Source organism: Roseovarius ramblicola (assembly GCF_042430665.1).
Lineage (GTDB): Bacteria > Pseudomonadota > Alphaproteobacteria > Rhodobacterales > Rhodobacteraceae > Roseovarius > Roseovarius ramblicola.
Genome location: NZ_JBHMEC010000017.1, coordinates 1 through 447848, shown reverse-complemented (window position 1 = coordinate 447848; position 447848 = coordinate 1). Strand labels below are relative to the sequence as shown.

General features: G+C 67.8%; 443 protein-coding genes, 6 tRNA genes, 1 other RNA gene, 2 pseudogenes and 1 riboswitch (1 of these 453 running past the window's edge). Of the genes and pseudogenes, 228 read left to right on the top strand and 224 right to left on the bottom strand.

Features of this window, described 5'->3' with window-relative positions; all coding sequences use genetic code 11:
- From ACFFU4_RS12850 to ACFFU4_RS12770, 17 genes are all read left to right on the top strand, one after another.
- Positions 1–439: the 3' end of a cysteine desulfurase family protein gene (locus ACFFU4_RS12850; RefSeq protein ID WP_377070169.1), read on the top strand. The gene continues 605 nt to the left of window position 1, outside the view; the window shows 439 of its 1044 coding nt (coding positions 606–1044); its start codon lies off the left edge, out of view; its stop codon occupies positions 437–439.
- 19 nt (positions 440–458) lie between these two features.
- Positions 459–2006, top strand: coding sequence for a Fe-S cluster assembly protein SufB (gene sufB, locus ACFFU4_RS12845; RefSeq protein ID WP_377070168.1), 1548 nt, complete (start codon positions 459–461; stop codon positions 2004–2006).
- Entirely contained in the window at positions 2006–2314 is a 309-nt protein-coding gene (locus ACFFU4_RS12840) for a hypothetical protein (RefSeq protein WP_377070167.1), read from the top strand. Before sufB ends, ACFFU4_RS12840 begins: the two co-directional genes overlap by 1 nt.
- 1 nt (position 2315) lies before the next feature.
- Positions 2316–2918, top strand: coding sequence for a hypothetical protein (locus tag ACFFU4_RS12835; RefSeq protein WP_377070166.1), 603 nt, complete (start codon positions 2316–2318; stop codon positions 2916–2918).
- A 29-nt stretch (positions 2919–2947) separates the two neighbouring features.
- Positions 2948–3703 (top strand): Fe-S cluster assembly ATPase SufC, encoded by a 756-nt coding sequence (gene sufC / locus ACFFU4_RS12830; protein ID WP_377070165.1) that lies wholly within the window; start codon positions 2948–2950, stop codon positions 3701–3703.
- Entirely contained in the window at positions 3703–4992 is a 1290-nt protein-coding gene (gene sufD, locus ACFFU4_RS12825) for a Fe-S cluster assembly protein SufD (protein WP_377070164.1), read from the top strand. Before sufC ends, sufD begins: the two co-directional genes overlap by 1 nt.
- Positions 4992–5477 carry a YIP1 family protein gene (locus ACFFU4_RS12820; protein ID WP_377070163.1) on the top strand — a complete coding sequence of 162 codons (486 nt, stop codon included), beginning with the start codon at positions 4992–4994 and terminating at the stop codon, positions 5475–5477. Before sufD ends, ACFFU4_RS12820 begins: the two co-directional genes overlap by 1 nt.
- Positions 5474–6070 carry a YIP1 family protein gene (locus tag ACFFU4_RS12815; RefSeq protein ID WP_377070162.1) on the top strand — a complete coding sequence of 199 codons (597 nt, stop codon included), beginning with the start codon at positions 5474–5476 and terminating at the stop codon, positions 6068–6070. Before ACFFU4_RS12820 ends, ACFFU4_RS12815 begins: the two co-directional genes overlap by 4 nt.
- 1 nt (position 6071) lies before the next feature.
- Positions 6072–7292 (top strand): cysteine desulfurase, encoded by a 1221-nt coding sequence (locus ACFFU4_RS12810; protein WP_377070161.1) that lies wholly within the window; start codon positions 6072–6074, stop codon positions 7290–7292.
- Between the two features lie 47 nt (positions 7293–7339).
- Positions 7340–7416: transfer RNA gene (locus ACFFU4_RS12805), tRNA-Arg, on the top strand.
- 357 nt (positions 7417–7773) lie between these two features.
- The gene (locus ACFFU4_RS12800) at positions 7774–8679 is read left to right on the top strand and encodes an SPOR domain-containing protein (protein ID WP_377070160.1); all 906 of its coding nucleotides are present in this window, start codon (positions 7774–7776) and stop codon (positions 8677–8679) included.
- A 15-nt stretch (positions 8680–8694) separates the two neighbouring features.
- Positions 8695–9858, top strand: coding sequence for a D-alanyl-D-alanine carboxypeptidase family protein (locus ACFFU4_RS12795; RefSeq protein WP_377070159.1), 1164 nt, complete (start codon positions 8695–8697; stop codon positions 9856–9858).
- Positions 9855–10481: a dTMP kinase gene (tmk, locus tag ACFFU4_RS12790; protein WP_377070158.1), complete on the top strand. Its 627-nt coding sequence runs from the start codon at positions 9855–9857 to the stop codon at positions 10479–10481. The genes ACFFU4_RS12795 and tmk overlap by 4 nt, the downstream gene beginning before the upstream one ends.
- Positions 10478–11599 carry a DNA polymerase III subunit delta' gene (locus ACFFU4_RS12785; RefSeq protein ID WP_377070157.1) on the top strand — a complete coding sequence of 374 codons (1122 nt, stop codon included), beginning with the start codon at positions 10478–10480 and terminating at the stop codon, positions 11597–11599. The genes tmk and ACFFU4_RS12785 overlap by 4 nt, the downstream gene beginning before the upstream one ends.
- 22 nt (positions 11600–11621) lie before the next feature.
- Positions 11622–12413, top strand: a complete 792-nt coding sequence (locus ACFFU4_RS12780) for a TatD family hydrolase (protein ID WP_377070156.1) — start codon at positions 11622–11624, stop codon at positions 12411–12413.
- Positions 12413–13210, top strand: coding sequence for an MBL fold metallo-hydrolase (locus ACFFU4_RS12775; protein ID WP_377070155.1), 798 nt, complete (start codon positions 12413–12415; stop codon positions 13208–13210). Before ACFFU4_RS12780 ends, ACFFU4_RS12775 begins: the two co-directional genes overlap by 1 nt.
- Before the next feature lie 4 nt (positions 13211–13214).
- Entirely contained in the window at positions 13215–14144 is a 930-nt protein-coding gene (locus tag ACFFU4_RS12770; protein ID WP_377070154.1) for an AEC family transporter, read from the top strand.
- Positions 14145–14274: 130 nt separating this feature from the next.
- Here ACFFU4_RS12770 and ACFFU4_RS12765 read toward each other — a convergent pair whose 3' ends face one another.
- From ACFFU4_RS12765 to pcaD, 3 genes are all read right to left on the bottom strand, one after another.
- Positions 14275–15507 carry a mandelate racemase/muconate lactonizing enzyme family protein gene (locus ACFFU4_RS12765; protein ID WP_377070153.1) on the bottom strand — a complete coding sequence of 411 codons (1233 nt, stop codon included), beginning with the start codon at positions 15505–15507 and terminating at the stop codon, positions 14275–14277.
- 76 nt (positions 15508–15583) lie between these two features.
- Positions 15584–16669: a zinc-binding dehydrogenase gene (locus ACFFU4_RS12760; protein WP_377070152.1), complete on the bottom strand. Its 1086-nt coding sequence runs from the start codon at positions 16667–16669 to the stop codon at positions 15584–15586.
- A 356-nt stretch (positions 16670–17025) separates the two neighbouring features.
- Positions 17026–17850 (bottom strand): 3-oxoadipate enol-lactonase, encoded by an 825-nt coding sequence (gene pcaD, locus ACFFU4_RS12755; RefSeq protein ID WP_377070151.1) that lies wholly within the window; start codon positions 17848–17850, stop codon positions 17026–17028.
- A gap of 151 nt (positions 17851–18001) precedes the next feature.
- Here pcaD and ACFFU4_RS12750 point away from each other — a divergent pair, with 151 nt between their 5' ends.
- Entirely contained in the window at positions 18002–18964 is a 963-nt protein-coding gene (locus ACFFU4_RS12750; RefSeq protein WP_377070150.1) for a hypothetical protein, read from the top strand.
- On the opposite strand, the gene ACFFU4_RS12745 is transcribed toward ACFFU4_RS12750, so the two are convergent.
- From ACFFU4_RS12745 to ACFFU4_RS12735, 3 genes are read right to left on the bottom strand one after another with little or no spacing between them, the layout of a single operon-like run.
- Positions 18961–19974, bottom strand: a complete 1014-nt coding sequence (locus tag ACFFU4_RS12745; RefSeq protein ID WP_377070149.1) for a threonine ammonia-lyase — start codon at positions 19972–19974, stop codon at positions 18961–18963. The genes ACFFU4_RS12750 and ACFFU4_RS12745 overlap by 4 nt on opposite strands.
- Positions 19971–20804: an alpha/beta fold hydrolase gene (locus ACFFU4_RS12740; RefSeq protein WP_377070148.1), complete on the bottom strand. Its 834-nt coding sequence runs from the start codon at positions 20802–20804 to the stop codon at positions 19971–19973. The genes ACFFU4_RS12745 and ACFFU4_RS12740 overlap by 4 nt, the downstream gene beginning before the upstream one ends.
- A complete protein-coding gene (locus tag ACFFU4_RS12735) occupies positions 20804–21490 on the bottom strand; it encodes a haloacid dehalogenase type II (RefSeq protein ID WP_377070147.1) in 687 nt (228 codons plus the stop codon). The genes ACFFU4_RS12740 and ACFFU4_RS12735 overlap by 1 nt, the downstream gene beginning before the upstream one ends.
- Before the next feature lie 251 nt (positions 21491–21741).
- On the opposite strand from ACFFU4_RS12735, the gene ACFFU4_RS12730 reads away from it, so the two are divergent.
- Positions 21742–22170 (top strand): FKBP-type peptidyl-prolyl cis-trans isomerase, encoded by a 429-nt coding sequence (locus ACFFU4_RS12730; RefSeq protein ID WP_377070146.1) that lies wholly within the window; start codon positions 21742–21744, stop codon positions 22168–22170.
- Positions 22171–22372: 202 nt separating this feature from the next.
- Here ACFFU4_RS12730 and ACFFU4_RS12725 read toward each other — a convergent pair whose 3' ends face one another.
- Positions 22373–23353 (bottom strand): NAD(P)-dependent alcohol dehydrogenase, encoded by a 981-nt coding sequence (locus ACFFU4_RS12725; RefSeq protein ID WP_377070145.1) that lies wholly within the window; start codon positions 23351–23353, stop codon positions 22373–22375.
- A 141-nt stretch (positions 23354–23494) separates the two neighbouring features.
- Here ACFFU4_RS12725 and ACFFU4_RS12720 point away from each other — a divergent pair.
- Positions 23495–23774 (top strand): annotated as a pseudogene (locus ACFFU4_RS12720) (DNA cytosine methyltransferase); the annotation flags it as partial.
- Between the two features lie 320 nt (positions 23775–24094).
- Here ACFFU4_RS12720 and ACFFU4_RS12715 read toward each other — a convergent pair.
- Together ACFFU4_RS12715 and ACFFU4_RS12710 are read right to left on the bottom strand one after the other, a co-directional pair.
- A tRNA-Asn gene (locus tag ACFFU4_RS12715) sits at positions 24095–24169 on the bottom strand.
- Positions 24170–24227: 58 nt separating this feature from the next.
- Positions 24228–25181, bottom strand: coding sequence for an MBL fold metallo-hydrolase (locus tag ACFFU4_RS12710; RefSeq protein ID WP_377070144.1), 954 nt, complete (start codon positions 25179–25181; stop codon positions 24228–24230).
- 47 nt (positions 25182–25228) lie between these two features.
- Between ACFFU4_RS12710 and ACFFU4_RS12705 the strand changes: the two genes are divergently transcribed.
- From ACFFU4_RS12705 to ACFFU4_RS12685, 5 genes are all read left to right on the top strand, one after another.
- The gene (locus tag ACFFU4_RS12705) at positions 25229–26512 is read left to right on the top strand and encodes an ATP-binding protein (RefSeq protein WP_377070143.1); all 1284 of its coding nucleotides are present in this window, start codon (positions 25229–25231) and stop codon (positions 26510–26512) included.
- Between the two features lie 189 nt (positions 26513–26701).
- A complete protein-coding gene (purQ, locus tag ACFFU4_RS12700) occupies positions 26702–27370 on the top strand; it encodes a phosphoribosylformylglycinamidine synthase subunit PurQ (protein ID WP_377070142.1) in 669 nt (222 codons plus the stop codon).
- A 38-nt stretch (positions 27371–27408) separates the two neighbouring features.
- Positions 27409–29181, top strand: coding sequence for a sensor histidine kinase (locus ACFFU4_RS12695; protein ID WP_377070141.1), 1773 nt, complete (start codon positions 27409–27411; stop codon positions 29179–29181).
- A gap of 7 nt (positions 29182–29188) precedes the next feature.
- Positions 29189–30523, top strand: coding sequence for a sigma-54-dependent transcriptional regulator (locus ACFFU4_RS12690; protein ID WP_377070140.1), 1335 nt, complete (start codon positions 29189–29191; stop codon positions 30521–30523).
- Between the two features lie 551 nt (positions 30524–31074).
- Positions 31075–33783 (top strand): Rne/Rng family ribonuclease, encoded by a 2709-nt coding sequence (locus tag ACFFU4_RS12685; RefSeq protein ID WP_446692667.1) that lies wholly within the window; start codon positions 31075–31077, stop codon positions 33781–33783.
- A gap of 43 nt (positions 33784–33826) precedes the next feature.
- Here the strand turns inward: ACFFU4_RS12685 and ACFFU4_RS12680 are convergent, their stop codons facing one another.
- Positions 33827–34057, bottom strand: coding sequence for a sulfurtransferase TusA family protein (locus tag ACFFU4_RS12680; RefSeq protein ID WP_377070138.1), 231 nt, complete (start codon positions 34055–34057; stop codon positions 33827–33829).
- A gap of 92 nt (positions 34058–34149) precedes the next feature.
- Between ACFFU4_RS12680 and ACFFU4_RS12675 the strand changes: the two genes are divergently transcribed.
- Positions 34150–34902 (top strand): cytochrome c biogenesis CcdA family protein, encoded by a 753-nt coding sequence (locus ACFFU4_RS12675; protein WP_377070137.1) that lies wholly within the window; start codon positions 34150–34152, stop codon positions 34900–34902.
- A 6-nt stretch (positions 34903–34908) separates the two neighbouring features.
- Here ACFFU4_RS12675 and dtd read toward each other — a convergent pair whose 3' ends face one another.
- Positions 34909–35346: a D-aminoacyl-tRNA deacylase gene (dtd, locus tag ACFFU4_RS12670; protein ID WP_377070136.1), complete on the bottom strand. Its 438-nt coding sequence runs from the start codon at positions 35344–35346 to the stop codon at positions 34909–34911.
- A gap of 88 nt (positions 35347–35434) precedes the next feature.
- Here dtd and ACFFU4_RS12665 point away from each other — a divergent pair, with 88 nt between their 5' ends.
- The gene (locus ACFFU4_RS12665; RefSeq protein WP_377070135.1) at positions 35435–35851 is read left to right on the top strand and encodes an Hsp20/alpha crystallin family protein; all 417 of its coding nucleotides are present in this window, start codon (positions 35435–35437) and stop codon (positions 35849–35851) included.
- A gap of 311 nt (positions 35852–36162) precedes the next feature.
- Here ACFFU4_RS12665 and ACFFU4_RS12660 read toward each other — a convergent pair whose 3' ends face one another.
- The 9 genes from ACFFU4_RS12660 to ACFFU4_RS12620 form a co-directional block, all read right to left on the bottom strand.
- Positions 36163–36837, bottom strand: coding sequence for a nitroreductase (locus ACFFU4_RS12660; protein ID WP_377070134.1), 675 nt, complete (start codon positions 36835–36837; stop codon positions 36163–36165).
- Positions 36834–37874, bottom strand: a complete 1041-nt coding sequence (locus ACFFU4_RS12655) for a trans-3-hydroxy-L-proline dehydratase (RefSeq protein WP_377070133.1) — start codon at positions 37872–37874, stop codon at positions 36834–36836. Before ACFFU4_RS12655 ends, ACFFU4_RS12660 begins: the two co-directional genes overlap by 4 nt.
- The gene (locus ACFFU4_RS12650) at positions 37874–38995 is read right to left on the bottom strand and encodes a TFIIB-type zinc finger domain-containing protein (protein WP_377070132.1); all 1122 of its coding nucleotides are present in this window, start codon (positions 38993–38995) and stop codon (positions 37874–37876) included. The genes ACFFU4_RS12655 and ACFFU4_RS12650 overlap by 1 nt, the downstream gene beginning before the upstream one ends.
- 187 nt (positions 38996–39182) lie before the next feature.
- Positions 39183–40310, bottom strand: coding sequence for an SPFH domain-containing protein (locus tag ACFFU4_RS12645; protein WP_377070131.1), 1128 nt, complete (start codon positions 40308–40310; stop codon positions 39183–39185).
- Positions 40311–40336: 26 nt separating this feature from the next.
- Entirely contained in the window at positions 40337–41281 is a 945-nt protein-coding gene (locus tag ACFFU4_RS12640) for a DUF2927 domain-containing protein (protein WP_377070130.1), read from the bottom strand.
- 7 nt (positions 41282–41288) lie between these two features.
- A complete protein-coding gene (locus ACFFU4_RS12635; RefSeq protein WP_377070129.1) occupies positions 41289–42488 on the bottom strand; it encodes a toxic anion resistance protein in 1200 nt (399 codons plus the stop codon).
- Between the two features lie 12 nt (positions 42489–42500).
- The gene (locus ACFFU4_RS12630) at positions 42501–43400 is read right to left on the bottom strand and encodes a 5-bromo-4-chloroindolyl phosphate hydrolysis family protein (protein ID WP_377070128.1); all 900 of its coding nucleotides are present in this window, start codon (positions 43398–43400) and stop codon (positions 42501–42503) included.
- 642 nt (positions 43401–44042) lie between these two features.
- Positions 44043–47513: a transcription-repair coupling factor gene (gene mfd, locus ACFFU4_RS12625; protein ID WP_377070127.1), complete on the bottom strand. Its 3471-nt coding sequence runs from the start codon at positions 47511–47513 to the stop codon at positions 44043–44045.
- A 5-nt stretch (positions 47514–47518) separates the two neighbouring features.
- On the bottom strand, positions 47519–48046 hold the full coding sequence (locus tag ACFFU4_RS12620) for a component of SufBCD complex (RefSeq protein WP_377070126.1): 528 nt from the start codon (positions 48044–48046) through the stop codon (positions 47519–47521).
- Positions 48047–48176: 130 nt separating this feature from the next.
- Here ACFFU4_RS12620 and hemB point away from each other — a divergent pair, with 130 nt between their 5' ends.
- Together hemB and ACFFU4_RS12610 are read left to right on the top strand one after the other, a co-directional pair.
- Positions 48177–49178: a porphobilinogen synthase gene (gene hemB, locus ACFFU4_RS12615; protein ID WP_377070125.1), complete on the top strand. Its 1002-nt coding sequence runs from the start codon at positions 48177–48179 to the stop codon at positions 49176–49178.
- Between the two features lie 147 nt (positions 49179–49325).
- Entirely contained in the window at positions 49326–49886 is a 561-nt protein-coding gene (locus ACFFU4_RS12610) for a lipid-binding SYLF domain-containing protein (RefSeq protein WP_377070124.1), read from the top strand.
- A gap of 95 nt (positions 49887–49981) precedes the next feature.
- Here ACFFU4_RS12610 and ACFFU4_RS12605 read toward each other — a convergent pair whose 3' ends face one another.
- The 4 genes from ACFFU4_RS12605 to ACFFU4_RS12590 all read right to left on the bottom strand — a co-directional run bounded on the left by ACFFU4_RS12605 (position 49982) and on the right by ACFFU4_RS12590 (position 54281).
- Positions 49982–51493, bottom strand: a complete 1512-nt coding sequence (locus ACFFU4_RS12605) for a DEAD/DEAH box helicase (protein ID WP_377070123.1) — start codon at positions 51491–51493, stop codon at positions 49982–49984.
- Positions 51494–51632: 139 nt separating this feature from the next.
- On the bottom strand, positions 51633–52601 hold the full coding sequence (locus ACFFU4_RS12600) for a glycosyltransferase family 2 protein (protein ID WP_377070122.1): 969 nt from the start codon (positions 52599–52601) through the stop codon (positions 51633–51635).
- Positions 52602–52863: 262 nt separating this feature from the next.
- On the bottom strand, positions 52864–53307 hold the full coding sequence (locus ACFFU4_RS12595) for a MaoC family dehydratase (protein ID WP_377070121.1): 444 nt from the start codon (positions 53305–53307) through the stop codon (positions 52864–52866).
- A gap of 101 nt (positions 53308–53408) precedes the next feature.
- The gene (locus tag ACFFU4_RS12590; RefSeq protein ID WP_377070120.1) at positions 53409–54281 is read right to left on the bottom strand and encodes a TIGR01459 family HAD-type hydrolase; all 873 of its coding nucleotides are present in this window, start codon (positions 54279–54281) and stop codon (positions 53409–53411) included.
- Positions 54282–54380: 99 nt separating this feature from the next.
- Between ACFFU4_RS12590 and ACFFU4_RS12585 the strand changes: the two genes are divergently transcribed.
- The gene (locus ACFFU4_RS12585; protein WP_377070338.1) at positions 54381–55010 is read left to right on the top strand and encodes a DNA-3-methyladenine glycosylase family protein; all 630 of its coding nucleotides are present in this window, start codon (positions 54381–54383) and stop codon (positions 55008–55010) included.
- Entirely contained in the window at positions 55007–55672 is a 666-nt protein-coding gene (locus ACFFU4_RS12580; protein ID WP_377070119.1) for an alpha/beta hydrolase, read from the top strand. Before ACFFU4_RS12585 ends, ACFFU4_RS12580 begins: the two co-directional genes overlap by 4 nt.
- Positions 55673–55810: 138 nt before the next feature.
- On the opposite strand, the gene ACFFU4_RS12575 is transcribed toward ACFFU4_RS12580, so the two are convergent.
- Both ACFFU4_RS12575 and ACFFU4_RS12570 read right to left on the bottom strand, forming a co-directional pair.
- Positions 55811–59578, bottom strand: coding sequence for an efflux RND transporter permease subunit (locus ACFFU4_RS12575; RefSeq protein ID WP_377070118.1), 3768 nt, complete (start codon positions 59576–59578; stop codon positions 55811–55813).
- Complete coding sequence (locus tag ACFFU4_RS12570) at positions 59575–60831, bottom strand: efflux RND transporter periplasmic adaptor subunit (RefSeq protein WP_377070117.1); 1257 nt, start codon at positions 60829–60831, stop codon at positions 59575–59577. Before ACFFU4_RS12570 ends, ACFFU4_RS12575 begins: the two co-directional genes overlap by 4 nt.
- A 198-nt stretch (positions 60832–61029) precedes the next feature.
- Here ACFFU4_RS12570 and ACFFU4_RS12565 point away from each other — a divergent pair, with 198 nt between their 5' ends.
- The 3 genes from ACFFU4_RS12565 to der are packed head-to-tail and all read left to right on the top strand — an operon-like array spanning position 61030 to position 64591.
- The gene (locus tag ACFFU4_RS12565; protein WP_377070116.1) at positions 61030–61716 is read left to right on the top strand and encodes a tetratricopeptide repeat protein; all 687 of its coding nucleotides are present in this window, start codon (positions 61030–61032) and stop codon (positions 61714–61716) included.
- A 26-nt stretch (positions 61717–61742) separates the two neighbouring features.
- Complete coding sequence (locus ACFFU4_RS12560) at positions 61743–63086, top strand: PQQ-like beta-propeller repeat protein (protein ID WP_377070115.1); 1344 nt, start codon at positions 61743–61745, stop codon at positions 63084–63086.
- Between the two features lie 50 nt (positions 63087–63136).
- On the top strand, positions 63137–64591 hold the full coding sequence (der, locus tag ACFFU4_RS12555) for a ribosome biogenesis GTPase Der (protein ID WP_377070114.1): 1455 nt from the start codon (positions 63137–63139) through the stop codon (positions 64589–64591).
- A 712-nt stretch (positions 64592–65303) separates the two neighbouring features.
- Here the strand turns inward: der and moaA are convergent.
- Positions 65304–66329, bottom strand: a complete 1026-nt coding sequence (moaA, locus tag ACFFU4_RS12550) for a GTP 3',8-cyclase MoaA (protein ID WP_377070113.1) — start codon at positions 66327–66329, stop codon at positions 65304–65306.
- 85 nt (positions 66330–66414) lie between these two features.
- On the opposite strand from moaA, the gene ACFFU4_RS12545 reads away from it, so the two are divergent.
- Positions 66415–66852 (top strand): hypothetical protein, encoded by a 438-nt coding sequence (locus tag ACFFU4_RS12545; protein WP_377070112.1) that lies wholly within the window; start codon positions 66415–66417, stop codon positions 66850–66852.
- A 367-nt stretch (positions 66853–67219) separates the two neighbouring features.
- On the opposite strand, the gene glmS is transcribed toward ACFFU4_RS12545, so the two are convergent.
- Entirely contained in the window at positions 67220–69043 is a 1824-nt protein-coding gene (gene glmS, locus ACFFU4_RS12540; protein WP_377070111.1) for a glutamine--fructose-6-phosphate transaminase (isomerizing), read from the bottom strand.
- Positions 69043–70398: a bifunctional UDP-N-acetylglucosamine diphosphorylase/glucosamine-1-phosphate N-acetyltransferase GlmU gene (gene glmU / locus ACFFU4_RS12535; protein ID WP_377070110.1), complete on the bottom strand. Its 1356-nt coding sequence runs from the start codon at positions 70396–70398 to the stop codon at positions 69043–69045. Before glmU ends, glmS begins: the two co-directional genes overlap by 1 nt.
- Positions 70399–70535: 137 nt before the next feature.
- Here glmU and ACFFU4_RS12530 point away from each other — a divergent pair, with 137 nt between their 5' ends.
- Together ACFFU4_RS12530 and ACFFU4_RS12525 are read left to right on the top strand one after the other, a co-directional pair.
- Positions 70536–71201 carry an HAD-IA family hydrolase gene (locus ACFFU4_RS12530; RefSeq protein WP_377070109.1) on the top strand — a complete coding sequence of 222 codons (666 nt, stop codon included), beginning with the start codon at positions 70536–70538 and terminating at the stop codon, positions 71199–71201.
- A gap of 80 nt (positions 71202–71281) precedes the next feature.
- Positions 71282–72481, top strand: a complete 1200-nt coding sequence (locus ACFFU4_RS12525; RefSeq protein WP_377070108.1) for a DegT/DnrJ/EryC1/StrS family aminotransferase — start codon at positions 71282–71284, stop codon at positions 72479–72481.
- Positions 72482–72641: 160 nt separating this feature from the next.
- Here the strand turns inward: ACFFU4_RS12525 and mazG are convergent, their stop codons facing one another.
- Positions 72642–73457, bottom strand: coding sequence for a nucleoside triphosphate pyrophosphohydrolase (gene mazG, locus ACFFU4_RS12520; RefSeq protein WP_377070107.1), 816 nt, complete (start codon positions 73455–73457; stop codon positions 72642–72644).
- Positions 73458–73520: 63 nt separating this feature from the next.
- On the opposite strand from mazG, the gene ACFFU4_RS12515 reads away from it, so the two are divergent.
- From ACFFU4_RS12515 to ACFFU4_RS12500, 4 genes are all read left to right on the top strand, one after another.
- Positions 73521–74687, top strand: a complete 1167-nt coding sequence (locus ACFFU4_RS12515; RefSeq protein WP_377070106.1) for an amidohydrolase — start codon at positions 73521–73523, stop codon at positions 74685–74687.
- Between the two features lie 148 nt (positions 74688–74835).
- Positions 74836–75750, top strand: a complete 915-nt coding sequence (locus tag ACFFU4_RS12510; protein ID WP_377070337.1) for a sulfurtransferase — start codon at positions 74836–74838, stop codon at positions 75748–75750.
- Positions 75751–75757: 7 nt separating this feature from the next.
- Complete coding sequence (locus tag ACFFU4_RS12505) at positions 75758–76888, top strand: YeeE/YedE thiosulfate transporter family protein (protein WP_377070105.1); 1131 nt, start codon at positions 75758–75760, stop codon at positions 76886–76888.
- A complete protein-coding gene (locus ACFFU4_RS12500; RefSeq protein ID WP_377070104.1) occupies positions 76885–77061 on the top strand; it encodes a hypothetical protein in 177 nt (58 codons plus the stop codon). Before ACFFU4_RS12505 ends, ACFFU4_RS12500 begins: the two co-directional genes overlap by 4 nt.
- 53 nt (positions 77062–77114) lie before the next feature.
- Here ACFFU4_RS12500 and ACFFU4_RS12495 read toward each other — a convergent pair whose 3' ends face one another.
- The 4 genes from ACFFU4_RS12495 to ACFFU4_RS12480 form a co-directional block, all read right to left on the bottom strand.
- Positions 77115–78296, bottom strand: a complete 1182-nt coding sequence (locus ACFFU4_RS12495; protein ID WP_377070103.1) for a peptidoglycan DD-metalloendopeptidase family protein — start codon at positions 78294–78296, stop codon at positions 77115–77117.
- Between the two features lie 49 nt (positions 78297–78345).
- Positions 78346–79002: a protein-L-isoaspartate(D-aspartate) O-methyltransferase gene (locus ACFFU4_RS12490; RefSeq protein ID WP_377070102.1), complete on the bottom strand. Its 657-nt coding sequence runs from the start codon at positions 79000–79002 to the stop codon at positions 78346–78348.
- Positions 78999–79781 carry a 5'/3'-nucleotidase SurE gene (surE, locus tag ACFFU4_RS12485; RefSeq protein WP_377070101.1) on the bottom strand — a complete coding sequence of 261 codons (783 nt, stop codon included), beginning with the start codon at positions 79779–79781 and terminating at the stop codon, positions 78999–79001. The genes ACFFU4_RS12490 and surE overlap by 4 nt, the downstream gene beginning before the upstream one ends.
- An 80-nt stretch (positions 79782–79861) precedes the next feature.
- Positions 79862–80515, bottom strand: coding sequence for an SDR family NAD(P)-dependent oxidoreductase (locus ACFFU4_RS12480; RefSeq protein WP_377070100.1), 654 nt, complete (start codon positions 80513–80515; stop codon positions 79862–79864).
- 108 nt (positions 80516–80623) lie between these two features.
- Between ACFFU4_RS12480 and ACFFU4_RS12475 the strand changes: the two genes are divergently transcribed.
- Positions 80624–81193, top strand: a complete 570-nt coding sequence (locus tag ACFFU4_RS12475; protein ID WP_377070099.1) for a biotin transporter BioY — start codon at positions 80624–80626, stop codon at positions 81191–81193.
- A 55-nt stretch (positions 81194–81248) separates the two neighbouring features.
- Here ACFFU4_RS12475 and ACFFU4_RS12470 read toward each other — a convergent pair whose 3' ends face one another.
- From ACFFU4_RS12470 to hpt, 7 genes are all read right to left on the bottom strand, one after another.
- Complete coding sequence (locus tag ACFFU4_RS12470) at positions 81249–81671, bottom strand: DUF1284 domain-containing protein (RefSeq protein ID WP_377070098.1); 423 nt, start codon at positions 81669–81671, stop codon at positions 81249–81251.
- Positions 81672–81702: 31 nt separating this feature from the next.
- Positions 81703–81966, bottom strand: a complete 264-nt coding sequence (locus tag ACFFU4_RS12465) for a type II secretion system protein N (RefSeq protein ID WP_377070097.1) — start codon at positions 81964–81966, stop codon at positions 81703–81705.
- A gap of 146 nt (positions 81967–82112) precedes the next feature.
- Entirely contained in the window at positions 82113–83567 is a 1455-nt protein-coding gene (gene purF / locus ACFFU4_RS12460; protein WP_377070096.1) for an amidophosphoribosyltransferase, read from the bottom strand.
- A 141-nt stretch (positions 83568–83708) separates the two neighbouring features.
- Positions 83709–84266 carry a CvpA family protein gene (locus ACFFU4_RS12455; protein ID WP_377070095.1) on the bottom strand — a complete coding sequence of 186 codons (558 nt, stop codon included), beginning with the start codon at positions 84264–84266 and terminating at the stop codon, positions 83709–83711.
- A gap of 24 nt (positions 84267–84290) precedes the next feature.
- The gene (radA, locus tag ACFFU4_RS12450) at positions 84291–85658 is read right to left on the bottom strand and encodes a DNA repair protein RadA (RefSeq protein WP_377070094.1); all 1368 of its coding nucleotides are present in this window, start codon (positions 85656–85658) and stop codon (positions 84291–84293) included.
- 54 nt (positions 85659–85712) lie between these two features.
- Positions 85713–85892 carry a hypothetical protein gene (locus ACFFU4_RS12445; protein WP_377070093.1) on the bottom strand — a complete coding sequence of 60 codons (180 nt, stop codon included), beginning with the start codon at positions 85890–85892 and terminating at the stop codon, positions 85713–85715.
- Positions 85889–86431: a hypoxanthine phosphoribosyltransferase gene (gene hpt / locus ACFFU4_RS12440; protein ID WP_377070092.1), complete on the bottom strand. Its 543-nt coding sequence runs from the start codon at positions 86429–86431 to the stop codon at positions 85889–85891. The genes ACFFU4_RS12445 and hpt overlap by 4 nt, the downstream gene beginning before the upstream one ends.
- Positions 86432–86504: 73 nt before the next feature.
- Here hpt and ACFFU4_RS12435 point away from each other — a divergent pair, with 73 nt between their 5' ends.
- The gene (locus tag ACFFU4_RS12435) at positions 86505–86951 is read left to right on the top strand and encodes a type II toxin-antitoxin system RatA family toxin (RefSeq protein WP_377070091.1); all 447 of its coding nucleotides are present in this window, start codon (positions 86505–86507) and stop codon (positions 86949–86951) included.
- On the opposite strand, the gene ACFFU4_RS12430 is transcribed toward ACFFU4_RS12435, so the two are convergent.
- Genes ACFFU4_RS12430 through ACFFU4_RS12420 form a run of 3 tightly spaced genes read right to left on the bottom strand, consistent with a single transcriptional unit; the run spans position 86942 to position 89039 of the window.
- Positions 86942–87424, bottom strand: coding sequence for a CinA family protein (locus ACFFU4_RS12430; RefSeq protein ID WP_377070090.1), 483 nt, complete (start codon positions 87422–87424; stop codon positions 86942–86944). The genes ACFFU4_RS12435 and ACFFU4_RS12430 overlap by 10 nt on opposite strands.
- Positions 87421–87909: a phosphatidylglycerophosphatase A family protein gene (locus ACFFU4_RS12425; RefSeq protein WP_377070089.1), complete on the bottom strand. Its 489-nt coding sequence runs from the start codon at positions 87907–87909 to the stop codon at positions 87421–87423. Before ACFFU4_RS12425 ends, ACFFU4_RS12430 begins: the two co-directional genes overlap by 4 nt.
- Positions 87906–89039, bottom strand: coding sequence for a bifunctional 2-C-methyl-D-erythritol 4-phosphate cytidylyltransferase/2-C-methyl-D-erythritol 2,4-cyclodiphosphate synthase (locus ACFFU4_RS12420; protein ID WP_377070088.1), 1134 nt, complete (start codon positions 89037–89039; stop codon positions 87906–87908). Before ACFFU4_RS12420 ends, ACFFU4_RS12425 begins: the two co-directional genes overlap by 4 nt.
- Positions 89040–89198: 159 nt before the next feature.
- Between ACFFU4_RS12420 and dusB the strand changes: the two genes are divergently transcribed.
- The 5 genes from dusB (at position 89199) to ntrX (ending at position 96389) form a co-directional block, all read left to right on the top strand.
- Complete coding sequence (gene dusB / locus ACFFU4_RS12415; RefSeq protein ID WP_377070087.1) at positions 89199–90182, top strand: tRNA dihydrouridine synthase DusB; 984 nt, start codon at positions 89199–89201, stop codon at positions 90180–90182.
- Positions 90179–91261: a two-component system sensor histidine kinase NtrB gene (locus ACFFU4_RS12410; protein ID WP_377070086.1), complete on the top strand. Its 1083-nt coding sequence runs from the start codon at positions 90179–90181 to the stop codon at positions 91259–91261. The genes dusB and ACFFU4_RS12410 overlap by 4 nt, the downstream gene beginning before the upstream one ends.
- Before the next feature lie 3 nt (positions 91262–91264).
- Positions 91265–92626 carry a response regulator gene (locus ACFFU4_RS12405; RefSeq protein ID WP_377070085.1) on the top strand — a complete coding sequence of 454 codons (1362 nt, stop codon included), beginning with the start codon at positions 91265–91267 and terminating at the stop codon, positions 92624–92626.
- Positions 92627–92722: 96 nt separating this feature from the next.
- Positions 92723–94987, top strand: a complete 2265-nt coding sequence (locus tag ACFFU4_RS12400) for a sensor histidine kinase NtrY-like (protein ID WP_377070084.1) — start codon at positions 92723–92725, stop codon at positions 94985–94987.
- A 7-nt stretch (positions 94988–94994) separates the two neighbouring features.
- The gene (gene ntrX / locus ACFFU4_RS12395; protein WP_377070083.1) at positions 94995–96389 is read left to right on the top strand and encodes a nitrogen assimilation response regulator NtrX; all 1395 of its coding nucleotides are present in this window, start codon (positions 94995–94997) and stop codon (positions 96387–96389) included.
- 16 nt (positions 96390–96405) lie between these two features.
- Here ntrX and ACFFU4_RS12390 read toward each other — a convergent pair whose 3' ends face one another.
- Positions 96406–96789: a hypothetical protein gene (locus ACFFU4_RS12390; protein WP_377070082.1), complete on the bottom strand. Its 384-nt coding sequence runs from the start codon at positions 96787–96789 to the stop codon at positions 96406–96408.
- 53 nt (positions 96790–96842) lie between these two features.
- Entirely contained in the window at positions 96843–97754 is a 912-nt protein-coding gene (locus tag ACFFU4_RS12385) for a LysR family transcriptional regulator (RefSeq protein WP_377070081.1), read from the bottom strand.
- Positions 97755–98072: 318 nt separating this feature from the next.
- Between ACFFU4_RS12385 and trkA the strand changes: the two genes are divergently transcribed.
- The 6 genes from trkA (at position 98073) to ACFFU4_RS12355 (ending at position 103871) form a co-directional block, all read left to right on the top strand.
- The gene (trkA, locus tag ACFFU4_RS12380; protein ID WP_377070080.1) at positions 98073–99452 is read left to right on the top strand and encodes a Trk system potassium transporter TrkA; all 1380 of its coding nucleotides are present in this window, start codon (positions 98073–98075) and stop codon (positions 99450–99452) included.
- Between the two features lie 4 nt (positions 99453–99456).
- Positions 99457–100980 carry a potassium transporter TrkG gene (locus ACFFU4_RS12375; RefSeq protein ID WP_377070079.1) on the top strand — a complete coding sequence of 508 codons (1524 nt, stop codon included), beginning with the start codon at positions 99457–99459 and terminating at the stop codon, positions 100978–100980.
- Between the two features lie 116 nt (positions 100981–101096).
- Positions 101097–101336, top strand: coding sequence for an RNA chaperone Hfq (gene hfq, locus ACFFU4_RS12370; protein ID WP_377070078.1), 240 nt, complete (start codon positions 101097–101099; stop codon positions 101334–101336).
- A 17-nt stretch (positions 101337–101353) separates the two neighbouring features.
- Entirely contained in the window at positions 101354–102616 is a 1263-nt protein-coding gene (gene hflX / locus ACFFU4_RS12365) for a GTPase HflX (RefSeq protein ID WP_377070077.1), read from the top strand.
- 165 nt (positions 102617–102781) lie between these two features.
- Positions 102782–103234, top strand: coding sequence for a c-type cytochrome (locus ACFFU4_RS12360; RefSeq protein ID WP_377070076.1), 453 nt, complete (start codon positions 102782–102784; stop codon positions 103232–103234).
- A gap of 103 nt (positions 103235–103337) precedes the next feature.
- Complete coding sequence (locus ACFFU4_RS12355) at positions 103338–103871, top strand: cupredoxin domain-containing protein (protein WP_377070075.1); 534 nt, start codon at positions 103338–103340, stop codon at positions 103869–103871.
- A gap of 116 nt (positions 103872–103987) precedes the next feature.
- Here the strand turns inward: ACFFU4_RS12355 and mnmA are convergent, their stop codons facing one another.
- On the bottom strand, positions 103988–105133 hold the full coding sequence (mnmA, locus tag ACFFU4_RS12350) for a tRNA 2-thiouridine(34) synthase MnmA (RefSeq protein ID WP_377070074.1): 1146 nt from the start codon (positions 105131–105133) through the stop codon (positions 103988–103990).
- Positions 105134–105257: 124 nt separating this feature from the next.
- Here mnmA and sciP point away from each other — a divergent pair, with 124 nt between their 5' ends.
- From sciP to ACFFU4_RS12325, 5 genes are all read left to right on the top strand, one after another.
- On the top strand, positions 105258–105542 hold the full coding sequence (gene sciP / locus ACFFU4_RS12345) for a CtrA inhibitor SciP (protein WP_377070073.1): 285 nt from the start codon (positions 105258–105260) through the stop codon (positions 105540–105542).
- A 90-nt stretch (positions 105543–105632) separates the two neighbouring features.
- Complete coding sequence (ctrA, locus tag ACFFU4_RS12340) at positions 105633–106349, top strand: response regulator transcription factor CtrA (protein WP_377070072.1); 717 nt, start codon at positions 105633–105635, stop codon at positions 106347–106349.
- Between the two features lie 68 nt (positions 106350–106417).
- On the top strand, positions 106418–108565 hold the full coding sequence (gene ligA / locus ACFFU4_RS12335; RefSeq protein ID WP_377070071.1) for an NAD-dependent DNA ligase LigA: 2148 nt from the start codon (positions 106418–106420) through the stop codon (positions 108563–108565).
- Positions 108562–110652 carry an ATP-dependent DNA helicase RecG gene (recG, locus tag ACFFU4_RS12330; RefSeq protein ID WP_377070070.1) on the top strand — a complete coding sequence of 697 codons (2091 nt, stop codon included), beginning with the start codon at positions 108562–108564 and terminating at the stop codon, positions 110650–110652. The genes ligA and recG overlap by 4 nt, the downstream gene beginning before the upstream one ends.
- 88 nt (positions 110653–110740) lie before the next feature.
- Positions 110741–110863 carry a hypothetical protein gene (locus ACFFU4_RS12325; RefSeq protein ID WP_377070069.1) on the top strand — a complete coding sequence of 41 codons (123 nt, stop codon included), beginning with the start codon at positions 110741–110743 and terminating at the stop codon, positions 110861–110863.
- On the opposite strand, the gene ACFFU4_RS12320 is transcribed toward ACFFU4_RS12325, so the two are convergent.
- Positions 110823–112115: a HAMP domain-containing protein gene (locus tag ACFFU4_RS12320; RefSeq protein WP_377070068.1), complete on the bottom strand. Its 1293-nt coding sequence runs from the start codon at positions 112113–112115 to the stop codon at positions 110823–110825. The two genes, ACFFU4_RS12325 and ACFFU4_RS12320, sit on opposite strands and share 41 nt — an antisense overlap.
- Before the next feature lie 104 nt (positions 112116–112219).
- Positions 112220–112675, bottom strand: a complete 456-nt coding sequence (locus tag ACFFU4_RS12315) for an iron-sulfur cluster assembly scaffold protein (protein ID WP_377070067.1) — start codon at positions 112673–112675, stop codon at positions 112220–112222.
- Between the two features lie 66 nt (positions 112676–112741).
- Between ACFFU4_RS12315 and hisI the strand changes: the two genes are divergently transcribed.
- The gene (gene hisI / locus ACFFU4_RS12310) at positions 112742–113110 is read left to right on the top strand and encodes a phosphoribosyl-AMP cyclohydrolase (RefSeq protein WP_377070066.1); all 369 of its coding nucleotides are present in this window, start codon (positions 112742–112744) and stop codon (positions 113108–113110) included.
- Positions 113111–113132: 22 nt separating this feature from the next.
- Here the strand turns inward: hisI and gluQRS are convergent, their stop codons facing one another.
- Genes gluQRS through ACFFU4_RS12290 form a run of 4 tightly spaced genes read right to left on the bottom strand, consistent with a single transcriptional unit; the run spans position 113133 to position 116729 of the window.
- Positions 113133–113969 (bottom strand): tRNA glutamyl-Q(34) synthetase GluQRS, encoded by an 837-nt coding sequence (gluQRS, locus tag ACFFU4_RS12305; RefSeq protein WP_377070065.1) that lies wholly within the window; start codon positions 113967–113969, stop codon positions 113133–113135.
- Entirely contained in the window at positions 113966–114580 is a 615-nt protein-coding gene (locus ACFFU4_RS12300; protein ID WP_377070064.1) for a class I SAM-dependent DNA methyltransferase, read from the bottom strand. The genes gluQRS and ACFFU4_RS12300 overlap by 4 nt, the downstream gene beginning before the upstream one ends.
- 2 nt (positions 114581–114582) lie before the next feature.
- Positions 114583–115947, bottom strand: coding sequence for a methylenetetrahydrofolate--tRNA-(uracil(54)-C(5))-methyltransferase (FADH(2)-oxidizing) TrmFO (trmFO, locus tag ACFFU4_RS12295; RefSeq protein ID WP_377070063.1), 1365 nt, complete (start codon positions 115945–115947; stop codon positions 114583–114585).
- Positions 115944–116729: an enoyl-CoA hydratase gene (locus ACFFU4_RS12290; protein ID WP_377070062.1), complete on the bottom strand. Its 786-nt coding sequence runs from the start codon at positions 116727–116729 to the stop codon at positions 115944–115946. Before ACFFU4_RS12290 ends, trmFO begins: the two co-directional genes overlap by 4 nt.
- A 58-nt stretch (positions 116730–116787) precedes the next feature.
- Here ACFFU4_RS12290 and ACFFU4_RS12285 point away from each other — a divergent pair, with 58 nt between their 5' ends.
- Positions 116788–117225, top strand: coding sequence for a PaaI family thioesterase (locus tag ACFFU4_RS12285; protein ID WP_377070061.1), 438 nt, complete (start codon positions 116788–116790; stop codon positions 117223–117225).
- Between the two features lie 66 nt (positions 117226–117291).
- On the top strand, positions 117292–118089 hold the full coding sequence (locus tag ACFFU4_RS12280) for a DUF2189 domain-containing protein (protein ID WP_377070060.1): 798 nt from the start codon (positions 117292–117294) through the stop codon (positions 118087–118089).
- Here ACFFU4_RS12280 and ACFFU4_RS12275 read toward each other — a convergent pair.
- The 9 genes from ACFFU4_RS12275 to guaA all read right to left on the bottom strand — a co-directional run bounded on the left by ACFFU4_RS12275 (position 118044) and on the right by guaA (position 126493).
- Positions 118044–118634: a TetR/AcrR family transcriptional regulator gene (locus tag ACFFU4_RS12275; RefSeq protein WP_377070059.1), complete on the bottom strand. Its 591-nt coding sequence runs from the start codon at positions 118632–118634 to the stop codon at positions 118044–118046. The two genes, ACFFU4_RS12280 and ACFFU4_RS12275, sit on opposite strands and share 46 nt — an antisense overlap.
- On the bottom strand, positions 118627–119508 hold the full coding sequence (ppk2, locus tag ACFFU4_RS12270; RefSeq protein WP_377070058.1) for a polyphosphate kinase 2: 882 nt from the start codon (positions 119506–119508) through the stop codon (positions 118627–118629). The genes ACFFU4_RS12275 and ppk2 overlap by 8 nt, the downstream gene beginning before the upstream one ends.
- A gap of 38 nt (positions 119509–119546) precedes the next feature.
- Positions 119547–120506, bottom strand: coding sequence for an alpha/beta fold hydrolase (locus ACFFU4_RS12265; protein WP_377070057.1), 960 nt, complete (start codon positions 120504–120506; stop codon positions 119547–119549).
- 3 nt (positions 120507–120509) lie between these two features.
- Positions 120510–121454: a homoserine O-acetyltransferase MetA gene (gene metA, locus ACFFU4_RS12260; protein ID WP_377070056.1), complete on the bottom strand. Its 945-nt coding sequence runs from the start codon at positions 121452–121454 to the stop codon at positions 120510–120512.
- A 20-nt stretch (positions 121455–121474) separates the two neighbouring features.
- Positions 121475–122338: an ATPase gene (locus ACFFU4_RS12255; RefSeq protein ID WP_377070055.1), complete on the bottom strand. Its 864-nt coding sequence runs from the start codon at positions 122336–122338 to the stop codon at positions 121475–121477.
- A gap of 124 nt (positions 122339–122462) precedes the next feature.
- Positions 122463–123626: an OmpP1/FadL family transporter gene (locus tag ACFFU4_RS12250; RefSeq protein ID WP_377070054.1), complete on the bottom strand. Its 1164-nt coding sequence runs from the start codon at positions 123624–123626 to the stop codon at positions 122463–122465.
- A gap of 139 nt (positions 123627–123765) precedes the next feature.
- Positions 123766–124662, bottom strand: a complete 897-nt coding sequence (locus ACFFU4_RS12245; protein ID WP_377070053.1) for a DMT family transporter — start codon at positions 124660–124662, stop codon at positions 123766–123768.
- Positions 124659–124931 (bottom strand): putative quinol monooxygenase, encoded by a 273-nt coding sequence (locus ACFFU4_RS12240; protein ID WP_377070052.1) that lies wholly within the window; start codon positions 124929–124931, stop codon positions 124659–124661. The genes ACFFU4_RS12245 and ACFFU4_RS12240 overlap by 4 nt, the downstream gene beginning before the upstream one ends.
- The gene (guaA, locus tag ACFFU4_RS12235) at positions 124922–126493 is read right to left on the bottom strand and encodes a glutamine-hydrolyzing GMP synthase (protein ID WP_377070051.1); all 1572 of its coding nucleotides are present in this window, start codon (positions 126491–126493) and stop codon (positions 124922–124924) included. The genes ACFFU4_RS12240 and guaA overlap by 10 nt, the downstream gene beginning before the upstream one ends.
- Positions 126494–126731: 238 nt before the next feature.
- Between guaA and ACFFU4_RS12230 the strand changes: the two genes are divergently transcribed.
- Complete coding sequence (locus ACFFU4_RS12230; RefSeq protein WP_377070050.1) at positions 126732–128279, top strand: trimethylamine methyltransferase family protein; 1548 nt, start codon at positions 126732–126734, stop codon at positions 128277–128279.
- Here the strand turns inward: ACFFU4_RS12230 and ACFFU4_RS12225 are convergent.
- Complete coding sequence (locus tag ACFFU4_RS12225; RefSeq protein ID WP_377070049.1) at positions 128186–128560, bottom strand: DUF6477 family protein; 375 nt, start codon at positions 128558–128560, stop codon at positions 128186–128188. The two genes, ACFFU4_RS12230 and ACFFU4_RS12225, sit on opposite strands and share 94 nt — an antisense overlap.
- A gap of 251 nt (positions 128561–128811) precedes the next feature.
- Between ACFFU4_RS12225 and ACFFU4_RS12220 the strand changes: the two genes are divergently transcribed.
- From ACFFU4_RS12220 to lipA, 3 genes are all read left to right on the top strand, one after another.
- Positions 128812–129927 carry a DUF6456 domain-containing protein gene (locus ACFFU4_RS12220; protein WP_377070048.1) on the top strand — a complete coding sequence of 372 codons (1116 nt, stop codon included), beginning with the start codon at positions 128812–128814 and terminating at the stop codon, positions 129925–129927.
- A 43-nt stretch (positions 129928–129970) separates the two neighbouring features.
- The gene (locus ACFFU4_RS12215; RefSeq protein ID WP_377070047.1) at positions 129971–130906 is read left to right on the top strand and encodes a hydrogen peroxide-inducible genes activator; all 936 of its coding nucleotides are present in this window, start codon (positions 129971–129973) and stop codon (positions 130904–130906) included.
- Between the two features lie 139 nt (positions 130907–131045).
- Entirely contained in the window at positions 131046–131990 is a 945-nt protein-coding gene (lipA, locus tag ACFFU4_RS12210; RefSeq protein ID WP_377070046.1) for a lipoyl synthase, read from the top strand.
- A 24-nt stretch (positions 131991–132014) separates the two neighbouring features.
- Here lipA and ACFFU4_RS12205 read toward each other — a convergent pair whose 3' ends face one another.
- Positions 132015–132713, bottom strand: coding sequence for a DUF502 domain-containing protein (locus ACFFU4_RS12205; protein WP_377070045.1), 699 nt, complete (start codon positions 132711–132713; stop codon positions 132015–132017).
- Between the two features lie 251 nt (positions 132714–132964).
- On the opposite strand from ACFFU4_RS12205, the gene rpsB reads away from it, so the two are divergent.
- Complete coding sequence (rpsB, locus tag ACFFU4_RS12200) at positions 132965–133741, top strand: 30S ribosomal protein S2 (protein ID WP_377070044.1); 777 nt, start codon at positions 132965–132967, stop codon at positions 133739–133741.
- Between the two features lie 77 nt (positions 133742–133818).
- Positions 133819–134691: a translation elongation factor Ts gene (gene tsf / locus ACFFU4_RS12195; protein WP_377070043.1), complete on the top strand. Its 873-nt coding sequence runs from the start codon at positions 133819–133821 to the stop codon at positions 134689–134691.
- 368 nt (positions 134692–135059) lie between these two features.
- Here tsf and ACFFU4_RS12190 read toward each other — a convergent pair whose 3' ends face one another.
- The 5 genes from ACFFU4_RS12190 to ACFFU4_RS12170 all read right to left on the bottom strand — a co-directional run bounded on the left by ACFFU4_RS12190 (position 135060) and on the right by ACFFU4_RS12170 (position 140528).
- Positions 135060–135818, bottom strand: a complete 759-nt coding sequence (locus ACFFU4_RS12190; RefSeq protein ID WP_377070042.1) for a LuxR family transcriptional regulator — start codon at positions 135816–135818, stop codon at positions 135060–135062.
- Positions 135815–136258 (bottom strand): type II 3-dehydroquinate dehydratase, encoded by a 444-nt coding sequence (aroQ, locus tag ACFFU4_RS12185; RefSeq protein ID WP_377070041.1) that lies wholly within the window; start codon positions 136256–136258, stop codon positions 135815–135817. Before aroQ ends, ACFFU4_RS12190 begins: the two co-directional genes overlap by 4 nt.
- A 234-nt stretch (positions 136259–136492) precedes the next feature.
- Positions 136493–137905 carry an MATE family efflux transporter gene (locus ACFFU4_RS12180; RefSeq protein WP_377070040.1) on the bottom strand — a complete coding sequence of 471 codons (1413 nt, stop codon included), beginning with the start codon at positions 137903–137905 and terminating at the stop codon, positions 136493–136495.
- Positions 137906–137992: 87 nt separating this feature from the next.
- Positions 137993–139267, bottom strand: coding sequence for an NAD(P)/FAD-dependent oxidoreductase (locus ACFFU4_RS12175; RefSeq protein ID WP_377070336.1), 1275 nt, complete (start codon positions 139265–139267; stop codon positions 137993–137995).
- A gap of 37 nt (positions 139268–139304) precedes the next feature.
- A complete protein-coding gene (locus ACFFU4_RS12170) occupies positions 139305–140528 on the bottom strand; it encodes an acyl-CoA dehydrogenase (protein WP_377070039.1) in 1224 nt (407 codons plus the stop codon).
- 114 nt (positions 140529–140642) lie between these two features.
- On the opposite strand from ACFFU4_RS12170, the gene ACFFU4_RS12165 reads away from it, so the two are divergent.
- Entirely contained in the window at positions 140643–141554 is a 912-nt protein-coding gene (locus ACFFU4_RS12165) for a LysR substrate-binding domain-containing protein (RefSeq protein ID WP_377070038.1), read from the top strand.
- 6 nt (positions 141555–141560) lie between these two features.
- Here the strand turns inward: ACFFU4_RS12165 and phoB are convergent, their stop codons facing one another.
- The 6 genes from phoB to ACFFU4_RS12135 form a co-directional block, all read right to left on the bottom strand.
- Positions 141561–142250 carry a phosphate regulon transcriptional regulator PhoB gene (phoB, locus tag ACFFU4_RS12160; RefSeq protein WP_377070037.1) on the bottom strand — a complete coding sequence of 230 codons (690 nt, stop codon included), beginning with the start codon at positions 142248–142250 and terminating at the stop codon, positions 141561–141563.
- Between the two features lie 15 nt (positions 142251–142265).
- A complete protein-coding gene (phoU, locus tag ACFFU4_RS12155) occupies positions 142266–142985 on the bottom strand; it encodes a phosphate signaling complex protein PhoU (RefSeq protein ID WP_377070036.1) in 720 nt (239 codons plus the stop codon).
- Between the two features lie 171 nt (positions 142986–143156).
- On the bottom strand, positions 143157–144200 hold the full coding sequence (locus ACFFU4_RS12150; protein ID WP_377070035.1) for a sensor histidine kinase: 1044 nt from the start codon (positions 144198–144200) through the stop codon (positions 143157–143159).
- Between the two features lie 6 nt (positions 144201–144206).
- Complete coding sequence (locus ACFFU4_RS12145) at positions 144207–144728, bottom strand: gamma carbonic anhydrase family protein (RefSeq protein ID WP_377070034.1); 522 nt, start codon at positions 144726–144728, stop codon at positions 144207–144209.
- On the bottom strand, positions 144725–145366 hold the full coding sequence (gene gmk, locus ACFFU4_RS12140; protein WP_377070033.1) for a guanylate kinase: 642 nt from the start codon (positions 145364–145366) through the stop codon (positions 144725–144727). Before gmk ends, ACFFU4_RS12145 begins: the two co-directional genes overlap by 4 nt.
- 51 nt (positions 145367–145417) lie before the next feature.
- Positions 145418–146308, bottom strand: a complete 891-nt coding sequence (locus ACFFU4_RS12135) for a YicC/YloC family endoribonuclease (protein WP_377070032.1) — start codon at positions 146306–146308, stop codon at positions 145418–145420.
- Between the two features lie 245 nt (positions 146309–146553).
- On the opposite strand from ACFFU4_RS12135, the gene ACFFU4_RS12130 reads away from it, so the two are divergent.
- A complete protein-coding gene (locus tag ACFFU4_RS12130) occupies positions 146554–147240 on the top strand; it encodes a PAS domain-containing protein (RefSeq protein WP_377070031.1) in 687 nt (228 codons plus the stop codon).
- Positions 147241–147571: 331 nt separating this feature from the next.
- On the opposite strand, the gene ACFFU4_RS12125 is transcribed toward ACFFU4_RS12130, so the two are convergent.
- Positions 147572–148942, bottom strand: a complete 1371-nt coding sequence (locus tag ACFFU4_RS12125; RefSeq protein WP_377070030.1) for a class II 3-deoxy-7-phosphoheptulonate synthase — start codon at positions 148940–148942, stop codon at positions 147572–147574.
- A 166-nt stretch (positions 148943–149108) separates the two neighbouring features.
- On the opposite strand from ACFFU4_RS12125, the gene ACFFU4_RS12120 reads away from it, so the two are divergent.
- Positions 149109–150107 (top strand): GlxA family transcriptional regulator, encoded by a 999-nt coding sequence (locus tag ACFFU4_RS12120; RefSeq protein ID WP_377070029.1) that lies wholly within the window; start codon positions 149109–149111, stop codon positions 150105–150107.
- A 247-nt stretch (positions 150108–150354) separates the two neighbouring features.
- Here ACFFU4_RS12120 and ACFFU4_RS12115 read toward each other — a convergent pair whose 3' ends face one another.
- The 4 genes from ACFFU4_RS12115 to ACFFU4_RS12100 are packed head-to-tail and all read right to left on the bottom strand — an operon-like array spanning position 150355 to position 154659.
- Positions 150355–150990 (bottom strand): hypothetical protein, encoded by a 636-nt coding sequence (locus ACFFU4_RS12115; RefSeq protein WP_377070028.1) that lies wholly within the window; start codon positions 150988–150990, stop codon positions 150355–150357.
- Positions 150991–151022: 32 nt separating this feature from the next.
- Positions 151023–152663, bottom strand: a complete 1641-nt coding sequence (locus ACFFU4_RS12110) for an ABC transporter transmembrane domain-containing protein (RefSeq protein ID WP_377070027.1) — start codon at positions 152661–152663, stop codon at positions 151023–151025.
- Positions 152660–153715 (bottom strand): hypothetical protein, encoded by a 1056-nt coding sequence (locus ACFFU4_RS12105; protein WP_377070026.1) that lies wholly within the window; start codon positions 153713–153715, stop codon positions 152660–152662. The genes ACFFU4_RS12110 and ACFFU4_RS12105 overlap by 4 nt, the downstream gene beginning before the upstream one ends.
- The gene (locus tag ACFFU4_RS12100) at positions 153712–154659 is read right to left on the bottom strand and encodes a hypothetical protein (protein WP_377070025.1); all 948 of its coding nucleotides are present in this window, start codon (positions 154657–154659) and stop codon (positions 153712–153714) included. Before ACFFU4_RS12100 ends, ACFFU4_RS12105 begins: the two co-directional genes overlap by 4 nt.
- A 592-nt stretch (positions 154660–155251) precedes the next feature.
- On the opposite strand from ACFFU4_RS12100, the gene ACFFU4_RS12095 reads away from it, so the two are divergent.
- Complete coding sequence (locus ACFFU4_RS12095) at positions 155252–155794, top strand: helix-turn-helix transcriptional regulator (protein WP_377070024.1); 543 nt, start codon at positions 155252–155254, stop codon at positions 155792–155794.
- Positions 155795–155974: 180 nt separating this feature from the next.
- On the opposite strand, the gene ACFFU4_RS12090 is transcribed toward ACFFU4_RS12095, so the two are convergent.
- Together ACFFU4_RS12090 and ACFFU4_RS12085 are read right to left on the bottom strand one after the other, a co-directional pair.
- Positions 155975–156772, bottom strand: a complete 798-nt coding sequence (locus ACFFU4_RS12090) for a methyltransferase domain-containing protein (protein WP_377070023.1) — start codon at positions 156770–156772, stop codon at positions 155975–155977.
- 2 nt (positions 156773–156774) lie between these two features.
- Positions 156775–156939 (bottom strand): hypothetical protein, encoded by a 165-nt coding sequence (locus tag ACFFU4_RS12085; protein WP_377070022.1) that lies wholly within the window; start codon positions 156937–156939, stop codon positions 156775–156777.
- A 124-nt stretch (positions 156940–157063) separates the two neighbouring features.
- On the opposite strand from ACFFU4_RS12085, the gene ACFFU4_RS12080 reads away from it, so the two are divergent.
- On the top strand, positions 157064–157960 hold the full coding sequence (locus ACFFU4_RS12080; RefSeq protein WP_377070021.1) for a LysR substrate-binding domain-containing protein: 897 nt from the start codon (positions 157064–157066) through the stop codon (positions 157958–157960).
- Between the two features lie 439 nt (positions 157961–158399).
- Here the strand turns inward: ACFFU4_RS12080 and ACFFU4_RS12075 are convergent.
- A tRNA-Thr gene (locus ACFFU4_RS12075) sits at positions 158400–158475 on the bottom strand.
- Positions 158476–158603: 128 nt separating this feature from the next.
- Between ACFFU4_RS12075 and ACFFU4_RS12070 the strand changes: the two genes are divergently transcribed.
- Positions 158604–159479: a hypothetical protein gene (locus ACFFU4_RS12070; protein ID WP_377070020.1), complete on the top strand. Its 876-nt coding sequence runs from the start codon at positions 158604–158606 to the stop codon at positions 159477–159479.
- 13 nt (positions 159480–159492) lie between these two features.
- Here ACFFU4_RS12070 and ACFFU4_RS12065 read toward each other — a convergent pair whose 3' ends face one another.
- On the bottom strand, positions 159493–159945 hold the full coding sequence (locus ACFFU4_RS12065; RefSeq protein ID WP_377070019.1) for a GNAT family N-acetyltransferase: 453 nt from the start codon (positions 159943–159945) through the stop codon (positions 159493–159495).
- 319 nt (positions 159946–160264) lie between these two features.
- Here ACFFU4_RS12065 and ihfB point away from each other — a divergent pair, with 319 nt between their 5' ends.
- From ihfB to ilvN, 7 genes are all read left to right on the top strand, one after another.
- Positions 160265–160546, top strand: a complete 282-nt coding sequence (gene ihfB, locus ACFFU4_RS12060) for an integration host factor subunit beta (RefSeq protein WP_377070018.1) — start codon at positions 160265–160267, stop codon at positions 160544–160546.
- Between the two features lie 3 nt (positions 160547–160549).
- Positions 160550–160900, top strand: a complete 351-nt coding sequence (locus ACFFU4_RS12055; RefSeq protein ID WP_377070017.1) for a lipopolysaccharide assembly protein LapA domain-containing protein — start codon at positions 160550–160552, stop codon at positions 160898–160900.
- A gap of 6 nt (positions 160901–160906) precedes the next feature.
- On the top strand, positions 160907–161560 hold the full coding sequence (locus ACFFU4_RS12050) for a phosphoribosylanthranilate isomerase (protein WP_377070016.1): 654 nt from the start codon (positions 160907–160909) through the stop codon (positions 161558–161560).
- Between the two features lie 286 nt (positions 161561–161846).
- Positions 161847–163601: an acetolactate synthase 3 large subunit gene (locus ACFFU4_RS12045; RefSeq protein ID WP_377070015.1), complete on the top strand. Its 1755-nt coding sequence runs from the start codon at positions 161847–161849 to the stop codon at positions 163599–163601.
- A 136-nt stretch (positions 163602–163737) separates the two neighbouring features.
- Positions 163738–164013 (top strand): type II toxin-antitoxin system ParD family antitoxin, encoded by a 276-nt coding sequence (locus tag ACFFU4_RS12040; RefSeq protein WP_377070014.1) that lies wholly within the window; start codon positions 163738–163740, stop codon positions 164011–164013.
- Positions 164003–164329 carry a type II toxin-antitoxin system RelE/ParE family toxin gene (locus ACFFU4_RS12035; protein WP_377070013.1) on the top strand — a complete coding sequence of 109 codons (327 nt, stop codon included), beginning with the start codon at positions 164003–164005 and terminating at the stop codon, positions 164327–164329. The genes ACFFU4_RS12040 and ACFFU4_RS12035 overlap by 11 nt, the downstream gene beginning before the upstream one ends.
- Before the next feature lie 3 nt (positions 164330–164332).
- Positions 164333–164893: an acetolactate synthase small subunit gene (gene ilvN, locus ACFFU4_RS12030; RefSeq protein WP_377070012.1), complete on the top strand. Its 561-nt coding sequence runs from the start codon at positions 164333–164335 to the stop codon at positions 164891–164893.
- Between the two features lie 4 nt (positions 164894–164897).
- Here ilvN and ACFFU4_RS12025 read toward each other — a convergent pair whose 3' ends face one another.
- Positions 164898–165143 (bottom strand): hypothetical protein, encoded by a 246-nt coding sequence (locus tag ACFFU4_RS12025; RefSeq protein ID WP_377070011.1) that lies wholly within the window; start codon positions 165141–165143, stop codon positions 164898–164900.
- 210 nt (positions 165144–165353) lie between these two features.
- Here ACFFU4_RS12025 and ACFFU4_RS12020 point away from each other — a divergent pair, with 210 nt between their 5' ends.
- The 7 genes from ACFFU4_RS12020 to ACFFU4_RS11990 all read left to right on the top strand — a co-directional run bounded on the left by ACFFU4_RS12020 (position 165354) and on the right by ACFFU4_RS11990 (position 170706).
- A complete protein-coding gene (locus tag ACFFU4_RS12020) occupies positions 165354–166514 on the top strand; it encodes an aromatic ring-hydroxylating oxygenase subunit alpha (protein ID WP_377070010.1) in 1161 nt (386 codons plus the stop codon).
- On the top strand, positions 166511–166723 hold the full coding sequence (locus ACFFU4_RS12015; protein ID WP_377070009.1) for a hypothetical protein: 213 nt from the start codon (positions 166511–166513) through the stop codon (positions 166721–166723). The genes ACFFU4_RS12020 and ACFFU4_RS12015 overlap by 4 nt, the downstream gene beginning before the upstream one ends.
- Positions 166724–166941: 218 nt before the next feature.
- Complete coding sequence (prfB, locus tag ACFFU4_RS12010; protein ID WP_377070008.1) at positions 166942–168069, top strand: peptide chain release factor 2; 1128 nt, start codon at positions 166942–166944, stop codon at positions 168067–168069.
- A gap of 117 nt (positions 168070–168186) precedes the next feature.
- Positions 168187–168420: a twin-arginine translocase TatA/TatE family subunit gene (locus ACFFU4_RS12005; RefSeq protein ID WP_377070007.1), complete on the top strand. Its 234-nt coding sequence runs from the start codon at positions 168187–168189 to the stop codon at positions 168418–168420.
- 7 nt (positions 168421–168427) lie between these two features.
- Entirely contained in the window at positions 168428–168946 is a 519-nt protein-coding gene (gene tatB, locus ACFFU4_RS12000) for a Sec-independent protein translocase protein TatB (protein ID WP_377070006.1), read from the top strand.
- Entirely contained in the window at positions 168943–169866 is a 924-nt protein-coding gene (gene tatC / locus ACFFU4_RS11995) for a twin-arginine translocase subunit TatC (RefSeq protein ID WP_377070005.1), read from the top strand. The genes tatB and tatC overlap by 4 nt, the downstream gene beginning before the upstream one ends.
- Complete coding sequence (locus ACFFU4_RS11990; protein WP_377070004.1) at positions 169867–170706, top strand: ATP-binding protein; 840 nt, start codon at positions 169867–169869, stop codon at positions 170704–170706.
- Positions 170707–171106: 400 nt separating this feature from the next.
- Here ACFFU4_RS11990 and ACFFU4_RS11985 read toward each other — a convergent pair whose 3' ends face one another.
- The 9 genes from ACFFU4_RS11985 to pyrH form a co-directional block, all read right to left on the bottom strand.
- Positions 171107–172177, bottom strand: coding sequence for an AbrB family protein (locus tag ACFFU4_RS11985; RefSeq protein WP_377070003.1), 1071 nt, complete (start codon positions 172175–172177; stop codon positions 171107–171109).
- A gap of 64 nt (positions 172178–172241) precedes the next feature.
- Positions 172242–174749 carry a penicillin-binding protein 1A gene (locus ACFFU4_RS11980; protein WP_377070335.1) on the bottom strand — a complete coding sequence of 836 codons (2508 nt, stop codon included), beginning with the start codon at positions 174747–174749 and terminating at the stop codon, positions 172242–172244.
- A 97-nt stretch (positions 174750–174846) separates the two neighbouring features.
- Entirely contained in the window at positions 174847–176082 is a 1236-nt protein-coding gene (locus ACFFU4_RS11975; RefSeq protein ID WP_377070002.1) for an N-acetylmuramoyl-L-alanine amidase, read from the bottom strand.
- Positions 176083–176201: 119 nt separating this feature from the next.
- A complete protein-coding gene (rseP, locus tag ACFFU4_RS11970; protein ID WP_377070001.1) occupies positions 176202–177506 on the bottom strand; it encodes an RIP metalloprotease RseP in 1305 nt (434 codons plus the stop codon).
- A gap of 45 nt (positions 177507–177551) precedes the next feature.
- Positions 177552–178742: a 1-deoxy-D-xylulose-5-phosphate reductoisomerase gene (gene dxr, locus ACFFU4_RS11965; protein ID WP_377070000.1), complete on the bottom strand. Its 1191-nt coding sequence runs from the start codon at positions 178740–178742 to the stop codon at positions 177552–177554.
- 6 nt (positions 178743–178748) lie between these two features.
- On the bottom strand, positions 178749–179519 hold the full coding sequence (locus tag ACFFU4_RS11960) for a phosphatidate cytidylyltransferase (RefSeq protein ID WP_377069999.1): 771 nt from the start codon (positions 179517–179519) through the stop codon (positions 178749–178751).
- Positions 179516–180265, bottom strand: coding sequence for a polyprenyl diphosphate synthase (gene uppS, locus ACFFU4_RS11955; RefSeq protein WP_377069998.1), 750 nt, complete (start codon positions 180263–180265; stop codon positions 179516–179518). Before uppS ends, ACFFU4_RS11960 begins: the two co-directional genes overlap by 4 nt.
- The gene (gene frr / locus ACFFU4_RS11950; protein ID WP_377069997.1) at positions 180265–180828 is read right to left on the bottom strand and encodes a ribosome recycling factor; all 564 of its coding nucleotides are present in this window, start codon (positions 180826–180828) and stop codon (positions 180265–180267) included. The genes uppS and frr overlap by 1 nt, the downstream gene beginning before the upstream one ends.
- A 48-nt stretch (positions 180829–180876) precedes the next feature.
- Positions 180877–181608 carry a UMP kinase gene (pyrH, locus tag ACFFU4_RS11945; RefSeq protein WP_377069996.1) on the bottom strand — a complete coding sequence of 244 codons (732 nt, stop codon included), beginning with the start codon at positions 181606–181608 and terminating at the stop codon, positions 180877–180879.
- A 248-nt stretch (positions 181609–181856) separates the two neighbouring features.
- Between pyrH and miaA the strand changes: the two genes are divergently transcribed.
- The 5 genes from miaA to ACFFU4_RS11920 all read left to right on the top strand — a co-directional run bounded on the left by miaA (position 181857) and on the right by ACFFU4_RS11920 (position 187131).
- Positions 181857–182756, top strand: a complete 900-nt coding sequence (gene miaA / locus ACFFU4_RS11940) for a tRNA (adenosine(37)-N6)-dimethylallyltransferase MiaA (protein WP_377069995.1) — start codon at positions 181857–181859, stop codon at positions 182754–182756.
- Positions 182757–182863: 107 nt separating this feature from the next.
- Positions 182864–184318, top strand: coding sequence for a glucose-6-phosphate dehydrogenase (gene zwf, locus ACFFU4_RS11935; RefSeq protein ID WP_377069994.1), 1455 nt, complete (start codon positions 182864–182866; stop codon positions 184316–184318).
- The gene (gene pgl / locus ACFFU4_RS11930) at positions 184315–185004 is read left to right on the top strand and encodes a 6-phosphogluconolactonase (RefSeq protein ID WP_377069993.1); all 690 of its coding nucleotides are present in this window, start codon (positions 184315–184317) and stop codon (positions 185002–185004) included. The genes zwf and pgl overlap by 4 nt, the downstream gene beginning before the upstream one ends.
- 244 nt (positions 185005–185248) lie before the next feature.
- Positions 185249–185569 carry an H-NS histone family protein gene (locus ACFFU4_RS11925; RefSeq protein WP_377069992.1) on the top strand — a complete coding sequence of 107 codons (321 nt, stop codon included), beginning with the start codon at positions 185249–185251 and terminating at the stop codon, positions 185567–185569.
- 83 nt (positions 185570–185652) lie between these two features.
- The gene (locus ACFFU4_RS11920; protein ID WP_377069991.1) at positions 185653–187131 is read left to right on the top strand and encodes an ABC transporter substrate-binding protein; all 1479 of its coding nucleotides are present in this window, start codon (positions 185653–185655) and stop codon (positions 187129–187131) included.
- 134 nt (positions 187132–187265) lie between these two features.
- On the opposite strand, the gene ACFFU4_RS11915 is transcribed toward ACFFU4_RS11920, so the two are convergent.
- The 4 genes from ACFFU4_RS11915 to ACFFU4_RS11900 form a co-directional block, all read right to left on the bottom strand.
- A complete protein-coding gene (locus ACFFU4_RS11915; protein WP_377069990.1) occupies positions 187266–188051 on the bottom strand; it encodes an ion channel in 786 nt (261 codons plus the stop codon).
- Positions 188052–188096: 45 nt separating this feature from the next.
- Complete coding sequence (locus tag ACFFU4_RS11910; RefSeq protein WP_377069989.1) at positions 188097–189920, bottom strand: ABC-F family ATP-binding cassette domain-containing protein; 1824 nt, start codon at positions 189918–189920, stop codon at positions 188097–188099.
- A gap of 60 nt (positions 189921–189980) precedes the next feature.
- Positions 189981–190718: a GNAT family N-acetyltransferase gene (locus ACFFU4_RS11905; RefSeq protein ID WP_377069988.1), complete on the bottom strand. Its 738-nt coding sequence runs from the start codon at positions 190716–190718 to the stop codon at positions 189981–189983.
- Positions 190719–190833: 115 nt separating this feature from the next.
- Positions 190834–191292 (bottom strand): outer membrane protein assembly factor BamE, encoded by a 459-nt coding sequence (locus tag ACFFU4_RS11900; RefSeq protein ID WP_377069987.1) that lies wholly within the window; start codon positions 191290–191292, stop codon positions 190834–190836.
- Between the two features lie 102 nt (positions 191293–191394).
- Here ACFFU4_RS11900 and ACFFU4_RS11895 point away from each other — a divergent pair, with 102 nt between their 5' ends.
- From ACFFU4_RS11895 to ACFFU4_RS11860, 8 genes are all read left to right on the top strand, one after another.
- Positions 191395–191994 carry a YceD family protein gene (locus tag ACFFU4_RS11895; protein WP_377069986.1) on the top strand — a complete coding sequence of 200 codons (600 nt, stop codon included), beginning with the start codon at positions 191395–191397 and terminating at the stop codon, positions 191992–191994.
- 170 nt (positions 191995–192164) lie between these two features.
- Positions 192165–192371: a 50S ribosomal protein L32 gene (gene rpmF, locus ACFFU4_RS11890; protein WP_377069985.1), complete on the top strand. Its 207-nt coding sequence runs from the start codon at positions 192165–192167 to the stop codon at positions 192369–192371.
- Positions 192372–192396: 25 nt separating this feature from the next.
- The gene (gene plsX, locus ACFFU4_RS11885; protein WP_377069984.1) at positions 192397–193530 is read left to right on the top strand and encodes a phosphate acyltransferase PlsX; all 1134 of its coding nucleotides are present in this window, start codon (positions 192397–192399) and stop codon (positions 193528–193530) included.
- Entirely contained in the window at positions 193527–194501 is a 975-nt protein-coding gene (locus ACFFU4_RS11880; RefSeq protein ID WP_377069983.1) for a beta-ketoacyl-ACP synthase III, read from the top strand. The genes plsX and ACFFU4_RS11880 overlap by 4 nt, the downstream gene beginning before the upstream one ends.
- A gap of 110 nt (positions 194502–194611) precedes the next feature.
- Positions 194612–194914 carry an integration host factor subunit alpha gene (gene ihfA, locus ACFFU4_RS11875; RefSeq protein WP_377069982.1) on the top strand — a complete coding sequence of 101 codons (303 nt, stop codon included), beginning with the start codon at positions 194612–194614 and terminating at the stop codon, positions 194912–194914.
- A 14-nt stretch (positions 194915–194928) separates the two neighbouring features.
- Positions 194929–195624, top strand: a complete 696-nt coding sequence (locus tag ACFFU4_RS11870) for a MerR family transcriptional regulator (RefSeq protein WP_377069981.1) — start codon at positions 194929–194931, stop codon at positions 195622–195624.
- Between the two features lie 67 nt (positions 195625–195691).
- Positions 195692–195768, top strand: a tRNA-Pro gene (locus tag ACFFU4_RS11865).
- A gap of 61 nt (positions 195769–195829) precedes the next feature.
- A complete protein-coding gene (locus tag ACFFU4_RS11860; RefSeq protein WP_377069980.1) occupies positions 195830–196903 on the top strand; it encodes a 2'-deoxycytidine 5'-triphosphate deaminase in 1074 nt (357 codons plus the stop codon).
- An 8-nt stretch (positions 196904–196911) separates the two neighbouring features.
- On the opposite strand, the gene ACFFU4_RS11855 is transcribed toward ACFFU4_RS11860, so the two are convergent.
- The 7 genes from ACFFU4_RS11855 to ACFFU4_RS11825 form a co-directional block, all read right to left on the bottom strand.
- On the bottom strand, positions 196912–197097 hold the full coding sequence (locus ACFFU4_RS11855) for a hypothetical protein (protein ID WP_377069979.1): 186 nt from the start codon (positions 197095–197097) through the stop codon (positions 196912–196914).
- A 151-nt stretch (positions 197098–197248) separates the two neighbouring features.
- On the bottom strand, positions 197249–197908 hold the full coding sequence (gene scpB / locus ACFFU4_RS11850) for an SMC-Scp complex subunit ScpB (protein WP_377069978.1): 660 nt from the start codon (positions 197906–197908) through the stop codon (positions 197249–197251).
- Between the two features lie 4 nt (positions 197909–197912).
- Positions 197913–198701 carry a segregation and condensation protein A gene (locus tag ACFFU4_RS11845; RefSeq protein WP_377069977.1) on the bottom strand — a complete coding sequence of 263 codons (789 nt, stop codon included), beginning with the start codon at positions 198699–198701 and terminating at the stop codon, positions 197913–197915.
- A complete protein-coding gene (gene nagZ, locus ACFFU4_RS11840; RefSeq protein ID WP_377069976.1) occupies positions 198694–199701 on the bottom strand; it encodes a beta-N-acetylhexosaminidase in 1008 nt (335 codons plus the stop codon). The genes ACFFU4_RS11845 and nagZ overlap by 8 nt, the downstream gene beginning before the upstream one ends.
- Positions 199698–200558 carry an SPOR domain-containing protein gene (locus ACFFU4_RS11835; RefSeq protein WP_377069975.1) on the bottom strand — a complete coding sequence of 287 codons (861 nt, stop codon included), beginning with the start codon at positions 200556–200558 and terminating at the stop codon, positions 199698–199700. Before ACFFU4_RS11835 ends, nagZ begins: the two co-directional genes overlap by 4 nt.
- Positions 200559–200630: 72 nt before the next feature.
- On the bottom strand, positions 200631–202376 hold the full coding sequence (gene argS, locus ACFFU4_RS11830; RefSeq protein WP_377069974.1) for an arginine--tRNA ligase: 1746 nt from the start codon (positions 202374–202376) through the stop codon (positions 200631–200633).
- A 165-nt stretch (positions 202377–202541) separates the two neighbouring features.
- Positions 202542–203711 carry a deoxyguanosinetriphosphate triphosphohydrolase gene (locus ACFFU4_RS11825; protein WP_377069973.1) on the bottom strand — a complete coding sequence of 390 codons (1170 nt, stop codon included), beginning with the start codon at positions 203709–203711 and terminating at the stop codon, positions 202542–202544.
- Between the two features lie 76 nt (positions 203712–203787).
- Between ACFFU4_RS11825 and ACFFU4_RS11820 the strand changes: the two genes are divergently transcribed.
- Positions 203788–204111, top strand: coding sequence for a HesB/IscA family protein (locus ACFFU4_RS11820; protein WP_377069972.1), 324 nt, complete (start codon positions 203788–203790; stop codon positions 204109–204111).
- Positions 204112–204173: 62 nt separating this feature from the next.
- Positions 204174–204956, top strand: a complete 783-nt coding sequence (gene xth, locus ACFFU4_RS11815; RefSeq protein ID WP_377069971.1) for an exodeoxyribonuclease III — start codon at positions 204174–204176, stop codon at positions 204954–204956.
- An 8-nt stretch (positions 204957–204964) separates the two neighbouring features.
- Here the strand turns inward: xth and ACFFU4_RS11810 are convergent, their stop codons facing one another.
- From ACFFU4_RS11810 to dksA, 3 genes are all read right to left on the bottom strand, one after another.
- Entirely contained in the window at positions 204965–206023 is a 1059-nt protein-coding gene (locus ACFFU4_RS11810; RefSeq protein ID WP_377069970.1) for an ATP-grasp fold amidoligase family protein, read from the bottom strand.
- Entirely contained in the window at positions 206016–207206 is a 1191-nt protein-coding gene (locus tag ACFFU4_RS11805; RefSeq protein WP_377069969.1) for an FAD-dependent oxidoreductase, read from the bottom strand. The genes ACFFU4_RS11810 and ACFFU4_RS11805 overlap by 8 nt, the downstream gene beginning before the upstream one ends.
- Before the next feature lie 81 nt (positions 207207–207287).
- Entirely contained in the window at positions 207288–207743 is a 456-nt protein-coding gene (gene dksA / locus ACFFU4_RS11800) for an RNA polymerase-binding protein DksA (protein WP_377069968.1), read from the bottom strand.
- Positions 207744–207899: 156 nt separating this feature from the next.
- On the opposite strand from dksA, the gene ACFFU4_RS11795 reads away from it, so the two are divergent.
- The 3 genes from ACFFU4_RS11795 (at position 207900) to ACFFU4_RS11785 (ending at position 211387) form a co-directional block, all read left to right on the top strand.
- Complete coding sequence (locus ACFFU4_RS11795) at positions 207900–208739, top strand: AAA family ATPase (protein WP_377069967.1); 840 nt, start codon at positions 207900–207902, stop codon at positions 208737–208739.
- A 93-nt stretch (positions 208740–208832) separates the two neighbouring features.
- Entirely contained in the window at positions 208833–209657 is an 825-nt protein-coding gene (locus tag ACFFU4_RS11790; RefSeq protein WP_377069966.1) for an AraC family transcriptional regulator, read from the top strand.
- A gap of 71 nt (positions 209658–209728) precedes the next feature.
- On the top strand, positions 209729–211387 hold the full coding sequence (locus tag ACFFU4_RS11785) for an ABC transporter substrate-binding protein (protein ID WP_377069965.1): 1659 nt from the start codon (positions 209729–209731) through the stop codon (positions 211385–211387).
- Between the two features lie 8 nt (positions 211388–211395).
- On the opposite strand, the gene ACFFU4_RS11780 is transcribed toward ACFFU4_RS11785, so the two are convergent.
- Positions 211396–211989 (bottom strand): lytic transglycosylase domain-containing protein, encoded by a 594-nt coding sequence (locus tag ACFFU4_RS11780; RefSeq protein ID WP_377069964.1) that lies wholly within the window; start codon positions 211987–211989, stop codon positions 211396–211398.
- A 187-nt stretch (positions 211990–212176) separates the two neighbouring features.
- Between ACFFU4_RS11780 and ssb the strand changes: the two genes are divergently transcribed.
- The 3 genes from ssb to ACFFU4_RS11765 all read left to right on the top strand — a co-directional run bounded on the left by ssb (position 212177) and on the right by ACFFU4_RS11765 (position 215391).
- The gene (ssb, locus tag ACFFU4_RS11775; protein ID WP_377069963.1) at positions 212177–212668 is read left to right on the top strand and encodes a single-stranded DNA-binding protein; all 492 of its coding nucleotides are present in this window, start codon (positions 212177–212179) and stop codon (positions 212666–212668) included.
- A gap of 88 nt (positions 212669–212756) precedes the next feature.
- Entirely contained in the window at positions 212757–214577 is a 1821-nt protein-coding gene (typA, locus tag ACFFU4_RS11770) for a translational GTPase TypA (RefSeq protein WP_377069962.1), read from the top strand.
- Positions 214578–214737: 160 nt separating this feature from the next.
- On the top strand, positions 214738–215391 hold the full coding sequence (locus ACFFU4_RS11765; protein ID WP_377069961.1) for a DUF6639 family protein: 654 nt from the start codon (positions 214738–214740) through the stop codon (positions 215389–215391).
- Positions 215392–215395: 4 nt separating this feature from the next.
- Here the strand turns inward: ACFFU4_RS11765 and ACFFU4_RS11760 are convergent, their stop codons facing one another.
- From ACFFU4_RS11760 to recA, 5 genes are all read right to left on the bottom strand, one after another.
- A complete protein-coding gene (locus tag ACFFU4_RS11760; RefSeq protein WP_377069960.1) occupies positions 215396–215941 on the bottom strand; it encodes a histidine phosphatase family protein in 546 nt (181 codons plus the stop codon).
- 48 nt (positions 215942–215989) lie between these two features.
- Entirely contained in the window at positions 215990–216277 is a 288-nt protein-coding gene (locus ACFFU4_RS11755; protein WP_377069959.1) for a DUF1330 domain-containing protein, read from the bottom strand.
- Positions 216278–216311: 34 nt separating this feature from the next.
- On the bottom strand, positions 216312–216596 hold the full coding sequence (locus ACFFU4_RS11750) for a DUF1330 domain-containing protein (RefSeq protein ID WP_377069958.1): 285 nt from the start codon (positions 216594–216596) through the stop codon (positions 216312–216314).
- A gap of 9 nt (positions 216597–216605) precedes the next feature.
- Positions 216606–219269 carry an alanine--tRNA ligase gene (alaS, locus tag ACFFU4_RS11745; RefSeq protein ID WP_377069957.1) on the bottom strand — a complete coding sequence of 888 codons (2664 nt, stop codon included), beginning with the start codon at positions 219267–219269 and terminating at the stop codon, positions 216606–216608.
- A 102-nt stretch (positions 219270–219371) separates the two neighbouring features.
- Positions 219372–220445 carry a recombinase RecA gene (gene recA / locus ACFFU4_RS11740; RefSeq protein WP_377069956.1) on the bottom strand — a complete coding sequence of 358 codons (1074 nt, stop codon included), beginning with the start codon at positions 220443–220445 and terminating at the stop codon, positions 219372–219374.
- A gap of 193 nt (positions 220446–220638) precedes the next feature.
- Here recA and ACFFU4_RS11735 point away from each other — a divergent pair, with 193 nt between their 5' ends.
- A complete protein-coding gene (locus ACFFU4_RS11735; protein WP_377069955.1) occupies positions 220639–221280 on the top strand; it encodes a gamma-glutamyl kinase in 642 nt (213 codons plus the stop codon).
- Here ACFFU4_RS11735 and ACFFU4_RS11730 read toward each other — a convergent pair.
- From ACFFU4_RS11730 to guaB, 3 genes are all read right to left on the bottom strand, one after another.
- Positions 221241–223628 (bottom strand): ATP-binding protein, encoded by a 2388-nt coding sequence (locus ACFFU4_RS11730; RefSeq protein ID WP_377069954.1) that lies wholly within the window; start codon positions 223626–223628, stop codon positions 221241–221243. The two genes, ACFFU4_RS11735 and ACFFU4_RS11730, sit on opposite strands and share 40 nt — an antisense overlap.
- A gap of 108 nt (positions 223629–223736) precedes the next feature.
- A complete protein-coding gene (locus ACFFU4_RS11725) occupies positions 223737–224900 on the bottom strand; it encodes an RsmB/NOP family class I SAM-dependent RNA methyltransferase (RefSeq protein ID WP_377069953.1) in 1164 nt (387 codons plus the stop codon).
- A 359-nt stretch (positions 224901–225259) separates the two neighbouring features.
- A complete protein-coding gene (gene guaB, locus ACFFU4_RS11720) occupies positions 225260–226708 on the bottom strand; it encodes an IMP dehydrogenase (protein ID WP_377069952.1) in 1449 nt (482 codons plus the stop codon).
- Between the two features lie 142 nt (positions 226709–226850).
- Between guaB and speB the strand changes: the two genes are divergently transcribed.
- Positions 226851–227822: an agmatinase gene (gene speB / locus ACFFU4_RS11715; protein WP_377069951.1), complete on the top strand. Its 972-nt coding sequence runs from the start codon at positions 226851–226853 to the stop codon at positions 227820–227822.
- 66 nt (positions 227823–227888) lie between these two features.
- On the opposite strand, the gene yidD is transcribed toward speB, so the two are convergent.
- The 3 genes from yidD to rpmH are packed head-to-tail and all read right to left on the bottom strand — an operon-like array spanning position 227889 to position 228737.
- Entirely contained in the window at positions 227889–228173 is a 285-nt protein-coding gene (gene yidD, locus ACFFU4_RS11710; RefSeq protein WP_377069950.1) for a membrane protein insertion efficiency factor YidD, read from the bottom strand.
- Positions 228170–228586 (bottom strand): ribonuclease P protein component, encoded by a 417-nt coding sequence (gene rnpA, locus ACFFU4_RS11705; RefSeq protein ID WP_377069949.1) that lies wholly within the window; start codon positions 228584–228586, stop codon positions 228170–228172. The genes yidD and rnpA overlap by 4 nt, the downstream gene beginning before the upstream one ends.
- Positions 228587–228602: 16 nt before the next feature.
- Positions 228603–228737: a 50S ribosomal protein L34 gene (rpmH, locus tag ACFFU4_RS11700; protein ID WP_104020418.1), complete on the bottom strand. Its 135-nt coding sequence runs from the start codon at positions 228735–228737 to the stop codon at positions 228603–228605.
- A gap of 268 nt (positions 228738–229005) precedes the next feature.
- Between rpmH and ACFFU4_RS11695 the strand changes: the two genes are divergently transcribed.
- The 4 genes from ACFFU4_RS11695 (at position 229006) to ACFFU4_RS11680 (ending at position 232717) form a co-directional block, all read left to right on the top strand.
- Complete coding sequence (locus ACFFU4_RS11695; protein WP_377069948.1) at positions 229006–229749, top strand: TVP38/TMEM64 family protein; 744 nt, start codon at positions 229006–229008, stop codon at positions 229747–229749.
- Positions 229750–229751: 2 nt separating this feature from the next.
- Complete coding sequence (locus tag ACFFU4_RS11690) at positions 229752–231170, top strand: dihydrolipoyl dehydrogenase family protein (RefSeq protein WP_377069947.1); 1419 nt, start codon at positions 229752–229754, stop codon at positions 231168–231170.
- A 22-nt stretch (positions 231171–231192) separates the two neighbouring features.
- Positions 231193–232584, top strand: a complete 1392-nt coding sequence (locus tag ACFFU4_RS11685; RefSeq protein WP_377069946.1) for a sensor histidine kinase — start codon at positions 231193–231195, stop codon at positions 232582–232584.
- Between the two features lie 56 nt (positions 232585–232640).
- Positions 232641–232717, top strand: a tRNA-Arg gene (locus ACFFU4_RS11680).
- 136 nt (positions 232718–232853) lie between these two features.
- Here ACFFU4_RS11680 and ACFFU4_RS11675 read toward each other — a convergent pair.
- From ACFFU4_RS11675 to ACFFU4_RS11615, 13 genes and pseudogenes are all read right to left on the bottom strand, one after another.
- Positions 232854–233081, bottom strand: a pseudogene (locus ACFFU4_RS11675) (integrase core domain-containing protein); the annotation flags it as partial.
- A 44-nt stretch (positions 233082–233125) separates the two neighbouring features.
- Positions 233126–233842: an alpha/beta fold hydrolase gene (locus ACFFU4_RS11670; protein WP_377070334.1), complete on the bottom strand. Its 717-nt coding sequence runs from the start codon at positions 233840–233842 to the stop codon at positions 233126–233128.
- 71 nt (positions 233843–233913) lie between these two features.
- A complete protein-coding gene (locus ACFFU4_RS11665) occupies positions 233914–234612 on the bottom strand; it encodes an ABC transporter ATP-binding protein (protein WP_377069945.1) in 699 nt (232 codons plus the stop codon).
- 3 nt (positions 234613–234615) lie between these two features.
- Positions 234616–235356 (bottom strand): ABC transporter ATP-binding protein, encoded by a 741-nt coding sequence (locus ACFFU4_RS11660; RefSeq protein WP_377069944.1) that lies wholly within the window; start codon positions 235354–235356, stop codon positions 234616–234618.
- A complete protein-coding gene (locus ACFFU4_RS11655) occupies positions 235353–236381 on the bottom strand; it encodes a branched-chain amino acid ABC transporter permease (protein ID WP_377069943.1) in 1029 nt (342 codons plus the stop codon). Before ACFFU4_RS11655 ends, ACFFU4_RS11660 begins: the two co-directional genes overlap by 4 nt.
- A complete protein-coding gene (locus ACFFU4_RS11650) occupies positions 236374–237258 on the bottom strand; it encodes a branched-chain amino acid ABC transporter permease (RefSeq protein ID WP_377069942.1) in 885 nt (294 codons plus the stop codon). The genes ACFFU4_RS11655 and ACFFU4_RS11650 overlap by 8 nt, the downstream gene beginning before the upstream one ends.
- 26 nt (positions 237259–237284) lie before the next feature.
- Entirely contained in the window at positions 237285–238457 is a 1173-nt protein-coding gene (locus tag ACFFU4_RS11645; protein ID WP_377069941.1) for an ABC transporter substrate-binding protein, read from the bottom strand.
- 29 nt (positions 238458–238486) lie between these two features.
- On the bottom strand, positions 238487–239287 hold the full coding sequence (locus tag ACFFU4_RS11640; protein ID WP_377069940.1) for an enoyl-CoA hydratase/isomerase family protein: 801 nt from the start codon (positions 239285–239287) through the stop codon (positions 238487–238489).
- A 19-nt stretch (positions 239288–239306) separates the two neighbouring features.
- Complete coding sequence (locus ACFFU4_RS11635) at positions 239307–240854, bottom strand: AMP-binding protein (protein ID WP_377069939.1); 1548 nt, start codon at positions 240852–240854, stop codon at positions 239307–239309.
- A complete protein-coding gene (locus ACFFU4_RS11630) occupies positions 240847–241326 on the bottom strand; it encodes a (2Fe-2S)-binding protein (protein ID WP_377069938.1) in 480 nt (159 codons plus the stop codon). Before ACFFU4_RS11630 ends, ACFFU4_RS11635 begins: the two co-directional genes overlap by 8 nt.
- A gap of 17 nt (positions 241327–241343) precedes the next feature.
- Positions 241344–242171, bottom strand: coding sequence for an FAD binding domain-containing protein (locus ACFFU4_RS11625; protein ID WP_377069937.1), 828 nt, complete (start codon positions 242169–242171; stop codon positions 241344–241346).
- Positions 242168–245128 carry a xanthine dehydrogenase family protein molybdopterin-binding subunit gene (locus ACFFU4_RS11620; RefSeq protein WP_377069936.1) on the bottom strand — a complete coding sequence of 987 codons (2961 nt, stop codon included), beginning with the start codon at positions 245126–245128 and terminating at the stop codon, positions 242168–242170. Before ACFFU4_RS11620 ends, ACFFU4_RS11625 begins: the two co-directional genes overlap by 4 nt.
- Before the next feature lie 103 nt (positions 245129–245231).
- Positions 245232–246098 (bottom strand): helix-turn-helix transcriptional regulator, encoded by an 867-nt coding sequence (locus ACFFU4_RS11615; protein ID WP_377069935.1) that lies wholly within the window; start codon positions 246096–246098, stop codon positions 245232–245234.
- Between the two features lie 336 nt (positions 246099–246434).
- Here ACFFU4_RS11615 and ACFFU4_RS11610 point away from each other — a divergent pair, with 336 nt between their 5' ends.
- On the top strand, positions 246435–246821 hold the full coding sequence (locus ACFFU4_RS11610) for a hypothetical protein (protein WP_377069934.1): 387 nt from the start codon (positions 246435–246437) through the stop codon (positions 246819–246821).
- A gap of 48 nt (positions 246822–246869) precedes the next feature.
- Here ACFFU4_RS11610 and ACFFU4_RS11605 read toward each other — a convergent pair whose 3' ends face one another.
- Positions 246870–247451 (bottom strand): hypothetical protein, encoded by a 582-nt coding sequence (locus ACFFU4_RS11605; protein ID WP_377069933.1) that lies wholly within the window; start codon positions 247449–247451, stop codon positions 246870–246872.
- A gap of 581 nt (positions 247452–248032) precedes the next feature.
- A complete protein-coding gene (ycaC, locus tag ACFFU4_RS11600) occupies positions 248033–248653 on the bottom strand; it encodes an isochorismate family cysteine hydrolase YcaC (RefSeq protein WP_377069932.1) in 621 nt (206 codons plus the stop codon).
- A gap of 646 nt (positions 248654–249299) precedes the next feature.
- Here ycaC and urtA point away from each other — a divergent pair.
- From urtA to ureG, 13 genes are all read left to right on the top strand, one after another.
- Positions 249300–250580: an urea ABC transporter substrate-binding protein gene (gene urtA, locus ACFFU4_RS11595; protein WP_377069931.1), complete on the top strand. Its 1281-nt coding sequence runs from the start codon at positions 249300–249302 to the stop codon at positions 250578–250580.
- A 72-nt stretch (positions 250581–250652) separates the two neighbouring features.
- Positions 250653–252626 carry an urea ABC transporter permease subunit UrtB gene (gene urtB / locus ACFFU4_RS11590; RefSeq protein ID WP_377069930.1) on the top strand — a complete coding sequence of 658 codons (1974 nt, stop codon included), beginning with the start codon at positions 250653–250655 and terminating at the stop codon, positions 252624–252626.
- Between the two features lie 3 nt (positions 252627–252629).
- Positions 252630–253814 (top strand): urea ABC transporter permease subunit UrtC, encoded by a 1185-nt coding sequence (gene urtC, locus ACFFU4_RS11585; protein ID WP_377069929.1) that lies wholly within the window; start codon positions 252630–252632, stop codon positions 253812–253814.
- A complete protein-coding gene (gene urtD / locus ACFFU4_RS11580) occupies positions 253811–254551 on the top strand; it encodes an urea ABC transporter ATP-binding protein UrtD (protein WP_377069928.1) in 741 nt (246 codons plus the stop codon). The genes urtC and urtD overlap by 4 nt, the downstream gene beginning before the upstream one ends.
- 3 nt (positions 254552–254554) lie before the next feature.
- A complete protein-coding gene (gene urtE, locus ACFFU4_RS11575; protein ID WP_377069927.1) occupies positions 254555–255250 on the top strand; it encodes an urea ABC transporter ATP-binding subunit UrtE in 696 nt (231 codons plus the stop codon).
- A 129-nt stretch (positions 255251–255379) separates the two neighbouring features.
- Positions 255380–256198 carry an urease accessory protein UreD gene (locus tag ACFFU4_RS11570; RefSeq protein ID WP_377069926.1) on the top strand — a complete coding sequence of 273 codons (819 nt, stop codon included), beginning with the start codon at positions 255380–255382 and terminating at the stop codon, positions 256196–256198.
- Positions 256199–256210: 12 nt separating this feature from the next.
- Positions 256211–256513 (top strand): urease subunit gamma, encoded by a 303-nt coding sequence (locus ACFFU4_RS11565; RefSeq protein WP_377069925.1) that lies wholly within the window; start codon positions 256211–256213, stop codon positions 256511–256513.
- Between the two features lie 13 nt (positions 256514–256526).
- Positions 256527–257093, top strand: a complete 567-nt coding sequence (locus tag ACFFU4_RS11560; protein WP_377069924.1) for a HupE/UreJ family protein — start codon at positions 256527–256529, stop codon at positions 257091–257093.
- A 10-nt stretch (positions 257094–257103) separates the two neighbouring features.
- The gene (locus tag ACFFU4_RS11555; RefSeq protein WP_377069923.1) at positions 257104–257409 is read left to right on the top strand and encodes an urease subunit beta; all 306 of its coding nucleotides are present in this window, start codon (positions 257104–257106) and stop codon (positions 257407–257409) included.
- 223 nt (positions 257410–257632) lie between these two features.
- Complete coding sequence (gene ureC, locus ACFFU4_RS11550) at positions 257633–259342, top strand: urease subunit alpha (protein ID WP_377069922.1); 1710 nt, start codon at positions 257633–257635, stop codon at positions 259340–259342.
- A 10-nt stretch (positions 259343–259352) separates the two neighbouring features.
- A complete protein-coding gene (locus tag ACFFU4_RS11545) occupies positions 259353–259868 on the top strand; it encodes an urease accessory protein UreE (RefSeq protein WP_377069921.1) in 516 nt (171 codons plus the stop codon).
- On the top strand, positions 259868–260500 hold the full coding sequence (locus ACFFU4_RS11540) for an urease accessory protein UreF (RefSeq protein ID WP_377069920.1): 633 nt from the start codon (positions 259868–259870) through the stop codon (positions 260498–260500). Before ACFFU4_RS11545 ends, ACFFU4_RS11540 begins: the two co-directional genes overlap by 1 nt.
- A complete protein-coding gene (ureG, locus tag ACFFU4_RS11535) occupies positions 260497–261183 on the top strand; it encodes an urease accessory protein UreG (RefSeq protein ID WP_377069919.1) in 687 nt (228 codons plus the stop codon). The genes ACFFU4_RS11540 and ureG overlap by 4 nt, the downstream gene beginning before the upstream one ends.
- A gap of 108 nt (positions 261184–261291) precedes the next feature.
- On the opposite strand, the gene ACFFU4_RS11530 is transcribed toward ureG, so the two are convergent.
- Positions 261292–262251, bottom strand: coding sequence for a DUF808 domain-containing protein (locus tag ACFFU4_RS11530; protein WP_377069918.1), 960 nt, complete (start codon positions 262249–262251; stop codon positions 261292–261294).
- Positions 262252–262717: 466 nt separating this feature from the next.
- On the opposite strand from ACFFU4_RS11530, the gene ACFFU4_RS11525 reads away from it, so the two are divergent.
- From ACFFU4_RS11525 to ACFFU4_RS11510, 4 genes are read left to right on the top strand one after another with little or no spacing between them, the layout of a single operon-like run.
- Positions 262718–264142, top strand: a complete 1425-nt coding sequence (locus tag ACFFU4_RS11525; RefSeq protein WP_377069917.1) for a circularly permuted type 2 ATP-grasp protein — start codon at positions 262718–262720, stop codon at positions 264140–264142.
- Positions 264143–264146: 4 nt separating this feature from the next.
- On the top strand, positions 264147–265088 hold the full coding sequence (locus ACFFU4_RS11520; RefSeq protein ID WP_377069916.1) for an alpha-E domain-containing protein: 942 nt from the start codon (positions 264147–264149) through the stop codon (positions 265086–265088).
- Between the two features lie 3 nt (positions 265089–265091).
- Positions 265092–265889 carry a transglutaminase family protein gene (locus tag ACFFU4_RS11515; RefSeq protein ID WP_377069915.1) on the top strand — a complete coding sequence of 266 codons (798 nt, stop codon included), beginning with the start codon at positions 265092–265094 and terminating at the stop codon, positions 265887–265889.
- Positions 265890–265899: 10 nt separating this feature from the next.
- On the top strand, positions 265900–266673 hold the full coding sequence (locus tag ACFFU4_RS11510; RefSeq protein ID WP_377069914.1) for a proteasome-type protease: 774 nt from the start codon (positions 265900–265902) through the stop codon (positions 266671–266673).
- Positions 266674–266945: 272 nt separating this feature from the next.
- Here the strand turns inward: ACFFU4_RS11510 and ACFFU4_RS11505 are convergent, their stop codons facing one another.
- Positions 266946–268403: a tetratricopeptide repeat protein gene (locus tag ACFFU4_RS11505; protein ID WP_377069913.1), complete on the bottom strand. Its 1458-nt coding sequence runs from the start codon at positions 268401–268403 to the stop codon at positions 266946–266948.
- 195 nt (positions 268404–268598) lie between these two features.
- Here ACFFU4_RS11505 and ACFFU4_RS11500 point away from each other — a divergent pair, with 195 nt between their 5' ends.
- From ACFFU4_RS11500 to ACFFU4_RS11465, 8 genes are all read left to right on the top strand, one after another.
- Entirely contained in the window at positions 268599–269735 is a 1137-nt protein-coding gene (locus tag ACFFU4_RS11500; RefSeq protein WP_377069912.1) for an MHYT domain-containing protein, read from the top strand.
- A gap of 164 nt (positions 269736–269899) precedes the next feature.
- A complete protein-coding gene (locus ACFFU4_RS11495) occupies positions 269900–270754 on the top strand; it encodes an FAD binding domain-containing protein (protein WP_377069911.1) in 855 nt (284 codons plus the stop codon).
- A gap of 11 nt (positions 270755–270765) precedes the next feature.
- Positions 270766–271260: a (2Fe-2S)-binding protein gene (locus ACFFU4_RS11490; RefSeq protein WP_377069910.1), complete on the top strand. Its 495-nt coding sequence runs from the start codon at positions 270766–270768 to the stop codon at positions 271258–271260.
- Positions 271257–273677, top strand: a complete 2421-nt coding sequence (locus tag ACFFU4_RS11485) for an aerobic carbon-monoxide dehydrogenase large subunit (protein ID WP_377069909.1) — start codon at positions 271257–271259, stop codon at positions 273675–273677. The genes ACFFU4_RS11490 and ACFFU4_RS11485 overlap by 4 nt, the downstream gene beginning before the upstream one ends.
- A 46-nt stretch (positions 273678–273723) precedes the next feature.
- On the top strand, positions 273724–274602 hold the full coding sequence (locus ACFFU4_RS11480; RefSeq protein ID WP_377069908.1) for an AAA family ATPase: 879 nt from the start codon (positions 273724–273726) through the stop codon (positions 274600–274602).
- Positions 274599–275792, top strand: coding sequence for a vWA domain-containing protein (locus ACFFU4_RS11475; RefSeq protein ID WP_377069907.1), 1194 nt, complete (start codon positions 274599–274601; stop codon positions 275790–275792). Before ACFFU4_RS11480 ends, ACFFU4_RS11475 begins: the two co-directional genes overlap by 4 nt.
- A complete protein-coding gene (locus ACFFU4_RS11470) occupies positions 275789–276646 on the top strand; it encodes an XdhC family protein (protein ID WP_377069906.1) in 858 nt (285 codons plus the stop codon). The genes ACFFU4_RS11475 and ACFFU4_RS11470 overlap by 4 nt, the downstream gene beginning before the upstream one ends.
- A gap of 13 nt (positions 276647–276659) precedes the next feature.
- Positions 276660–277112: an SRPBCC family protein gene (locus ACFFU4_RS11465; RefSeq protein ID WP_377069905.1), complete on the top strand. Its 453-nt coding sequence runs from the start codon at positions 276660–276662 to the stop codon at positions 277110–277112.
- A gap of 233 nt (positions 277113–277345) precedes the next feature.
- Here ACFFU4_RS11465 and ACFFU4_RS11460 read toward each other — a convergent pair whose 3' ends face one another.
- The 5 genes from ACFFU4_RS11460 to ACFFU4_RS11440 all read right to left on the bottom strand — a co-directional run bounded on the left by ACFFU4_RS11460 (position 277346) and on the right by ACFFU4_RS11440 (position 281273).
- Positions 277346–277903 carry a 5-formyltetrahydrofolate cyclo-ligase gene (locus ACFFU4_RS11460; RefSeq protein WP_377069904.1) on the bottom strand — a complete coding sequence of 186 codons (558 nt, stop codon included), beginning with the start codon at positions 277901–277903 and terminating at the stop codon, positions 277346–277348.
- Positions 277900–279297 (bottom strand): magnesium transporter, encoded by a 1398-nt coding sequence (gene mgtE, locus ACFFU4_RS11455; RefSeq protein WP_377069903.1) that lies wholly within the window; start codon positions 279295–279297, stop codon positions 277900–277902. The genes ACFFU4_RS11460 and mgtE overlap by 4 nt, the downstream gene beginning before the upstream one ends.
- A gap of 315 nt (positions 279298–279612) precedes the next feature.
- Positions 279613–280053, bottom strand: coding sequence for a CAP domain-containing protein (locus tag ACFFU4_RS11450; RefSeq protein ID WP_377069902.1), 441 nt, complete (start codon positions 280051–280053; stop codon positions 279613–279615).
- An 8-nt stretch (positions 280054–280061) separates the two neighbouring features.
- Entirely contained in the window at positions 280062–280853 is a 792-nt protein-coding gene (gene hisN, locus ACFFU4_RS11445; RefSeq protein WP_377069901.1) for a histidinol-phosphatase, read from the bottom strand.
- Between the two features lie 54 nt (positions 280854–280907).
- Entirely contained in the window at positions 280908–281273 is a 366-nt protein-coding gene (locus tag ACFFU4_RS11440) for a helix-turn-helix domain-containing protein (RefSeq protein ID WP_377069900.1), read from the bottom strand.
- 343 nt (positions 281274–281616) lie between these two features.
- On the opposite strand from ACFFU4_RS11440, the gene ACFFU4_RS11435 reads away from it, so the two are divergent.
- Positions 281617–282585 (top strand): NADPH:quinone oxidoreductase family protein, encoded by a 969-nt coding sequence (locus ACFFU4_RS11435; protein ID WP_377069899.1) that lies wholly within the window; start codon positions 281617–281619, stop codon positions 282583–282585.
- Here the strand turns inward: ACFFU4_RS11435 and ACFFU4_RS11430 are convergent.
- Positions 282566–283441 carry a LysR family transcriptional regulator gene (locus ACFFU4_RS11430; RefSeq protein ID WP_377069898.1) on the bottom strand — a complete coding sequence of 292 codons (876 nt, stop codon included), beginning with the start codon at positions 283439–283441 and terminating at the stop codon, positions 282566–282568. The two genes, ACFFU4_RS11435 and ACFFU4_RS11430, sit on opposite strands and share 20 nt — an antisense overlap.
- A gap of 123 nt (positions 283442–283564) precedes the next feature.
- Between ACFFU4_RS11430 and ACFFU4_RS11425 the strand changes: the two genes are divergently transcribed.
- The gene (locus ACFFU4_RS11425; protein WP_377069897.1) at positions 283565–283765 is read left to right on the top strand and encodes a DUF1127 domain-containing protein; all 201 of its coding nucleotides are present in this window, start codon (positions 283565–283567) and stop codon (positions 283763–283765) included.
- A 133-nt stretch (positions 283766–283898) separates the two neighbouring features.
- Positions 283899–284678, top strand: a complete 780-nt coding sequence (locus ACFFU4_RS11420) for a Bax inhibitor-1/YccA family protein (protein WP_377069896.1) — start codon at positions 283899–283901, stop codon at positions 284676–284678.
- A 163-nt stretch (positions 284679–284841) separates the two neighbouring features.
- On the opposite strand, the gene rpmG is transcribed toward ACFFU4_RS11420, so the two are convergent.
- From rpmG to ACFFU4_RS11390, 6 genes are all read right to left on the bottom strand, one after another.
- A complete protein-coding gene (gene rpmG, locus ACFFU4_RS11415) occupies positions 284842–285009 on the bottom strand; it encodes a 50S ribosomal protein L33 (protein WP_129431683.1) in 168 nt (55 codons plus the stop codon).
- Positions 285010–285125: 116 nt separating this feature from the next.
- Positions 285126–285740 carry a cell wall hydrolase gene (locus tag ACFFU4_RS11410; protein ID WP_377069895.1) on the bottom strand — a complete coding sequence of 205 codons (615 nt, stop codon included), beginning with the start codon at positions 285738–285740 and terminating at the stop codon, positions 285126–285128.
- A 125-nt stretch (positions 285741–285865) separates the two neighbouring features.
- Entirely contained in the window at positions 285866–288454 is a 2589-nt protein-coding gene (locus ACFFU4_RS11405) for a putative PEP-binding protein (protein WP_377069894.1), read from the bottom strand.
- A 236-nt stretch (positions 288455–288690) separates the two neighbouring features.
- Positions 288691–290949, bottom strand: a complete 2259-nt coding sequence (gene glyS, locus ACFFU4_RS11400; protein ID WP_377069893.1) for a glycine--tRNA ligase subunit beta — start codon at positions 290947–290949, stop codon at positions 288691–288693.
- Between the two features lie 6 nt (positions 290950–290955).
- A complete protein-coding gene (locus ACFFU4_RS11395) occupies positions 290956–291471 on the bottom strand; it encodes a DUF6446 family protein (protein WP_377069892.1) in 516 nt (171 codons plus the stop codon).
- Positions 291471–292400, bottom strand: a complete 930-nt coding sequence (locus ACFFU4_RS11390) for a glycine--tRNA ligase subunit alpha (protein WP_377069891.1) — start codon at positions 292398–292400, stop codon at positions 291471–291473. Before ACFFU4_RS11390 ends, ACFFU4_RS11395 begins: the two co-directional genes overlap by 1 nt.
- A 174-nt stretch (positions 292401–292574) precedes the next feature.
- Between ACFFU4_RS11390 and ACFFU4_RS11385 the strand changes: the two genes are divergently transcribed.
- A complete protein-coding gene (locus ACFFU4_RS11385) occupies positions 292575–294323 on the top strand; it encodes a serine protease (protein WP_377069890.1) in 1749 nt (582 codons plus the stop codon).
- A 34-nt stretch (positions 294324–294357) separates the two neighbouring features.
- Here the strand turns inward: ACFFU4_RS11385 and ACFFU4_RS11380 are convergent, their stop codons facing one another.
- The 6 genes from ACFFU4_RS11380 to metZ form a co-directional block, all read right to left on the bottom strand.
- Positions 294358–295806: a TrkH family potassium uptake protein gene (locus ACFFU4_RS11380; RefSeq protein WP_377069889.1), complete on the bottom strand. Its 1449-nt coding sequence runs from the start codon at positions 295804–295806 to the stop codon at positions 294358–294360.
- Positions 295807–295861: 55 nt separating this feature from the next.
- Positions 295862–296089 carry a DUF1127 domain-containing protein gene (locus ACFFU4_RS11375; protein ID WP_377069888.1) on the bottom strand — a complete coding sequence of 76 codons (228 nt, stop codon included), beginning with the start codon at positions 296087–296089 and terminating at the stop codon, positions 295862–295864.
- A 173-nt stretch (positions 296090–296262) separates the two neighbouring features.
- On the bottom strand, positions 296263–296484 hold the full coding sequence (locus tag ACFFU4_RS11370) for a hypothetical protein (protein ID WP_377069887.1): 222 nt from the start codon (positions 296482–296484) through the stop codon (positions 296263–296265).
- 123 nt (positions 296485–296607) lie between these two features.
- Positions 296608–297183, bottom strand: a complete 576-nt coding sequence (locus tag ACFFU4_RS11365) for a hypothetical protein (RefSeq protein WP_377069886.1) — start codon at positions 297181–297183, stop codon at positions 296608–296610.
- Between the two features lie 178 nt (positions 297184–297361).
- The gene (gene folE2, locus ACFFU4_RS11360) at positions 297362–298462 is read right to left on the bottom strand and encodes a GTP cyclohydrolase FolE2 (RefSeq protein WP_377069885.1); all 1101 of its coding nucleotides are present in this window, start codon (positions 298460–298462) and stop codon (positions 297362–297364) included.
- A gap of 99 nt (positions 298463–298561) precedes the next feature.
- On the bottom strand, positions 298562–299728 hold the full coding sequence (metZ, locus tag ACFFU4_RS11355) for an O-succinylhomoserine sulfhydrylase (protein ID WP_377069884.1): 1167 nt from the start codon (positions 299726–299728) through the stop codon (positions 298562–298564).
- A gap of 56 nt (positions 299729–299784) precedes the next feature.
- Positions 299785–299862: riboswitch (SAM riboswitch) on the bottom strand.
- 116 nt (positions 299863–299978) lie between these two features.
- Here metZ and ACFFU4_RS11350 point away from each other — a divergent pair.
- Complete coding sequence (locus tag ACFFU4_RS11350) at positions 299979–300884, top strand: alpha/beta fold hydrolase (RefSeq protein WP_377069883.1); 906 nt, start codon at positions 299979–299981, stop codon at positions 300882–300884.
- Between the two features lie 25 nt (positions 300885–300909).
- A complete protein-coding gene (locus ACFFU4_RS11345; protein WP_377069882.1) occupies positions 300910–301572 on the top strand; it encodes a glutathione S-transferase N-terminal domain-containing protein in 663 nt (220 codons plus the stop codon).
- 23 nt (positions 301573–301595) lie between these two features.
- On the opposite strand, the gene ACFFU4_RS11340 is transcribed toward ACFFU4_RS11345, so the two are convergent.
- The 5 genes from ACFFU4_RS11340 to betI all read right to left on the bottom strand — a co-directional run bounded on the left by ACFFU4_RS11340 (position 301596) and on the right by betI (position 306541).
- Complete coding sequence (locus tag ACFFU4_RS11340; protein WP_377069881.1) at positions 301596–301832, bottom strand: HP1242/YdcH family protein; 237 nt, start codon at positions 301830–301832, stop codon at positions 301596–301598.
- A 167-nt stretch (positions 301833–301999) separates the two neighbouring features.
- Positions 302000–302668 carry a thermonuclease family protein gene (locus ACFFU4_RS11335; protein WP_377069880.1) on the bottom strand — a complete coding sequence of 223 codons (669 nt, stop codon included), beginning with the start codon at positions 302666–302668 and terminating at the stop codon, positions 302000–302002.
- A gap of 66 nt (positions 302669–302734) precedes the next feature.
- The gene (gene betA / locus ACFFU4_RS11330; protein ID WP_377070333.1) at positions 302735–304390 is read right to left on the bottom strand and encodes a choline dehydrogenase; all 1656 of its coding nucleotides are present in this window, start codon (positions 304388–304390) and stop codon (positions 302735–302737) included.
- A gap of 58 nt (positions 304391–304448) precedes the next feature.
- Positions 304449–305960 (bottom strand): choline-sulfatase, encoded by a 1512-nt coding sequence (gene betC / locus ACFFU4_RS11325; protein WP_377069879.1) that lies wholly within the window; start codon positions 305958–305960, stop codon positions 304449–304451.
- Positions 305957–306541 (bottom strand): transcriptional regulator BetI, encoded by a 585-nt coding sequence (gene betI, locus ACFFU4_RS11320; RefSeq protein ID WP_377069878.1) that lies wholly within the window; start codon positions 306539–306541, stop codon positions 305957–305959. Before betI ends, betC begins: the two co-directional genes overlap by 4 nt.
- A 245-nt stretch (positions 306542–306786) precedes the next feature.
- On the opposite strand from betI, the gene ACFFU4_RS11315 reads away from it, so the two are divergent.
- From ACFFU4_RS11315 to ACFFU4_RS11290, 6 genes are all read left to right on the top strand, one after another.
- The gene (locus ACFFU4_RS11315; RefSeq protein WP_377069877.1) at positions 306787–308340 is read left to right on the top strand and encodes an ABC transporter substrate-binding protein; all 1554 of its coding nucleotides are present in this window, start codon (positions 306787–306789) and stop codon (positions 308338–308340) included.
- A gap of 104 nt (positions 308341–308444) precedes the next feature.
- The gene (locus ACFFU4_RS11310; RefSeq protein ID WP_377069876.1) at positions 308445–309371 is read left to right on the top strand and encodes a choline ABC transporter substrate-binding protein; all 927 of its coding nucleotides are present in this window, start codon (positions 308445–308447) and stop codon (positions 309369–309371) included.
- Positions 309372–309452: 81 nt separating this feature from the next.
- Entirely contained in the window at positions 309453–310289 is an 837-nt protein-coding gene (gene choW / locus ACFFU4_RS11305) for a choline ABC transporter permease subunit (protein ID WP_377069875.1), read from the top strand.
- 24 nt (positions 310290–310313) lie between these two features.
- Entirely contained in the window at positions 310314–310736 is a 423-nt protein-coding gene (locus tag ACFFU4_RS11300) for an HIRAN domain-containing protein (protein WP_377069874.1), read from the top strand.
- Positions 310733–311773, top strand: coding sequence for a choline ABC transporter ATP-binding protein (gene choV / locus ACFFU4_RS11295; RefSeq protein WP_377069873.1), 1041 nt, complete (start codon positions 310733–310735; stop codon positions 311771–311773). Before ACFFU4_RS11300 ends, choV begins: the two co-directional genes overlap by 4 nt.
- A gap of 24 nt (positions 311774–311797) precedes the next feature.
- A complete protein-coding gene (locus ACFFU4_RS11290) occupies positions 311798–312847 on the top strand; it encodes a zinc-dependent alcohol dehydrogenase family protein (RefSeq protein WP_377069872.1) in 1050 nt (349 codons plus the stop codon).
- 267 nt (positions 312848–313114) lie between these two features.
- Here ACFFU4_RS11290 and ACFFU4_RS11285 read toward each other — a convergent pair whose 3' ends face one another.
- Both ACFFU4_RS11285 and ACFFU4_RS11280 read right to left on the bottom strand, forming a co-directional pair.
- Positions 313115–313297 (bottom strand): hypothetical protein, encoded by a 183-nt coding sequence (locus tag ACFFU4_RS11285; protein ID WP_377069871.1) that lies wholly within the window; start codon positions 313295–313297, stop codon positions 313115–313117.
- A 269-nt stretch (positions 313298–313566) separates the two neighbouring features.
- Positions 313567–315198, bottom strand: a complete 1632-nt coding sequence (locus ACFFU4_RS11280) for an acyl-CoA dehydrogenase family protein (protein ID WP_377069870.1) — start codon at positions 315196–315198, stop codon at positions 313567–313569.
- A 131-nt stretch (positions 315199–315329) separates the two neighbouring features.
- Between ACFFU4_RS11280 and ACFFU4_RS11275 the strand changes: the two genes are divergently transcribed.
- The 5 genes from ACFFU4_RS11275 to ACFFU4_RS11255 all read left to right on the top strand — a co-directional run bounded on the left by ACFFU4_RS11275 (position 315330) and on the right by ACFFU4_RS11255 (position 320969).
- Positions 315330–315626: a septum formation initiator family protein gene (locus ACFFU4_RS11275; RefSeq protein ID WP_377069869.1), complete on the top strand. Its 297-nt coding sequence runs from the start codon at positions 315330–315332 to the stop codon at positions 315624–315626.
- Positions 315627–315751: 125 nt separating this feature from the next.
- Positions 315752–317002, top strand: coding sequence for a hypothetical protein (locus ACFFU4_RS11270; RefSeq protein ID WP_377069868.1), 1251 nt, complete (start codon positions 315752–315754; stop codon positions 317000–317002).
- 211 nt (positions 317003–317213) lie between these two features.
- Positions 317214–318224, top strand: a complete 1011-nt coding sequence (pdhA, locus tag ACFFU4_RS11265; protein WP_377069867.1) for a pyruvate dehydrogenase (acetyl-transferring) E1 component subunit alpha — start codon at positions 317214–317216, stop codon at positions 318222–318224.
- A 15-nt stretch (positions 318225–318239) separates the two neighbouring features.
- The gene (locus ACFFU4_RS11260; RefSeq protein ID WP_377069866.1) at positions 318240–319616 is read left to right on the top strand and encodes a pyruvate dehydrogenase complex E1 component subunit beta; all 1377 of its coding nucleotides are present in this window, start codon (positions 318240–318242) and stop codon (positions 319614–319616) included.
- A gap of 12 nt (positions 319617–319628) precedes the next feature.
- Positions 319629–320969, top strand: coding sequence for a pyruvate dehydrogenase complex dihydrolipoamide acetyltransferase (locus ACFFU4_RS11255; RefSeq protein ID WP_377069865.1), 1341 nt, complete (start codon positions 319629–319631; stop codon positions 320967–320969).
- Positions 320970–321039: 70 nt separating this feature from the next.
- Here the strand turns inward: ACFFU4_RS11255 and ACFFU4_RS11250 are convergent, their stop codons facing one another.
- The gene (locus tag ACFFU4_RS11250; RefSeq protein ID WP_377069864.1) at positions 321040–322605 is read right to left on the bottom strand and encodes a helicase HerA-like domain-containing protein; all 1566 of its coding nucleotides are present in this window, start codon (positions 322603–322605) and stop codon (positions 321040–321042) included.
- Positions 322606–323024: 419 nt separating this feature from the next.
- On the opposite strand from ACFFU4_RS11250, the gene ACFFU4_RS11245 reads away from it, so the two are divergent.
- Positions 323025–323639: an invasion associated locus B family protein gene (locus tag ACFFU4_RS11245; RefSeq protein ID WP_377069863.1), complete on the top strand. Its 615-nt coding sequence runs from the start codon at positions 323025–323027 to the stop codon at positions 323637–323639.
- 85 nt (positions 323640–323724) lie between these two features.
- Here ACFFU4_RS11245 and ACFFU4_RS11240 read toward each other — a convergent pair whose 3' ends face one another.
- The 3 genes from ACFFU4_RS11240 to ACFFU4_RS11230 form a co-directional block, all read right to left on the bottom strand.
- A complete protein-coding gene (locus ACFFU4_RS11240; RefSeq protein WP_377069862.1) occupies positions 323725–324936 on the bottom strand; it encodes a beta-ketoacyl-[acyl-carrier-protein] synthase family protein in 1212 nt (403 codons plus the stop codon).
- On the bottom strand, positions 324933–325193 hold the full coding sequence (locus tag ACFFU4_RS11235; RefSeq protein ID WP_377069861.1) for an acyl carrier protein: 261 nt from the start codon (positions 325191–325193) through the stop codon (positions 324933–324935). The genes ACFFU4_RS11240 and ACFFU4_RS11235 overlap by 4 nt, the downstream gene beginning before the upstream one ends.
- Before the next feature lie 189 nt (positions 325194–325382).
- Complete coding sequence (locus ACFFU4_RS11230) at positions 325383–327065, bottom strand: L,D-transpeptidase family protein (protein WP_377069860.1); 1683 nt, start codon at positions 327063–327065, stop codon at positions 325383–325385.
- Between the two features lie 319 nt (positions 327066–327384).
- Between ACFFU4_RS11230 and mepK the strand changes: the two genes are divergently transcribed.
- A complete protein-coding gene (mepK, locus tag ACFFU4_RS11225; protein WP_377069859.1) occupies positions 327385–327954 on the top strand; it encodes a peptidoglycan L,D-endopeptidase MepK in 570 nt (189 codons plus the stop codon).
- A 131-nt stretch (positions 327955–328085) separates the two neighbouring features.
- Here mepK and ACFFU4_RS11220 read toward each other — a convergent pair.
- Positions 328086–328169, bottom strand: a tRNA-Leu gene (locus tag ACFFU4_RS11220).
- Positions 328170–328290: 121 nt separating this feature from the next.
- On the opposite strand from ACFFU4_RS11220, the gene ACFFU4_RS11215 reads away from it, so the two are divergent.
- Positions 328291–328869, top strand: a complete 579-nt coding sequence (locus ACFFU4_RS11215; RefSeq protein ID WP_377069858.1) for a YqaA family protein — start codon at positions 328291–328293, stop codon at positions 328867–328869.
- A 4-nt stretch (positions 328870–328873) separates the two neighbouring features.
- Positions 328874–329335: a disulfide bond formation protein B gene (locus ACFFU4_RS11210; protein WP_377069857.1), complete on the top strand. Its 462-nt coding sequence runs from the start codon at positions 328874–328876 to the stop codon at positions 329333–329335.
- Positions 329336–329462: 127 nt separating this feature from the next.
- Here the strand turns inward: ACFFU4_RS11210 and trpB are convergent, their stop codons facing one another.
- Both trpB and ACFFU4_RS11200 read right to left on the bottom strand, forming a co-directional pair.
- Positions 329463–330695: a tryptophan synthase subunit beta gene (trpB, locus tag ACFFU4_RS11205; RefSeq protein ID WP_377069856.1), complete on the bottom strand. Its 1233-nt coding sequence runs from the start codon at positions 330693–330695 to the stop codon at positions 329463–329465.
- 80 nt (positions 330696–330775) lie between these two features.
- The gene (locus tag ACFFU4_RS11200; RefSeq protein ID WP_377069855.1) at positions 330776–331888 is read right to left on the bottom strand and encodes an S-(hydroxymethyl)glutathione dehydrogenase/class III alcohol dehydrogenase; all 1113 of its coding nucleotides are present in this window, start codon (positions 331886–331888) and stop codon (positions 330776–330778) included.
- A gap of 155 nt (positions 331889–332043) precedes the next feature.
- Here ACFFU4_RS11200 and ACFFU4_RS11195 point away from each other — a divergent pair, with 155 nt between their 5' ends.
- Entirely contained in the window at positions 332044–332799 is a 756-nt protein-coding gene (locus tag ACFFU4_RS11195; protein WP_377069854.1) for an SDR family NAD(P)-dependent oxidoreductase, read from the top strand.
- 55 nt (positions 332800–332854) lie between these two features.
- Here the strand turns inward: ACFFU4_RS11195 and ACFFU4_RS11190 are convergent, their stop codons facing one another.
- The 4 genes from ACFFU4_RS11190 to ACFFU4_RS11175 are packed head-to-tail and all read right to left on the bottom strand — an operon-like array spanning position 332855 to position 337050.
- Entirely contained in the window at positions 332855–333943 is a 1089-nt protein-coding gene (locus tag ACFFU4_RS11190) for a PQQ-dependent sugar dehydrogenase (protein ID WP_377069853.1), read from the bottom strand.
- Between the two features lie 30 nt (positions 333944–333973).
- Complete coding sequence (gene dxs / locus ACFFU4_RS11185; RefSeq protein ID WP_377069852.1) at positions 333974–335899, bottom strand: 1-deoxy-D-xylulose-5-phosphate synthase; 1926 nt, start codon at positions 335897–335899, stop codon at positions 333974–333976.
- A 21-nt stretch (positions 335900–335920) separates the two neighbouring features.
- Positions 335921–336808: a polyprenyl synthetase family protein gene (locus tag ACFFU4_RS11180; protein WP_377069851.1), complete on the bottom strand. Its 888-nt coding sequence runs from the start codon at positions 336806–336808 to the stop codon at positions 335921–335923.
- Positions 336808–337050, bottom strand: a complete 243-nt coding sequence (locus ACFFU4_RS11175; protein WP_377069850.1) for an exodeoxyribonuclease VII small subunit — start codon at positions 337048–337050, stop codon at positions 336808–336810. Before ACFFU4_RS11175 ends, ACFFU4_RS11180 begins: the two co-directional genes overlap by 1 nt.
- Positions 337051–337151: 101 nt before the next feature.
- Here ACFFU4_RS11175 and ACFFU4_RS11170 point away from each other — a divergent pair, with 101 nt between their 5' ends.
- Positions 337152–338069 carry a phosphotransferase gene (locus tag ACFFU4_RS11170; RefSeq protein WP_377069849.1) on the top strand — a complete coding sequence of 306 codons (918 nt, stop codon included), beginning with the start codon at positions 337152–337154 and terminating at the stop codon, positions 338067–338069.
- A 32-nt stretch (positions 338070–338101) separates the two neighbouring features.
- On the opposite strand, the gene cysE is transcribed toward ACFFU4_RS11170, so the two are convergent.
- On the bottom strand, positions 338102–338938 hold the full coding sequence (gene cysE, locus ACFFU4_RS11165; protein ID WP_377069848.1) for a serine O-acetyltransferase: 837 nt from the start codon (positions 338936–338938) through the stop codon (positions 338102–338104).
- Between the two features lie 85 nt (positions 338939–339023).
- Here cysE and ACFFU4_RS11160 point away from each other — a divergent pair, with 85 nt between their 5' ends.
- The 5 genes from ACFFU4_RS11160 to gap (ACFFU4_RS11140) all read left to right on the top strand — a co-directional run bounded on the left by ACFFU4_RS11160 (position 339024) and on the right by gap (ACFFU4_RS11140) (position 342529).
- Positions 339024–339362 carry a TraR/DksA family transcriptional regulator gene (locus tag ACFFU4_RS11160; protein WP_377069847.1) on the top strand — a complete coding sequence of 113 codons (339 nt, stop codon included), beginning with the start codon at positions 339024–339026 and terminating at the stop codon, positions 339360–339362.
- Between the two features lie 26 nt (positions 339363–339388).
- Complete coding sequence (locus tag ACFFU4_RS11155; RefSeq protein WP_377069846.1) at positions 339389–340087, top strand: sirohydrochlorin chelatase; 699 nt, start codon at positions 339389–339391, stop codon at positions 340085–340087.
- 132 nt (positions 340088–340219) lie between these two features.
- Entirely contained in the window at positions 340220–341221 is a 1002-nt protein-coding gene (gene gap / locus ACFFU4_RS11150; protein ID WP_377069845.1) for a type I glyceraldehyde-3-phosphate dehydrogenase, read from the top strand.
- Between the two features lie 69 nt (positions 341222–341290).
- A complete protein-coding gene (locus tag ACFFU4_RS11145) occupies positions 341291–341434 on the top strand; it encodes a hypothetical protein (protein ID WP_377069844.1) in 144 nt (47 codons plus the stop codon).
- A gap of 90 nt (positions 341435–341524) precedes the next feature.
- Complete coding sequence (gap, locus tag ACFFU4_RS11140) at positions 341525–342529, top strand: type I glyceraldehyde-3-phosphate dehydrogenase (protein ID WP_377069843.1); 1005 nt, start codon at positions 341525–341527, stop codon at positions 342527–342529.
- A 167-nt stretch (positions 342530–342696) separates the two neighbouring features.
- Here gap (ACFFU4_RS11140) and coaD read toward each other — a convergent pair whose 3' ends face one another.
- The 4 genes from coaD to ACFFU4_RS11120 all read right to left on the bottom strand — a co-directional run bounded on the left by coaD (position 342697) and on the right by ACFFU4_RS11120 (position 345353).
- Entirely contained in the window at positions 342697–343188 is a 492-nt protein-coding gene (gene coaD / locus ACFFU4_RS11135) for a pantetheine-phosphate adenylyltransferase (RefSeq protein ID WP_377069842.1), read from the bottom strand.
- Positions 343189–343251: 63 nt separating this feature from the next.
- Complete coding sequence (locus tag ACFFU4_RS11130; RefSeq protein WP_377069841.1) at positions 343252–343686, bottom strand: CBS domain-containing protein; 435 nt, start codon at positions 343684–343686, stop codon at positions 343252–343254.
- A 117-nt stretch (positions 343687–343803) separates the two neighbouring features.
- The gene (locus ACFFU4_RS11125; RefSeq protein WP_377069840.1) at positions 343804–344346 is read right to left on the bottom strand and encodes a cyclin-dependent kinase inhibitor 3 family protein; all 543 of its coding nucleotides are present in this window, start codon (positions 344344–344346) and stop codon (positions 343804–343806) included.
- Positions 344347–344456: 110 nt separating this feature from the next.
- On the bottom strand, positions 344457–345353 hold the full coding sequence (locus ACFFU4_RS11120) for a LysR family transcriptional regulator (RefSeq protein ID WP_377069839.1): 897 nt from the start codon (positions 345351–345353) through the stop codon (positions 344457–344459).
- 110 nt (positions 345354–345463) lie between these two features.
- Between ACFFU4_RS11120 and ACFFU4_RS11115 the strand changes: the two genes are divergently transcribed.
- The 8 genes from ACFFU4_RS11115 (at position 345464) to ACFFU4_RS11080 (ending at position 355100) form a co-directional block, all read left to right on the top strand.
- On the top strand, positions 345464–346963 hold the full coding sequence (locus ACFFU4_RS11115) for a CoA-acylating methylmalonate-semialdehyde dehydrogenase (protein WP_377069838.1): 1500 nt from the start codon (positions 345464–345466) through the stop codon (positions 346961–346963).
- A 311-nt stretch (positions 346964–347274) separates the two neighbouring features.
- Positions 347275–348561: a class I SAM-dependent methyltransferase gene (locus tag ACFFU4_RS11110; protein WP_377069837.1), complete on the top strand. Its 1287-nt coding sequence runs from the start codon at positions 347275–347277 to the stop codon at positions 348559–348561.
- Between the two features lie 8 nt (positions 348562–348569).
- The gene (locus ACFFU4_RS11105) at positions 348570–349316 is read left to right on the top strand and encodes a sulfotransferase family 2 domain-containing protein (protein WP_377069836.1); all 747 of its coding nucleotides are present in this window, start codon (positions 348570–348572) and stop codon (positions 349314–349316) included.
- Positions 349317–349479: 163 nt separating this feature from the next.
- Positions 349480–350463, top strand: a complete 984-nt coding sequence (locus tag ACFFU4_RS11100; protein ID WP_377069835.1) for a sulfotransferase domain-containing protein — start codon at positions 349480–349482, stop codon at positions 350461–350463.
- Entirely contained in the window at positions 350460–351620 is a 1161-nt protein-coding gene (locus tag ACFFU4_RS11095; protein ID WP_377069834.1) for a mitochondrial fission ELM1 family protein, read from the top strand. Before ACFFU4_RS11100 ends, ACFFU4_RS11095 begins: the two co-directional genes overlap by 4 nt.
- 1 nt (position 351621) lies before the next feature.
- On the top strand, positions 351622–352608 hold the full coding sequence (locus tag ACFFU4_RS11090; RefSeq protein WP_377069833.1) for a diacylglycerol/lipid kinase family protein: 987 nt from the start codon (positions 351622–351624) through the stop codon (positions 352606–352608).
- Positions 352609–352980: 372 nt separating this feature from the next.
- Positions 352981–353970 (top strand): hypothetical protein, encoded by a 990-nt coding sequence (locus tag ACFFU4_RS11085; protein ID WP_377069832.1) that lies wholly within the window; start codon positions 352981–352983, stop codon positions 353968–353970.
- A 179-nt stretch (positions 353971–354149) separates the two neighbouring features.
- Entirely contained in the window at positions 354150–355100 is a 951-nt protein-coding gene (locus tag ACFFU4_RS11080; RefSeq protein WP_377069831.1) for a hypothetical protein, read from the top strand.
- Between the two features lie 21 nt (positions 355101–355121).
- On the opposite strand, the gene ACFFU4_RS11075 is transcribed toward ACFFU4_RS11080, so the two are convergent.
- Entirely contained in the window at positions 355122–356234 is a 1113-nt protein-coding gene (locus ACFFU4_RS11075) for a mitochondrial fission ELM1 family protein (protein ID WP_377069830.1), read from the bottom strand.
- A 177-nt stretch (positions 356235–356411) separates the two neighbouring features.
- Here ACFFU4_RS11075 and ACFFU4_RS11070 point away from each other — a divergent pair, with 177 nt between their 5' ends.
- On the top strand, positions 356412–357341 hold the full coding sequence (locus tag ACFFU4_RS11070; RefSeq protein ID WP_377069829.1) for a sulfotransferase domain-containing protein: 930 nt from the start codon (positions 356412–356414) through the stop codon (positions 357339–357341).
- A gap of 262 nt (positions 357342–357603) precedes the next feature.
- On the opposite strand, the gene ACFFU4_RS11065 is transcribed toward ACFFU4_RS11070, so the two are convergent.
- Both ACFFU4_RS11065 and ACFFU4_RS11060 read right to left on the bottom strand, forming a co-directional pair.
- A complete protein-coding gene (locus ACFFU4_RS11065; RefSeq protein ID WP_377069828.1) occupies positions 357604–358425 on the bottom strand; it encodes a nucleotidyltransferase family protein in 822 nt (273 codons plus the stop codon).
- On the bottom strand, positions 358422–359621 hold the full coding sequence (locus ACFFU4_RS11060; protein WP_377069827.1) for a GNAT family N-acetyltransferase: 1200 nt from the start codon (positions 359619–359621) through the stop codon (positions 358422–358424). Before ACFFU4_RS11060 ends, ACFFU4_RS11065 begins: the two co-directional genes overlap by 4 nt.
- A 253-nt stretch (positions 359622–359874) precedes the next feature.
- Between ACFFU4_RS11060 and ACFFU4_RS11055 the strand changes: the two genes are divergently transcribed.
- Genes ACFFU4_RS11055 through ACFFU4_RS11040 form a run of 4 tightly spaced genes read left to right on the top strand, consistent with a single transcriptional unit; the run spans position 359875 to position 363691 of the window.
- Entirely contained in the window at positions 359875–360879 is a 1005-nt protein-coding gene (locus ACFFU4_RS11055; RefSeq protein ID WP_377069826.1) for a lysophospholipid acyltransferase family protein, read from the top strand.
- A complete protein-coding gene (locus ACFFU4_RS11050; RefSeq protein WP_377069825.1) occupies positions 360872–361519 on the top strand; it encodes a sterol desaturase family protein in 648 nt (215 codons plus the stop codon). The genes ACFFU4_RS11055 and ACFFU4_RS11050 overlap by 8 nt, the downstream gene beginning before the upstream one ends.
- Before the next feature lie 59 nt (positions 361520–361578).
- Positions 361579–362529 (top strand): lysophospholipid acyltransferase family protein, encoded by a 951-nt coding sequence (locus ACFFU4_RS11045; protein WP_377069824.1) that lies wholly within the window; start codon positions 361579–361581, stop codon positions 362527–362529.
- On the top strand, positions 362522–363691 hold the full coding sequence (locus ACFFU4_RS11040) for a mitochondrial fission ELM1 family protein (protein WP_377069823.1): 1170 nt from the start codon (positions 362522–362524) through the stop codon (positions 363689–363691). Before ACFFU4_RS11045 ends, ACFFU4_RS11040 begins: the two co-directional genes overlap by 8 nt.
- On the opposite strand, the gene ACFFU4_RS11035 is transcribed toward ACFFU4_RS11040, so the two are convergent.
- The 11 genes from ACFFU4_RS11035 to ACFFU4_RS10985 form a co-directional block, all read right to left on the bottom strand.
- Positions 363678–365384: an ABC transporter ATP-binding protein gene (locus ACFFU4_RS11035; RefSeq protein ID WP_377069822.1), complete on the bottom strand. Its 1707-nt coding sequence runs from the start codon at positions 365382–365384 to the stop codon at positions 363678–363680. The genes ACFFU4_RS11040 and ACFFU4_RS11035 overlap by 14 nt on opposite strands.
- Before the next feature lie 106 nt (positions 365385–365490).
- Positions 365491–366435 (bottom strand): metallophosphoesterase family protein, encoded by a 945-nt coding sequence (locus ACFFU4_RS11030; RefSeq protein WP_377070332.1) that lies wholly within the window; start codon positions 366433–366435, stop codon positions 365491–365493.
- 45 nt (positions 366436–366480) lie between these two features.
- A complete protein-coding gene (gene spt, locus ACFFU4_RS11025) occupies positions 366481–367701 on the bottom strand; it encodes a serine palmitoyltransferase (RefSeq protein WP_377069821.1) in 1221 nt (406 codons plus the stop codon).
- Positions 367698–367964: an acyl carrier protein gene (locus ACFFU4_RS11020; RefSeq protein WP_377069820.1), complete on the bottom strand. Its 267-nt coding sequence runs from the start codon at positions 367962–367964 to the stop codon at positions 367698–367700. The genes spt and ACFFU4_RS11020 overlap by 4 nt, the downstream gene beginning before the upstream one ends.
- Positions 367954–368919, bottom strand: a complete 966-nt coding sequence (locus ACFFU4_RS11015; protein WP_377069819.1) for an NAD-dependent epimerase/dehydratase family protein — start codon at positions 368917–368919, stop codon at positions 367954–367956. The genes ACFFU4_RS11020 and ACFFU4_RS11015 overlap by 11 nt, the downstream gene beginning before the upstream one ends.
- Positions 368916–370721, bottom strand: coding sequence for a fatty acyl-AMP ligase (locus ACFFU4_RS11010; RefSeq protein ID WP_377069818.1), 1806 nt, complete (start codon positions 370719–370721; stop codon positions 368916–368918). The genes ACFFU4_RS11015 and ACFFU4_RS11010 overlap by 4 nt, the downstream gene beginning before the upstream one ends.
- Before the next feature lie 729 nt (positions 370722–371450).
- Positions 371451–372200, bottom strand: coding sequence for a YebC/PmpR family DNA-binding transcriptional regulator (locus ACFFU4_RS11005; RefSeq protein WP_377069817.1), 750 nt, complete (start codon positions 372198–372200; stop codon positions 371451–371453).
- Positions 372201–372275: 75 nt separating this feature from the next.
- Positions 372276–373187 carry a DMT family transporter gene (locus ACFFU4_RS11000; protein ID WP_377069816.1) on the bottom strand — a complete coding sequence of 304 codons (912 nt, stop codon included), beginning with the start codon at positions 373185–373187 and terminating at the stop codon, positions 372276–372278.
- A gap of 1 nt (position 373188) precedes the next feature.
- On the bottom strand, positions 373189–374001 hold the full coding sequence (locus ACFFU4_RS10995; protein WP_377069815.1) for a TIGR00282 family metallophosphoesterase: 813 nt from the start codon (positions 373999–374001) through the stop codon (positions 373189–373191).
- A 78-nt stretch (positions 374002–374079) separates the two neighbouring features.
- Positions 374080–374550 carry an OsmC family protein gene (locus ACFFU4_RS10990; protein WP_377069814.1) on the bottom strand — a complete coding sequence of 157 codons (471 nt, stop codon included), beginning with the start codon at positions 374548–374550 and terminating at the stop codon, positions 374080–374082.
- An 83-nt stretch (positions 374551–374633) separates the two neighbouring features.
- The gene (locus ACFFU4_RS10985; RefSeq protein ID WP_377069813.1) at positions 374634–375506 is read right to left on the bottom strand and encodes a sigma-70 family RNA polymerase sigma factor; all 873 of its coding nucleotides are present in this window, start codon (positions 375504–375506) and stop codon (positions 374634–374636) included.
- Between the two features lie 99 nt (positions 375507–375605).
- Between ACFFU4_RS10985 and ACFFU4_RS10980 the strand changes: the two genes are divergently transcribed.
- The gene (locus tag ACFFU4_RS10980; protein WP_377069812.1) at positions 375606–376190 is read left to right on the top strand and encodes a MarR family transcriptional regulator; all 585 of its coding nucleotides are present in this window, start codon (positions 375606–375608) and stop codon (positions 376188–376190) included.
- Between the two features lie 46 nt (positions 376191–376236).
- Here the strand turns inward: ACFFU4_RS10980 and serS are convergent, their stop codons facing one another.
- Both serS and ACFFU4_RS10970 read right to left on the bottom strand, forming a co-directional pair.
- Positions 376237–377529: a serine--tRNA ligase gene (serS, locus tag ACFFU4_RS10975; protein WP_377069811.1), complete on the bottom strand. Its 1293-nt coding sequence runs from the start codon at positions 377527–377529 to the stop codon at positions 376237–376239.
- Positions 377530–377601: 72 nt separating this feature from the next.
- Positions 377602–379248 carry a pentapeptide repeat-containing protein gene (locus tag ACFFU4_RS10970; RefSeq protein ID WP_377069810.1) on the bottom strand — a complete coding sequence of 549 codons (1647 nt, stop codon included), beginning with the start codon at positions 379246–379248 and terminating at the stop codon, positions 377602–377604.
- A 218-nt stretch (positions 379249–379466) separates the two neighbouring features.
- Here ACFFU4_RS10970 and yajC point away from each other — a divergent pair, with 218 nt between their 5' ends.
- From yajC to ACFFU4_RS10925, 9 genes are read left to right on the top strand one after another with little or no spacing between them, the layout of a single operon-like run.
- Positions 379467–379748 carry a preprotein translocase subunit YajC gene (gene yajC, locus ACFFU4_RS10965; RefSeq protein WP_104017054.1) on the top strand — a complete coding sequence of 94 codons (282 nt, stop codon included), beginning with the start codon at positions 379467–379469 and terminating at the stop codon, positions 379746–379748.
- A gap of 42 nt (positions 379749–379790) precedes the next feature.
- Complete coding sequence (gene secD, locus ACFFU4_RS10960) at positions 379791–382424, top strand: protein translocase subunit SecD (protein WP_377069809.1); 2634 nt, start codon at positions 379791–379793, stop codon at positions 382422–382424.
- Entirely contained in the window at positions 382417–383178 is a 762-nt protein-coding gene (locus ACFFU4_RS10955; protein WP_377069808.1) for a TSUP family transporter, read from the top strand. The genes secD and ACFFU4_RS10955 overlap by 8 nt, the downstream gene beginning before the upstream one ends.
- 3 nt (positions 383179–383181) lie before the next feature.
- Positions 383182–383535 (top strand): Mth938-like domain-containing protein, encoded by a 354-nt coding sequence (locus tag ACFFU4_RS10950; RefSeq protein ID WP_377069807.1) that lies wholly within the window; start codon positions 383182–383184, stop codon positions 383533–383535.
- Positions 383536–383592: 57 nt separating this feature from the next.
- Positions 383593–384210, top strand: a complete 618-nt coding sequence (gene ccmA / locus ACFFU4_RS10945) for a heme ABC exporter ATP-binding protein CcmA (RefSeq protein ID WP_377069806.1) — start codon at positions 383593–383595, stop codon at positions 384208–384210.
- A complete protein-coding gene (gene ccmB, locus ACFFU4_RS10940; RefSeq protein WP_377069805.1) occupies positions 384207–384863 on the top strand; it encodes a heme exporter protein CcmB in 657 nt (218 codons plus the stop codon). The genes ccmA and ccmB overlap by 4 nt, the downstream gene beginning before the upstream one ends.
- Before the next feature lie 16 nt (positions 384864–384879).
- Positions 384880–385620: a heme ABC transporter permease gene (locus tag ACFFU4_RS10935; RefSeq protein WP_377069804.1), complete on the top strand. Its 741-nt coding sequence runs from the start codon at positions 384880–384882 to the stop codon at positions 385618–385620.
- Positions 385617–385775, top strand: coding sequence for a heme exporter protein CcmD (ccmD, locus tag ACFFU4_RS10930; RefSeq protein ID WP_377069803.1), 159 nt, complete (start codon positions 385617–385619; stop codon positions 385773–385775). Before ACFFU4_RS10935 ends, ccmD begins: the two co-directional genes overlap by 4 nt.
- Positions 385768–386307 (top strand): DsbE family thiol:disulfide interchange protein, encoded by a 540-nt coding sequence (locus ACFFU4_RS10925; protein WP_377069802.1) that lies wholly within the window; start codon positions 385768–385770, stop codon positions 386305–386307. The genes ccmD and ACFFU4_RS10925 overlap by 8 nt, the downstream gene beginning before the upstream one ends.
- A gap of 55 nt (positions 386308–386362) precedes the next feature.
- Here the strand turns inward: ACFFU4_RS10925 and ACFFU4_RS10920 are convergent, their stop codons facing one another.
- The 5 genes from ACFFU4_RS10920 to ACFFU4_RS10900 all read right to left on the bottom strand — a co-directional run bounded on the left by ACFFU4_RS10920 (position 386363) and on the right by ACFFU4_RS10900 (position 390428).
- Entirely contained in the window at positions 386363–387067 is a 705-nt protein-coding gene (locus tag ACFFU4_RS10920; protein WP_377069801.1) for a TspO-related membrane protein, read from the bottom strand.
- A 58-nt stretch (positions 387068–387125) separates the two neighbouring features.
- Positions 387126–388007 carry a DMT family transporter gene (locus ACFFU4_RS10915; protein WP_377069800.1) on the bottom strand — a complete coding sequence of 294 codons (882 nt, stop codon included), beginning with the start codon at positions 388005–388007 and terminating at the stop codon, positions 387126–387128.
- 70 nt (positions 388008–388077) lie between these two features.
- The gene (locus ACFFU4_RS10910; RefSeq protein ID WP_377069799.1) at positions 388078–388974 is read right to left on the bottom strand and encodes a cation diffusion facilitator family transporter; all 897 of its coding nucleotides are present in this window, start codon (positions 388972–388974) and stop codon (positions 388078–388080) included.
- Between the two features lie 8 nt (positions 388975–388982).
- On the bottom strand, positions 388983–389399 hold the full coding sequence (locus tag ACFFU4_RS10905; RefSeq protein WP_377069798.1) for a Fur family transcriptional regulator: 417 nt from the start codon (positions 389397–389399) through the stop codon (positions 388983–388985).
- Positions 389400–389498: 99 nt separating this feature from the next.
- Positions 389499–390428: a LysR family transcriptional regulator gene (locus ACFFU4_RS10900; protein WP_377069797.1), complete on the bottom strand. Its 930-nt coding sequence runs from the start codon at positions 390426–390428 to the stop codon at positions 389499–389501.
- Positions 390429–390539: 111 nt separating this feature from the next.
- Here ACFFU4_RS10900 and ACFFU4_RS10895 point away from each other — a divergent pair, with 111 nt between their 5' ends.
- Positions 390540–392135 carry an ABC transporter substrate-binding protein gene (locus ACFFU4_RS10895; protein WP_377069796.1) on the top strand — a complete coding sequence of 532 codons (1596 nt, stop codon included), beginning with the start codon at positions 390540–390542 and terminating at the stop codon, positions 392133–392135.
- Positions 392136–392191: 56 nt separating this feature from the next.
- On the opposite strand, the gene ACFFU4_RS10890 is transcribed toward ACFFU4_RS10895, so the two are convergent.
- Entirely contained in the window at positions 392192–392524 is a 333-nt protein-coding gene (locus tag ACFFU4_RS10890) for an SMR family transporter (RefSeq protein WP_377070331.1), read from the bottom strand.
- Positions 392525–392633: 109 nt separating this feature from the next.
- Between ACFFU4_RS10890 and ACFFU4_RS10885 the strand changes: the two genes are divergently transcribed.
- The 6 genes from ACFFU4_RS10885 (at position 392634) to ACFFU4_RS10860 (ending at position 399647) form a co-directional block, all read left to right on the top strand.
- Positions 392634–393326 (top strand): M48 family metallopeptidase, encoded by a 693-nt coding sequence (locus ACFFU4_RS10885; RefSeq protein ID WP_377069795.1) that lies wholly within the window; start codon positions 392634–392636, stop codon positions 393324–393326.
- Between the two features lie 271 nt (positions 393327–393597).
- A complete protein-coding gene (locus ACFFU4_RS10880) occupies positions 393598–394914 on the top strand; it encodes a glutamine synthetase family protein (RefSeq protein WP_377069794.1) in 1317 nt (438 codons plus the stop codon).
- 48 nt (positions 394915–394962) lie between these two features.
- Complete coding sequence (locus tag ACFFU4_RS10875) at positions 394963–395649, top strand: type 1 glutamine amidotransferase (protein ID WP_377069793.1); 687 nt, start codon at positions 394963–394965, stop codon at positions 395647–395649.
- Positions 395642–397009 (top strand): glutamine synthetase family protein, encoded by a 1368-nt coding sequence (locus ACFFU4_RS10870; protein WP_377069792.1) that lies wholly within the window; start codon positions 395642–395644, stop codon positions 397007–397009. Before ACFFU4_RS10875 ends, ACFFU4_RS10870 begins: the two co-directional genes overlap by 8 nt.
- Positions 397010–397056: 47 nt before the next feature.
- Positions 397057–398361 carry an NAD(P)/FAD-dependent oxidoreductase gene (locus tag ACFFU4_RS10865; RefSeq protein WP_377069791.1) on the top strand — a complete coding sequence of 435 codons (1305 nt, stop codon included), beginning with the start codon at positions 397057–397059 and terminating at the stop codon, positions 398359–398361.
- Between the two features lie 77 nt (positions 398362–398438).
- Complete coding sequence (locus tag ACFFU4_RS10860) at positions 398439–399647, top strand: DegT/DnrJ/EryC1/StrS family aminotransferase (RefSeq protein ID WP_377069790.1); 1209 nt, start codon at positions 398439–398441, stop codon at positions 399645–399647.
- Positions 399648–399713: 66 nt separating this feature from the next.
- Here ACFFU4_RS10860 and ACFFU4_RS10855 read toward each other — a convergent pair whose 3' ends face one another.
- A complete protein-coding gene (locus ACFFU4_RS10855; RefSeq protein ID WP_377069789.1) occupies positions 399714–400298 on the bottom strand; it encodes a YceI family protein in 585 nt (194 codons plus the stop codon).
- A gap of 290 nt (positions 400299–400588) precedes the next feature.
- On the opposite strand from ACFFU4_RS10855, the gene rpsF reads away from it, so the two are divergent.
- The 5 genes from rpsF (at position 400589) to ACFFU4_RS10830 (ending at position 403751) form a co-directional block, all read left to right on the top strand.
- Entirely contained in the window at positions 400589–400942 is a 354-nt protein-coding gene (gene rpsF, locus ACFFU4_RS10850) for a 30S ribosomal protein S6 (RefSeq protein WP_377069788.1), read from the top strand.
- Positions 400943–400971: 29 nt separating this feature from the next.
- Positions 400972–401199 carry a 30S ribosomal protein S18 gene (gene rpsR, locus ACFFU4_RS10845; protein ID WP_085525039.1) on the top strand — a complete coding sequence of 76 codons (228 nt, stop codon included), beginning with the start codon at positions 400972–400974 and terminating at the stop codon, positions 401197–401199.
- A gap of 12 nt (positions 401200–401211) precedes the next feature.
- The gene (gene rplI, locus ACFFU4_RS10840) at positions 401212–401820 is read left to right on the top strand and encodes a 50S ribosomal protein L9 (protein WP_377069787.1); all 609 of its coding nucleotides are present in this window, start codon (positions 401212–401214) and stop codon (positions 401818–401820) included.
- Positions 401821–402112: 292 nt separating this feature from the next.
- Positions 402113–402838, top strand: coding sequence for a helix-turn-helix transcriptional regulator (locus ACFFU4_RS10835; protein WP_377069786.1), 726 nt, complete (start codon positions 402113–402115; stop codon positions 402836–402838).
- Between the two features lie 118 nt (positions 402839–402956).
- Positions 402957–403751, top strand: a complete 795-nt coding sequence (locus tag ACFFU4_RS10830; RefSeq protein ID WP_377069785.1) for an acyl-homoserine-lactone synthase — start codon at positions 402957–402959, stop codon at positions 403749–403751.
- A 396-nt stretch (positions 403752–404147) separates the two neighbouring features.
- Here ACFFU4_RS10830 and ACFFU4_RS10825 read toward each other — a convergent pair whose 3' ends face one another.
- The 17 genes from ACFFU4_RS10825 to purC all read right to left on the bottom strand — a co-directional run bounded on the left by ACFFU4_RS10825 (position 404148) and on the right by purC (position 420898).
- The gene (locus ACFFU4_RS10825; RefSeq protein ID WP_377069784.1) at positions 404148–404867 is read right to left on the bottom strand and encodes an alanyl-tRNA editing protein; all 720 of its coding nucleotides are present in this window, start codon (positions 404865–404867) and stop codon (positions 404148–404150) included.
- Entirely contained in the window at positions 404864–407332 is a 2469-nt protein-coding gene (locus ACFFU4_RS10820) for a DUF3772 domain-containing protein (protein WP_377069783.1), read from the bottom strand. Before ACFFU4_RS10820 ends, ACFFU4_RS10825 begins: the two co-directional genes overlap by 4 nt.
- Positions 407329–408354, bottom strand: coding sequence for a cysteine synthase A (locus tag ACFFU4_RS10815; RefSeq protein ID WP_377070330.1), 1026 nt, complete (start codon positions 408352–408354; stop codon positions 407329–407331). Before ACFFU4_RS10815 ends, ACFFU4_RS10820 begins: the two co-directional genes overlap by 4 nt.
- Before the next feature lie 58 nt (positions 408355–408412).
- Positions 408413–409249, bottom strand: coding sequence for an NUDIX domain-containing protein (locus ACFFU4_RS10810; protein ID WP_377069782.1), 837 nt, complete (start codon positions 409247–409249; stop codon positions 408413–408415).
- Positions 409225–409683 carry a TrgA family protein gene (locus tag ACFFU4_RS10805; RefSeq protein ID WP_377069781.1) on the bottom strand — a complete coding sequence of 153 codons (459 nt, stop codon included), beginning with the start codon at positions 409681–409683 and terminating at the stop codon, positions 409225–409227. The genes ACFFU4_RS10810 and ACFFU4_RS10805 overlap by 25 nt, the downstream gene beginning before the upstream one ends.
- A complete protein-coding gene (locus tag ACFFU4_RS10800; RefSeq protein WP_377070328.1) occupies positions 409684–410925 on the bottom strand; it encodes a class I SAM-dependent methyltransferase in 1242 nt (413 codons plus the stop codon). It abuts the gene before it with no gap.
- An 11-nt stretch (positions 410926–410936) separates the two neighbouring features.
- Positions 410937–412355 carry a cryptochrome/photolyase family protein gene (locus tag ACFFU4_RS10795; protein ID WP_377069780.1) on the bottom strand — a complete coding sequence of 473 codons (1419 nt, stop codon included), beginning with the start codon at positions 412353–412355 and terminating at the stop codon, positions 410937–410939.
- A gap of 48 nt (positions 412356–412403) precedes the next feature.
- Positions 412404–413624: an aminotransferase class V-fold PLP-dependent enzyme gene (locus tag ACFFU4_RS10790; protein ID WP_377069779.1), complete on the bottom strand. Its 1221-nt coding sequence runs from the start codon at positions 413622–413624 to the stop codon at positions 412404–412406.
- A gap of 106 nt (positions 413625–413730) precedes the next feature.
- On the bottom strand, positions 413731–415371 hold the full coding sequence (locus ACFFU4_RS10785) for a BCCT family transporter (protein ID WP_377069778.1): 1641 nt from the start codon (positions 415369–415371) through the stop codon (positions 413731–413733).
- 219 nt (positions 415372–415590) lie between these two features.
- Positions 415591–415839, bottom strand: a complete 249-nt coding sequence (locus ACFFU4_RS10780; protein ID WP_377069777.1) for a ribbon-helix-helix domain-containing protein — start codon at positions 415837–415839, stop codon at positions 415591–415593.
- An 82-nt stretch (positions 415840–415921) separates the two neighbouring features.
- Positions 415922–416104, bottom strand: coding sequence for a DUF4169 family protein (locus tag ACFFU4_RS10775; protein WP_377069776.1), 183 nt, complete (start codon positions 416102–416104; stop codon positions 415922–415924).
- On the bottom strand, positions 416101–417492 hold the full coding sequence (gene fumC / locus ACFFU4_RS10770) for a class II fumarate hydratase (RefSeq protein WP_377069775.1): 1392 nt from the start codon (positions 417490–417492) through the stop codon (positions 416101–416103). The genes ACFFU4_RS10775 and fumC overlap by 4 nt, the downstream gene beginning before the upstream one ends.
- 90 nt (positions 417493–417582) lie before the next feature.
- The gene (locus ACFFU4_RS10765) at positions 417583–418041 is read right to left on the bottom strand and encodes an SspB family protein (protein ID WP_377069774.1); all 459 of its coding nucleotides are present in this window, start codon (positions 418039–418041) and stop codon (positions 417583–417585) included.
- 74 nt (positions 418042–418115) lie between these two features.
- Positions 418116–419366, bottom strand: a complete 1251-nt coding sequence (chrA, locus tag ACFFU4_RS10760; RefSeq protein ID WP_377069773.1) for a chromate efflux transporter — start codon at positions 419364–419366, stop codon at positions 418116–418118.
- Between the two features lie 68 nt (positions 419367–419434).
- Positions 419435–419790: a transfer-messenger RNA gene (ssrA, locus tag ACFFU4_RS10755) on the bottom strand.
- 94 nt (positions 419791–419884) lie between these two features.
- Positions 419885–420124 (bottom strand): phosphoribosylformylglycinamidine synthase subunit PurS, encoded by a 240-nt coding sequence (gene purS, locus ACFFU4_RS10750; RefSeq protein ID WP_377069772.1) that lies wholly within the window; start codon positions 420122–420124, stop codon positions 419885–419887.
- A gap of 12 nt (positions 420125–420136) precedes the next feature.
- Positions 420137–420898: a phosphoribosylaminoimidazolesuccinocarboxamide synthase gene (gene purC / locus ACFFU4_RS10745; protein ID WP_377069771.1), complete on the bottom strand. Its 762-nt coding sequence runs from the start codon at positions 420896–420898 to the stop codon at positions 420137–420139.
- 167 nt (positions 420899–421065) lie between these two features.
- Here purC and ACFFU4_RS10740 point away from each other — a divergent pair, with 167 nt between their 5' ends.
- Positions 421066–421380, top strand: coding sequence for a DUF1476 domain-containing protein (locus ACFFU4_RS10740; protein ID WP_377069770.1), 315 nt, complete (start codon positions 421066–421068; stop codon positions 421378–421380).
- A 120-nt stretch (positions 421381–421500) separates the two neighbouring features.
- Positions 421501–422514, top strand: coding sequence for a betaine--homocysteine S-methyltransferase (bmt, locus tag ACFFU4_RS10735; protein WP_377069769.1), 1014 nt, complete (start codon positions 421501–421503; stop codon positions 422512–422514).
- Positions 422515–422516: 2 nt separating this feature from the next.
- On the opposite strand, the gene ACFFU4_RS10730 is transcribed toward bmt, so the two are convergent.
- On the bottom strand, positions 422517–424052 hold the full coding sequence (locus ACFFU4_RS10730) for an NAD(P)H-hydrate dehydratase (RefSeq protein ID WP_377069768.1): 1536 nt from the start codon (positions 424050–424052) through the stop codon (positions 422517–422519).
- Positions 424053–424275: 223 nt separating this feature from the next.
- Here ACFFU4_RS10730 and ACFFU4_RS10725 point away from each other — a divergent pair, with 223 nt between their 5' ends.
- The 6 genes from ACFFU4_RS10725 to ACFFU4_RS10700 all read left to right on the top strand — a co-directional run bounded on the left by ACFFU4_RS10725 (position 424276) and on the right by ACFFU4_RS10700 (position 429515).
- A complete protein-coding gene (locus ACFFU4_RS10725; protein ID WP_377069767.1) occupies positions 424276–424614 on the top strand; it encodes a P-II family nitrogen regulator in 339 nt (112 codons plus the stop codon).
- Between the two features lie 48 nt (positions 424615–424662).
- Positions 424663–426069: a type I glutamate--ammonia ligase gene (gene glnA / locus ACFFU4_RS10720; protein ID WP_377069766.1), complete on the top strand. Its 1407-nt coding sequence runs from the start codon at positions 424663–424665 to the stop codon at positions 426067–426069.
- A gap of 208 nt (positions 426070–426277) precedes the next feature.
- Positions 426278–427138 carry a hypothetical protein gene (locus ACFFU4_RS10715; RefSeq protein ID WP_377069765.1) on the top strand — a complete coding sequence of 287 codons (861 nt, stop codon included), beginning with the start codon at positions 426278–426280 and terminating at the stop codon, positions 427136–427138.
- Positions 427139–427232: 94 nt separating this feature from the next.
- Entirely contained in the window at positions 427233–428066 is an 834-nt protein-coding gene (locus ACFFU4_RS10710; protein ID WP_377069764.1) for a lytic murein transglycosylase, read from the top strand.
- 129 nt (positions 428067–428195) lie between these two features.
- On the top strand, positions 428196–428861 hold the full coding sequence (locus ACFFU4_RS10705) for a hypothetical protein (RefSeq protein WP_377069763.1): 666 nt from the start codon (positions 428196–428198) through the stop codon (positions 428859–428861).
- 219 nt (positions 428862–429080) lie between these two features.
- Positions 429081–429515 (top strand): glyoxalase superfamily protein, encoded by a 435-nt coding sequence (locus ACFFU4_RS10700; protein WP_377069762.1) that lies wholly within the window; start codon positions 429081–429083, stop codon positions 429513–429515.
- A gap of 84 nt (positions 429516–429599) precedes the next feature.
- Here the strand turns inward: ACFFU4_RS10700 and tgt are convergent, their stop codons facing one another.
- The gene (gene tgt, locus ACFFU4_RS10695; protein WP_377069761.1) at positions 429600–430724 is read right to left on the bottom strand and encodes a tRNA guanosine(34) transglycosylase Tgt; all 1125 of its coding nucleotides are present in this window, start codon (positions 430722–430724) and stop codon (positions 429600–429602) included.
- Between the two features lie 92 nt (positions 430725–430816).
- Between tgt and ACFFU4_RS10690 the strand changes: the two genes are divergently transcribed.
- The 6 genes from ACFFU4_RS10690 to tpiA all read left to right on the top strand — a co-directional run bounded on the left by ACFFU4_RS10690 (position 430817) and on the right by tpiA (position 435149).
- Entirely contained in the window at positions 430817–431707 is an 891-nt protein-coding gene (locus tag ACFFU4_RS10690; protein WP_377069760.1) for an SPFH domain-containing protein, read from the top strand.
- Positions 431707–431982, top strand: a complete 276-nt coding sequence (locus tag ACFFU4_RS10685; RefSeq protein WP_377069759.1) for a hypothetical protein — start codon at positions 431707–431709, stop codon at positions 431980–431982. Before ACFFU4_RS10690 ends, ACFFU4_RS10685 begins: the two co-directional genes overlap by 1 nt.
- A gap of 100 nt (positions 431983–432082) precedes the next feature.
- On the top strand, positions 432083–433486 hold the full coding sequence (gene rimK, locus ACFFU4_RS10680) for a 30S ribosomal protein S6--L-glutamate ligase (protein ID WP_377069758.1): 1404 nt from the start codon (positions 432083–432085) through the stop codon (positions 433484–433486).
- A gap of 132 nt (positions 433487–433618) precedes the next feature.
- Entirely contained in the window at positions 433619–433978 is a 360-nt protein-coding gene (locus tag ACFFU4_RS10675) for an SUF system Fe-S cluster assembly protein (protein ID WP_377069757.1), read from the top strand.
- A 29-nt stretch (positions 433979–434007) separates the two neighbouring features.
- The gene (locus ACFFU4_RS10670) at positions 434008–434358 is read left to right on the top strand and encodes a HesB/IscA family protein (protein WP_377069756.1); all 351 of its coding nucleotides are present in this window, start codon (positions 434008–434010) and stop codon (positions 434356–434358) included.
- Positions 434359–434396: 38 nt separating this feature from the next.
- Positions 434397–435149, top strand: a complete 753-nt coding sequence (gene tpiA / locus ACFFU4_RS10665) for a triose-phosphate isomerase (RefSeq protein ID WP_377069755.1) — start codon at positions 434397–434399, stop codon at positions 435147–435149.
- Positions 435150–435228: 79 nt separating this feature from the next.
- Here the strand turns inward: tpiA and ACFFU4_RS10660 are convergent, their stop codons facing one another.
- A complete protein-coding gene (locus ACFFU4_RS10660) occupies positions 435229–435690 on the bottom strand; it encodes an Lrp/AsnC family transcriptional regulator (RefSeq protein ID WP_377069754.1) in 462 nt (153 codons plus the stop codon).
- Between the two features lie 146 nt (positions 435691–435836).
- On the opposite strand from ACFFU4_RS10660, the gene cobA reads away from it, so the two are divergent.
- The 6 genes from cobA (at position 435837) to ACFFU4_RS10630 (ending at position 440678) form a co-directional block, all read left to right on the top strand.
- Positions 435837–436613 (top strand): uroporphyrinogen-III C-methyltransferase, encoded by a 777-nt coding sequence (cobA, locus tag ACFFU4_RS10655; RefSeq protein WP_377069753.1) that lies wholly within the window; start codon positions 435837–435839, stop codon positions 436611–436613.
- Between the two features lies 1 nt (position 436614).
- Complete coding sequence (locus ACFFU4_RS10650; protein ID WP_377069752.1) at positions 436615–436926, top strand: DUF2849 domain-containing protein; 312 nt, start codon at positions 436615–436617, stop codon at positions 436924–436926.
- Between the two features lie 30 nt (positions 436927–436956).
- Positions 436957–438627: a nitrite/sulfite reductase gene (locus ACFFU4_RS10645; protein WP_377069751.1), complete on the top strand. Its 1671-nt coding sequence runs from the start codon at positions 436957–436959 to the stop codon at positions 438625–438627.
- A complete protein-coding gene (locus ACFFU4_RS10640; RefSeq protein WP_377069750.1) occupies positions 438614–439348 on the top strand; it encodes a phosphoadenylyl-sulfate reductase in 735 nt (244 codons plus the stop codon). The genes ACFFU4_RS10645 and ACFFU4_RS10640 overlap by 14 nt, the downstream gene beginning before the upstream one ends.
- A complete protein-coding gene (locus ACFFU4_RS10635; RefSeq protein ID WP_377069749.1) occupies positions 439345–439749 on the top strand; it encodes a DUF934 domain-containing protein in 405 nt (134 codons plus the stop codon). The genes ACFFU4_RS10640 and ACFFU4_RS10635 overlap by 4 nt, the downstream gene beginning before the upstream one ends.
- 74 nt (positions 439750–439823) lie before the next feature.
- The gene (locus tag ACFFU4_RS10630; protein ID WP_377070327.1) at positions 439824–440678 is read left to right on the top strand and encodes a ferredoxin--NADP reductase; all 855 of its coding nucleotides are present in this window, start codon (positions 439824–439826) and stop codon (positions 440676–440678) included.
- Positions 440679–440755: 77 nt separating this feature from the next.
- Here the strand turns inward: ACFFU4_RS10630 and ACFFU4_RS10625 are convergent, their stop codons facing one another.
- Entirely contained in the window at positions 440756–441670 is a 915-nt protein-coding gene (locus ACFFU4_RS10625) for a translation initiation factor 3 (protein ID WP_377069748.1), read from the bottom strand.
- A gap of 218 nt (positions 441671–441888) precedes the next feature.
- Here ACFFU4_RS10625 and infC point away from each other — a divergent pair, with 218 nt between their 5' ends.
- The 4 genes from infC to ACFFU4_RS10605 all read left to right on the top strand — a co-directional run bounded on the left by infC (position 441889) and on the right by ACFFU4_RS10605 (position 443903).
- Positions 441889–442434, top strand: a complete 546-nt coding sequence (gene infC / locus ACFFU4_RS10620) for a translation initiation factor IF-3 (protein ID WP_377070326.1) — start codon at positions 441889–441891, stop codon at positions 442432–442434.
- A 34-nt stretch (positions 442435–442468) separates the two neighbouring features.
- Positions 442469–442792 (top strand): DUF4177 domain-containing protein, encoded by a 324-nt coding sequence (locus ACFFU4_RS10615; protein WP_377069747.1) that lies wholly within the window; start codon positions 442469–442471, stop codon positions 442790–442792.
- A gap of 165 nt (positions 442793–442957) precedes the next feature.
- Entirely contained in the window at positions 442958–443581 is a 624-nt protein-coding gene (locus ACFFU4_RS10610; protein WP_377069746.1) for a DnaJ domain-containing protein, read from the top strand.
- Between the two features lie 115 nt (positions 443582–443696).
- Complete coding sequence (locus tag ACFFU4_RS10605) at positions 443697–443903, top strand: YgaP family membrane protein (RefSeq protein WP_377069745.1); 207 nt, start codon at positions 443697–443699, stop codon at positions 443901–443903.
- A gap of 99 nt (positions 443904–444002) precedes the next feature.
- Here ACFFU4_RS10605 and uvrA read toward each other — a convergent pair whose 3' ends face one another.
- Together uvrA and ACFFU4_RS10595 are read right to left on the bottom strand one after the other, a co-directional pair.
- Positions 444003–446885 (bottom strand): excinuclease ABC subunit UvrA, encoded by a 2883-nt coding sequence (gene uvrA, locus ACFFU4_RS10600; RefSeq protein WP_377069744.1) that lies wholly within the window; start codon positions 446883–446885, stop codon positions 444003–444005.
- 287 nt (positions 446886–447172) lie between these two features.
- On the bottom strand, positions 447173–447730 hold the full coding sequence (locus ACFFU4_RS10595) for a class I SAM-dependent methyltransferase (RefSeq protein ID WP_377069743.1): 558 nt from the start codon (positions 447728–447730) through the stop codon (positions 447173–447175).
- Positions 447731–447848: the final 118 nt, after the last annotated feature.

Genomic DNA, 447848 nt, shown 5'->3' with positions numbered 1-447848 from the left:
GAACGTGATCGGCATCGCCGGATTCGGCGCGGCGGCAGAGGCAGCGGCGCAGGACCTGGCCGACGGGGTCTGGGACCGGGTCGAAAAACTTAGAAACATTCTAGAATCAACTATTGCAGAGATTTCAAAGGAGACTATTTTCGTTGGACAAGACGGGCCGCGCCTGCCCAACACATCCTGCCTGGTCACGCCGGGCTGGAAGGGGGAAACGCAGGTGATGGCGCTCGATCTCGCGGGGTTCGCCGTATCGTCGGGCAGCGCCTGTTCGAGCGGCAAGGTCCGGGCAAGCGGCGTCTTGCAGGCAATGGGCATGGACGCGCCGGTGGCGAATTCGGCGCTGCGCGTGTCCCTGGGGCCGGAGACGACCACAGGAGATATCATGCGCCTTGCCGAGGTCTGGGCGAGGCTGTGGAACAGACATCGGGCCCGTTTGGCCTGAGCGACAGGAGAGAACGGCTATGGCGGCTTTGGACGAGATGCAGGTCAAGGACGGCGTTGATCGCGAAACGGTCGATACCGTTCGGCAGGTCGGCGGCGCCTACAAGCACGGCTGGAATACCGATATCGAGATGGATTACGCGCCGCTGGGCCTCAGCGAGGATATCGTGCGTCTGATCTCGTCCAAGAACGAAGAACCCGAATGGATGACCGAATGGCGGCTGGCGGCCTACCGGCGCTGGCTGGAAAAGAAAGAGCCCACCTGGGCGATGGTGGATTATCCGAAGATCGACTTTCAGGCGCAGTATTACTATGCGCGCCCCAAGAGCATGGCCGAGAAGCCCAAATCGCTCGACGATGTCGATCCCAAACTGCTGGAAACCTATGCCAAGCTGGGCATTCCGCTGAAGGAGCAGATGATTCTCGCCGGAGTCGAGGGGGCCGACGCGGCCCCCGCCGATGCTCGTGTCGACGGGGCGCAAGAGGAGCGCAAGGTGGCGGTGGACGCGGTATTCGACAGCGTCAGCGTCGGAACCACCTTTCAGGCCGAGCTGAAAAGTGCCGGAGTGATTTTCTGCTCGATCTCGGAGGCGATCAAGGAATATCCCGATCTGGTCAGGAAATACCTCGGCTCGGTCGTGCCGGTCTCTGACAACTTCTACGCCACGCTGAATTCGGCGGTGTTCTCCGACGGGTCGTTCGTCTACGTGCCGCCGGGCGTGCGCTGTCCGATGGAGCTGTCGACCTATTTCCGGATCAATGCCGAGAATACCGGGCAGTTCGAGCGGACGCTGATCATCGCCGACAAGGGCGCCTATGTGAGCTATCTGGAGGGCTGCACCGCGCCGCAGCGCGACGAGAGTCAGCTTCACGCCGCGGTGGTCGAGATTATCGTCGAGGAAGACGCCGAGGTGAAATACTCCACGGTACAGAACTGGTATCCCGGCGATGAGGACGGCAAGGGCGGCATCTACAATTTCGTCACCAAGCGTGCCGATTGCCGGGGTGATCGGGCGAAATGCATGTGGACGCAGGTCGAGACCGGTTCGGCGGTGACGTGGAAATACCCCTCCTGCATCCTGCGCGGCGACGACAGCCAGGGCGAGTTCTACTCGATCGCCATCGCCAACAACTGGCAGCAGGCCGATACCGGGACCAAGATGATCCATCTTGGCAAGAATACCCGCTCGCGCATCGTCTCCAAGGGGATCAGCGCGGGCCATGCGCAGAATACCTATCGCGGGCTGGTCTCGATGCACCCCAAGGCAAAGAACAGCCGCAACTACACGCAGTGCGACAGCCTGCTCATCGGCGACACCTGCGGGGCACACACGGTGCCCTATATCGAGGTCAAGAACAACTCGTCCCGCGTCGAGCACGAGGCGACCACCTCCAAGGTTGATGACGATCAGCTCTTTTACTGCCGGCAGCGCGGCATGGACGAGGAAGAGGCGGTCGCGCTGGTCGTCAACGGCTTCTGCCGCGATGTGCTTCAGGCGCTGCCGATGGAATTCGCGATGGAGGCGCAGCAACTGGTGGCGATCTCGCTCGAGGGGTCGGTGGGGTGATGACCGGGCAGGGTGTCTTCAACGGGTCGCGATACCTCGCGATTGCGTGGCTGACGCGGTTTCCGCCGCGTCTGCGTCGGGAGGGGCGACATCTGGGCCTGCTGATCCTGGGGCATTTCACCATCTTCCTCCTGGCGCTGGGCCATGACGAGATCGTGGCGGAGTGCGTGGCGAACGGCACCATCCCGGCGCAGCACGCGGAACTGCTGGAGCTGGCGATAGGACTGGCCCTGTTCCTGTGCTGGAGCGCGCTGACCATCGCGATCGTGCGCTTGATCGACCGGGCGCGCGCGGATGCCCGGGGCTGACATGACACAGGCAGAGGCGATCACGCGCCCCGAGCTGACCCTGCCCGAGGCCGAGGCGGCGCATCTGCGCGCGGCCTATGCCGAGGCGGGCGCGATCCTTGAATACGGGTCGGGCGGCTCGACGGTCATGGCATCCGAGATGGAGGGCAAGCGGGTCTGGTCGGTCGAGAGCGACGAGGCGTGGGCCGGGATGATGCAGGGCTGGCTTGCCGCCAACCCGCCCGCGGCGGGCAGCGAGGTCGAGGTGATCTGGGCCGATATCGGCCCGACCAGGCGATGGGGGCACCCGCGCGACAACAGCGGCTACCTGCGCTATGCGCGCTATCCGCTGGGGGTGTGGGAACGCGGCGATGTCGCCCCCGACGTGGTGCTGGTGGACGGACGGTTCCGTACCGGCTGCGCGCTGGCGGCGGCGCTGCACACGAAAAAGCCCCTGCGGCTCTTGTTCGACGATTACGCGCCGCGACGCCATTACCACGGGATCGAGTCTTGGATCGGCGCGCCGCAAAGACTGGTGGGACGGATGGCCGAATTCGAGGTGGCACCGCTGGCGCTGCCGCTGGAACGTCTGGGCGACGTGATCGGAATGATGCTGCGCCCGTAACGGCGTGGATGATGTTGAAAGGAAAAATCATGCTGGAAATCAAGAACCTGCACGTCGATCTTGAAGGAGAGGACAAGACCATCCTCAAGGGGGTGGACCTGACCGTGGAGGCCGGCAAGGTCCACGCGATCATGGGTCCCAACGGCTCGGGCAAATCGACGCTGAGCTATGTCCTGTCGGGCCGCGACGGCTATCGGGTGACCGAAGGGTCGGCCACGCTCGACGGCAAAAGCCTGCTGGACATGGAGACCGAAGAGCGCGCCGCGGCGGGGCTTTTCCTGGCGTTCCAGTACCCGGTGGAGATCCCCGGCGTGGGCAACATGACCTTTCTGCGCACGGCGGTGAACGCGCAGCGCAAGGCGCGCGGACAGGACGAGATCAGCGCCTCCGACTTCCTCAAGATGGTGCGCGAGAAGGCCAAGGCGCTCGAGATCGACGCCGACATGCTCAAGCGCCCGGTCAACGTCGGGTTCTCGGGCGGCGAGAAGAAGCGCAACGAGATCCTGCAGATGGCGGTGCTGGAGCCGCGCATGTGCATCCTCGACGAGACCGACTCGGGCCTTGACGTGGACGCGATGAAGCTGGTGGCGAGCGGCGTGAACTCGCTGCGCGATGCGGGCCGCGGGTTTCTCGTGATCACGCATTACCAGCGCCTGCTGGATCACATCGTGCCCGACGTGGTGCACATCATGTCACAGGGGCGCATCATCAAGTCCGGCGGCCCGGATCTCGCGCTTGAGGTCGAGAAGAACGGCTATGCCGATCTCAAGGCGGAGGTGGCGTGATGGCGGCAGCACCGCAGGCAAGGACAGACTCGGCGATGCAGGTCGATGCGCTGCATCTGCCCGTGGGCGGCGCATGGATCACGGCGGCCCGCGAGGACGCGCTGGCGCGCCTGCGCGCGACCGGTCTGCCGCAGCGGCGCGATGAATACTGGAAATTCACCCGCCCCGACAGCCTGACGCTGGCCGAGCCCCCGCACGCGGCGCTGTTCGAGGACGGCGACGAACCCGGAATGTTCGCCGACATGGATCGTCTGCGCCTCGTGTTCGTGGATGGCGTGTTCGACGCCGAGGCGAGCGACGATCCCGCGATGGCGGGCGTGCGTATCGAGCGGCTGGCCGATGTCGCCGGGCAGGACCTGCACTGGGCGCGCGACCTTTACGGCACGCTCGAGGCGCGCGGGCAGACGCCCGTGCCGCGCCCGCTGGCGGCGCTCAACACGGCGCTGGCACGCGATGGCGTGCTGATCCATGTCACCGGCAAGGCGGCGAGGCCGGTCAGCCTCGTCTATCGCCACCGGTCGGAGACCTCCGACGCGCTGCTGCACCATGTGGTCAGGCTCGACCCGGGGGCCGAGTTGACGGTGCTGGAGAACGGTCCGGCGGCGGCACGGTTCAACAAGGTGATGGAGGTGGACGTGGCCGATGGCGCGCGGTTCCACCATGTCCGGGTGCAAGGGCGCGACCACGAGCGCCGCGCGGCCACCCATATCTTTGCCCGGCTGGGGCGCGAGAGCGCGTTCAAGTCCTTTACCATGACCGCCAACGGCGTGATGACGCGCAACGAATGCGTGATCGAGTTCACCGGGGACGACGCGGTGGCGCATGTCGCCGGGGCGGCCATGGGCGACGGCGATTTCCACGGCGACGACACCGTGTTCGTCACCCATGACGCCGAGCGCTGCGAGAGCCGGCAGGTGTTCAAGAAGGTGTTGCGCAACGGTGCCACGGGCGTATTCCAGGGCAAGATTCTGGTCAGGCCCGGCGCGCAGAAGACCGATGGCTACCAGATCAGCCAGGCGCTGCTTCTGGACGATGACAGCCAGTTCCTCGCCAAGCCGGAGCTGGAGATCTACGCCGACGACGTGGCGTGCTCGCACGGCTCGACCTCGGGGGCGATCGACGAGGACGCGCTCTACTACCTGCGCTCGCGCGGTGTGCCGAAGCCGCTGGCGACCGACCTGCTGGTGCTGTCGTTCCTTGCCGAGGCGGTTGAAGAGATCGAGCATGAGAGCCTGCGCGACGAGATCACCGCGCGCATCGCAGGCTGGCTGGAGCGGCGGCGCGGCTGATGCCGGTCGCGCGCGACATCGTCGCCACCTATCGGGGGCCCCGCCGGGTGGTGCGCCGCCTGCTGGAAATGGGCGAGCGCGAGGATCGCGCGCTGGTCACGTTGATCGCCGCCTGCGTGGTGGTGTTCGTCGCTCAGTGGCCGCGGCTGGCGAGAGAGGCGCACCTGACCGGGCAGGACCTCAACCCTCTTCTGGGGGGCGCGCTGCTCGGCTGGGTTTTCATCGCGCCGCTTATGCTCTACGCGCTGGCGTTTCTCAGTCACGGGGTGGCGCGCCTTGTCGGCGGGCGCGGCACGATGTATGGCGCGCGGCTGGCGTTGTTCTGGGCGTTTCTGGCGGCAAGCCCGCTGATCCTGCTGCATGGTCTGGTGGCCGGGTTCATCGGGCCGGGACCGGGATTGCAGGGCGTGGGGCTGATCTGGTGTGGCGTTTTTCTCTGGTTCTGGATATCCGGTCTGCGAGAGGCGGAATGGAGCAGCGCATGACATCGGACCGGTTCAGGGATCTCGTGCGGCAGACGCTGTTCCGGCCGCATGTGGCGGCGCGGGCGCTGATGGAGATGCGCTTGCCTCGGCAGGAATTGTGGCTCTCGCTCGGTCTTGTCTCGATCCTCAATGCCTTTGTCTATTCCCTGTCACTGCAACTCAACCCGCCGGCCGATCCGGCGGTGGCGCTCATGCCGCCCGCGTTCCACGCGCCGGTCCTGTTCGCGCTGTTCCTCTTCGGGGCCCTGGCGATCACGGTGGTCGCGCTCTATCATGTGGGCTTGGGGCTGGGTGGCGCCGCGGTGTCGATGGACGACCTGCTGGTGCTGGTCACCTGGCTGCAGGTGCTCCGGCTGATGGTACAAATTGTCATCGTGGTGCTGGCCTTCGCGGCGCCGGTCCTGGCGGCGATGGCGGTGATGGTGGCGGCGATCTGGGGAGCGTACATCCTCGTTGGCTTTGTCGATGCGGCGCATCGGTTCGGCAACATGTTCAAGGCGGCGGGGGTGATCCTTCTGTCGCTTGTGGCGATGGTGATCGGGCTGAGCGCGGTTCTCAGCCTGATCGGGATCGTCGTGATGAGAGGGGGCTGAGATGCTTGACGTCGAAAGAATCCGCGCTGATTTCCCGATCCTGTCGCGGGAGGTGAACGGCAAGCCGCTGGTCTATCTCGACAACGGCGCCAGCGCGCAGAAGCCGCAGGTGGTGATCGACGCGGTCACCACCGCCTATGCCCACGAATACGCCAACGTCCATCGCGGCCTGCATTACCTCAGCAACCTCGCCACCGAGAAGTACGAGGCCGTGCGCGGCATCATCGCGCGCTTTCTCGGGGTCGCGGACGAGCGGCAGATCGTGCTCAACTCGGGCACCACCGAGGGGATCAACATGGTCGCCTATGGCTGGGCAATGCCGCGCATGGAGGCGGGCGACGAGATCGTGCTGTCGGTGATGGAGCATCACGCCAATATCGTGCCGTGGCATTTCCTGCGCGAGCGTCAGGGCGTGGCGCTCAAATGGGTGGATGTGGATTCGCGTGGCGCGCTCGATCCGCAAAAGGTGATCGACGCCATCGGGCCGAAGACGAAACTCGTGGCGATCACGCATCTTTCCAATGTGTTGGGGACCGTCGTTGACGTCAAATCCATCTGCGACGCGGCCCGCGCGCGCGGCGTTCCGGTGCTGGTGGATGGTAGCCAGTCGGCGGTGCACATGCCGGTGAACATCGACGATCTCGGCTGCGATTTCTACGCCATCACCGGGCACAAGCTCTATGGCCCCTCGGGCTCCGGCGCGATCTTCGTTCGCAACGAGCGGTTCGCCGAAATGCGCCCCTTCATGGGCGGCGGCGACATGATCCGCGAGGTCAGCAAGGACGCCGTCAGCTACAACGACCCGCCGATGAAATTCGAGGCCGGCACGCCGGGCATCGTGCAGGCCATCGGGCTGGGCGCGGCGCTGGACTACATGATGGGCGTGGGCATGGACGCGATCGCCACCCACGAGGCCGATATCGCGGCCTATGCGATGGCGCGGCTGTCGGGGCTCAACTGGCTGGGGCTGCAGGGCACGGCGGATGGCAAGGCGGCGATCTTTTCGTTCACCATGAACGGTGCGGCGCATGCGCATGACATCTCGACCATCCTCGACAAGAAGGGGGTGGCGGTGCGCGCGGGCCATCACTGCGCCGGGCCGCTGATGGATCATCTCGGCGTGACCGCGACCTGCCGGGCGTCGTTCGCCATGTACAACACTCGCGCCGAGGTGGATGCGCTGATCGAGGCGCTGGAGCTGGCCCACGAGCTCTTCGGCTGAATTTGCGATTGCGGGGCCGCGCGTTGGCAGCTATAGCAGGCCCGCGCGCACCTGTAGCTCAGCTGGATAGAGCGCTGCCCTCCGAAGGCAGAGGCCATAGGTTCGAATCCTATCAGGTGCGCCAGAGATACCCGCGAAGGTTGGTGATGCCCTGAGGGGCGGCATGTCATGGCGGTGCCGGGACGTCGTGGTTTCATGCGATCCCGGCGGATGTGGCAGCGGGGCGCGAGGGCGCCAGCCATCAGGCCAGGGTCTTGTGGGTCAGCCGGGACAGCGTCTGCCCCACGCGTCGCCCGGTGTCGGATGCCGATCTGAAGCTGATGCACCGGATCGACACGCGGATCCGGTCGCCAACACCGTCGCGCGGGAATTCCGCGCAACGCCCGGCTGCGTGCTTTTCACGCCTGAACGGAGAGGGTAGGGTTATGCGCAGGGAGCGGACGAGAACAAGTCCGCGCGGTGCACAGGCGAGAGGCATGACATGACGCCAGGGAAACGAAGCGGACCCGAGGCCCTTGGGCGGTTGCTGTCGGCTGCGCTTGGGCTGGTGCTGCTCGCCGGATGCGACGAGAGCGGAAACTTTGCCCTGCTGCAGCCCGAGGGCGGCGAGCAGGCGGCTACGGCCGAAGCGGGGACGCGGTCGACCCGGCTGGTGGAGCGTGATGTCGAGGCACCCGAGGTATTCCAGGCGACGGCCATGGGGCTGTGGGACGGGCGCCCCTCGCTCGGCGGCGTCTGGGTGGCGCACCCCGATGCCGAGGCACCCGAGCGCGTCATCATCCGCAACACCGCGACCGGCAAGTTCGTCATCGGGGCGCTGTTCCGGCGGCAGCGCGAGGTGCCGGGACCGGCCTTTCAGGTGTCCTCTGACGCGGCGTCGGCGCTCGGCCTTCTGGCGGGCGCGCCGCAGCAGCTCAACGTCACGGCCCTGCGCCGCGAGGAGGCCCCCGCCGAGCCCGCGGGCGAGGAGGCCGGGGACGACGCCGCGGCGGGGCAGGGCGCGGCACCCGCCCCCGGGATCGAGGCAAGCGATCTCGATCCTGTGGCCGGGGCAGAGGCGGCGATCGGGGCCGCCGAGGAGGAGGCCGCGGCCGCGGCTGCCGGGCGTGCACGCGAGCCATCCGGAACCAGGCCGGAGCGTCCGGCCTCGTCGCTGGCGCGGCCGTTCGTGCAGGTGGGCATTTTCAGCATCGAGAAGAATGCTCGCAACTCCGCCACCGCCCTGCGGCAGGCGGGCATGGTGCCAACTGTGTTCGATCAGACATCGCAGGGCAAACGGTTCTGGCGGGTCGTCGTCGGGCCGATTCGCACGGCAGCAGAGCGCACCATCGTGCTCGAAAAGATCAAGGGTATCGGCTTTGCCGATGCCTATCCGGTCACCAACTGAACGGGGGATGCGGCGATGAGTTTTCTGCATGGCTGTCTGGCGGCGGTGGCGGCGGTCTGCGTCGCTGTGTCGGCGAGCGCCTTCGACACAAGCGCGCGCGGTGCCTACGTGCTGGACGTGACCACCGGTACCGTGCTCCTGAGCAAGAATGCCGACACGCCGCTGCCGCCCGCCTCGATGTCCAAGCTGATGACGCTCTACGTGGCGTTCGAGGCGGTGCGCGACGGGCGTCTGTCGCTCGACGAACGGCTGCCGGTCTCGAAACACGCGATGAGCTATGGCGGCTCGACCATGTTTCTCGACACCACCGACCGGGTCCGCGTCGAGGATCTGCTGCAAGGGATCATCGTGCTGTCGGGCAACGACGCCTGCGCCGTGATCGCCGAGGCGCTCAGCCCCGACGGCACCGAGGCCGGGTTTGCCCGTTACATGACACAGCGCGCGCGGGCTCTCGGCATGACCGGTTCGGTATTCAAGAACGCCAACGGCTGGCCCGCCGAGGGGCATGTCATGACGATGCACGACCTGGTACTGCTGTCGCGGCATATCATCGAGGACTTTCCCGAATTCTACGAGTTGTTCGGCGAGCGCGAGTTTCGCTTTGACGGGCGCGCGCCGTCGAACATCTACAACCGCAATCCGCTCCTCGGGCTCGGGATCGGCGCGGACGGGCTCAAGACCGGGCACACGCAGGCGGCGGGTTATGGCCTCGTCGGCTCGGCGGTGCAGGGCGAGCGGCGGGTCATCTTCGCGGTCTCCGGGCTCGACAGTGCCGCGCAGCGCGCGCGCGAATCCGAGGCGATCGTGAACTGGGCGTTCCGGCAATTCGCGCGCAAGACCGTGCTGCGCGCGGGCGAGGTGGTGGCGCAGGCGCCGGTCTGGATGGGCGCGGCGGGTCAGGTGGGGCTGGCCCCGGCGGCGGATGTCGAGACGCTGCTGCCGGTGCTCGACAACGAGCGGCTGGCGGCGGAGGTGGTCTATACCGGTCCGATCCGCGCCCCCGTGGACAGGGGCGACCGGCTCGCCGAACTGGTGCTGTCGCCCGAGGGACTGCCGGAGATGAGGGTGCCGCTGGTGGCGACCGAGGCGGTGGCGCAGGGCGGGTTCGTCACCCGCATGCGCATGGTGGCGGGGCAGCTTGTCGCGCGGTTGCGGGCGGGCCCCGAGGGCGCGCCTTGAGCGGGCGCGGTCTGTTCGTCAGCTTCGAGGGAATCGACGGATCGGGCAAGTCCACGCAGGCGCGGCTGCTGGCCGGGCATCTGCGCGGGGCGGGGCACGAGGTGGTGCTGACCCGTGAGCCGGGTGGCAGCCCCGGTGCCGAGGAAATCCGCAAGCTGCTGCTCACCGGCGCGGGCGACCGCTGGTCGCCCGAGACCGAGCTGTTGCTGTTCACCGCCGCGCGGCGCGACCATCTGGAGCGGGTGATCGCGCCCGCGCTCGACCGCGGCGCGGTGGTGATCTCGGACCGCTTCGCCGACAGCACCCGCGTCTATCAGGGGGTGGGCCGCGCCGATCTGCGCGGGCAGGTGGACGAGCTGCACGCCCTGATGATCGCGCGCGAGCCGGATCTCACGTTGCTCATCGACATGGAGCCGGGCGCGGGGCTGGCACGCGCCGCCGCGCGGGGCGGCGGCGAGGGGCGCTTCGAATCCTTCGGCGAGGACCTTCAGGCGCGACTGCGCAGCGGGTTTCTCGCGCTCGCCGGGGAGTATCCCGACCGGATCTCGGTGATCGACGGCGACCGCCCCCCAGAGACGGTGGCGGCAGACATCGCGCGCGTGGCGGAGGCATGGCTGGCATGAGCGACGACGCGCTGCCCGAACCCGACCGCGCCGAGGGCGTGCCGCACCCGCGCGCGACGCGGCACCTGATGGGGCAGGGCGCGGCCGAGGCGGCGTTTCTCGACGCGCACGCCACCGGCCGGCTGCACCACGCCTGGATGCTGACCGGGCCGCGCGGGGTGGGCAAGGCGACGCTTGCGTGGCGCATCGCGCGCTTTCTGCTGACTCATCAGGAGGCCACGGCCGATGGGCTGTTCGGCGCACCGCTGCCGCCCGAGAGCCTCGACGTGGACCCCGACCACCCCGTCGCGCGGCGTATTCTGGCGCTGTCGGAGCCGGGGCTGTTCCTGCTGCGGCGCGGCCCCAACGACAAGGGCGACCGCCTGGCACAGGACATCCGCGTGGCGCAGGTGCGCAAGATGAGCAATTTCTTCGCGCTGTCCTCCGCCGATGGCGGGCGGCGGGTGGTGATCGTCGATGCCGCCGACGAGCTTAACACGCAGGCTGCCAACGCGCTCCTGAAGATGCTCGAGGAGCCACCCGCGCGCACGGTTATGCTGCTGGTTGCGCATCAGCCCTCGGGCCTCTTGCCGACGATCCGCTCGCGCTGCCGGATGCTGCGGCTGGGTCCGCTGGGGCCCGCGGACATGGCGCGCGCCCTCGATCAGGCGGGGATTGCGCCGGGGACCGATCCGGCGGTGCTGGCCGAGCTCTCCGCAGGCTCGGTGGGCGCGGCGGTGCGGCTGGTCACGCTGGAGGGTGCCGCCCTCTATGCCGAGATCGTGGCGCTGATGGAGGGCCTGCCGCGGCCCGACCGGGCGCGCGCGATCCGGCTGGCCGAGACGGTGGCGCAGCGCGGGGCCGAGGCGCGGCGCGACCTGCTGTTCACGCTCATCGAGCTGTTCCTTGCGCGGCTCGCGCGGACTGGGGCCACCGGCGTGCCGCCTACCGTCGAGGCGGTGCCGGGCGAGGCGGCGCTGATGACGCGACTTGCCCCCGATGCGAGGCGCGCGCGGGTCTGGGCGCAGGTCGCGGAAGAGACCGGTGCGCGCGCGCGCCACGGGCTGGCGGTCAACCTTGACCCTGTCAGCCTTGTCCTAGATACCGTGCTCAGGATGAAGCAGACCGCCGGGGACTAGCCCCCGGCCTCGCGGAGGACGCATGAGCACCGATATCCGCATCACCGACAGCCATTGCCACCTCGATTTCCCCGATTTCGACGGCGAGCGCGACGCGATTGTCGCGCGCGCGCGCGCGGCGGGCGTACACCGGATGGTGACGATCTGCACGCGGTTGCGGCAGGAGCCACAGGTGCGCGCCATCGCCGAGACCTATCCAGAGGTGTTCTACGCCGCCGGCACCCACCCGATGAGCGCGGCTGACGAGCCGATGGCCACGGTGGACGAACTGGTCGCGCTCGCCGCCCATCCCAAGTTCGTCGGTATCGGCGAGTCGGGGCTCGACTACCACTACACCGCCGAGAGCGCCGGGGTGCAAAAGCAGAGCCTGCGCATCCATATCGCGGCGGCGCGTGAAACCGGCCTGCCGCTCATCATCCATGCCCGCGCGGCGGACGAGGACATGGCAGGCATCCTCACCGAGGAATATCGCAACGGGCCCTACGCGTGCGTCATGCATTGCTTTTCTTCCGGTGCGGGGCTGGCGCGGGCGGCGCTCGATCTGGGGTTCTACCTGTCGATGTCCGGAATTGCCGCCTTTCCCAAGAGTCAGGAACTGCGCGATATCTTTGCCGCCGCCCCGGTGGACCGCATCCTGGTCGAGACCGACGCGCCCTACCTCGCGCCGCCGCCCCATCGCGGCAAGCGCAACGAGCCCGCCTATACCGCCCATACGGCACAGAAGGGGGCCGAGGTGTTCGGCATGGGCTGGCCCGAATTCGCCGCGCAGACCGAGGCCAATTTCGAGCGGCTGTTCACCCGGACGGTGGCTTGATGGGAGAGGTGCGCTTCACCATCCTCGGCTGCGGCTCATCCGGCGGCGTGCCGCGGCTTGGCGGTCACTGGGGGGAGTGCGACCCGAACGAGCCGCGCAATTCCCGGCGGCGCTGCTCGATGCTGATCGAGCGTGAGACCGAAGGCGGCGTGACCCGGGTGCTGATCGACACGTCCCCCGACCTGCGCGCGCAACTGCTCGACGCGGGCGTGGGGGCGCTCGACGCGGTGGTCTATACCCATGCCCATGCCGATCATGTCCACGGAATCGACGATCTGCGGATGATCGTGTTCAACATGCGTCAGAGGCTGCCGGTCTATGCCGATGGCGACACGCAGAACGCGCTCTACTCGCGGTTCGGCTATGCCTTCATGCAGCCCGACGACAGCCCCTATCCGCCGATCCTCGACATGCACACGATCGACGGGCCATTCGGGATCGAGGGGGCAGGGGGCACGATACCGTTTATTCCGTTTCAGGTCGGGCATGGCTCTATTGACGCGCTCGGTTTTCGGGTGGGCGATCTGGCCTACCTGCCCGATGTGGCCGAGATCCCCGGAGAGGTCTGGCGCACGCTGCAAGGGCTCGATTGCTGGGTGCTCGACGCGCTGCGCCGCACGCCGCACCCGACGCATGCGCATCTTGACCGCGCGCTGGAGTGGATCGCGCGGGCGGCACCGCGCCGGGCGGTGCTCACCAACATGCACATCGATCTGGATTATGCGACCGTCGCCGAGGAGACGCCCGCGCATGTCACCCCCGCCTTTGACGGGATGGTGATCCGCTACCCGGTCTGAACCGGTGCAGGCGCTTCTCGAAGTCATCCTGCCGGTGTTTCTGGTGATCGGGTTCGGCTATCTCGCGGTCTGGCGCGGCTGGTTCAGCGCGGGTGGCGTGGACGGCCTCATGACCTTCACCCAGAAATTCGCCATTCCCTGCCTTCTGTTTGCGGCGCTGGCGCGGCTCGATCTGGGCCAGAGCTTCGACTGGCGGCTGTTGCTGAGTTTCTATGCCGGGGCGCTTTCGGGCTTCCTGCTGGGCCTTTTCGGTGCGCGGCTGATCTTTGGCCGCAGTTGGGAGGATGCGGTGGCCATCGGCTTCTGCGGCCTCTTCTCCAACTCGGTGTTGCTCGGCCTGCCGATCATGGAACGTGCCTACGGGCTCGGGGCGCTGTCCGCGAATTTCGCGATCATCGCGGTGCATTCGCCGTTCTGCTACGGCATCGGCATCACCGCGATGGAGGTGGTGCGTGCGCGTGGCCAGAGCGGGGTGACGGTGGCGGGCAAGGTGCTTCGGGCGATGTTCTCCAACACGCTGATCATGGGCATCGCGGCGGGCTTTGCGGTCAACCTGTCGGGGTTGCCGATCCCGGGGCCGGTGAACGACGCGCTCGACCTGATGGTGCGCGCGGCGCTGCCGGCGGCGCTGTTCGGGCTGGGGGGCGTGCTGGTGCAGTACCGCCCCGAGGGCGACATGCGCGCGATTCTCTATGTCTGCGCGGTATCGCTGGTGGCGCACCCGGCCATCACCTACGGTCTGGGTCGGGCGCTGGCGCTGCCGGTGGAGGGCTTGCGCGCGGCGGTGGTGACGGCGGCGATGGCGCCGGGGGTCAATGCCTATATCTTTGCCAACATGTATGGCCATGCCAAGCGGGTGGCGGCGTCGAGCGTGCTGATCGCGACCGGCCTGACGGTGGTGACGGCATGGCTATGGTTGCAGGTGTTGCCGTGAGTGGCCTGTTGCTGCCATTCGCCACCCACCCCGCGCGGAATAGAGGCGTGCTTGCACGCCGCCGCGCGGGCTGGCGCTCGCGCGGCTCATCACCGGATGGGTGAACGTCCCCTCCAGGCCAACCTCGCCCTTACTCCGTCTTGAGCGGGGCGCCCCCGGCGAAGCTGTTGCCGTTGACGTAGTCGCAGGGTGCATCCTGCATTTCCAGATGCAGGCCGTCCCCCTCATAAGGGTACGCCCGCGCGAGCGCCTCGTCCAACTCGATGCCGAGGCCGGGGGTGTCGGGCGGGGTGATGAAGCCGTCCTCCACGGTGATGCCGGACTTGATGAGGGCGGCGTGAAAGGGCGTCTCGATCGTCTCGGCCATCAATATGTTGGGGATCGAGGTGGCGAGTGCCACATTCGCTGCCCATTCCACCGGTCCGGCGTAGAGGTGGGGGGCCAGTTGCGCACCATGCGCCTCGGCGATGGCGGCGACCTTTTTCATCTCCCATATCCCGCCCGCGCGGCCCAGTGCCGGTTGCAGGATCCCGGCGGCCCCGGCGCGCAGCACGGCGGCGAATTCGGCCTTGGTGGTGAGCCGCTCGCCGGTGGCGACGGGCACCCGCACGGCGCGGGCCACGTGGGCCATTTCGTCAATGTTATCAGGGGGAACCGGCTCTTCGAACCAGAGCGGGGAGTAGCGCTCCAGCGCCTGCCCGAGCCGGATGGCCCCGGCGGTGGTGAACTGTCCGTGGGTGCCGAAGAGAAGGTCGGCGCGGTCGCCCACGGCCTCGCGGATGGCGTGGCAGAAGGCCACCGACAGCGAGATGTCGGACATCGCGGGCATGTGCCCGCCGCGCATCGTGTAGGGGCCGGCGGGATCGAATTTTATCGCGGTATATCCGCGACTTACGCAGTCGAGCGCACTCTCGGCGGCCATCTCGGGGGAGGTCCAGAACTCCGCCAGATCGTGGTGCGGCAGGGGGTAGAGGTAGGTATAGGCGCGGATGCGGTCGTTCATGCGCCCGCCCAGGAGCGCCCAGACGGGCCGGTCGCGCGCCTTGCCCAGGATGTCCCAACAGGCGATTTCCAGCCCGGAAAACGCCCCCATCACCGTCAGATCGGGGCGCTGCGTGAAGCCCGAGGAATAGGCGCGGCGGAACATAAGCTCAATGTTTTCAGGGCTTTGACCTGCCATGTGGCGCGCGAACACATCCTCGATCACGGCGCGCATGGCCGCGGGCCCGACCGAGGCCGCATAGCATTCGCCCCAGCCGGTGATGCCGTCATCGGTGGTGAGCTTGACCAGAATCCAGTAGCGCCCGCCCCAACCCGGCGCGGGCGGGGAGGTCACGATGATGTCGAGATCGGCGAGTTTCATGGCGGTCTCCGGGGGGCTGATTTTGCCGGTCGGTATCGCGTCGGTATTCTGTCGGTATCGCGTCGGTGCCGCTGCTTCAGCCGAACACGATGACGTTGCGCCGGGCGGAACCGGATTTGGTGTCGGCGATGGCCTCGTTGATGCGGTCGAGCGGCCAGCGGTTCGAGATCAGTTCGTCGAGTTTCAGCCGGCCCTGCCCGTAGAGATCGACCATCCACGGGATGTCGCGGCGGATCACCGCCTCACCCATCTTGGAGCCGATCATCGCCTGCCCCATGGCGGCGAAATTGGCCGCCTCATAGTGGCTCTCGTCGCCGGAATGGGGCATGCCGACCATCACCACCCGGCCGCCCCCCGCGAGGTAGCGCGGGGCCGCGTCATAGGCGCGCGCGGCACCGACGGTGACGAAGACCGCGTCCGCCCCGCGCCCGATGGCCTGTTTCGCCGCGCGCCACGGCTTGTCGCCGGTGGCGAGCACCCCGTCGGTGGCCCCGAATTCGCGGGCGGTGGCGAGTTTGCCGTCGCTCATGTCCACCGCGACGATGCGGCGCGCGCCGGCGATGCGCGCGCCCTGGATGGCGTTCAATCCGACGCCGCCCGCGCCGATCACCACCACGTCCTCGCCCGCGCGCAGATGCGCGGCGTTGACCACCGCGCCGACGCCGGTGATCACCCCGCAGGCCAGAAGCGAGGCGGCGGCCATGTCGATCCCCTCGGGGATGCGCACGACCTGGCTGTGATGGACGGTGACCCGTTCGGCAAAGGCACCGCAGGCCATCGCCTGGTGCAGTTTGCCACCACCCGGCATCGAGAGGGGGCCGTGATCGCCGTCATGCGGCGTTTCGCATCCGGTGGGGCGTCCCGCGGCGCAGGGCGCGCATTGCCCGCAGGCGCGAATCAGCGTGACCACTACCGGATCGCCCTCGGCGAGCCCGGTCACGCCGGGGCCGATGCCGCGCACGCGCCCCGCCGCCTCGTGGCCGTAGACCGCCGGCAACGTTCCGCCCCAGCCGCCATCGGCATAGGTGATGTCGGAATGACAGATCGCCACGGCGTCGAGCGCGACCTCGACCTCGCCCGCCTGCGCGCCGCGCAGGTGGACGTCCTCGATGCTGAGCGGGGCGCCGAAGGCGTGACAGATTGCGGCCTTGATGGTGTGCATGAATTTCCCCCTCGTTTTTTCACAGGTGACGGGGATTCGACGTCGGGTGCAAGGGCAATTATGCGGCGGCGCGTGCCGGTGAAAGGGGGGTCGGGAAAGGCAGGGTGAGGGGGGCGTTTATGGCCTCTCGCTGCCATTCGCCTTCTGCCCCCGCGCGGATTCGAGGCGCGTTTACGCGCCGCCGCGCATCGCCGGGCCGCCCCCCGGCACGGCGATATGGCTGCAACCTGTGCGCCGCTCGGGCCTTCTTCGGATTTGGCTGCCATTAAGCGCGGCAGAACGAACCATGGATCGCCGCGCAGCGGCCCGTCGACGCGCGGCTCACTGCAACGATGGCTCCAGGCCAAACCCGCAGGTCAACGAGATGGCGGGCTGTCCCCCGGTGCGGTGCGCAGATGCCCCGTGGCGTCGATGAAGCCGCCGAGACAGGCGGCATAGTCCTGCGGGGCGTCGATGGGAGGTACGTGGCCGGTGCCGCGCAGCAGGCGGAATTGCGCGCCGGGGATCAGGTCTGTGGTCTCGCGCACGAGATCGGGCGGGGTGGAGCCGTCCTCGGACCCCGCGATCCCGAGGGTGGGGATACGCAGCCCGGAGGTGGGCGTGTAGAAATCGGTGCCCGAAATGGCGGCGGCGCAGCCGGCAAAGCCTTCGGGGTCATGGGCGCAGAGATGCTCGTACCACGGCTGGTGGTGGCCGGCCTTGACATAGGCGCGGGGGAACCACCGCTCGCAGGAGCCGCGGGCGAGCTCTTCCATCCCTCCGGGGCGGCGGGCGGTGGCGATACGCTCGGCCCAGATCTCGGGGGTGGCGATCTTGGCGCCGGTGTTCGACAGGACCAGCGCGCGAATGAGGTCGGGGCGTTTCACCGCCAGCCCCTGCGCCACCATCCCGCCGATCGACAGCCCCACGAACATCGCGTCGCGCAGCCCGAGGTGATCCATCAGCCGTTCCGCATCGCGGATCAGCGCGCCCATCGAATAGGGCGCGGGCGGGGTGGAGGATCGCCCGTGCCCGCGCATGTCATAGCGGACCACGCGCAGCCCCGGCGGCAGCAGCGGCAGGATGTTGTCCCACAGCATCGTGCCGGTGCCGAGCGCGTGGGCGAGCACGAGGGGCGGGCCGGAGGGCGCGCCCTCGTCGAGGTAGTGGAGCGTCACGTCGCCGAGATCGACGAGGGGCATGGGCGTGTCCTTTCGGGGTGGTCGCCGTCTGCCCGGAGATGAGCCGGATTCGCGGCACGCTGCAAGCAGTCTTGCGGGGGGTTGATCGGGGCGTGCCGAGCGGCCATGCTTCGCCGGGACAGAAAAAGCCATTGAACGGAGACATACCGAAATGGAATTTTCCTTTGCGCGCTCGCTCGACATCATGCGGCGCACCGCGCCTTTCATCGTGCTACGGGTGATCGTCTATTTCGGCATTGCGCTCGCCTATGTGCTGGCCACCGGCACCGGGGCCGGGATCGGCTGGGGCGTGGGCGCGATGGGGGACGAGGACTTTCAGGCGGGGAGCACGTTCTGGGGCGGTGCGATCGGGTTCGGCGGGACGGCGGCGGTGCTGTATTTCCTGCGCGAATACATCCTCTACATCGTCAAGGCCGGGCATATCGCGGTGATGGTCGAGATGATCGACGGGCGCGACCTGCCGGCGGGACGGGGCCAGATCGACCATGCACAGGCGATCGTGAAGGAGCGGTTCGCGCAGGCGAACCTGCTGTTCGCGCTTGATCAGATCGTCAAGGGCGTGATCCGTGCGATTACCGGGCTGGTGCAGGGGCTGGCGTCGATCCTGCCGATCCCCGGGGTGGACGGGATGATGAAGGTGGTGCGCGCGTTCCTGCGGGTGGCGGTGGGGCTCATCGACGAGGTGATCCTCGCCCACCTGATCCGGCGCAACCCCGACAACCCGTGGTCGGGTGCGCGCGACGCGCTGGTGCTCTACGGGCAGAACGCGCGGACGATGCTGGTCAATGCGGCGTGGATCACGCTGGTGAGCTATGCGCTGGCGCTGGTGGTGTTCGTGCTGATGCTCGCGCCGGCGGCGGCGGTGGTCTATCTCATCCCCGGCGGCTGGTCGGCAGGGGGCTTGGTGTTTGCTCTCCTTTTCGCCTGGGCGGTCAAGGCGGCGCTCATCGAACCGTTCGCGCTGGCCTGCCTGTTGCAGGCGTTCTTTCGCGTGAGCGACGGGCAGGAGCCGGACCCGGAATGGACCGCGCGGCTGGAAAGCGCCTCGGCCAAGTTCCGCGATCTCGGCGCGCGCGCCGCCGACTGGGCCGGGGGACGCGCCACGCCAGGCTAGGCCGGCGCCGCGGCCTCGCCCCTCGCGCCGGTGCGGCCGCCGAACCGCGACAGCGCGGTGGCGAAGATGTCGGCATCGACATTGCCGCCGGAAATGGTGCAGATCACCGCGTCGCCCGCGATCTCGTCCGCCCGGAAGAGGGCGGCGGCAAGCGCCACCGCGCCGCCGGGTTCGGCCACCAGCTTGAGCCGGGAAAAGGCGAGCGCCATGGCGTGCAGCGCCTCGTCCTCGGCGACCACGAGGCCGGGGCCGCAGAGGCGGGCCATGATGGGAAAGGTGATCTCGCCGGGTTGCGGCGTGACGATGGCGTCGCAAAGGCCGGTCGCGGTCTGCGCGTTGCGCATGATCCTGCCCGATGCCAGCGAGCGGGTGGCATCGTCGAATCCCTCCGGCTCGCAGGGCCGCGCGCGCAGGCCGGGTGCGTCGGCCTCGAGCGCCAGTGCGATGCCCGAGGTCAGGCCACCGCCGCCGCAGCAGACCAGCACATCCGCCGTCTCGATGCCAAGCGCGGCCGCATCCTCGGCGATCTCAAGCCCGGTTGTGCCCTGGCCCGCGATCACCTGTGGCTCGTCATAGGGTTTGATCAGGGTCAGGCCGCGCTCGGCGCTGATCGTCGCACCGATGGCGTCGCGATCCTCGCCCGCGCGGTCGTAGAGCACCACCTCGGCACCGAGGGCGCGGGTGTTGTCGATCTTCATGCGCGGCGCGTCCCTTGGCATGATGATGACCGCAGGCACGCCGAATTCGCTGGCGGCGAGGGCGACGCCCTGCGCGTGGTTGCCGCTGGAAAAGGCGATCACGCCATGCGCGCGCACATTAGCGTCGAGCGCCGAGATGGCCGAGCGCGCGCCGCGATACTTGAAGCTGCCGGTATGTTGCAGGCATTCGGGCTTGATGAACACGCGCCGCCCGGCGATGTCGTCGAGAAACGGCGAGGACAGCAGCGGCGTGCGGCGGGCATGGCCTGCGAGGCGGGCGGCGGCGCTGCGGATCATGGTGATATCGGTCATCTTGTCTGGTCCAGAACGGTGCGGATGGCGGTGAGGGATTGCGGCTCGTCGAGAAACGGGACGTGGCCCCGGTCGGGGACGGTGGTGGCGATCATGTCGGGGCGGCGGTCCTGCATTTTTTGAAAGGTGTCCTTGCTCAGCAGGTCGGAATTCGCGCCCCGGATGGCGGCGAGGGGGGTGCCGTCCAGCGCATCGAAAAGCTGCCACAGGTCCGGCGCCTCGCCCGCGCCCGCCTGACCGACCAGCGCGTCGCGCAGCCGCGCGTCATAGCGCAGACCCAGCCCGCCGCCGGGTTTCTCAAAGAACATCGCCCCGGCCTGTGCGCGCCAGCGGGCCAGCGGCACACCGGGAAAGGCATCGGCGTGGACATGGGCCAGCGCGGCGGCGCAGGCGTCGAGATCGGGCAGGTCGGGCTCGTTGCCGACATAGTCCATGATCCGCCCGATGCCCTCTGCCGTGACCTCTGGCCCGATATCGTTGAGCACCACGCCCGCCAGCCGGTCCGGGGCGGTGTGGCCGAGCGCCATGGCGATCAGCCCGCCGCGCGAGGTGCCGATGATGGTGACGCGGTCAAGGCCGAGGTGATCGAGCAATTCAGTCGTATCGCGGGCCTCGGTCAGGATGTTGTAGGACATGAAATCGGCGGCGTGATCGGATTGCCCGCGCCCGCGATAGTCGAGCCGGATGAGGCGGGTGTCCGCGAGATGGGGGGCCATGAAGTCGAAATCGGCGCTGTTGCGCGTGAGCCCGGCGAGGCACAGCACCGGCTGGCCCGCCCCCTCGTCCTCGTAATGCAGCGACAGCCCGTCGGAGGTGGCAAAGCGTGCCATCAGCCGCGCACCATGGCGGGGATGCCCGACAGGTCCGAAAGCTGCGCCTCGGGCGCGGCGGGCAGCCGGTCCACCGGCTCGCCCGCGCGGTTGACCCAGACGGTGCGAAAGCCGTAGCCGGCGGCGGCGCAGGCATCCCAGCCGTTGGAGGAGACAAAGAGCACCTCTTCGGGCGGGCAGCCGAAGCGTTGCCCGACAAGGTCATAGACCACGCGGGCGGGCTTGAAGATGCCGACGCTCTCGACCGAGAGCACGTCGTCGAGCCGGTCGCCGATACCCGCCGAACGCACCGCGCCGTCGAGCATGTCGGGCGCGCCGTTGGACAGGATCGCGGTGTTGCGGCCATCGGCTTTGAGCGCGGCGAGCATGTCGGGCACCTCGGGGTACGCCTCCAGCTCCCAGTAGAGTTGCAGGAGGCGGTCGCGCAGGTCGGCGTCGTCCTGCAGCCCCTCGGCTTCGAGCGCCCAGTCGAGCCCGTCCTGCGTGACCTGCCAGAAGCCGATATGCTCGCCCATCACGGCGCGCAGCCAGGTGTATTGCAACTGCTTGAGCCGCCATTTCTCGGCGATCGCGGGCCAGTGGCGGGCAAAGCGCTCGCGTCCCGGCTCGGCGGCGGCGGCGCGCGCCGCGGCGGCCACGTCGAAAAGCGTGCCATAGGCGTCGAAGATGCAGGTTGTGATCGGCATGAGCGTCCCTTTCTCTCGGTTGCGCGGAGACTGGCACGAACCGGCGGGAGGGGGAAGGGGCGCAGACCGGCGCCCTGCTGCGGCCCACCCCGGCGCGGCGCGGCGACGGGCGTGCCGTTGGCCGCGGCCCGAGCGGCGCGGCGGCCTGTTTGCGAATCCCCGGAGGCTCGGCTAGGATTCGTCCACCAACCAAGCACCCGCGCGTGGCGCGGCCTTGCAAACCCACCCTCCCCCAAGCATTGGAACATCGTATGACCCAGGTCAAAGAGGGCGATACCGTCCGTATTCACTACACCGGCACGCTGGCCGATGGCGAGACGTTTGATTCGTCGCAGGGCCGCGATCCGCTGGAATTCACCGTCGGTTCGGGGCAGATCATCCCCGGGCTCGAATCGGCGCTGCCCGGCATGGCCGTCGGCGAGAAGAAGACCGTCGAGGTGCCCGCCGCCGAAGCCTATGGCGACGCCGACCCCGACGCCAAGCAGGCGGTGCCGCGCGCCGACATCCCCGAGGATATCCCGCTCGACATCGGCACGCGCCTGCAGGTGCAGACGCCGCAGGGGCAGGTGATGCCGGTGACGGTGGCCGAGGTGACCGAGGAACAGGTGATTCTCGACGCCAACCACCCGCTGGCCGGGCAGGACCTGACCTTTGCCATCGAGGTGGTCGACATCACCTGATATTCGACCCCCGAGAGAGGGATTGCGCGCGCCGGGCGATCGCCCGGCGCGTTGCGTTTGCGGCGGCCCTGCGCGCGCCGGGCTGTCGCTGGCCGCCGTCCGGTCATGGTGGAGGCCGCCGGGCAAGGCTGGGGTCCAGGCCAATTCAACGGCTGTGGCGATGCTCAGTCGGACAGGCACAGCTTGTTGCCGTCGAGGTCTCTCACATCACGACAACATTGCCGCGCTTGTGCCCGGTCTCGACATAGGCGTGCGCCTCGACGAGGTCGGACAGCGGGTAGATCCGGTCCATGACCGGGGCGAGGCGGTTCTGGTCGATACGGGTCAGGATCCCGGACAGCATGGCCCGCAGGCGCTGCGGCTTTTCCAGGCCCGCGGCCGCGAACAGGGCGCGTTTCCGGCCCACAAGGCTCGAGAGCAGGATCGCGGGCAAACGCCCCAGCGTCAGCACCGGGCAGAGGTAGCGCCCCGCCTCGGCCAGCGCAGGCCTGGCGGCCGAGAAGGACGCGACCCCCAGCGTGTCAAAGATCACATCGTAGGCGGCCCCGCGCTGCAAGGCGTCTTCGGTGGTGTAGTCGATCACGCGGGTGGCCCCGAGCGATGCGACGAAGCTGGCGTTGCGCGCGCTGCAGGTGGCCGTCACCTCTGCGCCCATGGCGGCGGCGATCTGCACCGCGGCGCTGCCGAGGCTGCCGGCCCCTCCGAGGATCAGGACGCGATCGCCGCTTTGGGCCTGGCCGAGGGTGTGCAGGAAATACCAGGACGTCAGCACGCCGTCGCACAGAACCGCCGCATCCTGATGCGACAGCGCTTCCGGCTTGGGCATCAGAACCCCGTCCTCGTCGAGGCAGATGTGGCTCGCATTGGCGCCAAAGCGCATCCCGGCCTCGCCGAAGACCATGTCGCCCGGCGCAAAGCGGCTGACCTTGTCGCCGACCGCGATCACCTCGCCCGACAGGCCAGTGCCGGACAGCCCGTTGCGCGGACGCCGCAGGCCAAGGAACGGGCGCGCAAACAGCGGCTCGCCCTTGCGCATCATGCCGTCGGCGCGGGTGACGGCAGAGGCATGGATGCGGATCAGCACCTCGGTCGGGCCGGGCTGCGGCATGGGGAGGGTGACGGGTGTAAGAATTTCGGGGCGGCCATAGCGCGGGATGTGCCAGGCGGTAAGGGTTGCAGTCATCGGGAACCTCCGTGATCTCTGGGCGTGCCATGGGGACTACAGGTTTCGTTCCGCCCCGAAGAGTGACCAGGATAGACCACCATGGTTCATAAACGATCCGGGCTGTCATGGGTTGGAAATCCCGTCCGGCGTTTCTGGCTGTTGCAGCCAGCACACCGTAACAGGGCGTCGGGGGATTTCGCGGACCGGTTCCGCGTGCAGCCAGGCAATCGCGCCTCCGGCACCGTGACCAGCCACATCTCCAAGGACGGCCACTCTTTTTCACCCTGATCCGAAGCAAGTCCGGTCCCGGACGGTGCGCGAGGCGGCACGGCTGCAGACCTTCCCGGACAACGACTTCTACTGCGGCCCGCGGCCCGCGCAATACCATCAGGCTGGAACCGCCGGCCCTCGTTTCCCCGCCCTTCGGATAGGAAGATGATCACTCTCCAGCCTCTTTCGCACGGGCCTCAAAGCTGCCAGCCGCGAGCCGTTGGAAAACATCCACTGCGATCGTGCACTGCTTCCCGGACGGCAGGCGAATATGGATTCGGCCGCATATCTCAAGACGCCCGACCTGTTTTGGCGTGACAAGCCGGTGCTCCCTCTCCGATTGGAGCGCGTCTTTCCAGAATTCCGCACCAGGGTTCACCACCGTTGATTGCGACCATAGCGTGCAAATTTCAGCCGATCCTTGAGTGACCAAACCGTGACCACAAAGAAAAAGGGCTCAGCAAAATCTCGCTAAGCCCTTGTTTTTGTTGGCTCCGGCGGTAGGGATCGAACCTACGACCAATTGATTAACAGTCAACTGCTCTACCGCTGAGCTACGCCGGAACACGAAGGCGCGTATAGCAATCCGGTTCGGAGAGGTCCAGAGGGTTTGTGACGAAAATCATGCGTCTTCACCGGGTCCGCCGGACAGCGCGAAGCGGGTGGTGCGCGACAGGGGCGAGAGGGCCCTGACGCGGGACCTCTGCAGCAGGTCCACGAGATGCGCGAGCACGTTGCGCGCCGCCGCCCCCAACAGCCCCGGGGGGGTGTCGGTATAGATGCGGCGCGCCAGCGTGGCGGCATCGGCGGGGCCACGGGCGAGCTGCCCGAGGATCGCGGCCTCGCGCGCGTCGCGATGCGCGACCTGCCACGCGATCCGCGCCGCCGGCTCGCTGACCGGCGCGCCGTGGCCCGGCAGCAGGCGGGCAGGTGCGGCGGCGGCGAGGCGCGCACAGGAGGCGCGGAACTGCGTCAGGTCGCCATCGGGCGGCGAGATCAGGGTGCTGGCCCAGCCCATCACCAGGTCGCCGCTGAACATGTCGCCGCCGGCGTCAAAGCACATGTGGTTGCCGAAATGCCCCGGCGTCCAGTGCGCGGTGAGGTGCCAGCCATCGCCCGCAACCGGCTCGCCGTCGCCGAGCGCGCGATCGGGGGCAAAGCCCGAATCCACCCCCTCGCCGCCACCGATCCGGCCGGCCTGTGCCAGCCGTGCCATCACCGCGCTGCGTCCTGCCTCGGGACCGCCATGGGCCAGCACCGGCGCGCCGGTTGCCGCCGAGAGGCGGCGGGCCAGCGGCGAATGGTCGAGATGGGCGTGGGTGACGAGGATGTGGCTGATGCTCTGGCCCGGACCGAGCGCGCCGAGAATCGCCGCGAGATGGGCGGGATCGTCCGGCCCCGGGTCGATCACCGCGAGCCGCCGCGTGCCCAGCAGGTAGGTGTTGGTGCCCCAATGGGTCATCGGCGAGGGGTTGGGGGCGAGGATCGCGCGGATGCCGCCGCCGAGGTCGCGCGGTGCGCCCGGCTGCGGGGCCGTGTCGGGCGGTCCCTGGTCGGGCGGTGTCGTCTCGGTCATCGCGGTCTTGCCCTTTCTTCGCGGCGCGCCGGGGCGTAGGTTTAGCCATGTCGTTTCGCTGGCTCAAACCCTTTCTGCCCCGCGGCCTCTACGGACGCACCACGCTGTCGCTGCTGCTGCCGGTCGTCACGCTGGCGCTGGTCGTGTCGGTGGTGATCGTCCAGCGCCATTTCGAGGGGGTGACCGAGCAGATGGTCGAGACCATGGCGCGCGAGGTGCGGCTGGTGCGCGGTGCCGACGCGCCCGGTGCCGCCGGGGTGCTGGAGATCGACGTCACGCCGGTTCCGCCGGAGGCGGTGCCCGCCCGCGACATCCGGCGCTGGTACGATTTCTCGGGTATCGTCGTGATACGCGAGATGCGCGACTATTTTCCCGATCTCGCCGCGGTCGTGCTGCCCGATGACCGCGACGTGCTGCTGTATCTGCCGCGCGCGGGCGGATTCGTGGAGCTGGAATTCCGGCGCCGCTATGTCTCGGCGCAGCGCCCGCACCTGCTGTTTGTCAACCTGATGGTGGCCGCCGGCCTCATGACGGTGATCTCGTTTCTCTATTTGCGCGCGCAATTGCGCCCCATCACCCGGCTTGCCGAGGCGGCGGAGGCGTTCGGGCGCGGGCGGCACATGCCCTACAAGCCCAAGGGCGCCACCGAGGTGCGCGCGGCGGGGCGCGCCTTTATCGACATGCGCGCGCGCATCGAGCGGCAGATCGAACAGCGCACGCTGATGCTGTCGGGGGTGAGCCACGACATGCGCACGCCGCTGACGCGGCTGCGGCTGGAGCTTGCCATGCTGGACGAGGACGAGGCCGCGCCGATGCTGCGCGATGTCGATGACATGCAGCGGCTGCTCGACGGCTTTCTCGACTTCGCGCGCGGCGCGCAGGAGGACGAGTCGGTGCCGGTCGATCCGGTCGCCCTGGTGCGGCAGGTCGTCGATGACATGCGGCGCGCGCGGGTGCCCGTGACGCTGGTCGGGGCCGAGACGTCGGCGCAAGTGCCGCTGCGCGAGGGCGGCATACGGCGCGCGGTGGAGAACCTCATCGGCAACGCCGTGCGCTATGGCACCCGCGCCGAGGTCTCGGTGGCGCTGTCGGAGCGCAGCTTGCGAATCCGCGTCGAGGATGACGGGCCCGGCATCCCGCCCGAGCACCGCGAGGAGGCGCTGCGCCCCTTCACCCGGCTGGAGCCGGCCCGCAACCAGGACCGCGGCACCGGCGTCGGGCTGGGGCTGTCGATCGTGGCCGACGTCGCCCGTGCCCACGGTGGCGTGCTGCGGCTGGGCGAGAGCGCGCGTCTCGGCGGGCTTTGTGCTGATATCGTCATCGCGCGGTGACGGCTGCGCCCGCGCGCCCCCCCCGGTGCCCCCGGTGCCCCCGGATGCCGCGCGTGGGCAGGACGCGACCGACGGGGACAGCCCCGCGCCGGGCGGGCGGGGCCGATACGCGGCGTCTCCTCTGCCGATGGACAAGTCTGCCGCGCCGCGCTAGAGGATCGCTGACGCAGCCACCCGGAGGCCCCCGCCATGCATGCCGCGATCATCGTCTTTCCCGGCTCCAACTGCGACCGCGATCTTGCCGTGGCGTTTCGGCGCGCGGGCGCGCGCGTCTCGATGGTCTGGCACAAGGACACGTCGCTTCCCGACGGCGTCGATATCGTCGGCGTGCCGGGGGGGTTTTCCTACGGCGATTACCTGCGCTGCGGCGCGATCGCGGCCAATTCGCCGATCTGCCGCGCGGTGGTGGCGCATGCCGACCGGGGCGGCCATGTGCTGGGCATCTGCAACGGCTTTCAGGTGCTGACCGAGACGGGCCTGCTGCCCGGCGCGCTGCTGCGCAACGCCGGGCTGAAATACATCTGCAAGCCGGTCGGCCTGACGGTCGCCACAAACCAGAGCGTATTCACGCAAGGATACGACGCGGGCCGCACGATCACCGTGCCCGTGGCCCATCACGACGGTAACTATTTCGCGGACGAGGCCACGCTCGACCGGCTCGAAGCCGAGGACCGTATCGCCTTCACCTATGCCGACAACCCCAACGGATCGGTCCGCGACATCGCCGGCATCCTGTCGCAGAACCGCCGCGTGCTGGGCATGATGCCGCATCCCGAGCGGATGGCCGAGCCCGCCCATGGCGGCAGCGACGGCGCCGCCATGTTCGCCGGGCTGGTGGACGCGCTGGCGCCCGCGTGACGCTTGAGGGCGGCGCGTGCGCACACTAGACTTGGGCAATGACGACGTCCGAACGCCCCGATCAGCCACCGCGCCCGCGCACCATTCCATGGCGCGCGCGGCTGGTGCTTGCGGGGCTGTTTCTCATCGCGGTGGTGGTGGTGCTGACCACGCACCGCATGCTCACCGACCGCTTTACCGAGAACACCCGCAACCGCGCCGAACTGCGGCTGCTGCTCTACAGCGGTAACCTGCTCAGCGAGTTGCGTCAGAACGCCATCGTGCCGCAGCTCCTGGCGCGCGATCCGACGTTGATTTCGGCGCTCAACAGTCAGGATTACGCCCGCTCCACCCAGCGCCTGATCTCGTTCCTCGACGAGATCGGCGCCGCCTCGCTGACGCTGCTGGATCGCGACGGGCGCGCGGTGGCCGCGACCGAGCGCACGCAGCTCGGCACGAACCTGCGGCAAGCCCCTTATTTCGTTGACGCGATGCGCTCGCGCGACACCGTGTTCAAGGTGCTGCGGCAGGAGGCGGGGCAATTCAGCTTCTACTATTCGCGGCGCATCGAGGGGCCGTCGGGCGCGCTCGGGGTGATCCTCGTGGAGGTGGACCTGCAGAAGTTCGAGCGCGCCTGGGCGGGCATTTCCGACGCGGTGATGGTCAGCGACAGCGAGGGCGTGATCGTGCTGGCGACCGAGCCGCGCTGGCGCGGGCTGACCGAGGCGGAGGCGCTCGCGCGCGAGCCCGCCGACAGCGCCATCGAGCGCGCGATCGACGCCACCTCTGACTGGACGACGCTGCCCGCCGACGCCTATCTCAGCGGGCAGGCGGTGATGCGCGTCGAGGGACGGGTGGCGTTCCGCGGCTGGCGCATCGCCAGCTTCACCACCTACGCGACGGTGCGCGACAAGGTGAACGGCTATATCGCGCTCGAAATCATGGGTTTCGCGATTCTCATGGCGCTGGCCTTCTACTTTCTCAACCGTCGCGCGACCTCGCGGATGATGTTGTTCCAGCGCGAGTCGGCAGAGCTTCGCGCATTGAATGCCCGGCTTCAGCGGGAAATCGCCGAGCGCCGCCGCGTGCAGGAGACCCTCGCGCAGGCCGAACAGACCCTCCAGCAAAGCTCCAAGCTGGCGGTGCTGGGCGAGATGTCGGCGGCGGTGAGCCACGAACTCAACCAGCCGCTGGCGGCGATGAAGACCTACCTCGCCGGGGCACGGCTGCTGCTCGGGCGCAACCGCCCCGACGAGGCGCTGGTGTCGTTCCAGCGGATCGACGACCTGATCGAGCGGATGGGGGCGATCACCCGTCAGCTCAAGTCCTACGCCCGCCATTCCGACGACAGTTTCGCGCCTGTGGACATGGCCGATGCGCTCGCCTCGGCGCTGGCGATGATGGAGCCGCAACTGCGCAAGCGGAAGGTGCAGATCACCCGAACGCTGCCCTCGGGTCCGGTGATGGTGATGGGCGACCGGGTGCGCATCGAACAGGTCATCGTCAACCTGTTGCGCAACGCGCTCGACGCCACCGAGAACACGCCCGAGGCGGCCATCGACATCCTCCTCGTCGCCGGTGAAACGGCGGTGCTGACGGTGCGCGACAACGGCGGCGGGATCGACAACATGGACAAGCTGTTCGAGCCCTTCTACACCACCAAGCTGCCCGGCGACGGGGTGGGTTTGGGCCTTGCCATTTCCTCGGGGATCGTCAACGACCTCGGGGGGCGCCTGACGGCGCGCAACGCCGAGGGCGGAGGGGCTGTATTCGAGATGCAGCTTCCCATATTGACCCAGGAGACCCCCGAAGAGACCAGAGCCGCGGAGTGAGAGTGCCATGCCATCTGCCATGAAGATCGCCATCGTCGACGACGAGCGCGACATGCGCCAGTCCATCAGCCAGTGGCTGGCGCTGTCGGGCTTCGATACCGAGACCTTCGCCAGCGCCGAGGATGCGCTCCGGCAGCTCGGCCCCGATTACCCCGGCATCGTGGTCACCGATATCCGCATGCCCGGCATGGACGGGATGCAGTTCCTGCGCAAGCTGATGGGCAGCGACTCCACCCTGCCGGTGATCATGATCACCGGTCACGGCGACGTGCCGATGGCCGTCGAGGCGATGCGCCTCGGGGCCTATGATTTCCTGGAAAAGCCGTTCAACCCCGACCGCATGACCGAGCTTGCCAAGAAGGCCGCGCAAAAGCGCCGCCTCGCGCTCGACGCGCGCTCGCTCAGGCGCGACCTGTCGGATGGCGGCAACCTGATGAAAAAGCTCATCGGCACCTCGCCCGCGATGGACCGGCTGCGCGAGGACATTCTCGATCTGGGGCAGGCGGACGGGCATGTGCTGATCGAGGGCGAGACCGGCACCGGCAAGACGCTGGTGGCGCACGCGCTCCATGCGGCGGGCAACCGCGCCGGGCGCAGCTTCGTCACCCTCTCCTGCGCGGCCTTCGAGGAGGACGCGCTGGTGCGGCGTCTGTTCGGCCCGGTCGCGCCGGACGAGAGCCACCTTCCGGCGATCGAACAGGCGCGCGGCGGCACCCTCGTGCTCGAGGATGTCGAGGCGCTGCCCGACACGGTGCAGGCGCGGATGCTGACCGCGCTCAACGAGGAGGGCACCCCCCCCGAGACCCGCATCGTCGCCATTTCCAACATGCAGGACGAGGGCCGCACCTGCGAGGACGCGCTGCGCCCGGACCTCTTTTACCGGCTGGCCAGCCTGCGGCTCACCGTGCCGCCGCTGCGCGCGCGCGGCGAGGACATCCTGACGCTGTTTGCCCGCTTCACCGAGCAATTCGCAGAGGATTACGGCTGTGACGCGCCGCAGGTCAGCGCGCAGGAGGCGACGCAACTGTTGCAGGCACCGTGGCCCGGCAATGTGCGCCAGCTCTTCAACATGGCCGAGCGTGCCGTGCTTCAGACGCGGCGCGGCACCGGCACGCTCACCTCGCTGCTGATGTCCGATCACGACGAGATGCAGCCGGTGATGACCACCGAGGGCAAGCCGCTCAAGGAATACGTCGAGGCGTTCGAGCGGATGCTCATCGACAACACCATGCGCCGCCACAAGGGCTCGGTCCAGGCGGTGATGGACGAGCTGTGCCTGCCGCGCCGCACGCTGAACGAAAAGATGGCGAAATACAGCCTGCAACGCTCGGACTACATCTGAGACAGGCAAGTGAGGCAGGCAAGGCCGGAGGGCGACGCGACGGGTCGCGACAGCTTGCTGCACAGGCACCCGACCGGGCCGTCCCGGCACGCCGCCGCGACGTTCGCCCCGGGCCAGGACCTGCGGAACATCCCCGGTCCGACCACCTTGCATCCGCCCATTCGCATTTTCGCCATTGTAATCCCCGCTACCGGCGCTTTAGTGTAATGCTGCGGCAACGGGCGCTCCGATACGTGCCTGGCCACAAGAGATTCGCTGTTTCAGCCCGCTGTCGGACAGCAATTCCGCAAGGGCAGAACAGACCGATTGGGCCCCTCGCCGGGGCTGCATGCTCGCCTGATACCCCGACAAGGTGCCTCAGGCCTCGAATTGGCCCGCATGGGCCGGAGAAGAAGAACCGCGATGAAGCGCGCGAGATTTGACAGCGTCATACAGGCAGGGACCACATGCGTCCCGCCCATGCGCACGCCCGCTATCGCCCCTATCAGACATCAGCCGCAACGCGCCGCTCCCCAGGGGGCGTGTGCCGCGCCGCGATGCACACGGATAACATGGCCAAGAAAATGCTCATCGATGCCACCCACGCGGAGGAAACCCGCGTTGTGGTGGTGGACGGAAACAAGGTCGAGGAATTCGATTTTGAGTCTGAAAACAAACGTCAGCTAGCCGGAAACATATATCTCGCCAAGGTCACGCGCGTGGAGCCTTCGCTCCAGGCGGCGTTTGTCGATTATGGCGGCAACCGGCACGGCTTTCTCGCCTTCTCGGAAATCCACCCCGACTATTACCAGATCCCGGTGGCCGACCGCGAGGCGCTGATGGCCGAGGAAGAGGCGCTCGCCCAGGCCCAGCAGGAAGAAGAGGAAAAGCCCAAGCGCGCCTCGCGTTCCCGCGCGCGGCCGCGTGCCAGGGCGAAGGCGGAAAAGACCGCCTCCGGGGATGCCGTGTCCAGCGCCGACATTTCCGGCATGGAGACCATCGACCTCGGGACCGGCGATGGCGACGGCGATGACCGGGACGAGGGCAGTTCGCCCATGGACCGCGTCGCCGAGACCCCGGTCGAGGAGCCGGAGACCGCATCGCCCGGCACCGGCGACACCTCCGGCCCGGCGGAGGACGAGGACACCGGCGGGACCGCGCCCGGCACGGAGCCCGGCTCGGAGGAGGAAGCGCGCGACACGCGCGACCACGCGACCAATGACGACAGCATCGAATCGGTCGCCGACGAGGATGACAGCGAGGATATCCGCCCCGCGCGCAAGCCCCGCCCGCGCCGCTACAAGATCCAGGAGGTCGTCAAGGTCCGCCAGATCATGCTGGTGCAGGTGGTCAAGGAAGAGCGCGGCAACAAGGGCGCGGCGCTCACCACCTACCTGTCGCTCGCCGGGCGCTACTGCGTGCTGATGCCCAACACCGCGCGCGGCGGCGGCATCAGCCGCAAGATCACGCTCGCCACCGACCGCAAGAAGCTCAAGGAGATCGCGACCGAGATCGACGTGCCCAAGGGCGCGGGCCTGATCATCCGCACCGCCGGCGCCAAGCGCACCAAGGCCGAGATCAAGCGCGATTACGAATACCTCCAGCGCCTGTGGGAGCAGATCCGCGAACTGACCCTCAGATCCATCGCACCGGCCAAGATCTACGAGGAAGGCGACCTCATCAAGCGCTCGATCCGCGACCTCTACAACCGCGAGATCGACGAGGTTCTGGTCGAGGGCGAGCGCGGCTACCGCATCGCCAAGGACTTCATGAAGATGATCATGCCGTCCCATGCCAAGAACGTGAAGCATTACCAGGATGCGATGCCGCTGTTTGCCCGCCACCAGGTCGAAAGCTACCTGTCGGGGATGTTCAACCCGGCGGTGCAGCTTCCCTCCGGCGGCTATATCGTGATCGGCGTGACCGAGGCGCTCGTCGCCGTTGACGTGAACTCGGGCCGCGCCACCAAGAAGGGCTCGATCGAGGAAACCGCGCTGCAGACCAACCTCGAAGCCGCCGACGAGGTCGCCCGTCAGTTGCGCCTGCGCGACCTTGCCGGGCTGATCGTGATCGACTTCATCGACATGGACGAGCGCAAGAACAACGCGGCGGTGGAAAAGCGCTTCAAGGAAAAGCTCAAGACCGACCGTGCGCGCATCCAGGTGGGTCGCATCTCGGGCTTCGGCCTGCTGGAGATGAGCCGCCAGCGCCTGCGCCCCGGCATGCTCGAGGCCAGCACGCAGCCCTGCCCACATTGCCACGGTACCGGGCTCATTCGCTCGGATGACAGCATGGCGCTGTCGATCCTGCGCCAGATCGAGGAGGAGGGTGTGCGCCGCCGTTCGCGCGAGGTTCTCGTGCGTGCGCCGGTGGGCATCGCCAACTTCCTGATCAACTACAAGCGCGAGCATGTTGCCGGGATCGAGGCGCGCTATGGCCTGTCGGTGCGCATCGAGGGCGACCCGATGCTCGTCAGCCCCGATTTCAGCCTCGAAAAGCTCAAGACCGCCACCCGCGCCGTGCGCGAGCCCGATACCTTCGTCTCGGCGGGCGCGGCGCTGATGGACGTCATCGACGACGAGACCGAGGCTCCCGCAGAGACCGAGACAGAGGTCGAGGCAGGGGCCGAGAGCGCCCCGCCGGAGACCGAGGAAACCGGCAAGCCCAGGAAGAAGCGCCGCCGCTCGCGCAGCCGCAAGCGCAAGCCGCGTTCGGGTGACGGGCAGGCAGATGGGCAGGCAGACGGGCAGGGCGACAATGGCACCCCGCAGGACGCGGCGGAGCCCGCTCCAGCCGGGGAAAACGCCGATATGCAGGCCGGGGCCGACGCCGCCGCGGACCCTGCCGCACCGGTGGCCGAGAAGCCCAAGCGGACCCGCGCGCCGCGTAAGAAAAAGCCCGCGCCGGAGCCCGCCGACTCCGGGGAAAGCGCCGGGACGGACGCGGCGCAGCCCGAGGCAGAGGCAGAGGCCAAGGAGCCCGAGGCCAAGCCGAAGCGCCGCACCGTGTCACGCCGCAAGAAGGCCGACACAGCCGCGCCCGAGCCCGCCGCCGCGCCGGAACCGGTGGCAGAACAGCCCGCGCCCGAACCGGTCCCTGCGCCGGAGCCGGTGGCGGAACAGCCCGCGCCGGAGCCGGAGCCCGCGCCCGTGGCGGAACAGCCCGCGCCGGAGCCCGAGCCCGTGGCGGAACACTCCACGCCCGTGGCCGAGCCCACGGAGCCCACGGAGCCCGAGGAACAGCCCAAGCCCAAGCGTCGCGGCTGGTGGTCCTTCGGCTGACAAGGATCCCGCGCCCCGGCCCGGTGCCGGGGCGCGCGCCCGCTCAGCCGGTCTTGCGGATGAAATAGGTCTGCACGCCGCCGCTGTCCTCGGTCGAGAGCAGGGCGTGCCCGCTCTCGGCGCAGAAATGCGGCACGTCCACGATCGCCGCCGGATCGTCGGCCTGCAGCGCGATCACCTCGCCCGCCCCCAGCGATTTCAGCCGCTTGCGCAGCTTCAGCACGGGCAGCGGGCAGAGCAGCCCGCGCGCATCGAGGGTGTGATCCGGCGTCATGACCCGCAGATAGCCGCGCTGTTACAGCCTGTCCACAAGGATGTGACAGAGTGCCGGGTGACGCGCGGCGCAAGACCGGCTATGTGAGGCCCATGTTCGGAATCGAGATCATCGACGCAGCCCTCCTGCCCGCCATGTTCGTGGCGCTTCTGGCGGGACTCGTCTCGTTCCTGAGCCCCTGCGTGCTGCCCATCGTGCCGCCCTATCTCGCCTACATGAGCGGGGTCAGCCTCAATGACCTGTCGCAGGAGGGCCACCCGCGCGCCCGCGCCGTCATCCCGGCGCTGTTCTTCGTGCTGGGGCTCTCGACGGTGTTCCTGTTCCTCGGGTTCACCGCCTCCGCCCTGGGCCGTGCGTTCCTGCAATACCAGGACTGGTTCAACACCATCGCCGGCATTCTCGTGATGGGCTTCGGCGCGCATTTCGTGGGTGTCTATCGCATCGGCTTTCTCGACCGCGAGGCGCGGCTCGACGCGGGCGACCGGGGCGGCTCGTCGCTGGGCGCCTACGTGCTGGGGCTGGCCTTTGCCTTCGGCTGGACACCCTGCATCGGCCCGCAACTGGGGGCGATCCTGTCGCTTGCGGCGTCGGAGGCCAACGTGACGCGCGGCACCACGCTTCTGGCGGTCTATGCCATCGGTCTTGGCGTCCCCTTCCTGCTGGTCGCGGCATTTCTGCCGCGCCTTGGCGGGCTGATGGGCTGGATGAAGCGCCACATGGCGCAGATCGAGCGCGTCATGGGCCTGCTCCTGTGGACCATCGGCCTGCTGATGCTCACCGGCGGGTTCTCGGATTTCTCCTACTGGCTGCTCGAAACCTTCCCGGCGCTGGCGCTCCTCGGCTGAGCCGCCTCAGCTTTCCATCCAGATCGTGACGGGGCCGTCATTGACCAGGCGCACCCGCATGTCGCCCGCGAATTGCCCGGTCTCCACCGGCACGCCAAGGCCCGCGAGCGTGGCCGCGAAACGCTCGTAAAGACGGCGGCCCTCCTCGGGCGGGGCGGCGGCGGAAAAACCGGGGCGGTTCCCGCGCGAGGTGTCGGCAGCCAGCGTGAACTGGCTGACCACCAGCGCGGCACCGCCGGCATCAAGGATCGAGCGGTTCATCCGCCCCGCGTCGTCGCGGAAGATGCGCAGCTTCGCCACCTTGCCCGCCAGCCGCTCGGCGGCGGCGGCGTCATCGTCCTGCATGGCGCAGACGAGGATCAGCAGGCCCTCGCCGCAGCCCCCGACCCGGTCGCCATCGACGGTGACCTCCGCCTCGCTCACCCGTTGCAACAGCGCGCGCATCGCCCTCTCCCGACTTGAGGCGGATCAAGGAAATTCCTATCTCCGCAGTGTAATTTCCAGACACTGCAACGCAAAGGAGGATGCTGCAATGGTCGAGAAATCCCATGTCGCCGGCTTCTGGCCGCAACTCTACGAGCCGCTGCGCAATTTCGGCGCACGGGTGGCAGACTGGCTCGCGCCCGCATCGGATGCCTCGTCGAACGAGGACGCCTACCGCATCACGATGGAGCTGCCCGGCGTCGCGGAAAAGGACATCGAGCTGTCGGTGCATGACGGGATGGTGACCGTCACCGGTGAGAAATCCGCCACCCGCGAGGAGCAGGGCGAGACGTGGTTCTTCACCGAGCGGCAATATGGCCGGTTCAGCCGCTCCTTTCGCCTGCCGCCCGACGCCGATGGCGACAAGGTCGAGGCGCATCTCGGGGACGGCGTCCTGAGCGTCACGATCCCGCGGCGGGACAAGGCCGCGCCGGAGGGCCGCAAGGTGGCGATCAAGCGGGGGTGACAGGGCCTATACCTGCCATTCGCCTCCCACCCCGGCGCGGAATCAAGGCGTGCTTGCACGCCGCCGCGCGAGCGGCCATGCCGAAGGCATGCCTCCGGCATGACCCGCCCGGACGCACCAAAGGTGCGCCAACAACATCGGCACGCCTCCGGCGTGACGGGCGGGCGCTATTGCAACGCTGAACACCCGCACAATCGTTCGAGGTGTCTTGCGCGATAAAGTGACGACCACCGCCGTCGGAGCGCCCACCCGCGGTCGGGCGCTCGCGCGGCTCATCACCGGAGGCGAACGCCCCCTTCAGGCCCCCCCCGCTACCCCCGCAGATCGAGCACCTCGTCGAGCCCCGCCCGGGTCGTGCGGAACCGGTTGGCGGGGTGGTCCGGGTCGGGCCGGCCAAACGAGATCGCGCACAGGATCAGCCGGGTCTCCGGCAGGTTGAAATGCCTGCGGATCATTGGCGCGTAGGCCGCCACCGAGGCCTGCGCGATGCTGCCCACCCCCAGCGCCGTCGCGGCCAGCATGAAGGCGGCGACAAATCCGCCGGTATCCATCGCGCCATAGGGCCCGAGCGCGGCCTCGGAATGGACGATCGCCACATGCGGCGCGCCGAACAGGCGATAGTTCTCCATGCTCTGTTCGGCGCGCGCGGCGCGGTCGTTTCGGGCGATTCCCACCGCCTCGTAGAGTTGCAGCCCGCATTCCCGCCGCCGCGCGCCATGGGCCCCCGGATAGCGCTCGGGCCACGGCAGATCGGGCTGTGGCGTATCCCCCGCCACGGCATCGAGCAGCGCCGCGCGAAACCGCCCGGTCTCCGCCCCGCGCGTCACCGTCACCCGCCAGGGCTGCGCGTTGCACCACGAGGGCGCGCGCCCCGCCGCCCGCACGATGCGTGCGATCACCTCCTCCTCCACCGGGTCGGGAAGGAAGGCGCGGCAGGAATGGCGCGCGTCCAGCAGGCCGCGCAGCGTGTCGAATTGGTCTTTCATGCACGATTCCTTGTGCCCGGCCATGTATCGGAGAGACGATAGCCCTCGGGCCAGGGGTCCTCGGGGTCGAGCATAAGCGTGGATTGCCCGGTGATCCATGCCCGGCCCGCGATTTCCGGGCGGATCGCCGCCACCGCCCCGCATGTGGTGGCCCCGAGGATACGCCCGTCAAACCGCGCATCGATCAGCGAGGTGGCGCTGTAGCGGTCCGTGTCCGCCATCTGCCCGCGCGCGTGCAACAGCGCCATGCGCACCGACAGGCCGGTGCCGGTGGGCGAGCGGTCGATCTTGCCGGGGCGGATGGCGACGGCGTGGCGGGCACGGAGCGTGTCGCCGTCGCGTTTGGGCGGGGTGGCGAACAGGCAAAACGAGATATGCCGCCAATCGGGGTTGGTGGGATGGTCAAAGCCCAGTTGCTCTGTGGCGGCGCGGGTGATGCGGGTGCCGGTTTCGGCCAGCGCCCGGGCGTTTTCCGGCGTCAGCGCGAGGTCCAGCGTCGCGGGGTCCGCCACCACGAAGCTGTCGCCGCCAAAGCCGGTATCGACGGTGATCCGCCCCAGCCCCGGCACGTCGAGCACCGCGTCGAGATGGCAGGCGAAAGAGGGCAGGTTCTCCAGCGCCACTTCCGTCACGCGGCCCCCCTCGCAGCGCGCGCGCACCGCCACCAGCCCGCCCGGCGCTTCCAGCGTCAGGCGGGTCTCGGGCTCCTGCATGGGCAGGATGCCGGTCTCCAGGAGCACGGTCGCCACGCAGATCGTGTTGGAGCCGGACATCGGCGGGGTGTCGCAGGGCTCCATGATGATGAATCCCATGTCGGCGCGGCTGTCCACCGGCGGGACAAGCAGGTTGACGTGCCGGAAAACGCCGCCGCGCGGCTCGTTCAGCACGAAACGGCGCAGCCGGTCGTCGCGGGCGATGTGGCGGGATTTCTCCCACATGGTCGCGCCGGGGGGCGGGGCGACGCCGCCGGTGATGACATCGCCCACCTCGCCGCCGGCATGGGCGTGGGTGATCTGAATGGCGACGGTGGATCGCATCACAAGCCGCCCTGTTCGAGCGCGATGACGTAGCCGACGCCCCCCGCCACCGCGAGCCCGATCACCACGGCCAACGCGATCTTCCATGCCGACCACGGGCGCTCGCCCTGCACGCGGCCGGTGCGCGCGTTGACCACGAACCTGTAGGTTCGCCCCCTGAACCGATAGGCCGCGAGCCAGACCGGCAGCAGGATGTGCTTGAAGGTGACGTCCCGAACATCGGTGTCGATGGCGTGGATGCGCTGTCGGTCGCCGCCGATATCGAACCGCACGTCGCGCGCGATGATGGCGTCCATCTTGTCGCGGGCCTCGCCGAATCCCTCTTCAAGATCAACGCTGTAGCCCTCTGCGCGAAAGCCGGCGAGATATTCCGGCGCATACGGCACCAGCGCCGACAGGTCCCACGGCTCCAGCGCGTCGGTATAGCGTTTCGGCAAGCTGCGCGAGGCCAGCACCAGAACGTCGTCGAAAAACCGCGCCACCCGGCCCGACACCGCCCGCCAGCGCACCTTAGCCACTTGAACTTGCTTGCGTTTTCCGTCCCTGGTGACGGTACGGGTCTGATAATAGACGGTGCCGCGCTCGCCGCGATACTGCGATTTGGTGTCGGCATCGAATGTCCAGTAGGGCACATAGATGCCCTGCATCCTGCGGCCCTTGCGGGCGTAGTCCTGCAAGCCCGAGGGCGCGAACCACAGCCGCCCCAGCCAGTCGGTCATGGCCGTGCGCGCCTGCTCTTCGTCGAGCGAAAAAGGCAGCAATGCCCGTGGCTTGATGTGCCGGTGCGTGCCGGTATCGGTGACCACCGGAGAGGCACAGAACGGGCATTCGGCGGCGTGGGTGTCAGCGCCGAGTTCGACCTGCGCGCCGCAGCTTGTGCATTTGGTGGTGCGGGTCTCTTCCATCTCCTGCTCGGGGAGTTGGTCGCGCGCGGCGGCGCGGAAATCCAGTTCCTTGATGCCGCCCTGCCACGGCCCGCCGGTCTCGATCTCGGCCACGTCGCCGCAATGATCGCAGATCATCTGGCCCGCGCCCGGATCGTAGCGGTAATCCGCGCCGCAGGCGGCGCAGGGAAAGCGGTGATCGGTCGGGCCGGGGGCCGGGGGTGGGGTGTCTGACATGGGGCTTTCAGAGGATTTATGAAACGATTTCCGAATGATACAGCGCAAACTTCGCGCGCACATGGCACGCGCCGAGGCCGCGTAGAGCAATCACAGCCATGCCGTCTGCCCGCCATCACCACGCATCAACAGCAGGAGCGCGGCGTTAAGCCCGTGCCGGGCAATGGTCGCGCGGCGGCGCATCTGCTCAGGCGCCCGGCGGCGGGGGCGGCATGACGGTGAAGAGCTGCGCCAGTTCCGTCACGTCCTCGGCGCGCTTCCATCCGTCCTGACCGGCGGTCCAGACATGGCTCTCGCGGGTGAGGCTGCCTTCGGTCACCATGCGCCCGAGACGGGCCTTGGAATAGGGCCCAAAGGTCTCGCCGTTCTCGGCGATGTGCCAGACATGCTCTACCGGCGGCGGCGGTGGCGGCGGCGCGGAAGTGGCCTCGGGGCGCGCGCCCCACGGCCCCTGGCTGCCGCCCTGATCGGCCATCTGCTGCGCCATCGCCATGCCCATTCCCATGCCCAATCCCGCGCCGATACCGCCCCCGCCCGACGGGTTCTTGGCTGCGGCACTCATCGCCTCGGCGGTGGAATACTGCGTGAACTTGCCCAGATCGCCCGCCAGCCCCATCGACGTGCGCTTGTCCAACGCCGCTTCTACCGCGGGCGGCAAGGATATGTTTTCAATGTAGAATTCCGGGATTTCCAGCCCGTACTCTGCCACCACGGCGGTGATCTCTCCGGCCACCAGACGGCCCAGGTCGTGCGTGTTGGCGGCCATGTCGAGCACCGGAATGCCGCTGCCCGCGATGATGCGGCTGAATGCCTGCACGATGATGTTGCGGATCTGGAAGCTGATCTCGTCCATGGTGAATTCGCCGTCGGTGCCGACGATTTCCGACAGGAACTTCGCCGGATCGCTCACCCGCACGGTGTAGGTGCCGAAGGCGCGGATACGGGTCGGCCCGAATTCCGGGTCGCGCAGCATGATCGGGTTCTTGGTGCCCCATTTGAGGTTGGTGAAACGGGTGGTGGCGACAAAGTAGATCTCGGACTTGAACGGCGAGCGAAAGCCGTGATCCCAGTGCTGCAGCGAGGTCATCACCGGCATGTTGTTGGTCTCAAGCATGTAGAGACCGGGGGTGAAGACGTCGGCCAACTGCCCCTCGTGGACGAACACGGCGGCCTGCCCCTCGCGCACGGTGAGTTTCGCGCCGTACTTGATCTCGTGCCCCTCGCGCGCGAACCGCCAGACCATCGTGTCACGGGTGTCGTCGGTCCAGTGGATGACGTCGATGAACTGGCCGGAGAGGAAATCGAAGATGGGCATAAGGGATGGCTCCTGTGCGAACGGGGTCAGACCGGCCCCGCCTGCCATTCGTCCAGCAGGCGGCGGAGGATGGGGCGGGCCTCGTCGGGGGTCATGCCGGGCGAGAGGTCGGGGTGGTAGAGCAGACGCAGCAGCATCTCGTCATGGGTGGTCAGCCACGCGAACTCGTCATCGTCGTTGAAGATCGAGGGCCGCGCGCGGGGGCTGTCATTGGCCAGCCCCAGCCCCTGCGCCACCTCCTCGTGGAAGCACGATTCGCGCATCAGCGGCGGGTGCTCGGCGCGCACCCAGGCGATTGCCAGGTCGTAGGTATACGGGTTGCCCTGTTCGGAAAAGGCCACCACGAGGCAATGAATGCTGCGCGGCATGTCACGGAACACGCCCAGGGTGGCCGCGTCGATATCGGGGGCGAGGCGACGCACGTGGTCGAGCCCCTCGGCGCGGTCATCCTCGGTCATGACGAGGACGTGGAAATTGGCCCGCCGCTTCGCCATAGAGATCGGGTGGCGGGCGGCGCGCGCCAGCCGCGCGGTGTAGGCGGCGAGCGTGTCGCGATCCGCGGCGCGCTGATCCTCGGGGACGGACGCGCCGAATTCGAGCCCGACGCGCACCGGAGAGATCCATTTCCGCAAGCCGCCGGCGCTGCCCGAGGACGAGCGGAAGCCGGCGCCGGGCGCGTATTCGTCGAAGAATACGATGCGCTCGAAATTGCGTACCAGGTCGGCCCCGGTAAAGGGCGTGTCGGGCCCGCCGCCATCGGTGCGCAGCAGGCCGCGGGCCCGGAGATCGCGCTCGGCGCGCGCGTAGCGGGCGGCGAGCACCTTGCTGCGGGCCGACGGACCGTCATCCGCGCCGCCCGCGCGGCGCGGCGGGGCGGGCGCGGACGCGTCGGGTGCGGGCATGTCGCAGGCGGCCAGCGCCAGCGCCAGCGCCAGCCCTGCGAGGGCCCGGCTTGCCTGCACCGCAATCATCGCCGCCTCAGCCCCTGGGCACGGCGGTGGCGGCGGTATCGCCCGCCCCGTCGCCGCGCGCCCTGGCCGAGGCGAGCGTGTCGCGCAATTCGGCCTCCATCTTCTTGAGGTCTTCCTCGGCACGGGCGCGTTTCGCCTTGCCCTCGTCGGCGATGGCGAGGCTTTCCTCGATGGTGCCGATGAGATCGGCATTGGCCTGTTTCACCGCCTCGATGTCGAACACGCCGCGCTCCATCTCCTGCCGGATCATCTTGTTGCTTTCGCGCAGGTTGGCGGCGTTGGCGGTCAAGAGCTCGTTGGTGAGGTCGTTGGCGTCGCGCACCGCGGTCGCCGCCTCGGCGCTGCGCTGGATGGTGACGGCCTGCGCAAGTTGGGTCTCCCACAGCGGCACGGTGTTGACGAGGGTGGAGTTGATCTTGGTCACGAGGCTTTTGTCGTTCTCCTGCACCAGCCGGATGGAGGGCAGCGACTGCATGGTCACCTGGCGGGTGAGTTTCAGGTCGTGCACCCTGCGTTCGAGGTCGTCGCGCGCGGCGCGCAGGTCGCGCAATTCCTGCGCCTTCATGACCTGGTCATTCTCTTCGGCGGCCTCCACCTCGGCCTCCTTGGCGGGGATGTCTTGTTCGTCCAGGTCCTTGATCCTGGCCTCGCCCGCCGCGATGTAGAGCGCCAGCTCGTCGTAGAAGGCGAGCGTCTTTTCATAGAGCATGTCGAGCGACTTGATGTCCTTCAGGAGGGTGTGCTCGTGCCCGAGCAGGCTCTCGGTGATGCGGTCGATCTGGCCCTGCACCTCCTCGTAGCGGGCGGTGAACTTGGCGATCGGCGCGGCGCGGCCGAGCAGCTTCTCCCACCACGACCGGTCGCGCCGCACATCCAGCTCGGAGACCGAAAAGCCGCGGATCGTGGTGACGATGCCGCGCAAGCTGTCGCCCGCCGGGCCGACATCCTTGTTGCGCACGCCCTGCAGCATTGCCTGGCTGATATCCTGCAATTCCGCCTGCGCCGCCGAACCGAAGGAGACGATGGACTGCGTGTCGGCCATGTCGATCTCGGCCATGCGGCGCGAGATCTCGGCGCTCCGGGTGGCGTCGGCCTTGTCCAGCGGCACGATGGCATTGGCGTCCGTGGGTTCGGGCAGGACCGCGCGGCTCACGGAATCGACATCGGCGAGCACGGCTTCGGCCTGTCGGCGGGTGGCGTCTGACATGGGGTGATCCTCTTACACTGTCTCTGTGGTCTCTAGATGCACGCCCTCGCGCTCCAGCCGGTCGCGCAGCACCTCGATCTCGATATCCAGATCGGTGCTGCTGTCGGCCATGAGCGCGCGGGTCTTGGCGGTGAAATTCCGTTCGAGGTCCGAGAGCAGCACGAGGTATTTCTCGCGCGCCTCTGCATTCGGGGCGCGGGTGGCGAGATCGGCGTATTTCACCGAGGCGTCGCGCGCTCCCATGAGGTAAACGCCCAGGTACTTGCGCGCCGCCGTAAGATCGCGCGGGTCGTCCTCGACGGTGCGCAGCATGTCGCGCACGGTGACCTGGAACCGCTCCAGCCGCGCCTCCAGATCGCGGTCCCGGGTGCCTGCGACGGCCTCGGTCATGGCGCGCAGGTATTCCTCGGCGCGGTCCACCACGCGGGCCACGCGGTCGCTCTGAAAGGCGTCGATGCCGTCGGCGGACTTGTCGCGCAGCGGGTCGGGGCCGAAGGCCAGCAGGTGCAGCGCAGCCCCCGCCACGGCGTAGATCGCGGGCCCGGCCACGCCGCCGCCCGCGGCATGGGCGGCCACGGCCAGCCCCGCGCCGGTGAGGAGCGCGCCGAATATCTTGCGCGGGATGGCGGGGCGGCGGGCGATGCGGCGGGCGTCATAGGCCTCTTCGGCGCGCAGCCCCTCGCGGGTGAGCCATGCCGCCAGCAGCAGGAGCCCGAGCGCGGCGAGGTTGAGCGCCATCTCCACCGGTCCGCCGAGAAACGCGCGCACCGCCAGCGGCAGGGGCGCGATGAACAGCATGTTGACGCGGCCGCCGACGCGCGTGCGCCGCGCACCGCGGTAGCCGCCGCGCGGCGGCGTCGGGGCCGCGCCGCCGCCGCCGGGGCTGTGCTTGCCGCCGTAACGCTGCGCCATCACACGCCCCCCGCCACCGCCACGAAGGCAATGAGCGCCACCAGCAGGAAGAACGCCAGTTTCTGTAGCCCCGTTTCGCTCATGCACCCTCTCATGCCGCCCTGCGGCAAACTTAGGCGAAGGGGGGCGGTGGCGCTAGGGGGAAGATGGCCGGGGCCGTCTGTGGCCGGTGTCGTCGTGAAGGGGGGCATGGCCTGTTGCTGCCATTCGCCACCCACCCCGCGCGGAATAGAGGCGTGCTTGCACGCCGCCGCGCGAGCGGTCATGCCGAAGGCATGCCTCCGGCATGACCCGCCCCGTCGCACCGGAGGTGCGCCGGTATAAGCGGCACGCCTTTGGCGTGACGGGCGGGCGCTTTTGCAACGGTGCAAATAGCGGTGATTTCTGACGTATCTTGCACCATAAATCGCACAGCACAGACCGAAATGCGCCCACCCGGCGGTCGGGCCCTCGCGCGGCTCATCGCGTCATGCCCAACGTCCGCAAAAGGCCAATCCGCTCAACAGCCTCGTGCCATCGCGGCACGCCTGTCCGGCTTTTGCCAGCCATCTGACCGTTTCGCATCGACGCGCCTTGCGTCAACGCTTTGGACTCGCGTGTTCGAACAGCTCAGACCCGGTTTCCGCTGTTGAGCGAGATGGCTTAGCCGGTGGTTCCCGTGGCCTTCTTCTTTTTCTTGTCGCCCACCACCTTCTCCGCCAGATCGCGGGCGATGGCGAAGGCGCCCTTGACCCGGTCGGCCTCGCCCTTCCAGTCGCGGCGCACCACGATCTTGTTGTCGCGCACCTTGGCAAGCCCCTTCTGATCCTGGATGAATTCCACCAGCCCCTGCGGTGCGGCGAACTTGTCGTTGTGGAACTGGATCGTCGCGCCCCTCGGCCCGCCGTCGAGCTTGGCGATACCGGCGCGCTTGCACATCGCCTTGATGCGCATGACCAGCATCAGCAGGTTGACCTCGCGGGGCAGCGGACCGAAGCGGTCGATCATCTCGGCGGCGAAGCCTTCGAGATCGACCTTTTTCTCCAGCCCGCTGAGGCGGCGGTAGAGACCGAGCCGCACGTCGAGGTCGGGCACGTAATCCTCGGGGATCAGCACCGGCACGCCCAGATTGATCTGCGGCGCCCATTGGCCATCGTCGTCCGGCAGGCCCGCCGCCTCGCCCGAGCGGATGCGCGCGATCGCCTCTTCCAGCATCGACTGGTAAAGCTCGAACCCCACGTCGCGCATCTGACCGGACTGCTCCTCGCCCAGCAGGTTGCCCGCGCCGCGGATGTCGAGGTCCTGACTGGCCAGCGTGAAGCCCGCGCCGAGCGTGTCGAGGCTGCTCAGCACGCGCAGGCGTTTCTCGGCCCCCGGCGTCAGCGGCACGCGCGGCTTGGTCGTCAGGTAGGCATAGGCGCGCGCCTTGGCGCGGCCCACGCGGCCCCGTATCTGGTAGAGTTGCGCCAGCCCGAACATGTCGGCGCGGTGGATGATCATGGTGTTGGCGGTGGGGATGTCGAGACCCGATTCGACGATGGTCGTGGCCAGAAGCACGTCGTACTTGCCGTCGTAAAAGGCGTTCATCCGCTGGTCCAGCTCTCCGGCGGCCATCTGCCCGTGGGCCACCACATAGCTGATCTCGGGCACCTGACTGGCGAGGAAATCCTCGATCTCCGGCAGATCCTTGATGCGGGGCACCACGAAGAAAGACTGTCCACCCCGGTAATGCTCGCGCAACAGCGCCTCGCGCACCGTCACCGTGTCGAACTCGCTCACATAGGTGCGGATCGACAACCGGTCCACCGGCGGCGTGCCGATGATCGACAGATCCCGCACCCCCGAGAGCGACAGTTGCAGCGTGCGCGGGATCGGCGTGGCGGTGAGCGTCAGCACATGCACGTCAGAGCGCATCGCCTTGAGCCGCTCCTTGTGCGCCACGCCAAAGCGCTGTTCCTCGTCGATGACGAGCAGGCCGAGATTGTCGAACCGGACGTTCTTCGCCAACAGCGCGTGGGTGCCCACCACGATATCGGCGGTGCCCTTGGCCATCGCCTCGCGGGTACGGGTGGCGTCGCGGGACGAGACGAACCGCGACAGCGCGTGCACCGACAGCGGAAAGCCGCGGAACCGTTCGGCGAACTCCTTGTAATGCTGGCGCGCGAGCAGGGTGGTGGGGGCGATCACCGCCACCTGCTGGCCCGCCATCGCGGCGGCAAAGGCCGCGCGCATCGCCACCTCGGTCTTGCCGAACCCGACATCGCCGCAAATGAGCCGGTCCATCGGACGCCCCGATTCGAGATCGGTCAGCACGTCCTCGATGGCGCGCAACTGGTCCTCGGTCTCTTGGTAGGGGAAGCGCGCGGCGAACGCCTCCCACGCGTGGGTCTCGGGGGCGATCACCGGCGCGCGGCGCAATTCGCGCTCGGCGGCGACGCGGATGAGCCGGTCGGCCATCTCGCGGATGCGCTGCTTGAGCCTGGCCTTCTTGGCCTGCCACGCGCCACCGCCAAGCTTGTCGAGCAGCCCCTCCTCGTGGCCATAGCGCGACAGCAGTTCGATATTCTCGACGGGCAGGTAGAGCCGCGCCCCTTCGGCATATTCCAGCACCAGGCATTCGTGTGCCGCCCCCGCCGCCGTCACCACCTCAAGGCCGAGATAGCGGCCGATGCCGTGATCGACATGCACCACCAGGTCGCCCTGGCTGAGCGCCTGCGCCTCGGTCAGGAAATTCTCGGCCCGCCGCTTGCGCCGTGCGCCGCGCACCAGCCGGTCGCCCAGCACGTCCTGCTCCGAGATCACGGTGAGCGACGGCGTCTCGAAGCCCTGCTCCAGCGGCCACACCGCGAGGTGCAGGCCGTGGCGGCCCAGCCCGGACGCGTCGCGGATCGTCACCGCGCCGATCAGCCCCTCGTCCGACAACAGCCCCTCGATGCGCTCGCGCGCGCCCTCGGACCAGCACGAGACCAGCACCGGGCCGACGGTCATCCGGCTCTCGATATGGTCCTTGAAAACACTGAAAAGGTTGACTTTTTCCTGCTGTCGCTCGGGCGCGAAGCTGCGCCCGATGCGGCCGCCCGCGTCGATCACGCCCGGTCCGGTGGGCCGGGGCAGCGCCGAGAAATGCAGCACCCGCCGCGCGCCCGTGGCCGCCCGCCACGCGGCATCGTCGAGGTAAAGCTCGCCGGGCGGGACCGGGTGATAGACCGCCTCGCCGCGCGCCTTCTGCCCGGCGGCGTGGCGGCGCGCCTCGTACTGGTCGGTGACCGCCTCCCACCGCGCCGTGCGGGCGGCGTCCGCCTGATCGTCGAGGGTGATGGCGGCACCCGGGAGGTAGTCGAACAGCGTCTCCAGCCGCTCGTGAAACAGCGGCAGCCAGTGCTCTGCTCCGGCGGGCTTGCGCCCGGCGCTGACGGATTCGTAGAGCGGATCGTCGGCCACGCCCGCGCCGAAGGCGATGCGGTAATTCTGCCGGAAGCGGCGGATCGCGGCCTCGTCGAGGATCACCTCGGAGACGGGGGCAAGCTCGACGCGGGTCAGCTTCTGTGTGGTGCGCTGCGACACGGGATCGAAACGGCGCACCCCGTCGAGCACGTCGCCGAACAGATCGAGCCGCACCGGCCCCGCCTCGCCGGGCGGGTAGACGTCGATGATGCCGCCCCTGAGCGCGTAATCGCCCGGTTCTGTCACCGTGGGCGCCTGCACGAATCCCATCCGCGCGAGGAAATCGCGCAAACCCGCCTCGTCGATGCGTTCGCCCACCTGCGCCGCAAACGCGCTCTCGCGCAGCACGTCGCGGGCGGGCAGGCGTTGTGTGGCGGCGTTCAGCGTGGTCAGCAGCACGAAGCGCCGCGGCATTCCGTGGACAAGCCCCGCCAGCGTCGCCATCCGCGCCGCCGAAATCTCGGCATTGGGCGAGATGCGATCATAGGGCAGGCAATCCCAGCCGGGAAAACGGATCACCGGCATGTCGGGGGCAAAGAAGGCGAGGGCGGAGGCCATAGCCGCCATGCGCTTGTCGTCGCGCGCGACGTGGATCACGGGCGTGCCCTGCGCCGCCGCCTCTTCGAGCACGAGCCGCGCGTCGACCCCCTCGGGCGCCCCGCCCACGGTGATATGGCCGGCCGGTCGCATCGCGGTCAGCCGAGCGCGCCGATGGTCATGTTCTGGTACATGCCCCACATGGCGGTGACGAAGATCGACGCCATGCCGATCATCTGCACCGCGAGCCGATGCCGCGCCAGCCGCGCGACCAGCGCCTCGCCGCGCGGGGCCTCAAGGCGGATGTGGCGCGCCGTGCGCAGCGACAAAAGCCCCACCCCGGTGAGCGGAAAGCCCAGCAGGAACAGCGCCTGCGAGAACTCGTTGCCGTAGACGAAGCCGAGAATCGCCAGAGAGGACAGCCCGAACGCCATCATCCCGGCGAGCAGCGTGCCCGATTGTTCGGCGACATAGAGCAGCCGGCCGGTGTTGATGCGCACCATGTCCTCGAAATCCGCCATCGCCGTCTCGCCGTGGCCGCGCCGCGCGCGCATCGCCATGTCCCATGGCACGCCCAGCACCCAGTGACTGACGGTCGACCACGTCACCGCCAGCGCGATCCAGAACCACAGGTTGCTGAAGGAGCGCAGGTCGATCAACTCGAAAACATTGTCAAGAAGGGTCAAGGACGCGCCTCTGTCGCTGTATTGCCCGCCCTCTTAGCGCCCGCGCGCGGCAATTCCTACCCTTGAGATGGCGGAATTTCCGTGCAAATGAGACGGGGTGCAGAATGTCCAAGCCCGCGGAGAGCCCGCCATGACCCCCGTTCAGGCCCCGTTTCCCCAAAGCCGCCCCCGCCGTCTGCGCGCGTCGCCCGCGCGGCGGGCCCTCGTGGCCGAGACCCGGCTTGCGCCCGCGGACCTGATCTGGCCGGTTTTCGTGCGCGACGGCAACGCGGTGGAAGAGCCGGTGGCCTCGATGCCCGGGGTGGTCCGCCGCTCGATCGACCGCGTGGTCGAGGCCGCGCGCGAGGCGGCGGATCTCGGTATCCCGGCGATCTGCCTGTTCCCCTATACCGGCGCGGAGCAGCGCACCGCCGATTGCGCCGAGGCATGGAATCCCGACAACCTCAGCAACCGCGCCACCCGCGCGATCAAGGCCGCGGTGCCGGAGATCGCGGTGATGACCGACGTGGCGCTCGATCCCTATTCCGATACCGGCCATGACGGCTTTGTCGAGGGCGGGCGGATCGTCAACGACGCCACCGTCGAGGCGCTGGTGAAACAGGCGCTGGCGCAGGCGGAGGCGGGGGCCGACATCCTCGGGCCGTCGGACATGATGGACGGGCGCATCGGCGCGATCCGCGCGGCGCTGGAACAGGCGGGGCACACCGATGTGACGATCATGTCCTACGCGGCCAAGTATGCGTCGGCCTTCTACGGGCCGTTCCGCGACGCGGTGGGGGCGGCATCGGCGCTCAAGGGCGACAAGAAGACCTACCAGATGGATCCCGCCAACACCGACGAGGCGCTGCGCATGGTGGCGCGCGACCTGTCCGAGGGGGCGGACATGGTGATGGTCAAGCCGGGAATGCCCTATCTCGACATCTGCCGCCGGGTGAAGGCGGAACTCGGCGCACCCACATTCGCCTATCAGGTGTCGGGCGAGTACGCGATGATCCGCGCCGCCGCGCTCAACGGCTGGATCGACGGCGAGCGCGCGATGATGGAGAGCCTTGGCTGCTTCAAGCGGGCGGGTTGCGACGGCATCCTGAGCTATTTCGCACCCGCCGCCGCGCGGCTGATGGCGGGGGGCTGATCGGGGCGGTGATGGCGCGCGCGCGATATCCCGCGGATCGCCGCAATGCCGGGTGACACGGGCACCGTTGCGGGTTATGTTTCGCGCAACGACCCGGCCGCGTGACAGGACCGGGCGCGATCCGGGGCAACCAAGGCGGGCAGGCACATGAACACTCTCACGAGACGCGGATTCACCCTTGGCGCGCTGGCGGGCGTGCCGGTCCTTGCCGCTTGCGGCAACGGCGTGGGCAGCCCCGGCGGCGCACGCATCGACGCGCGCGTGAACGCGACGCTGGAGCACATGTATTCCAACTATCCCGGCACCCGCGACCTGGCCGACAAGGCGAGCGGCATCCTGATCATGCCGGTGGTGACCGAGGGCGGCATTTTCGTCGGCGGCGGATACGGGCGCGGCGCGCTCCGGATCGACAATGTCACGGTGGATTACTACTCGACCACCAAGGGCAGCGTCGGGCTGCAATTCGGCGCGCAGCAATTCGCCCATGTGCTGTTCTTCATGACCGACGAGGCGCTGGAACGCTTCCGCCGCGGGTCGGGTTGGGTCGCGGGGACGGATATCGAGTACACGTTCAACGACCGCGGCGAAAACCTGCGCGCCGACACGGTGACAGCGTCGGCACCGGTCGTGGCGGTGATCTTCGGACAGGCCGGGCTGATGGCGGGCGCATCGCTCGAGGGCATGAAATACAGCCGCATCATTCCCTGACGGGCACGGGCACGGGCATGTCCTGGCGATGCGCGGGGCGCGTGACGCACCGCACAGCGGGGCGCGTCCGCGTCCCTTGCGCGAATACGCCGCCTTCAGCCGGTGCGCCGCTCGTCAAAACTCAGCGCGATGAAGCCGGGCAGGTGATCGCCCATGCCGACGACCTTGCCGCCGGTGTCGCCGCCGCGCCTGCCGCGCTCGCGGGGCTCTGAAGATCGCGCCTTCCCGCGCGTCTCCTCGCGCGGCTCGGCTGGCTCCGTCCCGGGCGCGTCCGCGGCCTCCCCGGCGGGCGCTGTGGGCGTATCCGCGGGCGTATCGGGCGTGTCCGCTTTCTTGCGGCTGACGCTCCGGCTGCGTCCGCCCCGGCTGCGGCCCGACCGGGATGTGCGCTCGGGTTTTTGCGCCTCGTCATCGCCGCCGCCCTGCGCGGCGGCGGTCTCTTCCGCCGCCGGGCGGCTGCCGGAGGGATCGTCGAGCCGGGGGATGTCCTTTTGCAGCAGCGCCTCGACGGCGGCCAGCGCCTTTTCGTCGCGCGGGTTGCAGATGGTCAGCGCCTTGCCCGAGCGGCCCGCGCGCCCGGTGCGCCCGATGCGGTGGACGTAATCCTCGGCATGGCCGGGCACGTCGAAATTGAACACATGGCTGACCGCCGGCACGTCGAGCCCGCGCGCGGCCACGTCCGAGGCCACCAGCAGCTTGAGCTCGCCCGCGCGGAACGCGTCGAGCGTCCGCGTGCGCTGGCTCTGTTCGAGGTCGCCGTGGATCGGGGCCGCGTCATAGCCGTGCTTCTTCAGCGACTTGGCGACGACATCGACGTCGATCTTGCGGTTGCAGAACACGATCGCGTTGGTGCAGGCGTCGCCCTCGCCGTCGATCAGCGCGCGCAGCGTGGCGCGCTTCTCGCCATCGGCGCGGTCGCGGCGCGACGGCTTGATCATCACCGCGTACTGGTCGATGGTCTCCGATGCGGTGGCCTGCCGCGCCACCTCGACCCGCACCGGCGATTGCAGGAACGTGTTGGTGATGCGCTCGATCTCGGGGGCCATCGTGGCCGAAAAGAACAGCGTCTGCCGGGTGAAGGGCGTGAGGCTGAAGATGCGCTCGATATCGGGGATGAAGCCCATGTCGAGCATCCGGTCGGCCTCGTCCACCACCATGATCTGCACGCCGGTGAGCAACAGCTTGCCGCGCTCGAAATGGTCGAGCAGGCGGCCCGGCGTGGCGATCAGCACATCGACACCCTTGTCAATGAGCTTGTCCTGTTCCTTGAAACTGACGCCGCCGATCAACAGCGCCTTGGTCAGCTTGAGGTATTTGGAATAGGTGTCGAAATTCTCGGCCACCTGCGCGGCCAGCTCGCGCGTGGGGCACAGCACCAGGCTGCGCGGCATCCGTGCCCGCGCGCGCCCGCGCGCCAGCAGCGACAGCATCGGCAGGGTGAACCCGGCGGTCTTGCCGGTGCCGGTCTGCGCGATGCCCAGCACGTCGCGGCCCTCCAGCGCGGAAGGGATCGCATCCGCCTGGATCGGCGTGGGGGTTTCGTATCCGGCCTCTTCGACGGCCTTGAGTACCTTGGGATTGAGGTTGAGTTCGCTGAATGTTGTCATGTCTATCCGCTTTTCGCGGACGCTGAACCCGGCCCGCACGTCTGTCACGGGGATGCGCGCACCTGTTGCGCGCCAGGCCCTCGCGGCCCCCCATCGCCGCCCGCTTACATGAACGGACCGGGGTGGTCAATCGCGCCGGTCAGGTGATGCCGGGAAACTGCCGCGCGCGGGCGGCGGCGGGGTCGAGCGGGATGGCGTGCAGGCGGCCATGCGCCTCAAGCCGCGCCCGCAGGGCGGGGGTGGCCACGCAGACCTCGCGCCAGAACCGCCGCAGCGCCGCCTCGCCGCCCTCGTCCTCCAGCATCCGCAGCAGCGCGTGCATGTTGAGCCCGCTGCCATCGGGTGCCGCGGGCCTGAGCCCCGCGCGATAGGACCCGTGCGCGATCCGGTAGGCATAGGTGTCGCGCCACTGCGCCCAGCCGGTCGCGTGCAGGTGGCACAGCCGCGTGCCCGGCATCTCCGGCGGGCTCGCGTCCATCTCGCCGTGGCGAAAGGCGTTGTGGATGCGCAGGCTGACTTCCGGGTCGCCGGTGCGCACGAACACCTTGCCCGCCACATGGCTGAGAAACCCGCCGTTGAGATGCGCGCCGTAGCCGGGATAGATCTCCGCGGTCTCGTCGCGGCGCTGCCCGGCGAGCCGCGCGCAGGACTTGAACCACCTGATCCCGTCCGGGGGCGGGGCGTCGGGGTCGGGGGCCAGCGCCTCGACCGGGCGCACCCGCGCGCTGAGGCAGTCATCCGGCAGCGCGGCCAGTTGGCCGGGCAGGGGGGTGTCGGGCCAGAGAAACTCGTCCACGTCGATATGGGCGAGCCAGTCCACCTGCGGGCGGCGGCGCAGGCAATGGGTGGCGTTGATGCTCTGGCGCGGCTGATGCGCCTCGGGGCGTCCCGCGCGCTTGCGACGCCGGCGCCAATAGCCGTCGTCGCAGACGATCACCCGGCACTTGGGGTGGTCGCGCAGCGCCGCCTCGGCCTGCGACTCGGGGGCGTCGAGATAGACATGCACCCGGTGCGCGCCCAGCTCGATGTGATGCGCGGCGAAATTCAGGATGTCGCGGGCCGGGGCCCTGATCGTGGCCACCACGCCCCATGTCGGCAGGTCTGTCATGGGCCAAGGATGCGCGGGCCGCGCGGCGGGGGCAAGAGGACAGGTGGGGGGCAGCGGGGTTTGGACGGGAATGGCCTTGAGCGGTTGTTGGACGTCCGTGTCGGGCTGAACCGTTAGGGCACGGTAAGATCAAGAAAGTTTAAAACTTTCTTGTACGGAATCTTTTCAAGATTCCGTTCGTCAACGGCAGCTTCAGGCCAATCGCAACGGCCTCGATGCGATCCGTCCCCGGGCGTCCCGCCCGGGCCGATCTCCGCCCCGCTCAGTCGAACTTGCGCGACGGGGCCAGCACCGTGGCCTCGCCCTTGAGCACCTTCTTGCCATCGACCATGCAGCGGCAATCAAGCTGCACGCGCCGCTTGGCGTGGTCGATGCCGATCACCTCGACCTCCGCGTGCACCATGTCGCCGGGGCGCACGGGGCCGAGGAATTTGAGCGTCTGCCCCATGTAGACGGTGCCGTGGCCGGGCAGTTGCTCGCCGATCACCGCCGAAATCAGCCCGGCGGTCAGCATCCCGTGCGCAATGCGCCCCTCGAAGATCGTGTCCTGCGCGTAGGCATCGTCGAGATGCACCGGATTGCGGTCGGTCGAGACCTCGGCGAACAGCTCGATATCGCGATCCGTCACCACCTTTGCGAGGTGGCGCACCATGCCCATCTCGATATCCTCGATGCAGATCGTGCCGCGCGGCATGTTGTCCAACATTCGCCCCTCCGCTTCATTCGGTGCGCAATGATGAGGCGAATTTCAGCCCCGGTTTGGAATTTTATTACTTTGCGAACGCAGAAAGATCAACCCCCAATCGCCTAGCGCAGATACCCGATGGCGTATTGCGGAGAGATTTTTTCCTTTTCAAGGTAATCCCTTAGCGCCGCCTCGTCGGGCTGGTGCGACGTTTTTGTCTCACCCGCGGCCAGCCCGCCGGTGATGAACAGGGAATCGATATCCTCGCCCATCGCGCCCAGGATGTCGGTCTGCGCCCCGTCGCCGATGGCGAGGATTCGCGCATTGTCGGTGTCGCGCCCGATCTCACCGAGCCGTCGATGGGCGAGGTCGTAGATCGGCGGGTGCGGCTTGCCGAAATAGAGGCTTTCCCCCCCCATCTCTGTGTAAAGCCGCGCCAGCGCCCCCGCGCACCACTCGCGCACCTCGCCGCGGTCCACCACGATATCGGGGTTGGCACAGAGGAGCTTGAGCCTCTTCTGCTTGGCATAGAGGAATTGCGGGCGCATCACCTGCGGGTCGGCCAGCGGATCGGCGGGGCCGGTGCAGACGATGCCCTCGGCCTCCTCCAGCGGCACCATCGTGATGGTCACCGGCTCCTCCACCACGGCGATCGGCTCGAAGAACAGCTCTTCCTGCGGCTGGCCGATGAAATACACCCGTTCCCCGACCGCACCCTCGAACATTGCCGCGCGCGCACTGTCGCCCGAGGTGGCGATGGTGTCCCACGCCGCCTCCGGCACGCCGAACGCGCGCAACTGCCGCTCCACGTCGCCGCGCGGGCGGGGCGAGTTGGTCACCAGCACCACCGCGCCGCCCGCTTCGCGATAGCGCACCAGCGCGGCGCAGGCATCGGGCAGGGCGCGCACCCCGTCATGGACACAGCCCCACAGATCGACGAACAGCGCGTCGTAGCGGGGGGCGATCTCCGACAGGGCGGTGATGAGGCGGGTCATGGGCGTCTCCGTGCTTGGTTTGCGGGCAGATATGGCAGGGCCGCCCCGCTTTGGCCAGCGTGCATGGCCAAGCGCCGCGATGCGATCTATGGTCCCGCCATGACCGGACGCATCATCCACACCGAAGCCGATATCGCCGAGGGCACGGCGCATCTCGCCACCATTTGCCCGCGCATGGCCCACGCCCGCGATCTGGTGGGCGAGGTGCCGCTCAGGCGGCGCGATGACGGGTTCGCCGCGCTCATGGGCGCGATCGTCAGCCAGCAGGTGAGCGTCGCCGCCGCCCGTGCCATCTGGTCGCGGCTCGAAGAGGCGGGGCTGACCGTGCCGCAGATCATCGCCGCGACGGACGAGGACGGGCTGCGCGCCGCCGGGCTCAGCCGGCAGAAGGCGCGCTACGTGCGCGCGCTGGCGGAGGCCGATCTCGATTACGCCGCCCTGCGCACGGCCCCCACCGACGAGGTGGTGACGACGCTCACCGAAGTGCCCGGCATCGGCGTCTGGACCGCCGAGATCTACGCCATGTTCAGCCTGGGCCGGGCGGATGTCTTTGCCCCCGGCGACCTCGCCCTGCAGGAATCGGCACGCCTGCTTTACGACCTGCCCGAGCGGCCGAAGCCTGCGGCGCTGCGCGCGATGGCCGCCGATTGGGCGCCGTGGCGTGCGGTTGCGGCGCGGCTTCTGTGGGCCTATTACCACGTCGCCAAGGACAGGGAAGGGATCGCATGACACGGGTACTCAGGGCGGGCCGCAAGGCACCGCAATCGGGACAGGCGCGCTCGGCGGTGGTGTTCCTGCACGGCTACGGTGCCAATGGCGCGGACCTCATGGGCCTCGCCGATCCGCTGGCCGAGCATCTGCCGGATACCCTCTTTGTCGCGCCCGATGCGCCCGAGAGCATTCCAGGGATGCCCTCGGGCCTGCAATGGTTCCCGATCCCGTGGATCGACGGCTCATCCGAGGAAGAGGCCGAGCGCGGCCTGATGGCCGCCGCCGCCGATCTCGACGCGTTTCTCGACGCGCTGATGGTGGACGAGGATCTGCTGCCCGAACAGGTGGTGCTGTTCGGTTTCTCGCAAGGCTCCATGATGGCGCTGCACGTCGCCCCGCGCCGCGAGGACGAGGTCGCCGGGATCGTCGCCTTTTCGGGCCGTCTGCTGCGCCCCGACCTGCTGGCCGACGAGGCCGTGAGCCGCCCGCCGGTCCTGCTGGTGCATGGCGATGCCGATGACGTGGTCCCGGTGCAGTCGCTGCCCGAGGCCGCCGAGGCGCTGCAACAGGCGGGGTGGAAGGATGTCTATGCCCATGTGATGGAGGGCACCGGCCACGGCATCGCCCCCGACGGTCTGTCGGTGGCGCTGGCGTTCATGCGCGACAAGCTGGGGCTCTAGAACGCGCCCGCGTTCATTCGCAATCTCGCGACATGCTCCGACTGCTTGATCTTGCATGGTCGAGGCGCTCAAAACCGGGTCCCGCACTTGAGCAACATGCTTTAGGCGGGGCGCGGCCGGGACCGTGCCGCCGGTGGCTCACTCTGCCGCGCGCAGCACCCCCGACGCCGCGCCGGGGCGCGGCGCGTGGGCCTCCCCGGTGTCGTCCCGGCCCGCGCGCGCCGCGTCGCGCTCGTCGGGCCAGACCAGTTCGGTCTGCCGCGCCCGCCGCGCCGCGCGCGCCAGCGCCCAGTCGCGTGCCGTCCGGCTCGACCGGCCCAGCGACAGCGCCGCCAGCCCCCGCGCGATCCACAGCACGTAGGTCACCGCCCAGACCCGCAGCGCCAGCATCGCGGGGGTAAAGACCAGCGTCAGCGCCGTGGCGATGCCCAGACCGAAGACCACCGCCGTCGCCAGTTGCTTCCACCACAGCGCGGTGGGGGTGTCGAAGGCATAACCGCCGCCCACGAAATCGAGGCTGAGGCCGAACATCATCGGCGCGAGCCCCGCCATGGTGGTGATCGTGGTCAGCAGCACGGGACGGATGCGGTCCTGCGCCGTGCGGGTGATGGCCTGGATGCGCGGCATGTAGCGGGCATAATCCTGATAGGTGTCGATCAGCACGATGTTGTTGTTCACCACGATCCCCGCCAATGCCACGATGCCGGTGCCGGTCATGATGATGGAAAACGGCTGGTTCATCACCAGCATCCCGATCAGCACGCCGGCAGTCGACAGCACCACCGCCAGCAGCACCAGCACCGCGTTGTAGACGCTGTTGAACTGCGCCAGCAGGATGATGAACATGAGGCCGAGCGCGCCCGCGAACGCCTTTTGCAGGAATTCGCCGGATTCCTCCTGATCCTCCTGGTCGCCGGTCCATTCATAGCTGATCCCCGGCGGCACGACGCCGCTCTCCAGCCACCCGGTCAGCCGCTCGATACGCTCGTTGGCGGTCAGCGGCACCTCGCGCGCGATGCCGTCGCCGCCCCTCACGGTGGCCGTCAGCCCGTCGCGCACCGCCGCCTTGACGTCAAAGAACCGGGTCTGGTCGATGCGGTCGATCTGGGCAAGCTGCTCGACCGGGGTGCGCGTGATGAACGCCGACAGCGGCACCAGCCCGTTTTCCGTGCGCACTTTGAGCGTGTCGAGCGTCGACAGCACCCGGTCCTCTTCGGGCAGGCGCACGCGGATATCGACCTCTTCGTCGCTGCTGTCCACGCGCATCGTGTCCAGCAGGATGCCGCGCGTCACAAGCTGCACCATCGCGCCCACCGTCGCCACGTCGGCACCGAAGCGGCCCGCGCGCTCCACGTCCACCTCGATCTGCCAGTCGATGCCCGGCAGCGGCAGCGTGTCCTCGATCTGGTAGAGGCCCTCGGTCGCCTCGAACCGGTCGCGCGCGGCCTCGGTAAAGCGTTGCAGCGCCGGCCAGTCGTCGCCGCGGATGCGCAGATGCACCGGCTTGGCCGAGGCGGGGCCGCGCGACTGCGCGCGGACCTCGATCCTGATGCCGGCGATCTTCTCAAGCGCGGCGGACAGGTCGGCAATCACCCGGTCGCCGTCATAGGCCGGATCGACCACGCTGCGCCGCACCGCGAAACCCAGCAACGGCACGGTGAACCAGGTCTCGGTGATCTGCGGGCGATCCTCCCACGGGATCGTCTCGAACTGCACCTGCCCGATGGTGTCGCGCGGCGGCTGGGCGCCGCCGGTGTTGTTGTTGAGCCCGCCCTCGCCGGCAAAGGCAAAGGCCGTGGTCACGCCGCGATGGGCGCGCACGATCTCCTCGACCCTCTCCACCATTCGGTCCTTCTGGTCGAGCGACAGGTTGCCCCGTCCGCGGACATAGACGATGGCCTGCTCCGGCTCGGTATCGACGAAGAACTCGGTGCCGTTGTTGTGGTTGATGTAGACCATCAGCACCGAGCCCACCAGCACGAACACCGCGCCGAACGCCACCAGCGGCATCACCGGGTTGCCCACGATGGCATGGATGAACCAGCCGAACCCCGAGCGGCGCTGACCCGCGCGCACCCGTTCCCGCCGCCGCGGCAGGAGCCACCGCCGCAGCGCGCGCACGCCGTTGGCAAGGCGCCGCGGAATCGCCAGCAGCCCCAGCAACAGCGCCGTCACGCCGCCGACCCCGGCGGCCATCAGCGCCACCGCCCCCAGCACCAGCCCGAACACGGTGGCCAGCACCGGAACGACCGAGCCGAGGATGTCGCCGCCATCCATCACCGCGAATTGCGCGCTCACCTGCTCCAGCACCAACGGCAGCGCCTGCCCCGCCAGCAGCGCCGCGCCCGCCGCCGCGGGCAGCAGCAGGACGTGCCACAGCCAGAAGCCGCCCGCGATCGCCCCCAGCCGCTGCTCGAACCACCGCTCCAGCCGCCCGGTCACACCGCCGAGGACGGGCAGGTAGACCAGCGCCACCAGCAGCGACGACGACAGCACGAAAATGAGCGTCACCGGCAGCATCCCCATGAACTGGCCGGGAATGCCCGGCCAGAACAGCATCGGCAGGAAGGCGCAGAGCGTGGTCGCGGTGGAGCTGACCACCGGCCAGAACATGCGCTTGGCCGCGGCCACGTAGGCGTGCATCGGGCCTTCGCCCTCGGCGATGCGCTTGTCGGCGTATTCCACCACCACGATGGCCCCGTCCACCAGCATCCCGACCGCGAGGATGAGGCCGAACATCACGATGTTCGACACCGCCACCCCCATCACCGCCAACAGCGCGAAGCACAACAGGAACGAGGTCGGGATCGCGAATCCGACCAGCAGGGCGGGGCGGATGCCGAGCGCGGCCAGCGTCACGATCATCACCAGCGCGATCGCCGTCAGCACCGACCCCTCGAGCTGGCTGACCATCGATTCCACCGTGCGCGACTGGTCGTTGGAGGTGCCGACATTGACCGCGGCCTGCAACTCTTCGGGCCACGTCTTCTCGGCCTCGGCCACCGCTTCGCGGACCTGGTCGGCGGTCTCGATGATGTTGAAGCCGCGGCGCTTGACCACCTGCAGCGCCACCGTGTCCTCGCCGTTGAACCGCGCGGTGCCGGTCCGGTCCTCGAAGGTGAGGTTGATGGTGGCCAGATCGCCGAGCGTCACGATGCGGTCGCCATTGGTCTTGACCGGCAGGGCGTAGATGTCGCGCGTCTCCTCGAAGGAGGACGGGATCTTGACGGCAAAGGTGCCCTGCGCGCTGTCCACCTCGCCCGCGGCAATCAGTTGGTTGTTGTTCTGCACCACGTTGATCAGTTCGAGCGCGGTGACGTTGTAGGCTTCGAGCCGCAGCGGGTCGATCACCACTTCGACCATCTCGTCGCGGTTGCCGGCGATGCCCGCCTCCAGGATCGGCTCCATCGATTCGAGACGGTCCTGAAGGTCATTGGCCAGCCGCGACATGGTGCGTTCGGGCACCGGGCCCGAGAGGTTGACGATGATGATCGGGAACTCGCTGAAATTCACCTCGTTGATGGTGTATTTCTCGAATCCGTCGGGAAACTCGGCCTCGGCGGTGTCCATCGCGTCGCGCACATCGGCGAGGATCTTGGTCTTGTCCCAGCCGAACTCGAATTCCAGCGCCACGCCGCCATAATTCTCGGCCGCCGTGCCGGTCATCTTGTCCAGCCCGTCGAGATCGCTGAGCTCGCGCTCCATCGGCTTGACCAGCAGCTTCTCGCTGTCTTCGGCGGAAATGCCGGGGAAGGGCACCGAGATGAACAGCGCCGGGATCTCGATATCCGGCTCACCCTCCTTGGGCAGGCCGATATAGGCCATGGTGCCCGCGAGGACCGATAGCACCACGAACGCCAGCACCATCCGCGCGCGCGCGGCGGCCCAGTCGACGATCCCGGTCATTGGCCCAGGTCCCGGTAGGCGGGCCGCACCCTGACGCCGTCGCGCACGTATTCCTGCCCGATCACGATGATGTCGGCGCGCGCGGGCGGGCCGGTGATCCAGACGCCCGCGGGCGTGTCCCGCATGAGCGTGACCGGCACGAACGTCACGCGGTTGTCCGCGTCCACCAGCCGCAGGCCCAGCGTCCCCGCATCATCGAGCGTCAGCGCCGATTGCGGTACCAGGTGGGCGCGCTTGCCCGCCGCCGCGATGGCGATCTCGGCGGTCTCGCCGTCGCGCAGCGCCAGATCGGGATTGGGCACGCGCACATCGACGCGAAAGGTGCGCGTGGTCGGGTCCGCCGAGCGCGACACAAAGCTCACCTCGCCCGCCACATCGGTGCCCGAGACGGTGCGCGCGGTGGCCTTGGCCCCCGTCTCGACGCGCGCCACGTCGGTCTCCGACACGAACCCCACCAGCGTGATCGGATCGAGCTTCATCACCGTGGCGCAAAGCGCGCCGGGCTGCAGCAGGCTGCCGAGTTCGGCGGTATCGGTTTCCAGCACGCCGCCGAACGGCGCGTGGATCGTCAGCCGCTCGATCTCTTCGCGGGCGGCGGTGACGCCGGCGCGGGCCGATTCGATGTTGGCGCGGGCGGATTCGAGCCCCGATGTGGCGCTCTCGACCCCCGCCTCGGCCCCGCGCAGCGCCGCGCGCGTCGCCGCGACGCGCGTCTCCGAGGCGTATCCGCTGCCCACCAGATTGTCGGCGGCGCGGAAATTGATCCGCGCCTCTTCCAGCGCCGCGCGCGCCTCTTCCAGCCGCGCCTTGGCCTCGGGCACGCGCGCCTGCGCCTCCTTCAGCCGCGCCTTCGCCTCTTCCAGAGATGCCTGCCGCGCGGCGGGGTCGAGCTTGCACAGCACGTCGCCCTGCTCGACGAAGGCACCGCTCCGCAGCGGCTCGGAAATGACCAGCCCCGAGGTCTCGGCTCGCAGATCGACGACGCGGTCGGCCTCGGTGCGCCCGCGCAACAGCACGGAACTGTCCACCTCGCGCGCCTCCGAGCGCTGAACGACGACGCGCATGGGCCCGGCGGCGTCGCCCGCATCCTGCGCGGCGGCGGTGTCCCGTGCCGCCTCGCCGGCCGCCTCGCCGGGCGCCTCCGCCGACGTCCCGGGCGCGGGCAGCATCGCGACGATCCGCTCCCGCTCGAACACGAACGCATAGATCGCCGCGGCGACCACAAGGGCGATCAGAACCGGAAACAGGCGCATGAAGGGCCTTTCGAACGACGTCAAGCGACACAAATACCGGAACGGCGCATCACGGAATTTCCGTCACACGCTGAACCAACCGGTTCAGATTAAACCTTTCCGCGCGTCCCGGCAAGCGCGTTCTCGCGCATGGTCGCGGCCCTTGGCAGCGCCGGACCGACACGCTAAGAGGGGCGGAAATCCGGCAGGGGGTGCGGCGTGAGCGACACGGACAGTTTCATCGACGAAGTCACCGAGGAGGTGCGCCGCGACCGGCTGTTCCGGCTGATGCGCCGCTACGGCTGGATCGCCGTGCTGGCGATCCTGCTGCTGGTCGGCGGGGCGGCCTGGAACGAATGGCGCAAGGCCCGCGCCGAGGCCGAAGCACAGGCATTCGGCGACGCGGTGCTGGCGGCGCTGGCGCAGGAAAACGCCGACGAACGCGCCGACGCGCTGCAGGCGATCACGCCCCCGGGACCGGGGGCCGCGGCGGTGGCCGCCCTGCTCGCCGCGAGCGAACAGGCAAGGACCGATGCACCCGGCGCGGCGACGCGCCTGCTGGCGCTCGCGGACCGCGCCGACGTGCCCGCCATCTACCGCCGCATCGCGACGCTCAAGGCGGTGGCTCTGCCCGGCTCGGGGCTCTCGCCCGGGCAACGCCGCGACCGGCTCGCGCCGCTGGCCGACCAGCCGGGCCTCGTCCGGCTGCTGGCCGGGGAACAGCTCGCCATGATCGAGATCGAGACCGGGGCCCGCGCCGCCGCGCTCGACCGGCTGACGGCGCTCGCGGTGGATGCCGAGGCGACGGGGCCCTTGCGCCGCCGCGTGGCACAGGTGATTGTGGCGCTTGGCGAGGATGTGCCGGAAATCCCGGGCACGCCCCGACAGGACGGGCTCGGGCAATGACCGGGGCACCGGGTATGACGCGACAGATGGGGGCACCAGTGGTGATGGCGAAAACGGTTCTTCTCGCGATGGCGGCGACCCTCGCGCTCGCGGGCTGCGACAAGCAGGAGCCGATCCTGCCCGGCAAGCGTGAAAACGTCCGCGAGGTGCTGCAAACCGAGGCGCGCCGCGCGCAGGCCGAGGCGCCCGCGGTCAACCGCGCGGCCCCGATCTCGCTGCCGGCACCGACCGCCAATGCCGCCTGGCCGCAACGTCCGGGCACGCCCTCCACCCGCACCGCGCATCCGGCGCTCTCCGCCGCGCCCGCGCTGGCCTGGTCGACGGATATCGGCAGCGGTGATGGCCGCCGGGTGCGCATCACCGCCGATCCGGTGGTGGCGGCGGGCCGCATCTTCACCCTCGACGCCGGGACCACGGTCTCGGCGGTGTCGACGGCGGGCGAGCGGCTGTGGGCGAGCGAACTCTCGCTGCCCGGCGACAACGCCGGCAACTCAAGCGGCGGCGGGCTGGCCTATGGCGACGGGCGGCTGTTCGTCACCTCGGGCTTCGGCGCGGTCACCGCGCTCGACCCCGAGACCGGCGCGGTGCTCTGGCAGCAGGATACCGACGCGCCGACCACCGCCGCGCCCGCGATCTACAAGGGGCTGGTCTATGCCGTGGCCGGAGACGAGGTGGCCTGGGCGCTCGACGCCGCGACAGGCCGCGTGCTCTGGCAGCTTTCGGGCACGCCCGACATCCACAACGTGCTGGGCGGCCCGGCCCCGGCGATCACCGACAAATACGCGATCTTCGCGTTCGGCGCGGGCGAGGTGCAGGGCGCATTCCGCAAGGGCGGGCTGCGGTTGTGGGACGCGCAGGTCGCGGGCGAGCGCACGGGCGTGGCGAGCGCGCGGGTGCGCGACGTCACCGGCGATCCGCTGGTGGTTGGCGATCGCGTCTATGTGGGCACCCATTCGGGCCGCATGGTGGCGCTCAGCCTCGGCAGCGGCAAGCGCCTGTGGACCGCGAACGAGGGCCCGCTCAACCCGATCTGGCCCGCCGGCGACTCGCTGTTCCTGGTCAGCGACCGCAACGAGCTTGTGCGCCTCTCGGCCGGGGATGGCAGCCGCATCTGGGGCCATGACCTGCCGCTCTTCACCGCGCGCAAGCCCAAGCGGCAGGCCGGCATCGTCGGCCATTACGGGCCGGTGCTCGCGGGCGGGCAGCTTGTCGTCGCGTCGGCGGATGAACGGCTGCGCTTCTTCGATCCGGTCTCGGGGCAGCTCACCCGCACGGTGCCGCTTCCGGGCGGGGCCGCGACCAACCCGGTGGTCGCGGGCGGCACGCTCTACGTCGTGTCCAAGAAGGGACAGCTTCTCGCTTTCCGTTGAGGCCGCGATCCTGTATCACCCCGCTCTGACCGTGACCGGAGCCTTGTGCGATGTCCTTTACCCTCGCCATCGTGGGCCGCCCCAACGTGGGCAAGTCCACGCTGTTCAACCGCCTTGTCGGCAAGCGCCTCGCGCTGGTCGATGACACGCCCGGCGTCACGCGCGACCTGCGCGAAGGGGCGGCGCGGCTGGGCGATCTGCGCTTTACCGTGATCGACACCGCCGGGCTCGAGGACGCCACCGACGACAGCCTCGAAGGGCGGATGCGGCGGCTGACCGAGCGCGCGGTGGAGATGGCCGATGTGTGCCTGTTCGTGATCGACGCCCGCGCCGGTGTCACCCCGGTTGACGAGATTTTCGCCGACATCCTGCGCAAGCGTTCGGGCCACGTCATCCTCGCCGCCAACAAGGCCGAGGGCGCGGCCGCCGAGCCGGGGGTGTACGAGGCGTGGGGGCTGGGCCTCGGCGATCCGGTCCAGATCTCGGCCGAGCATGGCGAGGGGATGAACGAGCTTTACGCCCGTCTCATGCCGCTCTCGGACGGGTTTGCGGCGCGGACCGAGGCCGAGGCGCCCGAGATCGACGTGGCGATCGACGAGGACGCCGACCCCGACGGGGAAACCGTGCCCGCCTATGCGGCGCCGACGCCCGAGCGCCCCTTGCAGGTGGCGGTGGTGGGCCGGCCCAACGCCGGGAAATCCACGCTCATCAACACCATCCTCGGCGAGGAGCGGCTGCTCACCGGCCCCGAGGCCGGGATCACCCGCGACGCGATCTCGCTTGCGCTCGACTGGGACGGTCTGCCGGTGCGGCTCTTCGACACCGCGGGTATGCGCAAGAAGGCGCGCGTACAGCACAAGCTGGAAAAGCTGTCGGTCTCCGACGGGCTGCGGGCGGTGAAATTCGCCGAGGTGGTGGTGGTCCTGCTTGACGCCGCGATCCCGTTCGAGCAGCAGGATCTGCGCATCGCCGACCTGGCCGAGCGCGAGGGCCGCGCCGTGGTGGTGGCGGTCAACAAATGGGACATCGAGGAGGACCGGCAGGGCAAGCTGCGCGCGCTCAAGGAGGCGTTCGACCGGCTGCTGCCGCAACTGCGCGGCGCACCGCTCGTCACCGTCTCGGCGCGCACGGGCAAGGGGCTCGACCGGCTGCGCTTGGCGGTGCAAAAGGCCCACGAGGTCTGGAACCGGCGCATCCCCACCGCGCAGCTCAACCGCTGGCTCGCGGGCATGATCGAACAGCACCCGCCCCCCGCACCGGGCGGGCGCCGCATCAAGCTGCGCTACATGACCCAGGCCAAGACCCGCCCGCCGGGCTTCGTGGTGATGTGCTCGCATCCCGACAAGATGCCCGAGAGCTACCGCCGCTACCTCGTCGGTGGCTTGCGTACCGATTTCGACATGCCGGGCACGCCGATCCGTCTGCACCTGCGCAGCCAGTCCGGCGCGAACCCCTACAAGGCCCGCAAGACGCCGGGCCCCTCGCGCCTGCGCAAGCATCTGTAGTCCTTCCCCGACACAAGGTACCCATGCGAAAGCATGGCGTCAGGGCATGAGGCCGGTATCCCGGGCGAAAATGTCAGATGACGGCGGTCAGCCCGGAGCGGCCTGTCGCCAGGAGTGACGTGACCGTTACGTTTGGCCTATACCCGCCATTCGCCTCCTGTTCCGCGCGGAATCGAGGCGGGCTTGCCCGCCGCCGCGCGAGCGGTCATGCCGAAGGCATGCCTCCGGCATGACCCGCCCCGTCGCACCGGAGGTGCGCCGGTATAAGCGGCACGCCTTTGGCGTGACGGGCGGGCGCTTTTCTACGTCTCAAGTTATTGATAATTTGGGAATATATGGCACCATAAAGCGCGCCGTTTCATCGTCGGAACGCCCACCCGCGGTCGGGCCCTCGCGCGGCTCGTCGCATCATGCCCAACGACCGCAACAGGCCATTCCCGTCGCCCGCTACGACCCTCCGCACTGACCGGACTCCCAATCGGCTTTCGCCCCAATCCACACGAACGACCGCTGTCGGAAAACGGCGCGGACTTTGCACCCCGCTCCCAACCTTGATGCCGCTCATGGCAGCCGGGGCAGCGCCTCTCCCCAGCGATCCGTCACCCGGGTGACGCAAGGCACCGGCATCAGGCAGGGGCCGTTCTGTCAGGGTGTGAACAGGCGCGCGCCATCGGCTACGGGCGGCAGGCCCCCGGGGATCAAGAGCCGCCGGTCAGCCGCCGGTATGGCTCATGTGGCGCGGCATCCGGCCCTCGACTGACTGCCGCGAATAGTCGAAATCATGGCCCTTGGGCTTCCGCGCGATGGCCGCGCGAATCGCCTCCCGCAGCGGCGCATCATCGCCGGGATGGTTGCGCAGCGGCGCGCGCAGGTCGGCCATGTCCTCCTGCCCGAGGCACATGTATAGCTCGCCCGTGCAGGTCAGCCGTACCCGGTTGCAGCTTTCGCAGAAATTGTGGGTCAGCGGGGTGATGAAGCCGATCTTCTGCCCGGTCTCCTCCAGCCGTACATAGCGCGCCGGGCCGCCCGACCGTTCGTCCAGATCGGTGAGCGTGTATTCCCCGGCCAGCCGCGCGCGCAGGTCCGAGAGCTTCCAGTATTGGTCCAGTCGGTCCTCGTTGCCGATATCGCCCATCGGCATGACCTCGATGAAGGTGAGGTCCATGTCGCGGCTCCGGCACCACTCGACCAGCGTGAACAATTCGTCCTCGTTGAAGCCCTTGAGCGCCACGGTGTTGATCTTGACGCGCAGCCCCGCGCGTTGCGCGGCGTCGATGCCCTTGATCACCTGCGGCAGGCGGCCCCAGCGGGTGATATCGGCGAATTTCGTCTCGTCGAGCGTGTCGAGCGAGATGTTCACCCGCCGCACGCCCGCGGCGTAGAGGTCATCGGCGAAGCGCTCCAGTTGAGAGCCGTTGGTGGTGAGCGTCAGCTCCTTCAGCGCGCCGCTTTCCAGATGCCGGGTCATGGCGTCGAAGAAGGTCATGATCCCCTTGCGCACCAGCGGCTCGCCGCCGGTGATGCGCAGCTTCTCCACGCCCATCGCCACGAAGGTCGAACACATGCGGTCAAGCTCTTCCAGCGTCAGAAGCTCCCTCTTGGGCAGGAAGGTCATGTTCTCCGACATGCAATAGACGCAGCGGAAATCGCAGCGGTCGGTGACCGAGACGCGCAGATAAGAGATGGCGCGCCGGAACGGATCGATGAGCGGGGCGGGGTTGAGCGGGGCATCTTTCATGCCGGAAACCTAGGCTCCGCCGTGGCGCGGGGCAAGGGACATCTTGTGCGTTGCCCGGCGCGTCGGTGGCGGTTAATCTGCGGGCATGTCCGGATTTCCGCGTGTCGTTCTTGTCTGTCTGCTGACCGGGGGCTGTGCCCTTCCCGGGCTGTTCGAGCGGTCCCCGGCGCCACCGCCGGACACCTCCGCCGACGCCGCCGCACAGCCCGGGACCGCGGACGCGACCGGGGCCGTGGACGAGGCCGAAGCAGGCCCTGCCGACCCCGCCCCGACGCTGCCCGCCACCACCATCGCCTCGCTCGGGGACGTGGCCCGCCCGGGGCTGTGGATGCGCACGCCGCTGGTCGTGTCGCCGGTGCGCGGGCGGGTCAGCGACCCGGCCTCCGGCGCCTCCGTCGCGGTCGATCTCATCCCGCTCGACGCGGCACCGGGGGCGGGCAGCCGCATGTCGCTCGACGCCTACCGGGCGCTTGATCTGCCGCTCACAGGCTTGCCGGAATTGCGGGTGGACGCGGCGGACTGAGGCGACCGGGCGCGGCGGACTGAGGCGACCGGGCGCGGCGGCCCCGGCCGGTCCGGCCTCGGGTCTGGTTGATCCGCGGGTCTTCGGCTGGCCTGTACCTGCCATTCGCCTGCCTGGCATCGCGCGGAATCGAGGCGGGCTTGCACGCCGCCGCGCATCGGTCATGCCGGAGGCATGCTTTCAGCATGACCCGCCCCCACGGCACGGCGACTTGGCCAAGCTAGCGCGCCGACCGCATGTTTTGCGGGTGTGCAGGGATAAAGTGCCCTGAAAAACCGTCGGATCGCCTGCCCGCGGACATGCGATGGCGCGGCTCAACGCAAGCCCAACTCCCGTCAGCCAACCGGCCCGGCCTCCCGTATCCGCCTCACTCCACCGTCACCGATTTGGCGAGGTTGCGGGGCTGGTCCACATCCGTGCCCTTGGCGATCGCCGTGTGATAGGCGATGAGCTGCGCCGGCAGGGCATAGAGGATCGGGGCGAGCACCGGGTCTGTCACCGGCATGGTGATCGCGCGGAACGTGCCGCCCCCCGCTGCCTCGACACCCTCGGCATCCGACACCAGCACGATCCGCCCGCCGCGCGCCATCACCTCCTGCATGTTCGACACGGTCTTGTCGAAGAGCGCGTCGCAGGGGGCCATGACGATCACCGGCAGGGTCTCGTCGATCAGCGCGATGGGGCCGTGCTTCAACTCGCCCGACGCATAAGCTTCGGCATGGATATAGCTGATTTCCTTGAGTTTCAGCGCCCCTTCCAGCGCCAGCGGATACATCAGCCCGCGGCCCAGGAAGAGCGTGCTCCGCGCCGCCGACAGATCGCGCGCCACCTCGCGGACCGGCGCGTCGATCTCCAGCGCGGTGTTGAGCGTGGCGGGCAGGCCCCGCAGCGCCGACAGCAGGTCGGCGAGCCGCGCCGCATCCATCCGCCCGCGCGCCCGCGCGGCGCGCAGCGCCAGCAACAGCAGCACCGTGAGCTGGCAGGTGAACGCCTTGGTCGAGGCGACGCCGATCTCGGCCCCGGCATGGATCGGCAGCGCCAGGTCGCTCGCGCGCGCGATGGTGCTTTCCTCGACATTGACCACCGCGACGATCCCCGCGACCCGGTCGCGGCAGTAGCGCAGGGCGGCCAGCGTATCGGCGGTCTCGCCCGACTGGCTGACGAAAATCGCCAGCGTGCCCGGCGCGAGAGGCGGCTCGCGATAGCGGAATTCCGAGGCGATATCAACGTCCACCGGCAGCCCGGCCAGTTGCTCGAACCAGTATTTCGCGGTCAGGCAGGCGTAATAGGCGGTCCCGCAGGCCACCAGCACCAGCCGCTCGACCTGCCCCAGATCGGGCATGTCACCCGGCAGCCGTATGTCGTCGCCCGCCTCGGTCAGGTAGTGGCGCAGGGCGTTGCCGATGACCATCGGCTGCTCGGCGATCTCCTTGGCCATGAAATGCCGGTGCCCGCCCTTGTCCACGCGCGCATGATCGAGCGCGATGGTCTTGACCGGGCGATTGGCAAGGCGTCCCCCGGCATCGGTGATGGTGGCCCCGGCGCGGGTGATGACGGCGATGTCGCCCTCCTCCAGATAGGTGATGCGGTCGGTCATCGGCGCCAGCGCGATGGCGTCCGAGCCCACGAACATCTCGCCCTTGCCGTGGCCCACGGCCAGCGGGCTGCCCTTGCGCGCGGCGATGAGCAGGTCGTCCTCGCCCGCGAACAGGAACAGCAGCGCATAGGCCCCTTCCAGCCGCGCGATGGTGGCGCGGGCGGCGTCTTCGGCGCTCATGCCCTCTTGCATGTGGCGGCGGGTGAGCAGCGCCACCGTCTCGGTATCGGTGTCGGTCTCGTGGCCGAATCCGGCTTTGGCCAGATCGGCGCGCAGCTCGCGGAAATTCTCGATGATGCCGTTATGCACCACCGCCACCGGCCCGGCGCGGTGCGGGTGGGCGTTCGCGCGGGTGGGCGCGCCGTGGGTGGCCCAGCGGGTATGGCCGATCCCCGCCTTGCCCGGCAGCGGCTGATGCACCAGCAGGTCCGACAGGTTGACCAGCTTACCCACCGCGCGGCGGCGGTCGAGCCGCCCGTCATTGACCGTCGCCAGCCCGGCGCTGTCATAGCCGCGGTATTCCAGCCGCTTGAGCGCGTCGAGCAGCATCGGAGCCGCCTCGTGATTCCCCAGAACCCCGACGATCCCGCACATCAGCGCTCTCCCTCGTCACCTTTGTCCCTTGCCGCCCGCAGCCGCGCAAAGAGCCGCGTGGCAAAGCCGGGTCTGGTTTCCTGCCGCGCCCGCGCCACGGCGAGCGCGCCCGCCTCCACGTCGCGCGTGATGACAGAGCCAGAGCCGGTCATCGCCCCGTCGCCCACGCTCACCGGGGCCACGAGCATGGTGTCCGAGCCGATGAACGCGTCGGCGCCGATTCGCGTGCGGTGCTTGCTCACCCCGTCATAGTTGCAGGTGATCGTGCCCGCGCCGATATTCGCGTTGGCGCCGATCGCGGCATCGCCGATATAGCTCAGGTGGTTGACCTTGGCCCCCTCGTCTATGATCGCGTTCTTGACCTCGACGAAATTGCCGATGCGCACGTCCTCGGCCAGCTCGGTGCCGGGGCGCAGCCGGGCATAGGGCCCGACCACCGCCCCGCGCGAGACGTGGCATCCCTCCAGATGCGAGAACGCCCGGATATGCGCGCCGGTCTCGACGGTGACGCCGGGGCCGAATACCACGCAGGGCTCGACCACCGTGTCGCGGCCCAGCACCGTGTCATGGGCGAAATGCACCGTCTCGGGCGCGGTCAGCGTGATCCCCGTCTCCAGCGCGTCCGCGCGGGCGCGCGCCTGAAACGCCGCCTCGGCGGCGGCCAGCCCGGCGCGCGAATCGACGCCCAGCGTCTCGGCCTCGTCGCAGGTGACGGCGGTGGCCGAGAGGCCGCGTTCGCGCGCCAGACCGACGATATCGGTAAGGTAATACTCCCCGGCGGCGTTGTCGCAACCGACCCCGGCCACCAGATCGAAGAGCAGCGCGGCGGGGGCCATCACCACGCCGCTGTTGCACAGCCCGATGGCGCGCTCGGTCTCGGTCGCGTCGCCGAACTCGACGATGCGGATCAGGCTCTCGCCCTCCATCACCAGCCGCCCGTAGCGGCCCGGCTCGGCGGGCGCAAAGCCCAGCACCACGATATCGTGGTGCCGCCGCGCCTCGGCCATCCGCGCGAGCGTGCCGGGGCGGATCAGCGGCGTGTCGCCGTAGAGCACCAGCGCATCGCCGTCGAAATCCGCCAGCGTGCCCGCGGCCTGCGCCACCGCGTGGGCGGTGCCGCGCTGCTCGGTCTGGATCACCACCTCCGCCGCGTCCTCATGCGCGGCCACCGCCGCGCGCACATCCCCGGCACCATGCCCCGCCACCACCACGATGCGCGCCGGGTCCAGCGCCGCGCCCGCCGCGATGGCATGGACGACCAGCGGCGCGCCCGCCACCTCGTGCAGCACCTTGGGCCGGTCCGAGTGCATCCGCGTGCCCTTCCCGGCGGCAAGAACGATCAGGGCAACGGACATGGGGCACTCTCTTTCTCGTGGCATGGTTGTCCTACACTTTCCGCAAACTGACGCAAGGGCGAGCGCAGGAAAACCTTGTGACCATCCGGTGACGGGGCTAAGCGGTTTCCTGCCGGGACCTGGCTGATGGAGGGGCGATGCGCACCGTGGTGTTCGATCTCGATGGCACGCTCGCCGATACCAGCGGCGATCTCATCGCCGCCGCCAATAGCTGCTTTCGCGGCATGGGCGTGGCGGACATGCTGTGCCCCGCGCGCGATGTGGCCGTGGCGCTGCGCGGCGGGCGGGCGATGCTGCGGCTGGGGATGGAGCGGCTCGGGCGCGGCGATGACGAGGCCGAGATCGACCGGCAATACCCGCTGCTGCTGACCGCCTATGCCGAGGCCATAGACCGCCACACGCGCCTCTATCCCGGCGCGATGGCGGCGGTCGAGGGGCTGCGCGACGCGGGCTACCGGGTGGCCATCTGCACCAACAAGCCCGAGGCGCTGGCGCGGCTGCTGCTGGCGCGGATGGGCGTGCTGGGCCGGTTTCACGCGCTCACCGGGGCCGACACCCTGCCGGTGCGCAAGCCCGACCCCGAGCACCTGCGCGAGACCGTGCGCCGCGCGGGCGGCGATCCTGTGCACTCGCTGCTGGTGGGCGATTCAGACACCGACCGCAACACCGCGCGCGCCGCGCGGGTGCCGTCGGTGCTGGTCGGGTTCGGGCCCTCGGGGGCGGACATGGCAGCGCTGGAGCCCGAGGCGATCATCGGCCATTTCGACGAATTGCCCGGCGTGGTCACGCGGCTCATCGGCTGAGCGCGAGGTACGGTTTCGGCTTTCGTGAAACACGTCGGCGAACCATTGACGCAGGGCCCCGCGCGCGCCAAAACACCTGCATGTCAGAGATATTCAAAGGCAGCTTCACCCAGCAGGAGCCGATCCCCGAGGCGGGGATCGCGGCGGCGCTGGAGGTGATGCGCTCGGGGCGGCTGCACCGCTACAACCTCGCCCCCGGCGAGGCGGGCGAGGCGGCGGCGCTGGAGCGCGACTTCGCCGACTACACCGGGGCGCGCCACGCGCTCGCCGTCACCTCGGGGGGCTACGCGATGGCCACCGCGCTGCGCGCGCTCGGCGTCGGGCCGGGCGACCGGGTGCTGACCAATGCCTTTACCCTCGCGCCGGTGCCCGGCGCCATCGCCAGCGTCGGCGCGCAGCCGGTCTTCGTCGGCGTGACGGAACAGCTCACCATCGACCTCGACGATCTCGCCGACAGGGCGGGCGAAGCGAGCGTGCTGATGCTCAGCCACATGCGCGGGCATCTGGCCGACATGGACCGGCTGATGGGGATTTGCGACGCGCACGGCCTCACGGTGATCGAGGATTGCGCCCACACGATGGGGGCGGCGTGGCGCGGCACCCCGTCGGGACGCTGGGGCAGGGTGGGCTGCTTCTCGACCCAGACCTACAAGCACATGAATTCCGGCGAGGGCGGCTTTCTGATCACCGATGACGACACGGTGATGGCGCGCGCGGTGATCCTGTCGGGCTCCTACATGCTCTATGCCCGCCATGGCACGGTGCCGCCCGAGGATGTGTTCGAGGCCGTGAAATACGACACCCCCAACGTTTCGGGACGCATGGACCACCTGCGCGCCGCCATCCTGCGCCCGCAACTGCGGATGCTGGACGAGCAGTGCGACCGCTGGAATGCGCGCTACCGCGTGGTCGAGGAGGGGCTTCGCGGCACGCCGGGGCTGACGCTGGCAGAGCGGCCCGCGCCCGAGCGCTTTGTCGGCTCGTCGATCCAGATGCTGCTGCTCGACTGGGAGGACGGCGCCGTCGAGGACGTGATCCGCCGCTGCGCCGCGCGCGGCGTCGAACTCAAATGGTTCGGCGGCGCGGAACCGGCGGGCTTCACCAGCCGCTACGACAGTTGGCGCTATGCGCCGAGCGCGCCGATGCCGGCCACCGACCGCATCCTGCGCGGGCTCCTCGACATGCGCCTGCCGCTGACCTTCAGCCTCGCGGACTGCGCACAGATCGCCCGCATCATCCGTGCCGAGGTGGGCGCGGTCTGGCAGGCCCGCGCCGCCTGACCCGTCGCCGTGCCGGGGGCGCTGCCCCCGCCGCCGCTTGCGCGGCGACTCCCCCGGAGTATTTTCACCAGGAAGAAACCCGGGGGCCGCGAGAGCCGTTTGCGCAAGGTAAACGCGCCGCGCGGTGCGCGCCCGGAACCGTGCGGTTCGCGCGCTGAACCTACAGCTTCGCGTCCCGCTTGGCCGCGTCCCACAGCGCGTCCATCTCGGCGAGGTCGCTGTCTTCGGGGCGGCGGCCGTCCTCGGCAAGCCGCGCCTCGATCCATTGAAAGCGGCGGGTGAACTTGGCGTTGGCGCGGCGCAGCGCCGTCTCGGGGCAGAGCTTCATGTGCCGCGCGAGGTTGGCCATGACGAACAGCAGGTCGCCGAATTCTTCCTCGACGTGATCGGAATCGCCGCTCTCGGCAGCTTCATGCAGTTCTTCAACTTCTTCCTGTATCTTCTTGAGAACATGAGAAGAGTCAGGCCAGTCGAACCCCACCCGTGCGGCACGTTTCTGGAGTTTCACCGCCCGCAGCAGCGCCGGCAGCCCCATTGCAACACCGTCGAGCGTGCCGCCTTCACCCGACGCGGCCCGCTCGGCGGCCTTCACGGCCTCCCAGTCCCGGGTTTGCTGTTCGGCGCTCTTGTCGCGGTTTTCTTCCCCGAAAACATGGGGATGGCGGGCGATCATCTTGTCGGAAATGGCGTTGGCCACATCCGCGATGTCGAACAATCCCCGGTCCTGCGCGATCTGCGCATGAAACACCGCCTGCAACAGCAGGTCGCCCAGCTCTCCCTTGAGATCGGCCCAGTCGCGACGTTCGATCGCGTCGGCAACTTCATAAGCTTCTTCAATGGTATAGGGAGCGATGCTCATGAAGTCCTGGTCGATATCCCAGGGGCAGCCCGTCTCGGGATCGCGCAGCCGCTCCATGATCCCGATGAGCCGCGGCATCCCGCCATCGGGATCGTGGAGGAGGGTGTCATCGGCCATTGCAGCGCCCTTTGAATTGCTGTCTGCTGTCAGGGTGACGGGACAACAAGGGGATGTCCAGACATGGCCGTGATCAATCGCATCAGCGGATTCGCCGACGAGATGACCGCGTGGCGGCGGCACCTCCACGCGTATCCCGAGCTTGGGCTCGACTGCCACCAAACTGCTGAATTCGTTGTGGAAAAACTGCGGGAGTTCGGCGTGGACCGGATCGAGACCGGGGTCGCGCGCTCGGGGGTCGTGGCGGTGATCGAGGGCCGTGAACCGGGCCGCGCCATCGGTTTGCGCGCCGACATGGACGCGCTCGCGATGGACGATCTGACCGGCGCGGATCATGCCAGCAGGGTGCCGGGGCGGGCCCATGCCTGCGGCCATGACGGGCATACCACCATGCTGCTTGGCGCGGCAAAATACCTAGCGGAAACAAGGAATTACGCAGGGCGCGCGGTGCTCTTCTTCCAGCCGGCCGAGGAGGGGCCGGGCGGCGCGCGGCTGATGGTCGAGGAGGGCGCGCTCGACCGTCATGACGTGGCCGAGGTCTATGCCCTCCACACCCTGCCGGGCGCGCCCGAGGGCACGTTCGAGACCACGCCGGGCCCGATCATGGCTGCGGTCGATACCTTGCATATCAATGTGTTAGGGCAGGGCGGCCACGGCGCCATGCCCCACGAGGCGCGCGATCCGATCCCGGCGGCGGTGGCAATGGTGCAGGCCATCCAGACCATCGTGACCCGCGACCGCGACCCGCTCGCCGATCTGGTGATCTCGGTCACGCAGGTCCACGCCGGCAGCGCCGACAACGTGATCCCCGCGCGCGCCTATGTCGGCGCGACGATCCGCACCTTCGCCGAGGATGTCCGCGAGATGGCGCATCGCCGCCTGCACGAGGTGGCCGCGGGTGTGGCGGCGGCGCATGGCGTGGGCGCTGAGGTCAGAATTGATACCGGCTATCCACCCACGGTAAACGAGGCACAAGCCACGGAATTCGCAACGGAAATTGCCCGCGAGGTGGCCGGGGAAACGGCGGTGGTCGCGGATCGCACGCGCGAGATGGGGGCCGAGGATTTCGCCTACATGCTGGTTGAGCGGCCCGGTGCCTACCTGTTTCTGGGGCAGGGCGAGGGACCGGGCCTGCATCATCCCGCCTTCGATTTCAATGACGCGGTTGCCCCCCTCGGCGCGTCCTTCTTTGCCCGCGTGGTGGAGCGGGCGCTGCCCTCCGGCGCCTGAGCCCACGCCCCTCAACAGCCCGTGAAGTCGCGCTCACACGCTTGTTGTGCCCGGGAGCGGGGCGTATGTCTGCGACACAATCGGCAAACGCGACGACAGGAGAATTTCGATGCGCAGGAGATTGAAACAGGCGGTTCTGATGCTCGTGATGGCGCTTGCGCCATTGGCGGCACAGGCGGCGCAGGCGGCAGGTGGTCCACTCACCACGCCCGCGGCGCTTGGCAACGCCCTCGACCGGGCGCAGGCACCGGTGGTTCTGGACATCCGCGCGCCGCGCGCCTTCGAGAGCGGGCACATCCCCGGCGCGCGCAACGCGCCCTACGGCCTTTTTCGCGGTCCGGCCGAGAACCCCGGCAAGCTCGTGTCCGAGGCGCACCTGACCGAGGTGCTGCGCGGTCTGGGGCTTGAGACGGACACGCCCGTGGTGGTCGTCCACCAGGGTAGCAACCAGACGGATTTCGGTTCTGCGGCAAGGGTTTACTGGACACTCAAATCCTCGGGCCTCGGCGATCTGGCGGTGCTCAACGGCGGCATGAATGCCTGGCAAGACGCCAAGGCCCCGGTCGGGACCGGCCCCGCCGCGGAGGTCGCGCCGAGCACCATCACCGTCAGCTTCTCCGACGAATGGCTGGCGACGCGCGAAGACGTGCAGGCCATCGTCGAGGGGCGCGAGGAGGCGACGCTCGTCGATGCCCGCCCCGAGGCGTTCTGGAAGGGCGAGACCAAGCACGGCGGGGCGGCACGGCCCGGCACCATCCCGCAATCGCGGTATTTCACCCATGACCGGTGGTTCGGCCCGGACGCGCCGTCGCTCATCAAGCCCGATCTGGTGCGCGAGCTGGCTGCCGAGAACGGGTTCGGGGATGGCGACCGGCTGGTATCGTTTTGCAATACCGGGCACTGGGCGGCGACCAACTGGTTCGCGCTGAGCGAACTGGCCGGGATCGAGGGCGTGCGGCTCTACCCGGAATCGGTGGTCGGCTGGTCGAATGCGGGGCTGGAAATGGCCAATGTGCCGGGGCTTTTCCAGAACATGATCAACAAGATGACCGGCAAGTATTGAGACGTCCATGACACAGGCCACCGCCCAAGCGGCCCCGCCCTCTGCCCCCGGCGCGCTGTCGCGCACGGGCGTGTTACTGTTCGTGGCGGGGCTGGTCCTCGCGGTGGCGCTGACCGCCGGGCCGCGCGCCGGCGCGATCCTCGCCATCGGGCTGGGCTTTGGCCTGACGCTCGAAGGGTTCCGCTTCGGCTTTACCGGCCCGTGGCGGCGGATGATCCTGGAGCGCGACGCCTCGGGGCTTCTGGCGCAGCTTCTGGCCATCGGCATCGTGGCCTGCGTGGCGCTGCCGCTGCTGGCCGCCAACGGGGCCGAACTCAAGGGCGCGCACGCCCCCATCGGCTTCGCGATGGTGGGCGGGGCCTTCGTCTTTGGCGCGGCGATGCAGGTGGTTCTGGGCTGCGGCTCGGGCACGCTCGTGAACGCCGGGAGCGGCAACGCCATCGGCGCGGCGGCGCTGCCGTTCTTCGCCATCGGCAGCTTTGGCGGCGCGTATCACCTGAGTTGGTGGACATCGCTGGGCAGCCTGCCGGTGGCCACGCTCGACGGCGGCACCGGGCTCGCGATCACGCTGGCGGGGCTGGCGGGGATCGCCGCGCTGGCGCTGATTCTGGGGCGCAAGGGCAGTCACCGGCTGCCCGCCCGCTACTGGGCGGCGGCGCTGGCGCTGGCGGCGTTGGCGATCGTGCACCTCGTGGTCGCCGGACAGCCCTGGGGCGTGGTCTATGGCCTCGGGCTGTGGGTGGCCAAGGCGGTGGTGACCGCGGGCGGCGACCTCTCCGGCTCGGCCTTCTGGGCGGCGCCCGCGAATGCCGCGCAGGTCAAGGCGAGCCTGCTCACGGATGTGACCTCGCTCACCGATCTCGGCCTGATCGGCGGCGCGGCGCTGGTGGCGTGGTGGCGGGCGGGGTTCGCCTCGCCGGTGGGCGTGCTGCCCGCGCGCGCCTGGGTGGCGGTGATCGTCGCGGGGCTGGTCCTGGGTTACAGTTCCCGGCTCGCCTTCGGCTGTAATATCGGTGCGTTCTTCAGCGGTGTCGCGACCGGCTCGGCGCATGGCTGGGTGTGGTTCATAGCGGCCTTTGCCGGCTCCTGGGTGGGTATCCGGCTGCGCCCCGTGCTGGGGCTGGAGGCGCGGAAATGAGGCGGGTGCATGTCGCAATGCTGGTAGGGCTGGGCGTGCTGGGGCTCGTTGCGCTCGATCAGGCGCAGTCCGACCCGCTCAACCCGTACAATGCGCCGCCGATGCTGGCACTCGGTTCGGGGCTGGCGGCCACGGGCGGGCATTGCGCGGCCCCGCCGCCACCGGCGAAGTAGGGGCCCAACGTGGGCGGCCACGTCCCTCTGTCCGCAGACCGTCCCCGCGCCGCTCAGTTCCCCAGTAGCGGGTTGGGGTCGAGGCTCTCGATACCGTCGCGCACCTCGAAATGCAGCGCCGGGCTGCCGCTGTCGGGCAGCGTGCCGATGGACTGGCCACGGCTCACCCGCTCGCCCTTGGCCACGCTCAGGCTGGCGAGGTTCGAATAGACCGTCAGCAGGTTGCCCTCGTGGCGGATGACGGCGATGGGGCGGCCGTCATTGTCCTCGATCACCGCCGCGACGGTGCCTGCGCCGGCGGCGCGCACCTCTGCCCCGGGTGTGCCGGCGATGTCGATGCCGTCATTGCGGCCCTTGGCATAGTCGCGCACGATCGCGCCGTCGAGCGGGCGTGCGAGGCGGGCCTCGCTCGTTTCAGACTGCGACGCGCCAAGGTCGGGGGCCGCCACCGGTTCCGGCTCGGCGGGCGGATCGTCGGGCAGGGGGTCGTCGGCGCTCGGCGGCTCGGGCGTGGGCGAGCCGCTGCCGGGCGGGGTAACGGCGGCTTCGTCCTGCGGCACGGCCCGGCTCTCGTCGCGCTTGCGGGGCCGCGCCTCGGGTGCGGGCACGGGGATCAGCAGGAACTGCCCCTCGCGAACGGTAAAGGCGGGGCCGAGCCCGTTCCAGTCCGCGAGGCTGCGCACCGGCACGTCGTAGAGCCGGGAGATGGAATACGCGGTCTCGCCGCGCTCGACCTTGTGGCGGATGGGCTGCACGCCGCTCGGTGCCACTCCGGCCTGCGGTGCCGGGTCGAGGGTGCTGGTCTCGATCTTTTCGCCGTCGGCGCGCTCGATGGCGCGCCCCGCCAGCGCCGTGATCTCGCTGTCGGGGCGGATCGGGCCGCCCTCGGGCTCGGCCACGCGGCGCGGCAGCGCCACGATCTCGCCGTCGCGCAGGATGTCGCCGGTTTGGATACCATTGTAGCGGGCCAGTTCCCCGGCATCCGCCCCGATCCGCGCGGCGAGCGTGGCCAGCGTGTCGCCCCGCCGCGCCACCGCGACCTGGTAGCCGGGATAGGATATGATGCCCCGCGCGTCAGGCGCGGGCCGGTCGGCGGTGGCGGTTTGCGCGGCCTCCGCCGTGCTCGGCGCATTGCCGAAGCCACCGCGCATGTCGATGTCGAGCGGCCCGCTGCACGCGGCGAGCGCCGCCGCCATGCCGATGCCGGTCGCCACATTTCGTGGCAGATGTCGCATGAGATACCCCTTGTCCCTCGTCTCTTGTCCTGCCTCCGCGCGGCGCGTTTCAGCCGTCACGCCCAAGTCCCTCGACCAGCGGCACGAAGCGCACCGGGCGCAGCTCGTCATACTCGTAGCCGGTCTCGTGCCGGGTGACGCGGATGAGTTGCTGCACCGTGTCCGACTGGCCCACGGGCAGCACCATGATACCCCCGATCCTGAGCTGGGCCAAGAGCGGCCCGGGCGGATCCTCGGCGGCGGCGGTCACCAGGATACGGTCGAACGGTGCCTGCTCGGGCAGCCCGAAGCTTCCATCGGCGGTAAGCGCGATGATATTGGCGAGATCGAGTTCGGCAAAGATCGCAGCGGCCTCGCGCACCAGATGGCGGTGGCGGTCCACGGTATAGACGCGGCGCGCGAGCTGGCTCAGGATCGCCGCCTGATAGCCCGAGCCGGTGCCCACCTCCAGCACCTTGTCGCGCGGGCTCAGCCGCAGCGCCTGCGTCATCAGCCCGACCACCGAGGGCTGGCTGATGGTCTGGCCGCAGGCGATGGGCAGCGGCATGTCCTCGTAGGCGCGCCCCGCGAAATGCCCGCGCACGAAGCGCCCCCGGTCGATCCGCTCCATCGCCGAGAGCACGCGCGCCTCCGTCACCCCGCGCGAGCGCAGTGCAAAGAGGAACTGCATCTGGCGTTCGGCGCTATGATCGGCTTCGTCGCTCATTCGATCGCCTTCAGCGCCTCCAGCGCGTCGTGGGCCGTCAGGTCCGCCCGCATCGGCGTGACCGAGACGTAGCCCTGCAGGTTCACATCCGCGTCCGAGCCGGGGCTCGTGGGCTCGTGCTGCGGCGCGCCGGTGACCCAGAGAAACCGCCGCCCCGACGGCGCGGTGTGGGGCTGCACGCCAAACCCCATGTCGCGGCGAAAGCCCTGTCGCGCGGCGCGGATCCCCCTGACCTCGGAGCCGGGGCAGGGGGGGAAGTTGATGTTGTAGAAGATGCCGTAATCGTCCTGCGTCCACACCCCCTTGTCCAGAAGGCGGCGCAGCACCGGCAGCCCGTGGGTGCGCGCGCATTCGAACGGGTCTGGCAGATCGCGGGTCTTCGGCCCGTAATACTGGCTGAGCGCCACCGCCGGCACACCCTGAAGCGCCGCCTCCATCGCCGCACCGACGGTGCCGGAATAGACGGCGTTCTCGGCGGCGTTGTTGCCGCGGTTGACGCCCGAGAGCACGAGGTCGGGGCGGGCATCCTTCATCACGTCGTGCAGCCCGGCGAGCACGCAATCGGCGGGGCTGCCCTCGGCGGCGTAGCGACGCTCGGCCATCTCACTGATCATCATCGGCCGGGTGTAGGAAATGCAGTGCCCGACGCCCGATTGCTCGAAGGCGGGGGCCACGGTCCAGACTGCGGTCGCATCCCCCGCGAGCGCGATGGCGATCTCTTCGAGGACGGCCAGCCCCGGGGCGTTGATGCCGTCGTCATTGGTGATGAGAATGCGCATGTCGCCTGCCCTGTCCGCTGTCCGCCCGGTCCTGCGGCCTGTCTAACGCCTGCACCGCGCGGCAACAAGCGGTGTGGCCCTCAGCCGAGCGTGGCCAGCAGGCGCGCCGCCTCGTCACGCGGATGGGCGAGGGCCTCGTGCTCCTCACCTGGGAAGAAGCGCGCGCGCGTCGCAGTGGGCATCGGCGCGGGCGTGAGGATATGCACGCGCGGGCCGGTCCGCGCGGTCTCGGCCTGCCAGCTACGCGCCAGCGCGATCTGCGCCGCCTTGGTCGCGCCATAGGCACCGAAGAATTTCTCGCCTGCGCGCAGATCGTCGAGAAATACCGCCTGCCCTTCGTGCCCCAGCAGCGGCGCGACGAAAGGAATGAGAATGCCCGTGGCGGTGACGTTGGTGGCGATGGAGCGTTCGAGGTCGCGCGCGTCGACATGGTCGGCGGGGCTGAGAGGGGCGGCATGAACGGCGGCGTGCACCCACAGCGCCAACCGCCCCCAGCGGTCGTGGACCGAGCGGCAAAGCTGTGCCATCGCATCGCGCGTGGTGATGTCCATCGGCGCGAGCGTGGCCTGACCGCCCGCGGCACGGATACGGTCGTCAAGCTCTTCAAGTCCGCCCGTCGTGCGCGCCACCGCAACGACGTGGTGGCTGGCGGCGAGGCGCTCGGCCATCGCGGCCCCGAGGCCGCGCGACGCGCCGGTGACGAGGGCGACTGGAGGAGTGTCCGGGTCTGTCATATGGTGGCAAATCCCATCACCGGGCCGCCGGATCAAGCACAATCGCTTGACTTTTGACGCGCTGCGGCGAAAAAGTCGGCCCCAAGCGAAGCAAAGGAGGGACGCGGGATGCGCGCACAAACACTGACACAGGCCGTGATCGGCCACGAGGGCCTCGTCCGCAAGGCGGGGCTGATCCTGGGCGGCTCGCTCTTCATCGCGCTGGCGGCGCAGGTGAGCGTGCCGTTCTTCCCGGTGCCGCTGACGCTTCAGACGCTGGCGATCCTGATCGTCGGGCTGACATTCGGCTCGCGGCTCGGGGCGGCAACACTCGCGGCCTATCTTGCCGAGGGGGCGATGGGGCTGCCGGTCTTTGCCGGGGGCGCGAATGGCGCCGCACTTATGGGGCCGACCGCCGGCTTCCTCTATGGCTTTGTCGGCATGGCCTGGCTCGCCGGTCTCGCGGTGGAGCGGGGCCTTGCACGCGGGGTGGTGACCACGGCGCTGTGCGGCATTGTGATCTCGGCGCTGCTCTATGTCCCCGGCCTCGCCTGGCCCGCCGCCGTCATGGGCAAGGCCGCGCCCGAACTCTGGGCCTACTGGATGGCACCGTTCCTGATCGGCGACGCCTTCAAGGCCGTGATCGCGGCGATGGTCGTTTATGGCGGCTGGAAGGCGCTTGGGGCGCGTCGCGGCTGAGCGTCGCGGATCACCCAGGGATCAGGCCGTGCCCGGGCAACCGGGGACGGCCTTTTCATGTCTGGTCATGCAGCCTGGCAAGCGCGGCCTCGCACAGGCCCAGGTCCAGCCATTGACACCCGGTACAAAGCGACGACAGGTCGCCCGGCGCAACCGCCCGCCTGATCCGTGCCTGCGCCTCGTCCCACGTCAACCGGTCCCCGGCCCGCAACCCGAGCGCCGCCGCGTGGCGCGCATCGAGTCTCGCCACCTTTTCCTGACTGTCGCAGCGCGCGCCACGGCGCTTGGGGCAGGGCGCGCAGATATCATCGCTTGCGGTGACGACCTCGATCACCGTCTCATCGCCGTCCGCCGCGCGCAGCCCGCCGCGCACGATCCGTGCCATGTTGGCCGTGAAGCGGTCGGAGTACCCTTTGCCGGCAAAGCCCAGGACACAGAGAAAATGATGCGGGCGAAACCGCAGGTCAGGAGGTGTCATTCCCGAACCCTTCGCGATGGCGTGTGCGGCGTCAAGCCAAAGGCAAGCGCAGTGCCTCGGTCCGCCCGCCGCGCGACAGGATCACCACCCCTTCGCCGATGGCCGCGACGGTCGCGCGGTCGAGCGTGTCACCGGTCTCGATCCGGGTCACCTTGCCACCGTCAACATGCACCAGCGCGCGGGCGCTGGTGGGGCCATGCATCGTTCCCAGCAAGGTGATGCGGCGCAACGGCAGGGCGCTCTCCTGCGTCGCGGCGGCCAGAGTGGCCGCCGGGGTGGGTGTTTCATTTGCCATGAGTGCCTCGGGGATTCTTTGACTGTCCGCGCGTCTATGCGGCGCGCGGGACGGAGAAAAGCCCCGATTTCTGCACTGCGGCAGGAATTCGCCACCCCACTCGGAGGAGGTGCAAGACTTCGCTCATGCGACCAGGATGACCACGATCACTCGGCGGCTTTCAGCTCGAATCCCTTTTCGATCATGTCCGACGGCGCGACCGGGTAGTCGCCCGAGAAACAGGCATCGCAATATTGCGGGCAGGCATTGTCGCGCCCCTGCGCCTCGCCCACGGCGCGGTAAAGTCCGTCGAGCGAGATGAACCGGATGCTGTCCACGTTGAGATGCGCGCGCATCTCCTCTTCGGACATGGTGGCCGCCAGCAGCTTCTCGCGCTGCGGCGTGTCCACGCCGTAGAAGCAGGGCCATGCGGTGGGCGGGCTGGCGATGCGAAAATGCACCTCCGCCGCGCCCGCGTCGAGGATCATTTCCTTGATCTTGCGGCTGGTGGTGCCGCGCACCACGCTGTCATCCACCAGGATCACCCGCTTGCCCTCGATCAGCGCGCGGTTGACGTTGAGCTTCAGCCGCACGCCCATGTTGCGGATCTGCTCGGTCGGCTCGATGAAGGTGCGGCCCATGTACTGGTTGCGCACGATCCCCATGGCGAAGGGGATGCCGCTCTCGTGGCTGTAGCCGATGGCCGCGGGCGTGCCGCTGTCGGGTACCGGGCAGACGAGATCGGCCTCGACCGGGGCCTCGCGGGCCAGCTCAACCCCGATCTGGTGGCGCGTCTCGTAGACCGAGCGACCGCCGATGATCGAATCGGGGCGCGAGAAATAGACATGCTCGAACACGCAGGAGCGCGGTTTCTGGCGACGGAAGGGGAAATGGCTCTCGACGCCTTCGGTGGCGGAGATGACGACCATTTCGCCCGGCGCGATCTCGCGCACGAAGCGCGCGCCGATGATGTCGAGTGCGCAGGTCTCGGAACTGAGCACCCAGCCCTCTCCCAACTGGCCCAGCACCAGCGGGCGCACGCCCAGCGGGTCGCGCACGCCGATCAGCTTGGAGCGGGTCATTGCCACGATCGAGAACGCCCCCTCGACCCGGCGCAGCGCGTCCTCCATCCGTTCCGGGATGTTGCGTTGCAGCGAGCGGGCCATCAGGTGGATGATACATTCGCTGTCAGAGCCGGACTGGAAGATCGAGCCCCGCTCGATCAGCTCCCGGCGCAGCGCGTCGGCATTGGTGATGTTGCCGTTATGCGCGATCGCGGCACCGCCCATCGAGAACTCGCCGAAGAACGGCTGCACATCGCGGATCGCCGCACCCTTGGATCCGGCGGTGGAATAGCGCACATGGCCGATGGCCAGCGGCCCCGGCAGCGCCTCCATCAGCGATTGGCGGGTGAAATTGTCGCGCACATAGCCGAAGCGGCGCACCGAGTTGAAGCCAAGCTCCGGGTCATGGCTGACGATGCCGCCCGCCTCCTGCCCGCGGTGTTGCAGCGCGTGCAACCCCAGCGCAACGAAATTGGCGGCGTCAGTCAGGCCAATCACGCCATAAACGCCGCATTCCTCGCGCAGCTTGTCATCATCGAAAGGGTGGGCGGGGGGCATGGGTGCGGACGTGGACAAGGGCAGCTCCGAATCCGTGGAAGTCGCTCGGCCCACCTCTTACGCGCTTGGCCGGGTCATGTCACGAAACTATCACGAACGAGTCACCGCCCGCCCGCGCGCCTGACGCAGCGTCACCCCGGTTCAGGGCGCGTCGCACTTGCCGACAAGGTTCTCGTATTGCGCGGTGATCCAGCCCAGTGCCTGCTCGGGCTCCTGCGAGGCCACCGCGTCGGTCATCTGCGAGAACACCCGCGCCGAGCGGCTGTCGTCTATGATGGCGATGGATTGGGCAGAGATCACCGTCTCGTAGACGAAATAGGCGATGGCGATCAGCAGCACGCCGCGTGCCACGCCAAAGACGAAACCCAGCCCCTGGTCGACCCCGCCCAGCGCCGAGCGCTGCACCAGCGAGGAAAACAGCGGCGTGATGAGCGAGGCGATGATCAGCGCCACGGCAAACACCACCGCGAACGCGCCGATCATCGACAACTCGCAACTGTCGGCGATGAATTCGCCGACCACCGGCACTTCCTTGACCAGCGGCTCCACCTGCGGCGCAAAGATGAAGGCGACGACCCCTGCAACGGCCCAACCCGCGATGGCCAGCGCCTCGCGCGCGAGGCCCCGCGAATAGGCCAGAAGCGCCGACAGCAAGATGAAGAGCGCAACGACCCCGTCGATGATGGTGAATCCGTCCATGCCCCGTCCTGTCCCTGCGCGCGCCTAACCTGCGCCGAATACGTCCCCAACGAACGCGGTCAGATCGCCCATGCGGGTCAGGCTGAGGCCGCTCTGGCCGCCGGTCTTGTCGTCCGACGGAAGGATTGCAGATGTGAAACCAAGTTTTCGCGCCTCTTTCAACCTGTTTTCGGTCTGTCCCACGGGCCGCAGCGCGCCCGACAGGCTGATTTCCCCGAAAACCACCGTCTCGGGCGCCAGTGCCACGTCCTCGCGGGCGCTCAGGAGTGCGGCGGCAACGGCGAGATCGGCGGCGGGCTCGGAGATGCGCAATCCCCCCGCCACGTTGAGATAGACGTCGAACCCGGCAAACGGGATGGCACAGCGCGCCTCGAGCACCGCGAGAATCATGGCGAGCCGTGCGCCGTCCCAACCCACCACCGCGCGGCGCGGCTGGGCGTGGGGCGTGGGCGCGACCAGCGCCTGCACCTCGACCAGCAGGGGCCGCGTGCCCTCGATCCCGGCGAACACGACCGAGCCGGGGGCGGGCGCGCCGCGCCCGGCCAGAAACAGCGCCGATGGGTTGGCGACTTCGGCGAGGCCGCGGCCCGTCATCTCGAACACGCCGATCTCGTCGGCGGGACCGAAGCGGTTCTTGACGCTGCGCAGGATCCGAAACTGGTGCCCGCGCTCGCCCTCGAAATAGAGCACACAATCGACCATGTGTTCGACCACGCGGGGCCCCGCGATCTGGCCATCCTTGGTGACGTGGCCGACGAGAATGACCGAGGCGCCACGCCGCTTGGCATAGCCGGTCAGCTCATGCGCGGCGGCGCGCACCTGCGCGACGCTGCCCGGGGCCGAGTCGATCGTGTCGGACCACATGGTCTGGATCGAATCGATGATCACGAGGTCGGGGCGCTCGGTATCCAGCGTGGTGAGGATGTCGCGCAGGCCGGTTGCGGCGGCGAGCCGCACCGGCGCGTTCTCCAGCCCCAGCCGCTGCGCGCGCATCCGCACCTGTGCGCTGGCCTCCTCGCCCGAGACATAGAGGGTCTTGAGCCCGGCCCCCGCGAACCGCGCGGCGGCCTGCAGCAGCAGCGTGGACTTGCCGATCCCCGGATCGCCGCCCACAAGCACCGCGCTCGACGGCACGAGACCGCCGCCCAGCACGCGGTCGAGCTCGGCCAGCCCCGTGCAGGTGCGCGGCGGCGGAGCCTCCTCGGTGGCGAGGTCCGTGAGCGCGATCGCCGCACCGCGCCGCGCCCCGAGGCTGCGCCCGGCGGGACCGGCGGAGAGGGGGGCCTCCTCCTGGATCGTGTTCCACGCGCCGCAGGCGTCGCAGCGCCCGGACCATCGCGCGTGGCCCGCGCCGCAGGCGGTGCATGTGAACGTGGTGGTTGGCCTGGCCATGCCAGAGCACATGCCCCAGCGGGGGGGCCGCGTCAAATGCGAAACAAGGCTGGCTCAGGGGCGTGCTATCCAGCGGCGCGGCTCCAGGGTCAGCGCCTCGGGCCAGCCGAAGAGAAACTCGATCCCGGCGAGGGCGAGGCCGATGCCGATCACGACGAGCCACAGCCGCACCGTGCGCGGCCCGGGTGGCCGCCGCGCCCAGCGCGCCATGCGCAAAAGCCAGAGGATGTTCATGGATCGGTGAACCGCACCTTGCCGATATAGGGCAGGTTACGGTCGCGCTGCGCATAGTCGATGCCATAGCCCACGACGAACTGGTCGGGGATTTCAAAGCCGATCCAGTCCGCGCGGATATCCGCTTCGCGCCGCGACGGCTTGTCCAGTAGCGCGATCGTGCGCAGGCGCGCGGGGCCGCGGCTTGCCAGAAGGTTGAGCACATGGGCGAGCGTATGGCCGGTATCGACGATATCCTCGACCACCAGCACGTCACGGTCGGCGATATCGCCGCGCAGGTCCTTGAGAATGCGCACCTCCCGGCTCGATTCCATGGCGTTGCCATAGGACGATGTCTCCACGAAATCGACCTCGACCGGCAGGTCCAGCTCGCGCACCAGATCGGCGATGAAGATGAAGGAGCCGCGCAACAGGCCGACCACCACGAGCTTTTCGGTCCCGGCGAATTCGGCCTCGATCTCCTGCGACAGCGCCTCGATGCGCGCGGCGATGCGCTTGGCCGAGATCAGCCTGTCGATCACGTATCTGCGCTGCGGCATGTCTTCCCCTTGCAAATCCGTGTCCAGTCTAGGAAAAACCGCGCCACTGTCACGGGCAAAAACCAGGGGCATCATGCCGTCACATTCCGAAACCCGCCACCTGCCTTACACGACCGACCAGATGTATGCGCTGGTGGCCGACGTGGCCCGCTACCCCGAGTTCCTTCCATGGACGGCGGCGGCGCGGGTGCGCAAGGTGACGCCGCAGGCGGATGGCTCCGAGGTGATGGAGGCCGATCTCGTCATCAGCTTCAAGGTGTTCCGCGAGCGATTCGGCAGCCGCGTGGTGCTGTGGCCCGAGGCAAAGCGGATCGAAACCGAGTATCTCGACGGCCCGTTCCGGTACATGCGCTCCAACTGGGCATTCGCCGAGACCGAGGGCGGTTGCGAGGTGAGCTTTGACGTCGATTTCGCTTTCAAGAACAGGTTCTTGCAATCGGCAGCGGAGGTGTTCTTTCACGAGGCGATGAAGCGGATCGTGCGCGCCTTCGAGACCCGTGCACAGGCGCTCTACGGCTGAGCGTCACCGAGTGCGGTCAGCAGCAACGCCAAAGCGTGATCGCGGCTCAGACGGCGCACCTCGGCGCGGCCCGGTGCACCGAACTCGCGGGTCTCTGTCCGGGTGGCGGTGCCGCTCATGGCCAGCCCGAAGCACACCCGACCTTCAGGTTTGCGGTCTGAACCTCCCGGTCCGGCGATGCCGGTGACCGACACGGCCAACTGCGCGCCGCTATGGGCGAGCACACCTTCGGCCATCTCGCGCGCGACCTCTTCGGAGACGGCCCCATGCGCGGCGAGGGTAGCGGGCGCGACGCCCAGCACCTCGCTCTTGGCGGCGTTGGAATAGGTGACGAACCCGCGTTCGAACACCGCCGAAGAGCCCGCCACATCCGTCAGCGCCGCCGCAACCATGCCGCCGGTGCAGCTCTCGGCGGTGGCAATCATGATGCCACGTTCCCTTGCTTTATCAAGTAATTGCAGGACAATCTTCATGTCATGGCACCATGCGCGATCGCCGCGCCCAGCACCACGCAGAGTGCCGCCGCCACACCGGCGAGGATGTCGTCGAGCATCACGCCCAGCGCATCGCCGCGCCGGTCGGCCCAGCCGATCGGCCCCGGCTTCCAGATGTCGAACAGCCGGAACGCCGCAAAGGCGGTGATCCAGCCGGGCCAGAGCGCGGTCAACTCGACCCCGGCGCTTGCGGCGCCGACAGAGACCGGCAGAAAGGCCAGCCATTGCCCGGCCACCTCGTCGATCACGATCTCGGACGGGTCGTGATCTTCTTTTCCCTTTGTTTCCAGATGTGTGGCCCACCATCCCAAGGTGAATGCCAGGGCCACGCCCAGCCCAAGCAGGACCGGACCGCCCAGCATGTGCAGCGCCCAGGCCACCGGCAGCGCGGCGAGCGAGCCCCAGGTGCCGGGGGCGGGGCGCAGGTGACCCACGTAGCAGAATGTGGCGATCAGGCGGGTCATGCAGGGCCTTTCATGAGGGTAACGGCGGCCTGTGCGGCGATGCCCTCGCCACGCCCGGTAAAGCCCAGCCGCTCGGTCGTCGTGGCCTTGACCGAGACGCGATCGGGGGCGGTGCCGGTCATGTCGGCAATGGCCGCGCGCATGGCCCGCGAAAGGGGGCCGATCTTGGGATGCTCGCAGATCAGAGTGACGTCCATGTTATTGATCCTGTAGCCCCTTTCAATGGCAAGCCGGACCGCGTGACGCAGGAATACGTGGCTTTCGGTGCCCTTCCACTGCGGGTCGGAGGGCGGGAAATGCCGCCCGATATCGCCCTCGGCCAGCGCACCGTAAAGGGCGTCGGTCAGCGCGTGCAGCCCGACATCGGCATCCGAATGTCCCTGCAATCCGCGCGCGTGCGGCACGGCCACGCCGCAGAGCATGACATGATCCCCCGGCCCGAACCGGTGCACGTCGAAGCCGGTACCAACGCGAATATCCATCGCGGCCCCCGATATTCTTTCGGCCCGCGCGAAATCCGCCGCGTGGGTGATCTTGAGATTATCCGCGTCACCCGGCGTGATCGCTACCGGCAAGCCTGCGGCGCGGGCCACCGCGACATCGTCCGCGGCGGCGCCTTCGTGGGCGCGGTGTGCGGCGAGGATGGCCGCGAAATCAAATCCCTGCGGCGTCTGCGCGGCATAGAGCCCGGTGCGGTCCTTCGTGCCGGTCACATATCCGTCCGCGGCGGTCCAGAGCGCATCGGTCACCGGCAACGCGGGCGCGGCGGCGGGCGCGCCGGCGTCGAGCGCGGCGGTCACCGCCTCGATCACGCTGCGCGGTACGGTGGCGCGGGCGGCGTCGTGGATGAGCACCTGGCGCGGCACATCGCCAGTGTCCGCCAGGTGTTCGAGCCCCGCGCGCACCGACGCCGCGCGGGTCGCCCCGCCGGGGACGGTCTCGACACCGTCAGGTCCAAGATCCATGTCGTCGGGGTGGAGAACGAGCACCACGCGCGCGACATGGGGGCGCAGGGCGTCGAGCGTCCGGTCGATCACCCGGCGGCCCGCGAGCGGCTGCCATTGCTTGGGCAGGTCCCTGCCCGCGCGGGTGCCGCGCCCGGCGGCGACAATGAGGGCGGCGCGTGTCATGACCCTTGATTACGGCGCGGCGCGCGCAAGCGCAATGGCCGTGGAAATGCCGTTTTTTTGGGCAATGGTGCCGCGACCGTGGTGGAAATGACCCTTGTCGCGTTGTGCTTGCGTGGTCCCACGGCTAGAAGAGGGGTGTTGCACAGGGATTGGGCAAAGATGTTCTCGCTCGCTGACAAACCCATCGCGCCGCCGGTCCTGCTGGCACCGATGGCCGGAATCACCGACCTGCCGTTCCGCGACCTGGTGAGCGGCTTCGGCGCGGGGCTGGTGGTGAGCGAGATGATCGCCAGCCGCGAGATTCTGAGCGCGCGGCCCGGCGTACGCGAGAAGGCTGAACTGGGCCTCGGCTCCGCCAACACCGCGGTTCAGATCGCGGGCTGCGAGGCCGGGCCGATGGCCGAAACGGCGCGGATGCTGGCCGGTGAAGGCGCCGGGATCATAGATATCAACATGGGCTGTCCGGCCAAGAAGGTGACGCGCGCGAAAGGGGCGGGGGCGTCGGGCTCGGCCCTGATGCGCGCGCCCGATCACGCGCTGCGGCTGATCGAGGCGGTGGTCGGCGCGGTCGATGTACCGGTCACGCTCAAGATGCGGCTGGGCTGGGATCGCGACAGCCTCAACGCGCCCGAAATTGCCACCCGCGCCGAGGCGGCAGGGATAACGATGATCGTGGTGCACGGGCGCACGCGGTGCCAGTTCTACAAGGGACGCGCGGATTGGGCGGCGGTGCGCGCGGTCAAGCGTTCGGTCTCGGTGCCGGTGGTGATCAACGGCGATATCGTGGACAGCGCCTCGGCGCGCGCGGCGCTGGCCGGGAGCGGCGCGGACGGGGTGATGATCGGGCGCGGCGCGCAGGGGCGGCCCTGGCTGCCGGCGCAGGTGGCGGCGGAACTGTGGGGCGCACCCGCGCCGCGCGTGCCGCAGGGCGATGCGCTGGCCGATCTGGTGGCGGCGCATCACGAGGCGATGCTGTCCTTCTACGGGTGCGACCTCGGCGGGCGCGTGGCGCGCAAGCACCTGGGTTGGTACATGGACCATTCCGCCACCCCGCCCGACCTGCGCCGCCGCGTGCTGACCGCCGCGCCGGACGCGGTGACACGCCTCCTGCCCGAGGCGCTCGGCCTGCGGTGCGCGGCATGAGCGGGGACATCGCAGAGGAGGCCCTCTGGACATCGTTGCCGGTCCCGGCGCTGGTGGTCGATGCCGCCGACCGGATCGTCCGGATCAACCCGGCGGCGGAGGGCTTCATGCTGGTATCGCAGCGCGCGGTGGCGGGCGAGCCGCTCTGGGACCGGCTCGCCGTCGACGCGCCGATGGAAGAGGCGTTCGAGCGCGCCCGGCAGAGCGGCGCGCCGCTGTTCGTCAACGATGTCGATATCGGCACGGGCGCGCGGGCACCGATGCTGTGCAACCTTCAGGTGGCACCGCTCGCGGGGGGGGCGGGGCAGATGCTCATCCTGCTTGCGCCGCGTGAACTCGCGGGCCGCATGGCGCAAAAGAGCGGCGTCAAGGCCGCCGCGCGTTCGGCCATCGGCATGGCCGAGATGCTGGCCCACGAGATCAAGAACCCGCTGGCCGGCATCACCGGCGCGGCGCAACTGCTGTCAATGAACGCCAGCGCCGGGGATCGCGAGTTGACCGATCTCATTGTCGGTGAGAGCCGCCGCATTGTCGGGCTGCTGGACCGGGTCGAGCAGTTCGGCAACGTCACCCGCCCGGTCCTGCGGCGGGTGAACCTGCACGACGTGCTCGACCGTGCACGCCGCTCGGCCATGGTGGGATTCGCGGCGGGGATGCCGATCGTGGAGGATTACGACCCCTCGCTGCCGCACGCGCTGGGGGATGGCGATCAGCTTTTGCAGGTTGTGCTCAACCTGCTGAAAAACGCCGCCGAGGCGGCCCCCGGGGGTCATGGCACGATCCGCCTGCACACCTATTACGATGGCGCGCTGCGGGTGCGGCGCGGTGACGGGGCGGGGTTGGCGCTGCCGTTGCAGATCGAGATTATCGACGACGGGCCCGGCCTGCCGCCGGACATCGCCGAGGAGGTGTTCGAGCCGTTCGTTTCGGGCCGTGAGAACGGCACCGGGCTGGGGCTCGCGCTGGCGGCCAAGATCATATCGGAGCATGGCGGCTGGATCTCGGTGAGTTCGGTGCCGGGGCGCACCGTGTTCCGCATATCTTTGCAACGCGCCGATGCGCTGGAAGAGGGAGACTGATCCATGGACGGCACGGTCCTGGTCGCCGATGACGACCGCACGATCCGCACGGTCCTGACGCAGGCGCTGACGCGGGCGGGCTGCCGGGTGCACGCCACCTCGAGCCTGACCACGCTGATGCGCTGGGTGGGCGAGGGGCGCGGCGACGTGGTGATCTCGGACGTGGTGATGCCCGACGGCAACGGACTGGAAATGCTGCCCAAGATCGCCGAGGACCGACCCGGCCTGCCGGTGATCGTGATCTCGGCGCAGAACACCATCATGACGGCGATCAAGGCCGCAGAGGCGGAGGCGTTCGACTACCTGCCCAAGCCGTTCGACCTGCCCGACCTGATGAAGCGCACCGCCCGCGCGCTGGAGGCGCGCGAGCGGGTACCGCGGAAATCCGCCGGGCAAGAGCGTCCCGACGAACTGCCGCTGGTGGGGCGAAGCCCGGCCATGCAGCGGCTCTACAAGGTGGTGGCGCAGGTCATGCACAGCGATCTGCCGGTGATGATCTGCGGCGAATCGGGCACCGGCAAGTCGCTGGTGGCGCACGCGATCCATGACTATTCCGACCGCCGCACGCTGCCGCTGGTGACGGTGACAGCACCCGACGTGCACGATCTCGACGGGCCATCGCAGGTGATGGCGCGCGTGCGCGGCGGCACGCTGGTGCTCGACGAGGTGAGCGATCTGCCGCCCGAGGCGCAGGGCCGCGTGGTGCGGATGATGGACGCGCCGGGTGAGCACCCGCCGCGCTTCATGGCGACGAGCCGGGTGCCGCCCGCCACCGCCCTGGAGGAGGGGCGGCTGCGCGAAGACCTGTATTACCGGCTGAGCGGGGTGACGATCGAGGTGCCCTCCTTGCGTGATCGGATCGAGGATATCGAGCTGCTCGCGGGGCACTTCCTTGGCCGGGATCTCCGGCCTGGCCAGCCCGAGCGGCATTTTTCTGAAGAGGCGCTGGAGATGATGCGGGCCTATAGCTGGCCGGGTAATGTCCGCCAGATCGAGAACGCGGTGCGCCGGATCGCGCTCACCGCGCAGTCCGAGGAGATCGGCCGCCCCGAGATCGCCGCCATCCTCGGCACTCAGCCGCGCGCCGAGCCGGTGATTCAGCCGGGCCGCAGCGAAACGCTGACCGGCGCGGTGACCGCGCATCTGCGGCGCTATTTCGACCTGCACGGGGCCGAATTGCCGCCGCCCGGCCTGCATGGCCGCATCCTGCGCGAGATCGAGGCACCGCTCATCGAGATCGCGCTCGAGGCCACGGGGGGCAACCAGATCCGTTGTGCCGAACTGCTGGGAATCAACCGCAATACCCTGCGCAAGAAGATCAACGACCTGGATATTCGCGTGACACGCCGTCGAAAGTTGATGTAAACCTGCAACAGCACTGTGACGATCATGGCGCACCTCTCGCTGCCGCCCGGAGGTTGGCGGAAAGCAAGGCCGCGCCATCTGCATGACGGGGGTTTCGTGTCGCTGGCAACACGCGGATTGCGCGCGGGCAGGCGCGGCTGGCTTGGGCCACGTCGGCTGCGGCGGCTGCGAAACTGGGGCGGTCTTGGCCTCGTCCTGACCGGCCCGGCGCTGGCAGTGCTGACCTACATGGTGATGGGCCCGCTCGACCGCGGCACCGGCTCGGGCACGCTGCGTCTCGTGCTGCTCACGGACATGATCTACGTGCTGATCGTCGCCGGGCTGGTGCTGCAACGGGTGGCGCGGATGATCGCCGCACGGCGCTCGCGCTCGGCGGGCTCGAAGCTGCACCTGCGGCTCACCGGCGTGTTCGCGGTGATGGCGCTTTTGCCGACGGTGGCAGTGGCGATGTTCGCGATGCTGTCGATCAACATGGGGCTGGAGGCGTGGTTCTCCGAGAGGGTGGGCCGCGTGGTGGACAGCTCTGTCGCCGCCGCCAAGGCCTATGAGGACGAGCACCGCCGCGATCTGCTGGCCGATGCGCGTGTACTCAGGCGGGTGATCGACAACACCCGCCGCGCCTCGGTCTACATGAGCGACGGCGATATCCGGCAGGTGCTGTCCTCGGGGCAGCGCGAGATTCAGCGGGGACTCAAGGAGGCCTTCGTCATCGACGGCACCGGCGAGATCCGCGCCCGCGGCGAGCGGTCCTACCTGTTCGACTACGAGGAGCCGACCGCGGATCAGATCGCGCGGGCGCGCGAAGAGGGCGCGCTGGTGATCCGCGACTGGGACAACAACGAGTTCCGCGCGCTCATACCGCTCGCCGCCTTTCCCGACCGGCTGCTCTATGTCAGCCGCACGGTGGATGGCGACATCCTCAACCTGCTCGACGAGACGCAGGAAACCGCCACCTTCTACAAGCAGCGCGAGAGCGAGCGGGGCAGGGTGCTGTTCGAGTTCGGGCTGGTCTATTTCGGCTTTGCACTGATCCTGATCCTGGCCGCGATCTGGCTGGGCATGTGGTTCGCCGAGCGGCTGTCGCGCCCCGTGGGACGGCTGACATCGGCGGCGCAGCGGGTGGGCGAGGGCGACCTCGACACCCAGGTACGCGAGGAGGCGAGCGACGACGAGATTGCCGAACTGGGACGGTATTTCAACCAGATGACGCGGCAGCTAAAGGGCCAGCGCGACCGGCTGCTGGCCAATACCCGGCAGATCGAGCGGCGGCGGCGGCTGTTCGATTCGGTGTTGGGTTCGGTATCGTCGGGGGTGGTCGGGCTCGATGCGCAGGGGCGCGTCACCTTTGTCAACCGCGCCGCCGAGCGGCTGCTCGACTGGCGCGAGGACCAGCAATCGCTGGCGCTGGCGGCGGCGGTGCCGGAATTTGGCGCGCTGTTCGCCCGGCTGATGCAGAGTACCGGCGGCTTTGTTCAGGAGGAGATCGCGGTGACGCGCGGGCGGCGTCAGGAGAACCTGCTGGTGCGCATGTCCACGCGCACGGGCGAGGGCGGGCGGCGCGAGGGCTACGTGGTGGCCTTCGACGACGTGACCGAACTTGTGACCGCGCAGCGCATGGCGGCATGGGGTGACGTGGCGCGGCGCATCGCCCACGAGATCAAGAACCCGCTCACGCCCATCTCGCTCAGTGCAGAGCGCATCAAGCGCAAGTTCGCGCGGCAACTGCCCGAGGATGAGGCGGCAAAGCTCGAGGAACTGACCGACGTGGTGGTGCGGCAGACCGCCGACCTGCGGCGCATCGTCGATGAGTTTTCGAAATTCGCCCGGATGCCGCAGCCCAAGACCCGGGTCGAGAGCCTCGCCAAGGTGCTGCGCGAGGCGGTGATGCTGCAGGAGACCGGTCAGCCCGACACGCATTTCGAGCTGGCGCTCTGCGATGCCGACCTGATGGCCGAGATCGACGCGGCGATGATCGGGCAGGCGCTGACCAATCTCATTAAGAACGCGGGCGAGGCGATCGAGAGCCTGCGCGAGGCGGGCGCGCCCGAAGGGCACATGCCGACGATCCGCGTGGAGAGCCGCGACGAGAACGGCGCGGCGGTGATCGCCATTTCCGACAACGGCATCGGCCTGCCGCAGGACAGCGCGCGGCTGTTCGAGCCTTACGTGACGACGCGCGAAAAGGGCACCGGGCTGGGCCTGCCCATCGTCAAGAAGATCATCGAGGAACATGGCGGAACACTGGTGCTGGAGGATGCCGAGGCCTTTGCGCCCGGGGCCCATGCCGGCGCGCGGGCGGTGGTGCGGCTGCCACTGCACCAGAACCAGGATAAAACGGTAAAGGCCCCTGCGGCCGAGTGAGGGTGGTATGAGCGACATTCTGATCGTCGATGACGAGCGCGATATTCGCGAGGTGATCTCGGATATTCTCGGGGACGAGGGCTATGACACGCGCCTCGCCGCCAATTCCGACGAGGCGATGGCCGCGATCCGGTCCGAGCCGCCGGGGCTGCTCATTCTCGACATCTGGCTCAAGGACAGCCAGATGGACGGCATCGACATCCTCAAGACCGTCAAGCGCGACCACCCCGACATCCCGGTCATCATCATCTCAGGGCACGGCAATATCGAGATCGCCGTCGCGGCGATCAAGCAGGGTGCCTATGATTTCATCGAAAAGCCGTTCAACATCGACCAGCTTCTGGTGGTGATCCGCCGCGGCATGGAAACGAGCCGCCTGCGCCGCGAGAACCAGGCGCTCAGGCGTCGCGAAAGCACACCGTCGCAGATGCTGGGCAGTTCCACTGCCTTCCGCGCGTTGCTGTCACAGCTCGACAAGGTCACGCGCTCCAACGGGCGGGTGATGCTCACCGGGCTGTCGGGCACTGGCAAGGAACTGGCCGCGCGTTACGTCCACGCCAACTCGGCGCGTGCCGAGGCCCCTTTCGTCACCGTCAATTGCGCCGCCGTTGCCGCCGAGCGCATGGAGGAAGTGCTGTTCGGCCACGAGGGACCGGAGACCGGGATCACGCAGGGGCTGCTGGAGCAGGCCAATGGCGGAGTGGTCTATCTCGACGAGGTGGCCGACCTGCCGCCGGGCACGCAATCCAAGATCCTGCGCGTGTTGGTGGACCAGACCTTCCTGCGGGTGGGCGGCGGCGACAAGGTGCGGGTGGATGTGCGGGTGATCTCGTCCACCAGCCGCGACCTCGAGACCGAGATCGCCGAGGGTCGCTTCCGGCGCGAGCTGTTTCACCGGCTCAACGTGGTGCCGGTCCGGGTGCCCGGGCTGGAGGAGCGGCGCGAGGACATCCCGCTACTGGCAGAGCACTTCATCGCGTTGCTGCACGAGACGCAGGGGCTGCCGAAACGGGCGCTGTCCGAGGAGGCGGCGGCACTGTTGCAGACGATGAACTGGCCCGGCAACATCCGGCAGTTGCGCAACATGATCGAGCGGATTCTGATTCTCGGCGATGGCAGCGATGCGATCTCGGCGGCGGAACTGCCCGGCGAGGCGTCCGCGCCCTCCGAGGGGGCGCGGGTGATCGTGTCGGGCAGCGTCGCCACCCTGCCGCTGCGCGAGGCGCGCGAGGCGTTCGAGCGCGAATACCTGGTGACCCAGATCAACCGTTTCGGCGGCAATATCAGCCGCACGGCGGAGTTCGTCGGGATGGAGCGCAGCGCCTTGCACCGCAAGCTCAAATCGCTGGGCGTGGTGCCGCCCGCGCGCAGCGACCGCGACGATGCCGCCGCCGCCGGCTGAGTGGCGGATCAGGCGGTCACAGACAGTCGCGAAGCCGCCAACCGCCGGCGTGCAGCCGCAGCCGTCCACCGCCGGCAATGCTCAGCACGAGGGTGGCGAGAACCGCGAGAACAAGCGGCGTCTGAAGCAGACTGTTGCCGAACAACAGGATTTCGGCCCCGATCACCACCATGCCGATGATCGCGATGATCCGGCTGTAGATTCCCAGAGCAAGCCACAGCGCCACCAAAGTAAAGAACACCGACGCCAAAAGGTCGAGCGCGTGATGATCGGTGCCGATATCCGCCGCGAGTACGCCGATTGCCTCCGGTGCCATGTCTTCGATCGCGTGGAAACCGAAGAAAACCGCAAGCCAGAGCCGGGCCGTGAGCGCCGCAACCTGGATGAATGCCTGTCGCATGTCTGCCTCTTTCGATGGTTTTCAACGTAGCGTGCAGACATGGTGCAGGATGATCAACCCTGAATTGTGTAAAGCCGCCTTTGCATATCCGGCAACGCCTCTGCCGGGCTCGGCAGATCGGCGAGGCGGCGGCAGATCCAATCGACCACCGCGCGCAGATCGGCGTCGTCGCTGCGGCTCTCGTGGTAGATCAGGTAGACGTCGCGCCCCACGTCGAGGCCGCTGTCGGGCATGTGGACGAGGTCGGGTTCGTCCGCGGCCATGACCGAGGGCAGCACGGCGGCCAGCCCGAGGCTGTGCATGGCCGGAACGAGCTGCGCGAAACTGTCGGCCTTGAGGATGGCGTCGCATCCGAAGTAGGCGCCGCGCGCCTCGGCATATTGCGCGGCGTAACGGTCGGTGAGGCTGGCCCAGCCGTCACCGTGCTGCCAGCCGCGCGGGGCGTAGAGGGCAAAGGGAAACGCGCCGCAGCGCCGGGTCTTGAGCCGCCCGCTCTCGGGGAGGTTGAAGACGAGCGCGACGTCCGACATGCCCAGTCCGATCTCGTAGACGCGGTTCTCGAACACGGGGCGCAGGTGGGCGCGCTCCTGCCAGAGTTCGGGCACGCCGGGAATGAGTACATGCGAGATGATCGACGGCAGCGCACCGATGCGGATGTCGCGCGCCTCGTCCGGGGCGCCCTCGCTCACCCGGCTCAACTCGGAAAAGATCATCCCGTCGGCATGTTCGAACGCCTCGATCAGCGAGGCGAGACGCGGGTTGAGCAGCCATCCGCCATCGGATTTCACGAACGGCGAAATTCCGAGTTCCCCGCGCAGCCGCGAGATCTGCCGCGAGACGGTCGACGTCGTCGTCTCAAGCTCCTCCGCCGCGCGCGTCATCGACCCGCAGCGATGCACCGCGAGCAGCACGCGCAGGTCATCGAACAGGCGGGCATAGGACAGTTTGGAGCGGGATGTCGGCAATCGGTTTTCTCCCTTTTCCTCGTTTGACAGCGTGATGACAGCCGTCTGGTCAGGCGCATCGGATATGGCACGTATGTTACGGGATACAAGTGCATCCGCTGCATGGCTGGCATGACAGGAAACGATGGCGGGCCCCGGCGGCCTGCCGTGACACACCTGCCCATCCTGCGCCGTCCTGCACGTAATGACCACCTGTCCGGTCGGATATAGGGCGCTGCACACCGGCGACCACACCCGGACAGCACGCCCGGACAAAGCGATTGACCGGTTTGCGTGCTTCTGTCATGCACCGACTTCAGTCAGGTCGGGACAAGCGGCATGAAGGTCATCATCTGCGGCGCCGGTCAGGTGGGCTGGCAGATCGCGCGCCACCTGTCGGGCGAGAACAACGACGTGGTCGTGGTCGACAACAACCCCGAACTGGTCCGGCGGGCCACCGACACGCTAGACGTGCAAGGGGTGATCGGGTTTGCCTCGCATCCCGACGTACTGGATCGGGCGGGCGCGCGCGATGCCGAGATGGTTATCGCCGCGACCTATTCCGACGAGGTCAACATGGTCACCTGCCAGGTGGCGCATTCGGTCTTCGGTATCCGCCGCAAGATCGCGCGGCTGCGCAGCCAGACCTATCTCGACCCGGCCTATTCCGATCTCTACCGCCGCGATCACATGCCCATCGACGTGATGATCAGCCCCGAGCGCGAGGTGGCCAAGGCCGCGCTGCGGCGGCTGGCGATGCCCGTGGCCTTCGATACGGAGATGTTCATGGGCGACGAGGCGCAGCTCATCGGCCTGCGGCTCGACGAGGAGTGCCCGGTACTCAACACGCCGCTGCGGCAATTGAGCGACCTGTTCTCGACGCTGCGGGTGGTGGTGCTGGCGGTGCGCCGGGACGGGCGGCTCTTTGCGCCGGAATCGGGCGATCAGCTCCTGGAGGGGGACGACTGCTATCTGTTTGCCCCGGTCGAGGACGTGCCGCGAACGCTCGAGGTGTTCGGTAAGGCGCAGACCCGTCAGGAGCGCGCGGTCATCATCGGCGGCGGCAATATCGGCCTGTCCGTGGCGCAGGCGCTGGAAACGCGCGGCGGCGGGCGCATCCGTGCCAAGGTGATCGAAAAGGACCGCGCCTGCGCCGAGCGCGCCGCCGACGCGCTCGAGCGCACCATCGTGCTGCATGGCGACGGTCTGGGCGCAGCGATCCTGTCGGAGGCCGGGATCGCGCGCGCCGATGCGGTGCTCGCCGTCACCGACGACGACAAGACCAACATGCTCGCCGCCGTCCGCGCCAAGGCCGAGGGCTGCCCGTTTGCCATCGCGCTCATCAACGATCCCACGCTGGTGCCGCTGATGGAGCCTTTGGGCATCGACGCCTACATCAACCCGCGCGCCACCACCGTAAGCTCGATCCTGCGCCATATCCGGCACGGCAAGGTGCGCGGGGTATACTCCGTCGGCGATGCCGAGGGCGAGGTGCTTGAGGCGGAGGTGCTCGATACCTCCTCGATCGCGGGGGCGGCACTTCGCGATGTGGATTTCCCCGAGGGCGTGCTGGTGGGCGGCGTGCGCAAGCCCGGCGGGCTGGTCAAGCCCACCGGCTCGATGCGGATCGAAGCGGGCGACGTAGTGGTGATCTTCGCCCTGGCGGCGGACGTCGCGGCGGTGGAGCGGCTGTTACAGGTCTCGGTGGACTATTTCTGAAGCCATGACCGCGCGGCTGCTCCGATTCCCGCTGTTCCTGATCCTCACGGGGATCGCCGCGCTGCTGATGCTGCTGCCGGCGCTCGACGCATTGATGCGCGGCAACACGGGCGTGGCGGGGGCGTTTTTCTATGCCGGGCTGCTGGGGCTGGCGGCGGTGGTCGCGACCGGGCTGGCGATCTCCGGTCAGGTGGCGGGGCGCGAGCCCACCGACGCGCAGCACCTCGGCTCGCTGCTGCTGGCCTATCTGCTTCTGCCCCTCTACCTCGCGCTGCCCTTCTACGAGGGCGTGCAGACCACCACCTTTGTGAACGCCTATGTCGAGATGGTGTCGAGCCTGACCACCACGGGTGCGACCATGTTCGGCGCGCCCGGACGGCTTGCCGACAGCCTGCATTTGTGGCGCGGCCTCGTCGGCTGGGGCGGCGGGTTGCTGATCTGGATATCGGCCTCGGCGGTGCTCGCGCCGATGAGCCTTGGCGGGTTCGAGGTGACGGTCCGCGCCGAGCCGGGGCAGGATGACGCCATGCTGGGCCGGTTCCAGCGCGCACTGCCCTCGCGGCGCGTGGCACAGGCCACGCGCCTGCTGACGCCGGTCTATCTGGGGCTCACGCTGGTGCTGTGGATCGCGCTGATGGCGGGGGGCGAGCGTGCCTTCGTGGCGCTGGTCCACGCCATGTCGACGATGGCCACGAGCGGTATCTCGTCTGTGGGCGGGCTGCATAACGGGGCCTCGGGGCTCGGCGGCGAGATCGCCGTGTTTCTCTTCCTCGTCTTTGCGCTGTCGCGTCTGACATTTTCCTCCGACACGGTGCCGACGGCACGGCCGGGTCTGGTCAACGACCCGGAGTTCCGGCTCGGCCTCGTGCTGGTGATGACGGTGCCGCTGGTGCTGTTCGCGCGCCACTGGATCGGATCCATCGAACTGGCCGAACCGATGCACCCGACCGACGCGCTGCGCGCGCTCTGGGGGGCGGTGTTCACCGTGTTGTCATTCCTGTCGACCACCGGCTTCGAGAGCGCCGACTGGCAGGCGGCCCGCGCGTGGTCCGGCCTCGGCGCGCCCGGTCTCATCCTGATGGGGCTGGCGATGATCGGCGGCGGCGTGGCGACCACGGCGGGCGGCGTGAGGCTGCTGAGGGTATACGCGCTCTACCTGCACGCGCATCGCGAATTCGAGCGGCTGGTGCACCCCTCCTCGGTGGGCCGCGCCTCGGGGACCGGGCGACGTATCCGGCGGCAGGGGGCCTATATCGCATGGATATTCTTCATGCTTTTCGCGCTGACGCTGACCGCCGTGACGGCGCTGCTGGCGATGGCGGGGCTCGATTTCGAGGCGGCGCTTATCCTCGCGCTGGCGGGGCTGTCGACGACCGGACCACTGATCACAAGTGCCACCGAGGATCCGGTGCGGCTGATCGAACTGGGGGCGTTCGGCAAGCTGGTGTTCTCGGGCGCGATGGTGCTGGGCCGGATCGAGACGCTGGCGCTCGTGGCGCTCATAAATCCCATGGCCTGGCGCGAATGAGCGCCGCCCGAAATTCGTGCTGGAAACTCGGCCCGCCACACGACATACTCGTCCTGACCTGAGGAAAGCCGGGCACCGGGCGCGGTGCCTGCGAGAAAAAAAGGGCAGGGGATGTAATGGCTTCGGATCGTCAGAGTTTGCAGGACGCGTTTCTCAACCATGTGCGCAAGAGCAAGATCCCGGTCACGATCTTTCTCATCAACGGCGTGAAGCTTCAGGGTGTCATCACCTGGTTCGATAATTTCTGCATCCTGTTGCGGCGCGACGGTCAATCGCAGCTTGTCTACAAGCACGCGGTCTCGACCATCATGCCGTCGCAGCCGGTCTCGCTCTACGAGGGCGACGGCGAGAATTGAGGGAACATGCCCGCCCGGTGACCCGGGCCCTTGTCCTGCATCCCGATATCGACACCGGCAGCGCCGGTCCCTCCCGCGATCCCGATCTGGCGCTGGAGGAGGCGGTATCGCTCGCGCATGCGCTGCCGGATCTCGCGGTCGTGGACAGCGCGGTGGTGCGCCTGCGCAAGCCCGATGCCGGGCGGCTCTTCGGCAAGGGCAAACGCGAGGAGATGAAGGCGCGGGTGGCCGCGGCCGAGGCGGATCTCGTTCTGGTCGATGGCCCGCTCACCCCCGTTCAGCAGCGCAACCTCGAACGCGACTGGGACGTCAAGATCCTGGATCGCACCGGCCTTATCCTCGAGATTTTCAGCGACCGCGCCGCCACCCGCGAGGGTGTGTTGCAGGTCGAGATGGCCGCGCTCAGCTATCAGCGCACGCGGCTGGTGCGCGCCTGGACCCATCTCGAGCGGCAGCGCGGGGGCCTCGGCTTTGTCGGCGGGCCCGGCGAGACGCAGATCGAGGCCGACCGCCGCGCCATCGACGAACAGCTCGTGCGCCTGCGAAAGCAGCTCGACAAGGTCGCCCGGACACGGACCCTGCACCGCGCCGCGCGCGCCAAGGTACCCTATCCCATCGTCGCGCTGGTGGGCTACACGAATGCCGGGAAGTCCACGCTGTTCAACCGCCTGACCGGGGCAGAGGTGAGCGCGAAAGACATGCTGTTCGCCACGCTCGACCCGACCATGCGCCGCGTCGTGCTGCCGCATGGCGGCCCCGAGGTGATCCTGTCGGACACGGTAGGATTCATCAGCGACCTGCCGACCGAACTGGTCGCGGCGTTCCGCGCCACGCTTGAGGAGGTGCTGGAGGCCGATCTCATCTGCCACGTCCGCGACATCTCGCACCCCGAGACGGAGGCGCAGGCGCACGATGTCGAGGCCATCCTCGAAAGCCTCGGCGTGGCCGGAGAGACCCCGCGCATCGAGGTCTGGAACAAGATCGACCGGCTGGACGACGCGGCCCGCGCCGCCGCGCTGACGCAGGCGGCGCGGGGCGAACGCGTCCACGCGGTCTCGGCGGTGACGGGGCAGGGCATCGAGGCGCTGGTGGCGGCGATGTCCGAGGCGCTCGCCGAGACGCGTCACATGAGCACACTTCACCTGCGCTTCGACGAAGGGCGCAGGCGGGCCTGGCTCTACGAGAACGATCTCGTCGAGGACGAGCGGCAGAGCGAGGCCGGCTTTGACGTCACGGTGCGCTGGACGGCCCGGCAGGAGGCCCGCTTCCGCGAGATATGAGGAAACGTCCTGAAAATTCTGCCAAAACCAGTCTTGACCTTCCAGCGCTGGAGCATGGCCTGATACTTTCGGAGGCTGGCACATCGCCGGAAAAGGAGAGCATCCGGCGCGCGCCGTGACCACCCGAGGCAGAGGCCGCGACAGAGGCAAGACAACAGGTAGGACATGACCAGAATCGGTTGGATGATCGCGGCTGTGCTGGCGGTGGGGGTCGGCGCGCTCGTCTGGCAGGGCATGCGACCGGGACCGGAGGGACATTCGATGACCTCGCCGGACACGTCTGGAATCGCGGACGGGGCCGCCATCGTCAAGGTGAGCGTGCCGGACGAGCTGTCGTCAGAGGACCGCATGGGAGAGCGCGCGTTCAACGCCAAATGCGCGGCCTGCCACGGGGCAAACGCCGCAGGGCGCGAAGGGCGGGGTCCGCCGCTGATCCACAAGATCTATGAGCCGGGCCATCACGCGGACATGGCCTTCGTTATGGCGGCAAGGAACGGCGTGCGGGCACATCACTGGCGCTACGGCAACATGCCGCCGGTGGATGGCGTGACGGATGCCGACGTCAAGGCGATCACCGCTTATGTGCGTGCGCTTCAGAAGGAAAACGGGATTTTCTGAGGGAAGCCAGTGGAGGCACGCCGGCGCGTTTGACGCGACGGCTTCCCTCATCGCGGATGACAGCGCACGACCGCAACAATCGACCGAAGAGGAGGACACTGAAATGAAACCTTTTATCACTGCCATCGCAGGCAGCGCGGTCGCGCTGGCGAGCCCGGCGGTATTTGCGGCGGGCAGCCATGACGGCGGACATGGGCACGGGCACGAGGCCCCGATCGGGCGACCCGGCGATGCGGCAAAGGCGGATCGCGTCATCGAGGTCAGCATGACCGAGATGGCGTTCGATCCCTCGACCATCGAAGTCAGGGCGGGCGAGACCGTTACCTTTGCCGTGACCAATGACGGAGACCTCGTCCACGAGTTCAACCTCGGCACCGAAGCCATGTGGCAGGCGCACATGGACGAAATGAGAGAGATGATGGAAACCGGCATGATGAGCGCCGCGCAAATCCATCACGACAGGATGATGCAGGCCGGCATGATGCATGACGATGCCAACAGTGTCCTGCTGGAGCCCGGTGAAACCGCCAGGGTGACGTGGACGTTCGGCGAACGGACGGACCTGGGCTTTGCCTGCAATGTGCCCGGGCATCGCGCGTCCGGCATGGTCGGCGATATCGCGTTCACGACACGCTAGAGCGCGCCCGCGTTCATTCGCAGTCTCGCGCCAATTGCTTGATTTCGCATGTTCGGGGAGCTCAAGACCGGTCCCCGTTCTTGAGCAACATGCTCTGGGAGCCGGGCCCGGCGGGGTCAGTATCCGCGCCAGATCCAGCCGCCCCCCAGCACCCGCGTGCCGCCCGTCTCATAGACCACGCAGGCCTGTCCGGGCGAGACGCCTTCCTCGGGGGTGAGCAGCTCCACCTCGGCCCCGGTCTCCGACAGGGGCCGCAGCACCGCCTCGCGCGGGGGGCGGGTGGAGCGGAGCTTGACCGAGACATGCCATTCGGACCGCGACGTGAGGGGGGTGTCGCCCAGCCAGTTGATCTCTCGCACCGGCACGGTACGCGTGGCCAGCATGTCCTTGGGGCCGACGATCACGCGATGGCTGTCGACGTCGAGCCGAACCACGTAGAGCGGCTCTTCCAGCCCGCCAATGCCGAGGCCGCGGCGCTGTCCGATTGTGTAGTGGATCACGCCATTGTGCGTGCCCAGCACCCGTCCGTCGGCATGGACGATCTCGCCCGGCTCGGCGGCACCGGGGCGCAGCTTTTCGATCACGCCGGCGTAATTGCCGTCGGGGACAAAGCAGATGTCTTGGCTGTCGGGCTTGTCGGCCACGCGCAGCCCGTGGCGCGCGGCCAGCGCGCGGGTCTCGGCCTTGGAGCCGAGATGGCCCAGCGGAAAGCGCAGATAGGCCAGTTGCTCGGGTGTCGTCGAGAACAGGAAATAGGATTGGTCGCGGCCTGCATCGGCGGCGCAGTGCAGTTCCGGCCCCTGCGCGCCCACCCGGCGCTGAATGTAATGGCCGGTCGCCATGCAATCCGCGTCGAGGTCGCGCGCGGTTTCCAGCAAGTCGCGAAACTTGACGCGCTCGTTGCAGCGGATGCACGGTACCGGCGTCGCCCCGGCGAGATAGCTGTCGGCAAACTCGTCGATCACCGCATCGCGGAACACCGATTCGTAATCGAGCACGTAATGGGGAAAGCCTACCTCCTCGGCCACGCGCCGCGCGTCGTGGATGTCGCGCCCGGCGCAGCATGCGCCCTTCTTCGCCAAGGCCGCCCCGTGGTCGTAGAGTTGCAGGGTCACGCCCACCACATCGTAGCCCTCGGCGGCCAACTGCGCCGCCACCACCGACGAATCGACCCCGCCCGACATCGCGACCACCACGCGCGTCTCGGCGGGCGGCTTGGCGAATCCGAGCGAATTTAGGGGTGTGTTCTCATCGAGGGGCATGGTCGTCTCCGCAGCGTATCCGGCGAAATATAGGAAAATGCAAGGCACTCTCAAGGCCCGGTTTCACCCCGCGTTAAACCTGTCCGCGCATCATCGGACCCGCATCGGGGAAGGGGTGAGAGTGATGTATCTGAAGAAGGTCGACGGGCCAAGGGCGGTGACGCTGCCCGATGGCAAAGTGATGAGCCGGGCGGACCTGCCGCCGCCCGATACCGCGCGGTGGGTGGCCTCGCGCAAACTCGCTGTGGTGCGTGGAATCGCCTTTGGGTTGATGACCCGGTTCGAAGCAATGCGCATCTATGGGTTGAGCGATGAAGAGCTAGATAGTTGGACCCGTGCTGCAAAATACCATGGAAAAGAGGGGTTAAAGGTCACGAACGGCAAGGATGCTGGACAACCGAAACGTTAGTTGTCAAAATGTTCCGTGGTTGGTAACGCGCGATTAACCATTTCTGTTCAGGGTTGTGAACATGTCGACACGACCGAACGGAGAAACGTTATGCGTGTATTGCTCGTCGAGGATGATCCCACCACATGCAAGAGCATCGAGATGATGCTCGGCCATGCCAATCTCAATGTCTATACCACCGATCTGGGGGAGGAGGGGATCGACCTCGCCAAGCTCTACGATTACGACCTGATCCTGCTCGATCTCGGACTGCCGGACATGAACGGTCACGAGGTGCTGCGTCAATTGCGCCTGTCACGGGTTTCGACGCCCATCCTGATCCTGTCCGGCGACGACGATACCGAGAGCAAGCTCAAGGGCTTCGGCTTTGGCGCGGACGATTACCTCACCAAGCCGTTCCACCGCGAGGAACTGGTGGCGCGCATTCACGCCATCATCCGCCGGTCCAAGGGACACTCGCAATCGGTGATCCGCACCGGCAAGATCAACGTCAACCTCGACGCCAAGACCGTGGAAGCGGGCGGACAGGGCGTGCATCTGACGGGCAAGGAATATCAGATGCTTGAGCTTCTGTCGCTGCGCAAGGGCACGACGCTGACCAAGGAGATGTTTCTCAACCACCTGTATGGCGGCATGGATGAGCCGGAACTCAAGATCATCGACGTGTTCATATGCAAGCTGCGCAAGAAGCTGGCCGAGGCCACCGGCGGCGAGACCTACATCGAGACGGTCTGGGGCCGGGGCTACGTGCTGCGCGACCCAGAGCCTGACATGCGGAACGGCACGGCACTGGCGATCGGGGCCTGACCCGCGGCATCTGGACCTCGCCGCGCGCGCGCCCTATCACGTCAGACGGGTGACCGCGCGGGGGGCCGATGAGCGACGAGACCGACACGACCGCCGTCGAGGCGCTGACCGAGGCGCAGGCGCAGGCGCAACTGGCGCGGCTGGCAAAGCTGCTGGCAGAGGCCGACGCAGCCTATCACACCGACGACGCGCCGGTGATGTCGGATGCCGAGTATGACGCGCTCAAGGCCCGCAATACGGCAATCGAGGCGCGCTTTCCCGCCCTAAAGCGCGCCGACAGCCCGTCAGAACGGGTCGGCGCCGCGCCCGCCGACGGGTTTGCCAAGGTGCGCCACGCGCAGCGGATGCTCAGCCTCGGCAATGCCTTCTCCGCCGAGGACATAACCGAGTTCGACACCCGCATCCGGCGTTATCTCGGCCTCGGGGACGAAGACCCGCTGGCCTATACGTCAGAGCCCAAGATCGACGGGCTGAGCCTCAGCCTGCGCTATGAGCAGGGCCGCCTCGTGCAGGCGGCGACGCGCGGCGATGGCGAGGTGGGCGAAAACGTCACCGCCAACGCCCGCACCATCGACGACATCCCCGAAACCCTCACCGGTGCGCCCGACCTGCTGGAGATACGCGGCGAGGTCTACATGAGCCACGCGGATTTCGCGGACCTGAACGCGCGGCAGGCCGAACGCGGGGCCAAGACCTTTGCCAACCCCCGCAACGCCGCCGCAGGCTCCCTGCGCCAGCTTGACCCAGGCATCACCGCCGCGCGCCCGCTGCGCTTCTTCGCCTATGGTTGGGGTGAATTATCCGCGCCGCTCGCCGACACGCAAATGCGCGCCATCGAGCAGCTCGCCGCGCTCGGCTTTGTCACCAACCCGCTCACCGCGCTTTGCGACGGGCCCGACGCGCTTCTATCCCATTATCGCGAGATCGAACAGGCCCGCGCCACGCTGGGCTATGACATCGACGGGGTGGTCTGCAAGGTCGATGATCTCGCGCTTCAGGCGCGGCTGGGCTACCGCGCCACCACACCCCGCTGGGCCATCGCCCACAAGTTCCCCGCCGAGCTGGCCTGGACCCGGATCGAGGCGATCGACATCCAAGTGGGGCGCACCGGCGCGCTCTCGCCGGTGGCGCGGCTCTCGCCGGTAACGGTGGGCGGCGTGGTGGTCTCGAACGCGACGCTCCACAACGAGGATTACATCGCCGGGCGCGGTGCCTCGGGCGAGGTGATCCGCCCCGACGCGGACGGCACGCCCAAGGATATCCGCGTGGGCGACTGGGTGCAGGTCTATCGCGCGGGCGACGTGATCCCCAAGATCGCGGACGTGGATCTCTCGAAGCGGCCCGCGGACGCGGCCCCCTACACTTTTCCCGCCACCTGTCCCGAATGCGGTTCCGATGCCGTGCGCGAGCCGGGCGATGCCGTGCGGCGCTGCGTGGGCGGCCTCGTCTGCCCGGCGCAGGCGGTGGAGCGGCTCAAGCATTTCGTCAGCCGCGCCGCGTTCGATATCGAGGGGCTGGGCGCGAAACAGGTGGAGGCGTTCTATCGCGACGGCTGGATCGCGGAACCCGCAGACATCTTCACGCTCAAGGACCGCTATGGCTCCGGCTGCCTGACGCAGCTCAGGAACCGCGAGGGCTGGGGCGACAAGAGCGCGAAGAACCTGCTGGATGCCATTGAAGAAAAACGAAAAATCCCCTTCTCCCGCTTGCTCTTCGCGCTCGGCATCCGCCATGTCGGCGAACAGGCGAGCGCCCTCATCGCGCGCAATTACGGAAACTGGCCCGCCTTTACCGCCGCGATGGATGCCGCCGCCGCTTTCGACGGCCCGGAATGGGAGCGGCTCTTGGGCATCGACGGGGTGGGCGAGGTGCTGGCGCGCAGCCTCGTGCAGACCATGACCGAGCCGCACGAGCGCGCGGGGATAGACCGTCTGGTGGCGCATCTCGACGTGGAAGAGGCCGAGGCCCCCGACACCTCGGGCAGCCCCGTGGCGGGCAAGACCATCGTCTTTACCGGCACGCTGGAGCGGATGACCCGCGCCGAGGCCAAGGCCCGCGCCGAGGCGCTGGGGGCCCGCGTCTCGGGCAGCGTCAGCGCCCGCACCGATCTGCTGGTCGCCGGGCCGGGGGCCGGGTCGAAGGCGAAGAAGGCCGCCGATCTGGGCGTCGAGGTGGTGGACGAGGACGGCTGGTTCGCCCTCATCGGCGAGACATGAGCACCCGGCCCGAGATACTCTTTCCGCTCTTCGCCGGGATCGAGACGCTCGAAGGGGTGGGGCCGAAAACTGCCAAGCACCTCGCCGCGCTCGACATCGCGCGGCCGCGCGACCTGCTCTTCACGCTGCCGCAGTCCGGGGTGGACCGGCGCCGCCGCGCCACCGTGCAGGGCGCCGAGCTCCCCGGCGTGGTCACGGTCGAGGTGGTGGTGGGCCGCCACCACGCGCCTTCGCGCCCCTCGGCCCCCTACCGGGTGGTGGTCGAGGACGCGGGCACCAGCTTTCATCTTGTGTTCTTCCGCGCCAGCGAGGACTACCTGCGCCGCCTTCTGCCCACCGGTGCGCGGCGCGTGGTCTCGGGCAAGGTCGAGCTCTTTGACGGGGTGGCGCAGATCGTCCATCCCGATCACGTCCTGCCGGTGGAGGAGGCCGGCGAGATTCCCGATTTCGAACCGGTCTACCCGCTCACGGCCGGTCTCACGCAGCGGGTGATGGCCAAGGCCGTGCGCGCGGCGCTGGCGCGCGCCCCCGCGCTCGACGAGTGGATCGACGCGGCACAGAAGGCGCAGGCCGGCTGGCCCGACTGGCGCGAGGCGATCGCGATGGCGCATGCCCCGCAGGCCCCGGGCGATCTTGCCCCGTCGGCCGCGTCCCGCGAGCGGCTGGCCTATGACGAACTGATGGCGCATCAGCTCACGCTGGCGCTGGCGCGCGCGCGGCTGCGCCGGTCCAAGGGCCGCGCCACCGTGGGCACCGGCGCGTTGCAGGCAAAGGTGCTCGACGTGCTGCCCTATGCCCTGACCGGCGCGCAAACCCGCGCGCTGGCCGAAATCGCCGCCGACATGGCGAGTGGCATGCGGATGAACCGGCTGTTGCAGGGCGATGTCGGCGCGGGCAAGACGCTGGTGGCGTTCAAGGCGCTGCTGATCGCGGTCGAGGCGGGCGGGCAGGGGGTGCTGATGGCCCCCACCGAGATCCTCGCGCGACAGCATTTCCAGGGCCTCACGCCGCTGGCCGAGGCGGCGGGCGTGCGCATGGACATCCTCACCGGGCGCGACAAGGGTGCGGTGCGCGCGACCAAGCTCGCCGCGCTGGCGGGCGGCGACACGGACATTCTCGTCGGCACCCACGCGGTCTTTCAGAAGGATGTGGATTTCGCCGACCTGCGCCTTGCAGTGGTGGACGAACAGCACCGCTTCGGTGTGCGCCAGCGGCTGGAACTGGGCCGCAAGGGGGCGCAGGCCGACATGCTTGTGATGACCGCGACGCCGATCCCGCGCAGCCTTTCGCTGGCGCAATATGGCGACATGGACGTGAGCGTGCTGGATGAAAAGCCGCCGGGGCGCAAGCCGATCACCACCGCGCTCGTCGGCATGGGGCGCCTGGACGAGGTGGTGGATCACCTGCGCCGGGCGATCGCCGAGGGGCGGCAGTGCTATTGGGTCTGCCCGCTGGTGGAGGAGAGCGAGGCGGTTGACCTCAGTAGCGCCGAGGAGCGCTTTCGCCGTCTGCGCGCGGCGCTTGGCGAGGGGCGCGTGGGGCTGGTGCACGGCCAGATGCCCCCCGAGGACAAGGACGCCGCGATGGCGCGGTTCCAGCGCGGCGAAACGGCTGTGCTGGTCGCAACGACGGTGATCGAGGTGGGAGTGGACGTGCCCAACGCCTCGATCATGGTGATCGAGCGCGCCGAAAGCTTTGGCCTTGCCCAGCTCCACCAGCTTCGCGGGCGGGTGGGGCGCGGCAGCGCCGCCTCGACCTGCCTTCTGATCTACCAGCCGCCCCTGTCGGAGGGCGGACGGCAGCGGCTCGAGACAATGCGCGCCACCGAGGACGGGTTTCGCATCGCGGAGGTGGATCTGGAGATGCGCGGCGCGGGCGATCTCATCGGCACCGCGCAATCGGGGCTGCCGCGGTTCCGCGTCGCGGATCTTGAGAGCCAGGCCGCGCTGATGGCCGTGGCGCAGAGCGACGCGCGCAAGCTGCTGTCGGACGATCCCGGGCTTGCCTCGCCGCGCGGCCAGGCGGCGCGGGTGCTGCTGTGGCTGATGGAGCGCGACCAGGCGATCCGGCTGATTTCCGTCGGGTGACGGTCTGTTCTCAAATGTTCCGTTAATGTTCTTGACACCGGGCCGGCATTTATGAGAACAATCAGGCAACATCAGATCGGAGGCCCGCATGATACAGCAAATCAGGACATCCGCCGCCCGCGCCGGTGACACGATCCTCGGCGACGCCATGGGGGCCTGCGCGCTCGCCGTCATGCTGGTGGGCGCACTCTACCTTCCCGCTCTGCTCTGAGTCGTTTCTGCCTGCCGGTGCGCGGCCATGTGGGGCCCTTCTGTCCCGAATCGGGCTCCGACACCTGCCTGTCCCAAGCCGTTGGGGGCCGCCTCTTGCCCCCGGTGTCCATGACAGGGCCGCCCCGGCCACTCATCCGCCGCCGTTCCCCCCGGAACGCGCGGCGGTTTTTTTGATGGCAGGATCCCCGGCCCGCCCAATGCGCCTCGCCTTCGGGCGGACGGATGCGCTGCACCAGGACGCTGCCGGTCTCGACAATGCCCTCCATTCGCTCCTCCAGCCGGATCATTTCGGACATGGCGCGCTTGAGCTTGTCGCTTTCGTCGCCCAATTCGCCCAGATCGGCGAAGACGCGCTCGCTCGTCTCGATCTGCGCCTCGGCATTGGAGACCACCGCGCGCAGGTCCTCGACTAGGTCGCCCTGTATGGCGAGGATATCGGCATTGACCGTGACCACGCGCTGCAGCACCTCGTCAAGCTCCTCCATCAGGCGGCAGACGCGGTCGAGGAACAGGTTCAGGTCGCGCGCCAGCACGCCAAACTCATCCGCCGTGCGGATCTCGGCCCGGTGGGTCAGCCCGCCATAGGCGCGCGCCAGCCGGCTGACCACCGCGCGCAGGCCCAGAAGCGGCTCGAGCCGCGCCCGCAGGATCAGGAACAGCAGCACCGAGTGCAGCACGATCTTGCCCAGCGACAACAGGCCGGTGAGGCGCATGTCCGCCACCCATTCCGAGAACTCCGTCGCCAGGTCGCGCCGCACGACCACCTCGCCCAGAACGTCGCCCACCTCCGCCTCGCTGCGGCATGACAGGCAGAACGGCTCGGCGGTGACGGGCAGCGTGGCGGCGTTGTTCATCGCCTCGGGCCGGTCCTCCCGCGGGATACCCTCGGGGGTAAAGCCGAACCCCGCCTCGATCGAGCGCGTGGTGACCGGCGCGGGGGTGATGGCAATGCGATAGCCGAGATCGTTCCAGTTGGTTTCGAGGATCGGGTAGACGGTGCGCGCCGCCACCGGCCCACCCTCGTTGCGCATGATCGAGCGGACGTTCTCGGCGATAACGGTGGCGACCTCGCGGGTCGTCTTGGGCCCCTCGGTACGGAATGTATAATTGACCATCCCCGCCTTGAGCGCGAATTCCAGCGCCGTAACCAGCACCAGAAGCACGAAGAAATCGCGGATCATGTGGATGAGGAAGGACTGATCGAACCGCCCGATCAGCGGGCTGCTCTCGTCGAGGCTCTGGCGCGTCATGTCACTCTTCCTGCGTCTTGAGGACACAGGAAGGGGGAATGATGACACGGAAAGGACGGGGCACCTCACATGATGACGCGATCACGCGAGAGCGCTGTCACAGTTCAGGTGCAGGGGGTACGCGCCGCGATCTCGTCCATCGCCTCGGTGGCGGCCTCCAGGGTGAGCATGATCGAGGCGTGGCGGTTCTTGTAGTCGCGCGCGGGGCGTAGCACCTCCAGCCCGTCAAAGGGGGCGGGCGGCGTCGGCCCGTCTTCCTTGAGCATCGCGCGGAGCGCGTCGCGCGCCCCGGCCACCTCTTCGCGCGTGCGGCCCACGATGTTGGCCCCCACCACGCTCGCCGCCGCCTGACCGAGCGCGCAGGCCCTGACCTCGGCGGCATAATCGCTCACGCAACCGTCCTCGCAACTCAGATCGACCGTAACGGTCGAGCCGCAGAGCGGCGCGCGACGGCGCACGGTGGCCTGCGGATCGCCCAGCCGACCGTGGCGCGGAATGTCCGCCGCCAGTTCGAGGATGCGCCCGGAATAGAGCTTGATGAGGTCGGTTTCGCCGCTCATGGCTTTCCCTCCGTGCCATTGCCCCATAAATAGGCGGCTGTGCCCCGGATGCAAAAGGATTTTGTCATGGAATTCGACCCTGCCACGCTGCGCTACGACGCGGGCGGTCTCATCCCCGCAATCGCGCAGGAGCACGCGACCGGCGAGGTGCTGATGATGGCATGGATGAACGCGGAGGCCGTGGCGCGCACGCTCGAGACCGGGCGCGTGACCTATTGGAGCCGCTCGCGACAGGCGTTCTGGGTCAAGGGCGAGACCTCCGGTCACACACAGGACCTCGTGGAGATGCGCGTCGATTGCGACCGCGATTGCCTGCTGCTGCTGATCCGGCAGACCGGACCCGCCTGTCACACCAACCGGCGCTCGTGTTTCTATACCGCGCTGCGCGGCGGCGAGGAAACCGAGATCATGGCACCCGAGGACGTGACAGACTGAGTGTTTCCGGCAAGATGAGCCGTCAGAGGCCGACCAGCGCGCGGATGTCCTGCGGGGCGGCCCCGCTGTCGCGCCAGGTGGCGATGGCGCGGGCGTCGTCGCGTTTGGCCAGCCGCTTGCCGGTCTCATCCCGAATCAGCCGGTGGTGCTCATAGGCCGGTGTGGGCAGGCCGAGCAGGCGCTGCAACAGGATGTGGATCTGCGTGGCAGGGGCGAGGTCCTCGCCGCGGATCACGTGGGTGATGCCCTGATCGGCATCGTCGAGCACCACCGAGAGATGATAGGACGCCCCCATATCGCGGCGCGCGAGAACCACGTCGCCGACGGTGCGAGGCATGTCTTCGATGGAGCTTTTCTCACCTTTCTCCATGTAGAACAAGGCGGTGTCGGCCACTTCGCAGGCGCGCGCCATATCGAGTCGCAGCACGGCACCTTCGGGCATCGGGCCAGTGGGCGGCGTCTCGGGGCGGCAGGTTCCTGGATAGATCACGCCGTCGGGACCGTGCAGCGGCGCGCCCTCCTGCGGGGCCGAGGCGGCGGCGCGAATGTCGGCGCGTGTGCATGAACAATGGTAGATAAGTCTTTGATTCCAAAGCGTTTCCAACGCTTCTCGATAGCGCGGCAGCCGGTCCGACTGGCGCATGACGGGCTTGGGCCAGTCGAGGCCCAGCCAGCCAAGGTCGTCGAATATCTGCGCCTCCCAGTCCGGGCGGCAGCGGGTCCGGTCGAGATCGTCTATCCGCAACAGGAAGATGCCGCCCTCGGCCTTCGCCCGGTCATGGGCGAGCATGGCCGAGAAGGCGTGGCCGAGATGCAGCGGCCCGGTGGGGGACGGGGCGAACCGGGTGACGAAGCTCACGTCCGGGCGACGACATAGACCATGGCACCGATCCCCGCGCCGGGCAAGTGCGGCCCGTGCTCGCGCGACAGGAGCCGCGCGTCGCCGCGTTCGAGCCAGGGCGCGAGCCGCCCCTCGTATTGCGGATCGGCCAGCGCGTGGTCGTTGAAGCTGAAGCCGAGGAGCCCCCCCGGCGGCAGCGCCGTCAGCAACATGTCGAGCGTGTCCGCGGGAGCCGCGCCGACGCCGATCACGCCGGCGGCGGTGATGGCGGGGTATGCGCCCTGCGGCAGCGGCGCGCTATCGTCGAGATCGAGCAGCGCAAGGTTGCGATAGACGCCCTTTTCGCGCGCGCCGTCGAGCATGGCGGGGCTCGGGTCCATCCCGTCGATCACGGTGAAGCCCGCCGCGTGCAGCGCCTCGCCCGAAAGCCCCGTGCCGCAACCGTAATCCAGCACCGGCGCCGTCCGGTCACCGACCTGCGCCGCCAGCGCATGCGCCACGCGGGCCGGCGTGGCATAGCCGTTGGCCGCGATCTCGTCATCGTAGCTTGCGGCCCAGCGGTCATAGAGCGCGCGGGTCTCTTCGGGGGTGTCGAGGGCATAGGCCTTGTCGAGGAAACGTTTGGACATCGTCATACGGCCAGTTCCGCCCCGTGCCGGACGTGTTCGAGCCAGCCCTGCCACGCCGCCTTGGCACGGTCGGTATAGGCCTTGTAGCGGTCACGCCTGCCGCGCCGCCCGCCCTTGAGACCGTCGACGGGCCGGAACAGGCCGAAATTGACGTTCATCGGCTGAAAGGTTTTCGCGTCGGCCCCGCCTGTGATGTGGTGGATGAGCGCCCCCATCGCGCTGTCTTGCGGCACCGGGGGCAGGGTGCGGCCCAGCATCCCGGCGGCCGCAAGCCGCCCGGCGACGAGCCCCATCGCCGCGGACTCGACGTAGCCCTCGACCCCGGTGATCTGCCCGGCAAAGCGGATATTGGGGCGCGCGCGCAGACGAAGCCGGTCGTCGAGCAGCGTGGGGGAATTGAGAAAGGTGTTGCGATGGATGCCGCCGAGTCGCGCGAACCGTGCGTCCTCCAATCCCGGAATCATCCTGAAAACAGATGCTTGCGGACCATACTTCATCTTGGTCTGGAAGCCGACGATGTTGTAGAGTGTGCCCAGCGCGTTATCGCGGCGCAATTGCACCACCGCGTGCGGCTTGATCTCGGGCTGATGTGGATTGGTCAGGCCGACGGGCTTCATCGGGCCGTGGCGCAGCGTCTCGCGTCCGCGTTCGGCCATCACCTCGATGGGCAGGCAGCCGTCGAAATAGGGCGCGTCCTCGCCGTCGTGAAACTCGGTCTTGTCGGCGGCGATGAGCGCGTCGATGAATGCCTCGTAAGTATCTTTGTCCATTGGACAATTCAGATAGGCGGTGCGCTCTGCCTCGCTGTCGCCCTTGTCATAGCGCGACTGCATCCACGCGCGGGACATGTCGATGCTGTCGAAATGCACGATCGGCGCGATGGCGTCGAAAAAGGCGAGCGCGTCGCTGCCGGTCTCGCGGGCGATGGCCTGACCGAGGCCCTCCGAGGTCAGCGGGCCGGTCGCGAAAATCCACTGACCGCTCTCGGGAATCTTTGTGATTTCATCGGCTTGCACGGTGATCTTCGGGTGACTGACGAGCCGCTCGGTGACCGCGCGCGCGAACGGTTCGCGGTCCACGGCGAGCGCGCCGCCAGCGGGCAGGCGGTGACGGTCAGCCATCTCCATGATGAGGCCACCCGCCGCCCGCATTTCCCAGTGCAACAGGCCGACGGCGTTCTGCTCGTCGTCGTCGGAACGGAAGGAATTGGAGCAGACCATCTCCGCCAGGTCGCCGGTACGATGCGCGAAGGTTTTGATATTCGGGCGCATTTCGTGGATCACCACGTCCACGCCCATATTCGCGGCCTGCCACGCGGCCTCGGATCCGGCCATGCCGCCGCCGACGATGTGCAGCGGTTCGTTCATTGTTGCCAGTCCGGCGCGCGCTTTTGCAGGAAGGCGTTGATGCCCTCGTCGGTGTCGCGGTCGAGCATGTTCTCGACCATCACCGCGCCGGTATGGGCATAGGCATCGTCGAGCCCCAGTTCCAACTGCTCGTAGAAGGCGCGCTTGCCGATGCGCACCGCCGAGCCGAGCTTGGCGGCGACGGTTTCGGCGAGGGTCATGGTCTCAACCTCAAGGTTCGCGGGTTCAACCGCACGGTTGATGAGGCCAAGCTGTGCCGCGCGGTCGGTCTCGATGAATTGACCGGTGGTGAGCATCTCGAAGGTCTGCTTGCGGGGGATGTTGCGCGACAGCGCCACCATGGGCGTGGAGCAAAAGAGCCCGATATTGACGCCGTTGACGCCGAAGCGCGTGCCATGCGCGGCCACCGCCATGTCGCAGGAGGCGACAAGCTGGCAGCCCGCGGCGGTGGCGATGCCGTGGGGCGACGCGATCACCGGCTGGGGCAGGTTGCGGATCGCCGTCATCACGGCGGTGCAGCGCGAGAACAGATCGGCGAAATAGGCGCGGCCCTTGTCTTCGGATTGACGGGCGGCCTGCATTTCCTTGAGGTCGTGGCCGGCGCAGAACGCCTTACCCGCGCCGGCGAGCGTGACGACGCGGATTGCGCGGTCCTCGGCCAGCCGGGCGAATTCCTCGCTGAGGGCGGCCAGCATCGCATCCGAGAGCGCGTTCAGGTTGCCGGGTGAATTCATGGTGAGCCGCGCAATCGCGCCGCTGTCGTCGCGTTCGAGAATTGCCATCTTGTCTCCTTTTCCGTGTTGTGGACATTGTGGCACGAAACCGGGCAGGGAGAAAAGCATGACCGTCACCATGGACGCCGCCGAGCTCACGCATTTCCTCGGCCGCGAATTTCCGCAGGTCGCGCAGGATTTCGTGATCGAGGAGGTGGGCGCGCGGCGCATCCGGGTGCGCCTTGCCGTGGGCGAGCGGCACCTGCGGCCCGGCGGCACGGTGTCGGGGCCGTCGATCTTTGCGCTGGCGGATGTCGCGGTCTACCTCGCGCTTTTGGCGATGATCGGGCCCGAGGCGCTGGCGGTGACGACCAATTGCTCCATCGACTTCATGCGCAAGCCTGCCGCCAACACCGACCTGATCGCCGAGTGCCGCCTGCTCAAGGTCGGCCGCGTTCTGGCGGTGGGCGAGGTTCTGATCTTTTCGGACGGGGCAGAGGCACCGGTGGCGCGGGCGAGCCTGACCTATTCGATCCCGCCGCAACGGGACGACGAGAAAAGCTGATTCGCAATTCGATCTTTGCGCCCGGCCCGGCGCTGGCTACGCTGCCGGCGCAGAGGAGGAATGCCGATGACCGAAACGCAGATACGCCCCTTCGGGGTGCCGGATATGGGGGAGGTGCGGTTCGCGATGCTGGCCGAGGCGCTGCGCCGCGGCTGGGCGGACATGCGCCGTGCGCCGGGCTACGGCATCCTGTTCGCCGGGGTCTACGTGGCGATCGGGCTGGCGATGGCGGGCGTCACATGGGCCACCGGCAAGAGCTACTGGCTGATCTTTGCCGCCGTGGGCTTTCCGCTGGTCGGGCCGTTCGCGGCGGTCGGGCTTTACGAGGTGAGCCACCGGCTGAGCGAGGGTCGCCCGCTGGCGGCGCGCGAGATCCTCGGGGTGATCGCCCATCAGCGGCGGCGGCAACTGCCCTCGATCTGCGCGATCATCGTCATGGTGTTCCTGTTCTGGTTCTTTCTCGCGCACATGATCTTTGCGCTGTTCCTCGGGCTCTCGACGATGACCAACGTGTCGTCCTCCTTCGACGTCTATCTGACGCGCGAGGGGCTCTCGATGCTGGCAGTGGGCACCGGCGTGGGGGCGTGTTTCGCGCTGCTTCTCTATGCGCTCACGGTGATCTCGCTGCCGCTGCTGCTGGACCGAGAGGTGGATTTCGTGACCGCGATGCTGACGAGCCTGGCGGTCGTGATGGAGAACCCGGTGCCGATGCTTGGCTGGGCGGCGCTGGTGGCGGGGCTGACCTTCGTCGCCTTGCTGCCCGCGTTTCTCGGGCTGTTTCTGGTGCTGCCGCTGCTGGGCCACGCCACTTGGCATCTCTACCGGCTGGTCTGCGCGGCGGGGGAGACAAGCCCCGAGAGGTAGGTGTCGAGCGCGCGCGACAGCATCGCGCGCGCCTCGGGCGGATGGCTCAGCCCGGCGGAATTGCGCAGGTAAAGCTCTACCACCCCGTGGCTGAGCGACCAGACATGCGCCGTCACCTCGGCGGCATCGGCGTTCATCCCGTCACACGCGCCGTGCAGCACGTCGCGCGCGCGCCCCGCCGCCTCGGACAGCGCCGGGCGGCGGGCGAGGTCTATGCCGCTTTCGAACATGGCGACGTAATGCCCGGGATGGCGCTCGGCGAAGGCGAGATACGCCTGCGCCATCGCCCGCACGCGCGGCGCCCCCGGCAGCGCGTCCACCTCCGACAGCATCGCGGCGAAGAGTTCGTAGCCCTGTCGTGCGGCCTCGGCCACGAGATCGTCGCGCCCGGCGAAATGGCGGTATATGGCGGCGGGTGTCACGCCCGCCTGCCGCGCCGCCCCGGACAGGGTAAAGCCCTGCGGCCCCCTGGCCACGATGAGGGTGAGGGTTGCCTCGATCAGGGCCTCGCGAAGGTTGCCGTGATGATAGCCCTTCTTAGCCATTCAGGTTGTCGGGCCAGATGTCGGGGCCGCCGATGATCGACGGATCGGACGCGCCGACCGCCCGCGCATCCTTGCGGTCGTAGTCGATCTGCGACAGCACATGCCGGATCGCGGCCACCCGCGCGCGGCGCTTGTCGTCGGCGCGCACCACCGTCCACGGCGCGTGATCGGTGTGGGACCGCTCCAGCGTCTCGGCGATCGCGGCGCTGTAGTCGGGCCATTTCGCCAGCCCCTCGACGTCGATCCGGCTCAGCTTCCACTGCTTGAGCGGATTGCTCTCGCGCGCGAGGAAGCGGCGCAACTGCTCGGCGCGGCCGACGTTGAGCCAGAATTTGAAGAGGTGGATGCCCTCGGCCACCAGCATCCGCTCGAAATCCGGCACCTGGGCAAAGAAATATTCGCGCTGCTCGGGCGTGCAAAAGCCAAAGACATGCTCGATCACGCCGCGATTGTACCAGCTCCGGTCGTAGAACACGATTTCGCCGCCGGCGGGCAGGTGGTCGATATAGCGCTGGAAATACCATTGCGTCGCCTCCGTGTCCGAGGGTTTGGGCAGCGCCACGAGCCGCGCACCGCGCGGGTTGAGGTTGGCGCGAAAGCGCTTGATCGTGCCGCCCTTGCCCGCCGCGTCGCGCCCCTCGAACACGATGGCCACGCGCGCGCCGGTCCTGCGCGCCCAGTACTGGAGCTTGACCAGTTCGATTTGCAGCCGCTCAAGCTCGCGCTCATAGGCCTTGCGCGCCATCCGCTCGGAATAGGGAAAGCCGGGGTCGAGCACCTCGTCGCGGTCGGCGCGGGCGATGGCGTCGCGCACCTCTCGTGGTGCATCGTTCTCGTAAAAGGCGCTGATCGCGCCGTCGAAGGGGAGCTCCATGCCGGGGCCTCGTCGTCAGGGGGGTTCACTATGGCCGCTCAGTCCCGCGGGTGCAATCCGGCGCGGGTGGCGGCGCGGTGGATGGCGGCGATCACGGCGGTCATGGCGGCGTGGTGGGGCATGTGGCCGATGCCGTCGAGCGATGTGAGGGTCGCGCCGGGCACCTCGGCGGCCAGCGGACGGGCGTGGATCGACAGGCCCACGGTGGTGTCGGCGGTGCCGTGCACGATTTCCGCCGGTACCTCGATCTCCGCATAGCGGGTGTGCAGCGCCTCGATCTGCGCCAGCAGCCCGGCGCGTTGCCGGGCGTTCTCGCGCAGGGTCTCGCGGCGCAGGGTAAGCCCCGTGCCGACATGGGAGAGATAGCCTTCGGGTGGATCCTGTGGCGCGAAAATCTCCGATACCGCGGTCTCGACATAGCTGTCGGGCACCCAGGCGGTCAGGACCGGCGCGGCGAGCGGCCCCAGAACCGGGTGCGACAGCACCTTGTAGAGCGGCGGCAGGGCGCTGTCCCACGGCTTGGCGGCACCTGCGACCGAGACCAGCGCCGACAGCGCATCGGGTCGCGTCACCGCCCAGGCGAGCGCCACCGCGCCGCCGTAGCTGTGGCCAAGGACGACGGGGCGGTCGGCCCCCAGCTTTGCCGCCGCCTGCTGCAAGAGCGCGGCCTGCTGCGTGATCGTGGCGCCGCCGCGGCCGATCCGCTCGCCATGGCCCAGACCGGGCCGGTCGAACACGATCACGCGGAAGGCCCCGGCCAGCGCCGGGGCGAGGTCAAAGGTCATGTCACGGGTGTTGCCCGAGGCGCCGTGGATGAGCACCAGATCGGGGGCGTCCCCGGGCCCCATCACGACCGCGTGGACGCGGGTGCCCTCCACGGTCACGAACTGGCCCTGGGGCGGCCACTCGGCCTCGGCGCGGGCCTCGTGGACGCGGGCCTTCCACAGGGTGAGCGCCGCGAGTGCGGCGGCGGTCAGCAGCAGGAGGGTGAGCTTCATCGCTCAGGCCCGCAGGTCGGTGGTGTCCACGCCGATCCGCGCGCTGTCATAGGGGGTTGTCTGATAGATTTCGGATATCCAGTTGCCGTAGAGCAGATGCGCGTGGCTGCGCCAGCGGTTTTGCGGGGCGCGCGCCGGGTCATCCTCGGGGTAGTAGTTGCCCGGCACGTTGATCGGCGTCGCATTGGCGATGTCGCGGTCATATTCCTGCTTGAGCGTGTCGCTGTCATATTCGAAATGGTTGAAGATATAGAGCGCCCGGTGGCCCGTGTCCTCGACCATGCAGGGGCCGACCTCGTCGCTGTCGAGCAGGATGGTCAGGCCCGGCACGGCCTCGATCTCGGCGCGCCGCATTTCGGTCCAGCGGCTGACGGGGATCACGCAATCGTCGGAAAAACCGCGCAGGTAGGGCGAGGCGGGGGCCATGTTGCGGTGCCGGAAACAGCCGAACGCCTTGGCCGGCAGCATGTGTTTCCTGACGCCGTGGAAATGGTTGATCATCGCCATGCCGCCCCAGCACACGCCAAAGGTGGAATGCACATGGCTCTGCGTCCAGTCGAACACCCGGCGCAATTCGTCCCAATAGGTGACGGCGTCGAAATCGAGATGCTCGATCGGCGCGCCGGTGATGATCAGCCCGTCATATTTGTCGCCCGCCGCCGCCACCTCGGCGAAGGGGCGGTAGAAGCTCTCCATGTGGTCGGCAGCGGTGGTCTTGGAATGGTGCTCGGTCATGCGGATGAGGTCGAGCTCGATCTGCAGCGGCGTCGCCCCGATGAGCCGCGCGAACTGCGTCTCGGTCTGGATTTTCCTGGGCATGAGGTTGAGCAGGCCGATGCGCAGCGGGCGGATGTCCTGCCGGTCGGCCTGTCCGGGATCCATCACCATCACGCCCTCGCGTTTGAGCACGGAATGGGCGGGCAGGTCGGCGGGGATCTTGATGGGCATGGGGTGCGGTCCTCGGGCGGTCAGTCTGTGCGGCGGTCGATGGCATCGGCGATGAGCGCGTCGAAGCGGGCGGCGTCGGTCGCTTGCGCCACCTCGTCGGCGCTGACGCGGACACCCCATTTGGCCATCCGCTCGTAGCGCGGCTGGCGGTGCGCGAGGGCGCGCGCGTATGTCCGGCGGATGAAGGCATCAGGATCAACTTCGTCCGCTTCGCATTTGTTTTCACTCAGATATTCCTCCCACATCCGGGCGAGGAACTCGGGCTGGTAGGCCATCGGCTTGGGCGCGCGGTCGAAGCGGCGGATCAGCTCGGCGGTATGCGCCTCGGACCCTTCGATATAGACCAGCAGGCAGTGGCGCGCGAGCTCGGTCAGGAGCGGGTCGTCGGGGTCGTCGCCCTCGACCCATTCGCAGATCGACCCGCCGGTGTCGCAGATGAAATGCGGATAGCCGTAGAGCCGTCCGGCGCGCTCGATGAAATAGCCGGTATCCATCAGCGCGTTGATCTCCGCCTGGCGGAACTGTTCCTGACGGCGGCGGTATTCGTCGATGGGCATGCCGCCCCTGGCCGGGTCGCCCGGCTTGCCCAGATAGGTCGAGACCGGGGCGAGGTTGTGAAAGGTGATGTTGGAGCCGATATAGATCGAATCGCTGAGCAGCAGATCGCGCAGGAACGGCACCTGCATGGCGTGCGCCTTGGCGTTATCGACAATGAGCTCGCCCATGTAGCGGGTGCCGATGCGGTAATCTATCGAGTAGTGAAACCAGCCGCCCGCGTCGCGCAGCATCTGCGAGACATGGGTCTTGCCCAGCCCCGACATGCCATAGAACAGCACCCGCTTGCAGGGGGCCTCCATCCAGGCTTGGGCGGTGTCGTAGATCATGCGCGTGCTCCGGTCTCTCGATGGTGCCTTTACCTGCGGCGTCACCGCCGGAATGGCAAGGGTCGGACACGAAAAACCCCGCCCCGGTGAGGGGGCGGGGCGTGGTCGCGTCGGTGGACAGGCGTCAGAACTTCATGCCTACCTTGAGCCCGAAGGCGAACCCGTCGTTGCCGGAGAAGGAGGCGACCGACGTGTCGGCGTCGTCAAGGTCGATATAGGACAGCGCGCCGGTCACTTCGAGCCGTTCCATCGTATGGGTCACGGCGGCGGTATAGCTGAGAAAGCCATCCGTTCCCTCGAGGTTGCCGACCTGATTGCCGGTCTGCTCCTCGTAGCCGAGGATGAACGCCCCGCTCCAGTTCTGGGTGAACCGGCGACCGATGCCGAGGCGGTAGGTGTAGATATCCTCGGTTCCGAAGGCGATGGGGGTGGTTACCGGGGACCCGGTGGAGAAGGAGAAGAAGTCCTCGGGTGCCACCTGGAACTCGGACCATTCGCGCCAGCGCACGGAGCCGAAGAGCAGCGTGTTCTTGGCGATGCCGGATTGGGCGTGGAGCGTCAGCGACTTGGGAAGCTCGACCTCGAAGGGCGATCCGGTGTTGTCGTCAAATTCGTGCTCGGTCTCGGATTCGTAGGTCAGGGCGACCCGCAGCGCGATATCGGGAATTTCATAGGCGGCACCGAACATGTAGCCGACCTGGAAATCCTTGTTCACGGCGAGGGAGTAGCGACCTTCACGCGGTCCGCCCTGCGCCTGCGGCGGTACCGGCGGCGGGTTCGTTGGCGTGACGCCGCCGGTGCCGGGGGACACGACCAGCAGGCTGCCGCTCAGACCGACATAGCTCAGGCCGCCATAGACGCTGAAGCGATCGGTTGCCTTGAATTTTGCCATGCCGGTGTAGCGGATCGACTCGACCGAGGCATTGGACGTTCCGAAGAAAGGACCGCCGCCGAAGGCAACAGGGCCTCTGTATGTGACATCCGCGCCCACCGGCTCGTCGATCACGAAGGCGAGTGCGACCCGGTCATTGAGCTGACGCTTGTAGCCGAGCGCGTAATTCTGATACCTGTCCTGAATGTCACCGGTGGCACCGAATGGTGCACCCCCGGTACCGGGACGTGCCTTGCCGCTCACATCGGGATCGACCGACGTGACGCTGAATTCCACGTAATTCTGTCCCTCCTCGAACAATATCTGCGACGGGTCCCCCCGCCGCTCGATCCCGCCGGCAAAGGCCGGGGCCGATGCCGTTGCGAGCAGCGTCATTGCGATAACGCTCTGTTTCATGATGTCCCTCTCCTCATTATCAATTGCCTGTCACACTACCGTTGCGGCTTACCCGGTCAATCTTTGACGCCGCGTCACGGCTGCACATGAAACGAGCGGTGGCGTGCAAGACACACTTTCGACGGGAGACACACGTATTTCAGTAACGTTTCCGTGTCTCAAACCACAAATTGAGGTAATTCGCGCCAAAGATGGTCGCGGCCCCGATCATCACGAACGCGTCGATCGCCTCGCCATAGACCATGAGGCCGATCACCGCGATCAGCGGCAGGCGCATGAAATCGACCGGGGTGACCACGGTGGCGGGCGCGATCGAGAGCGCGGTGGTCAGGCACACATGCGCCATCAGCCCGGCGCAGCCGATCACGAAAAGCCACGGCAGCGAGGCGGGCGAGGGCAGGGCGATATCGCCGTCGAGCCCCGCGCAGATCAGGCCGAAGACGATCTGCGTGAGCGTCATCCAGAAGAGAATGCAGGCGAGCGTCTCGGTGCGGGTCAGCCGCTTGGTGGCGAGGATCGAGCCGGCGAATCCGATGGCGGCGGCGGCGGCGGCCAGGGTGCCTGCGTTGACCGTTTCGGCCCCCGGGCGCGCGACGATCAGGATGCCGGCAAAGCCGATGACGGCGGCGAGTGCGCGCACCGGCGTCATCCGTTCGCCCAGGACCAGCGGCGACAGCACCAGCACCCAGAGCGGCGCGGTGAATTCCAGCGCGAAGACCTGCGCAAGCGGGATCGTGGTGATGGCGTAGAACCACAGGTTCTGGCCGGTGAAATGGCTGAGATTGCGGATCAGATGCAGGCCCGGCGAGCGGGTGGTGATGCTGCGCGAATGACCGGTGAGGCGGGCGACGGTCAGCACGAGGACAAAGCCCACGATGCTGCGGTACATCATGATCTCGAATGTATCGAGCTCGAAACTGACCACGCGCCCCGCCACCGCCATCGAGGAGAACGACAGGACCGCGCCCAGCATCCAGAGCCCGGCGCGCAGCACGGCGGCGGGGTCGGTGCCTTGCGAGGTGGCTGTCAGGGTCATTCCTCGGTCAGCGTGAAATCGCGTGCCATATGGCCCGTGGCCTGCCACCACGCGCTGGCGCGGGTGCGGGTCTGATGGGCGTCAAAGGCGGCGCGGTCGGCAAAGCGCTCGGCAACGGTGAAGACGCCCGGCGCGGTCTCGGTCACGTCGAACGACAGGCACCCCGGCTCGGCGCGGCTGAGGCGGATATGGTCGGGCAGGGCGGCGCGCACGGCATGCGCGTCATCGCGGGCACATGTCAGCGTGCCGGTAAGGCGGATCACTCCCATTCGATGGTGCCCGGCGGCTTCGAGGTGATGTCGTAGGTGACGCGGTTGATGCCCTTGACCTCGTTGATGATGCGGGTCGCGGTCTCGCCGAGGAAATCGTGGCTGAACGGGTAGTAATCCGCCGTCATGCCGTCGACGGAGGTGACGGCGCGCAGGGCGCAGGCGAAATCATAGGTGCGCCCGTCGCCCATCACGCCGACGGTGCGTACCGGAAGGATGGCGACGAACGCCTGCCATATCTCGTCATAGAGCCCATGCTTGCGAATCTGGTCGATATAGACCGCGTCGGCGCGGCGCAGGATGTCGAGTTTCTCGCGGGTGATCTCGCCGGGGCAGCGGATGGCGAGGCCCGGGCCGGGGAAGGGGTGGCGGCCAATGAAGCTGTCGGGCAGGCCCAGCTCGCGGCCAAGCGCGCGGACCTCGTCCTTGAAAAGCTCGCGCAGCGGCTCGACCAGTTTCAGGCCCATCTTCTCGGGCAGGCCGCCGACATTGTGGTGCGATTTGATCGTGACGGACGGACCGCCCGAGAAGCTGACGCTTTCGATCACGTCGGGGTAGAGCGTGCCCTGCGCCAGAAATTCCGCGCCCTCGATCTCGTTGGCGTGGTTCTGGAACACGTCGATGAACAGGCGCCCGATGATCTTTCGCTTGGTTTCCGGGTCGCTTACGCCGTCAAGCTCACCCAGAAACAGCTCTGATTCATCGGCGTGGATCAGCGGGATGTTGTAGTGGTCGCGGAACATTGTCACGACCTCGGCCGCCTCGTTCTGCCGCAAGAGGCCGTGATCGACGAAAACGCAGGTCAGTTGATCGCCGATCGCCTCGTGCAGCAGCACCGCCGCGACCGAGGAATCGACGCCACCGGAAAGGCCGCAAATGACCGGGCTGTCGCCGACCTGCGCGCGGATCTTGGCAATCGCCTCTTCGCGATAGGCGCCCATGGTCCAGTCGCCCTTGAACCCGGCCAGCTTGACGAAATTCTCGTAGAGCCGCTTGCCGTCGGGGGTGTGGTGCACCTCGGGGTGGAACTGCACCGCGTAGTAGCGCCGCGCGCGGTCGGCGGTGATGGCGAAGGGGGCGCCCGGCGAGGTGCCCAGAACCTCGAATCCCGGTGCAATTTCAGAGACATGGTCGCCATGGCTCATCCAGACCTGCGCGCGGCCCGCGGCATCGGTGAACCAGCCCTCGATCAATTCGCTTTGCAGCCCGGTGGGCGTGACCCAGGCGCGGCCGAATTCGGCGGTGGCGTGCTCGCCGGCCTCGACGCGGCCGCCGAGGTCCTGCATCATCACCTGCTGGCCGTAGCAGATGCCGAGGATCGGCACGCCAAGGTCATAAACGGCCTGCGGCGGGCGCGGGCTTCCGGCGCGCGTCACGCTGTCGGGGCCACCCGAAAAGATGATCGCGCGCGGCGCGATCTCTCTCAGAAGCGCGTCAGTCACGTTCTGGTAGGGGTGGATTTCGCTATAGACGTTCAACTCGCGCAGGCGGCGCGCGATAAGCTGCGTCACCTGGCTGCCGAAGTCGATGATCAGGAGGCGGTCATGCATGGGCTGGCTCATGGCCAGCCTAGTAGTGCGCGCGCCCCGGCGGTGCAAGAGCAAGAGGATGCCCGCCCCGCATCGCGCGCGGGCCTGTCCGCGTGTCGCGCTCGCACGGGGTAACGATGTCGCTTTTCCCCCCAACGCGCCGCTATACGCCACCGGACACGTCAGGCAACAAGCTAAAAACGCACAAATACCCGCTCGAACGCGGGCTGGACGGTTTGCGTGGACAGGCACGAACACATAGGGGGCACTCATGGCGGAAGCATCAGCGCGCAGCAGGCGGGCACGGGGCGGTGGCGGGGCCGCGCGCCGCGCGGAGCGCAGCGCCGTCAGCATCGAGACGGCGCGCTTCATCGAGCGCAACATCCCCAACTTCGAGATCCTGAGCGAGGAGGCGCTCGAGATCATCGAGCACAACGCCGAGACCGTGCTCGAAGAGATCGGTGTCAATTTCGTCCAGAATCCCGCCGCGCTCGAGCGCTGGCGGCAGGCGGGCGCGGACGTGCAGGGCGAGCGGGTGCGGCTGCCGCGGGGTCTTGCACGGCAACTCATCGCCACCGCGCCGTCGCAATTCACCCAACACGCGCGCAACCCGGCCCGCTCGGTCGAGATCGGCGGCCGCAACCTCGTGCTCGCGCCGATCTACGGCCCGCCCTTCGTGCATGACATGGAGAACGGTCGCCGCTACGCAACGCTTGAGGATTTCCGCAACTTTGTGCGACTGGGCTATATGTCCAAATGGCTGCACCATTCCGGCGGCACCGTCTGCGAGCCGACCGACATCCCCGTCAACAAGCGCCACCTCGACATGCTTCACGCGCACATGACGCTGTCGGACAAGCCGTTCATGGGCTCGGTCACCGAGCCCAGCCGCGCGCAGGACAGCGTCGACATGGCCGGGCTGCTCTTTGGCGAGGATTTCGTGCGCGACAACACGGTGATGACCAACCTCATCAACGTCAACTCGCCGATGACCTTCGACGACGTGATGATGGGCTCGCTCGAAGTCTACGCGTCCAACAACCAGGCCTGCATCATCTCGCCGTTCATCGTCGGCGGGGCGATGGCGCCCACCACGGTGGCCGGGACGCTCACGCAGGTGCTGGCCGAGGTGCTGGCGGGCATCGCCTATGCCCAGCTCGTCCGCCCCGGCGCGCCGGTGATCGCGGGAGCCTTTGTCACCTCGATCGACATGAACAGCGGCGCGCCCACCTTCGGCACGCCGGAGGCTGCGCACATCACCTATGGCATGGGCCAGATCGCCCGGCGGCTGGGATTGCCGTACCGCTCGGCAGGGTCGTTCAACGGCTCCAAGCTGCCCGACGCGCAGGCCGCCTACGAGACCTCCAACAGCCTCAATGTCGGCCTGCTGGCAGGCGTCAACTTCATGCTGCATTCCTGCGGCTGGCTGGAGGGCGGGCTGGTCGCCTCGTTCGAGAAATTCGTGATGGACGCCGACCAGCTCGGGACGCTGCATCACCTCGCGAAAGGCGTCTACATGGACGAGAACGGCCAGGCGATGGACGCGATCCGCGAGGTCGGGCCGGGCGGCCATTACCTTGGCTGCGCCCATACCCACGCCAATTTCAAGACCGCGTTCTGGCGCTCGGACCTGCTCGATTACAAGCCTTACGAGACCTGGATCGACGAGGGCGGGCGCGACACGATGGCGCTGGCCAACGCGCGGGTCAAGAAGCTGCTGGGCGACTACCAGCAGCCCGCGCTCGACCCTGCGATCAACGAGGCACTCGGCGATTTCGTGGCGCGGCGCAAGGAGGCGATGCCCGACGCGTTCTCCTGAGCCTGCCGGTCCAGAAGCCGCGCCTCGCCCATCACCGCGATCAGCACCGCCACATGGTCGGCGGCGCGCCAGGTGGCCGCGCCGTCACGGCGCGCCGTGTCCTGGGCGCGCTCGATCTCGATCAACCGGGCCAGCGCCCCTGCCGGCGCGGGCAGCGGCCCCGGCCCGATGAGCCGCGGCAGCGACGCGCCCCGGTTGTAGGCTGACGCCCCCAGCCGCGCGGCGCGCACGAGAAGCGGCGGACGGCGCAGCGCGCCCAGCACCCGGTGAATGTCCTGCATTGATCGCACTCCCTTTTCGACATGCCCGGCCACCGTGGCATGACGCGGCCCCGTGTTGCGCGCGGACGCGGTGCAGCGCACGGCCGGGACAGGTATTGTTCATAGTTTGGCAACAAAAGTTTAATTTCTGGAAACAGTTAACGAACCGGTAATATTTGCACGTTTAAGTTGATCCGACCATGTGGATAAGCCTGTGGACAACCTGTCACGTTGCCCTGGCGGGTCCGCAGGCCGCAAATCGGGGACCCGCGATGCAACAGCAGCTTCTGACCAAACCCACCTTGCCAAGGGTGCCGTCCTGGGTGCCCGAGGCCGCGGTCCACTACCTGGCGCATATCGAGAGCGGCGCGTCGATCCGGACTCTGGCGCGGCGGTCGGGGCGGCATGCCTCGACCGTGCTGCGACAGATCCGGGCGTTCGAGACGCGGCGCGACGATCTGCTGGTGGATGATGCGTTGCGGCGGCTAGGAGATATCCTCGGTCATGCAAGGACACCCGGTTCCCCACTCTCGGAGGTCCCCATGACACCCTTATCCAAAAGCCCGACCGATGGCGATGGCACCACGCTCAGCGCCGTGCGGCTCCGGCGCGAGGCGCGGCGCGTGCTGCGCCGGCTGTGCGAGACCGGCGCGCGTCTGGCCGTGGCCTCCGGGATGGACAAGGCCGTGGTGGTGCGCGACACTGGCACCGGCGAGCCGACGCGCACCGCCGTCGTCGACCGCGAGGTGGCCGAGGCGCTGGCGCTCAAGGACTGGATCGCCTGCGACAATCCCGGCCGCATCTCGCGTTATCACGTCACCGCACGCGGTCGCGCGATGCTGGGCGAGTTGCTCGCCGAGGAGGAGAACGCCGCCTCCGGCCTGCGCGCGCAGGCCGTTCTCGACGGTGCGGATGCGGGCGGCGATCCCGCCCAGGGCCGACGGGCCGCGCGCTTCGCCCCCGGCGACACACCGCTCGCCGCGCTGGCGCGGCGGCGCGACAAGGGCGGTGAGCGGTTTCTCGACCCCGGTCTCGTCAGCGCGGGCGAGCGCCTGCGCGAGGATTTCGAGCTGGCGCAGATGGCCCCGCGCATGGCGCAGAACTGGGATCACTTTCTCAGCCAGGCGAGTAACCCCGCGACGCAGCCCGATGCGCCGGGCTTTGGCGCCGAGGCGGCGCATGCACGCCTCATCGGCGCGTTGCGCGAGCTTGGCCCGGGGCTGGGCGACGTGGCGCTGCGCTGCTGCTGCTATCTGGAGGGGCTGGAAACCGCAGAGAAAAAGATGGGCTGGTCCGCCCGCTCGGGCAAGATCGTGCTGCGGATCGCGCTTCACCGGCTCCGGCGCCATTACGAGCGGCTGGGCGAAGGCGCGGGCCTCATCGGCTGATCGCCCCCTTGCGCCCGGACCGGGCACGCCCGATCATGCAGGCATGACCATCACCCTACGCCAGCTTCGCTATTTCCGCGCGCTCGCCGAACATCGCAATTTCGGGCGCGCGGCGGCGGCGATGAACGTCTCGCAGCCCGCGCTCTCGGTGCAGATCCGCGAGTTGGAGACCACGCTCGGCGCGCCGGTGGTGGAGCGGCGCGCCCGCGATGTGGCGCTCACCCCTTTCGGACGGCGCGTGCTGCACCATGCCGGGCGTGTGCTCGACGAAATGCAGGCGCTGTCGGAGGCCGCGCGCTGGCATGACGGGCTGTCGGGCGAGCTGGCGCTGGGGATCATCCCGACCATCGCCCCCTACATCCTGCCCGGTGCGCTGGCGGCGCTGCGCACGCGCGACATCGCGCTCGACGTGCGGGTGCGCGAGGCGCGCACCGAGGACCTGGCCGCCGATCTGCGCGCGGGCCGGATCGACGCCGCGCTGATGGCGCTGCCGCTGCCGGGCGACGACCTCGAGGCCGCGGAACTTTTCGAGGACCGGTTCCTGCTGGCGGGCAGCGCCGCGCGCCTTGCCGCGCTCGGAGAGACGGTGCCGGACCCGACGGAGCTGGGCAGCAACCCGCTGCTGCTGCTGGAGGACGGGCATTGCCTGACCGATCAGGCGCTCGAGGTCTGCGGTCGGGGCAGGGGGCACGCGCAGATCGACACCGGCGCCTCGTCGCTGGGCACGCTGTCGCGACTGGTGGCGGCGGGGTTCGGCCTGACGCTGATGCCCGAGATCGCCGCGCCCACCGAGGCGCGCGCCGCGCCGGGGCTGGTGCTGCGCCGTTTCAAGCCGCCCGAGCCGGTCCGCCGCGTGGCGCTGGTCCGTCGGCGGGGCGCGGGCGAGGCGCACTGGTTCGACGATCTCGCGCAGGTACTGCGCGACGCCGGCGAGGCGCTGCTGGCGACGGCCCGCGCCAACGGGGACGCGGACCGCTGAACAACAGCGCACTGGTTAACGGGGCGATGGCACCTTTGATCCAGACGCATACCGGCACGCGGCGACGCGGCACTGGAACTCGCCATCACCCTCTCCTATACTCCCGACAGGTTACCAAATCACTCGCGGGGACACTATCGTGCGCGATCTCAAGATACCCGGGCAGCGCCACCCCGAAAAGGCGCGCCGCCCCGACACCGCGCAGCCGCGCAAGCCCGACTGGATCCGGGTCAAGGCACCGACCTCGAAGGGCTATTTCGAGACGCAGCGGATCGTGCGCGAGAACAAGCTTGTCACCGTGTGCGAGGAGGCGGGCTGTCCCAACGCGGGCGAATGCTGGGCGCAGGGCCACGCCACCATGATGATCATGGGCGAGATCTGTACCCGCGGCTGCACCTTCTGCAACGTCGCCACCGGCAAGCCGCAGGCGCTCGACATGTTCGAGCCGGGGCGTGTCGCCGACGCGGTGCAGAAACTCGGGCTCAACCATGTCGTCGTCACCTCGGTGGATCGCGACGATCTCGACGATGGCGGGGCCGAGCATTTTGCCCAGACCATCCGGGCCATCCGCCACCGCGCGCCCGGCACCACCATCGAGATCCTGACGCCGGATTTCCTGCATTGCGAGGATAGCGTGCTGGAAACGGTGGTGGCGGCGAAACCGGACGTGTTCAACCACAATCTCGAGACGGTGCCCGGCCTCTATCCCGCGGTGCGCCCCGGCGCGCGCTACTTCCACTCCCTGCGGCTGTTGCAGCGCGCCAAGGAGGTTGATCCGTCGATGTTCACCAAGTCGGGCATCATGGTGGGACTGGGCGAGGAGCGTCAGGCGGTGCATCAGGTGATGGATGACATGCGCGCCGCCGATGTCGATTTCCTGACCATCGGGCAATACCTGCAACCCACGCCCAAGCACCATGCGGTGGCCCGCTTCGTGACCCCCGAGGACTTCGCCGCCTATGAAAAGGCCGCCTATGGCAAGGGGTTCCTGATGGTCTCGGCCACGCCGCTCACCCGGTCAAGCTATCACGCGGGCGACGATTTCGCGCGGCTTCGCGAGGCCCGGCAGGCGCGGCTCGCCTGACCGGACCGGTAGAGGGCAGGGCGGTCAGGCGCGCTTGCGGGGCTTGCCCGAGAGTTCGGGCTTGCGCTCGGGCGGATAGACCAGCCCCGCCGAAATCACCAGCTTGGCCGCGTCCTCGATCGACATGTCGAGCTCGATCACGTCCTCGCGCGGAAAGAACAGCAGGAAGCCGCTGGTCGGGTTGGGCGTGGTCGGCACGAACACGCTGAGCAGGTCGCTGCCGGTCTCGGCGCGGGCGTTGACCTCGCCGCGCGCCTCGGTCGAGATGAAGCCGATGGCCCAGATATCCTTGCGCGGGTACTGCACGAGGCACGCCTTTTCGAAGCTGCGCTCGGACTGCGCGAACACCGTCTCGGCGATCTGCTTCACCCCCGAGTAGATCGAGCGCACCACCGGCATCCGATGCACCAGCGATTCGGCAAAGCCGATCAGCGAACGCCCGATCAGCCCCTTGGCGATCCAGCCCACGAGGATCGTGAAGATCAGGAAAATGACGACGCCGACGCCGCGCAGGTTGATGCCGATATACTGCTCGGGCTGGTAGCTTGCCGGGATGAGCGGCAGCACCATGCTGTCCACCCAGCCCGCCACCGTCCACATGAGCCACAGCGTCAGCCCCACCGGCGCGATCACCACGATCCCGGTCAGAAAACTCGCCCTGAGCCCCGACAGGCGCCCCGGTTTCTTCGGCTCGGGCGGTATTTCGTCGAAAGGCGTGTTCATCCCGGCTCCCCGCGGTGGCGGCCACGCCGCTATCTAGGCATGTTGGACCCGCGCCACAATGGGGCAAATCACGGGCGCGGCGGGCCGGGCGGCGCAGGGGGTTGCGCCGACGCCGGACCGGGGCTATACGCGCGGCACTGAAATCCCGCAGGCATGGGCGGGCCGATCGGGGGAGACATCCCCGGCGGTCCACCGGTTGAAGCAATCGCTTCTCTCCCCGTGCCGAGGCGTAAACCGGAAAGGATACGAAAATGGCTCTTCCCGAGTTCAATCTGCGTCAGCTTCTCGAAGCCGGCGTTCACTTTGGCCACCAGACGCAGCGCTGGAACCCCCGCATGGGCGAGTTCATCTATGGCGCGCGCAACGGCATCCACATCATCGACCTGACGCAGACCGTACCGATGCTCGACGCGGCGCTCAACGTCATCCGCGAGACCGTGGCCAAGAACGGCCGCGTTCTGTTTGTCGGCACCAAGCGGCAGGCGTCGCAGCCGGTGGCCGACGCCGCCGAGAAATGCGCGCAGTACTACATGAACCACCGCTGGCTGGGCGGCACGCTGACCAACTGGCAGACGGTGTCGAAATCCATCCAGCGCCTGCGCGAGATCGACGAGATTCTCGAAGCCGGTGCCGAGGGTCTGACCAAGAAGGAGCGCCTCGGGATCGAGCGTGACCAGACCAAGCTCCAGTCGAGCCTCGGCGGCATCCGCGAGATGGGTGGCGTGCCCGACCTGCTCTTCGTCATCGACGTCAAGAAGGAGGCGCTCGCCATTTCCGAGGCCAACAAGCTTGGCATCCCGGTCGTGGCCGTGGTCGATACCAACTGCTCGCCCGATGGGATCGACTACATCATCCCCGGCAATGACGACGCCGCGCGCGCCATCGCGCTTTACTGCGATCTCGTCAGCCGTGCCGCGCTCGACGGTATGTCGGCGCAACTCGGGGCCGCCGGTGTCGATGTGGGTGCACTCGACGAGGCACCGGTCGAGGAGGTCATCGCCGAGGTGACCGAGACCACCGGCGCCTGAACCGTCACGAAACCGTCACCGGGGCAGGGCTATGCCGCGCCCCGGGACATCCGCTGATTTTTGAGGAGAGCCGAGATATGGCGATCACTGCTGCAATGGTGAAGCAACTGCGCGACAGCACGGGCGCAGGCATGATGGACGCGAAGAAGGCGCTGACCGAGACGGGCGGCGACATGGAGGCCGCCACCGACTGGCTGCGCACCAAGGGCCTGTCCAAGGCCGCCAAGAAATCCGGGCGTACCGCCGCCGAGGGCCTCGTCGCGCTCAACGTGGCCGACGGTCGCGGTGTCGCGGTCGAGATCAACGCCGAGACCGATTTCGTCGCCAAGAACGCCGAGTTCCAGGACATGGCTGCCGCCATCGCCGGGGCCGCGCTCGATGTGACCGACGTGGAGGCGCTCGCCGCTGCCGACCTCGGCGGCAAGACCGTGGCCGACACGCTGACCGACAAGATCGCCACCATCGGCGAGAACATGTCGCTGCGCCGCATGGCCCGCGTCGAAGGGGCCGGGGTGGTCTCCTACGTCCACAACGCCGCCCGCGACGGCATGGGCAAGATCGGCGTTCTCGTGGCTTATGACGGCGACGAGGGCTTTGCCCGGCAGGTGGCGATGCACATCGCCGCGTCGAATCCGGCGGCGCTCGACGAGGCCGCGCTCGACCCGGCCATCGTCGAAAAGGAACGCGCGATCCAGATCGACATCGCCCGCGAGTCGGGCAAGCCCGAGGCGGTGATCGAAAAGATGATCGTCGGCCGGATGAAGAAGTTCATCGCCGAGTCCACGCTGATGGGCCAGGCCTTCGTGATGAATCCCGATCTCACGGTCGAGGCCGCCGCCAAGGAGGCCGGTACCGCGATCACCGGCTTCGTCCGCCTCGAGGTGGGCGAGGGGATCGAGAAAAAGCAGGAAGACTTCGCCGCCGAGGTGGCCAAGGCCGCGCAGGGCTGAGCCCGCCAAGATTGTCGACCCATGAAGGCCCCCGGTTCGCCGGGGGCCTTTTTCGTGCGGCGCGCGTCGTGAAAGGCGGCGGTGCGCCCGGAGACGCACCGCCAGGACCGGTCGCAATTGGGGATGAACGACGGTCACAAGGTTATCGACTGCCGACACCGAAAAGGATGCCGACAGCCGAATTCCGGCACAGGCCGGAGGAAACCTGACCCCCCGAAAACCGACGGGGATGGGCCCGACTTCCGATGTTCCAAGCCAAAAGGCCACCACTCACGGAACATCACGTTTGTGCGCGCTTACGCAGCGTAAGAAAAGTAAGGAATTCCTTACCGGCCGGGCAAACCTTTGATATCAGGGGGTTTTTGAAATCACCCACGGTCGAGCAGATAAATCTGGTTCTGGAACGCAACCTTGAGGATCGCCTGCGCCGTCGTCTCCACCGACAGCGCCCGCCGCGCCAGCCGCAGGTGTTTTTCCACCGTGGCGGGTGTCAGCCCCATGAGCATCGCGATATCCTGCACCGTCTTGCCGTCGCCGACCCAGCCCAGCACCTCGCGCTGCCGGTCGGTGAGCGCCCGGTGCGGCGATTCGTAGGGCAAGGACAGGATGCAGCGATGCACCACGTTGTTGACCGCGAGGATCGTCTCGCCATCGCGCTGCCAGAGCGCGTCAACCTCGGCCTGCGTCATTCCCGTTGCCGCGGTCAGCGCGATCGCCGCCTTCATCCGCGGGCGCAGCGAGCGAAAGCTGATCGAATAGCCCGCCGTCACCCCGTGACGCCGGTTGAAGGCGATGACCGCGCGCTCCTCGGGGGAGAAATCATCCGCCGCCAGCCGCGCGTCGAGCACCGACCACGAGCACGCGCCGTCATTCTCCAGCGACCAGCGCACCATCGGCGCGTGGAAATACAGGCCCTCGTTGACGAACGCCTCGGCATAGTCGGGGTCGTGATTGGTCAGGACGATGAAATCCTCGGGGCTGCCCAGCGAATTGGCGGTGCGGAACTGCGTGCATCCATAGAGCAGCCGGTCGAATCCGTAATCGGCCATCACCCGCGTGTGGATGTCCCACAGCTCTTCCATCGTGGTTGCGTCCAGCAGCCTGTTCAGCGCCGCCGGGTCGATCATCCGCGACGCTCCAGATGTCCGCGCAGCGCGTCGATGGCCAGCACATAGCCGTGCGCGCCGAAACCGCAGATCACCCCGAGCGCGACCCGCGCGATATAAGAGTGGTGGCGAAACGGCTCGCGCGCGTGGATGTTCGACAGGTGTAACTCGATGGTCGGCACCTGCACCGAACTGATCGCGTCCATCAGCGCGATGGAGGTATGCGTATAGGCCCCGGCGTTGAGGATGATCCCGTCGTGATGACCGCGCGCGGCGTGGATGGCATCGACCAGCGCACCCTCGTGATTGCTCTGCGCGAAGCCGAGCGCCAGCCCGTGCGCCGCGGAATGGGCGCGGCACATCGCCTCGATATCGGCGAGCGTCTCGTGGCCATAGACCTCGGGTTGCCGGGTGCCCAGCAAGTTGAGGTTGGGGCCGTTCAGGATCAGGATGGAAGCCATGCGGTGTCTCCTCGATGCCCTTAGTTAACCCCGGGGGACGTGATCTGTCGAGTGCGGGAGTCGATCTGAGGATCATTGTTCAAATACCTGATTTCAAGCCATATTCCCGTGTCGGCAAACCGTCGGTATCGTGTCGGTATTCCGTCGGTGCGGGATCGTGGTAATAATATTTAACATAATACCGATTATGCGCCTATTGGCATCGACCGTGCAGGAGCCCCGCGCGGGCCCCCGTCAGCGGTAGCTGCGGCCCGCGATCACCTGCATCCGCTGATCCGGGCATGTGTAATGCGCACTCAGCGGATCGCGGCACGGGGCCTCGATCACCCGCAGTGCGAGCCACGCACCGAGGCCGGCGAACGCAGCACCGCCCAACGCCTGCCCGATGAGCACGCCCTCCGCGCCGAACACCATGCCCAGGCCCACGGCAAAGGGCCACGTCCCGGCGGTGTGCCGCCCCCAGTTGAGCGCCGTGGAATAGCCCGGATGCCCGAGATTGTTGAACGCGGCGTTCGACACGAACAGGATGCCGTTGAGCAGGATCGCCGGGGCCAGCGGCCCCATGAACAGGAACATCAGCTCGCGCATCTGGCCGGTCGCGCCGAACAGATCGGCCACCGGCGCGCGTAGGCTGACCAGCACCGCGCAGGCCAGCAGCACGTAGAGCGCCAGAAACCGCAGACCCTCGCGGAAGGTGCCGAGCACGCGATCCATGCGCCCTGCCCCGAAATTCTGCGCGAAGATCGGGCCGAGCGCCCCCGACAGGCCGAAGATCACCGCCGAAACGAATGGCATCATCCGGTTGATGACGGCCATGCCCGCCACCGCGTCCGAGCCGTATTTCGCCATCTCGCGGGTGACGATGGCGGTGCCCACGGGGGTGGCGACCGTGGTCATCATCGCCGGCGCCGCGATGCCCAGCGCATCGCGGAAATCGCGGCGCAGGCATTCCGGGCGGGGCCAGCAGAACGCGCGGTGGCGGCTCTGTGCCATCGCCAGCGCCAGCCCCGCGGTCGCCAGCCGCGCCATCACCGTGGCGATCGCCGCACCGTCCAGCCCCAGCCCCAGCGCAAAGATCAGGATCGGATCGGCCACGCCGTTGACCGCCGCACCGAGGAGCGACGGCACCATCGCCCCCTGTGCGTCGCCATGCGCGCGCAACGCCGACACCGCCACCATCGCCAGCCCCGACAGCGCCGTGCTCGGCAGGATGATCCACAGATAGCCCGCCGCCAGATCGGCCTCGCGCCCGCCCGCGCCGAGAAAGCCGAGGATTGGCCCCAGCAGCGGCAGCGCCAGCAGCGGCACCAGCGCCCCGAAGCCGAGCGCGACCACGGCGGTGCTTGCCGCGTGCTCGGCGGCGAGACGCGGGTCGTCCTCACCCAGACCCCGCGCCACCAGCGCGCCGGAGGCGATGGACAGGCCGATATTCATGGCGCTGGCAAAGAACATCACCACCCCGGCATAGCCCGCCGCCGCAGCCAGCTCGCTCTGGCCCAGCATCGAGATGAACATCACGTCCATCAGGTCCACGGCGAAGATCGCGGCGATGCCGAGGCTCGAAGTGAGCGACATCACCGTGACGTGGCGCAACAGGTTGCCTTGTGTGAACCGGGCCCTGCCCCCGGCGCTGTCGGTATGGGCCATCTCGCCGCTCCTTGTCCTTGGGGGCGATATAGACCCTGCATCCGTGCGGAAAATACCCCCGGATGTCACATCACATGTGCGAAAATGTCATATCCGCGCCGCGACCATGTGCACCATCCGCGCCGCCATCTCGAAGCCCAGCGTGCGCAGCGCGGCCAGCGCCTCGGCGTGGCTGTCCACCGCCCCGACAGGCAGCCCGGTCTCGTCGCCCGTCAGCAGCGCATGGGCCGCCGCCTCGCCAAACACGGTGCCCGGCGCGATGCCCCGCCCCGAATAGCCGAACACCGCCAGCCCCCCCGGCCCCAGCCGCAGGATGCGCGGCAGGTGGTCGCCGGTCATGGCGATGCGCCCGGCCCAGACATGCGCCAGCGGCGCTTCGGCCAGCCGGGGCAGCAGGTGCGCCAGCTTGCGCCGGGCCCAGCCCTCGTGGATCTGCCCGCCCGCGCCCATGCCGCCGAGAATCACGCGCCCCGCCGCATCGCGCCGCAGCGAGGTCATCACCGTGCCGGTATCCCAGCACCCCTCGCCGCCGGGCAGGATATCGCCCGCGATGTTGTCGCCCAACGGGGCGGTGGCGATCTGAAAGAAATTGACCAGCGGCAGGTCGGGCAGCCGCGCCCCCCCAGCGGGCCGGTGATAGGCGTTGGTGGCCATCAGCAGGCGGCGCGCGCGCAGCTTGCCGCCATCGGTGCGCAGCACCCATTGGCCGCCGTGATGCTCGGCGGCGATGACGGCGCTGTGCTCGAAGATGCGCGCGCCCGCGGTCGCGGCGGCCCGCGCGAGGCCCCGTGCATAGGATAGCGGCTGTATCGTGCCGGCGCGCGGATCGTGGAGCGCGCCGTGGAACCGGTCCGAGCCGGTGCGCCGCGCGGTCTCGTCCGCGTCCAGCACGGCGACCGGCGCGCCGCGTGCCTGTGCCTGCTGCGCGCGGCGGCGCAGGTCCCGCAGGCCGCCGGGCGCGTGCGCGAGGTGGAGCGTGCCGGCACGCTGCGGCTCGCAGGCGATGTCATGCTGCGCGATGTGACCAAAGACGCGATCCGGGGCGGCGGCCAGCGTGGCGTTGAGCGCCTCGCCCGGCCCCTGCCCCAGCCGCGCAGCCACCGCGTCGGGCGGCAGCCACAGCCCGGCATTGACCAGCCCCACGTTGCGCCCCGAACCGCCGTGGCCCACGCGCTCGGCCTCCAGCAGCACCACCTCGGCGCCCTGACTCGCCGCCGACAGCGCCGCCGCGAGCCCGGTATAGCCGCCGCCCACGATGGCGAGATCGGCGCTGCGCTCGCCCTGCAGGTCGGGGGCGGTGAAGCGTTCTCCGGCGCTGGCCTGCCAGAGGCTGTCAGGTTCTGAGGAAACGTGTTTTGTCAGAGGGTTACGCCTTGCTTTTCATGTTCAGAAAAAGGCTTCAGAAAAAGGCCTGAAGCCCGGTCTGCGCCCGTCCTAGGATGAGCGCGTGCACATCATGCGTGCCCTCGTAGGTGTTGACCGTCTCGAGGTTGACCATGTGGCGGATGACCTGGAATTCCTCGGAGATGCCGTTGCCGCCATGCATGTCGCGGGCGTGGCGCGCGATCTCCAGCGCCTTGCCGCAATTGTTGCGCTTGATGAGGCTGATCATCTCGGGCGCGGCGCGCGCCTCGTCCATCAAGCGGCCCACCCGCAGCGCCGCATCGCATCCCAGCGCGATCTCGGTCTGCATGTTGGCGAGCTTGAGCTGAAAAAGCTGCGTCTGCGCCAGCGGGCGGTTGAACTGCCGCCGGTCGAGCCCGTACTGCCGGGCAGCATGCCAGCAGAACTCGGCCGCGCCCATCACCCCCCAGGCGATGCCGTAGCGCGCCCGGTTGAGGCAGCCGAACGGCCCCTTGAGCCCCTGCACATCGGGCAACAGGGCGTCCTCTCCCACCTCGACCCCGTCCATCACGATCTCGCCGGTCACCGAGGCGCGCAAGGAGAGCTTGCCGCCGACCTTGGGGGCGCTGAGGCCGGGTGTGCCCTTGTCCAGCACAAAGCCGCGGATGCGCCCGTCATGGGCCTCGGATTTTGCCCAGATAACAAAGACATCGGCGATCGGGCTGTTGGAAATCCACATCTTGGTGCCGGTCAGGCGATAGCCGGTGCCGGTCTTTTCGGCGCGGGTCTTCATCGCCGCCGGATCGCTGCCGGCGTCCGGCTCGGTCAGTCCGAAACAGCCGATGAGGTCGCCCGAGGCCAGCCCGGGCAGGTACTTGCGGCGCTGCGCCTCGCTGCCATAGGCGTAGATCGGGTACATCACCAGCGAGCTTTGCACGCTCATCATCGAGCGGTATCCCGAATCGACGCGCTCGATCTCGCGCGCCACGAGGCCGTAGCTCACGTAACTGGCCCCCAGCCCGCCGTATTCCTCGGGGATGGTGGTGCCCAACAGGCCCATCGCGCCCATCTCGCGGAATATCTCCGGCTCCACCCGCTCCTCGCGATAGGCGTCGATCACCCGCGGTTGCAGCGTCCCTTGCGCGAACTCGCGGGCGCTGGCGGCGATCATGCGCTCCTCTTCCGAGAGTTGATCGTCGAGCCGCAGCGGATCGGCCCAGTCGAAGGCGCCCAGATCGGGCGCGTCCTTGGCACGGAGCGGGGTAGCGGGGGCGTTCATGACGGTATCCTCAACATTTCGGTCCTGTTGCTGCAAGGATAGACTGGTCAAATCCCCGCGAATACCGATATTTTCGCATAAACCCATGAGTTTTGCGCAAAAAGGCACGCCGCCATGCCCCTCCCCCGCCGTAGCCTGCCCTCCATCGCGTCCCTGCGCGCGCTCGAGGCGCTCGACCGTCTCGGCAGCGCGACGGCGGCGGCAGCGGAATTGTCGCTGACCCAGAGTGCGGTGAGCAGGCAGTTAAAAACGCTGGAGGATTTCATCGGCCACCCGATCCTGACGCGCGAGGGGCGCGGCGTGCGCCTGACGCCCGAGGCCGCCGACTATGCCGCCCGCGTGCGCGGCGCGCTGGAACAGATCGCGCAGGCGACGATGCGGCTGTCGGTCAATGCGGCGGGCGGCACGCTCAGCCTCGCGATCCTGCCCACGTTCGGGATGCGCTGGCTGGTGCCGCGCCTGCCGGATTTCGCGCATCGCCACCCGGAGGTGACGATCAACCTCTCGACCCGGCTAGACAAGTTCAACTTTGCCTCGGAACCATTTGATGCCGCGCTGCATTTCGGACAACCCGACTGGCCGGGAACGGGCGCGCTGCGGCTCCGTCACGAGGCGATGGTGGCGGTCGCCACGCCGGATTTCCTGTCGCGTCAGCGCGCCCTGCGCGGCCCGCGCGACCTGCTGCGCCTGCCGCTCCTGCATATCGGGACGCGACCCGACGCCTGGGCCGACTGGTTCGCGGCCCGCGGCGTCACGGGCGCGCCGATTGGCGGCACCATTCATGATCAGTTCGCAACCATCATGCAGATGGCGCTGCACGGGATGGGGGTGGCGCTGCTGCCCGATTACCTGGTGGAGCAGGAGCTGGCCACCGGGCGGCTCGTGGCCCCCTGCGGCGGGCCGGTCACCATGCGCGGGGCCTATTACCTCGTCTGGCCCGAGCGCCGCGCGCAGGATGCCGCCCTCTCGGCGTTCCGCGACTGGCTCGCCGGTCAGGCGGATGACGAGGACGGGCTGCCGCGCTGACCGCGCTCAGCCGAGCGCGTAGCCCGCGCCGCGCACCGTGCGCAGCGGATCGTTGCCGCCATGCTGGCACAGCGCCTTGCGCAGCCGCCCGATATGCACGTCCACGGTGCGCGTATCGACATAGATGTCGCGGCCCCAGACCCGGTCGAGCAATTGCTCGCGCGACCACACGCGCCCCGGCTTTTCCATGAAGGTGGCGAGCAGGCGGAACTCGGTCGGGCCGAGCTTGAGCGGCTTCTCGCTGCGCGTCACCCGGTGGGTCTCGGCGTCGAGCACGATATCCTGGTATTCCAGCCGCTCGCCGATGCTCGCCGGCCGCGTCCGGCGCAGTTGCGCACGCACCCGCGCCATCAGCTCGACCAGCGAATAGGGTTTGATCACGTAATCATCGGCGCCGGTTTCCAGCCCGCGCACGCGGTCCACCTCTTCCGAGCGCGCCGACAGCATGATGATCGGGATGCCCCGCGTCTCCGACCGGGTCTTGAGCTGACGGCACACCTCGATCCCCGAGACATTGGGCATCATCCAGTCCAGCACGATGATGTCGGGGGGCGCCTCGGCCACCATCATCAGCGCCTCCTCGCCGTTGTCGGCGGTCATCACGCGAAAGCCGTCGGCTTCGAGGTTGTAGCCCAGCACCTCGCGCTGCGCCGGTTCATCCTCGACCAGCAGCACGGTGGGTTGTTCGGTGGACATGGCCCGGTCCTCCGCTCACGACACCGGAGAGATCGAGGGGTCGGTCGAGGTCATATCGCCCTTGGGGCGCGGCTCGTCGGGCATCTCGCCGGTGACGAGATAGATCACCTGTTCGGCGATGGAGGTCACAAGATCGCCCATCCGCTCGGTGTTCTTGGCGATGAAATGCAGGTGCATGCAGGGGGTGATGTTGCGCGCGTCCTCCATCATGAAGGTCAGGAACTCGCGGAAGATGGCGTTGTACATCTGGTCCACGTCCTCGTCGCGCGCGATCACATCCTCGGCCACGCCCGCGTCGCGCTGGATATAGGCGTCGAGCACGTCGCGCAGCATCTCCTCGACCGCGCGCGCCATCCGCCGAAGCGCCGCCGGAGAGCCGTTGACCTGCGTCATCGAGGTCAGCACGGCGGTGCGCTTGGCGATGTTCTTGGCATAGTCGCCGATGCGTTCGAGGCTGGCGGAAATCTTGATCACGGTCAGCACCAGCCGCAGGTCGCCCGCGGTGGGAGCGCGCCGCGCGATCAGCAGCGCCGCCTCCTCGTTGATCTGTTCTTCCAGCGCGTCGATGGCGGCGTCGGCGCGGCGCACCTGCTCGGCCAGTTCCTCGTCGCGGGTCTCGAGCGAGCGCGCCGCGTCGGCGATGGCCCGCTCGACCATCCCGCCCATCTTCATGATCTGCGCCTGGATACCCTCCAGGTCGCGGTCAAACGAGGACACGATATGCTTTTCGTTCATGGTCTCTGCTCTCCTCCGCCGGGCCGCGGCTGTCTCGGGTCCGGGGGCGATGTGGGTTGCGCGTCCCGCGCGCGGCTCTGGCCACCTGCTAGCCGTGTTCGACAACAGGAATGCTAAGGTTTTGTAACAGGATTATGACATCATGCGTCGCCGGACGCCATGCCCGCCCCGTCACCCGTCCCAGCGCGGCAGGATCACCGAAAACGTGCTGCCCTGCCCCGGCTCGGACGCGATCCGCAGCCGCCCGCGATGACGGTTGACGATGTGCTTGACGATGGCAAGCCCCAGCCCGGTGCCGCCCATCTCGCGCGAGCGGTGGGTATCCACGCGATAGAACCGCTCGGTCAGGCGCGGGATGTGCAGCGGGTCGATGCCGGGGCCGCGGTCGCGCACCGTGACGGCGATGGCGGGCATCCGCAGGGTGGCATCGTCAGGATGCGGTGCCAGCGTGATCTCCACCGAATTGTCGTCGCCGCCATACTTGACGGCGTTCTCCACCAGGTTGGTGAACACCTGCTGCAACTGGTCGGCATTGCCCGGCACCAGGCACGCCCCGCCCGGCTCGAACCGCAGGCCGCAGCCCCGCTCGCGCGCCAGCGGGCGCAGCATGGTCACCACCGTGCCCATCACGGCGGCGAGATCCACCGGCTCGCGCGGGCGCACCCGTTCCTCGCCCTCGACCCGGCTCAGCGACAGCAGGTCATGGACCAGCCGCTCCATCCGCGCCGCCTCGCGCGCCATGATGCCCAGAAACCGGTCCATCGCCGCCTCGTCACGGCGCGCGGGCCCTTGCAATGTCTCGATGAAGCCCATGAGCGAGGTCAGCGGCGTGCGCAGTTCGTGGCTCACATTGGCGACGAAATCGCGCCGCATCTGCGCCGCCTGCTCGCGCTCGGTCAGGTCCTCGAACGACACCAGAACGCCCGGCGCCGCGCCCGCCGCGACCGTGACCGCCGCGACATGGGCGCGATAGGTGCTGTCGCGTCCGTCCTTCGCGGCCTGGTAGGTGATGGTCCGCACCGTGCCGTCGCCGGCGGTGGCCTCGATCGCCGCGCGCAGGTCGGGCTGGCGCATGGCGGTGAGGAAATGCCGCCCCTCGACGGCCTGCCCCAGCATATCGCGCGCCGCCGCGTTGGCGGCCACGATGCGCGCGTCGGGCCCCACCAACACCGCCGCGAGCGGTAGCCCCGCGAGCAGCGAAACGGTGCCCTCCATCGCCGCTCAGACCTCGCTCAGCCCGGCGCGAAAGCGGCGCATCCGCTCCTGGTAGTGCACGGCACTCGCGCGCAGCCCGGCGATGGCATCGGCGTCGAGGCTGCGCACCACCCGGCCCGGTGCGCCCATCACCAGGCTGCCATCGGGGATTTCCTTGCCTTCGGTCACCAGCGCGCCCGCCCCGATCAGGCAGTCGCGCCCGATGGTCGCGCCGTTGAGCACCGTGGCACCCATGCCGATCAGGCTGTTCCCGCCGATGGTGCAGCCGTGCAGCATCGCCTTGTGCCCGATGGTGCAGCCCGGCCCGATCGCGAGCGGATAGCCCATGTCGGTGTGCAGCACGCAGTTTTCCTGCACGTTGCTGCCCGCGCCGACCCGAATGTCCTCGTTGTCGCCGCGCAGCGTGCAGCCGAACCACACCGAGGCCCCCGCCTCGATCACCACGCGGCCGATCACGTTGGCGTCGGGCGCGATCCAGGTGTCGTCCGCCACCTCGGGCGCGACACCGTCCAGAGCATAAAGGGTCATAGCGTCTCCTCGAATTCGGTCTGCAGCCGCCGCACATGTTCGGTCAGCCAGGGCTGTTGCGTGCGGCGCAGGCGGATGGCCTCGATGATGGTGCGCAGACGCGCCTCGGTGGCGTCGAGATCGTCATTGACCAGCACGAAATCGTAGCTGTCCCAGTGGCTGATCTCGTCCCAGCTCTTCTGCATCCGCCGCGCGATCACCTCCGGCGTATCCTTGCCGCGCGCCTGAAGCCTGCGGTGCAATTCGTGGATCGAGGGCGGCAGCAGGAAGATCGACAGCGTGTGCCCGCCAAGCGCGGAGTTGCGGATCTGCTGCGCGCCCTGCCAGTCGATGTCAAAGAGCACGTCGCATCCTGCGTCGATCGACGCCTGCACCGGGGCGCGCGGCGAGCCGTAGAAATTGCCGAACACATGCGCGTGCTCCAGCATCCCGCCCTCGGCGACCTGCCGCTTGAACGCCTCCTCCGACAGGAAATGATAATCGCGCCCGTCCTCCTCGCCCGCGCGCGGCGCGCGGGTCGTGGCCGACACCGAAAAGCTCAGCGTCGGGTCCCATGTCAACAGCCGCTGCGACAGCGTCGACTTGCCCGCGCCCGACGGCGAGGACAGGATGATCAGAAGCCCGCGCCGCCCGCTCATAACGCGCGCCGCCGCTTCATCTTGCCGAAAATATCCATCCGCCCCCTCCGCTCATTCCACGTTCTGGATCTGCTCGCGCATCTGGTCGATCACCGTCTTGAGATCGAGCCCCACCGCCGTCAGATCGGCGTTCTGCGCCTTGGAGCATAGCGTGTTGGCCTCGCGCATGAATTCCTGCGCTAGGAAATCGAACTTGCGTCCCACCGGCGAGCCCTGCGCCAGCAGCTCGCGCGCCGCCGCCACATGGGCGCGCAGCCGGTCGATCTCTTCGGTCACGTCGAGCCGCACGGCCACCAGCGCCAGTTCCTGCGCGATGCGCTCGGGCGGCACCTGCCCGGCCTGGTCGGTGACCCGCGCCAGGGCCGCATGATGTGCCTCGGCGATGGCACCGGCACGCGTGTCCAGCACGCCCCCGGCCTGTGTCACGAGCGCCGCGATGCGGTCGAGTTGATCGGCGATCACACGCGCCAGCGCCGCGCCCTCGGCCTCGCGCATTGCCACGAAATCGCCCAGCAGCGCGGCGAATTCCGCCTCCAGCGCCGGGCCGTCCGCCGCATCGGCCACCGGTGCCCCGCCGGTCTCCAGCAGGCCACGCAGCGCCAGCACCTGCGCCGCCGTCGAGGGCGCGAGCGTCAGCCCCGCCGCGTCGGCGCGCCGCTCGGTTTCGGCCAGCGCCGCCAGCGCCACGTCGAGCGCATCCTCGTCAAGCGAGAGCCCGCCCGCCTCGGCCATGTCGTGAAATCGCAGCACCACCGTCACGTTGCCGCGCGCGAGCCGTTTGGCCGCCGCCGACCGCAGCCGCGTCTCCAGGCCCTCGGTGCCCTCGGGCAGCCGCAGCCGCAGGTCGAGCCCCTTGCCGTTGACGCCGCGCATCTCCCAGACCCGGGCGCGCGGCCCGTCCTCAACGCTGCGCGTGGCGAAGGCGGTCATCGAGCGGATCATGGGGCGTGCGGTCTCCCTCGTGGCGGTGCCGCCCCCTGTTAGCCATTGCACGCCCGGCTGGCAAGCCGCGCATCTGGGCGCGCGAGGGTTAACCAGATACCGCGAATTTTAGATACATGCGCCACGAATTGTGACAATCTTACCAGACCGTCCGGCGCGCAGATCGCCGCTTCACCAGCGCGCGCAAACCTGACGCAGACCGGGGCGCAAGCGGGTGGCCCGGGGGCGCAGCAAGGGGTGAGACCATGTGGGATGATCTGACAGAACCCGGCCCGGCACAGGGCGGCGTGGGCGATACGCAGCCACAGACCCGAGCGCAGACCCGTGCGCAGACCCGTGCGCAGACCGAGGCGCATCTGCGCGCCTTCCGCGCCCATTGGGAGGCCTGCCGCCGCGGCGGCGACGTGCCGATGCGCGCCGATATCGACCCGCGCGGGATCGCGCCGCTGATTTCCGGCGCCTTCATCGCCGAGCGCATCGCGCCGGGCGTGGCGCGGCTGCGGGTGGCCGGGATGGCGCTCAACGATGTGATGGGCATGGAGGTGCGCGGCATGCCGCTCACCACCTTCATCGAGCCCGGCGACCGCGATGCCTTTGCCATGAACGTGGTCGATCTCTTCGACGGCCCGGCGATCCTGCGCCTGTCGCTGCGGTCGCGGCGCGGCATCGGACGGCCCGCGCTCGACGCGACGCTGATGATGCTGCCGCTGCGCAGCGATCTCGGCGACATCTCACGCACGCTCGGCTGCCTCGTGACCGATGGCCCGATCGGGCGCGCACCCCGCCGTTTCGCCATCGCGGAGGCCGAGACGCTGCTGCTGCGCGGGGCCGCCCCGCGCCCCGCCGCGCCGCCCCTGCGCCCGCTGGCGGGCGGGCGGTCGCAGGCCCCGGCGGGGCGCCGGGAGCGGTCTCATCTGCGGCTCGTCACCTGAGCACCGGGTCGCGCGCGACTGACCTGGAGCGGACGTCGGGGGGAGCCGCGCCATTGCATGTCCGTCACGCCAAAGGCGTGCCGACTGTTTCGGCGCACCTTCGGTGCGACGGGTGAGGAGCCGCGCGAGGGCCCGACCGCGGGTGGGCGCTCCAACGATGAAACGGCGCGCTTTATGGTGCCATATACTCCCGCGTTATCAATAACTTGAGACGTAGAAAAGCGCCCGCCCGGGGGGCGGTCGGGCGCTCGCGCGGCGGTGCCTTGCGGCACCTTGATTCCGCGCGGGGGGCCAAGCGCCCAACGACCGCAACAGGCCACAACCGCCGTCGTCAGACCGCCTGCGCCTCGGCCATGCGATCGCGCAGGCCCCTGAGTTCCTCGGCGACGAGAAACGCAAGCTCCAGCGATTGCGAGGCGTTGAGCCGCGGGTCGCAGGCGGTGTGGTAGCGATCCGAAAGGCTCTCCTCGCTCAGCGCGCGCATCCCCCCGGTGCACTCGGTCACGTCCTGCCCGGTCATCTCGAAATGCACGCCGCCGGGGATGGTGCCCTCGGCGCGGTGGATGGCAAAGAACTCCTGCACCTCGCGCAGCACCGCATCGAACGGCCGGGTCTTGTAGCCGGTGGCCGACTTGACGGTGTTGCCGTGCATCGGGTCGCACACCCACAGCACGTTCGCGCCCTCTTCCTCGACGGTGCGGATGAGGCGCGGCAGGTTCTCGCCCACCTTGCCCGCGCCGAACCGCGCGATCAGCGTCAGCCGCCCGGCCTCGTTGTCGGGGTTGAGCGTGGCCAGCAGCCGCTTGAGATCGTCCGAGGTCATGGTCGGGCCGCATTTCAGCCCGATCGGGTTGAGCACCCCGCGCAGGAATTCCACATGCGCCCCGTCGGGCTGGCGCGTGCGGTCACCGATCCACAGCATGTGCCCCGACCCCGCGAGCCATTTGCCCGAGGTCGAATCGAGGCGGGTGAGCGCCTCCTCGTATTCCAGCAGAAGCCCCTCGTGCGAGGTATAGAAATCCACCGACCTGAGCGTGTGCGCGCTGTCGCTGTCCACGCCCGCCGCCTTCATGAAATCGAGCGCGTCGGCGATATGGCTCGCCATCTCGCGGTAGCGCGCGGCCTTCTCGCTCTCGGTGAAACCCAGCGTCCACTGGTGCACCTGGTGCATGTCGGCGTAGCCGCCGGTGGAAAACGCGCGCAGCAGGTTCAGCGTCGCCGCCGCCTGCGTGTAGGCCTGCAGCATCTTTTCCGGCGCAGGGATGCGCGCCTCGGGGGTGAAGGCCAATTCGTTGACGATGTCGCCGCGATAGCTGGGCAGCTCGACCCCCTCGACCACCTCGGTGGGCGCCGAGCGCGGCTTGGCAAACTGGCCGGCCATGCGCCCCACCTTGACCACCGGCACCTTGGCCCCGTAGGTCAGCACCATCGCCATCTGCAGCATCACCTTGAAGGTGTCGCGGATCGCATCGGCGCTGAACTGGTCGAACGCCTCGGCGCAATCGCCGCCCTGCAACAGGAACGCCTCGCCGCGCGACGCGGCCCCGAGCGCGCGTCTGAGCCGCCGCGCCTCGCCGGCGAAGACCAGCGGCGGATACTGGCGCAGACGCTCCTCGACGCGGGCGAGCGCCCCGGCATCGGGATAATCCGGCATCTGCACCCGCTCTTTCGCGCGCCAGCCGGTTTTCTGCCATTCCGTCATCGTCGGTCTCCGCTTTGTCATTCGGTCGCGCCCCTCTATACTCGACCGGGCACGCGGAGACCAGAAGCGGTTTTGGTCGAAATGCGACACGATCGCGCGTGTTTGGCTTGTGAATCGCGACGGTTTGATGACAGTGGTTCCCGAGCGCGGCGAAAGAGGGGACCCGATGTCGGATGTCGTGACAGTCAAGGTGGATGTGCCGCGGGCACCGACGCGGTTCGTGTTCGTGCTGCTCGACTCGTTCACGCTGTTGAGCTTTGCGGGGGCGCTCGAATGCCTGCGCATCGCCAACCGCATGGCCGGGGCGGAGCTTTACACCTGGGCGCTGACCGGCGACACCGACGATGTCGTGATCTGCTCCAACGGGGTGCGTTTCCACGTCGACCTGCCGCTGTCGGAACTCAGGCGCGAGGATGTTCTCATCCTGTGCGGCGGGGTGGACATCCAGAAGACGGTGACCAAGCGGATGCTCAACTGGCTGCGCCGCGAGGCCCGCCGGGGCCTGCGCATCGGCGGGCTCTGCACCGCGTCCTGGGTGATGGCCCGCGCCGGGCTTCTCGATGGCAAGCGCGCCACCATCCACTGGGAAAACCACGACGCCTTTCTGGAGGAATTCGAGGAAGTGACGCTGACCAAGTCGATCTTCATGATCGACGGCAACCGCATGACCACCGCGGGCGGCACCGCGTCGATCGACCTGATGCTCAGCCTGATCGCCGCCGACCACGGCGAAAAGCTCGCCAATGCCGTGGCCGACCAGCAGATCTATTCCTCGATTCGCACCGACCAGGACACCCAGCGCCTGTCGGTGCCCACCCGAATCGGCGTGCGCCACCCCAAGCTCAGCCAGGTCATCCAGATGATGGAGAACAACATCGAGGAGCCAATCAGCCCCTCGATCCTGGCCCGCGACGTGGGCATGTCCACCCGCCAGCTCGAACGCCTGTTCCGCCGCTACCTGAGCCGCAGCCCCAAGCGGTATTACATGGAACTGCGGCTGCAAAAGGCGCGCAACCTGCTCATGCAGACCGACATGACGGTGATCAACGTGGCGCTCGCCTGCGGCTTTGCCTCGCCGTCGCATTTCTCCAAGTGCTACCGCGCGCATTACCAGACCACCCCCTACCGCGAGCGCGGCGCGCACGGCGCGCGGCTGTCGGTCTGAGGCAGCCGGCGGGCGGCACCCGTCCGCGGCGGAGCCGTGAGCCCTGACCCGAACCGGCGCGCCTGATCGCGGTGGCGCGTTCCTCTCGCATGAGGCATGACCGCCCGCAGCCCCGCCGACGCCATGCGCCACGGGCGACGTCGGCGGTGCCGGGCGCTGAATAGCGGGCCCGGAGGGCGAAGCGGATATGGATTTCGGCGCGAAAAGGGGATCGGGGTGCCCCGGTTCGATGGCTTCGCCGGCACGATCACATGAGGTTGTCGATGTCCACGAAGCCGATACCGGGGCTGTAGGTATACCGCAGTTTCCTGACCTCGCGGCCGCCCATGGTCGTTTGGCTCCAGATATACTCCATCGAGCCCGCCCGGCCCTTGTAGCTGAACGACGGCTTGGTCACTCGGATCGACACGTTGTATTTCGTCGCCTTTCCCTCGGCATACGCGGTCATGGAATAGGTTTTCGTCACCCCGCCCTGCCAGATGCCTTGAGGCATCAGCGCATCGTCGAGAAAAAACCGGTCGCTGCGATCCGGCCGGCTGTCATAGACGCGCGACAGGGCGCTGCCATCCGCGCGCAGGGTGTAATAACCGATCTTGGGTCCGGCGTCTTCCTGCTTGGTGCGGACATAGACCGTCATGGGCCGCCCGGTGACCGGATGGGTCCAGGTGCGCGGACCGCTGATCCGGCGTATGCCTTCGACATTGTCGACGCGATCTCCGAACGTCACGCCGGGCACGCCGGTCCAGAGGCCGAAACCGATGTTGACCGGGCCGCCCCGCGCCCGGCTGACCGGCGCAGTCATGCCGCACCCCGAGATCAGGGCGGCGGCACCGCCGGCCGCGGTGGTGATGAAGGCGCGTCGCGTGAAATTTTCAGACGTCATGTTGTTTGTCCTTTGCTTGGGGGTAAACGGGATCATTTCCCGGTTTCCGGGGTCTTGTTTTCAGTTGCGGAGGCGGGCCTGTCGTTGCCCGTCGCATCGGACGGTCGCGGACGGATCGAGCGTGCCCCGGCCAGATCACCGCCGGCGAGCGTTGTCGCAACAAGCGCGGCGCTGTTTATGGTTCGGAAATGCCGGGCCAGACGCGCGATGTCGGCGGCACCGAACCCGATCCCGTCGGCGTCGATCAGCGCCAGCGCAGGACGGGCCAGCAGCCCGCGGGCCAACAGGATGCCACGGGTTTCGGCAACCGACAGGTTACGCCGTCCCTCCTCGACGCGCCCGTCCAGCCCGCCGATGCGCGCGAGCAAGGGACCGAGGCCGATATCCTCAAGCACCTTGCTGATCTCGGCGTCGGCTGGCGTGCAGCCGGTTCCCAGAAGCACATCGCGGCGCAAGGAACCGCGCAGCGACGGCGAGGCCCCTCCGAGATACAGCAGTTCCTGCGGATCCAGCTCCGCCGGGCGACGCCCGAGCACACGAAACACACCGGCGTCGGGCTCATCCAGCCCCGCCGCGAGCATCAGCAGGCGGCCGGAACTGACCGGATCGGCCCCCTGAAGCAGGCGAACGTCGCCACGGGCCAGTTTCAGATCGCAAGGCACACCGTCCACAGGCACGCTGCGAATCATCAGGGCCGCGCGCCCGGCGCGCGCCGGGCGCAAGGGCCGTCCCAGCCGGTGAATACGCGGGGCCGACAGGGCCTGCGCCAGTTTCCCGGATGCGATCAGCCAGCCGATCCGGCGGTCGCGGATATCGGCGACATGCCGCATCGGGCGCACGATCATCGACAATGTCAGCAGCGCCGCGACCGTCTCGCCGATGGCGATGCGGTAATGCAGGCACAGCGCAAGCGTCAGGGCGGTGGCAACCCCCGAGGCCATGTCGGGCATCGCCCGCGTCGCCCCGGAGAGGCGGGCGCGCTCTATCCCCGCCTGCACGATTTCGGCGGATTGAGCCTGCAGAGTGCGTCTTTCCGTCCTGATCCGGCCGGCACGGCGCAGGGCGGTGGCCTGTTGCAGACGTTCGGACATGCTGGCCGCCAGACGTGCCCGGCTCTTGCGGAGCCGCGCATGGGCGCGGCTCAGCGGCGGGCCGAGCCGAAGCATCACCGCAAAGGCGAGCGCCACCGGCACCGCGGCGGCCGGCACGAGCCTGGGGTCGATGGCGGCCAGCACCAGCAAGGCGGCCGGCAGGATGACCGCGGCGGAGATCGCGCGCGCAAGCCCGATACCGGCCCAGTTCTTCAACGCGGTGAGATCGCCGACGTAGCGCAGCGACAAGGCGCCGGTCCGTCTTTTGGCCAGCCACGATGTCGGCGCCTTGCTCAGCCGCAGGAACAGCAGCTCTCGTGTTTCGGCCGTGTAACTCTGGCCGACACGCTCGGCCAGCACCCGTTCCGCATGGCGCAAGGCGGCAAGGCCGATGCCCGCCACGGCCAGCAGGATCAGCGACCCCACGGGCATGGCGGTGCCGCCATCGCGGACCGTGCCGATGGCGTCGCGCACCGCAACGGCCGAGGCCACCAGCATGGCCCCCTGTCCGAGGGCGGCACCGATCAGCAGCGCAAAGGGCCGCCGCCGGTCGCCGCCCGCGATGTCGGGCAGGCGGGTCATTCGGCGGCCTGTACGGGGCGGCACAATTGCAGCACGGCCGAGGCTGTTGCCGGGTCGGCCAGGGCGTCACGGTCCAGCACCGGCAAGCCGCTCGCGTCGGTCGGCATCGTCGCGGGGCTGCGCGTCATGAGGCCGGTCAGTGCCACCGGTACATGTCCGGTTTTCGCCAGCCTGGCCAGCGCCGCCTCGGCCGACAGGGCATCGGTCGCCGCCAGCATCAGGGCATCGCTGACACGGCCCAGCGTTGGCCGCGCCAGCAGTTCCGCCGTTTCGACCTGTGAAATCCCGTCGGCGAACTCCACGACGGCGACATCGCACCCGCTGCGCAGGGTCCCGGCCAGAAGCCGCTCCAGCGCGGCTTCGATCCGCGGCACCGGCTGTCTGAAGGTCGCGGCCATTCCCGCATCGGTGAAATCCAGCACCTCCGTCGCCCCGGCAGCTGCATAGAGATGGGTATCGCAGAACGCAGCCGTCCCCGTGGCCTTGATGGCCCCGACCTTCAGTCCCAGCCGCGTCAATCCGTTGACCAGCCCGGCGACCGCATCGGTCTTGCCCGCGTTCATGCCCGTGCCCAGCACGGTGATCACGGTTTGCGGCCGCCCCTTCCCGCACTGGGAAAGCGCGTATGCGTCGAGGTTAAGGGCGGCGCCATCGCGGCCCACGAGACGCCCGCACAGGGTCAGACGGGTGGCCGGCTTGATCGCGCCATGCCGCGACTGCTCCACCCCGGCCACGCCGCCGCCCGCCAGAAGGCTGAGCGAACGGTCGTCGCGCAATCCGACGGTGCCGATGAACTGATCGGTTGCGAAACGATCGCCCGCGGCAAGGACGATCCTGTCACCGCAAAAGAGCCGCGAATAACGCCCGTCCCGCAACTGAATGCGCCGGTGCTGGCTGATCCTCGTCACCTCGACCAGCAACAGATCGCCCGACCGCAGGTCATCCGGCGCGACGTCCAGCGCAGCAACATCCGCCTGCTGCACGCGGCGGGTGGCGTGGCACCACTTGGCGCGTTCAAGCCGCGCCGGCTGTGTCGTGAGGGTCCGGGTCATGCGCATGTCCTTCCGCAAGAATGCAGGCCAGAGGGCCGGTTGTGTCCGAAATCGAGAAAAACACCGGTCAGCCCCGCGTCGGCGCAGTCGGTGAAGCTGTGGCCGCAGTCGGGCAGAATGGCGAAATCCACACGATCGGGCATGTTCAGGGCCCGTGAGGCGGCACGCAGGGCGGTGGCCCATGTCCTGGCGCGGGTCAGGCGGTCACGTCCCTGCTGCGCGTCGATCCGCGGGCCGGACCGCGTCTTGTCATCGACCACGCAGTCGCGCGCGCCCACCCGAATGGCGATGTCACGATCCAGAAAGGCACGCAGATTGGTGCGAAAGCAGAAAGGTGCAGCGCTCGGCCCGGTCCTCTCAGGCCCGATGCCAAAGGGATAAGCGGTGTCCTGGTCAGGAAAGGTCCACCATCCGGCAGACGCCACCGAAAGCCGCGCGACCCGGTTCGGATAGAGCCAGGTGAACCGGTGCGCGAACTGCGCACCGCCGGAAAAGCCGGACATGTCCACCGGTCCCCGGGGAATCCGGCCCTCTGCCTCCAGCGACGACAACAGGGCAAGAAGCGCGTGGTCCGCACGCGCGGGGCATGCCGCGCGCTGGTACCTTGGCCAGTGGTCCTTGTCGAAGACCGGAAGAACGATGGTCCGACCGGTCGCCTGCGCGGCATTCGCCAGGCCATCGGCCATGCCCGGAACATCCCTTGCGATGCCGTGCACGCTCACAAGCGGCCGTTCGCCGCGAGACTGGCGCGGCTCGATGATGACGGCGTCGGGGATGCGGCCGGGAATGCCGGGGCGGCGCGAAATCATGATGTTATCCCCGCGCCCGTTCGACCGCAGCGCAGGGCCGCGCCCGGACACCGGCGATACGCCGGACGGTACGATGCGCGCAACCGTCGGGCGAGGACAGGTCAAGACATCCGTTGCTTCGATTTGCGTCACCATCATTGTACTCCTCGCATCCCGCGCTGCTCCGGCACCGCCGGCATTCCTGTTTCTGCATGTGACCCTCATCGCCATTCGCCTCGAAGAAGGCGCGTCATTCGAGCGCCGGTGTGACGCGGTAACGGCGGGGCGGTCGCTGTTATTCCCCGCAACCCGGAAAAATCGGAGGCGCCTGTTCGGTGGGTTCGCGATGGGCAACGGACGCGTGCCCCGACCGACCGGCACGGGTGCGACAAATGGCCTCTGCGTGACGCGACCGGAGCTCGGGTCAGGAGGGCCGGCCGCAGCCCCCATCCGCGGGGGTCCGCCGGTGAGCCGCGGAGCTCGTGTTCAGCCACGCAACCCCTTTCCGCGGTGCGTCGTTCAGTCCCGGTCATGTCGTTCACGTCTCCCCGATGCATGTGCCGCCCGAGTTCATGTCCGTCGGCGGCGGGTCCGTTCATTCGGGTCGATGACTGCGGACCCGTGGTGGCGATGACATGGAGATGACCGAAACGCCCCGCATGATCCATTGGACCAAGGCTTGCGGCGTGGGGTATCCGGCCGTATAAACCAAAGTCATACGGCACTTTGGAGGCTGTCGGAGATGGACATGCAGCAGCACTTCCCGGCGTTTCGCACGGGGTCGATGACCCGGGGCGCCGTGGTCATCGGAGGCATTGTCCTGCTGTCCAGCATGGCGTTCTTCGGGTTCGACGTGGTCGCGGACATCCTGGAGCATGGCGTGACGCCGGTCGGGTACACGACCGGCGAACTGACCCATCTGATCTTTGAAATGCTCGCGGTGGCCGGTCTCGGCTATGCGGTCTTTACCTTGCGCGTCTATCTTGTGCTGCTGCAACGCGAAACCGAACGCACCCGTGAAACGATCCACATGATGCGTGGAAACTTCGACGAAGTCCTGCGTGGCAAGTTCGAGGAATGGGGGCTGACTGCCGCGGAGCGCGATGTCACGCTTCTGATAATCAAGGGTCTGAGCGTTGCTGACCTGGCAGCCGCCAGGAATACCGCTCCGGGCACAATAAAGGCGCAGTCCACATCGGTCTTTCGCAAGATCGGCGTCCGGTCGAAGGCCGAACTCATGAGCACGATCATAGATGAGTTCCTGAGCGTGCAGGCACCGTCGCTCAAATAGCGCGAGGACGCGATGCCGGGACGTCAAGATGCCGGGACGTCAACCGGCGTCGTCATCGGAGGGCCGCACAACGCCGGGCAGCGGTGGCGGCGCAGGGCCGCGATCCGGTCAGGGAACGAGAGACCGAGGGGCGGGCGGCGCGGCGCGGGGATATCTCACTCGCGGTCATCACCGACGCAGCTACGCGGCCGCCGGCTTGCGCGCCCGGACATGACCGGGACGAAGCTGCCCCTGATCCGCGAGCAGTGCGCGGATGCGGGCGTTTTCGACGGACTGTTCCGCCTGCGCCTCGCCGAAACGAGCGACATAGGTGTCGAAGAGCGGCCCTTTCAGCCGCTCGTACTCATCGCGGGCATAGTCGCGGAACCACGCGTTGCGGTCATCGAGCGAGATGTCGGTGAATCCCGCCACGCGCACGTACTCGGCCGCGCTTTCCAGCGTGTCCATCTCGTAGGTCTCGTCGCCCTCGGTGGCCCAGTCGCGCATCTCGGGCGTGAAAGGCTCCGCGCTGCGGAACCAGTCGCTCACCACGATCGGGGCGCCGGGCGCGGCCACCCGGTATAGCTCGGCGAAGGCTTGGGCCTTGTCCGTCAGGTCGACGATGGAGTCCTTGCTGAACACCATCCCGAAGGTCGCGTCGGCGAAGGGGAGCGGCCCCGGATCGACATGGCGGAAGTCCAGACTGTCCTGCAGACCGCGCCGGCGGGCCGTTGCCTCAGCTTGCGCCAGCGACGCCGCGTCGATGTCGGCGCCGGTGACATGGGCGGCGCCGTGTTCTTCGACCAGCAGCACGTCGTAGCCGCCGATGCCGCAGCCGAGGTCGAGCACCGCTCGCCCGCCCACGTCGAGCCCGGCCAGCATCCGCGCCAGTTCCGGCGCGCCGCCGGGCGACAGAAACCCCTCGCCCCAGCGCAGTTGCAGGTTCTCGAGCAATGCGTCGGTGTAATAGAGGGCATGTTGCAGCTCTTGCGCGGTCATGATCATACCCTCCGGAAATTGGTGCAGCGCGGGCGCCAGGCATTCGGGGCGGGGCGGCGGGCCGGCGCACGGTCGTGGACCGGGCGCAGCGCCCTGAGACAGGGATAGCGGCTGTAGAGCAGTAGATCGTCGCCCGGCAGCGCGTCGTGGTAGCGATGGCGTGTCATTGTGTCCTCCTTGGTGTGCAGTCATGGTCAAGGGCGCCCTCAATCAGAACGCTACGGCCCGGACGGCATTGACAACAAACGATACTTTCTCACAGCATTGATTAGGAAAACTAAGGCATTCGCCATGGCCCGCCGCTTGCCAGTGCTCAACCAGGTCCGCGCCTTCGAGGCGGCGGCGCGGCATCGCAGTTTCAAGACCGCGGCGGAGGAGCTGGGCGTCACCCAGGCCGCCGTCAGCCACCAGATCAAGGCGCTGGAGGAAACGCTCGGCGTACGCCTCTTCATCCGGCGCACCCGCGCCGTAGACCTCACGCCGGAGGCGGCGCGCGCCCTGCCGGCCCTGACCGCGGCGCTGGACGGGATCGAGGCGGCGATGCTGGAGCTGGGCGGCACCGCGATGACCGGCGATCTGGCGATCTCGGTGGCGCCCTTCTACGGCAACCGCTTCCTGCTGCCGCGGCTGGCACGGTTCCACGCCGCCCATCCCGGGCTGACGGTGCGGCCGTATCTGTCCTTTGCGCAGGCGGACCTGCTGCGCGAGGGGCTGGACGGGGCGGTCCGCTTCGGCACCGGCGCCTGGCCGGGGCTGGAGGCCCGGCTGATCCACCGCGACTGCGTCGGGCCGGTCTGCGCGCCGCAGATGGTGGGCGATGCGGCCCTGCCGATGGACCCGGGCGCGCTCCGGCGCCTGCCGCTGGCCACCACCCGGCAGTGGCGCGGGGAATGGGCGGCGTGGTTTGCGGCGCTCGGCGCGGGGGACGCGTCGCCGGATGACCTGATCGAGCATGACAGCCGCGCGCTGGCTTTCGACGCGGCGCTGTCGGGCAACGCGGTGTGCCTGGCCGATATCCGCCTGACCGGCGCGGCGGAAGCCGCCGGGCAGCTGGTGCGCCTGCACCCCTTCACGCTCGAACGCGACCAGGGCATCCACGCCGTCTGGCCCGCTGGCAAGCGCCCCGACCCGCGCATGATCGCCTTCGCCGAGTGGCTGGAGGAGGAGGCCCGCGCGGCGGCGCAGTGATGGGGCAGCCGCGGTCGCACAGCGCCGCAACCGGGTGCAGCAGCCGGCTTCGACAAGGCGAACGTCCTAAGAGTATCTTTTCGACTGGACCCGGATGTCGCAGTTGCAGCGAATGTCGGCAATGCGGGCTGCTCCCGCGGTATCGCAGTTCGCCGCTGAACGGCCGGTTCGGGCCGCTTGCGACTGACTGGCCGCCCACGGTTCGCAACTTTGCCGGGTCAGATTCCTGCGCAAAGCTGCCGCTCGGACCTTCGCCGAACGGCGGAGGCACAGCAGATGCAGGCCGGGAAGCTTACGTCGGGTGCAGACCACGAACTGGTAACAGTGACGGCCTGTCGCTTGAGTAGGGGGATCGCACCCATAAAGCTGGGCGATCAAGGGGGCAAAACGAGCAAAATACCCAATTAATAAATACTTTGAGGTACTTATAGCATTCTTGTGGTGCCGCGTGAGGGAATCGAACCCCCGACCTTCGCTTTACAAGAGCGCTGCTCTACCAGCTGAGCTAACGCGGCCACGCACCGGCCCGTCCCATAAACGCAATCGCCGCGGCGGGCAAGCACCGCGGGGCCACGATTGCGGTTTTCCTCAACCGCAAAGCGCCTATACTGGCGCGAAATCCCGCGAGAGGTACAGGAGAGCAATGCAGGTTGTCATCCACGCAGGCGCGCACATGACCGACGAGGACAGGCTGATCGCCTGCCTGCGCGACAATGTCGAGACCCTTTCGCCGTGCGGTATCCATGTCCCCGATCCCGAGAGCTATCGCCGCCTGCTGCGCGACCTCATGCACACCGCGCAGAAGACCGCCCTGCCCGCGGACGCGCGCGACAGCGTGATGGCCGCCACCGGGACGCCCGAGGGTGCCGCGCGGCTGGTGCTGGCCAATCACGGCTTCTTCGGCACGCCCAGGATGTCCGTCGGCGGCGCGCGCTTCTACCCGGCGGCGGATATGCGGCTCGGGCTTCTCGGCGAGATATTCGCCCCCGACGGGGTCGCGCTGTTTCTCGGGCTGCGCAACCCGGCCACCCTGCTGCCCGCGCTGCTGCCCGACACGCCGTTTTCCACCGTGACCGAGCTGTTGCGCGGCGACGATCCGGCGCATCTGCGCTGGTCCGAGACGGTCGCGCGTCTCCGCGCCGCCCACCCGGAGGTCCCCGTCACCGTGTGGTGCAACGAGGACACGCCGCTCATCTGGGCGGATTTGCTGCACGCCATGACCGGCACCGGCGAGGACATGCCGCTCGCCGGCGAATTCGCGCTCCTGCCCGAGATCATGACGCGCGCCGGCCACCAGCGCTTTGCCGCCTATATCGCGGCCCGCCCCGACCTGACCGGCGCGCAGAAGCGCCGCGTGGTGGCCGCCTTTCTCGACAAGTTCGCCGACGAGGCGGCGATCGAAGAGGAGCTCGACGTTCCGGAGTGGGACCCCGGCATGATCGAGACGCTGAGCGCGCACTATGACGAGGACGTGGCCGAAATCGCGGACATGGACGGCGTGCGCATGATCCTGCCGTGACGCCGCGCGCGGCTCACCCTGACAGCGACAGGCGCAGCGTGACGCGATCCTCCAGCGGGTGAAAGCGCCGCCGGGCGAACAGCGCCCGGGCGCGCGCATCCGAACGGCCCGTCTCGACCTCGATGGCGCGCAGTCCGGCAGCCCCCAGCGCGCGCGGCAGGCTCCCCAGCACCTCCGAGCCGATGCCGCGTCCGCGCACCGCGCGGCGGATGTGCATCTCGTCGATTCGCGCCGTGAGCCCGCCCGCCGCCAGCGACCAGCCGAAGGAGAGCAGCACGTAACCGATCGGCGCCCGCGCCGGACCGACGAGATAGACCGCGCCGTGCGGGCACCCTTCCAGCAACGGCAGCAGTGCCGCGCGCGTGGCCGCCGCGTCGCCGGCGCCGCCCGCCTCGGCGGCGCGCGCGGCGACCATCGGTAACAGCCGGTCGAGATCGCCCGGCCGTGCCAGCGTCAGCGCCGTCAAGGCCGGCCCCGCCGCGCGCAAATGCCGGTGATGATGTCGCGCGCCATGCCTGCCAACCCCGTGATCCGCTGCGGCGCGCACCATGCGGCGCGGGGCGGGAGATGTCCACCATCCGCGCGCCCCGAATCAGGCGGCGCGCACCGCGGACGCGGCGGTTTCGCGCCGCCGGGCGCGCCCCCGGTCGGGCGCGGCCCCGGGCCGCACGGGAATTTTTCCTCTATATCCGTCTGTTGGGGTGGCTTTCTGTTTGGGTTTCGCGGCATTCTGTCTATAGTCTTGCGAAACGCGAGAGCCACACTCAACTCCCGGGGGGACAGCGATGATCCGATCGGAACTCATCCAGAAGATCGCCGACGACAACCCGCATCTCTATCACCGAGATGTCGAGAAGATCGTGAACACGATCTTCAACGAGATCACCGATGCGCTGGCCGACGGAAACCGGGTCGAGCTGCGCGGTTTCGGCGCGTTCTCGGTGAAGAAACGCGACGCGCGCATCGGCCGCAACCCGCGCACCGGCGAAAGCGTCGAGGTCGAGGAAAAGCACGTCCCCTTCTTCAAGACCGGCAAGCTGCTGCGCGACCGGATCAACGGCAAGTAACCCATGAAATATCTCCGCTACGCCTGCATTGCAATTTTCGGACTCGCGCTGGTGCTGATCGCGCTGGCCAATCGCGGCATGGTCACGCTGCGGGTGCTGCCCGACGAGCTTGCGGGCTTTGCCGCGCTCAACCCGACCTATCAGATGCCGCTCTTCGTGGTGATCTTCGGCGGCATCTTCGCCGGGCTGATCCTCGGCTTTATCTGGGAGTGGATTCGCGAGGCGGGCGAACGCGCCGCCGCCGCCCGGCAGGCGCGCGAGCTGGCCAGCCTGCGCGCCGAGGTGGCCCGCCTCAAGAAGGCCGAGGCGCGCGACCGCGACGAGGTGCTGGCCCTTCTCGACGAGGCGGGCTGAGCGCCCATGCCGCGCGACATCCGCGTCAAGATCTGCGGCCTCACCGAGGCGCGCGATGTGGCTGCCGCCGTGGCTGCGGGGGCGGCCTATGTCGGCTTTGTGTTCTTTGCGAAGTCGCCCCGCCATGTCGATGCCGAGGCGGCGCGCGCGCTGGCGCTCGACGTGCCGCCGGGGGTGGCCAAGGTGGCGCTCACGGTGAACGCGGACGACGCTGCGCTCGACGCGCTCTGCGCGCGGGTGCCGCTCGACATGCTGCAACTGCACGGGGACGAGAGCCCGGCGCGCGTGAGCGAGGTCAAGGCCCGCCACGGCCTGCCCGTGATGAAGGCCATCGGCATCGGCGGCGACTCCGACCTGGCGCAGATCGACCTTTATGCCGGTGTCGCCGATCAGCTCTTGATCGACGCGAGGCCGCCGCCGGACGCCACCCGTCCGGGCGGCAATGCGACGGCCTTTGACTGGGGGCTGATCGAAGGGCGCGACTGGCCGCTGCCCTGGCTGCTGGCGGGCGGGCTGACCCCCGATACGGTGGCAGAGGCGGTGCAGCGCACCGGCGCGCGGCAGGTCGACGTGTCCTCGGGGGTGGAGGCCGCGCCGGGCCGAAAGGACCCGGACCTCATCCGCGCCTTCATCGCCGCCGCGCGGGGCGCGGAGGGCTGAGGCATCCCCTCCGGCGCAACAAATGCAAAGAATGCGCCGCCTTCGCGACATTTTTTCCGCCGTATCGGCTTGACGCCCCCTGCCCCCGAACCTACTGTCGCTGCCACGCAGAAAAGGAGTCGTCGGCGTGGACACGCTCGTAGACATCGTAGGCAAATGGCGCATGGGCCGGTAACGGAGACCATAATGGCACCCCATGCGCCCCCGCCCTGCGACCGGGGGCTTTTTTATGCGACAGCGGAACGGAATACAGCGGAATGACGTCAGACACGGAGCACGAGAGCAGATGACACGTCAGATGACCGGAGCGAAAATGGTGGTCCAGGCCCTCAGGGATCAGGGCGTGGATGTCGTATTCGGCTATCCCGGCGGGGCGGTGCTGCCGATCTATGACGAGATTTTCCAGCAGAACGAGATCCGCCACATCCTCGTGCGGCACGAACAGGGCGCGGTGCACGCCGCCGAGGGCTATGCGCGCTCCACCGGCAAGCCCGGCGTGGTGCTCGTCACCTCTGGCCCCGGTGCCACCAATGCCGTCACCGGCATCACCGACGCGCTGATGGATTCCATCCCGCTCGTCGTGCTGACCGGCCAGGTGCCGACCTTCATGATCGGCAACGACGCCTTTCAGGAGGCCGACACCGTGGGCATCACCCGCCCCTGCACCAAGCACAACTGGCTGGTCAGCGACACCAGGAACCTGTCGGATACCATCCATCAGGCGTTTCACGTCGCCACCTCGGGGCGGCCCGGGCCGGTGCTGATCGACATTCCCAAGGACGTGCAGTTCGCCGCGGCCGAGTATACCCCGCCGCAAAAGGCGCGCACGCATCACTATCAGCCGCAGGTCAAGGGCGATATCGAGGGCATCACCGACCTGGTGGCGGCCATCGAGAAGGCAAAGCGCCCGATCTTCTATACCGGCGGCGGGGTGATCAACTCCGGCCCCGCGGCCAGCCAGCTCTTGCGCGAGCTGGTCGAGGCCACCGGCATCCCCGTCACCTCCACGCTGATGGGCCTCGGGGCCTATCCGGCCAGCGGCAAGCACTGGCTGGGGATGCTGGGCATGCACGGCCTCTACGAGGCCAACATGGCGATGCATGGCTGTGACCTGATGATCAATATCGGCGCGCGGTTCGACGACCGGATCACCGGGCGGCTCGATGCGTTCAGCCCCGACAGCACCAAGGCGCATATCGACATCGACCCCTCGTCGATCAACAAGGTGATCAAGACCGACATCCCCATCGTCGGCGACATCGCCCATGTGCTGGAGGATGTGCTCAAGGTCTGGAAATCGCGGGGCCGCAAGGTCAACGCCGAAGCGGTCGCCAAGTGGCGCGAAAAGATCGCCGAGTGGCGTCGCGTCGAGTGCCTGAAATTCACCCAGGACGGCCCCACCATCAAGCCGCAATACGCGCTGGAACGGCTGGAGGCGCTGACCAAGGGGCATGACCGCTATATCTGCACCGAGGTGGGCCAGCACCAGATGTGGGCGGCGCAATATCTCGGCTTCGAGGACCCCAACCGCTGGATGACCTCCGGCGGCCTCGGGACAATGGGCTACGGCTTCCCGTCCTCCATCGGTGTGCAGATGGCCCACCCCGAGGCGCTGGTGATCAACGTCGCGGGCGAGGCATCGTGGCTGATGAACATGCAGGAGATGGGCACCGCGGTGCAATACCGCCTGCCGGTCAAGCAGTTCATCCTCAACAACGAGCGGCTGGGCATGGTGCGGCAATGGCAGGAACTCTTGCATGGCGAGCGGTATTCGTCGTCGTGGTCCGAGGCGCTGCCGGATTTCGTGAAGCTGGCCGAGGCGTTCGGGGCCAAGGGCATCCTGTGCCGCGACCCCGCCGATCTCGACGACGCGATCATGGAGATGCTCGATTACGACGGGCCGGTGATCTTCGACTGCCTGGTCGAGAAGCACGAGAACTGCTTCCCGATGATCCCGTCGGGCGAGCCGCACAACAAGATGCTGCTGGGCGAGGCGTCCACCAAGGACGCGATCAGGGAAGGCGGCGCGGTGCTGGTGTGATCCCGTTTTCTTTAAAAGAAAACGGCCCGGAATTTTTTGAAAGTTCCGGGGCACCCGACCGCCTCTGGCTTGGTCGTCCGAATTGGCATATACTGCCAACAAACGCTAACGGAGACGCCCCTAACGGAGACGCCCCATGCCCACCCGCAACGTCGTCCTGACCGAACATCAATCGGCGCTGATCGACGATCTCGTGACCTCGGGCCGCTTTCAGAACGCCTCCGAGGCGCTGCGCGCCGGGCTGCGCCTGCTGGAGACCGAGGAACAGACGCGCGCCGCCCTCATCCGGCGGATCGACGGCGCGTTGACAGACCACACCGAGACCGGCGCACTCGACGAGGACGGAGAGACCACCATCCGCCGCGCCTTTGCCCGCGCCCGACAGGACCACGACGGCGCGAATGCCGTCTGACTACCGGTTTTCCCGCCGGGCCGCAGAGAGACTGACCGAGATCGCCACATGGACGCACCGCACATTCGGGCCGGAACAGGCAGCACGCTACGAGGCGCTGCTGATCGACCGTCTCACCGCGCTGACCAGGGGGCGCGCGCAAACCCGACAGCTCTCGCGCCCCACCGGCGCGGCGCAGCACGAGAACCTGAGCACCCTGAAGGTCGGCCGCCACCTGCTGATCCTTCTCCCCGAACCCGAGGCCTGGGTGGTGATCGACATCCTGCACGACGCGCAGGACCTGACCGCCCGCGATTTTGACCGAGAGGAACCCTGACCCATGTCCGCCCTGAAAATCAAGAAAGGCTCGTCCAGGCATTCGGCCTACAACCTGAGGCCGCAATTCTCGGACGTGCAGGAGACCCACACGCTTGCCGTGATCGTCGATAACGAGCCTGGTGTTCTGGCGCGGGTGATCGGCCTGTTCTCCGGCCGCGGCTACAACATCGACAGCCTGACCGTGGCCGAGGTGGACCATACCGGCCACACCAGCCGCATCACCATTGTCACCACCGGCACGCCGCAGGTGATCGAGCAGATCAAGGCGCAGCTTGGCCGCATCGTGCCGGTGCACGAGGTGCACGACCTCACCGTCGAGGGCCCGAGCGTCGAGCGTGAACTCGCGCTTCTGAAGGTCGAGGGCGAGGGCGACAAGCGGGTCGAGGCACTGCGCCTGGCGGATATCTTCCGCGCCAACGCGGTGGACAGCACGCATGCCAGCTTTGTCTTCGAGATCACCGGCGCGCCGGAAAAGATCGACGCCTTCGCCGATCTGATGCGCCCGCTCGGCCTTGTCGAGATGGCGCGGACCGGCGTGGCGGCGATGTCGCGCGGCCTCTGAGCGCTCAGCCCGTCGCCGCCCGCGACACCTGACGGGGCAGGTCCCAGGCCACACCGCGCGCCACCAGGCGCAGGCCCTGCGCGCGGCGCAGGCCGCGCGCCGCGCTCACCTCCACGTAGACGAGATCACCTGCGCCGACCGGGGCCGCCTCCTCGCGCCCCGCCTCGTACCAGGCGAGATCGCCCTGATCCTCGCACCAGATGAGCGCGCGCCGCGTCGCGCCATCACACCACAAGACCAGTCCCAGCATGTCCTCTGCCCCCTTTTGCCCGGCCTGTCCGGGCCGCGTGTTGCAACAGGCTTGCACGGGGGGCCGGTCACGCGGAATACAACTCCCGGTGAACGCCGCAGGGGCCGGCTGCCATGTCGCCTTGAGGAAACTCAGGTCGCAAGCGTGTGCGCCACGCGCCTGATAACGCGGCTATGATCGCGTTGGTGACGCATGAGGGGAGAGACAGCGATGAGCCAGCCACTGACCGATCTTGGCCAGGTGCGCGCAGGCGTGGAGACCGCGCGCGGCCTGCCCAACGCCCACTACACCGACGCGGGCGTGTTCGGGGAGGAGCGCCAGGCGCTCTTGTTCTCGCAATGGGCGGGGCTTGCCGTGGCGGCCGACGTGCCCGCGCCGGGCGACGCGAAACCGCTGGAGTTTCTCGGCGTGCCGCTGCTGCTCATCCGCGACAAGGAAGGCACGGTGCGCGTGTTCGAGAACATCTGCCGCCATCGCGGCATGATCCTTGTCGAGGAGCCGCGCCGCATCGAGGGTGCCATTCGCTGCCCCTACCATTCGTGGTGCTACTCGACCAAAGGCAACCTCGTCTCGACCCCGCATGTCGGCGGGCCGGGGCACAACACCCACGCCACCATCCGCCGCGAGGAGCTGGGCCTCAACGAGGTGCGCAGCCATATCTGGCGCGACGTCGTGTGGATCAACGTCTCGGGCGATGCCGCGCCGTTCGAGGAGGCGATGTCCGATCTCATCGCCCGCTGGTCCGAGTTCGATCTGCCGCTCTATCACGGCGGCCATGACAGCCGCTTCACCCTGGAGGTGGCCACCAACTGGAAACTCGCGGTCGAGAACTACTGCGAGAGCTATCACCTGCCCTGGGTGCATCCCGGCCTCAACAGCTATTCGCGGCTGGAGGATCACTACCATATCGAGAAACGGGGCGAGTATTCCGGCCAGGGCACGATGGTCTATCGCCAGATCACCAACGAGAACGCCGAGAAATTCCCCGATTTCGCCGATGTCGGCGCGAAGTGGAACGAGCAGGCCGAATATATCGCCGCCTATCCCAACGTGCTGCTCGGCGTGCACCGCGACCATGCCTTCGCCATCATCCTGGAGCCGCGGGGGCCCGAGCGCACGGTCGAGCATGTCCACCTCTACTATGCCGTGCCCGATGCCGACGAGGGCCTCAAGATGCGCAACACGCAACTGTGGAAGACGGTGTTCGAGGAGGACATCTTCGTGGTCGAGGGGATGCAGCGCGGCCGCCACGCGGCGCGGTTCGACGGCGGGCGTTTTTCGCCGGTGATGGACAGCCCCACCCATTGCTTCCACGACTGGGTGGCCGGCAAGATCGAAGCCCGCCGCGCGATGGCGAGGGCGGCGGAGTGAAACGCCTGGAGGCGGCGATCCTCGCGGCGCATGACGCCGACGACCGGCGCGCGCTGGCGCGGCTCTATACCCGCGCCGCCGACCGGCTCAACGATCTCGACGCGGCGTGCTTTTTCCTGACCCATGCCTATGTCTTTGCGCTGGAGGCGGGCGCGCCCGAGGCGGGCGTGCTGCACGCCCGGCTCAAGGCGCATGGCCGCGAGGCGTGACGGCGGCGGCAGGATGATGCGCGGGGCGGCGGTCCGGCACGGGCCGGGGATGGCCTGTTGCCGCCATTCGCCCCCTGCCCCCTGACCCCCGCCCCGCGCGGCTCATCACGGGATGGGTGAACAACCGCGTCCGGCTCTCTCCCCCGCATGTCCGCGCCACCTTGTTCAGCCCGGCGTGCTGGGCTATCACCGCCACCCGAGCCGACAGGATGGATGCGATGCGCGCCGAGACCCAGACCCTTGTGACCGAGATCGAGAAATCGCTGGAGCTTTTGCGCCAGCGGCTCGGGTGGGAGACCGCGCATCACCGGCTCGAGGAATTCGACGCCCGCGTCGAGGACCCGACGCTGTGGGACGATCCGGCGCGCGCACAAAAGCTCATGCGCGACCGGCAGGCGCTGGTCGATGCGCTCGCCACCCATGACAGCATCAGGCAGGATCTGGAGGATCAGCTCGGCCTGATCGAGCTGGGCGAGGCCGAGGGCGACGACGACGTTGTGGCCGAGGCCGAGGAGGCGCTGCGCGCGCTGGCCAAGACCGCCGCCGCCCGCGAACTGGAGGCGTTGCTCGACGGCGAGGCCGATGCCAACGACACCTTTCTCGAGATCAACGCCGGCGCCGGCGGCACCGAAAGCTGCGACTGGGCGGCGATGCTGGCACGCATGTATGTGCGCTGGGCGGAAAAGCGCGGCTACACGGTCGAGCTGCAATCGGAGAGCGCGGGCGACGAGGCGGGCATCAAGTCCGCCGCCTACAAGATCAGCGGGCACAACGCCTATGGCTGGCTCAAGTCCGAATCGGGCGTGCACCGGCTGGTGCGCATTTCGCCCTTCGATTCGGCGGCCAAGCGGCACACCTCTTTCTGCTCGGTCTGGGTCTACCCGGTGGTGGACGACAATATCGAGATCGAGGTGAACCCCGCCGACATCCGCATCGACACCTACCGGTCCTCGGGCGCGGGCGGGCAGCACGTCAACACCACCGATTCGGCGGTGCGGATCACCCATATCCCCACCGGCATCGTGGTGACAAGCAGCCAGAAATCCCAGCACCAGAACCGCGACATCGCGATGAAGGCGCTGAAATCGCGGCTCTACCAGCAGGAACTCGACCGGCGCAACGCCGCCATCAACGAGGCCCATGACAACAAGGGCGACGCGGGCTGGGGCAACCAGATCCGCTCCTACGTGTTGCAGCCCTACCAGATGGTCAAGGATCTGCGCACCGGGGTCGAGACCTCGGACACCAAGGGCGTGCTCGACGGCGATCTCGATCAGTTCATGGCCGCGACACTGGCGCTCGAGGTCTCGGGCAAGAGCCGCGCCGAGGCGCAGGAAGACGGCTGAGCGGCGCGGATTCGTGGCGGCACACGCGGATTGGTGCTTTCATCGGGCGCGGTGAATGTCTAGATAAGGTCAATGATGTTGCCGGGGGTGCGTCCCCCGTGACCAGGGAGAAAAGAGATGCTCAACAATATCGGCCTTCCCGGCCTTCTGCTCATCGCCGTGGTGGTGCTCGTGCTCTTCGGGCGCGGCAAGATCTCGTCGCTGATGGGCGAGGTCGGCAAGGGGATCACCTCGTTCAAGAAGGGCGTTTCCGAGGGCAACAAGGAGCTCGAGGAAGCCTCGAAAGAGGACGAGACCACCGAGACCGCGCGCGACGTGACGCCTGCGGACGAAGAAAAAGACAAGGTCTGATAAAAGCATGTTCGACCTGGGCTGGACCGAGCTTCTGGTCATCGGCATCGTCGCGCTGATCGTCGTCGGGCCCAAGGACCTGCCGGGCATGTTCCAGGCCATCGGCCGGTTCGTGGGCAAGGCCAAGGGCATGGCGCGCGATTTCAGCCGTGCGATGAACGATGCCGCAGACCAGTCCGGCGTCGGCGACATCCAGAAATCCTTCAAGGCCGCGTCCAACCCGATGAAGACCGCGATGAACGAGGTGAAGAAGACCACCGACGGCATCACGCAGGATATCGACAAGGCCACGCGCCCGGCCCTCGACCCCGAGCGCCAGGCCGCCGCCGACAAGATTCGCGAGAAATCCGCCGAAATGGCCAATGCCCGCCGCGCCGCCGAGGCCGAGGAAGAGGCCAGGGCAGAGACGCAGCCCGCGGAACCGGCGAAGGAGACCGCCACCGCCGCGCCCGCCACCACCGACGCACCCGCCGGGGACAGCGCCGATAACAAGACCGGCGAGAAGGCCGGGGACACCAAGGCATGAGCGTGCAGGACGACGATCTCGAAGACAGCAGCGCGCCGCTGATCGAACACCTCGCCGAACTGCGCACGCGGCTCATCCATTCGGTGGTGGCCTTCATCGTCGGCATGGTGATCTGCTTCACCGTCGCCACGCCGATCTTCAATTTCCTCACCGCGCCGCTGTGCCAGGTGCTGGCCGATCGCGGGCAGGATTGCGACCTGATCTTCATCTCCCCGCAGGAAGGCTTCTTCGTCGCGATCAAGGTTTCGCTTCTGGGCGGCTTCATCCTCGCCTTTCCCTACATCGCCAACCAGATGTGGCGGTTTGTGGCGCCGGGGCTGTACCGCTCGGAAAAGGGCGCGTTCCTACCCTTCCTGGTCGCCTCGCCGTTCATGTTCTTCCTCGGCGCGGCGTTCGCCTTCTACGTGGTCACGCCGCTGGCCTATGATTTCTTCCTCGGCTTCCAGCAATTCGGCGGCGAGGGCGAGGCCGTCGAGGGCGGGCAGAATGCCGCGCCACTCTCGGTGGTGTTCCAGGGCTCGGCGCAGGAATATCTCAACCTCACGATCAAGTTCATCGTCGCCTTCGGCATGTGCTTCCAGTTGCCTGTCCTGCTGACGCTGATGGGCAAGGCGGGGCTGGTCAGCGCGATCGGCCTGCGCAAGATGCGCAAATACGCGGTCGTCGGCATCCTCGTGCTGGCCGCCCTCGTGACGCCGCCCGATGTCATCACGCAGATCATCCTCTTCGTGGTGGTCTACGGACTCTACGAGGTGTCGATCCAGCTTGTGCAGCGCGTCGAGAGAAAGCGCGAGGCGGAGCTGCGCGAACAGGGCCTGTGGTTCGATGACGACGAGGACGAGGGCGAGACCGACGATTTCTCCTCCGGGGACCCGCTCGGCGACGCCGCCGATGACGCCGATGACGAGGACCGGCGCTGAATGGCCGACGACCCGCTCGCCCGGATCGCCGCCGCACTTGAGCGGATGGCCCCTGCCCCGCTCACCGCGCCGGATTTCGACGCCGCCGACGCCTTTGTCTGGCACGTCGCGCCCGACCGGCTGGAGCCGGTGGCGACCGTCAACCGTGTGGACATGTCGCTGCTCGTCGGCATCGACCGGGCGCGCGAGACGCTGCTGGAGAACACCCGCCACTTCGCCCGCGGGCTGCCCGCCAACAACGCGCTCCTGTGGGGCGCGCGCGGCATGGGCAAATCGAGCCTCGTCAAGGCCGTGCACGCCGCCGTGCAGGGCGCGGGGCTGCCGCTCAAGATCGTGGAATTGCAGCGCGAGGATCTGGCGTCGGTGGGGCGGCTGCTCAGCCTGTTGCGCCAGAGCGACGCCCGCTTCCTGCTGTTCTGCGACGACCTGAGCTTTGGCCACGATGACGAGCATTACAAATCGTTGAAGGCGGTGCTCGACGGCGGCATCGAGGGGCGGCCGGACAATGTGCTGTTCTACGCCACCTCCAACCGCCGCCACCTGATGCCGCGCGACATGATCGAGAACGAGCGCTCCACCGCGATCAACCCCTCCGAGGCGGTCGAGGAGAAAGTGTCGCTCTCGGACCGGTTCGGTCTGTGGCTGGGCTTTCACCCCTGCGATCAGGATCAATACCTGTCGATGATCCGCGGTTATTGCGACGCCTACGGGGTCGATATCGACGACGATGCCCTGCGCGCCGAGGCGATCGAATGGCAGGCCACGCGCGGGGCCCGGTCAGGCCGCGTGGCGTGGCAGTTCTTCACCGATCTCGCCGGGCGTCGCGGCGTCCGGGTCTGACACCGCCGGCGCGTGCGTCGTGTTGCCGCTGCGGGCGCAAAGGGGGGCGGCGTGTCCGCTGACATCCGGGTAGAGCGGAGGTGCAGGGGGGGGCTGGCCTGAAGGGGACGTTCGCCTGCCTTCCCCCGCGCGGAATCAAGGCGTGCTTGCACGCCGCCGCGCGAGCGGTCATGCCGAAGGCATGCCTCCGGCATGACCCGCCCGGACGGGCGGGCGCTATTGCAACGCTGCACACCCGCACAATCGTTCGAGGTGTCTTGCGCGATGAAATGACGACCACCGCCGTCGGAGCGCCCACCCGCGGTCGGGCACTCGCGCGGCTCATCGCATCATGCCCAAACGACCGCAACAGACCATATCCAAAGCATGACCATCTGCACGCCCGCAGCATCGCCGTTCGTCACCGATCCCGTGGCGCGTCGCCGCGTGCCGGCCCGCGCCGCGCCAGTACCCCGATCACCAGCACGGTGAGCACGATCCGGTAGATGTGGTGCAGCGTCACGAAGGCGGGGTTGGCTTGCAGGCTGAGCGCCACCAGCGCCATTTCGGTCACGCCGCCGGGCGCGAGGCTGATCACCAGCACGTCCACCGCCTCGCCGGTCACCGCGTGCAGTCCCGCCGCCAGCGCCCCGCCGATCGCCAGCATCGCCCCCACGGCCATCACCGCCAGCCCCGCACCGCGCAGCAGCAGGCCGCGGCCCAGCCCGGTGAACCGCATCCCCAGCGCCGTGCCCAGCACCATCTGCGCCAGCGTCAGCAACCAGTGCGGCACCTCGACACTCAGCCAGCCAAGGAGCGACAGCGCCGCCGCCAGCGCCATCGGCCCGGTCATCTGCCCGGCGGGCAGGCGCAGCACGCGGCCCAGCACCACGCCGCCCAGCCCCGCCAGCGCGATCACCGGCAACTCGGACCACGGCACATCGCCGCGCGCCAGCGTCATGCCCGCCGCCGAGCCGACCGGCCCGCCCAGCCACAGCGACAGGCCCAGCGGCAGCGCCGTGACCACCACGATGATGCGCAGGAATTGCTGCATCATCAGCCGCGTCACATCCGCCCCCGCCGCCTCGCCCATCTCGATGCTCTCGTAGAGGCCACCGGGCGCGCTCGCGTAAAAGGCGGTGGTGGCGTCATACCCGCCGAGGCGGCGATAGATCGCATACCCCGCCCCATGCGCCAGCCCCACGAACAGCGTCACCGCCCCGAGGCTCAGCGCCCAGCTCTGCGCGCGCCCCAGCAGATCGGGCGTCACCTGCGCGCCGATCATCAGCCCGATGATGGCGACAAAGCCGACGCGCAGCCGCGCCGGAAAGCGGTAGCCGGCGGGCAGGCGGCGGGGCAGCAGCGTGGCGACCAGCGCCGCCCCCACGAGCGGCCCCAGCATCCAAGGCAGCGGCAGGCCAAGCGCGCGCGCCGCCATCCCCCAGGGACCGGCCATGGCCAGCAGCGCGACAGTGGTCAGGACATGCGGCATAATCCCTTGAACCACCCGCCGCGGGCGGCGGCAAGGGGTCGGTGCCCGGCCGCCGCGGCCCCGGTCAGTAGAGTCCGCCGGAACTCATCGAGCCGAACGTCGCCTTGTCGCCCACGCGCGCCTTGTTGCCGGTGGAGGTGGTCACCTCCTGCACCGCCTCGCGCTCGCCGGGCTGATAGAGGTCGAGATCGTTGCCCATGGCGAACCCGCCATCGAAGCTCACGCCGAAGATCGGCTCCTCGCCGTCGCGGAAATACTCGGCCACAACGTTCTCGCCCTCGGCGTCGTCGGGCAGGCGCGCGCCGGTGTAACGGTCGATCTTGATGAACTGCCCGCCCGGCGGCACCTCGAACGGCCCGCCACCGAACTTTTCCACCGCCTCGGTCATGAATTCCTGGAACACCGGACCGCACATCGACGCGCCATAGGCCCCCCGGCCAAGTCCGCGGGGCTGGTCGTGGCCGATGTAGCAGCCCGCCGCGATATTGCTGGTAAAGCCCACGAACCACACGTCGCGGGCGTCGTTGGTGGTGCCGGTCTTGCCCGCCACCGGAACGGCGAGGTCGATCACCCCCGAGGCGGTGCCGCGTTCGACCACGCCGGTCATCATCGAGGTGAGCTGATAGGCGGTGATCGCGTCCATCACCCGCTCGCGGTCCGACACGATGCGCGGGCCGCGCCCCGGCGGCAGGCGCGCGTCGCCGCAATCCACGCAGGTGCGCGTGTCCTGCCGGTAGAGCGTGCGGCCATAGCGGTCCTGCACCCGGTCCACGAGGCTCGGGCGCACCCGCTCGCCGCCATTGGCGAACATCGAATAGGCCGCCACCATGTCAAACAGCGTGGTCTCTTCCGAGCCGAGCGCGTTGGCGAGATAGGTGCCCATGTCCTCGTAGACGCCGAACCGCTCGGCATAGCGCGCCACCACCTCCATGCCCACCTCGCGCGCGAGGCGGATGGTCATCAGGTTGCGCGACCGCTCGATGCCGGTGCGCAGCGGCGTCGGGCCGTAGAACTTGCTCGACGAGTTGCGCGGCCGCCACAGCCCCTGCGGCGTGTCGATCTCGATCGGCGCGTCGATGACGATGGTGGCCGGCGAATAGCCGCTGTCGAGCGCGGCGGCATAGACGAACGGCTTGAAGCTCGATCCCGGCTGCCGCATCGCCTGCGTGGCCCGGTTGAACACCGAATTCTGATAGGAAAACCCGCCCTGCATCGCGATCACGCGGCCGGTGTTGACATCCATCGCCATGAACGCACCCTGCACCTCGGGCACCTGACGCAGGCTCCAGTGCGCGAACTCGCCCGCCTCGGTCAGCACCGGGCGCACATGCACCACCTCGCCGCGCTCAAACGTCTCGCGGAAATCGCCGGGAAGCCAGGATATATCACTGCGCGGCACCTCGTGGGGGCCCTCGATCCCCTCGATGCCGATGCGCATGGCCTGCGCGCCGGTCTCCAGCACCACCGCCGGATACCAGGTGCCGCCCAGCTCGATATCGCGCGCCACCCGCAGCTCCGACAGCGCCGCCTGCCAGTCGGTCTCACTGCCCAGCACCTCGTCGGGCAGGCTCTCGCCGGTGCCGCGCCAGCGCCCTCTGCTCCGGTCATAGGTCTCAAGCTGCCGCTGCAGGGCGTTCGCGGCCGCCTCCTGCATCTGCGGATCGATGGTGGCGCGCACCGTCAGACCGCCGGAAAAGAACTCTCCCTCGCCGAACACCTCGCTCAACTGCCGTCGGATTTCATCGGTGAAATAGTCGCGCGGCGGCAACTCGGCGCTGAACGGCTCGAAATCGCCGTTCTGCACCGAGCGCACGGGCGAGGCGCGCTCGGCCTCATAGACCGCGCGGTCGAGATAGCCGTTCTCCCACATCTCGCGCAGCACGAAGTTGCGCCGGTCGCGCAGCCGCTCCATCTCGCGCACCGGGTGATAATCGCTCGGCGCCTTGGGCATCGCCGCCAGCGTCGCCGCCTCGTGCGGGGCAAGCGCGCGCAGGCTCTTGTTGAAATAGGTCTGCGCGGCGGCGGTCACGCCATAGCTGTTCTGCCCGAGGAAAATCTCGTTGAGGTACAGCTCGAGGATATCCTCCTTGCTGAGCGTCTCCTCGATGCGGGTGGCCAGGATGATCTCCTTGATCTTGCGCTCGATGCGGCGGTCGCCCGACAGCAGGAAATTCTTCATCACCTGCTGCGTGATGGTCGAGGCACCGCGCACGTTGCGCCCGCGCGACTTGATCGCGTCATAGAGCGCCGAGGCGATGCCCAGCGCGTCAAAGCCCCCGTGGGTATAGAAATTCTTGTCCTCGGCGCTGATGAAGGCCTGCTTCACCAGGTCGGGAATTTCCTCGGCGGGGGTAAAGAGCCGCCGCTCGCGGGCGAACTCGTCGATGATGCGCCCCTCTGCGGAATAGATGCGGCTGATCGTGGGCGGCGTGTAATTGGCGAGGCTCTCGTGGCTCGGCAGATCCGTGCCATAGATGTGCAGCACCGCCCCCAGCGTGAGGCCGCCCACCACCACCACGAGGGTCAGCAGGCTGAACAGGGTGCCCAGAAGGCTCATCACAGGACGCAGCACGGATCGCTCCCTTTCAGGGTTGGGGCCGATATAGGGATGATCGCCGCCCCGGTCAAAACCAAAGCCGGGGCGCGGGCGCGGGAATTCGCCCCCGCGCTCATTGCCGCACCAGCCCGGCGCGGGCGCCATCGGCGGCGTGCCAGCGCTCCAGCCCGGCCACCAGCGCCGCCACCAGCCCGGCGCGCCACGCCGGATCGCTCAGGTTGCGCCGGTCGCGGGCATCCGACAGGAACCCGGTCTCGACCAGCACCGAGGGGATGTCGGCGGCCTTGAGCACCGAAAAACCGGCATGGCGCAGCGGCCGGCCCAGCACCGGGATGTCCTCTGCGCGGAACACCTCGAGCAGCGCGCCCGCCAGCGCCTCGGCGCGCGGCTGCGTCTCCGTTCGCGCGAGATCCATCAGCACGCCGGCCACCACGTCGTCGCTGTCGCTGAGATCCACCCCCGACAAGAGGTCGGCGCGGTCGTGGCGCTCGGCCAGCGCCGCGCTCGCGGCGTCCGAGGCGGTATCGGACAGGGTATAGACCGACGCGCCCCGCGCCCGCGCATCCGACAGCGCATCGGCATGCAGCGAGAGGAACACATCCGCCGCCGCCTCATGCGCCCGCGCGACCCGCGCCTCGAGGCTCACGAATTCGTCGGCGTCGCGGGTGAGAAACACCTCGTAGCCGCCACGGCGCAACAGCGCCTCGCGCAATTCGCGCGCCAGCACCAGCATCAGCGCCTTTTCGGTTAGCCCGCCTTCCTCGGCGCCGGGGTCGATGCCGCCATGGCCGGGGTCGATCATCACCCGCAGCGGCGCGTCGGCCTCGCGCGGCGTCGGCGGCGGTGTGCCGTCGGCGCGCGGGACCGGGCCCCATCCGGGGCTGTCGGGCCGGCCGGACGCGGCGGCAAAGCGCGCCGCGTCGGCGCGCCCCAGCCGCACGCGCAGCGCCGCCGCGCCGGTTTCGGGATCGACCGTCAGCCCCGCCTCTTCCAGCGGGTAGGGCGCGGCGAGATCGGCCACCATCCGCGACCAGCCGGGGCGGATCTGCCCCATGCGCAGGCCGCGCACCCGTCCGGTCGCCACGAGATCGGCGGCGCGCGCCCCGGACCAGTCCATCTCGCGGAAATCGAGCACCAGCCGCGGCGGCCCGTCGAGGGTGAAGACACGCCACGGCACGCCCTGGCTCAGCCCCAGCCGCAGCACCACGCCGCCGCCCTCGGCCCCGACGGCGCTCTGCGCCGGCTGCAGCCGCGCCAGCCCGGAGAATTCCGCACCCTCGGCCCGTGCCGTGCCGCACAGGCAAAGCCCGACCAGCACCGCCAGTCCAAACCCTGCAAAACTGCTCATCCGCCGGTCCCCGGTCTCGTTGCGCAAAGGATACCGCCAAAACAGGGGCCGCAACAGCCCCCGGTGCTTCTTCATGGTAAAAATACTCATCTTCCCGCGCGCCGCCCGCGCGCGCCGCCTCAGGGGCAGAACAGGTCGTTGAACACCGCAAACAGCATCAGCGACAGGATCAGCGTCAGCCCCAGGCTCATCATCACCCGCAGCGCGCGCGCGCTCGGCGGGCGGCCCGCGACGGCCTCGTAGGCGTAGAACACCAGGTGTCCGCCATCGAGTACCGGCACCGGAAACAGGTTCAGCAGCCCGACCGCCGTCGACAGCACCGCGACGAACCAGATGAAGCTCTCCGCCCCCTGGCTCGCCATCGCGCCCGAGACCTGCGCGATGCCGATGGGGCCGGACATGTTGCACGAGCTGATCGCCCCGGTGACCATGTGATAAAGGCCCGAGAGCGAGCTTTCGACGATCATCCAGGTCTGGCCGACGGCCCCGCCCAACGCCTCGACCGGGCCCATCGCCTCGGTCGCGGGCTCGAACGCCATCGCACCGGCCACGCCGATGCGCCACTGGGTGCGAAACCCGCCATCGGGCTGCGGCTCGTCGGTGCGGCGCGGCACCAGCGTCAGCGACAGCGTTTCGCCGGCGCGCCAGACATCGAGCGCCAGCGCCGCCCCGTCCGAGCCCTCGACGATATCCTTGAGTTCGGAAAAGGCCACCACCGGCGTGCCGTTCACGGCGGTGATCACGTCGCCCGCCTCCAGCCCCGCGTCGAAGGCCGCCGATTGCGGCGACACGCCCCCCACCAGCGGCGGCATCAGATGCGGGCCGGTCACGGTCAGGCGGGTGCCGTCGCGCCGCACGCCGTAGTCCAGCCGCGCCTCGGCGGGCAAGGCGTCGAGCACCGCGTCATAGGTCTCGCCGGAGCCGGGCTCCGGCAGGTCCATCCCCGCCACCGACAGGATCTCGTCGCCCGCGCGCAATGCGGTGCCCTGCACCGGCAGCGGCTTGAGCTCGCCCACGGTCAGCGGCTCGGCGGTCTTGCCGCCGCCGATCATGATCGCGGCAAAGACGAGAATCGACAGGATGAAGTTGAACACCGGCCCCGCCGCCACCGTCGCCGTGCGCGCCCAGAGCGGTGCGCCGTGCATGGTCTGGCGCAGGCGATCGGGCGGCATCTCGGCCATGGCCGCGCCGTCCTGCCCGCTCGCGGCATCCGAATCGCCCAGGAACTTGACATAGCCGCCAAACGGCAGCGCCGCGACCTGCCAGCGCGTGCCATGCCGGTCGCGGCGCGAGAACAGCACCGGACCGAAGCCGAGCGAGAACACCTCGGCCTTGATCCCCGACCAGCGCCCGACGATGTAATGGCCGTATTCATGCACCGCCACGATGATGGAAAGCGCCACCACAAAGGCCAGTATGGTCATGAATAGGCTGCCGAATTGCGGCAAGAGCGTTGCAAGGTCCACTGTCTAGCCCCGTTCTGTGATTTCGCGCGCCACCAGATCGGCGCATTGCCTTGCGAGATGGTCCATCCCCGCCACCCGATCAAGGGTCAGATCGTCGCCACCCCGTGCCGCCCGCGCCTCGGGCGCGGCCAGCATCCGTTCCAGCACCTCCTCGACCAGCGGTGCCATCGCCACAAAGCCGATGCGCCCGGCGATGAAATGGTCGAGCGCGCGCTCCTTCGCGGCGTTGAAGATGGCCCCGGCGAGGCCGCCCTCCTCCATCACCGCCCGCGCCAGCCGCAGCGCCGGTGCCCGCGCCTCGTCGGGGGCGCGAAATTCCAGCACACCCTCGGCGGCCAGATCCAGCGCCGCCACCGGCAGCGCCCGCCGCTCGGGCCAGTTGAGCGCATAGCCGATCGCGTGGCGCATGTCCGGCGGCCCGACATGCGCCATCAGCGCGCCATCGTTGAACCCCACCAGCGCATGGATCAGCGATTGCGGGTGGATCAGCACCTCGATCTGCGCCGGCGCGAGGCCAAAGAATTCGCGCGCCTCGATCATCTCCAGCGCCTTGTTGAACATCGACGCCGAATCGATGGTGATGCGCTGCCCCATGTCCCAGTTGGGGTGCATCGACGCCTCGGCCACCGTGGCGCGCGCCAGCCGCTCGGCGGGCCAGTCGCGGAACGCGCCGCCCGAGGCGGTGATGATGACGCGGGTGACCGTGCCCATGTCCTCGCCCGTCAGCGCCTGGAAAATCGCCGAATGCTCGCTGTCCACCGGCAGGATACGCGCCCCCGACGCCCGCGCCGCGGCCATCACCAGCGGCCCGGCGGTGACCAGCGATTCCTTGTTGGCCAGCGCCAGCGTGGCCCCCGTCTCCAGCGCCCGCAGCCCGGGTGCCAACCCCGCCGCACCGACGATGGCCGACATCACCCAGTCGGCGGGCCGCGCCGCCGCCTCGTTCAGCGCCGCGCGCCCCGCCGCCGCCTCGACGCCGCTGCCCGCCAGCGCATCGCGCAGATCACCCAGCCGGTCCTCGTCCGCCGTGACGGCCAGCCCGGCCCCCAGCTCGCGCGCATCGGCGGCCAGTTGCGCGATGTTCGCGCCCCCGGTCAGCGCCACGACGCGATAGGCGTCGCGGTCGCGCCGGATCAGGTCGAGCGTGCTCTGCCCGACGGACCCGGTCGCCCCGAGGATGCTCACCGCCCGCATCGCCGCTCACACCAGCCCGAGGGCGCGCAGGAGGCCCACGGCCAGCCCCGCGCCGAGCATCGCGTCGAACCGGTCGAGCACGCCGCCATGGCCGGGGATGAGGGCCGAGGAATCCTTGACCCCCTGCATCCGCTTGACCGCACTCTCGGCGATGTCGCCCATCTGCCCGGCAAACCCGACCAGCACCGACACCGGGATCAGCGCCACGCCGGCACCCGTCGGCCCGGCAAAGACCGCGCCGATACAGGCCGCCCCCACCCAGCCCGCAATGGTGCCGGACCACGTCTTCTTCGGGCTGATCGACGGCCAGAACTTCGGCCCGCCGATGGCCTTGCCCGCGAAATACCCCGCCACGTCCGACACGATCACCACCAGCACCAGCCACAACACCCAGGTCAGCCCCGCCTCGTCCGCGCGCAGGTCATGGATCACCCACGGGGCCAGCAGCGCCGCCAGCGCCAGCGCGGCGAAGGGCGCGCGCGCCCGCGCCACCGTCTCGGCATTGACCAGCACCGCCGCCGCCGCCAGCGGCAGCACGAACATCCCCGGCAGGACCAGCGCCAGCGCAAGCGCCACCGCGCCGGTGATCGCGGCGCGCTCCGGCGCGGCCGAGGCGTAAAGGCGGGCCGCCTCCCACGTCATCAGCCCGCCGAGGGCGACGACGAGCGCGGCAAACACCGCGCCGCCCGCCCATATGGCCCCAAGACCCACCGCCGCCATCACAAGGCCAGAGGCCACGCGCGGTGCCAGGTCGGACCAGCGCGCGCCCGCGTTCATGCGCTCACCGCGCCAAAGCGCCGGTCGCGCGCGCCGTATTGCGACAGGACCCGGGCAAAGATGTCGCGGGTGAAATCCGGCCACAGCGTGTCGATGAATTCGTACTCCGCATAGGCCGATTGCCACAGCAGGAAATTGGAGATGCGCGCCTCGCCGGAGGTGCGGATCACCAGGTCGGGATCGGGCAGCACGCGGGTGTCCAGGTATCGCGGCAGCGTCTGTTCATCGACCGTATCGGGGTCGAGCCGCCCCTCGGCCACGTCGCGCGCCAGCCTTCGCATGGCGCGGGCCACCTCGTCGCGGCCGCCGTAATTGATCGCGATGGTGAGGTTGAGCCGCGTGCAATGCGCGGTCATCTCCTCGGCCTCTCCCATCAGCGCGCGCAGGCCCGGCTCCAGCCGGTAGCGATCACCGATAAAGCGCACGCGCACATCCTCGCGCACGAATTCCTGCATTTCCTTGACGATGTATCGACGGAACAGGCTCATCAGCCCGGCCACCTCGGTCTGCGTGCGCTTCCAGTTCTCGGTGGAGAAGGCAAAGATCGTCAGATACCCGACGCCCAGATCGGGGCAGGCGGCGACGATCTCGCGCACCCGCCGCGCGCCGGCGTGATGGCCAAAGAGCCGCGGGCGGCCGCGGCTCTGCGCCCAGCGGCCGTTGCCGTCCATGATGATCGCCACATGGCGCGGCCCGGCGCGTTCGTCGCGGGGCTTGCCCGGTGCCATGCGCGCCTTCTGCATCATCAGACCTGCATGATCTCGGCTTGCTTGTGTTCGAGCGCCTCGTCGACCTGTTTGACGAAATTGTCGGTCAGTTCCTGCACCGCGTTCTCCCAGAACTTCTGGTCGTCCTCGGACATGCCGTCGGCCTTGGCCTTCTTGATCTGGTCCATGCCGTCGCGGCGCACGTTGCGCACCGCCACCCGGGCGTGCTCGGCGTATTGCGAGGCGACCTTGGTCAGCTCGCGGCGGCGCTCTTCGTTGAGCTCGGGGATGGGCAGCATGATGATCGGGCCGTTGGTCTGCGGGTTGATCCCGAGGCCGCTCTCGCGGATCGCCTTTTCCACCTTGTTGACGAGACTCTTGTCCCAGACATTGATCGTGACCATGCGCGGCTCGGGCACGTTGACGGTGCCAACCTGGTTGATCGGGGTCATCTGGCCATACGCCTCGACCTGCACCGGCTCCAGCATCGAGGCCGAGGCCCGCCCCGTCCTGAGCGAGGCAAATTCGGTGCGCAGAGAGGCCATCGCGCCGGTCATCCGCCGTTCCAGATCATCAAGGTCGATTTCGATATCATCCGCCATAGTCGTTCCCATGTCCTTGCCGGGGCTGTGCACTGCCCCTGTTTAACCTCAGGCGTGCACGGTTGTATAGGTGCCCGCACCCGAGAGAATGCTGCGGAACCCGCCCGGCTCGTCCAGCGAAAAGACGATGATGGGCAGGTTGTTGTCGCGCGCCAGCGCGATCGCGCTGGCATCCATCACGCCCAGGTGCTGCGCCAGCACCTCGTCATAGGTGACCCGCTCGAAGCGGCGCGCATCGGCGTGCCTGACCGGGTCCTTGTCATAGACGCCATCCACCTTGGTGCCCTTGAGGATCGCCTCGCAGGCCATCTCGTTGGCGCGCAGGGTGGCGGCGGTGTCGGTGGTGAAATAGGGATTGCCGGTGCCGGCGGCAAAGATGCAGATGCGTTTCTTTTCCAGATGGCGCACCGCGCGGCGGCGGATATAGGGCTCGGCCACCTCGTCCATGCGGATGGCGGTGATCACCCGGCAATAGGCGCCGATGCGCTCCAGCGCGCTCTGCATGGCGAGCGCGTTCATCACCGTGGCCAGCATCCCCATGTAATCGGCGGTTGTCCGCTCCATCCCCTGCGCCGAGCCCTGCAAGCCCCGGAAGATGTTGCCGCCGCCGATCACCATGCAGATTTCCACGCCCATGTCGTGAACCGATTTCACCTCCTGCGCGATGCGCTCGACGGTCGGCGGGTGCAGGCCATAGCCCTGATCCCCCATCAGCGCCTCGCCCGATATCTTGAGCATCACGCGGCCGAACCTGGCGTTCTCGGTGTCGGGGGGGGTCATCGGGCTCTCCGCGGCTGCTCTTTGTGAATTGCGCGCAAAATGTCGCAAATGGCGGGCGGGTGCAATCGCGGAAACGGGGGGCGAGGCGGGGTCTCGCCGGTATCCACCGCCCGGCGGCACCGCCGGGCAGCGCCTGCCTGCCGGTTTTGCCGGCGGCGAACCTCCGGTTTGGTGGCAGGCGCTGCCCTCCCGTCCCGAACGCACCACCCCTCGCCAAAGCCTGCGATCCGCGCTAGGCCCTGCCTGACATGGAGATCGCGACCATAGACCCATCGCGCCCGGTGCTGATCGCCGGGCCCACCGCCAGCGGCAAATCGGCACTGGCGCTGGCCATCGCACGCGCGCAGGGCGGCGTGATCGTCAATGCCGACGCGCTCCAGGTCTATGCCAACTGGCGCATCCTGTCGGCCCGCCCCACGGCAGAGGAGGAGGCGCAGGCACCCCACCGGCTCTACGGCCACGTCTCGCCGGACCGGGACTATTCCGCCGGTCACTGGCTGCGCGAGGTGGCGCCGCTGCTGGGCGCGGACCCGCGCCCGATCATCACCGGCGGCACCGGGCTCTATTTTGCGGCGCTGACCGAGGGGCTGGCGGAGATCCCCGCCACCCCCCCCGAGATCCGCACCGAGGCCGACCGGCGGCTGCGCGAGGCGGGGCCACAGGCGCTTCTCGACGCGCTCGACCGCGAGACCCGCGCGCGCATCGACACCGCCAACCCCCGCCGCGTGCAGCGCGCCTGGGAGGTGCAGGCGGCCACCGGGCGCGGGCTCGCGGCGTGGCAGGACGCCACGCCGCCGCCGCTGCTGCCGCTGGCGCGCGCCACGCCGATCCTCGTCGAGGCCCCGAAGGACTGGCTCACCCCGCGCATCGCGCGCCGCTTCGACGCCATGCTCGCGGCGGGCGCGCTCGACGAAGCGCGCGCCAACCTGGCCACATGGGACGCCGCGCGCCCCGCCGCGCAGGCCATCGGCGCGGCGGAGCTCGTCGCCCACCTGCGCGGCGAGATGACGCTCGACGCGGCCCGCGAGGCCGCGATCATCGCCACCCGGCAATACGCCAAGCGCCAGCGCACTTGGTTCCGCGCCCGCATGCGCGGCTGGTCGAGGGTGCAGGCCGCAACCCTGCAAGGGCGGCAGCGCCCGACCTGAGCCGCCGGCACAGCCGCCCCCGTCACAGCCGCCCGCCCCGTCACGCCCGCCATTGTGGCCGCCCGCAACCGTGATAAGGTCTCCCCCGGCAATCAGGGAGTCGGGGCATGGCCTCTCGGGTGATCCCGGTCGATCCGTTCGACCTGGTGATTTTCGGCGGCACGGGCGATCTGGCGCGGCGCAAGATCCTGCCCGCGCTCTACCGCCGCTTTGTCGCCGGGCAGTTCGGCGCCGACACCCGCCTGACCGGGGCCGCCCGCGGCGAGATGGAGACCGGGGCCTACCGCGCCCTGGTGCGCGACGCGCTCATGGAATTCGCCCCCGAGGCCGCCGCCGACACCGGCACCCGCGACGCCTTTCTCGACATGCTGGCCTATGTCGCCCTCGACGCGCGCGGCGAGGACGGCTGGGAGGCGCTCGCCGCACGGATGCGCTCGGGGCCGATCCGCGCCTTCTATTTCTCCGTGGCCCCCGGCCTGTTCGGCGATCTCGCCCACCGGCTGCACCGCCACGGTCTGACCGACGAGACCGCCCGCATCGTGGTGGAAAAGCCGTTCGGCCACGACCTCGACAGCGCCCGCGACCTCAACCGCACGCTGGCGCGGCATTTCGACGAGGGGCGCATCTACCGGATCGACCATTACCTCGGCAAGGAGACCGTGCAGAACCTCATGGCGATCCGCTTCGGCAACGTCCTGTTCGAGCCGCTGTGGAACAGTCAGTACGTCGATCACATCCAGATCACCGTGGCCGAGAGCGTGGGCGTGGGCGGACGGGCCGGGTACTACGACCACGCCGGTGCCATGCGCGACATGGTGCAGAACCACCTGATGCAGCTTCTGTGCCTCATCGCGATGGAGCCGCCCGCCCGCTTTGCCCCCGACGCCGTGCGCGACGAAAAGCTCAAGGTGATCCGCGCCCTCGACCCGGTGGCACGCGACCACGCGGTGCGCGGGCAGTACGAGGCCGGGCACGATCAGCCCGGCTACCGCGCGCAGGTCGGCAACCCCGACAGCCGCACCGAGAGCTTTGTCGCGCTCAAGGCGCATGTCTCCAACTGGCGCTGGGCGGGCACGCCCTTCTACCTGCGCACCGGCAAGCGGCTGCGCGCGCGCACCTCCGAGATCGCGGTGGTGTTCAAGGACGCGCCGCACTCGATCTTCGGGGCCGAGGCCGGGCGCCACCGCAACATCCTGACGATCCGCCTCCAGCCTAACGAGGGCATCGAGCTTGGCGTCACGATCAAGGAGCCGGGACCGGGCGGCATGCGCCTCATCGACGTGCCCCTCGACATGACCTTCGCCGAGGCGCTGGGGCCGGAAGAGGCCGACTTCCCCGACGCCTACGAGCGGCTTATCATGGACGTGATCCGGGGCAACCAGACGCTGTTCATGCGCGGCGACGAGGTCGAGGCCGCCTGGGCCTGGACCGACCCGATCATCGCCGGCTGGGAGACGGAGGGCGCAGCCCCGCTGGCCTACGCCACCGGCTCGTCGGGGCCCGAGGACGCATTGATGCTCATGCACCGCGACGGGCGGCGCTGGCGGGAGATAAGACCATGACCCTTTCCGAATACGCCGATTCCGAGATGATGGCGCTCGACCTCGCCAACCTGCTGGCGGGCGAATTGCGCACCGCGCTCCACCAGAAGGACCGCGTGCTCTTCGTGGTGCCCGGCGGCACCACGCCGGGGCCGGTGTTCGACGCGCTCTGCGATACCGATCTCGAATGGGATCGCGTCGACGTGCTCTTGTCGGACGAACGCTGGCGGCCAGAGGTGCATATCCGCTCCAACACCCGGCTGATCCGCGACCGGCTGCTGACCGGGCGCGCGGCGGCGGCGCGCTACCTGCCGCTCTACGCCCGCGCAGAGACCCCCGAATCGGTCCTCGCCGAGCTTGAATCCAACATCGCCCCCGCCCTGCCCATCGACATCTGCCTGCTGGGCATGGGCGCGGACATGCACACCGCCTCGCTCATTCCGGGGGCCGAGGGGCTCGAGGCCGCGCTCGATCCCGACGCGGTGCCGATCCTTGCCCCGATCCGCGCCCGCGGCGAGGAAGAGGCCCGTGTCACCCTCACCGCGCGGGTGCTGGCGGCGGCGATCAACACCCATATCGTGATCACCGGCGACCGCAAGCGCCGCGCCGTCGAGCGCGCGCGCCACATGCGCCCCGTCGAGGCCCCCGTGGCCGCCGTGCTCGAAGGCGCGACGGTGCACTGGTCGCCCGACGACCAGGCCTCGTGAGGGACGGGGTGCAGGCGGCGGCAAGGGCCGCGCGCCGATACCGGAGCGGCAGAAAGACCCGATCGTGTCGCGCAATGCGCGACCCCGCCGAATCGATTCAACCCAAAAGAAACAGAATGGCGTTTCCTTCCTGGAAAAATGCACTGGTCCCGCCTTTTCGTCCCGGATGCCGCGCGATTTGCAATTGCCGCCCGGAAAGTCGTGATCTATCATAACGCCTCCATTGTTTAAAAAGAGGCACCGAATGGCCAATCCCGATCTGAACGCGCTTTCACTCAAGGAATTGCGGCAATTGCAAAAGGATGTGACCCGCGCGATCGAGTCCTTCGAGGAACGGCAAAAGGCCGAGGCCCGCGCCAAGCTCGAGGCGATGGCGCATGAACTGGGCTATTCGCTGTCCGAACTGGCGCCGTCGTCGAAATCCGGCGGCAAGGTGCCGAAATACTGCCACCCCGAGGATCCGCGCCTGACCTGGACGGGCCGCGGGCGCAAGCCGCGCTGGTTCACCGAGGCGATCGCCGCCGGTCATGACCCCGACGACATGCTCATCGCCAAGCGCGGCTGAGCGCGGCCGGTGTCCCGAAACGTGATCGCGGCACGCGCGCGAAACGTTTGCCTTGCAGCCCCGGTCTTGGCAAGACTGGGGCCATGATCCGCGCCGTCTTCACAGCCCTTGCGCTCACCTGCGCCACCGCCGCCCTCGCAGAGCCGAGCGGCATCTTCCGCCATGCCCATAACGTGGGCTTCGGCGCGCAATCGAGCCTCGACCCGGCCTCCAAGGGCCGGGTCCTTCAGATCATCGAGAAAATCCAGAGCCGCCTGGTCCGCCCCGACCACGACGGCACCCCGGCCCCCGACCTCGCCACAAGCTGGGAGCCGAATGCCGACGGCACCGTCTGGATCTTCCGTATCCGCGAGGGGGTGCGGTTCCACGACGGCAGCACGCTCGACGCCGCCGACGTGGTCTACTCGATCGCCCGCGTCATCGACCCCGATTACGGCAGCCCCGCCCGCGCCGCCGTCAAGATGATCGAAACGGTCGAGGCCACCGGCCCGCACACCGTGCGCATGGCGCTGTCATCCACCTTCGCCGATTTCCCGCTGCAACTGATGGACCCGCGGCTGCGCATCATCCCCGAGGGCTCGGGCGACACGGTGGACCAGAGCGGCATCGGCACCGGACCCTTCAGGGTCAGGAAATTCGACCCCGACGGGATCACCGTCCTCACCGCCAATCCCGACTACTGGGAAGGCCCCCCCGCGCTCGCCCGGATCGAGGTGATCGGCGTGCCCGACGCGCAGGCGCGGCTGCAGGCGTTCCTCTCGGGGCAGCTCGACATGGAGCGCGGCATCGCCCCGGTGCTGCGCCGCGCGCTCGACAAGTCGCTGCGCTATCAGCTTCTCGAAATTCCCACCGGCAACTGGATGGGGCTGGTGTTCCGCGCCGATTACCCGCCCTTCGACGATGTGCGCGTGCGCCGCGCCCTGCGCATGGTGGTAGACCGCGAGGCGATGCTCAAGCTGGCCCTCGACGGCGGCGGCGTGCCGTCCTGTGACACGCCGGTGGCCCCCAATGACCAGTATCGCCTGACCATGTCCTGCGCGCCCGACCCGGAGGGCGCGCGCAAGCTGCTGGCCGAGGCCGGATTCCCCGACGGCCTCGACGTCGAGATTCACGTCTCCTCGCTCGACCCAAGCTGGCCGGTGCTGGGCGTGGCCTACCAGGAACAGGCCGCCGCCGCGGGCATCCGCGTCACCCTCGCCAACGCCGCCGCCGATGGCTACTGGTCCAATGTCTGGATGAAGAAACCCGCCTTCGCCACGGCCTGGGGCGCCCGCCCCGCCGATCAGGTGCTCAACGAGGCGTTCCATTCCTCCGCCCGCTGGAACGAGAGCCACTACAAGGACCCGAAATTCGACCGGCTGCTCGAAGCCGCCCGCGCCGAGCTCGATTTCAGCAAACGCCGCGCCCTCTACCATCGGGCCCAGGCCCACCTCGCCGGCACCTCCGGCACCCTCATCCCGTTCCACGTCACGCAACTCGTGGTGCTGTCCAACCGCGTCACCCATTTCGACCCGGTGCAGAACGACGCGCTCCGGTGGCATCTGGTGTCGGTGGTGGATTGAGGGGGCATCGCCCCTCAACACCCGAAAAGACGACGGATCAATCCGCACCGTCTTGAAATGAAGGCGGATCCGCGCCCCGCATCGAACGCTTCACTTGAGCGTGCCCGCGTTCATTCGCAGTCACGCGCCCCGCTCTACGCCGCGCCCTCCGTCTCGATCTTCAACTCGATACCGCAATGCTTGCAGTGGATCGCGTCGGGGTCGTGCTTCAGCAGCCCGCATTCCGGGCATTTGTGGCGCACCTTGGCGGGCACGAAGATGGTCCGGGCCAGCCGCAGGAACAGCCCCACACCGACGATCATGATCGCCACCGCCAGCAGCCGCCCGGTCCAGGTGGTCATCAGGATATCGCCATAGCCGGTCGTGGTCAGCGTCGTGACGGTGAAATAGAGCGCATCCACGTATGTGTTCAGCCCCGGCTCGCGCCCGCCGCGCAGCAGATGCACCAGCGCCGTCATGGCAAAGATGAACACCAGCAGGTTGACCGCGGAGAGAATTGCGTCCTCGTGCAGGCGAAAGAACCGCCAGTCGCGCCGCAGGTCGCGCAGCAGGTGGTAGGAATGCACCAGCCGCAGCGCCCGCAGCAGCCGCAGCGCCGCCCATCCCTGCCCCAGCATCGGCGCCGCCAGCAGCGAGGCCAGCACCACGATATCCACCAGCACGTAAAGCTGCCGCAGGTGCCGCAACCGGGTCTCGGCGATCCACAGCCGGCACGCGAAATCCGCCGCGATCACCGAGGCAACCGCCATGTCGGCCAGCAGCAGCGCGGGCGTGAGCGGCAGCGTCGCGGTCGCCAGGATGAACACGATGCTCGCGGCGTCGAACATCAGCAGCCCATAGCGAAACCGCGTCGCGCGCTTCGAGCGCCCTTCGTACAGGAGACGCACACGGTCGTGCAGCGATTTTCCGGACCCGCTCATGGGCCGCAGCATAGCGGCGCAAACCCCGGGGCTACAGCGGAAAAATCAGCCCGCCTCCTCGGCCTTCTCGGCCAGCGACAGCCACTCCTCCTCGGCCTCGGCCAGCGCCGTCTGACGCGCGGTCAGCGCCTCGGTGGCGCGCCGGAACTTGACCGGCTCGCGGGAATAGAGGTCGGGATCGGCCAGCAGTTGCTCCAGCTTGGCGATCTCCGCCTCCAGCCGCTCGATCTGCCCCGGCAACTCCTCCAGCCGGTGCGCCTCGGTAAAGCTGAGCTTCGACGCCTTGCTTTCCTGCTTCAGGTTTGCATTCCTGTTCCTTGATTTCGCTGTGTTTTTATCGGTCGCATTGGCGACGTCGCCAGTGCCGCGCTGTGCGCGGTAGTCGCTCCAGCCGCCGGCATAGACGGTGGCGCGGCCGTCCCCCTCCATGGCGATGGTGGTGGTCGCCACCCGGTCGAGGAAATCGCGGTCGTGGCTGACCAGCAGCACGGTGCCGCTGTAATCGTCGAGCAATTCCTGCAACAGGTCCAGCGTCTCGATATCGAGATCGTTGGTCGGCTCGTCGAGCACCAGAACGTTGCTCTCGCGTGCCATCAGCTTGGCCAGCAGCAGCCGCGCCTTTTCCCCGCCCGACAGGGACTTGACCGGTGCGCGCGCCTGCCGCTCGTCGAACAGGAAATCCTTCAGGTAGCCCACCACGTGCCGCGGCTGCCCGCGCACCAGCACCTGATCCGCCTGCCCCGAGACGCGCATGTCGGCATCCCCGGTCAGGCTGTCCCACAGCGTCATCTCCGGCTCGAGCCGCGCCCGCGCCTGATCGAACACCGCGGGCACAAGGTTGGTGCCATGCGTGACCGTGCCGCTGTCGGGCATCACCTCGCCCATCAGCATCTTCAAGAGCGTCGTCTTGCCCACCCCGTTTGGCCCGACAAAGGCCACCCGCTCGCCCCGCATGATCCGCAGGTTGAACGGCCGCAAGATGAGCTTGCCCTCGTAAGCCTTTGAAATATCGACCGCCTCGATCACCTTCCGGCCCGAGTTGGGGCCCGATTCCAGTGCCATTGCCGCCGTGCCCTGCCGCTTGATCTGGCTCTTGCGCTCCTCGCGCAACGCCTGCAACGCGCGCACCCGGCCCTGGTTGCGCTTGCGCCGCGCGCTGATGCCTTCGACGGCCCACCGCGCCTCGGCCTTGATCTTGCGGTCGAGCTTGTGGCGCTGCTGGTCCTCCTCGTCCCAGACCTTGTCGCGCCACTCCTCGAAATGCGCGAATCCGCGCTCTTGCCGGCGAGTCATTCCCCTGTCAATCCAGAGGGTTGCGCGGCTAAGTTCACGCAGGAACGCGCGGTCGTGGCTGATCAGGACAAAGCCCTTTCGCGTGGCCTTCAACTGCTCTTCCAGCCAGCCGATCGCCTCGATGTCGAGATGGTTGGTCGGCTCGTCCAGCAGCATCAGCTCCGGCGCCTCGGCCATCAGCTTGGCCAGCGCCGCGCGCCGCCGCTCGCCGCCCGAGGCGGTCGCCACGGCGCCCGCGGGGTCGAATTTCAGCCCCTCGCCCGCCATCTCGACGCGGTATTCCTCGCCCGGCGCCAGCGCGCTCGCGGCGAAATCGCCCAGCGTGGCATAGCCCGCCATCGCGGGCTCCTGCTCCATGTATCCCACGCTCACCCCCGGCGAGACGACGCGCGTGCCGCGGTCCGGTTCCACCAGCCCCGCCATCACCTTCATCAGCGTCGATTTGCCCGAGCCGTTGCGCCCCACCAGCGCCACCCGGTCGCCCGGCTGCACCACCAGCGACAGCTCCGAGAACAGCGGCGCGCCGCCGAATGTCAGCGAGATATCCGAGAGTTGCAAAAGCGGGGCACGGGCCATGTGCGCGGGCTATCCCGGCACCCCGCTGCCGTCAAGCCACAGTCAGGTCACGGTCACGCCTCAGCCCGCCAGCGCCCGCAGCATCCGCGCCCGCGCCGCCGGGATGGCGCCGATTTCCACCCCGGTAAAGACGTGCAGCGTGCCCATCTGCCGGTCGATCACCGCGTGATCGCTCACCCAGCCGCCCATCATCAGGTAGGTCCGCAAGAGCGGAGGCATGTGCCGCATCGCGGCCTTGAGGTCGGGCTTGTGCCGCCGCAGCCGTTCGTCAAAGCGAAACACGGCCGGCGCCTTGACCCGTGGCCACCACCGCCGCGGCGCCAGATGCCGCGCCCCCAGCACCGCGAACGCGTCGAGATACGGCCCGGCATCGACCCCCCTGAAGGACGAACAGCCGAACAGCATCGCCACGCCGTGCGCGTCCACCAGCCGCGTCATCGCCGCCCAGGCGAGGCGCAGGATATCCGGGTCGTTCAGACCGGGCCGGACGCAGAACCGCCCCATCTCGGCCATCCGCCCTTCGAACGCCGCCAGCGCCGACAATTCGTAGAACTGCGCCGAGTAGCTGCGCGCGATCTCGGCGCCGTCCTCCAGCAGCAGCACCCGGAAACAGCACACCAGCCGCCCGCCATCTACCTCCTCGACCAGCAGGTGCAGGCAGGCGGCATCATGGGCATCGGCGTCGCGCGCGCCCGCGGCCCCGAGGAACGCCTCGCCGCGCAAGGCTTGCGCCCGCGCCACATCGCCGGCCCCGCGCGCCACGCGTGCCACGTAGCGCCCCTGCCGGATCTCCTCCATTGCACCGCCTCCAAGCCGCTGCGCCAGTCCCGATTGTGCCCGTTCCGATTGCGCCAGTCCCGATCCGCATCCTTGCTCGCGGCACATGACATGGCCAAGACAGCGCCGCGCGGCGCTACTGTCCGAATATCTGCTCGGGGTTGAGCACACCGATATTTTTGATGATCTGCCGGAGGAAGCCGTTATCGACCACCGAACTGTCGGTCACCCGGCGCGAGATCGGCACCGCCTTGCCGGCTTCGAGGCCGAATTTCTCGATATTGGCGATGGTGTTGTCATCGTTGAACGAGATCGCCACCACCTCGCGCTCGACCACTTTCGGACGCAGCATCATGTAGGTGCGCTTGCGCGAGCGGACGTAATAGTAATCGCCGTCCCCCACCAGGCCAGAGACCGAGGGCGGCCCGATCGTGTCATCCACCGTGGCGCGGGTATCGACCCCGACCACGAGCTTTTCCAGATCGCTCTCGGGCGGGACATAGCCGTGATTCTGGTAGGTCGAGGCACAGCCCGCCACCGCGATGAGACCGCACAGGGCAAGGAGCCGCAGCACCCGCATTGAAATCGCCGTCATCTCTGCCCCCTTGTCACCACCGCGCGCGGCTTTTATCCCGCTTACATCAAGGCAACCCCCGGGTTCAAGAAGTCGTTCGATACGTCCAGGCAGGAGGCCGCAATGTCCACCGAGTCCCCCGAGACCGGCACCACCCACCGCATCCCCGTTCCGCACCTCGCCCGGCACGGCGGCCACGGCTTCGACATCGTCCCCGATGCCGCGGCGCGCAAGGCGCTCGCCGCGCATCTCGACCTGCTCGACCTGCGCAAGCTCAGCCTGCGGGGCGAAATCGCCCCGGACGGCCCCCGCGGCTGGCGGCTCGACGCCACGCTCGGCGCGACGGTGGTGCAGCCCTGCGGCGTCACCCTGGCCCCCGTCACCACCCGCATAGACGAGGCGGTGACCCGCCGCTACGCGCCGGATGTCCCGGCACCCGGCGACCTGCCCGGCGACGAGATGGAGATGCCCGGCGACGACACGCTCGAGCCGCTGGGCGCGGTGATCGACCTCGATGCCGTGCTGGCCGAGGCGCTGGCGCTGGCGCTGCCGCCCTGGCCGCGCGCCGAGGGTGCGGCGCTCGACACCGACACCGCCACGCCCGACGGCGCGGCACCGTCCGGCGACGCCCCCCGCCGCCCCTTCGCCGGGCTCGGGGCGCTGCGCGACCGGCTGGCGGGCGAGGACGACGACGGCGGAAGCGACGGCGGCCCATCCGGCTGAGCCCGGCTGAGCCCGGCAGCCCCCAAGAATCGCTTGCCCCGGCCCCGAAACTCTGTATTTTCGCGCTCTCACCGGAATTTGGGGTTGAACCGGCGGCTCGGTCAGGATTAAGAGCCGCGAACACCCGTGAAACGAGGGCCAACCCGGCCCGCAGGAATTGAGGTTGTGACATGGCCGTCCAACAGAACAAGGTCTCGAAATCGCGCCGCAACAAGCGCCGCGCGCATGATGCACTCACCGCGGGCAATCCCAACGAATGCCCCAATTGCGGCGAGTTGAAGCGCCCGCACCACGTCTGCGCCGCCTGCGGCCACTATGCCGAGCGCGAGGTCGTCACCATGGTGGACGATATCGACCTGGAAGACGACGCCGCCTGAGACAGTATCCGGGGGCATTTGCCGCATGGGCGCTCAGGGCGATCAGGACATGACCGGCGCGGCGCGCTTCGTCATCTCGGTCGATGCCATGGGCGGCGATGAGGGGCCCGCCGCGGTGGTGGCGGGCATGGCGCTGTCGGCGCGCAAGAATCCCAGGATCGGCTTCATCCTCCACGGCCCCGGGGACACGCTGGGGCCGCTGGTGGCGAAACGCCGCGAGCTGGCGGGCCGCGTGACCCTGCGGGACGCGCCCGAAGTCGTGTCGATGACCGACAAGCCCGCGCATGTGGTGCGCCACGGACAGGGCTCTTCGATGTGGTCGGCGCTCGAATCGGTGCGCGCGGGCGAGGCGACGGTCTGCGTCTCCTGCGGCAATACCGGCGCGCTGATGCTGATGTCGGTCATTCGCCTGCGCAAGCTGCCGGGCATCTACCGTCCCGCCATCGCGGTGATGTGGCCGTCGCAGAACCCGCAGCAGCACAACATCATGCTCGACGGCGGCGCGGATATCCGCGCCGACGCCAAGGACCTGATGCAATACGCGCTGATGGGCGCGTCCTACGCGCGCAACGGGTTCGGCCTCAAATGCCCGCGCATCGGCCTGCTGAACGTCGGCACCGAAGAGCACAAGGGCCGCGCCGAGCTGCGCGAGGCGCATGACCTGATCGCCGCCAATGCCGCGAGCGCGGATTTCGAGTTCGTGGGATTCGTCGAGGGGCGCGACCTGCCCGGCACGCGCTGCGACGTGATCGTGACCGACGGCTTCACCGGCAACGTGGCGCTCAAGACCGGCGAGGGCATCGCCAACCTGATCACCGACCTGCTGCGCGAGGCATTCGCCTACACGCCGCTGTCGCGGCTGGCGGCGCTGCTGGCCTATACCTCGCTGCGGCGGGTGAAGAAGCGCGTCGATCCGCGCCGCGCCAATGGCGGCGTGTTTCTCGGGCTCAACGGCACCGTGGTCAAATCGCACGGCGCGGCGGACGCCACCGGCGTCTCCTCGGCGATCAAGCTCGCCTTCGATCTCGCGCAGTCGGGCTTCACCGAGAAGCTGGCCAACCGCGTCGCATCCGCCACGCCGCTCGACATTACCGGCAATGGCGGCGAGGACGCGCGCCACGACACCGGCGACGACAACCACGGAGACCTTGCGCCATGACCCGCCGCGCCACGGCCCTCGGCACCGGACATTACCTGCCCGCGCGCATCGTGCCCAACAGCGAGTTCGAGGCCACGCTCGACACGTCCGACGAATGGATTCGCGCGCGCTCGGGGATCGCGCGCCGCCGCTTCGCCGCCGAGGGAGAGACCACCTCCGACCTCGCGCTGCACGCCGCGCGTGCGGCGCTCGGCAATGCCGGGCTCACGGCGGATGACATCGACGGCGTGATCGTCGCCACCTCCACCCCCGACCTCACCTTTCCGTCCGTCGCCACCATGGTGCAGGCGGATCTGGGCATGACCCACGGCTTCGCCTTCGACGTGCAGGCGGTCTGCGCGGGCTTCGTCTACGCGCTCGCCACCGCCAACGCGATGATCGTCTCGGGCCAGGCCGAGCGGCTGCTGCTGATCGGGGCCGAGACCTTCAGCCGCATCATGGACTGGTCCGACCGCTCCACCTGCGTGCTCTTCGGCGACGGCGCCGGCGCGCTGGTACTGGGCGCCACCGAGGGCACCGGCACCAACGCCGACCGAGGCATCCTGTCGGTCGATCTCAACTCGGACGGGCGCTACCGCGACATGCTCTACGTCGATGGCGGCGTCTCCACCACCGGCGAGGCGGGCAAGCTCAGGATGCAGGGCAATGCGCTCTTTCGCCAGGCCATCGAGAAACTCGCCGCCACCGCCGAGACCGCGCTGGCCAAGGTCGGCCTCTCCGGCCCGGACGTGGACTGGATCGTCCCGCATCAGGCCAATATCCGCATCATCCAGGGCACCGCGAAGAAGCTCGGCCTGTCGATGGACCGCGTCATCGTCACCGTGCAGGACCACGGCAACACCTCCGCCGCCTCGATCCCGCTGGCGCTGTCGGTGGGCGTCGCCGAGGGCCGCATCCGCGAGGGCGACCTGCTGCTGTCGGAGGCGATCGGCGGCGGGCTGGCCTGGGGCGCGGTGGTGTTGCGCTGGTAAACCATGCCTCGGCCTGCAAAATTCCGCCTGCAAGCCCGCCGTGAGCGGCCATCGCGATTGACACGGCACAGGCTTCACCGCACACTGTCATGAAAAATTGCGGGGATGGTATGACCAACAAGACATTGACGAGGATGGACCTCAGCGAAGCGGTATTCCGCGAAGTGGGGCTGTCGCGCAACGATGCGTCGCAGATGGTGGAGAGCGTGCTCACCTACGTGTCCGACTCGCTCGCGCGCGGCGAGACGGTCAAGATTTCCTCCTTCGGCACCTTCTCCGTGCGCGACAAGTCGGCCCGCGTCGGCCGCAACCCCAAGACCGGCGAGGAGGTGCCCATCCAGCCCCGCCGGGTGCTCACCTTCCGGCCCTCGCACCTGATGAAGGACCGCGTGGCGATCGGCAACAAGCGCTGAGGACACCGCCGCAAATGGGCAAATCCGCCGACGCCTTCCGCACCATCAGCGAGGTGGCAGACTGGCTCGAGGTGCCCGCCCATGTGCTGCGCTTCTGGGAAAGCAAGTTCACCCAGGTCAAGCCGGTCAAGCGCGCGGGCGGGCGGCGCTACTACCGGCCCGCCGACATGCGGCTTCTGGGCGGGATCAAGGTGCTCTTGCACGACGAGGGAATGACCATCAAGGGCGTGCAGAAGATGCTGCGCGACCAGGGGGTCAGCCATGTCACCGCCCTGTCGCCCGCCTTCGAGGACGAGGCCGCCGCGCCGGAGCCGGGCGGCCGGGTCCTCAGCTTCGCCCGTCCCGAGACGCGCCCGCCTGACAGCGACGGGGCCGGCATGTCCCCACAGGACAGCCCGCCGCCCGACGCCGCGGCAGAGCCGGAGACGGACCCGCCAGATACGCGGCCAGAAACGCCGCCTGAAACGCGACCCGAGGCCGGAGCCGAAGCCGGACCCGCGCCGCACGGCCCCCCCGCACCGCAGGCCCCCGCCCCGCCGCCACTGCCCGACCTGCCCGACCTGCCTGCCGATCCGCCCGACGACATGGCCGCCGCACCCGGCCCGCTCGCGCGCCTCGCCACCCTGCCCCGCCCGCTCCCCGAGGGGCTCGGCCCGGCGCTCTCGGCGCTGGCGGAGCGGCTGCGCGCCTCGGGCGCGTCAACGCCATGAACGGCGGCAATATTTCGCAAAGCCCCCCTTGCCCCCGCGCGCAAAACGAGTATGAACAGCGCATCGTCGGGCTATGGCGCAGCCTGGTAGCGCGTCCGTCTGGGGGACGGAAGGTCGCAGGTTCGAGTCCTGCTAGCCCGACCAATTCTACCGACGATTCCGTCCGCGTGCCGCGCGGGCTCTGCGACGCCCGAGGGGGCCAGAGATGACCGGCGTTCTCTCCTGCCAGCAGATCGCCGCGATGATCGACGCGGGCCGGATCGCCGCCGATCCCGCCATCCTGCCCGATCAGGTTCAGCCCGCCAGCCTCGATCTGCGCCTCGGGCCGGTGGCCTACCGCGTCCGCGCCTCGTTCCTGCCGGGGCGCGGCCAGACCGTCGCCGACCGGCTCGACGAGTTCGGGATGCACCGCATCGACCTCGGCCCCGGCGCGGTGCTGGAAAAGGGCTGCGTCTACCTCGTCCCGCTGATCGAGCAGCTCGCCCTTCCCAATGGGGTGCAGGCGGTGGCCAATGCCAAATCCTCCACCGGGCGGCTCGATCTGCTCACCCGCACCATCACCGATGGCGGGACCGAGTTCGACCGCGTGCCGCCGGGCCACACCGGACCGCTCTACGCCGAGATCTGCCCGCGCTCCTTCTCGGTGCTGGTGCGCCCCGGCATGCGGCTCAACCAGATCCGTTTCCGGTCCGGCGACGCGCGGCTGTCCGACACCGAGATGCACACCCTCCACGCCGAAACGCCGCTCGTCGACGGCCCCGCGGTGATCGACGGCGGGCTCGCCTTCTCGGTCGATCTGCGCCCCGAGACGGGCACGCTCACCGGCTACCGCGCCAAGCCGCATACCGGCCTCATAGATCTCGACCGCGTCGGCCACTACCCGGCCGCCGATTTCTGGGAAGAGGTGCACACACAGGACGGCCATATCGTCCTCGATCCCGGCGCGTTCTACATCCTCGTCAGCCGCGAGGCGGTGCACATCCCGCCCGGCTTCGCCGCCGAGATGGCCCCCTTCGTGGCGATGGCGGGCGAGTTCCGGGTGCATTACGCGGGCTTCTTCGATCCCGGCTTCGGCCATGCGGCGGCGGGCGGCGCGGGGGCGCGCGGCGTGCTCGAGGTGCGCTGCCACGAGGCACCGTTCGTGCTGGAGCATGGCCAGATCGTCGGGCGGCTGGTCTACGAGCGCATGGACCGGGTGCCCGACCGCCTCTACGGCGCGGGCATCGCCTCGAACTATCAGGGACAGGGGCTGAAACTGGCCAAGCACTTCCGCGCCTGACGCGGGTCTCAGAAGCGGCCCATCCGTTTCCCCAGCTTCATCGTCTTGCGGGCGTTCTGCGCGGTCTTGCGACCGTCGGGCCCGTTGCCGCCGCGCCCGCGCGTGACCTTGTCGATCCCGGCATTGACACCGCGCCGCATGATCTGCCGCATCACCATGCGGATCACCATGTTGATCATCTGGTTGACGTTCATCGCGCCCTCCTGTCGCTGCCTCTGCCCGGATATGTAGCACCGAAACATGCGGATTTCAGGGCGTTCCGTCCGATTTTCCTGACCAATCCCTGCGCCACCGTCCCGGCAGTGCGCCGAACCGTGCGGTTCGCGCCTTGAACCGACAGGTTGGTCAGTCCTCGAACAGTTCGTTCTGCCCCGGAGCGGTTTCGTCCTCGTCGTCCTCCGCCTCGCCGGTTCGCGGCAATGTCCCCGGCGGCGGGCGGCTGTCCAGCAGCCCCGCGGCGCGCAATTCCCTGAGCCCCGGCAGGTCGCGCGCGCTCTCCAGCCCGAAATGGTCGAGGAAGGTCTCAGTGACCACGAAGGTCACCGGGCGGCCCGGCGTCATCTTGCGCCTGCCGAAACGAATCCATTCCATTTCAAGGAGTTGATCGACGGTTCCGCGGCTGACCGAGACGCCGCGTATCTCCTCGATCTCGGCGCGGGTGACCGGCTGATGGTAGGCGATGATGGCCAGCGTCTCGATCGCCGCGCGGCTCAGCTTGCGCGTCTCCACCACCTCGCGCCGCATCAGGAACCCGAGGTCGGGGGCCGTGCGCATGGCCCAGCCATCGCCCACCTTCACCAGCGTAACCCCCCGTCCTTCATACGTTTTCTTCAATCGCACCAGCGCCTCCGCCGGGTCGCACCCATGCGGCATCCGCGCCGCCATCTCGCGCGTGTCGAGCGGCGCGGTGGCGGCAAAGAGCATCGCCTCGATCATGCGTTCCTGCTCGGCCATCGGCGGCGCCTCGAACAGGTGTTCCTTTGCTTTTTCAATATCTTGCGACATGAACCTAATCCTTGCGACGCAGCTCGACCGGGGCGAATGTCTCACCCTGCCGCAGCTCTGCGCGGCCCTCTTTCACAAGCTCCAGCGCCGCGGCAAAGGTCGAGGCCGTGGCCGAGCGCCGCGCCTGCGGGTCGGTGCCGAAACCCGCGGGCAGAAATCCCGCGATGTCGGTCCAGGACGCCCAGTCGCCGATCACCCCGCGCAACCTCTCAAGTGCTTGTTCCATCGTGTAAATCTTGTCACGATCCATGACATAGGGACGGAATTCGTCGCGCGTGCGCAGCCGCGCATAGGCTTGCATCAGGTCCAGCAGCGTCGCGCTGTAGCGCACCTCGCGCCGCCGCGTCACGTCCTCGGGCAGCCCCCGCGCAAAGAAATCCCGCCCCAGCCGGTCCCGCGCCATCAACCTCGCGGCGCATTCCCGCATCGCCTGAAGCCGCTCCAGTTGAAACGCCAGATGCGCCGCCATGTCCTCGCCCGACGGCCCCTCCTCGGCGGGGTCCGGCGGCAGCAACAGCCGCGACTTGAGATACGCCAGCCACGCCGCCATCACCAGGTAATCGGCGGCCAGCTCGATCCGCAGGGTGCGCGCCTGCTCGACGAAGGCGAGGTATTGCTGCGCCAGTTGCAGGACAGAAATACGCCTTAAATCAACCTTTTGCGTGCGCGAGAGCGTGAGCAGCAGGTCCAGCGGTCCCTCGAACCCGTCGACATCGACGATCAGCGCCTCCGCCGCAAGCCGCTCGGCCACAGGCGTCGGCTCCGCGCTGTCATCGAAAGTGTCTTCAGCCATTGCGCCGCCCGCCCGTCAACGCATCAAGCTGCGCCGCGAGGGCGGAAATGTCAACCGGATCGGGCGTCCGGCGGGCCGCCAGCGCCCGTTCGGCGCGGTCCTGCGCGGCCGCGCGCATCCCGCCAGCCGCCGCCGCCACCGCCTGCCGCTCGGCCAGCGTGCCGTTGCAGTGCAGCACCACGTCACAGCCCGCCGCGAGCGCGCTCCGCGTCCGCTCCACAAGGCTGCCCGACAGAGCGTCCATGCCGATATCGTCGGTCATGAGCAGCCCGTCAAAGCCGATGGAGCGACGGATTATCTCAATGATTACAGGCGATAACGTGGCGGGTCGCCCATCGAGCGCGTCATAGACCACATGCGCCGTCATCGCCATCGGCAGGTCGGCCAGCGCCTCGAACGGGGCAAAATCGACCTCGGCCAGATGCTCTGCCGGGGCGGTCACGCGAGGCAATTCATGGTGGCTGTCCGCGCCCGCGCGCCCGTGTCCGGGGATGTGCTTGACCACCGGCAGCACGCCCCCCTCCATCAGCCCGTCCGCCACCGCCCGGCCAAACAGCGCCACCCGCCCCGCCGTCTCGCCATAGCAGCGGTCGCGCAGGAACGGATGGGTGTCGCGCCCGGCCACGTCCACCAGCGGTGCGCAATTGCTGTCGATGCCGACGTTGGCCAGCTCCGCGGCGATGATCCGGTAGCGCAGGTGCAGCGCCTCCGCCGCGCACGCACCCGCCGCCACCGCGTGATCGAGCGGCGCAGGCCAGTCACGCCAATGCGGCGCGCGCAGACGCTGCACGCGCCCGCCCTCCTGGTCGATGGTGATGATTGCCTCGTGCCCGGCTGCCTCGCGCAGCTCATCACAGAGCGCACGGAGCTGGTCCGGCGTGTCGATATTACGCGCGAAAAGGATGAATCCGAACGGACGCGCCTCGCGGAAAAACGCCTTTTCCCCGGGGGTTAGCTGATGTCCTTCCACGCCGGTAATGATCGCGCCGAACGGTGTCACCGGCTGACCACCGGGATGCACTCGGCGCGCTCGGCCTGTAGCGCCGAACAGAACCGGCGCGCATCGGCTAGGTCGTCGAAGCCGACCGCACGCAGCCGGTAGAAGGTCCGCCCGCCGCTCTCGGCGCGTTGCACCACGCGGCGCTTGCCGTCGAGAAGGTCGCCGAGCCGGGCGCTCAGCCGCTCCCATTCCGCGCGCGCCACCTCGGCGGAGTCGAAGGCCCCGAGCTGCGCCAGCCGCGCGCCCTGCGGCAGGTTCCCGGGATCGATCTCGACCGGCGGCGCGCTCGTCGCCGCCGCGAGCGCGTAGGCAACCGGATCGGGCAATGCCGGACGCAAGCGCGGACGCAGTGACCGGCCCAGTCCGCCCCGCACCGTTTCGGTGTGCGCTTGCGGCGCGGGTTCGGGCGTGGTCTTTGTTGCCGGGGCTGATCGCTGCGGCTGCCGCGCCACCGCGAGATACACGTTGTCGAGGCGCGAGTCCGCAGGTGTCTGCGCCGCGGCGCTTGCCCGGCGCGGGACATCCCCGGGCGAGAGATCGAGCGGCGGTGGCGCGATGATCACCCGGTCGGGCGGCTCCGCCGTCGCCACCTGTGCCGCCACCCGGTTGACCGACAGGCCCTGATGCGCCGCCTCGCGCCCGCCCGGATCTTCCGGGGGCTCACGCATCGGCCCCCCGAGCGCACGCACCACCGGTACGCCCGACACGTCACGCATCATGACCTCGTAGCCCCATTGGCCGATCCCGACCAGAAGGCCAAACGAAACGAGCGCGCCCGCAATATACGTGATCTTGGCAACGGTCGCCACGCGACCATACTCTCCGGACTGCGCCCGGGATTCCTGCATCTCCGACATGCTCTGCCTCTCGCCCCGGCGATACATGGCCGCCGGGTCCTGATTACCTGCTCGCCCCGGTGGCGGCGGCGTTCAGCGCATCTCGTCCACCGGAATGACGCCAAGGATACCAAGACCGGCGCAAATCACAACAGTTGCAGCGCGCACCAGCGCGATTTTCGCGGCGGACGTGGCCGGATCGCCCTCCTGCAGGAAGCGCAGGGACGGATCGTCATGGCCGCGGTTCCAAAGGCCGTGCAGCTCGGAGGCGAGGTCGTAAAGGTAGAACGCCACCCGGTGCGGCTCGCCCGCGCGCGCGGCGATCTCCACCTGCCGGGGCCATTCGGCGATCTTGCGCGCCAGCGAGAGTTCGGCCTCATGTGTCAGCACCGACAGGTCTGCCCCCGAGAGCGCCGCGTCACCCGCTTCGATCCCCGCCGCCCCGGCCTTGCGCAGCACCGAATTGACCCGCGCATTGGCATACTGGACGTAGAACACCGGGTTGTCCCGCGACTGTTCCAGAACCTTGTCGAAGTCGAAATCCAGGGCTGCGTCGTTCTTGCGGGTGAGCATGACGAAGCGGGTCACGTCGGCGCCCACCTCGTCCACCACGTCGCGCAGGGTGACGAAGGTGCCCGCGCGCTTGGACATCTTGAACGGCTCGCCGTTCTTGTAGAGCCGGACCAGTTGACAGAGCTTGATCTCGACCGGCACGCGCCCGTCCGACAGCGCCGAAACGGCGGCCTTCATGCGCTTGACATAGCCGCCGTGATCGGCACCGAACACGTCGATCAGGATGTCATAACCCCTTGAAATTTTGTCGTAATGATAGGCTATATCGGGGGCGAAATAGGTCCATCCCCCGTCGGATTTCATGATCGGCCGGTCCACGTCATCGCCGTGTTCGGTAGATTTGAACAGCGTCTGCTCGCGCGGCTCCCAGTCCTCGGGCATCTTGCCCTTGGGCGGCTCGAGCACGCCGCGATAGATCAGCCCCTTGCCGCGCAAATCCTCAATCGCCGCCTCGATAAGACCCGTGCCATAGAGCGATTTCTCGGAGAAGAAGTGGTCCATCTCGACGCCGAGCGCGGCCAGGTCGTCGCGGATCAGCGCCATCATCGCGTCGGTGGCGAAATCGCGCACCTCGGCCAGCCAGACCGCCTCGGGCTGATCGACATAGGCAGTGCCGACCTCGCGCATCAGGGCCTCGCCCACCGGCTTGAGGTAGTCGCCCGGATAGGTGCCGTCGGCAAAGGCCACCTCCTGCCCGTGCGCCTCGAGATAGCGCAGGTAGACCGACCGCGCGAGCACATCGACCTGCGCCCCGCCATCGTTGATGTAGTATTCGCGCGTGACGTCATGGCCCGCGAAATCCAGCAGGCTCGCCAGCGCATCACCGAACACCGCGCCGCGGGTGTGGCCAACATGCAACGGACCTGTGGGGTTGGCCGAAACGTACTCGACGTTGACGCGGAGCCCCTTCCCCATTTCGGAGCGTCCGAAGTCCTTGCCCTGCCGTAGCGCGGCGCGCAGCACCTCGTGCCAGAGCGCGGGGGCGAGCCGCAGGTTGAGAAAGCCCGGACCGGCCACCTCGGCGCTGTCGATGCGGGCATCGGAGGCAAGGTGCCCGGCCAGCACGGTAGCGATGTCGCGCGGCTTCATGCCCGCCGGTTTCGCCAGCACCATCGCCGCATTCGTTGCCATGTCGCCATGCGCGGGATCGCGCGGCGGCTCGACGGCGACGTTGCCGAGGTCGAGCGCGTCGGGCAACGCGCCCTCGGCCTGCATGCCGCGCAAGGCATCGAGAACGAGACCGCGAATGTCGTCGAAGAGGTTCATGACCCGCCTTTCCGTGTTGGCACGCGCGCCGGTTTACCACCCTCGGGCCGGGCGTCAATCGGCTTGGACCACGCATCGTGGCCGTGTAGCCCTCGCCGCGCGTGCCCGTTCTGCATCGCCGGTGTCATGCTGGTTGCAAGGGGCGGTGCCGCGCCCAAAGGCAGATCACACGCCGTCCGGCATACGTGCCGCCGCCGTGCCGCCGACCAGCCGTGCATGGCTCTGCAATGCGAAGCGGTCGGTCATCCCGGCGATGTAGTCGCCCACCAGCCGCGCCAGCGCCGCGCGATCAGGCGCGCGCGCCACGTCGGCGCGCCATTCGTCGGGCAGGTGCCCGGGCGCGTCGAGATAGACGGGGAAAAGCTCGCCGATCACCCGCCCCACCATGCGCCGCATCTCGTTGACCGCGGGGGCGCGATACATGCGGGTGAAGAGAAACGCCCGGATCGCCTGCAGGTCCTGCCACATCGCCGGAGAAAACCGGATCACCGGCGCGCCGAGGCCGCGCAGTTCCTCGACCGAGTCCGGCGCATGCGCGGCGAGCCGCCGCTGGCTCTCGGCGATGACGTCGCCCACCATCTCGCCGAACACCCGGCGCAGCGCCTCGTGGCGGCGGCGCTTGGGGTCGAGCGCGGGGTAAAGCCGGTCCACCTCGGCATAGCAGGCATCGACGATGGGCAGTTCCGCGATCTCGGCATCGTCAAACAGCCCCGCGCGCAGACCGTCGTGAAGATCATGGTTGTTGTAGGCGATATCGTCGGCGATGGCGGCCACCTGGGCCTCGCCACCCGCGTGGCTGCCAAGCTCCAGCCCGTGCACCGCATCGCATTCCGCCAGCGCCAGTGGCAGATCGCCCGTCACCGGGCCGTTGTGCTTGGCCAGCCCCTCCAGCGTCTCCCATGTCAGGTTGAGCCCGTCGAAGGCGGCGTAGTGACGCTCCAGCACCGTCACGATCCGGAGCGCCTGCGCGTTGTGGTCGAACCCGCCATAGGGGGCCATAAGCGCGGCAAGCGCATCCTCGCCCGCGTGGCCGAAGGGCGTGTGGCCGAGATCATGGGCAAGCGCCACGGCCTCGGTCAGGTCGGTGTCGAGCCCGAGCGCCCCGGCGATCGTGCGCGCCACCTGTGCTACCTCGATCGAATGGGTGAGCCGCGTGCGGTAGTAATCGCCCTCATGCGCGACGAACACTTGCGTCTTGTGCTTCAGTCGGCGAAAGGCGCTGGAATGGATGATCCGGTCGCGGTCGCGCTGAAAGGGCGAGCGAAAGGCGCTCTCCGCCTCCGCCACGCGGCGGCCGCGGGTGCGGGCGGGGTCGGTCGCGTAGGGGGCGGTCATGGATCGGTCCTTGTGGCGCGGCGCTTGGAGCATATATTGCAGAAACACGCGACACGCGAAACCACCGAGGACGCCCATGCAACTGCCCCCCAAGGTCACCCCCCGCGCCTATGCCCGCCTCGCCGAGATCGGCGCGGGCGAGCAGGGCCAGGCCCTGCGCGTGGCGGTCGAGGGCGGCGGCTGTTCGGGGTTTCAGTACGACATCCGCCTCGACGCGCCGTCCGAGGATGACCTGATCCTCGAAGGCGAGGGGCAAAAGGTCGTCGTGGACAGCGTCTCGCTGCCCTTCCTCGCCGGGGCCACCATCGACTTTACCGAGGAACTGATCGGCGCGCGCTTCACCATCGACAACCCCAACGCGTCCTCGTCCTGCGGCTGCGGCACGTCATTCTCCATCTGAGCCTTGCGTCGCGCGTGGGCACGCGCGATACGAAGGAGCGGGACACCGCCGGAGGGATGGCCATGCGCATCGCATGCTTCAACATCAACGGGATCAAGGCGCGTCACGCCGCGCTCTGCGACTGGCTCGACGAGGCGTCGCCGGACGTGGTGCTGTTGCAGGAGATCAAGTCGATCGACGAGAATTTCCCGCACGAGATGTTCGAGGATCGCGGCTACAACGTCGAGACCCACGGGCAGAAGGGTTTCAACGGCGTGGCGATCCTGTCGAAGTACCCGCTCGAGGATGTCTCGCGCGGTCTGCCCGGAGACGACAGCGACGAGCAGGCCCGCTGGATCGAGGCCACGGTGACGGGCGATGCAGGCGCAGTGCGGGTCTGCGGGCTCTACCTGCCCAACGGCAACCCCGCGCCGGGGCCGAAATACGACTACAAGCTCGCGTGGATGGAGCGGATGCACGCCCGCGCGGCGGCGCTTCTGGCGACCGAGGAGCCGGTGCTCATGGGCGGCGACTACAACGTCATCCCGCAGGACGAGGACGCCGCCCGCCCCGAAGCATGGCACAAGGACGCGCTCGCCCTGCCCGAGAGCCGCGCGGCATTCCGCCGCCTGCTTCATCTGGGGCTGACCGAGGCGTTCCGCGCGCGCGTGGAGGGGCCGGGGCATTACACGTTCTGGGATTATCAGGGCGGTGCCTGGCAGCGTAACAACGGCATCCGCATCGACCACATGCTGCTCAGCCCGCAGGCCGCCGACCGGCTGACCGATTGCGGCATCGACACCGAAGTGCGCGGACGCGAGAAGCCCTCCGATCATGTTCCGCTCTGGGTCGATCTCGACATCTGAGCGCCGGTTCAGACCGCGAAGGGCCAGTCGCGCCGGTAATGACCGTCCGCGAAACCGGGGCTAACGCGACCCAGCCACGGCGCCTGCCACGCGCCCCCCAGCATCCAGTCAAGTTCCGGGTCGCGGATGCGCTTGGTGCAGCCATTGGGCACGAGGCCGATCTCGCCGAGATAGACCTCGCCCCCGCGCACGAACATGTCCACCCGGATGAAATCGAAATACTGCCCGATCGCCTCGGCGGCCTCGACCATCAGGTCGAGCCGGTCGGGAGGGGCCACCGGCCGCGCACCGCCCTTGCGCACGTAGAGCTGCTTGTCGAGCCAGGTCCCCGCGCGGCTGTAGACGGTTTGCCGATGCGTGCCCGAGCGGTCGGAATCGTGCTGATAGACCACGACCCGTCCGTTGCAGACGTAGAATTTCCAGTCGGCGGCATCGTCTGCGTCCTCGCGCAGGTCCTCCTCGAGATAGATCGCGCGCTCCATCAGTTCGTACCACCACAGGCTCAGCCGCTTGCTGTGCACCCGCTTGAGCCAGCGCCGCATGAGCGGGCGCAATTCCGCGCGGGTATCGTCGTCGAGCGGGAAGGTCACCGGCAGGTTGGTGCCCGAGCCATGGTTGCACTTGAGCCAGCAGGTGCCCGGCGCGATCTCGTCATTGCCGGGCAGCGCGGGCGTGTCCCCGCGCCACAGGATGCGCGGGCGGCGGACCTGCGCGCGCAGGCGCGGCGGCAGCCAGTCATGCGCGCGCAGCTTGTCCGACGGGGAGACGCGCGGTATCAGGCCGAAGAACTTGAACAAGAGCTGCTTGTTGGTGAAGGTCTGAGGGTCGATCAGCTCGGGTCGGCAATCGTGATTCCTACGGTAGATTTCGACCGACCGAACGAGCCCGGACGCGAAGTCCTCGCCCAGCATTTCCACGCCGCGCAGGTATCGCTGCGGCACCGGTTCGTGGATGCCATGCAGCCCCTCGTCGGCTATGCGCTCAAGCGCCCGTATGACGAATTTCTCGGCGCGCACCCCGTGCCCCAAGTCTGCGGGTGGTGCCTGCGCCCCCCGACCGTCAGCCATCGTTGACCGCCTGCCCGGCGGCGTCAATCGCGTTGTAGCCGTAAATCCAGTCGAATTGCCGGATCATCCGTTCCGGTGCCAGCCGTCCCCCGGCGCGCAGCGCGGTATGTGCGGCCCATCTCAGTGGTGGGAAGGCGAGGTGGTATTTCCACGCGTTGCCGCTCGCCGCCGCAACCACCCGTCGCGCGCGCGTCTGGCGCAGCGCCTGGTAGCGCGCCAGCCCCCTTGCCACGTTCCCCGCCGCATCGACCGCCGCTGCCAGCACCCAGGCATCCTCCAGCGCAAGGCATGCCCCCTGCGCCATGAAGGGCAGCGTGGGGTGCGCCGCGTCGCCGAGGATCGCCAGCCCCTCGCCGTGCCAGGCGCGGGCCACCTCGTGACGGAACAGGCCCCAAAGATTCACGGTCTCGACCGCGCCGAGCATCTCCTGAACCTCGCCGCAGAAATCGCCGAAGGCTGCGCGCAGCGCCTGCGGGTCGTCGGTCTGGCTCCAGCTTTCGGCGGTCCAGGCCGCGCGTTCCTGCACCGCCACGAGGTTGAGCAGGCGGCCCTCCCGCAGCGGGTAGCTGACCACGTGGCGCATCGGCCCCATGTCCACGCGCACCTCCGCCCCGCGCCCCGCACTGTTGGGGATCAGGGCGCGCCACGCCACCTGGCCGGTGAAGAACGGCACGCGGGGTCCATTGAGCACCGCGCGCACCACCGAATGCAGCCCGTCCGCGCCGACCACCAGATCGGCGTCGAACCCGGCACCGCTGGCCAGCTCGACGCGTGGGCGCGGTCCGTCGATGACGCCGGTGATCCGCTGCAACAGCCGGATTCGTACCCCCGCCGCGCGCGCGCCGGCCGCCAGGATGTCGATAAGATCGGCGCGGTGGAGGAAATGATAGCCGCCCTGCCCACTCCCCGGAAGGTCGAGCCGCAGCACCGCGCCGCCGCGGTAATCGCGTAATTGCACCGCCTGCGCCGACACCGCGCGCTGCCGCAACTCCCCGCCCAGCCCGAGCGCGTCGAACACCCGCGCCCCGTTGGGGCTGATCTGGAGCCCGGCCCCCACCTCGGCGATCGCGGGGGCCTGCTCGAACACGGTGACATCGGCCCCGCGACGCGCCAGCGCCTGCGCCACCGCGAGCCCGCCGATGCCTGCGCCGATCACGGCGATCTTCGTTGCGTTCAGACCCATCGGCCCCTTTCCCGAAAAAGACGCGCGCCGGAGGGGTGTCCCGGCGCGCGCCTGTCCGTTCCCGTCGCCCAAGGCGCCGCCTCAGTCGTCGCGGTGCACCTTTTCCCGGCGCTCGTGCCGCTCCTGCGCCTCGAGCGTCATGGTGGCGATGGGGCGGGCATCCAGCCGCTTGAGGCTGATCGGCTCGCCCGTCACCTCGCAATAGCCGTATTCCCCCTCCTCGATCCGCCGCAATGCGGCGTCGATCTTGGCCACCAGCTTGCGCTGGCGGTCGCGGGTGCGCAACTCCAGCGCGCGGTCGGTCTCTTCGCTGGCGCGATCGGCCACGTCGGGAATCGCACGCGTACCGTCCTGTAGGGATTCGATCGCCTCGCGGCTGCCTTCGAGCAATTCGAGCCGCCACCGCACCAGCTTGCGGCGGAAATATTCCAACTGCCGTTCGTTCATGAACGGCTCGTTCTCTGCGGGTGTGTAATCCTCTGGCAAGAACACTTCGGCTTTCATCTCGATCCCCTCATCAAGGCCAGTGTCCGGCATTTTTGACTCCTCAGACAGTCGGTGCCTTTGGGCGCTCATCTACACGCGGGACCGGGGAATGTCACTAGCCAATCACGCGCCATTGATGCGCCGGGGCGAAGCGTCTAGGGTCCCGCCATTGTTTCCATTTCCGCGCACGAAGGGGCCGAGCGACCGATGAAATTCGAAGGAACCGATGCCTATGTCGCCACCGGCGACCTGACCGTGGCGGTGAATGCCGCCGTCACGCTCGAGCGGCCGCTCCTCGTCAAGGGCGAGCCGGGCACCGGCAAGACCGAGCTTGCCCGGCAGGTGGCGCAGGCGATGGGAATGGAACTCATCGAGTGGCACATCAAGTCCACTACCCGCGCGGCTCAGGGGCTCTATGAATACGATGCCGTCAGCCGGCTGCGCGACAGCCAGTTGGGCGATGCGCGCGTGCACGACGTGGCCAACTACATCCGCCGCGGCAAGCTGTGGGAGGCGTTCGCCGCCGAGGAGCGCGCGGTTCTCCTGATCGACGAGATCGACAAGGCCGATATCGAGTTTCCGAACGACCTGTTGCAGGAACTCGACCGGATGGAATTTCACGTCTACGAGACCGGCGAGACGGTCCGCGCGCGTCATCGCCCGGTGATCATCATCACCTCCAACAATGAAAAGGAACTGCCCGACGCCTTCCTGCGGCGCTGTTTCTTCCACTACATCCGGTTTCCCGAGGCCGAGACGCTCAGGCGAATCGTCGGCGTGCACCACCCCGGCATAAAGCAGGAACTCCTCGCCACCGCGCTCACGCAGTTCTACGAGATTCGCGACACGCCGGGGCTCAGGAAAAAACCCTCGACCTCCGAGGTGCTCGACTGGCTCAAGCTGATCCTCGCCGAGGACCTCACGCCAGAGGATCTGCGCCGCGAGGGGGCCGACGCCCTGCCCCGGCTTCACGGCGCGCTCTTGAAGAACGAGCAGGATGTCCATCTCTTCGAAAGGCTCGCCTTCATGGCGCGGCGCGGGCGCTGAGAATTTCCAGATTCAGGCATTTTACCCCTGACATTGGGCGTAATCCGTGCCACCCATAGTCCAAAGGCGATCTTTCCGATCAAGGGGGTGCGCATGGATCATGCAAAGGTGATGACGCTCGTGCAATGGGCGCACGGTGCCGAGTGGCGGCTTACCCTGCAACATTCCTGCCCGCATCACGCGCTTGTGTGGATGACACGCGGGCAAGGCATCGCCATGGTCGAAGGGGTGCGCCGCGGTATCGGCGTGCACAACGCGCTGGTGCTGCCGGCGGGGACGATGTTCTCGCTCGACCCGGGCAAGACGGGATTCGGCCTGGTCTGCGAGATGCCTGCGCAGGCCGCCGCGCCGATGCCCGACCGGCCGGAACACCTGCGCGTCCGCGACGTGATGGGCCAGAACGAATTGACCGCGATCTTCGAGGCGATGCAGCGCGAGCAGAACGACGCGCGCCCGTTCTCGGAAGAGGCGGTGGACGCGCAGGCAGCGCTGATGAGCGTCTGGCTGCGCCGTGCCATGCTCTCGCAGCCCGAGGAGCCTGCCCCCGGTGCCGCCGAGCGACTGGTGCGGGCCTATGCCGCGCTGATCGAACGCCACCACGCCGGCACCCGAAGCATGGCCGACCACGCCCGCACACTGGGCGTGACACCGACGCATCTGACGCGCGTCTGCCGCCGCCTCTCGGGGCTGAGCGCCGCCGAGTTGCTGACCGAGCGAAGCCTGCATGCTGCGCGGGACCTGATCGAGGCTGGCGAGCGGCCCATGGCGCATATCGCCGCCGATCTGGGCTTTGGCAGCGCCGCCTATTTCTCGCGATTCATCCTGCACCACACCGGCAAGACCCCGTCGGATTTGCGCAGCGACGCCCGCGCACGCGCCGCATCCCCCGCCGCTGCCACGGCCCGGCATGTGATCTGACCGCCAGTTCGGCTTGCGTGCACAGGCAGGCCGGTTTCTAATGGAGCGCAGTCCAAGCGAGAGAATCCACTATGCCGCGCCCCGCCCCGCCCCGCCATCCCGGCCTCGCCTCGCTGTGCAACGATCTTCGCGCGGGCCGAATGGGGCGACGTGCATTTCTGGGCCACGCCACGGCACTCGGGCTGGGCGCGGCGGCGGCTCTGTCGCTTGCCGGATTGCCGGGCCGGTCAAGCGCCGAGCCCGCAATCGTGCCCGGCGGCACGCTGCGCATCCAGCAGAACGTCAAGCCGCTCGGTGATCCGCGCAGCTTCGACTGGAGCGAGATGGGCAACCTGACCCGCGGGTTTCTCGAATATCTTGTGGAGTACCGCCGCGATGGCACGTTTCACGGCATGCTGCTCGAGAGCTGGGACGTGAGCGCCGATGCCACGCGCTACGTGCTGCGCCTGCGTCCGGGCGTGCGCTGGAACAATGGCGATGCGTTCACCGCACGCGATGTGGCGCACAACATCACACGCTGGTGCGACAGCACCGCGCCGGGCAATTCCATGGCCAGCCGGTTCCCGGCGCTGATCGACCCGGCCACCGGGCAGGCACACCCGGGCGCGATCGAGATCACCGACCCGCTGACCGTGGTCCTGCACCTCCACCGCCCCGATATCTCACTCATCGCCAGCATGTCGGATTACCCGGCGGCGATCGTGCATCACAGCTATGAGGGCGGCGATCCCTTCGCGCACGGCGTCGGCACGGGTCCGTTCCAACCTGTCAGCCATGCCGTCGGCCAACGCTGCATCCTCGAGCGCAACAGGGCTCATCGCTGGTGGGGAACGGAGGTGTTCGGCGGCCCATGGCTCGACCGGGTGGAATTCATCGACCTCGGAACCAACCCGACCACTTGGCTCGCCGCCGCGGAGGCCGACGAGATCGACCTTCTCTACGAGAGCGTCGGGGCCTTCATTCCGGCGATGGATGCCATCGGCTGGATTGCCACCCGCGTCGAGAGCACCGCCACCATCGTGTTTCGCGGCGCGCAGAATGCACGCATCGTCGGCACCAATCCATATGCCCGCCGGGGCGTGCGCCGCGCGCTGGCGCTGGCGGTGGACAACGCGATCTGCCTCGAGCTGGGCCACGAGGGCCGCGGTACCGTTGCCGCCAACGATCACGTCAGCCCCCTGCACCCCGCCCATGCCGATCTCGGCCCGGTCGCATACGACCCGGCCGAGGCGCGCCGCCTGATCACGCAGGCCGGGCTCATGGGGTTCAAGCACGAGCTTGTTACCCTTGACGACGAATGGCAGCGTTACAGCGGCGACGCGGTCGCCGCGCAACTTCGCGATGCGGGCCTGAGGGTGAAACGCCGGATCATGCCGGGAGCCACGTTCTGGTCCAATTGGCGCGAGTATCCGTTCTCCGGCACGCAGTGGAACCACCGCCCGCTCGCCCTGCAGGTGCTCGGGCTGGCCTACCGCTCGGGGGCCGCCTGGAATGAAACCGGCTTTGCCGATGACGGGTTCGACGCCCTGCTTGACGAAGCCAACGCTATCTTCGATGCCGATGCCCGCCGCCGGATCATGGCGCGGCTTCAGTCGATCCTGCGCGAGGAGGGGGTGATCATCCAGCCCTATTGGCGCGACCTGCACAACCATCACAATGGTCGCGTCGTGAATTCCGCCAAGCACCCCGCGCACGAGATTCATCTCTACAAGATCGGGTTTTCGGCCTGAGCAATAGCTCAGCTCCCGAGGATCACACGCACGTAATTGCGCGTTTCCTTGAAGGGGGGCACATCATTGTATTTCTCGACCGCCCCCGGCCCGGCGTTATACGCCGCCAGCGCCAGCCGCCACGAGCCGAACTTGCGGTATTGTGCGGCGAGGTAACGCGCGCCACCCTCAAGATTCTGGCGCGGATCGCGCGGATCGACGCCCAGCAACCGCGCCGTCTTCGGCATGAGTTGCGCCAACCCGATCGCGCCCTTGTGCGACACCGCATCGGCACGCCATCCCGATTCCTGCTGCACCAGCCGCAGGAACATGTGCTCGGGGACGCCATGGCGCCGCGCCGCCAGCTTCGCGATCTCGAGATAGGGGCCCCGATAGCTGCCCTTGAACAGCGGCGACGGCGAGAGGTCGCCCCATATCGTCGGCGTGACAAAGCCGGGGCGTTCGAGTTGCACGGTGCTCTTGCGCTCCTGCCGTTCGCGCCGGTCGAGAACGCGCGCCTGCGACGCGAACACGTCGAGCCGCCCCTTTGTCGAGAGCGTGTCGGCATGACCCGCCAGCGGCAGGGCCAGCACGGCGACCAGCGTCACCAGTATCCAGCGCATTGTCTCTAGATCCCCCGATCCGTTTCCGGCGGAACATACAGGATTCCGCGCGATTTTCGAGCCCTTTCCGCCCTGAGCCATCCGAAGCGCGGGAAATCGCCGCCCGGAGGCGAATTTTAACCTTTCCTTCATGCTGTTGCAGTGGTGTAACCGGAGACAAGGCAATAGCGAGAACAAGGAGGGCATGATGGCCGGCTCCGTCAACAAGGTGATCATCATCGGCAACCTGGGCCGCGACCCGGAGGTGCGAACGTTCCAGGATGGCGGCAAGCTGTGCAACCTGCGTATCGCAACCTCCGAGACGTGGAAGGACCGCAACACCGGCGAACGACGCGAACGCACCGAATGGCACAATGTCACGCTGCGCGGTGACGGTCTGGTGCGCGTGGCCGAGCAATACCTGCGCAAGGGCTCCAAGGTCTATGTCGAGGGCCAATTGCAGACCCGCAAGTGGCAGGACCAGTCGGGTCAGGACCGGTATTCGACCGATGTGGTCGTGGCGGGGCTGGGCGGCGTCCTGACGATGCTGGATGGACGCGGCGATGCCGGCAGTGGCGGCGGCGGTGGTGGCGGTGGCTATGGCAGCGACCGCGACCAGGGCTATGGCGGCGGCGATTACGGCGGCGGGGCCCCGTCCGGCCGTCCCTCCGGCGACATGGATGACGAGATCCCGTTCTGATCCCGAGCCCACCCGGGCCGCTTTGCCTCTGGTCATTCTGCGTCGCGGCGTCTAAGGCGCAGACGGAACAGGATCAGGACATAGCCCAATGGATATGCGCAACATCGCCATAATCGCCCATGTCGACCACGGCAAGACAACGCTCGTGGACGAGTTGCTCAAGCAGTCCGGCGCCTTTCGCGCCGGTCAGGCGGTGGACGAGCGCGCTATGGACAGCAACGCCCTCGAGCGCGAGCGCGGCATCACCATCTTCGCCAAGCCCACCTCGGTGGTGTGGAAGGGTACCCGCATCAACATCGTCGATACCCCGGGCCATGCCGATTTCGGCGGCGAAGTCGAGCGTATCCTGAGCATGGTCGATGGCGTGGTGCTGCTCGTCGATGCCGCCGAAGGCCCGATGCCGCAGACCAAGTTCGTCACCTCCAAGGCGCTGCGCCTGGGGCTGCGGCCCATCGTCGTGCTCAACAAGGCCGACAAGCCCGCCGCCGAGCCAGACCGGGTGCTCAACGAGGTGTTCGACCTTTTTGCCAACCTCGACGCCAACGACGATCAGCTCGATTTTCCGCACATGTACGCCTCGGGGCTCAACGGCTGGGCAGATCACGCGCTCGACGGGCCGCGCCGCGATCTCTCGGCGCTCTTTGACCTGATCGTCAACCATGTCCCCGCGCCGCGGCAGATCGCCCACGCGAATGACGATTTCCGGATGCTCGCCACCACGCTCGGTGCCGATCCGTTCGTCGGGCGTATCCTTACGGGTCGCGTCGAATCGGGGCGGCTCAAGGTCGGTCAGACCGTGCAGGCCCTCAGCCGCATCGGCCAGAAGATCGAGCAGTTCCGCGTGAGCCGCATCCAGGCGTTCCGCGGCCTCGCCAGCCAGGATATCGACGAGGCCAGCGCCGGCGACATCGTCACCATCGCGGGCATGTCCAAGGCCACCGTGGCCGACACGATCTGCGCGCTCGCTGTGGACGAGCCGATCGCGGCGCAGCCGATCGACCCGCCCACCATCTCGGTCACCTTCGGCATCAATGACAGCCCGCTCGCCGGTCGCGACGGCAAGAAGGTCCAGAGCCGGGTGATCCGCGAGCGGCTGATGAAGGAGGCCGAATCGAACGTCGCCATCAAGGTCAGCGACACCCCGGGTGGCGAGGCCTTCGACGTGGCGGGGCGTGGCGAATTGCAGATGGGCGTTCTGATCGAGAACATGCGCCGCGAGGGGTTCGAGCTCAGCATCACGCGCCCGCAGGTGCTCATGCGCGAGGGCGAGGACGGCGCGCGGCTGGAGCCGGTCGAGGAAGTCACCATCGACGTGGATGACGAGTTCACCGGCGCGGTGATCGAGAAGATCACCGGTCCGCGCAAGGGCGATCTCGTCGAGATGAAGCCCTCGGGCGCGGGCAAGACCCGGATCGTGGCGCATGTGCCGTCACGCGGGCTGATCGGGTATCACGGCGAGTTCCTGACCGACACGCGCGGCACCGGCGTGCTCAACCGCGTCTTTCACGGCTGGGTATCGCATCGCGGACCGATCCCGGGGCGCCGTGCGGGCGTGCTCATCTCGATGGAATCCGGCGAGGCGGTGGCCTACGCGCTGTGGAACCTCGAAGAGCGCGGGCGCATGTTCATCGGCGCGCAGGCCAAGGTCTACGAGGGCATGATCATCGGCGAGCACAGCCGCGAGAACGATCTCGAGGTCAACCCGCTCAAGGGCAAGAAGCTCACCAACGTGCGCGCCTCCGGCACCGACGAGGCGGTGCGCCTGACCACGCCGATCACCCTCAGCCTCGAAGAGGCGATCGCCTATATCAACGATGACGAGTTGGTGGAGGTGACACCGAACGCGATCCGCCTGCGCAAGCGCCATCTCGACCCGCACGAGCGCAAGCGCGCCGCGAAACAGGGCTGAAACTTCACTCTTCGTCTCGCGCTTGCGAAAGCATGTTGCTCAAAAGTGGGAACCGGTTTTGAGCTCCTTGAACATGCGAAATCAATAATTCAGAGTGTGCCGCGTGAATGCAGATGAACGCGACACACTCTAGGCAGACCTTATGAAAGCCGCATCCTTCATGCTGGCCGCCGCCCTCGCGACCGCTGCGGTCGCATCAACGGCGGAGACGCTGCGCTGCACCGCTGGCACGGTCACCGCCGTGGCCGATGATCCGGCGCTGGCGCAGCGCATCTGCCGACACTCCGAGACCGCCCTGGCGGCCTTTGCGGCCTGCGATTTTCCTGCGCTCGCCGCCGTGACCATCACCGCGGTGACAAAGACGGAGCGGGGCTGTCTGGGGCTGTATCACTGCGGCATTGATCGGATCGACGTGCTGACGCCCGAGGCGATGCAGGCGATGCGGGCCTCCGACAGCATCTTCCGAGAGGTGCCGATCGGACCGTTTTTCGCCAGCGTCATCCGCCATGAGCTGTCCCATGCTCTCTATGACCGGACGCCGTGCCCCTATGGCGACTGCCTGGCCACCAGCGAGTACTTCGCCTACACGCAGCAGATTGCCGGCCTGCCAGAGGCCCACCGGCACCGGATCGAAGCCCGGCAGACGCCGGATGAGCCCGGCAACCGTGCCTCGGTGAGCGCCATCATGCTGATGATGAACCCCAACCGCTTTGCCCTGAATGCCTGGACGCATCTGAGCGCGCGCGGCGACGCCTGCGCATATTCCAGGCAAATCCTCGACGGCACCGTCCTGTTCGACCGCCCTCACCCCTGATGGCTCAGGGCGAGATCACGAAGCTTCCCACCGGCTCCAGACCGTCACTCGTGCGGCGGGTGACAATGATCTCGCCCGAGGCCACGCCAAGACCGGTGAGCGCGGTGATGTTGACCTGATGGGTCACGATCAACAGCCGCGTATCGCGCGGCAGTGCCGCGATCTGCACGCCTATGGCCCTGATCTGCCCGGCGCGGTCCCCCCGCCCGCCATAGAACGAGTTGAGCGCCGGTCTTTCCTCGGGGTTCCCCATGTCCAGAAGCGTCGCCGTCTCGCGCGTGCGGCACCACTGGCTGGTCCAGACTGCATCAAAGCGAATGCCGGCTCCGCGCAGCGCCGCGCCGGTATGCCGCGCCTGCGCGCGGCCCCGGGCATCCAAGTTGCGCTGCGTGGCGCAGGACCCAAGGTCGAACCCTTCCGGATCACCTGTCCCGGGCGCGAGCGCATGGCGCATGAGCGCCACCACGCCAGGCTGCGAAAGCATCCCGACGGGTTGCGCCTCCACCGCGGTGACGGCAATGGCCAACCATATCGTCAGAACAATCCTCATGCGCGCCCCCATTGCCGCAGCAGGAGGTAGGACGGTTGCGGGGCGCGTCTAGCCGGTCGTCTCGACGATCACCAGGTCACGCTCGGACGCGCCGCGGGCATGGTCAAGCGCCTGCTGGTACTCGGTGCTGTGATAGCACGCCTCCGCCGCCTCGAGGCTGGGAAAGCGCGCCACCACGTTGCGCGCATGCTCGCGCCCCTCGAGTTGCAGGTAACGCCCGCCGCGCGCCAGGAACTCGCCGCCATACGCCGCGATCGCGGGCCCGGCCAAGGCCGCGTAGCGGCCATAGGCGTCGGCGTCGGTGACGGTGACATGAGCGATCCAGAGTGCAGGCATGGAAATGTCCTTTCGCAAAAATTCGAAGTGAAGGTCAGACCCCGTCAACGATCACGAGGTCGCGGCTCGCCGCCGACAGGGCAAGCGGCAGGATACGCCGGTACTCGTCGGAATTGTACCAGTCGAGCGCGGCCTGCCGGTCAGGAAACGCGATGATGACGTGGCGGTCGGGGCAGTTGCCCTCGATCACCGTTTGCGCCCCTCCCTTGACCAGAAACCGACCGCCGAACTGCTTCGCAAGCGCCTCGGTCTGCTCGGCATAGGCGGCGTAGTCCTGAGGGTCGGTGATGGTGATCCGACCGATGATATAGGCGCTCATTCCCCCTCCTCAGGAGGACAGAACCTCCTCCACCGCCTTGATCGCCGCCTCGGCGCCGCCGATATCGCTGCCGCCGCCCTGCGCCATGTCGGGACGGCCACCGCCGCCCTTGCCGCCGAGCGCGGGCACTGCCGCACGCACGAGGTCCACCGCCGAGATGCGACCCGTCAGATCGGCGGTCACGCCCGCCGCCACAGCCACCTTGCCGCCGGTATCGGCAATAAGCAAGATGGCACCGCTTTCCATCCGCGCCTTGTGCTCGTCGATAAGCGGCGGCAGGTCGCGCCCCTGCACGCCCGACAGCACCTGCGACAGGAACGGCACGCCGCCCAGCTCGCGCGGCACCGGGCCTGCCTCACCGGCGGACCCGCCCGCCATCGCCAGTTCCCGGCGCAGTTGCGCGACCTCGTTGGCCAGCGCGCGGCGCTCCTCGATCAGCGCGTGGACGCGCTCCGGCACGTCCTCTGCGCGGGTCTTCAGATCGCCAGCCAAGGTCGCGAGGCCGCTGCTGCGTGCCGAAAGATGGTCGAACGCCGCCGCCCCGGTCAGCGCCTCGATCCGGCGCACCCCGGCGCTCGACGCACCCTCGCCAATCACGGCGAAGGTGCCGATATCGCCGGTGCGCCGCACATGAGTGCCGCCACACAGCTCGATCGAGTAGGTTTGGCCGTCCGCGCCCTTGCCCGATCCGTCCAGCCACCCCATCGCAACGACGCGCACCTCGTCGCCATATTTCTCGCCGAAGAGCGCCTGCGCACCGATGGCGCGGGCGTCGTCGGGCGTCATGATCCGCGTCTCCACGGGGCTGTTCTGGCGGATATAGGCATTGACCTCGGCCTCGACGCGGGCGATGTCGCCGGGGTCCAGCGCCGAGGCGTGAGAAAAGTCAAAGCGCAGCCGGTCCGGCGCGTTGAGGCTGCCGCGCTGCGCCACGTGTGGCCCGAGGGCGCGCCGAAGCGCCTCGTGCAACAGATGCGTGGCCGAATGGTTGGCGCGGATGGTGCTGCGCCGGTCGTGATCGACCTCGAGCCGCGCCGCCTCGCCCGCCTTGATCTCGCCCTCCTCGACCTCGGCGAAATGCACGAACACTCCCGCGGCCTTCTTGCAATCGGTCACACGGGCGCGCCCGCTTTCGGTCTCGATCGCCCCGGTATCGCCGACCTGCCCACCGGCCTCGGCATAGAACGGCGTCTGGTTGAGCACGATCTGCACGCGCGTATCACACGTGGCCTGTGACACCTCGGACCCGTCGTGGACCAGCGTCACGATGCGCCCCTCGGCGCGCTCGGTCCCGTAGCCGAGGAACTCGGTGACGCCGTGGCTCTCGGCGATCTCGAACCACACCTGCTGATCGGTCGTCTCCCCCGATCCGGCCCAGGCGGCGCGCGCCTTGGCCTTCTGTTCGGCCATCGCCGCCTCGAAGCCCGTGATATCCACTTCGCGGCCCTTCTCGCGCAGGGCATCCTGCGTCAGGTCCAACGGGAAGCCGAACGTGTCGTAGAGCCGGAACGCCGACTCGCCCGGCAGCGCCACGCCCTCCGGTAGGTGGCCGAGTTCGTCCTCCAGGAGTCGCAGGCCGCGCTCCAGCGTCTGGCGGAACCGGGTTTCCTCGAGGCGCAGCGTCTCGGTGACGAGCGCCTGCGCGCGGCCCAGCTCGGGGAAGGCCTGCCCCATCTGCGCCACCAACGCGGGCACCAGCCGGTGCATCACCGGCTCCTTCGCGCCGAGCATGTGCGCATGGCGCATGGCGCGGCGCATGATCCGGCGCAGCACGTAGCCGCGGCCCTCGTTGGAGGGCATGACGCCGTCGGCGATCAGGAAAGAGGTCGAGCGCAGGTGGTCGGCGATCACCCGGTGATGCACGCGCCCCGGCCCGTCGGGACCGGTGCTCGTGGCATGCGCGCTCGCCTCAATCAGGTGGCGCATCAGGTCGGTGTCGTAATTATCGTGCTTGCCCTGCAACAGGGCGCCGATCCGTTCGAGCCCCATGCCGGTGTCGATGGACTGCATGTCGAGCGGGCGCATGGAGCCATCCTCGAACCGCTCGTTCTGCATGAAGACGAGGTTCCAGATCTCGATGAAGCGGTCGCCGTCCTCGTCCGCGCTGCCCGGTGGGCCGCCCCACACGTCGGGGCCGTGATCGTAGAAGATTTCGGTGCAGGGCCCGCATGGGCCGGTCGACCCCATCGACCAGAAATTGTCATCGCTTGCGATGCGGATGATCCGCTCATCCGGAAGCCCCGCGTACTTTTTCCAGATATCGGCGGCCTCGTCGTCGGTGTGGTAGATCGTCACCAGAAGCTTCGATCTGTCGAGGCCGAAATCGCGGGTCAGCAAATCCCAGGCATAGGGGATGGCCTGTTCCTTGAAATAGTCGCCAAAGCTGAAATTTCCCAGCATTTCAAAGAACGTATGGTGCCGTGCCGTATAGCCCACGTTGTCGAGATCGTTGTGCTTGCCGCCCGCGCGCACGCATTTCTGACTGGTCGCGGCGCGACTGTAGTCGCGATGCTCGACCCCGGTGAAACAGTTCTTGAACTGCACCATCCCGGAATTGGTGAACATCAGCGTCGGGTCGTTGCGCGGAACCAGCGGCGAGCTTTCGACGACACGGTGATCGTTGCGCTCGAAGAAATCGAGGAATGCGCTGCGTATTTCGTTGAGCGTGGGCATGACTGTGCGGCTTCCGGCTTGGGGTGTCGGGACATCCGTGACGATTTAGCCCTCAGCGCCGCCGGTGTCCACAGCCCAAAGCCCGCTGCCGCACCCCCACGTTCAGCCCTCCACGACCGAGCCGGAGCCGGTGTCGTCTGCCATGTCGAAATCGAGCCCGTGCGCCGCACGGATCTTGTCCTCTATCTCGGTCGCGACCTGCCGGTTTTCCTTGAGGAAGGTCTTGGCGTTCTCGCGCCCCTGCCCGATGCGTTCGTCGCCGTAGCTGAACCAGCTCCCCGACTTGTCGACGATGCCCGCCTTCACGCCCATGTCGAGCAATTCGCCGGTCTTGGAAATGCCCTCGCCATACATGATGTCGAACTCCACCTGCTTGAAGGGTGGTGCCACCTTGTTCTTGACCACCTTGACACGGGTCGCGTTGCCAACCACCTCGTCACGGTCCTTGACCGCACCGATACGGCGGATATCGAGGCGCACGGAACTGTAGAACTTGAGCGCGTTGCCGCCGGTCGTGGTCTCGGGGCTGCCGAACATCACGCCGATCTTCATGCGAATCTGGTTGATGAACACCACCGTGCACTTGGTGCGGCTGATCGAGCCGGTGAGCTTGCGCATCGCCTGGCTCATGAGGCGCGCGTGGACGCCCACGTTGCTGTCGCCCATCTCGCCCTCAAGCTCGGCCTTGGGGGTGAGCGCGGCGACCGAATCGACCACGATCAGGCTCACCGCGCCGGAGCGCACCAGCGTATCGACGATCTCGAGCGCCTGTTCGCCGGTATCGGGCTGCGAGATGAGCAGTTCGTCGAGATCGACGCCGAGCTTGCGCGCATAGATCGGGTCGAGCGCATGTTCGGCATCGACGAAGGCACAGACACCGCCCTTTTTCTGTTCCTCGGCCACGCAATGCAGCGTGAGCGTGGTCTTGCCCGAGCTTTCGGGCCCGTAAATCTCCACCACGCGGCCCTTCGGGATGCCCCCGATGCCGAGCGCGATGTCGAGGCCGATGGAGCCGGTGGAGGTGGCCTCGATATCGGTGACGGGATTGTCGCCGCCCATCCTCATGATCGAGCCCTTGCCGAACTGCCGTTCGATCTGTGCCAGCGCGCTGTCGAGCGCCTTCTGCTTGTCCGCCATGCGCTTGTTGTCCATTGAAAGAAGGTCTGCCGTTGCCATTGCGTCGCTCCGTTATTTCACACCCCGGGAAGGGCAGCAATGCCCGCCTGTGTTCTTGTATTGTTCCCATTCATGGGGCAAAACATGTGCCATGACAAGGGACAATCTCGGTGATGACAGCATCGCCCCGAGAGGTTAAGACATCGTTGACGCTGATCGGACAGTCGACGGCCAGGATCGGGGCGCACCGGATTTGCTCGTTTTTTCTCGACAGAACCTTGTCCTTCTCTCGGTGCCCAAGACCGGCAGCACCGCCTACGAGGCGGCGCTCGCGCCTCATGCCGCGATGGTGATCGGCGCGCCGCCCGAGCTCAAGCACGCGCCGGTCTTTCGCTACAACCGGTTCTTCAGGCCGATGATCGAGCGATTCATCGGCGAGGGGCCGGACGTGGTCGCCGTGATGCGCGAGCCGGTCGACTGGTTGGGAAGCTGGTATCGCTACCGGCGCCGCGACGCGCTCGCGGGGCACGCCAACAGCACTGCGGAGGTAAGCTTCGACGAGTTCGTCAGCGCCTATTGCCGTGGAGATCAGCCGCCCTTCGCCCGCGTCGGCAGCCAGGCGAAGTTCCTCGAACCCCAGCGCAACGGGACGCGGGTGACGCACTTGTTCAGCTACGAGGACCAGGCGGGCTTTCGCGGGTTCCTCGAACGGCGGCTCGGGGTTTCCATAGGCCCTCCGTCCTGCAATCGCTCACCACCGCTTTCGCTCGATCTCTCCGCACACATCGAGGCACGGCTTCGCCGCAAGTACGCAGCGGATTTTGCGCTGCATGACGGCATCGGACCGGACGGGCGTTACGAGGTGCCCGCGCCATCCCCGCCACCCGTATCCTGAGTGCGGGCAATCGATTCGACATCCGCCGGGTGACCGTCGCTGCGTTGGCGATCCCGGGCCAACCGGTGCACCGTCTCCACAAGCTCGTCGAGGGAAAACGGCTTGGGCAGGAAGACCGACGCCGGCAGGCTCGCCTGCACATCGCCAAAGGTCTCTTCGGCATAGCCCGAGACGAACACCACAGGTACGTCCGGGCGGGCGGCCAGCGCCTGCTGCACCCAGCCAGGCCCGTCCAGTCCGGGCATCACCACATCGCTGACAAAGACGTCCACCGCAAGCGTGGCATCGCCGAGGATATCGAGCGCTTCCTCGGCCGATCCGGCCTCGATCACGGTGTAGCCGCGCAATTGCAGCGCACGGCTCGCGAAAGCTCGCACCGGCACCTCGTCCTCGACCAGCAGAATTACCCCGTCGCCGCGCACCGCGCAGGGCGCGACCGTACCGCCTTCCGGTCGCGCGGCCTCGGGATGCGCATGGGCCGGAAACAGCAGGCGGAACGTCGTGCCCTTCCCCTCGGCACTGTCGGCGAAAACGAACCCCCCGCTCTGCTTGACGATCCCGTAGACGGTCGAAAGGCCAAGCCCGGTGCCTTTGCCGACACGCTTGGTGGTAAAGAACGGCTCGAACACCTTGTCGAGTTCGTCTTGCGCGATTCCGGTCCCCTCGTCGGTCACCTCAACCGAGACATACTGGCCGCGTGCCACCACAGCACGATCCCGCTGCAGCGGCTCGTCAAGCGCGAGGTTCCGCGTAACGATCCGGATTTCACCGCCGTCTGGCATGGCATCGCGGGCATTGACGACGAGATTCATGATCACCTGCTCGAGTTGGCGCTTGTCGGCGCGGATCGCCTCAAGACCCGGCTCGTGGCTCAGTGAAAGCGTGATCCGTTCGCCCACGAGCCGGTTCAGAAGGTGGGTGAGATCCGACAGCGTGTCGCGCAGATCGAGGATGCGGGGATGCATCGTCTGCTTGCGCGAATAGGCGAGAAGCTGGCTGACCAGCGCGGCGGCACGATTGGCGTTCTGGTTGATCTGGGTCAGGTCGGCATAGTCCTGGTCGTCCGGGTCATGGCGGAGCAGTATCAGGTCGCAATGGCCGGTTATCGCGGTGAGCAGATTGTTGAAGTCATGCGCGATCCCGCCCGCGAGCTGACCGATCGCCTGCATTTTCTGACTCTGAGCGAATTGCGCCTGAAGCGATTTGAACTCTGTCGCATCAGTCATCACCGCGATAAGCACCGTCTCGTCGCCGTCGCTGGCACGGTTGAGGGCCACCTGGACAAATCTCTCGCCCTCCGCCCGCCGCACGCGCAGGAATTCTGGGCGGACGGTCCCGCGCCCGGCGGCCGCGTCGGCGATCCAGTCCGTCACCGGGCGTCCGAGTCCCTCGAGCAGCTCGCCGAGTCGCGCCCCGCCGCTCTCCCCGCAGTAGAGCAACGCCCGCGCCGGAGCGTTGGACAGGCGAACCCGACCGTCGGTGTCGAGCTTGAGCAGCGGAACCGGCAAATGATCGAAGAAGGCCCAGCCATCCAGCGTCCGCGGCCCGGCCTCGACCCCGGGCAAGAGGTAGACCTCGCGCCGCCCGGCCATGCCGGACCGCTCGACATAAAGGCAATCGAGCGGCCCGCCCGGTGTATCCACGGTGCAAAAGGTCCCGGGTCGCGGTCTCCGGTTGCCGCAGACCTCGCCCAAGGCACGCACCCGGCTGCCGATCAAGTCGCGCACCGCCGGGTTCATGTAGAGCACGGTTCCGCCTCGCCCCACCGTCATCATCGGCAGCGGATGCGCAGCAGGGTCCCGCAGCGGCGGGTCGGCGGATTTCTCGATTCGCCACATAAAGAGCGACTCGCCCGCCCGGTGCACACAGAGACAAATGTGCCCCGCACGCGTCACGACATCCTCCCGCGCCGCGCCCGTCGCGGCGGCGCGCGATTCCATCCGCAAGAGGAGCGGGCCGGGATCGGCAAGCTGTTCGCGCAGGAGGGTCACCAGCGTGCCGCCCTGTTCGGCTGCGTATTCGTCCCGTGCCGCGCGGTTGGCAAAGGCGATCTTGCCCTTCGGCCCCGACAGCAGGAGCGGCCGCGGATCGTGCTCGCTGAGGGTCGCGGCGGCAGCAAGACGCGCCGAGCGCGCCCGCGCGGCGCGAAACCGGGACACCCGAAGCCACAGCGCGGCGCAGAAGAGGACCGCACCCACCAGCGTCAGAAGCCACTGCGCCTGCCCGCCGCCCACCAACAGACCGGTCGACACGAAGAGCATCGCCGCCGCGCCGATCAGGCCAGCGCGTGGCGCGAGCTGCTGCCCGGCACGCTGCCAGGTTTCCCCGGATGTGGTCAGCTCTGCCACCCGCCGCGCCTTCCGTTCGGTTACCTTGTCAGCGCGATCCTGCGACACAAGGATTAAGGTCGACTTAACGGCAGCATTAAAATCCCGTCAAGGTTGCATCTTATAATGCTATTCTTTTTTAAGCTGTGCCAGAAAGAAGCCGTCGCCGGTCTCGCTTATCGGCCAGCGGCGGGATGCACCCACCCGCCACTCGTCGCTTCGGCATAAAAATTGCTCGATAACGCATTCATTTTCTTCTTTTAATATTGAGCACGTACAATAGAAAAGCTCGCCGCCGGGCGCCACGAGCACCGAGGCCCGCGCAAGGATATCCGCCTGAACGCGGCGCAACCCGGCAAGATCGTCCGGCGTCAACGCCCATTTTGCCTGCGGTCCGCGCCGCCAGGTGCCGCTGCCCGAGCACGGCACATCGCACAACACCGCATCGAAGGGTCCGAGCGCTTGCACCTCGGAGGTCTTGCAGGTGCGGACCTCCACCCCCGCCCGGACCGCACGGGCGGGAAGGTCGGACATGCGGCGCACCGAGGCGTCGTGGGCGAACCATGTCCCGTCGAGCCGGGCGGCAAGCGCCAGCGTCTTGCCGCCGCCCCCCGCGCAATAGTCGAGGACGCGCGCCCCGGACGGCAGCTCCAGCGCCTCCATCGCCGCCTGGCTGCTGGCATCCTGAAGCTCGACCGCACCGCCGCGGTAGAGTTCGGAGGCTGATATTTTCCGTTCTCCTTCAGTGACCTGAAGGGCCATCTTGAAGTTTTCGAGGGGATGGCAAGCGATGCCTTCGCGCGCCAGCGCCGCCCGAGCCGCGGCGCGCGTCGTCCGCCGTGCGTTGACCCGGAGCGTAACCGGGGCGCGATGGCGCAACACCTCGGCCGCCCGCGCCGCCCCGTCCCCTAGCGCCGCCTCAAAGCGCGGCCAGAGCCAGTCGGGCAAGTCGCGCGCTTCCGCTCCGTCCGGCGCGCGCCCCGCTGCCCGTTCGGCATCCGAAAGGGCCGGAGGTGCATGCCCCGCCCCGGTAAAAAGCATCTCGGGTTCAATGCCCTGATCCCGAAGCAGACCGATCAGCAGCGCCCGTCCGCCGCTGCCACCACCCCGCGCGGCGCACGAACGCCAACGCCGCAGCACCGCGAAGACGTGATCGCGCACCGCCGCCCGGTCCGTGGAGCCCGCATAGCGCGCGCCGCGCGCCCAATTGGTCAGCGTCCGCTCTGCCGGGGCCCCCTCGCGGACGGCATCGAGCACCCCGATCGCCGCCGCGACCCGCGCGCCGGGGGTCACTGCTGTTCCCTGTTGCAGACTGTCATTGCTTCCTCCGAGGCATCGCCGCGATCTTCTACCGCAGGCAGGCATCGGCGCAAGCCCGCGCCAACAGCCTGCGGCGCGCTGTCCAGCCGTTATCACGGTTCGCGATGAATGTGATGATCATCGGATTCATCGCTATCACCCTCACGGTCACGCGGGCTGGGGCGGCCCCGGTCATCGGCACCGGTCTCGCTGCGATGGTGGCTAGGTGGATCGCGGTGACGGGCTGGCACCTGTCGGGCTCGATGTTGGCATGCTCATGGCGCTGCCGGGCACCCTCGCGGTCGTTGCCGCCTATGGGATCGCGCTCGCCGCCTCAAGACCCACAGAAAGCCTCAGCCGCCCCGGTAGTTCGGCGCCTCGCGCGTGATCTGCACGTCATGCACATGGCTTTCCTTGAGGCCCGCCCCGGAGATGCGCACGAACTCGCATTTGTGGCGCATCTCGTCCACGGTGGCGCAGCCGGTATACCCCATCGCCGCGCGCAGACCGCCGACAAGCTGGTGCAGCACCGTGCCGGCAGGCCCCTTGTAGGGTACCTGCCCCTCGATTCCTTCGGGCACGAGCTTGTCCGAGGCGGCGTCCTTCTGGAAATACCGGTCGGCCGAGCCGCGCGCCATCGCGCCGAGGCTGCCCATACCGCGATACGCCTTGAACGAGCGGCCCTGGTAGAGAATCACCTCGCCGGGGCTCTCATCGGTGCCCGCGAGCATCGAGCCGACCATCGCGCAGGACGCCCCCGCGGCGATCGCCTTTGCGAAATCGCCCGAGAACTTGATGCCGCCATCTGCGATCACCGGCACGTCGCCGGCCGCCGCCGCGCTGTCCATGATCGCGGTAAGCTGCGGCATGCCGACGCCCGCCACCACGCGCGTGGTGCAGATGCTGCCCGGACCGATGCCGACCTTGACAGCGTCGGCGCCCGCGTCGATGAGCGCGCGGGTGGCGTCGCCGGTGGCGACATTTCCGGCCACGATCTGCACCTCGTTCGACAGCGATTTCGCGCGCGTCACGGCCAGCGCCACGCTCTCGGAATGACCATGCGCCGTGTCGATCACCACCATGTCGACGCCCGCCTCCACCAACGCCTGCGTGCGCTCGAACCCGGCATCGCCGACAGTCGAGGCCGCGGCCACCCGCAGCCGCCCGAGCCGGTCCTTGCAGGCCGTCGGGTTGAGCACCGCCTGCTCGGAATCGCGCAGGGTCAACAGGCCGGTGAGCTTGCCTTCGCGGTCGGTGACGAGAAGCTTTTCGATGCGCCGCGCCTTCATCAGCGAGCGGGCCTCGTCGCGGTCGGCGGGTTCGCGCAGGATGGCGAGATTGTCGGAGGTCATCATCACGCTGACCGGCGTGTTCTCGTCCTCGGCAAAGCGCATGTCGCGGTTGGTGACGATTCCGACCACGCGCCCCTCGGCGTCCACCACCGGAAACCCGGTGATCTTGTAGCGCTCCTGAAGCGCCTTGGCATCGGCGAGCGTCTGCTCGGGGCGGAGCGTGATCGGGTTGTAGACGATGCCGCTCTCGAACCGCTTCACGCGGCGCACCTCGCGGGCCTGTTCCTCGACGGTCAGGTTGCGGTGGATCACCCCCATGCCGCCCATCTGCGCCATCGAGATGGCCATGCGCCCCTCGGTCACCGTGTCCATGGCCGAGCTCAGAAGCGGGATGTTGAGGGCGATGTCGCGGGTGACCCAGGTCCGCGTGTCGGCGTTGGTCGGGAGCACCGAGGATGCCGCGGGCACCAGCAGGACGTCGTCAAAGGTGAGTGCCTCGCGAATCTCCATTCCGTCTCTCCGTGAATGTATCGTTTGGCGGCTCCCTATCGCATGGATCGCGGGGCTGTGAAAGGCCGATTCGCGCCTTGCGGAGACCCGGTGTTGCGTCCACGCTGTTTGCCGGAACACGAGGACGCGAGGGAGATGCACAATGTCCGGTCACGGCTATGACGGCGGCAGGCTGAACCTGCCTTTCGTGGGGCTGCCCACATTCGGCAAGCGCCCGCTGGTCACCGACTGGGACCGGATCGAGGCCGAGGCCGCCATCCTCGGTGCGCCCTTCGACGCCGGCACACAGTTCCGCTCGGGTGCTCGCTTCGGGCCGCGGGGGGTGCGCGAGGCCTCGACGCTGTTCAGCTTCGGGCATGCCGGGGCATATGATCACGAGGACGATGTCACCTACCTGCCCGGCGAGGTGCGGATCGTCGATATCGGCGACGCCGACATCATCCACACCGACACCGCCCGGAGCCATGCAAATATAGAGGCCGGCGTGCGCGCCATCCTGCGTGCCGGGGCACTGCCGGTGGTGATCGGCGGGGATCATTCGGTGACCATTCCCTGCGTCAACGCCTTCGACGGCGAGGGGCCGATCCATGTCCTTCAGATCGACGCCCATCTCGATTTCGTGGACGAGCGCCATGGCGTGCGCACGGGCCACGGCAACCCGATGCGCCGCGCTGCCGACCATGACCATGTCACCGGGCTGACCCAGTTGGGCATCCGCAATGTCAGCTCGACCGCGCGCGACGGCTACGAGGACGCCCGCCGCATGGGCTCGGACATCCTGTCGGTGCGGCAGGTACGGCAACTGGGCCCCGAGGCCGTGGTGGCGCGCATCCCCGAGGGGGCCCGGCTCTATATCACCATCGACATCGACGCCTTCTGCCCCTCGATCGCGCCCGGAACCGGCACGCCCAGCCACGGCGGCTTTCTCTACTACGAGGTGCTGGAAATCCTGCAACTGGCGGTGCAACGGCACGAGGTGGCGGGGCTCGATCTCGTGGAGGTGGCGCCGCCCTACGATCCCGCGGACGTGACCTCGATCCTGGCGGCGCAGCTCTTGCTGAACCTGCTGGGCTTCATCTTTCACGCCCGCGCGGGTGACGGCAACATGGCATAGCGGGGTGTGGGACAATGCGTGTGATCTCGCCCGGCTCCGCGCAGTCACCGCCGCGGGGCCCACGTCTCAGCCCGGTTCGTCGGGAGAGGCACCGGCACCGCGTCCCGTTTCGTCATGGGCCGCGTCGGGGCCTCCGGGCACCGGGTCATAGCCGCACCCGCCCCATGGGTTGCACCGCGCGATGCGGCACAGCGCCAGCCACCCGCCGCGGGCAGCGCCATGCCGCTCCAGCGCCTCGAGCGCATATTGGCTGCATGTCGGCTGATAGCGGCAGTGCCAGCCGAGCCAGGGCGACAGGATCAGCCGATAGCCCCGGATCGGCAGGGCGAGAAGGCGCGCCAGCGGGCTCATCCGCGCGCCCGCAGACGACCGAGCGCAAAGGCGAGGTCATGGCGCAAATCGTCAAACGGGCGCTCTCCCGTCTCACCGGCACGGCCGATCAGCACGTAATCCCAGCCGGGCTGCCCACCGGCGGGGACGATCTCGCGCGCCACCGCGCGCAGCCGCCGCTTGGCGCGGTTGCGGGCCACGGCATTGCCCACCTTCTTCGAGCAGGTGAACCCCACCCGGATGCCCGGATCGCCATCGCGCCGGTCACGCCCCTGCACCATCATGGTCTTCGCGCCCTGCCGCCGGGCCCGCGCCGCGGCCAGGAAATCGGCACGCTTGCGCAGCACCTCAAGCGTGACCGGCGGGCACGAAGACACCGCCGGAAGCGGGTTCCCTGCCTTGCTGTCAGGGGCCTCCGGCGGTGCCTTGGTCATGTCGAAGGGCTGACGCTCAGGCGCTCAGCGACTTGCGACCGCGGGCGCGGCGGGCATTGAGGATCTTGCGGCCGGCTTTGGTGGCCATGCGCGCGCGAAACCCGTGACGATGCTTGCGCACGAGGTTCGAGGGTTGAAAGGTGCGTTTCATCGCGACGTCTCCGGTTCTGCGGGGTGCCGCGCGACGGGAATCGCGCAGGGCCCGGATGTGTTTCGAAGCCCGCTCTATAAAGACGCTCCCCCGCCAAGTCAAACCCCTGCCCCGCGTTTTTCCCCGCTTTCGCACAGACATCGGCGCGCCGGTGCCGTATTACAGATTCCGGTGCGCGCATCACCCGGGATCACCCCCTCGTGAGGGCACTGGCAGGCGCGCATCGGACCGTGCATCTAGGAACGAGACCCAACAAGACAGTGACATCATGGACCAGAGCCCTTCATCCTCGCCCACGCCCCGGGCGCGGCACCTCCTGCGCCACGCGCCGCTTGCCGTCATCCTCGTGATGGCGGTGGTGGGTTACATCACCCTGCGTGAGCACATCACCTTCGACACGCTGCGCGAGCATCGCGAGACGCTGCTGGCCTTTCGCGACAGCCATTTCACGACGCTCGCGACGGCGTTTGTCGCCACCTATTTCGTGATCGTCTCCTTCTCGCTTCCCGGCGCGGCGGTTGCCTCGGTCACCGGAGGCTTTCTCTTCGGGCTGGTGCTTGGCACGGCGCTCAACGTCGCCGCCGCCTCGCTGGGTGCGGCCGCCATCTTTCTCGCCGCCCGCTGGGGGCTGGGTGCGGCGCTCGCAACGCGGATCGAGACATCGGAAGGCCGCATGAAGCGGCTCAAGCAGCGCCTCCATGACAACGAGATCAGCGTGCTGTTCCTGATGCGGCTGGTGCCCGCGGTACCGTTCTTCGTGGCCAACCTGCTGCCCGCGCTGGTGGGCGTGCGGTTCCGCAACTTCATCCTGACCACGGTGCTGGGGATCATCCCCGGCGCAATGGTCTTTACCTGGATCGGCGTGGGACTGGGCGAGGTGTTCGACCGCGGCGACACGCCCGACCTGTCGCTGTTGTGGGAGCCACAGATCATCGGTCCGATCCTGGGGCTTGCGGCGCTCGCAGCGATGCCGATGCTGATCAAGGTCATTCGTGGAAAAAGGGATATTTGAGAATGCACAAACTGACACCGGATCTGCTGGTCATCGGGGCCGGCTCGGGGGGGCTTTCGGTCGCCGCCGGGGCCGCGCAGATGGGGGCAAGCGTCGTGCTGCTCGAAGGCCACAGGATGGGCGGCGACTGCCTCAATTTCGGCTGCGTGCCCTCCAAGGCGCTCATCGCCAGCGGCAAGGCCGCCCACGCTCAGGCCCATGCCGCACAATACGGCGTCGCCGATGTCACCCCGGCCGTGGATTATGCAGCCGCGAAGGATCACGTTGCGGGCGTCATTGCACAGATCGAACCGGTGGACAGCCAGGAGCGGTTCGAGGGCCTCGGCGTACGGGTGATTCGCGAGTATGGCGCGTTCATCTCGCCATCGGAGGTGCGGGCCGGCCCCCACATCATCTCGGCGCGGCGCACGGTCATCGCAACCGGCTCCTCGCCACTGGTGCCGCCGATTCCGGGGCTTGACCGGGTGCCGTATGAGACCAACGAGACCATCTTCGAGCTGCGCGAGCGACCCGCTCACCTTCTGATCATCGGCGGCGGCCCGATCGGCATGGAGCTGGCGCAGGCGCATCGCCGTCTCGGCTGTGACGTGACCGTGATCGAGGGCGCGAAGGTGATGGGCCAGGACGATCCCGAGATGGTCGCGGTGGTACGCGCCCGCTTCGACGTCGAGGGCATCGCCATCGAAGAAGGCGCAATGGCCTCTGAAATCCGCGGCACGGCAGGGGCTATCGAAATCGAAGCCAAGGACGGACGCGTGTTCAAGGGCTCGCACCTGCTCATGGCCGTGGGCCGCCGCGCCAATACCGACCGGCTCAACCTTCAGGCCGCAGGCGTCGAAACCACCACGCATGGCATCAGGGTGGATGCGTCCATGCGCACCACCAACCGCCGCGTCCACGCCATCGGCGACGTGGCGGGCGGGCTGCAATTCACCCATGTCGCGGGCTACCAGGCGGGGCTGATCATCCGTCAGGCGCTCCTCGGTCTGCCCGCGAAGAATCGCACTGACCATATGCCGTGGGCCACCTACACCGATCCCGAACTGGCCCATATCGGCATGACCGAGGCGGTGGCGCGCGAGACGCATGGCGGCAATCTCGAGGTGATCCGCTTTCCCTACAATCACAACGACCGCGCCATCGCCGAGCGCAAGACCGACGGTCTCATCAAGGTGATGGTGGTGCGCGGGCGGCCCGTCGGCGTGTCGATCGCAGGCGCACAGGCGGGCGAGCTCATCAATCTGTGGGCGCTGGTCATCGCCAACAGGCTCAAGATGAAACACGTGGCGGGCATGGTCGCGCCCTACCCCACGCTGGGTGAGATCAACAAACGCGCCGCCGGGGCCTACTTTTCGCCGCGGCTTTTTGATAGCGCTATGGTGAAACGGGTGGTTCGGTTCGTGCAGCGCTGGCTGCCCTGACCCGGCCCATGGGAGGGCACACGTGCTCAGATCGCTTTCAGGCCGGTTTCTGATCCTCACTGCCATCTTCGTGATGCTGGCCGAGGTGCTGATCTTCGTGCCGTCGGTGGCGCGGTTCCGCGAGCAATTCCTGCTCGACCGCCTGCAACGCGCGCAGATCGCGTCGCTGGGACTGCTCACCGGCGGCGAGGTCTCCGCCGATCTTCAGGAAGAGCTGCTGCGCAACGCCGAGGTCTTCAACGTGGTGCTGCGACGCGACGAGGCGCGGCAACTGGTCTTGTCCTCACCGGTGCCGGCACCGGTGTCGCAGAGCTTCGATCTGCGCGACCCCTCTGCCGTGACCCTTATTTCGGACGCCTTTCGACGTCTCGCACGGGCCGAGCCGGAGGTGATCCGCGTGATCGGCGAACCGGTACGCATGGGCGGGTTGCTCATCGAGATCACGCTCGACACCGCCGACCTGCGCATGGCGATGGTTGATTACGGGGTGCGCATCCTGTGGCTGTCGCTGGTCATCTCGGTGATTACGGCGGGGCTTCTCTTCGTGGTGGTGCAATGCTTCGTCGTGCGGCCCATCCGCCGCGTTGTCAGGGCCATGCAGAGCTATGCCGCAGATCCCGAGGATGCCCGCCTCGTGATCGCCCCTTCCTCTGACATCACCGAACTGCGCGAGGCCGAGGAAAGCCTGCATTCGCTGCAACGCCAGCTTACCGCCGCGCTCAAGCAGAAGGAACACCTCGCCCAGCTCGGCGGGGCCGTCGCCAAGATCAGCCACGACCTGCGCAACATCCTTACCTCGGCCCAGCTCTTTACCGACCGGCTGGAGATGAGCGAGGACCCGCGCGTGCGGCGTATGGCCCCGAAGCTCGTCAACTCGCTCACCCGCGCCGTGCACCTGTGCGAATCCAGCCTCGCCTATGGCAAGGCCGAGGAACCCAGCCCGAAACTCGCACGTCACAACCTCGCCGATCTGGTGGCCGAGGCCATCGAGGGCGAACGTCTTGCCACGGGTGAGCATACGATAGGCTACGAAAACCGTGTGCCTGCGGATGTCGTGCTGCCCGCTGATTCCGAACAGCTTTACCGCGTTCTCACCAACCTGCTGCGCAACGCGCGGCAGGCCATCATCCGCACCGGCAAATCGGGCGGGATCACCGTTTCTGCCGAGACCGACGCGCAAACTTGCATAATTCGCGTCGAGGATACCGGCCCCGGGCTGCCACCCAAGGCGCGCGAGCACCTGTTCGAGCCGTTCCGCGGCGGCGCGAGCAGCGGCGGCACGGGACTCGGCCTGTCCATCGCCGCCGAACTGGTGCGCGGCCACGGCGGCACGCTGGTGCTGGAACGCAGCGACGAGAGCGGCACCTGCTTTCGCATCGCTCTGCCAAATGGAAATTTCGCCGCCGCGCCATGATTCCGCCAACTGCCCCTTGCATCGGCACACGGCAAAGTCTACACGCTGCCCTCGACGGACCGATAGCTCAGCTGGATAGAGCACTTGACTACGAATCAAGGGGTCGGGGGTTCGAATCCTCCTCGGTCCGCCACAACCCCATAATTTGCCCCTGAAAAACTATAAGAACGGCGGATTGGGTGTTTAGTTTACGCCATCCTTGCCACCATCCTCAGCGCTCTTGCCTGAGGGTTCATGCCGTTTTCTGCATGTGACCTGCCACTGAACGTTCATCCAGCCGGAACCGGAGCCCTTTGGGTTGATACGCCGATTGGCGCATGTGGAGCAACCGACATCCGTGCGGAGCTTTCAGATGGCGCAGCGCGGGTGTCGGTTGCGGTGGTGAGGTATTCGGTGAATGCCTTTGGTGTCTGATAGCCAAGCGCCGAATGTGGGCGTGTTTCGTTGAAGTCAGCGACCCAGGCCCGGATCACGGCGCGGGCATGGGCGTTTCCCCGGTCTCAGCAAGAGGCGAGTTCGAAGAATAGTCTGATGAGACCGGTCATCCGCGAAGTCCAACATTGATTGGGCGGCCCGCGGAGATCATATCGAGACAAGCGGCCAGCACGGCCTCGGGATGAGATTTGTGAATCTCGTGACCCGCGTCCGCAATCCGGAGCGCCGAAACAGAGGGCCAAGAAACTCCTGTCCAGATCAGGTCGATCTGTCGGAATGTCCCATACTCATCAGCGTCACCCTGCACGAGCTGAACCGGGCAGGAAATGCTAGGTAGGAGAGGGGTGATATCCCACTCCGCCATGGCTTGGGAAAGCCACAGTGCGCGCCAGGCATTGTAGGCAACGTCTATATTATCGTGTCGCTGTGCCAGCATCCGCTCGAAGTCATTGTTGGATCCAGGTTGGGGCAAGGCGCGAATGCCCTCGCGCGTGCGCGCCTCGACGATGACATGCGGCGCGAGGGCAGTAATCGAGCGGGCGCGATCCGGGTGCATTGCGGCTGCGATTAGGGCAATGCTGCCGCCATCGCTGTGACCGATCAGATCGGCAGAGCCGAGTCCGAGCGCATCCATGACTGCGGGCAGCACGATCGTCGCCTCGCGCGAGAGGTAATCAATGGGCTTCGCAGGGGACATCGGTGGCGATCTTCCGCAACCGGGCCGCGAGTATAGAACAAGCCGGTGCGCAGGCAGATGCCGCTCGAGCCTTTCGGCGAGGTCCACAAGCGATAGCCGCGTGCCGAACCCGTGGTGAAGAAACATGATGGCCGGCCCGCTTGGCTCGCCTAGCTCGACGCAATCGACAGCGCCTGCTTCGGTTTGGAGCAAATCGCTCATACAGATAGCTGGCCTATCAGCGAGTTGCGGTCCTCCGCATCCTCGGGGTCGCCGTCAAGCACGATCCGGCCCCGTTCGATGGCGACAAAACGGTCGCACACGGATACGGCCTCATGGATGTTCTGCTCGACCAGGAGAACGGCTTTGCCGTCGTCGCGCATCTGCCTGATGATTGCGAAGATTTCCGCCACGATCATCGGGGCGAGACCCTCGGACGGCTCGTCGATCAGCACGACATCCGGGTCTGCAACCATGATCCGTGCCATCGCAAGCATCTGCTGCTCGCCGCCCGAAAGCGTGGTTGCGGATTGCCGTGCGCGCTCGGCCAGCCGCGGAAAGCGTTCGAGAACCGGGCCAAGAGGATCGCGCGGTTTTGCTCCACGCAGACCTAACATGCCCAGTTCGAGGTTTTCCTGCACGCTGAGGCCGGGAAATATTCGCCGGTCCTCGGGCACGAAGGCAACGCCCGCACGGTTGATCGCATCGGGCTCCTGCCCGCCGATCTCGCAGCCATTGAGCCGGATCGCGCCGGATGACGGCGCAAGCCAGCCCGCGACGGTCTTGAGCAACGTGGTCTTGCCGACACCGTTGCGGCCGAACACGCCCATGACCTCTCCGGGCCGGACCGACAGGCTAATACCCTGAATGACATGGCTCAAGCCGTAATGGCTATGGACGTCTTCAATTTCCAGCATGGTTTATCCCTGCCCAAAATACGCGGCCTGCACCGCCGGATCGGCGCGCACCTGAGAGGGTGAGCCCTCGGCAAGTTTCTGGCCCTGGTGCATCACCACGACGTGATCGGATATCTCCATGACGACCCCGATATCGTGCTCGATCAGCAGTATGGAGACATCCGTTGCCAGGTCGCGGATCATCCGCGCGGTGTCCTTGGTGTCTGAATGGCTCATCCCCTGTGTCGGTTCGTCGAGCATCAGGACGCGCGGCTCGGAGGCCAGACACATGGCGATTTCAAGCCGTCTTTGTTCACCGTGGCTGAGCGTGCCCACCTGTTCATCGGCCTTGGCCGCCAAGTCGAACCGGTCGATCAACTCTGCCACCTTTCGCGCCGCGCGGTCCGTCCTTCGTGGCGGCCAAAGCATGTGGCGCACGGGTTCCAACCGCTGTGCCGCAAGGCGCAGGTTTTCGCGCACCGTCATTTCGAAAAAGAGGTTGGTGATCTGGAATGAGCGAGCCAGCCCGACGTGCTGCAATTCGGCGGGAGATCGGCCGGTCACGTCCCTCCCATCCACCACGACCCGGCCATACCCCGGTTTCAACGCCCCCGAAATCAGGTTGAAGAGCGTCGTCTTTCCCGCGCCGTTCGGGCCGATCACGGTCGTGATACTGTTTGCCTTTGCAGCAAGGTCCACGTTCGATACAGCTTTCAGTCCTCCAAAGGAAATGCCGAGGCCTTCGGTTTGCAGAATATCAGTCATAGCATGCTCCTGAAGGGGGCGTCGTCTTCTGCGCTCTTTGCGCCGGTTCGCGGCGTAAGCGTGCGCTCGACAAGCGGCTTGAACAGACCGACAATGCCCTTAGGAATGAACAGGATGGCCCCTATGAAGATCAGCCCTATCGCGATTAGATGATGTTCGGTCATGCTGCCCATCACGGATTTCAGCATGGTCAGCATTACCGCGCCGTAGAGCGCGCCCGCCAAGGTCCCAGCACCGCCGACGATCACCATGATCAGCGCATTGCCAGACATGGAGAAAAACATCAGCTCCGGCGAGACGAAACCCCGTAGCATCGGGTAGAGGGCGCCGCTGACCCCAGCGATGATCGCGGCAAGGACATAGGCCACCATGCGCGGCCACCATGTCGAGTAGCCAAGAAACGGCACACGCTTTTCGTTTGCCTTGAGCGCGATGATCACCCTCCCGAACGACGTGGTGAGCATGTAGGCGGCAACCGAATAGAGGATGGCGATGATGCTAAGCGTCAGCAGGAAAAATCCGAGTGCATTGTCGGCCGACAATGTGACAAAGCCCAGCGGAATTTCCAGGATCGGAATTCCGATCAGCCCATCCGAAGCGCCAAGCTCGCGGGTGTTGTAAACGACCTTTGCCACGACCTGCGCCATGCCGAAGGTGATGAGCGCGAAATAGACGCCACGCACGCGGTTGGCGATCAGCCCGCCCACGATCCCGGCAATCAGGCTCACCCCGGCTGCGCTACCAAGGGCAAGCCAGAAGGACGGCACATCGCGCAGCACGAGTGCTGCGGTATAGGCCCCCACCCCGAAATAGAGCGCCTGCCCCAGCGACAGAAGCCCGCCGAACCCCAGAAGGATATCGACCGACAGGGCCAGCCCCGCCAGAATCAGCGCCTCGGTCGCCAGCCGCAGGTAGAACACGTCCCCCGATGCCGCCGCCAGCACGCCAAAGATCAGCGCCGCGAGCGCCAGAATGCCCGAGAAGACGTGGTTCGCGCGCATGGATATGTCGAGACGGTCAAGCATGTCCGATCCTCCCGAAGAGCCCCTGCGGCCGCAGCATCAACACCGCGACCATGACACCGAAGACGATCGGCTCGGACCAGACGGGGGACACGATGAGGCTGGAAACCGCCTGCACTTGTGTCAGCACCACGCCGGCGATCACCGCGCCCCAGATCGATCCCATGCCACCGACGATCACCACGGTAAAGGCGATCAGGATAAAGTCGCGCCCCATTGTCGGAAACACGGAATAGACAGGGGCCAGCAGCACCCCGGCCAAGCCGGCAAGGGCGATGCCGAAGGCGAATGCCCCGGAATAGACCCAACTGACTCGCACGCCGAGGCTCGCGGCCATGTGGCGGTCGAAAGACGCCGCGCGGACCATAGCACCAAGTCGCGTGCGATAGACGACGAAGGCAACGGCAAGGATCACCGCAGCCCCTATGGCGATCAGGAACAGCCGATAGGTGGGAATGAACACGCCTAAGAATTCGGTCGCTCCGGGCAGCGGATTTTCGGGCCGATGGGTGTTTGGCCCGAAAATGATCTTGAGCACGTCCTCGAGGATGAGCGCCAGACCATAGGTCAGCAGCAATGTTGAAACGTGCCGGTCCGCCCCGTCGTAGACGCGGCGCACCAGATAGCGTTCGGTGACGACCCCCAGCGGGATCATAAGCACCGGAACCAGCGCGATCAGCACCCAATAGTTCAGGCCGAACGCGCTCAGGGCCAGCGCACCGAATGCCCCGATGGCATAGAATTCGCCGTGGCTCATGTTGATGACGTCGAGCAGGCCGAAGATGATCGTAAGACCCAGCGCCACGAGGATCACGGAGATCCCGAGCGCCAGACCATTGAGCATCTGCGGTGCCAGAACGAATTGGATGAATTCGATCATTTGGGATCTCCGTTCTCCATGACCACTCAGAAGCGGTCACAGACATCCTCGCCGATGGCGTCTTCACCGGCGATACGGTCGGCGATGGTGAACGCGCCATCCTTGACCTCCACCACATAAACCGGCTGCATCGCTTGGTGGTCGCCTGCGCGAATCGACTTAACACCCTGCGGCGTCTCCCAGCTCAAACCTTCGAGCGCTGTGCGCACGGCATCGGTATCCGTGGATCCAGCGGCCTCGACCGCTTTCTTGTAGGCGAAGAGCAACCCGTAGCTGTCAGCACCGTAAAGGTCGGGATCGGCCCCGTTGCGTGCGTTGAACGCCTCTACAAATGCCTTGTTCTCAGGCGTGTCAATCTGGGTGGAATATCCAACACCGGTAATGAACCCCTCGGCAGCATCGCCGATGGCACCGATGTTCTGGCTGGTAACCGTGCCTGAGGCCCCAAGAACGGTTAGCCCGTCCAGCAGGCCAAAATCCTTGAGCTGGGTGAACAGGCGAACCGTGTCGTTGCCCGCCACCGAGGTATAGAGAACATCGGGCCGCGCGGCGCGGATGCCGCCGAAATACTGGCTGTAGTCCTTGGCATCAAGCGGCGCGAACACCTCGTCGGTGCTTTCGGCCCCGACCTCTTCGGCATTCTTGCGGAAAGCGGCGACGGTCGACCGGCCCATCTCGTAGTCGGGGCCGAGATAAAAGACCTTGGCGCCCGGCCGCTCTCGCTTCAGCCAGACGGCGAGGGCGGCGGATTGCTGCCCGGCGCGGGCATTGACCCGGAACACATTGGGCGAACACCCCGACCCGGTGATGGCATCCGAAAACGAAACGGTGGTCGCGATCAGCTTGCCCGCTCGTTCGGCAACCTGCCCGACGGCCAGCGTGGCCCCGGAATTGACCGTGCCAGTCAGGAAATCCACATCCGACGCGGTCATGAGTTTCTCGGCCTTCTGCACGGCGACCGCCGGGTTGGCCTCGCTGTCCTCGTAGGCCAACTCGATCTGCCGCCCGTTGATGCCACCGGCGGCATTGATCTCCTCCGCAGCCATATCGAGGCCCCAGCTGACCTGCTGGCCGATACCGGCATAGGTACCCGAGATCGGCGTGACCACACCGATCCGGATCGCTCCCTCCTGTGCCAGTGCCGCAGTTCCGGCCAGCGCCGCGACGGCGACTCCGGCAAACAGTTTCTTCACAGACATCATGTTTTCCTCCCTTTTCAAGATGTCACTCAGCGCCCGGAGAATTCCGGCCTGCGCTTTTCGTGGAAGGCGTTCACGCCTTCGGCGAAATCGTCCGACTGCCGAAGTCGGCTATAGGCGTGGCCTTCGAGCTCGATGCCAATGGCCACCGTTGCATTCTCGCTGTCATTGATCAGTTTTTTCGCGGTGCGCTGCGCCAGCGGCGAGAAGCCGCGCAACTCGTCCACCAGGTGTGCGGTGGCCGCGGCAAGTTCGCTGTCGTCGACGACCTCGGTGGCAATTCCCCAGTCATAGGCTTGCTGCCCGGTGATCCGGCGCGAACGCATGACAACATCCTTGGTGCGCGCGATGCCGATGATCGCCTGCAGGCGAGCCGACCCGCCCGAGCCGGGGATTTGTCCCAACTTCTGTTCGGGAAGCGCGTAACGGCAGGACTGTGTGGCGATGCGGAAATCGCAGGCGAGCGAAATCTCGAACCCCACCCCGAAGGTATAGCCCTGGTTCGCGGCGATCACCGGTTTCGACGCCCGCCAGGGGGCCGCGACGTTATCGGCCAGGTGGCTGACATGCTCCGGCGACGCCTGGAGAAACCCCTTGATATACCCGCCCGAGGAAAAATGCTCGCCCTCGGCGCGCAGCACGATCACCCGCACGCGGTCGTCGCGGTCGAGCGCCTCGAAGGCGGCGCGAAGCTGGTCACGCTGCCCCATGTTGATAACGTTCATCGGCGGGCGGTCGAGGATGATGTCGCCGCGCTCCGACGCAGGGTCTGTCTCGACGCGGAAGCCGTCGAACGTGTCGAACCGGGAATCAGAAGTGGGAGTGGTCATTACGTCTCCTTTTCGCCCCTTACCGGGCGGCCTGCTGCGAACTGGATTGCTCTGGCGCATAGTCGCCAGAGATGAGATGCCGCCTGAGCAGCTTGCCCACGGGGGATTTCGGGAGTTCGGCGACGAAAACGAACCGCCGCGGGCGTTTGAAACCGGCGAGATCCGAGGCGCGGCAGAATTGGTCGAGCGCCTCCGCCGTGACATCGCCACGACGCTTGACGAAGGCCGTGACAATCTTGCCCCACCGCTCATCCGGCAGGCCGACCACGGCACATTCGGCCACGCCCTCGTGCATCGACAGGCAGCTTTCGACCTCGACCGGTGAGACGTTCTCGCCTCCGGTGATGATCATGTCGTCGACGCGCCCGGTGACGAACAGATCGCCATCGGCGTCGAAACGCCCGCTGTCGCCGGTGAAATACCAACCGTCGATCAACGACTTGGCGTCCGCCTCGGGGCGTCGCCAATAGCCCTCGAACGCCTCGTCGCCCGCAAGCGTGGCGATGATTTCTCCTTCCACGCCCGTCGCGACGACACGCTCCGGGTCGCCGCTTCCCATCTCGACGATGCGCAGGTCCTGGTTCAGGCCCGCCTTGCCTGCCGAACCGGGCTTGGCCGCGGCATTCTGGTCGATCGAGAAGGTGTAGACCTCCGACGACCCGTAATGGTTGACCAACAGGTCCGGCCGGAACGCCGCTCCGACCCGCTTCAGCAGGCCGTCGGTCATCGACGCACCGGCGAATCCCAGACGCCTGACATGGCCCAGATCGGTGCCCGGAAAATCCGGGTGATCGAGAAGGTCGTGATAGAGCGTCGGCACGAGGTAGAGCGACCCGATGCGTTCCTTCTCGATCAGGCGCAGCGCCCATGCGGCATCGAAGCGCGGCAGGCAGATGAACGCCCCGTCCAGCAGGTGCATCGCGAGAAGCGAGCGCACGCCCATCGTGTGATAGAGCGGCATGACCCCGAGCGTGACATCGCCCCGCGGCATCAGGTTCTGGGCCACATGGGCGACGGCCGCCGCGCGCTCTGTCCGGTGGCGGCGCGGCACACCCTTGGGCCTCGCGGTGGTCCCGGAGGTATAAAGCATGATTGACCAATCCTCCGGACCGGCCATCGCAGGCGCGTCCGGGGCGCTTGCCGCTGCGGCCTCCTCGACGGATACGGCACCGTCGAGATCGCAGCCGCACGCCATGCGCGGCACATTCATCGCCCGTCTGGAAGCGGCAACGGCGTCGCGGCTCGCAGCGTCGCAGACCACGAGGCTCGCCTCGCTGTTCTCCAGAAAGAAGTCGATCTCGTCCGCCGATGCGCGCCAGTTCACCGGAACGACCGTCACACCGGCAAGCTGACACGCCCAGTGAAGCCAGACCGCTGCACGGTTGTTCTGAAGCGCGGTAAGAATCCGGTCCCCGTGCCGCACCCCGGCGTCTTCCAGACCGGCCACCAGCGCCGATGCGCGCCGATAAAGCTGCGCGTAGCTCAGCCGTGTGTCGCCCTCCACCAGCGACAGCGCATCCGGCGCGCGCGACACCGCGGCAAGCAGCGATCGTCCAAGATCAAGCATTCTGCGTCTCCTTCCTGAGGGCTCGTGCCGCCTCGACAGCGGCGTCGAGTATCGGGCGATACCCGGTGCACCGGCACAGATGCCCCGAAAGCACATCGCGGATGCGCCCCGCGTCCGCCTCGGGCTCGGCCTGCAACAGCGTGTCGAGCGACATCAGAATCCCCGCCGTGCAGAACCCGCATTGCAACGCGTGATGTCTGCGAAACGCGGCTTGAAGGACCGAGAGCCGCCCCGGCGCGGGTGCCAGCCCTTCGACCGTGGTGATCTCTGCGCCGTCCACCTGCACCGCGAGCGTCATGCAGGCGCGCGCCATCATGCCGTCGATCCGGATCGTGCAGGCCCCGCAGACGCCATGTTCACAGCCCACATGCGTGCCGGTCCGGGCCAGAACATGTCGCAGGAAATCGCTCAACAGCATGCGCGGCTCGGTCGCTCCGTCGACCGGCTCGCCATTGAGACGGAAGCGAACCATGTGAGTTTCATCAGCACTCAGTCGGCGCATGAGCGGGCCTCCCCGATGGTGGTTTCTCCGAGGCGACGCACCAGATCACGGCGGTAGCGCGCCGAGGCGTGCATGTCGTCGCGCGCATCGAGCGACCAGGCAAAGGCATTCAGCGCCTCGGCCACATCGGCCGGGGCGAGGTTCTCCCAATCGGCAACGACCGGCGTGTCGTTCACCCCCCCGACGGCGAGGCGCGTCTTGGTTCCCCGCACCATGGCGGCGCAGGATACGATGGCGAAATCCCCCTTGCGCCGCCCGACCTCGCGAAAGGCGGTGCCGGTGCCGGGTGGGGTCAGGGGCACATCCACCGCCTCGATCAGTTCGTCATCGGTCTTTTCCGTCACCATCATGCCCAGAAAGAACTCTCGCGCGGGCACGGTCCGGCGCTTGCGGCGGCTCTTCAGATGGACCCGCCCGTCCAACGCGACCAGAACCAGGGGCAATTCCGCCGAAGGGTCGGCATGGGCCACCGACCCGCAGACCGTGCCGCGCATCCTTGTCTGGATATGGCCGATCCAGGGCGCGGCCTGCGCCAGCAGCGGCACCTCCTGCGCGAGGCCGGCATGGGTTGAGAGCGCCTCCTGCCGCACCAGGGCGGAGAGGCGGAGGCGGCCCTTGGCAATCTCCGGCCTCCGTGAACCCGTCGCGTGCAAGATGTCGACAACCACGACGGGCTGCGCGAGCCGCATGTTCATCATCGCCATCAGCGATTGCCCGCCCGCCAGCACGCGTGCGTCATCGCCGCATTGCGCCAGCACGTCGGCAGCTTCGTCCAGCGTGTCGACGCGGATATAGTCGAACGGGGCCGGTTTCATCGCGCCCCCCCGAACACCGCCTTCAACCGCGCCCCGAACCGGTTTGCGGCGGACGCGCCGCCTGCCTTGCGCCCGAGCGCCGTGAAGAACTGCCCGATGACGATCCGGGCCGCGCCATCCAGCAGGCGCCCGCCCACCGACGCGACCTTGCCGCCAAGCTGTGCCTCGTATGAATAGCCGATCACCGTCGTGCCCTCGCCCTCGGGTGTCAGCGTGAGATATCCCATGCCCTCGCCGGAGCCGAGCGCGCCATTGGCCTTGCCCGACAGGGTCGCGCCATGCGGCGGGTCGAGCTCGGAGAGCGCGACCTCGACGCGGTAGCGCCCCTTGACGGGCCCGACGCCCAGCGTGACATCGGCCAGGAAGCGCATCGGCGACAGCTTGCGCACATCATGCGCGCCGGGGATGATCGCCGCCAGTTGGTCCGCATCCATCAGGATATCCCAGATCGCCTGTGGCTGTGCCTCCACCCGTGCCTCGCCCTTGCCGGTCAGGCCGCGGCCCTGTGGCTTGGGCTTGGTAGCGACGTCTAAGGGTGCGGCGGGCTCATCGCCCAGATACGCAGCGAGCCGTGCAGGCTTCAGCGGCAGCGTCAGATCGGTCCAGCCGCAGAGCGGTGCCACCGCATCGGCCACGGCATTCGCGATGCAGACCGGCGTGGACATGCAATTGCCCTCGCCCACGCCCTTGGCCCCAAGCGGCGTAAGCGGCGACGGTGTGCAGATGTGCAGGATATCGAGCTCGGGGATCTCATGAATCGTCGGCACCGGATAATCGGCGAATGTCCCGGCCAGGAACGCCCCCGCGTCGTCATAGGCATATTCCTCGTAGAGCGCGGCACCGACCCCGTGGGCGAATGCCCCCCGGATCTGCCCCTCGACCATTCCGGGATGCAGGATCGTCCCGCAATCGTGCGTCGTCACATAACGGTCGATGCGCGCCTCGCCGGTCATCCGGTCGATCTCCACCCCGCAAAAGTCAAGGATGAAGGCATGGCACAGCGACGAATTGATCCCGTCCGCCTCGGTTGGCGCGGTCAGTTCCGGCGCGGTCCAGACGGCGGTTTCCCGGACCGGATTGCCGATCCCCTCGGGCAGCGTTCCAGGTGCCCAATGTGCGGCAGAGGCGACCCGCGAAAACGCCAACCCGGCTTCGGGGTTGCCAGCGGCAAACACGCGGCCTCCGGCGAAGCGGATATCCTCGGGCCGCGCGTTGATCCGCGCGGCGGCGATACGGGCCAGCCGGTCGCGCAGCCGGTCCGCCGCGATCCTGACCGCGCCCGCGGAGGCAGCGGCAAAGCGGCTGGCATAGTTCCCGGCCGCGATGGACCAGGCGTCGCGCGCGGTGTCCATCGCCGCGAGCACGCGCACCTGCGCGTGCTCAAGGCCGAAGACATCCGCCACCACCTGAGCCGCAACCGTCCGGTGGCCTTGCCCCTGCGGCACGGAATCAAGCTGAACCGTGACGCTGCCCACCGGGTCGATGGCAATGGTTGCCGCACTTTGTGCGCCGTTCTTCGGCCCCGCCTTGGCACGTTCCTGCGGCGTCAGGGCGATGGACAGATAGCCCATGTTCGACACCGATGGCTCCACCGCAGCCGCAAGTCCGATGCCGTAGAGGCGCCCCTCGGCGCGGGCGGCGGCGCGGGCTTCAAGCAGCGCATCATATCCGCCCTGCGCGAGCGCGGTCTCCAACGCAAACTGGTAATTGCCTGAATCATAGGTGGCACCGCTGGCGGTCCGGTGTGGAAAGGCGTCGGCTGCGATCAGATTGCGCCGGATCACCTCGACCGGATCGAGCGACAACTCATGCGCGATCCGCGCCATCAGGCGTTCCAACGCGAAATAGACCTGCGGACCGCCAAATCCGCGGTTCAGACCGGTCGGCGTCTTGTTGGTCATCACGATCCGGTTGCGCACCGCGAGGTTGGCGATGTCATAGGCCCCGCACAGGTTACCGTGCATCCGGTAGAGCGTCGCCGGTTCCGGCGCGCGCAGATAGGCACCCACATCCTCGACCTGATCCCAGTCGAGGGCCGTGACGCGCCCCTCGCCCGTCACCGCCGCGCGCAGTGTGGTCACCCGGTTGGTGGCCGAGACACTGGCCGACAGATGCTCCAGCCGGTCCTCAACCCATTTCACGGGGCGGCCCGCCAGCCGCGCACAGGCGGCCATCAGAACTATGTAGGGAAACACGCCCTGCTTGACACCAAAGCTGCCGCCCGACTCCTCGGGCGTGCGCAAGCGCAGCCGGTTGCCCGGCACGTTCAGCGCGCGCGCGATCACCGGGTGGATCGAGAACGGTCCCTGGAAATTCGCCAGAACGTCGAAAGCCTCGCCATGCGGATCCCACTCGGCCACCACACCGTAGGTTTCAATCGGCGTGCAGGAATTGCGTGGATAGCGGATCGTGATGTCGACTGTCCGTTCCGCCGTATCAAAGGCGCTTTCCGGATCGCCATAGCGAAAGGAACGGTCCGCCCCGAGATTCCCCGAAAGCCCGGCGTGAAGCTGTGGCGCATCCGCGTTCAGGGCGGCCAAAGGATCAAGCACCGGCTCCAGCGTGTCGTATTCTACAACGATCCGGTCTAGCGCGTCCTCGGCAAGATAGCGGTTGTCGGCCAACACCACCGCCACCGGCTCTCCGGAGTAGCGCACCTTGTCGCGCGCTATTGGCCAGCACTCTATCGGGATTTTCACCCCAACCATGAGCGGCGCAGCGATGCTGGCATAATCGTCTCCGGTAATAATGGCACGCACACCGGGCATCGCTCGCGCAACGGATGTGTCGACCGACCGGAGGCTGGCATGGGCATGCGGGCTGCGCAGGATGGCCGCGTGCACGCACATCGTCGGCACCGGCAGGTCATCAGTGAACCGCCCGCGCCCGGTCAGGAGAGCCGCATCTTCGACCCGTTCGGCCCCGACCGCCGCCATGTCTGCGCTCTTGCTGGCCATAAAGGCCTCTCCTCTCCTGGCAATTCATGCCCCTCGGAGAAGAGGTTACGCAGGCCTCTCGTTGAAAACGATTTCCTGGGGTCGCGTCATTTACCCTCGAGTCTCAAATTCGCAGTATGCCCGAGACATTCCCGAGCCTGGAGATCGCGCGAAAGCTCGACGGGGTAACCCCCGAATGATCCCGGAAGAACCTGGTGAAATGCGCCTGCGTGCTGAAGCCGAGCCGTTCGGACAGCGCGCCGAAGCTCACATCGCTGTCCACGGTCGCGCTGACCGCCTGCTCAAGCCGCACGACATTGAGAAACACTCGCGGTGAGACCCCGGTGGACCTCTCGAAGACACGAAAGAAGTTGGCCCGGCTCATCCCTGTTTCGGCAGCCAGCCGGTCAATGCTGTCGATGCCGCCGGGATCCTTGCGGATCGTCGAAATGGCCTTGCCGACACGCCAGTCGATACCGTTCGTCCGCGCCGCGCTACGCAGGCCCGCGCCGACATTGCGCCAATCCGTGAACCGCTCGATCACGGTGATCATGAGCTCCTCGAGCATGTTCTCATGCTCCTCCACAGCCGTGGGCGCATGCACCATGCTCGCCGCCAGTTCCATCGTCATACGGCGGATCCGCGGCGTGTTTTCCCCGACAATACGACCAAAGAAACCGCCGCCCCCGCTCGCCGCCCAATTCGACCGCATCTCCGCCAGCCAGATGGGTTCGATATACAGCGCGAGGATGATGGTGCGTGGCCGCAGTGGATCGTGCACGTAGGCATGCGGCGTCCACGCGTTTATCAGAACGGCAGTCTCATCGGTCAAGGGCGCAACGCGGTCACCCACCAGAAATGACGTGTCCGCACCATCGACCTTCAGGAGCACATGGCAATGAGGATGCGCGTGCCGCACGAGCGACTTGTCCATGTCGAGAAGGGCGACCCGCCCGAATTCTCCGTTTCTGATCCTGAGAGCATCTGACATGAGAGGATCCTAACCGGTATTGCCCTGAGCGTCATGTTGATTTGAGCCGGCACGACCGGCAGCGGCTTGTGAGCGGAATGTTTGCGGACCATGACGCCTTCGATGACCTTCAACAACTGGTTCCATGCCCCCGGCACATCCATGAGGGAACGACGATCGGCCTCTCCCCGCTCAAAGGATCATTTGAACCTGCGGGACCACTCAGGCCAGAGAAACGACGCGTTTTCAGGATGGTCCAAGTTGCCCATGCGGTCCAAGCCTTTCAATCCGCCTAGCCATGTGCGCGACTCCAGTGGTCCAGCCGGTCCGAGAAGTCCACGTTGCCAGGACTGCATTGTGATTTTGAAGCTGACGTCGGCCACACCTCGCCAGAGCCGCCTGCCGCGCGCGCTCCCTGAGATCCAGACCGTAGACGCCGCGCGTTCGCATCTGGGCCGCAGCGTCATCAAGAAGGTGCTGCCGTGCGCCTGTGGTGCCCAGCCGGAAAGACAAGAACGGCCTCGTCAGTTTCTTGAACGAGACCCGTCCAAGATCGTTGATCGTGCCGAGGCCGCGCTCCTCGAGTATATCCGCCCCGGAAAGCGTGACTTCGACGCGTGCACGGCGCTCGTCGTCTGGGAGCACTTGCTTGGTGCCGCTGACGGGGTTCCTTTGATCCGCGATCTTATGCTGGAACTCCTTCGTGCCGGAAATCGCGTCGAGCACCGCGCTTACCCTGGGTGATTTCGTGACGGTCTTGCCGCCGTGGGTCACGGTGCCGGATTGCAAATGTTAAAGGTAAGCGCGTAACAGGCGTCGCATCGATCTCAGTTTCGCGTCGAAATCTGACGCCTGCCTGCTCTCGTCGAACATCTTCGTCCACCAGTCACGAAGATCGTGCTTGGTGATGTCCTTCGTGCGACTATTGGGTTTCGGATGTGAACTCCTGTTCACCACGTTTGTTGACGCAGCACGAACGAGCCTGTCCTTGTTTGGCGCGCGGCGTTCTCTCGACCGGGGCCCGAAAAGACAGGCCGCGACGCACTTCATGATCTCGTGGTAGTCTGGCTTTTTTCCCGATGTCTTCTGCAGACCGGGGCATCCCTCGAGCAGCAGCCAGTGACCGAACAGAACCAGTTCGGCCTCCGGCTTCGCCTTCTTGTCGGCCCGAATGGCATCTTCGAGATTCTTTGGCACATCAGCTGCCCATGCTTGCGCATCCGCATGAACAAGCGTGTTGAAGCGCCGGATGAATTCGTCGTCGCTCGTCGCCGGGGTGATCTTGCCGTGCGCGAATAGGTCCGACTTTGCGGCCAGACATCTTGCGATCACCTCCCGGACCACTTTCGCGCCTCCGTTTGTCGAAGATGCCATTATCCCCTCTTGCACCCCGCTGCAGCATGACGGCGCCGAAGTTCCCAGCCTGCCAAGGCCTCGTGGATAAACGCTCCAAGGAGAGCGTCAACCGCCTGTTCGAATGACGCACGCGAGTGAAGCGGGGCGAGACGTCCACGGGTGCGAAGGCGCAAGAGCGATCGCACGTTCAGAGCACCGCTTTCGGGCGGAAAGACCGCTCGGTCGGGGATAGGAATGGCTGGCTTTCTGTCGATACACAGCCCGCCGGATCCCGATACGCACGCGGAGTCCCAAGACTGTCTATATCGTGTTTCGGGGATGCCTTCTGGTGCCACCGACGTCGTCTTCCCGGAACCTCGTATACCATGACAATGTGGCCAAAGACCGTCTGCCGGAATGCTCACATCGTAAACCACTGAGACTGGCGCGTGGCTGACATCCTCGGGAGCCTCAATGTCGTAGATACCAAAGGGTGCACATGCCTTCTGATCCCGATTTCCAGATGAAAGGTTCTCGCGCAACCAATGGCAGGCGACCACATGTAGTTCGAGATGATCGCCGCCATTCTTCAAGTTATGTCACACGAGGGCTGATCGCGCTCAGCCGCGCCTTGCCAGGGAACTGGAAAACAGGTTCCGGTAGTCCGGAATGTGGTTCGAGAACAGCGCGCCCAGCCCCTCGATATCGTTGCGCCAATCGCGGTGCAGTTCGCAGGCGGCACCGAACCACGTCATGAGCTGTGCGCCCGCTGCCGACATCCGGTCCCAGGCCGCGTCGCGGGTCATCGGGTTGAACGTGCCCGAGGCGTCGGTGATCACGAACACCTCGTAGCCCTCCTCGATGGCGGACAGGACGGGGAAGGCGACGCAGACCTCTGTCACCACCCCGGCGACGATCAACTGTTTCCTGCCCGTTGCCCTGACCGTAGCCAGGAAGTCCTCGTTGTCCCACGCGTTGATCTGTCCGGGGCGCGCGATGAAGGGCGCGTCGGGAAAGGTCTCTTTCAACTCGGGCACGATGGGACCGTTCGGCCCGTCCTCGAAGCTCGTCGTCAGGATGGTGGGCAGGCCGAAATATTTCGCGGCATCGGCAAGGGCCAGCACGTTGTTCTTGAACTTGTCCGGGTCGATATCCCGCACCAGCGAGAGCAACCCGGCCTGATGATCGACGAGCAGCACCGCCGCGTCGTCCTTGTTCAGGCGTTTATAGGTGAATGACATGCACGTTTCCTTCTGGTCTGGTGGCCGGCATAACGGCCTTGGAGAGTTCTGGCGCTGCGCAACCTGGCTGCCCCGGATGTGACCGGGCCGAACGCGACGCAACACGTACAGAATACCGGACGTGCTGTTTGCCGCCATCGGGCACGGCGCGAATGTCGGGTTCCCCCGAACGACACTGCGCACGAGACCAGGGTCGCTTTTCCGGTTGTCGGCGACGCTTCAAGGCTTGGTTTACCTGCCGGAATCGATGGTCACGAGCCGGATGGCATCACAAGACGGATGCTTTGCCGCGGTCGCCGAGTGTGGACGCCGAAACGCAGGTTGACCGTATGTCGCTGCATTGCGGCATCATGGAATTCTGCAAACGCAAAAGGTTTGAGCGGTCAGTCGGTGCCTGTGCAAATTTGAGGCAGAACCGCGCGTGCCGCGACACGTATCACTTTGATCGTTTGATTAACCCAAGATCACAACCTCTCCTCTCAATACCCGCCGGGGCCTGTCATGGCGGTGCGCAACACGCCGGCAAGGTGAGTGACGGTGAAAGGAATACCTGCCGCACGCCGCAAAGCCTGCCAGGCATGGAGAATTGTTAACCGACTGACGCCTTAGAAAAGCATTGCAGTCAGAACAAGGGAGTTCTCAAGACATGAAGACCAAGACATATCTGGCCAGTATCGCCACAATGACCGCGCTGATTTCCGTGCCTGCCGCCGCACAGGACTGCCCCGTGAAGGTGGGTGTTCTGCACTCGCTCTCGGGTACGATGGCGATCTCCGAAACCACGCTCAAGGATACCGTGCTGATGCTGATCGAGCAGCAGAACGCCAAGGGCGGGCTTCTGGGCTGCGAGATCGAGGCGGTGGTGGTCGATCCCGCCTCCGACTGGCCGCTGTTCGCCGAGAAGGCGCGCGAATTGCTGACCGTGAGCGAGGTTGACGTGATCTTCGGCTCCTGGACCTCAGTCAGCCGCAAATCGGCGCTGCCGGTGCTGGAGGAGCTCAACGGGCTGATGTTCTATCCCGTCCAGTACGAGGGCGAGGAAAGCTCGAAGAACGTATTCTACACCGGCGCCGCGCCCAATCAGCAGGCGATCCCGGCGGTGGATTATTTCCTCGAAGAGCTGGGCGTCGAGAGCTTCGCGCTTCTGGGCACCGACTATGTCTATCCCCGCACCACCAACAACATCCTCGATTCCTATCTGAAATCCAAGGGCATCGCCGACGAGGACATCTTCGTCAACTACACCCCCTTCGGCCATTCCGACTGGGCAACGATCGTCTCGGACGTGGTGGCGCTCGGGGCGTCGGGCAAGCAGGTGGGCGTGATCTCGACCATCAATGGCGATGCCAATGTCGGCTTCTACAAGGAACTGGCCGCACAGGGCGTCGATGCCGCCGACATCCCCGTTGTCGCCTTCTCGGTCGGTGAAGAAGAGCTTTCGGGTCTCGATACCGCGCCGCTCGTCGGCCATCTCGCGGCGTGGAACTACTTCCAATCCGCCGATACCGAGATCAACGCCGAGTTCGTCGATGCATGGAAAGCCTATGCCGGCGAAGAGCGCGTCACCAACGACCCGATGGAGGCGCATTACATCGGCTTCAACATGTGGGTCAACGCCGTGACCGAGGCCGGCACCACCGATGTGGACGCGGTGCGCGCGGCAATGTGGGGGCAGGAATTCCCCAACCTCACCGGCGGCACGGCGGTGATGAACGCCAACCACCACCTGTCGAAGCCCGTGCTGATCGGCGAGATCCGCGATGACGGTCAGTTCGATATCATCAGCCAGACCGCCGAAGTGCCCGGCGACGCGTGGACCGACCACCTGCCCGAGAGCGCGCCGCTCAAGAGCGATTGGAAAGAGTTGGGCTGCGGCATGTACAACACCGACACCGCTACCTGCGTGCAGATGACCTCGAACTACTGAGGCAACAGGGCCGCGCGGGACATCCTCGCGTGGCCCCTCGCACCGAATTCCCCGCTCAGGACCGGACAAACCATGCGTTTCACCGCCCTCCTTGCCCGCGCCGTGGCGCTGCTGATGATGCTCGCCTGCGCCATGGTTCTGCGCCCGGGTATCGCGACGGCACAGGCCACGCTGCAACCGCTCCTGCAAGAGTATCAGGCCGATCTCGCCAAGCCCTCGCGCCGGACCACCGGCCCGGTGATCGCGGATCTGCTGGCCTCGGATCACCCCGGCATGGCCGATTTCCTGCGTAAATGGGAGGCGCGCGAGGTCTATCTCCGCCCCGATGACGGGCTCTTCTTCTACGCAGAGGAGGCGGGCGACATTCTGCGCCTGATCGACATCGACAGCGGCGCGGCGGTGGCCGAAGTGGGCAGCCGCGAGCTTGACCAGATCCGTCCCAATGCGGGCGTGCGCCGCGAACTCGCCGCCGCCCTCGTGCCATTCGAGTTGAACGCCCCCGACCCCGCCCGCCGCGCAGAGGCATTGGAGGCCATCACGCGCAGCGCGGATGCCAGCCAGATCGCGCCGCTGGCAGACAGCATCGAAGACGAGACCGACCCCGCCCTGAAGACCCGCAAGGAGCGCCTTCTCACCCTGCTCGTCGCACAGTTCGGGGCCCCGAAATCCGAGCGTCTCGACGCCATCGCCGGGCTTGGCGGCGATACCAGCATCGAGGCGCGCAGCGTCCTCAACCAGCTCACCGCCACCCGCGACGGCGTGGCCAAGACCCTGCCGGAGGATGCCAATATCGCCCGCGTCCTGGAGGTTGGGACCGATCTCACCGAGGCCGAGGCCCATGACCGGCTGGTCGCCGCAGACCTCGCCCCGCCGCGCCAGACCGCCACCGACCTGCGCGACGTGCTGGCGCAGCATATCGTTGACGGCACCGTCGGCGGCGTGCCGCTGCACCAACTCGACACCACCGCCGCCCGCGCCCGCGCCTACGAGGCGCCTGAACAAGCGGGCACCGTGCCGCCCCGCGCCGCCCCCGATGAGGTGGCGCAGGCCGTCGCCGCCCACGTCTTCTACGCCGAATACCTGCAACCCGACCCGCAGATCACGCAGGCCGCCGAGGACGCGCTCACCGCCACCTCGCGCACCCTCGGCCTCTACCAGACCGCCGATCTTGTGCTTGACGGGCTGTCGCTCGCCTCGATCTTCTTCCTCGCCGCCATCGGTCTCGCCATCACCTTCGGCGTCATGGGCGTGATCAACATGGCGCATGGCGAGTTCATCATGATGGGGGCCTATACCGGCTACGTGGTGCAGCTTGTCATCCCCGATTACACGCTCAGCCTGCTGATCGCCCTGCCACTGGCCTTCGCCGTCACCTTCAGCGCGGGCGTGGCGATGGAGCGGCTAGTGATCCGCCACCTCTACACAAGACCGCTGGAGACGCTGCTGGCCACGTTCGGCATCTCCATCGCCCTGCAACAACTGGCCAAGAACATCTTCGGCACGCAGGCCCGCCCCCTCACCGCCCCCGACTGGCTGGGCGGCGCGATCACCCTCAACGACATCGTCAGCATCTCGACCATCCGCGTGGCGATCTTCGTCCTCGCCCTCATCTTCCTCGCGCTGCTCCTCTACATCCTCAAGCGTACACGGCTGGGGCTGGAGGTGCGGGCGGTAACGCAGAATCCCGGCATGGCCGCCTCGATGGGGATCAACCCCGACCGTATCAACATGCTGACATTTGGCCTCGGCTCCGGCATCGCCGGGATCGCGGGGGTGGCCATCGGGCTCTATGCGCAGGTCACCTCCGAGATGGGCGCCAACTACATCGTGCAAAGCTTCATGACCGTGGTGGTGGGCGGCGTCGGCAATGTCTGGGGCACGCTTGCCGGGGCCTCGCTGATCGGCTTTCTGCAAAAGGGCATCGAGTGGTTCAATCCCTCCAACACACTCGCGGCGCAGACCTACATGGTGCTTTTCGTCATCCTCTTCATTCAATTCCGGCCCAAGGGCATCGTCGCCCTCAAAGGCCGCGCGGCGGGGGACTGAGCCATGAGCAAACCCGATATCACCCCGCGCCGCAGCTTTCTGGCCGAAAACCCCTCGGTGATGTGGTTCCTCGGCCTGCTCGGCCTCTTCACCCTCGGCGTCACCGTGCTGGCCGAGGGCTTTGGGGTGGCACTCCTGTCGACCTCGATGGTCAAGATCCTCGGCATGACGCTCTGCCTGTGCCTCATTGCCGTGGCGATGGACGTGGTCTGGGGCTATTGCGGCATCCTCAGCCTCGGGCATTTCGCCTTCTTCGGGTTGGGTGGCTATGCCATCGGCATGTGGCTGATGTATGCCCGCACCCAAGGCATCGTTGTGGACTCGCTCGCCAATGCCCCCATTCCGCCGACGCAGGGGGAGATCAACGACGCCATCGCCACCCAGATTTTCGGCGTGGTGGGCTCCAACGAGTTGCCGCTGATCTGGGCCTTCGCCGACAGCCTCGCGATGCAGCTTCTCTTCGTGGTGCTGGTGCCGGGGCTGCTGGCGCTGGTCTTCGGCTGGCTCGCCTTCCGCAGCCGCGTGACCGGCGTCTATCTCTCGATCCTGACACAGGCGATGACGCTGGCGCTCTCGCTCTACCTCTTCCAGAACGACACCGGGCTGCGCGGCAACAACGGGCTCTCGGGCCTGCAAAACATCCCCGGCCTGCTGCACCTGCCGCAATCCACCATCGCGCTGTGGTTCTTCTGGGCCTCCGCCGCCGCCTTGGGCCTCGGCTATCTCTTCTTCGCCTGGCTCATCTCGGGCAAGTTCGGCTCTGTTGTCCGCGCGATCCGCGACAACGAGACCCGCGTGCGCTTCCTCGGCTACCATGTCGAAAGCTACAAGCTGGTGATCTTCACGCTGACGGCGGTGGTCTCGGGCCTCGCCGGTGCGCTCTATTACCCTCAGGCGGGCATCATCAACCCCGCCGAAATCGCGCCCATCGCGTCGATTTACCTCGCCGTCTGGGTCGCCATCGGCGGGCGCGGGCGGCTTTACGGCGCGGTGATCGGGGCGGCGGTCGTTAGCCTCGCCTCAAGCTGGTTCACCGGCGGCGGCGCGCCCGATATCGACCTCGGCTTCTACACGATCAACTGGACCGATTGGTGGCTGGTGCTTCTCGGCCTCGGCTTCGTTGCCGTCACGCTTTTCTTCCCGCGCGGCATCGGCGGGCTCTTTGACATGCTGGTGAGGAAGCCATGACCACCCTTCTCGAAGTCTCCGGCGTCTCCGTCACCTTCGACGGCTTCCGCGCGATCAACAACCTCTCGATTCAGGTGGCAGAACCGGAACTGCGCGCCGTGATCGGCCCCAATGGCGCGGGCAAGACCACCTTCATGGATATCGTCACCGGCAAGACGCGGCCCGACGAAGGCCGGGTTGTGTGGGGCGAGAAGAACATCTCGCTTCTGGGGATGAGCGAGAGCGCCATCGCGCGGGCGGGCATCGGCCGCAAGTTTCAGAAACCGACGGTCTTCGAGGAACAGACCGTGCGCGAGAACCTCCGCCTCGCGCTCAAGAACAAGCGTGGGCCGCTTGACGTGCTGCTCTATCGCCGCTCCGCCGAAGGCGCGGCGCGGATCGAAGAACTGGCCAGCGAAATCGGCCTTGCAGACGACCTACCCCGCCGCGCGGGCGACCTCAGCCACGGGCAAAAGCAATGGCTGGAAATCGGCATGCTCTTGGCGCAGGATCCGCGCCTCCTTCTGGTGGACGAGCCCGCCGCCGGGATGACCCCCACCGAGCGCGAGCACACCACCGACATCCTCAAACGTGCGGCGCAGACCCGCGCCGTGGTGGTGATCGAGCATGACATGGAATTCGTCCGCCGCCTTGGCTGCAAGGTAACGGTGCTGCACGAAGGGTCGGTGCTGGCCGAGGGCAGTCTCGATCACGTCACGCAGAACAAGGAGGTGATCGATGTCTATCTGGGGAGATAAGCCATGCTGAGCGTGGACAGCCTCACCCTGCACTATGGCGCCTCGCAGATCCTGCACGGCGTCAGCCTCACCGCCCGCCCCGGCGCAGTGACGGCGGTGATGGGCACCAACGGCGTCGGCAAGACCAGCCTGCTCAAGGCCATCGCCGGGCGGCATCCTTACACGGACGGGCGCATCACGCTCGACGGGCGCGAATTGCCCCGCCTCTCCGCCGCGCAAGCCGCGCAATCGGGCATCGCCTATGTCCCGCAGGGGCGCGAGATATTCCCCCTGCTCACCGTCACCGAGAACCTGCAAACCGGCTTTGCCTGCCTGCCGAAAAGCGTTCACACCATCCCGCCCCGCATCTATGAGCTGTTCCCGGTGCTGGAGCAGATGCGCGACCGGCGCGGCGGGGATCTGTCGGGCGGGCAGCAGCAGCAGCTTGCCATCGCCCGCGCCTTGATTGCCCGCCCCCGCGTGCTCCTGCTCGACGAGCCGACCGAGGGCATCCAGCCCAATATCATCAAGCAGATCGGCGCGGTGATCGGTCTTTTGCGCGACGAGGGCGAGATTGCCATCGTGCTGGTCGAGCAGTTCTTCGATTTCGCCTATGATCTGGCCGACGATCTGGTGGTGCTCAATCGCGGCGAGGTGCGGCTCTCGGAGCCTGCGGCCACGGTCGAACGCGAACGGCTGTTGCGCGAAGTGTCCATTTGATGGGCGATCTGCCTGCTATTTGGGCATATGAGCGTGGAGGAGTGTGGAGGGAATGCGAGTCCACGGCCCATCTCTGGCAGTCTCGCGCAAGGGCGGTAGCCTCGGGCCAAACACAGCAAGAGATCCCGCATGCCCGCCTGCCCCGCCCCCTCCCCGACACAGGAACGCAGCTTTGGCGCCGCGCATGTGACGCTGTTGCCCGGGCCGAATGGCGGGCGGCTTGATCGGTTGCACCAACAGGGATCGGCCAAGGCATTTCTGCATCCCGGTCCCTCCGGTCCCGAGATCGTGCTGCTCAACACCTCCGGCGGGCTGACGGGCGGCGACCTTCTGTCCTACCGGCTCGATCTGGCGGCGGGGTGTCGCGCCACCGGCACCACGCAGACCGCCGAGCGCGCCTATCGCAGCCCCGGTGAGGCGGCGCGGGTCACGGTGCATCACCGCGTCGCATCCGGCGCGCATCTCGACTGGCTGCCGCAGGAGACGATCCTTTTCGACGGCAGCCATCTGGACCGCGAAACCACCATCGACCTTGCGCAGGATGCCTCCTGCCTGATCCTCGAGTCGATTGTCCTTGGCCGCGCCGCCATGGGCGAGACCGTCACGCGCACCACCCTGCGCGACACCCGCCGCATCACCTGCGAGGGCAAGCCGGTGCTGATTGAGCCACTTCATCTCACCACTGAGGCCCTGACCGCTGGCCCCGCCATCCTGAACGGCGCGCGCGCCTTCGCCACGCTGGCGCTGGTGGCGCAGGGAGCCGAGGATGCCGCGCACCGCGTGCGGAATCTGCTGGATGAACCGGGCGTCACCGGCGGCGCTTCGGGCTTTGACGGCAAGCTGGTGATCCGCCTCATGGCCGGTGACGGCTGGCCCTTGCGCCGTCAGATCATGCGGCTGGTCAGCGCCCTGCGCCCCGGCCCCCTGCCCCGCGTCTGGCAGAACTAGGAGAGACACAGGATGAACCTCACCCCCCGTGAAAAGGACAAGCTGCTGGTCAGCCTCGCCGCCATGGTGGCGCGCGGCAGGCTCGCGCGCGGCGTCCGGCTCAACCACCCCGAGGCGGTGGCGCTGATCACCGATTTCGTGGTCGAGGGTGCGCGCGAGGGCCGCTCCGTGGCCGACCTGATGGAGGCGGGCGCGCATGTCATCACGTCCGAGCAATGCATGGAGGGCATCGCGCAGATGCTCCATTCCGTGCAGGTCGAGGCGACATTCCCCGACGGCACCAAGCTGGTGACCGTCCATAACCCACTACGCTAAAAGGATATTTCCAATGCGCTACATCCTCGCCGTTCTGCTGCTGACACCGTCGCTGGCCTTTGCGCACCTCGATCCTGCGGCGCATGGCTCTCTCGCTGCCGGGGCGACGCATCCGCTCTTCGGGGCTGATCATGTGCTTGCCATGCTGGCTGTCGGGCTGTGGGCCGCCGTGCTTTCGGGGCGCGCGATCTGGCTGTTGCCGGCGGGTTTCGTCGCGGCGATGGCGGTTGGATTCGGCGGCGCGCTGCTCGGGCTGACCCTCCCGGCGGTGGAGCCGCTGATCCTTGCCTCGGTGCTGATCCTCGGGCTGCTGGTGGCTCTCGCCGTGCGGCTGCCCGCGATTTGGGCTGTCGGTATCGTGTCGGTATTCGGTCTGTTTCACGGCGGTGCCCATGGGGCCGAAATCGGGGCGGCGGCGGCCTTGGACTATTTCGCGGGGTTTGCCGTCGCGACAATGGGTCTGCATCTTGCGGGCCTTGCTGGGGGGCTGCTCGTCATGCGGCTTGCCTCGCAAACCGTGGTGCGCGGGGGCGGCGGGCTGGTCGCGGCGCTTGGCGCGTGGCTTGTGGCCGCGGGATGAGGCATAGATCATGATCCCCGGAGACCTCTTTCCCGCCGATGGCGAGATCACCCTGAACGCGGGCGCGGAGGTCACGGTGCTGGAGGTCGCCAATACCGGCGACCGGCCCGTGCAGGTAGGCAGCCATTACCACTTCGCCGAGGCCAATGCCGGGCTGTCCTTCGACCGCGCCGCCGCGCGCGGGCAGAGGCTGGATATTCCAGCAGGCACAGCCGTGCGATTCGAGCCGGGGCAGAGGCGCGAGGTGCGGCTCATCCCCTATGGCGGCGCGCGTCGGGTGTTCGGGTTCAACGGGCAGGTGATGGGGGATTTGTGATGCGCGGGTTTGATCGCAAGTGCCTCTTGCGCGGAATCAAGGCGCGGCACGCGCCGCCGCGCAGCGCCCGACCGCCCGGACGGGCGGGCGCTCTTGCAACCTCGCGCCGCCGCGCGACCGTTGCAGTATTTGACTGCCATAAAGCGCATTCCACAACCGTCGCAGCGCCCCCCCGCGGGCGGGCCCTGCCCGGCGGCGCGCCTATGGCCAAGGGAGGTCTTTAATGCCCCATTCCATCCCCCGCGCCGACTATGCCGCCATGTACGGTCCCACCACGGGCGACCGGCTGCGGCTGGGCGATACCGATCTGATCATCGAGGTGGAGCGCGATCTGACCACCTATGGCGAAGAGGTGAAATTCGGCGGTGGCAAGGTGATCCGCGACGGCATGGGGCAGAGCCAGACCACCCGCGCGGGCGGGGCTGTGGACACGGTCATCACCAATGCGCTGATCGTCGATCATCAGGGCATCACCAAGGCCGATGTCGGCCTGCGCGACGGGCTGATCGCGGCCATCGGCAAGGCGGGCAACCCCGACACCCAATCCGGCGTCGATATCGTCATCGGGCCGGGGACCGAAGTGATCGCGGGCGAGGGCCGCATCCTTACCCCCGGCGGGTTCGACGCGCATATCCATTTCATCTGCCCGCAACAGATCGACGACGCGCTGCATTCCGGCATCACCACCATGCTGGGCGGCGGCACCGGGCCCGCGCATGGCACGCTGGCCACCACCTGCACGCCGGGGGCGTGGCATATCGGGCGGATGCTGCAATCGCTGGATGCCTTTCCGATGAATGTGGGCCTGTCGTGCAAGGGCAATGCGAGCCAACCGGAGGCGTTGGTCGAGATGGTCCATGCAGGCGCCTGCGCGATGAAGCTGCACGAGGATTGGGGGACAACACCCGGCGCGATTGATTGCTGCCTGAGCGTCGCCGACGACATGGATGTGCAGGTGATGATCCACACCGATACGCTGAATGAAAGCGGCTTTGTCGAGAACACCCTCGCCGCCATGAAGGGCCGCACGATCCACGCCTTTCACACCGAGGGCGCGGGTGGCGGGCATGCGCCTGACATCATGAAGGTGGTGGGATACGAGCATGTCCTGCCGTCCTCCACCAACCCGACCATGCCCTACACCGTCAACACGATCGAGGAACATCTCGACATGCTGATGGTCTGTCACCACCTCGACAAGGCGATCCCCGAGGATGTGGCCTTTGCCGAGAGCCGCATCCGCCGCGAGACGATTGCCGCAGAGGATATCCTGCACGACATGGGCGCGTTCTCGGTCATGGCCTCGGACAGTCAGGCGATGGGGCGCGTGGGCGAGGTGATCATCCGCACATGGCAGACCGCCTCGAAAATGCGCAAGCAGCGCGGGCGGCTGGCGGACGAGACCGGCGACAACGACAACGCCCGCGTCAAACGCTATATCGCGAAATACACCATCAACCCCGCCATCGTGCACGGGATGAGCGCGCATATCGGCAGCGTGGAGCCCGGCAAGCGCGCCGATCTGGTGCTGTGGAACCCGGCCTTTTTCGGCGCGAAACCCGAGATGGTGCTGATGGGTGGCACGATCGTGCTGGCGCAGATGGGCGACCCCAATGCCTCGATCCCGACGCCGCAGCCGGTCTATTCGCGGCCGATGTTCGGGGCCTATGGGCGGGCGGTCGAACGGTCCTCGGTGCTGTTCGTCAGCGAGGCCGCGCAGGCAGACGGGATCGGCGCGGCATTGGGTCTGGCCAAGGAGACGCTGGCGGTCTCGAATACCCGCACCATCACCAAGCGCGACATGATCCACAACAGCCTGACGCCGGAGGTCGAGGTCGATCCTGAAACCTACGAGGTGCGGGCAGATGGCGAATTGCTCACCTGCGAGCCTGCCTCTGAGCTGCCGCTCGCGCAACGCTATTTCCTGTTCTGAAGGCCATGCCATGACCGACCTGCCCGTTGCCCGCCACCTGCTGCCGAACGCCCCCGACGCGGTCGCCGATACGGTCGTGCTCGACTATGACGCCCGACTGATGCGGCGCAAGCGGCTGGTGGGCAAGGCCGGGCTGGCCTTTCTGGTCGATCTGGCGGAAGTGACCAATCTGGACGATCACTGGGGCTTCGCGCTCGACGATGGCCGGGCGGTGGCGGTAGAGGCTGCGCCGGAGGACTTGGTGGAGGTACGCGGCGACCTGGCGCGGCTGGCCTGGCATGTCGGCAACCGGCACACGCCGTGCCAGATCGGCGCGGATCATCTGTGCATCCGCCGCGATCATGTGATCGAGGCGATGCTGGCGCAACTGGGCGCGGATCTGACCCCCGTCACCGGCCCGTTCCGGCCCGAGGGCGGGGCCTATGGCAAGGGGCGCACAATGGGACATGATCATGGGGGGCATGATCACGGGGGGCACGATCATGGAGGCCACGACCACGGCCATACCCATCACAGCCACGCCTGATGCTCACGCCCGCGCATCTCACGCTCGTTCAATGGCTCTCCCCGGCCTTTCCGACCGGGGCGTTCGCCTATTCGCACGGGCTGGAGCATGAGATCGCGACGGAGGTGGTCACGGACGCGGCGAGCCTCGCGGCATGGCTGGAGAATATCCTGCGGTTTGGCGCGGGCTGGCAGGATGCGGTGCTGCTCAGCCACGCGCTCGACGGCGGGTGCGACGCTCTCGACGATCTGGCGCGCGCGCTCGCGCCCTGCGCCGAGCGGCTGCAAGAGGGGTTGGAACAGGGCGCCGCATTCGCCCGCACCGTCACCGGCATCACCGGGCACGCCCTGCCGCCGCGAATGCTGCCCGTGGCGGTGGGGGAGGCCGCCGCGCCGCTCGATCTGTCCAAACCGGACGCGATCGCGCTCTACCTGCAAGGCTTTGCCGGGAACCTCGTCACCATCGGTATCCGCCACGTACCGCTTGGTCAGACCGAGGGGCAAGCCGTCCTCTCACGCCTTGCGCCGCTGATCCATGATCTGGCAAGCCGCGCCGCCTGCGCGCCGCTCGACACGCTCGGCACCTGCGCGCTTGCGGGCGACCTCGCGGCCCTCCGACACGAAACCCAAGAGGTAAGGATTTTCAGGACATGAGCGACACCCCCATGAACGGCCCGCTGCGGGTGGGCATCGGTGGCCCGGTCGGGGCCGGCAAGACCACGCTGACCGAGGGGCTGGCGCGGGCATTGGCGCATCGCTGTTCGATGGCGGTGATCACCAACGACATCTATACCCGCGAGGATGCGGATTTCCTCATGCGCGCACAGGTCCTGCCCGCCGAGCGCATCCGTGGCGTGGAAACCGGCGGCTGCCCGCATACCGCGATCCGCGAGGATGCCTCGATCAACCTCGCCGCCGTGACCGACCTCAACACCGCGTTTCCCGATCTCGACCTGGTGCTGATCGAGTCTGGCGGCGACAACCTTGCCGCGACCTTCAGCCCGGAACTGGCCGATCTGACGATCTACGTGATCGACACCGCCGCCGGTCAGGATATCCCGCGCAAACGCGGCCCCGGTCTGACGAAATCCGACCTTCTGGTGGTCAACAAGACCGACCTCGCGCCGCATGTGGGCGTCGATCCGGTGCAGCTTGAGGCCGATACGGCACGCGCGCGGGGATCGCGGCCCTATGTGCTCGCCAATCTGCGCGACGGCGACGGTCTCGATCAGATCATTCGCTTCATTCAGGACGAGGGCGGATTGAGATCCGGCCCCGTGAAAGCGGTCGGGACGTCCGGCCCGCAAAGGCATGGGGCACCCCGGCGATCAGCATGAATCCCCGCGGCGCGCGCCCCGGTATGCGCGCTGCATGGATTTGTGCGAGTTGACGCTACGCCGTCGCCAGCATTTCATCTTGAGTGAACCGCAGCCTTCGTCCCGGCATCACGCCTTTTCGGGGAAAAACCACCCCGCGACCGGCATCAGCGCGCGCGTCACAACCGGCACCAGCACCAGGCCGGCGGTCAGCCCGATGATCCCGTCCAGCCCCGCGGTGACCCCCCAGGTCACGAAGCCGCTGGCCGCGCCGGCGGATTCGGCTGCCAGTTTCGCCGCATGCTTGATCTGCTCGTAGGGCAGATGCCAGCCGAGATCGTGCAGACCGTGCACCAGGATGCTGCCACCGACCCAGAGCATGGCAACCGTGCCCACCGTGGCGATAAACACCATGACCCCGGGCATCGACCTGACGATTCCGCGTCCGACTGCCCGGGTCACGGCGGCGCGTTCCTTCGCGCTCAACAGAAGCCCGAGATCATCGGCCTTCACCAGCAAGGCCACCGTCCCGTAGACCAATGTGGTGATCCCGATGGCGACCGCCGCCAGCGCCAATGCCTGAATCCAGACACTGGCAATGTCGATCTGCGAGAGCGAGATGGTCATGATCTCTGCCGACAGGATGAAATCGGTCTTGATCGCACCTTTCACCCGCTTCTGTTCGATATGTGCGGCATCGAGCGTCTGCGCCTGCTGCGGGCCGTGATCCTTGTGCGGCACGATCAGATGCCAGACCTTCTCGGCCCCCTCGAAGCATAAATAGGCCCCGCCGATCATCAGAAGCGGCGTCAGCATCCACGGCAGAAACGCCTGCAACAGCAGCGCCACAGGCAAGAGGATCACAAGCTTGTTGAAAAAGGATGCGCGTGCGATCTTCCAGACGATCGGCAATTCGCGCGCGGCAGGCAGCCCGGTCACGTATTTCGGGGTCACAGCCGCATCGTCGATCACGACACCCGCGGCCTTGCTGCCCGCCTTGCTGGCCTGAGCCGCGACATCGTCGAGCTGTGCCGCCGCCAATTTGGCAATCGCCGCCACGTCGTCGAAAAGGGCCAGCAGTCCGCTCATGAAATCAGTCCGCTCATGAAATTCCTTTTATCGGTTCGTCGCGGCCAAGGCCGCCTGCGTCCGGGACCGGACGCGCGCCTGCATGATGTCACGTCGACCAGCTTACCCATTCAAACTTTGACGTCCAGCCGCAAGCCGGATTATCGCCCTGTCGAATGAACCGGGCGCGAAATCCCTCATCGGATTTCTGGATGGAGCGTCATGCGTCTCGCGACCAAGAGGGACGCCTGCCCGTCGGCCCGACCGGAGCTTGCCCGGCAACGTCGGTCCCGATGGGAGCGGCGCAGACCATGCGGGCCCTCGTTCAGCGCGGGAAACCCGCCAACCGGCCAGGCTGAGGGTGAAAAGCGTGCGGGATGACTGTTTATTGAGCATCTTACAAAATTTTCGGGCATGCGAAGCGATGATTTCTGGTCTTTCCCGACCATCAGGTGCCTCATGTCGCTGGTGCATGGGAAGGACAGGCATGGAGACGACACCGATCTTCGACGAGATGTGGGGGAACGAGGAGCGGCCAAGGCCGCCGTATCAGCAGTTTCACACCTGGTTGGACGGCGAGGATCCGGGACGGTTGCGGGCCAAACAGCGCGAAGCGGAAGAACTCTTCCGCCTGACCGGCATCACCTTCAATGTCTACGGTCGCGCCGAAGCGGAAGAACGGCTGATCCCCTTCGACATCATCCCGCGCATCATTTCCGACCGCGAATGGTCCCGCGTGACCCGCGGCATCGAGCAGCGCGTGCGTGCGATCAACGCCTTCCTGCACGACATCTACCATGGCCAGGAAATCCTCAAGGCCGGGCGCATCCCGCAAGAGATGGTGAGCCGGAACGCGGCGTTCGAGCCGCGCATGATCGGCGTCTCGCCCCCGGGGGGAATCTATACCCATATCGTCGGCATCGACCTGGTGCGCACCGGCCCGGACGAGTTCTTTGTGCTCGAGGACAACGCGCGCACGCCCAGCGGGGTCAGCTACATGCTGGAGAACCGCGAGACCATGATGCAGATGTTCCCCGAGCTGTTCTCGCAGAACCGCGTGCGGGACGTGCAGAGCTATCCGGCCGACCTGCGCCGGTCCCTGTCCGACTGCGCCCCCGACGCGACCGAGGGAAAACCGGTCGTCGCCGTGCTGACGCCGGGTATCTACAATTCGGCCTATTACGAGCACGCCTTCCTTGCCGACCAGATGAGCGTGGAGCTGGTCGAGGGCCACGATCTGCGCGTGGTGGACGGGCGCGTGGCGATGCGCACGATCCACGGCTACACGCCCATCGACGTGCTCTATCGCCGGGTGGACGACGATTTTCTCGATCCGTTGAACTTCAACCCCGACAGCCGGCTCGGCGTGCCCGGGATCATGGATGTCTACCGCGCGGGCGGGATCACCATTGCCAATGCGCCCGGCACGGGGATCGCCGACGACAAGGCCATCTACAGCTACATGCCGGAGATCGTGGAGTTCTATACCGGCGAGCGCCCCTTGCTGAAGAACGTGCCGACCTGGCGGTGTTCCGACCCGGATCATCTGGCCTACGTGCTGGACAACCTCGAGGACCTGGTGGTCAAGGAGGTTCACGGCTCGGGCGGCTACGGCATGCTGATCGGACCCGCCGCCACCAAAAGGGATCTCGCGGCCTTCCGCCGCAAGCTGCGGGCACGCCCCGGGCACTACATCGCGCAGCCGACGCTGAGCCTGTCCACCGTGCCGATCTTCGGGCGGCAGGGGTTGAGCCCGCGGCATGTGGACCTGCGGCCCTTCGGACTGGTCAGCCCGGGGCGGATCAAGGTCACGTCCGGCGGCCTGACGCGGGTCGCGCTCAAGAAAGGCTCTCTGGTGGTGAATTCGAGCCAGGGCGGCGGCACCAAGGACACCTGGGTGCTGGAGGACTGACGCGATGCTCGGCAAGACCGCAAATGGCCTCTACTGGATGTATCGCTCGTTCGAGCGGGCCGAGAACACCGCGCGCCTGATCGAAACCGGTCAGCGCATCGCCCTCACCCGCCTCGACTCGGGACAGGAGGAATGGCGCTCGGTTCTGCAGTCGGCGGGCAGCCTGGGCCTGTTCGACGCGCACCGGGACGAGGTGACCAAGGATGCCGCCATCGACTGGCTGCTGCGCGACCGCGCCAACCCGTCATCTGTCCTCTCAGCGATCGAGGTCGCGCGGCAGAATGCCCGGCTCGTTCGCACGGCGCTGACCCATGAGGTCTGGGAAGCGACCAACGCCGCCTATATGAGCGCGCGCGAGATGCTGGCGCGCAAGGTCGCCGAGCGGGATTTGCCGGGGGTGCTGGGGGCCATGCGCCAACGTGCGGCGCTGGTTCGGGGGATGACCCATGGCACGATGCTGCGCAACGACATCTACAATTTCGCGCGGCTGGGGACCTTCATCGAACGGGCCGACAGCACCGCGCGCATCCTCGACGTCAAATACTATGTGCTGCTGCCCTCGGCCAGCGCGGTCGGAACCTCGCTGGACAACGTGCAATGGGAAACGATCCTGCGCTCGGTGTCCGCACGCGGCGGGTTTCGCATGGAATACGGTGCCGGTGCCGGCCCGCGCGAGATCGCGCAGTTCCTGATCCTCGACACGCGCATGCCCCGGTCGCTGGCCTTCTGCGTCGGCAAGCTGCGCGACAACCTGCGCTACCTGCAGAACGGGATGATGCACCCGGGCCCGGCCCAGATGAAGGCCCTGCACATCGAGCGGACCTACCTGAGCCACGACATCGACGCGGTCTTCGATTTCGGCCTGCACGAATACATCCAGAGTGTCCTGTCGCTGCTGACCGAGCTGTCGGGGCAGATCGAAACCGATTTCCGGTTCTACGAGTAGACCATGCGCCTGATCATTCGCCACGAGACCACATATCACTTCGAGACCCCGGTGAAATACGGGCTGCAGCAGCTCCGCAAGACGCCGAAATCCTCGCATCAGCAAACGGTTCTGTCCTGGCGCACGCATGTGACCGGCGGCCGGCGCGAGTTGAGCTACGAGGATGAGCACAACAACACTGTCGAGCTGATCAGCTATGCCCGCGACGCGCAGCACCTGGTCCTTGTCAGCGAGGGCGAGGTCGAGCTGAGCGTCAATGACGGGATCGTCGGGCGGCATCGCGGCACCGCGCCGCTGTGGCTGTATCAGCAGGGCACGGCGCGCACGAAGGCGGGCGAAGGCGTCCGGAGCATCCTGCGCGACACGCCAGGTTCCGGGTCGCTGGACCAGTTGCACGCGCTTGCGGCTGTCATCCGGGCCAGGGTTGCCTTTCAGGTCGGTGCCTCGGAGCCGGACTGGGGCGCGGAAGAGGCGATCACCAAGGGTCAGGGGGTCTGCCAGGATCACGCGCACATCTTTCTGAGCTGCGCGCGCGAGCTGGGGTATCCGGCCCGCTACGTTTCGGGCTACCTGATGCTGAATGATCGCACCGCTCAGGAGGCAATGCATGCCTGGGCCGAGGCCCATGTCGAAGGCCTGGGCTGGGTCGGATTCGACGTGTCCAACGGCATTTCCCCTGATACACGCTACGTGCGCGTGGCAACGGGGCGCGACTATTCCGAGGCCGCCCCGGTCTCGGGCACGCGCGTGGGCGGCACGGGCGAGACCCTGTCGGTCGCGATAGACGTGGTTCAGCAGTAGGAACACCCGGATGACGTATTGCGTAGGGATGATGCTCGACCGCGGCCTCGTCTTCATGTCCGACACCCGAACGAATGCCGGGCTCGACAACATCTCGACCTTTCGCAAGATGGCGATATGGGAAAGCCCCGGCGACCGGTCGATCACCCTGATGTCGGCCGGAAACCTCGCGACCACGCAGGCGGTCGTGAGCCTGCTGGACGAGCGCAGCAAGTCGCCCGAGGACCGCGTACCATCGCTGCTCGGGGTCGCGTCGATGTTTCAGGCGGCGCGGATGGTGGCCGAAACCCTGCGCGAGGTGATCGCGTGCCACGCCGATGTCGGCCAACGCGCCGACAGCGCCTTCAATGCCACCCTTGTCCTCGGGGGGCAGGTCAGGGGCGGGCCGCATCGGCTGTTCCTGATCTACCCCGAGGGCAATTTCATCGAAGCGGACAAGGACACGCCGTTCTTCCAGATCGGGGAAACCAAGTATGGCCGCCCGATCCTGGTACGGGCCCACGATCCGGCCATGAGTTTCGAGGCGGCGATGAAGCTTTTGCTGGTCAGCTTCGATTCCACGCTCAAGGCCAACCTGACCGTCGGCGCACCTTTCGATTTCCATTGCTACGACAAGGACAGCCTGATGACCGGCCAGACCGGGCGCATCGCAAGCGATGATCCCTATTTCGGGTCGGTTTCGCAGGGGTGGGGCAAAGCCCTGCGCGAGGCCCTCGACATGCTGCCGGACTTCGTCCTGGACACCTACGCGGAAGGCGTGCAAGGCCGATACCTTCGGGGCTGACCTGCTCTCCGACCAGGGGCCGACGATGACGCGAAGCCATGTCCGTGCCGGTCGCAACTTTGATCCCGGTCGTTGGGACAGACCCTCCCGAACGTGCCGGTGTTCTTCGCGTTGCGGGACGGTACCGTCTCGGTCTGCCGGACCGGATCGCCATTCCCGACCGCCGGCCTAGAGTGTGTCGCGTTCATCTGCATTCACGCGGCACACTCTGAATTATTGATTTCGCATGTTCGAGAAGCTCAAAACCGGTTCCCGTTTTTGAGCAACATGCTTTAGTCGCAATCCCGGTAATCTGACGCCATGCAGCGTGCTGCGCGCCGCCGGGCGTCGGCCTTGGCATCGGCGCTCATCCGTCCCGCGGCAAGGCCGCGGCTTTTGCGGGCATCGGGGTGCCCATTCTCGGCAGCGATACCGAACCACATATGCGCAGCGACGTCGTCCTGCTGCACGCCTTTGCCAGACTCGTAGGCCAGCCCGAGGTTGTACTGTGCGAATGCGTTGCCCTGCCGGGCGGCCAGACGATACCACTTTGCCGCCTCGGCGTCGTCGCGCGCCACACCGGCGCCCCTGGCGTACATGATCCCGAGGTTGTTCTGCGCCGACGCATTGCCCTCTCGCGCAGCCACGCGGTACCATTTCACCGCCTCGGCATCGTCCTGCGCCACGCCGTGGCCGTTGGCATACATGATCCCGAGGTTTTGCTGCGCCGGCGCAATGCCCTGTTCGGCGGCGCGGCGATACCATTTCACCGCCTCGGCATCGTCCCGCTCCACGCCCTCGCCCCTGTCGTAAGCGACCCCGAGGTTATACTGCGCGTCCGCGTCTCCCTGCCCGGCGGCGAGGCGATACCATTTCGCCGCCTCGGCATCGTCCCGCTCCACGCCGTGGCCCTTGTCATACATGACCCCGAGGTTGTACTGCGCCTCCGCGGCCCCCTGTTCGGCGGCCCGGCGATACCACTTTGCCGCCTCGGCATCGTCCTGCGCCACACCTGCGCCGGTGTCGTACATGACACCAAGCTTGTATTGCGCATCCGGGTTACCCTTGGCCGCGGCCATGCGATACCATTTCGCCGCCTCGGCATCGTCCCGCTCCACGCCCTCGCCATTGTCATACATGACCCCGAGGTTATACTGCGCGTCCACGTCTCCCTGCCCGGCGGCCAGGCGATACCACTTTGCCGCCTCGGCATCGTCCTGCGCCACGCCGTAGCCTTTGTCATACATGAGACCGAGGTTGTACTGCGCCTCCGAATCTCCCTGTTCGGCGGCCAAGCGGTACCATCTCACCGCCTCGGCATCGTCCTGCATCACACCTTCGCCGGTATCGTACATGACCCCGAGGTTGTTCTGCGCCGCGGCGTTGCCCTGTTCGGCAGCCCGGCGATACCATTTCACCGCCTCGGCATCGTCCCGCGCCACGCCCTCGCCATTGTCGTACATGACCCCGAGGTTGCCCTGCGCCGAGGCATTGCCCTGCTCGGCGGCCCGACGATACCATTTCGCGGCCTCGGCATTGTCCCGCGCCACGCCCAGGCCGTTGTCGTACATGACCCCGAGGTTGTACTGAACGACCGGGTTGCCCCGCTCGGCAAGCGGTTTCCATTCGCGCAGAGCCGTGGCGTAGTCACCCTCTCTTGCGGCCTCCAGCCCGGCATCAAAATCCTGTGCAGTGCTGAGAGTGGGTGCGAGCATCATCGCCAGAATGGCGCAGCGCAAGAGTCCGATCATAAGCTTTCCCCTGAAATTGGCAGCGGTGCCAATCTAGACCGCTTTCGGATGCATTTCCACCGCGTGCGTGTGCCTCGGCACATGAAATCTGACCCCATCCGCGCACCCGCATCGCTGGCGGAGACCGCGACACTTCACGAAAATGTCGGCTGGAAATCCGGCCCGTCGTGGTATTTGATTGCGCGCGGAGCTTTCTTGGGAGGGAGGGCCCGGAACATCGTCGAGTATTCACACGATCCGCTGCTGGTCATCGCCTCGCTCGCCGTCGCACTGATGGCGGGGTTCACCGGGCTGACGCTGACGCGCGGGGCCTCGGGGCTGCCCGCGGGGCGGCGGCAGGTGGTGGTCGCGATGTCGGCCTTCGCACTCGGCGGCGGCATCTGGTCGATGCATTTCGTGGCAATGCTCGGGCTCGAACTGCCGATCCTGTTCTATTACGACGCGCTGACCACCATGATCTCGGCACTGATCGCGATCCTGATCGTCGGGGTGGCGCTGCTGCTGATGCATTTCGGGCGGCGCACGCGGTCGCGCATCGTGATGGCGGGCGTGCTGGTGGGGCTGGGCATTCCGGCGATGCACTACACCGGCATGTCGGGGATGGAGCTGTGCCGCCCGGTCTATTCGGCAAGCGGGGTCGCCGCGGCGGTGGGGCTGTCGGTGGCGCTGGCGGTGGCCGCGTTCTGGATGGCCTATGTGCGCCGCGACACCCGCAGCATCGTGTTCGGCACGCTGGGCTTTGGCGTGGCGGTCTTCGCGGTGCATTTCACGGCGATGGCAGGCACGCAGTTCACCATCGTCCAGCAGGCGGGCGCGGACGGGCCGCGCATCGGCAACGACACGCTCGCCTTCGGCGTCACGCTGGCCGCGTTCCTCATTTCGGGCGCATTCCTCATGACCGGGGCGACCGTCGCCGCGCACGAGGACGGGCACCCGGGTGCCAACACACCGGTCCCCGCCACCGGGACGGATGTGTCCGAATCCGTGCCCGCCACCGGCGAGGTCCGCATCCCCTACGAGAAGGACGGACGCATCCATTTCGTCGAGGCGCGGATGGTGGCGGCGATCCGGGCAGAGGGTCATTACACCGTGGTCTATTTCGGCGCGCAGCGCGCCCTCTCGCCGTGGTCGATGTCCGAGACCGAGCGGCGGCTGCCGGATACGGGCATGATCCGCACCCATCGCAGCTATTTCGTGAACCCGGTGCACGTCTCGGGCTTCGAACGCAAGAAGGACACCGGCGTGGTGTTCTTCGAGGGCGGCGGGGCCATCGCCAAGGCACCGGTCAGCCGCTCGCGCCTGTCGGAGGTGCGCGCCCTCTTCGGGGTCTGAGCGGGGCGGGCCGCGATCTTCTGCGGGTGCAAACGCCGTTCGTGCGCCACCGTCGCATTTGGTGAAGCGGAGCGCGACATCCGTGCACAGGCGCTCGCCTTCGCGTCCCATCAGGGCCGAGCCTGTCCGGCAAAGGCCGACACGGCCGCGTCAGGGAGCACAAAATGATACCTTCAGCATTCGAGTATCACCGACCGCCCAGTGTGGCGGAGGCGATACGGATCGTAGCCGAGCATGGCGACGATGCGCGCGTCATCGCCGGTGGTCACAGCCTCATCCCGATGATGAAGCTGCGCATGGCCCATCTCGATCACCTCGTCGATCTGCAGGACGTGGCCGAGCTCAGGGAGATCGGCATCGCGGACGGCACCGTCCGGATCGGCGCAATGGTCACGCAGCACGAGCTGATCACCCACGCGGGGCTGGCGCAGGCCGCGCCGATCCTGCGCGAGGCCGCGCTGCAGATCGCCGACCCGCAGGTGCGCTACATGGGCACGATCGGCGGCAACCTCGCCAATGGCGATCCGGGCAACGACATGCCGGGGCTGATGCAGTGCCTCGATGCGCGTTTTACCCTGGAGGGGCCGGACGGCAGCCGCGAGGTCGCCGCGCGCGATTTCTACGAGGCCGCCTATATGACCGGCCGCGCGGACGAGGAGATCCTCACGCGCATCATCCTTGCCGCCCCGACCGGCGGCTACGCCTACGAAAAGCAGAAGCGCAAGATCGGCGATTACGCCACTGCCGCGGCGGCGGTGCTGATCGACGCGAGAGGCGGGCGGGTGAGCAGCGCCTCGGTGGCAATGACCAACCTCAGCGACGTGCCCGTCTGGTCCGAGGCTGCCGCCGGCGCGCTGGTCGGAACGGCCTGCGACGCGGCCGCCTGCGACGCGGCGGTGGCGGCGATGAGCGCCGACATCGACCCGCAGGAGGATTCCCGCGGACCGATCGAATTCAAGCGCCACGTAGCCGGCACGATCCTGCGCCGCGCCATCGCGCGGGCATGGGCGCGCGCCTGAGGGAGGACAACATGAGCGACAAGATGCACATAAAACTCACCGTGAACGGCGCGCCGCGCGAGGTGCTGGCGGAGCCGCGCGAGTTGCTGATCCACGTGCTGCGCGAGCGGCTCGGGCTCACCGGCCCCCATATCGGCTGCGAGACCACCCATTGCGGCGTCTGCACCGTGGACATGAACGGCAAATCGGTGAAATCCTGCACCGTCTTCGCCGCGCAGGCCGACGGTGCCGAGATCACCACCATCGAGGGGCTCGGCACGCCGGACGACCTGCACGTACTGCAACGCATGTTCCACGAGCATCACGGGCTGCAATGCGGCTTTTGCACGCCGGGGATGATCACCCGCGCGCACCGCCTGCTGCAGGAGAACCCGGACCCGACCGAGGAAGAGGTGCGCTTTGGCATGTCCGGCAATCTGTGCCGCTGCACGGGATATCAGAACATCGTCCGCGCCATCCTTGCGGCGGCGGCGGAAATGAACGCAGCCAGGGAGGCGGCACAATGAACGACATGACCCCGGAGGACCGCGAGGAACGCCGCGGCAAGCTCAAGGGCCTCGGCCATGCGCGGCGGCGCGTGGAGGATGCCCGCTTCACCCAGGGCAAGGGCAATTACATCGACGACATCAACCTGCCGGGCATGCTGTTCGGCGATTTCGTCCGCTCGCCCCATGCCCATGCCCGGATCACGTCCATCGACGCCTCCGCCGCGCTGGCATTGCCCGGCGTGGTGGCGGTGCTGACGGCGGACGATCTGCGCCCGCTCGACCTGCACTGGATGCCGACGCTTGCCGGCGACAAGCAGATGGTGCTGGCCGACGGCAAGGTGCTCTTTCAGGGGCAGGAGGTGGCATTTGTCGTCGCGCGCGACCGCTACGTGGCCGCCGATGCGGTGGACCTCGTCGAGGTCGAGTACGAGGAGCTGCCGGTCATCACCGACCCGTTCGAGTCGCTGCAAAGCGACGTGGTGCTGCGCGAGGATCTCGACCCCGAGGCACCCGGATCCCACGGCCCCCGCCGCCATCACAACCACATCTTCCTGTGGGAGGAAGGCGACAAGGCGGCCACCGAGCAGGCGATCGAAAGCTCGGAGGTGGTGGCCGAGGAGATGATCTATTACCACCGCACCCATCCCTGCCCGCTCGAAACCTGCGGCAGCATCGCCTCGATGGACAAGGTCAACGGCAAGCTCACGCTCTGGGGCACGTTCCAGGCACCGCATGTGGTGCGCACCGTGGCCTCGATCCTGTCGGGCATCGAAGAGCACAACATCCGCGTGATCTCGCCCGATATCGGCGGCGGCTTCGGCAACAAGGTGGGGGTCTACCCCGGCTATGTCTGCTCGATCGTCGCCTCGATCGTCACCGGCAGCCCGGTGAAATGGGTCGAGGACCGGATGGACAACCTGATGGCCACGGCGTTTGCCCGCGACTACTGGATGAAAGGCCGGATCAGCGCCACCAGGGAGGGCCGCATCACCGGCCTGCACTGCCACGTCACCGCCGATCACGGCGCGTTCGACGCCTGCGCCGATCCGACGAAGTTTCCCGCCGGGTTCTTCCACATCTGCACCGGCAGCTACGACATCCCGGTGGCCTATGTCGCCGTGGACGGCGCCTATACCAACAAGGCACCGGGCGGCGTGGCCTATCGCTGTTCCTTCCGCGTGACCGAGGCCGCCTACATGATCGAACGGATGATCGAGGTGCTGGCCATCGAGCTGGGCATGGATGCGGCGGAGTTGCGGGCGAAGAACTTTATCCGCAAGGACCAGTTTCCATATCAGTCGGCATTGGGCTGGGAATACGATTCGGGCGATTATCACACCGCGTGGGAGATGGCGCTGAAGGCGGTGGATTACCAGGGCCTGCGCCGCGAACAGGCCGCGCGGGTCGAGGCGTTCAGGCGCGGCGAGACTCGCAAGCTACTGGGTATCGGCCTCACCCATTTCACCGAGATCGTGGGCGCAGGGCCGGTCAAGAACTGCGACATCCTCGGCATGGGCATGTTCGATTCCTGCGAGATCCGCATCCACCCGACCGGGTCGGCCATCGTGCGGCTGGGGACGATCAGCCAGGGCCAGGGACACGCGACGACCTTTGCGCAGATCCTCGCCTCGGAGATCGGTATCCCCTCGGATTCCATCACCGTGGAGGAAGGCGACACCGACACCGCGCCCTATGGCCTCGGCACCTATGGCTCGCGCTCCACCCCTGTGGCGGGAGCGGCGGCGGCGATGGCCGGGCGCAAGATCCGCGCAAAGGCGCAGATGATCGCGGCCTACCTGCTCGAGGTGCACGAGGACGATCTGGAATGGGACGTGGACCGCTTTGCCGTCAAGGGCGCGCCGGAACGGTTCAAGACCATGGCCGAGATCGCCTTTGCCTCCTATAACCAGGCGATCCCCGGCGTCGAGCCGGGGCTCGAGGCGGTCAGCTACTACGACCCGCCCAACATGACCTATCCGTTCGGGGCCTATATCTGCGTGATGGAGATCGACGTCGATACCGGCGAGCACGAGATCCGGCAATTCTACGCGCTCGACGATTGCGGCACGCGGATCAACCCGATGGTGATCGAGGGGCAGGTGCATGGCGGGCTGACCGAGGCGCTCGCCATCGCGATGGGGCAGGAGATCGCCTATGACGATCTCGGCAACATCAAGACGGCCACGCTGATGGACTTCTTCATGCCCACGAGCTGGGAGACGCCAACCTACACCACCGCCTTCACCGAAACCCCGAGCCCGCACCATCCGATCGGGGCCAAGGGTGTCGGCGAGAGCCCGAACGTGGGCGGGGTGCCGGCCTTCTCCAACGCGGTGCACGACGCCTTCCGCGCCTTCGGGCTGCGCCACAGCCACATGCCGCACGATCACTGGCGCATCTGGAAGGTGGCCCACGAGCTGGGCCTGCACGGATGATCGCAGTGGCTGACGGACCCGCGCCCAACGACCGGGGAGGTCTGACATGACCGACTGGCGCGCGCTGCGGGACAGGCTGGCCGGGCAGGGATACATCGCCGCGCCCGATCTGGCGATGGCGCTTCACCTGTCCATCTCGCTTGGGCGGCCACTACTGCTGGAGGGGGCGGCCGGGGTGGGCAAGACCGAGGTCGCCCGCGCGCTTGCGGCCGCCGAGGGGACGCGGCTGATCCGGCTGCAATGCTACGAGGGGCTGGACGCCGCGCACGCGATCTATGAATGGAACTACCAGAAACAGCTATTGGCGATCCGCGCCGCCGCCGAGGGCGGCGAGACCGGCACGGCGGTGGAGCAGCGCATCTTTTCCGAGGAGTTCCTGCTGGAGCGCCCGCTGCTGCAGGCCATACGCCAGCCCGAGGCACCGGTGCTGCTGATCGACGAGATCGACCGCGCCGACGAGGAATTCGAGGCCTACCTGCTCGAAGTGCTCTCGGATTTCCAGATCACGGTGCCCGAGCTCGGCACGATCACGGCGCGCAGCATCCCGCGCGTGGTGCTGACGTCGAACGGCACGCGCGATCTGTCGGACGCGCTGCGCCGACGCTGCATGTACGCGCATGTGGCCTATCCCGATCGCGAGACCGAGCTCGCCATCCTGCACGCCCGCGCGCCGGGGCTGGAGGCGCGGCTTGCGGCGCAGATCGTCGGCTTCGTGCAGGCGATCCGCCGGGAACAACTGGAAAAGGTGCCGGGCGTGGCCGAGATGCTGGATTTCGCCGCCGCGGTGGCCGGGCTCGGGGTAGCCGACCTCAGCGCCGACCCGGCGGTGCTTCATGCCACGATGGCCACCCTGCTCAAGACCGAGGGCGACCGCGCGGCGATCCCGCCCGAGGTGGCCGCGCGGCTGGTGGGCAAGGCGGCATGAGCCGGGTCGCCCGCTTTGCCGCGCGCGACCCGGGCGTGGCGACGCGCATCACCGGGTTCCTCGCCCACCTGCGCGCCCACGGCTTCGGGCTCGGCGTCGCCGAGGCCGAGACCGCGCTGCGCGCGCTCGCGCATGTCTGCGCCGCCGACCCGGAGATGACGCGTCGCGCGCTCAAGGCGGTGTGCGCGGGCTCCGCCGACGAGGTGACGCGCTTCGACGCGTTATACGACGCCTTCTGGCTCAATGACGGGCGGGTGCGCCTGCGGGTGACGGCCGATGCGGCCTCGGCGCGCTCCGATCTGGTGCGCGCCCCGGGGGTGGACGACGAACGCGTGACAACCACCGCCACGGGCCGCGCCGAAAGCCCCGATGACGGCAGCGATGGCGTTGGCGAGACCGATGCCGATGGCAGTGGCCGGCTGATCGCCTCGCAGCGGCGCAACCTGATGACGACCGACCTGCGCGAGATCGTCAGCCCCGCCGACGTGGCCGAGGCCGAGGCGGTCGCCGAACGGCTGGGCCGGGCGCTGCGCGACCGCCGCTCGCGACGCCGCAAGGCGGCGCGCCGAGGCCGCGCGGTCGATCTTCGGCGCACCATCCGCAAGAGCCTTGGCACCGGCGGCGAGCCGCTGCGGCTGGAGCGGCGCAGGCGCCCCGACCGCCCCGTGCGGATCACCGCGATTTGCGACGTGTCGGGGTCGATGGCGGTCTATGCGCGGCCCTTCCTCGCCTTTCTCTCGGGGTTGATGCGCGCCGATCCCGATACCGACGCCTATCTCTTTCATACCCGTCTCGTGCGGATCGCCGATGCCCTGCGCGAGACCGACGCGCTGCGGGCGCTCAACCGGCTGAGCCTCTTGGCCGACGGCTTCGGCGGCGGCTCGTGCATCGGCGCGTCGCTCGATCACTTCTCGCGCAGCTATGCGCGGCGGCTGGTCGACGGGCGCACGGTGGTGCTGATCCTGTCGGACGGCTATGACAGCGCCGGACCCGAGGAGGTCGGCACTGCGCTCGCCCGTATCCGGCGGCGCGGCTGCCGGATCATCTGGCTCAACCCGCTGAAGGGGTGGAAGGGCTACGAGCCGGTGGCGCGCGGCATGGCGGCGGCGCTGCCGCATCTCGACCTGTTCGCACCGGCGGCGACGCTCGCGGATCTCGCCGCGCTGGAGCCGGAACTGGTGCGGCTATGACCCTGCCGATTCCCGACGAGACCGAATTCGAGGCCGAGATGTCGCGGCTGCGCGCCGCCGAAGCGCCGTTCGCGGTGGCTACGGTGGTGCGCACGCTGGCCGCCACCTCGGCCAAGCCCGGTGCCAAGGCGCTGATCGACGCGGCAGGCACGCTGCGCGCGGGCTGGCTTGGCGGGGGCTGCGCGCGCACGGCCATCGGTCGCGCCGCGCGCGCGGCGATCGCCGAGCGACAGCCCCGCTTTGTCTCGATCCGGCCCGAGGAATTGCTTGAGGCCGACGGCGTCACCGCCGGGGAAGAGCGCGAGGGCGTGCATTTCGCGCGCAACGGCTGCCCGAGCAAGGGCTCGATGGACGTCTTTGTCGAGCCGGTCCTGCCGCGTCCGCGGCTGGTAATCTGCGGCACCGGGCCGGTGGCGCGCGCGCTGGCCGGGATCTCGGCGCGGTTCGGCTTTCACCGGGTGGTCTGCGCGCCGGGGACCGAGGCCGCAGCCTGGCCCTGCGTCGAGGAGGTGGTGGACGGCCACGCCCCCGACAGCGCAGCGCGCTTCCACGTCGTGGCCACGCAAGGCATGGGCGATGCCCCGGCGCTGCGCGCCGCGGTCGCGTCGGCGGCGGATTACGTGGCCTTCGTCGGCAGCCGGCGCAAGTTCGCCGCGCTGAGCGAGCGGCTCGCCGCAGAGGGCGCGGACCGCAGCGCGCTGGCGCGCGTTCACGCGCCCGCCGGGCTCGACATCGCCGCAATCACCCCCGACGAGATCGCCCTCTCGATCCTGGCCGAGATCGTCGCCCATCGCCGGACAGGCGACCGCACCGCGACAACCGCACCTGTCCCCGACCCCCTCCCCGATCGCTGAAAAGGAAAGCCCAATGGACCTGACCGACGAGATCTTCATCGCCGCCCCGCGCGCGGACGTCTATGCCGCGCTGAACGACGTGGAGGTGCTGAAGGACTGCATTCCCGGCTGCGAGGAGCTTGTCCGCCGCTCCGACACCGAGCTAGAGGCGAAGGTGCTGCTCAAGGTCGGCCCGGTCAAGGCGCGGTTCTCCGGCGATGTGGTGCTCAACACCGAAGAACCACCGCGGCGGTTCACGCTGACCGGCAGCGGCAGCGGCGGCGCGGCGGGCTTTGCCAAGGGCGGCGCGGTCGTCGTGCTGGAGGAGCGGGACGGCGGCACCTGCCTGACATACGAGGCACACGCGGATATCGGCGGCAAGCTCGCGCAGCTTGGCAGCCGACTGGTTCACGGCACGGCGAAAAAGCTGTCGGCGAAATTCTTCAACGCCTTCGCCGAGAGGATGGAGACCAGCGAGACGGCATGAGCACGTCGTGCCACAAGCTCCGCGACCGGTCGGGGAGCCGGGCGCCGCTTCGACGCGACGCCCTGGCATGACCGGGGCGGAACACGGTCGATTCGAGACCCTGCTTGCGCCTGGCATTGAAATCCCCGCCGATGGCGGTTGCCGTCGCCGGTGGCCCGCGGCACGAGCCGTCTTTGTCGCTTGCCGCATCGGCAATCGGCAGTCGTAGCGGAATCGCCCGTCGGTCGTGCCGTTCAGAGCGCGATCACCCCGAGCTCGGTCACGATCATGTCGAGCGGCTGGTCGGTCGGCTCCAGCGGCAGCGCGTCTGCCTCCTGCGCGGCCCAGGCAAAGCCGATCGCCAGCGTCGGGCGGCGCGCGCGCAGGCGTTCCAGCGTGCGGTCGTAGAATCCGCCGCCATAGCCCAGCCGCCCGCCCGCGCGGTCGAAGGCCACCAGCGGCACGATGACGATTTCGGGCTCGATGAAGCGATCCGCCTCGGGTACCATCGCACCGAACGGCCCCTCGCGCAGCGCACAGCCCGGCGCCCACAGAGAGAAGTCGAGCGGCAGGCCCTCGCCCGCAATCACCGGCACGGCAACGGGGCCATGCGCCGCCGCCTCGGCCATGGCGGGCAGAGGATCGATCTCGGTGCGGATGGGCATGTAGCCCGCCAGCGGCACGCCGCGATACCCCGCAAGAACCGCCGACAGGTGCGCCGCCGGGGCCGGGTGCCCCGCGGCGTGGGCCGCCTTGCGGCGGGCGAAGGCGGCCTTGCGCGCCGCCGCCTTCTGCGCATCCAGCGCGCTCACAGCAGCACCACGGAGGCCAGACCGAGGAAGGCGAAGAAGCCCACCACGTCAGTGATCGTGGTCACGAACGGCCCCGAGGCAAGCGCCGGGTCGATCCCGAACCGGTCGAGCGCCATCGGGATGACGATCCCGCCCAATGCTGCGGCGACCAGCGTCATCAGCATCGCCACCGCGATCACGGCGGCCAGCAGCGGCACCCCGAACCACAGCCCGACCACGCCCGCCATCACCACGCCAAAGAGCGCGCCGTTGGCACCGCCCACGGTCAGTTCGCGCAGCACCATGCGCATGGCATTGCGCGCCGTCAGGTCGCGGGTGGCCAGCGCACGCACCGCCACCGTCATGGTCTGGGTGCCCGCGTTGCCGCCCATCGAGGCGACGATCGGCATCAGCACCGCCAGCGCCACCATCTGGTTGATCGTCTCGGCGAACTGCTCGATCACCACCGAGGCGAGGATCGCCGTCAGCAGGTTGACGAACAGCCACAGCGCCCGGTCCCGGATGGTCTCGGTCAGGCGACCGGAAAAGCCGCCCTCCTCGCCCACACCCGCGAGGCGCAGGATGTCCTCCTCGTGCTCCTCGTCCAGCACGATCATCGCATCGTCGATGGTGATCGCGCCGACCAACCGCCCCTCCTCGTCCACCACGGGGGCCGAGATCAGGTGATACTGGTTGAAGGCATAGGCCACATCGGCCTCTGCCTCGGTCACCGCGAAGGTGTGAAAGGTCTCCTCCACCAGATCCCTGAGCGGCGTGGCGCGCTTCGCCGCCATGATCCGGCCCAGCATGACGTTGCCCACGGGATGCAGGCGCGGATCGACAAGGATGATGTGATAGAACTGCTCGGGCAGGTCCTCGGCACCGCGCATGAAGTCGATCACGTCACCCACGCGCCAATGCTCGGGGGCCATGACCACCTCGCGCTGCATGAGGCGGCCGGCGGAGTAATCCGGGTAGGTCAGCGACTGCTGCACCGCGAGCCGGTCGGGCGCTTCGAGAAACTCGAGTATCGCGTCCTGCTGCCGGTCCTCCAGGTCCTCGACGAGATCGACCACGTCGTCGGAGTCGAGCTCGCGCACCGCCTCGGCCAGCACCTCGGGCTGCAACAGGCCGATCACCTCCTCGCGGATCGACTCATCGAGTTCCGACAGGATGTCGCCGTCGAATTCCTGCCCGTAGAGCGCGATCAGCCGACGCCGGTCGCCGCCGCTGATCTGTTCGAGCAGGTCGGCGATGTCGGCGGCGTGGAGCGGCTCCATCTCGGCCCAGAGCCGGGTGCGGTCTCCGTCGTCGAGCGCCTCCATGATGCGCGCGATGCGCGCCTCGCTCAGCGGGTGGCCCTCGTCCTCGCCGGTTCCGGCCCCGGCGAGCGCCTCGTTTTCCGTCTCGGCCATTTCGCCCTCCCTCTGCGCCGCGGTCGCCCCGCGTGATTAGCGAGGGACGGGAGCGAAAACAATCGCGTTGCCGCGTTACCGTGCCGCGCGGCACCACGACGGCAACTCCGCCTGCCTTCTGTGGCGGCATGACGGGGACAGGAGACCGCTATGACCGTCAGAGCCGCCAAAACCCTGCGCGGCGCTCGCGGCCATCGGTCGTGCCATCGGGCCGGCCTGTGCCCGCGACACCCGATGCTCGCCGCCGCACGCAAGACCGTGCCACGAGGAGTGAAAGCAGACCCCGCCTCAAGCGGCGGCCCGTCGACCGTGACCTCAACAGCCGTCGCGGCCCAGCACCAGCACCCACACCGGCCCGGTGCCGCGCGCAAGCCCGAACGCGGCGGCGCGGCGATCGAGCAGGTTGCGGCGATGCGCGCGGGATGCCATCCAGCCGCGCAGTGCCTCTTCCGGCGTTGCATACCCTTTGGCGATATTCTCGGCGACGAAGCAATAGCCGAAGCCTTCCCGGCGGACACGGTCGCTCACGCGGCTGCCGTCGCGCCCGGCATGACCAAAGCGACCGGTGCGGGCCATGTCGCGGGCATGGGCGATGGCGGCGCGAGAGAGCGCGCCTGATACGGCCAGCGGCGCGCGCCCTTCGGCGGCACGCACCGTGTTGATCCATGCCAGTGTGATTGCCCCCAGATCGACGGTCCCCCCTCCGGCAAGGGCCGCTTGCCCGGCAACCCCGACAGCGAGGACCAGCCAACGCAAGCGCCGCATCACGGCACGCACGACAGCAACTCGAGCGCCGCCGCGTGCTGCGCGCGCCCTGCCGCCGCGATCACCCGTCCGCCCGCGTGGGCCGGGGCACCCTGCCAGTCGGTGACGATGCCGCCCGCCGCCTCGATCACCGCAATCGGCGCGTGGATGTCGTAGGGGGCGAGTCCCGCCTCCACCACGAGGTCGATCTGCCCCGCCGCCACGAGCGCGTAGGCGTAGCAATCGAGCCCGTAGCGCGTGAGACGCACCTGCCGGGCCAGCCCGGCGAAGGCCGCGGCCTCGACCGGGGTATCGAGCTCGGGGAAGGTGGTGAACAGGATCGTCTCGGAAAGCGGGCGGTCGCCGCGCGTGGCCAGCGGGCGCGCGCCCAGCGGCCCGGTCATGGCGGCATGGCCAAGCCCGCCCTCGAACCGCTCACCGATATAGGGCTGATCAATCAGGCCGTAGACTGGCCCGGACGCATCGGAGAGCGCGATCAGGACCCCCCATGTGGGCGCGCCCGACAGGAACGCGCGTGTCCCGTCCACCGGGTCGATCACCCATGTCAGGCCGCTCTCGCCCTTGGTTGTGCCGTATTCCTCGCCGAGGATACCATCGCCCGGACGTCGCTCGGCCAGCACCGCGCGCATGGCGCGTTCCGCGGCGCGGTCGGCCTCGGTTACCGGGTCGAAGCCGCCGTCACCGTGCTTGTTGTCGGCACCGAGCGCGGCATGGCGGAAATGCGGAAGGATGGCCGCGCGCGCCGCGTCGGCCATCCGGTGCGCTGTCGCGCGAATCTCGTCCGTGTCCATCGCTCAACCCCCGCTCCGGCCCCGCCGGAGCGTTACCCTGCGATCACGCGGGGCTCAAGCCACCTCGCTCAGGACGCGGGCCAGATCGAACAGGCGTTTGCGCTGTGTCTCGGGGATCGCGTAGTAGGAGCGCACGAGATCAAGCGCCTCCTTGTCGGCGATGATGTCGGCAGGAAGCGTGGTGCTCCCTTCATGGCCATCCTTGGCAAGACCCTCGAAGAAGAAAGAGACATCGACCTCCAGCGCCTCGGCCATGTCCCACAGGCGCGATGCGCTGACACGGTTGGCACCGGTCTCGTATTTCTGGATCTGCTGAAATTTGATGCCGACCGCCTCGGCAAGCTGCTGCTGGGTCATACCCGTCAGCCAGCGGCGATGACGGATACGTTTGCCCACGTGAACATCGACGGGATGCGGCATCTTCTTTCCTCTTCTAATACAGTATGCGACCCGGACCGAAACGGCCCAACACGACCGAGCCCCCTGCCCAACGCCACGCGAGACGGCAGCGTGTCATGAAAGTAGCGAAATCGCCTTGAAATTCAAGAAATTTCGCGGCCTGGTTGCAGTGGGACTCACGATTACGTCCAGTGACGCTGAATGGCGGGCCGCGGAGCGTCAGTGCAAGCTCTTCTTTCGGATAGGTTGCGACAGGCGGTCATGCGCAACCGCGCGGGCGCACCGTCCGACCCGGCGAATCGGATGGACAGGCCCGCGCCTGCCGCTTACCCCGAGGGGCACCTTCGCGAACAGGGAGCAACCGATGCGCGCCTATCGTCTGACCAAAGCAGGGGCCGCCCCCGCCCTCCTCGACATCCCCGTCCCCGCACCGGGGCCGGGCGAGATCGGCCTGCGGATTTCAGCCTGCGGGCTCAACTTCGCCGACTTGCTGATGATCGAGGGCCGCTATCAGGACACACCCGAGCCGCCGTTCACCCTCGGGATGGAGGTGGCGGGCACGGTCACGTCGCTCGGTCCCGACACGACTGGTCCCGCCCCCGGCACGCGCGTGGCGGTGTTCGGCGGACAGGGCGGGCTGGCCGAAGCGGGATGTTTTCCGGCGGCGCGCGCCGTGGCGCTGCCGGATGCGATGAGCTTTACCGACGCGGCCGCGTTCCAGATCGCCTATGGCACCAGCCACGTCGCCCTCGCCCACAAGGCGCGGCTGCAACCGGGCGAGACGCTGCTGGTGCTGGGGGCGGCGGGCGGCGTGGGCCTGACAGCGGTGGAGATCGGCAAGCTGATGGGTGCGCGGGTGATCGCCTGCGCGCGCGGGGCCGACAAGCTCGGGGTGGCGCGGCAGGCGGGGGCCGATCACCTGATCGACGCCGCCTGCGACGACATCCGCGAAGCGTGCCGCGGCCTGGGTGGTGTGGACGTGGTCTATGATCCGGTGGGCGGCGCGCAGTTCAAGGCGGCGATGCGCGCATGTCGCCCCGAGGCGCGCCTGCTGACCATCGGCTTTGCCAGCGGCGAGGTGCCGCAGATCCCCGCCAACCACCTGCTGGTCAAGAACCTGAGCGTGATGGGCCTCTACTGGGGTGGCTATCTGAACTTCCGGCCCGAGGTCGTGACCGAGAGCCTCGCGACGCTGTTTGACTGGTACGAGGCCGGACGCATCCGCCCGCATGTGAGCCACGTTCTGCCTCTCGACCGCGCAGCCGAGGCGCTCGACCTGCTGCGCAGCCGCAAATCCACCGGCAAGGTGGTGGTCACGCCATCCGAAGGCTGAGCGGCGCGGGCTGCGCGACGAAGCCCTGCCGCAGCATGTCCGAAAGCGGATCGAGCAGCGCGTCGCCACCCGGACGGGCGTAGAGGTTGATCTGCTGCACCCCGAGGTCGGGCAGCGCGGTGCCCGGCTCGATCGCCTCCTGGTGGGGCGGGATGCTGTCCTCCAGCAGCGCGCCGACGGCGAGATCGGCACTCACCAGCGCCTCGACCGCGCGGTCGTCCTCGGACAGCACCGCCATTTCCCAGTCGATCCCCGCCTCCTCGAGCCGACGCAGCACGATGGGGCGGAAGATGCAGGCCGAGCAGAAGGCAAGCCGCAGCGGGCGGCGCTTCCACGCGACGCCGCCGCGCGCCCCGGTCCAGCGCAGGGCCATCTCGGTCAGGGTCTCGCCACCCGGCTTGAGCGATCCTTCGGTGGTCAGGATCACGTCCACCTCGCCGCGGGCGAATTCCTCGTGCAGCTTCATCGTGCTGGACGAGCGCAGGTGCACGTTGATCCGCGGATAGGCGGCGTTGAACTGCTTGAGCACGCGCGGCACCACCGGATAGACGATGTCATGCGGCACGCCGAGGCGCAGCTCGCCCTCGTAGCGGTCCTCGGTCAGGCGCGCCACCGCCTCGTCATTGAGCGCGAGCATGCGGCGCGCGTAGCGCACAAGCTGCTCGCCGGGGCCGGTGAGCGACACGCGCCGGTGGCCGCGGTCGAAAAGTGCGAGGTCGAGCATGTCCTCAAGCCGCTTGATCTGCATCGACACCGCCGATTGCGTGAGGTTCAGGATCGCGGCGGCCCGCGTGACCCCGCCGTGATCGGCGACGGCCACGAGCGCGCGCAGGGTGGTGATGTCGAGGTTCCGCATGGATCAACTCCTGTGATGTATTGGCTTACGAACATTCATTTTCATTATGCCGCGACATCCGCCATATGATCAAGACATGAAATGCACACCGTGAAACCCATCACAAAACCGAAAGGAGCAACCATGTCCATCCGCATCGCAACCATCGCCCTGCCGCGCCCGCGCCGCCTGCCCCTGCGGCAGATGTATGAAGTCGCCCGTCAGCGCCGGGAACTGGCGCAGCTCGACGATGCCATCCTCGCCGACCTCGGCCTGAGCCGTCATGACGCGCAGCGCGAAGCCGCGCGCCCGTTCTGGGACCTTGCCGGGACCGCCTGCGCGTGAGGCGCGGGCAGGCGCACCGGGCCGGCACGAAAAACATATCCGAAACCGTCGGAAAAGCTTGAAAAGCCCCCCGCCCCCTCCGATATTGTCGGCAAAGCCCTGCACCGGGGCTGCCACGCAACTGGAGGATTCAATGGCTCAATACGACACGATCCGGACGACAGCGGGCGCACGCACCGGCGAGATCGACGCCGGGCTGCGCGCGCACATGAACAAGGTCTACGGCACCATGTCGGTGGGGATGCTGATCACCGCGCTGGCGGCGTGGGCGATCTCGGGTCTTGCCGTGACCACCGATCCCTCGGCTGCCGCCGCGCAACTGCCCAACGGCACGATGCTGTCGGGGCTGGGGGCCACGCTCTACCTGTCGCCGCTCAAATGGGTGGTGATGCTGGCGCCGCTGGCCTTCATCTTTCTCGGCTGGGGCGCATTGCTGCGCCGGGCACCGGCGGCGGGCGTGCAGCTTGGCTTCTTCGGCTTCGCGGCGCTGATCGGCCTCTCGCTCAGCTCGATCTTTCTGGTGTTCACCAGCTTCTCGATCGCGCAGACCTTCGTGGTGACGGCGATCGCCTTTGCCGGCCTGTCGCTCTGGGGCTACACCACGAAAAAGGATATCTCGGGCTGGGGCAGCTTCCTCATCATGGGGGTGATCGGCCTCATCGTCGCGATGATCGTCAACATCTTCCTGCAGAGCCCGGCGATGATGTTCGCCATCTCGGCGATCGGTGTGCTGATCTTCGCGGGGCTGACCGCGTTCTACACGCAGGAGATCAAGAACACCTACGTGGCCCACGCCGCGCAGGGCGATCAGGAGTGGCTGGACAAGGCCGCCTATGACGGCGCGCTCAACCTCTACATCAGCTTCCTCAACATGTTCCAGTTCCTGCTGATGTTCATGGGTCAGCAGGAGTAGGGACACCCGCACCACCAGTGACGCGAAGGGCCGGCCGCATGGACCGGCCCTTTTTCGTGTCCGCGAGGTGAGGATCGGGTATTCTTGCCAGGAAGAAGCCACGCCAAACGAAAAACCGCGCCCGGGGGCGCGGCTCTTGCCGTGTCGAACGGGCGGGCGATCGTTACTTGATCTTGCCTTCCTTGTACTCGACATGCTTGCGCGCGACCGGGTCGTATTTGCGCACGGTCATCTTGTCGGTCATCGTGCGCGCGTTCTTCTTGGTCACGTAGAAATGCCCGGTCCCCGCGGTCGAGTTGAGGCGGATCTTGATGGTGGTCGGCTTTGCCATGTCTCGTCTCCTGCGGCGGATGCGCACGGGCACCCGCGAATATCCCATGAACCCCGCCTTTTACCGGCGCGCGCGACCGAGTCAACCGTGATCGTCGCGCGCCATGCGGGAATTGCTCAGTTGCGCGAGAGGCGCGTCGGCTTGCGGTAGAAGTGATGCACACCGATCGACGCGGTCCGCGCAAAGATGCGCGACCAGCGCGGCTTGACCGCGCGGGTATGGTAGTAGGTCGCGCCGCCGGTCAACGCCCGCGGTGCCCCCTGGACCATCAGCCGCGCCACCTTGGACACCTGGCCATAGGCGGACTGGTTGGTGATGTGTTCCGGCGCGCCGTCGCAGGTATAGGTGAACTGGCACTGGTACTTCCTGCCAGTCCCCTGTTGGATCACGCCGCAGACCGTGCCGGGAAATTCTGGGCTGTCGACGCGGTTCATGATGACCTCGGCCACCGCGAACTGGCCGCGCACGCTCTCGCCGCGCGCCTCGAAATAGAGCGCCTCGGCGAGGCACTCGGTCTGCGCATCCGCGCCACGCACCTTCTGACGTGCCAACCAGCCGCGCGAATACTCGATGCTGGTCTCGGGGCGGGCCACGTATCCGGCGAGCCGGTCGCCCGAGATGGCGCGCAGGGCGCGGGTTTCCTCGGCCATGAGCCGTGTGAGCGGAGTATCAGCAGCCACCGTCCCGGCCAGGGCCGCGACAATCGCCGCGGTCAGAAGCGTCCGTTTCATGCGCGATCTCCTGCATTTTCCGGGGCGAGGCTCCGGCACGGTCATCGCGGGCGAATAGCCGAAAGCGCGCCTTGCGTCCACCCGTGCCATCGGCGGATCCTTGCCGATCGGTGGGTTCCTGCGGTTCAGCCCGCGGATCGCGACGAATCTTGCGTCCCTGCCCCCGTCTGCGTGCCGATCCTGTCGCGCACCGAAAGCTGTGCGGCAGCGAGTCGCGCCACCGGGACACGGAACGGCGAGCAAGACACATAGGTAAAGCCCGCCTCGCGGCAGAACGAAATCGATTCGGGGTTGCCGCCATGCTCGCCGCAAATGGACAGCACCACGTCCGGGTTGGCCGCGCGCCCGCGCTCGGCCCCGATCCTGAGGAGTTCGCCCACCCCGTCGGTATCGAGCACATGGAACGGGTCTTCCGGGTAGACGCCCTGCTGCACATAGGCCGACATGAAGCGGCCCGCATCGTCGCGCGAAAGCCCGTAGGTCATCTGCGTAAGGTCATTGGTGCCGAAGCTGAGGAACGACACCAGCGGCGCGATCTCGCCCGCGCGAAGCGCCGCGCGCGGGGTCTCGACCATCACGCCCAGACGGTAGGCGAAGTCGCGCTGCCGCTCGCCCCGGACCGCTGCCGCCACCGCATCGACCCGCGTCTTGACGATCTCGACCTCGCGGCGTGCGCTGACCAGCGGGATCATGATCTCGGGCACCACCGGTGCCTCGCCTTCACGGCTCGCCTCGAGCGTCGCCTCGAAGATCGCGCGCGCCTGCATGTCGTAGATTTCCGGCATGGTGATGCCCAGCCGCACGCCGCGCATCCCAAGCATGGGGTTGTACTCGCCCAGCGCTTCGACCCGGCGTGTGACGTCCGACACCGGCAGGTCGAGCGCCCCGGCCAGTTGCACATGCCCGGCCCGGTCGGTGGGCAGGAATTCGTGCAGCGGTGGGTCGAACAGGCGGATGCAGACGGGCTGCCCCTGCATGATCCGGAACAGATCGGCGAAATCGGCGCGCTGCATGGGCAGCAGTCGCTCGAGTACGGCGGCGCGGTCCTCGCTGGTGTCGGCAAAGATCATCTCGCGCATGACGGTGAGGCGGTCGTCCTCGAAGAACATGTGCTCGGTGCGGCACAGCCCGATGCCGCGGGCCTTGAAGTTGCGCGCAAGCTCGGCATCGGCGGGGGTGTCGGCATTGGCGCGCACGGCGATGTCGCGGGTATCGTCGGCCCAGTTCATCAGCGTCTGGAACGCGGCGTCGCGCGCGGCCTCCAGCAGCGGCGCCTCGCCCGCCAGCACCGCGCCATTGGTGCCGTCGATGGTGATCGTCTCGCCCGCCTTCACGACACGCCCGTCGGGCATGGTCAGCATCTTGCGCCGGGTCTGAAAGCGTATGTCGGACGCGCCCACCACGCAGGGCAGCCCGATGCCCCTCCCGATCACCGCGGCGTGGCTGGTCATGCCGCCACGCTCGGTCAGGATGGCGCTTGCGGCGTGCATCCCGCGAATGTCCTCGGGGCTGGTCTCGCGCCGCACCAGCACGCAAGGCTCGCCGCGTGCCGCGGCCGCCTGGGCCTCGGCGGCGGTGAACACCACCTTGCCCGAGGCGGCCCCCGGGCTGGCGGCGATGCCGTGGGCGAGCACGTCGCGCCGCGCCTCCGGGTCCACCTGCCGGTGCAGCAGCTCGTTGAGCGCGCGCGGCTCGACCCGCATCAGCGCCTCCTCGCGGGGGATGATCCCGTCCTCGGCCAGCGCCACCGCGATGGCCACGGCGGCACGGGCGTTGCGCGCCACGCGGATGCCGTCGAGAATCCAGACGCGGCCATCCTCGATGGTAAACTCGGTCTGCATCTCCTCGCGCAGAGTCTCGCGCATGAGCAGCGTGTGGGCGCGAATTTCGGCGAAGGCGGCGGGCGCCAGTTCCTCGAGCGAGGGGCCGCGCGGGTCGCGCGTCAGGTACAGCGCGTCCTCACCGCCGCGCAGTGCGTCGCGCCCCTGGCTCTGGCTGAGATAGCGCCCGGTGATCTGCCGCGCGCCGGTGCGGCTGTCGACGAGCTGCATGACCCCCGACCCGCTCTCGCCCGGCCCGATGCCGAGCGCCAACTCCTGCACCACGAGGCCCAGGCCCGCATCGGCGGGCGCGCCCTTGGCCTGCCGCAAGAGACGCGCCGTCGTCCCCTCCCAGGCGCGCGCCATCGAGCGCAGCACCTGCCCAAGCTGTACGCCGGGATCCTGCGGGAATTCCTCGTCGGTTTCGTCCTCGTAGGCGCGCAGCGCCTCGCCCAGCCCCTGCACCGGGTCCTGTGCCACGTCCTCGAACACGTCCGGGTCGAGCCGGGCCACGTGGATGGCATAGGCCTGCACGAAACGCAGATAGATATCCGCCGCCGCGCGCTGCCCGATCTTTTCGGCGAGCACGGCATGGCGCGCGTCGTTCACGCCGATATTGAGCACCGCGTTCGGCCCGCCCCAGTCCGGGTCCTCCGACGAGGGGCGCACGCATAGCAGCGGCATCTCGCCAAAGGGGGCAAGCAGCGCAGCCATGTCGGGCATCTCGCCCGCGGCGATGCGGTGCACGGCATCGAATGACAGCGCGATGGTGCGCGGCACCGGCAGATCGAGCCGCACCAGCCGCTGCAGACATTTCGCGCGGCCGCCATGCGTGCCCGTGTGCATCGGTGCCGTGGGCGTGATGAGGGTGATGTCGGGATCGTATTGCTGCACTGCGGCGCCTTTCCTTTGCCCGCACCATACGCCGCGTTGTGCGCATGGCAAGGGAAAGGATCACAGGTGTGTGACAGGGAGGGGATGTGCCGCCGGATTTGACCCGATGATGCTCCGGACGCCCACTCCCCCTCATCCTCGGGCGTGACCCGAGGACCTCCGGCCCGGCGCGCGCGGCATTGACCAGAGATCCCCGCCTGCGCGGGGATGACGCAGGCGAGCGGGCGACCGGCGCCCTACCCCTCGACGCGGGTGAGGTCGGCGGCCTGCAGGCAGATATGGCGGATGCGGCTGAGCAGGTTGAGGCGGTTGCGGCGGATCACGGCGTTGTCGACATTGACCTGCACCGCCTCGAAAAACGCATCGACGGCCGGGCGCAGGGCGGCCATGGCCCGCATCGCCCCGGCAAAATCCTCTACCTTCAGCGCCTGCATGATCTGCGGCTCCGCGGTGTCGAGCGCGGCGAAGAGCGCCTTTTCCTCCTCGGTCTCGGCGAATTTCACATCCGCGCCGAAGGAGTATTCCACCCCGTCCTTTTCCTCGGCCTGCGTGAGGATGTTGTTGGCCCGCTTGAAACCCTGCAACAGGTTCTCGCCATCGTCGGTACTCAGGAACGCCCCGAGCGCGCGGGCGCGGTGGACGAGCAGGGTGAGATCGTCATTGCCCTCCATCGCAAGGCAGGCGTCGATCACGTCGTGGCGGAGACCCTCGTCCTTGAGATGGACCTTGAGACGGTCGTGGAGGAAGGCGAGGAGGTCGTCACTCAGGTCCGGCATTGCCTCTCCAACCCTGTGGATCAGGCTGCCATTTCCGGTATCCGGCGTACTATCCCGCTCGTGCAACCGATCGAGAACCGCGCGGAAGGCCGCGCCGAACACGCCATGATCGGCGATCTCGTCAAGGACTTCCTCCAGCGTGTCGATCTCGTCGTCGCTGGCATCGTCACGGTTGAGCGTGATCTTGTGGCGCAGCAGTTGTGCGTCGATGAAGCGGTCGAGCGGCAAACGGTGGTTGCCCTCCATCGCGATGCGTATGACCCCCAACGCCGCCCGGCGCAGCGCGTAGGGATCTTTCGAGCCTGTGGGTTTCTCGTCAATCGCCCAGAAGCCCGTCAGCGTGTCGATCTTGTCGGCGAGTGCGACAGTGACCGGAACCGGCGCGGCGGGCACGGCGTCGCCCGGCCCCAGGGGTCTGTAATGCTCTTCGCAGGCCACCGCGACCGACGCGTCGAGCCCCTCAGCCTCGGCGTAATAGCGGCCCATCAGCCCCTGCAATTCGGGGAATTCGCCGACCATTTCGGATTGCAGATCGGCCTTGGCGACGCGCGCGGCCTCGGCGGCGAGATCGGGCTTGGCGCCCACCAAGGGCGCGATCTCGCGCGCCAGCGCGGCGATGCGTTCCACCCGGTCGGCTTGGCTCCCAAGCTTGTTGTGGAAGGTCACATCGCGCAGCCCCTCGGCCATGCCTTCAAGGCCGCGCTCGCGCACCGTGCGCAGGTCATTCTCCCAAAAAAATTTCGCATCCGAGAGCCGCGCCGCCAGAACCTTCTGATTGCCCGCCAGAATGGTCGCGCCGTGGTCTGCCGTCTCGACATTGGCGACGGTGACGAAGCGTTCGATGCGGCCGGTCTTGGGGTTCTTCACCGAAAAGAACTTCTGATGCTCCTTCATGGAGGTTTGCAACACCTCCGGCGGCAGGTCGAGAAAGTCGTCGTCGATCCGGCCCATCAGCACCACGGGCCATTCCACCAGCCCCGCGACCTCTGACAAGAGCCCGCGATCCCCGACCACCTCCAGCCCGGCGGCGAAGGCCTGATTGGTGGCCTCCTGCCAGATCGCCTCGGCCCGCTCGCTTGCATCCAGCACCACGCGGGCGCGCTTGAGCTTTGCCTCGTAATCATCGAAAGACGTTACCGAAAATTCATCCGGCGCCATGAAGCGGTGGCCGCGTGTGGTGTTGCCCGCGCGGATGCCGTCAAGCTCCATCTCCACCACCTGCGCGTCGCCGTCGTCGCCCGTCAGGATGCACAGGATCGCGTGCAAGGGCCGCACCCAGCGCAGACTGCCCTCGCCCCAGCGCATCGACTTGGGCCAGGGGAATTGGCGGATGACCTTTTCCAGTTCCCCGGCCACGATCTCCGCCGCAGGCCGCCCGGGCCGGGTGATGGTGGCGAAATAAACCTGCCCCTTCTTCTCGTCGCGCACCTCCAGATCCTCGCGCGCCACACCTGCGCCGCGGCAAAAGCCCTCGACCGCCTTTTCCGGCGCATCCACGCGCGGGCCCTTGCGTTCCTCTCGCGTGGTGGGGCTCTCCGCCAGCAGCCCGTGCACCGACAGCGTGAGCCGCCGGGGCGTGGAATACGCCGCAGCACCCGCATAGGTCAGCCCCGCCTCGACCAGCGCGTCGGTCATCAGCCGCTTGAGGTCGTCCGCGGCGCGGCCCTGCATCCGCGCGGGGATTTCCTCGGAGAAGAGTTCGATCAGCAGATCAGGCATGTCGGGTCAGTATCCTTGCGGCGGTTCGGGGCAGTCGTCGGGGGCGGGCTGGCCGTCGAAGACGACCTCGCCGCAGCGATTGATCTGATGCCAGGCAAAGGCGCGCCCGTCGGGATAGACGGCGATCACCCGGTCGATACCATAGGTGATGTGCGCCTCGGAGAGATACGCGCGGGCGGTACCGTCCCCAAGCGCCGCCCCGATGGCCCCGGCGTCGAAACAGTCGAACCAGCCGGGCGCGTTGAGCGGCTCGGCAGCCGCGTAGGGGGCCGCATCCTGCGGCAGGTCGGTCTCGAAGCAGGCACGAAACCGGATGGGCGAGCTGTCGGCGTCGATGCCGTCGAAATCGCGCACCGGCAGGGCGACCACGTCGCCACCGTCCAGCGTGATCCGCATCTCCACATGTCCACCCTCGGAGACGGGGCGCACCTCCTCGTAGAAGTGGTAGACCTGAAGGTAATACATCGCCACGCCCGCGATCAGGGCGGCAACGAGAATCCCGATGCTGAGAACCTTGCCCATCAGGCCGCCTGCCCCCCGGCTGCGGTGCGCACGAAGGCGTCGGCGCACATCCGCGCCAACGCGCGCACGCGGCCGATATAGGCCTGCCGCTCGGTCACCGAAATGACCCCGCGCGCGTCGAGCAGGTTGAAGATGTGGCTGGCCTTGATGCACTGGTCATAGGCGGGATGCGCCATGACGATGCGCTTGCCGGTCTTGGGGTCGGTGTCTTCCTGGCCGAGGATGGCGGCGCATTCGGCCTCGGCCTCCTCGAAATGCCTGAGCAGCACGGCGGTGTCTGCCACGTCGAAGTTGAAGCGCGAATACTCCTCCTCGGTCTGGCGGAACACATCGCCATAGCTGAGCGGGATGGGCGCGCCGGGGTCGTTGAACGGCATGTCCATGACGTGATCCGCGCCCAGCACATACATCGCCAGCCGCTCCAGCCCGTAGGTCAACTCGCCGGACACCGGGTGGCAATCGTGCCCGCCCACCTGCTGGAAATAGGTGAACTGGCTCACCTCCATCCCATCGCACCAGACCTCCCAGCCAAGGCCCCAGGCCCCCAGCGTGGGACTTTCCCAGTCATCCTCGACGAAACGGACGTCGTGCAGGGCGGCGTCGATGCCGATGGCGGCGAGCGAGCCGAGGTAGAGATCCTGCAAGTCGGGCGGCGACGGCTTTATCAGCACCTGGTACTGGTAATAGTGCTGCAGGCGGTTCGGGTTCTCGCCATAGCGCCCGTCGGTGGGCCGGCGCGAGGGCTGCACATAGGCCGCGGCCCAGGGCTGCGCGCCGAGGCTGCGCAGCGTTGTGGCCGGGTGAAAGGTGCCCGCGCCCACCTCCATGTCGTAGGGCTGCAGGATCGCACATCCCCGGCCCGCCCAATAGGTCTGAAGCCGGAGGATGATCTCCTGAAAGCTGCGCGGCTTTGCGGTGCTGTCGGTCATGCGAGGGCCCCCGAAATTGCCCGCCCTACCTAGGCCGGGCGCGCGCCGTGGTCAACGCGGCTTGTCGCGGGCCGGGGCGGCGCTACAATATTTGAGATGCATCGCAGGATGATTTTGATAAAACGGGGGAAAACCAGCCTTCGTCCCGTATGGAAGACCCAAGGAAATTCCCTCATGCGTTTCATTCCGGTTCTCGTTCTTCTGTTGTTTCTCGTGCCGCCCGCGGCGCTGTCTCAGTCGCGTTTCGGCGACGGCGCGCAGGTCTGGGTCCAGATCGAGGCGCAGCCGACCCTTGCCGAGGCGCGCGCCAGCGCCCGGTTCTATGCGCGCGACCTGCCGGATGTGAACGGCTTTTCCGTCGGGCGCGGCTGGTACGGGATCGCGCTCGGCCCCTACCGCGAGGACGAGGCCGAACGCGTGCTCGAGGTCTATACCCGCGAGGGGGTGATCGCGCCCGACAGCTATATCGCGGCCTCCTCCGACTACGGGCAGCGGTTCTGGCCGCCCGGTGATACCACCGCCCCGGCCGGCTCGGCTGCGCCCGCCGCACCCGTGTCCGAGGCTCCTCCGCAGGCGGCTGATCCCGCCCCGCGCCCCGAACCGCAAGAGACCCTGCGCGAGGCCCGCGCCAGCGAATCCCGGCTGGGCCGCGCCGCGCGCGCCGAGCTACAGGTGGCCCTGCAATGGGCTGGCTTTTATGACGGCGCGATCGACGCGGCCTTCGGGCCCGCCACGCGGGCGGCAATGGCCGGCTGGCAACGCCAGAACGGGGCCGAGCCCACCGGCGTGATGACCACGCGCCAGCGCGCCGCGCTGATAGGGCAGTATAACGCCGTGCTTGAGGATCTCGGGCTGGAAACGGTGCGCGACACCAAGGCGGGAATCGAGATCGACCTGCCCCTCGCCGTCGTGGAATTCGACCGCCACGAGGCGCCGTTCGCCCATTACCGGGCTTCGGGCGGCTTTCCCGCGCAGGTCCTGCTCATCAGCCAGCCGGGCGACCGGACCACCATGACCGCGCTCTACGACATCATGCAAACCCTCGAGATCGTGCCCGAGGCCGGCCCCCGAACGCTTGACCGCGACGGATTTGCCCTCACCGGCAAGGGGCCGGAGATCGTGTCGCATACCCGCGTCTGGCTGCGAGATCGCGAGATCAAGGGGTTCACGCTGGTCTGGCCCGCCGGTGACGAGGCGCGCCGCACGCGGCTTCTCGAAGAGATGGAAGACAGTTTCGCGCCCCTGCCCGGTACGCTCGAAGCGATCGCCGCTCCGACCGCGGGACATCGCGTGAACCTTGTCTCCGGGCTCGACGTGCGCCGCCCCGACCGGGCGCGCAGCGGCTTCTTCGTGGATGCGGGGGGCGCGGTGCTCACCACCGCGGAGGCGGTTCGCGGGTGCGGACGGATCACCATAAACGAGACCGCGGACGCCGACATCGCCCATCTCGATACCGCCATGGGCGTGGCGGTGCTGCGCCCGCGGGAAATGCTTGCGCCCGCCGTCGTCGCCGGCTTCCGCGATGACCTGCCCGCGGTCCTGTCGCGGGTGGCGGTGGCGGGCTATTCCTACGAGGGATTGCTGGGCGCGCCGACCGTCACCTTCGGACAGTTGGCGGCGCTCGAGGGGCTCGCGGGCGAGCCGTATCTCAAGCGGCTGGCGCTGAGCGCGCGGGCGGGGGACGCAGGCGGCCCGGTGCTGGATGGCGGCGGCGCGGTCGTGGGAATGCTGGTGCCCGACGCGACCGACGGGCGCAACCTGCCCGAAGGGGTCAGCTTTGCCGCCACCAACGGCGCGCTGCGCGCGGTGCTCGAGGCGGGCGACGTCACCCCGCGCACCGCCCCCGCGGGGGGCGACCTCTCGGGCGAGGCGCTCACCGACCGGGCCGAGGCGATGACCGTGCTTGTCGGGTGTTGGGAATAAATCCGCGCTTCCGGGAGGGCGCGACGGGCCCGGCTCAGGGCCGCCAGAACCGCGGCAGGAGCAGCACCAGAACGGCGAGGATTTCCAGCCGTCCCATGAGCATGGCAAGGATCATCAGCGCCTTGGCCATCTCGGGAAAGCCCTGAACCGAGCCGGTCGCACCCACGCTCGGGCCGAAGGCCGGGCCGATGTTGAAGATCGCGGTCCACGCACCGGAAACCGATTCGATCAGTGTCAGCCCGGTCAGTTCCAGCGCCACCGAGAACATCCCCAACGACAGGATGTAGACGGTAAAGAGCAGCATAACCGATTGCAGAACCTCATCCTCGACCCGCCGCCCCTCGTGGCGCAACACCATGACAGAGTTGGGATAAAAGATTCGTCGCGCCTGCTGTCCCAGCGCGCGCAGCATGATCTGGTAGCGGAATATCTTGATCGAGCAGCCTGTGGAGCCGGTGCAGCCGCCGATCGCGCCGATCGCGATCAGCACCACGAACGGAAAGCTCCCCCAGGCGGTGACGTCGCCATCGCCATAGCCGGTACCCGAAAACAGCGACACGGTGTTGAAGAGCCGCAGGCGCAGCCCCTCCTCGTCGATATGGCCCGTCACCGCGATCTCGTAGCCCACCACAAGCAGTGCGGCATAGCCGATCCAGCGCAGGTAGGTGCGTATCTGCGTGTCCTGCCAGAGCGGGCGCAACTGCCCCTGCACCCCCTGCATCAGCCTTACGAAAGGGAGCGTGGCGAGAATCATGAAGAGGATGCAGGCATATTGCGGACCTGCGGCAAAGTCGGCGAAGGAGGCGTCGCGCGTCGAGAAACCGCCGGTCGCGACGGTGGTGAGGGCGTGCACGGTGGCATCGAACGCCCCCATTCCCAATCCGAGATAGGCGAAGGTGCAGGCCAGCGTCAGCAGCAGATAGACGTTGAGCACCCCCTTGGAGATGTCGATGGTGCGCGGAAGCGCCTTGCCGAAGGTGTCGAACCCCTCGGAGCGAAAGAACTGCATCCCGCCCACCCGCATCTCGGGCAGGAAAACCAGCGCCACGATCACGATCCCGAGACCGCCCAGCCATTGCAGGATACCACGCCACAGCAGCAGACCCTTGGGTAGGTCGTCGAGCCCCGCGATCACGGTGGTGCCGGTTGTCGTCATCCCCGACATCGATTCGAAGAACGCATCGACGAAACCCAGCCCCGTCTCGCCCAGCATGAAGGGCAGCGCACCGAACAGCGGCAGCACGACCCAGACCGTCGTCGTGAGCAGGAACGCCTGCTGAATGCTCAGCCCGGCGCCGATCGCGTTGCGGCACGACAGCGCCACCAGCCCCCCGGCGAGACAGGTGACGATCATGCTCTCGGCAAATACCGTCCAGTGCTCCCGCCCCTCGGCGAGATCGACGAGCAGCGGCAGCAGCATGGTCGCGCCCATGGCCGTCACCATGAGCCCGACAAGATATCCCACGGGTCGCACATCGAACATGGCGCGCAGCGTTGGCTTCGCGCAGCGAAGGTGTCAAGCGCCATGCGCGTGGCGCTCAGCCCGGCAGGATGTCTTCCATGACAAAGGCCGGGATGTCGCGCCGCGCAAGGCCCATCCCGGCCAGCTCCGCGTCGCTTAGCGCGTGCATCCGCGCCACGCTCGCCAACCGCGCCCGGGTGAGCATGTAGGCATTCATCCCCGGCGCGTGCTCGGCCATGAAGAGGTCGAGATCGCGCCGCCATGCAGCGGAAAGAAATCGGATGGTCAGGTCGGTCTCGGTCATCGGGGTCCCCTCTCGCGGGTCGAACGGGCCCCTCCCCGGGATCAATATAGCGCATCGCGCCGCGCGATGCGCGGGGGCGCGGTCAGGTCGCGGCAAGGTGTTGCTGCATTGCAGCACAAAAAAGGGCCCGGCGGATGCGCTCCGGCGGGCCCCCTTCGCGCGCGCGGCGCAGATCAGGTGTAGAACAGGTCCTTGAACACGTGATAGGCGATCTGGTCGCGCGGGATCCCGAGCCGTTCGAGCTCGGCGTCGGACTTTGCCTCGAGCGCCTCTATCTGCGCGCGCCGCGATTGCGTGCGCGCCATCCGGTCAAAACCCTGCTCGAGCGCGGCGATAAAGCGGTCCCAAGCGCCTCGCAGCGGCGCGGCGGTAGCATTGGTTGCGATGTTCGACATCTGGAAACCTCACGTCTGTGATGCGTTTTCTCCCTGATGCCTATCTAGGTCATCGCCCACCGCGCCACGAGCGCCGATTCGGAATGGCCGGGTTGCGCAGCGTGCATTCCGGCTGGCACAGCCTTATTCCGTCCCGGCCTTTTCGTCCCGCTGCGGCATGTTGGGCGGGTTGGACGGCGCGCGCGGACGCTTGGCGGCGGGTTTGTCCGCCTTGTCCGACTTGTCCGCCGCCGGCTTGACGGCAGGTTTTGCCGGGGCCGCAGCCTTGGCCTCCTGCGGCTTGGGCGCGGCCTTGGCCTCTGCCGGCTTGGGCGCGGCCTTGGCCTCTGCCGCCTTGGGGCCGGGCGCGGCCTTTTGTGCCTCTGCTGTGGGCTTGGCCTCTGCCGGTTTCGCCGCCGGTTTCGGCGCCGCGCTCACCTCGGTCTGCGGCGCTGCCGCTTTGGGAGCGGCGGTCGCCTTTGCCTTGGGGGCTGTTTTCCGAGCTGCCGGAGCCGCCTTGGCCGCAGCAGGCTTCTTCGCAGGGGTGGGTTTGGCCGCCGGGGACGGGGCTGCCTGCCCCGCCGGACGCCTGGCGAACGGCGAGGCATTGAGCCCCGCCTCGGTCATGATGCGGGCGACGCGCAATTGGCTCTCGATCATGTATCCGGTGAGGCGGATGCCCGCCGCCGAGAGCTTGAGCGGGAGATCGGGTGAAAGCATTGTCAACGTTCCTTCCGGTCATTTCGTGCCGCTGATACAGCGCACAGGTGACAGGCGCGTAACGCGCCTGCTGTTTCTGCATTGCAGCATCATGGGTGAAAGGTCAAATCACAACGTGCAGGTGTGGCGAAATCTCGCCGCACCGCCGCGCAAATGCCCGGAAAACCGCCAGACCGGTCTAACCGCCGTGCACGAGCGTCTGGAACAGGCGCGGATCGAGGCTTGTCGCGGCAAAGGTATTTCCCTCGGTCAGCACGCTCACCGCGTCGTGGCTGTGCAGGCTTTCCTGATGGCTCGCCACCACGCGAAAATCGCCGACCCGTGGCTCGGCCAGCAACTGCTCGCAGAATAGCCGCGCGGCATCCTCGACGAAAATCGGGTTGGCCGCGTTCAGCTCGGCAAAGGCCTGCTCGTCCTCGCGCTTGACCATCACCTGCGTCTCGGTCGGCACGGCGCGGCGGGCAAGCTCGATCAGATCCTCGAACCACAGGCAATCGCTGCCGACCACCTCGACCGAGATGCGCGCCGCCGAGCGCTGCGAATGCGGTGTGGCAAGTTGGCCGCGCACGCGCCGGGCGTGCTCGCTCAGCTCCAGCGAGCAGGGGCAGGTCGAGGAATAGACGTAGTCGAAATGCATGAGCTTGCGCCGCACGCCGTCCTGTTCGACCAGTTCGAGCGCGATGTCGTAATACTGATAGCCCACCAGCCCCGAGCGCAGCGCCTCCACCTTCATCGGGTAGGACAGCCGCATCTGAAGCCGCGCGTCCACGCTATCGAGATCGGCGAGGTAATCGTCGAGCGCGGCTTCCATCACCTCGAGGCTGAAGGTCTTTTCCGAGTGCTTGTAGAAGCTGCGCATGATGCGCGACATGTTGATGCCCTTCTTGCCGGCCTCGAGGCTCACCGTGCCGGTGACCGAGGTCTCGAGCGTGAGATCGCCGTTGTCGCGGGTATGATAACGGATCGGCAGGCGGAAATTGGAAATGCCCACATGCTGCAACTGCTGCCGCGTGCCGCGGATGAGCGAGGATGGCCCGTTCTGCAGGTCAGGCAGCGAGGCGCGATAGGCGGGATCGGCGACGAACCCCTCGGGGTAGTCGCGCGACAGGGCCGGATAGTTCGCCACCTCCTCGCCGGGCAGAAGCCGGGCGATCGCCGGGTCGAGATCGGCCACTTCCTCGGGCGTGGCCGAGGACGCCCACTGGCGCAGCCGCGCGAGCGCGGCTTTCGCTTCGTCCCGGTCCGGGCGCGGCGACATGTCAGACGGATGCACATTCATTGCTCGGGTTCCCTGTCCGCTGTGCCGGAGTTGACCATATAAGGTTTCCGGCCGGATTTCCAATCACGTACCTTCATACGCGAAAACCGGCAGGACGGATCAAACCGCGTCGAGCGCCGCGCGCAGATCGGCCACCAGATCGTCCGCATCCTCCAGCCCCACGCTGAGCCGTACCAGCCCCGGGGTTATACCCAATGCGGCACGCCGCGCCTCGGCAAGGCGCTGATGGGTTGTGGTCGCCGGATGGGTGACGATGGATTTGGCGTCGCCGAGGTTGTTGGAAATGAGCACGATCTCCAATGCGTTGAGAAAGCGGAACGCCGCCTCTTGCCCGCCCCGGATGTCGAGCGCCAGCACCGTGCCGCCCTGCCCCATCTGCCGCAAGGCCAGCGCGTGCTGCGGATGCTCCGGCAGGCCCGGATAGATCACCCGCACCCGCGCGTCGCCCTGCAGGGCCTCGGCGATGACCTGCGCGCTCGCGGCCTGCGCGCGCACGCGCAGGTCGATCGTTTCCAGCCCCTTGAGCATCACCCAGGCGTTGAACGGCGACAGCGCCCCCCCGGTATGCTTGAGATACGGCTCCAGCACCTTGCGGATATAGTCACGCCGCCCCAGCACGACGCCGCCAAGGCACCGTCCCTGCCCGTCGATATGCTTGGTCGCCGAATAGACCACCACGTCGGCCCCCTGCGCGATGGCGTCGGAATAGACCGGCGTGGCAAAGACGTTGTCCACCACCACCGTGGCCCCCACGCCATGGGCGATATCGGCCACCGCCGCGATATCGACCACCTCCAGCGTCGGGTTGGCCACCGTCTCGAAGAACACCGCCTTTGTCCCCGGGCGCACCGCCGCGCGCCATTGGTCGGGATCGGTGCCGTCGACGAAACTCACCTCCACCCCGAACCGCGTCAGCACCTCCTCCAGCACGTAAAGGCACGAGCCGAACAGCGCCCGCGCCGCCACCACGTGATCGCCCGCGCGCAGCATCGAGGTCAGCGCGCCCGACACCGCCGCCATTCCGCTTGCGGTGGCAAAGGCATCCTCGGCCCCCTCGAGCGCCGCGATCCGCTCTTCGAACATGGCCACCGTGGGATTGCCGTAGCGGGCATAGATGAACTCGTCCGGGCCCGCCTCGATGAACCGTGCCTGCGCCGCCTCGGCGCTGTCGTAGACAAAGCCCTGCGTGAGAAACAGCGCCTCGCTCACCTCGCCATACTGGCTCCGCCGCGTGCCGCCATGCACAAGTTTCGTGCGTGTCTTCATATCTTGCCTCCGGGCGCACCGCCCATGAAAAAAGCCCCGTTCGCGGTCAAGCGAAAGGGGCCTTTCTCCTGACCTCTTTAGCGGGATGTTTAACGTGGCCCGCAATCCGGTAACAAATCGCCACGGGTGACCGCTTAGCCGCACATCAAGGCCGCGTCAACACTGTCACGCAGGCTTAACGGAAACGTCACCGCTCCGAAATATCCCCGGCCTACACGGCAACCACAAGATGTAGTGGGACGCGCAGGCCATGCCGATCATTCACGTCAATGCCGGTGACGGCTTGCCCCCGGCGCTTGCCCTTGATGACGGCGACAGCGGCCCGGTGATCGTCATGGTCCACGGGTTCAAGTACGCCCCCGGCCACGCCACCGAATGCCCCCACAAGCACATCTTCGCGCTCGCGCCCGCGCGCGACTGCTTCAAGGTGGTGAGCTGGCCGCGGGGCCTCGGGTTCGGCGGACGGGCGCCCGACGAGGGGCTGGCCATCGGCTTTGGCTGGAACGCGCGCGGCTCGCTGTGGCGCGCCTATGCCGAGGCCGCCCGCGCCGGCGCGGCGCTGGCCGCTCTGGTCACGGCGATCCGCGCGCGTGCCCCGCACCGGCCCGTCCACGCCATCGCGCATTCCTTCGGCGCGCGGGTGGTGCTCGCGGCGCTGGCGCATCTGGCGCCCGGCGCGCTGGGGCGCATCATCCTGCTGGCGGGGGCCGAATTCGGCCATCACGCGCGCGCCGCGCTGGCAACGCCCGCCGGCCGCGCCACGGAGATCGTCAACGTCACCACGCGCGAGAATGACCTCTTCGACGCCCTGCTCGAATGGTTGATCCCGGCGCCCGCTCGCGGCGACCGCAGCCTCGGGCTGGCGCTGGGCTCCGGTCCCAATGTGCTGACGCTGCAACTCGACGACGGCGACACGCTCGGCGCGCTGGCGCGGGCAGGGTTCGACATCGCGCCGCCCGCCGCGCGCATTTGCCACTGGTCGCCCTACACCCGCGCGGGTGCCCTGCCCTTCTATGCCCGGCTGCTGCGCGAACCCGACCGGCTCAGCCTCGCACGGCTGCGCGCCGCGCTGCCCGACCGCGCCGCGCCACGCTGGTCGCGGATCGCGCCGGATCTGCGCCTGCCCTTGCCAATCGGGCGCAGGGCGTCATTCTGACCGGGTCACAGACCCGGAGAATGCCATGCCCGCGCCCATAGACCTGTATTACTGGCCCACGCCCAACGGCTGGAAAATCTCCATCGCGCTGGAGGAGATGGGGCTGCCCTATCGCTGTCACCTCGTGGATATCGGCGCGGGCGATCAGCACAAGCCTGATTTCCTCGCCATCTCGCCCAACAACCGCATCCCCGCGATCACCGATCCCGAGGGTCCCGACGATGCGCCGGTCAACATCTTCGAGTCGGGGGCGATCCTGCTCTATCTCGCGCGCAAGACCGGCCGCTTCATGGGCGAGACCGTGCGCGACCGAATCGCCGTGGAAGAGTGGCTCATGTGGCAGATGGGCGGCGTCGGACCGATGGCCGGACAGGCGCATCATTTCCTGAAATTCGCGCCCGAAAATATCCCCTACGCCAAGGACCGCTACCGGTCCGAGGTGGCCCGGCTCTACGGCGTTCTCGACCGCAGGCTGGCGGATAGCCGCTATGTCGCGGGCGATTTCTATTCGATCGCCGACATGGCGCTGTGGGGGTGGTGCTCGTTGTGGGAGGGCCAGCAGCAGACGCTGGAGGACAAGCCGCATTTTGCGCGCTGGCTGGACGCGGTGGGGGCGCGCGAGGGCATCCGCCGGGGCCGCGCGCTCCACGCCGACAAGCGACGCGACCCGACCGCGAAACCGGCCTGACGCGCGCCCGCGCGCCCGTGGGCTCAGGTGCTCAGCAGGCGGTAAATCTCGTCCTTGAGCCGCGCGCGTTCCTTGCGCAGGTCCATTTCGGCAAGGTCGTCCATCGGCTCGACCAGAGTCTCGGCGCGGTGCACCTTGCGGTTCAGTTCGTGGTACTCGTCCGAGAGCCGTGCAAAATGCGCGTCGGCCTGTTTCATCTCGCCGATCTTGTCGGCGAATTGCGGAAATTCCTCGTGAAGTTCGTGGGGGGTGTGGGACATCGCGCGTCTCCTGTTCATTGCGTGCCGGGCCAGCCTAGCGAGTGTCCGGGCGGCGCACATTGACGCGGATCAAACCGGCGCGCGCCTGACCGAACCGGATACATCCGCCCGACAGACCGGGGGCTGAGTATTTGCCCCCGGGAAGAAACACGAACGACGCGCCAGGGTCAGCGCCGGGCGCGTCGCCATCCCGCCGCGCGCGCCTGCCCCTCGGAGCAGAACCAGCGTTCGCCCTGCGCGGGGCGGATCACCGTGCGCGCGTAATCGGCCTGACCGGGCAGGTGGTGGATGCGCTTGCCCGAACGGCTGATATTGCCCTTGATGAGGCAATCGGGATCTGGCGCGGCCCCCTGCGCCGCGCGGTCCGCACGGCTGGCGCGGCGAAACTCGGCAGGTCGGTCAAACCGGTGCGCATGCAGCCCGCGCCCGGCGATGACGGCGCGTTTCTCGTCGAGGTCATAGGCCATCGAGTACTTGCGATAGGCCAGCGCCAGCCCCTCGGAGACCAGCATCCGTCCCACATCCTGCCCGGCGACCGTGCAGGTGGCGACGGTGCGCCCATAGCGGTCGATATCGACCGCGTCACAACGCGCCATGCGCGCGCCGATCCGGCGGCGCACCTGCTGCGTGACCCAGGCACCGCAATCCCATGTCACCCCGTCTGCGTCGGTGCAGGGCTGCCCGTCCTCGGGCGCGTCGACCCCGTGCAGGCGCACGCGCGTGCCGCCAACGTCGAACGTGTCGCCATCCACCACGCGCACTGTCCCGCCAATCCCCTGCGCCATGGAGATGGCCGGCACCATAGTGAGAACGATGAGTAGAGAAATCCTTAACATGCCCCCTTATGGGCGCAGGCTCCGCCGCCTTTCAACACGAAAGGTTAACAAGGGGTTAACGCGCGCTCAGCGCTGCGCGGTTCGCCAGTCAGGGTGCAGCCATGGCTCGGCATTATCGGGCGGCAGGCGACGGCCGAGCACCGAATCGGCGATCTTCTCGCCCGCCATGATCGACGGCGCGTTGAGATTGCCGTTGGTGATCCGTGGAAACAGGCTCGAATCGGCCACGCGCAGCCCCTCGACGCCGATCACCCGGCCCTCGGGATCGACCACCGCCATGGGATCATCCGCGCGCCCCATCTTGCAGGTGCCGCAGGGGTGATAGGCGCTCTCGGCGTGCTCGCGGATGAACTCGTCGAGTTCGTCGTCGCTCTGCACCTCCGCGCCCGGTTGGATCTCGTGCTTCCGGTAAGGCGCAAAGGCGTCCTGCGCAAAGATCTCGCGGGTGAGCCTTATGCAGCGCCGGAAATCCGCCCAATCGCTTGCCTCGCTCATGTAGTTGAAGCGGATTACGGGCGCGTCGGCGGGGTCATTGCTGCGCAGCGTCACCGCGCCCCGCGACTCGCTGCGCATCGGGCCGACATGGGCCTGGAATCCATGCCCCTCGGCCGCAGCCTTGCCGTCATAACGCACCGCAATGGGCAGGAAATGGAACTGGATATCGGGGTAATCGACGCCCGCCGACGAGCGGATGAAGCCGCAACTCTCGAACTGGTTCGACGCCCCAGGCCCACGCTTGCCCAACAGCCATTGCAGCCCCACCCAGCCCTTGCCGAAGAGGTTCCAGTATTTGTAGAGGCTGACCGGCTGGCTCGCCGCCATCTGGGTGTAAAGCTCCAGATGATCCTGCAAATTCCGCCCCACGCCAGGACGGTCGGCAAGCACCTCGATGCCGTGCTCAGAGAGATGCGCCGCCGGGCCGATTCCGGACAGCATCAGAAGCTTGGGCGAATTGATCGACGAGGCGGCAAGGATCACCTCGGCGCGCGCGCGCACCACCTCGGTCCGCCCGCCGCGCCGCACCTCGACGCCGGTCGCGCGGCCGTCCTCGATCAACACGCGCTGCACCAGCCCGCGCAGCAGATCGCAAGTCTCACGCTTGAGCGCGGGGCGCAGATAGGCATTGGCCGCCGACCAGCGCCGGCCTTTGTAGACGGTCATTTCAAAGGGGCCGAACCCCTCCTGCTTTTCGCCATTGTAGTCGTCGGTGCGCTCATACCCCGCCTGTACCCCCGCCTCGACAAAGGCGCGCACCAGCGGGTTGTCGCGCTTGCCCCGGCTGACATGCAGCGGGCCGTCGGTGCCACGCCAATCGGCATCACCACCATGACCGCTATCGTCCCAATTCTCCATCCGCTTGAAATAGGGCAGCACATCCGAGAAGCCCCAGCCGTCGCAGCCCTGATCGCGCCAATGGTCATAATCATGGGCATGGCCGCGCACATAGACCATGCCGTTGATCGAAGACGACCCGCCGATCACCTTGCCGCGCGGACAGGCCAGCCGCCGCCCGCCCAGATGCGGCTCGGGCTCGGTCTGGTAACCCCAGTCGTAGCGCTTCATGTTCATCGGGTAGCTGAGGGCGCCGGGCATCTGGATGAACGGCCCCGCATCGGTGCCGCCATGCTCGATCACCAGCACGGATTTGCCCGCCTCGGCCAGACGGTAGGCCATGGCGCAACCCGCGCTGCCGGCACCCACGATGACGTAATCGGCCTCCATCAGCGGTGCCCTTCGTGGTCTGCGTGGAAACATGGATATTTATGGCAAGATGAATCCATCATTCGCCCCTCGGAAAGCGCTGGTTCTCTTCCACGACGTTGAGGTCCATGTGATTGCGCATGTAGCGCTCGGACGCCTGCTGCAGCGGCTGGTAATCCCACGGGTAATAGCCACCCTGACGCAGCGCTTCGTAAACCACCCAGCGGCGGGCCTGGCTCTCGCGCACCTGCGCATCGAAGGCATCAAGATCCCACCGCACCTCGGCCTTGGCCTGCAATTGCGCCAGGGTCCCGGCATGGGCGGGATCGTCGGCGAGGTTGGTCAACTCATGCGGATCGGCCTCCAGATCAAAGAGCTGATCGGGGTCGAGCGCGCAGCGATTGTATTTCCAACGCCCGTAGCGCAGCGAAACGAGCGGCGCGTAGGACGCCTCGGCGGCGTATTCCATCGCCACGGGGGCGTCGCGTGTCCCGCCCTGCCCGAGATGGATTAGCGATTGCCCCTCGGTCCAGGGCATCACCTCGGACATGTCGGCGCCCGCCAGATCGCACAGGCTGGGGCAGACGTCGATGTTGCTCACCGGGTCGGTCACAAGGCCCGGTGTCATGTTCGGGGACGAAATCATCAGCGGCACCCGCGCCGAGCCCTCGTAGAACGACATCTTGAACCACAGCCCGCGCTCGCCCAGCATGTCGCCGTGATCCGACACAAAGAGGATCACCGCCTCCTGCCGGGTGGCCTCCAGCGCATCCATCACCTCGCCTATCTTGTCATCGAGATAGGAAATATTGGCGAAATAGGCGCGGCGCGAGCGGCGGATATCCTCTTCGGTGATGTCGAACGAGCGCCAGTCATTGGCGTCGAAAATGCGCTTGGAATGCGCGTCGTGGTCCTCGTAGTCCATCGCCGGAACCTCGGGGAGAAGGTGCTCGCACGCCTCATAGAGATCCCAGTATTTGCGCCGCGCCACGTAAGGATCATGCGGGTGGGTGAAGCTGACCGTCAGGCACCAGGGCCGCGCATCGTGGCCGCGCGCGAGGTCATAGACCTTCTGCACGCCGTGAAAGGCCACCTCGTCATCGTATTCCATCTGGTTGGAAATCTCGGCCACGCCGCTTCCGGTGACGCTTCCGAGGTTGTGATACCACCAGTCGATCCGCTCGCCCGGCTTGCGGTAATCGGGTGTCCAGCCGAAATCGGCCGGGTAGATATCGGTGGTCAGCCGCTGCTCGAAGCCGTGCAACTGATCGGGCCCGACGAAGTGCATCTTGCCCGAGAGGCAGGTCTGATAGCCCGCCCGCCGCAGGTGGTGGGCATAGGTGGGGATATCCGCAGAGAACTCGGCGGCGTTGTCGTAGACGCGGCTGCGCGAGGGCAAGAGCCCGGACATGAAGCTGGCGCGTCCCGGCGCGCAGAGCGGTGACGCGGTGTAGGCATTGGCAAACCGGGTGGAGCGCGCCGCCAGACGTTTCAGGTTGGGCGCGTGCAGCCAATCCGCCGGGCCGTCGGGGAACAGCGTCCCGTTGAGCTGGTCGACCATGAAGATCAGGATATTGGGCTGGGCGGTCATGCGTCCTCCGGTGGCAGGCTGGTGTCGAGATAATGCAGCAGCACGGCGATGGCGGTCTCGGGGGCGATGCCGCCCTCTCCCAGAGCCTGACGGATGTAGAGCCCGTCGATCATCGCCGCGAGGCCGCGGGTGAGCGTGCGCGCCTCGGACCCGGCGATTCGGCGCAGGGCGTGATGGAGATTCGAGCGCAGCCGCCGCTGATAGATGTGCAGAAGCCTGCGCGCCGCGGCGGAGCGCTGCGCCTGCACATAGAAATTCAGCCAGGCCGAGACCATCTCGGGACGGAACTGGGCGGGAGTGAAACTGGCACGCACGACCGCCTCGACCCGCTGACGCGGGGTCCTGGCCATGATCAGCGCGCCGCGCACCTCGGCCCCGTAAAGCGCCAGGATATGGCGCATGGCGGCCACGAAAATCTGCTCCTTGGAACCGAAATAGTGATGCGCGAGCGCCGAGGACATGCCCGCCCGCCTCGCGATCTGCGCCACGGTCACATCGAGCGACCCCCGCGCGCCGATCTCGTGGATCGTCGCCTCGACCAGCGCGCTGCGCCGTATCGGCTCCATTCCGACCTTGGGCATTCGGCCCTCCCGCTGCGTGCTTGCCTCATTGGCGTAATCATGTTTAATTGACTCGTCAATCAAGAAAACGCGGAGGATCGCAACCCAGCATCAACCGCCCTTCCGGGCATCAAGGACGTTGTAATTCACTGCACCGTCATATTAGCCTACTCTTATCGCAACTGACCGCCGCGGCACCTGGGGCATCCTGCCCGACAGCCCGCAGAGCAAGGTCAGGATCAATAACGCAAAGGGAGACCACCAACATGACCATCCTCAATTCGGGCCGCATGAATCGTCGCGGCTTCATGTCCACGACCGCCGGTGCGGCACTTGTCGCGGGCCTGCCGCTGAGCGCGCGCGCCCAGCCCAAGCGCGGCGGCCACCTGCGCGCCGCCATCGGCCACGGCCAGACCACCGATACGCTCAACCCGGCGACCTACGAGAACAGCTTCACCACCTCGATGTCTTTCGCCATTCACGGTCGCCTGACCGAGGTCGCCGCCGACGGCTCTCTCAAGCCCGAGGTCGCAGAAAGCTGGGAGGCGTCCGCCGACGCCTCGGTCTGGCGCTTCAAGCTGCGCCCCGGCGTGACCTTCCATTCCGGCAAGGACGTGACCGTCGAGGATGTGGTCGCCTCGATCAACCACCACCGCGGCGAGGACAGCACCTCCGCCGCCGGCCCCATCGTGGCACCGATCAAGGACATCGCCACCGAGGGCACCGACACGGTCGTTTTCACGCTCAAGGGCGGCAATGCCGACTTCCCGTTCATCCTCAGCGACTATCACCTGGTGATCTGCAAGGCCACGGATGACGGCATCGACTGGCGCTCGGGCGACGGCTGCGGCAGCTACGTGCTCACCGATTTCAGCCCCGGCGTGTCGTTCTCGGTGGAGCGCAACGAGAACCACTGGCGCGATGACGTGGCCTGGTTCGATAGCGTCGAGACGCTCGCCATCGTCGATCAGAACGCGCGCACCACGGCGCTGGTGTCGGGCGACGTGGACATGGCCGACCGGCTCGACCTCAAGACCGTGAACCTGTTGGCGCGCAACCCCGACATCCAGATCAACTCGGTCGCGGGGACGCAGCACTACACCTTCGCGATGGACACGCGCGAGGCCCCCTATAACGACAACAACGTGCGGCTGGCGCTGAAATACGCCATCAACCGCGAGGAACTGGTCGAGAAGATCCTGTTCGGCTACGGCTCGGTGGGCAACGACCACCCGATCGGTCAGGGCCAGCGTTTCTACAATGCCGAGCTGGAGCAGAAGAGCTTCGACCCCGACAAGGCGCGCCACTACCTCAAGAAGGCCGGGCTCGACAGCCTCGAGGTCAAGCTCTCGGCGGCCGACGCGGCCTTTGTCGGCGCGGTGGATGCCGCGGTGCTCTACCAGTCGTCGGCGGCGCAGGCGGGCATCACCCTCACACCGTCGCGAGAGCCCAATGACGGCTACTGGTCGGACATCTGGATGAAGGAGGACTTTGCCGCCGTCTACTGGTCTGGCCGCTCGGTCGAGGACCAGATGTTCTCCACCGCCTACCAGTGCGGCGCGGCGTGGAATGACAGCTTCTGGTGCCACGACCGGTTCGAGGACCTGCTGATCAAGGCACGCTCGGAGCTCGACGAGGACAAGCGCCGCGAGATGTATTACGAGATGCAGGCGATCGTGTCGAACCAGGGCGGCGTGCTGATCCCGATGTTCGCCAACTACGTGTTCGGCAACTCCACCAAGGTCGCCCATTCCGACGTGATGGGCTCCAACTGGGACGTGGACGGCCAGCGCTGGATCGAACGCTGGTGGATGGCCTGACCCTGACCGCCTGACAGACATGCCGGGGCCCGGGGGATCGTCCTCCGGGCCCTTGGCCAAGCGGGCCGCGTGCCCGGACAATCCATAACGGGAGAGACATGCACATGACCCTCAAGACCACCCTTTCCGCCCTCGCCCTCGCCACCGCCGCAGGCCCCGCGCTCGCCAATTGCGAAAGCGTCACGTTTTCGGACGTGGGCTGGACCGACATCACCGCCACCACCGCCGCGACCACCGTGGTGCTGGAGGCTCTGGGATACGAGACCGAGACCAAGGTGCTTTCGGTGCCGGTGACCTATACCTCGATGGCCGCAGGCGATATCGACGTGTTCCTCGGCAACTGGATGCCCACGATGGAAGGTGATATCGCCCCCTACCGCGAGGCCGGCACCGTGGACACCGTGCGCGCCAATCTCGAAGGCGCCAAATACACGCTCGCGACCAATGCCGCCGGGGCCGACCTCGGCATCACCTCTTTCGGCACCATCGCCGAGCATGCCGACGCACTTGATGAAACCATCTACGGCATCGAGCCCGGCAATGACGGCAACCGCCTGATCCTCGACATGATCGAGGCCGACGCCTTCGGCCTCAAGGACTTCGAGGTCAAGGAAAGCTCCGAACAGGGCATGCTGGCACAGGTCAGCCGCGCGGATCGGCGCGAGGAACCCATCGTCTTCCTCGGGTGGGAGCCGCACCCGATGAATGCCAATCACGACATGACCTACCTGACCGGCGGCGATGAATGGTTCGGCCCCGATCTGGGCGGGGCCACGGTCTATACCAACACCCGCGCGGGCTATGTCGAGGAATGCCCGAACGTCGGCAAGCTGCTCAACAATCTCGAATTCACGCTGGCCATGGAAAACGAGATCATGGGCGCGATCCTCAACGACGGCACCGACCCCGAAGAGGCGGCCACTGCGTGGCTCAAGGCCAATCCCGGCGTGCTGGACGGCTGGCTCGACGGCGTGACCACCCAAGGTGGCGGCGACGCGATGGCGGCGGTCAAGGGTGAGTTGGACCTCTGAATTATCTCACGCCGCCCGGTCACAGGAGACCGGGCGGCGTGATCCGGGTTCTGTCGAACACTCAATAATCGAGGCATCCCCATGGACTGGCTGAGCGATCACAAGATCCCCGTGGGGAAATGGGCCGAGGATTTCTTTCTCTGGCTTCAGGACAATGCCGCCGCGTTCTTCGATGCGCTTGCCATTCTCATGGAAACGCTGATCGACGCCTTCCTCTGGGTGCTCCAGACGCCGCACCCGCTGGTGATCATCGCCGTCTTCGTCGGCCTCACATGGGCGCTTCAGCGCAACTGGAAGACCTGCCTCTTCGTCTTTCTCGGCTTCCTCTTCATCCTCAATCAGGGCTATTGGGAGGAGACCACCGAAAGCCTCACGCTGGTGCTGTCGTCCTGCATCTTCTGCATGGCCATGGGCGTGCCCATCGGCATCGCCGCCGCCCACCGCCCCCGGCTCTATGACGCGATGCGCCCGGTGCTCGACCTGATGCAGACGCTGCCGCCCTTCGTCTACCTGATCCCGGCCATCGTGTTCTTCGGCATCGGCATGGTACCGGGGCTCATTGCCACGGTGATCTTCGTGGTCCCCGCCCCGATCCGCCTCACGCATCTGGGCATCTCCAACACGCCGCAGCCGCTCCTGGAGGCGGCGCAGGCGTTCGGCGCCACCAACCGGCAGACCCTGTGGAAGGTCGAACTGCCCTACGCCCTGCCGCAGATCATGGCGGGGCTCAACCAGACCATCATGCTGTCGCTCTCGATGGTGGTGATCGGCGCGCTGGTGGGCGCGGACGGTCTCGGCGTGCCGGTGCTGCGCGCGATCAATACCGTCAATATCGCGCTCGGCTTCGAATCGGGCCTGATGATCGTCGTCGTGGCCATCGTGCTCGACCGGATGCTGCGCATGGAGGGCCGCAAATGACCGAGGGAATGCTGTGGGGACGTAATGGCTCAGCTTGAGAAATTCGTATTCAGTCCAAATCGGCCTGATGGAAACTGGATCAATTGGCGTATTAGAAGCGGCTGGTTTGAAGTGGCAGGCGTTGAGCATCGGCTTGAGGATGTTCTTAATTTCCTTCGCAGTGCCGCGGAGGCAAACGACAAGGGTTTATCCTTTGGCGTGGCATTGGAGGCGGAACCGGACAACCCTCATCATACTAACGCAATAAAGGTGCTCGGGTTCACTGAATGCGACAACGGTCAAAGATCGAGTTATCACATCGGTTATATTCCACGCGAAACCGCTAACCAAGTAGCCGAATTATACAGTGATACGCCACTTGCTGCTGAATTGCGTCAAGCAAAAATAGGTGACTTCAAAATCATTGTGTCAGTCGCTGGCTTGATTCCAAAGGGGACTCCCAAATGAGTAGTCGGCTTAGCACTCCCAGCGTCCATTTCAAATCCGTCTCCATCGTATTCGGCGACGCGCCCGAGACCGCCCTGCCCTTGATGGACGAGGGGCAATCGCGCTCCGATATCCAGCACGCCACGGGGCAGGTTTTGGGCGTGCATGATTGCGACCTGTCGGTGGCACCGGGCGAAATCCTCGTGCTGATGGGCCTCTCGGGCTCGGGCAAGTCCACGCTTCTGCGGGCCGTGAACGGGCTCAACCCGGTGGCGCGCGGCATGGTCGAGGTGCATGACGGCACGCAGATGGTCGACGTGACCCATGCCGACGCCGCCACCCTGCGCCGCCTGCGTCAACGCCATATCGCCATGGTGTTCCAGCAATTCGGCCTGTTGCCATGGCGCACGGTGGCCGAGAATGTGGGCCTTGGCCTTGAGCTTGCGGGGGTCCCAAAGGACGAGCGCGCGCAGCGGGTCACCGATCAGCTTGCCCTCGTCAACCTCTCGGATTGGGCCTCTCGCCGCGTGGGCGAATTGTCGGGCGGCATGCAGCAGCGCGTGGGCCTCGCCCGCGCCTTCGCCACCGATGCGCCGATCCTCCTGATGGACGAGCCTTTCTCGGCGCTCGATCCGCTCATCCGCAACCACTTGCAGGACGAACTCATCGACCTGCAAAAGAAGCTGGGGCGCACCATCATCTTCGTCAGCCACGACCTTGACGAGGCGTTCAAGCTGGGCGACCGCATCGCCATCATGGAGGGCGGGCGCATCGTGCAATGCGGCACTCCGCAGGAAATCTTCACCAACCCGGCGACGGATTACGTGGCCGAATTCGTGGCCCATATGAACCCGCTCGGCGTGCTCTGCGCGCGCGACGTGATGGAGACGGCCACCGCCACGCCGACCTCGACGGTGCCGCCAGATGCGACCATTCAGCAGGTGATGGAAAAGGCGCAGGGGCACGATACGCCGGTCGGCGTCGAGGAGAACGGCAATCTGCTCGGCCAGATCACCCGCAACCGCATCCTCGCCAAGCTGCTCGATCCGCGCGGTTGACGCGCCCAACCTACAGGTTCATCCATGCGCGCCGCCCTGCTCTCCCGCTTCGCCGACCCGGTCGGGATCACCGACCTGCCCGATCCCGACTGCCCGCGCGACGGCGCGGTGATCGCGGTGCGCGCCTGCGGCGTCTGCCGCTCGGATCACCACGCCTGGAAAGGGGCCGACCCGGACGTGGCGCTGCCCCATGTCATGGGCCATGAATTTGCCGGCGAGGTGATCGAGACCGGGCCGGAGTGCCGCGCGTTTCGCGTGGGCGCGCGTGTCACCGCGCCGTTCATCCTGGGCTGCGGTGCCTGCCCCGACTGCCGCGGCGGCGAGCCCACGATCTGCGATCATCAGCAGGTGATCGGCTTTACCCAATGGGGCGCGTTTGCCGAGCGCATCGCCATCCCGCGTGCCGATTTCAACCTCGTGCGCCTGCCCGATACGTTGGATTACGCCGCCGCCGCGGGCATGGGCTGCCGCGTCACCACCGCGTTCCGCGCGCTGGTGGACCGCGCCGCGCTCGCCCCCGGTGAGTGGCTGGCGGTACATGGCTGCGGCGGGGTGGGCCTGTCGGCGATCCTGATCGCCTCGGCACTCGGCGCGCGCATCCTGGCGGTAGACGTGAACCCCGCGGCATTGGCACTGGCGCGTGATCTTGGGGCCACGGCGACGCTCGATGCCAGCACCACCGATGACGTGGGCGCGGCGGTGCGCGACCTCACAGACGGCGGTGTGCATGTCTCGCTCGACGCCCTGGGGATCACCGCGACCTTTCACAACTCATTGAAAAGCCTGCGCAAGATGGGGCGGCATGTGCAGATCGGCATGCCGCTGGGGGATCACGCCACGCCTGCGCTGCCGCTGCTTGACCTCATCTATGCCCGCCAGATCACGCTGCACGGCACGCGCGGCATCGGCGCCCACCGCTTTGCCGCGCTGATGGGGATGATCGCCGCCGGGCGGCTCGACCCTGCCCGCCTCGTCACCCGCCGGATCGGCCTCTCTGGCCTGAATGACGCCCTCGCGGCGATGGATGGCTATGGCGGCGCAGGGGTGACGGTGGTCGAGGACATGACCGGCTGAGCCGTCACATGACTGCCGCGTTTACGGCACCGCCACGCCCCGAAGCCGTGCTTTCCTGATCGGACAGCAAACGGCAGGGGCGGCCCCCGGTCGCCCTGCCCAACCCCAAGGATGAGGCAGATGACCGAGCAAGAGACGCCCCGCAGCGGCCCGCCGCGCCCTCCGCGTCCGCCCCGCGACGACAAGCGCACGCGCCCCGCCCCGGCGCCGATCTTCCGCGACTTCGCGAGCATCTGAGGCGCGCGCCACCGCAGGACCGGCCTGGGATCAGAGCGACATGATCCGCGTATCCTCGGCCAGCAGGCGCGCGGCCATCGCCGGCGGCCTCGCGGTGCCGACACCGTCGAGCAGCACCTCCGCGCCGACGCCCTTGCCTGGCAGGTAGATGGCGCAAACCTCGACCGTGCCGCCCTGCGCCATGATCTTGCGCATCAGGCCCTGCGGGCTCATCCCCTTTTGGCGGCTGCGGGGCGGTGGCGGTGGTGGTAAGGATTTTGCGCATGGGATGCTCCCGTCGTTAGAACGTGCCCGCGTTCATTCGCAGGCTCGCGACACGCTCCAAGTGCTTGATTGCGAATGGTCGAAGAGCTCAGAACCGGGTCGCGCTTCCGAGCAATACGCTTTAAGCTGAATCGGATTCTCTCTTTCACGACTGCACGCTACGCCGCCCCCGTCCGCTGTGACCCTGATTTGCGGCAATCGCATGCAGGTTTCTGAATTCAACCCGCGCCCCCGCCCAGCCGCTCCAGCACCGGCGCGGGGTCGATCCCGCCGATGGCACCGGCAACACGACCGCGTGGATTGCTCAACCGTGTGGCGATATAGGCCCCGGCCACCGGCTCGGGCGCATGGCGCATGAGCACCGAGGCGGTGAGCAGGGTGGCGAGGCTCTCGGCATACCATCGCGCCTGCGCCTCTTCGGGGGGCTTGGGGAAGGTCTCCATATGCGCGCGCATCGCGGCATCAAAGCGCGTGTCCTGCCCCGTCACGGTGGCCAGTTCAGAGCTCAGCGCCTCGCCCGCCGCGGGCTCGCGCGCCAGCGTGCGCAGGATGTCGAGGCAGATGACGTTGCCCGAACCCTCCCAGATCGAGTTGAGCGGCGCCTCGCGGTAGAGCATGGGCAGGGGCGTGTCCTCGACATAGCCCATGCCGCCCAGCGCCTCCATCGCTTCGTAGACTACGCCGGGGCAGAGCTTGTTGCCGAGGAACTTGGCCAGCGCCACGCCGAGGCGGGCAAAGGCCCGCGCCTCGGCCCCGCGCCCGTCGAAGGCGCGCGCGACATGCATCCCGAGCGCCAGCGTCCCCTCCCAGTCGAGCGCCAGATCGGCCAGCACCGCCCGCATCAGCGGCTGGTCTATCAGCCGTTTCTGGAACGCGCTGCGGTGGCAGGCCCAGTGATGCGCCTCCGACAGCGCGGCGCGCATGAGGCCCGCGGGGGCCATCGACGTGTCGAGCCGGGTGTGGTGGACCATCTCGATGATGGTGTGGACGCCCGCGCCCTCGTCGCCCAGCCGGTGCGCGATCGCGCCGTGATACTCGATCTCGGCCGAGGCATTGGCGCGGTTGCCCAGCTTGTCCTTGAGCCTCTGGATCTGGATGGCGTTGCGCCCCTCCTCCAGCCACCGCGGCACGACAAAGCAGGTAAGCCCCCCCTCCGCCTGTGCCAGCGTCAGGAACCCGTCGGACATCGGCGCGGAGCAGAACCACTTGTGCCCGGTGAGGCGGTAGTGCTCGCCCTCAGCTTCGGCGGTGGTGGCGTTGGCGCGCACGTCCGAGCCGCCCTGCTTCTCGGTCATGGCCATGCCCAGGGTCGCGCCGCCCTTGGCGCCGAGCGGTCGTGTTGCGGGATCATAGAGCCGCGCGGTGAGCTTGGGCACCCACTGCGCGAACAGCCCCTTGTCGGCTCTGAGCGCGGGGATGGCGGCGTAGGTCATGGTCATGGGGCAGCACACGCCCGGCTCGACCTGTGACATGAGATAGACCATCGCGGCGTGGGTGGCGTGGCCGCCCGGCGCGCCCTCCCACGGGATCGCGGCATAGCCCGCGCCGATGCCGGCGCGCATCAGATCGTGCCAGGCCGGGTGAAAGCGCACCTCGTCGAGCCGCCGCCCGCCAGCATCGAAGGGCACGAATTCGGGAGTGTGGCGGCCTGCGTCGCGGCCCGCCGCGCGCATCGTGGCCGTGCCGATCATCGCGCCGAAATCCGCCAGCCGCGCGGCATCCGCCCCCGCCGCCTGCGCGTGGGTCTGCACGCCCGGATCGCCCGCCCACAGGTCGAGATCGCCGCGCGGCGGGGGCTGGTTGGTGACCTCGTGGGTGGCGAGGCGGTCACGGGCGGGGAGTTGGGACATGGCGGCGATCCTCCTCGCGGGAATGCTAGGCAACGGCGCGGGCGGAGGAAAGGGGATTCACAAGCGCGGCGGCCTGTGGCATGATCCGTCCCTGTAGCGCGGCGATCAGACCGCGCGCCGAGGAGCCGAGCATGGAATCCGAGAGCCGTCCCTGGGGTGCCCTCGCCGGGCTGACCGTTGCATTTTTCCTGGCGGCCTATTTCGCTTATGCCGCGGTGCAGGGAGATTACGGCCTGTTCCGGCGCGCCGAGATCGAGGCGCAGAACGCCGAGCTTGCCCGCCAACTCGCCGGGCTGGAGGCGGAGGTGGCGCGGATGGAGAACCTCACCAGGCGGTTGTCCGACGACTATCTCGACATCGACCTGCTCGACGAGCAGGCGCGTGACGTGCTGGGACTGTTGCGCGGCGACGAGATCGTGATCCGCTGACGGCGCGTCAATTCGAGGCGGCAGGTGCCTTGCGAGCCATCACAATTGCTTTAGCGCGGTATCGGTGGTATTTGATGACATAGATTCAATGTGCGATCTCTATATTATTATAGTTGAGAAATACGATGAAGTTTCGACTTGTTTCTTGCCTTGTGCTCGCAATCACATTCCCCGCGCTCCTCGTTGCACAGACGCTCGAAGACCATAGGCGTGTCGGCGACGGAACGTATTTCGCCGATCAGAAAGTGAATTTGCATCTCGCACGGTCTATTGCGGAAAGTGCGGGATACGAGTTGGTTTCCTATATGGTTTGCGTCGGCAGAGAGGAATGTGGGCGCGTCATGCCGGTCGCGCGGCCATGGCGGGCACAGAGTCGGCTTGGCCCGGAAATCACCGTCCTGAACCTGAAGGTCGCCGACGGGGAGCCCGGCGACCTTGTCTACGAGGTCGCAGACTTGCCCTGCCTTGACCGTGAAACCGGCCTTCGGGTCAACGGGCGTCTGCAGGGTCTGCAGGGGGAAACGAATACCAGAGCATTGGCCTGTTTCGGCAACTGGGTGGCGCTTAGCCGCAGCCGTCATCACACCATTGTCTCGGCCAATCCAGATGGCTGGGAAACCGTGAGAACGGCGGTACTCGAAGAATGGAACGGCAAGACTTGGCAACCGACACGCAGCTACTTCAGTCGCGAGTATCGCGAGGGTTTATGGGTGCGCTCTGACGGTTGGTACCAAGGGGATGAGATGCGCGTCTTGGACGAGGACGGCGAAACCCTGTTCGAAGACGAAAGTCGCTATCGCGCCGTTGCGGATACTGCTAGCACAACTGTCAGCACCGCCGACAAGTGCGCCGCGCGCAGCGCCGCTGTCGCGAGCTGGCCTACCTATCTCGGAACGGTCGTCAGTGAGGCCTGTCGGGTCTCAAGTCAAGTCTTCGCTAGTGGTGTATCAGGCGGCTCTTTCGGCAAGTTCGGGGCCGAAATCGACGTCGAGTTTCCCGACGTCTGCGGCATGTATGACACCCTGGGGACAGCGACGGGCGAGCTGATCGAGACGCAACTTCTGGCTGATTGTCTACTATCGCCCGAAACCTTTTTCCCGCCCGAGGGCGCTACTGGCGAGGCTCCAGATTCCCTGCCTGAATATCTGGTCGAAGTGGAGGAGGACGCCGTTTCGGAGTATGGTCAATGGCTCGACAGCCTGATTGAGGATCTGGACACGTCTTCCTGCGAATCCCGCGTAGAAGAAGTGTCCTATCCTCAAGGCAACTTGACCTGTACTGTAACGGTCAAAGTCGTGTGCAGTGAGGGTGCCGACGGCAGTTGCGATTGCGCAGCCACCGAACCGTCTGAACCCGAGTGCAAGGCCCCCGGCTGAAGCGTCCCGTTAGACCCTATCAGACGCTCACGTCGTGAACCCGACGCATCGTGGTGGCCCTGGTCCGTTCCGCCCGCCGAATACCGAAGCGACGCTTTAGGATTTCGGGTCGCGACTCTCCCCTGGAAAATTCACTCTCGCAACGAAAGCGCGATTGTTGTAAGAGATCGTTTAACGCTAAACCATTTCCGCCACCAAGGAGGAGCACCGCATGGCCCCCCGGAAAAGCGCATCGAAACCAAACGTTTCCGCCGAAGAGCTCAAGACCTATTACCGCGACATGCTGCTCATCCGCCGATTCGAGGAGAAGGCCGGCCAGCTTTACGGCATGGGGCTGATCGGTGGCTTCTGCCACCTTTATATCGGGCAGGAGGCCGTCGTCGTCGGGCTCGAGGCCGCCGCCGAAGAGGGCGACAAGCGCATCACCACCTACCGCGATCACGGCCACATGCTGGCCTGCGGGATGGACCCCAAGGGCGTCATGGCCGAATTGACGGGCCGCGACGGCGGCTACAGCCGCGGCAAGGGCGGCTCGATGCACATGTTTTCCACCGACAAGCAGTTCTATGGCGGGCACGGCATCGTCGGGGCCAACGTGCCATTGGGCGCGGGGCTCGCCTTTGCCGACAAGTACCTTGAGAACGACCGCGTGACCTTCACCTATTTCGGCGACGGCGCGGCCAACCAGGGACAGGTCTACGAGACGTTCAACATGGCCTCGCTGTGGGATCTGCCGGTGGTGTTCGTGATCGAGAACAACCAGTATGCCATGGGCACCTCGCAGAAGCGCTCGACCTCGACCCCCGATATCTACACCCGCGGCGCGGCCTTTGGCATCCCCGGCGAGGCGGTGGACGGGATGGACGTGCTTGCCGTCAAGGCGGCGGGCGACAAGGCGGTGAAGCACTGCCGCGCCGGCAAGGGGCCGTATATCCTGGAAATCAAGACCTACCGCTATCGCGGCCACTCCATGTCCGACCCCGCGAAATACCGCACCCGCGAGGAGGTGCAGAAGATGCGCGAGGAAAAGGACGCCATCGAGCATGTGCGCGAGTTGCTGATCTCGGGCGACCATGCCTCGGAGGAGGACCTCAAGGCGATCGACAAGGAAATCAAGGACATCGTCAACAAGTCCGCCGATTTCGCCAAGGAAAGCCCCGAGCCGGCGGTCGAGGAACTCTGGACCGACATCATCGCCGACGTGGCGCCGCAGAACGCCTGAGGAGGAGAGACGACAATGGCAACCGAAATTCTCATGCCCGCCCTCTCCCCCACGATGGAGGAAGGCACGCTCGCGAAATGGCTGGTCAAGGAAGGCGACACCGTCAATGCCGGTGACATCATGGCCGAGATCGAGACCGACAAGGCGACGATGGAATTCGAGGCCGTGGACGAGGGCACCATCGGCAAGATCCTGATCGAGGAGGGCACCGAGGGCGTCAAGGTCAACACCCCCATCGCCGTGCTGCTGGAGGAGGGCGAAAGCGCCGACGACATCGACACCGCCGCGAGCGCCCCTGCCCCCGAGGCCAAGGAAAGCGATACCGAGGAGCCGAAATCTGCCCCCGCCCAGGCCAAGGCACCTGCCGCGCCGAAAGCGGATACCAGTCCTGACTGGCCCGATGGCACCGAGATGGAGAAAAAGACGGTCCGCGAGGCATTGAACGCCGCGATGGCCGAGGAGATGCGCCGCGACGATACCGTCTTTGTCATGGGCGAGGAGGTGGCCGAGTATCAGGGTGCCTACAAGATCACCCAGAACCTGCTGGACGAGTTTGGCGCCAAGCGCGTGATCGACACGCCGATCACCGAGCACGGCTTTGCCGGGATCGGCGTGGGCGCCTCGTGGGGCGGGCTGCGGCCCATCGTCGAATTCATGACATGGAATTTCGCCATGCAGGCGATCGACCAGATCATCAACTCGGCGGCCAAGACGCTCTACATGTCGGGCGGCCAGATGGGCAGCCCGATCGTCTTTCGCGGGGCCAACGGGGCGGCGGCGCGGGTGGGCGCGCAGCACAGCCAGGACTACGCCGCATGGTATGCGCAGGTGCCCGGCCTGCGCGTGGTGCAGCCCTATTCGGCGGCCTGCGCCAAGGGTCTCTTGAAAAGCGCCATCCGCGATCCCAACCCGGTGGTTTTCCTCGAAAATGAAATCCTCTACGGCAAGTCCTTCGAGGTGCCGAAGATGAATGATTTCACCATCCCCTTCGGCAAGGCCAAAATCTGGCGCGAGGGCGCGGACGTGACCATCGTCAGCTTCGGCATCGGCATGACCTACGCGCTCGAGGCCGCCGAAAAGCTGGCCGAGGACGGCATCGACGCCGAGGTGATCGACCTGCGCACCCTGCGCCCGATGGACACCGACACGGTGATCACCTCGGTGATGAAAACCAACCGCTGCGTGACGGTCGAGGAAGGCTGGCCGGTGCCCTCCATCGGCAGCTACATCTCATCCGTGCTGATGCAAAAGGCGTTCGACTACCTCGACGCGCCGGTGATCACCTGCACCGGCAAGGACGTGCCGATGCCCTACGCCGCCAATCTCGAAAAGCTGGCGCTGACCTCGACCAAAGAGGTGATCGACGCCGTGCGCCAAGTGACCTACCGGTAAGGGAGAGACGCGATGCCAACCGAGATCCTGATGCCCGCCCTCTCGCCTACGATGGAAGAGGGCACGCTGGCCAAATGGCTGGTCAAGGAGGGCGACACCGTCAACGCCGGTGATTTGCTGGCCGAGATCGAGACCGACAAGGCGACGATGGAATTCGAGGCCGTGGACGAGGGCACCATCGGCAAGATCCTCGTCGAGGAAGGCAGCGAGGGGGTGAAGGTCAACACCCCCATCGCCGTGTTGCTGGAGGAAGGTGAAAGCGCCGACGACATTAAATCCGGCGAGGCCAGCGCCCCGAAATCGGCTGACGCGGAAGAGCCTGCAAAGGACGAGAAAAAGGGCGGCGAGGGCTCCGGCAAGGGCAAGACCGCAGAGCCGGTCGCAAAGTCCGAGACCCCTGCCCCCGCCGCGCCCAAGGACGACAGCGGCGAGCGCATCTTTGCCTCGCCCCTCGCCCGCCGGATCGCCGCCGAAAAGGGGCTGGATCTCCGCCAGATCAAGGGCTCCGGCCCGCATGGCCGCATCGTGCGCGCCGATGTCGAGGACGCCAAACCCGCCGCTGCGCCCGCCAAGGAGGCCGCCAAACCGGCGGAGAAGGCCCCTGCCCCGGCAGCGCCCTCCGGCCCCTCCGCCGATGCGGTCGCGGCCATGTACGAGGGCCGCGAGTACGAGGAGGTCAAGCTCGACGGGATGCGCAAGACCATCGCCGCGCGCCTGACCGAGGCCAAGCAGACCGTGCCGCATTTCTACCTGCGCCGCGAGATCAGGCTCGACGCGCTGATGAAGTTCCGCAGCGACCTCAACAAGCAGCTTGAGCCGCGCGGCGTGAAGCTCAGCGTCAACGATTTCATCATCAAGGCCTGTGCGCTGGCGTTGCAGGCGGTGCCCGATGCCAATGCCGTCTGGGCGGGCGACAAGGTGCTCAGGCTCAAACCGTCGGACGTCGCCGTCGCCGTCGCCATCGAGGGCGGGCTGTTCACCCCAGTGCTCAAGGATGCCGAGATGAAATCGCTCTCGGCTCTCAGCGCGGAGATGAAGGACCTCGCCAAGCGCGCCCGCGAGCGCAAGCTGGCCCCCCATGAATATCAGGGCGGCACCTTCGCGATCTCCAATCTCGGCATGTTCGGGATCGAGAATTTCGACGCCGTGATCAACCCGCCGCATGGCGCGATCCTCGCCGTCGGTGCCGGGCTGAAGAAGCCGGTGGTCGGGGCCGATGGCGAGCTGACGGTGGCCACGGTCATGTCGGTCACGCTGTCCGTGGATCACCGGGTGATCGACGGGGCCATGGGCGCGGAAGTGTTGCAGCAGATCGTCGACAACCTCGAAAACCCGATGGTGATGCTGGCCTGACCGGCGGGTCGGCCCCGCAGGTGCGGGGTCGGCTGTGGTATCGGGCGGCCCGCGGGCAACGGGCCTCCTCTCACCGTCCGCGAAACAGCCCGCCGAGGATTCCGCGCACGATGCGCCGCCCGGTGGTGCCCCTGAGTTCCTTGACCACCGCCGACGCGATGGCGCCGCCAAGGCTCTCGGTCGCGGCACCGCGCCGGGTACGCCCGGCCCGCGCGCTGCCCGAATAGCGACGCGCGGCGCGGAATTCGCGGGCGGCCTCTTCTTCTGCCTCTGCGGCTGTCTCTGCGGCTGTCTCTGCGGCTTCTGCCTCCCTCGCTGCCGTCTCGGCGCGGGCGGCGAGCATCTCGAAGGCCGAGTGCCGGTCGAGCCCGGCCTCGTACTTGCCCGCCACCGGCGAGGCGGCGATGACCGCGCGGCGCGTCTCCGCGTCGCAGGGGCCGAGCCGTGTCGCGGGCGGGCGGATGAGCGTGCGCTCGACCATGCCCGGCACGCCCTTGTCCTGCAAGAGCGAGGTCACCGCCTCACCGGTGCCGACGTCGCGGATCGCCTCGACCGTCTCAAACCGCGGGTTGGGGCGATAGGTCTCGGCGGCGCGTCTGAGCGCCTTCTGGTCGCGCGCGGTGAAGGCGCGCAGCGCGTGCTGGACGCGGTTGCCAAGCTGGCCGAGGATGTCCTCGGGGACGTCGTCGGGATTCTGGGTGATGAAATACACACCCACCCCCTTGGACCGGATAAGGCGGGCCACCTGCTCGACCTTGTCCACGAGCGCCTTGGGCGCGTCATCGAAGAGCAGATGCGCCTCGTCGAAGAAAAATACCAGCCGCGGCTTGTCGGGGTTGCCGACCTCGGGCAGTTGCTCGAACAGCTCCGACAGCAACCACAGAAGGAAGGTGGCGTAGAGACGGGGCGACTGCACCAGCCTGTCGGCGGCGAGGATGTTGACATGCCCGCGCCCCTCGGGCGTCACGCGCATGAGATCGGCCAGGTCCAGCGCCGGCTCGCCGAAGAAATGCGCGCCGCCCTGGTTTTCCAGCACAAGGAGCGCGCGCTGGATCGCACCCACCGAGGCGGTGGCAACATTACCGTAGCGCAGCGACAGATCGGCGGCGCTCTCGCCCACGAAGGTGAGCAGCGCCTGCAAGTCCTTGAGATCGAGCAGCGGCAGCGCCTCCTCGTCGGCGACGCGGAACGCGATGTTGAGCACCCCTTCCTGCGCGTCCGTGAGGCCCATCAGCCGCGACAGCAGAAGCGGCCCCATCTCCGACACGGTGGTGCGCATCGGATGGCCCTGCGCGCCGAAGATATCCCAGAAGATCACCGGGAAGGCATCGTAGCGGAAGGCGTCGAAGCCGATTTTCGCCGCGCGCCCGGCAAAGGCCGCGTGCAGCTTCTGATCGGGGCTGCCCGCCACCGCCATGCCCGACACGTCGCCCTTGATATCCGACAGGATCACCGGCACGCCCGCATCCGAGAACCCCTCGGCCAGGATTTGCAGCGTCACCGTCTTGCCGGTGCCGGTGGCCCCGGCAATCAGCCCGTGCCGGTTGCCGTATTTCAGCAGCATCTCCTGCGGCACGGTATGATCCGGCCCGCCGCCCCCGGTGAAAATCGTCCCGCTCACGCGCCCCGCCTCCATGTCCAGAAATCGCCACGCTGAGACCATACAAAATTAACCATTCTGTGCCAGCCTGTATCCGTGCCCGGTGCCGAATGTTCTCTGGCACCGGGCACTTCCTCCCTGTCAGACTGGCCGCACCCCCGGGTGCGGCATTTTTTTTGGCGCGGGGAGGTCAACTGGACTGTTGACGGATCGCCGGATGTGGCCTAGCGTCCGTTTCAATGACTAAGTCGGCCAGTCCGACGGGGAGAAAAAAGGAAAGGGGCCGGATGGCCTCTTTCTTGTTTTCAGGGTCAGCGAAATGTCCCGGTCATGTCCATCCGGCGCGGTATTTTGGGCAATCTGCCGCCGCCGCGAGCGCGATTTCGTCCTGACAGGTGCGTGTCGGCATGCTAGAGGCAACAGCGTGAATTCGTGCAGACACAAAAGGGGAAGTCATGACCAAGACCCTGCTCCACCTGTCCCTGACCGCGCTTCTCGCGGTCTCTACGGTCGCGGGCGCGCAAGAGTCCTCCACCGATGGCGAGGCCGCGGCCAATGATAGCGGCGCGCTGTCGGCTCCCGCAGCCGGGCTCGACACCGGACGCGAGGTGACCGAGGAGAACGAGTCCTATATCAAGGAGACCCACGGCGACTGGTCCCTGCGCTGCTTCCCCGGCGAGGCGGACGAGGATATCTGCCAGATGTATCAGCTTCTGACCGGCTCCGAGGGCAACCCGGTGGCCGAATTCATGCTGTACCGCATCGGTGGGGCGGGCAATATCGCAGCGGGGGCCACCATCGCCGTCCCGCTCGGCACGCTGCTGACGGAGGAGGTAAAGCTCTCGGTCGATGACGGCAATGCCAAGAGCTACGCGTATTCATTCTGCACGATGGGAGGCTGCTTCTCGCGCATCGGGCTGACGGAAGCCGAGGTCGCGGCGCTCAAGAAAGGGGCGCAGGCGCAGATCGAAATCATCCCGGCGCAGGCCCCCAACCAGACCGTGCGCATCAACGTGTCGCTCTCGGGCTTTACCGCCGCCTACGAGGCGGCCTCGACGCTCGACAACTGAGGCAGGCGGTCATATCCGGGCCCGGCCCGAAGATGACCGTCACGAGACCCTCCGGTCAAACCGGAGGGTCGCACGCATCAGAGGCTCAGGCAAAGCGTCTGAGCGCCAGCACCGCATTCAGCCCGCCAAAGGCGAAGGCGTTCGATAGTGCCACCTCGACGCGCGCCTCGCGCGCCTCGTTCGGCACCACGTCAAGCGCGCATTCCGGGTCCGGCTCCTCGTAGCCGATGGTGGGTGCGATCACCCCGTCGCGCAGCGCCATGATGCAGGCCAGCAATTCCACCGCCCCGGTCGCGCCGATGAGATGGGCGTGCATCGACTTGGTGGAGGACATCATCAGCTTGTCGGCATGGGCGCCGAACACATCGGCCACCGCCGCGCATTCGGTCTTGTCGTTGGCTGCCGTGCCGGTGCCGTGGGCGTTGATATAGCCGACCTCGGTGCGGTCCGCGCGCGCATCGCGCAGCGCCCCCGCCATCGCCCGCGCAGCACCCTGTTTGGAGGGCATCACGATATCGGCGGCGTCCGAGGTCATGGCGAATCCCACCACCTCGGCGAGGATCTCGGCACCGCGCCGCTTTGCGTGCTCCAGCTCCTCGAAGACATAGACCGCCGCGCCCTCGCCCTGCACCATGCCGTTGCGGTTGGCCGAGAACGGGCGGCAGGCGTCGCGGCTCATGACGCGCAGCCCTTCCCATGCCTTGACCCCGCCGAAGCACAGCATCGATTCCGAGCCGCCGGTGACCATCACCGGCGTAATCCCGCCATGCACCATCTGGAACGCCTGCGCCATCGCGTGGTTCGAGGACGCGCAGGCGGTGGACACGGTGAACGTGGGCCCCTTGAGGTTGAACTCCATCGACAGGTGCGAGGCGGCGGCGTTGTTCATCAGCTTTGGCACGACAAAGGGATGCACGCGGTTCTTGCCCTCCTCGTAGACCGAGCGGTAATTGTCGTCGAGCGTGGTCATGCCGCCGCCCGAGTTGCCCAGGATCGCGCCCGTGCGCGCCGCAAGATCGCCCCTGAACTCGAGCCCCGCCTGCGCGATCGCCTGCCGCGCGGCCACCAGCGTGAACTGCGTGAACCGGTCGTAGAGTGCCAGTTGCTGCCGGTTGAACACCGTTTCGGGATCGTAGCCGCGCACCTGCCCGCCGATCCGGATCGACAGCCGCTCGACATCGCGAAACTCCAACTCGCCGATGCCGCAGCGCCCCTCGCGCATGGCCTCCAGCGTGGCGGGCACATCGGCACCGAGGGGGTTGATCGTGCCCGCCCCGGTGATGACGACGCGGGTCACGATTGCTCCGCGATCAGCCGCTCGATGCCCGCCACGATGGCGCGCACCGAGGAGATGTCGAAATCGCTCTTCTCCGGCTCGTTGGCGTTGAACGGCACCGAGATGTCGAACGCCTCCTCGATGGCGAAAATGCTCTCGACCAGTCCCAGACTGTCGATCCCCAGATCCTCAAGCGTGCTGTCGGGGGTGACGTCGGAGGGGTCAAGCACCGCCTGTTCGGCGATGATCTCGATGACACGGTGCTGAATGCTGCTCATGGCGTGGTCTTTCCGTCTGCGCCCCCGCCGGGGGCTGTTCCGGTCCTTCTGCGACAGGTCTGTAACGGTTTTTTAAGACTCGCAGGCTCCGCGCACAATCTTTTCGGCGGCGGGGGGCTGACCGGGTGCCGGTTGCCCGCGCCCGGCAGGACGCCGGCCACAGGAGGAAACGGCGGCGCGCCGGGCTCTCTAGCCGGTCGTGGCGCGCAAACGCACGCCCGCCCGCTCAAGCGCCCGCCAGATTTGCGCGTCGCGCCCGTAGACATCGTCGCGGTACTGCGTGCGCCCGCCGGCGCGGGTGATCGCGGTGCGGTAGATCAGATGCACCGGCACCGGGTTCACGATGTCGATCCGGGTCTCGCGCCCGCTGTCGAGCGCGCGGTGAAAGCGGCCCCTCGGGTCGGCCTCCTGCGGGGCCAGCATCGTGTAGGCGAATTCGAAGGGCTGCGCGAGCCGGATACAGCCATGGCTGAAATCGCGCTTTTCGCGGTCGAACAGGTGCTTTTGCGGGGTGTCGTGCAGGTAGATGTTGTATTTGTTGGGAAACATGAACTTCACGAGGCCCAGCGCGTTGCTGTTCGACGGCGGCTGCTTGAGGGCGAAAGGAAAGCTGCGCGCCGTGTAGGCACGGAAATTCACCGCGCTGCGGGGCACCACGCGACCGCGGCTGTCATAGAGGCGCAGGTGCCCCGCAGCGTTGCGGTTGGCCTGCATCTTGGGGAGGTATTCATTGACCGTGATCGAGCGGGGCACATGCCATGTCGGGTTGACGATCATGTGATCCATCGCATCGGAAAACTCGGGGCTGCGGCGGTCATGAGCGTTCTTGCCGACCACCGCGCGCGTCTCGAAGGTGACGCTGTCATGGTCGAGAATACGGGCGCTGAAATCCGTGAGGTTTACGAGGATGTGCCGCTCACCGCGCTCGGTGGGCAGCCAGCGCTCGCGTTCCATCGCCACCAGCACCGAGGCGAGTCGCCGTTCAGGGGGTATGTTGAGCGCGGCAAGCGTCGAGGGCCCCGCAATCCCATCGGTCTCCAGCCCGTGATCGGCCTGAAACGCCCGCAGCGCAGACTCGATCCCGCCGTCGAACCGCGCCGTGGCGCTGCGTGCGAGATAGCCGCGCGCCACCAGCCGGTCGCGCAGCGCGATCACCGCCGCGCCCGAGTCGCCGGGCTCAAGCTTGCCGCCGGGCACGACCGGCCCCCAGCCGCCCCGCGCGATGACCTCTTCCAGCCGCAGCCGTTCCTTCATAAGCCGACGATACGCGTTTGTCTGTGGCGGCAGCGATCGCAGCACATCGCGCGGGTCGCCGCGCGTGATCTCGCCCAGCAGATCGCTCGCGGAGCGCCGCGGCACGCTCCGCTTGATATCGTTCACCACGCGGCCCGGCACCAGAACGCCGGACTGCACGTCGCGGGCATAGGCAAGGTAGGCCCGGCTCAGCGCCACCTCCACCTCGCCGCGCTCGCGCGCCGAGCGGATATCGGCCATGCGCGCGAGCAGCGCGGCGCGCCCGTAGCGCCGCTCCGGCAGCCCGTGCAGCGCGGCGTCATCAAGCGCCCGCAGCAAAGCCGCGCGGCGTGCGCGATGGGCCGCATCATCGCCGGTCCAGACCGCCGCATAGCCGATCTCGCGATAGAACCCGGCGACGTCGCGGTCGCGCCCCGCCGCCTCGGCCACCGCCTGCCGGAAAGCGGATTGGCGCGCCATGTCGAGCGCCTCGGCCATCGCCCCGGCCATCACCGCGGGAATGACCCTGGGCACCGCTGTCCGCGCGCCCTCGGACCGTGCGCCGGATACTCCGACAGTCCCGGCAAGACACAGACTCAGCCCAACCCCGAGCCACATGCGCGACAAACCCGATGACATCCCGACCCCCTTCGAACAGCTAACGCAGGTATGTTAGCCGACAACGGCACGTAATCTCAATTCTTCCGCAACACTTTCGCGTCACGGTGGACAAATTTGACGTGAGGCACCGATGATCGTTCAGCGAAGTCGCCTTTTGGTCACGCCTGCTGCAAAAATGCGCGAGATTTCGCCGAACGCCCTTGCGCCTCACGAATCATGTCAAATCGGGGCTTGGTTGACGATTCCCGTTATGCCATACAAGCTAGGCATCTGGGGATGATGACACAGGTCGCACCAAGCGATCAGACCATGCGCAACGGGACAGGCGTACCAGACAATGACAGACTTCAGCTTGACTGGAATGACACGGCGCGGTGTACTCGCGGCTTTCGCGGCAACGGCGGTCACCGCCGCCCCGACCTTCAGTAACGCAGCCGGGTTCCTGCGCGGCTCCGGCGATATCCGGCGGCTGCGCATGATTTCGCCCCGCACCGGCGAGCGGCTCGATACGATCTACTGGATCGAGGGGGACTACATCGACGAGGCGCTCGACGAGATCACGCTCTTCATGCGCGACTGGCGCACCGATCAGACCCGCGTGATCGACCGCCGCACCGTCGACATCATGGCCGCCAGCCACAACCTTCTGGACGCGACCGAGCCTTACACGCTGCTCAGCGGCTACCGCAGCCCCAAGACCAACGCCATGCTGCGCCGCCGGTCGAGCGGGGTGGCCAAGAACTCGCGCCATATCATCGGCCAGGCGGCCGACCTTCGGCTTCGCAGCCGCTCGGTCAGCCAGATTTACAGCGCCGCGATGGCCTGTCACGGTGGTGGCGTGGGCCGCTACTCGAGCTCGAATTTCGTGCACATGGATTGTGGTCCCGTGCGCTCCTGGGGGCGCTAGGGCATAACGCGGGCACGCTCCGGTCGAGAGCGCCCCCTGAATGACTGGCAAGGCGGCGCGCAGGTGCCGCCTTTTGCGTTGGGAGATGTGGCAAACCTGCCCCGGTGGCCGACCGCGACAAGCCGGAGATATGGTGCGGGTGGTCGGATTCGAACCGACACTCCTTGCGGAAAGGGTGTTTGAGACCCTCGCGTCTACCATTCCGCCACACCCGCGCCTGACCCGTCTCTAGCCGAGCCCGCGGCCCGCGTCCAGAGGCCGCGCACAGCGGTGAAAGGGCTTGACCGCACAGGGCCGGCATGCTGTCTCACGGCGACCCGATCCCAAGGACAGCCAATGCTGCGCGCGCTTTACGACTGGACCATCCGCATGGCCGACCGCCCGCACGCATTATGGGTGCTGGCCGTCATCTCCTTTGCCGAAAGCTCGGTCTTTCCGATCCCGCCCGACGTGCTGATGATCCCGATGATCCTCGCGCGGCCGTCGCGGGCGTGGCTGATTGCCGCCGTTGCGCTGGTTTCGTCGGTGTTGGGCGGGATGCTGGGATATGCCATCGGTGCCTTCGCCTATGAAAGCATCGGCCAACCGATTCTCACCACGCTCGGCAAGGACGAGGCGATGGCCGCCTTCAACACCCGGTTCAACGATTTCGGTTTCTGGGCGGTGCTGACGGCGGGGGTCACGCCCTTTCCATACAAGGTCATCACCATCATGTCGGGCTGGACGGCGATGCCGTTGGGCACCTTCATTGCCACCTCGATCCTCGCCCGCAGCCTGCGCTTTTTCCTCGTGGCAGGGCTGTTGTGGAAATTCGGCGCGCCGATCCGCGACTTCATCGAGCGCCGCCTCGGGCTGCTGACCATTCTTTTCGTGCTGCTGCTCTTTGGCGGCTTTTATCTCACCCGCTATATGTGATGCCATGACCCGACAGAAATCCCTCATCCTCCTCGCCGCCTCTGGCTCCGCTGCGCTCCTGCTCGGGGCTCTGGCGTTCCAGCACCTGGGCGGCCTCGCCCCGTGCAAGCTGTGCCTCTGGCAGCGCTGGCCACACGGGGCGGCCATCGGGGCCGGTGTGCTGGCGCTCGTGGCCTGGCCCATGCTGATGGCCGGGCTCGGCGCGCTCGCCGCGCTCGTCACCGCCGGGCTCGGCGGCTACCACACCGGCGTCGAGCGCGGCTGGTGGCCGGGGCCGTCGGATTGCTCGGGCGGCCCGGTGGGCGGCATGAGCAGCGAGGAGCTCTTCGATCAGATCATGGCCGCGCCACTGGTGCGCTGCGACGAGGTGCCCTGGGAGATGCTGGGCCTGTCGATGGCAAGCTGGAACATGCTCGTCTCGCTGGGCCTCGCCGCGATCTGGCTGATGGCGCTGCGCACGCGCTGACTGCCGGGCGCGACCGGCGTCTTGCGCACATTCGAATGAGCCGCACGAGCGCCCGTCCGCCCCGCCGGAGGCCGAGCCACGTGTCGCGCCACCATCGACCCGCCCATCCGCGCGTCGGTGAGCAGGCTCAGCCGCCGCTCTCGATGTCGAAGCCGAGATGCTTGGCGACGGTGTAGATGTCCTTGTCGCCGCGCCCGCACATGTTCATGACCAGCAGGTGATCGCCCGGCAGGTCCGGCGCAATCTTGGCCACGTGGGCGAGTGCGTGGGAGGGCTCCAGCGCCGGAATGATGCCCTCGGTCTCGCAGCACAGTTGAAACGCCTCCAGCGCCTCGGCATCGGTGATCGAGACGTATTTCGCCCGTCCGCTCTCGTGCAGCCAGCTATGCTCGGGGCCGATGCCGGGATAGTCGAGGCCCGCCGAGATCGAATGGCCTTCGAGGATCTGTCCGTCGCCGTCCTGCAACAGGTAGGTGCGGTTGCCGTGCAGCACGCCGGGCCGGCCGCCCGTGAGCGAGGCGCAATGCTCCATCCGGTCATCGACACCGTGGCCGCCGGCCTCGACCCCGATGATGCCCACCTCCTTGTCGTCGAGGAACGGATAGAACAGCCCCATCGCGTTCGACCCGCCGCCGATGGCGGCCACCAGCGTGTCGGGCAGGCGGCCCTCGGCCTCGTGCATCTGCTCGCGCGTCTCCTTGCCGATGATCGACTGGAAATCACGCACCATCGCCGGATAGGGATGCGGCCCCGCCACCGTGCCGATGCAGTAGAACGTGTCGCGCACATTCGTGACCCAGTCGCGCAGCGCGTCGTTCATCGCGTCCTTGAGCGTGCCGCGTCCGGAGGTGACGGGGATCACCTCGGCCCCGAGCAGACGCATGCGGAACACGTTGGGTGCCTGCCGCTCGACATCATGCGCGCCCATGTAGACCACGCATTTCAGCCCGAACTTGGCGCAGACCGTGGCGGTGGCGACACCGTGCTGCCCGGCACCCGTCTCGGCGATGATGCGCTGCTTGCCCATGCGGCGGGCGAGGATGATCTGGCCCAGCACGTTGTTGATCTTGTGCGCGCCGGTGTGGTTGAGCTCGTCGCGCTTGAGATAGATCTTCGCGCCGCCCAGCCGTTCGGTCAACCGCTCGGCATGGTAGAGCGGGCTAGGACGGCCCACATAGTGCTTCCACAGGAAATGCATCTCGGCCCAGAAATCGGGGTCGGTCTTGGCGTGCTCATAGCGCTCTTCCAGCTCCAGGATGAGCGGCATCAGCGTCTCGGACACGAACCGCCCGCCGAAATCGCCGAACCGGCCCTTTTCGTCGGGGCCGGTCATGAAGGAGTTGAAAAGGTCGTTGGCCATGTCTCGTGCGCCCCCTGTTGCCTTGGGCATGTCCTAGTGCGCCCCGCCCGCGAGGGCAAGGCGCAGGCGCGGGGGCGGCGTCAGTATTCCACGACCGCGCGGATCGATTCACCCTTGTGCATCAGTTCGAACCCCTCGTTGATCTGCTCCAGCGTCAGCTTGTGGGTGATCATCGGGTCGATCTCGATCATGCCCGACATGTACATGTCGACGATCTTCGGCACGTCCGTGCGCCCGCGGGCACCGCCGAACGCCGTGCCGCGCCAGACCCGACCGGTGACAAGCTGGAAGGGCCGCGTGCTGATCTCGGCACCCGCCGGGGCCACACCGATGATGATGCTCTCGCCCCAGCCCTTGTGCGCGGCTTCGAGCGCGGTGCGCATGACGTTGACATTACCCGTTGCGTCGAAGGTGTAATCCGCCCCGCCGCCCGTGAGATCGACGAGATGGCCGACGATATCGCCGTCCACATCCTTGGGGTTGACGAAATCGGTCATGCCGAAATGGCGCGCCATGTCGGCCTTGGACGGATTGAGATCGACGCCGACGATCTGCCGCGCCCCCGCGAGCCGCAGCCCCTGGATGACGTTGAGCCCGATACCGCCGAGGCCGAAGACGATGGCGGTGCTGCCAAGCTCGACCTTGGCGGTGTTGATCACCGCGCCGATGCCGGTGGTCACGCCGCAGCCGATATAGCAGATCTTGTCGAACGGCGCGTCGCGGCGCACCTTGGCGAGCGCGATCTCGGGGACCACGGTGTGGTTGGCGAAGGTCGAGCAGCCCATGTAGTGATGGATCGGCGTGCCGTCGAGCATCGAGAACCGTGTCGTGCCGTCGGGCAGGAGGCCCTGACCTTGCGTGGCGCGCACCTTCTGGCACAGGTTGGTCTTGGGGTTGAGGCAGTAGTCGCATTCGCGGCATTCGGGGGTGTAGAGCGGGATCACATGATCGCCCACTTCGAGGCTGGTCACACCCTCGCCCACCTCGATCACCACGCCCGCGCCCTCGTGGCCGAGAATAGCCGGAAAAATCCCCTCGGGGTCGTCGCCCGAGCGGGTGAATTCGTCGGTGTGGCACAGGCCCGTGGCCTTGATCTCGACGAGCACCTCGCCGGCGCGCGGCCCGTCGAGATTGACCTCCATGATCTCCAGAGGCTTGCCCGCCTCCATCGCTACCGCCGCCTTCGTGCGCATTGTCGCCTCCCTTCGTGTTGTCTCTCTTGTCAGGCGTAGTCGGACATGGCGTCAAAGGCAATCTCGGACTGTGCCCCGGATGCGCCCGAAGTGTTTTGACAGGCGCGGCGGGGCGCTGTATCTGAACGGATGTTCATTTACTGCGGGAGGCCCGAATGCGCATGACAGACACAGCCGCGATCGTCACCGGCGGGGCCTCGGGCCTCGGCGAGGCGACGGCCCGGCATTTCCGCAAGCTCGGCGCACAGGTGACGCTGCTCGACCGGGACACGGAGCGCGGGCAGGCCGTCGCCGCCGAAATCGGCGCGCATTTCGCCGAGACGGACGTCACCGACGAGGCGTCGGTCGGCGGGGCCATCGCGCAGGCGAAGGCGGCGATGGGGCGGATCACCGCGGCGGTCAATTGCGCGGGCATCGCCACCGGGGCCAAGACGCTGGGCCGCGACGGGCCGCACCCGCTGGATGCGTTTCGCCGCACCGTCGATATCAACCTCGTCGGCACCTTCAACGTCGCCCGCCTCGCCGCCGCCGAGATGGCCGGCAACGCGCCCGATGCCGACGGCGCGCGGGGCGTGATCGTCAATACCGCCTCCATCGCCGCCTTCGACGGGCAGAAGGGGCAAACCGCCTATGCCGCCTCCAAGGGCGGGATCGTGGGGCTGTCGCTGCCGATGGCCCGCGATCTGGCGCGCGAGGGCATTCGGGTGATGGCGATCGCGCCGGGCATCTTCGCCACGCCGATGATGCGGGGGCTGCCGGACGAGGTGCAGGAGAGCCTCGCCGCCGAGGTGACGTTCCCCAAGCGGCTGGGTGATCCGGAGGAATATGCGCGGCTGGCGGCGTTCATCGTCGAATGCGGCTATCTCAACGGCGAGGTGATCCGCCTCGACGGGGCGCTCAGGATGCAGTGACGCCCCTGTGGGGGCCAGCCCCCACGCCCCCGGAGTATTTTCGCCAAGAAGAAGATCAGCCGGGGGTGAGGCGATAGGCGGCACCGTTGCCGACGCTGAGAAACCAGATGCTGCCGTCGGGGGCCTCGCGGATGTCGCGGACGCGGGCGGTTTCCCTGGATTTGAGGCGTTCGACCTCGCGCAAGGGCGCGCCTGCGAGGTGGGAGATGAGGCCGAACTTGAGCGATCCCACGAAGATGTGGCCGCGCCATTCGGGCCAGAGCGCACCGGAATAGATCATCATCCCCGAGGGCGCAATGGACGGGTCCCAGTAGAAATCGGGCTGTTCCATGCCGTCCTTGTGGGTGCCCTCGCCGATCTTGGCACCCGAATAGTGCCGCCCGTAGGAGATGACCGGCCAGCCGTAATTGGCCCCGCGCCGGATGCGGTTCACCTCGTCGCCACCCTTGGCACCGTGCTCGACCACCCAGACCGCGCCACCCGGGCCGCGCGCCGCGCCCTGCGGGTTGCGGTGGCCGTATGACCAGATCGCGGGGCGGGCACCGGGCGTGTCGGTGAACGGGTTATCATCCGGGATCGTGCCGTCGCGGGCGATACGGATCACCGATCCGTTCTCGCGCGAGAGGTCCTGCGCCGACGGCCTGTCGCCACGCTCGCCGATGGTGGCGTAGAGATACCCGTCCTCGCCCTCGACGAGGCGCGAGCCGAAATGCCGCCCGCCGGAGGATCCCGGCGTCAGTTCGAAGAGCACGCGCCAGTTTTCGAGCCGCTGGCCGTCCCGCGACAGCCGCGCGCGCGCCACCGCGGTGCCCTCGCCGTTCGGCTGGGGTTTGGCATAGGTGAAAAAGAGCGTGCGGGTCTGCGCGAAATCGCGCGGCACCAGGACATCGAGCAGCCCGCCCTGCCCCACGGCGGCGACCTTCGGAACACCAGCGACCGTGCGCGTCTCGCCGTCGCGGTGGAGAAGCAGCCTCCCGTCCCGCTCGGTCACGAGGACGCCGCCGCCGGGCAGAAAGCCGAGCGCCCAGGGCTGCGTCAGCCCCGCGATCATGCGGGTCACGGAAACCGGCCCGGCACTGGTGTCGAGCGCATGGGCGGGGGACCAGAGCGCGAGCGCGAGGCAGAGGGCGAGGAGGCGGATCATGGGATGTGCTCCTTTCCTGCGGTCTGGCCGTCAGGCGCGTTTGTCCACCTGTCCCAGCCCCATCAGCGCCAGCACCCGCGCCTCGATATCGGCGGCGGAGAGCTTCGCGGTGGCGTACATGTCGGCGGGGCTGGCCTGGTCGATGAAGATGTCCGGCAGCACCATCGAGCGGAACCTGAATCCGGCATCGAACACGCCCGCCTCGGCCAGCAGGTGGCTGACATGGCTGCCGAAACCGCCGATGGCCCCCTCCTCGATGGTGATCATGGCGTCGTGCCGCGCGACGAGATCGAGGATCAGCGCCTCGTCGAGCGGCTTGGCAAAACGGGCATCGGCGACGGTGGGGGTGATGCCGCGGGCGCGCAGGGCTTCGCAGGCGGTCATGACCTCCGACAGCCGCGTGCCGAAGGACAGGATCGACACATCCGCCCCGTCCTGCACGATGCGCCCGCGCCCGATTTCGAGCGGCGTGCCGCGTTCGGGCATCTCGACGCCGGTGCCCTCGCCGCGCGGGTAGCGGAACGCGATGGGGCCGCTGTCGTGCCGGGCAGCGGTGGCGACCATGTGTTTGAGCTCTGCCTCGTCGGCGGCGGCCATCACGACAAAGCCGGGCAGGTTGGCGAGATAGGCGATGTCGAACGCCCCGGCATGGGTGGCCCCGTCGGCCCCCACAAGACCCGCGCGGTCGATCGCGAAGCGCACCGGCAGGCGCTGGATCGCGACGTCGTGCACGACCTGATCGTAGCCGCGTTGCAGGAAGGTGGAATAGAGCGCGCAGAACGGCCGCATCCCCCCCGCGGCGAGCCCGGCTGAGAACGTCACCGCGTGCTGTTCCGCGATGCCGACGTCGAAGCACCGCGACGGGTAGCGTTCGGCAAAGAGGTCGAGCCCGGTGCCGTCGGGCATGGCGGCGGTGATGGCGCAGATGCGCGGATCGTCCGCCGCCTCGGCCAGCAGCGCATCGGCAAAGACGCGGGTATAGCTGGGCGCGTTCGACGGCGTCTTCTTCTGCTTGCCGGTGACGAGGTCGAATTTCGCCGTGGCGTGCCCGCCGTCGCGTGCGCTCTCGGCGGGGGCATAGCCCTTGCCCTTTTTCGTCAGCACATGGATCAGCATCGGCCCTGTGGCCCGCGCCTTGACGGTGCGCAGCACCGGCAGGAGCTGGTCGAGGTCGTGGCCGTCGATGGGGCCGACATAGCTGAAGCCCAGTTCCTCGAAGAGGGTGCCGCCCACCGCCATCCCCTTGAGCACATCCTTGGCGCGGCGCGCGCCCTCTTGAAACGGCGGCGGCAGCATCGAGATCGCGCCCTTGGCGGCGGCCTTGAAATCCTGGAACGGGGCCCCCGCGTAGAGCCGCGAGAGATAGGCGGACATCGCGCCAACAGGGGGCGCGATGGACATCTCGTTGTCGTTGAGGATGACGATTAGCCGCTTTTGCAGGTGGCCCGCGTTGTTGAGTGCCTCGAACGCCATGCCCGCCGACATCGCCCCGTCGCCGATCACCGCGATGGCGTCGCCGTGCCCGGTGTCGCAGGCACCGCCCAGATCGCGCGCCACGGCAAAGCCGAGCGCGGCGCTGATCGAGGTGGATGAATGCGCCGCCCCGAACGGGTCGTAGGGCGATTCCGAGCGCTTGGTGAAGCCCGACAGCCCGTCCTTCTGCCGCAGGGTGCGGATGCGGTCGCGCCGGCCGGTGAGGATCTTGTGGGGGTAGGTCTGGTGCGAGACGTCCCACACGATCTTGTCGCGCGGCGCATCGAACACATGGTGCAGCGCCACTGTCAGTTCCACCACCCCGAGCCCCGCGCCGAGATGGCCGCCGGTCTCCGAGACCGCGGCGATCGTCTCGGCACGCAGTTCACGGGCAAGCTGCGGCAGGTCAGCGTCGCCCAGCCGCTTGAGATCGGACGGGATGCGCACCTGATCGAGAAGCGGCGTGTGCGGCGTGTCGGACATCGGCCCCCTCCCCGGGGTTGATCAGCTCTGGCGCGAGATAACGAAGCGCGCGAGCGCCTGCAAGGTTTGCGCCTCGTCCCCGAATACAGATAGGGCGTCACAGGCGGTGTCCACAAGATGCGCGGCACGGGTGCGTGCCGCATCGAGACCCAGAAGCGAGACGAAGGTGGCCTTGCCCGCCGCCGCGTCCTTGCCCACGGCCTTGCCCGTGAGGCCCGCGTCCCCCTCGACATCGAGAATGTCGTCGGCGATCTGGAAGGCGAGGCCGAGGCAGTCGCCGTAGCTCTGCAAGGCCCGGATGCGCGCGGCCGGGGCCTCGGCCATCACCGCCCCCGCCGTCGCCGCCCAGCAGATGAGCGCACCGGTCTTGCCCGCCTGAAGCCCGGTGATCTCGTCGAGCGTCAGCGGCGTGGCCGCGCTCTCGGCGGCGATATCCTGTGCCTGCCCGCCCACCATGCCGCCGACACCGGCGGCGCGGGCGAGGCCGCGCAGCAGCGCCAGCCGGGCGGCGTCGGGGCAGTCCGTGTCGCACAGCAACTCAAACGCCAGCGCCTGCAGCGCGTCACCCCCCAGCACCGCCGTCGCCTCGTCCCAGTGTCGGTGGACGGTGGGCTTGCCGCGGCGCAGGTCGTCATCGTCCATGCAGGGCAGGTCGTCGTGGATCAGCGAATAGGCGTGGACCGCCTCGATCGCCGCCGCGGCGGGGGCCGACCTTGCCCGGTCGATCCCGAACAGGAGCGCCCCTTCCATCACTAGCACCGCGCGCAGGCCCTTGCCGCCCGCGACGGCATAGCGCATCGCCTCGGCGACGGGGCCGTCATGGCCGTGCAGGGCGGTCTCGATGCAGGCGCGGGCCAGCCCCGCGTCGCGCGCCAGCGCCGCGCGGGGCTCGGCGGGGCCTTCGGCCATCACTGCCCCTCGACCGGCACCGTGCCCGTCGGGTTGCCCTCGGCATCGAGCGTGATGGCGGCGACCTTCTCCTCGGCCTCCTTGAGTTTGGTCTCGCAGCGTTTCTTGAGCGCCGCGCCCCGTTCGTAGAGCCTGATCGACTCGTCGAGCGCCACGTCGCCGCGTTCCAGCCGGCCGACCACCTCCTCGAGCTCCGCCATCGCCTGCTCGAAGCTCAGTTCCGCGACCGGTGTCTCTGCCATGCCGTGCTCCCGCTGCCTGAATTCCGGCCCTGACCATAGCGGCGGCAGGGCGGCTGTGCAATTCGGTTGACGCCCCCGCAAGGCTGCGAAAAACTCGGCCCATGCCCGACCCTTCGCCCGCCCTGCCCGCCGAGGCCGATCTGCCCGACGGGGCGGTGATCGGTGCCCTCATCCGCCACATCCCCGGCAAGCGGCGCATTCACGAAGGCACATGGCAGGGGCGCGACGCGATCTTTCGCCTCGCCACCCCCGAGACCGCCGGGATGCAGGCCCGCGAGTGGCAGGAGGCGTGCCGCATCTGGCCGCATATGCAAGGCAGGCGGTTCCGCGTGGCCGAGCCGCTGGCCCACCTGCCCGACCTGCACCTGATGGTGATGGAGCGCGCGCCCGGCACACCGCTTCTCGACCGTGTCGCGCGGCTGCGCGCGGATCGGCGCGGGCCCCGTCTCGCCCCCGCCGCCGCGTGGCTGCGGCGCTACACGGATGTGTCGGAGGTCTGGCGGGGGGCGCGGTGCGCGGGCTGGCTCGCCCGTGCCGAACGGGCGACGCAGGGCCAGCCCTTCCCGGACCTGCGCGGGATCGAGGCGGGTATCCTCGACGGGGTCGCGCGGATCGCCGGGCGCATTGACGGGGCCGACTGGCGGGTGGCGATCTGCCACGGCGACTTTCACGCCAACAACCTGCTGGCGTCGGGCAGGATCCTGACCGGTATCGACACCGGCGGCTCGGGTCGGATGCCGCTGCTCAAGGATATTGCGCGGTTCCTCATGCACATGGCCCGGCGTGGCGTCTGCCCTTCGGGGCGGGCGTGGTGCGGCGTCGATGCGGGCATGCGCGACGCCTTTGTCGAGGCCTTCGCGCTGACCGAGGCCGAGCGTCGGCTGGTGCTGCCGTTCTTTCTGGGCATCGAGGCGCTGATCCGGGTGGAAACGCCCGCCCTGCGCCCCCGCCGCATCCGCACCGCCGGGCGCGTCTATGCCGCACTGCGCGACGATCTGGCCACGCGCGATTTGACCTAGAACATGCTCCCCCTGAGCGGACCGGTCGCGCCCTACCCGGCGTCTTCGCCGTCCTCGTCCGAGCCGCGCACGCCCAGAAGCTGGTCCATGCTGACCGAGGGCTGATCGCAGCCCGCCTCGCCGACGATGCGCGCAGGCACACCCGCCACGGTCTTGCACGGCGGCACCTCCTGGAGCACCACCGAGCCGGCCGCGATGCGCGAGCAATCGCCGACGCGGATATTGCCGAGCACCTTGGCCCCCGCCCCGATCAGCACGCCGTTGCCGATCTTGGGGTGGCGATCCTCTTCCTCCTTGCCGGTGCCGCCCAGCGTGACGGAGTGCAGCATCGAGACATTATCGCCCACCACCGCCGTCTCGCCGATGACGATGGAATGGGCGTGGTCGATCATGATGCCCTTGCCGATGCGCGCGGCGGGATGGATATCGACGCCGAACACCTCGGAACAGCGCATCTGGAAGAAACGCGCCAGATCGTAGCGCCCGGTTTCCCACAGCCAATGCGCGATGCGGTAGGCCTGGATCGCCTGGAACCCTTTGAAGAACAGGAGCGGCAGAAGGAACCTGTCGCAGGCCGGGTCGCGGTCATTGACGGCGACGATATCGGCGCGCGCGGCCAGCCCGATGCTGTCGTCCGAGGCCAGCGCCTTGTCGCAAATCTCGCGCAGGATCTGCTCGGGCATCTCGCCCGATCCGAGCTTGAGCGAGATGCGATAGGCCAGCGCCTGGTCGAAGCTGCCATGATGCAGCACGCTGGAATGGATGAGCCCGCCCAGCAGCGGCTCGTCGGCGATGGCGGCCTCGGATTCGCGGGCGATGCGCGCCCAGACCGGATCGAACTCGGCCAGTTTGGTTTTGGTATACGCCACGGGACATGCTCCTCTGGATCGCCTCGATCATAACAGATAGGCAGGGGAGGTAAAATGCAAAGGGCTGTTGCCGGGGATCACAACCATGAATGACAACGCGCTCGCCCGCTACCGCGCCCGCATCACCGCGCGTCTCGCCGAGATCGACGAGGAGGACGCGCGCGGCCGCGAAGGGCAGGAAACGGTCGCGCTCGACCAGCAGGCCATCGGACGGCTGAGCCGCCAGGACGCGCTGCAATCGCAGGCGATGGCGCGCGCCACCCATGCACGCCGCGACATCGAGCGCCGCCGCCTGCGCGCGGCGCTCGACCGCATCGACGACGGCGAGTTCGGCTATTGCGAGGATTGCGGCGAAGAGATCGCGCCCGCGCGGCTGGAGCTTGACCCCGGCACCACGCGGTGCATTTCCTGCGCCAGCGGCTGAGCCGCGCGCCGCCACAGGAGCCGCCGATGACAGACCGCACCGCCATTATCGTCAGCCATGGCCAGCCCTCTGACCCGGACCCGGCCGAGCGCGAAATCGGCGATCTCGCCGCGCGGGTGGCGCGGCACCTGCCCGACTGGACGATCGGCGCGGCGACGCTGGCCAAGCCCGGCGCGCTCGACGCGGCGCTGGCCGGGGCAGGTCCGGCGCCGGTCGTGTATCCGCTGTTCATGACCGAGGGCTGGTTCACCGGCGAGAACCTGCGCAACAGGCTCGGCAATGCACCGGAGGCGCGGGTGTTGCGCCCGCTGGGCGTCTCGCCCGAATTGCCAGCGCTCGCCGCCGACCTGCTCGCGGACGAGATCGCGCACGCCGGGTGGAAACCGGGGACGGCGCGTCTGTTCCTCGCCGCACACGGCTCGGGCCGCAGCCCCAATTCCGCCCGCGACACCCGTGCCTTTGCCGAGGCGCTGGCGCGGCACATCGCGCTCGCGGAGATCCGCGTCGGATTCGTCGAGGAGCCCCCCTTCCTCGTCGAGGCCGCCGTCGGCATGGGTGCGCAAAGCCTGTGCCTGCCGTTCTTCGCCGCAAGACGCGGACATGTCATCGACGACATTCCCGAGGCGCTCGACGCGGCGGGCTTCGCGGGCCTGCGACTCGCGCCGCTGGGGCTGGCCCCGGGACTCCCTGCGCTGGTGGCCCGCGCGATCGCCGCGGGCCGTTAGCGCCACCGCGCGCAATTGCGCTAACAGTTATCGCTAACATCCTGACCTGACGCTGAAAATCGTCGATTTGCGGGTTTTCGGGGCCGCCGCCTGCGTCTATACCGCAGCCAAATCCCGGATCAGGAGAGCCCAATGACCATCACCGTCGGCATCAACGGTTTCGGCCGCATCGGTCGCGCCACTCTGGCGCATGTTTCCGAGAGCCTGCGCAACGATATCAAGGTCGTGAAGGTAAACGCCACCGGCCCGCTGGACACGGCGGCGCACCTGATGCGCTATGACAGCGTGCATGGCCGCTTTCCCCACCCGATCACCGTCGAGGGCAACACGATGGACCTGGGCCGCGGCCCGATCGAGATGTTTTCCACCTACGACATGACCGCCCTCGACTGGGACGGCGTGGACGTGGTGATGGAATGCACCGGCAAGTTCAACGACGGGCTGACCGCCCGGACGCACCTGGAGCGCGGCGCGCGCAAGGTGCTGCTGTCGGCCCCCGGCAAGAACGTGGACCGCACCGTGGTCTACGGCGTCAATGACGGCCTCTTGCAGCCCGGCGAACGAATGATCTCGAACGGGTCCTGCACCACCAACTGCCTCGCGCCGCTGGCCAAGGTGCTGCACGAGGGGATCGGCATCGATTCGGGCATCATGACCACGATCCATGCCTATACCGGCGACCAGCCCACCCATGACCGCCGCCACAAGGACCTCTACCGCGCCCGCGCCGCGACGATGTCGATGATCCCCACCTCCACCGGCGCGGCCAAGGCGCTGGGAGAGGTGCTGCCCGATCTCGCCGGGCGGCTCGACGGCTCGGCCATCCGGGTGCCCACGCCCAATGTCTCGGCCGTGGACCTGACCTTCGTGGCAGAGCGCGACGTGACGGCGGCGGACGTCAACGAAGTGGTGGCCGCCGCCGCCGCCGGGCCGATGGCGGGCATCCTCGCCTACGATCCCGAGCCCAAAGTCTCGGTCGATTTCAACCACACCGAGGAAAGCTCGATCTTCGCGCCCGATCAGACCAGGGTGACGGGCAGACGGCTGGTGCGGGTGCTGGCGTGGTATGACAACGAATGGGGGTTTTCCTGCCGCATGGCCGATGTCGCCGTGGCGATGGGACGGCTGCAGTAACGCCGCGCGCTTGCACGAACCGGTCCCGTCGGGCATACCCGGCGGGATCATTTCGTCAGGAACGACCCGATGACCAACCGCATCGCCATCGTGCTGGTTCTGCTGATCCTCGGCGGAGTGGCGCATGACGCGCTGCGCAATGACCTATCCGGCCTCGTCTTTCTCGCGCGCAAGCTGATGGCTTTGATCGAATACCTGGCATTCTGGCGCTGAACGCGCTCGAATGGCGCGCGCTTGACAGCTTTGCGCTTTCGTTTATGTTCGCAAATGACTGTTAGCGCTATCAACTCCGGAGGGACGATCATGGCACTCAGACTGGCCATCAACGGTTTTGGCCGGATCGGGCGCAATGTGCTGCGCGCACTGGCGGAATCGGGGCGCGACGACGTAGAGATCGCCGCGATCAACGATCTCGGCCCCGTCGAGACCAACGCCCACCTACTCGAATTCGACAGCGTGCATGGCCGTTTTCCCGGCGCCGTCACGGTCGCGGGCGACACGATCGACGCGGGCCGCGGCCCGATCCGCGTCAGCGCCGGGCGCGATCCCGAAACGCTCGACTGGTCCGACATCGACATCGTGCTGGAATGCACCGGGCTGTTCACCGACCGCGACGCCGCCGCGCGGCATCTGAAGAACGGGGCGCGCCGGGTGCTCGTCTCGGCCCCCTCCAAGGGGGCGGACCGGACGGTGGTCTACGGTGTCAACCATGACAGCCTGACGGCCGACGATATCGTCGTCTCCAACGGCTCCTGCACCACCAACTGCCTCGCGCCGGTGGCCAAGGTGCTGCACGAGGCCATGGGCATCACCCGCGGCTTCATGACCACCGTGCACAGCTATACCGGCGATCAGCCGACGCTGGACCGGATGCACAAGGACCTCTACCGCGCCCGCGGCGCGGGCCTCAACATCATCCCAACCACAACCGGGGCGGCGCGCGCCGTGGGGCTGGTGCTGCCCGATCTCGACGGGCGCCTGGACGGCACCGCGATCCGCGTGCCGACCCCCAACGTGAGCGCGGTGGACCTGACCTTCGAAGCAGCGCGCGAAACGAGCGCGGACGAAATCAACGCCGCCATCGGCGCAGCGGCGCAAGGACCGCTGCGGGACGTGCTCGACGTGACGGGCCGCGAACTGGTGTCGTCGGATTTCAACCACAACCCGCTGAGCGCGGTCTTCGCCACCGATCAGACGCGGGTGATGGACGGTAATTTCTGCCGGGTGCTGGCGTGGTATGACAACGAGTGGGGCTTTTCCAACCGGATGCTCGACGTGGCCGCCGCGATGGGACGGCGCGCGGACTGAACCGGGGCGGTTTTGGCCTGTTGCTGCCATTCGCCTTCTGCCCCGCGCGGAATCAAGGCGTGCTTGCACGCCGCCGCGCGAGCGCCCGACCGCCCCATCGGGCGGGCCCTCGCGCGGCTCATCACATCATGCCCAACGACAGCAACAGGCCAGAACCGCCCCGCCGTTCAGGCGAATTTCGCGATCAGCGCCTCGCGCACCGGCGGGGTGACGAATTTCGACACGTCCCCGTCCAGCCGCGCGATTTCCTTGACCAGCTTCGAGGCGATCGCCTGATGGCCCGCATCGGCCATCAGGAACACCGTCTCAACCGTGTTGTCGAGCGCGCGGTTCATGCCCACCATCTGGAATTCATACTCGAAATCCGCCACCGCCCGCAGCCCGCGCACGATAATCTGCGCTCCCACGTCGCGGGCGCAGTCGATCAGCAGGTTGTCGAACGGGTGGGCGACGATCTCGGTCCCGGTCAGGCGGGTGAGGGTCACGCATTCCGCCTCGATCATCGCCACGCGTTCCTCGAGCGTGAAGAGCGGCCCCTTGTCGCGGTTGATCGCCACACCGATCACCAGGCGATCCACCAGCATGGCGGCCCGGCGGATGATGTCGATATGCCCCAGCGTGATCGGGTCGAAGGTGCCGGGATAGAGGGCGATGCGCATCGGGCCGCTCCGTTGTTGCCTTACGGCGGCACGCAACGATATTGCGCGCCCGAATGCAACCCCTCAGTAGCCCATGATCATCCCTTCAAGCGCCGTCTTTTCCAGTGACAATTCGTCGAGCCGCGCCTTGACCACGTCGCCGATTGTGACGATCCCCACGAGCCTGCCCTCCTCGACCACCGGCATGTGGCGGAAGCGGCCATCGGTCATCCGCGCGAGCACCGCGTCGGAGGTGTCCTGCCTGGCGCAGCAGACCGGGTTGCGGGTCATCATCTCGCTCACCGTCTCGGCAAGGCAGCCGCCGCCGCGCACCGCCAGCGCGCGCACGATATCGCGCTCCGACAGGATGCCATCGACCGAGTCGCCATCGGCGGACACCACGAGCCCGCCGATCCGGCGCTCGGCGAGGATGCTTGCGGCCTCCGAGATCGGCGTGTCGGGCGTGACGGTGATGACCCCGTCATCGCCCTTGGATTTCAGAATCTGCTGGACCAGCATCGCGACGCCCTCCGTAATGAAAATTGCGTGATCAAAGCGTGAGGCACAACAAAATTCCTGTCAAGCCTGCGCCATGGCCTCTCGACGCGCCGGAGTGGCAAAGCCGCGGATCGGCAATCAGCATGCCTGCTGGCCAAGCCATGTCTCCTGCTCGCGGGTCTCTATCGCTCCGGGACGCGCGGCACGGACGGCAGACATTGCGGCCGCAGGGTCGGCACCGCGCTCGACCATGAGAAGCGCCGCCATGGTCCCGGCCCGTCCAAGACCGCCTCTGCAATGCAGCAACAGCCGCTCGCCCCGTTCAAGACCGGCATGCAGCACGGGCGATAGCGCGCGCCAATCCGTCATCGCCGCCGTGCCCGGCACGCTTGCATCCCGGATCGGCACATGATGCCAGCCAAGCCCCGCCGCCCGCATCGCCGCGCCGAGCTGCGGCACGCCGAGCGCGGCCAGTTCGTCACGCTCGACAAGGGTCACGACGCGGGTCGCGCCCCATTTGCGGATGGCCGCCACATCCTGGTCAAGATCGCGTTCCCAACGACCTCCATACAGGCTCGCGGTGCGTTTCCCGGGGCAAAGCGTCAGGCCGAGGCAACCGCTTGTGACGGAGATTTCGGCTATCCGAAGCGGGTCGCTCTCGCTCGTTCTGACATCGGCCACACCACAACGCTCCCGCTCTGCCTCGCATGCCCGCTGCGACCCGACCGAACCTGATCCCTCTCAACGGCGCTTTCGGTTCCCGACCAGGATGGATGTCCGGCGCGTACCGGTCAAGCCATTGCCTCGAGCCGGGCCACCTCCTGCCGCAGGCCATCGACGAGGGCGGCGGCAAAGCGGTTCTGCCGTTCCAGCCGCCGGTCGTCGGCGTGGCGCACGAGATAGAAGCTGCGGGTCAGCGCGAATTGCTCGGGCAGTACCCGCCGTGCCCCGCACAGCCAGGGCAGCGAGAAATCGTGCAGCACGCCGAGGCCGCCGCCGCGGGCCACGAGGTGAAGCTGCACCGAGACCGAGTTGGACGCGAGATCCACCCGGTCGATCCCCGCCTCGCCGAGATAATCCAGTTCGCGGTCGAAGATCATGTCGGGGATGTAGCCCACGATGCGGTGCGCGCGCAGGTCTTCGAGCCGGGCGATGTCGGGATGTTGGCACAGGTAACGCGCGGTCGCGGCAAGGTGCAGGCGATAGTCGGTGATCTTCTGGACCGAGAGCCGCCCGGCGGTGGGCGGGCTCACGGCAATCACCATGTCGGCCTCGCGCCGGGTGAGGTTGAACACCCGCGGCAGCGCGACGATCTGGATCTCGAGATCGGGGTTGTCGGCGGCGATGGCGGCACAGACCTGCGGCAGCACGAAATTGGCGCAGCCATCGGGCGCGCCGATGCGGATCTGCCCGGCAAGCCCGCCCGTTTCGCCGCCGAGGTCGTGGGTGGCGGCCTCCATCGCCTGTTCGGCGCGGATCGCGTGGGTCATCAGCCGCGCGCCCGCCTCGCTCAGCGCATAGCCGGTGGGCGACTTGGCAAAGAGCGGCGCGCCGAGGGTCTCTTCGAGCCGCGCCACGCGGCGGCCAACGGTGGCCGGGTCGATGCGCAGCACCCGCCCGGCGCCCGACAGGCTCTCGGCGCGCGCGACGGCGAGAAAGATGCGCATATCGTCCCAATGCGGGGTCAAGAGGCCGCCTCCTTTGCAATAATGCAAATCAATATTGGAGTATTGCCCCTTTTACGTCGAGTTTTGCAAGGCTACCCTGCATCCAACGCCCACTCCAGGAGGATATGAAGATGAAAGAACTCACCCACTACATCGACGGCCAGCACGTCAAGGGTACATCGGGGCGCTACACGGACGTGTTCAACCCCGCCACCGGCGAGGTGCAGGCCCGCTGCCCGCTGGCCAGCCCCGAGGAAATGGCGCAGGCCGTGGCCGCCGCACAGGCGGCGCAGCCCAAATGGGGTGCCACCAACCCGCAGCGCCGCGCGCGGGTGATGATGGAATTCGTCCGCCTGCTCAACCGCGACATGGACAAGCTCGCCGAGGCGCTAAGCTCTGAGCATGGCAAGACTTTTCCCGACGCCAAGGGCGACGTGCAGCGCGGACTGGAGGTGGTGGAATACTGCATCGGCGCGCCGCAGATGCTCAAGGGCGAGTTCACCGACAGCGCCGGGCCCGGCATCGACATGTATTCCATGCGCCAACCCCTTGGAGTTACGGCAGGAATAACCCCGTTCAACTTTCCGGCCATGATCCCGATGTGGATGTTCGCGCCCGCATTGGCCTGCGGCAATGCCTTTATCCTCAAGCCCAGCGAGCGCGATCCCTCGGTGCCCTTGATGCTGGCCGAACTGATGGAGGAGGCGGGGCTGCCCAAGGGGCTTTTGCAGGTGGTGAACGGCGACAAGGTCGCGGTGGACGCGATCATCGACGATCCCGTCATCCAGTCCATCGGCTTCGTCGGCTCGACCCCGATCGCCGAGTACATCTATGGCCGTGGCTGCTCGAATGGTAAGCGTGTTCAATGCTTTGGCGGCGCCAAGAACCACATGATCGTGATGCCCGATGCCGATATGGATCAGGCCGCCGACGCGCTCATCGGCGCGGGCTACGGGGCTGCGGGCGAGCGCTGCATGGCGATTTCGGTGGCGGTGCCGGTGGGCGACGAGACCGCCGACCGGCTGGTGGAAAAGCTGGTGCCGCGCATCGAGAACCTCAAGGTCGGGCCGTGGACGGCGGGCGATGACGTGGATTACGGCCCGCTGGTGACAGGCGAGGCGAGGCGCCGTGTCCTGGGGCTGGTCGAGAGCGGAATTTCCCAAGGAGCTCAACTGGTTGTGGATGGGCGCGACTTCAAGTTGCAGGGCTATGAGGACGGGTTTTTCGTCGGACCGCACCTGTTCGACCACGTAACGCCGGACATGGACATCTACCGCCAGGAGATTTTCGGGCCTGTTCTCAGCACCGTGCGGGCGGGCAGCTACGAGGAGGCGCTGCGCCTCGCGATGGATCACGAGATGGGCAACGGCACCGCGATCTTTACCCGCGACGGCGACGCCGCGCGCGATTTTGCCAATAGAATCAACATCGGGATGGTGGGGATCAACGTGCCGATCCCGGTGCCGCTGGCCTATCATACCTTCGGCGGCTGGAAGAAATCGGGCTTTGGCGATCTCAACCAGCACGGGCCGGACGCGTTCAAGTTCTACACCCGCACCAAGACCGTGACGTCGCGCTGGCCGTCGGGGATCAAGGAGGGCGGCGAGTTCAACTTCAGGGCGATGGACTGAGCCGCAGCGCGCGAAGCTGCAGGTTCAGCCGGCGAACCGCGAGGTTCACGAGGGGGCACCGTGACGGTGCCCCCCTTTTTGCACGGGGGGGCCCGACCGGCGGGCCGCGGGTCCGGTGACGCCCCGCACCGCGCCGCCATCCGGGACCGGCGCGCGGCCCTGGCGAAGACGGCCCGCGACGGCTGTGCCGCACCCCCGCCATCTTGACCCCGGCCCCGGTCCGTGCCATTCGGCGGCGATCGTGCGTTTGAACGCGCTTGGTCAGACGCCTTGACCGTCATGATATGATCCAATTGGCAATGGTAGAATAAATGAAAATCTACAAACCGGAGGATATTGAGGAGTTTCTCTCAAAAGAACAACTTCGATATCAGAAAATCGACCTTCCATTTGGATACTCAACACCGGGACACCCGCGGGGTCAGATAAAGGAAATCCTGTTCTCTGAAAGTATCAAGGGCCGGAGCGTGCTCGATGTCGGCTCCTTCCTGGGACAGATGTGCGTGGCGGCGCTTCAAAATGGTGCTGAAAGGGCGGTGGGCCTTGAGCTCAATCGCGACCGAATTCGCCAGGCTGGAGTTATTTCGGAGATTTTGCAGCTTTCACCACAACCGGAGTACCGGCGCGAGGATATCGAAAGTACCAGGCTTGAGGAAGACTTTGATGTCGTTCTATTGTTGAACATTCTTCATCATCTTCGGGATCCGATCGGTATCCTCAGGACCCTCACAAAGCGCGTAAAGCATCGACTGATTATCGAGGCGGCCTCTCTGAACCGGCGCGACGCCAAGAAACTCAAACTTGGCTCATTGTCCCGTTTTCTTTTTTCGAGGAGCCCCGCTGTTTATGTTGGCCCATGCCATCCCAAAGACCTGAGCCAGACATATTTTTTCTCGGAACGTGCACTGACAGACATATTGTCAAAGCATTTGATGAGCTATTGGCGCATCGACCGCTACCCATCCGAGTTCAAGGGGCGGTTCATTCTTGATTGCAAGAAACTTTCCATTGACAGAATGGTCCTGGTGGCGGGCTGTAACAGTTCCGGAAAATCGACGTTCTGCGAAAGGGTCAGGCAAAACGAGTTTTCCGGGGACCTCGGTTACGACGACTGCTCTGATATACCATTCGTGAATCCGGCAAAGCTCTGGGGTAAGCCTTTGAATTCCGTCTTTCCGGCGCAGGAAACGTCCGAGTGTTTGATGCACTACGACCTTTCGCTTGTGGAAAAGTTCAACCTCCATTCCTTCGAACGCGACCCTGCGACCTCCGTGATCGAGTGCTCGAAAACGATCGATGCGGTCTTGGTCGCGCCCTCGATTGAAACCCTGAAGCATCAAATCTACGAGTCAGAGATAAAGAACAAGACGGGCGACGGATCTCAGTTTCATCGCGAGCAGTCCGAGCGCTTCGGCGAGCCGGGTTATCTGCTGAACCTGTACGGTGACTGGCTTGATTATCTGGAAGGGCTCGATAGTTCGGTGACTCTCTACGTTTTTGGTGAAACCCCCGACGGACGGCGTCTTACCAAGTGTAAAACGATTGAAGACGCCAGAAAACACATCCGCGACACGTATTCGGTCGAAGCCCCGGTTTAGGTCGAAATATGCTGAAGAGATACCTGAAGCGAAAGGTCACGGAGGACGGGGTCAACAGCCTGGCAAACGCCGTTTACGGCATGATGCGTCCGGCACCTGCCCACCGGCTGTTCTCGAAGAGCCCCGACATGGTCTTTATCTGGATCCCGAAAACCGCCGGGTCGAGCGTGTTCAGCTTTCTCAATGCCGGTCTGGGGATGCGCAAGCTCAAGACCGTCAACCACGCGATGTCGTTCCGGAACCGCGGATCGGTGACCTTCGACCATATCCATTACCTGTCCCTGCTCAAGTCCGGCATCGTCAGCGGCGACTATCACGACCGGGCGTTCAAGTTCTCCTTCGTCCGCAACCCCTATGCGCGGGTGGCATCGCTCTACAACTATTCGACACGGCGCGAGTTGCTGGATGGCGAGGGGTTCGATCGGTTTCTGGATCGGGTTTTCCTGCGCCCTCCGGTCGGTATGTACAACCGGGCAGGTCTGTCGCAGACCAACCCTCAGACCGACTGGCTGATGGGCGAGGCGGGCGATCTTCTGGCGGACAGGATTTTCCGGGTCGAGGCCCTGGACGAGTTCTCACGCTACTTTCAGGACACATACGATCTGACCTTCGATGCATCCGAGCGGCACAACGCGAGCACCCCGGTCATCACCGTCGACGACATTCTGGGCGATGCGGAGCGGACCGAAAAGGTAAACGCGATCTATGCGCGGGATTTCGACCTGCTCGGCTACGAAAAGGTCGTTCCGCAATGATCGCCGCGCGCGGCTGAACGCCGCTGGACCGCCCGGTCGAAACAATGTGTCAGCATCGGCGGGTGCGCGGCCCGTCCCGACAAGGCAGCGCTTGCGGCGCGGCGGCTTTGAGACTAGGGCGTCTCCCACGCATTCCTGATGACATCACGGGGCCGCTCCTGTCATGACCGACACGCTCAAAGTCCTCCGCGCTTCCCTTCCGCAGGCCGCCAAGACGGTCCTGAAGAAGGCGCATCACCTGCTGCTCAGGCTGCGGCTCAACCTCACCGGTGCGGACCGGGAGACGCGCATCCGTGCCGAGCGGCGGCTGCGCGGGCGCGAGCAGTATCGCAGCCTGCGGCGCGCCGACGCGGTGATCGTCTCTTTCGGCAAGAGCGGTCGGACGTGGCTGCGGGTGATGGTCTCGCGGCTCTATCAGCAGGTCTACGACCTGCCCGAGGACACGCTGATCGGCTTTGACAATTTCCACAACATGGATGGCCGTGTGCCCAGGGTGTTCTTTACCCATGACAACTACATCGGCGATTACACCGGCCACACCGACAGCAAGGCCGATTTCGAGGGCAAGAAGGTGCTCCTGATGGTGCGCGATCCGCGCGACGTGGCGGTGTCGCAGTTCTTCCAGTGGAAATTCCGCATGCGCCCTGAAAAGAAGGCGCTCAACGACTATCCCGACCACGGCGCCGAGTGTTCGCTCCATGACTTCGTGATGCACGAGGGCGGCGGGATGCCCAAGGTGATCGGGTTCATGAACCTCTGGGCCAGCGAGCGCCACCGGCTGCGCGGGCTGGAGGTGGTGCGCTACGAGGACCTGCGCGCCGACCCCGAGACGGCGCTGACCCGGGTGGCCGACTTTCTCGACATCCCCGCCGATGCCGCGCGCATCCGCGAGGCGGTGGAGTATGCCTCGTTCGAGAACATGAAGAAGAAAGAGGCCGACAGCAGCTTTCGCATGAGCGGCGGGCGCATGGCCCCCGGCGACCAGGGCAACCCCGACAGCTACAAGACCCGCCGCGCCAAGGTGGGGGGCTATCGCGACTATTTCGAGGATGACCAGATCGAGGCCATCGACGCGATGCTGGCCGCGCGGCTGGACCCGGTCTATGGCTATGGCGCGGGCCGGGACACCGACAGCGCGCGCGCATGAGCCGGGCCGGGACACCGCCCCGCATCTGGCGCGTCCTCGGCGACAAGCGGGGCGACAACGCCCAGGTCGAGGTGATCGCCGACGCGCTGGAGCGCGCGCGCGGCTGGACATCCGAGTTGCGCCACCTCGAGATGCTGCCGAAATACGTGCACGGCAAGCCGCGCGTCGGCCCGAGCCTGCACCACATCGACCCCAGCCGCAGCGACACGCTGGAGCCGCCCTGGCCCGACCTGATCCTGACCCGGGGGCGGCGGCCATCGAATGCCGCGCTGTGGATCAAGGCGCAGTCGGGCGGGCGCACGCGGATCGTTCTGGTGGGCAAGCCCGCCGGGTGGCTGACGCATTACATGTCGCATTTCGACCTGATCGTCACCAGTTCCGAGACGCTGCCCGCGCCGTTCGGCAACGTGATGCAGATCGACCTGCCGCTGATGCAGGTCAGCGCCGACCGGCTCGCCGCCGGGCGCGCCGAATGGGAGGGCACGCTGGCCCCCCTGCCCCGGCCGCTGGTCGCGGTCCTGATCGGCGGGCCGACCAGCCCCTATGTCTACAACGCCGAGACCGGGGCCCGTCTGCACGCGCGCATCGCGCGGGTTCTGGCCGATGGCGGCACGCCCTGGCTGGTGGGCTCCCGGCGCACGCCGCCGGGGTTCCTCGACCGGGTGCGGCGCGGCTTTGACGACCGCCTGCGCGTGTTCGACTGGGCCCGTCCCGAGGGCGGCAACCCCTATACCGGCCTGCTGGCGCTGGCCGACCGGTTCGTCGTCACCGGCGACAGCATTTCCATGCAGGTCGAGGTCGCCCGGCTGGGCAAACCGCTGGAAATCCTGCCGCTGCCGTTCGGCTGGCTGGGTCGGGTGGACGATGCCCGCCGACGCGCGGCCGCGTGGATGTTTCAGCCGCCGCGCGATGACCGCCTGGCCGAGCGCGCCCGCCTGACGGCGGCGCGCGGGCTCTACCATCTGCGGCTGATGCAGCAGACCCGGCACTTTCCCCGGTTCCACCAGGCGCTGATCGACCGCGGTCTGGCCTGCTGGGCCGGCGCGGACGGGCCGGACGGGGCGGGCGGCACCGGCGACCAGCGGGTATCGGCGGCGACGGCGGATGACGTGGCGCACATCCTGCGCCGGATCGACCCGCTCCTGCGCGGGGCCTGAGATGCACCAGACCAGCGTTTGCGTGATCAGCAACCCCGCCAGCGGCAACAACCGCAAATGGCAGGACCGGGTCGCGGCGCGCCTCGCCGCCTATGGGTTCGTCACGCACCATGTCACCCGCTCGCCGCAGGAGGCCGCGGCGCTGATGCCCGCGCTGGTCCGCGCCCGGCCCGATGTGGTGGCGATCAACGGCGGCGACGGCACCATCGCCGCCACCCTCGGCATGATCCTCGGTCACTGGCCCGCCGACGCGCTGCCGCTGATCGTGGTCCTGCCCGGCGGCACCGCCAACATGACTGCGGGCGATATCGGCGTCGCCGCGACGCACCGCCGCGCGCTCCGGCGGTTCTGCCGCTGGCTGGACCGGGGCGCGCCGCTCGCGGGCGACATCCGCGCACGCCATGTCATGCGCGTCGAGGGGGCCGCCGACGGACAGGTCCGCCACGGCATGTTCATGGGCACCGGGGCGATCATGCAGGCCACGCAATTCGCCCACAGCCATGTGCATTCGCGCGGGCTGGGGGGCGAGCTGAGCATGGGGATGACGCTGATCCGGTCGGTCTGGGGGCTGATCCGGCGCGACCCGGCCTTCTACCAGCCCACCCGTGTGCGCATGGAGATGACCGGCGCGGACGACACCCGCATCCGCCGCGACGAGGCCCCGATGCTGATCCTCGTGGCCAGCACGCTGGAACGGCTTTTCCTCGGCATTCGCCCGTTCTGGAACCGCGCCGACGCCCCCGTCGGCCTGACCGCGATCCGCGGCGGCGCAGCACATTTCGCCCGCGCCTTCCCTTCGGTGCTGCGCGGCCGCCCCAACCGCCATGTGACGCCCGAAAACGGCTACGAGAGCTTTCGCGCCGGGCGGATCGCGCTCGCCTTCGAGGGCGAGGTCAACCTCGACGGCGAACTGTTCGCCACCGCGGGTCCCGATGTGCCGCTGGTCGTCACCGCCGAGGGACCGCTGCGCTTCCTGCGGCCGCGATAGGGGGCGGTGCGGGGCTGTCGGCCGGTTCTGGCCTGGAGGGGACGTTGGCCGTCTGCTCCCGGCGCGGAATCAAGGCCGAAGGCCGCCGCGCCATCGCATGTCCGCCCCGTCGCACCAAAGGTGCGCCGATACAGTCGGCACGCCTTTGGCGTGACGGACATGCGATGGCGCGGCTCACAGCAACGACCGCTCCTGACCAAATCCACCCCCGCCAAGACCCCCGCCCACGGACGGCACCACCCCGCACGCCTGCCCCCTCTCGTCCACGCAACCGGCGGTGCGCCAACGGCAGCCGCGTGCCTTTCGTCGGTCAGGCGGACACAGCGGGTGCGGCGCTTGTCTGTGCACCCGCCGCGGGCATATACGAGGCAGATGATCCACCATGCGAGGCACGCGCATTCCATGACCGGCCAGCACATCCCGGCAGAGTATCCCGCCCCGGACGGCCCGACGCCCGAGACCTCCGCCCCCCTGCGCGTGTTGGTGACCGCGCTGCAAGAGCGGTTCGGCGACGGGCTTCAGGCGGTCATCCTCTATGGCTCGTGCCTGCGCAGCGCCGATCTTCTGGACGGGCTGGTGGATTTCTACGTGCTGGTCGAGGACACGCCGCGCGCCGAGCCGCGACTGTGGCTGCGGCTCGGCGGGCGCATCCTGCCGCCCAATGTCTATTACCTCGAGGCCCCGCTGGACGGCGAAACCGTGCGCTGCAAATACGCCGTCCTGAGCCTCGCGCAATTCGAGCGCGGCACCGGTCCGGGCTGGTTCCATTCCTATCTCTGGGGGCGCTTCGCACAGCCGGTGAAGCCGGTCTGGTGCGACGCGCCCGCCACGCGTGCGCGGCTCGACGCGGCGTTTCTGCGCGCCGGCGAGACGCTGCTGCGCCGCGCCATCCCGGCGCTGCCGCCCGAGGGGCGGCTGGCGGATCTGTGGCAGGGGGCGCTGGCGCTGAGCTATGCCACCGAGCTGCGCGCCGAACGGCGGGGCCGCGCCGCCGAGCTCGCCGGGCATGGCGAGGCGTTCTTCGCGGCGCTGACCCGGTGCCTCGAGCCGCGTCTCGGCGGGTTGCTCGAGGTGGACACGCGCGACGACGGCACCCTCGTCTATCGCAGCCATGCCACCGCGCGCGCGCGCCGCGCCGCCCCGCTGCTGTGGGCCGTGCGGCGGGTGCAGGGCAAGGCGCTGTCGGTGGCGCGGCTGGTCAAGGGGCTGTTCACCTTCGAGGGCGGGCTGGATTACCTCGCGTGGAAGCTGTCGCGCCATTCCGGCCAGGAGGTGGTGATCCCCGACAAGGTCCGGCGGCGCCCGCTGATCCATATCTGGGGCTTCATGCGCCGCCTCTACCGGCGCGGCGTGTTCCGCTGACACGCGGGAATCCGCGCATGCCTGAAACACGATGACAGTTTCACGACGTTTCGAGGCGGCATCGTGATGCGATTGCCGCCGGAATCGCCGGTGATCTTGTCTCCGGCACATGGCGTCCCGTGCCGATCTCATGTATAGAGCGCCGGACACAATCAGAACCGAGGGTGCGGATCAGAACCATGAAACACGCCGTTTTCATCCAGACGAACCACAAGCAGATCGTCGGGGCCATCGTCGCAGAGCACGCGCTGCGCCGGTACTCCACCAATAACGACAAGTTCGACGTGCAGCTCGTCAACAGCCGCGACTACCCGTTCTTCATGGCCCGCGAGGGCCAGGAATACACGCGCGACGGGGTCAGGCGCGTGTGGCTCAACGAGGACCTGCAATCCTTTACCCCGACCCGGTTCATGCCGCCCGAACTGATGGGCTATGAGGGCCGCGCCGTGGTCATCGACCCCGACGTGTTCGCCTGTGCCGACATCTGGGAACTGCTGAACCGTGACATGAAGGGCAACGCCATCATGGCGCGGATGCGCTCGGGCACCAAGGGCCTGATCGACAAGGCCTATGCCAGCTCGGTGATGCTGCTCGACTGTGCGCAACTGACCCACTGGAAGGTCGAGGAGCAGTTCAACGCCATGTTCGACGGCGACCACGACTATTCGCGCTGGATCGGGCTGCGCGACGAGGACCCCGACAAGATCGAGTTCATCGAGAACGAGTGGAACGATTTCGACAAGTTCACCACCGACACCAAGATGCTGCACACCACCCGCCGCAAGACGCAGCCGTGGAAGACCGGCCTGCCGGTGGACTGGCGCCCGGCCGAGCGGTTCCGCCTGTTCCCGCCGGCGGCCTGGGTGCTGCGCCTGCGCCGCAAGATCTTCGGCGAGTACGGCCTGATGGGCAACTACAAGGAACACCCCGACAAGAACCAGGAGAATTTCTTCTGGGGCCTGGTCAAGGAATGCGTCGAGCAGGGCAAGATCTCCGAAGAGTTCCTGCGCAAGGAGATGGAAGAAAACCATGTCCGCCACGACGCGCTGGAGGTGATCAAGCGGGTGCCGGACCTGCCGCCCGCGCCGGCGCATCCGCTCAGCACCGGCAACCTGGCAAAGGCCGCCTGACGCCGCGCGGCGCGGCGCGGCTCAGGGCCGCGCCCGTCCGAACAGCGCGCGGACCCTGTCGCCCGCATCCTGCGCTCCGCCCGACGGGTCGGGGCGCAGCTTTTCCGACCAGGTCTCGCCCGCTGCCACCAGCGTCGCGGCCTCGTCCAGCCAGCGCGCCCGCCCCGCGCGCACCAGCGCATCCTGAATACGCGAGATATCGCGGCGCATCCGCACCGGCGCGAGCCGCATCGCCAGCGCATGACTGAGCGGCTTGTGGCGGAAATTATGGGCGCGGCACCACCAGCGCCCCGGCGGATCGCCCGGATCGAACAGGTAGAGCGGACGCCCGAGGCTCGCCGCCTCGGCGATCATCGACATGCTCTCGCCGGTGACGACGAACCGCTCGGCCAGCCCCAGAAAGGCGGCATAGGGGTTCTCGTCGCCGTCCGCGCGGTCATGCCACCAATAGGTGTGCGCGGGCACGTCGAGCGCGTCGAGAAACGCCTGCGCCACGGCGCGCGGCGTGCGCGGGCTGCCGGTGACGAGCGCCGCCCCGCCGGTCGCGGCCACCAGCCGGTTGACCCCCTCCGCCAGATGGCGCGCCTTGTCGCGGGTGAACACGAACGGCCCGCTGTCGCCGCCGATCAGGACGGTGGTGAACGGGCGCGGCAGATGCGCCAGCCCCGGTGCCGCCCGCGCCGCGGCCGCATCCACCCCCTCACGGGTAAAGCGGTGCATGGGCAACGGGTTGACCAGCACGTTGGGTGCCGGGTCGAGAAAATACTGCGGCGTACTGACGACCAGGTCATAGCAGGCGGGCGGCGCCCAGGGACGCCCGATATGCACCAGCCGCACGCCGCCGCCCGCCCGGTCCCGGATCCAGCGCGCGACCGGCTCGTTTCGCCGCCCGGCGCTGATCACGAGGTCCGGCCAGGGGGCGCTCAGGGGGCTCGACGCCTGCCGGTCGATCCCCATCAGCGTGGGCCCCGACAGCAGATGCGGCAGCAATTCCCAGGCGCGCGCGAGGATGCGCTTTTCCTCGAACGGCCAGCCCAGCGCCCCGGCCAGCGCCAGCACCTGCGTGTTGTCGCCCGCCTTGCGCCCCAGCAGGCACCAGACCCTCGGTGCCGTCCCCGCGTCGCCCTCGTTCACAGGCTCTTTTCCCTTTTCCACCGGCCGGATGGCTGCCGGACATCCCGCCCGGCCGCGCCCACGCCGCCGCAGTTTTCCGCCGCTATCGGTTGCGGACAAAATTACCCATACAAAGCCGGACAGATACCCTCTAAGAGCGGCACAAGAAACCCCGATCCCTGACCAGATTGCCCCATCATGCCCGACCTGACCTCCCGCGAGACCTGGACCGCCGCCTCCCGCCACCTGCTGCTCGCGCCGCTCTTCTTCCTGCCGCGCCACCGCAGGATCGCCGCCGAGCGCTACCTGCGCGGCCGGCAGGAATACGCCCGGCTGCAACAGGCCGACTGGGCGCTCGTGTCATGGGGCAAGAGCGGGCGGACATGGTTCCGGGTGATGCTGTCGCGCTTCTACCAACTGCATTTCGGGCTCGACACCGATTACATGCTGGAATTCGACAATTTCCACCGGCTGAACCCGCAGGCCCCGAAGGTCCTGTTCAGCCACAACAACTATATCCGCGACTATACCGGCCACCGCGACAGCCTCGACCACTACAAGGGCCGCAGGCTGGTGCTGATGGTGCGCGACCCGCGCGACGTGGCGGTGTCGCAGTATTTCCAGTGGCGCTACCGCATGCTGCCCCGCAAGAAGGCGCTCAACGCCTACCCGCCGCACGGCGCCGAGGTCGATGTCTTCGATTTCGTGTGCAACCCCGATTGCGGCATTCCCCGGATCGTCGAGGCGTTCAACACCTGGGCGCGCGCGATCCCCGCGCTGGGCGAGGACGTGCTGCTCGTGCGCTACGAGGATTTGCGCGCCGATCCCGCCGCGGTGCTGGAGCGGGTGGTGTCCTTTACCGGGCTCGACCCGCGACCGGAGCATATCGAGGCTGCCCGCGACTATGCCGATTACGAGAACATGAAGAAGCGCGAGGCCAGCAAGGAGGGCATGCGCGGCAGCGGACAACGGGTGAAACCGGGCGACGAGGGCAACCCCGATTCGTTCAAGGTGCGGCGCGGCAAGGTCGGCGGCTATCGCGACTATTTCACGCCTGAGCAAGTGCAGACCGTCGATGCGATGGTCGATGGGGTGCTCGACCCGTCCTTTGGCTACAGTGCCCCCTGACGGGGTGGTGAGGGTCAAGGCGGGTCGGCTGCAATGCGCAGTCCTGGCCTGTTCCCGCCATTCGCCTGCCTGTCCCCGGCGCGGAATCGAGGCCGAAGGCCGCCGCGCCATCGCATGTCCGCCCCGTCGCACCGAAGGTGCGCCGATATAGGCGGCACGCCTTTTGCGTGACGGACATGCGACGGCGCGGCTCCCCCCAATGTCCGCAACAGGCCCTAATTCCCCACCCCGCATCCAACTGCCCGCAGGGGTCACGACCCGATCAGCCCGCGCCCGATTCCGGCTCCGGGCGCCGTGCCGCCGCCTCCTTGCCATAGCGCTGCACCAGCACATAGTCGGAGAGCGAATCGACATCCACCGCGGCATGGGCATAGGGCAGGACCACCACCCCGATCCGCAGCCCGACCCGGCGCGACAGCCCGGCAAGCGCCGCGTCCAGCGTCAGCCAGCCCATGCGGTAACGCAGCAGCGCCCACAGCCCCAGCAGCCGGATCACCGCGAGCGGCTTCTTGCGCTCGCGCTCGACCTGCCGCCAGAAATCGGCCACACGCCGCCCGTCCGGCGTCAGAAAGGCAAACAGGTTGCAGCCGCAATAGCCACCGTCGCGAAACCGCAGAACGGTCTTTTTCAACTCGGGATAGGCGGCGCGCACCTGATCGTAGGGGGCCATCCCCACCACCACGTCGCAGCCGGTCGCGGCGCTGTCGCGGCAGAAATGATCGACCACCTCGGCGGTCAGCAGCGGATGGTCGGCGGTGGTGATCAGAACCGGCTGCGTTCCGGGAAAGCGGCACAGCATGTCATGGGCGCTGGTGCTGGGCGAGGGGCCCGGCGGCAGCCATTCGACGCGGCCCTCCCCGATCATCGCCGAGAGCCCGGCATCGCCGTTGACGCAGGCTTCGGTGGGGCCGCTGAGATGGGTCGAGGTGATCGACCGGGCCCCATCCAGCGCCTCGATGACCCGCAGGATCATCGCCTTGCCGTCGATTTCGAGCAATGCCTTGCAGGCGACGCCGGTCTCGTCGCGCAGGGCATCGCGGTCGGCACGCTCGCCGGCGAGAATGACAGAGGCAAATTCGGTCACGGCGTCTGTTTCCTGACATCTGCGGCGCTGTCCTGCGGCGGGGCGTCCCGCAGCGCCTTCTGGTACACGCGGTAGCGCTTGTAGACGGTGCTCCCGATCGCTTCGATGATGTGCCTCATGCCATCGTTATCCTCAAGCACCCAGCCCATTTCGACGGATGTGACACCGCGCTGCACCATCGCCTTGCGGACCGCGTCGATCACCAGAAAGGCGAGCGTCGGCCCGAGCCGCGAATGCTGGTGCTCCCTGCGCACCCCCATCAGCGCGACCCGCGCGCTGGTCGCGCCCCTGACCTTGAGCCGCCAGAGCAGCCTCGCCCAGCCGAACGGCAGGAGCCGCCCGCGCAGGTCGCCGATCAGTTCGTTGAGGTTGGGAAACGCGGCGATGAAGGCCACCGGCCGCCCGTCGATCTCGGCGATCTGAATGAAGTCGTGCGGCAGAAGCAGCGACAGGACCTTGGCGGTCTCGGCGAATTCCTCTTCGGTAAAGGGCACGAAGCCCCAGTTGTCCGACCACGCGTCGTTGAAGATATCGCGCATGGCCTCGAAATCGGCGGCCTTGTTGCTGCGGTCGAGGGGACGGATTTTCACCGTGCGGCTGGCGCGGGTGGCCAGTTTCTGCATCACCTCGGGGGCGGTGAAATCGGGCCGCACCTTGTAGGTGATCAGATCCTTGACCGTGCCGAATCCCTGCGCCTCGATGCGCGGCCCGTAATAGCGCGGCGCATGGCCCATCATCAGGAAGGGGGGATCGTCGAAATTGCCGACCAGCAGGCCGATCTCCTCGTTGATCGACAGGTTGTAGGGCCCCCGCACCGAGGCCGCGCCGCGCGCGCGCAGCCACGCCCCGGCGGTGTCAAAGAGCGCCGCGAAGACGGCGGCATCGTCCTCCGCCTCGAGCATCCCGAAATAGCCGATCGGGCCGGCCTCGTCGCCGGGCTGCATCTCGTCGAGCTGCGCGGTGATCCGCCCCGCGGGCGCGCCGTCGCGATAGGCGACCCATGCGGCGACACTGCAATGGGCGAACAGCGGCTTGTTGTCGAACACGCGCTGCTTCTGCTCGAACATCAGCGGTGCCACCCAGGCGCTGTCGCCGGCATAGATCCGCGCGGGCAGGTGCAGGAAATCGCGCCTCTCGCGGCCCGTCTCCGCCGGTCTTACCTCGATCTGGGCGCTGTCGGGCGCGGGTCTTGCCATGGGATGCCTTTCCTTGTGCCCGGTGCGGCCGCGACACCCCTGCGCGCCGCCAGCCCCGGACGGTTCAGCCTTGCCGCATCCCGGGCACAAAGGGCAAGCCCCCCGAACAACCGCCGGGCGAAACCGGTAAGAATGTTACAGACCCGTGGGCCGGAACCGGCGGTCAATCGCCACAAACCCCTTGCAGAACGCAGGTCGAATCCCGATTAACCGGTACACCACGAAAAACGCCCGACCGCAGAAAGCCGCCACCTTGGCCAAGTTCATCCTCGCCAACGTCCTTCGCCACAAGACCGCGGAGAACCGCACCGCAACCAACGCGCTGTGGCTGCTCGATCTGGCGGTCATAGCGTCCGTGATCGGCGCGTTCCGCCTGCTGCCCCTGCCCTGGGCGTCGGCCGCGGGCGCGCGGCTTGGCCGGGGTCTGGGCCGCGTGCTGAAGAACCGCACCCGCCACGTCCGCGCCAACCTCGGGCTGGCCCTGCCCGACCGCTCCGCCGAAGAGATCGCGGATCTCGCCGGGGAGGTCTGGGCCAATGCCGGCGCGGTGCTGGCGGAATTTCCGCATCTGGCCAGGTTCCGCGACCCGCAGGGCGACCGGGTCGAGATCGCGATGGATGAGCAGGTTCTCGCCTGCCGCGACGCGGGGCAGCAGATGATCTTCGTGGCGGCGCATATCGCCAACTGGGAGGTCGTCGCCGCCACCATCACCCGGCTGGGCATCCCCAACTGCGCGATGTATGCGCCGCTCTCGAATCCGTGGCTCGACCGGAGATTACGCGACTACCGCCGCGCGCTCGGCTGCGGCCTGATCTCGCGCGATGCCGGGCTGCGCGGATTCTTCAAGGCGTTCGAATCCGGGCACTCCCTGAGCATCCTCACCGACAGGCGCATCGAGGGCGGCAAGGAAATCCCGTTTTTCGGCGAGACCAAGGCCACCTCCACCCTGCCCGCGCGCCTCGCCCTGCGGCTCGGTGCGCCGCTGGTGCCGGTCCAGGCACAGCGCCTGCCCGGCGCGCGGTTTCGCGTATCCTTTCACGCGCCGCTGCGGCCCGGCGATCCCGCCGCCGGCCAGGGCGATCAGGCCATCGACCTGACGCGCCAGATCAACGGCAAGTTCGAGGAGTGGATCGCCGACCGCCCGGGGGAGTGGGTTTGCACCAGCAAAATCTGGTCATCATCCGTGTTTCGCGCTAGAAAGGCGCTACATGACGGGCAGGGCAATACCGCCGGAATTCTGGAGAAGCACGATGTCTAACCACCAACCGAGCCGGGCCCACCGCGTCGACGAATCGGTGCGCCTGTTCAGGAACCCGATCCTCGAGAAACTCAGCCACGTCCACCCCGTGGTGCCGCTCCTGGTCTGGGGTCCGGTCGCGATCTGGCTGCTGGTGCGGGCGGTGACGCTCCATCAGATCGGCCTTGTGGGCATGGCGGCGATCGGGGTGGCCGGTCTCGTGACCTGGACGCTGGCCGAATACCTGCTGCACCGCTACCTGTTCCACTTCGAGCCGCGGACCGATCTGGCGCGGCGCTTTATCTACCTGTTCCACGGCGTCCACCATGACACGCCGCAGGACAAGACGCGGCTCCTGATGCCGCCCGCCGGGGCGCTGCCGATCATCGCCGTGCTCTACCTGATGTTCTGGCTGGTCCTGCCCTACCCCTGGGCCGAGCCGTTCACCGGGTTCTTCATCATCGGCTACCTGATCTACGACTACATCCATTATGCGACGCATCATTTCCCGATGCGCCATCCGGTGCTGAAATTCCTCAAGCACTATCACATGCGGCATCACTTCTCGGACGACGACGGGCGATACGGGGTCAGCACCCCGTTCTGGGACTGGGTGTTCAACACCTACCCGTCCAAGCCGGAGCGCTCGGACAGGGCCTAGGTCACGGACCTGCCTGCGTCGTTCGCCTCCATGCCGCCGCTCCGGGTCGGGGTCTGTCGATGGCCAAGTATTATTTGTTGCCCAAGCGGCTGATGAACCGGCTTCAATGGGTGCAGACGCCGATCTGGCTGATCGAGGCGTCGGTGTTCCACGTCCTGCTGGGCGTCGCCCGGGTGATGCCCTATCCGGTGGTCGCCGGGCTGTTCGCGCGGCTGATCGGCGGGTTCGGCTATCGCAACGCCCAGAAACGCCGGATCGTGCGCCGCAACATGGCCGTGGTCCTGCCTCAGGCCGGCGAGAGCGCCCGCGACACCGTGGCGCGGCAAGTCTTTCGCGCCACCGGGCTGGCGGCGGCAGAGCTTTTCCTGCTCGGGCGGCTGTGGCGGCGGCGCGACAGGTATCTGGAGTTTTCCATCCACCCCGAGGCGCAGGACATCATCGCCCGCAAGGAGGCGGTGGTGTTTGCCACGGCGCATGTCGGCGCCTGGCAGCTTTGCAACCTGGTCGGGCGCGAGACCGGCATCGTGATATCGGTCATCTACGCGCAGGAGCCCAACCCCTGGCTGCGTCGCTTCTTTCTGGCGCGGCGCCGCGCCTTCGGCGGACCGCTGGTGCCGAGCGCCGGCGGCGCGCGCGCGTTCCTGCGCGAACTGGCGGCCGGGCGGTCGGTCGGCGGGGCCTTCGACACCCGCGTCGATCAGGGAGAAACGGTGCCGTTCTTCGGTGTGCCCACGCCGACCAGCACATTGCCCGCCATGCTGGCCGTGCGCGGCCATCCGCTGCTGCCCATCCGCACCGTGCGGCTGCCGGATCACCGGTTCCGGATCGAGGTGGACGCGCCGCTCACCCCGACCGACCCGGACGCGCCGCGCGCCGCGCGGATCACCGATCTGACCCGCCAGCTCAACGCCCGGTTCGAGGCGTGGATCCGGGAATATCCCGGCGAATGGGTCTGCCTGAAACGGCGCTGGCCCAAGGCCCCCCGCAAGCGCGCGCCCGGCGATGTCTGAGCCGGGCCGCCTTCCCCGTGTCTGGGTGGTGGATTCCCATCGCTCCGGCGAAAAGACGCAGTTGCGCGCCCTCGCGCAGGCGCTGGGCTGGCCGTTCGAGATCAAGACCCTGCACTACCGCAGGTTCGAGATGCGCACCACCCTGCTGCGCGGCAGCGACCTGCGCGGGATCGACCCGGCGCGCTCGGACGCGCTGGCCCCGCCCTGGCCCGACCTGCTGCTGTCGATGGGGATGCGCAACGAGCCGGTGGCGCGCTGGGTGCGCGCGCAATCGGGGGGGCGCACGCGGCTGGTGTTTCTGGGCCGCCTGTGGTCCGACCCGGCGCATTTCGACCTGGTGATCACCACGCCGCAATACCGCGTCCCGGACCGGCCCAACGTGCTGCGCAACGCCCTGCCGCTGCACCCGCTGGCCCCCGGTCCGCTGGCCGGGGCCGCGGCCCGCTGGGGGCCTGCCCTCGGGCATCTGCCGCGGCCCTATCTGACGGTGAATATCGGCGGCACGAGCGGGCCCTATGCCTTCGGTCCGCGCGCCGCCGCGCGGCTGGTGCGCGACACGCTGGCGCTGGCGCGGCAGCGCGGCGGCTCGATCCTGGTCAGTTCCAGCGCCCGCACCCCGCGCTGCGCCATCGACGCCTTTGCCGCGCAGGACGCGGTGCCGATGCAGCTTTATCGCTGGAAACCCGACGATCCCGACAACCCCTATCTCGGCTTCCTGGCGCTGGCGGACGAGGTCATCGTCACCGCCGACAGCATCTCGATGCTGTCGGAGGCCCACGCCACCGGCAAACCCGTGCACATGTTCGATACCGGGGCGGGCGGCCTGGGCATGCGCCGCGACATGGCGCTGGCGCGCGGCGGGGCGGACGCGGCGCGCGCCGTCGCGCGGGATGATCGCGACCGCCCGGATATCGCGCCCGGCGCGCTGGCCTACCGCGCGCTGATGCGCTGGGGCTGGAAGCACCTGTCGCGCGACATCAGCCGGATGCACCTGCGGCTCGTGCGCTCGGGCCGCATGGTCTGGCTGGGCGATCCGCTGCCGGCGCCGCGGCAAGCGCCGCCGCCGGACGACATGGCGCGCGCCCTCGCCCGGATCGGCGACCTGATGGGCGTGGAGCCGCCCGGCGCGCACCGCGAGACCGGGCCGGTCAGCCCGCCCTGACCCCGGCCCCCGGTGCCAGCCGGTGCACGATATCCGCGGCATCCGAGAGGCGGCTGTTATGGGTGATCGCCAGGATCGTCACCTGCTGGCGCAACGCGCGCAGCGTGGCGATGATGGCCGCCTCGCTCTCGGGGTCGAGCGCGCTGGTCGCCTCGTCGAGGATCAGCAGCTTGGGATCGTTGATCAGCGCGCGGGCGATGGCGATGCGCTGCCGCTGCCCGCCCGACAGCCGCCCGCCCCGCTCGCCGACCATGGTGTGAATGCCCTCGGGCAGGCTGGCGACGAATCCCCATGCCCCGGCCTTTTTCAGCGCCTCCTCGACGCGCTCCTCCGCCACCCCGGGATCGCCGAGCGTGACATTGTGCAGGATGGTGTCATGCAAGAGCACGGTCTCCTGCGGCACGTATCCCACCATCCCGCGCCACGCGGTCAGGTCGATATCCGCGAACGGTACCCCGTCGATGCTGACCGCGCCGCGATCGGGCCGCAACAGCCCGATGACCAGGTCGATGACGGTGGTCTTGCCGCTGCCCGACGGACCCACCAGCGTGGTCATCCGGTGCGCCGGGATGTCCAGATCGAGCCCGTCGAAGATCGGCGTTCCGTCATAGGAAAACCGGATGTCGCGCAGCGCGATGCCGGTGCCGAGGGTCGGGGTGACATGACCGCCCGGATGCTCGCGCTCGGCCTCGGCCCGGCGGTTGGTCTCCCTGAGGGACCAGTAGGCGCTCTCGCTCTGCGCAAGTTTCTGATACTGCTTCTGCACCTTTCCCATGAAATTGAAGGCCCGGCCCAGCGTCACCGCGAGGATGAGCACGGTGGCGAACTCCATCGACAGGATGCCGAGCGCCAGGTAGAGGCCGAAGGCGATCACCATCACGAACATCAGGTCCTGCCCGGAATTCAGCCCCGCGCTCGCCAGCACCTGACGGCGCAGCGCCTTGTTGAGGCGGTTGGTCTCGCGGTGCAGCAGCCGGTCGGCGAGATGCTCGCGCGCCATCGCCTTGAGCGGCTTCACCGATTGCAGCGTGTCGGTCAGACGCGATATCAGCGACACCATCAGGTCGGTCTGTTTCTTGCCCGCCTTGCGGGTGACGCGCACCAGGAAATGCGACAGCCAGATGATCACCGCGCCGCCGACGAGGCCAAGCAGCGTGGCCTGCCACGACACCAGCACCGCCACGGTGCCATAGACCAGCGCCTGAATGAGAAAGGTGAGCGCGGTCGCCCCGAACATGTAGGATTGCGCCGACCGTTCGGCCTCGGTGGCCAGCGCGTTGGTCAGCCGCCCCGCGGGCTGATGCAGGAAAAAGCGCCAGCGGCTGCGCATCATGTTGCGCAGCGTCTCGAGCCGCAGGTCGGTCGCCACCTGCGCCGCGGTGTAGCCCACCTGCCGCTGCGCGACGAGCAGCAGCACCGCCTTGAAGAACGCGGCGACCACGATCACCACCAGCAGCGCGCCCAGCGTGACGGGAATGCCCAGCCACGCCAGCAGGTCGAGAACCGCCTGCTCCAGCTCTCCGGGCGGCTCCGCCGCCACCGCCGCATTGTCGCCGGAGGAGAGCGCGATCTTGAGCATCGGCAGCAGCGCCGACAGCCCCAGCCCCTCGGCCAGCCCCGACAGGAACAGCGCCAGCACCATCAGGAAACTGGCCATCGGATAGGCGCGGAAGAGGCTGATCATCAGGCGCATGGGCGGTCTTTCCTCAACTGTCCCGGTGGCCGCGGGCGGGCAGGCCCCCGGTCGCCGGAGTGCGTTAGCACGGGATCGCACGGCCTGCCATCCGCGACCGCACCGGTCATGCCGCGTGCCCGCGGGCAATCGTGATCGCGGTGTGCGGCCCCGCCTCGACGCCGCCCTCCGCGGTCAGCCGCCGGGCGCTCAGCGTGACCTGCCAGCCCGCATCGCCCGGCGCAATCCGGCACAGGTTGCAGGCCGCCGGTTCGTGGTGCATCGACGAGGCCGAGGGCACGCCGATCACCGGCGCGTCCCCGTCGCGCGTGGCCAGCGTCCGGTGGTGGCTCCTGTGGCTGTGGCCGTGCAGGACCATCTCGGCCCCCTCGCGTTCGAGCAGGGCGCGGAACTGCGCGTGATCGCGCAGGTGCTTGCGCCGCGACACCGTGCCCGCCAGCGGCGGATGATGGATCATCACCAGCCGGAACAGCCCCTCGGCCCGGGTCCGGCGCAACACCGCGCCCAGCCGCGCGATCTGCGCCTCGCCGACCTCTCCGACGGCCAGGCCCGGCACCGAGGGCACCGCGCTCGACACCCCGATGAGGGCCAGCGGCCCGCGCCTTCGCAAGGTCGGAAACGCCGCTGCGACATCCGCGGTCCCGGTCCCGGCGTCGCCCTGCCAGTAGGGCTGCCAGAGGCCCGCGCCGCGCGGCCATGCCCCCGCCACCAGCGCGTCGTGATTGCCCGGGATCACCATCACGCGGCGCGCGTCGCCCAGACGGTCCAGCCAGTCGCGCGCGGCGCGGTACTCGGCCTCCAGCCCGAGATTGGTCAGATCGCCCGTGACCGCGATCAGGTCGGGCTCATGCGCCTGCATGTCGGCGACGAGGGCGGCCAGTATCGCGGGCCGGTGACGGCGGTGCCGGCTGAGACGCCAGGACAGCAGGCCCAGCGCGCGCTTGTTGAGAACCGCGCGCAGCGGCACGCGCCCCGCCAGCGGCAGGTGCGGGTCCGACAGATGCGCCAGCAGCACCCCTGCGCGCGCCTCCGGGTCGGTCACGGCCTGCATTGTCACCACCCCTCTTCGTGCGCTCCGGGGCCCGCCGCGTCGGGGTTAGCGCGCGCCCGCCTCCGCGCAGGCGGCCCGGTCCGCGCCCGCGCCCGCACCGACGGTCTCGAACGCCGCGAGGATCGCGTCGATCTGCGCAAAGCTGTGCGCCGCACTCAGGCTGCACCGCAACAGCGCCGCCGAATCCGGGGCCGCCGGCGGCAGCACCAGGTTGGCGTAGACGCCCTGCTCCAGCAGCTCGTTCCACAGCCGCGCGCCGCCTTCCTTCGAGGGCACCCGCACCGCGATCACCGGGCTGACGGTCGAGGCAAGCTCGTATCCCAGCGCCCGCAGCCCGTCGTGGAGGCGGTTGGCGTTGGCCCACAGCTTGTCCTTGAGCTCGGGCCGCGTGCGGATCGCATCGAGCGCCGCGTGGGCGGCGGCGATATTGGCCGGGCTCGACGAGGCGGTAAAGATGTAGGGGCGGCTGCCATAGCGCAAAAGCTGCATCTCCGGGTGACGGCTCACGCAGAAGCCGCCCAGCGAGGCCAGACTCTTGCTGAACGTGCCGGTGATGAAATCCACCTGATCGAGGATCCCCGCCGACTCGCACAGGCCAAGGCCCCTCTCGCCGTAGACGCCAAAGGAATGCGCCTCGTCGACCATGAACCACGCGCCGTATTCCTTTGCCACGGCGCACAGCTCGGCCAGCGGCGCGGTGTCGCCCAGCATGCTGTAGAGCCCCTCGGCAATGACCAGCGCGCCCTCCGCCTCGCCGCCCATGCGGCGCAGGCGCTTGCGCAGGTCCTCGGGATCGTTGTGCCGGAACGCCAGGAAATCGGCCCCGCTGATGCGGCAGCCGTCATAGATGCAGGCATGGCTGTGGCTGTCGAGCACCACCTTGTCGCCCGGCCGCAGGATCGCCATCAGCAGCCCGAGGTTGGTCTGGTAGCCGGTGGAAAAGATCATCGCCGACGGCACCCCGTAGAACTCGGCGAAGGCGCGCTCCAGCGCCGCGTGCCCGGCAAAGCTGCCATTGGCCATGCGCGATCCGGTGGTGCCGCTGCCCTGCTCGTGCATCGCGGCACTCGCGGCCTCCAGCACCCCGGAATCGAAGGTCAGCCCCAGATAATTGTTGGTGCCGACAAGGATCGTCGGGCGATTGCCGATGATCGCCTCGGTGGGCGACAGGATTTTCTCCATCACGATGCGGCTCGGGTCGGCCTCGACCGTCCCCAGCGACTCGCGGATTTGCGCCAGTTCGGCGAAACGATCCGAAATGCTCATGGCCTGTCCTCAACCAGTTTCTTGATTTGATCGGCGAGGTCCTGAACGGTGTTGACGTTGGCCATCATGTTGAGCGGAAAGCTGACGTCGTAGGTGTCCTCGACCTCCATCAGAAGCTCCATCATGTTGACGGAATCGATGGTCATGTCGGCGGCGAGATCGGTCTGCGCCGTGATCTCGCCCGCCTTGTTGGGAAATTGCGCAAGCCGCCTGAGCAGCATCTGCAGGATGTCCTGATCCAGGTCGCGGGGCTCATGTGACATTCGATCTACCTTCGCGCGTTTGGACGGTGCGCCCCCCGAGAAGAGGGGTCAGCCCGTCATGCAGGGAAATTTCCGGCTGCCAGCCGGTGGCACGGGTTATGCCGGTGTTGTCGCACACCCAGTCGGGGTGGAACAGTTCATTGACCTTGCCGGGGCTCAGCATCGGCAGGGTGCCGAGCGCGCGCGCGGCGACAAGGTTGACCGCGGCAACGCCGCGCATCAGCCCCCGCGGAAGCCGCACCCGCACGCCGCCGCGCCGGCGGCCCGCCGCCTGCCCGGCAATCGCCGCGATCTCGTCCCAGCCATAGCCGCCGTCATGGCCGTCATCGAGCTCGTAGACCCCCTGCGCCGGGCTGTCGGCCAGCCGCGCCGCGGCCCGCGCCAGATCATCCACATGCAGCAGCGAGGCGCGCGCGCCGGCGACCCCCGGCATCGGCGCGATCCCCCGCGCCATCAGCCGCAGGAGCGGCACCAGTTCGCGGTCGCCGGGGCCGTAGATCGCGGGCGGACGCAGCACCGCGCAGGAGAGGCCGCCCTCGCCGCTCACCCCGGCCAGCCGGTCCTCGCCCGCGCGCTTGCTCGCGGCATAGGGCGACAGGCCCGGCTCGCGCGCCGCCAGCGACGATATCAGCACCAGCCGCGAGACCGTCGCGGCCTCCTGCGCCAGCCGCGCGACGCGCGCGACACCGTCGGCATTGACCGGCAGGAAATCGGCGGCATCGCGGCCGCGCACCCGCCCGGCCACATGGATGACGCCCGCGGCCCCGTCCATAAGCCGGCGCAGCGCGCCCGCGTCGGACAGGCCGCCCGGCACGGTGGTCAGCGCCGGGTGCCGAATCGTCAGCGGCTGCCGGTGCACCAGCGCCCTGACGGACCGTCCCTGTGCCAGCAGATGCCCGACCAGCGCCTGCCCGACAAAGCCGGACGCCCCGGTGACGGCGACCGCCGCGGTCATGCGATGTTGCGGATCGGCGCCCTGTCGTGCTCCGCCGCCGCGCCGTCGATCGGCTCGGGGATCGCCCGCTCCGCCGCCGCGCGCCGCCGCCCGAGGTAATCGAGCCGCGCCCGCGCCCGCGCCAGCTTGCCCGACGAGGTGCGCGGCAGCGTCCGCTGCGGCACCAGTTCGACGACGCAGTCGATCCCGTATTCCGACCGCACCAGCGACGCGATGGTCTTGCTCAGGCGGGCGCGCTTGATCTCGTCGCGCTCGCGGCATTGCACCACCAGCACGGCGGTCTCCTGCTGATCCTTCTCCGACGGCACCGAGAACGCGGCGGCGTCGGTATAGTTCACGCCGGGCTGCGTCTTGGCGAGGTATTCCAGGTCCTCGGGCCAGATGTTGCGGCCATGAATGATGATCATGTCCTTCTTGCGCCCGGTCACGAACAGACGGCCCTCCGCCATGTAGCCGATATCGCCGGTATTGAGCCAGCCATCCTCGCTCAGCGTCTCGCGGGTCATCGCGTCGTCGCGGAAATAGCGGCTCATCACGCTGGGGCCGCGCAGATGGACGACACCGGCATGACGCTCGGGCAGGTCGCCGCCGTCCTCGTCGCGGATCGCGATGTCAAAGCTCGGCAGCAGCGCGCCGCAATCGACATAGCGCGCCACCCGCCGCTTGTCCTTCAGCGCCTCTTCGGGCGCGAGCGGGGTGGCGACGCTGTCATGCTGCATCTGCTCGGCATCGACATGATCGACGGTGACATCCTCGTCGAGCCCGGCAAAGCTGATCCCGAGCGAGCATTCAGCCATGCCGTAGCACGGCAGGAACGCGGTCGACCGGAACCCGGCGGGGGCCAGCGCCTCGGCAAATCGCTGCAACGGCTCGGGGTTGATCATCTCGGCCCCGACACACGCCACGCGCAGCGCGCTCAGGTCCCACTTTTCCGCATCGCTCGGGCGCACCCGCATCGCCGCCAGATCATAGCCGAACGGCGGGCCCGAGGTGATCGTCGCGCGGTTGGCCGACATCATCTCCAGCCACTTGCGCGGCCGCATCGCGAAATCCTGCGTGCCGAGGAAATCGACCGACCGCTGCGTCGCCATCGGCATCATGATGAAGGCGACCAGCCCCATGTCGTGATAGAACGGCAGCCACGAGCCGAACCGGTCCTCGGGGGTCATCTTCAGCCCGTGCTCCGCCATGTCGCGGATATTGGCCAGCACGGTCTGCTGATCGATCACCACGCCGCGCGGAAACCGGGTGCTGCCCGAGGTGTACTGGATATAGGCGATGCTGTCGGGCGCGATCTCCGGCAGGTCCCGCGACGCGGGCGCGAGGTCGTCGAACGCCTCGGGCGTGCCGACAAAGTCCAGCGCGATGTCGTCGGTGGCCTCCTGCAGGAACGGCATCCATTCCGCCGGGGCCATCGCCACCGACGCTTCGCAATTCTCGATCAGCCCGCGCAGTTGCGCGACATACCCGGCATGCCCGCCGATATGCATGGTCGCGGGCAGCGGCACCGGGATCAGCCCGGCATACTGACAGGCCCAGAAGAACCGCACGAAATGCGGCGAGGTCTCGGCGACCAGCGCGACCCGCGCGCCCGGCGCGACGCCGAGCCCCAGCAGACGCTGCGCGAGCGCGATCGCGTCGCTGCGCATCTGCGCATAGGTCGCGGTTGCATAAAGCTCGCCCCGGGCGTTGTAGAAGTTGACGCCGGTCTCGCCCTGCGCGGCATAGTCGAGCGCCTCCCGGAGAGTCGCGAAATCCGCCTTGCGCAAAGCGAGGCCCTGCGAACTACCTGTCGCCTGCATCTCAATTTTCCTTGTTTCGTGTCCGGATATCTTCGTTATCCACGACGATATGCCACGTATCTCGCATGGCGGCATCTACTGGCACAAGCCATTGTTCCGCGTCAAGCCGGGCCCCCCGGGCGGGGTACGCCCCGCGCGCGCGTGGCCGCGGGCGGGCGCGGCGGCGCGTTTGCCGGGGCCGGAAGGGGCCGACGGCCCGGCGCGATGACGCGCCGCCATCGGCGGCCCGGTGCCGCGGCGCGGGCCGGGGACACCCCGCACCATGACGCCCGCGCCCACCCGCTGCGCGCACCGCTCGCCCCGTGGTGGTGACGGGCCCGGCGCGGGGGGGGCATCAAGGGTCGGATAGCCCTGATATTTGTGTTTAATTACAAGGGCTAAATATGCTTCACCGGCTGCGCCTCACCGCCCATGGCGCACCGCTCCGGCATCGCTGTCCGCACGAAGGGCCGCGACGGCGCGCCCGGGCGCGCGCGCCCTGCCCGCTCAAGTCACCACCGTCCGGCAAAACACCGGCCCGGCACGGGCCGGACCGGAGCATCCCCCGGGGCCGGACCGCGCCCCGCCCACGCGCCGCGCCCGGGCCCGATGCCGCCAGAATCTCGCCGGAATCGCGCCGGAACCGCATCGGCAACATCTTGCAGTCCGTGTAACGAATGGTTTCCAATCCGTAACATGCGCCGCCCGCCGGGCGGTCTGCCCGGCCCCCGCGGCGGGGGCGCCGCGGCACTACTCGGCGGCAAGCTGCGCCATCACCTCGTCGGACGCCTCGAAATTGGTGGTGACGCGCTGCACGTCGTCGTCGTCCTCCAGCGCCTCGATCAGCCGCATCAGCTTTTCCATGCCCTCGAGGTCCATCTCGGTGGTGGTGGTGGGCTTCCACACCAGCTTGGTCGACTCGCTCTCGCCCAGCTCCGCCTCAAGCGCGGTGGACACGTCATTGAGATCGGTGTCGGCGCACCAGATGACATGGCCATCCTCGCTGCTTTCGACATCCTCGGCCCCGGCCTCGATCGCGGCCATCATCACCGTGTCGGCATCGCCCGCCGCCGCCGGATAGCTCACCTCGCCCTTGCGCTCGAACATGAACGCGACGCTGCCGGTCTCGCCGAGGTTGCCGCCGTTCTTGGAAAACGTCGAGCGCACGCTCGACGCGGTGCGGTTGCGGTTGTCGGTCATCGCCTCGACGATCACCGCCACCCCGCCCGGGCCATAGCCCTCGTAGCGGATTTCCTCGTAATCCTCGGCATCGCCGCCGCTCGCCTTCTTGATGGCGCGCTCGATATTGTCCTTGGGCATGGACTGCGCCTTGGCCTCCTTGATCGCGAGGCGCAGGCGCGGGTTCTTGTCCGGGTCCGGGTCGCCCATCTTGGCGGCGACGGTGATCTCCTTGGAAAACTTGGAAAAGAGCTTCGCGCGCACGGCGTCCTGCCGCCCCTTGCGATGCTGGATATTCGCCCACTTGGAATGGCCGGCCATGAGGTCCTCTTGATCGGATGCTGGAAAACTGCCGCCTTTTATCCGCTCAGGCCGCGCGGGGCAACGCCCCAAAGCTCATCCCGCCGACGGGCCCGGCGGGCGGGCAAGGCGCGGCCGCGGCTGCACCAGCGCCAGCCCGAGGATCATCAGGCCCAGCGCCGCCCAGACATACCCCGAATAGACCTCGGCCAGCAGCGCGACGGACCACAGCACCCCGAACCCGGTCACCAGATAGGACACCTGCGCGGCAAACACCGATCCCGCGCGCCCCACCATCCAGACATAGGCCGAGTAGACCACCGCGTGTGCCAGCGCGCTCAGCACCAGCGCCGCCTCCGCCACGCCCCATGTGGCCAGCGGGTTGATCCACTGCCCCGACACGAGCGCCACCGGCAGCATCACCGCGATCCCCACCAGCGACGCGCCGGTGATGAGCGCGATCGGGTCGAGCCCCGCGGTGCCCCAGCGCGCCAGCGCATTGCCCTCGCAGGCATAGCAGAACGGCGCGATCAGCGCGACCGGGATGATCGCGGCCATCGCCGGGTCGGGCAGGCTCGCCCGCGGTCCGATCAGCAGCACGATCCCCGCCATGCCGCAGATCAGCCCGCCGAGACGGACCAGCCGGAACACCTCGTTGCCAAGCGCCAGCGCCACCGGAAAGGCCAGCATCGGCACCGTCGAGAGCAGGATCGCCAGCACCCCCGCCGGCAGATGCTGCGCGGAGAAGTAATAGGCCCAGCCGGGCAGGATCGTGCCCAGCGCCGCGACCATCAGGTAACGCCCCAGCGTGGCACGCCCGAAGACCGGCCACCGGCCCCGGGCCAGGCAGACCGCGCCCAGGACCGTCGCCACGATCACCTTCTCCCAGAAGATCAGGCCAAAGGGCTGATGCCCGGTGCTGACCGCCAGCTTGCCCAGCGGCACCGACAGGCCCCAGCCCGCGCCCATCGCCACCAGAATGGCCGTCAGGCGCAGGCGGCCCGCCATCTCAGGGGGCGGATTGCGGCAGCCGCCCGCCCTGCCGCACCATCGCGATGCGCGTAGCGCGCCCGGTGGCGTCGTCGGTCTCGACATAGGTGCCGCAGAGCGTCACCGCCCCCATCGCCGGGGTGAACCGCTCGCGGCCCATGCCCGCGATGAAGCGGCGCATCGGCTCGGCCTTGTCCATGCCGATGACCGAATCGTAATCGCCGCACATGCCGGCATCGCCCTGAAACGCCGTGCCGCCGGGCAGGATCTGCGCGTCCGCCGTCGGGATATGGGTATGCGTGCCCACCACCAGGCTCGCCCGCCCGTCGCAGAAATGGCCCATCGCCATCTTCTCGGAAGTGGCCTCGCAATGCACATCCACCAGCGCCGCCTGCACCGCGCCGCCCAGCGGGTGCGTGCGCAACACCGCGTCCACCGCCGAGAACGGATCGTCGAAGGCGCGGCGCATGAACACGTTGCCCAGCACCTGCGCCACCAGGATCCTGCGCCCGCGCCGGTCGGAGAATACCCGCGCGCCGCGTCCCGGCGCGGCCTTGGCATAGTTGAGCGGGCGCAGCACGCGCTCGTTGCGCTCGACCTCCTGAAGCATGTCCTTCTGGTCGAAGGCATGATCGCCCAGCGTCACCACGTCGGCCCCGGCCTCCAGCAGCCCCTTGGCGTGCGCCGCCGTCAGGCCCATCCCGCCCGAGGCGTTCTCGCCGTTGACCACCACGAAATCGAGCGCCCAGTCCGCGCGCAGCCCCGGCAGCCGGTCGGCCACCGCCGCGCGCCCCGCGCGCCCCATCACATCGCCGACAAACAGTATCTTCATGGCCCCCTGTTAGGCGCAGCGCGGCACGAGGGCAAGCGGATGAATGCCGTGCCCTGCTCTTCACTTTTCCGAAAATACTCAGGTCCCGACGCGATACCTTGCGCGGTACTCGACCGGGAAATTCACCGACCGCGCGATGAAGCACGTGTCGTGCACCCGCGCGTGCAGCGCATCCGCCTGTCGCAGATCGGTGCCCGCAACCACCGCGATGCGCGGCCGCAGCGTGGCGCGCAGGAACCGGCTCGCGCCGCCCGCGTCGGTCTCGCCCACGGCCAGCGGGTCATCGGCATAGGCGGTGACGGTGATCCCGGCATCGCTGGCAAGGTGGAGAAACCACAGCATGTGGCAGGCCGACAGCGCGGCGATCAGCATGTCCTCTGGGTTGTGCAGGGTCGGGTCGCCACCGAGCAGCGGATCGTTCGAGCAGTGGATCACCGGCTTGCCCGGCGTCTCCACATTCCACGTCCGGTCATAGCCCCGGTAATGCCGTGTCCCGTCGCCGCGGTTGCCGGTCCAGACGACGCGGGCGGTATAGTCGTGTTCGCTCATGGCTGCGATTCCGTGCGGTCCCGGCGGTGTCCTGCGCGGATTTCGCGCCGGGGGCAAGCCGATTGTGCCGCAGCGGCCGGCGCTCAGAACTCCATCAGCGCGCCCCTTGCCGCGTCGTCGCCCATCGCCGCGCGCAGCCGCTCCAGCCCGCGGTCGCGCAACTGCCGCACCCGCTCGCGCGAGACGCCGTGGATCTCGCCCAGCTCCTGCAGGGTGAGCGGCGGATCGGCCAGCACGTTGGACACCACGATATGCCGCTCGCGGTCGGGCAGAGCGCCGAAATGCCCGATCATCGCGGCGCGCAGCCGCGCGCGGTCGTGCCGGGCCGCGACATCGGCCTCGACATCGGTGTCGGGGTCGGGCAGCAGGTCCATCGCCTCGGTCCCGTCCTCGCCCACGGGGCCGTGCAGCGAACTGTCGGCGTGCCCGAACTGCCGCCGCATCTCGCCCAGCACCTTGGAATCGACCCCGAGCGCCGTTGCCACCCGCGCATCGCGCGCCACCGGGTCCTCGCCGGGGCGGCGCGGCAGCGAGGTCTCGATCTGCCCCAGCCGGTAGAACGCCTGCCGCGCCTTCGCGGACCGTCCGCGCCGCACCAGCGACCAGTTGAGCAGCCGGTAATCCTGCAACTCGGCGCGCACCCACCACGCGGCATAGGTGGCAAACCGGATGCCGCGATCCGGGTCGAACCCGTCGGCGGCGCGCATCAGCCCGATATGGGCCTGCTGCATCAGGTCGGGATCGTCCTGCGCGCGCCCCTTGGTGAACCGCGCCACCATCGCCTGCACCAGCGGGGTAAAGGCCGTGACCAGCCGGTTGCGCGCCGCCACATCGCCGCGCTCGCGCCACGCGCGCGCCAGCCGCGCCTCCTCCTCGCGGCTCAGCATGGCGGGGCCCGCGGCGCGCGCAGCGCCCGCGGCGCGCGGCGATCGGCTGGGAAAATGCGGCTTGTTCATGGTCCGGATCCGGTCTTGCGGCGGCAAGGTGATTTCGATTCGAAACTATATTGTCGCGCGGCTCTGGTCAAACCGGTTTCGACTCGCTATCACTTACCCATGACCGGCTCCGATCCCACCCAGGCCGCGCCCGCGACGCTGGCAGAATTGCTCGTGCATGTCGGGCGCTCGGCGCGCGGCGACGAGGGCGGCCCGGCGCGCCTGACGGCGGCGCAATGGACGGCGCTGCGCTTCTTCGCCCGCGCCAACCGTGCCTCGCGCACGCCGTCGGCCTTTGCCAGCTTCCAGGCGACGACGCGCGGCACCGCCTCGCAGACCATCAAGACGCTGGAGACGCGCGGCTTTCTCGCCCGCCGCCGGTCGGAGAGCGACGGGCGCAGCGTGCGATTCGAGGTCACCGAGCCGGGCCAGGAGATACTCGCCACCGACCCGCTGCGCCACCTGATGGCGGCGATCGACCATCTGCCGCAGGCCGACCGCGCGGCGCTCGCGCGGATCCTGCCCGAATTGTCGGCGCATCTCGCGGGCGCGCGCGGCGCCGCCTGCGTCGGCACCTGCGGCCATTGCGACCACTTTGATGCCCGCGGCGCCGGCGGCTATTGCGCCTGCGTCGCGCAAAGCCTCGCGCCGTTCGAGATCGGCCAGCTCTGCACAAGGTTCAGCCCGCGCGAGGCGGCGGAATAAGGCGGGGGCCGTCCCCCTCCCGAAGTCGTTCCGGAAAAGATGAAGATCAGGCCAGCGCGCCGTCGGGCGTCAGCACCCGTTTGCCCCCCAGATACGGCACCAGGATATCGGGCAGCACCACCGATCCGTCCGCCCGCTGCCCGTTCTCCAGCACCGCGATCAGGCAGCGCCCCACCGCGAGGCCCGAGCCGTTGAGCGTGTGGACGTAGTCGGGCTTGCCGCCGCCTTCGGGCTTGAACCGCGCGTTCATCCGCCGCGCCTGGAAATCGCCGCAGACCGAGACCGAGGAAATCTCGCGGTAATTGTCCTGCCCCGGCAGCCACACCTCGATATCGTGGGTGCGCCGCGCCCCGAACCCCATGTCGCCGGTGCACAGCACCACCGTGCGATACGCGAGGCCCAGCCGGTCGAGGATTCCTTCCGCGCAGGCCGTCATCCGGTCAAGCTCGGCACGGCTCTCGTCCGGGCGGGTGATCGAGACCATCTCGACCTTCTCGAACTGGTGCTGGCGCAGCATTCCGGCGGTGTCGCGCCCGGCGCTGCCCGCTTCCGAACGAAAGCACTGGGTGTGGGCGACATAGCGGCGCGGCAGGCTCGACGCCTCCACCGTGTCGCCATGCACGAGGTTGGTCAGCGTCACCTCTGCCGTGGGCACCAGCCACCAGCCATTGGTGGTGCGATAGCTGTCCTCGCCGAATTTCGGCAACTGCCCGGTGCCGCGCATCATCTCGTCGCGCACCAGCACCGGCGTCCAGGTCTCGTTCAGGCCGTTCTCGGTGATGTGGGTATCGAGCATGAATTGCGCCAGCGCCCGGTGAAGCCGCGCCACCGCGCCCCGCAGCACCACGAAGCGGCTACCCGACAGCTTCGCGGCGGTCTCGAAATCCATGCCGGGGACGACACCCGCGATCTCGTAATGCTCCTTGGGGGCGAAATCGAACGCGGGCGGCGTGCCACGGCGGTAAAGCTCGACATTGTCGTCCTCGTCCGCGCCCTCGGGGACATCGTCGAGCGCGAGGTTGGGCAGGCCCATCAGCGCCTCGGTCAGCTTGCCGTCGAGCTCGCGCGCCTGCGTCTGCATGGCCGCCACCTCGGCCTTCTTCTCCGAGACCAGCGCGCGCAGCCGCTCGAACTCCGCCTCGTCTCCGCGCCCCTTGGCGGCGCCGACCTCCTTGGACGCCCGGTTCTGTTCCGCCTGCGCGGTCTCGGCGGCATGGATGCGCGCCCGCCGCGCCTCGTCGAGCGCGAGAATGTCGCCTGCGACCCCCTCCAGCCCCCGCCGGGCCATGGCGGCATCAAAGGCGTCCGGGTTGTCGCGGATGGCGCGGATGTCGTGCATGGATTGGTCCCTCGCGTGAATCGTCTCACGCGCGCTTATGCACCAGTTTTTTCCCGAGGTGTAGGGCGGGGTTCACCCCGCCGCGTTCGGCGGGTCGGGCGGGGTGTATCCCTCCCGATCGGCCTGCCACTTGCGCCATTCCTCAATGAACTTCCGGAACTCAAGCTCATGCCGCGGCCAATGCGCGGGCCAATCGCATCCTTCAGGCAGCGTCACCGACCCATCCCCGAATATCCCCTCCAGATGACCGGTGATCTGTGGTATGCTTGTAAAATCCACAGCCCTCACGGCGGCACCTCGAAGAGTAGCCGCCGTGAGGGCTGTGTCCGGATCGAACCGCGCCCCCACGAGGCGCGCCCCCTGCAACCGCGCCTCCCCGAGGTTCGCCCCCTGCAACCGCGCCCCCACGAGGCGCGCCCCCTGCAACCGCGCCTCCCCGAGGTTCGCCCCCTGCAACCGCGCCCCCACGAGGTCCGCCCCCTGCAACCGCGCCTCCCCGAGGTTCGCCCCCTGCAACCGCGCCTCCATGAGGTCCGCCCCCTGCAACCGCGCCCCGTGCAATCGCGCGCCGTTCAGGTCAAGGTGTGACAGGTCGGTGCCGCGCAGATCGGCACCGCTCAGGTCCAGCCGGTAGCCGTCGTAGGCGCGCAGGGCCTTTTCCCACTCTCTGAGCTTTTTCCGGTAAGTGTTCAGCGTCGCTTGGTCATGCCCATCCTCCGGCCCGTCATACTCCGGGCAGGGCACATCAAAGGGAAACGCCGCTTCCACCCCGCGCCCGGCCTCCAGCCGCCGCTGTTTTTCGCTGCGCCGCCCGATCACCGTCAGTGCCACCTGAATATCCTCGCGGACCTTCAGCCCGGCCTTGGCCTTCTCCTGCGCCTCGCGGAACGCCTCCAGCCGCTCCTCCCAATCCGCCTCCAGCGGGCCGTCATTCTCGCTCTCCCGCATCTCAAGTTCGGGCCAGTCATCCTCCGCCGGGGCCGGAGCGTTCTGGCGGATATAAGCGCAGAGGATTTCCATGATCTGCACATGGTCGCGGTCACTGTCCTGCGCGATCCGCTCCAGCGCGTAGATCGCTCCGATGCGGACCTCGAGGTTGGGTTGAGTGGTCTCAATCAGGTCCCAAGTGCCACGTGTGCCTCGAACCGGTAGTTCTCGAATCTGCCTTTCAATTTCGGCGCTGGGAGAAATATCTTCGAGCGATTTGGAACCTATGGGCACAAACACTCGCTCTTTGACCACCTTCTCCGCCCCCAGCCCCTGCACGGCGGTGTTGATCCGGTCGGTGATGTGGCCCTGTTCGGCGGTTTCCGTCTGGCGGCGATTCAGCGCGACGCGGATCAGGGTGAAGGGCAGCGAAATCACCGCCCCCAGCGACGCTGTGATCGCCGTCAGGGTCAGCAGGTACCAGCGCAAGTCGCGACCTTCCTGTTCCGTCACGGCCGCCGCGCGTTCAGCAACCCCGTAGAGAACCCAGAACATGCCCGCCAGCAGTGCGAGGAAAAGCACGCCCCAGATCACGGCCAGACCCGTCACCAGCCCGGGATGCAATCCGGTCAGCCCCATCCGCTGGCGCATCGTGCTCAGCCAGTCCTTCGGAGCGTCCTCTTGCCGGACTTGCCTTGTGGCCAGATAGACGAGTCCAGAGAGGATCACGACCACCGCGACGAACAGGATCGTGCCGAGCGCGTGCGCCGAGATCGGCAGCGTGAGTGTCACCTGATCGTCACCCGTCAACCCGTCTGTCCCTTCCGCTTTCCCGCAACCTACCCGCGAAACGCGCGATGCCCAAGCCCGCCGTCGCACCGGCGCGATACCTACCCAATACCGACGCGCTGCAGCCCCCGCTTTCGCGCCTTGCAAATGCGCGGCCCGAACCTTAGGTTCCGCGTCAACTCGCGGGGGCCGCCCCTGCCATCAGACAAGGATATCACCCCATGGAAGCCTTCGCGCAATTCGTCCCGCTCATCCTGATCTTCGTCATCATGTATTTCCTGCTGATCCGTCCGCAGCAGAAAAAACTCAAGGAACACAAGGCGATGGTCGAGGCGCTGCGGCGCGGCGACCAGGTGGTGACCCAAGGCGGCCTGATCGGCAAGGTGGCCAAGGTCAAGGACGAGGGCGAGATCGAGGTCGAGCTGGCCGAGGGCGTCAAGGTGCGGGTCGTGCGCTCGACCATCGCGCAGGTTCTGTCCAAGACCGAGCCGGCGGAGGGCTGAAGGCCGCCACCGACCAACGCAAGCCATTGAAAAGGCGCGACAATGCTGCAAATCGACCTGTGGAAACGCCTCCTGATCTGGGGCACTGTCGCGCTCGGGCTGCTGCTGGCGCTGCCCAATGGGTTCTACAATCGGGTCGAGACCTATAACGATGCCGCCGCCGCCGTCGAGCGCGGCGCCGACCCGGCGTCCTACGAGGACGCGCTTGCGCTCTGGCCCGACTGGCTGCCCTCCGGCCTGGTCAATCTCGGGCTCGACCTGCGCGGCGGCGCGCACCTGCTGGCCGAGGTGCAGGTGGGCGATGTCTACAAGGCGCGGCTCGACGGGATGTGGCCCGAGGTGCGCGACCTCATGCGTGAGGAACGCGACCGGCTCGGCGCGATCCGCTTGCAAGACACTGAAAACGCGGAGCTTCGCGTGCGCATGGTCGAGCAGCCGGAGATGGCCGGCGAGGCCGCGGCACTGGTGCGCGGGCTGGCGCGTCCGGTCACCAGCCTGACCGGCGCGGGGGCCACCGATCTCGCGGTGACGACCGAGGGCGCCGATGTCATCGTGCGGCTGAGCGAAGCCGAGCAGCGCGCCACCGACGAGCGCACCGTGCGCCAGGCGCTCGAGATCATCCGCCGCCGCATCGACGAGACCGGCACCCGCGAGCCGACGATTCAGCGCCAGGGCGCCGACCGGGTCCTGATCCAGGTGCCGGGCATCGGTTCGGCGGGCGAGCTCAAGGAGCTGATCGGCACCACCGCGCAACTGACCTTCCAGCCGGTGGTGAGCCGCACCTCCGACGCCGATGAAAACCCGGGCAGCGGCAACGAAATCCTGCCCTCGCTCGATCAGGAAGGCGTGTATTACATCCTCGAACGCGCGCCGGTCGTCACCGGCGAGGAGCTGGTCGATGCCCAGCCCGATTTCGACCAGAACGGCCGGCCGGCCGTGTCGTTCCGGTTCAACCCCACCGGTGCCCGCAAGTTCGGCGACTACACCGCTGAAAACATTGGAAACCCTTTCGCCATCGTGCTCGATGGCGAGGTCATCAGCGCGCCGGTGATCCAGAGCCACATTCCCGGCGGCTCGGGCATCATCACCGGCAATTTCACCGTCGAGGAGAGCACACAGCTTGCCGTTCTCCTGCGCGCGGGGGCGCTGCCCGCCGGGCTGGAGTTCCTGGAGGAACGCACCGTCGGGCCGGAGCTCGGGGCCGACAGCATCGAGGCGGGCAAGATCGCCTGTATCGTGGCCTTCGTGCTGGTGCTGGCCTACATGCTGGCCTCCTACCGGAATTTCGGCCTCTTCGCCAATATCGCGCTCATCATCAATGTCGGGCTGATCTTCGGGCTGCTGAGCCTCATCGGGGCAACGCTGACCCTGCCGGGCATCGCCGGGATCGTGCTGACGATCGGCATGGCGGTGGACGCCAACGTGCTGGTGTTCGAGCGCATCAAGGAAGAGATGAAGACCGCCAAGGGTGCGGCGCGCGCCATCGACCTGGGCTATGAAAAGGCGATGAGCGCCATCGTCGACGCCAACATCACCACCTTCATCACCGCCGTGATCCTCTACGCCATGGGCTCCGGGCCGGTGCGCGGCTTTGCCATCACGCTGGGGCTGGGCATCATCACCTCGATCTTTACCGCCATTTTCGTCACCCGGCTGATCGCGGTCATGTGGTTCGAGCGCAAGCGCCCCAAAACGGTGCTCCAGGGCCGCGCGCTGCGGCTCGTGCCGCAGGCCACCGCGATCGACTTCTTCAGCCGGTGGAAGCTGTGGCTGGGCATTTCCGGCGTGATGATCATGGTGGCGCTCGGGTCCTTCGCCATCCAGGGGCTGAATTTCGGCATTGATTTCAAGGGCGGCACCACGATCCGCACGCAGAGCGCCGAGCCGGTGGACATCGGCCAGTACCGCGACGCGGTAGGCGACCTGGGGCTGGGGGATATCAGCATTGCGGAGGTGTTCGACCCAACCTTCGGCCCCGACGAGAACGTCGCGATGATCCGCATCCAGGCGCAGGACGACACCGAGAGCGTCTCTCCCGAGGTGGTCAGGGCGGTCGAATCCGCCTTGCAGGCGGAGGTGCCGGACATCAAGTTCACCTCGGTGGAAAGCGTCGGGCCCAAGGTCTCGGGCGAGCTCATCCAGGCGGCGGTGATCGCCGTGGCGCTCGCCATCGCGGCGGTGCTGTTCTACATCTGGCTGCGCTTCGAGTGGCAGTTCGCCGTCGGCGCGGTGGTGGCGCTGGTGCATGACGTGGCGCTCACGGTGGGCGTGTTCTCGGAGTTGCAGATCCAGTTCGACCTGGCGATCATCGCCGCCCTTCTCACGATCGTCGGGTATTCGCTCAACGACACGGTGGTGGTGTTCGACCGCGTCCGCGAGAACCTGCGCAAATACAAGAAAAAGCCGCTGCGCGAGGTGCTCAACATCTCGATCAACGAGACGCTGAGCCGCACCATGATGACCTCGGTGACCACCCTTCTGGCGCTGGTCGCGCTGTATCTCCTTGGCGGCGACGTGATCCGGGGCTTTGTCTTCGCGATGATCTGGGGCGTGATCGTGGGCACCTACTCGTCCATCTTCGTGGCCTCGACCATCCTGATGTGGCTGGGGGTGAAGCGCGACTGGTCGAGGCCCGACGCCACCGCCGGCACGCAATTCGCCAATGTGGATGCCTGATCCGCTCGCCGCGGCGCTTGCGACACCGGGGCTGCCCTGGCTGATGCTGGCGATCGGGGTGGCGGGGATCGTGCGCGGCTTCTCGGGGTTCGGCACGGCGCTGATCTTCGTCCCCGTCGCCGGGATATTCCTCGCGCCGCAGGTGGTCGTGGGGGTCATCATGCTCACCGGGCTGGTCAGTTCCTCGGCGCTTCTGCCGCGCGCATGGGGGCATGCGGACCGGCGCGAGGTGGGGCTGCTGGCCTTTGCGGCGCTGCTGACCGTGCCGTTGGGACTGTGGCTGATCACGCGGCTCGACCCGGTGCTGATCCGCTGGTGTGTGGCCATGATCGCCACGGTGACGCTGGCGGCGCTGGTCTCGGGCTGGCGCTTCTCCGGCCGGGTGAACCGCCCGCAACTGGCCGGCATCGGGGCGCTCTCGGGGGGCATCGGCGGGCTGACCGGGCTGACCGGGCCGGTGGTGATCCTGTTCTACCTCGCCGGGCAATCGGCGGCGCAGACGGTGCGCGCCAACACCATCCTGTTCCTCGCCGCGCTCGACGTGGTGATCGTCGCCAACCTGCTGGTGCAGGGGGCGGTCAACTGGGCCATCGTGGCGCTGGCGCTGGTGCTGGCCATTCCCTACATCACCACCTCGCTCATCGGCCAGGCGCTGTTTGACCCGCGCCACGAGCGGCTCTACCGTTGGGTGGCCTACGCCGTGATCGCCCTCGCGGTGCTGAGCGGCCTGCCGATCTGGAGCAATGGAGGCTGAGCCATGCGCATGACCGAAATCACCCTGTCGGAGGCGACGCCGGTGGACGGCTACGGGCCCGGCTTCTTTCGCGTGGCGGGCGAGGTGTTCGACGGCCCGATCCTGGTCACCGCCACCTCGGCGCGCGGCTGGGGCGGCTACGACGATCCCGCGCCGCTGCTGGCGCTGGTGGGCGAGGTGGACGTGCTGTTCATCGGCACCGGGGCCGAGACGGCGCACATGCCCGCCGCGCTGCGCGACCGGCTGCACGAGGCGGGGCTGGGCGTCGAGGCGATGAATTCGCCCGCCGCCTGCCGCACCTACAACGTCCTCCTGTCCGAGGGGCGCCGCGTGGCGCTCGCGGCCCTGCCGGTGTGACATCGCGCGCAGGCTTTGGCGCTTTCCGCCCCCGCGGCTTTGGGCTAGGCAGGGCGCATGGTGCTTCGGGTCACGGATATGGGCGTTGCGCGCGGCGGCGTGCCGGTGCTGGACGGGGTCAGCCTTGCGCTCGGCCCCGGCGAGGCGCTGGTGCTGCGCGGCCCCAACGGCATCGGCAAGACCACCCTGTTGCGCGCGGTGGCGGGGCTTCAGCCCGCCCTCGCAGGCCAGGTGGAGGCGGCACCCGAAAGCCTCGTCTACGCGGGCCACGCCGATGGCATCAAGGCGGCGCTCACCGTGACCGAGAACCTCGCGTTCTGGGCGCAGGTATTCGGCACCGATGACATCTCGACCGCGCTCGAGACGTTCCGCCTCGCCCCGCTGGCGCACCGGCAGGCGGGGGCGCTCTCGGCGGGGCAGAAGCGGCGGCTGGGGCTCGCGCGGCTCTTGGTGACGGGGCGGCCCGTCTGGCTCCTGGACGAGCCGACCGTGTCGCTCGACGTGGACGCCGTGGCGATGTTTGCGGGTGCCGTGCGCGGCCACCTCGCAGCGGGCGGTGCCGCGCTCATCGCCACCCATATCGACCTCGGGCTTGCGGAGGCGCGCGTTCTCGACCTTGCACCCCATCGCGCCGCGCCGCTTGAACTGGATGATTTCGACGGGGTGTTCCTGTGATCGCGCTGCTGACCCGCGACATGCGGCTCGCGGTGCGCGCGGGCGGCGGCTTTGGCCTCGGGCTCGCGTTCTTTCTCATCGTGGTGGTGCTGGTGCCGTTCGGCGTCGGACCGCAGAGCGCGCTGCTGTCGCGGATCGCGCCGGGCATCCTGTGGCTGGGGGCGCTGCTGGCGTGCCTGTTGTCGCTCGACCGTATCTTCGCGCTCGACCACGAGGATGGCAGCCTCGACCTGCTGGCCACCTCGCCCCTGCCGATGGAGGGGATCGTCAGCGTCAAGGCGCTGGCGCACTGGCTGACCACCGGCCTGCCGCTGGTGCTGGCCGCGCCGGTGCTGGGGGTGCTCCTGAACCTGCCGGGGCCGGGCTTTGGCTGGCTGGTGCTGTCGCTGGCGCTGGGCACCCCCGCGCTCAGCGTGATCGGCACCTTCGGCGCGGCGCTCACCGTGGGGCTGAAGCGCGGCGGATTGCTGCTCAGCCTGCTTGTGCTGCCGCTCTACGTGCCCACATTGATCTTTGGCGCCGAGGTGGCGCGGCGCGGCGCCGAGGGGCTGGCCGTGATCACGCCGCTCGCGCTTCTGGCGGGCATCACCTGCGGCACGATCGCGCTTTTGCCATTTGCGTCGGCTGCGGTATTGAAGGTCAACCTGCGATGACGGACGGACACAGCCCATGAACCTCAACGCCCTCTGGACATATGCCAACCCGAAGAAGTTCATCGAGACCACCGACCGCGTGCTGCCCTGGGTCGCGTGGTCCGCCGCTGTCCTGCTCGCGGCGGGGCTGGTGTTGGGCTTTTTCTTCACCCCCGACGATTACAAGCAGGGCTCGACCGTCAAGATCATCTACCTGCATGTGCCCGCCGCGCTGATGGCGATCAACGCGTGGCTGATGATGCTGGTGACATCGCTCGTGTGGATCGTGCGCCGCCACCACGTCAGCGCGCTCGCCGCGCGCGCCGCCGCGCCGGTGGGCATGGTCATGACGCTCATCGCGCTCGCCACCGGCGCGCTCTGGGGACAGCCGATGTGGGGCACCTGGTGGGCGTGGGATCCGCGGCTCACCAGCTTCTTGATCCTGTTCCTGTTCTATCTGGGCTATATCGCCCTGTGGGAGGCGATCGAGAATGACGACACGGCGGCGGATCTCACCTCGATCCTGTGCCTCGTCGGCTCGGTCTTTGCGCTGCTCAGCCGCTACGCGGTGAATTTCTGGAACCAGGGGCTGCACCAGGGCGCGTCGCTCAGCCTCGACAAGGAAGAGAACGTGGCCGACGTGTTCTGGTATCCGCTGCTGGTGACGATGGCGGGCTTCGTGCTGCTGTTTGTCGCGCTTGTGCTGGTGCGCACCCGCACCGAGATCAGGGCGAGGCGGATGCGCGCCCTCGAAGCCCGCGAAAGGATGCAGGCATGATCCCCGAACTGGGCAAATACGCGGGCGCGGTGCTGTCCTCCTACGGCGTGTCGCTGGCGCTTCTGGCGGTGATCGTCTGGATCAGCCTGCGCCGCTCGGCGCGCGTCAAGACCGCGTTGGAAGAGATTGAAAAGCGGAGGAAATCCGATGGCTAGACTGTCGCCGCTCATGGCCGTGCCGCTGGTGGTCTTCACCGCCTTCGCCGGGCTGGCGCTGATCGGGCTCCAGCGCGAGGATCCCAATTCGCTGCCCTCGGCGCTGGCGGGCCGGCAGGCCCCGGCGGTGACGGTGACGCCGCTGGGCGACAAGCCGGGCTTTGGCGATGCCGACCTGCGCGCGGGCGATGTCAGCCTGGTCAATTACTGGGCAAGCTGGTGCGCGCCCTGCCGGGTGGAGCACCCCAAGCTGGAGCGCCTCGCCGGTGAGGGCCTTGCCATCTACGGGGTCAACTACAAGGACAAGCCCGGCAACGCGCTCGGCTTTCTTGAAGAGCTTGGCGACCCCTATACCGCGATCGGTGCCGACGAATCCGGGCGCATGGCGCTGGAATGGGGCGTCTACGGCGTGCCCGAGACCTACGTGATCGACGGCAAGGGCGAGATCGTGCTGCGCGTTGCCGGGCCGATAACCGACCGGGTGCTGGAAAGCACCATCCGCCCGGCGATCGAGGCGGCGCGCGCGCGGTGACGTCGCGGATACGCGCGGCTACGATCCGGGCGGCATGGCCGCGCCGCGATCGCCTTCATCCCCGGCCCCGGCGCAGCATCATCGCCGCCAGGTACACGATCCCGGCCCCGGCAAGGCCGATCACCCCGACATTCAGGGGCGCGAGATTGGCGGCGATCACACCGGCAAGCGCCCAGATCACCGCCGCCGGGTAGGCCAGGCTGTCGGGCCGCACGCGCTGCACCGCCGACGCAATCACCAGCGCCAGCAACAGGCCGGCAAAGGCCGCGACCGTCTCCGACACAAGGCCATAACCGGCCAGGATCAGCCCCACCGACACCGACGCCGCCCCTGTCAGCCAGCCGGCATACAGGCCCACCGGCTCGGCCTGCAGCCAGCGGTCGCTCCGGCCCGACCGCACCAGCGCGACGAGGGCGGCAACCAGCATGATCCAGATCTGCACCGTCGCCGCGATCACCGAGATCTGCGCCACCGCGATCCAGCTACTGCCCACCGCGAGGCTCAGGAAAAGCGGCGCGCGCCCCGCCCGCCAGCCCGGCGCGTCGGCGCGCATCAGCAGGCCAAAGCCGGTGCCGGCGATCAGCCACAGATAGATCACCCCCCAGATCGAGAACGCATAGCCGGCGGGCTGCACCGGGGGCGCGTCCTGCGGCACCGGGAACTGCTCGGGGGCAAAGCCGTTGAACCCCGACGACACGAACGGCGAGGCCGCGAAGGCCACGGCGGCCACGAAGGTCAGGATGGCGAAGGCGCGTGTCATGGCAGTCTCCCTTCCCGGATGGCGTTACGGCGCACCCTCGCCCGGTTTCCCGCCGCGCTCAAGCCGTTTCCCGCGCCCGCCGCCGCCCCAGCCGCGCCTCGCGCATCAGCGTGTAGAGCCCGGACGCCACGATCACCGCCGCACCGGTCAGCGTCCACGCATCGGGGCGCTCGGCAAAGACCAGCATCCCGATCCCCAGCGCGAACACCAGCCGCGTATAGCGGAACGGCGTCACCACCGCGACCTCGCCCACTCGCATCGCCGCGACGATGGCATAGTAGGCGCCCACGCCGCAGGCCAGCGCCAGCCCGAGATCGCGGATCTGCACGCCCCCCGGCACCACCGGCCCGTCACCGAAGGCCAGCAGGATCGCCCCCGTCGGCACCAGCGTGGCAAAGGCATAGGCCGAAAGCTGCATCGACGAGATCGCCGCCGGCACCGCCCGCGTCGCCAGATCGCGCAGCGCCAGCCCGATCACCGCCCCCACGGCGAAAAGCGAGGCGGGCGCAAAGCCTTCGAGCCCCGGGCGCACCACCATCAGCACCCCCGCGAACCCCACCAGGATCGCCGACCACCGCCGCCAGCCCACCGGTTCGCGCAGGAACAGCGCCGCGCCCAGCGTGACGGCGAGCGGCGTCGCCTGAAGGATCGCCGAGGCCGAGGACAAGGGCGTCAGCGCGATCGCCGTGACGAAACACATGGTGCCCGCCATCTCGCCGGTGTTGCGCAACAGGACGGGCCGCGCCAGCAGGTCGCGCGAGAACAGCCGCCGCCCCTGCCCCGCGCAGATCGCGGCAAAGATCGCAGCACCCCCCAGCCCGATCGCCATGATGATCTGGCCCACCGGCATGGCGTCCGCCAGCCGCTTGATGAACATGTCCTCCAGCGCGAAGCCGGCCATCGCCAGCACCATCAGCACGCTGCCGCGCAGGTTTTCCATTCTCGGGGGCCTTTCCTCGGGGGTCAGCCCCCCTGTTCGCACAGCCCGCGCGCGGGCGAAAGCCTGCGGTTCATGACAGCACGACGATGCCGCTGTGCTTGGCCTTGTGCTCGGGCTCGACATGGATCGTCACCCGCGCATCGGGCAGCGCATCCATCAGCGCCGCCTCGATCCGGTCGCATAGGGTGTGCGCGTCCTCGACGGTGGTCGCGCCCGGCACCACGAGGTGAAACTCGATGAAGGTGACGGGACCCGCGTGCCGCGTGCGCAGGTCATGCGCCTCCAGCGCGGTCTCGCCCCCGGCGCTCTCGGCGATGATTCGACGGATGCGGGCCAGTTCCCCGTCCGACACCGCCTCGTCCATCAGCCCGCTCAGCGAGCCGCGGATCACGCTCCAGCCCGACCACAGGATGTTGAGCGCCACCAGCACGGCGAGCGCGGGATCGAGCACCCACCACCCCGTCGCCACTGCCAGCGCCACGCCCCCCAGCACCCCCACCGACGAGACCACGTCGGTCATCAGGTGCCGCCCGTCGGCGGCCAGCGCGGGCGAGCGGTGCCGCCGCCCCTCGCGGATCAGCAGCCACGCCCACACCGCGTTGATGAGCCCCGCCACGGCGTTGACCGCCAGCCCCAGCCCCGGCGCGTCGAGCGCGCGGGGGCTGGCCAGCCCGTCCCACGCCTCGCGCAGGATGAACACCGCCGCCAGCACGATCAGCACGCCCTCCAGCACCGCCGAGAAGAATTCCGCCTTGTGGTGGCCGAACGGGTGGTTGGCATCCGCCGGGCGCCGCGCCACCCGCAGCGCCACGATCACGGCGAGCGCGGTGGCCACGTTGACCACGCTTTCCAGCGCGTCGGACATCAGCGCGACCGAGCCGGTCACGCGCCACGCCACCAGCTTGAGCGCCAGCACGCCAAGCCCGACGATCACGCTGCCCAGCGCCAGCCGCATCACCCGGTCCATGCCCCGCGCTACTCCCTGTCCTTGCGCGGCACGCCGTACAGCTCCAGCCGGTGCCCCACCAGCCGATAGCCCAGCTTCTCGGCGATACGTTCCTGCAACGCCTCGATCTCGGGATCGACGAATTCGATCACCGCGCCGGAATTGACGTCGATGAGGTGGTCGTGATGGGCGCGCTCGGCATCCTCGTAGCGGGCCCGCCCGTCGCCGAATTCCAGCTTGTCGAGGATGCCCGCCTCCTCCAGCAGCCTGACCGTGCGATAGACCGTGGCGATCGAGATCTTCGGGTCGCGCGCGGCGGCGCGGGCGTGCAGCTCCTCGACATCGGGGTGATCGTCGGACATCTCCAGCACGTGCGCGATCACCCGCCGCTGCCCGGTCATCCTCAGCCCACTGGCCGCGCAGCGCTTGGTAATGGTGTCGCGCATCGCACGCCTCCGCTTGGCTTTCGTCCGCCGGGATAGCGCCACGGCGCGCGCATTTCCACCCTTTTCGGGGCCGGGGCCCTTTGCAAAACGGCGCCGCGATCAGCCGGCGGGGTCGGTTCGGATCGGCAGGTCATGCTCCGCCGCGAATGCCGCGATCGCGGCGCGGAACGCACGGCGGAACGCCACCGACTCCTGCGAGCGCTGCTCGGTACTCGGCACCGCGAAACAGTACCGGATGCTCAGCCGCGGCTCGAACGGCCGGATGGCGACCCCGGCATGGGACCACAGCGGCGCGGAAAACGGCTCGGCGAGGCTGGTGGCCAGGCCGCCCGCGATCATCGCGTAGCGGGTCGCCGAGGTGTGGCACCAGATGCGCCGCCGGGTCGGCGCCTCCAGAGACCGGCGCAGGTCGTCGGACTCCTGCACATCCTGGATCCGCCCGGCCATGTCGCCGATGAGACGCTCCTCCACCAGATCCCCGGCCCGGACCCGCTCCTTTTCCATCAGCGGATGATCGCGCGGCGCGGCGAACACGTAATCCGCCTCGGCCAGCCACTCGATGTCGATGCCGTCCATGCCGGGGATGTGGAACGTGACCGCAAGGTCGATGCGGTCCTCCTCCAGCGCGATCAACGCCGAATCGTAGGTCGCGGTATCGACCTCCACCGCCGTGTTGGGAAACGTCTCGTGAAACCGCCGCAGCGCCAGCGGCAGCACCGTCGCCGACATCGTCGGCAGCACCGAGACCCGCAGGCGCTGGCCAAAGCCGAGGCGGATCTCCTCGGCGACGCGGCGCAGCCCCTCCATCTCGGTGACGCTGCGCTCGACCTCCTTGAAGAACCGCAACCCCTCCGACGTGGGCTTCAGCCCGCGGCCCGAGCGCACGAACAGCTTGAAGCCGACGCCCCGCTCAAGCTCGGATATCATGCGGCTGACCCCGGATTGGGTGAGGCCCATGGCCTCCGCCGTCGCCACGATCGCGCCGAGGCGCATGACATGGACGAAGGCTTGCAACTGTCGCAGGGTCATGGCGCATCCATACATGAGTAATCCGCAAGCAGCATGATAATTTATGCCGATGTGTCAACTTATGACCTGTGCAAGGCTGACCCCGCAATGGCGAACCGACAGGAGCGAGCAATGACCGCGTCAGGAAAGACCCCCCTCTTGAAGCCGGGCCCGAACAGCTACGATCGCCGGAGATTTCTGAAAACCACCGCCGCCCTCGGCGCGGCGGGTGTGCTCGGCACGGGCCTCGGCCCCGACCCCGCCTTCGCTGCCACGCCCAGGCGCGGCGGCACCCTGCGCCAGGCCCTGCGCGGCGGCGCGACCACCGACACGCTCAACGGTGCCACCCTGCAGGCCGCCCACCCGATCAACGTAAGCTGGCAGGTCCGCAACAACCTCACCGTGATCGACGCCGACGGCAACGTGACGGGCGAGCTTGCCGAGACGTGGGAGCCCGCCGACGGCGCGCGTCGCTGGGTCTTCGACCTGCACAAGGGGATCGAGTTCCACAACGGCAAGTCGCTGGAGGCGGCGGATGTCATCCATTCGCTCAACATCCACCGCGGCGAGAACAGCGAATCCGCGGTCTCGGGGATCATGAACGTGATCCGCGACATCCGCGCCGACGGCAAGCACCGGATCATCGTCGATCTCGAAACCCCCAATGTCGATTTCGCCTACCTGATGTCGGACTATCACGTCGTCATCGGCCCCGAGGGCACCACCGGCGAGGGCTGGGACGCGGGCATCGGCACCGGGCCCTTCATCCTCGAGGAGTGGGCGCCGGGCGTGCGCGCCTTCACGCGCCGCAACCCGAACTATTTCAAGGACGGCCTGCCCTGGTTCGATGCGGTCGAGACGCTCAACGTCGCCGATGTGGCGGCGCGCACCAGCGCCCTTCAGACCGGCGAGGTCGATGTCATCGAGAACCCGGATCTCAAGACGCTGCACCTGCTCGGGCGGCGGCCGGGCATCAACATCCTCGAGGTCGGCGGCACCCGCCACTTCCCCTACCCGATGCTGAAAACCGCCGCACCCTTCGGCGACAAGGACGTGCAGATGGCCCTGAAACTGGCCATCGACCGCGAGGAATGGGTGGACAAGGTGCTCCAGGGGCACGGCTATGTGGGCAATGACCACCCGGTCGGGCGCAATCAGAAGTTCTTCGCCGACGCGCTCGAACAGCGCAGCTACGACCCCGACAAGGCCCGCTTCCACCTCAGGCGGGCGGGATACGGGGACGGGCTGAACATCGCGCTCACCGCCGCCGACGTCTATCCCGGCGGGCTCGACGGCGCGGTGCTCTACCAGGCCTCGGCCAGGGACGCGGGCATCAACATCGAGGTCAGGCGCGAGCCGACCGACGGCTACTGGTCCGAGGTGCCGCTCAACGTGCCGTGGCATGTCAGCAGCCTCGGGGGCCGCGTCACCGTCGATTGGGTGATGTCGGTGTCCTACGCCGCCGATGCGCCGTGGAATGACACCAAATGGGACAACGAGCGCTTCAACGAATTGCTGGTGCAGGCCCGCGGCGAGCTTGACGAGGCCAAACGCGCCGAGATGTATTTCGAGATGCAGCAACTCGTGCGCGACGACTGCCCCACGGTCATCCCCGCCTTTGCGAACCTGATCGCCGCCACCAGCGACAGGATCGGCACCCCGGAAAAGCTGGCGTCGAATTCGCAGCTCGACGGGTTGCGCAACTGCGAACGCTGGTGGTTCGCCTGAGCCGTGCACGCGCGCGCGCCCGGTCCGTCCCCGGGCGCGCCGCCCGCCGCCTCGCCTCAGTGCGGCGCCACCTTGGAGAAAAGCTGGATCACCACGATCCCGGCGATGATCATCGCCGTGCCGAGCACCGCGGGCGCGTCCAGCTTCTGGCCGAACACCACGTAGCCGATGGCGGCGATGAACACGATCCCCAGCCCCGCCCAGATCGCATAGACCACGCCCACCGGCATGAACTTGAGCGTGATCGACAGCAGGTAGAAGCTGATCGCATAGGCCACCACCACGAAAACCGACGGCCAGAGCCGGGTGAATTGCTGGCTGGCCTGCAACGCGGTGGTGCCCGCCGTTTCGGCAAGGATCGCCAGCGCCAGAAGGAAATAGACCTGCATCCTGATGCCTCCTGCCTCGGGGATATGCCCCTCGTTACGCGAGCCCCGGCGCATGGTCCAGCCCGTCACGTCGCTTGCCTCCCGCCAACCGCCGCCCCATATTCGCGTCATGCTCAAGTTCACGCCGATCCTTCTGGCGCTGCTTTACGCGCTCGCGATGTATCGCTTCTCGGTCTGGCGCACCACGCGCGAGCTCGATGCGCGCTCGACCGAGCTGGCCGACCCGCGGCTCAAACCGGTGTTCGACCGTCTCGCCCGCGCGCTCGACCTGCCGCGCGTGCGCGTGCATCTCTACGAGATCGACCCGGTCAACGGGCTGGCCGCGCCGGACGGGCGCATCTTCATCACCCGCGGCTTCTTCCGCAAGTTCCAGACCGGCGAGGTCTCGGCCGAGGAAATGGCCAGCGTGATCGCGCACGAGCTGGGCCATGTCGCACTCGGGCATGCGCGGCGGCGGATGATCGACTTTTCCGGCCAGAACGCGCTGCGCACCGCGCTCGCCATGATCCTGTCGCGCTTCCTGCCCGGCATCGGCGTGTGGATCGCCAACGGCATCACCTCGCTTCTGGCGGCACGGCTGTCGCGCGGCGACGAGTACGAGGCCGATGAATACGCCGCAGCGCTGCTGACCAAGGCGGGGATCGGCACCGAGCCGCAGAAATCGCTGTTCCGCAAACTCGAGGCGCTGACCTCCGGCGCGGGCGGCGCGATGCCCGCCTGGCTGATGAGCCATCCCAGGACCGAAGACCGGATCGCCGCCATCGAGAAGCTCGAGGACCGCTGGCAGCGCGCGCTCCGGTAACGGCATCGCCCTGGCTCACGCCGCGGAGCGGGACGGTGAACGCAGCGCCCGGTCGCGCGAGTCAGGACGGCACCTCCCGTCTCCTCGTTGCGCGATAGCGGGTTGCACCGCGCGCAACCACCGCACGCGGCCCGCCGCGAACCGTGCGGTTCGCGTCCCGAACCTGCAGGTCCGGCGCGGGCGCGCCGCGCGGTTCTTTTGATCAAATTACGCTTGGCAAGCCCCCCCGCCCCGCGCTAGGGTCTGCCAAATCCCGATCAGGACCTCCCCGATGGACCTCACACAGTTCCAGACCTTCCGCGTGGCCGCCTGCGACCTCAATGGCCGGATGCGCGGCAAACGCCTGCCCGCGAGCTTTGCCGACAAGCTTGGCGACGGCAGCCTGCGCATGCCGCTAAGTGCCTTGAATCTGGACATTTTCGGCGCCGATATCGAGGGCTCCCCGCTGGTTTTCGACAGTGGCGACATCGACGGGCGGCTGTTTGCCACCGAGCGCGGCGCGGTGCCCCTGCCCTGGCTGGAGGAGCCGCAGGCGCTGGTGCCGATGGTGATGCATTACGAGGACGGCACGCCCTTCGCGGGCGACCCGCGCCATGCGCTGTCGGCCGTTCTGGCGCGCTTCGCCGCCCGCGGATGGGAGGTGTTCGCCGCCACCGAGCTTGAGTTCACGCTCGTCGAACCTGCATCCAAGTCATTGAAAACAGTGCGCGATCCGCGATCCGGACGGCGCATGAAGGCGCCCGGAATCCTCAGCCTCGGACAAATGGACGCGTTTGATGCGTTCCTGTCGGCGCTCTATTCGGCGGGGGCGGAAATGGGCATCCCGGTGGAATCGGCGATCTCCGAGGCCGGGGTCGGGCAGTTCGAGCTGACGCTGCACCACCAATCGGCGATGCGCGCCGCCGACGACACATGGCTTTTCAAGAACCTTATCAAGGGTCTGGCGCGCCGGCACGGCTATGTCGCCACGTTCATGGCGAAACCCTTCGACGCCGACAGCGGCAACGGCATGCACATGCATTTCTCGGTGCTCGATGCCGAGGGCAACAACGTCTTCGACGACGGCACGCCGCGCGGCACCGATGACTTGCGCAGCGCGGTCGCGGGCTGCCTTGCCGCGATGCCCGCCTCGACGCTGATTTTTGCGCCGCACGCAAACAGTTACGCGCGCCTCGTGCCGGGCGCGCACGCGCCCACCGGCGCGGGCTGGGACTATGAGAACCGCACCGCCGCGCTGCGCATCCCCGGCGGTCCCAATGCCGCGCGCAGGATCGAGCACCGCGTGGCGGGCGGCGATATCAACCCCTACCTCACCTTCGCGGCCATCCTCGGCGCGGCGATCACCGGCATCGACGACGCGATGACGCCGCCCGCCCCGATCACCGGCAACGCCTACGAGGCGGACCTGCCGCAGCTCGCCGGCGACTGGGGCGCGGCGATCGACGCGTTCGAGGCCAACCCTCTGATCGCGCGCATCTTTCCCGCGGACCTGATCGCCAACCTGGTGATGACCAAGCGGCAGGAACACGCGCGCATCGACCGGATGGCGGCAGAGGATCACTGGAAGGTCTATCTCGAAACGGTGTAGGATCGCGCGAGCGCCCACGCCAGAATTTGATCAAACGATGGAGCCAAGATGAAGATCGGCATCCTCAAAACCGGCCACGCCCCCGACATCGTGTTGGGCGAGCTGGGCGATTACGACGCCATGTTCGCGCGGCTGCTGGACGGGCGCGGCTTCGACTTTGCACCATACAACGTGGTCGATGAAGAATTCCCTGACGGGCCGCACGCCGCCGATGGCTGGCTCGTCACCGGCTCGAAACACGGGGTCTACGAGGATCACCCGTGGCTGCCGCCGCTGGAGCGGCTCATCCGTGACATCCGCGCGGCGGATCTGCCACTGGTTGGCGTGTGCTTCGGCCACCAGGTGATCGCGCAGGCGCTGGGCGGCACCGTGGTCAAGCACCCGGACGGCTGGCGCGTGGGTGCCACGACCTACGAGATCGACGGGCGCCCCCTGACCCTCAACGCATGGCACCAGGACCAGGTGGTCAAGGCTCCACCGGGCTCGCAGGTCGTGGGGAGTGCCGAGGGCTGCGAGATCGCCGCGCTGCGCTACGGTCCGCGCATCTTCAGCATCCAGCCGCACCCCGAGTTCAATGCCACCATGATGGACCGACTGATCGAGCACCGCGCCATCGGGGTGGTCCCCGATCCGCTGCGCGACCATGCCCGCGCCCGGCTCGACACACCGACCGATACGGATGCGATGGCGCAGACCATCGCCGACATTTTCACGAAAGGCGACCCGGATGGCTGATTTGAAAGAGTTCGTCAAAGGGCTTCCCGAGGCGGCGCGGGCCTACCTAGAAAACCGCCGCCTCGACGAGGTCGAATGCATCATCTCCGACCTGCCCGGCATCGCCCGCGGCAAGGCGGTGCCGGCCACGAAATTCGCACGGCAGGACTATTTTCACCTGCCCGACTCGATCTTTTACCAGACCATCACCGGCGACTGGGGCGAGGCCGCGGGCGACGAGGGCTTCATCGAGCGCGACATGATCCTGCGCCCCGACATGTCCACCGCCTCGGCGGCACCCTGGACGGCGGACTGGACCATCCAGGTGATCCACGACGCCTTTGACCGCGAGGGGGTGCCGATCCCGTTCTCGCCCCGCAACGTGCTGCGCCGGGTGGTGGAGATGTATCACGCCCGCGGCTGGAAGCCGGTGGTGGCCCCCGAGATGGAATTCTTCCTCGTGGCGCGCAACCTCGACCCCGCCCAGGAGATCAAGCCGATGATGGGCCGCTCGGGCCGCCCGGCGGCGGCGCGGCAGGCCTATTCGATGACCGCGGTCGATGAATTCGGACCCGTCATCGACGACATCTACGACTTCGCCGAGGCGCAGGGCTTCGAGATCGACGGCATCACGCAGGAGGGCGGCGCGGGGCAGCTCGAGATCAACCTGCGCCACGGCTCGCCCGTAAAGCTCGCCGACGAGGTGTTCTACTTCAAGCGGCTGATCCGCGAGGCGGCGCTCAAGCATGACTGCTTCGCCACCTTCATGGCCAAACCGATCGAGGACGAGCCGGGCAGCGCCATGCATATTCACCACTCGATCCTCGATATCGAGACCGGGCGCAACCTCTTTGCCGGGCCGCAGGGCGGCGAGACGGACCTGTTTTTCCACTTCATCGGCGGCTTGCAGAAACACCTGCCCTCGGCCGTCGCGGTGCTGGCCCCATACGTCAATTCCTACCGCCGTTACGTCAAGGATCACGCCGCGCCCATCAACCTCGCATGGGGGCGCGACAACCGCACCACCGGCATCCGCGTGCCGCTCTCGGGGCCGGACGCGCGGCGGGTCGAGAACCGCATGGCCGGGATGGACTGCAACCCCTATCTCGGCATCGCCGCGAGCCTCGCCTGCGGCCTGCTGGGCATCGTGAACGAGGACTGGCCGGACAAGCAGTTCAAGGGCGATGCCTATTCCGGCGAGTCCGATATCCCCAACGTGATGGGCGAGGCGCTCACCCTCTTCGAGAAGGCCACCGCGCTGCACGACATCATGGGGCCGGACTTCGCCCGCGTCTATGCCATCGTGAAACGCACCGAATACGAGGAATTCCTCCAGGTCATCAGCCCGTGGGAGCGCGAGCACCTGCTGCTCAACGTGTGAGCGGGCCGAAAGCGTCGCGACATGAGTACTTGAACCAAGAAGAAGCCATGAACCTGCTCCATGCCAACGACCGGCGCGGGCAATACCCGCCAAGCTGGTACGCCGCCACCGCCCCTGCGCTGCCGCCCTTTGCGCCGCTCAGGGGCGCGGCGCGGGCCGATGTCTGCGTGGTGGGGGCGGGCTATACCGGGCTGTCGGCGGCGCTGCATCTGGCCGAGGCCGGGCTCGATGTGGTGCTGCTGGAGGCGCAGCGCGTGGGGTTTGGCGCCTCGGGGCGCAATGGCGGGCAGTTGGGCAGCGGGCAGCGCGTTGAGCAGACCGCACTGGAGCGGCTGGTGGGGGCCGGGGACGCGGACCATCTGTGGCGGCTGGGCGAAGAGGCCAAGGACCTGGTCAAGGATCTGGTGGACCGGCACGCCATCGACTGTCATCTCAAACCCGGCGTCGCGCATGCCTGTCTCACCGCCCGCGAAATGGACGCCGAGCACGCCTGTGCCGAACACCTCGCCGCGCGCTACGGCTATGACCGGATCGAGACGCTGGACCACGAGGCGATGCACGCGCTCTGCCCCTCGCCCGCCTATCACGGCGGCACGCTCGACATGGGGGCGGCGCATCTGCACCCGCTGGCCTACGCGCTGGGACTGGCCCGCGCGGCGCAGGCGGCGGGGGTGCGTATCCATGAGGGCGCGCAGGTGCACGACATCCGGCGCGGGCAGACGACCCGCGTGGCCACCGATGCCGGCCATGTCGAGGCGGATCACGTGGTGCTGGCCTGCAACGGCTATCTCGGCGGGCTGGAGCGCCGGGTGGCCGCGCGCGTCATGCCGATCAACAATTTCATCGTCGCCACCGCACCGCTGGGCGACGAGGCCGCGCGCGTGCTGACCCGCGACGTGGCGGTGGCCGACACGAAATTCGTGGTGAATTACTTTCGTCTCAGCCATGACAAGCGGCTCCTGTTCGGCGGCGGCGAGAGCTATGGCTACCGTTTTCCGCGCGACATCCGCGCCACGGTGCGGCGGCCCATGCTGGAGATTTTCCCGCATCTGGCCGACGTGCCGCTCGACTACGCCTGGGGCGGCACGCTCGCCATCACCATGAAGCGGATGCCCCTCCTCGCGCGGCCCGCGCCCGATATCCTGTCGGCCTCGGGCTATTCAGGCCACGGGGTGGGCATGGCGACGCTCGCCGGCCGGCTGATGGCCGAAGCGGTGCGCGGGCGGTCGGCGGGGTTCGACTGCCTTGCGCGGGTGCCCTGCCCGCCGTTCCCGGGCGGCACGGCGCTGCGCACGCCGTTGCTGGCGCTGGCGATGAGCTGGTTCGCGCTGCGCGACCGGCTGGGTTTCTGACGGGCTTTGACAAACCGTCACATTTCGGGCCTATTTGTTCGGGAAAGTCGAAACTCACTTTCAGGAAAGCCGAACGCATGACGCAAGCCCCCAACGTCCACGACGCCGAGCCCATCCCCGACGCCGCCCGTGCCGAGGTGGAGCGGTTGCTCCGCACCGGCGACCTGTTCCGCTACACCGCGCCGAAGGACGCGCCGGTGACGCTTCTGGAGCGCGATTTCGCGGCGATGATGGGCACGTCCTACGCGCTGGCCGTGTCGTCCTGCTCGGCGGCGCTGTTCCTGTCGCTCAAGGCGCTGGGGCTGCCGCGGGGCGCGCGGGTGCTGATCCCCGGCTTTACCTTCGCCGCCGTACCCTCCTCGGTGGTCCACGCCGACTGCGTGCCGGTGCTGTGCGAGGTGGGCGAGGATTACCGCATCGACATCGCCGATTTCGAGGCCCGGCTCGACGGCGTGGAGGCGGTTATCGTCAGCCACATGCGCGGCCACACCTCGGACATGGACAGGGTCATGGCGCTGTGCGATGCGCACGGCGTGCCCGTCATCGAGGACGCCGCGCATTCGCTGGGCACGATGTGGCGCGGGCGCAGGATCGGCACGATCGGGCGCGCGGGCTGTTTCAGCTTCCAGTCCTACAAGATGGTCAATGCCGGCGAGGGCGGCATCCTGATTACCGACGATGCCGATCTGGTGGCCCGCGCGGTCATCATGTCGGGCGCCTATGAGCACAACTGGGCCAAGCACATGGACGGCCCGGACCCGAGCCTCGACGCCGCCTTTGCCCGCTGGCAGAACCGGCTGCCGCTCTACAATCTGCGCCTGTCGAACCTGTCGGCGGCGATCATCCGCGCGCAACTGCCCGAAATCGCGGCCCGGGTGCGCGCCGGGCGGGCCAATCACGATCACGTCGCGGCCCGGCTGGAGACCTCGCCGCACCTGTCGGTGCCCGCCCCCCTCGACGGCGAGGACCGCGCGCCCGATTCGATCCAGTTCAACCTCGTCGGGCTGAGCGAGACCGAGACCCGCGATTTCGCGGATGCGGCGGCGGCGCGGGGCGTCAAGGTGCAGGTTTTTGGCCTGAGCACCGACAACGCGCGCGCCTTCTGGAACTGGGGGTTCCTGCCCGGTGGTGCCCCGGACCTGCCGCGCACGCGCAGGATGCTGATGCGCGCCTGCGACGTGCGGCTGCCCGCGCGGCTGACCCGCGCCGAATGCGATGCGGTGGCCGATATCCTGCTCGATGCGGTGGCCGCAGTGACGGGCGCGCGCCGCGCTTACGGCACCTGATCGCCGAAGAAAGGGCCGCCCGCGATGCGGACGGCCCGGCGTTACGGCGCGTGCCGAGGGGGCGCCTTACTCGGGCTTGCCCGCCTCGATCGAGATCATCACCTCGACGTCGTCGCTGACATAGGGCGCGAACATGCCAAGCTCGAAATCGGTGCGCTTGAGCGTGGTGGTGGCGTCGAAGCCGACCCATGGGCGGTTGTTCATCGGGTGGGCGTCGGCCTTTTGGTTCATCACCGTGTCGAGATCCACGGATTTGGTGATGCCGTTCATGGTCAGGTCACCGGTGATGACGGCGGTCTTCTCGCCGGTCACCTCGATACCGGTGGAGGTAAAGGTGACCATGTCGCCCTCTTCCGCGCCAAAGAAATCGTCGGACATGAAATGCTCTTCACGCTTTTCCCAACCGGTGAACATCGACATCACCGGCATCGAGACATCGACCGAGGAGTTCGCCGGGTTTTCCTCGTCGAACCGGATTTCACCCTCGAAGCCCGCAAACATCCCGGTGGTGGTCGAGAAGCCGAGATGGTTGTAGGTGAACACGACCTGGCTGTGACTGGGATCGAGCTCGTAGGTCTCGGGGGCCGCATGGGCCATGGTGGTGGCGGCGAGCGCGAGCGCGGCTGCGGTGGCAAAGACGGTTGGTCTCATCTGTAATAACTCCAGTCCTGATGTTGTCGGCTCATGCGCAACAGATTGGCGTATCGGCGCGAAAGAACAATAGCACAGTTTCCAACACAGCCTGTGGACTGGCGAACACCCGCCGCGCGCCGCCGGAAGCGCGGACCGGGCCGGCGCGATCGCCCTTGCGGGCACGGATGCGGCACGGTATACGCCGCCAACCTTTCGCAAACGATATGGACCGCGCAGACTCTCGTGGACGGGCAGCGAAAGGGTATCGCCCGCCCTATGAAATGCGCCTTGACAGAAGTGGAGACGACATGCCGCTTTACGAGCATGTGATGATCGCGCGCCAGGATCTTTCCAACGCGCAGGCCGAGGGGCTCATCGAGCATTTCAACGCCGTCCTCGCCGATAACGGGGGCAAGACCCTCGACAGCGAGTACTGGGGCGTCAAGACGATGGCCTACAAGATCAACAAGAACCGCAAGGGCCATTACGCCTTTCTCAGGACCGACGCGCCGACCGCCGCCGTGCAGGAGATGGAGCGCCTCATGCGCCTGCACGACGACGTGATGCGGGTGCTGACCATCAAGGTCGACGCCCACGAAGAGGGGCCGTCGGTGCAGATGCAAAAGCGCGAAGAGCGCGGCGAGCGCCGCGAGCGCCGCTGAATCATCACCTGAAGAAAGGACGATAACCCATGGCTACGAAACCGTTTTTCCGCCGCCGCAAGGTCTGCCCCTTCTCGGGCGACAACGCGCCCAAGATCGACTACAAGGACACCCGCCTGCTGCAGCGCTACATTTCCGAGCGCGGCAAGATCGTGCCGTCGCGCATCACCGCCGTATCGGCCAAAAAGCAGCGCGAGTTGTCGCGTGCGATCAAGCGCGCGCGCTTTCTCGCGCTTCTTCCCTACGCCGTGAAATAAGGAGGCGAGACCATGCAAGTGATCCTTCTGGAACGCGTCGCCAAGCTTGGCCAGATGGGCGATGTCGTCGATGTCAAGTCAGGCTTCGCGCGCAACTACCTTCTGCCGCAGGGCAAGGCACTGTCGGCCTCCGAGCGCAACATCGCCGATTTCGAGGCCCGCAAGGCGCAGCTCGAAGCGCAGAACCTCGAAACCCGCAAGGAGGCCGAAGCGCTCTCCGGCAAGCTGGACGGTCAGCAGTTCGTCGTGATTCGCCAGGCCTCTGACGGCGGCAATCTCTACGGCTCGGTCAGCACCCGTGACGTGGCCGACACCGCCACCGCCGAGGGCTTTACCGTCGACCGCAAGCAGGTGATCATCCGCCAGCCGATCAAGACGCTGGGCCTGCACGAGGTGGAGATCCACCTCCACCCCGAGGTGGTGGCAGTGGTCACGCTCAACGTGGCGCGTTCGCCCGAAGAGGCCGAATTGCAGGCGTCTGGCCGGACCATTCAGGACGCCGCCGCCGAGGAAGAGGCCGCGGCCGATTTCGAGATCTCGGAACTGTTCGACGATATCGGCGGAGCCGCCTCGGACGAGGACGCCCCCGCTGCCGCAACCTCGGATGACGAGAGCGCCTGAGCACGCCGCGCCCTTCCCGGCGCATGTCGCAACACCGCGCGGGCCCACCCGCGCGGTTCTCTGCCGTCTTTTCGGCGCGTTGCTCGACACCCGGTCTTGTGCCGTGCTAGCATCGCACCTAAGTGATGGGTAAAGGTTGACGCATTTGATGTCGGCCATCGGTTTACAGCCTTGACGGCCATGGTGCCCGCGGCACGCAGGTACCGTAGGGTTGTCGTGTTTGGTAACAAGAGCGTGTGTTGACAGGGGGCGCAGGGGTCTGACAAGCGGCAGTGCCGCGGCGGGAGGCATCATGACGGGCGACTCATTCGACCGGGCCGGTCTCATCGACCTCGCAGATCTGCCCGACGCCGCCGAGGATTTCGACGCTTTCCTGTTCGATATTCGCGAGCGTTTCGGAGTCGACCATGTCGCCTACGCCGGGATGAACCCGATCAACCGGTCGGTCGTCGGCCACGTTACCTACGGCCAGGACTGGCAGGAGCATTACGCCGCCCACGGCTTGCACCGCATCGACCCGACACTTCACAGCGCGCGCCGCTCGATCGCGCCGGTGGACTGGTCGCGCCTCGAGCGCGATCTCGACTATCTCACCGTGTTTCGCGCGGCGCATGATTTCGGCGTCTCCGACCAGGGGGTGACCATTCCGGTGCGCGGCCCCTACGGCGATATCGGCGGCCTGAGCCTGACCTGCGGCGGCCCGCGATCCGAATGGCAGGCGATGTGCCGCGAGAACATGCACCTCTGGCAGGCGCTCTCGGTGCACATGCACGACCTTGTGATCAGTTCCGACAGTTTCTCCAGCCTGTTGCGCGGCCCGGCCCTGTCATCGCGCGAGCAGGAGATCCTGCAATGGACGGCGGAGGGCAAGTCGCAGCAGGATGTTGCTGATATCCTTACGATTTCTCATCGCACGGTCGAGGTCCACCTGCGCTCGGCGCGCCACAAGCTCTATGCGCTTACCACCGCGCAGGCGGTCGGTCGCGCGATCTCGATGGGCCTCGTCTACCCCGGCTGAGCCGCAGCCATACGGGATTTCCCCAATAGCGCTTCCGACAGCTTCCCCTAAGCTGGGGTTATGGCCGCACCACTCACCAATCGCGACTGTGACACCAGAAACAAAGGGGATGGACGATATGATACTGATCGTAGACGCACTCAACAAACACAAGTTTCCGATGGTTCTCGACCAGATGTTCCGCCTGCGCGCACGGGTCTTTGCCGGGCGGCTGGGATGGGATGTGACCATCACCGACGGGCGCGAGGAGGATCAGTTCGACGCGCTCGATCCCGCCTACGTGATCGGGCTCGACGAGGCGGGCAATGTCATCGCCTGCGCGCGCGCGCTTCAGACCACGGGGCCGCACATGCTGTCCGACGTGTTCCACGCCATCCTCGATGGCGAGCCACCGCTGCGCAGCGCCACCTTGTGGGAATCGACGCGCTTCTGTGTCGATACCCAGCGGCTCGGACGCGGGCGGGCGCGCGGCTCGGTCTCCCACGCCACCTCCGAGCTCATGCTGGGCGCGGTGGAATATGCCATGCGATCCGGCATCAGCGACGTGGTGACGGTGATCGACCCGGTGATGGACCGGGTGCTCAAGCGCTCGGGCAACGCGCCTTACGACTATGTCGGCAAGACCGTTCAGATGGGCAAGGTCGCGGCGCTCGCCGGGCTGCTCGACTGCACCGAGGAGCGCGCGAACCGCATCCGCGAGGTGGCCGGGATCGAGGGCGAGGTGTTCCTCGGTGACGAGGAGGCGCTCGCCCTGCCCGTGATCGCCGCACAGGTGCCCCGGAAATCACCGCTGGAATCCTATTGCGACGAGCAGATAGCCGCAGCGGAAACCACCGACGAGCGCATCGCCGCACTGAAGCTCAAGGCCGCGCTCGCCGACAAGATTCGTTCTCACTCGCAAGTCGGCGCCTGACCCCCCAGTAGGTCCGGCCAGCCCGGCGCACGCGCCGGGCCGGGTGATGGAACGATGAGGGCCGCCCCATTCTCCCCGGGGCGGTCCTTCCTTTTCGCGTACCCCGTGATGCCCGGCGCCGCCCGGGCATCCGTCTCGATCACGCCGCATCCGGCGTCAGGTGGCGGGCGTGTCGGACAATGGTGCCGACACACCCGATGCGCGTCCGCATGAGGTCGGTCAGGGAGGCTTGGCAGATATTCCGGCCTTGATCAGAGCGTGTCGCGTGACGGCGCAAGAACGCGGGCGCGCCCCGGGACCGGCGAAGCGTCGAACTCGGCCCCGACCGGTGCCCGAAGGTCCGGCTTCATCGCCTGCGCGCTCGCCGCAATCAGGGCCCGCCTCACAGGGCCCGCCTCAGCCGTCGAGGTGCAGATAGACCCGCCGGTTCTGGCGGCCCTTCTTCTCGATCTTGCCCAGCCGCAGCGCCCCGATCTCGCCGGTGCGCGCCACATGGGTGCCGCCGCAGGGCTGCAGATCGACCCGGTCCTCGCCGCTGCCGATCCCGATCAGCCGCACCCGGCCCGCCCCGCGCGGCGGCGCGGCGGACATGGTCTTGACCAGCCCGGGATTGGCGTCAAGCTCGGCATCGGTGATCCAGTCCACGGTGACGGCGAGGTCGCGATCCACCAGCATCGCCAGATGCGCCTCCAGCGTCTCGCGGTCCTGCGGGGCCTCGGGCATATCGAAATCGAGCCGCGAGCGCGCCTCGCCCACCTGCCCGCCGGTGACCGGCAGCGGGATCACCACCGACAGCAGGTGAAGACCCGTGTGCATCCGCATGTGCCGGTGCCGGCGTTCCCAGTCGAGCACCTGCACCACCTGCGTCCCCACCGGCGGCAGCGCCTGCGGCGCGCCGGGCACCAGCGCGATCGCCGCGCCCTCGCCCTTCACGGTGGTGGCCACCGGCAAGTGACCCCCCTCCCAGTCGAGTCGCCCGCTGTCGCCGGGCTGGCCGCCGCCCGACGGGTAGAACACCGTCCGGTCGAGCACCACGCCGCCCTCCGGCGTGTGCGCCGCCACCCGCGCCGGGGCCTCGGCCAAGTAGGGATCGTCGCGAAACAGCATCTCGGTCATCGCCCGCCCCCGTCACCATCGCCATCGCCGGCCTCGAAATCGGCCTCGGTAAGTTGCACCGGCGCGGCGGAGGGGGCCTGCGGCACGGCCGCTTCGGTCCCGGCCTCGGCCCCGGACGGGCCGCCCGCGCCACGCGCGGGCATGGCGTTGCGAAACCACACGTCCTGCTGCGGAAACGGGACCTCGATGCCGTCTTCGGCAAATCGCCGCGCGATCTCGTGGTTCATGTCGGAATGCACGTTCATCACCCAGTTCACATCGCGCAGGATCGCCCTGATCTCGAAATCGAGCGAGCTTGCCCCGAAGCCGCGGAACACGATGTTCGGGGCCGGGTTCATCAGCACCATCGGGTGCTCTTCGGCCACCTCGCGCAGGATCGCCTCGACCCGGCGGGTATCCGTGCCATAGGCCACCCCCACCGGCACGATCACCCGGCCGACGGTGTTGCCGCGGGTGTAATTGGTCACCGTGCCGCTGACGAAATCGGCATTGGGCACGATCACGTCGGTGCGGTCGAAGGTCTCGATCCGGGTGGACCGCACCGAGATGGCCTTGACGTATCCGTGCTGGCCGCCCACCTCGATCCAGTCGCCCTCCGAGATCGGCCGCTCGATCAGCAGGATGATGCCAGCGACGAAATTGGATACGATGTTCTGCAGGCCGAAACCGATCCCGACCGACAGCGCACCGGCGACGATGGCAAGCGAACTGAGGTCGATGCCCGCGCTCGTGATCGCGATCACGGCGGCGAGGAATATCCCGACATAGCCCACCCCCGACACGATCGCATTGCGCCCGCCGGTGTCGAGCCGCGTCTTGGGCAGGATCGTATTCCTGAGCGCCCCCTGCACAAGCCGCGTCACCACATAGCCCATGGCGAAAACGGCGGCGAAGGTGACGAACACCACCGGCGATATCTGTACGCCGCCCAGGCTCATGCCTTGCGTGAACCGCGTCCAGAACTCCATGAGCTGCGCCGGGCGCGCGCCCCAGATCAGCGCAAAGCCCGGCACCGAGACCAGCACCAGCGCGAAGCCCGCCAGCACCGGCACCAGCGAATCGGCGGCGCCCTCGCGGTTTCCGGTCACCATCACGTACAGCTCAGTCAGCAGCCGCTGCACGATCACCAGCGCCGCCAGCAGCAGCACCGACAGCGCCGTGGGCAGCATCAGCGCCTGCGCCGCCTTGACATAGCCCGCCGCCGCCAGCAGCGGCCCGATCACCGCCACCGCCAGCAATACCCGGGCGATAAGCCTGGCCACCCGGCCCGAGAACCCGGCCTCGCCGTCATTCTCGGCCATGCAGGCGCGGCTGTGCAGGCCAAGCAGCGCCGCCAGCCGCCACAGCAGAAGCCCGGTCAGCACTTGCACCGGGAAGATCACCACGTTGGTCGCCGCCTCGCTCCAGTCCGCGCCCTCGGCCACCGCCTGCACGAAGTGGAACGCGGCCACCACCAGCCCCAGAAGCGCCCCGTAAAGCCGCCCGGAATAGCGGCAGCGGTCGTCGAGATGCAGCACCGGTCCGCGGGGCTCGTGGCGCGGGAACACCCGCTGCGCCAGCCAGCGCGCCAGCAGCAGGATGAACGCGGCGGGCAGCAGCGCGTCCAGCAGCATCTCGCCGCGCACCCCCACCATCCCCGAGGTATCCGCCGCACGCACCAGCGCGGCGATCCCGGCATAGGGCAACAGCCACTCGCCCAGCGACGCGCCGAAGCTCGCGATCCAGCGTCCGGCGCTCGGGGCCTCGCCCACCAGCCGGCGCATCAGCCGCATCGACCAGCGCCGCCCCCGCGCCAGCAGCACCAGCCCGACCAGCGTCAGCACCAGGATCACCGGCAGGTTGTCCTTGAGGATCGTGCGCTCGATCGGGCTCTGCCACGAGCGCACGACCTCGCCGCTCACATCGCCCGCCAGCCGGTAGAGCGCGCGCAGCGCGTCGGGCCAGTGCAGCGGGTTCACCGGCGTCGGGCCGATGCGCAGCAGTTCCGCCGTCTCGCGCTCGCGGATGGTCTGGTCGATCCCGGCGATCAGCCCGTCGGCCCGGCTGCGGGCCAGCTCGGCGGTGCGCACCGGGGCCTCCAGCCGCGCCAGCCGCCGCTCGAGCTCCGCCCGCTGCGTGGCAATCTCGGTGGGCTCGCTGCCCGTCTCCGGCGGCGAGCCAAGCGCCGAGAGCTGATCGCGCACGGTCTTGAGCGTGGTGGCGTTGGTGCCCTGCGCATCGTTGAATTTCTGGCGGAACGCGGCAACCTGCCCGCGCAGATCCTCGAGCACGGGGGTCGCCACCTCGCCGCCTTCGAGCGCCTGCTCGACCCGCGCGGCAAGGTTTTCCCAGGCCTCGTAATCCAGCCCCTCCTGCGCTTGCTGACCCTGCGCCTGCGCGGGCGAAACGACCAGCGGGCCGGCCACCGCGACCCCGGCCAGCGCCACGACCAGCGCCAGCCAGAGTCCCGCCAGCCGCGTTCTCATTCGACGAAAACTCCGGGAATCGAGCGCGGCGCGTCGGTCAGCCAGCCGGGGACAGGCAGACCCTTGTTGCGCAGGAACTCGGGGTTCCACAGCTTGGATTGATAGCGGGTACCGACATCGCACAGGATGGTGACGATGGTGTGCCCCGGCCCCATCTCGCGCGCCATGTGCATCGCCCCGGCGATGTTGACACCGGTAGAGCCGCCCATGCAAAGCCCCTCGTGCTCCAGCAGGTCAAACACGATCGGCAGCGCCTCGGCATCCGGCACGCGGCAGGTGAAATCGGGGGTGAATCCCTCGAGATTGGCGGTGATCCGCCCCTGACCGATTCCTTCGGTGATCGAATCGCCGGGGTTGTCCTCGCCGGTGTAAATCTTGTAGAGACCCGCGCCCTCGGGATCGGCGAGACCGACCTTGACGCCCCTGGGCTGCAACGCCTCGGCCACGCCCGCCAGCGTACCGCCCGAGCCCACCGCGCAGATGAAGCCATCGACGCGGCCGCCGGTCTGTTCCCAGATCTCCGGGCCGGTGGTCTCGACATGCGCCTGCCGGTTGGCCACGTTGTCGAACTGGTTGGCCCAGATCGCGCCATTGGGCTCGCTTCGTGCCAGCTCTTCGGCCAGACGGCCCGAATAGCGCACGTAGTTGTTGGGGTTCTTGTAGGGCGCGGCGGGCACCTGCACCAGTTCCGCCCCCGCCAACCGCAGCATGTCCTTCTTTTCCTGGCTCTGCGTCTCGGGGATCACGATGACGGTGCGAAACCCCATCGACGCGCCGACCATCGCAAGACCGATACCGGTATTCCCGGCGGTCCCCTCGACGATGGTACCGCCCGGTGCCAGCGCCCCGCGCGCCACCGCGTCGCGGATGATATAGAGCGCGGCGCGGTCCTTGACCGACTGCCCGGGATTGAGAAACTCGCACTTGCCCCAGATCTCGCAGCCGGTCTCCTCGCTTGCGCGCCGGAGCCGGATGAGGGGGGTGTTGCCGACCGCCTCGGCGAGGTCGCGTGCCATGCGCATCCCGGTCTCTCCTGTCATTCAGTTCGCTGCGCAGGTGTAGGGCCTGCGCATGGGAAACTCAACCCGCCGACCGCAGCCGTGCGCGCTCCCGCGCCAGCCACAGCAGGCACAGAACCAGCGGGCCGTTATTGGCCTCGCCGCTGTCGATCAGCCCCATGGCACGGTCGAACCCGATCACATGGGTGCGGATGTCCTCGTGCTCGGAGGGCAGCCCGCCACGCCCCTGCCGTGCCTCCGGCAGGTCGCACAACCCGATGAAAATATGAAAGAATTCCGTGGAATAGCCAGGCGTGCAGTAATGGCTGGAAATCGTCTCCAGCCTGCGAATCGCCAGCCCCGCCTCCTCTTCGCACTCGCGCCGGGCGCAGGCTTCCGGGCTCTCGCCGCCGTCGATCCGCCCCGCCACCGGTTCGAGCGTCCACGGACGCGGGTCGCCGCGGCCGAACGGGCCCATGCGGAACTGCTCGACCAGCAGCACCCGGTCGCGCACCGGGTCATAGGGCAGCACCAGCGCCGCGTCGGTCGCCACGAACACCTCGCGCGCCACCTCGGCGCTCTGCCCGCCGTCAAAGCGCGGATGGCGCAGCGCATAGCGCCGGGTCAGGAAGAAACCGTCATGGGTGATCTCATCGGATGTCACCGTCACGGCATCGCGCCCCGTGTCGCTGCGCAGATCCGCGGGCGCGGGTGCCGCGCGCGCCGCCATCCGCGCCCGGGCCCGCGACAGGATCATCGCGCGGCGTGCGGCCATCTCCTCGACCGGCACGCCGCGCGCGAACCCGTCCAGCACCTCCGCCGCCGCCTCGCGCCCCAGCGCACCGGATGCGTCCTCGCCCAGCACCGCCGCGAGATAGGCCGCCTCGCCACCGCTCACGCCCACCGCCGATCCACCCATTCGGCGAGCGCGCCGACAAGAAAACCGCCCGCCAGCAGCACGCCGATCAGCGGGCCGTCGGGCAGCAGCATCACGTATTCGGTGGCCAGTTCGAACATCTCGATCAGCCCGTTCATGACCCCGGTGATACGGCCGTTGAGGGTGCGCTGCAGCATCTCGTTGAGGCTCTGGGCGAACACCGCCCAGAACACCAGCGCCACCATCCCGGTCAGCCCCGCGCTGACACCGGTGGCATAGCCATATCCCAGCCGCCGCCCCGTCACCCGCCAGCCGCAGATCGCACCGATCCCCGCGTTCGCATAGTTGAACCAGCCGAAATCGGTGCCCTCGTCCATCAGCGGGCGGAACATCTCCGACCCGATCCAGCCCAGCACCGCAAGTCCTATCGCGGCGGCGAGCTTGCCCGCGGTGGGCATGGTATCAGTTGCGGGCATTCAGCCGGGCCTTGCAAGGGTGATCTGCGTGACATTGCAACTACCGCCTTTGAACGAGGCGGCGCAAGAGGCAAGGTAGAAATCCCACATCCGCCGGAACCGCACGTCAAAGCCCTGCGCCGCGATCTCGGGCCAGGCCGCGTCGAACCGCCTGTGCCAGCGCCGCAGCGTCTCGGAATAGCTCTGCCCGAACTCGCGCGAGCCCAGCGCATCGAGCCCGGCGCGTGCCACCTGACGGCGCAGCACCGTGGGCCCCGGCAGCATGCCGCCGGGAAAGATGTATTTCTGGATGAAATCGACATCGCGGCGATAGCTCTCGAAACGGTCGTCCCTGACCGTGATGATCTGGAGACAGGCCCGCGCCAGCGGCTTGAGCCGGTCGTGCAGCCCCGCGAAGAACACCGGCCAGTATGTCTCGCCCACGGCCTCGAACATCTCGATGCTGGCCACGCCGTCATAGGTGCCGGTCTCGTCGCGGTAATCCTGCAATTTCAGGGTCACCCGGTCCGCCAGCCCGGCGCGCGCGATCCGCTCCTGCGCGAATTGCAACTGCGACGGGCTGATCGTCAGCCCGGTCACCCGCAGCCCGCGCTTGTCGGCGGCATATTCGGCAAAGCCGCCCCAGCCGCAGCCGATTTCCAGAACGTGATCGCCGGGCTTTACCTCCAGCGCATCGACGAGCGCGCCATACTTGGCCTCCTGCGCGGCCTCCAGGCTCTCGTCGCCGGTGTCGAACAGGGCGCTGGAATAGGTCATCGTGCGGTCCAGCCACAGGGCGTAGAACTGGTTGCCGAGGTCGTAGTGATACTCGATGTTGCGCCGCGCCTGCCCCTTGGAGTTGCGCTTGAACCAGAACCGGATGCGCTCGTAAAGCTGCGCCAGCGCCTGCCCCGGATAGCCGTTGTAGATGCTGTCATTGTCGTCCGTCAGAAGGTCGAGAAACGCCTGCAGGTCCGGCGTCGACCATGCCCCGTCCAGATACGCCTCGCAAAACCCCAGGTAGCCCTCGCGCACCAGCCGCGCGAACACCTCGCGGTCATGGATGTCGATGCGCGCCGCGATCCCCCGCTCCGCGCCCTCGGCGCGGAACAGCCGCCCGTCGGGCAGCCCGATATCGAGCCGCCCGGCGCGCATCCCCCGCGCCACGTTGAAACAGCGCGCGAAATAGCGCGGCAGCCCGCGCTCGCCCGCGATACTGCGGCGCGGGGCCTCCGCGCCTGTCAGCCTCGTCTCGCCCGCCATGTCCTTCATCATCAGAACTCCCTTGCCTCATAGGCCGCAAGGGCCCGTTTGCGCCCCTCGGCCAGACCGACCAGCGGGGCGGGGTATGGATCCCCGGGCGACAGCCCCCAGCGTCGCGGAACAGCCTCGAAATAGCTCAGCGCCGTCTGCGGCGGACGCGCCTGCGCCTCGGCGATCCAGGCCCGCGCATAGCCGCCTTCGGGGTCGAACTTCGCCAGTTGCGTCTCGGGATTGAAGACGCGGAAATAGGGCGCGGCATCCGGCCCGCACCCGGCGGTCCATTGCCAGCCCATCGCATTCGACGCCGGGTCCCAGTCGGTCAGGCACTCGGCGAACCAGTCCATCCCCACCCGCCAGTGCACCATCATGTGCTTGGTCAGATAGGACGCCACGTTCATCCGCGCGCGGTTGTGCATCCGGCCCGTCACGTACATCTCGCGCATCGCCGCATCGACAAAGGGGATACCGGTGCGCCCCTGCTTCCAGCGCAGCACATCCGCCGCGCACCCCTCGGTCCACGGAAACGCGTCCCAGCCCGCGCGCCAGTTGCGGGTCAGGATCTCCGGGGTGTGATACATCAGGTGATAGGCAAACTCGCGCCACACCAGCTCCCTGAGCCAGTGCTCGGCCCCGCGCTTGCCCTCGTGCAGCGCCCGCAGGCCCGCGTGCCAGCACTGCCGGGGCGAGATTTCGCCATAGGTCAGGTTCTCCGACAGGTTCGAGGTGCCCGCCACAGCGGGGTTGTTGCGCGCGTCCCTGTAGCCGTCGATGGTCCCGGCCATGAAGGCGCCCAGCCGCCCCTGCGCCGCCTGCTCGCCCACGCATTGATGGGGCAGGCACACAGCCGCACCGCGATCCATCGCGGCCCCCATCCGCCAGTCCTCCAGCGCATCGCTTGCGGGCCACGCCTCGGGCGCGGGGATGCGCGCGGGCGCGGGTGCAGGTTCGGGCACCTCGCGATCCTTCACCGCGCGCCACATCGGGGAATAGACCTTGTAGAACCCGCCGCTGCCTGTCTCGACGGTCCACGGCTCGAACAGCAGGTGCGCGTTGTGGCTCTCGGCGACAATCCCGCCCTCCTTCAGCGCCGCCTTGATCGCGCCGTCGCGCGCGATGGCGTCGGGATCGTAGAGCCGCGACCAGTGCACCGCGCCCGCCCCGGTCTCCGCCACCAGCGCCGGGATCACATCCCGCGCATCGCCCCGGCGCAGGATCAGCCGGCTGCCCCGCGCCTCCAGATCACGGGCCAGCGCGGCGACCGACAAGCCCAGCCGCCATTTCGCCGCTGCGCCCAGCGCCGCCACGCTGTCGTCATGGATGAAAACCGGAATCACCGGCCCGCCGCCCGCGCAGGCGGCGCGCAGCGCGGGGTTGTCCGTCAGCCGCAGGTCACGACGCAGCCACGCTATCACCGGTGTTTGATCGGACATCCCCCGCCTCGTGTTTTCGTTGTGCTACGCACGGCACCGGGGACCGGATCAAAGAATGTCGTCGAGCGCGGTCAAAAGCTTGTCCACCTCCGCGCGCGACGTGTAATGCACGAAGCTGAGCCGCAGCACACCCTTGTCCATATCTACGCCCATGGCGTTGAGCGGGCGCTGTGCGTAGAAATCGCCGCCCCCCGCCATGATGCCATGCGCGGCGAGATCGGCCGCCGCCTCGGCCCCCGGCCGGTCGAGCGCCAGCGCCACGGTGGGCGCGCGCGCGGTGGCATCCGAGGGACCGATGAGCCGCACCCGGTTGCGGCCCCGCACATGGTCGAGCAGCGGCTGCAACAGCGTGGTCTCGTGCGCGCGCATCGCCTCGTGCACGCCCGCGTTGCGCACCGCCGGATCGCCCGCGATTCCGTGATGGGCGGCCAGCGCGTCGATATAGTCGGCGATCCCCGCACAGGCCGCCACCTGTGCGTGGTCCGGGCCCGCCGGGGTAAACCGCTTGTAGAGCGTGTCGCCGTTGAAATGATGCGCCTGATTGGGCAGCATCCGCCCGAGATCGCGCCGGATCACCATGATGCCCTGATGCGGCCCGTAGGTCTTGTAGGCGGAAAACAGGTAGATATCGGGGCCCATCCGCCCCACCTCGGGCAGGCCGTGGGGGGCATAGCTCACGCCATCGACGCAGACGAACGCGCCCGCCGCATGCGCCAGCGCGGTGATCTCCACCACCGGGTTCACGGCGCCCACGACGTTGGAGCAGTGCGGAAAACACACCAGCCGCACCTTCTCGTCCAGCAGCGCATCCAGATCGGCGGGGTCGAGCAGCCCGGTGCCGGGGTCGATCTTCCACTCCCGAATCTCGATCCCCTCGTCGGCCAGCCGCCGCCACGGGCCGGAATTCGCCTCGTGATCCTGATCGGTGACGACGATCGCCTCGCCGGGGCGCATCCATTGCCGGAACGCCTGCGCCAGAACATAGGTGTTCTGCGTCGTCGAGGGGCCGAAACTCACCTCGTCCGTGGCCACCCCCATCATCGCCGCCAGCCGTTGCCGCGCCTCGTCCATTTCCTCGCCGGCCAGACGGCTCGCCTCATAGGGGCCGTAGGGCTGCACCTTGCGGCTCCGGTAATACCGTTCCAGCCGCGCGATCACCGGCGCACATGTATAGGACCCGCCCGCGTTCTCGAAAAACGCCTGGCCCCTCAGCGACGGCTCGGCAAAGGCCGGAAATTGCGCGCGCACGAAATCGTTGTCCAGGTTCACTGGCCGTCTCCCCCTTGGTTTTCCCCATCATTGGCAGGCACCAAACAGCAAAGCCCCCCGGCGCGCAAGCACCGGGGGGCCTCGGGTTTACGGGTCCGGATCGCGCTCAGCGCTTCTCGGAGGCGAGGCCCTTCCAGATGGTGACGCAGATCGCCAGCAAGATAACCGTGAACGGCAAGCCCGTCGAGATCACCATCGCCTGCAACGCCCCCAGGCCGCCGCCGACCAGCAGTGCAATCGCCACCAGCCCTTCGAAGGTGCACCAGAACACCCGCTGCGGCACCGGCGCATCGACCTTGCCGCCCGCGGTGATGGTGTCGATCACCAGCGAGCCGCTATCCGACGAGGTGACGAAGAACACGATCACCAGCACGATCCCGATGGTCGAGGTGATCGACGCCAGCGGCAGCGATTCCAGCATCGCGAACAGCGACAGCGGCGGGTTGTAGCTGTCGATCACCTGCGCCTTGACCGCGCTGCCGACCGGATCGCTCAGAACCTGGTCAATCGCCGCGCCGCCGAAGACGGCCATCCAGAACACGCAGACGAGGCTCGGGATGATCAGCACGCAGGTTACGAACTCACGCACCGTGCGGCCACGGCTGACGCGCGCGATGAACATGCCGACGAAGGGCGACCAGGAAATCCACCACGCCCAGTAGAACGAGGTCCAGCCCTGCATGTAGCCGGTATCCTCGCGCCCGAACGGGTTCGACAGCGGGATCACGTTCTTGAAGTAGGAGCCGAGCCCGGAGACGAAATCGCCAAGGATGGTGGCCGCCCCGGCCGCGAACAGCACGAAGAGAAGCAGCGCCAGCGCGATCGCCATATTGATCTCGGACAGCACCTTGACGCCGCCGTCGAGGCCGCGCAGCACCGAGATGAGCGCCACGCCCGTAATCGCGGCGATCAGGATGACCTGAACCGTCACGTTGTTGGGGATGCCGTAGATGTGCTCCAGCCCGGCATTGGCCTGCTGCGCGCCGAAACCCAGAGAGGTAGCCAGACCGAACAGCGTGGCAAACACCGCCAGCGTGTCGATGATATGGCCGGTCCAGCCCCAGACACGCTCGCCGAAAATCGGGTAGAACGCACTGCGGATGGTGAGCGGCAGGCCCTTGTTGTAGCTGAACAGCGCCAGCGCCAGCGCCACCACGGCATAGATCGCCCAAGGGTGCAGCGCCCAGTGATAGGACGTGGCCGCCAGCCCCATCGCCCTGGCCGCTTCCACGTTCTCGGGGATCAGCTCGCCACCTTCGGTAAAGGGCGACGGCACACCCAGCGGAGCCGAGATGGCCATGTGATAAACCGGCTCCAGCACGCCGAAGAACATCAGGCCGATGCCCATGCCGGCAGCGAACAGCATCGAAAACCAGCCGAGATAGTTGTAATCGGGCGTGGCATCTGTGCCGCCCAGGCGGACCGAGCCATAAGGCGACACGATCAGCAGCAGGCAGAAGATGACGAAGATATTGGCCGCCGACAGGAAGAACCAGTCGAAGGTCGATGTCAGCGCCGGACGCAGCCAGCCGAAGAAATCCGAAGCCTGCTGCGGCGCGAAGAGCGCATAGGCCACGAAGGCGATAATGACGAGCCCCGAGATCACGAAGACCGGGTTGTGAATGTCGAGCCCGAACGGCCCGATCTTGGTCTGGATGTTGTCCTGACCGATCTTGTAATCGGTGTCGATGATATCCGATGCGCCCTCTGGCGCGGGGATACCCTGAATATCGGTGTCGTCTGACATCCGTGTCCCTCCTGTTTTGCCGACGGCGTTCCGGGCACCTTGCGGGGCCTCTCCCCTGCCCGCTGCCGCCGGGTTTCCCTGTTCCGACGGCAAGAAGGCCGTCGCCGCCGGACGTTTCCGCCGCCCCACAGGGCGGTCCGCGCGTTTCCATAGCGTAACGCGGCTTTCACCCGGCCTTCAACCGGGTGCGGTGAGAATCACCCCGAAAACGACATGGCGCTATGAGCGATGGCGGTTTTGACCGGCCCCGGCCCGCGCCCGGAAATGCGCCAGCACGTGAAGCCGGATGGCCGTGGCCAGCCCGGTGCCGGGGTCGCGGGCGGCGTCGATCTCGGCGGCGAGCGCGTTGAGCGCGCGGCCCTCGGCGTGCGCGATCTCGCGGAACGCGTGCCAGAACGGCTCTTCCAGCGACACGCTGGTGCGGTGCCCCTGCAGCGTGAGCGAACGCTTGACGGGGCGCGCGCTCATGGCAGGCGGGGGGCGGGGGCGCTGCCCCCGTCGCCGCGAGCGGCGACTCCCCCGGAGTATTCTTGCCAAAAAGAAACCCGCATCAGTCCTCGTCCCGGCGATGCGCGTCGAGATGGGCACGGGCGCGGGCGGCGGCGGCGGCGTCTTCGGCCTTCTGCGCCCTTGTGCGTCCGAAGCGCGCGGCGTTCCCGTCGGCGCGGGCCTTTTTCGCCGCCCGCGCCTTCTGCTTGCGCACCCGGTTGAGGTTGACCGGGGTGTCGCTCATCTCGGGCCGATCATGTCCTCGGGGCGCACCACGCGGTCGAAGGTCTCCGCGTCGCAAAGCCCGAGATTGACCGCCTCCTCGCGCAGCGTGGTGCCGTTCTTGTGCGCCGTCTTGGCCACCTTGGTGGCGTTGTCATAGCCGATCGTGGGCGCGAGCGCCGTGACCAGCATCAGCGATTCCCGCATCAGCTTGCCGATGCGCTCCTCGTTGGCGCGGGTGCCGGTCAGCATCCGCTCGGTAAAGCTGCCGGTGGCATCCCCCAGAAGCTGGATGGACTGCAACAGATTGTAGGCCATCATCGGGTTGTAGACGTTGAGCTCGAAATGGCCTTGCGAGCCTGCGAACTTGATCGCGGCGTCGTTGCCCATGACATGGGCGGCGACCTGCGTCAGCGCCTCGGCCTGCGTCGGGTTGACCTTGCCGGGCATGATGCTGCTGCCGGGCTCGTTCTCCGGCAGGATCAATTCGCCCAGACCCGAGCGCGGGCCGGAGCCGAGGAAGCGGATATCGTTGGCGATCTTGTAGCAGGAGCCCGCCACCGTGGCGAGCGCGCCGGACAGGAACACCATCGCGTCATGCGCGGCCAGCGCCTCGAACTTGTTGGGGGCGGTGACGAAGGGCAGCCCGGTGATCTCGGCCATGTTGGCCGCCACCGTCTCGCCCCAGCCCGGCGCGGTGTTGAGCCCGGTGCCCACCGCGGTGCCGCCCTGCGCCAGCTCGTAAATGCCGGGCATCGCCGCCTGCACCCGCGCGATCCCCTGCCGGACCTGATGCGCGTAGCCCGAAAACTCCTGCCCCAGCGTCAGCGGCGTGGCGTCCTGCGTGTGGGTGCGGCCGATCTTGATGATGTCGCGGAACTCTTCCGACTTGTCCTCCAGCCCCGCCGCCAGCGCCTCCAGCCCGGGCAGCAGCACATCGCGCACGCTCATCGCGGTGGCGATATGCATGGCCGTGGGAAACGTGTCGTTGGACGACTGCCCCATGTTGCAATGGTCGTTGGGGTGCACCGGATCCTTTGAGCCGATCTCGCCGCCCAGCATCTCGATGGCGCGGTTGGCGATCACCTCGTTGGCGTTCATGTTGGATTGCGTGCCCGAGCCGGTCTGCCAGACGACCAGCGGGAAGTGATCGTCGAGATCGCCCGCGATCACCTCGCCCGCCGCCGCGATGATCGCGTCGCCGCGCCGCGCGTCGAGCTTGCCGGAGGTCTTGTTGGCCTGCGCGCAGGCTTTCTTGATGACGCCCAGCGCGCGCACGACGGCCACCGGCTGCCGCTCCCAGCCGATCGGGAAATTCATCAGGCTGCGCTGCGTCTGCGCGCCCCAATACTTGGCGGCGGGCACGTCGAGCGGGCCGAAACTGTCGGATTCGGTGCGGGTGGCGGTCATGGCGGGCACTCCTTGGCGGTTCCCCCCGTTCATACCGCAGGTGCCGCAAAGATCAATGCTGTATACGACGGGATACCGAATCCCGCCCCGCTACTTGCGAAACTTGTCGAGGCTCACCACCTCGCCGGTCTCCTCATGCGCCGGGTCAGCCTCCTCCACCTCCGCGTGGGGCGCACCCGCATCGTCCTCCTCGTCCTCCTGCGTCTCGAATCGCAGGCCGAACTCGACCGACGGATCGACAAAGGTGCGGATCGCCTCGTAGGGCACATAGAGCCGCTCGGGCGCCTCGCCGAAATTGAGCGTGACGCCGAACCCGTCATCGCCCACCTCCAGCGCGTCGAACCAGTGCTGCATGACCACCGTCATCTCGGACGGGTAGCGCTCGCGCAGCCAGTCGGCCAGTTCGGCCCCGGGGTGGGTGGTGTCGAAGGTGATGAAGAAATGATGCGCCCCCGGCAGCCCGTTCGTGGCCACATCCGTGAGAACCTCCTGGATGAGGCCACGCATCGCGCGATGCATCAGGGTCCCATAGTCGATGGAGCGGGTCATTCCTTACCTCGAACAAGATGAACCACACCAGCATAGGGGATTCGGATCGAAACGAAAGAGCCTGCGCGCACAGCTCACGTCAATGCGTGAATCGCCCCCGCGAGTGCCGCCATCAGCGCCAGAACCCGCCCCATCGGCATCCGCACCGCCAGCAGCAGCGCCGCGGCCAGCACCGTCAGCCCCAGCCCGGTCCACGACACGCTCGCCCAGACCGGCACCGGGCCGAGCGCGCCCTCGCGCACGGCGCCGAACACCGCGTGCAGCGCGAACCACAACGACAGGTTGAAGATCACCCCCACCACCGCCGCCGAGATGCCCGCCAGCGCCCCCCTGAGCCGGGGCCGCGCGAGGATCGCCTCGACATAGGGCGCGCCGGTGAAGATCCACAGGAAACATGGCACGAAGGTCACCCACAGCGTCAGCAGCGCCGCCACCAGCGCCAGCCCCGCGCCCGCCTCGGCATAGCCCGCCAGCAGCCCGACGAACTGCGTCACCAGGATCAGCGGACCGGGCGTCGTCTCGGCCAGCCCCAGCGCGTCGATCATCTGCGCCGCCGTGATCCAGCCCTTGGCCTCCACCACCGTGTCGGCCATGTAGGCCAGCACCGCGTAGGCGCCGCCGAAGGTCACAACCGCCAGTTTTGAGAAGAACAGCGCCAGATCGGTGAGGAACGCGGCCCCCGCGCCCCACGCCACCAGCACCGGTGCGGCCCACAGCACGGCCCAGATCGCGGCGGTGCGCAGCGTGTCCGCGGGCCGCCGCCCCGGTGCCGCGGGCTCCGGCCCCGCCACCACGTCCCGGCTCTGCCATGCGCCCCACAGCGCCGCCGCCGCGATGATCGCCGGGAACGGCACCGACAGCGCGTAGATGGCGACAAAGGCGAGCCCCGCCACCACCCAGTGGCCGGGCGTGGCCAGCGCCTTGCGCGCGATCCGCAGGAGCGCCTGCACCACGATCGCCACCACCGCCGCCTTGACGCCGAGGAACGCCGCCTGCACCAGCGGCACGCCGCCCCAGACGGCATAGCCATAGCCGAGGCATAGAATCACCGCCGCGCCGGGCAGCACGAAGAGCAGCCCCGCGATCAGCCCGCCCGGCACGCCCCTCTGCCGCCAGCCCGCATAGGTGGCAAGCTGCATCGCCTCGGGCCCCGGCAACAGCATGCAGAACGACAGCGCGCCGAGAAACTGCGGCTCCGACATCCAGCCCCGCCGCGTCACCAGTTCGTCATGCATCACCGAAATCTGCGCCGCCGGCCCGCCGAACGACAGCAGGCCGATACGCGCAAAGCTGCGCAACAGATCGGGATAGCCCGGTGCGCCCATGACATCCTTAGTGGCGCGCAGCGCACATCCGGACAAGCGACATTTGCATGAAACGACATTGGCATGAAAGTGCAGGCTTCTGTTGCCAGGTGCCTGCGAACCCCGCCTGACCTTGCTAGAGGACAGGGCTTCAAGGTTTCGGTTTGGTTACTGCTTACGCAGCAACGGCCACCGGAGCACGATTGTCGTTGGCAATTATGCTGTTGTGAACCGATAACGGTGGTATCTCACCGGGACAAAGCCACCCCTTTACACGTTCGTCGATCCTGTTTCGGCCCCATGTCCCGCCAACGCCGGGGTCTTGGTGGAGCCGCCGGGTACCGCCCCCGGGTCCGATCCGCTTATTCCGAGCGCGTTTATGCCCATAGTCCCCGTTGCCGGGAACACGATCAATATAGGGGCTTCGCGCGGCTTTGCAAAGGGGGATCGCGCACCGGATCCGCGATTGACGCATGGGCAGGTGCGGGTGCGGCGGCGGGTGCGGCGGTGGCGACGGCAATCCGGCCGGTCGCCGGCGCTCAGACCAGCTCCACCGAATAGCTCTCGATCACGGTGTTGGCGAGCAGCGTCTCGCACATCCGCGTGACCGTCTCGCGCGCCGCCCCGGCATCGCTTTCGGCAAGGTCGATCTCGATCACCTTGCCCTGCCGCACCCCCTCGACCCCGTCAAATCCGAGCTGCCCCAGCGCGTGGCGCACCGCCTCGCCCTGCGGGTCGAGCACGCCGGTTTTCAGCATCACGTGAACGCGGGCCTTCATCCTCGCACTCCTTCAGTTGATCAGCGTCGGGCGGGTCATCGGCGTCGCGCCCTTGGGCATGACGCCAAGGCGGTTGGCCACTTCCGTATAGGCATCGGTGAGGCTGCCCAGATCGCGCCGGAACACGTCCTTGTCGAGCTTCTGCCCGGTCTTGATGTCCCACAGGCGGCAACTGTCGGGGCTGATCTCGTCGGCCACGATCAGGCGCTGGAAATCGCCGTCATAGACGCGGCCCAGCTCGATCTTGAAATCCACCAGCCGGATGCCGACGCCATACATCACGCCGGACATGAAGTCGTTGACGCGCAGCGCGAGGCTGAGCATGTCGTCGAGGTCCTGGCTGGTGGCCCAGCCGAAGGCGGCGATATGCTCCTCGGTGACCAGCGGATCGCCCAGCGCATCGTCCTTGAGGCAGTATTCCACGATCGGCCGCGGAAGCTGCGTGCCCTCGTCGAGCCCCAGCCGCGTGGCCATGGTGCCGGCGGCATAGTTGCGCACGATCACCTCCAGCGGGATGATCTCGCAGGCCCGGACAAGCTGTTCGCGCATGTTCACCCGGCGGATGAAATGGGTCGGCACGCCGATGGTGTTGAGCCCGGTCATGAAATATTCCGACAGCATGTTGTTGAGCACGCCCTTGCCCTCGATCACCGCCTTCTTCTCGGCGTTGAAGGCGGTGGCGTCGTCCTTGAAATACTGGACGATCGTTCCCGGTTCGGGGCCTTCATAGAGAATCTTGGCCTTGCCTTCGTAGATTTTCTTGCGCCGTGCCATGCCGTCTCCGTCGCTGGGCTGGGGGCGCGGGGAGCCACGCCGATGCGCCCTCTTAGTGCAAGCCCCGCGTCGTCGCAAGGTGTCGCATCGGGGCGCAGGGCCTTGCCCTTGCGGGGCGCACAGGGCATATCGGGGGCAACGCCAACCAGTGCAAGGGGACCGGCCCGATGACCACCTTCGACGACCGCGAGAGCGCCTTCGAGAACAAGTTCGCCCATGACGAGGAAATGAAGTTCCGCGCCGAGGCGCGGCGCAACAAGCTGCTGGGCCTGTGGGCCGCCGAACTGCTGGGCAAGACCGGCGAGGCGGCCAACGAATACGCCATCTCGGTGGTCAAGGCCGATTTCGAGGAGGCGGGCCACGAGGACGTGGTGCGCAAGGTGGCGGGCGATCTGGGCGACATCGCCGATGCCGACACCATCCGCGCCAAGATGGACGAGTTGCTCAAGGTGGCCAAGGACCAGCTCGTCAAGGAGCACTGAGCGGTCATCGCAGCGGGCGCGCCTCAAGCGCGCCTCATGATCTTGATGAGGATTTCGGGTTTGCGTTCCGGCGCGGGCGGTGGCAACGCTTCCGCTCCCAGCCAAAGTGGAAAGCACCCGATGACCGACGCCCTCACCAAGATGCTCGCCGACCGCGCGTGGGTCCTCGCCGACGGGGCCACCGGCACCAACCTGTTCAACATGGGCCTGCAATCGGGCGACGCGCCGGAATTGTGGAACGAGGATCACCCCGACCGTATCCGCACCCTCTACCAGGGCGCGGTGGACGCGGGCAGCGACCTGTTCCTGACCAATTCCTTCGGCGGCAACGCCGCGCGGCTGAAACTGCACGGGGCCGAGCGCCGCGCGCGGCACCTCTCGCGCACCGCTGCCGAGATCGGCCGCGACGTGGCCGACCGCATCGACCGCCCGCTGGTGGTGGCCGGGTCAGTCGGGCCGACGGGCGAGATCATGGCGCCGATGGGGTCGCTCACACATGCGCTGGCGGTCGAGATCTTCCACGAGCAGGCCGAGGGGCTCAAGGAAGGCGGGGCCGACATCCTGTGGCTCGAAACCATCAGCGCGCCCGAGGAATACAAGGCCGCCGCCGAGGCGTTCGCGCTGGCGGGCATGCCGTGGTGCGGCACCATGAGCTTCGATACCGCCGGGCGTACCATGATGGGCCTGACCTCCGAGGACATGGCGAAGATGGTCGAAAAGCTGGCCAACCCGCCCATCGCCTACGGTGCCAATTGCGGCGTCGGCGCGTCCGACCTCTTGCGCACGGTGCTCGGCTTCGTGGCGCAGGGCTCGGAACGCCCGATCATCGCCAAGGGCAACGCCGGTATCCCGAAATACCACGACGGGCACATCCATTACGACGGCACGCCGGAGCTGATGGCCGAATACGCGGTCCTCGCCCGTGACGCGGGCGCGCGCATCATCGGCGGCTGCTGCGGCACGATGGGCGCGCATCTGAGCAAGATGCGCGCCGCGCTGGAAGAGCGCCCCGCCGGGCCGCGCCCCACGCTCGACCGGATCACGCAGGCGATCGGGCCGTTCTCGTCCCCCTCCGACGGCACCGGCGACGACGAGGCGCAGCCGCGCCGCACCCGCCGCCGCCGCCGCGCCTGAGATCAGGCCCCGAGCGCGCGCAGCACACCCGGCAGCGCCTCAGGCAGGTCCTCGGCGATCAGGCCGGGGCCGAACGCGCGGGCCGCCTCGACATGGCAATAGGCGGCGGTCTCCGCCGCCTCCGCCGGGCCCAGCCCCCGCGCCATCAGCCCGGCGATCAGCCCCGCCAGCACATCGCCCGACCCGGCGGTGGCCAGCCACGGGGCCGCGCGACCGTAGGCCGCGGCATGGATCGCACAGCGCCCGTCCGGCGCGGCGATCACGGTGTCCGGCCCCTTGAGCAGCACCACGCAGCCCGCCCGCGCCGCCGCCGCGCGCACCGCGTCGGCGCGCGAACAGGCCGGGCCGGAGGACGCCGGTGCGGCCAGCCGCCCGGCGATATCCGGAAACAGCCGCGCGAATTCGCCCCCGTGCGGCGTCAGCACACACCCCGCGTGCAGCATGTCGAAGAGCGCCTGCGGATCGTCCCCGAACGCCGTCAACGCATCCGCATCCAGCACCATGGGACGGGGATCCGCCCCGCCGCACGCCACCGGTACCAGGGCGCGCGCGCGCGACATCCCCATCCCCGGCCCCAGGCACAGCGCATTGATCCGCTTGTCCTGCAAGGCTTCGCTCAGCCCGTCGCCATCCTCCACCCGCCGCAGCATCAGCGCGGTGATCTGCGCGGCCACCTCCATCTGCGCCGATCCCGGCACGCCCAGCGTCACCAGCCCCGCACCGACCCGCAGCGCCGCGCGCGCGGCCAGCCGCGCCGCGCCGGTGCGCCCGGCCCCGCCGCTCAGCACCAGCGCGTGGCCGTGGCCATACTTGTGCGTCCCCTTGTGCGCCCCCTTGCCGAGCCGCGCGGCGTCAGGCGCGCCGCAAAGCGTCACCGCGCCCGGCACCGGATCGTGCGACAGGCCGATCTCCGCCACCACGAGCGCGCCGCACCGCGCCGGGCCATCGGCCAGATAGTGCCCCGGCTTGGCGCTGTGAAAGCTCACGGTCAGGTCGGCGCGCATCGCCGCCCCCAGGACCCGCCCGCTGTCGGCGCAGAGGCCGGAGGGGATATCGACGGCCACGCAGCGCGGCGCGCGGCGCGACACCAGGTCGGCCAGCCCGCCCTCCAGCGGCCGCGCGAGCCCGGTACCGAAAAGCGCATCGACCACCAGATCCGCCGCCTCCGCCGCCGCCGCCGCCTCTGCCGCACCGGCCCCGTCCAGCGGACGGACCGCGTCCAAATCGGACCACCGCCGGTAATTCTCCCGCGCATCCGGCGGCAGCCGGTCGGGATCGCCCAGCAGGAACACATCCGCCTGCCAGCCCCGTTCCGCCAGCAGCCGCGCCACCACGAACCCGTCGCCGCCATTGTTGCCGGGCCCGCACAGAACCACGGCGCGCCCCGGCGCGCGCGCCAGATCGGGCCATTGCCCGAACACCGCCGCCACAACGCCGCGCCCGGCCCGCTCCATCAGATCCAGCCCGCTCACCGCGCCCGCGCCAATGGCGGCGCTCTCAAGGGCGCGCATCTGCGCGGCGGTGAGCAGATCGGTCATGGCTTGCGGTCCTCCTGTCCCGGCGCGCTGTCCCGGCGTGCTGTCCCGGCGTGCTGTCCCGGCGCGATTCAATTCCGCCCGCTTTCCGGGCGTTTTGCATATTTTTTGTGCATCGCTGCCAAAACCGGCGGCGCGGCAACCCGGATTTCAGCCTATCCGATTGTCGGTGCCCGCGGGAAGTGGTCTGAGCGGGGGCGAACGCGGTCAGGGAGACTCTTTTGCCATGAAAAAGATCGAGGCGATCATCAAGCCATTCAAGCTCGACGAGGTGAAGGAAGCCTTGCAGGAGGCCGGCATCCAGGGACTCTCGGTGATCGAGGTCAAGGGATTCGGCCGCCAGAAGGGGCACACCGAACTGTATCGCGGGGCGGAATACGTCGTGGACTTTCTGCCCAAGGTCAAGATCGACGTGGTCGTCGACGATGACCAGGTCGAGGGCGCGATCGAGGCGATCGTGGACGCCGCCCGCACCGACAAGATCGGCGATGGCAAGATCTTCGTCAGCCCGGTCGAGCACGCCATCCGCATCCGCACCGGCGAGACCGGGCCGGACGCGCTCTGACACAACCTTCCGAACATCAACGATTCAATCAACGAAAGGGACCAGCGCATGAGCACAGACGCGCTCCTCAAGCAGATCAAGGACGAGGATATCGAGTATGTCGATATCCGCTTCACCGACCCGCGCGGCAAGTTGCAGCACGTCACCGTGATGGCCGACCAGGTCGATGAGGATTTCATCGACGAGGGCTTCATGTTCGACGGCTCGTCGATCCAGGGCTGGAAATCCATCGAGGCTTCGGACATGAAGCTCATGCCCGACACCGCCAGCGCCTATGTCGATCCGTTCTACGCCGAAAAGACGCTCTGCGTGCACTGCTCGGTGGTCGAGCCCGACACCGGAGAACCCTATAACCGCGACCCGCGCGGCACCGCCGAAAAGGCCGAAGCCTACCTGAAATCGAGCGGGATCGGCGATGCGGCCTTCTTCGGGCCGGAGGCGGAGTTCTTCATCTTCGACGATGTCCGCGTCAGCAACAAGATTAACAAGGTCTCCTACGAGGTCGATGCCATCGACGGCTCGTGGAACACCGACACCGAATACGAGATGGGCAACACCGGCCACCGCCCCGGCGTCAAGGGCGGCTATTTCCCGGTCAACCCGATCGACGACGGCCAGGATATCCGCTCGGAAATGCTCTCGACGATGAAGCGTCTCGGCATGAAGGTGGACAAGCACCACCACGAGGTGGCCTCGTGCCAGCACGAGTTGGGGCTGATCTTCGACAGCCTGACCAAGCAGGCCGACGAGCTTCAGAAATACAAGTACGTCATCCACAACGTCGCGCAGGCTTATGGCAAGTCGGCCACCTTCATGCCCAAGCCGATCTACGGCGACAACGGCACCGGCATGCACGTCAACATGTCGATCTGGAAGGACGGCAAGCCGCTCTTCGCCGGTGACAAATACGCCGACCTGAGCCAGGAGGCGCTGTGGTTCATCGGCGGCCTGCTCAAGCACGCCAAGACGCTCAACGCCTTCACCAATCCCTCGACCAACAGCTACAAGCGGCTGATCCCCGGCTTCGAGGCCCCGGTGCTGCGGGCCTACTCGGCGCGCAACCGCTCGGGCTGCATCCGCATCCCGTGGACCGAGAGCCCCAAGGCCAAGCGCGTCGAGGCCCGCTTCCCCGACCCGTCGGCCAACCCCTACCTGTGCTTTGCCGCGCTGCTGATGGCCGGGCTCGACGGCATCAAGTCGCGCATCGACCCGGGCGAGGCGATGGACAAGAACCTCTACGACCTGCCCGCCGAGGAGCTCGAAGGCATCCCCACGGTCTGCGGCAGCCTGCGCGAGGCCGTCGATTCGCTCGCCGCCGACCACGAGTTCCTGCTCGCCGGCGACGTGTTCACCAAGGATCAGATCGACGGCTATATCGAGCTCAAGATGGAAGAGATCGAGATGTACGAGCACACCCCGCATCCGGTTGAATTCCTGATGTATTATAGCTGCTGAGGCGATACCGCCACAATTTCGCCACCGTCACAACCCTGAGGCGTCCCGTAAACGGGGCGCCTTTCCCTTTGCGTGCAGGCCGTTTCGCGCGGCGCAGCAATGCGGGGCAGCCCGCATGACTTGCCTAAATCTGTCCGCATTTGAAACAAACTGGTTACCACATTGCCTGCGAATCTCGGACCTGAACGTAAAACCGACAGGTGCCACCATGACCGACAATGTGCAAAAGGTTCAGGCTGGACTAGTATTTCTGGGTAAAAAATCCTTCGATATCGCGACCATCACCTGCAGCGTCGCCGACGCGCTCGACCGGCTCGGCGAACGGGTGCAGGAGCGCCGCTGCGAAAGCGACTCGCAGGCCACGGTGCGCACGCGGCGGCTCGTCTGCCGGGTGCGGATCACCGGCGGCCGCCCGCTGCCCCGGATCGACACCACCCCGGCGCATATCCTCGATCTCAGCCTCGAACGCGGGGCCGATGACGAGGCGCAGGCCGAGACCTCGTCGGAGACGCTGATCGCGCACCTGCTGGCCGGGCTTCAGGCGGTGCTGGTGCCCGATTACGTCCAGTGGACCGATCCGCGCGCGGTGCTGACGCGGGCCGAATTCCGCGCCGCGGTGGCCAATACCGCGGCGATGCCGAAACCCGCACGCCCTGCCCCCGCCGCGACCGGACGCCGCCGCAAGCGGCTGCCCGATGTCGAGACGGCCTACGCGCAACTGCGCAGCCAGATGCCCGGCTTTGCCCGCAACCGCACCGAGGAAGAGCGGCTCGACGCGCTGCGCGCGGCGTTCCGCGATCCCGACCCGGAGGACGCCGCGGCCATGTCCGCCCCGGACGATATCCGCGAACCGACCGCGCCGCTGCGGCTCAGCGTCTGGATGCTGACCTTCGCCATCGGTCTCTTTGCCCTGCCGGTTGCCGCGGCGCTCGCCGTGATCAACCTGCTGCGCGGCGAGAACATGCGCCTCGCCTCGCAGACCGCGGCGCTCACCGGCACCTTCGTGGTGCTGACCACCCATGGGCAGATCGCGCAGGCGGCGTACCTGCTCGGAATGCTCGGCGGATGAGACGCCCGCCCCTCCTTCGCGCCGGCCCGGACCTTGTCACAGGTCCGCGGCGCGATATGCTGACGGTGTGTGTGCACCGAGGGGGACCGTAACGATGACATCAGCACTGCCGATCCACGCCGCGCCACGCCTGGCGCGTCTCGCGTTCTGCGCCGCCGCGCTGCTGGCGGGTGCCGACGCGGCGCAGGCCGCCCGATGCGGCGACAGCGCCCGTGGTTTCGAGGCGTGGAAACAGGACTTCGCCCGCGACGCCGCCGCCGCGGGCGTCGGGCAGCGCGGGCTCGACGCGCTGCGCGGCGCGCGCTACGCGCAGGCCACCATCGCCGCCGACCGCAACCAGAAGAGCTTTCGCTACAGCCTCGACAGGTTCATGGAGATCCGCGGCGCGTCGGTCATCGTGGCGCAGGGCCGCGAACGGCGCGCGCGCAACGCCGCGTTCTACGACTCGCTCGAACGCATCTACGGCGTGCCCGCGGGCGTGCTGATCGCGATCCACGGAATGGAGACGGGGTTCGGCCGCTTCATGGGCGACAGTTCGGTGGTCTCGGCGATCGTCACGCTGACCTGGGATTGCCGCCGCTCGGATTTCTTCCGCCCCCATGCCATCGGCGCGCTCAAGCTGGTGGACCAGGGGGCCATCACCGCCGCCACCCGCGGCGCGCGGCACGGCGAGCTGGGCCATACCCAGTTCCTGCCCGGCAACGCGCTGCGCTACGGCGTGGACGGCGACGGCGACGGGCGGGTGGATTTCTACGACCTGACCGACGCCATGGCCTCGACCGCCAATTACCTGCGCGCCAAGGGCTGGCAGCCGGGCCGCGGCTACCAGCCGGGCGAGGCGAATTTTGCGGTGATCCAGGAATGGAACGCCGCCGGTGTGTATCAAAAGGCGATCGCCATCATGGCGGCGCGGATCGACGGGGGCTGAGACGGCCCCCGCAGGTCGGAATTGTTTTGTGCCAGGTGAGACGCGTGCAAGTGCACAATGTGAGACGAGCGTAAAAAGTGCATCCGGTTTCCATCCGCTTCAGGACAGGAGCAGGCCGAGAGGCAGATCATGTACAGGCAGACTTACGGCGAGATCGCCGCACTGGAATATCACGGCCCGCCGGGGATGGAGTTCCCCGACATCGTCGAGGAATTCGACATCGCGTCGCACGGGCTGGCCACGCAGGTGCGCCGCCTGACATGGGACGGCGATGACCTCGCGCTGATCGACCGCGAATGCGTGCGCATCGCGCTCGGCTGGCTGCCGCCCGAGCGCAAGGACCGCCCGCATTATCTGGTGATCGCCATCGGCCCGCCGCCGCGCCGCAAGGGGCGCGTCACCGGCTTCGATCCCGCCGCCTATGGCCTGCTGCTGGAGCGCGCGCTCGACCGGGTGGGCCGCTACATGCCGTTTGACGCGCTGCTGCGCGGCCCGGCCTCGCAGACCATCGGCGCGGCGCTTCTGGACCGCACCTTCGATCTGCTCGGCGCGACCGCGCCACGCCTGCGCCCCGGGGATATCGAGACCGGCCGGCGCAAGCGCGCCGAGGCGCGCGACGGCGGCTGGCAGCGCGACGCGGTCGAGCCCGGCACCCTGCCCGCGATCCCGTCGCAGCCGATGCGCCTGACGGTGGTGACGCTGGGGCTGACGCTGTTCCTGCACGCGCCGCCCGTGGGGGCCGCGCTGCTGACATACACGGCGCTGCGCGAGGCGCAGCCGCTCATCAGCGGCTGAGCGCCCTGGCACCCTGACACGGCGCTGTTGCCCCCCGTTGACAGCGCGGGGGCCAGTCCCTACTTCCCACCATCATGGGGCGCAGGCCCCCGCCGTTCGCGAGGCCGCGCGCCTTTGGTGAAGTCCTGTCGGATATTTTCCAGTTTTCTGACCTTGGGTCACGAACCGGATGACAATGCGAACATCGTCCCGTCAACGCGGCCCGCAGGACAGAAACCCATGACCAACACGACACTTCCGAATCGCGGCGCACTCAAGGATCACGCCAGGCGCCTGCGTGCCACTTTGGCCGATCAGGGCACCGCGCTCAGCCACAGCGCGGCGCTTGAAACGATCTCGCGGCAATGGGGCTTTCGCGACTGGAATACGCTCTCGGCGGCGCTCTGCAATGCGCCCGCGCCCCGCTGGCAGGTGGGACAGGCCGTCTCGGGCCGCTATCTGGGTCACGGCTTTACCGGGCGGATCAAGGCGGTGCGGGAGGCCACCGGCAGCCACCGGCATCTGACCATCGTCTTCGACCGGCCCGTCGATGTGGTGCGCTCCGACTGGTTCAGTTCGTACCGGCGGCAAATCAACTGCATCGTGAATGACGCTGGACACACACTGGCCAAGACGTCCGACGGACAGCCCCATGTGGTGCTCGACGCCGCCTGAAGCATGAAAGGGGGCGCGATCGGTCGCGCCCCCTCGCCAACCCGGCACAGCCCCTCGGTGCCGCGCCCCTGACCGTGGGGGGCGTCAAAGCGGCGGGATATCCCCCTGCGCCCGCGCGGCGTGAAATTCCGCCTCCCACGCGCCGAACCGTCCGGCCATGATCGCCGCCCGCATCCCCGCCATCAACTCCTGATAGTAATGCAGGTTGTGCCAGGTCAGCAGCATCCCCGCGATCATCTCGCCCGAGCGGTAGACATGGTGCAGGTAGGCGCGGGAATAGCCCCGGCAGGCCGGGCAGGCGCACTCCTCGTCGAGCGGCCTCGGATCGTCGGCGTGGCGCGCGTTCTTGAGGTTGACCTGCCCGGCCCGCGTCCACGCCTGCCCGGTCCGCCCCGAGCGCGATGGCAGCACGCAATCCATCATGTCGATGCCGCGCTTGACGGCGCCCACGATATCGTCGGGCTTGCCCACCCCCATCAGGTAGCGCGGCCGGTCCTCGGGCAGGAACCCCGGCGCATAATCCAGCACGCCGAACATCGCCTCCTGCCCCTCGCCCACGGCCAGACCGCCGACCGCATAGCCGTCGAACCCGATCTCCTTCAATGCCTCGGCACTCTGCTCGCGCAACTCGGGCGTGACACCGCCCTGCATGATGCCAAAGAGCGCATGGCCCGGCCGATCCCCGAACGCCTCCTTGGAGCGCGCCGCCCACCGCATACTGAGCCGCATGCTCTCGGCCACCTGCGCATCGCTCGCGGGCAGCGCCGGGCATTCGTCGAAACACATCACGATATCCGAGCCCAACAGACGCTGGATCTCCATCGATCGCTCCGGCGTCAACACATGTTTTGATCCGTCGATATGACTGCGAAACGTCACCCCCGCCTCGGTCAGCTTGCGCAGCCCGGCAAGGCTCATCACCTGAAAGCCGCCCGAATCGGTCAGGATCGGCCCCTGCCAGTTCATGAACCGGTGCAGCCCCCCCAGCCGCGCCACCCGCTCCGCGCCGGGGCGCAGCATCAGGTGATAGGTATTGCCCAGCACGATCTGCGCGCCGGTCGCCGCCACGCTTCCGGGCAGCATCCCCTTGACGGTCCCGGCGGTGCCCACCGGCATGAAGGCGGGCGTCATCACCTCGCCGCGCGGCGTCGCGATCACGCCCGCCCGTGCCTTGCCGTCCTGCGCCAGCCGGCTGAACCCGATCCGCATGTCCCCCCCTCCGGTTTGAGCTTTCTCCCCCGTCTAAAGCCGATTAAACCGGGTTCATAGCCGTTGCGCAGGCCATATGTCAGGACGCCATGATGACCGAAGACCAGATCCTCTCCCTCATCTCAGCCAATATCCTCTGGCTGCTGCTCGCGATCCTCGCCATCCTCGTGATCTTTCGCGGTCTCTGGATCGTGCCCCAATCCGAGCAATACGTGGTCGAACGCTTCGGCAAGCTGTACAAGGTGCTCGGCCCCGGCATCAACCTGATCGTGCCGTTTCTCGACCGGGTCGCGCATCGTATTTCGATCCTCGAACGCCAGCTTCCCACTGCCAGCCAGGATGCGATCACCCGCGACAACGTGCTGGTGCAGGTTGAAACCTCCGTGTTCTACCGCATCCTGCGCCCGGAAAAGACCGTCTACCGCATCCGCGACGTCGACGAGGCGATCGCCACGACAGTGGCGGGCATCGTGCGTGCCGAGATCGGCAGGATGGATCTCGACGAGGTGCAATCCAACCGCGATCAACTCATCTCCATGATCAAGAAATGGGTCGAGGACGCGGTCGGGGATTGGGGCATCGACGTCACCCGCGCCGAGATCCTCGATGTCAATCTCGATCAGGCCACCCGCGAGGCGATGTTGCAACAGCTCAACGCCGAGCGCGCCCGCCGCGCTCAGGTGACCGAGGCCGAGGGCCAGAAACGCGCCATCGAATTGCAGGCCGATGGCGAGCTTTACGCCGCCGAACAGGCCGCCAAGGCCCGCCGCGTGCAGGCCGATGCCGAGGCGTACGCCACCGGCGTCGTCGCCCGGGCCATCGCCGAAAACGGGCTGGAGGCGGCGCAATACCAGGTGGCGCTGAAACAGGTCGAGGCGATGGGCGCGATGGGACAGGGCAGCGGCAACCAGACCGTGATCGTCCCCGCCCAAGCGGTCGAGGCGTTCGCCAACGCCTTCTCGATGCTCAAGGGGCGCATGTGATGGGTTTCGCGCTCTGGCAATTCTGGTGGGTCTGGGCGGCGGCTGCGCTCGTGCTCGCCATCACTGAAATACTGGTGCCGGGCTTCGTCTTTCTCGGCTTCGCCTGCGGGGCGGCAGTGGTGGCGCTGCTCGTGCTGTTGCCGCTGGGCCTCGGGCCGACAGCGCTGCTGGCGCTCTTCGCGGTGTTTTCGCTCATCGCCTGGATCGTGCTGCGCCGCCTGTTTCGCGCCCCCGACGACCAGACCCGCGTGATCGACGAAGACATCAACAAGTGACCCGCCCGCGCGCCGCGTCACCTTGCGCGCGCAGGCGGTTCCGTGCTGTGATCGCGTCCGCGGCGGACCATTTTCCGACAGGATCGAGGATAAGTACAAAATGACCGAAGACACCACGCCCCAGCCCCTGCAATTCGGCTGGGAGGAATGGATCGCGCTGCCCGATCTCGGCGTGCCCGCGCTCAAGGCCAAGGTCGACACCGGCGCGCGCACCTCGGCGCTCCACGCCTTCGATATCGAGACCTTCGGCCCGTCCTCCAAGCCCAAGGTGCGCTTTACCGTGCACCCGATCCCGGGGCGCGACGACCTGGTGATCCCCTGCTCCGCGCTGATCGTGGACCGCCGCGAGGTGGCCTCCTCCAACGGCGAGCGCGAATTGCGCTACGTCATCAACAGCACCCTCGCCGTCAACGGCGATAGCTGGCCGATCGAGCTCACCCTCACCAACCGCTCCAGCATGACCAGCCGGATGCTTCTGGGCCGCCAGGCGCTCAAGGATCACATCTCGATCGTCGCCACCGACCGCTTTTTGCAGCCCGAGCTCAGCTACGACGTCTACCACACCTCGAAAATGCGCAGCGTCCAGCCCAAGCGCTCGCTGCGCATCTGCGTGCTCAGCCGCGAGGACAATTTTTCCACCCGCCGCCTCGTCGAGGAGGGCGAGGCGCGCGGCCACACCGTCGAGGTGATCGACACCACCCGCTGCTACATGGCGATCAACGCGCTCGCCCCCGAGGTGCATTACGACGGCAAGCGCCTGCCGCGCTACGATGCGGTGGTCCCGCGCATCGGCGCCTCGGTCACCGCCTACGGTGCCGCCGTGATCCGCCAGTTCGAGACCATCGGCACCTTCTGCGCCAATACCTCCGCCGGCATCATCGCCAGCCGCGACAAGCTCTACGCCCATCAGCTCATGGCGCGCGCGCAGGTCGGCATGCCCAACACCGCCTTCGCCGCCTCGCCCAAGGATACCGGCAACCTGATCGGCCTCGTCGGCACCGCCCCGCTGATCGTCAAGCTGCTCGAATCGACCCAGGGCAAGGGCGTGGTGCTCGCCGAAACGAAAAAGGCCGCCGAATCGGTGATCGACGCCTTCCGGGGTCTCAAGGCGAATTTCCTCGTGCAGGATTTCGTGCGCGAGGCGGCGGGCGAGGATATCCGCTGCCTCGTGATCGGCAGCAAGGTGGTGGCCTCGATGAAGCGCACCGGGGCCGAGGGCGATTTCCGCTCCAACCTGCACCGCGGCGGTTCCGCCAAATCGGTGCGAATCACCAAGGCCGAGCGCGAGACCGCGATCCGCGCCGCCCGCGTGTTCGATCTCAACATGGCCGGGGTGGACCTCTTGCGCTCCGAGACCGGGCCCAAGGTGCTCGAGGTCAATTCCTCACCGGGCTTCGAAGGGATCGAGAAATCCACCGGCAAGAACATCACCGGCGCGCTTTACGAGATGATCGAGGCGCGGGTGCGGCCCACCCCGGTGCGGCGGCGCAAGAAATCGACCTGATCCGCCGGGGCACCGCGCGGTGCCCGGCCCGAACCGTGCGGTTCGCGCGCCGAACCGTGAGGTCCGCCCTCTGGACGCGGGCGACCTTAATTCTTATATGTTTGATCGGAAACACTGCAGGAGCCGCCCGCCATGACCGCAACAGAGCCCTTCGAGGGTGCCCCGCTGATCGCGCCCTCCAGCACCGATCACCCGCTCTACGACCAGGTGGTCGAGGCCTGTCGCTCCGTCTATGATCCTGAAATTCCTGTGAATATCTATGACCTCGGGTTGATCTACACGATCGACATCGACGCCGAGAACGCGGTCGGTATCGTGATGACCCTGACCGCGCCGGGCTGTCCGGTGGCCGGCGAGATGCCCGGCTGGGTCGCCGACGCGATCGAGCCGCTCGCGGGCGTCAAACAGGTCGACGTCCAACTCACCTGGGAGCCCCCCTGGGGGATGGACATGATGTCCGATGAGGCTCGGCTTGAACTGGGTTTCATGTAACGAAATCAACGAACTGGAAGGTATACCTCATGTTCGGAATTCCCGGTAAACAGGCGGTCTCCATGACGCCCGCCGCCGCCAAGCAGATCGCGAAACTGATGGGTCGCGACGGCCACCAGGGCTTGCGCATCGGCGTCAAGAAGGGCGGCTGCGCGGGCATGGAATACACGATGGAGTATGTGACCGAGGTTGACCCCCACGATGAGGTGGTCGAGCAAGACGGCGCGCGCGTCCTGATCGCACCGATGGCACAGATGTTCCTGTTCGGAACCGAGATCGACTATCAGGTCTCGCTTCTGGAATCGGGCTTTGTGTTCAACAACCCCAACGTCACCGAATCCTGCGGCTGCGGCGAGTCGATCAAGTTCGCCGAGATGTGAGCTTTGCCGTGTAACCTATTGCCAGAAAGCGATTTTTCATGACACGCAAACTCGTCGCCGGCAATTGGAAGATGCACGGCACCAAGGCCGATCTGTCGCAGATCGCGGCGCTCGCCACCGCCCATCCCGCGCCGCGGATCGATATCCTGATCTGCCCGCCCGCCACGCTGCTCGCGCAGGCCGCAGGGCTCGCCGCCGACAGCGCGGTGATGATCGGCGCGCAGGACTGCCACGCCGCCGCCTCGGGCGCCCATACCGGCGATATCTCGGCCCCGATGCTGGCCGATGCAGGGGCCGGCGCGGTCATTCTCGGCCATTCCGAACGCCGGGAACATCACCATGAAAACAATGAGTTGGTCGCCGAAAAGGCCCGCGCCGCCCACGCCGCCGGGCTCATCGCGGTGATCTGCCTGGGCGAGACGCTGGCGCAGCGCGAGGCGGCGCAGACCCTCGAGGTGATCGCCGCGCAACTGCACGCATCCGTGCCCGACGGCAGCACCGCCACCAACACCGTGATCGCGTACGAGCCGGTCTGGGCCATCGGCACCGGCCTCACCCCCACCGACGCACAGATCGCCGAGGTCCACGGCCTGATCCGCAGCCTGCTGGCCGAGCGCCTGGGCGGGGCCGCGGCCACCGCTCTGCGCCTGCTCTACGGCGGCTCGGTCAAGCCTGCAAACGCCGCCGGGATCTTCGCCATCGCCGATGTTGACGGCGCGCTGGTCGGCGGCGCGAGCCTCAAGGCCGAGGATTTTTCTCCTATTATCATGACTTTAGAAGCCACAGCTTAAGTCGCAGGCTTCATCTTGCAATAAATATTCCGGGGGAGTCGGCCCGCAGGGTCGGCGGGGGCGGCGCCCCCTCTTCCGCTCACAGCGGCAGCGCGGTGGTCGACTTGATCTCCTCCATCGACAGAAGCGCGGTCACCGTGTGGATCTTCACCTCCGCGATCAGCGCCTGATAGAACAGGTCATAGGCGCGGGCGTTGCTGACGCGTACCTTGAGGATATAGTCGATATCGCCTGCCAGCCGGTGCGCCTCCATCACCTCGGGGCGTTTCCTGAGCGTTTCCAGGAACTTCGCCTGCCACGCCGCGTCATGCTCGGAGGTGCGCACCAGCACGAAGAAACACGCCTCCAGCCCCAGCGCCTCCGGGTCGAGCAGCGCCGTCTGGCTACGGATGACGCCGCCCTCGCGCATCTTGCGGATGCGGTTCCAGACCGGCGTCTTCGAGGACCCCACGGCGCGGGCGATATCGTCGAGCGATTGCGCCGCGTCGCGCTGAAGCTCCCCAAGGATTTTCCGGTCAAGCTCGTCTATCCGGATCGTCATCCCAACTGTCCTCCAAATTCGGAACATTCCGCCATTCACCACGCTGAATTGGAACACACGTCCTTATTCGGCGCGGCATATGGCGTTAATACGGGAATATTTCCTATATTGGCGGCAACGTCAAACCACACCGGACCCGCGTCGCCATGCCCATCCAGCCCGCCTCCCGCCACGTCGTGCCCGTCGCCCTCGTCGGCGCGGGCCCCGGCGGGGCAGACCTGCTCACGATCCGCGCCCTGCGCCTGATCGAGTCCGCCGACGTGGTGATCCACGACCGGCTGGTGAGCGACGACATCCTCACCCTCGCGCCAGCGCAGGCCCACGTCATCGCCGCGGGCAAGCAGGGCTTCGGCCCCGCCACCCCGCAGGACGCGATCAACGCGCTGATCACCGGCCACGCCCGCACCGGCGCGCGCGTGGTGCGGCTCAAGGGCGGCGACCCGGTCCTGTTCGGCCGTCTCGAAGAGGAAGTCGCGGCACTCGAAGCCGCTGGCATTGCTTACGAAATCGTCCCCGGCGTCTCCGCCGCCTCCGCCGCCGCCGCCGCCATCGGCCAGAGCCTGACAAGCCGCGGGCGCAACTCCGGTATCCGCCTGCTCACCGGCCACGACATGCAGGGCTTCGCCGATCACGACTGGCGGGCGCTGGCGCGTCCCGGCGAGGTGGCGGCGCTCTACATGGCCAAGCGCGCGGCGCGCTATGTGCAGGGCCGCCTGATGATGCACGGCGCGGCCCCCGATACCCCCGTGACGCTGGTCGAGAACGCCGCCCGCCCCGACGAGCGTATCCTCGCCACCACCCTCGCCGACTGGCCACCGGCCCTCAATGAGGCCGGTCTCACGGGCCCGGCGCTCACCTTCCTCGGCCTCGCCCCGCGCGCGGCGCGTTCAAGGATTTCGCAGACCATACAGGAGCTTGCCTGACATGCCCCGCGCCTTTACCCCCAAGGTCGTCACCGCCAATGCCCTCATCGAGGGCGATGTGGTCTACCTCACCGCCGAGGATCGCTGGACGCGGGACCTCGCCAGGGCCGAGCTTCTGACCGACGAGGCCGATGCCGAGCTGCGCCTGTTGCAGGCGCAGGCGCGCGGTGCCGAGGTGGTCGGTGCCTATCTCGCCGACATGCGCCCCGGCGCACAGGGGCCGGAGCCCGCCCATTTCCGCGAGGCGTTCCGCGCCACCGGCCCATCCAACCGCTTTCACGGCAAGCAGTCCGAAGGACTGTCCCGGGCCTGACCCGGGACGTTCCAGAGACAAGGAGCAGTCATGTACCGCTATACCGAGTTCGACCACGCCTTCCTCGCCGAGCGCAACCGCCAGTTCCGCACGCAGGTGGAGCGGCGCATCGACGGAAGCCTCACCGAGGACGAGTTCCGCCCGCTGCGCCTGATGAACGGGCTCTACCTGCAACTGCACGCCTACATGCTGCGGGTGGCGGTGCCCTATGGCTCGCTCGACCCGGCCAAGCTGCGCCAGATGGCGTATATCGCCGAGCGGTGGGACAAGGGCTATGGCCATTTCACCACCCGCACCAACATCCAGTATAACTGGCCGCGCCTGCGCGACGTTCCCGACATGCTGGATGCGCTGGCAGAGGTCGGGATGCACGCCATCCAGACCTCCGGCAACACCATCCGCAACGTGACCTCCGATCACTTCGCCGGGGCCGCCACGGACGAGATCGCGGATCCCCGCCCGGTGGCCGAACTGATCCGGCAATGGTCCACCGACCATCCCGAATTCCAGTTTCTCCCGCGCAAGTTCAAGATCGCGGTGATCGCGTCCGAGACCGACCGCGCGGTCATGAAGAGCCACGATATCGGCGTCAGGCTGGTGGCGCGGGACGGCGCGCGCGGCTACGAGATCTGGGTCGGCGGCGGCATGGGGCGCACACCGATGGTGGCGCGGCTGCTGCGCGCGTTCCTGCCCGAGGCAGACCTGCTGCCCTATCTGGAGGCGACGGTCGCCACCTATAACCGCATGGGCCGGCGCGACAACAAATACAAGGCGCGCATCAAGATCACCGTGCACGAGCACGGGCTTGACGCGTTTCGCGACGAGGTCGAGGCCGAATTCCCGGCCCGCCGCGCCGCCTTTACCGGCGTCGATCAGGACTGGCTCGCCGATATCCGCGGGCGTTTCGTCACGCCGCGCCTGCCCGGGCGCGACGCGGACATCTATTACGCCGCGCGCGACACCGACCCGGTGTTCCGCGCCTGGACGGATACCAACGTGGCCACGCATCGCCACCCCGATCACGGCATCGTCACCATCAGCCTCAAGGCGCATGGCGCGACGCCCGGCGATGCCTCGGCCGATCAGATGCGCCTCGTGGCCGACCTGGCCGAGCGCTATGGCCACAATGACATCCGCGTGAGCCACGCGCAGAACCTCGTGCTGCCGCATGTGGCGCTGTCGGATATCCCCGCCGTCCACGCCGCGCTGCGCGAGGCGGGGCTGGGCACCGGCAACATCGGCCTCGCCTCCGACATCATCGCCTGCCCCGGCATGGATTACTGCGCGCTCGCGACCGCCCGCTCGATCCCCGTGGCCCAGGGCATCGCAACCCGGCTGGAAGAGCTCAAGATCGAGCATGACGTGGGCCATCTCCAGATCAAGATCTCGGGTTGCATCAACGCCTGCGGGCACCACCACATGGGCCATATCGGCATTCTCGGCCTCGACCGGGCGGGGGTGGAGAACTACCAGATCACCCTCGGCGGCGATGCCTCCGAGAGCACGGCGATCGGTACCCGCACCGGGCCGGGTTTCGCCTATGACGAGATCGTGCCCGCCATCGAGCGGCTCATCTTCGCCTATCTCGACCTGCGCGAGGGGCCCGAGGAGACCTTCCTCGAGACCTACAGCCGTCTCGGCCTCGCCCCGTTCAAGTCCGCCCTCTACGATCAGGAGGCACGCGCCCATGCCGCGGAATGACCTGACCGACCGCGTGACCGCGCTCAACGCGCGCTACCGCCACCATTCGGGAACAGCGGTGCTGGCCCACGCGCTGGCCGACCCGGAGGCGGGGCGGCTGGCGCTGGTGTCGAGCTTCGGAGCCGAATCGGTGGTGCTGCTGCACATGGTGGCGGTGACGCGGCCCGAGACGCCGGTGATCTTCCTCGAGACCGGGATGCTCTTTGCCGAGACGCTGGTCTACCAGCAGGAGGTGGCCGAGCGGCTGGGGCTGCGGGATCTCCGCATCATTCGGCCCGACGCGCAGGACCTCGCGCGCACCGACCCGGAACAGACGCTGCACCGACGCGATACCGACGCCTGCTGCGCCCTGCGCAAGACCCGGCCGCTGCTGCGCGCGCTGCAGGGCTTCGACGGCTGGATTACGGGCCGCAAGCGCTATCAGTCCGGCACCCGCGCCGCGCTCGATTTCTTCGAGATCGAGGACGGCACCGGGCGCATCAAGGTCAACCCGCTGGCCCACTGGGCGCGCGAGGACGTGCAGACCTACATGGAAGAAAACCGCCTGCCCCGGCACCCGCTGGTGGATCGCGGCTATCCGTCCATCGGCTGCATGCCCTGCACCACCCCGGTCCGCGCGGACGAGGATCCGCGCGCCGGCCGCTGGCGCGATCACGACAAGACCGAATGCGGCATCCACATCGTGGATGGCCGTGTGATACCCAAGGGAGTCTCCGCATGAGCACCATCGTCACCGACCGGGGCTTCGGCCCCGATGACTGGACCGCGCCCATCGTGGCGCTCGAGGATGCCCGCCCCGGCGTCGGCATCAACCTGCCCGGCAGCGCCGACCCGATGGAGCTGGCCGGACGGCTGCGCGACACGCCGCTCATCCGCGTGAATTTCGACAGCTTCGCGGACGGGCGCGGCTTCAGCATCGCGCGGCGGCTGCGGCTGATGGGCTACCGGGGGCGGCTGCGCGCCGTCGGCCACGTGATCGCCGACCAATACGCGATGGCGCGGCGCGCGGGCTTCGACGAGGTCGAGATTTCCGACGATCTCGCCGCCCGTCAGCCCGAAGATCAGTGGCAGTCCCGCGCCGATTGGCGCGCGCATGACTATCAATCGCGGCTGCGCGGCTGAATATCGCCTTCACCTGACCTAGGTCAAAGATTAGAAGAGGATGTCGGTTTAGACGGACCGGCATGAGTGACACCATGACCGAGATGAGCCCCGTGACCCAATCCAGCGCCGCCAAGGCCCCCAGGACTCCGACCCTGCCAGACGCGCAGACCGTGACCGCAGTCCGGCATTACACCGACCGGTTATTCTCGTTCCGTGTGACACGGCCCGCGTCCCTGCGCTTCCGCTCGGGCGAGTTCGTGATGATCGGGCTGATGCAAAAGGACGAGAAGACGGGCCGCGAAAAGCCGCTCCTGCGGGCCTATTCCATCGCCTCGCCGTCCTGGGATGACGAGCTCGAATTCTACTCGATCAAGGTGCAGGACGGGCCGCTCACCTCGCGGCTCCAGCATATCGAGCCGGGCGACGAGATCATCCTGCGGCCCAAGCCGGTGGGCACGCTGGTCCATGACGCGCTGCTGCCCGGCAAGCGGCTGTGGCTGTTTGCCACCGGCACCGGCATCGCGCCCTTCGCCTCGCTGCTGCGCGACCCGCAGACCTATACCGATTACGAGGAGGTGATCCTCACCCATACCTGCCGCGAGGTGGGCGAGCTGACCTATGGCAGCGAGCTGATCGAGAGCATCCGCAGCGACGAGATGCTGGAAGAGCTGATCGGCGAGGGCTTTGCCGACCGGCTGCGCTATTACCCCACCACGACCCGCGAAGAGAGCCCAAAGATGGGCCGCATCACCGACCTGATGCGCTCGGGCGAGGTGTTCGACGATCTCGGCGTGAAGCCGCTCGAACCGGGGACGGATCGCGCGATGGTCTGCGGCAACCTCGCCTTCAACCTCGAGATCAAGGCGATGCTCGAGGAATACGGCCTGCGTGAGGGGGCCAATTCAGAGCCGAAGGAATACGTCGTGGAAAAGGCGTTTCTCGACTGATACGAGACGCCTTTTGGAAAACGAAAACCCGCGCAAGGTCAGTGCCTTGCGCGGGTTTCTTCATGTCAGGTGCAGGTTCAGTAGCCGAGCGCCTCGCGCGCCGCCTCGAGCGCGCCCCGGAGCATCTCGGGGTTGTCCTGCGCCGCCTTGATCCCCTCGATCAGCAGGTTCTCCTGCATCGCCCCGAGATCGGCCCCCTCGATCACGCTTACCGCGCGCTCGAGGTCAAAGCCGTCGGCAGTCAGCGCCTCGGGGGCGTCCGTGGCCCCTGACGCCTCCGGGTCCGGCAGGCTGTCGGCGATATCTTCCTGCGCGGCCTCGGCGGCCGGTTCGGTCGCGGCGTCTGCGGCCTCGACCGCGTCCGAGGCCGCATCGGTGGCCGAGTCGGCGGTGTCCGAGGCCGCATCAGTGGCGCTGTCGGTGGCCATGTCGGCGGCGTCAGCGCCCGTCTCTGTGGCCGTCTCCGCCGCCGCGTCAGCGGCGTCGGTAGCGGTGTCGGTCGCCGCGTCGGCGGCCTCACTTGCCGCGTCGCCCGCCGCATCCGTCGCGCCGGTCGCGGCCTCGACGGCCTGTCCGGCTGCCTCTTCCGCGGCCTCGACTGTATCAGTCGCGGTATCGGTCACGGTCTCGGCGGCCTCTCCGGCCGCATCCTCCGCGGTCTCCACCACCGCACCGGCGGCGTCGCTCGCGCCCTGCGCCGCGTCCTGCGCGGTATCGGTCACCGTCTCGACGGCCTCGCCGGCCGCGTCGGTCGCGGTATCCACGGCGTCGCTTGCGGCCTCGGTCGCGGTATCGGCCGCCTCGCTTGCGGCCTGTTCCGCTGCCTCGACCGCCTCGCCCGCTGCCGTCTCGGCCTCTTCGAGCGCCTCGGGCGCGTCGATCTCGCCCTGCGAGACCTCCTCGACCACCTCGGTCACCGACTTGCCGGTCAACAGAAGGTACCCGCCACCGATCACCACGACGGCCACCACGATCCAAACAATGTTCTTCATCGCCATCTCCCACAAATATCGCGGGGCGGCGCGGTCCGGTGCGCGCCCCTCTATCAGCCCTGCGTCACAAATGAGGACATTGCAGCACCACCACAAGAGGAAAAACCGCTCCCCGGGCCCCATTGGGCCGGATTTTGCCGCTTGAAAGCCGCCGCCCCGCCGTTTAACTTCCACCGTCAAATCCATCCACCGAACGCAACGACACAAGGACCGAAGCCATAGCCCGCAGACCTCACAACGCGCCTCCGACGCGCGACACCGGACCCCGCGTCAACAGCCGCATCCGCAGCGACGAAATCCGCCTCATCGGCGCCGACGGCGAGAATGTCGGGGTTGTCTCGCCCGCCCGGGCGCTCGAGATGGCCGAAGAGGTCGGGCTCGACCTCGTGGAGATTTCTCCCAACGCGCAGCCGCCGGTCTGCAAGATCATGGATTTCGGCAAGTACAAGTACGAACAGCAGAAACGCGAGGCCGAGGCGCGCAGGAAGCAAAAGACCATCGAGGTCAAGGAAGTGAAGTTCCGCCCCAACACCGACACGCATGACTATGACGTCAAGATGCGCAACGTGTTCAAATTCCTCGAGGCGGGTGACAAGGTCAAGGTGACGCTGCGCTTTCGCGGCCGCGAGATGGCGCACCAGAATCTCGGGCGCGACCTGCTCGAGCGGATCGCGGGCGATGTCGAGGGCGTGGGCCGGATCGAGAACATGCCCAAGATGGAAGGCCGCCAGATGATCATGATCATCGGCCCGGGGGCGAAGTGACCCGCGCCCGCGCCACGGCACGGTGAGCGGCGGCGTGGCCGGATACGAGTATCGTGTTCTGCCCGCCCCGACGCGCGGGCGCAAGGCGCCCGGCGTCAGAACACCCGAGGACCGCTTCGCGCTCGGCATCGAGGATCTGCTCAACGAGATGGCGCGCGATGGCTGGCGCTATCTGCGCAGCGACATCCTGCCCGGCGAGCAGCGGCGGGGACTGGCCTCGACCGCCACGGTCTACCGCTCGGTTCTGGTGTTCGAACGCGCCCTCGTGCCCGCCACCCCGCCCGCGTCCGGCCCGACCCCCGAAGTCGTAGCCGAAGACGTGGCGCGGTCGCTGACGCCGGATCGCCCCGAGGATTGAGAACGCGGCTGTAGAACTGCTTTTCAGTCAGTCTGCTAAGCTGGTTTCGCGGCACCGGCTGCGCACCGTTCGTCGCGCGGGTGTCACGCGATTTTTTGCCGCTCCCCCCTTCTATTTGCCGCGTTTTGGCATACACTCTGCGCCCTGACTCGGAAAGGTTCGCGCATGTCCAAGACTGACCCCTTCGGCTTCGATCTGTCCGTTTCCTCTGCCAAGCGCAAGAAGCCGCGCGGGCGGCGGGCGATGTCTGGCGCATCGGAAACCTCGACCCGCGTGTGCGAGCACGAGGGCTGCGAGGAGGCAGGGCTCTACCGCGCGCCCAAGTCGCCGGACCTGCTCGACGAGTATTTCTGGTTCTGCCAGCAGCATGTGCGCGAATACAATCTCAAGTGGAACTTCTTCGAGAGCACCACCGAGGCCGAAATCAACGCGCAGATGTCGCGTGACAAGGTCTGGGAGCGCGATACCAAGCGGTTCAACGACCCGGAGGCGCGCGCCTGGGCACGGCTGGGTATCGAGGACCCGCACCAGGTGCTGGGCGAGAACGCCACCCGCAACCCGGGCCGCCGGCAGACCGGCAAGCGCAAGCTGCCCCCCACCGAGCGGCGCGCGCTGGAAATCCTCGAGGCTGCCGATGACTGGTCCAAGGCCGACCTTCGCAAGGCGTACAAGTCGCTGATCAAGGTGCTGCACCCCGATATCAACGGCGGCGACCGCAGCCAGGAGGAACAGTTGCAACAGGTGATGTGGGCCTGGGACCAGGTCAAGGACAGCCGCAACTTCAAATGAGGCAGGCATTCCGCCCGCCCGCGTGACCAGATCACAGACGGTGCCCGTCTGTCCGGCGCATACTCACCTCCGTCAACAGGCGCTTTTCGCGCGCCCCGAACACGAAGGTGACACCATGCTCAAGAAAAACGTCGGCTCCATCGACCGCGCGCTGCGCGTGATCCTCGGCCTCGCTCTGATCGCGGCCTTTTTCGTCAATCGCGAGGGGGCCTATAGCTGGCTTTACCTCATCGGTATCGTCCCGCTGGTCACCGGGTTGATGTCCACCTGCCCGCTCTATTCGATCCTCGGGATGTCCACCTGCCCGCTGGACAGGAAATGAGCGACCGCGCGGCGAGCCTCGGGCCTGACCCGAGGATCTCCGGTCGCAGGGGATCATCCGGTCAAGCCGGATGATGACGGATCGCGGATGGCGCGGGGCCTATTCCGCCGCCACCTTGCGCGCGTTCAGCATGTCCTTGAGGTAGCGTCCGGTATGACTGCGTGCGATCTCGGCCACCTCTTCGGGCGTGCCGACGGCGACGATCTCGCCGCCGCCATCGCCGCCCTCGGGACCGATGTCGATGATATGGTCGGCGGTCTTGATGACGTCGAGATTGTGCTCGATCACCACCACGGTATTGCCGGCCTCCACCAGTTCGTGCAGCACCTCCAAGAGCTTCTTCACATCCTCGAAGTGCAGCCCCGTCGTCGGCTCATCGAGGATATAGAGCGTGCGCCCCGTGGAGCGCTTGGCCAGTTCCTTTGACAGCTTCACCCGCTGCGCCTCGCCGCCCGAGAGCGTCGTCGCCTGCTGGCCCACCTTGATATAGCCGAGGCCCACACGCATCAGCGCATCCATCTTCTCGCGGATCGACGGCACGGCGCGGAAAAAGTCCTGCGCCTCTTCCACCGTCATATCAAGAACATCCGCTATGCTCTTGCCCTTGAAGCGGATTTCCAGCGTCTCGCGGTTGTAGCGCGCGCCCTTGCAGGTCTCGCATTCGACATAGACGTCCGGCAGGAAATGCATCTCGATCTTGATGAGCCCGTCGCCCTGACACGCCTCGCAGCGCCCGCCCTTGACGTTGAACGAAAAGCGCCCCGGCTTGTAGCCGCGCGCCTTGGCCTCGGGCAGCCCGGCGAACCAGTCGCGAATGGGGGTGAAGGCCCCCGTATAGGTCGCCGGGTTACTGCGCGGCGTGCGCCCGATCGGGCGCTGGTCGATGTCGATCACCTTGTCGAGATGCTCCAGCCCCTTGATCGTCTCGCAGGGCGCGGGCACCTGCCGCGCGCCGTTGAGCCGCATCGAGGCGGTCTTGAACAGCGTCTCGATGGTCAGCGTCGACTTGCCCCCGCCCGACACCCCCGTCACGCAGACAAACTTGCCAAGCGGAAACTCGGCGGTGACATCCCGAAGGTTGTTGCCCGTCGCCCTGACCACGGTCAGTTTCTTGCGGTTGCCCTTGCGCCGCCTGGGCGGAACGGCAATCTCGCGCGTGCCCGAGAGGTACTGCCCGGTGATCGAGGCCGCGTCGGCGGCGACGTGATCGGGCGTGCCATGGCTGACCACCTGGCCGCCATGCACCCCCGCCCCGGGGCCGATGTCAAAGACGTAATCGGCGGTGCGGATCGCCTCCTCGTCATGTTCGACCACGATCACCGTGTTGCCCTGATCGCGCAGGTTGCGCAGCGTCTGCAAGAGCCGGCCGTTATCGCGCTGATGCAACCCGATAGAGGGCTCGTCGAGCACGTAGAGCACCCCCGTCAGGCCCGACCCGATCTGGCTCGCCAGCCTGATCCGCTGGCTCTCGCCCCCGCTGAGCGTGCCGGCGTTGCGGCTGAGCGTCAGGTAGTCGAGGCCCACATTGTTGAGAAAGCCGAGCCGCTCGCGAATTTCCTTGAGGATGGCGCGCGCGATCTCGTTCTTCTGCTTACCGAGGTGCTCCGGCACCGTCTCGCACCAGTCATGCGCCTCGCGGATCGACATCTGCACCACATGCCCGACGTGCAGACACTGGTCACGCCCGCCTTTGGCGGGACCAATCCGCACCGCCAAGGCCTCTTCCCGCAGCCGATACCCGCCGCAGGCGCCGCACGGGCGGTTGTTCTGGTAGCGTTCGAATTCCTCGCGAATCCAGTTCGAATCCGTCTCGCGATAGCGCCGCTCCATGTTGGGGATCACCCCCTCGAACACGCGGCTGACCTGATAGACACGACCGCCCTCGTCATAGCGGAACGGGATTTCCTCGTCGCCCGAGCCATAGAGGAACACCTGTTTCACATGCGCGGGCAGGTCGCGCCAAGGGGTCGCCTTGTCGAACTCGTAGTGCTTGGCGATGGCGTTGATGGTCTGGGTGAAATAGGGGCTCTTGCCCTTGCGCCAGGGCGCGATGGCCCCGTCACCGATGCGCAGCGCCTCGTCCGGGACCACCAGTTTCTCGTCGAAAAACAGCTCCGCCCCCAGCCCGTCACACTCCGGGCAGGCCCCGAACGGCGCGTTGAAGGAGAACAGCCGCGGCTCGATCTCGGGGATGGTGAAGCCACTGACCGGACAGGCGAATTTTTCGGAGAAGGTCATCCGCTCCGGCTCGCCCTCGCGCGGGGCGGTTTCCAGCACGGCGATGCCATCGGCCAGATCGAGCGCGGTGCGCAGGCTGTCGGCCAGTCGCGTCTCCAGCCCCGCCTTCACCACCAGCCGGTCGACCACAACGTCGATGTCGTGGCGGAATTTCTTATCGAGCGTGGGCGGCTCATCCAACTCGTAGAATTCGCCATCCACCTTGACCCGCTGAAAGCCGGACTTGCGCAGTTCCAGGAATTCCTTGCGGTACTCGCCCTTGCGGTCGCGCACGATCGGGGCCAGCAGATAGGCGCGCGTGCCCTCCTCCATCGCCATCACGCGATCCACCATGTCCTGCACCTGCTGCGCCTCGATAGGCAGGCCGGTGGCGGGGGAATAGGGCGTGCCGACGCGGGCAAAGAGCAGCCGCATGTAGTCGTAAATCTCGGTCACGGTGCCGACGGTCGAACGCGGGTTCTTCGACGTCGTCTTCTGCTCGATTGAAATCGCCGGGCTCAGCCCGCTGATGTGGTCCACATCCGGCTTTTCCATCATGTCGAGGAACTGCCGCGCATAGGCACTGAGCGATTCGACATAACGCCGCTGCCCCTCGGCATAGATGGTGTCGAATGCCAGCGACGACTTGCCCGAACCGGAAAGCCCGGTGATCACAACCAGTTGGTCGCGCGGAATGTCCACGTCGATATTCTTGAGGTTATGTTCGCGCGCGCCGCGCACCGAGATCGTCCTGAGTTCGGCCATCCTGACCCCCTTGCCACCCGACATGACATAGAGGAGCGCGGTGAGTCGTCCAAGTCGAAATTGTGAACGGATAGTGAACGCGGCGGGGGGGTGAGGCTGGCCGATTGGTTCGGGAACGCCGCAATCCGGAAACCGTCTCCAAATCCTGGAATAACGTTCGATCAAGCCGCCCTTCCGCGAACTGGCTTTGTCAACACTATGGGCCTGAAGGGGGCATTGGGCATGAGCCGCGCCGGAATAAGAGAGGCGAACGTCCCCTCCAGGCCAGGACTGCGCCCCCCACCGTCCTATTTCTGCGCCAGCGCCCACGCGCAGACCGGGAAATCGGGATCGTCGGTCAGGTCGTCCGTCTCCGGGTCGTAAGGCGGCGGCCACGGCCCTTTCATGTTTCGCCGCGCGGCGGCACGATTGCCCCATTGCCGGGCGGTGATCCGCTCCGGCGCGAACCCGGCCTCGATCAGCAGGTTCTTTAGCCCCCGCGCGCTCCAGCGCGAGCAATCCACCGGATCGCCGTGCCAGGGAATGTAGAACGGCACGGCGAGCCAGAACCATCCATCACCGCGCAGCATCTGCCGCACGTGGCGCGTGGCGGCGTAGGGCCGGTCGAGATGCTCCCACACCTGATTGGCGAGAATGAGGTCGAATTGCTGCACCTCGCCCGCACCGTCGGTGAACGGCCCCGCGCAGATGTCGTGACGCGGGTAGCGAAAACGCGTGTAGCTGCGAAAGGCAAATCGCCGCCCGAACTTGCCCGATATCTCGGCGGCGTCGAGCGTTTCGGGCGCCAGCGCCTCGATCCAGCGGCGGGTGGCCTTCTGCATCACGATGCGGTTGAGACTGGCCAAGCGACGGGCCTCCCTGCGGCGTCCGAAGGTTCACCGTGCCCGAGCCTCGCGCGCCCGGCAAGGTTTTAGGCGTCGTCGACGACCGAGAAGAGGTTGGGGACGGCGGGGCATGGGGCGA

Coding starts and splice junctions, on each gene's coding strand:
- sufB (WP_377070168.1), top strand. CDS start 459: ATGGCGGCTTTGGACGAGATGCAGGTCAAGGACGGCGTTGATCGCGAA.
- ACFFU4_RS12840 (WP_377070167.1), top strand. CDS start 2,006: ATGACCGGGCAGGGTGTCTTCAACGGGTCGCGATACCTCGCGATTGCG.
- ACFFU4_RS12835 (WP_377070166.1), top strand. CDS start 2,316: ATGACACAGGCAGAGGCGATCACGCGCCCCGAGCTGACCCTGCCCGAG.
- sufC (WP_377070165.1), top strand. CDS start 2,948: ATGCTGGAAATCAAGAACCTGCACGTCGATCTTGAAGGAGAGGACAAG.
- sufD (WP_377070164.1), top strand. CDS start 3,703: ATGGCGGCAGCACCGCAGGCAAGGACAGACTCGGCGATGCAGGTCGAT.
- ACFFU4_RS12820 (WP_377070163.1), top strand. CDS start 4,992: ATGCCGGTCGCGCGCGACATCGTCGCCACCTATCGGGGGCCCCGCCGG.
- ACFFU4_RS12815 (WP_377070162.1), top strand. CDS start 5,474: ATGACATCGGACCGGTTCAGGGATCTCGTGCGGCAGACGCTGTTCCGG.
- ACFFU4_RS12810 (WP_377070161.1), top strand. CDS start 6,072: ATGCTTGACGTCGAAAGAATCCGCGCTGATTTCCCGATCCTGTCGCGG.
- ACFFU4_RS12800 (WP_377070160.1), top strand. CDS start 7,774: ATGACGCCAGGGAAACGAAGCGGACCCGAGGCCCTTGGGCGGTTGCTG.
- ACFFU4_RS12795 (WP_377070159.1), top strand. CDS start 8,695: ATGAGTTTTCTGCATGGCTGTCTGGCGGCGGTGGCGGCGGTCTGCGTC.
- ACFFU4_RS12785 (WP_377070157.1), top strand. CDS start 10,478: ATGAGCGACGACGCGCTGCCCGAACCCGACCGCGCCGAGGGCGTGCCG.
- ACFFU4_RS12780 (WP_377070156.1), top strand. CDS start 11,622: ATGAGCACCGATATCCGCATCACCGACAGCCATTGCCACCTCGATTTC.
- ACFFU4_RS12775 (WP_377070155.1), top strand. CDS start 12,413: ATGGGAGAGGTGCGCTTCACCATCCTCGGCTGCGGCTCATCCGGCGGC.
- ACFFU4_RS12765 (WP_377070153.1), bottom strand. CDS start 15,507: ATGAAACTCGCCGATCTCGACATCATCGTGACCTCCCCGCCCGCGCCG.
- ACFFU4_RS12760 (WP_377070152.1), bottom strand. CDS start 16,669: ATGCACACCATCAAGGCCGCAATCTGTCACGCCTTCGGCGCCCCGCTC.
- pcaD (WP_377070151.1), bottom strand. CDS start 17,850: ATGCCCCTCGTCGATCTCGGCGACGTGACGCTCCACTACCTCGACGAG.
- ACFFU4_RS12750 (WP_377070150.1), top strand. CDS start 18,002: ATGGAATTTTCCTTTGCGCGCTCGCTCGACATCATGCGGCGCACCGCG.
- ACFFU4_RS12745 (WP_377070149.1), bottom strand. CDS start 19,974: ATGACCGATATCACCATGATCCGCAGCGCCGCCGCCCGCCTCGCAGGC.
- ACFFU4_RS12740 (WP_377070148.1), bottom strand. CDS start 20,804: ATGGCACGCTTTGCCACCTCCGACGGGCTGTCGCTGCATTACGAGGAC.
- ACFFU4_RS12735 (WP_377070147.1), bottom strand. CDS start 21,490: ATGCCGATCACAACCTGCATCTTCGACGCCTATGGCACGCTTTTCGAC.
- ACFFU4_RS12730 (WP_377070146.1), top strand. CDS start 21,742: ATGACCCAGGTCAAAGAGGGCGATACCGTCCGTATTCACTACACCGGC.
- ACFFU4_RS12725 (WP_377070145.1), bottom strand. CDS start 23,353: ATGACTGCAACCCTTACCGCCTGGCACATCCCGCGCTATGGCCGCCCC.
- ACFFU4_RS12710 (WP_377070144.1), bottom strand. CDS start 25,181: ATGACCGAGACGACACCGCCCGACCAGGGACCGCCCGACACGGCCCCG.
- ACFFU4_RS12705 (WP_377070143.1), top strand. CDS start 25,229: ATGTCGTTTCGCTGGCTCAAACCCTTTCTGCCCCGCGGCCTCTACGGA.
- purQ (WP_377070142.1), top strand. CDS start 26,702: ATGCATGCCGCGATCATCGTCTTTCCCGGCTCCAACTGCGACCGCGAT.
- ACFFU4_RS12695 (WP_377070141.1), top strand. CDS start 27,409: ATGACGACGTCCGAACGCCCCGATCAGCCACCGCGCCCGCGCACCATT.
- ACFFU4_RS12690 (WP_377070140.1), top strand. CDS start 29,189: ATGCCATCTGCCATGAAGATCGCCATCGTCGACGACGAGCGCGACATG.
- ACFFU4_RS12685 (WP_446692667.1), top strand. CDS start 31,075: ATGGCCAAGAAAATGCTCATCGATGCCACCCACGCGGAGGAAACCCGC.
- ACFFU4_RS12680 (WP_377070138.1), bottom strand. CDS start 34,057: ATGACGCCGGATCACACCCTCGATGCGCGCGGGCTGCTCTGCCCGCTG.
- ACFFU4_RS12675 (WP_377070137.1), top strand. CDS start 34,150: ATGTTCGGAATCGAGATCATCGACGCAGCCCTCCTGCCCGCCATGTTC.
- dtd (WP_377070136.1), bottom strand. CDS start 35,346: ATGCGCGCGCTGTTGCAACGGGTGAGCGAGGCGGAGGTCACCGTCGAT.
- ACFFU4_RS12665 (WP_377070135.1), top strand. CDS start 35,435: ATGGTCGAGAAATCCCATGTCGCCGGCTTCTGGCCGCAACTCTACGAG.
- ACFFU4_RS12660 (WP_377070134.1), bottom strand. CDS start 36,837: ATGAAAGACCAATTCGACACGCTGCGCGGCCTGCTGGACGCGCGCCAT.
- ACFFU4_RS12655 (WP_377070133.1), bottom strand. CDS start 37,874: ATGCGATCCACCGTCGCCATTCAGATCACCCACGCCCATGCCGGCGGC.
- ACFFU4_RS12650 (WP_377070132.1), bottom strand. CDS start 38,995: ATGTCAGACACCCCACCCCCGGCCCCCGGCCCGACCGATCACCGCTTT.
- ACFFU4_RS12645 (WP_377070131.1), bottom strand. CDS start 40,310: ATGCCCATCTTCGATTTCCTCTCCGGCCAGTTCATCGACGTCATCCAC.
- ACFFU4_RS12640 (WP_377070130.1), bottom strand. CDS start 41,281: ATGATTGCGGTGCAGGCAAGCCGGGCCCTCGCAGGGCTGGCGCTGGCG.
- ACFFU4_RS12635 (WP_377070129.1), bottom strand. CDS start 42,488: ATGTCAGACGCCACCCGCCGACAGGCCGAAGCCGTGCTCGCCGATGTC.
- ACFFU4_RS12630 (WP_377070128.1), bottom strand. CDS start 43,400: ATGGCGCAGCGTTACGGCGGCAAGCACAGCCCCGGCGGCGGCGGCGCG.
- mfd (WP_377070127.1), bottom strand. CDS start 47,513: ATGCGACCGGCCGGCCATATCACCGTGGGCGGGGCGCCCGAGGGGGTC.
- hemB (WP_377070125.1), top strand. CDS start 48,177: ATGACCCCCGTTCAGGCCCCGTTTCCCCAAAGCCGCCCCCGCCGTCTG.
- ACFFU4_RS12610 (WP_377070124.1), top strand. CDS start 49,326: ATGAACACTCTCACGAGACGCGGATTCACCCTTGGCGCGCTGGCGGGC.
- ACFFU4_RS12605 (WP_377070123.1), bottom strand. CDS start 51,493: ATGACAACATTCAGCGAACTCAACCTCAATCCCAAGGTACTCAAGGCC.
- ACFFU4_RS12600 (WP_377070122.1), bottom strand. CDS start 52,601: ATGACAGACCTGCCGACATGGGGCGTGGTGGCCACGATCAGGGCCCCG.
- ACFFU4_RS12595 (WP_377070121.1), bottom strand. CDS start 53,307: ATGTTGGACAACATGCCGCGCGGCACGATCTGCATCGAGGATATCGAG.
- ACFFU4_RS12590 (WP_377070120.1), bottom strand. CDS start 54,281: ATGACCCGCCTCATCACCGCCCTGTCGGAGATCGCCCCCCGCTACGAC.
- ACFFU4_RS12585 (WP_377070338.1), top strand. CDS start 54,381: ATGACCGGACGCATCATCCACACCGAAGCCGATATCGCCGAGGGCACG.
- ACFFU4_RS12580 (WP_377070119.1), top strand. CDS start 55,007: ATGACACGGGTACTCAGGGCGGGCCGCAAGGCACCGCAATCGGGACAG.
- ACFFU4_RS12575 (WP_377070118.1), bottom strand. CDS start 59,578: ATGACCGGGATCGTCGACTGGGCCGCCGCGCGCGCGCGGATGGTGCTG.
- ACFFU4_RS12570 (WP_377070117.1), bottom strand. CDS start 60,831: ATGCGCCTGTTTCCGGTTCTGATCGCCCTTGTGGTCGCCGCGGCGATC.
- ACFFU4_RS12560 (WP_377070115.1), top strand. CDS start 61,743: ATGGGGGCACCAGTGGTGATGGCGAAAACGGTTCTTCTCGCGATGGCG.
- der (WP_377070114.1), top strand. CDS start 63,137: ATGTCCTTTACCCTCGCCATCGTGGGCCGCCCCAACGTGGGCAAGTCC.
- moaA (WP_377070113.1), bottom strand. CDS start 66,329: ATGAAAGATGCCCCGCTCAACCCCGCCCCGCTCATCGATCCGTTCCGG.
- ACFFU4_RS12545 (WP_377070112.1), top strand. CDS start 66,415: ATGTCCGGATTTCCGCGTGTCGTTCTTGTCTGTCTGCTGACCGGGGGC.
- glmS (WP_377070111.1), bottom strand. CDS start 69,043: ATGTGCGGGATCGTCGGGGTTCTGGGGAATCACGAGGCGGCTCCGATG.
- glmU (WP_377070110.1), bottom strand. CDS start 70,398: ATGTCCGTTGCCCTGATCGTTCTTGCCGCCGGGAAGGGCACGCGGATG.
- ACFFU4_RS12530 (WP_377070109.1), top strand. CDS start 70,536: ATGCGCACCGTGGTGTTCGATCTCGATGGCACGCTCGCCGATACCAGC.
- ACFFU4_RS12525 (WP_377070108.1), top strand. CDS start 71,282: ATGTCAGAGATATTCAAAGGCAGCTTCACCCAGCAGGAGCCGATCCCC.
- mazG (WP_377070107.1), bottom strand. CDS start 73,457: ATGGCCGATGACACCCTCCTCCACGATCCCGATGGCGGGATGCCGCGG.
- ACFFU4_RS12515 (WP_377070106.1), top strand. CDS start 73,521: ATGGCCGTGATCAATCGCATCAGCGGATTCGCCGACGAGATGACCGCG.
- ACFFU4_RS12510 (WP_377070337.1), top strand. CDS start 74,836: ATGGCGCTTGCGCCATTGGCGGCACAGGCGGCGCAGGCGGCAGGTGGT.
- ACFFU4_RS12505 (WP_377070105.1), top strand. CDS start 75,758: ATGACACAGGCCACCGCCCAAGCGGCCCCGCCCTCTGCCCCCGGCGCG.
- ACFFU4_RS12500 (WP_377070104.1), top strand. CDS start 76,885: ATGAGGCGGGTGCATGTCGCAATGCTGGTAGGGCTGGGCGTGCTGGGG.
- ACFFU4_RS12495 (WP_377070103.1), bottom strand. CDS start 78,296: ATGCGACATCTGCCACGAAATGTGGCGACCGGCATCGGCATGGCGGCG.
- ACFFU4_RS12490 (WP_377070102.1), bottom strand. CDS start 79,002: ATGAGCGACGAAGCCGATCATAGCGCCGAACGCCAGATGCAGTTCCTC.
- surE (WP_377070101.1), bottom strand. CDS start 79,781: ATGCGCATTCTCATCACCAATGACGACGGCATCAACGCCCCGGGGCTG.
- ACFFU4_RS12480 (WP_377070100.1), bottom strand. CDS start 80,515: ATGACAGACCCGGACACTCCTCCAGTCGCCCTCGTCACCGGCGCGTCG.
- ACFFU4_RS12475 (WP_377070099.1), top strand. CDS start 80,624: ATGCGCGCACAAACACTGACACAGGCCGTGATCGGCCACGAGGGCCTC.
- ACFFU4_RS12470 (WP_377070098.1), bottom strand. CDS start 81,671: ATGACACCTCCTGACCTGCGGTTTCGCCCGCATCATTTTCTCTGTGTC.
- ACFFU4_RS12465 (WP_377070097.1), bottom strand. CDS start 81,966: ATGGCAAATGAAACACCCACCCCGGCGGCCACTCTGGCCGCCGCGACG.
- purF (WP_377070096.1), bottom strand. CDS start 83,567: ATGCCCCCCGCCCACCCTTTCGATGATGACAAGCTGCGCGAGGAATGC.
- ACFFU4_RS12455 (WP_377070095.1), bottom strand. CDS start 84,266: ATGGACGGATTCACCATCATCGACGGGGTCGTTGCGCTCTTCATCTTG.
- radA (WP_377070094.1), bottom strand. CDS start 85,658: ATGGCCAGGCCAACCACCACGTTCACATGCACCGCCTGCGGCGCGGGC.
- ACFFU4_RS12445 (WP_377070093.1), bottom strand. CDS start 85,892: ATGAACATCCTCTGGCTTTTGCGCATGGCGCGCTGGGCGCGGCGGCCA.
- hpt (WP_377070092.1), bottom strand. CDS start 86,431: ATGCCGCAGCGCAGATACGTGATCGACAGGCTGATCTCGGCCAAGCGC.
- ACFFU4_RS12435 (WP_377070091.1), top strand. CDS start 86,505: ATGCCGTCACATTCCGAAACCCGCCACCTGCCTTACACGACCGACCAG.
- ACFFU4_RS12430 (WP_377070090.1), bottom strand. CDS start 87,424: ATGAAGATTGTCCTGCAATTACTTGATAAAGCAAGGGAACGTGGCATC.
- ACFFU4_RS12425 (WP_377070089.1), bottom strand. CDS start 87,909: ATGACCCGCCTGATCGCCACATTCTGCTACGTGGGTCACCTGCGCCCC.
- ACFFU4_RS12420 (WP_377070088.1), bottom strand. CDS start 89,039: ATGACACGCGCCGCCCTCATTGTCGCCGCCGGGCGCGGCACCCGCGCG.
- dusB (WP_377070087.1), top strand. CDS start 89,199: ATGTTCTCGCTCGCTGACAAACCCATCGCGCCGCCGGTCCTGCTGGCA.
- ACFFU4_RS12410 (WP_377070086.1), top strand. CDS start 90,179: ATGAGCGGGGACATCGCAGAGGAGGCCCTCTGGACATCGTTGCCGGTC.
- ACFFU4_RS12405 (WP_377070085.1), top strand. CDS start 91,265: ATGGACGGCACGGTCCTGGTCGCCGATGACGACCGCACGATCCGCACG.
- ntrX (WP_377070083.1), top strand. CDS start 94,995: ATGAGCGACATTCTGATCGTCGATGACGAGCGCGATATTCGCGAGGTG.
- ACFFU4_RS12390 (WP_377070082.1), bottom strand. CDS start 96,789: ATGCGACAGGCATTCATCCAGGTTGCGGCGCTCACGGCCCGGCTCTGG.
- trkA (WP_377070080.1), top strand. CDS start 98,073: ATGAAGGTCATCATCTGCGGCGCCGGTCAGGTGGGCTGGCAGATCGCG.
- ACFFU4_RS12375 (WP_377070079.1), top strand. CDS start 99,457: ATGACCGCGCGGCTGCTCCGATTCCCGCTGTTCCTGATCCTCACGGGG.
- hfq (WP_377070078.1), top strand. CDS start 101,097: ATGGCTTCGGATCGTCAGAGTTTGCAGGACGCGTTTCTCAACCATGTG.
- ACFFU4_RS12360 (WP_377070076.1), top strand. CDS start 102,782: ATGACCAGAATCGGTTGGATGATCGCGGCTGTGCTGGCGGTGGGGGTC.
- ACFFU4_RS12355 (WP_377070075.1), top strand. CDS start 103,338: ATGAAACCTTTTATCACTGCCATCGCAGGCAGCGCGGTCGCGCTGGCG.
- mnmA (WP_377070074.1), bottom strand. CDS start 105,133: ATGCCCCTCGATGAGAACACACCCCTAAATTCGCTCGGATTCGCCAAG.
- sciP (WP_377070073.1), top strand. CDS start 105,258: ATGTATCTGAAGAAGGTCGACGGGCCAAGGGCGGTGACGCTGCCCGAT.
- ctrA (WP_377070072.1), top strand. CDS start 105,633: ATGCGTGTATTGCTCGTCGAGGATGATCCCACCACATGCAAGAGCATC.
- ligA (WP_377070071.1), top strand. CDS start 106,418: ATGAGCGACGAGACCGACACGACCGCCGTCGAGGCGCTGACCGAGGCG.
- recG (WP_377070070.1), top strand. CDS start 108,562: ATGAGCACCCGGCCCGAGATACTCTTTCCGCTCTTCGCCGGGATCGAG.
- ACFFU4_RS12325 (WP_377070069.1), top strand. CDS start 110,741: ATGATACAGCAAATCAGGACATCCGCCGCCCGCGCCGGTGACACGATC.
- ACFFU4_RS12320 (WP_377070068.1), bottom strand. CDS start 112,115: ATGACGCGCCAGAGCCTCGACGAGAGCAGCCCGCTGATCGGGCGGTTC.
- ACFFU4_RS12315 (WP_377070067.1), bottom strand. CDS start 112,675: ATGAGCGGCGAAACCGACCTCATCAAGCTCTATTCCGGGCGCATCCTC.
- hisI (WP_377070066.1), top strand. CDS start 112,742: ATGGAATTCGACCCTGCCACGCTGCGCTACGACGCGGGCGGTCTCATC.
- ACFFU4_RS12300 (WP_377070064.1), bottom strand. CDS start 114,580: ATGTCCAAACGTTTCCTCGACAAGGCCTATGCCCTCGACACCCCCGAA.
- trmFO (WP_377070063.1), bottom strand. CDS start 115,947: ATGAACGAACCGCTGCACATCGTCGGCGGCGGCATGGCCGGATCCGAG.
- ACFFU4_RS12290 (WP_377070062.1), bottom strand. CDS start 116,729: ATGGCAATTCTCGAACGCGACGACAGCGGCGCGATTGCGCGGCTCACC.
- ACFFU4_RS12285 (WP_377070061.1), top strand. CDS start 116,788: ATGACCGTCACCATGGACGCCGCCGAGCTCACGCATTTCCTCGGCCGC.
- ACFFU4_RS12280 (WP_377070060.1), top strand. CDS start 117,292: ATGACCGAAACGCAGATACGCCCCTTCGGGGTGCCGGATATGGGGGAG.
- ACFFU4_RS12275 (WP_377070059.1), bottom strand. CDS start 118,634: ATGGCTAAGAAGGGCTATCATCACGGCAACCTTCGCGAGGCCCTGATC.
- ppk2 (WP_377070058.1), bottom strand. CDS start 119,508: ATGGAGCTCCCCTTCGACGGCGCGATCAGCGCCTTTTACGAGAACGAT.
- ACFFU4_RS12265 (WP_377070057.1), bottom strand. CDS start 120,506: ATGAAGCTCACCCTCCTGCTGCTGACCGCCGCCGCACTCGCGGCGCTC.
- metA (WP_377070056.1), bottom strand. CDS start 121,454: ATGCCCATCAAGATCCCCGCCGACCTGCCCGCCCATTCCGTGCTCAAA.
- ACFFU4_RS12255 (WP_377070055.1), bottom strand. CDS start 122,338: ATGATCTACGACACCGCCCAAGCCTGGATGGAGGCCCCCTGCAAGCGG.
- ACFFU4_RS12250 (WP_377070054.1), bottom strand. CDS start 123,626: ATGAAACAGAGCGTTATCGCAATGACGCTGCTCGCAACGGCATCGGCC.
- ACFFU4_RS12245 (WP_377070053.1), bottom strand. CDS start 124,662: ATGACCCTGACAGCCACCTCGCAAGGCACCGACCCCGCCGCCGTGCTG.
- ACFFU4_RS12240 (WP_377070052.1), bottom strand. CDS start 124,931: ATGGGAGTGATCCGCCTTACCGGCACGCTGACATGTGCCCGCGATGAC.
- guaA (WP_377070051.1), bottom strand. CDS start 126,493: ATGAGCCAGCCCATGCATGACCGCCTCCTGATCATCGACTTCGGCAGC.
- ACFFU4_RS12230 (WP_377070050.1), top strand. CDS start 126,732: ATGGCGGAAGCATCAGCGCGCAGCAGGCGGGCACGGGGCGGTGGCGGG.
- ACFFU4_RS12225 (WP_377070049.1), bottom strand. CDS start 128,560: ATGCAGGACATTCACCGGGTGCTGGGCGCGCTGCGCCGTCCGCCGCTT.
- ACFFU4_RS12220 (WP_377070048.1), top strand. CDS start 128,812: ATGCAACAGCAGCTTCTGACCAAACCCACCTTGCCAAGGGTGCCGTCC.
- ACFFU4_RS12215 (WP_377070047.1), top strand. CDS start 129,971: ATGACCATCACCCTACGCCAGCTTCGCTATTTCCGCGCGCTCGCCGAA.
- ACFFU4_RS12205 (WP_377070045.1), bottom strand. CDS start 132,713: ATGAACACGCCTTTCGACGAAATACCGCCCGAGCCGAAGAAACCGGGG.
- rpsB (WP_377070044.1), top strand. CDS start 132,965: ATGGCTCTTCCCGAGTTCAATCTGCGTCAGCTTCTCGAAGCCGGCGTT.
- tsf (WP_377070043.1), top strand. CDS start 133,819: ATGGCGATCACTGCTGCAATGGTGAAGCAACTGCGCGACAGCACGGGC.
- ACFFU4_RS12190 (WP_377070042.1), bottom strand. CDS start 135,818: ATGATCGACCCGGCGGCGCTGAACAGGCTGCTGGACGCAACCACGATG.
- aroQ (WP_377070041.1), bottom strand. CDS start 136,258: ATGGCTTCCATCCTGATCCTGAACGGCCCCAACCTCAACTTGCTGGGC.
- ACFFU4_RS12180 (WP_377070040.1), bottom strand. CDS start 137,905: ATGGCCCATACCGACAGCGCCGGGGGCAGGGCCCGGTTCACACAAGGC.
- ACFFU4_RS12170 (WP_377070039.1), bottom strand. CDS start 140,528: ATGAACGCCCCCGCTACCCCGCTCCGTGCCAAGGACGCGCCCGATCTG.
- ACFFU4_RS12165 (WP_377070038.1), top strand. CDS start 140,643: ATGCCCCTCCCCCGCCGTAGCCTGCCCTCCATCGCGTCCCTGCGCGCG.
- phoB (WP_377070037.1), bottom strand. CDS start 142,250: ATGTCCACCGAACAACCCACCGTGCTGCTGGTCGAGGATGAACCGGCG.
- phoU (WP_377070036.1), bottom strand. CDS start 142,985: ATGAACGAAAAGCATATCGTGTCCTCGTTTGACCGCGACCTGGAGGGT.
- ACFFU4_RS12150 (WP_377070035.1), bottom strand. CDS start 144,200: ATGGAGGGCACCGTTTCGCTGCTCGCGGGGCTACCGCTCGCGGCGGTG.
- ACFFU4_RS12145 (WP_377070034.1), bottom strand. CDS start 144,728: ATGACCCTTTATGCTCTGGACGGTGTCGCGCCCGAGGTGGCGGACGAC.
- gmk (WP_377070033.1), bottom strand. CDS start 145,366: ATGAGCGGGCGGCGCGGGCTTCTGATCATCCTGTCCTCGCCGTCGGGC.
- ACFFU4_RS12135 (WP_377070032.1), bottom strand. CDS start 146,308: ATGATCCGCTCGATGACCGCCTTCGCCACGCGCAGCGTTGAGGACGGG.
- ACFFU4_RS12130 (WP_377070031.1), top strand. CDS start 146,554: ATGTGGGATGATCTGACAGAACCCGGCCCGGCACAGGGCGGCGTGGGC.
- ACFFU4_RS12125 (WP_377070030.1), bottom strand. CDS start 148,942: ATGACGGAATGGCAGAAAACCGGCTGGCGCGCGAAAGAGCGGGTGCAG.
- ACFFU4_RS12120 (WP_377070029.1), top strand. CDS start 149,109: ATGTCGGATGTCGTGACAGTCAAGGTGGATGTGCCGCGGGCACCGACG.
- ACFFU4_RS12115 (WP_377070028.1), bottom strand. CDS start 150,990: ATGACGTCTGAAAATTTCACGCGACGCGCCTTCATCACCACCGCGGCC.
- ACFFU4_RS12110 (WP_377070027.1), bottom strand. CDS start 152,663: ATGACCCGCCTGCCCGACATCGCGGGCGGCGACCGGCGGCGGCCCTTT.
- ACFFU4_RS12105 (WP_377070026.1), bottom strand. CDS start 153,715: ATGACCCGGACCCTCACGACACAGCCGGCGCGGCTTGAACGCGCCAAG.
- ACFFU4_RS12100 (WP_377070025.1), bottom strand. CDS start 154,659: ATGGTGACGCAAATCGAAGCAACGGATGTCTTGACCTGTCCTCGCCCG.
- ACFFU4_RS12095 (WP_377070024.1), top strand. CDS start 155,252: ATGCAGCAGCACTTCCCGGCGTTTCGCACGGGGTCGATGACCCGGGGC.
- ACFFU4_RS12090 (WP_377070023.1), bottom strand. CDS start 156,772: ATGACCGCGCAAGAGCTGCAACATGCCCTCTATTACACCGACGCATTG.
- ACFFU4_RS12085 (WP_377070022.1), bottom strand. CDS start 156,939: ATGACACGCCATCGCTACCACGACGCGCTGCCGGGCGACGATCTACTG.
- ACFFU4_RS12080 (WP_377070021.1), top strand. CDS start 157,064: ATGGCCCGCCGCTTGCCAGTGCTCAACCAGGTCCGCGCCTTCGAGGCG.
- ACFFU4_RS12070 (WP_377070020.1), top strand. CDS start 158,604: ATGCAGGTTGTCATCCACGCAGGCGCGCACATGACCGACGAGGACAGG.
- ihfB (WP_377070018.1), top strand. CDS start 160,265: ATGATCCGATCGGAACTCATCCAGAAGATCGCCGACGACAACCCGCAT.
- ACFFU4_RS12055 (WP_377070017.1), top strand. CDS start 160,550: ATGAAATATCTCCGCTACGCCTGCATTGCAATTTTCGGACTCGCGCTG.
- ACFFU4_RS12050 (WP_377070016.1), top strand. CDS start 160,907: ATGCCGCGCGACATCCGCGTCAAGATCTGCGGCCTCACCGAGGCGCGC.
- ACFFU4_RS12045 (WP_377070015.1), top strand. CDS start 161,847: ATGACACGTCAGATGACCGGAGCGAAAATGGTGGTCCAGGCCCTCAGG.
- ACFFU4_RS12040 (WP_377070014.1), top strand. CDS start 163,738: ATGCCCACCCGCAACGTCGTCCTGACCGAACATCAATCGGCGCTGATC.
- ACFFU4_RS12035 (WP_377070013.1), top strand. CDS start 164,003: ATGCCGTCTGACTACCGGTTTTCCCGCCGGGCCGCAGAGAGACTGACC.
- ilvN (WP_377070012.1), top strand. CDS start 164,333: ATGTCCGCCCTGAAAATCAAGAAAGGCTCGTCCAGGCATTCGGCCTAC.
- ACFFU4_RS12025 (WP_377070011.1), bottom strand. CDS start 165,143: ATGCTGGGACTGGTCTTGTGGTGTGATGGCGCGACGCGGCGCGCGCTC.
- ACFFU4_RS12020 (WP_377070010.1), top strand. CDS start 165,354: ATGAGCCAGCCACTGACCGATCTTGGCCAGGTGCGCGCAGGCGTGGAG.
- prfB (WP_377070008.1), top strand. CDS start 166,942: ATGCGCGCCGAGACCCAGACCCTTGTGACCGAGATCGAGAAATCGCTG.
- ACFFU4_RS12005 (WP_377070007.1), top strand. CDS start 168,187: ATGCTCAACAATATCGGCCTTCCCGGCCTTCTGCTCATCGCCGTGGTG.
- tatB (WP_377070006.1), top strand. CDS start 168,428: ATGTTCGACCTGGGCTGGACCGAGCTTCTGGTCATCGGCATCGTCGCG.
- tatC (WP_377070005.1), top strand. CDS start 168,943: ATGAGCGTGCAGGACGACGATCTCGAAGACAGCAGCGCGCCGCTGATC.
- ACFFU4_RS11990 (WP_377070004.1), top strand. CDS start 169,867: ATGGCCGACGACCCGCTCGCCCGGATCGCCGCCGCACTTGAGCGGATG.
- ACFFU4_RS11985 (WP_377070003.1), bottom strand. CDS start 172,177: ATGCCGCATGTCCTGACCACTGTCGCGCTGCTGGCCATGGCCGGTCCC.
- ACFFU4_RS11975 (WP_377070002.1), bottom strand. CDS start 176,082: ATGAGCAGTTTTGCAGGGTTTGGACTGGCGGTGCTGGTCGGGCTTTGC.
- rseP (WP_377070001.1), bottom strand. CDS start 177,506: ATGACCATACTGGCCTTTGTGGTGGCGCTTTCCATCATCGTGGCGGTG.
- dxr (WP_377070000.1), bottom strand. CDS start 178,742: ATGCGGGCGGTGAGCATCCTCGGGGCGACCGGGTCCGTCGGGCAGAGC.
- ACFFU4_RS11960 (WP_377069999.1), bottom strand. CDS start 179,519: ATGAACGCGGGCGCGCGCTGGTCCGACCTGGCACCGCGCGTGGCCTCT.
- uppS (WP_377069998.1), bottom strand. CDS start 180,265: ATGATGCAGAAGGCGCGCATGGCACCGGGCAAGCCCCGCGACGAACGC.
- frr (WP_377069997.1), bottom strand. CDS start 180,828: ATGGCGGATGATATCGAAATCGACCTTGATGATCTGGAACGGCGGATG.
- pyrH (WP_377069996.1), bottom strand. CDS start 181,608: ATGACCCCCCCCGACACCGAGAACGCCAGGTTCGGCCGCGTGATGCTC.
- miaA (WP_377069995.1), top strand. CDS start 181,857: ATGGAGATCGCGACCATAGACCCATCGCGCCCGGTGCTGATCGCCGGG.
- zwf (WP_377069994.1), top strand. CDS start 182,864: ATGGCCTCTCGGGTGATCCCGGTCGATCCGTTCGACCTGGTGATTTTC.
- pgl (WP_377069993.1), top strand. CDS start 184,315: ATGACCCTTTCCGAATACGCCGATTCCGAGATGATGGCGCTCGACCTC.
- ACFFU4_RS11925 (WP_377069992.1), top strand. CDS start 185,249: ATGGCCAATCCCGATCTGAACGCGCTTTCACTCAAGGAATTGCGGCAA.
- ACFFU4_RS11920 (WP_377069991.1), top strand. CDS start 185,653: ATGATCCGCGCCGTCTTCACAGCCCTTGCGCTCACCTGCGCCACCGCC.
- ACFFU4_RS11915 (WP_377069990.1), bottom strand. CDS start 188,051: ATGAGCGGGTCCGGAAAATCGCTGCACGACCGTGTGCGTCTCCTGTAC.
- ACFFU4_RS11910 (WP_377069989.1), bottom strand. CDS start 189,920: ATGGCCCGTGCCCCGCTTTTGCAACTCTCGGATATCTCGCTGACATTC.
- ACFFU4_RS11905 (WP_377069988.1), bottom strand. CDS start 190,718: ATGGAGGAGATCCGGCAGGGGCGCTACGTGGCACGCGTGGCGCGCGGG.
- ACFFU4_RS11900 (WP_377069987.1), bottom strand. CDS start 191,292: ATGACGGCGATTTCAATGCGGGTGCTGCGGCTCCTTGCCCTGTGCGGT.
- ACFFU4_RS11895 (WP_377069986.1), top strand. CDS start 191,395: ATGTCCACCGAGTCCCCCGAGACCGGCACCACCCACCGCATCCCCGTT.
- rpmF (WP_377069985.1), top strand. CDS start 192,165: ATGGCCGTCCAACAGAACAAGGTCTCGAAATCGCGCCGCAACAAGCGC.
- plsX (WP_377069984.1), top strand. CDS start 192,397: ATGGGCGCTCAGGGCGATCAGGACATGACCGGCGCGGCGCGCTTCGTC.
- ACFFU4_RS11880 (WP_377069983.1), top strand. CDS start 193,527: ATGACCCGCCGCGCCACGGCCCTCGGCACCGGACATTACCTGCCCGCG.
- ihfA (WP_377069982.1), top strand. CDS start 194,612: ATGACCAACAAGACATTGACGAGGATGGACCTCAGCGAAGCGGTATTC.
- ACFFU4_RS11870 (WP_377069981.1), top strand. CDS start 194,929: ATGGGCAAATCCGCCGACGCCTTCCGCACCATCAGCGAGGTGGCAGAC.
- ACFFU4_RS11860 (WP_377069980.1), top strand. CDS start 195,830: ATGACCGGCGTTCTCTCCTGCCAGCAGATCGCCGCGATGATCGACGCG.
- ACFFU4_RS11855 (WP_377069979.1), bottom strand. CDS start 197,097: ATGAACGTCAACCAGATGATCAACATGGTGATCCGCATGGTGATGCGG.
- scpB (WP_377069978.1), bottom strand. CDS start 197,908: ATGTCGCAAGATATTGAAAAAGCAAAGGAACACCTGTTCGAGGCGCCG.
- ACFFU4_RS11845 (WP_377069977.1), bottom strand. CDS start 198,701: ATGGCTGAAGACACTTTCGATGACAGCGCGGAGCCGACGCCTGTGGCC.
- ACFFU4_RS11835 (WP_377069975.1), bottom strand. CDS start 200,558: ATGTCGGAGATGCAGGAATCCCGGGCGCAGTCCGGAGAGTATGGTCGC.
- argS (WP_377069974.1), bottom strand. CDS start 202,376: ATGAACCTCTTCGACGACATTCGCGGTCTCGTTCTCGATGCCTTGCGC.
- ACFFU4_RS11825 (WP_377069973.1), bottom strand. CDS start 203,711: ATGACCGCCCCCTACGCGACCGACCCCGCCCGCACCCGCGGCCGCCGC.
- ACFFU4_RS11820 (WP_377069972.1), top strand. CDS start 203,788: ATGCAACTGCCCCCCAAGGTCACCCCCCGCGCCTATGCCCGCCTCGCC.
- xth (WP_377069971.1), top strand. CDS start 204,174: ATGCGCATCGCATGCTTCAACATCAACGGGATCAAGGCGCGTCACGCC.
- ACFFU4_RS11810 (WP_377069970.1), bottom strand. CDS start 206,023: ATGGCTGACGGTCGGGGGGCGCAGGCACCACCCGCAGACTTGGGGCAC.
- ACFFU4_RS11805 (WP_377069969.1), bottom strand. CDS start 207,206: ATGGGTCTGAACGCAACGAAGATCGCCGTGATCGGCGCAGGCATCGGC.
- dksA (WP_377069968.1), bottom strand. CDS start 207,743: ATGCCGGACACTGGCCTTGATGAGGGGATCGAGATGAAAGCCGAAGTG.
- ACFFU4_RS11795 (WP_377069967.1), top strand. CDS start 207,900: ATGAAATTCGAAGGAACCGATGCCTATGTCGCCACCGGCGACCTGACC.
- ACFFU4_RS11790 (WP_377069966.1), top strand. CDS start 208,833: ATGGATCATGCAAAGGTGATGACGCTCGTGCAATGGGCGCACGGTGCC.
- ACFFU4_RS11785 (WP_377069965.1), top strand. CDS start 209,729: ATGCCGCGCCCCGCCCCGCCCCGCCATCCCGGCCTCGCCTCGCTGTGC.
- ACFFU4_RS11780 (WP_377069964.1), bottom strand. CDS start 211,989: ATGCGCTGGATACTGGTGACGCTGGTCGCCGTGCTGGCCCTGCCGCTG.
- ssb (WP_377069963.1), top strand. CDS start 212,177: ATGGCCGGCTCCGTCAACAAGGTGATCATCATCGGCAACCTGGGCCGC.
- typA (WP_377069962.1), top strand. CDS start 212,757: ATGGATATGCGCAACATCGCCATAATCGCCCATGTCGACCACGGCAAG.
- ACFFU4_RS11765 (WP_377069961.1), top strand. CDS start 214,738: ATGCTGGCCGCCGCCCTCGCGACCGCTGCGGTCGCATCAACGGCGGAG.
- ACFFU4_RS11760 (WP_377069960.1), bottom strand. CDS start 215,941: ATGAGGATTGTTCTGACGATATGGTTGGCCATTGCCGTCACCGCGGTG.
- ACFFU4_RS11755 (WP_377069959.1), bottom strand. CDS start 216,277: ATGCCTGCACTCTGGATCGCTCATGTCACCGTCACCGACGCCGACGCC.
- ACFFU4_RS11750 (WP_377069958.1), bottom strand. CDS start 216,596: ATGAGCGCCTATATCATCGGTCGGATCACCATCACCGACCCTCAGGAC.
- alaS (WP_377069957.1), bottom strand. CDS start 219,269: ATGCCCACGCTCAACGAAATACGCAGCGCATTCCTCGATTTCTTCGAG.
- recA (WP_377069956.1), bottom strand. CDS start 220,445: ATGGCAACGGCAGACCTTCTTTCAATGGACAACAAGCGCATGGCGGAC.
- guaB (WP_377069952.1), bottom strand. CDS start 226,708: ATGGAGATTCGCGAGGCACTCACCTTTGACGACGTCCTGCTGGTGCCC.
- speB (WP_377069951.1), top strand. CDS start 226,851: ATGTCCGGTCACGGCTATGACGGCGGCAGGCTGAACCTGCCTTTCGTG.
- yidD (WP_377069950.1), bottom strand. CDS start 228,173: ATGAGCCCGCTGGCGCGCCTTCTCGCCCTGCCGATCCGGGGCTATCGG.
- rnpA (WP_377069949.1), bottom strand. CDS start 228,586: ATGACCAAGGCACCGCCGGAGGCCCCTGACAGCAAGGCAGGGAACCCG.
- rpmH (WP_104020418.1), bottom strand. CDS start 228,737: ATGAAACGCACCTTTCAACCCTCGAACCTCGTGCGCAAGCATCGTCAC.
- ACFFU4_RS11695 (WP_377069948.1), top strand. CDS start 229,006: ATGGACCAGAGCCCTTCATCCTCGCCCACGCCCCGGGCGCGGCACCTC.
- ACFFU4_RS11690 (WP_377069947.1), top strand. CDS start 229,752: ATGCACAAACTGACACCGGATCTGCTGGTCATCGGGGCCGGCTCGGGG.
- ACFFU4_RS11670 (WP_377070334.1), bottom strand. CDS start 233,842: ATGTTTCTTCACCACGGGTTCGGCACGCGGCTATCGCTTGTGGACCTC.
- ACFFU4_RS11665 (WP_377069945.1), bottom strand. CDS start 234,612: ATGCTGGAAATTGAAGACGTCCATAGCCATTACGGCTTGAGCCATGTC.
- ACFFU4_RS11660 (WP_377069944.1), bottom strand. CDS start 235,356: ATGACTGATATTCTGCAAACCGAAGGCCTCGGCATTTCCTTTGGAGGA.
- ACFFU4_RS11655 (WP_377069943.1), bottom strand. CDS start 236,381: ATGCTTGACCGTCTCGACATATCCATGCGCGCGAACCACGTCTTCTCG.
- ACFFU4_RS11650 (WP_377069942.1), bottom strand. CDS start 237,258: ATGATCGAATTCATCCAATTCGTTCTGGCACCGCAGATGCTCAATGGT.
- ACFFU4_RS11645 (WP_377069941.1), bottom strand. CDS start 238,457: ATGTCTGTGAAGAAACTGTTTGCCGGAGTCGCCGTCGCGGCGCTGGCC.
- ACFFU4_RS11640 (WP_377069940.1), bottom strand. CDS start 239,287: ATGACCACTCCCACTTCTGATTCCCGGTTCGACACGTTCGACGGCTTC.
- ACFFU4_RS11635 (WP_377069939.1), bottom strand. CDS start 240,854: ATGCTTGATCTTGGACGATCGCTGCTTGCCGCGGTGTCGCGCGCGCCG.
- ACFFU4_RS11630 (WP_377069938.1), bottom strand. CDS start 241,326: ATGGTTCGCTTCCGTCTCAATGGCGAGCCGGTCGACGGAGCGACCGAG.
- ACFFU4_RS11625 (WP_377069937.1), bottom strand. CDS start 242,171: ATGAAACCGGCCCCGTTCGACTATATCCGCGTCGACACGCTGGACGAA.
- ACFFU4_RS11620 (WP_377069936.1), bottom strand. CDS start 245,128: ATGGCCAGCAAGAGCGCAGACATGGCGGCGGTCGGGGCCGAACGGGTC.
- ACFFU4_RS11615 (WP_377069935.1), bottom strand. CDS start 246,098: ATGTCAGATGCTCTCAGGATCAGAAACGGAGAATTCGGGCGGGTCGCC.
- ACFFU4_RS11605 (WP_377069933.1), bottom strand. CDS start 247,451: ATGGCATCTTCGACAAACGGAGGCGCGAAAGTGGTCCGGGAGGTGATC.
- ycaC (WP_377069932.1), bottom strand. CDS start 248,653: ATGTCATTCACCTATAAACGCCTGAACAAGGACGACGCGGCGGTGCTG.
- urtA (WP_377069931.1), top strand. CDS start 249,300: ATGAAGACCAAGACATATCTGGCCAGTATCGCCACAATGACCGCGCTG.
- urtB (WP_377069930.1), top strand. CDS start 250,653: ATGCGTTTCACCGCCCTCCTTGCCCGCGCCGTGGCGCTGCTGATGATG.
- urtC (WP_377069929.1), top strand. CDS start 252,630: ATGAGCAAACCCGATATCACCCCGCGCCGCAGCTTTCTGGCCGAAAAC.
- urtD (WP_377069928.1), top strand. CDS start 253,811: ATGACCACCCTTCTCGAAGTCTCCGGCGTCTCCGTCACCTTCGACGGC.
- urtE (WP_377069927.1), top strand. CDS start 254,555: ATGCTGAGCGTGGACAGCCTCACCCTGCACTATGGCGCCTCGCAGATC.
- ACFFU4_RS11570 (WP_377069926.1), top strand. CDS start 255,380: ATGCCCGCCTGCCCCGCCCCCTCCCCGACACAGGAACGCAGCTTTGGC.
- ACFFU4_RS11565 (WP_377069925.1), top strand. CDS start 256,211: ATGAACCTCACCCCCCGTGAAAAGGACAAGCTGCTGGTCAGCCTCGCC.
- ACFFU4_RS11560 (WP_377069924.1), top strand. CDS start 256,527: ATGCGCTACATCCTCGCCGTTCTGCTGCTGACACCGTCGCTGGCCTTT.
- ACFFU4_RS11555 (WP_377069923.1), top strand. CDS start 257,104: ATGATCCCCGGAGACCTCTTTCCCGCCGATGGCGAGATCACCCTGAAC.
- ureC (WP_377069922.1), top strand. CDS start 257,633: ATGCCCCATTCCATCCCCCGCGCCGACTATGCCGCCATGTACGGTCCC.
- ACFFU4_RS11545 (WP_377069921.1), top strand. CDS start 259,353: ATGACCGACCTGCCCGTTGCCCGCCACCTGCTGCCGAACGCCCCCGAC.
- ACFFU4_RS11540 (WP_377069920.1), top strand. CDS start 259,868: ATGCTCACGCCCGCGCATCTCACGCTCGTTCAATGGCTCTCCCCGGCC.
- ureG (WP_377069919.1), top strand. CDS start 260,497: ATGAGCGACACCCCCATGAACGGCCCGCTGCGGGTGGGCATCGGTGGC.
- ACFFU4_RS11530 (WP_377069918.1), bottom strand. CDS start 262,251: ATGAGCGGACTGCTGGCCCTTTTCGACGACGTGGCGGCGATTGCCAAA.
- ACFFU4_RS11525 (WP_377069917.1), top strand. CDS start 262,718: ATGGAGACGACACCGATCTTCGACGAGATGTGGGGGAACGAGGAGCGG.
- ACFFU4_RS11520 (WP_377069916.1), top strand. CDS start 264,147: ATGCTCGGCAAGACCGCAAATGGCCTCTACTGGATGTATCGCTCGTTC.
- ACFFU4_RS11515 (WP_377069915.1), top strand. CDS start 265,092: ATGCGCCTGATCATTCGCCACGAGACCACATATCACTTCGAGACCCCG.
- ACFFU4_RS11510 (WP_377069914.1), top strand. CDS start 265,900: ATGACGTATTGCGTAGGGATGATGCTCGACCGCGGCCTCGTCTTCATG.
- ACFFU4_RS11505 (WP_377069913.1), bottom strand. CDS start 268,403: ATGATCGGACTCTTGCGCTGCGCCATTCTGGCGATGATGCTCGCACCC.
- ACFFU4_RS11495 (WP_377069911.1), top strand. CDS start 269,900: ATGATACCTTCAGCATTCGAGTATCACCGACCGCCCAGTGTGGCGGAG.
- ACFFU4_RS11490 (WP_377069910.1), top strand. CDS start 270,766: ATGAGCGACAAGATGCACATAAAACTCACCGTGAACGGCGCGCCGCGC.
- ACFFU4_RS11485 (WP_377069909.1), top strand. CDS start 271,257: ATGAACGACATGACCCCGGAGGACCGCGAGGAACGCCGCGGCAAGCTC.
- ACFFU4_RS11480 (WP_377069908.1), top strand. CDS start 273,724: ATGACCGACTGGCGCGCGCTGCGGGACAGGCTGGCCGGGCAGGGATAC.
- ACFFU4_RS11475 (WP_377069907.1), top strand. CDS start 274,599: ATGAGCCGGGTCGCCCGCTTTGCCGCGCGCGACCCGGGCGTGGCGACG.
- ACFFU4_RS11470 (WP_377069906.1), top strand. CDS start 275,789: ATGACCCTGCCGATTCCCGACGAGACCGAATTCGAGGCCGAGATGTCG.
- ACFFU4_RS11465 (WP_377069905.1), top strand. CDS start 276,660: ATGGACCTGACCGACGAGATCTTCATCGCCGCCCCGCGCGCGGACGTC.
- mgtE (WP_377069903.1), bottom strand. CDS start 279,297: ATGGCCGAGACGGAAAACGAGGCGCTCGCCGGGGCCGGAACCGGCGAG.
- hisN (WP_377069901.1), bottom strand. CDS start 280,853: ATGGACACGGACGAGATTCGCGCGACAGCGCACCGGATGGCCGACGCG.
- ACFFU4_RS11440 (WP_377069900.1), bottom strand. CDS start 281,273: ATGCCGCATCCCGTCGATGTTCACGTGGGCAAACGTATCCGTCATCGC.
- ACFFU4_RS11435 (WP_377069899.1), top strand. CDS start 281,617: ATGCGCGCCTATCGTCTGACCAAAGCAGGGGCCGCCCCCGCCCTCCTC.
- ACFFU4_RS11430 (WP_377069898.1), bottom strand. CDS start 283,441: ATGCGGAACCTCGACATCACCACCCTGCGCGCGCTCGTGGCCGTCGCC.
- ACFFU4_RS11425 (WP_377069897.1), top strand. CDS start 283,565: ATGTCCATCCGCATCGCAACCATCGCCCTGCCGCGCCCGCGCCGCCTG.
- ACFFU4_RS11420 (WP_377069896.1), top strand. CDS start 283,899: ATGGCTCAATACGACACGATCCGGACGACAGCGGGCGCACGCACCGGC.
- rpmG (WP_129431683.1), bottom strand. CDS start 285,009: ATGGCAAAGCCGACCACCATCAAGATCCGCCTCAACTCGACCGCGGGG.
- ACFFU4_RS11410 (WP_377069895.1), bottom strand. CDS start 285,740: ATGAAACGGACGCTTCTGACCGCGGCGATTGTCGCGGCCCTGGCCGGG.
- glyS (WP_377069893.1), bottom strand. CDS start 290,949: ATGCCTGATCTGCTGATCGAACTCTTCTCCGAGGAAATCCCCGCGCGG.
- ACFFU4_RS11395 (WP_377069892.1), bottom strand. CDS start 291,471: ATGGGCAAGGTTCTCAGCATCGGGATTCTCGTTGCCGCCCTGATCGCG.
- ACFFU4_RS11390 (WP_377069891.1), bottom strand. CDS start 292,400: ATGACCGACAGCACCGCAAAGCCGCGCAGCTTTCAGGAGATCATCCTC.
- ACFFU4_RS11385 (WP_377069890.1), top strand. CDS start 292,575: ATGCGTTTCATTCCGGTTCTCGTTCTTCTGTTGTTTCTCGTGCCGCCC.
- ACFFU4_RS11380 (WP_377069889.1), bottom strand. CDS start 295,806: ATGTTCGATGTGCGACCCGTGGGATATCTTGTCGGGCTCATGGTGACG.
- ACFFU4_RS11375 (WP_377069888.1), bottom strand. CDS start 296,089: ATGACCGAGACCGACCTGACCATCCGATTTCTTTCCGCTGCATGGCGG.
- ACFFU4_RS11370 (WP_377069887.1), bottom strand. CDS start 296,484: ATGTCGAACATCGCAACCAATGCTACCGCCGCGCCGCTGCGAGGCGCT.
- ACFFU4_RS11365 (WP_377069886.1), bottom strand. CDS start 297,183: ATGCTTTCACCCGATCTCCCGCTCAAGCTCTCGGCGGCGGGCATCCGC.
- folE2 (WP_377069885.1), bottom strand. CDS start 298,462: ATGAATGTGCATCCGTCTGACATGTCGCCGCGCCCGGACCGGGACGAA.
- metZ (WP_377069884.1), bottom strand. CDS start 299,728: ATGAAGACACGCACGAAACTTGTGCATGGCGGCACGCGGCGGAGCCAG.
- ACFFU4_RS11350 (WP_377069883.1), top strand. CDS start 299,979: ATGCCGATCATTCACGTCAATGCCGGTGACGGCTTGCCCCCGGCGCTT.
- ACFFU4_RS11345 (WP_377069882.1), top strand. CDS start 300,910: ATGCCCGCGCCCATAGACCTGTATTACTGGCCCACGCCCAACGGCTGG.
- ACFFU4_RS11340 (WP_377069881.1), bottom strand. CDS start 301,832: ATGTCCCACACCCCCCACGAACTTCACGAGGAATTTCCGCAATTCGCC.
- ACFFU4_RS11335 (WP_377069880.1), bottom strand. CDS start 302,668: ATGTTAAGGATTTCTCTACTCATCGTTCTCACTATGGTGCCGGCCATC.
- betA (WP_377070333.1), bottom strand. CDS start 304,390: ATGGAGGCCGATTACGTCATCGTGGGTGCCGGCAGCGCGGGTTGCGCC.
- betC (WP_377069879.1), bottom strand. CDS start 305,960: ATGACCGCCCAGCCCAATATCCTGATCTTCATGGTCGACCAGCTCAAC.
- betI (WP_377069878.1), bottom strand. CDS start 306,541: ATGCCCAAGGTCGGAATGGAGCCGATACGGCGCAGCGCGCTGGTCGAG.
- ACFFU4_RS11315 (WP_377069877.1), top strand. CDS start 306,787: ATGACCATCCTCAATTCGGGCCGCATGAATCGTCGCGGCTTCATGTCC.
- ACFFU4_RS11310 (WP_377069876.1), top strand. CDS start 308,445: ATGACCCTCAAGACCACCCTTTCCGCCCTCGCCCTCGCCACCGCCGCA.
- choW (WP_377069875.1), top strand. CDS start 309,453: ATGGACTGGCTGAGCGATCACAAGATCCCCGTGGGGAAATGGGCCGAG.
- ACFFU4_RS11300 (WP_377069874.1), top strand. CDS start 310,314: ATGGCTCAGCTTGAGAAATTCGTATTCAGTCCAAATCGGCCTGATGGA.
- choV (WP_377069873.1), top strand. CDS start 310,733: ATGAGTAGTCGGCTTAGCACTCCCAGCGTCCATTTCAAATCCGTCTCC.
- ACFFU4_RS11290 (WP_377069872.1), top strand. CDS start 311,798: ATGCGCGCCGCCCTGCTCTCCCGCTTCGCCGACCCGGTCGGGATCACC.
- ACFFU4_RS11285 (WP_377069871.1), bottom strand. CDS start 313,297: ATGAGCCCGCAGGGCCTGATGCGCAAGATCATGGCGCAGGGCGGCACG.
- ACFFU4_RS11280 (WP_377069870.1), bottom strand. CDS start 315,198: ATGTCCCAACTCCCCGCCCGTGACCGCCTCGCCACCCACGAGGTCACC.
- ACFFU4_RS11275 (WP_377069869.1), top strand. CDS start 315,330: ATGGAATCCGAGAGCCGTCCCTGGGGTGCCCTCGCCGGGCTGACCGTT.
- ACFFU4_RS11270 (WP_377069868.1), top strand. CDS start 315,752: ATGAAGTTTCGACTTGTTTCTTGCCTTGTGCTCGCAATCACATTCCCC.
- pdhA (WP_377069867.1), top strand. CDS start 317,214: ATGGCCCCCCGGAAAAGCGCATCGAAACCAAACGTTTCCGCCGAAGAG.
- ACFFU4_RS11260 (WP_377069866.1), top strand. CDS start 318,240: ATGGCAACCGAAATTCTCATGCCCGCCCTCTCCCCCACGATGGAGGAA.
- ACFFU4_RS11255 (WP_377069865.1), top strand. CDS start 319,629: ATGCCAACCGAGATCCTGATGCCCGCCCTCTCGCCTACGATGGAAGAG.
- ACFFU4_RS11250 (WP_377069864.1), bottom strand. CDS start 322,605: ATGGAGGCGGGGCGCGTGAGCGGGACGATTTTCACCGGGGGCGGCGGG.
- ACFFU4_RS11245 (WP_377069863.1), top strand. CDS start 323,025: ATGACCAAGACCCTGCTCCACCTGTCCCTGACCGCGCTTCTCGCGGTC.
- ACFFU4_RS11235 (WP_377069861.1), bottom strand. CDS start 325,193: ATGAGCAGCATTCAGCACCGTGTCATCGAGATCATCGCCGAACAGGCG.
- ACFFU4_RS11230 (WP_377069860.1), bottom strand. CDS start 327,065: ATGTCATCGGGTTTGTCGCGCATGTGGCTCGGGGTTGGGCTGAGTCTG.
- mepK (WP_377069859.1), top strand. CDS start 327,385: ATGACAGACTTCAGCTTGACTGGAATGACACGGCGCGGTGTACTCGCG.
- ACFFU4_RS11215 (WP_377069858.1), top strand. CDS start 328,291: ATGCTGCGCGCGCTTTACGACTGGACCATCCGCATGGCCGACCGCCCG.
- ACFFU4_RS11210 (WP_377069857.1), top strand. CDS start 328,874: ATGACCCGACAGAAATCCCTCATCCTCCTCGCCGCCTCTGGCTCCGCT.
- trpB (WP_377069856.1), bottom strand. CDS start 330,695: ATGGCCAACGACCTTTTCAACTCCTTCATGACCGGCCCCGACGAAAAG.
- ACFFU4_RS11200 (WP_377069855.1), bottom strand. CDS start 331,888: ATGCGCACGAAGGCGGCGGTAGCGATGGAGGCGGGCAAGCCTCTGGAG.
- ACFFU4_RS11195 (WP_377069854.1), top strand. CDS start 332,044: ATGCGCATGACAGACACAGCCGCGATCGTCACCGGCGGGGCCTCGGGC.
- ACFFU4_RS11190 (WP_377069853.1), bottom strand. CDS start 333,943: ATGATCCGCCTCCTCGCCCTCTGCCTCGCGCTCGCGCTCTGGTCCCCC.
- dxs (WP_377069852.1), bottom strand. CDS start 335,899: ATGTCCGACACGCCGCACACGCCGCTTCTCGATCAGGTGCGCATCCCG.
- ACFFU4_RS11180 (WP_377069851.1), bottom strand. CDS start 336,808: ATGGCCGAAGGCCCCGCCGAGCCCCGCGCGGCGCTGGCGCGCGACGCG.
- ACFFU4_RS11175 (WP_377069850.1), bottom strand. CDS start 337,050: ATGGCAGAGACACCGGTCGCGGAACTGAGCTTCGAGCAGGCGATGGCG.
- ACFFU4_RS11170 (WP_377069849.1), top strand. CDS start 337,152: ATGCCCGACCCTTCGCCCGCCCTGCCCGCCGAGGCCGATCTGCCCGAC.
- ACFFU4_RS11160 (WP_377069847.1), top strand. CDS start 339,024: ATGAATGACAACGCGCTCGCCCGCTACCGCGCCCGCATCACCGCGCGT.
- ACFFU4_RS11155 (WP_377069846.1), top strand. CDS start 339,389: ATGACAGACCGCACCGCCATTATCGTCAGCCATGGCCAGCCCTCTGAC.
- gap (WP_377069845.1), top strand. CDS start 340,220: ATGACCATCACCGTCGGCATCAACGGTTTCGGCCGCATCGGTCGCGCC.
- ACFFU4_RS11145 (WP_377069844.1), top strand. CDS start 341,291: ATGACCAACCGCATCGCCATCGTGCTGGTTCTGCTGATCCTCGGCGGA.
- gap (WP_377069843.1), top strand. CDS start 341,525: ATGGCACTCAGACTGGCCATCAACGGTTTTGGCCGGATCGGGCGCAAT.
- coaD (WP_377069842.1), bottom strand. CDS start 343,188: ATGCGCATCGCCCTCTATCCCGGCACCTTCGACCCGATCACGCTGGGG.
- ACFFU4_RS11130 (WP_377069841.1), bottom strand. CDS start 343,686: ATGCTGGTCCAGCAGATTCTGAAATCCAAGGGCGATGACGGGGTCATC.
- ACFFU4_RS11115 (WP_377069838.1), top strand. CDS start 345,464: ATGAAAGAACTCACCCACTACATCGACGGCCAGCACGTCAAGGGTACA.
- ACFFU4_RS11110 (WP_377069837.1), top strand. CDS start 347,275: ATGAAAATCTACAAACCGGAGGATATTGAGGAGTTTCTCTCAAAAGAA.
- ACFFU4_RS11105 (WP_377069836.1), top strand. CDS start 348,570: ATGCTGAAGAGATACCTGAAGCGAAAGGTCACGGAGGACGGGGTCAAC.
- ACFFU4_RS11100 (WP_377069835.1), top strand. CDS start 349,480: ATGACCGACACGCTCAAAGTCCTCCGCGCTTCCCTTCCGCAGGCCGCC.
- ACFFU4_RS11095 (WP_377069834.1), top strand. CDS start 350,460: ATGAGCCGGGCCGGGACACCGCCCCGCATCTGGCGCGTCCTCGGCGAC.
- ACFFU4_RS11090 (WP_377069833.1), top strand. CDS start 351,622: ATGCACCAGACCAGCGTTTGCGTGATCAGCAACCCCGCCAGCGGCAAC.
- ACFFU4_RS11085 (WP_377069832.1), top strand. CDS start 352,981: ATGATCCACCATGCGAGGCACGCGCATTCCATGACCGGCCAGCACATC.
- ACFFU4_RS11080 (WP_377069831.1), top strand. CDS start 354,150: ATGAAACACGCCGTTTTCATCCAGACGAACCACAAGCAGATCGTCGGG.
- ACFFU4_RS11070 (WP_377069829.1), top strand. CDS start 356,412: ATGCCCGACCTGACCTCCCGCGAGACCTGGACCGCCGCCTCCCGCCAC.
- ACFFU4_RS11060 (WP_377069827.1), bottom strand. CDS start 359,621: ATGGCAAGACCCGCGCCCGACAGCGCCCAGATCGAGGTAAGACCGGCG.
- ACFFU4_RS11050 (WP_377069825.1), top strand. CDS start 360,872: ATGTCTAACCACCAACCGAGCCGGGCCCACCGCGTCGACGAATCGGTG.
- ACFFU4_RS11045 (WP_377069824.1), top strand. CDS start 361,579: ATGGCCAAGTATTATTTGTTGCCCAAGCGGCTGATGAACCGGCTTCAA.
- ACFFU4_RS11040 (WP_377069823.1), top strand. CDS start 362,522: ATGTCTGAGCCGGGCCGCCTTCCCCGTGTCTGGGTGGTGGATTCCCAT.
- ACFFU4_RS11035 (WP_377069822.1), bottom strand. CDS start 365,384: ATGCGCCTGATGATCAGCCTCTTCCGCGCCTATCCGATGGCCAGTTTC.
- ACFFU4_RS11030 (WP_377070332.1), bottom strand. CDS start 366,435: ATGCAGGCCGTGACCGACCCGGAGGCGCGCGCAGGGGTGCTGCTGGCG.
- spt (WP_377069821.1), bottom strand. CDS start 367,701: ATGAGCATTTCGGATCGTTTCGCCGAACTGGCGCAAATCCGCGAGTCG.
- ACFFU4_RS11020 (WP_377069820.1), bottom strand. CDS start 367,964: ATGTCACATGAGCCCCGCGACCTGGATCAGGACATCCTGCAGATGCTG.
- ACFFU4_RS11015 (WP_377069819.1), bottom strand. CDS start 368,919: ATGACCGCGGCGGTCGCCGTCACCGGGGCGTCCGGCTTTGTCGGGCAG.
- ACFFU4_RS11010 (WP_377069818.1), bottom strand. CDS start 370,721: ATGCAGGCGACAGGTAGTTCGCAGGGCCTCGCTTTGCGCAAGGCGGAT.
- ACFFU4_RS11005 (WP_377069817.1), bottom strand. CDS start 372,200: ATGGCCGGCCATTCCAAGTGGGCGAATATCCAGCATCGCAAGGGGCGG.
- ACFFU4_RS11000 (WP_377069816.1), bottom strand. CDS start 373,187: ATGGCGGGCCGCCTGCGCCTGACGGCCATTCTGGTGGCGATGGGCGCG.
- ACFFU4_RS10995 (WP_377069815.1), bottom strand. CDS start 374,001: ATGAAGATACTGTTTGTCGGCGATGTGATGGGGCGCGCGGGGCGCGCG.
- ACFFU4_RS10990 (WP_377069814.1), bottom strand. CDS start 374,550: ATGAGCGAACACGACTATACCGCCCGCGTCGTCTGGACCGGCAACCGC.
- ACFFU4_RS10985 (WP_377069813.1), bottom strand. CDS start 375,506: ATGAACAAGCCGCATTTTCCCAGCCGATCGCCGCGCGCCGCGGGCGCT.
- ACFFU4_RS10980 (WP_377069812.1), top strand. CDS start 375,606: ATGACCGGCTCCGATCCCACCCAGGCCGCGCCCGCGACGCTGGCAGAA.
- serS (WP_377069811.1), bottom strand. CDS start 377,529: ATGCACGACATCCGCGCCATCCGCGACAACCCGGACGCCTTTGATGCC.
- yajC (WP_104017054.1), top strand. CDS start 379,467: ATGGAAGCCTTCGCGCAATTCGTCCCGCTCATCCTGATCTTCGTCATC.
- secD (WP_377069809.1), top strand. CDS start 379,791: ATGCTGCAAATCGACCTGTGGAAACGCCTCCTGATCTGGGGCACTGTC.
- ACFFU4_RS10955 (WP_377069808.1), top strand. CDS start 382,417: ATGCCTGATCCGCTCGCCGCGGCGCTTGCGACACCGGGGCTGCCCTGG.
- ACFFU4_RS10950 (WP_377069807.1), top strand. CDS start 383,182: ATGCGCATGACCGAAATCACCCTGTCGGAGGCGACGCCGGTGGACGGC.
- ccmA (WP_377069806.1), top strand. CDS start 383,593: ATGGTGCTTCGGGTCACGGATATGGGCGTTGCGCGCGGCGGCGTGCCG.
- ACFFU4_RS10935 (WP_377069804.1), top strand. CDS start 384,880: ATGAACCTCAACGCCCTCTGGACATATGCCAACCCGAAGAAGTTCATC.
- ccmD (WP_377069803.1), top strand. CDS start 385,617: ATGATCCCCGAACTGGGCAAATACGCGGGCGCGGTGCTGTCCTCCTAC.
- ACFFU4_RS10925 (WP_377069802.1), top strand. CDS start 385,768: ATGGCTAGACTGTCGCCGCTCATGGCCGTGCCGCTGGTGGTCTTCACC.
- ACFFU4_RS10920 (WP_377069801.1), bottom strand. CDS start 387,067: ATGACACGCGCCTTCGCCATCCTGACCTTCGTGGCCGCCGTGGCCTTC.
- ACFFU4_RS10915 (WP_377069800.1), bottom strand. CDS start 388,007: ATGGAAAACCTGCGCGGCAGCGTGCTGATGGTGCTGGCGATGGCCGGC.
- ACFFU4_RS10910 (WP_377069799.1), bottom strand. CDS start 388,974: ATGGACCGGGTGATGCGGCTGGCGCTGGGCAGCGTGATCGTCGGGCTT.
- ACFFU4_RS10905 (WP_377069798.1), bottom strand. CDS start 389,399: ATGCGCGACACCATTACCAAGCGCTGCGCGGCCAGTGGGCTGAGGATG.
- ACFFU4_RS10900 (WP_377069797.1), bottom strand. CDS start 390,428: ATGACCCTGCGACAGTTGCAAGCCTTCGTCCATGTCATGCGCCTCGGC.
- ACFFU4_RS10895 (WP_377069796.1), top strand. CDS start 390,540: ATGACCGCGTCAGGAAAGACCCCCCTCTTGAAGCCGGGCCCGAACAGC.
- ACFFU4_RS10890 (WP_377070331.1), bottom strand. CDS start 392,524: ATGCAGGTCTATTTCCTTCTGGCGCTGGCGATCCTTGCCGAAACGGCG.
- ACFFU4_RS10885 (WP_377069795.1), top strand. CDS start 392,634: ATGCTCAAGTTCACGCCGATCCTTCTGGCGCTGCTTTACGCGCTCGCG.
- ACFFU4_RS10880 (WP_377069794.1), top strand. CDS start 393,598: ATGGACCTCACACAGTTCCAGACCTTCCGCGTGGCCGCCTGCGACCTC.
- ACFFU4_RS10875 (WP_377069793.1), top strand. CDS start 394,963: ATGAAGATCGGCATCCTCAAAACCGGCCACGCCCCCGACATCGTGTTG.
- ACFFU4_RS10870 (WP_377069792.1), top strand. CDS start 395,642: ATGGCTGATTTGAAAGAGTTCGTCAAAGGGCTTCCCGAGGCGGCGCGG.
- ACFFU4_RS10865 (WP_377069791.1), top strand. CDS start 397,057: ATGAACCTGCTCCATGCCAACGACCGGCGCGGGCAATACCCGCCAAGC.
- ACFFU4_RS10860 (WP_377069790.1), top strand. CDS start 398,439: ATGACGCAAGCCCCCAACGTCCACGACGCCGAGCCCATCCCCGACGCC.
- ACFFU4_RS10855 (WP_377069789.1), bottom strand. CDS start 400,298: ATGAGACCAACCGTCTTTGCCACCGCAGCCGCGCTCGCGCTCGCCGCC.
- rpsF (WP_377069788.1), top strand. CDS start 400,589: ATGCCGCTTTACGAGCATGTGATGATCGCGCGCCAGGATCTTTCCAAC.
- rpsR (WP_085525039.1), top strand. CDS start 400,972: ATGGCTACGAAACCGTTTTTCCGCCGCCGCAAGGTCTGCCCCTTCTCG.
- rplI (WP_377069787.1), top strand. CDS start 401,212: ATGCAAGTGATCCTTCTGGAACGCGTCGCCAAGCTTGGCCAGATGGGC.
- ACFFU4_RS10835 (WP_377069786.1), top strand. CDS start 402,113: ATGACGGGCGACTCATTCGACCGGGCCGGTCTCATCGACCTCGCAGAT.
- ACFFU4_RS10830 (WP_377069785.1), top strand. CDS start 402,957: ATGATACTGATCGTAGACGCACTCAACAAACACAAGTTTCCGATGGTT.
- ACFFU4_RS10825 (WP_377069784.1), bottom strand. CDS start 404,867: ATGACCGAGATGCTGTTTCGCGACGATCCCTACTTGGCCGAGGCCCCG.
- ACFFU4_RS10820 (WP_377069783.1), bottom strand. CDS start 407,332: ATGAGAACGCGGCTGGCGGGACTCTGGCTGGCGCTGGTCGTGGCGCTG.
- ACFFU4_RS10815 (WP_377070330.1), bottom strand. CDS start 408,354: ATGCGCATGGCACGCGACCTCGCCGAGGCGGTCGGCAACACCCCCCTC.
- ACFFU4_RS10810 (WP_377069782.1), bottom strand. CDS start 409,249: ATGGGTGGATCGGCGGTGGGCGTGAGCGGTGGCGAGGCGGCCTATCTC.
- ACFFU4_RS10805 (WP_377069781.1), bottom strand. CDS start 409,683: ATGCCCGCAACTGATACCATGCCCACCGCGGGCAAGCTCGCCGCCGCG.
- ACFFU4_RS10800 (WP_377070328.1), bottom strand. CDS start 410,925: ATGGCGGGCGAGACGAGGCTGACAGGCGCGGAGGCCCCGCGCCGCAGT.
- ACFFU4_RS10795 (WP_377069780.1), bottom strand. CDS start 412,355: ATGTCCGATCAAACACCGGTGATAGCGTGGCTGCGTCGTGACCTGCGG.
- ACFFU4_RS10785 (WP_377069778.1), bottom strand. CDS start 415,371: ATGTCAGACGACACCGATATTCAGGGTATCCCCGCGCCAGAGGGCGCA.
- ACFFU4_RS10780 (WP_377069777.1), bottom strand. CDS start 415,839: ATGAGCGCGCGCCCCGTCAAGCGTTCGCTCACGCTGCAGGGGCACCGC.
- ACFFU4_RS10775 (WP_377069776.1), bottom strand. CDS start 416,104: ATGAGCGACACCCCGGTCAACCTCAACCGGGTGCGCAAGCAGAAGGCG.
- fumC (WP_377069775.1), bottom strand. CDS start 417,492: ATGACCGCCACCCGCACCGAATCCGACAGTTTCGGCCCGCTCGACGTG.
- ACFFU4_RS10765 (WP_377069774.1), bottom strand. CDS start 418,041: ATGACCCGCTCCATCGACTATGGGACCCTGATGCATCGCGCGATGCGT.
- chrA (WP_377069773.1), bottom strand. CDS start 419,366: ATGGGCGCACCGGGCTATCCCGATCTGTTGCGCAGCTTTGCGCGTATC.
- purS (WP_377069772.1), bottom strand. CDS start 420,124: ATGAAGGCCCGCGTTCACGTGATGCTGAAAACCGGCGTGCTCGACCCG.
- purC (WP_377069771.1), bottom strand. CDS start 420,898: ATGGCACGGCGCAAGAAAATCTACGAAGGCAAGGCCAAGATTCTCTAT.
- ACFFU4_RS10740 (WP_377069770.1), top strand. CDS start 421,066: ATGACCACCTTCGACGACCGCGAGAGCGCCTTCGAGAACAAGTTCGCC.
- bmt (WP_377069769.1), top strand. CDS start 421,501: ATGACCGACGCCCTCACCAAGATGCTCGCCGACCGCGCGTGGGTCCTC.
- ACFFU4_RS10730 (WP_377069768.1), bottom strand. CDS start 424,052: ATGACCGATCTGCTCACCGCCGCGCAGATGCGCGCCCTTGAGAGCGCC.
- ACFFU4_RS10725 (WP_377069767.1), top strand. CDS start 424,276: ATGAAAAAGATCGAGGCGATCATCAAGCCATTCAAGCTCGACGAGGTG.
- glnA (WP_377069766.1), top strand. CDS start 424,663: ATGAGCACAGACGCGCTCCTCAAGCAGATCAAGGACGAGGATATCGAG.
- ACFFU4_RS10715 (WP_377069765.1), top strand. CDS start 426,278: ATGACCGACAATGTGCAAAAGGTTCAGGCTGGACTAGTATTTCTGGGT.
- ACFFU4_RS10710 (WP_377069764.1), top strand. CDS start 427,233: ATGACATCAGCACTGCCGATCCACGCCGCGCCACGCCTGGCGCGTCTC.
- ACFFU4_RS10705 (WP_377069763.1), top strand. CDS start 428,196: ATGTACAGGCAGACTTACGGCGAGATCGCCGCACTGGAATATCACGGC.
- ACFFU4_RS10700 (WP_377069762.1), top strand. CDS start 429,081: ATGACCAACACGACACTTCCGAATCGCGGCGCACTCAAGGATCACGCC.
- tgt (WP_377069761.1), bottom strand. CDS start 430,724: ATGCGGATCGGGTTCAGCCGGCTGGCGCAGGACGGCAAGGCACGGGCG.
- ACFFU4_RS10690 (WP_377069760.1), top strand. CDS start 430,817: ATGACCGAAGACCAGATCCTCTCCCTCATCTCAGCCAATATCCTCTGG.
- ACFFU4_RS10685 (WP_377069759.1), top strand. CDS start 431,707: ATGGGTTTCGCGCTCTGGCAATTCTGGTGGGTCTGGGCGGCGGCTGCG.
- rimK (WP_377069758.1), top strand. CDS start 432,083: ATGACCGAAGACACCACGCCCCAGCCCCTGCAATTCGGCTGGGAGGAA.
- ACFFU4_RS10675 (WP_377069757.1), top strand. CDS start 433,619: ATGACCGCAACAGAGCCCTTCGAGGGTGCCCCGCTGATCGCGCCCTCC.
- ACFFU4_RS10670 (WP_377069756.1), top strand. CDS start 434,008: ATGTTCGGAATTCCCGGTAAACAGGCGGTCTCCATGACGCCCGCCGCC.
- tpiA (WP_377069755.1), top strand. CDS start 434,397: ATGACACGCAAACTCGTCGCCGGCAATTGGAAGATGCACGGCACCAAG.
- ACFFU4_RS10660 (WP_377069754.1), bottom strand. CDS start 435,690: ATGACGATCCGGATAGACGAGCTTGACCGGAAAATCCTTGGGGAGCTT.
- cobA (WP_377069753.1), top strand. CDS start 435,837: ATGCCCATCCAGCCCGCCTCCCGCCACGTCGTGCCCGTCGCCCTCGTC.
- ACFFU4_RS10650 (WP_377069752.1), top strand. CDS start 436,615: ATGCCCCGCGCCTTTACCCCCAAGGTCGTCACCGCCAATGCCCTCATC.
- ACFFU4_RS10645 (WP_377069751.1), top strand. CDS start 436,957: ATGTACCGCTATACCGAGTTCGACCACGCCTTCCTCGCCGAGCGCAAC.
- ACFFU4_RS10640 (WP_377069750.1), top strand. CDS start 438,614: ATGCCGCGGAATGACCTGACCGACCGCGTGACCGCGCTCAACGCGCGC.
- ACFFU4_RS10635 (WP_377069749.1), top strand. CDS start 439,345: ATGAGCACCATCGTCACCGACCGGGGCTTCGGCCCCGATGACTGGACC.
- ACFFU4_RS10630 (WP_377070327.1), top strand. CDS start 439,824: ATGACCGAGATGAGCCCCGTGACCCAATCCAGCGCCGCCAAGGCCCCC.
- ACFFU4_RS10625 (WP_377069748.1), bottom strand. CDS start 441,670: ATGAAGAACATTGTTTGGATCGTGGTGGCCGTCGTGGTGATCGGTGGC.
- ACFFU4_RS10610 (WP_377069746.1), top strand. CDS start 442,958: ATGTCCAAGACTGACCCCTTCGGCTTCGATCTGTCCGTTTCCTCTGCC.
- ACFFU4_RS10605 (WP_377069745.1), top strand. CDS start 443,697: ATGCTCAAGAAAAACGTCGGCTCCATCGACCGCGCGCTGCGCGTGATC.
- uvrA (WP_377069744.1), bottom strand. CDS start 446,885: ATGGCCGAACTCAGGACGATCTCGGTGCGCGGCGCGCGCGAACATAAC.